Source organism: Micromonospora sp. CCTCC AA 2012012, from assembly GCF_040499845.1.
Lineage (GTDB): Bacteria > Actinomycetota > Actinomycetes > Mycobacteriales > Micromonosporaceae > Micromonospora > Micromonospora mangrovi.
The window spans coordinates 1,759,739-2,221,111 of sequence record NZ_CP159342.1; the positions used below are offsets into that span (position 1 = coordinate 1,759,739).

Here is a 461,373-nt window from a genome sequence, read left to right on the forward strand (position 1 = left end):
CGATCCGTACGTCGGCGGTGTGCGGCACCCGGTGGTGCCCCCGCGCCGCTGCGCTCCCCATGCCCCGATCATGCGTCGCCGCCGCCGCGACCGGTCGTGAACCGCGGGAACGGGGCAGCGACGCCGGCCGGTCACGCAGTACCGTCCGTCCGTGCAGCTCACCAAGTGGACCCACGCCTGCGTCCGGATCGAGCAGGACGGCCGGGTGCTGGTCATCGACCCGGGCACCTGGAGCGAGCCGGCGGCCCTGATCGGGGCGGACGCCGTGCTGATCACCCACGAGCACACCGACCACGTCGACGTGCTGCGGCTGGCCGGGCTGGGCGTGCCGGTCTTCGCCCCGCGCGGTGCCCGGCTGCCCGGCCCGGTGCCGCTGGCGGTGACCCCGGTCGCGGCCGGCGACCGGTTCACCGCCGCCGGCTTCACCGTGAGCGCGGTCGGCGGGCGGCACGCCCTCATCCACGCCGGCGAGCCGGACTGCGTGAACCTCGGCTATCTGGTCGGGGACGCCGTCTATCACCCGGGCGACTCGCTGCACCACCCCGACCAGCCGGTCGACACCCTGCTGCTGCCGGCCCAGGCGTCCTGGCTGAAGCTGACCGAGGCGATCGACTTCGCCCTGGCCCTCGACCCGCGCCGGGTCTTCCCGATCCACGACGCCCAGCTCAACGACCGGGGCCTGGCGTCGGTCAACGGCTGGTGCGGCGAGGTGCTCGGCGACCGCTACCGCTACCTCGCCCCGGGCGAGTCCGCCTGAGCGCGCAGCAACGGCAGCACGAACCCGCGCGCCGGCGGGTCCGGCAGGGTGAACGACGGCGCGGCGGCGGTGAGGACCGCCGTGCGGGGCCGCGCCGCCCACCGCTGCGCCACCGCGTCCGCCAGCGTCGCCAGCATCCGGGGTACGTCGGTGGCGGCGTCCGGGTGCATCGCCTCGATCACCACCAGCACCTCGCGGGTCTCGGGGCGGACCGCCGACCAGCCGCTCTGCCGGTGGGTCCAGCGTCGCGCGTGCGCCCGCCCGGTCGAGTCGACGAAGGTCACCTCGCCCGGCTCCGGCCGCTCGACCTGCCCGTCGAACGTCTCGTAGTGCTCGGCGCCGGTGGCGTGCCGCACCTCCAGGTCGCCGGAGATCCGGGCGACGTCGAGCACGGCGACGGGCACCGCGTACGCGACGGACACGGCGTTTCCGAGGTCGACCAGCGGGTGCAGCCGGGGCAGCGTCCCGTCCCGCCGCAGCCGGCGCAGCAGCGACTCGGCGGCGCAGCGATAGCGGGTCGGGGCGAGGCCGGTCGCGGCGAACACCCGCCGCCACGCCTGGATCTCCGGGAAGCGGCTCTCCGGTGAGCCGGCCAGCCGGGCCCGCGCCGTCTCGACGTGCGGCGCGACGAGCGCGTCGACGTCCACGTCGGGGGTGATCCCGTCGGCGTGCAGGACGCCGCAGACCAGCTCGGGGAAGGCCGACCGGACCTGCGGGGAGTGCCGGAAGCGCATGGGAGAACTCCTGTCGGGTGTGCTCACCCCGTCCACCCTGCTGCCACAATGGCCCGGTGGACAGGGCCAAACCGGAGGCCGCCGACGGGTCCAAAACGGCGGGGTCGGACTTCCTGCACCTCGACGTCGGTGAGGCGCCCACCGGCGGTCGCGCCGACTGGCTCGCCGGGCGACTGCGGGCGGCGATCGCCGACGGCCGGGTCCCGGTCGGCTCCCGACTGCCGGCCAGCCGGGTGCTCGCCGCTGACCTGGGCGTGTCCCGGGGCGTGGTGACCGAGGCGTACCAGCGGCTGACCGAGGACGGGCACGTGGTGGGGCGGGGTCGGGGCGGCACCGTCGTGGTCGCCACGCCCGCCGCGGTGGTGCTCCGCCCGGCCGCGCCGCCGGCCGTCGACGTCTTCGCCGACCGGACCGACACCGACGTCCTCGACGCGCTGCGTACCGCCCCGGCCGGGATCGACCTGAGGCCGGGCGTACCCGATCTGGCCGCGTTCCCCCGCGCGGCCTGGCTGCGCGCGGAACGCGCCGTGCTGCACCGCCTCACGCCCGCCGAGTTCGGGTACGGCGACCCGACCGGCGTGCCCGCGCTGCGCCTCGCGGTCGCCACCCGGCTGGCCCGCAGCCGGGGCATCCGGGTGGACCCGGCCGAGGTGGTGATCGTCGCCGGGGTCTCCCAGGCGCTCGGCCTACTCGCCCAGGTGCTGCACGCCGACGGCGTCCACACCGTGGCCGTCGAGGACCCGGGCTCACTCGGCGTCCGGCAGCACCTGCGCAACTGGCGGTTGGACACGCCACCGGTGCCGGTCGACGCGCACGGCCTGCGGGTCGACGACCTCGACGCCGGCGGCGCGCCGGCGGTGCTGGTCACCCCGGCGCACCAGTTCCCGACCGGGGTGGTGCTCGACGGCGACCGGCGCCGGCAGCTGATCGGCTGGGCACGCCGGGGCGGCCTGGTCGTCGAGGACGACTACGACGCCGAGCACCGCTACGACCGGCCGCCCGTGCCGGCGCTGCGCGCCATGCTGCCCGAACAGGTCTGCTACACCGGCAGCATCTCGAAGCTGCTCGCCCCGGCCCTGCGGATCGGCTGGGTGCTGGTGCCCCGCCGGCACCACGCCGCCCTGGTCGCCGCCAAACGGATGGCCGACCTGGGCAACGCCGCGCTGCCGCAGCTGGTGCTCGCCGAGCTGATCGACTCCGGCGCGCTGGACCGCCACCTGCGGCTGCTGCGGCGCCGGCACGTCCGCCGTCGGGACGCGATGATCGACGCGGTCCGCGCGCACCTGCCCGGGGCGGTCGTGCACGGCGCCGCCGCCGGACTGCATCTGCTGGTCACCCTGCCCGACGCGGTGTCCGACGTGGACCTCGCCGCGGCGGCCCTGCGCCGGGGCGTGAAGGTGCAGCCGCTCTCCTGGCACGGGCAGCGTCCCCAGCCGCCGGGCCTGGTCCTCGGCTATGCCGCGAACACCCCGGGCGTCATCGACCGGGGCCTAGCCGCCGTCGGCGCGGCCCTGCGCGAGGTTCAGTCCGCCGGCCCGGCATAGAGGGCGGCCAGCGCGGCGGCCGTGTCGGCGAGCCGGTCGCGCAGCGCGGCGGGGGAGAGGACCTCCACCTCCGCGCCGAGCCGGAGCAGGTCGCCGTGGGCGTGGGTCAGCGACTCCACCGGTACGACCGCCCGCACCCACCCGGCGTCGTCGGGCGGCCCGGCGGTGGCGTCCACGGCGGCCACCACCGCGTCGCTGGCGATCTCCCGCAGCCGCTCCCGGCCCTGGGGCGACAGCCGGATCGTGGCGTCGTCCCGGTGCAGCCGGGACCGGAAGTCCACCACGTGCGCCCGCCACCAGTCGGGCAGGTCGAAGTCGTCCGGCCGGTCGAAGCTCTCCGCCAGCGGGGTCAGGTCGAGGATCTGGTTGACCCGGTAGGTGGCCGGTGCCACCCGATCCGGTCGGGCGGCCACCACGTACCACCGGCCGCCCTTGAGCACCAGCCCGTACGGCTCCAGGACGCGGCTCACCTCCCCGGTCCAGCTGCGGTAGCGGACCCGGATCCGGTGCTGCCGCCACACCGCGTCGGCGGTGGGCGCGAGCTGCGGGGAGGGATCGCCGTCGGAGTACCAGCCGGGGGTGTCCAGGTGGAAGCGCTGCTGGAGCTGGGCGGCCCGGTCGGCCAGCGGGGCGGGCAGGGCGGCGCGCAGCTTGCGCCCGACGCTGGCGACCACGGCGTCGTAGCCGAGCTCGGCGGCCGGACCGGGCAGCCCGGCGAAGAGCAGCCGCTCGGCCTCCTCGGCGGTGAGCCCGGTCAGCCGGGTCCGCCAGCCGTCGACCAGCCGGTAGCCCCCGGCGTGACCGGCCTCCCCGTACAGCGGGATGCCGGCCGCGTGCAGGGAGTCCACGTCGCGGTAGATGGTGCGGACGGAGACCTCCAGCCGCCGGGCCAGCTCGGCGGCGGTCAGCCGGCCGTGGTTCTGGAGCAGCAGCAGGATCGACAGGAGGCGACTGGCCCGCACTCCACTGACACTAGCTGTCAGTGCAGTGGTCCTACCGTCCCGGCATGCCTTTCCACGACAAGGAGCTGACCGTGCCGCCGACCGTCGAGGTCGCCGGCCGGCACGTCAAGCGCTACCACCTCGACCAGCCCGACCGTCGGCTCGAACCGGCGGTGGTGGCCGCCGCGTACGACGTCCTGCCCGGGCTGCTGCCGCCGGCCGACGGCGGCACCCCGCCGGCGAGCTGGACGGTGCTGCACCGGGGCGCCGACACCGGCGCGTACCTGCTGGCGTACAGCTGGTTCTGGGACAACGTGGTGGAGTGCCGGATCGCGGTCGCCGGCCAGCCCGCCCTCGACTGCCCGGACGACGACCCGGCGCACTTCGTGCCGATGACCCGCCCCGGCGTCGGCTGCGTCTGGGAGCTGGGGGTGCTGGAGCACGAGCGCAGCGCCTGGATCCGGCACGTCCTCGCCCCCGAGCGACCGGACCTGCCCGGCTACCTGGCCGACACGCGGGCCGAGGGGCCGGTGGGATTCTGATGGGCGACTTCGACTTCCTGGCCGGCACCTGGGACGTCACCAACCGGCGGCTGCGCCGACGGCACGTGGGCAGCGACGACTGGGACGAGTTCCCCGGCACGGTGACCGCGCACCGGTTCTTCGACGGCGCCGGCAGCTTCGACGAGATCCGCTGCCCGGCCCGCGGCTTCTCCGGCGCCACCGTACGGATCCTCGATCCGGCCACCGGGCTGTGGTCGATCTACTGGATGCACAGCCGCCGGGGGATCCTCGAACTGCCGCCGATGGTGGGCCGGTTCGTCGACGGCGTCGGCACCTTCTTCGCCGACGACACCGACGAGGGGCGGCCGATCCGGTGCCGTTTCCTCTGGTCGCGGCCCACCCCGGACTCGTGCCGCTGGGAGCAGGCGTTCTCCACCGACGGCGAACGTACCTGGGAGACCAACTGGGTCATGGAGTTCACGCGTACCGGCGGCGCTCAGGCCGGGGGCGGCGTGGTGGTGCGGTAGATCGCGGTCAGCCAGACGTCGAGCAGCACGTCCACCACGTCCCGCTCGGCCACGGCGGGACCGTCGCCGGCGAAGGTGGCGTACCAGACCCGCTCGTTCATCGAGTTCAACGCGATCGACAGGTCCCGGGCGGGCAGCCCGTCCGGGGCCGCGCCGCGCCGCCGCTCGCCCTCGATCGCCGTCTGCACCGCGTGTACCCAGCGGTCCAGCACGTCGGCCCAGAGCCGGCGGACCTCCGCGTTGGTGCCGCGCACCTGGGCGCAGGCCAGCACCACCGCCCGGTGCCCGCCGAAGGCGGCGTGGAACCGGGCGATCAGCTCCCGCCACCGGGCCCGCGGGTCCTCGGCGAGGCGGTCCAGCACGTCACCGGCCGCGGCGTTCGCCTCGGCGGTGACCCGGTCCAGCAGGGTCAGCAGCACCGCGTCCTTGGACGGGAAGTAGAAGTAGAACGTGGGCCGGGAGATGCCCGCGCCGCGGGCCAGGTCGTCGATGGAGATGTCGCCGAAGGCCCGCTGCTCCAGCAGCCGCTCGGCGGTGGCGAGGATGGCCAGTTCCCGGTCGTCGCCGGTGGAGCGCCCGGAGCGCCGGCCGCGGGTGGGCGCGGCTCCGGTCGGCGTACGGGCGGCGGTCATGCCGGCAGATGCTACACCCGCTCGACACCCTGTCGATTCCACTCGACAGGGTGTTGACCGACCTCGACGGTGCTGGATAAGGTCCGGTCCTCTGCCCTGCGACCGGGAGCTGCCATGGCCACCGACCACGTGGACGTCCTCATCGTCGGCGCCGGCCTGTCCGGCATCGGCGCCGCGGTGCACCTGCGGCGCGCCTGCCCGGAGAAGAGCTACGCGGTGCTGGAGGCGCGCGGCGCGATCGGCGGCACCTGGGACCTGTTCCGCTACCCGGGCATCCGGTCCGACTCCGACATGTACACCCTCGGCTACTCCTTCAAGCCGTGGACCAACCCGAAGGCGATCGCCGACGGCGACTCGATCCGGGAGTACGTCCGGGACACCGCCCGGGAGCACGGCGTCGAGGAGCACATCCGCTTCCACCACCGGGTGACCCGCGCCGAGTGGGACAGCGCCACCGCCCGCTGGACGGTCCACGCGCACCGCGACGACACCGGCGAGGACGTCGTCCTGACCTGCGCGTTCCTGCACACCTGCTCCGGCTACTACCGCTACGACGCCGGCTACACGCCCGACTTCCCCGGCGTCGAGCGCTACGCCGGGCAGCTCGTGCACCCGCAGCACTGGCCCGAGGACCTCGACTGGGCCGGCAAGCGGGTGGTGGTGATCGGCAGCGGCGCCACGGCGGTGACCCTGGTGCCGGCGATGGCCGAGCGGGCCGCGCACGTCACCATGCTCCAGCGCTCACCCACGTACGTCATCGCGCTGCCCTCGCGCGACCCGCTCGCCGACGCGCTGCGGCGCTGGCTCCCGGCGAAGGCCGCGTATCCGGTGGTGCGCTGGAAGAACGTGCTGCTCGGCGTGGCCAACTTCCAGCTCAGCCGGCGGCGCCCCGGACTGGTGAAGAACTTCCTGCGGCGGGCCGCGAAGGGCCGGCTGCCGGTCGGCTACGACATCGACCGGCACTTCTCGCCCCGCTACGACCCGTGGGACCAGCGGCTCTGCGTGGTCCCCGACGGCGACCTCTTCGACGCGGTCAGCGCCGGCCGGGCGTCCGTGGTCACCGACACCATCGACACCTTCACCGAGGGCGGCATCCGGCTCGCCTCCGGCGAGGAGCTGCCCGCCGACATCGTGGTCACCGCCACCGGCCTCAACCTGCTCGCCCTCGGCGGCATGACCGTCACCGTCGACGGGCGCGAGGTGGACCTGGCCGGGACGGTCGCCTACAAGGGCATGATGCTCTCCGGCGTGCCGAACTTCGCGATGACCATCGGCTACACCAACGCCTCCTGGACGCTCAAGGCCGACCTCGTCGCCACGTACGTCTGCCGCCTGCTGCGCCACCTGGACGCCACCGGGCAGCAGATCGTCACCCCCGTCGCCCCGGCCACCGGCGACCTCGAACCGATCATCGACCTGAAGTCCGGGTACGTGCTGCGGGCCGTGGACCAGCTGCCCAAGCAGGGGCCGGTGGCGCCGTGGCGGCTGCACCAGAACTATCCCCGCGACGTGCTGCTGATGCGGCACGGCCGCCTCACCGACCAGGGCGTCCGGTTCTCCCGGGCCGCCGCGCCGCCCGCCGCCGGCCCGGCGGAACAGACCCCGGCCGACGTACCCGTCGCCTGAACCGCGAAGGAGCACCCATGCGTGACTTCGTCTTCCCCGGCGGCACCGCCGTGGTCACCGGCGCGGCCAGTGGCATCGGCGAGGCGCTGGCGCACGGCCTCGCCCGCCGCGGCGCCGACCTGGTCCTGCTCGACCGGGACGCCGAGCGGCTAGACGCGGTGGCCACCGCGATCCGCGCCGCCCACCCCGACCGGTCCGTCGAGACGCACCTGGTCGACCTGGCCGACGCCGAGGCCACCGACCGGGTGGCGGCGGAACTGGGCCGGCGCCATCCCCGGATCCGGCTGCTGGTCAACAACGCGGGCGTCGCCCTGGGTGGCCGGTTCGACCAGGTCACCCTGGACGAGTTCCTCTGGGTCATCGAGATCAACTTCCGGGCCGTGGTGCGGCTGACCCACGCGCTGCTGCCGGCGCTGAAGGCCGAGCCGGGCGCCCACCTGGTCAACGTCTCCAGCCTCTTCGGGCTGATCGCCCCCGCCGGCCAGGCCGCTTACTCGGCGAGCAAGTTCGCCGTCCGCGGCTTCACCGAGGCGCTGCGCCACGAGCTGGCCGACGACGGCGTCGGCGTCACCTCCGTGCACCCGGGCGGCATCCGGACCCGCATCGCCACCAGCGCCCGGGTGGGCAGTGGCGTCTCCCGCGAGGAGTACGAGGCCGGCCGCCGCCAGTTCGAGAAGCTGCTCTCCATCGACCCGGCGAAGGCCGCCGAGGTGATCCTGCGGGGCGTCGAGCGTCGCCGCGGCCGGGTGCTGATCGGCTGGTCGGCGAAGCTGCCCGACCTGCTGGCCCGGGTCGCCCCGGCCTCCTACCACCGGGTCCTGGCGCTCGGCATGAAGCGGGCCGTCCCGGCCGCCACCGGCGGCGCTCCGGCCGGTGGCGTTCCGACCGGTGGCGCTCCGGCCGGTGGCGCGGACGTGCCGGTGGCGGAGCGTCCGGCATGACCGTGGCGCTGCCGGCCGCCGACGAGCTGACCGTGGCGGGGCGGCGGATGCGCTGCCGGATCAGCGGGGGCGGGCCGCCGGTGGTGCTGCTGCACGGCATCGGCCGTACCCTCGACGACTTCACCGCCCAGCAGGAGCTGCTCGCCGCAGACCACCGGGTCATCAGCGTCGACCTGCCCGGTCACGGCGGCTCCGCGCCGCTGGACGTCCCGCACACCCTGCCCGCGCTCGCCGCCGCGGTCGCCGACTTCCTGGACACCGCCGGGGTCACCGGCCCCGCCCGGCTGGTCGGCAACTCCCTCGGCGGGGCGGTCGCGATGCGGCTCGCCGCCGACCAACCGCACCGGGTGGCCAGCCTCGTGTTGGTCAACAGCGCCGGCTTCGGCAAGGAGGTGACCGTCGCGCTGCGACTGCTCGCCCTGCGCCCGCTCGGCCGGCTGCTGCTGCGCCCGCACCCGGCCGTGGCCCGCCGCACCGAGCGGGCGATCTTCCGGGACCCCGCGTACGTCACCGAGGAGCGGATCGCCACCGCCCTCGCGGTGGCCCGGCAGCCGCACGCCGCCCGGGTGATGCTGGAGCTGGTCCGCGACCTCGGCACCTGGCGCGGCGTCCGTCCCCGGTGGCGGGAGGATCTGCTCGCCGCCGTCGCCGCCCGCGACCTGCCCACCCTGGTCGTCTGGGGCGACCGGGACCTGATCCTGCCCGCCGACCACCTCGTGGCGGCCCGCACCCGACTGCCCGGGGCCCGCACCCACCTCTTCCGCGACACCGGGCACATGCCGCAGATCGAGCGGGCCGCGGAGTTCCACGCCCTGGTCACCGACTTCTGGGCCGAGGCCGCCTGAGCCGGCTCAGGGCGGGTTGCTGCCGCGCTTCTCCTCCTGGGCCAGCACGGCCTCCCGGCGCTCCGGGTCGTCCCGGTCGGCCAGCTCGGCGGCCAGCCGGGGATCGGCCACCAGCCGGTCCCGGTTGCGGTGCAGGAACGCCTCGAACCCCCCGGTGTACGGGCACGCCAGGTCGCCGAGCGCCCGCTCCGGCTGATAGCGGCAGCCGACGCAGTAGTCGCTGATCTCGTCGAGGTGCCCGCCGTCGACCGCGTACGGGCGGGTGTCGATACGGCCCAGGTCGGCGTACTGGCTCATGCCGACGACGGTCGCGTTCATCACCCACTCGGCACCGTCCACGAACGACCGCTGGAACCAGTCGGCCAGCTCGTCGGGGCGCCAGCCGCGTTGCAGCGCGTAGTTGCCGAGCACCAGCAGGCGCTGGGCGTGGTGCGCCCACGCCCGGTCCCGGACCGTGGCGAGCACGTCGGCCAGGCAGCGCGCCTCCACCGCGTCGGCGTCCAGCTCGGTGAACCACTCCGGCAGCGGCTCGGTGGCGGCCAGCCAGTTCCGCCCCCGGAAGCGCGGCTCCAGATACCAGTAGAGCTGCCAGAGGAACTCCCGCCAGCCGAGCAGCTGCCGGACGAACGCCTCCACCGCGGCGCGCGGCGCGTCGCCGTCGCGCCAGGCCCGCTCGGCGGCCCGGATCGCCGGTTCCGGGTCGAGCAGCCCCAGGTTGAACGAGGAGGAGAGCACGCTGTGCGCCAGCAGCGGATCGCCGTGGCTCATCACGTCCGCGTAGTGGCCGTACTCGGCCAGTCGGTGGCGCAGGAAGTGGTCCAGCCGGTCCCGCGCCTCGGCGTGGGTGGCCGGATAGGCCCGGGGCCCGTCGCGGCCGACGAACCGGATCCCCTCCCGCTCCCACCGGTCCAGGTCGGCGCGGACCTCGGCGTCGATCGCGTCCTCGGTCACCGGCGGTGGCGGCGGCACCTGCGGGGCGGGGCCACGGCTGGTGGCGCGGGGCCGGCCGGTGGCCCGCCCGCCGGTCAGCACCGCGTGCCGCTGCCGGGCGTGCCGATAGAAGTCGGTCATCCGCAGCGGCGTGCGTCGCACGCCGTCGGCCCAGGCCGCGAAGTCGGTCCGGTCGGTGACGAACCCGCGCGGCGGCAGCACCGTCAATCCCTCGACGGTACGGGCGAACGCCAGCGCCGCCCGGCTGGTCGGGTGTACCAGCTCCACCGGTTCACCGAGGCGGGTCAGCGCCTCCCGGAACGTGCCGGTGCGCAGCAGCAGCGCCCGGTCGCCCAGCTCGGCGGCCCGGTGGCGCAGCGCGGACAGGATCAGGTGGGCCTTCTGCCGGTGCATCGGGCGCTGCCGGAACCAGTCCTTCGCCTCCACCAGCAGCACCGGTTGGTCGTCGGTGTCGAGGAAGTGCGGACCGAGCTGGTCGGCGAGCAGCCAGCGGCGGGTGGACATGCGTCGATTCTGCCCAGCGCGGCGGCCCGACGCCCGCGTGTCGTCGGCGTGTCGGGTCAGCCGGGCGCGCCGGCCCCGGCCGGGACGGGCGCGGCGGGGGCCGGCTCCACCCGGGACAGCGCGGTCAGCGCGGCCTCCACGTCGGCCGGGAGCCGCCGCCGGTGGCGCAGAACCCAGCCGGCCTGTCGGGCCGCGTCGCGCAGGCCGGCCCGGCCGTCCGGGTCGCGCCACGCCTGCGCGGCCACCGCCCGCACCACCCCCGCCGGCCGCCGCAGCGCGGCGGTGAGCAGCCGGTTGCGAGCCTCGACCCGCCGCCGCGCGCCGGGGTCCCGGCCCGACGGCGTCGGCAGGTGGTGGGCCACCAGCTCCGGGGTGTACGCGAGGTTCCAGCCGGCGGCGGCCAGGTCCATCGCCAGCAGCGCCTCCTCGCCGTACGTGCCGAGCCGCTCGGCGAAGCCGCCGACCTGCCGGTACGCCGCCCGCCGCAGCACCACCGCGCAGGCCAGGAAGCCCAGCACGGTCGGGCCGGGCGCGTCCGGGGCGGTGCCGATCGGGGCCTGCGCCATGCCCGCCGAGACCGGATCCAGCCGCTCCTGCCGCCCGACGAGCACCTGTCCGGTCAGCAGGGCCGTGCGCGGGTGCCGCCGCAGCAGCTCCCCGGCCCGCTCCAGCGAGCCCGGCGCCCAGTACGAGTCGTCGTCGGCGAACGCCACGAACGGGGTCTCCGCCAGCGCCACCCCGACGTTGCGGGCCGCCCCGGCGCCGGCGTTGCGGCCCAGCTCGACCACCCGTATCCCGGGGAACGCCGCCGTGACGGCGGCCGGAGTGCCGTCGTCGGAGCCGTTGTCCACCACGATCACCGGGGCGGTGTGCCGGGGTAGCAGGTCGAGGAGCTGGTCGCGCCGGTTGCGGGTCGCCACCACGATCGTCACGTCCGTCGTCATGGCCGCCCTGGTACCCGCGGACCGCGACGGTCACTCGGGACCTCGGTGGGATTCCCGGGTGCGGGGTCGGCCGGTCCGGGATCGGGACGCAGCCGTGGTGACGTGGCGGGGGCCACGCCCGGCGACCCGGCGTCGCGGCCGCCCGCAGCCGGGACGCATCATAGATACATGACGCATCCCACCGTCCCGTCCCGGGTCGCCGCGCCGTCCGCCGCCGAGCGGGCGTACCGGCACCTCAAGCGGTCGATCCTGGAGCAGGTCTATCCCGGTGGGCTGCTGATCAGCGAGGGCGAGATCGCCGAGGCGGCCGGGGTGTCCCGGACCCCGGTGCGGGAGGCGCTGCTGCGGCTGGAGGCGGAGGGCCTGGTGGCGCTCTACCCGAAGCGCGGCGCGCTGATCCGGCCGGTCTCCGCCCGCGAGATCACCGACGTCATCGAAGCCCGCCGCCTGGTCGAGCTGCACGCCGCCGAGCGGGTCTGGCCGCGCCGCGCCGAGATCCGCGCCGACCTCGCCCGCCGACTCGACGAGATGCGCGCCGCGCACGCCGCCGGTGACGTCACCGCGCTGATGGCCGCCGACCGGGCGTTCCACGCCACCGTCGTCGAGGCCGCCGGCAACGAGATCCTCGCCGAGCTCTACCACCGGCTGCGCGACCGGCAGCTGCGGATGGGCGAGGCCAGCTTCCGGCTCTCGCCCGGCTGGGCGGAGGTCGCGCTCACCGAGCACGCCGGCCAGCTCGCCGCCCTCGACGGCGACGACCCGGCCGCCTGGCTCGACGCGGTCGGCGCGCACATCGACAACGCCGCGACCGTGCTGCGGACGCTCCGGTGACCGCGGCCACCGGCCGCCGCCCCGCCGTCCTGGTGTACGCCGTCGCGGTCACCGCGTACGTGGCCGCGGTGTTCCACCGCAGCTCGCTCGGCGTGACCGGGGTCGACGCCGCCGACCGCTTCCACATCAACGCCGCCGCCCTCGCCACCTTCTCCGTCGCCCAGCTCGCCGTCTACGCGGCCATGCAGATCCCCGTCGGAGTTCTGCTCGACCGGTACGGCTCCCGTCGGCTGCTGCTCACCGGCGGGGCGCTGATGGTCGTCGGGCAGCTCTGCTTCGCCGTCGCCACCGACGTCCCGCTCGCCGTCGCCGCCCGGGTCCTGGTCGGCCTCGGCGACGCGATGACCTTCATCAGCGTGCTGCGGATCGTGGCGTTCTGGTTCCCCGGTCGGCGCAACCCGCTGCTGGTGCAGCTCACCGGCACCATCGGGCAGCTCGGCGCGGTGCTGGGCGCCGTACCCCTGGTGGCGTTGCTGCACCACGCCGGCTGGACGCCGGCCTTCCTCACCGCGGCGGCGCTCGGCGCGACCGTGCTGCTGCTGGTGCTGGTCGCCGTCCGGGACACCCCGCACCGCGTGCACCCCGGTGCCGTCGCCCCGGACCTCGCCTCCGTACGCCGGCAGCTCGCCGCCGCCTGGGGTCAGCCCGGCACCCGCCTCGGGCTCTGGACCCACTTCGTCACCCAGTTCTCGGGGGCGGTCTTCGCCCTGCTGTGGGGCTACCCGTTCCTCGTCCAGGGGCAGGGGCTCTCGCCGACCGCCGCCGCGTCGCTGCTGACCCTGATGACGGTGGCCACCCTGGTCTGCGGGCCGGTGATCGCCCACCTCTGCGCCCGGCACCCGTTCCGCCGCTCGGTGGTGGTCTTCGCCATCACCGCCGGCACCGCCGCCGTCTGGGCGGTGGTGCTGGCCTGGCCCGGCCGCGCGCCGCACTGGCTGCTGGTGACCCTGGTGGTCGTCCTCGCGGTCAACGGCCCCGGCTCGGTGATCGGCTTCGACTACGCGCGCACCTTCAACCCGGTGCACCGGATCGGCAGCGCCACCGGCATCGTCAACGTCGGCGGTTTCGTCGCGTCGATCCTGCTGGTGCTCGCCGTCGGCGTGGTGCTCGACCTGGCCACCCCGGCCGGGGCGGCCACCCCGCCGCTGAGCGCGTTCCGCTGGGCGTTCGCCGTGCAGTACCTGCTCTGGGCGGTCGGCGCGGTGCAGGTGCTGCGCTACCGCAACGCCGCCCGCCGCCGCTGGGCCGCCGAGGGGGCGGTCCCGACGCCGGTCGCGGCCTGAGGTCGTACGCCGGGTCAGCGACGGCGGCGTCGGTGGGTGAACGAGTCGAGCAGCAGGGTGAGCCCCGCCCCGACCAGCCAGACGTCCTTGGCGATGCCGATGCCCGCCTGGGTGGGCTTGAGGCTGTTCGGCTCGCGCAGCCCCGGCGTCTTCAGATAGAGCTGCACCAGCCCGGCGCCGAACGCCGTCAGCCCGAGCCCGACCAGCACCGACGGCACGAACGGCGCGAGCAGCGCGGCACCCAGGGCGATCTCGCCCCGGGAGAGCAGCTTCGCGAACCGGTCCGCCTCCACCTGCCCGAGCTGCGGGATCGCCCCGACCGCCATGCCGTGCACCGCCTCGGCGGCCTCACCCTCCAGGGTGCGTTTGCCGAGCCCGGAGTTCAGGATGAACGCGCCGATGCTGACCCGCAGCGGCGCATGCGTCAGCTTCATGATCACTCCCTGGGTGCCGGAGAACCGTGCCCCCGCCTACCCGGCGACGGCCGGGATAACCACCGTGCCGCGCTGTGCCACCGACCGGGATCGGCGGTAGGTTCGCCGGAGAGCGTGATCACGCCAGGGAGGCACCGTGAGCCAGGAAGTCCGGGGAGTCGTGTCGCGGCGCAAGGGCGCGCCGGTCGAGGTCACCACCATCGTGGTGCCCGACCCGGGGCCCGGCGAGGCGGTGGTGAAGGTGCAGTCCTGCGGGGTCTGCCACACCGACCTGCACTACCGCGAGGGCGGCATCAACGACGACTACCCGTTCCTGCTCGGCCACGAGGCCGCCGGGATCGTCGAGCAGGTGGGGGAGGGCGTCACCGGGGTGGCCCCCGGCGACTTCGTGGTGCTGAACTGGCGCGCCGTCTGCGGCGTGTGCCGGGCCTGCCGCCGCGGTCGCCCCTGGTACTGCTTCGACACCCACAACGCCAGCCGGAAGATGACCCTCACCGACGGCACCGAGCTGTCGCCCGCCCTCGGCATCGGCGCGTTCGCCGAGAAGACCCTCGTGCACGCCGGCCAGTGCACCAAGGTGGACCCGGCCGCCCGACCGGCCGCGGTGGGCCTGCTCGGCTGCGGCGTGATGGCCGGCCTCGGCGCGGCGATGAACACCGGCCAGGTGACCCGGGGCGACTCGGTCGCGGTGATCGGCTGCGGCGGGGTCGGTGACGCGGCCGTGGCCGGTGCCGCCCTCGCCGGCGCGACGACGATCATCGCGGTGGACACGGACTCCCGCAAGCTCGACTGGGCGCGGAAGTTCGGCGCCACGCACACCGTCAACGCCTCCGACAACGACCCGGTCGAGGCGATCCGCGCCGCGACCGGCGGCTTCGGCGCCGACGTGGTGATCGACGCCGTCGGCCGCCCGGAGACCTGGCAGCAGGCCTTCTACGCCCGCGACCTGGCCGGCACGGTGGTGCTGGTCGGCGTGCCGACCCCCGACATGCGGGTGGAGCTGCCGCTGCTGGACGTCTTCGGCCGCGGCGGCGCCCTCAAGTCCAGCTGGTACGGCGACTGCCTGCCCAGCCGCGACTTCCCGCTGCTCACCGAGCTCTACCTGCAGGGCCGCCTCGACCTCGACGCGTTCGTCACCGAGGAGATCGCCCTGGACCAGGTCGAGGAGGCGTTCACCCGGATGCACCACGGCGACGTGCTCCGCTCGGTGGTGGTCTTCCCGTGACCGCCCGCGTCGACCACACCGTCACCTCCGGCACGTTCTCCCTCGACGGCCAGACCTTCGACGTGGACAACAACGTCTGGGTGGTCGGCGACGACGCCGAGTGCGTCGTGATCGACGCGCCGCACGACGTGGACGCCATCCTGCGCACCGTCGGCGGGCGGCGGGTCCGCGCCGTCCTGGCCACCCACGCCCACGACGACCACGTACGGGTGGCGCCCGCGCTGGGCCGGGCCACCGGCGCCCCGGTGCTGCTGCACCCCGCCGACCGGGTGCTGTGGGACCTCGTGCACCCGGACACCCCGCCGGACGGCGAGCTGGCCGACGGTGGGCGGATCGAGGTGGGCGGCACGACCCTGCGGGTGCTGCACACCCCCGGCCACAGCCCGGGCGCGTGCAGCTTCCACGCGCCCACGCTCGACGTGGTCTTCACCGGCGACACCCTCTTCGCCGGCGGTCCCGGCGCGACCGGGCGCTCCTACAGCGACTTCGGCACCATCGTCACGTCGATCCGCACCCGGCTGCTCACCCTGCCGCCGGAGACGGTGGTGCACACCGGCCACGGCGACAGCACCACGATCGGCGCCGAGGCCCCCCACCTGGATGAATGGCTGGCCCGAGGTCACTGACCCGGTAGGTGGCACCGCGGGGGCCGGCCCGCCGTGCTCGGCCTCGTCGCCCGCCCCCGGGCGGCGTACGAGTCGGTGCAGGTAGCGGCGGCCGCTCATGTCTGTGGCGCGTCCCGGCGGCTTCGCCCACGGGTACGGCTTCCCGCTGCTCCGGCACACCTTGCGCTGCCGGTGCGTGTGGTGAATCCCGAGCTCCGGGGGCCGAGCGAGGTCACCCTCCGGCACCTCGCGCAACTCTGGCACGTCCTGTCCGGTTCGGCTCCACCGCCCAAAGGCCTTCGGCAGCCGGCCCTTCCAGCGGCAGGTCCTTCCAGCGGCAGGTCCTGTGACCTGGACCCCAGCCTCCGCCCGAAGGGGCATATCCGGAATGACCGACACGCGTAGCTGGTTGTGTCCCCCGTACCGCCGGTACGCAAACCCGCGCCGGCGCAGCAGTTCCCCCGAGGGGCGCTCACCCCGGAGCGCGTCGTAACGATCGAAAGGGCAACCATCGTGAAGGACCACTTCACTCGATGGCTCCCCGCCATCGCGAAGACCCCGCACCGCAGGACCGCGCTGAGCATCGCCGGCGTGGCCGCCCTCGGCGGCCTGGCCTTCGGCCCGACCGCTCTCGCCGCACCCGTCACCAGCGGACCCCACGCCGGTGCCGTGGCCGCGATCGACCTGGCCACCGGCAAGAAGACCGTGGAGTCCGGGCTGACCAACGGCAGCGACAAGGTTCCCGACAAGCCGCACAAGCCCGGCCGGGACAAGCTGATTCCGCACGGTGTCGAAGGCGCCCAGTCGCGCATTCCGCTCGACGACGCGCAGCTCGCCAACGCCAAGGCCATCGTCAAGGCGGCCAAGGAGAGCGGCGTGGGGGAGCGGGGCGCCGTGATCGGCGTGGCCACCTCGCTGCAGGAGTCGAAGCTCTACAACCTCGGTCACCTCGGCGCGTACAACGACCACGACTCGCAGGGCCTGTTCCAGCAGCGGCCGTCGTCCGGTTGGGGCACGCCCGACCAGGTCACCGACCCCGACTACTCGGCCAAGGCGTTCTACGGGGCGCTGAAGAACGTGGGCGGCTGGCAGAACCTGCCGCTGACCACCGCCGCGCAGACCGTCCAGGTCTCCGCCTTCCCGTACGCCTACGCGCAGTGGGAGGAGCAGGCGGCGGACATCGTCCAGCAGCTCTGGTGATCCATCCCTGAAACCGGCCGGTTCCCGTGTTGTCGGGAACCGGCCGGTTTCGTCTCCGGTCCGGTTTCGCTGCTGGCCTCAGTCGACTGCGGGTGACGGCCATCGACATGAACCGCCGAGGCGGCTACGAACTTGATGGCATCAATGAATCACGCAGAACGTCCGGTTCATGCCGTTCTGTGCTTCAACTGGGGTCTGATTACACCGATGCCATCAAGTTCGTAGCGGCCGCTCTACGGGGTCCCGGACCGAACCCGGTCATGATGGCGACGCCAGCCCCATCCGGTTAGCGTCGATACGCCTGCCGCTAACCGGTCCGCGTTAGCAGGCGGGTGGTGACCGAATCACGGGGCGACCCATGACGCCTTGGCGCATCGCCGGGCCGAATGTCCGTTTGCTGAGGTGACCGGGGGCATCCTCAGGCCGGAATCATGGCGGGGGCGGGGTCGTTACACCCACCGTACGACCGAGTACCACCGCCGAACATCGGCCTGGTGGACGGGCATGGCCCCCGGAATGCGGGTGGCCGGCCGGTCGTTACACATGGTCCCGGCGCCGCGAAGAGGCCCCCCGCCCCGCGTGCCAGCCGGTCGAAGACTTTCCCCTTGTGCGTGTGTGAGCGCCTGACGGTGCTTGCGTTCCCCCGCCCCCATGGGGAGCGCCGACCCCCGAATGGAGCTACCCCCATGAACACGATCTTCCGTAAGAGCGTTCTTGGTGTTGCTGGTCTGGCTTTCACCGGTGGTGTGTTCGCCGGTCCGATCGCCGCCCACGCCGACACCACCCCCGTCACCTCCGGCAAGCCCGTCGCGGCCGTGCAGGCCGACAAGCCCGACACGTCGAAGCTCATCCCGCACGGCGTGCAGGGCAAGCAGTCGAAGATCGACCTGAACGACGAGCAGGTGTCGAACGTCAAGGCGATCATCGCCGCCACGAAGAAGGCCGGTCTGCCGGAGCGGGCCGCGGTGATCTCGATCGCCACGAGCCTGCAGGAGTCGAAGCTGGAGAACCTGGGCCACCTCGGCGACAAGAACGACCACGACTCGCTGGGCCTGTTCCAGCAGCGCCCGAGTTCGGGTTGGGGTACGCCGGAGCAGATCACCGACCCCGAATACGCGACCCTGGCGTTTGAGAAGGGTCTGAAGCAGGTGGACGGGTGGCAGGACATGCCGCTGACCGAGGCCGCCCAGACCGTGCAGGTGTCGGCCTACCCGGATGCGTACGCGCAGTGGGAGCAGCAGGCCGCCGACCTCGTCGCCCAGCACTGGAACAGCTGACCTGACAATCAACCGCTGGCCGGCACCCCGAACCCGGGGTGCCGGCCAGCGGCGTACCCGGATCCTCGACCGGTGCCGTTCACAGCGAACGTCAAGCGTCCAAGATCCGGGGAGACGGCGTCGGTCGTACGACAAGGTGGTGTCCTGGTGACGACGGCCGGACGGGCCCAGCCCCACGGCGCACCACGAGGCAAGCGCAGCAAGCCCTCAACCGCGCCGACGCCCGGCGAAGATGTCGACCAGGGCCGCCACCAGAGCCAGCGCGATGATCCCCGCCGCCAACAGCAGCGAGTACCGGAAGGCAGCGGCCCAGTCGCCCCGACTGCTGGCCAGCGACGAGAAGAACAACGCCCCGACCGCCGCGATGCCCGCCGCCGAGCCGATCCGCTGGCCGGTCTGGAGCATCCCGGCGCCGCTGCCCGCCTGCGGCACCGGCACCTCCGACAGGGTCAGCGTCTGGTTCGGCGCGATGACCAGTCCGCTGCCCAGCCCCGCCACCAGCAGCGGCCCGGCGGTCAGCAGCGGCACCGACCCGGAGGGGGAGCCGCGCAGCACCCAGACGGTGGCGACCAGTCCGACCACCACGGCGACCAGGCCGATCGCGACCAGCGGCCGGCCGAACCGGTTGACGATCCGGCCACCCAGCGCGGAGGCCACCGCGGAGCCCAGCGCGAACGGGGTGATGGCGAGGCCGGCGATCAGCGCGCTGTAGCCGAGGCCGATCTGCAGGTAGAGGGTGAAGATGAAGAAGATGGCGGTGAAGCCGCCGAAGTAGACCAGCGCGATCAGCGACCCGAGGGTGTACGACCGGAGCCGGAACAGGCGCAGGTCGAACAGGGGCGTCCGGCGTCGGGCGTACCAGCGTTCCCACAGCCCGAAGCCGACCAGGAAGGCCAGACCGGCGGGCACCAGCGCCCACTTCCACGGGGTGTGCCACTGCTCCCGCTGCACCAGCGGCAGGAGCACCATGGTCACCCCGACCCCGAGCAGTAGCACCCCGACCGGATCGAGGCGGTGCCGGTCCTGCTGGCCGGTGGGTCGGGCGGGCAGCAGTCGCCAGGCCAGCAGCACCGCGACGATCCCGACCGGGATGTTGACGAAGAAGACCCAGCGCCAGCCGTGCTGCTCGCCGCCGAGTTGGATGAGCAGACCGCCGAGCAGCGGACCGACGGCGGTGGAGATGCCGATGGTGGCACCCAGCAGGCCGAACGCCCGGCCGCGTTCCGCGCCCCGGAACAGCTGCTGGATCAGGCCACTGACCTGGGGGTTGACGATGCCGGCGGCGGCACCCTGCAACAGCCGGGCGGCGATCAGCCCCTCCGGTGAGCGGGCCAGCCCGGCCAGCGCGCTGGTGATGGTGAACAGCGTGACGCCGAGCATGAAGGCGTTGCGCCGGCCGCGTGCGTCGCCGAACCGGCCGGCGGGCACCAGCATCAGGCCGAAGGTGAGCGCATAGCCGGAGAGCACCCACTGCAGGTCGCTCGGCGTGGCGTGCAGCGCGCGGTCCATCGACGGCACGGCCACGTTGACGATGCTCACGTCGAGCAGCGTCATGAACGAGGCGACCAGACCGACGCCGAGCGCCTTCCAGCGGCGCCGGTCGTCGTACCCGCCGGTGTCGGCGGTGGCCGGCGACCGGTCCGCGCTCATGGTGCCCCCCGAAGACCTTCGATCACGCATCCCGGATCGCTACCCGTGCCATCGTGGGGCAAACGGCGGCGCTCAGGCCATCTGGCGCGCGCACCACCGGGGTCCGAAGTCCAGCCCGGCCACCGGTGAGTCCTCGCGGTGCAGCAGGTTCTTCTCGGTGAGCAGGTGCAGCGGCGCGCGCAGCTCCTCTTCGCTCATCCCGGTCTCCTCGGCGATCAGGTCGGGATAGGGCACGTGACCGCGGGCTTCCAGCGCGGTCACCGCCTGGTACACCCGTTCCTCGACCTCAGACAGCTGTACCTGCCGCATGCTGTTCCTCCTCGGTGTGACCCGCCCGGCCGTGGGCGGTCTGCGCCCGGCGGTTACCCCACCCGCGTCCGTTGATACCCACCCGATCGGGGGGTCGCGCCGGCCGCGTACCGGGCGGCCCGGACCGGTCGTGCGTAGGCTGCACCAGTGATCGTCTGGGACCTCGCTGTCGTCGGTGGTGGCCCCGCCGGCCTCTCCGCCGCGCACGCCGCGGCTCGCGCGGGTGTGCGCACCCTGGTCGTCGAGCGGGCCACCCATCCCCGCTACAAGACCTGCGGGGGCGGGTTGATCGGCACCTCACTGGCCGAGGTCGCCGGGCGGATCGAGGTGCCGGTGCACGACCGGGTCGACCGGGTGACCTTCACCCGCGACGGGCGACGCGGCTTCACCCGCCGGCACTCCGCCGGCCCGCTGGTGGCGATGGTGCGCCGGGCGGAGTTCGACGACCGGCTGCGCCGGGCCGCGGTCGCCGCCGGGGCCGAGGTCCGCGAGGGCGTCGCGGTGCGCGCCGTGGAGCAGGACGACGACGGGGTACGCCTGCGGCTGGCCGACGGCGACACGGTGCGCGCCCGTACCGTGGTCGGTGCCGACGGCTCCTCGGGCATCACCGCCCGGCACGTCGGCGTCGCCTATCGGCAGGTCGACCTGGGGTTGGAGCTGGAGCTGCCGGTCCCGCCGGCCGAGCAGGAGCGGTGGCGCGGTCGGCTGCTGCTGGACTGGGGGCCGGTCCCCGGCTCGTACGCCTGGGTCTTCCCGAAGGGCGACTCGTTGACCGTCGGCGTCATCTCCGCCCGGGGTGAGGGGGCGCGGACCCGGGCCTACCTGCGGGACTTCGTGGACCGGCTGGGCCTGGCCGGGGTGACGCCGGAGCACGACTCCGGGCACCTGACCCGGTGCCGGGCGGAGGACTCGCCGTTGCGTCGCGGTCGGGTGCTGGTCGTCGGGGACGCGGCCGGGCTGCTGGAGCCGTGGAGCCGGGAGGGGATCAGCTACGCGCTGCGCTCCGGTGCCCTGGCCGGGGCGGCGGTCGCGGCGGACGACCTGGGCGCATACGAGCGGGAGGTGCAGCGCCGGCTGGTGCCGTCGATGCGGGCCGGGCACCGGCTGCTGGAGGTCTTCGAGCGCCGGCCGGACGTCTTCCACGCGCTGCTGGCCACCCCGGCGGGCTGGCGGATGTTCGTCCGGTTCTGCCGGGGTGAGGCGAGCTTCGACGCCACCCTCGCCCGCCGGCCGGTCCGGGCGGCCCTGGCCCTGCTGGACCGGCTCCCGCCGACCCGCCCGCAGCCCGTCCCCAGCGCGGGCTGACCACGCCCACCGTCAGGGCACGACGATTGCCCGCCCGTGGATCTCGCCCCGGCGCAGCAGGTCGTACGCCTCCGGTGCCCGGTCGAGGGGAAAGGTGTGCACGTCGGCCCGCAGCTCCCCCTGCCGGGCCAGCGCGACGACCTCGGCGAGTTCGGCCCGGGTGCCCCAGAACGGGACCTGCACGCTGGTCTCCAGCGGGATCGGGGGCGGCTCGTCGGCGACCGGCCGGACGGGCAGGGTGCCACCGGCCAGACCGACCAGCAGCAGCTGACCACCGGTGGCGACGACCTGGCGGGCGGTGGTCAGGGTCGGCTCGGCGCCGACGAAGTCGAGCACGACGTCCGCGCCGTCCGGGGGCGGGCCGACGATCGCCCGGATCGCGTCGACGGTGTCGGGTCCGGCGCGTACCACGTCGTGTGCGCCCATCCGGGTGGCCAGGTCCAGCGCCGCCACGTTGGTGTCCACCGCGACGATCCGCACCGCGGTGGTGGCCAGCAGGATCTGCACCGCCATGTGCCCCAGCCCGCCGATCCCGATCACCACGCAGGTGGTGCCGGGTCGCAGCGCCGAGCGGGCCAGCTCGATGGCGTGGTACGGGGTCAGCCCCGCGTCGGTCAGCGGCGCCGCCTGGGTCAGGTCCAGGTCGCCGACGTGCAGCAGTCGGGAGGCGGGGACCACCACGTACTCGGCGAGCCCGCCGTCGCGGCTGATGCCGATCCCGCCGACCGGGACCACCCGGCACTGGTTCTCCAGCCCCCGCAGGCAGGCCCGGCAGTGGCCGCAGCCGATGATCCCGTACACGGCGGCCCGGTCCCCGGGCGACCAGCCGGTCACCGCGGCGCCGACCGTGTCGACGGTGCCGGCGATCTCGTGGCCCAGGGTGAGCGGGACCGGGAACGCCCCCTCGGCGGCGTCCAGGATGTGCAGGTCGGAGTGGCAGGCGCCGACCGCGCCGACACGCAGCAGCACCTCACCCGGCCCGGCCTCGGGGGTCGGGACGTCGACCTGTTCGAGCACCCCGGGGGCGGTCATCCGTACCGCGCGCATCGTCGTCCTCCACCTCGTCGCCGACGGGTCGCCGCAGCGCGCTTACCCGGGACGGTCGGGTTGATGCGGTGGCCGGGCCGGAGACGGCGGACGGGCCCCGGGTGCGACACCCGGGGCCCGTCGTCAGGTGGTACGGATCAGAAGACCGGCACGCCCTCGCGGACCAGCTTCCAGTTCGGCACGAAGAAGTCGGCCGGGTCGATGACGCCCTTGGCCTGCGCCCAGTCGATGAGCAGCTGGCGGATCTCCTGCTGCTGGTTGTAGACCTGGGTCTTCACGATGCCGGGGAAGTTGCCGCCACCGCTGCGCCGGTAGTTGTTCACCGCGACGACGAACTGCGCGTCGGCGGCGACCGGGGTGTCGGTGCCCGGCAGGACCAGGCGGGTGATCCGCTGGCCGACCGGCTTGGAGATGTCGATGTCGTAGTCGACGCCGGAGAGCACGTCGTAGTTGTAGTCCGGCACCAGCGGGTCGCTGATGGTGGCCGGGTCGACCGTCGCGCCGACCGGGACGGTGACGAAGTACTTCGCCGAGTACTCCAGGTACGCCTTCACCTCGGCACCGGTCAGCACGACCGCCTCCAGGGTGTTGTCGAAGACGTACAGGCCGGCCACGTCCCGGATCCGTACGTCACCCTTCGGGAAGACCGCGGTGCGGCTGAACGGCGCGGCGATCGACAGCACCGGCAGGCCCGCGTACGCGGTGCCGGCGAGGGCCTTGCCGACGATCTCGGTCTGGACGTGGTTGATGAAGTCCAGGATCGGGGTGTCCTTGTACCGCGACTCGGCGGCCGACAGCTCCACGCTCGACTGGGCGACGACCTTGTTGACGTAGTCGACCGTCTTGGTGTGCTGGCCGCGCACGGCCGCGAGGACCGCCGGGTCCTCGACCACCGTGTTGGTGTTCAGCATGGTGGCGGACTTGCTGACGACCGTCCAGCGGCCGTTGACCTTCCGCACGGAGAAGTCCATCCGGGTGAGGCGCTGGCCCCACTTGGACGGCTCGGAGGTCAGCACCTGCGCGCCGGTGGCGGTGTTGGTGACGAACTTCTGCACGACCTCGTTGTGGGCGTGGCCGAAGAGGATCGCGTCGATGCCGGGGACCTGCTGGGCGATCAGCGCGACGGGGTTCTCGTTGGGCAGCTCGGGGCCGTAGCTGGAGGTGCCGCTGTCGCCGCCGTGGGCGGAGATGATGACCAGGTCGGCGCCACGGTCGCGCATGATCGGCACCCACTTGGCGGCGGTGGCGATCATGTCGGCGAAGATCAGCTTGCCCTCGACGTTGCCCTTGTCCCAGATGGCCACACCCGGGTTGGTCAGGCCGAGGATGCCGACCTTGATGGTCGGGGAGTCGTAGCCGCCCAGGGACACCTTCTTGATCACGTACGGCAGGAAGGCCGGCTTGCCGGTCGCCTCGTTGATCGCGTTCGCGGCCAGGGCCGGGAAGCCGAGCTGACCGATCCACTGGGCCAGCAGCGGCAGGCCGTAGTTGAACTCGTGGTTGCCGAGCGTGACGGCGTCGTACTTCAGCACGTTCATGGCGTTGGCCATCGGGTGCGTCTCACCGGTGCTGGTGATCGGCTCCTGCTTGGCGTAGTAGGTGGCCAGCGGGGTGCCCTGGATGGTGTCACCGGCGTCCAGCACCAGCGTCGCCTTGCCCTTGCGCTCCGCCCGGATCTGGTTGACCAGGGTGGCCAGCTTCGCGACGCCGACGTCGTTGTGCTTGCTGTCGTCGTACTCGGCGTCCTTGTAGTAGTCCCAGTTGTAGACGTTGCCGTGGGTGTCCGAGGTGCCGAGGACGGTCAGGTCCCAGGTCTTCGGGCCCTTGCTCGACTCGGCCGCCCGGGCGGGCGCGCCGGCGATCAGGGGAGCGGTCGCGGCGGCGGCCGCGACGGCGAGCACCTGGCGGCGCGAGGCGCCGGAGGAGGAGGTCATGCCGTGCCTTTCCATGGGGGTGGAGGCACCTCGTGGGCGCCGTTGCGCACCATAACCACCTGTCGTCACATGCGCCACATCGCCCCGAGATGTTTCACCTCACCAGCGCCACCGGCCGCCCTGGCGTAACACGCCGGCCACCGGGCGGTTGCTTACCGCCCGTGTGGCGGGGAGGCAGGCGGCCCGCTCAGCGGGGCCAGGCGGCCATTCGTCGGCGGACCTCCGCCACCTGGCCGGCGTCCAGGCCGTACCGGGCGAAGCGGCGGTCCGCCAGCCCGTCCAGATAGCGACCGGCGGCCCGGACGTCCTCGAGGTCGAGCGCCGGGTCGACCTGGCGGGCCAGGGCCAGCAGTTCCGCCACGTCATAGCGGTCCAGCGCGGCCGACACGTCGATGAAGTCCCGGACCTCCCGCCGGTTGACCAGCGCGGCGGTCTTGTTGGCCAGCAGGTCCCGGACGTCCATCACCGGCCCCAGGTCCATCACCACCGGGCTGCGGTACCGGTCCAGCCGGGCCAGGCTCAGCCGGATCTGGCGGCCGTCCCGGCTGACCACGAAGTCGCGCATGTCCCGGTCGAAGCCCTCGAAAAGCCCGCCCAGCTCGCTGTCCGGGTCCGCGGCGACCACCTCGAACCCGGCCCGCTCCAGCGCGGTACGCACCTCGGCGGTCGCCGCCGCCGCCGCGCCCTCCACGTCGGCGAAGAGGTCCACGTCCTCGGTCGGCCGGGTCACCAGGCCGTGCGCCGCCCACGCCACCCCGCCGCCCAGCACGAACCGGTGCGGCCCCGCGGCGGTGAGCGCCACCCGGGCCACCTCCCGGTAGAAGTCGTGCAGGTGGCTCACGCGGTACGCAGACCCCGGTGCCGGCTCTCCCACGCCAGGCGCACGCCTCGGGGCAGGTTGAGCCGCCGCCACACCCGGCGCAGGGTCCGCCCGTGGATCAGCGCCCGGAGGTCGTCGACCCGGGTCGTCTCGCGCAGCACGTTCTCGTACATCCACAGCAGGTCGTCCGGCTCGGCGAGATCGAAGACCCGCTCGCCGCACCACATCAGCCGGACCGGCAGCTCGACGACGCCCGTCGTCGGCCCGGAGAGCTCGGCGAGGGTGCGCGCCACCACGGCGGGGCGACCGGGCCGGGCCAGGTGGGCCACGCCGGTAGCGGTGGGGGAGACGCCCTGCATGATGTCAGGGTAACGCCCTGCTCGGCCGCCGGGTGCCGCCCGTGCGCCGGCTGCGTGTCTCGGGGAGTCGTCGCGGGTTCCTTCGAGGCCCCTGAGTGGGGGTGTGGCCCGCCGTGCCCGGCTCCGGGCGGTCAGGCTTGATCTCTGCGCCGGTCACGGCCGGACCACGCCCCGTCGTGGCCGGGCCGGCTCTCGCCGCACCGCCAGCTTCTCCACCGTACGGAGAGGGGATGTGTACTTTCGTCGGGTTCGTCCGGTCGCCGCCCCGATTCATCCATGTCATCGAACTCGTAGCGTCTGTGCCACCCACCCGGACGACCTGGCGGTGCGGTGGGTGTAGATCGGAGAGCGGTGTGGTGGCGCCCGGGTGGTGCGGCAGCCGATGGGCGGTGCTGGTGGGCCGGCGGTGGTGCATTGGTCGCCGCAGCGCGGGATGTCTGTTTGCGGATGTGACCGGGGCCATCCTCAGGCCGGAATCGTGGCGTGGGCGGGGTGGTTACAGTCTCCGTACGACGGAGTACCACGGCCTGACGCCGTGCGGCCTGGTGGAGCGGGCTGCCGGATGGGCCTGGTGAATGGGCCGGCCCCGGAATGCGGGTGGCCGGCCGGTCGTTACACATGGTCCCGGCGCCGCGAAGAGGCCCCCCGCCCCGCGTGCCAGCCGGTCGAAGACTTTCCCCCTTGTGCGTGTGTGAGCGCCTGACGGTGCTTGCGTTCCCCCGCCCCCATGGGGAGCGCCGACCCCCGAATGGAGCTACCCCCATGAACACGATGCTGCGTAAGAGCGTTCTTGGTGTTGCTGGTCTGGCTTTCGCCGGTGGTGTGTTCGCCGGTCCGATCGCCGCCCACGCCGACACCCCGGTCACCGCTAGCAAGCCCGTCGCGGTCGCGGTGCAGGCTGACAAGCCCGACACGTCGAAGCTGATCCCGCACGGTGTGCAGGGCAAGCAGTCGAAGATCGACCTGAACGACGAGCAGACCGCGAACGTGAAGGCGATCATCGCCGCCACCAAGAAGGCCGGTCTGCCCGAGCGGGCCGCGGTCATCTCGATCGCCACCAGCCTGCAGGAGTCGAAGCTGGAGAACCTCGGCCACCTCGGCGACGCCAACGACCATGACTCGCTGGGCCTGTTCCAGCAGCGCCCGTCCAGTGGTTGGGGTACGCCGGAGCAGATCACCGACCCCGAGTACGCGACCCTCGCGTTCGAGAAGGGTCTGAAGCAGGTCGACGGGTGGCAGGACATGCCGCTGACCGAGGCCGCCCAGACCGTGCAGGTGTCGGCGTACCCCGACGCGTACGCGCAGTGGGAGCAGCAGGCCGCCGACCTCGTCGCCCAGCACTGGAACAGCTGACCTACCGAACGAGCCGCTGGCCGGCACCCCGAACCCGGGGGTGCCGGCCAGCGACGTGTGAGCACGAATCGAGTCGTGACAGCGGTCACCAGAGCTGACGGAACACCGGATGCGGTGGCATGGTTGTGCAGAGCGTCGGTGTGTCCAGTGTCCCCGGGCCTCACCTAAATTGCCTTCGCGGAATACCGTTCGGCTGGAGCCGCGTCGTGCCACTCGCCGAGAGGCGACCTGCACACCGACGCCCAGGCGCCGCCCCGACCCACCGGTCGGGGCGGCGCTGTTTTCCGCCCCGGACGCGCCGCGCGACGACGCCCGCCCGCCGGCCCGGTGAGGACGCGGAAAATGATCTGCCGCTCGAGTCGCGGGCGTCGGACCGCTGGCCTATGTTCAGAAGGTCAGCTTCCGTCAGCGGGGGAGGGGGTGTCCGGGTGGGCTTCAGGACCTTCATCGAAGGGTGGCCGGTATACCGGCAGCTCACGGGCACCGACCCGCTGGGGCGGGGTGCGGCGGCGCAGTCGGCCCGGTCGGCCGGTCTGACCGCGCGCACCGAGAGCGCCGACAGCATGGCCCGCTCGGTCTGCCCGTACTGCGCGGTGGGCTGTGGGCAGCGGGTGTTCGTGAAGGACGGCCGGGTGACCCAGATCGAGGGCGACCCGGACAGTCCGATCTCGCGGGGGCGGCTCTGCCCCAAGGGCTCGGCCAGCAAGTCGCTGGTCACCAGCCCGCTACGCCAGACCAAGGTCCGCTACCGCCGGCCGTACGGCACGGAGTGGGAGGACCTGGAGCTCGACGTCGCGCTCGACATGATCGCCGACCGGATCCTCGCCGCCCGCGAGGAGACCTGGGAGGACGTCGACGACGAGGGTCGGCCGCTGAACCGGACGCTGGGGTTCGCCAGCCTCGGTGGGGCCACGCTGGACAACGAGGAGAACTACCTCATCAAGAAGTTGTTCACGGCGGCGGGCGCACTCCAGATCGAGAACCAGGCCCGTATTTGACACTCCGCCACTGTCCCCGGTCTGGGGACCAGCTTCGGTCGCGGCGGCGCGACGGACTTCCAGCAGGACCTCGTCAACGCTGACGTCATCGTCATCCAGGGCTCCAACATGGCCGAGGCCCACCCGGTGGGCTTCCAGTGGGTGATGGAGGCCAAGAAGCGCGGCGCGAAGGTCTTCCACGTCGACCCGCGGTTCACCCGCACCAGCGCCGTCGCCGACACCTACCTGCCGATCCGCGCGGGCACCGACATCGCGCTGCTCGGCGGCGTGGTGCGCTACATCCTGGACAACGAGCTGGACTTCCGGGAGTACGTGCTGGCGTACACCAACGCGGCCACCATCGTCAGCGAGCAGTTCGTCGACACCGAGGACCTCGACGGCCTCTTCTCCGGCTACAACCCGGAGACCGGCTCGTACGACCACACCAGCTGGCAGTACGAGGGCCACGAGGACCAGACCGGCATCAAGGGCAGCGGCAAGGAGCGGGACACCGCGTCGGGCCTGCGGCACGAGTCGCACGGTGCCCCGGTGGGGGCGCAGACCCAGCGGGACGAGACGTTGCAGCACCCCCGCTGCGTCTACCAGATCCTCAAGCGGCACTTCTCGCGCTACACGCCGGAGATGGTGGAGCGGGTCTGCGGCATCCCGCAGGAGAAGTTCCTGGAGCTGGCCCGCGCCTGGACGGAGAACTCCGGTCGGGAGCGCACCGGTGCGCTGATCTACTCGGTGGGCTGGACCCAGCACAGCGTCGGCGTGCAGTACATCCGGACCGGGTCGATCATCCAGACGCTGCTGGGCAACATGGGCCGGCCGGGCGGCGGGATCCTCGCCCTGCGCGGGCACGCCAGCATCCAGGGCTCCACCGACATCCCGACGCTGTACAACCTGCTGCCGGGCTACCTGCCGATGCCGCACCACGCCGACCACCCGACCTTCGACGAGTGGGTGGACAGCATCCGCCACCCGGGGCAGAAGGGCTTCTGGGGCAACTCGCGCGCCTTCGCGGCGAGCCTGCTGAAGGCGTACTGGGGCGACGCGGCGACGCCGGAGAACGACTTCTGCTACGGCTACGTGCCGCGGATGACCGGCGACCACGGGACGTACCAGACCGTGCTGAACATGATCGACGGCAAGGTCAAGGGCTACTTCCTGCTCGGCCAGAACCCGGCGGTCGGCTCGGCGCACGGCAAGGCCCAGCGCCTGGGCATGGCGAACCTCGACTGGCTGGTCGTCCGCGACCTGTTCATGATCGAGAGCGCCACGTTCTGGAAGAACAGCCCGGAGGTGGCCACCGGCGAGATCGTGCCGCAGGAGTGCCGCACCGAGGTGTTCTTCCTGCCCGCCGCCTCGCACGTGGAAAAGGAGGGCACCTTCACCCAGACCCAGCGGCTGCTGCAGTGGCGCGAGAAGGCCTTGGAGGCACCGGACGACGCCCGTTCGGAGCTGTGGTTCTTCTATCACCTGGGCCGGGTGCTGCGGGAGAAGCTGGCCGGCTCCGCCAAGCCCCGGGACCGGGCGCTGCTGGACCTCGCCTGGGACTACCCGACCCACGGTGACCGTGCCGAGCCGAGCGCCGAGGCGGTGCTGAAGGAGATCAACGGCTACGAGGTCGCCACCGGCCGGCCGCTGTCCGCGTTCCCCGAGGCCCGCGACGACGGCTCCACGGCCGTCGGCTGCTGGATCTACACCGGCGTCTACGCCGACGGCGTCAACCAGGCCGCCCGCCGCAAGTCGCGCCACGAGCAGGACTGGGTGGCCGCCGAGTGGGGCTGGGCCTGGCCGGCGAACCGGCGCACCCTCTACAACCGTGCCTCCGCCGACCCGCAGGGCCGCCCGTGGAGCGAGCGGAAGAAGTACGTCTGGTGGGACCCGGAGAAGGGCGAGTGGACCGGGTACGACGTGCCGGACTTCGAGAAGACGAAACCGCCGACGTACCGGCCGCCGGAGGGCGCCTCCGGTCCGGAGGCCCTCGCCGGTGACGACGCCTTCGTCATGCAGGGCGACGGGAAGGCCTGGCTGTACGCTCCGACCGGGGTGCTCGACGGCCCCATGCCGACGCACTACGAGCCGGCCGAGTCGCCCATGCGCAACCCGATGTACGCGCAGCAGGCCAACCCGACCCGCAAGATCTACGACCACCCGGTGAACCGGATCAACCCGAGTCCGCCGGAGGCGCACAGCGACGTCTTCCCGTACGTGTTCACGGTCAGCCGGCTCACCGAGCACCACACGGCCGGTGGCATGAGCCGCACGGTGGGCCCGCTCGCCGAGTTGCAGCCGGAGATGTTCGTGGAGGTCTCCCCGGAGCTGGCCGCCGAGGTCGGCCTGGCGCACCGGGGTTGGGCGCACCTGGTCAGCGGTCGGGCGGTGATCGAGGCGAAGGTGCTGGTGACCGACCGGCTCACCCCGTTGCGGGTGGACGGCCGGGTGATCCACCAGCTCTGGCTGCCGTACCACTTCGGCACCGAGGGCCTGGTCACCGGTGACTCGGCCAACGACCTGTTCGGCATCACCCTGGACCCGAACGTGCTGATCCAGGAGAGCAAGATCGGCACCTGCGACGTACGCCCCGGGCGGCGGCCGACCGGTCCGGCCCTGCTCGACATGGTGGCGGACTACCAGCGGCGGGCCGGCATGACGGCCGACCGGCGGATTCCGATGGTCACCACCGGTGGCGACGACGCGGCCGGCAGCACCGATGAGCGTTCCGCCGAGGCGGCGCGGGACGGAGGCCAGGATGCCTGAGGCCAGGTTGCCGGACGTCAACAGCCTCTACGGCCCGCTCGACCCGGCCCCCGACGCCGGGTGGGCCGAGGCGGGGCCGCGGGTGGGTTTCTTCACCGACACCAGCGTCTGCATCGGCTGCAAGGCGTGCGAGGTGGCCTGCAAGGAGTGGAACGGCGTCCCGGACTCGGGCTTCGACCTGCTCGGCATGTCGTACGACAACACCGGCGCGTTGACGGCCAACTCGTGGCGGCACGTGGCGTTCATCGAGCAGCCCCGCCCGGCCGGGCACCGGACGCCGCCGTTCGAGGGCACCCCGACCGGGCCGTCGGTGAGCCCGGCCAGCGCGGCGGTCGCCGCCGGGGTGGGCAACGACAGCGGCACCGAGCCGGGCGTGCCGCCGGGGCAGCCGCAGGCCGCCGCGCGGATGGCGGCCGGGCCGGAGTTCCTCGGCATGCCCGGCACCCAGCCGCCCGGTCGGGGCAGCGGCGTCGAGTCGCGTACCGACTTCCGCTGGCTGATGATGTCGGACGTCTGCAAGCACTGCACCCACGCGGCCTGCCTGGACGTCTGTCCGACCGGGTCGCTGTTCCGCACCGAGTTCGGCACGGTGGTGGTGCAGGAGGACATCTGCAACGGCTGCGGCTACTGCATCTCCGCCTGCCCGTACGGGGTGATCGACCAGCGCAAGGACGACGGTCGGGCGTGGAAGTGCACGCTCTGCTACGACCGGCTCGGCGCCGGCATGACCCCGGCCTGCGCGCAGGCCTGCCCGACGGAGTCGATCCAGTTCGGGCCGCTGGACGAGCTGCGCGAGCGCGCCGCCCAGCGGGTCGCCGCCCTGCACGAGCGGGGCGTGCCGGAGGCCCGGCTGTACGGCAACGACCCGACCGACGGTGTCGGCGGGGACGGCGCCTTCTTCCTGCTGCTCGACGAGCCGGAGGTGTACGGCCTGCCGCCGGACCCGGTGGTCACCACCCGGGACCTGCCGAAGATGTACCGGCGGGCCGGCCTGGCCGCGCTGGCCATGGTGGCGGCGGCCGTCGCCGCGTTCGTCGGAGGTTCATCGTGAGTCCGGACCGCGCCCCGGTGGGTGCCCTGTTCCGCCGGTTCCGCGACCGGCTCGCCGCCGAGGGCCCGGAACGCCTCGGCGGTCCGGGGCCCCTGGCCGGCCACGGCACGAAGGTGACCGCGACCCACGGCGCGACGGGCACCGGGAACGCGCCGCTGACCGCCGGCGCGGAGAACGGCAGCCGGGCCACCGGCACCGGCGCGGGCGTGGCCCGCACCGACGCGGGCGCGGCGGAGGTACGGCTGGCCCCGCACCCGCCGCGCGACGTGGAGCCGGTCGACCGGCCGCGCCGCAAGGGCCGCCGGGGCGGCCGGGGTGGTGGTGGCGAGCAGCTCAACGTGCCGCCCGCCGAGTTCACCTCCTACTACGGGCGGCCGATCCTCAAGGCGCCGGTGTGGAAGTGGGACATCGCCGCCTACCTGTTCACCGGCGGCCTGGCGGCCGGGTCGTCGCTGCTGGCGGCGGGTGGGCAGCTCACCGGGCGGCCGGCGCTGCGCCGGTCGGGGCGGGTCGTCTCCCTGGCCGCGGTGAGCGCCAGCGCGTACTTTCTGATCAACGATCTGGGCAAGCCGAGCCGGTTCCACCACATGCTGCGGGTGGCGAAGCTGACCTCGCCGATGTCCGTCGGCACCTGGATCCTGAGCACCTTCGGGCCGGCCGCCGGTGTCGCCGCGATCGCCGAGGCCGCGCCGTGGCTGCCCGAGCGCGGGGTGCTCGGGCTGGGCCGCCGGGTGCTGCCCCCGGTCGGGCACGCCGCCGGGCTGGTCGCCGCGGTCACCGCGCCCGCGCTGGCCACGTACACCGGGGTGCTGCTGGCCGACACGGCGGTGCCGTCGTGGCACGAGGCGTACCCGGAACTGCCGACCATCTTCGCGGGCAGCGCCCTGGCCAGCGGTGCCGGCGTGGGCCTGATCGCCGCGCCGCCGGCGCAGGCCGGCCCGGCGCGCCGCTTCGCGGTCGCCGGTGCCGCCCTGGAGCTGTGGGGGGCGCACCGGGTGGAGACCCGGCTCGGGCTGCTCAGCGAGCCCTACGCCACGGGCACCGCCGGCCGGCTGCTGCGCACCGGGCGGGCGCTGACCGCGGCCGGGGTGGCCGGCGCGCTGGTGGGCCGGCGCAGCCGGGTGCTCTGCGCGCTCTCCGGCGGGGCGCTGCTGGCCGCCTCGGTCTGCACCCGGTTCGGCATCTTCCACGGCGGGGTCGCCTCGGCGAAGGACCCGAGGTACACGGTGGTGCCGCAGCGGGAACGCGCCGACCGGCGGGCGGCCGAGCAGGGCTGACACCTCGCCGCGCGGACGTCCGTCGGCTGTGGTTGACTGCTGCGTGGAGGCGTTCAGGCGGCTGGTGCCCCTCCCGGTCTTCAAAACCGGTGTGGTCCGGGACCCGGGCCAGGCGGGTTCGATTCCCGTCCGTCTCCGTCCACGCACGCGCAGGGAGATGAGGCATGCCCGACGGCACGGCCGACCCACGGCGGCGCGTGCCGCGCACCGACGCGCTGCTCGCCGACCCGGCGCTCGCCGCCGCCGCGGGCACGCTCGGCCGCGACCGCGTCAAGGCCGCCATCGGCCGCGCGCAGGAGCGGGCCCGCCGCGGTGAGATCACCCCCGATGAGGTACGCGACGCGGCGCTGGCCGCGTTGCCGGCCCCGACCCCGCGGGCGGTGCTCAACGCCACCGGCGTCGTGCTGCACACCAACCTCGGTCGGGCACCGCTCTCGGCCGCCGCCGTCGAGGCGCTGGTCGCCGCCGCCGGACACACCGACGTGGAGCTGGACCTGCGGACCGGTCGACGGGCCCGACGCGGCCGGGACGCCCTGGACGCGCTCGCCGCCGCCGTGCCCGACGCGCCGGCCGTGCACGTGGTCAACAACGGGGCCGCCGCGCTGGTGCTCGCCGCCACCGCCCTCGCCGCCGACGCCGAGATCGTGGTGAGCCGCGGCGAGCTGGTCGAGATCGGCGACGGGTTCCGCCTGCCCGACCTGCTGGAGAGCACCGGGGCCCGGCTGCGCGAGGTGGGCACCACCAACCGCACCACCCTGGCCGACTACGCCGCCGCGGTCGGTCCGCGTACCGGTTTCGTGCTGAAGGTGCACCCGTCGAACTTCCTGGTCACCGGCTTCACCTCGGCCGTGCCGGTCCGCGAGCTGGCCACCCTCGGGGTGCCGGTGGTGGCCGACATCGGTTCCGGGCTGCTCGCCCCCGACCCGCTGCTGCCCGACGAGCCGGACGCCGCGAGCACCCTGCGCGCCGGCGCGGCCCTGGTCACCGCCAGCGGCGACAAGCTGCTCGGCGGCCCGCAGGCCGGTCTGCTGCTGGGCACCGCCGAGCTCGTCGAGCGGCTGCGCCGGCATCCGCTCGCGCGGGCGCTCCGGGTCGACAAGCTGACCCTGGCCGCGCTGGCCGCCACCCTGCACGGCCCGACCACTCCCACCCGGTCCGCCCTGCACGCCGACCCGACCGTGCTGCGTCAGCGCGCCGAACGGCTCCGCGACCGGCTCGGCGAGGACGGCCGCAAGGCCGAGGTGGTGCCCTGCGCGTCGGTGGTCGGCGGCGGCGGCGCCCCGGGTGTCGACCTCGACTCGTGGGCGTTGAGCCTCCCCGAGCGCTACGCGGAGCCGCTGCGCACGGGCGGGACGCCGGTGCTCGGTCGGGTGCTGCACGGCCGGCTCCTGCTCGACCTGCGCTGCGTACCGGCCGACGCGGATCCCGTGCTGCTGGTGGCGATCCTGCGGGTGGGTGAGTAGCCGGTGTGGGTCGTCGCCACCGCCGGGCACGTCGACCACGGCAAGTCCACGCTGGTGCGGGCGCTCACCGGGATGGAACCGGACCGGTGGGCGGAGGAACGCCGCCGGGGCATGACCATCGACCTCGGGTTCGCCTGGACGACGCTGCCGTCGGGCGGCACCATCGCCTTCGTCGACGTGCCCGGCCACGAGCGGTTCGTGCCGAACATGCTCGCCGGGGTCGGCCCGGTGCCGGCCGCGATGATCGTGGTCGCCGCGGACGAGGGCTGGATGCCGCAGTCGGGCGAGCACCTCGCCGCGCTGCACGCGCTCGGGGTGTCGTACGGCCTGCTGGTGGTCACCCGAGCGGACCTGGCCGATCCGGGGCCGGCCCTGGCGCAGGCCCGGGCACAGCTCGCCGCCACCTCCCTCGCCGGGGTCGAGGCGGTCGCGGTCAGCGGGGCGACCGGCGCCGGCCTGCCGCAGCTGCGGGCCGCCCTGGACCGCCTGGTGGCCCGGCTGCCCGACCCGGCGCGCGACGCCCCGGTCCGGCTCTGGGTGGACCGGTCGTTCACCATCCGCGGCAGCGGCACGGTCGCCACCGGCACAATCGGCGGCGGCCGGCTGCGCGTCGGTGACCAGCTCGAACTGGCCGACACCGGCGAACCGGTCCGGGTCCGGGGACTGCACTCGCTCGGCACCGCACGGCAGGGGGTCGACGCGGTGGCCCGGGTGGCGGTGAACCTGCGCGGGGTGTCCCGCGACCGGGTGGCCCGCGGCGACGCCCTGCTCACCCCGGGCCGGTTCCGGCTGACCGACCTGCTCGACGTGCGCCTCGCCGGTGACCCGGCCGCGGAGCTGCCGGCCACCCTCACCCTGCACGTCGGCTCGGCCGCCGTGCCCGCCCGGGTCCGGCCGCTCGGCCCGGACACCGTCCGGCTGCGGCTGGCCCGGCCGCTGCCGCTGCTCGTCGGTGACCGGGCGTTGCTGCGCGACCCGGGCCGCCACCACGTCAGCGGTGGGGTGACCGTGCTCGACGTGGACCCGCCGCCGCTGTCGCGCCGGGGCGCGGCCGCCGCGCGGGCCACCGTGCTGGCCGGGTTGGACGGCCGACCCGACCTGGCCGGTGAGCTGCGCCGCCGACGCCTGGCCCGGGCGGGCGACCTGACCCGGACGGGCGTGCCGGTGACCGTCGCGCCCGTGGCCGGCGACTGGCTGGCCGACCCGGACCACTGGCGGGACCTCGGCGCCCGGCTCACCGAGGAGGTCACCCGGTACGCCCGGGAGCATCCGCTGGAGCCCGGCGCCCCGGTCGACGTGCTGCGCCAGCGTCTCGACCTGCCCGACCGCGCGCTGGTCGAGGCGCTGGTCCGGGCGCCGCTGCGGGTCCGCGCCGGTCGGGTCACCGCGACTGGCACCGACGGGCTGCCCGCACCGGTGGCCCGGGCCGTGGACCGGGTCCGCGCCGAGTACGGCGACCGTCCCTTCCAGGCCCCCGAGGCGCACCGCCTGGCGGACCTCGGCCTGGGCCCCCGGGAGATCGGCGCGGCCGTGCGGGCGGGAGCGCTGCTGAAACTCGCCGACAACGTGGTGCTGCTGCCGGGCGCGGTCGACGACGCCGTACGGGTCCTGGCCCGGCTGCCGCAGCCGTTCACGCTCAGCGCCGCCCGGCAGGCCCTCGACACCACCCGCCGGGTGGCGGTGCCGCTGCTGGAGCTGCTCGACCGGCGCGGCGCGACCCGCCGGCTGCCCGACGACGCCCGCGAAGTGGTGGCCCCGCCCGTCTGAACCGGCCCGGCCGGGCCGCGCCGTCGCCTACGGTGACGCCATGGACCCCTCCGCGGTCTGGCGGGACAAGCAGCACCGGTGGCGGATCGAGGCGTACCGGGCGCCGGACCTGCGGTTCGCCGTCTTCGCCACGAACGGGACCACCGAGTCGGCCCCGCTGTGGCTGTTCGGGATGGCGGCGCTGGCCCGGTGGCTGATGACCCACGCCATCTCCCTGGACGACCTGGAGACCGACTGATGGGTCTCCAACTCGCCGTGGTGCTGGTCCTGGTGCTGGTCAACGCGGCGCTCTCCGGCAGCGAGATGGCCCTGGTGACGCTCCGGGAGGGGCAGCTGCGGCGGCTGGCGCGGTCGGGGCGTACCGGGGCGCGGTTGGCGCGGCTGGCCCGGGAACCGAACCGCTACCTCGCCACCGTGCAGCTCGGCATCACCCTGGCCGGGTTCCTCGCCTCCGCGGCCGCCGCCGTGTCGCTGGCCGAACCGCTGGTGGGGCCGCTGGGTTTCCTCGGCGGGGCCGCGCACGCGGTGGCGGTGCTGCTGGTGACGGTGGCGCTCACCTTCGTCACCCTGGTCGTCGGTGAGCTGGCCCCGAAGCGCCTGGCGATGCAGTGGGCGGAACGGTGAGCGCTGCTCGCGGCCGGCCCGCTGGACCTGCTGGCCCGGCTGTCCCGACCGGCGGTGTGGCTGCTCAGCCGCAGCACCGACGTGCTGGTCCGGCTCAGCGGCGGGGATCCGCGGGCCAGCCGTGGCGAGGTGACCGAGGAGGAGCTGCGGGAGATGCTGGTCAGCCAGCGGGGCCTGTCGGCGCAGCAGCGGGAGATCCTGGCCGGGGCGTTCGACATCGCCGGCCGTACCCTGCGGGAGATCCTGGTCGCGCGCCGCGACGTGACGGTCCTGCCGGCGTCGATGACGGCGGCCGACGGGATGCGGCGGCTGGCGGCGGCGGGCCGCTCCCGGGCCCCGGTGACCGGCCCGGGCGGCCTGGACGACGTCCGCGGCGTGGTGCACATCCGCGACCTGGTCGACGCCGACGGGGAGACCGTGGGCGGTCGGGCGCGTCGGCCGCTGCTGCTGCCCGGCACCCTGCCGGTCGCCGACGCCATGCGGCAGCTGCGGCAGGGGCACGAGCAGCTCGCCCTGGTGATCGACGAGTACGGCGGTGTCGACGGCCTGGTCACCATGGAGGACCTGCTGGAGGAGGTCGTCGGTGAGCTGTACGACGAGACCGACCGGGACGTCTGCGGGGTGCACCGGGAGCCGGACGGCGCCCTGCTGCTGCCCGGCGACTTCCCGCTGCACGACCTGCCCGACGTCGGGGTCCGGTTGACCTTCCCGCTGACCCGCGAGTACACCACCGTCGCCGGTCTGGTCCTGGCCGGCCTGGGCCGGCTGCCGGCGGGGCCGGGGGAGAGCGTGCGCCTGCCCGGGCTGACCGTCGAGGTGGTCGAGGTCGCCGACCGGGCGGTACGCCGGGTGCGGCTGCGGGGCCCGGCGACCGGTGGCCGCAGCGGGTGACCCGGACGGGGGATCTGCCCCCGAATGCCGCATGCCGCCGGGAAACCGTCGTTACCGTGCGGGACGTGAAGGACCAGGGATTGCGGAAGTTCGTCGCGGTGCTGGCCGGCCTGGCGGTGATCTACTTCGGCGTCACCGGCCACCGCGGCACCGAGGACGGCAAGGGACTCTCCGGCGGGGTGGTGCTGCTCGCCGTCCTCGCCGGGCTGCTGGTGTGGAACCTGACCAAGCCGGGGGACAAGCCGGTCAAGTGAGCGTCAGCGGGCCGCCGCCGTGCGACTGACCTCGCCGGCCGACTCCTCGCCGAGGGCGACCCGCACCAGCGCGGAGGCGAGCCGACCGAAGTCGCCCTCGCCGACCAGCCCGCACAGCCCACGCGGGTTCGCCGGCAGCCCGAGCCGCTTCGCCCCGGCCAGGGCCCGCCGGTCGGCGTACGGGCGCACGTCCGGCCAGACCGCCTGCGCCTCCCGCAGGAAGATGTCCGCCCCGGTGGGCCCGATGCCGGGGAACTCGGTGAGCAGCCGGCGCAGCACCGGCAGGTCGCCGTCGGCCTCCCGGTGCAGCCGGCGCAGGTCGCCGTGCCACCGGTCCAGGCAGAGCCGCGCGCCGGTGCCCAGCATCGTCGAGGTGCGCTCGTCGTAGCGCCGGTAGTGCCCCCGGCCGAGCGCGTCGACCCGGTCCTGCCAGCTCGCCGCCTCCATCGCCTGCGGGGTGCGGTAGCCGGCCGCGAAGAGTTCCCGCGCGGCGGCGAGCGCCACCCCGGCCCGGATCCGGGTGCTCAGCAGCGTGGTCAGCACCAGCAGCTGGTAGAGCGGCCCGGGCCGGTCGGTCAGCCGGATCCCGGCCTCCTCGGCGTACGTGCGTCCCTGCCGCTCCAGCAGCGCCCGGGCCACGTTCCGATCGTTCGGCATCCCGTCGGGTTACCCGCCCCGGCCCGCTCCAGACCCCCGCCGGACGGAATGCGCTCCCCGGCGGCGGGTACCCCGCTCGGGTGCGCGGCGCACGTCGTGCGCTCCCACCGGAAGGAGAGAGCCGTGGTCAAGCCGCAGCAGGAGGAACTGCGCCGCAACGACAAGGGCGCGACCAGCCAGGACAGCCGCGAGGGCAGTCAGGCCACCGGGCATCCCCGGAACCAGGGCAGCTCCAACGGGGACGTCGGCCGGCCGGTGCCGAAGGGACAGGTGTCCCCGTACGGCCCGGCCGGCGCACCCGTCGCGGAGGACGAGAGCTAGCGACGGCGTCGCGAGGGCGGCCGCAGCCTCCACCAGGTGGCTGCGGCCGCCATGCCGTACGCGAGGTGCGGCACGATGTCCGACAGCCAGCCGGCCCGGCCCCAGCGCCGCGGGTCGGTCACGCCCAGCACCGTCATCGAGCCGTCCGACACGGCCATCACGCCACCACCGAGCAGCCCCACCGCCACCGGCACCGGCAGCCGACGTCGCGCGGCGAGCAGCCCGAACGCCGCCCCCGCGGCGATCCCCGTCCCGTACCCGAGCAGGGGCCCGAGGCCCGCGCGGCGGTTGGCCGCGCGGTCCTCGGGCCCGAGGTCGACGTGGGCCACGCCGGCCAGCCGCCCGGCGGTCTCCTCCGGGGTGCCACTGGCCGGACGCGCCCGCACCACCATGTCCAGATAGCTGACCACGTTCAGCACGGCGCTGCCCACCGCGCCGGCGATGGCGCCGTCGACCACCCCGGTGCGGCTCACTTCGGGTCGCCCGGCTCGCGCTCGCCCTTCGGGCCGTACGTCCGCTCGCCCCGCACCACGCCGCGCTGACCCCGGTCGTCCTGCAGGATCCGGTTGGCGACCTGGTTCGCCTCCTGGTCGGCCGCGCGTCCGGACTGCTCGATCACGTCGCGCAGTCGGGCCCGCTCCTTGTCGTACGCGTTGCTCCCCGGCCATGGTCCTGGCATCGCCGCCTCCTCCGGTCGCTGTCGCTGTCCGCGTCGTCTACCCGTCCCCGCCCACGCCAACCGTGTGGACCACCGCGACCGGGCAGTCGGCGTGGTGCAGCACGCCCTGGCTGACCGAGCCGAGCAGCAGGCCGCTCAGCTCGCGCCGGCCCTGGTTGCCGACCACCACGAGCTGCGCGCCGCGGGACGCCTCGGTGAGGACGGAGACCGGCCGGCCGTGCCGGGTCTCCCGGGTGACCGGCACCTGCGGGTAACGGTCGGCCAGCCCGGTCAGCGACTCGGCGACGATCCGGTCCTCCTCGCCGCGCAGCTGGTTCTCCTCGTACACCAGGGGTTGCATGTCGCCGGGGCCGCCGGAGGCGGGGTGGGTGTAGGCGTGCACCGCGTGCAGCGGGGCGCCGCGCAGCGCCGCCTCCTCGGCGGCGAACTCGACGGCCGCCCGGGACAGCGCCGAGCCGTCCACGCCGACCACGACCGGTCCGGCCGACCGTGGCGCGCCGCGCGCCACCAGCACCGGGCAGTCGGCGTACGCGGCCACCTGGATCGCCACCGAGCCGAGCACCAGCGCGCCGAACCCGCCCAGGCCCCGGTCGCCGAGCACGATCATCGTCGCGGTGGGGGTCTCGCCGAGCAGCACCGCGGCGGCCTCGCCGTCGATGATCTCCCCGGTGACCCGCAGCTCCGGCGCGACCGCCTCCGCCTCGGCGACCGCCGCCGCGACCAGCTCCTGCGCCTGGTGTCGCAGGCCACCGCCGGCCGGCCCGCCGGCGACCCCGTCCACCGGCACGCGCAGCAGCGGCCAGATGAACCCGTGGACCACCCGTAGCGGCCGGTTGCGCCGCGCGGCCTCCGCCGCCGCCAGGCGTACGGCCCGCCGGGCCGGCTCGGAGCCGTCCACGCCGACCACCACCGCCGCGCTGCTCGCCGAGTTCACCCGCTGCACCTCCTGGCCGCCGGACGCCCGCGGCCAGTATCGCGGCCGGCGGGCTGTCAGCGGGCCGATACCGCGCGAGCCGGGCCGTGGGTACGCTGTCGCCCGACGCCCGAGCGAGGGAGATTCGTCGATGGCCGAGCCGGACCAGCCGAGCACCGCCCGCATGATCGACTACTGGCTCGGCGGGGAGCACCACTTCCCGGTCGACGTGGCCGCCGCGCACGCCTTCGAGCAGGCGTACGGGCCGTGTGCGGCGATCTTCCGCTCGTTGCGGGACTTCCTGGGCCGGGCCGTGCGGGCGATCACCGACGCCGGGGTGGACGGCTTCCTCGTCTTCGGCGCGGGCGTGCCCACCCGGGGGAACGTGCACGAGGTGGCCCCGGAGGCGACCGTGCTCTACACCGACGTCGACCCGGTGGCGATCCGGCTCGGCCAGCGGATCCTCGCCGGCAGCGACCGCGCCGGGTACGGCTTCGGCGACGCCACCGACATCGGCACCGTCGACCCTGCGCAGCTGCACCGGTTCGTGCCGGGGTGGGGGAGAAGGCCGGTCGGGGTGATCTTCCTCGGGCTGGCCGCGTTCCTGGACGACGACACCCTGGCCCGTACCCTCGACGAGCTCTACGCGGCGGCCGCGCCCGGCAGCTTCCTCGCGGTCGACTTCGACAGCGAGGAGCTGGCGGCGTACCCCGAGGCCCTGGCCATGATGGGGCCGGCGTTCCGGATGCGCCCACCGGCCGCCTTCGGGCCGCTGCTGGGTCGCTGGCGACCCACCGGGGACGGCGTGGTGCCGGTGGCGCGGTGGCGACCGTCCGGCCCCCCGGACCCGGTGCCGGACGCCTTCTTCGGCGCGTTGGCCACCCGGGCCGCGGACTGACGCCGGGCGCTGATTCGCCGGGCCGGGGTGCGGCGGCGCCCGGCTGCCACCCGCGGATGCGGGCCGGCCGAACCGGCCGACCGGCCTGTCGGGCGGTCTCCGTATGATGCTTGCTCCCAAGCAATAATCGCCTCGGAGGATGCAACATGCCGGAAGCGCCCGGACAGGTGTCGCGTGCCCTGCGCGCGGCCCCGCCCGACCAGTTGGCGGAGGCCGCCGACCGGACGATCCGCGCCGCGCTGGACGCGTCCCGCACCGAGGTCTTCATCGCCGACTACCGGTTCAGCGGGCTCTGGCCGGTGCTGGACCCGGAGCTGCCGGACGCCGGCTTCCTCTCCTGTCACGGCGTCGCGCAGCGCTGCTTCAGCAGCCAGCAGCCGGTGCTGGACGCGGGGGAGAGCGGTGGGTGCCGGATGTATCTGCCGCTGTCGGTCTGGGGCGAGCGGCTCGGGGTGCTGCTGATCGAGGTCGCCGGGCAGCCGGAGCCCGCGACGGTCGAGCTGGCCCGGGAGATGGCCGGCGAGCTGGCCCTGGCGCTGCGCGCCGCCGACCGGGAGACCGACCGCTACCGCCGGGCGCGCCGCCGGGAACGGCTCAGCATGGCCGCGGAGATGCAGTGGGACCTGCTGCCGGGGCGCAGCGTCACGCATGGCGCGTTCCTGCTGGCGGGCCAGCTCGAACCGGCGTACACGGTCGGCGGGGACCACTTCGACTGGTCGCTCGACGGCGACCAGCTCACGGTGACCGTGCTCAACGGCGCCGGCTCCGGGCTCTCCGCGTCGCTGCTCACCGCGGTCACCGTCAACGCGCTGCGCAACGCCCGACGTTCCGGCGGCAGCCTGGTCGAACAGGCCGAGCTGGCCTCCGACACGATCTTCTACCAGCACCGGGGGGGCCGGCACGTGGCCACGCTCCTGCTGGAGCTGGACACCCGTCGGGGGACGGTCCGCGCCGTGGACGCGGGCTCGCCGCACGTGCTGCGACTGCGCGGCGGCACGGTGACCCGGATCGACCTGGAGCAGCAGCTGCCGCTGGGGATGTTCGCCGAGACCCGCTACGACGTGCAGGAGTTCGCGGTGGAGCCGGGGGACCGGCTCTTCGTGGTCAGCGACGGCGTGTACGCCGCCGCGCCGGATGGCCAGGAGCCCTACGGCGAAAGGGCCATGGCGCGCGCGATGCGGTCCACTCGGCTGCAACCGGCGACCGAAGCAGTTGGTACGGTGATGCGCGAACTGCACGCCTACCACGCCGCCGCGGATCTCCGCGACGATGCGGTGGTCGTCTGCCTGGACTGGCGCGGTTCCGGCCGGCCGGACGACGCGCGCGGCCGGTAGTCGGACCGGTGGGCGAGCACGAGCGGGACGAGTGCAGGGGAGATCGGGTGGAGCGACCTCCGAATCTTGCCGCCGCGATCGAGGCGGCTGCCGAGGCGCTGATCGGTGTCCTCGATTCGGCGGCCTCCCGGCACAACGTCAGCGTCTCGCCGACCCAGCTCCGCGTCCTGTCGCTGATCATCAGCCATCCGAACGCCAACGTGAACCGGCTGGCCGACCTGCTGGACGTCGTACCCTCCTCGGCCAGCCGGCTCTGTGACCGGCTGGAGGCCGTCGGTCTGGTCCGGCGGGTGGCGGACCCCCGCGACCGGCGCGAGGTGCGGTTGATCCCCACCGCGGCGGCGGAGACCCTGCTGCGGGAGTTGCAGGAGCGCCGCCACCAGGCGATCCAGGCCGTCCTCGACCGGATGCCGCACCGCACCCAGCACGAGCTGCTGCTGGCGCTGGCCGCGTTCGGTCAGGCGGCTGCCCTGGCCGGTGGCCAGGTGGGCTCGGACTCCGCAGCCCGCACCGCCTGAGCCCGCCGACCAGCCGCCTTTCCCCACTCCACTAGTGTCCTAGGATGCCTTAGCGGTGGTGTGGGGCAGCACACGCGGGGCACGGGAAGAGCGCGACGAGCCCGATATAGTGGCAGCGCAACTCGCCGGCCCTTGATCGACACCGATCCTGGGCCGCATCGGGGGAGGTCCCAGCCCGGGATCGCAAGGGCGCCGGCGCCGACCGGCCGGTAACGCGCACGTCCCTCCGGAGCGACCGACCTCGGTCGGGCGCCGGACCGTGCTGCGAAGGGAGGCTGCGGTGTCGCGTCGGCCGGCTCGGTCAGAGCAACCGGAGGCCACCGGCGGTACGACGGCGGTGGGGGACCGGGTCCTCACCCTGCCGAACATGATCAGCTTCGTCCGGCTGGTCGGAGTGCCGCTGTTCCTCTATCTCTTCCTGGTGGCGCGCGCCGACGTGGCGGCGATCGTGGTGCTGGCCATCGGCGGCACCAGCGACTGGGTGGACGGCTGGATCGCCCGCCGGCTGCACCAGGTCAGCCGCCTCGGCGAGCTGCTCGACCCGCTCGCCGACCGGCTCTACATCCTCGCCACGCTGCTCGCGTTCACCGCGCGGGAGGTGGTGCCGTGGCAGTTCACCGCGGCGTTGCTGGCCCGCGAGCTGCTGCTGCTCGGTTCCCTGGCGGTGCTCCGCCGCTACGGTTACGGCCCCCCGCCGGTGCACTACGTCGGCAAGACGGCGACGTTCCTGCTGCTGGCGGCCTTCCCGCTGCTGCTGCTGGCCGCGGCGGCGCCGGCGGTGGCGGTGGCCACGGCCTCCGCCGCGATCGGCTGGGGGCTGGCCTGGTGGGGTCTGGTGCTCTACTGGGTGGCCGGCGCGATGTACGTGGTGCAGGCCAGCCGCCTGGTCCGGGCGATGCGGGACCGGTCGCAGGGAGCGACGGCATGAGTTCCGCTCCGCGCGACGTTCGCGACCCGTCGGCCCGGGTGTACGCCCCGGACTTCCTCACCGAACTGTTCCGCAACCCGCTCGACCCGGGTTACGCCGACGCGGCGGCCCGGCGTGGGCGGGCGCCCGCGTCGCCCTGGCGGCGGTGGGCGGCGCGGCCGGTCAGCGTGGTGGTGATCGTGGCGATCGGGGTGCTCTTCGCGGTGGCGTACCGGGAGACGATGGCGGAGGAGCCGAGCCGGGCGCAGGCGCGGGCGGGCCTGATCTCCGAGATCAAGCAGCGTGAGGCCGAGACGGACCGGTTGACCGCGCGCGCGGACCAGTTGCGCGAGGAGGTGGGCCGGCAGCGCGACGCGGCGCTGAGCGGTTCGCAGGCGTACCGGTTGCGGAACCTGGAGGCCGGGACCGGGTTGGGTCGGGTCCGGGGTGACGGCGTGGTGGTGCGGCTGGCGGACGCGGCGGAGGACAAGGACGCGGTGACCGGTGCGGGTGTGGGGCCGCCGCAGGTGCTCTACTCCGACCTGCAGAAGGTGGCCAACGCGTTGTGGGCGGCGGGTGCCGAGGCGGTGGCGGTGAACGGGCAGCGGTTGACGGCGACGTCGACGATCCGGTCGGCGGGGCAGGCGATCCTGGTGGACTTCCGGCCGGTGACGAGCCCGTACGAGGTGTCGGCGATCGGGCCGGGGTCGATGCGGGGCCGCTTCGACGACAGTCGGGCGGCGGATCTGATGCGGGACGTGGCGCGGGCCACGGGTCTGTCGTTCGGGGTGCGGGCGGCCGAGGACCTCACCCTGCCGGCTGCTCCGTTGCCACGGCTACGCTACGCCGAGCCCTCGGTGAGTCCGAGCCCGTCGCCGTCGGGTTCGGCGGGTCGGGGTTCGTCCAGTCCCGGGCCGTCCGGCTCGGGTACCTCTCTCCGCCCCTCCGGAGGTGTCCGATGATCGCGGTGCTGGCGCTGATCGCCGGTGTGGTTCTCGGGATCTATCTTGATCCGGCCGTGCCGGCGGCGTTGCAGCCGTACCTGCCGATCGCCGTGGTGGCCGCGCTGGACGCGGTGTTCGGCGGGGTCCGGGCGAAGCTCGACCGGATCTTCGACGACAAGCAGTTCGTGGTGTCGTTCATCTCGAACGTGCTGGTGGCGGGTCTGATCGTGTATCTGGGTGACCAGTTGGGCGTGGGTGGCCAGTTGTCCACGGGTGTGGTGGTCGTGCTCGGGGTGCGGATCTTCGGCAATGTGGCGGCGATCCGTCGTCACCTGTTCCGGGCGTAGGTTTGAGGCGTGAGCGACGAACACAGCGAGACCGGCACCGGGTGGCCGGCCCCGGGGGAGCCGGTCCGGCCGTCGGGTCCGGCGGGTGAGCCGGATCCGCGTCCGGACGCGCCGGACGCGGACGAGTTGAGCCCGTTGGCGCCGGAGGAACCGGTGGAGCGGGAGGACGTCGTACCCGTGGAGTCGCCGGTGGAGCCGGAGCGGCCGGACGCTGCCGCGAAGCCGGCGGCGGGCGGGGCCGGTGGGCGGCGGTGGACGTCGGCGGGGGCGATGATCGCGGTGCTGCTGGCGTTGCTGGGGTTCACGCTGGTGGTGCAGCTGAAGACGACGTCGGCGGATCCGACGTTGTCGGCGACGCGGGAGGAGGACCTGGTCCGGATCTCGTCGGACCTGGACTCGCGGGAGCGGCGGCTGCGGCAGGACATCGAGTCGTTGGAGGAGAGCCAGCGGCAGTTGCGCTCGGGTGAGCAGGGTCGGCAGGCGGCGTTGGACGAGGCGACGCGGCGGGCGGACCAGTTGGGCATCCTGGCGGGGACGTTGCCGGCGGTGGGTCCGGGGTTGACGGTGCGGTTCGAGGGGCCGGCGAAGGCGGTGTCGTCGGCGCGGGTGCTGGACGCGGTGCAGGAGCTGCGGGGCGCGGGCGCGGAGGCGATGCAGATCGCGGGGTCGGACGGCGCGGCGGTGCGGATCATCGCGTCGACGTATTTCGTGGACGGGGAGAACGGGTCGTTGGTGGTGGACGGGCGGCGGTTGTCGGCGCCGTACACGATCACGGTGATCGGTGATCCGGAGACGATGCGTACCGCGTTGTACATTCCCGGCGGGGTGGTCGCACTGGTGGAGGAGGACGGCGGTAACGTGACCGTCGACGATCGTGAGGCTGTGGAGGTTTCGCAGTTGCACGCGCCGATCAAGCTGGACCACGCCCGGCCGGTCTCCTGACGGGTCGCGGCCGCGCCGGTCTCCTCCGGTGCACCGATGGATGAAGGATGCTGCTGGTGATTCCTGAGGATCTGCGGTACACCGCCGAGCACGAGTGGGTGGCGGCTGCCGAGGGTGGGGCCGTGCGGGTCGGTATCACGCACTTCGCGCAGGACGCCCTGGGTGACATCGTGTTCGTCCAGTTGCCTGATGAGGGCGCCGTGGTGGCGGCGGGTGACCCGGTGGGTGAGATCGAGTCGACGAAGAGCGTGTCGGAGATCTACGCGCCGGTGGCGGGTACGGTGGCGGCGCGTAACGAGGCGCTCGGTGACGCCCCCGAGGCGATCAACACGGATCCGTACGGTGCGGGGTGGTTGTTGGAGATCACTCCGGAGGATCCGGCGGCGGTGGACGGTTTGTTGTCCGCTGAGGCTTATCGCGAGCTCACTCAGAGTTGAGTGTCGTCGCCGGGCGGCGGGGGTGACTCCGCGCGTCCGGTTGCCCTGCATTTCGGCGCTGGCTAGGCTCGCCCAGTCGACCGAGAACCCAATAGTTGAGCGTTTGTGGAATGCGCCTTCCCGGGCACGGGGAGCCAGCCGCCGGGTGTGTGTCTGCCCGGCGGCCAGACCCGCCATTACCCTGACGCCGACCGAACAGATCCGTGAGGTGGTCCCCATGACGCGCCCAGACGACGAGTTCCCCCCACTCGACGTCACTTCGACGCTCAATCTCGGTTCGCTCGACGAAGTGCTGGAGGGTCCGGACACCGATGTGGTCCCGAGCCGGCTGTCCGGTTCGTTGCCGCCGGGTATGGCGCTGCTGGTGGTTCGTCGGGGTCCGAATGCGGGTGCCCGGTTCCTGTTGGACCACGATGTGACGACGAGTGGCCGGCATCCGGACAGTGACATCTTCCTGGACGACGTGACGGTGTCGCGGCGGCACGCGGAGTTCCACCGGGATGGTGGGACGTTCACGGTGCGGGACGTGGGCAGCCTGAACGGCACGTACGTGAACCGGGAGCGGGTCGAGGCGGCCACGTTGAGCAATGGTGACGAGGTGCAGATCGGCAAGTTCCGGGTGGTGTTCATCGCCGGTCCGCGCCCGGAGGAGGAGGCCGGCCGGGGGTGAACGAGCCTGCGGCTTCGACGCCGCCCGGGGCGGCCGGGTCCCACCCGCTGATGAGTATCGGTGAGGTGCTGGGTCAGTTGCGGGTGGAGTTCCCGGACGTGACCATCTCGAAGTTGCGGTTCCTGGAGACCGAGGGTCTGGTGGAGCCGCAGCGGACGCCGGCGGGTTATCGGAAGTACAGCTGGGACGATGTGGCGCGGTTGCGGTTCGTGTTGGCCGCGCAGCGGGACCAGTATCTGCCGTTGCGGGTGATCCGGGCGCAGTTGGCGGAGTGGGACGCGTCGGGTGCGGCGCCGGGTCGGCAGCGGCCGGCGTTGGTGGCGGTGGGTCCTGACGGTGCGGTGCCGGGTCGGGGTGATCAGGAGCCGGTCGAGTCGTCCGAGGTGCGGTTGGGTCGGTTGGATCTGATCGCGCGCAGTGGTGTGGACGAGTCGACGTTGGGTGAGTTGGAGCGGCTCGGTGTGCTGGTGTCCGATCCGCCGGGGTGGTACGACGCGGATGCGTTGATCATCGCGCAGGCGGTGGCGGGGTTGGCGGCGTACGGGTTGGAGCCGCGGCACCTGCGGGGTTACCGGACGGCGGCGGATCGGGAGGTCGGTCTGTTCGCGCAGTTGGTGGCGCCGTTGGTGCGGCAGAGTGATCCGGCGGCGCGGGCCCGGGCGGCGGAGACGGCGCGGGAGTTGGTGGCGTTGTCGCAGCAGTTGCACGCGGCGTTGGTGCGGGTGGGGTTGCGGTCGACGTTGGGTCGGTGACGGTGGGCCGGGTGTCCGTGGGATGCCCGGCCCTTCGTTGTGGGGTGTGCGGAAAGATCTGCGGCGGGAAGCGTGTCGTAGGCTTGCCGGGGTAAGCCTTTCTGGTGTGGCGTGGTGCACGTAGCGCGCGGGACTCCCGTGTCGTGGTCCGTGTACCGTGCAGGGAAGGGCGCGGTGCGTAGGCGACGACGACACGGAGGCGGCGGTGCGCGAGCTGAGCGTGGTCGGAGTTCGGGTGGAGCTGCCCAGCAACCAGCCGATCGTCCTGCTGCGGGAGGTCGAGGGGGACCGCTATCTGCCGATCTGGATCGGCGCGGTCGAGGCGACGGCGATCGCTTACGAGCAGCAGGGGGTCAAGCCGGCCCGGCCGTTGACTCACGATCTTCTGCGGGATGTGTTGGCGGCGTTGCAGGCGCCGTTGCGGGCGGTGGAGATCACCGAGTTGAAGGAGAACGTCTTCTACGCCGATCTGTTGATCGGGGACGGTGTGCGGGTGTCCGCGCGGCCGAGCGATTCCATTGCGTTGGCGTTGCGGGTCGGTGCTCCGATTCGTTGTGCTGAGCAGGTCCTCAGTGAGGCGGGGATCGTGATTCCTGATGAGCAGGAGGACGAGGTGGAGAAGTTCCGGGAGTTCCTGGAGCAGGTGCGTCCGGAGGACTTCGCGGGCTGAGCCCGGTTGTCGGCCCGTCGTCACTGTGGGTGGCGGCCTGGTCGCGTTGATGATCTTTCGTCTGGTGGCGCGGCGTGTCGCGTCCGTTCCTGCGTGGTTACGCTTCGGGGCGGCGATAGTCTTGGCCGTGTCGAGGGGTGCACGTCGGTGGAACGATGTGTGACCGCACGGGCGGGGAGGTTGTCCGATGCAGGAGCCGCGAGATCCCGATCCGGGTTCGGAGCAGCAGCGGGCTGGTGTGCCGGTGCCGGGTGCGGATGACGACGGGGCGGTGGGCTACCGGGGTGTGACGGCGTGTCACGCGGTGGGCATCAGTTACCGGCAGTTGGACTACTGGGCGCGGACGGCGTTGGTGGTGCCGAGTGTGCGGGACGCGTCGGGTTCGGGGACGTCCCGGTTGTATTCGTTCCGCGATCTGGTGGTGTTGAAGGTCGTGAAGCGGTTGTTGGATGCGGGGGTGTCCCTGCAGAACATCCGTAAGGCGATCGAGGCGCTGCGGTCGCGTGGGGTGGAGGACCTGGCGGGGATCACGTTGATCTCGGACGGGACGACGGTGTACGAGTGCCGTTCCCCGGAGGAGGTGGTGGACCTGTTGCAGGGTGGTCAGGGGGTCTTCGGCATCGCGATCGGTGGTGCGTTCAAGGAGATCCAGGGTTCGTTGTCGCATCTGCCGGCGGAGTCGGTGTCGGGTGGCGGGCAGGAGCCGGTGGGGTCGTCGCCGGTGCCGGAGGTGTCGGAGTCGGTGGGGGACGAGTTGGCGGCGCGTCGGGCGCGTCGGCGGGCGGGCTGAGTCTGGTCGTCGGGTGTCGACACGCCCGGGTGGTGTAGCGGATCGCGTCGTGGCTGAGGCCCGGCGCGATCTGTCGTTGGTGACCGGGGGTGGTCCGATGTGGAGGTCGGGCCGGTGGGGGTGGGTCCGGCGGACGGGACCGGTGTGGTGGTTCCGGTCGGGTCGGGTGTCTGTGGTGGTCATGCCGGTGGTGCCGCGGTGGGCGGGGGGCCGGTGCGCAGGGGTGCCGGGGCGGGGTGTCACGTGCGCGGCGGACACCCCGTCGACACGGAATGTGATTGCCTTGCCGCTTGCCGTGCGTGGCCTGATGACTGTCCGTGATGGATGGTTGTCGGGAATCCGATAGGGGGGCCGTGACCCGCCCGATGCGACACGCTATGGTCCGACACGGTCGCTGTCGCGTGGAAGGTCACAGCACACCGGGTGACGCACGCCGGCTGCCCGCTGCGGCGCGTGCCGCGGTGACCCCTCCTGCGGAAGGAACACCTGTGACGGTCACGCAAGACACCACTCCCGTCTCCCACTACGAGCGCATCGGTGGCGCCGGCTCCGTCAAGGCGGCGGTGGAGCTGTTCTATGACAAGGTGCTCGCCGATCCGGAGCTGGCCGGCTACTTCACGAACGTGAACATGGCCGAGCAGCGTCGGCACCTGGCGTTGATGATGACGGTGGTGTTGGGCGGCCCGGACGAGTACGCCGGTCGTGGCCTGGCCGAGGCGCACCAGCCGCTGGGGATCCCGGTGGCGCACTACGTCATGGTGGGTGAGCACCTGACGGCGACGCTGGCGGAGCTGGGTGTGCCGGCGGATGTCATCGACCACGTGCGGACGGTGCTGGGTCAGGTGCAGGACCAGGTCGTGGCCTCCGGGACCGGGCCGGACGCCTGAGCGTGGACGCGGCACGGCTCAAGCAGAGCTGGTCCCTGGTCGCCGCGCACGGCGACCAGGTGCCGCTCTACTTCTATTCGACGTTGTTCCTGGCTCATCCGGAGACCCGGCAGATGTTCCCGACGAACATGGCGGGGCAGCGGGACCGGCTGGTCAGCGCGTTGGGGCACATCGTGTCCCACGTGGACCAGCTGGACCGGTTGACGGCTTTCCTCCAGGATCTGGGCGCCGATCACCGCAAGTTCGCGGTGCGGGCGGAGCACTACCCGGCGGTCGGTGAGGCGCTGCTGGCGACGTTGCAGCATTTCCTCGGTGAGGTGTGGACGGACGAGCTGGCCCAGGAGTGGACGGCGGCGTACGGGCTGATCGCGCAGGTGATGACGGAAGCGGCGCAGGCGGCGGAGGCGGTGAACCCGCCGTGGTGGGTGGCCGAGATCGTCGGGCATGAGCGGCGGGCGTTCGACGTGGCGGTGTTGACGTTGCGCCCGCAGTACCTGTTGCCGTTCACGCCGGGTCAGTCGATCGGGGTGTCGCATCCGGCGGTGCGGTCGTGGCGGTACTACTCGCCGGCGAACGCGCCGCGGGCGGACGGCACGGTGGAGTTGCACGTGCGGGCGGCGCCGGGGGGTGCGGTGTCGTCGCGGTTGGTGTACGGGTCGGCGGTGGGGGACCAGATCAACCTGTCGGCGCCGGTGGGGGACCGGTTGACGTTGTGGTCGGCGGGGTCGTCGGATCTGCTGTTGTTGGCCAGCGGCACCGGCTGGGCGCCGGTGAAGGCGTTGGTGGAGCAGGTCGCGGCGGAGGGCGCGCGGCGGAAGGTGGACCTCTACCTGGGGGCGCGTTCGCGCAGCGAGTTCTATGACACCGACGCGGTCGACAAGTTGGCGTCGTCGTCGCCGTGGTTGTCGGTGACGTACGTGGTGGGGGCGGACTTCCGGCGGCCGGGTGAGGTGACGTATCCGGTGGACCGGGCGTTGGCGGATGGGGACTGGCGGTCGCGGCACGTGTACGTGTGCGGCTCGGACGAGATGGTCGGGTATTCCCTGTCGGTGTTGTCGCAGGCCGGTTTCCACGCGGGTCAACTGCACCACGAGGGGCTGGGGAAGCACTGGTACGGGCCGGCGTGGCGCACCGCGGTGCCGCGGGCGTCGGCGACCGACGATTCCGGAGGTGTGCGGTGAGCGCGACGCCGATCAGCAGGTACGACGGCATGCAGGTCTCCGGCGGTGTGCAGGTGCGGATGACCGCCGACCGGGTGCGCCGGTGGGAGTTCGGCGGCACGTCGTTCACCCGCCGCGGGTACGACCAGAACGACGTGGACCGGTTCCGGGTGCAGGTGGCCGACGAGTTGGATCTGTTGTCGGCGCAGATCTCGCACCTGCGGGCGGAGAACGAGCGGTTGACCGACCGGGTGGAGTTGCACCGGCACGGGGTCATTCCTTCTGCCGGGCCGGCGTCGAACCTGCCGGCGGCGAAGGAGGTGAACCTGCTGTCGGCGGCGCAGCGGGAGGCGGAACAGATCATCGCGCAGGCCCACGACTACGCCCGTCGGGTCGCGGAGTACGCCCGGGTGCAGTACGAGAGCTACATGCGGGCGGCGGAGGAGGAGGCGAAGCAGGAGGCCGAGCGGGCGGTGCAGGAGTACCGCGCCAGCGCGGGCCCCAGTTTCGACGACTCGGTGGCGACGCGGGAGGCGTTGCGGATCTTCGGCGAGATGATGATGTCGCACATGCGGGCGGCGGCCCGGCACCTGGACGACGGCAGTGAGCAGTTGGCGCGGACGATGGACCGGCTCGCGTCGGAGGCCGGCGGCGCGGCGGTGGGCGCGGGTCAGCCGCAGGTGGCGTTGCCCCGGCACCAGCAGCGCTGACCGGGTGGGGGTGGGCGGTCCGCCGGGGTGCGGGCCGTCACCCCCGCCGGGTGGCGACGGCGTGGACGGCGTCGGCGATGGGGGTGTCACCGCTGACGAGTTCGAGGGTCTGTCCGGCGGTGGCGGGGTCGTAGAGCAGCGCGAGGAGCACCCGGGCCACGTCGGCGCGGGTGACCTGTCCCGGGGTGACGTGGCGGGCGAGTTCGACGCGTCCGGCGGGTTCGTCGTCGGTGAGCCGGCCGGGGCGCAGCACGGTGACGTCGAGGTCCCGGCCGGTGACGTCGTCCTCGGCGGCTTTCTTGGCCCGCAGGTACGCCGCCCACACCTCGTCGGTGCCGGGGCTGGGCGGGGAGTCGACGCCCATGGAGGAGACCAGCAGGTAGCGGCGTACGCCGGCGGCCTGGGCGGCGTCGGCGAGCAGCACGGCGGCGGCCCGGTCGACGGTGTCCTTGCGGTCGGCGCCGCTGCCGGGGCCGGCGCCGGCGGCGAAGACGACCGCGTCGGCGTCGGTGAGGTGCCCGGCGACGGTGGTGACGTCGCTGGTTTCCAGGTCGCAGACGACGGGGTGGGCGCCGGCGGCGCGCAGCGCGGCCGCGTGGTCGGGGTTGCGGATCAGGCCGACGGCGGTGTCGCCGCGTCCGGCGAGTTCCCGTTCCAGCAGTTTGGCGATCTTGCCGTGGCCTCCGGCGATGACGACGCGCATGGGCCCAACCTAGCCGCCGGGACGGCCCGGCGCGCCGCCGACGACGACTTCCCTCACCGTCGCGGCACCCCGGCCGAAGGTGGCGGGCCCGCGGACCGGTGAGCGGCGCCCCCCCGCCCGGGGTGGTGGGAGGCCACGGACCGGTGAGCGGCGTCACGGGCGTGGCGGCGGGGTTCGCGGCGAGGCAGCATGGACGGGTGACGGACACCTTCGACGCGTTGACGGACCTGGTGGCGCCGGGCGGGGTGGTGGTGCTCAGCGGGGCCGGGTTGTCCACCGAGTCGGGCATCCCGGACTACCGGGGGCCCAGCGGCGCGGCCCGCCGGCACACCCCGATGACGTTCCAGGCGTTCACCCGGGACGGGGACGCGCGGCGGCGGTACTGGGCGCGCAGCCACCTGGGGTGGCGAATGATCGCCCGGGCGGCGCCGAACGACGGGCACCGGGCGGTGGCGCGGTTGCAGGCCGCCGGTCTGGTCACCGGGGTGATCACGCAGAACGTCGACGGTCTGCACCAGGCGGCGGGCAGCGCCGGGGTGGTCGAGTTGCACGGCCGCCTGGACGAGGTGGTCTGCCTGGACTGCGGGAACCTGACGTCGCGGGAGGAGCTGGACCGGCGGTTGCGGGAGGCCAATCCGGGGTTCGACGCGCAGGTGGCGGTGGTGAACCCGGACGGTGACGTGGAGCTGCCCGACGAGGCGGTGGCCGGGTTCCGTCCGGTGGACTGCGGGATCTGCGGGACGGGCATGCTGAAACCGGACGTGGTGTTCTTCGGTGAGACGGTGCCGGCGGCCCGGGTGGCGGAGTGTTTCACGCTGGTGGAGCAGGCGCGGGCGCTACTGGTGCTTGGGTCGTCGTTGACGGTGATGTCGGGTCGCCGGTTCGTCATCCGCGCCGCGAAGCAGGGCATCCCGGTGGCGATCGTGAACCAGGGGGCGACCCGCGGCGACGGGCACGCCACCCTCACCCTGGACGTGCCGCTGGGGCGGACGCTGTCGGCGCTGGCCGACCGGGTCGCCGCGGCGGTCCCGTCGCCGGGGCGCGGCGGGGACGTGTCGGCGGCGGTGGTGGAGCCGGCGGCGGTGTAGGCCGGGGTACGACATCCGGCGGGATCGGCGGCGCTGGTAGCGTTGACCATGCCGGTACCACCCACGTGGGAGAGACCGCCCGGCAGTGCTGGGGCGGCGCCGAAGGGGCAGCTTCCTCCCCGGAACCTCTCAGGCAGAAGGACCACGTGGGCAGGCACTGTGGAGCGCCGTCGGGCGTGACTCAGGGGGAGGCCGACTTGTCGACCTCGCCCGCAGGAGCGCCCCCATGAGCACAGAGCAGTTCGCCGACCGGCACATCGGTCCCGTCGCGGACGACGAGCGCCGGATGCTGGAGGCCGTCGGTTACAGCTCGGTCGACGAGTTGATGGACGCGGCGATCCCCGAGGTGATCCGCTGGCACGGCACCCTGGACCTGCCCGCCCCGGCCAGTGAGCACGACGCGCTGGCGGAGCTGCGGGCGCTGGCGGCCCGTAACACCGTCGCGGTGTCGATGATCGGGTTGGGCTACCACGGCACGCACACCCCGGCGGTGATCCGCCGTAACGTGCTGGAGAGCCCCGCCTGGTACACGGCGTACACGCCGTATCAGCCGGAGATCAGCCAGGGTCGGCTGGAGGCGCTGCTGAACTTCCAGACCATGGTGACCGACCTGACCGGGTTGGCGACGGCGAACGCGTCGATGCTCGACGAGGGCACCGCCGCGGCGGAGGCGATGACCCTCGCCCGCCGCGCATCCAAGGTCAAGAGTCCGGTGTACGTGGTCGACGCGGACACGCTGCCGCAGACCATCGCGGTGATCACCAGCCGGGCCGAGCCGCTCGGCATCGACGTGCGGGTGCTCGACGTGGAGCGCGACGAGCTGCCGGGGGAGTTCTTCGGTCTGCACCTGCAGTACCCGGGCGCGTCGGGCGCGGTGCGGGACCACCGGCCGCTGGTGGAGGCGGCGCACCGCGTCGGTGCGCTGGTGACCGTGGCGGCGGACCTGCTGGCGTTGACGCTGCTGCGTCCGCCGGGGGAGATCGGCGTGGACATCGCCGCAGGCACCACCCAGCGGTTCGGTGTGCCGATGGGGTTCGGTGGGCCGCACGCCGGCTACCTGGCGGTGCGGTCGGGTCTGGAGCGGATGCTGCCGGGCCGGCTGGTGGGCGTGTCGAAGGACGCGGACGGCGCGGCGGCGTACCGGCTGGCGTTGCAGACGCGGGAGCAGCACATCCGGCGGGAGAAGGCGACCAGCAACATCTGCACCGCGCAGGTGCTGCTGGCGGTGATGGCCGGCATGTACGCCGTGTACCACGGGCCGGACGGGTTGCGGCGCATCGCGGGGCGTACCCGGGGCATGGCGGCGCGGCTCGCGGCGGGGTTGCGCGCCGGTGGCGTGCGGGTCGCGGACGTCGCGTTCTTCGACACCGTCACCGCGGTAGTGCCGGGTCGGGCGGCCGAGGTGGTCGCGGCCGCCGCGCAGCGGAACGTGAACCTGCGGCTGGTCGACGCCGACCGGGTCGGCATCTCCTGCGACGAGACCACCACCGGCGGGCACCTGGCGGCGGTGTGGGCGGCGTTCGGCGTCGACGGCGTCGACGGTGACGTCGAGTCCGCGTTGCCGGAGGCGTTGGTGCGTACGTCGGACTTCCTGACCCACCCGGTGTTCCGCAGCCACCACTCGGAGACGGCGATGCTGCGGTACCTGCGGCGGTTGTCGGACTTCGACTACGCCCTGGACCGGGGCATGATCCCGCTGGGGTCGTGCACGATGAAGCTGAACGCCACCACCGAGATGGAGCCGGTGAGCTGGCCGGAGTTCGCGCACATCCACCCGTTCGCGCCGGCGGCGCAGACGGCCGGGTACCGGGACATGATCGCGCAGCTGGAGGGGTGGCTGGCGGAGGTGACCGGCTACGACGCGGTCAGCGTGCAGCCGAACGCCGGTTCCCAGGGTGAGCTGGCGGGGCTGCTGGCGATCCGGGCGTACCACAAGGGGCGTGGTGAGGGGCACCGGGACGTGTGTCTGATCCCGTCGTCGGCGCACGGCACCAACGCGGCGTCGGCGGTGATGGCGGGCATGCGGGTCGTGGTGGTGGCCTGCGACGACGACGGCAACGTCGACCTGGTCGACCTCGACACGAAGATCGACAAGCATCGCGACGCCCTCGCGGCGATCATGGTGACGTACCCGTCGACGCACGGGGTGTACGAGACGGGCATCGCGTCGCTGTGCGCGAAGGTCCACGACGCCGGCGGTCAGGTGTACGTCGACGGGGCGAACCTGAACGCGCTGGTCGGGTTCGCGAAGCCGGGGAAGTTCGGGGCGGACGTGTCGCACCTGAACCTGCACAAGACGTTCTGCATCCCGCACGGTGGTGGCGGGCCGGGGGTGGGTCCGGTGGCGGTGCGGGCGCACCTGGCGCCGTACCTGCCCGGTGATCCCCTCGCGGCGCACGCCGACGAGCGGCCGGCGATCTCGGCGGCGAACCACGGGTCGGCGGGGATCCTGCCGATCCCGTGGGCGTACCTGCGGATGATGGGCGCGTCGGGGCTGACCCGGGCGACGGGGGTGGCGGTGCTGGCGGCGAACTACGTGGCGGCGCGGCTGCGGGGGCACTTCCCGGTGCTGTACGCCGGCAACAAGGGCCTGGTGGCGCACGAGTGCATCCTCGACCTGCGGCCGCTGACCCGGTCCACCGGGGTGACGGTGGACGACGTGGCGAAGCGGCTGATCGACTACGGCTTCCACGCCCCGACGATGTCGTTCCCGGTGGCGGGGACGCTGATGGTGGAGCCGACCGAGAGTGAGGACCTGGCCGAGCTGGACCGGTTCTGCGACGCGATGATCGCGATCCGGGCGGAGATCGACAAGGTGGGCTCGGGTGAGTGGCCGGCCGGGGACAATCCCCTGGCGAACGCCCCGCACACGGCGGCGATGGTGTCGGCCGACGAGTGGCCGCACCCGTACCCGCGGTCGGTGGGCGCGTACCCGGGCGGCACGGACCGGGCGGGGAAGTACTGGCCGCCGGTGCGGCGCATCGACGGCGCGTACGGCGACCGGAACCTGGTGTGTTCGTGTCCGGCGCCGGAGGCGTTCGAGAGCTGAGGCGGCACGCCGGGGCGGTCGTGGTGCCGCCCCGGCCGGTCGACCTGGGGAGGGCGGTCCCCGGACGGGGGACTAGCCTGGGTCGAACGGGTCAGGCACGCAGCGTGATTGCCTCAGGCCACGAGGGCGTGTCGGGCGGGGCCGCGGTGCGGGGCGATGGTGCTGCCGTCGGGGAGCAGTTCGCCGGTGTCCTCAAAGACGATGACACCGTTGCAGAGCAGGCTCCAGCCCTGCTCACGGAAGCAGGCGATGACCCGGGCGGCTTCGCGGTCGGTCGCCTCGGCGGAGGGGCAGGTGGGTTGGTGCTGGCACATCGGGTTCTCCGGACTGTGGGGGCACTGTGTCATGGTTCACATGACCAGTGACGCACAGTACCAAGCGGAACCGCGCCGTATCGAGCAGCCATCCGTCATGTTCACCGGAAATCCACTGAACGGATGAGGAAGAATGGGCCAGACGGCGTGGAAACGCTCCCACACGCGCTGATCGACGTACCGGCCGCTCCCGCGGGCTGCCGTGGCCGGCTCGTCGAGCGGGCCCGGCTGCAGTGGTGGCCGGCCGACGGCGGCGACCCGGCCGCCCTGGCGCAGGAGTTCCTGGTCACGCACGGTGTCGACGTGACCGACCTGGGCCGCCCCGCCCGGCACGACCCCGACGGCGTCTGCGGCGCCGCCTTCTACCTCTCCGCCGCGGCGGGCGCTCTGGCCGTCGGCGCGCCACCCGGCCCGCCCAGCCCCGTGCCCGCCCTGCCCGAGCTGGTCGTCGTCGTCTACGGGCACGCCGCGCGGGCCGCCCACCCCGGCCCCGTCGGCCGTGACCCGGGCTGGTGGCTGGGGGACTGGCGGGACAGCTGGACCCCCCGGCGGCACGCCGAGGCCGTCGAGGCGGTCCGCGCCGCCATCGGCCGCGGCGACGTCTATCAGGTCAACGTGGTCGGGCACGCCGCCGCCGCGTACAGCGGGGACCCCCGACCGGCCCTCGCGCGCCTCGGCGCCCTGCCCGGCGCCCGCTACGGCGGCACCCTCACCGGCCTCGGCTGGGCGATCGGCTGCGCCTCCCCGGAGACCCTCGTCGAGGTCACCGACGGACGGCTGGTCACCCGGCCGATCAAGGGCACCCGGCCGGCGACCCCCGCCGGGCGGCGCGAGCTGCTCGCCTCCACCAAGGAACGCGCCGAACACGTCATGATCGTCGACCTGGAGCGCAACGACCTGGCCCGGGTGGCCCGCACCGGCACCGTCCGGGTCGACGAGCTGTTCGCCGTACGCCGGTGGTGTGACCTGTGGCAGGCCGAGTCGACGGTCTCCGCGGCGGTCGGGGACGGTCTGGGCCTGGCCGACCTGCTGCGGGCGGTCTGCCCGGGCGGCTCGGTCACCGGCGCCCCGAAACGCGCCGCGCTGCACGAGATCGCCGCGCGGGAACCCGTCGGGCGGGGCGCCGGCATGGGCGCGCTCGGCTGGATCGCCCCCGGCCGGATCGACCTCGGGCTGACCATCCGCACCGTGGCCGCCGACACCGAACAGCTGCACGTGTGGGCCGGCGGCGGCATCACCTGGGACAGCGACCCGACCGCCGAGGTCGCCGAGGCCGCCGCGAAGGCCGCGCCGCTGCGCGCGCTGCTCGCCGCAAGCTGAATGTCGGGTGCCGACCGTGCCGCCACCTGCCACAATGGATTGATCATGACGGGGGTGGAGGCGAGGCGGGAGTGCTACCGAATCAGGTCGTCGACACCACGCTGGTGCCGGCGGCGCAGCGCTTCGACTTCTGGCACGCGTTGGTCGCGCAGGAGACCGCGCCCGCCCACATCAGCAGCCCACACCTGCACGACTTCCGCGCCTACGCCCGGGCCGTCGACCTGGACCGGATCACCCTGACCGCGCTGCGCTACCCCTCGCTGGACACCATCCGGCCGGCCACCCTGGTCCGCCGGCACGAGGCGGACGTCTACCTGGTGGCGCTGCCGGTGGCCGGGCGCAGCGCGCTGGTCCAGGACCGGCAGGAGGTGCAGCTGAGCGAGGCGTCGGAGTTCACCTTCCTGGACGCCTCCCGCCCGCACGTGGCAAGCCACCGGGCGACCGGACCGGAACCGCTGGACAACCTCACGGTGCAGATCCCGCACCACGAGCTGCCCCTGCCGCCGGACCGGGTGCGCCGGCTGCTCGCCGCGCGGCTGCGCGCCGACCGGGGGATGGGCGCGCTGCTGGCCCAGCACGTGCGTCGCATCGCCCGGCACCCCGAGCAGTACGCCCCCACCGACGCGCCGGTGCTGGCGCGGGTGACGCTGGACCTGGTGTCGGCGACCCTGGCGCAGCACCTCGGCCGCAGCGGTGACCTGCCGGTCGAGGTGCGCCAGAACGCCCTGCGCGCCCGCGTCGACGCGTTCATCGACCGGCACCTCGGCGACGCGGCGCTGACCCCGGCGACGGTGGCCGCCGCGCACCACCTGTCGCTGCGCTCCCTGCACCGGCTCTTCGCCGACGGCGACCTGACCGTGGCGGCCACGATCCGCTCGCGGCGGCTGGACCGCTGCCGCCGCGACCTGGCCGACCCGCTGCTGGCCGAGCTGTCGGTGCGGGCCGTCGCCGCCCGGTGGGGCTTCGCCGACCAGGCGCACTTCAGTCGGGCGTTCCGTGCCGCGTACGGGTGCTCGCCGCGCGCCTGGCGCGACGCCGCCCGGCGGTGAGGCGGGTCAGGCCCGCGCGAAGGAGTCCAACGCCGCCACGACCCGTTCGGTCATCCCGTGCCCGGTGCCGTGGCCGCCGCCCTCGACGATCTCCAGCCGGGCGTCCGGCCAGCCCTGGGTGAGCTGCCACGCGATGTCCGGTGGGCCGCTGACGTCGAGGCGGCCCTGCACCAGCACGCCCGGGATGCCGGCGAGCCGGCCGGCATCGCGCAGCAGCTGCCCGTCGGGCAGGAACCCGCGGTGGGCGAAGTAGTGGGTGACCAGCCGGGCGAACCCGTACCGGAACACCGGGTCGGCGAACCGGGGGCTGGGCCGGTGCCCGCCGGCGAGTGAGACGTGTACGTCCTCCCAGTCGCACCAGTCGCGGGCGGCCCGCTCCCGCACCCGCGGGTCCGGATCGTTCACCAGGCGGGCGTACGCGGCGGACAGGTCACCGTCGCGGTCGGCCTCGGGCACGCCGGCGCGGAAGCGGGCCCACTCGGCGGGGAAGATCCGCCCCATGTCCCGGGTGAGCCACTCGATCTCCCGGTCGGTGTTCGCCACCACGCTGAACAGCATCAGCGCGGTGACCCGCGCCGGGTGCCGCTGGGCGTACGCCAGGGCGAGCGAGGAACCCCAGGACGCGCCGTGCAGCAGCCACCGGTCGATGCCCAGGTGCGCGCGCAGCAGCTCCATGTCGGCCAGCAGGTGTGCGGTGGTGTTCGTGGCCAGGTCGACGGTCGGGTCGGCGGCCGACGGGGTGCTGCGGCCGCAGCCGCGCTGGTCGAACAGGACGATCCGGTAGGCGGTCGGGTCGAAGTGCCGACGCCAGCCGGGGGTGGCGCCCGAGCCGGGGCCGCCGTGCACCACCAGCGCGGGCCGGCCGTCGGGATTGCCGCAGGTCTCCCAGTAGAGGCGCTGCCCGTCGCCGACGTCGAGCATCCCGTGGTCGTACGGCTCGATCGGTGGATACATCGCGCTCCCTCCCGCACCCCCGAATGCAACAGCGCTGTTACATTAGCCGACGTGACCGGACCACCCGACCGCGCGGCGCTGGGCACCCTGCTGCGCCACGTCCTCGACCTGCTCGACGGCGACGTCGCCGCCGTCCAGGCCGACCTCGGCCTCACCGACTACCGGCCCCGCTTCTCACCCCTGGTACGGGTGCTCGTCGCCGACGGGCCGCTGCCCATCCGGGACCTCGCCACCCGGGTCGGCGTCACCCACTCCGCCGCCAGCCAGACCGTCGCCCAGATGCACCGCGCCGGACTGGTCACCCTCACCCCCGGCCGGGACGCCCGACAGCGCGTCGTCACCCTCACCGACCGGGCACACACCCTGTTGCCCGCCATCGAGGCCGAATGGGCGGCCACCACCACCGCCATGCGGCAACTCGACACCGAACTGCCCGTGCCGCTGGCTGACGAGCTGTCCGCCGTCCTGGCCGCACTGCGCCGCCGGCCGCTGCGCGCCCGCATCGCCGACACCGGCCTCGCCGTACGCCGTACGGGCGACGGTAGGGTCGGCGGGTGACCATCGAGTACAGCGGCACCGGCGACCCGGCCCGCAGCCTCGCCCTGCTCTGGCGTACCCGGGAACGGCCCAGCCGCCGCGGCGGCGACCTCACCGTCGCCCGGATCGTGCACGCGGCCATCGAGGTCGCCGACGCCGAAGGACTCGCCGCGCTGTCCATGCGCCGCGTCGCCGAACGCCTCGGCGTCGGCACCATGTCCCTCTACACCCACGTACCCGGCAAGGGCGAACTGCTCGACGTCATGCTCGACACCGTCCACGGCGAAACCGCCCGCCCCGACGACGTGCCCGGCGGCTGGCGCGGCCGGCTCACCCAGATCGCCCGCGAGAACTTCGCGCTCCACCTGCGCCACCCGTGGCTGCTCCAGATCGCCACCACCCGCCCACCCCTGGGCCCCCAGGTCACCGCCAAGTACGAGTACGAACTGCGCGCCGTCGACGGCATCGGCCTCACCGACCTGGAGATGGACTCCGTCGTCACCCTCGTCACCAGCCACGTCCACGGCGCCGTACGCGGCGCGGTCGAGGCCGCCCAGGCCGCCCAACGCACCGGCATGACCGACGCGCAGTGGTGGCAGGCCCACGCCCCCTACCTGGAGAAGGTCCTCGACCCCCGACGCTTCCCCCTCGCCGCCCGCGTCGGCACCACCGCCGGGCAGGAGTACCAGGCCGCCGCCGACCCCCACCGGGCGTTCGAGTTCGGCCTCGCGCGGATCCTCGACGGCATCGAGGTCCTCGTCCGCGACCGCGACACGACGACCGGACACACCGAACCCGCGACGGACCGATAACCTTTCCGACATGACCATGCGCCCCATCCGGATCATCGGCGACCCCGTGCTGCGCAGCCCGTGCGACCCGGTGACCAGCTTCGACGCCGACCTGCGGGCCCTGGTCGCCGACCTGATGGACACCCTGCTCGGCGCACCCGGCCGGGCCGGCGTGGCCGCCCCCCAGATCGGCGTCAGCGCCCAGGTGTTCGTCTACGACGCCGACGGCCACCGCGGCCACCTGGTCAACCCCACCCTGGAACTGTCCGAGGAACTCCAGGACGACGACGAGGGCTGCCTGTCCATCCCCGGGCTCTATTTCCCGACCCCACGGGCCATGCACGCCACCGCCCGCGGGTTCGACCAGCACGGCCAGCCGCTGACCATCTCCGGCAGCGGCTTCCTGGCCCGCGCCCTCCAGCACGAGACCGACCACCTGCACGGCCGCCTCTACGTCGACACCCTGCGCGGCGACACCCGCCGCAAGGCGCTGCGGGAGATCCGCGCCGGCCGGTTCGACTCACCCAGCCGGCAACGCTGACCGCACGCCCTCACCGCCGGAACTCGAGCCCGCACTCCACGAAATCCGCGACCCGGGTGAACCCGAGCCGCTCGTACAGCCGCACCGCGGCCAGATTGTCCGCCCGCACGTTCAGCGTGACGTGGTCGACGGTGTCACGCAGCCGGACACAGAGCGCCGCCACCGCCGCGCCCGCCAGGCCCCGCCCACGCATCCGGGGATGGGTGGTGACGTTGCCGAGCGCGGCGACCCGCCAGGTCGGCGACCACACGTGCACCCCGGCCACCGCCACCAGCTCGTCGCCGTCACGAACACCCACGTACTGACCGGTGTCCAGCATCCGCGGGTCGAACCAGTTGCCGGGATACGCGACCGCGTAGAGGTCCAGCAGAGCGGGCAGGTCCGCGCCGTCCAGCACCTGCCCGGCCGGGGCCACCGCGGTCAGCCGCGCCGGATCGGTCAACGCCATCCGGTGATGCTCGGCCGCCGCCGTCACGTCGAACCGCTCGGTCAACGCCGCCGACAGGCCGGGGGACAGGTGCGCCCACAGCCGCGCCGGCAACACCGGCGCCAGCTCCACCAGCAGCGCCGCCAGCTCCCCGGCGTCCCCGGGCGCCGCGAACGCCAGCAACGTCGGCAGCTCCACCCCGTGGTACAGCAGCGCCACCTGGTCACCCCGCCGGAACCACGACGTGTACGGCCAGAAGAAGTCGTCCAGATCACCGAGCTGGTAGGCGTGCAGCACCGGATCCCGCGCCAGCAGGGCGGCCAGGACGGCACGGTCGTGCTCGGCGCGGACCGGCATCGCGGTCAGCAGCCGGCCTGCGGCGCCGCGGGCAGGTTCTCGTGCGCCCACCGACCCAGGGCGTCCAACGCCGGCAGCAGCGCCGCCCCGCGCTCGGTGAGCTGATAGGTCACCCCCAGCGGAGGACCCTCCCGCACCGTCCGGGACACCAGCCCCACCCGGCACAACTCACCCAGCCGGTCCGACAACACGGACTCACTGATCCCCGGCAGCGCCCGGGTCAGCTCGGCGAACCCCGCCGGACCGTGGGCGAGGGTGCCCAGCAGCACACCGTTCCACCGCTTCCCGAGGAACGCGAAGGCCCGGGCGAGACCCCCGTCGCACGCCCGCGGCGCGCCACCCGCTTCCGGCCTGACCGTCATGTTCCCAGGATACGGGGCCCACCGACAGACATAGGCGCTAGGAAAAAGCTAGCTGCTACCGTTGCCGCAGGACCCCCTAGCGAAGGAACCCCGATGAGCGAGCACCTCACCCTCCACCCCGACGCCCAGGCACAACTGTTCACCGACGCCCGCACCGCCAACACCTTCACCGACGAACCCGTCACCGACGAACAACTCCGCGCCATCTACGACCTCGCCAAGTACCCACCCACCGCCGCCAACACCCAGCCCCTGCGGGTCCTCTACATCCGCGACGGCGAACCCCGCGAACGCCTCCTCAGCCACATGGCCGAAGGCAACCGCGCCAAGACCGCCGCCGCCCCCGTCGTCGCCGTCCTCGCCGCCGACACCGACTTCCACGAGCACATCCCCACCGTCTTCCCGATCCGCCCCCAGATGCGCGACGGCCTCGCCGCCGACCCCCAGGGCCGCGAACAGATGGCCCGCTTCAACGCCACCCTGCAGATCGGCTACTGGCTGCTCGCCGTCCGCGCCGCCGGCCTCGCCGCCGGACCCATGGCCGGCTTCGACAACCAGGGCGTCGACAAGGACTTCTTCGCCGACAACGCCTGGAAGTCCCTGCTCGTGGTCAACCTCGGCAAGCCCGGCCCCGACGCCTGGTTCCCCCGGCTGCCCCGCCTCGACTACGACGACGTCGTCCGCCACGCCTGACCCGACGGGCCACTCAACCGGCCAACCACTGGTCATGACCCAGCTTGGCCACCAACGCCACCACCACCACCAGCAACACCACCCGCACGAAGCCGGAGCCGCGCCGCAACGCCATCCGCGCCCCCAGCGCGGCTCCGGCCACGTTGCACACCGCCATCCCCGCACCCAGCAACCACCACACGTGCCCCGTCGCGCCGAACACCACCAACGCACCCAGATTCGTACCGGCGTTCACCACCTTCGCCATCGCCGACCCGTGCACGAAATCCGCCCCCACCAACGCGGTGAACGCCAACACCAGGAACGTCCCCGTCCCCGGCCCGATCAACCCGTCGTACAGGGCGATCCCCAACCCGGCCACCGCCACCGCCACGACCACCCGCCCCCGGGTCCGCCGCGCCGGCTGCGCCACCACCCCCAACCGCGGCCGGCACAACACGAACACCGCCACCGAGACCAACACCACCAACACCACCGGCCGGTACGCCCCCGCCGGCACCGCCCCCGCCAACGCCGCACCCAACCCCGCCGTCACCACCGCCAGACCCGCCGACGGCCCCGCCACCGCCCAGTCCACCTTCGTCCGCCGCGCATACGTCACCGCCGCCGTCGACGTATCGAAGATCGCCGCCAACTTGTTCGTGCCCAACGCCGTCGCCACCGGCAACCCCGGCGCCGCCACCAACAAGGCCGGCAACAACAACAGACCCCCTCCACCCACCACCGCGTCCACCCACCCCGCCATGGCGGCAGCGGTCAGCAGAGTGGTCAACGACAAGGGGTCCACGGGCGGCAATTCTTCCCACCACCCACACCCCGCGAAGACCCTCTGTGGCCAGCCTCACCCCGTCAGAGACCCCGCCGCCGCCGCAACCACAACCCCACCCACGCCACCGCCACGAACACCAGCACCGAACACACCAACGCCTTCACCATCCGGCAACCCTGCCACAGCGACGTAGGGTGAGCAGGTGCGCCTGGCCACCTTCAACCTGCTGCACGGACGATCCCTCACCGACGGACTCGTCGACCCCGACCGGCTCACCGCCGCCGTCACCGCCCTCGACGCCGACGTCCTCGCCCTCCAGGAAGTCGACCGCGACCAGACCCGCAGCGGCAACCTCGACCTCACCGCCATCGCCGCCCGCGCCCTCGACGCCCCCGAACACCGCTTCGCCGCCGCCGTCGTCGGCACCCCCGGCGAACAGTTCCGCCCCCTCACCCACGACGACGACGGCCACGGCGAACCCCTCTACGGCGTCGGCCTCATCAGCCGCCACCCCGTACGCACCTGGCAGGTCACCCGACTACGCCCCGCCCCCGTCCGCTCACCCATCTACGTCCCCGGACCCGGCGGCGGCCTCATCCTCCTACGCGACGAACCCCGCGTCGTCCTCGCCGCCGTCCTCGACACCCCCCACGGCCCCCTCACCGTCGCCGCCACCCACCTGTCCTTCGTCCCCGGCTGGAACATCCTGCAACTGCGCCGCGTCGTCCGCGCCCTGCGCGCCCTGCCCGCACCCCGGATCCTCCTCGGCGACCTCAACCTCCCCGCCGGCCCCGCCGCCCTGCTCACCCGCTGGCACCCCCTCGGCCGCCGCCCCACCTACCCGGCCGGACAACCCCGCGTGCAGCTCGACCACATCCTCGCCGACCGCCACGGCCTCGACCGGCTCCCACCCGTCACCGCCGTCGACACCCCACTGTCGGCCATCTCCGACCACCGACCCCTCGTCGTCGACCTCGGCTAGAACCACCGTCACCGGCCACCGTCCGCCGCCCCGCGCCCCTCCACCAGACCCGCCAACGCCCGATTCGTGCGGTTCGCCGCCACCGCCGCCCGCTGCTGACCCGCCGTCACCTCGATGTACGTCTGCGACGACGCCAACGACGCATGCCCCAGCAACCGCATGATCTCCGCCGCGCTCGCCCCGTCCTCCGCCAACCGGGTCGCGAAGGTGTGCCGCAACGCGTGCAACCGCGCCCCCCGCGGCACCCGGTCACCGATGCCCGCCCGCCGGTAACACGACTCCACCAGGTACTGCAGGCCACCCCGGCGCAACGGCTCACCCCGCCGGTCCACCAGCAGCGGCGAGTCCGGCCGCACACTGCGCGCCCCGAACCGACGCCCACGACTGTCCAGATAGTCCGCCAGCACCCGGTCCACCCCGGCCTCGATCGGCACGCTGCGGGGTCGCCCACCCTTGCCCCAGACGTCGACCCGCCGCTCGCCGTCCCGGCCGGCCAGCGACGACACCCGCAACGCCAGCAGCTCCGACAGGCGCAACCCGGCGCAGAGCGCCAGCGCCAGCACCGCCAGGTCCCGCTCCGGCCACGGGTCGCGCTGCCGGCCGTCGTCGCGGGCCACCGCCGCGAGCAGCTCCTCGGGGGTGTCCTCGCCGCGCAGGGGCTTGGGCTGGGGGAGCGGCGTGCGGGGACGCCCCACCGCCGGCATCGGGTTGCCCGGCACGACCCCCTCGGCGACCAGGAACGTGAAGAAGCTGTTCCAGGTGGACCAGGCGCGGTGTACGGAGGCGGCGGCGCGGGGAGTGGCGAACCGGGCGAACGCCGACCGCATGACCCGGGGGGAGAGGGCGGTGACCGGCACCTCGTCCAGCGGCAGGGGAGGGGTGGCGTCCTCCGCGACGAGTCGCGCGACGGCGAGCAGGTCCCGCCGGTAGGCGGCCAGGGTGTGGGGGGAGGGCTTGCGGGTGGTCCGGGCGGTCAGGAACTCCTCGATCAGCGCTGCAAGCGATTCGCCCGTTTTGTCATGCATAAGGGATATTATGCATGATTCTCACGTCCGGGCAACGGTGGGGAAGGGGAGCGGCATACCGTGCGAGGCATGCCGACACGGCGGTACGTGCTGACCGGAGCGCCCGGGGCGGGCAAGACGACGATCCTGGAGCACCTGCGGCTGCGCGGACGGCACGTCGTCCCGGAGGCCGCCACGGACGTGATCGCCGCGCAGCAGGCCGCCGGCTGCGACGAACCCTGGCGCCGCGACGACTTCCTCGATCTGGTCGTCGCCGAGCAGGCCCGCCGCCAGCGAACGCAACCACCCGGCGGCATCCAGGTGTACGACCGCTCGCCGCTGTGCACCCTGGCGCTGGCCCGTTACCAGGGCCGCCCGGTGAGCCCGGCGCTGGCGGCGGAGGTGGAGCGGATCCGCGGCGACGGCGTCTACCAGCGACGGGTGTTCCTGGTCCAGTCGCTGGGTTTCGTCACGCGTACGGCGGCGCGGCGGATCAGCCTGGCCGAGTCCCTGGTCTTCGCCGCGCTGCACGAGCAGGTCTATTCGGAGTACGGCCACGAACTCGTCGTCGTACCGCCTGGAACGGCAGCCGAGCGGGCCGACCTGATCGAGGAGCACCTGCGCCGCTGGTCGACCCCGGGAGAGGCCCCCGATCAGCTTTACTTGACATAATGTGCATTATCGAATCAGTGCCTTGGGCCGGGGGGCTGCTGGGAGGCTCGCTTCACGGCCCATGCCGGTGCCGAGGGTGCGACGGATCGCGCCACTGTGCCGCACGCTCGTGCCGCCGGGCAGGCGGCACGGTCCCTGCGGTGCTTCCGTCCGCGCGGGTTGGCCCGCCGCCCTTCCGGCACCGTCGATCTCCAGCCAGCTCCGTGGTCGCTACCGGTCTGACGACGTGAAGGAACCGGACGGCTCGGCTCCCCTCGAGAGGCCGCGCTCCCGACCCAAACGCAACGATCGGTTGCGCGCGTCGCGGCCGGTCCGCTAGCGTGACTCGCAACCGATGGTTGCGAAAGGTGGCGAGGGCATGGAGTACGGCACGATCGAGCGGGAGATCCACATCGACGCCTCACCCGAGGTCGTCTTCGACGTGGTGAGCAGCCCGGAGCACCTGCGTCAGTGGTGGCCGGACGAGGCGGACTACCCCGCCGAGCCGGGCGGTGCGGGGCGGATCGGGTTCGGGGACTGCGCGCAGGGCGGCACGTGGGTGCAGTTCACAGTGGTGGACGCGGTTCCCCCGCGGCTCTTCTCGTTCCGCTGGACCCACGACGAGGGGGTGACCGCCGGGCCGGGCAACTCGCTGCTGGTCGTCTTCGAGCTCCAGCCGGCCGGGACGGGGACGCTGCTGCGGATGACCGAGAGCGGTTTCCGCGAGCGCGGCTGGGACGAGGCGAAGGTCGCCGCCGAGTACGCCGAGCACGGCACCGGCTGGGACTACTTCCTCCCCCGGCTGCCGGTGTACGCGGCGAAGGTCGCGGCGGGCGCGTCGGCGTGACGGTGGTGGACGACGACCTCTGGTCGGCGATCGGCGATCCGACCCGGCGTCGGATGCTCGACCTGCTGCTGAGCGACGGCAGCGGCACGGCGACCAGTCTGAGCGAACGGTTGCCGGTGACCCGTCAGGCGGTGGCGAAGCATCTCGTCGTGCTCGACCGGGTGGGGCTGGTGCGCGCCTCCACCAGCGGCCGGGAGCGGCACTTCCGGGTCGACGAGGCGCAGTTGGCCCGCGCCGTCGCGCAGCTGGCCGACGTGGGCGCGGCGTGGGACGCCCGGTTGCGGCGGATCCGGCGGATCGCCGAGTCGATCGAGCGGGGCCGGGACGCCGGGACCGGGAAGCAGCGGTAGGAGGAGGTTCGGGAGATGGCAGACATCCTGCATCGCGTCGGTGTGGAGCATTCCTCGCCGGAGCGGGTGTACGCGGCGCTGACCACGGTGGACGGGTTGTCCGGGTGGTGGACGGAGCAGACGTCCGGGGTGGCCGAGGTGGGTGGCGTGCTGGAGTTCCGGTTCGCCGCGGGTGGGTTCGACATGAAGGTCGTGGAGCTCGTCGCGGGTCGGCGGGTGTGCTGGGAGGTGGTGGACGGTCCGCCGGAGTGGGTCGGCACCGTCGTGCGGTGGGAGCTGCGGCAGGAGGGTGACTTCACGATCGTGGTGTTCGCGCACGAGGGTTGGCGTGAGCCGGTGGAGTTCATGTACCACTGCAGCACGAAGTGGGCGGTCTTCCTGCTGAGTCTCAAGCGGTTCCTGGAGACGGGGGTGGGTGCTCCGGATCCGCGGGACGTGCGGATCAGCGACTGGCACTGACGGCGGCGCCGTCCTGCGCGTGACCCGGGCTCTCCCCCGTCGGGTTCAGAGGCCGCCGGCCACGCGCAGGACGGCGCCGGTGGTGTAGGAGGCGTCGGGGCTCAGCAGCCAGGCGACGGCGGCGGCGACCTCGTCGGGTTCGCCGGCGCGGCCGAGGGGGATGCGGGCGGCGGCGGTGTCGGCGCGGTCGGGGACGCCGGAGAGGGCGTGGATGTCGGTGCGGACGATGCCGGGGGCGACGGCGTTGACGCGGATGCCGTGCGGGGCGAGTTCCTTGGCGAGGCCGAGGGTGAGGGTGTCGGTGGCGGCCTTGACGGCGGCGTAGTGGATGTATTCGCCGGGGCTGCCGAGGGTGGCGGCGGCGGAGGAGATGTTGACGATGGCGCCGCCGTGGGTCATCCGGCGGGCGGCCTGTTGGGCGCAGAGGACGTACCCGATGAGGTTGACGTCGACGACCTGGCGCAGGTCGTCGGGGCGCAGGTCGGTGAAGGGGCCGATCGGGCTGGTGATGCCGGCGTTGTTGACCAGGCCGGTGAGGGGTCCGAGGTCGGCGGCGGCGTCGAAGAGGTGGTGGACCTGGTCGGGGTCGGTGGTGTCGGCGGGTACGGCGATCGCGGTGGTGCCGGTGGCGTGGAGGTCGGCGAGGACGGCGCGGGCGGCGGTGTGGTCGCGGCGGTAGCCGATGGCGAGGTGGTGGCCGGCGGCGGCGAGTCGGTGGGCGGTGGCGGCGCCGATGCCGCGGCTGCCGCCGGTGATGACGGTGACGTGGGTCAATGGCCTCTCCCCTGCCCCGGTGGTGCGGGTGACGTTACCGTGGCCGGCAGGATCCGGTGGTGAGAGGACGGTCGGGATGACGCGGGCGTTGGTGCTGGGTGGTGGCGGGGTGACCGGGGTGGCCTGGGAGTTGGGGCTGCTGGCGGGGTTGGCGCAGCGGGGGGTGGATCTGGTCGGGGCGGATCTGGTGGTGGGGACGTCGGCGGGTTCGGTGGTGGGTGCGCAGGTGTGTTCGGGGGTGCCGGTCCAGGAGTTGTACGCGGCGCAGCTGCGGCCGGCCGAGGGTGAGGTGGCGGCCCGGTTGGGGGCGGGGGTGCTGCTGCGGTGGGCGTGGGCGGGTGGGCGTAGCCGGGATGCGGTGCGGTCGCGGGCGCGGGTGGGGGCGATGGCGTGTGCGGCGCGGACGCCGTCGGAGGCGTCGCGGCGGGCGGTGATCGAGGGGCGGTTGCCGGTGCGGGAGTGGCCGGCGCGGCGGTTGCTGGTGACGGCGGTGGACGCGGCGTCGGGTGAGTTCGTGGTGTTCGACGCGGCGAGTGGGGTGTCGCTGGTGGATGCGGTGGGGGCGAGTTGCGCGGTGCCGGGGGTGTGGCCGCCGGTGACGATCGGGGATCGTCGGTTCGTCGACGGTGGGGTGCGCTCGGCGGTGAACGCGGATCTGGCCGAGGGTGCGGAGGCGGTGGTGGTGGTCGCGCCGGTGTCGTCGGCGTTCGGGCCGATGCCGCGGTTGGCGGCGCAGGTGGCGGCGTTGCGGCGGTCGGCGCGGGTGGTGGTGGTGACGCCGGATGCGGCGGCGCGGCGGGCGATCGGTCGTAACGTGTTGGATCCGGCGCGGCGGGCGGGTGCGGCGCGGGCGGGTCGGGCGCAGGCGGCGGCGGTGGCGGATTCGGTGGCGGCGGTGTGGGGGCCGGTCGGCTAGGTCTGGCGCGTCGGGTCGCTTAGGCTCCGCGCGTCGGCGTCGAGTGGTGGAGGTGCGCGGTGGGTGTGGGTGTCGGGGATGTGGTGGCGGATTTCGCGTTGCCGGACGAGACGGGGCGGGTGCGCCGGTTGTCGGAGTTCGTGGCGGCGGGGCCGGTGGTGGTGTTCTTCTATCCGGCGGCGTTGACGCGGGGGTGCACGGCGGAGAGTTGCCATTTCCGGGATCTGGCGGCGGAGTTCGCGGCGGTGGGTGCGCAGCGGGTGGGGATCAGTCGGGATCCGGTGGAGCGGCAGGCGGAGTTCTCGCGGCGGCACGGGTTCGACTATCCGTTGTTGTCGGATGTCGACGGTGCGGTGGCGGAGGCGTTCGGGGTGCGGCGGCGGTTGCCGTTGGGGGCGTTGAGCACGCGGCGGATGACGTTCGTGATCGGCGCGGATCGGCGGGTGTTGGCGGTGGTGCACAGCGAGTTGAGCATGAACGAGCATGCGGACGCGGCGTTGCGGGCGCTGGGGGGCTGATCTTCGGGGTGTCGTAGTCGGCTGGTATCAAGGCTCCAATCAGACAGGTGTACGGAAGAGGGCTGTGATGGCGGGCCAGGGTTTGTCCACTGACGAGGTGCAGGGTATTCGGGACGCGTTGGCTGCGGGCCGGAAGCCGAAGGTGGTGTTCACGGCGGCGGCGGGTCAGATGGCGGGGCAGGTCGGGCAGGTGGTGGAGCTGACCGATCCGGCGGTGTCGGACGAGTTCGTGGTGGTGCGGTTCGGTCGTGACGAGTTGCCCTTCTCCCCCGCCGACGTGGCGGTGGCGCCGCGGGGTGCGGGGCGGAAGGTGGTGGAGCCGAAGCCGGAGGTGGTGCCGGAGGCGCCGGTGGTGCCGGAGTTCGTGTTGGACACGCCGCCGGTGCCGGCGCCGCGTCGGGAGGAGCCGAAGGTGGAGCAGCAGGCGGAGTCGAGGCCGGCGCGGCGGGCGGTGAAGGCGGCGAAGCCGAAGTCTCCGGCGGGGCTGACGGTGACGTTGGCGTACGCGGAGGGTGAGTGGACGGTGGCGGCGCAGCAGGGGGCGAAGGCGCTGGCGAAGCCGTATGTGGTGAAGCCGGCGGAGGCGTTGCGGATGGTGGCGCTGGTGGATGTGCCGGGTGTGCAGGAGGCGGTGGAGCAGATCCTGGGCGCGGAGCGGGCGGAGGCGGAGCAGCAGGCGGAGAAGCTGCGCGCGGAGTTGGCGGAGATCGAGGCGCGGTTGGCGGAGTTGCGCGAGGCGCGGTGACGGGTGTCCCGTGCGGTGGTTCGGTCGGGTCGCCGCGCGGGGGTGGTGTCGCCGCTGGTGGGGTGGCGTCGGTCGGTGCCGGGCGGGGCCTGGACACCCCGCGGGGCCGGTGCGACCCCCTCGCACCGGCCCCGCGTTCCCCGCGCCCGCAGGCTCATCAGTGTTGCGGAATGTTCATTACCCCGATCCGCTTGCGGAACACCCAGTACGTCCAACCCTGATAGGCGAGCACGATCGGAGTGAAGACCACCGCCACCCAGGTCATGATCTTCAGGGTGTAGGGGGTGGAGGCGGCGTTGCTGGCGGTGAGGGTGCCGGCGGCGTCGAGGGTGGAGGGCAGCACGTTCGGGAAGAGCGCGGCGAAGAGGGTCGCCACGGCCAGGGCGATGGCCACGGCCGTGCCGGTGAACGCCCAGCCTTCGCGGCGTACCCGGGCGGCGGCGAGGCCACCGACGAGGGCGAGGGCCGCGCCGGCCGCGAGCACGACGGCGGCCGTGCTGGAGCGGATGGTCAGTGTCCAGGCCAGGAACGCCACCGCCACCACGGCGGTGCCGACGCCGAGGCGCACGGCGAGGGCGCCGGCCCGTTCCCGGATGTCGCCGGTGGTCTTGAGGGCGATGAACACCGCGCCGTGGGTGAGGAAGAGCGCGGCCGTGGTGAGGCCACCGAGCAGGGCGTACGGGTGGAGCAGGTCGATCAGGCCGCCGGCGTACTCGTGGTCGGCGGTGAGCGGGACGCCGCGCAGGATGTTGGCGAAGGCGACGCCCCAGAGGACGGCCGGTAGCAGCGAGCCGACGAAGATCGCGGTGTCCCAGCGGCGTTTCCAGGACGCCTCGGGGCGCTTGTGCCGGTATTCGAAGGCGACGCCGCGGGCGATGAGGGCGAGCAGGATCAGCAGCAGCGGCAGGTAGAAGCCGGAGAAGAGGGTGGCGTACCACTCGGGGAAGGCGGCGAACATGGCGCCGCCGGCGGTGATCAGCCAGACCTCGTTGCCGTCCCAGACGGGGCCGATGGTGTTGATCAGGACGCGGCGTTCCCGGTCGTCGCGGCCGAGCACGGGCAGCAGCATGCCGACGCCGAAGTCGAAGCCTTCGAGGATGAAGTAGCCGGTGAAGAGCACGGCCACGAGGAGAAACCAGACGGTGGTCAGTTCCACGATGGGCTCCGGGGATCAGTAGGCGAAGGCGAGCGGGCGCTCGGCGTCGTCGTGGTCGTCGTCGGTGGGCGCGGGGTCGAGGTCGGGGACGCCGGCCTTGGCGTAGCGGACCAGCAGTTTGAACTCGACCACGGCGAGGGCGGCGTAGATGAGGGTGAAGGCGGTGAACGAGGTGAGGACCTCGGTCAGCGACACCGAGCGGGACACGCCGTTGCGGGTGAGCATCTCGCCGAAGACGATCCACGGCTGGCGGCCCATCTCGGTGAAGATCCAGCCGAAGGAGTTGGCGAGCAGCGGCAGGGCCGGCAGGACCAGGCCGGCGCGCAGCAGCCACCTGCTGGTGGGGGTGCGGCCCTTGCGCTGGGTCCAGAGCACCAGCAGGGCGATCGCGGCGGCGGCCAACCCGAAGCCGATCATGAAGCGGAAGCTCCAGTAGGTGACCGGGATGATCGGGGTGTAGCTGCCGGCGCCGTACTGGCTGGCGTACTGGGCCTGCAGGTCGTTGATGCCCTGGACGGTGCCGTGTGGGTCGCCGGTGCCGAGGAACGACAGCAGGTACGGGATCTTGAGGGCGAAGACCTCGCGGCTGCCGTCGAGGCTGCCGACGGTGAGCACGGAGAACGAGGCGGGGCTCTCGGTGGTGTAGAGGCCCTCGGCGGCGGCCATCTTCATCGGCTGCACCTCGGTCATGATCTTGCCCTGGATGTCGCCGGTGAGCAGCACCAGCGCCGAGGAGACCAGCACCACCCAGGAGCCGAACTTCGTGGCGAAGCGGTAGGCGTCGGTGTCGGCGCTGTCGCGGTGGCGGATGACGTGGAAGAGGCCGACCGAGACGATCAGCGACCCGGCGACGAGGAACGCGCCGGCGAGGGTGTGCGGGAAGGTGACCAGGGCGACCTTGTTGGTGAGCACGGCCGGGAAGTCGGTGAGTTCCGCGCGCCCGCTGTCGGGGTTGATCCGGAAGCCGACCGGGTTCTGCATGAACGAGTTCGCGGCGAGGATGAAGTACGCCGACAGGTTGGTGCCGATGGCGGCGGCCCAGATGCTGGCCAGGTGGGCCCGCTTGGGCAGCCGGTCCCAGCCGAAGATCCACAGGCCGATGAAGGTGGATTCGAGGAAGAACGCGACCAGGGCCTCGATGGCCAGCGGGGCGCCGAAGATGTCGCCGACGAAGCGGGAGTAGTCGCTCCAGTTCATGCCGAACTGGAACTCCTGCACGATGCCGGTGACCACGCCCATCGCGAAGTTGATCAGGAAGAGCTTGCCGTAGAACTTGGTGAGCTTGAGGTACCGCTCGTTGCCGGTGCGGTGCCACAGCGTCTGGAGGATCGCCACCAGGATCGACAGGCCGATCGTCAGCGGTACGAAGAGAAAGTGGTAGACGGTGGTGACACCGAACTGCCAGCGGGCGACGTCCAACGCGTCCACCTGATTACCCCCAGCCATGCTTACTACGAGACGTAGTAAATACTACTGCTCGTCGTAGAGAAATCGGCAGGGCCGCAGGGCCCGACCCGACCCGGGACCAATGACCCTGATCACCTCGGCCACCCGACCCGGGATCGGGTCACCGGCTCACCCGCCCGCGTGCGACCATCCAGCGTTGATGGACACCCCGACCACCCCTTGGCGGGCGCCGCTGCTGTGGCGCGCCGCGCAGCTGCTGGCCCGCGCCGCCGTCGGCGCCCTCGGCCGCCTCGAGGTCACCGGCGACGTGCCGGCCGACCTGCGGCGCGGCCCGCTCGTGCTGGCCGCCAACCACATCAGCCCGTTCGACCCGGTGGTGCTCGCCGCCGCCTGCCGCGCCCGGGGCGTCGCCCCACGGATCATGGCCACCGGCGGCCTGTTCCGGACCCCGGTGCTCGGCGCGCTGATGCGCTGGGCCGGGCACATCCGCGTCGACCGCGGCACCACCTCCGTGCACCAGGCCCTCGACACCGCCGCCGCGGCGGTCGCCCGCGGGTCGGTGGTCCTGGTCTACCCGGAGGGCCGCATCGGACTCGCCCCCGGCATGTGGCCCGAACGCGGCAAGACCGGCGCCGCCCGGCTCGCCTTCGCCAGCGGCGCCCCGGTCATCCCCCTCGCCCAGTGGGGCTCCCACGAGGTGCTGCCCTACCGGGCGCCGGAGGGCATGCTGCGCGGCCTCGCCCGCGCGGTGCGGCGACGCCCGGTGATCCGCGTGCACTTCGGTCCCCCGGTGGCCCTGGGCGACGTGGGCTCCCCCGGCGCGGCCCGGCGGGCCACCGACCGGATCATCGACGCGATCACCGACTGCCTGGTGCCGCTGCGCCCCGACGAGCCGGACGGCCCCCGCCACGTCGACCCGGGCCGCCCGGTGGACGTCAGCCGGATCCACCGCCGACACCTGTCGGACTGACCCGATTTGCCTTCGCGTGCACTCGAAGGATGAGACTCTGCGAAGCATCCCCGACGAAGGCAGGCGAACCACCATGAGCGCACCGACCGTGCTGATCACCGGCACGTCCACCGGCATCGGCCTGGAGACCGCCGTGGGGGCGGCCCGCGCCGGCTGGCGGACCGTGGCCACCATGCGCGACGTGTCGCGCGCCGACGCGCTGCGCCGCGCCGCCGACGCCGCCGGGGTCGGCGACCTGCTCGACGTACGCCGGCTCGACGTCACCGACCAGGCGTCGGTCGCGGCGTGCGTCGCCGACGTGGTCGACGCGCACGGCCGGCTCGACGCGGTGGTCAACAACGCCGGCGCCGGGCACGTGGGCACCCTGGAACAGGAGACCGTCGACGACGTACGGGCCGTCATGGAGGTCAACTTCTTCGGGGTGCTGCACGTGAGCCGGGCCGCGCTGCCGCACCTGCGCGCCACCCGGGGCCGGCTGGTCACCGTCTCCAGCGTCGGCGGGGTGGTCGGGCAGCCGTTCAACGAGGCGTACTGCGCGGCGAAGTTCGCCGTCGAGGGGTTCATGGAGTCCCTCGCGCCCCTGGCCGCCACCGTCGGGGTCACCGTCACCGTGGTCGAGCCGGGCGCGGTGGCCAGCGAGTTCGTCACCAACGTCGGCATCGACCGGGACGCCGCGATCACCGCCGCCGGGCCGTACGGGCCGGCGCTGCGGGCGTACCTGGAGCGCAGCGCCGGGGCGTTCGCCGCCGCCCAGTCCCCGGCGGACGCCGCCGCGGCGGTGGTCGCCACCCTGACCGACCCCGATCCGGCGCCCCGGGTGCAGACCTCGACCACCGCCCGCCAGTTCGTCGGGATGAAACTCGGCGACCTCGACGGCCGGGCGGTCACCGCGACGACCGCCGGATGGCTGGCCTGACCGCTCAGCCGCCGGTCGACGCGCCCGATCGACCGGCCCGCAGCCGGGCGTCGAGCGCGTCGAGGTCCGGCACGAACCACACGTGGTCCGCGCGGTTCGACTCGTGCACCAGCGCGCGCAGGGCCGCGCTGGCCGCCAGGTGCCCGGCGATGTCCCCGACCACGACCAGCCGCAGCCGGTAGTTCACGAACTTCTGCATGACGTCCCCGGCGACGCGGCTGCCGAGGGCGAAGAAGTCCGCGCTCAGCCGGGTCGCCGGCACGGCCACCGCCTCGGCGCCGGCGAATGCGGCGCCGATCAGGTCGAGGGCGTCCTGCGCGGTGGCCACCGGCGGGCCGGCCGGGTCGCACACCAGCACCGGCACCCCGGCCCGGTCCTGCAGCACGTCAGGCATCGTCGGCCTCCCCCGTCACCAGGCCGTTGTCGCCGGCCAGCACCCCGTCGAGCAGGTGCAGCAGCTCGGCGGTGGCGGCCGGAGCGCCCAGGAGCACGATCCTCATCCGCTGCCGCTCCTCGTCGTAGACGGTCTGCACGCGCAGCCGGTCCCCGTCGCCGCCGGTGTTCGCGGCGGCCAGGACCAGGGTGGCGAGCCGGTCCGCGGCGGTCCGGTCGACGCCGTCGACGCCGACGATGCTCGACACCTCCACGGCCGGTCCGGGGACCCGGGCCGGTGTGGGGCGGCCGGTCAGCGCGTCGAGGTCGGCGCGGGCGATCCGGTACTGCTTGCCGATCCGCACCGCCCGCAGCCGGCCGGCGCGGATGTAGCCGCGCACCGTGCGCGGATGCAGTCCCAACCGGTCGGCGACCTGCTCCACGGAATACACATCGTTACTCATCGTGCGTCATCATAGGCACGACAGGGAACGATAGGGAAGGCGGTGTGGTGGTGTGGTCCCCGGCCGGTCACCCGTACGCCACGCGCGCCGGGCATACTGCCGCTCGTGCAGCCCCGCTTCGGCTACCTCGACGCCCCCGCGCCCCTCGCGTTCGCCCACCGGGGCGGCGCGGCCGACGGCGACGAGAACACCGCCGCCGCGTTCGCCCGGGCCATCGCCCTGGGCTACCGGTACGTCGAGACCGACGTGCACGCCACCGCCGACGGGGTGGCCGTGATCTTCCACGACGCCACCCTGCGCCGGGTCACCGGCGAGCCCGGGCGCATCGCCGACCTGCGCTGGAACGACCTGGCCTCGGTACGCGTCGGCGGCGCCGCCGTCGTCCCCCGCCTCGACGAGGTCCTCGGCGCCTGGCCCGAGGTCCGGTTCAACATCGACGTCAAGGCCGACAGCGGCGTCGTACCGACCGTCGACACCGTCACCCGGGTCGGGGCCGACGAACGGGTGCTGCTCGCCTCCTTCAGCGACGCCCGGCTGACCCGGCTGCGCGCCCTCGCCGGACCGAAGGTCGCCAGCAGCCTCGGCATGCGCGGCGTCGCCCGACTGCGGATGGCCTCCCTGCACGGCCGGCCGCTGCGGCTGCCGCCGTCCGTGGTCGCCGCCCAGGTCCCCGTCCGCTACGGGCGCATCCCCGTGGTCGACCGGCGGTTCCTGGCGTACTGCCACCGGATCGGGTTGCAGGTGCACGTCTGGACGATCGACGAACCTGCCGACATGCACGACTTACTTGATCTCGGTGTGGATGGCATCATGACCGATCACGTCGGCGTGCTGCGCGACGTCTACCGCAGCCGCGGCCACTGGGCCGCCTGAACCCCGAGGACCGGAATGGCCGAGACGGTCACCCCCGCCGTTGCCGACACCCCGCAGCCGGCGAGCACCCGCCGCGAGCGGCGCGGCTGGTACCTCTACGACTGGGCCAACTCGGCGTTCCAGACCACCGTCATCACGGTCTTCCTCGGCCCGTTCCTCACCACCGTCACCGAACTCGCCGCCGGGTGCACCCTCGGCGCGGACAACTGCGACGGGTACGTCCACCCGCTGGGCATCCGGGTCGCCGCCGGCTCCTACTACCCGTACCTGATCTCGCTGTCGGTCTTCCTGACCGTGTTCGTGCTGCCCGTGATCGGGGCGGTCGCCGACCGGTCGACGCACAAGAAGCGGCTGCTCGCCGCCGCCGCGTTCACCGGCGCCGGCGCCACCATCGCGTTCGCCTTCGTCACCGGCGAGCGCTACCTGCTCGGCGGGGCGCTGTTCCTGATCGCCAACATCTCCTTCGGCGCGGCGGTGGTCGTCTACAACTCGTTCCTGCCGCAACTGGCCGGCCCCGACGAACGCGACGCGGTCTCCAGCCGTGGCTGGGCCATCGGCTATCTCGGCGGGGGTCTGCTGCTCGCGCTGAACCTGGTCGCCGTGACGATGCTCAGCGAGGAGGGCAACCCGCAGCGCACCCTGGACCTGGCCCGCTGGTCGATCGTGTCGGCCGGGGTGTGGTGGGCGGCGTTCACCCTGCTGCCGCTGCGCTGGCTGCGCGAACACCCCACCGCCGAGGCGCTGCACGGCGGCGGCAACGTGCTCACCGACGGGTTCCGGCAGCTCGGCCGCACCCTGCGGGAGGTCAAGGCGTACCCGCTGACGCTGTTCTTCCTGCTCGCCTTCCTGGTCTACAACGACGGCATCCAGACCGTCATCACCCTGGCCAGCCAGTACGGCACCGAGGAGCTGCGGCTTCCGCAGAGCACCCTGATCGTGACGATCCTGCTGGTGCAGTTCCTCGCCTTCGGTGGCGCGCTGGCGCTCGGCGCGCTGGCCCGGCGGATCGGCGCGTGGAAGACGGTGCTGCTGTCCCTGGTGCTCTGGACCGGTGTGATCATCGCCGCGTTCCGGCTGCCCGCCGAGGCGCCGGTGCCGTTCATGATCCTCGGTGGGGCGATCGGCCTGGTGCTCGGCGGCAGCCAGGCCCTGAGCCGGTCGCTGTTCAGCCAGCTCATCCCCGCCGGCAAGGAGGGCGAGTACTACGGCTTCTACGAGATCAGCGACAAGGGCACCAGCTGGCTCGGGCCGCTCGCCTTCGGCCTGGTGTTCCAGCTCACCGCCTCCTACCGGGTGGGCCTGGTCTCCCTGCTGATCTTCTTCGTGATCGGGTTCGCGCTGCTGGCCGCCGTGCCGATGCGCCGGGCCATCGTCGCCGCCGGCAACACCCCGCCCCGGGTGCTGTAGCGGCGACCACGCACGGGCCGGATCCAACCCGGTCGATCGGCTAGGCTGCCCCGACGTGACCGACGACGCCGCTGCCGCCCCGATCTGTCTGGCCCGGCCCCTGCTGCCCGGCCCGGACGACACCCGCACCGGCTGCGCCGCCGCCCGTGGCCTCGACGGCCGGCCGCTGCACGCCGCCGCGCTGAAGTTCTTCTGGGGGCCGATGGACTGCGGCAAGTCCACGATGGCCCTGCAGATGAACTACAACCATGCCCGGCAGGGCCGCCGCGGGCTGGTCACCACCCGCATCGACCGGTCGCTGGGCCCGCAGGTCACCACCCGCATCGGCCTGGCCCACGCCGCGATCGAGGTCACCGACGGCCTCGACCTGCGCGACCTGGTCCGCGACGCGTGGGCCGACGGGGTACGCGTCGACTACCTGATCTGCGACGAGGCGTCCTTCTACGACCTGGAACACGTCGAGCAGATGGCCGAACTCGTCGACCACTACGACGTCGACGTCTACGCCTTCGGCCTGGCCACCGACTTCCGCTCCAGCCTCTTCCCCGCCGCGCAGCGGCTGTTCGAACTCGCCGACTCCGTGGCCCGCATCCAGGTCGAGGTGCTCTGCTGGTGCGGCCGGGAAGGGCTGCTCAACGCCCGGGTCGTCGACGGGCGGGTCGTCCGCGAGGGCGCGCAGGTCGTCATCGGCGACACCGTCGACACCGCCGACGTGCGCTACCAGGTGCTGTGCCGCCGGCACTACCGCGCCGGAGACCTCGGCCCGCGCGACTGACGCTCAGAACGGGTCACCGCAGACCCGCCACTCGCCGCGTTCCTGCACCACCGGCACCCTGCGCTGCTCGCCCGCCCCGCCGTCGCGGGTCACCCGCACCGTCACCGTGGCGCGCGGCCGGCCGCCCCGGGTCGCGATCGACACGTCGGTGATCTCATAGCCGCCGACCTGCGGCGGGGTGCGGACCCAACTGTCGAAGCCGACCGCGCTCCACCGGCTGCGGGTGTCCGCGCAGAGCCGCTCGTACGCCTTGTCGACCTCGCCGGTGGAGACCTCGCGGAAGAACCCGTCGGCGGTCTCCCGCACCGGGCCGCTGGCCTGCCACACCACCTGCACGTTCCACAACGCCAGGCCCGCCACCCCGACCAGGCACACCCCCAGCCCGAGACCACCGAGGAGCAGGCCGGTACGCACCGGCCGGCCCCGCCGGGCGGGTCTGCTCCACGACTGACCGCTGCCCATCACCTCCGACGGTAGAGAACCGGCCCCGGCCGCGCAGGAACTTCCGGCCCTGTCGCCGTCGGTGTCCGATCGTCTACGGTCGGCGGCAGACCCGCGAAGGAGCGACGGATGACCCGATACGTGCAGCCGGTGCCCGGCCCCGACGACCCGTACACCGGTGACGCGCTGCTGCGGTCGTGGCTGGAACGGCAGCTCGGCCCCGCCGGGCACGCCGCGGCGAAGGGCCGGCTGGCCGACCTGGCCGCCGAGGTGGTCGGGCCGCTGCGCGCCGCGCACGCCGACGCCGAGGCCCACCCGCCCACCCTGGTCCGCTACGACCCGTGGGGCGCCCGCGTCGACCGGGTCGTCACCTCCGCCGGCTGGCAGGCCCAGCGGGCCGCCGCCGCCCGGCACGCCGTGGTCGCGCTGCCCTGGCAGCCCGACGCGCGCGGCACCTGGGGAGCCGCGACCCGGGTCGTGCAGCACGCCCTGCTGCACCTGTACGCCCCGGAGTCGGCGACCTTCTCCTGCCCGGTCGCGATGGCCGACGGCGCCGCCGCGCTGCTCAGCCTCCCCGACGTCGACCCCGGGATCCGCGACGCGTGGCTGCCCCGGCTGATCTCCACCGACCCGGACACCGCGATCGTCAGCGGGCAGTGGATGACCGAGTCGCAGGGCGGCTCCGACCTGTCCCGTTCCAGCACCATCGGTCGGCCCGCCGCCGACGGCTCGTGGCGGCTGACCGGGGAGAAGTGGTTCTGCTCGGCGGCCGACGCGCCGATGGCGGTGGCCCTGGCCCGGCCCGAGGGCGCCGGGCGGGGCAGCCGGGTGCTCGCGCCGTTCCTGGTGCCCCGGTACGCCGCCGACTCGCCCCTGACCGGGGTGAGCGTGGCACCGGACGCCCCCGCGCCGGGGGTGACCGTGCACCGGCTCAAGGACAAGCTCGGCACCTGGGCGCTGCCCACCGCCGAGATCGGGCTGCGTGACGCGTACGCGTTGCCGCTCGGGGACCCGGCGGTGCCGGGGCTGGTGCGGGCGATGACCCTGGTCGTGGTGACCCGGGTGCACAACGCCTCCGCCGCCGCGTCCGGCATGCGTCGGGGGCTGGCGTACGCGGTGGCGTACGCGCAGGCCCGGCAGGTCGCGGGCGGCCCGCTCGCCGACTCGCCCCTGCACCGCGGCACCCTCGGCACCCTGGCCGTCGACGCGGCCGGCGCGTTCGTGCTCGCCGGGCACGCCTTCGCGCTGCTCGGCCGGGTGGAGGTCGGCGCCGACCCGGAGGCGGCAGCCGAGCTGCGGGTGGTCGCGCCGCTGGCGAAGCTCGCCACCGGCCGGCTCGCCGTCGCCTCGGCCAGCGAGTACGTGGAGTCCTTCGGCGGCGCCGGCTACGTCGAGGACACCGGCGTGCCCCGGCTGCTGCGCGACGCCCAGGTGCTGCCGATCTGGGAGGGCACCACGAATGTGCTCGCCCTGGACGTGCTGCGCGCCGTCACCCGGGAGGACGCCGGCGTGCCGCTGCTGCGCCGGCTGGCCGCCGCCGTGGACCTGGCCCGCCCGCTGTCGCCCACCCTCGCCGACACCCTCGCCGCGGTCACCGCCGAGCTGCGCGACACGCTGACCACGGTGGCCGCCGACCCGGCCGCAGTGGAGGTGGTGGCGGGCGCGCGGGGACTCGCCCTGCGGCTGGCGTACGCGCTGACCACCGCGCTGCTGGTGGAACACGCGGCGTGGGGCGACGAGCAGGCCGAGGTGGCCGCCCGGCTGTGGGCGCGGCGCCGGCTGCGGCACGAGGACATCGCCGCCGACGCCCACCGGCACCTGGAGCTGCTCTGCTGAAATTCCCGGCGTACCTGTCAGAGGGTGTCAGGATCCGCCGACAGGATGACCGGCATGACAGTCACCGCCGACCTCGCGATGGTCAACCTCGACAGCTCCGACCCGGTCGCCCACGCCGCGTTCTACGCGCGCGTGCTGGGCTGGGAGATCACCCACAGCCAGGCCGAGTACGCCATGATCAGCAAGGACGGGACCTCGATCGGTTTCGGTCTGGTCCCCGGATACACGCCGCCGGCCTGGCCGGACGAGACCGCCGGCAAGCGCTACCACCTCGACCTGTACGTCGACGACCTCGCCCTGGCCGAGAAGGAGTTCGTGGCCGCCGGGGCGACGAAGCCGGACGTGCAGCCCGGCGGCGAGCGGTGGGTGGTGCTGACCGACCCGATCGGCCAGCCGTTCTGCATCTGCCCCCGCCCGCAGGGCTGACGACACACCCGGCGCGTCGGGCGGGAGTGAACCCCGCCCGACGCGCCGGGCCGGTCCTCGCCCGACGCGCCCGCCCGGCTCGTCCGTCGGCGTGGGCGTGGGCGTGGGCGTGGGTCAGCGGAAGGCGGCGGCGTGGCGCGCGGCCCAGTCGGCGAAGCCGCCGGGGGCGCGGCCGAGGAGCCGCGGCACGTCGGGGCTCACCCGCTGCTCCCGTTCCGACGGCGTGCCGAGGATGCCCAACGTCGCCTCCACCACCGGCTCGGGCATGAACCGCAGCAGCTGCGCCCGCGCCTCCCCGGCGGCCTGCTCGACGAAGCGCACCGGCTCACCGAGCGCCTCCCCGATCGCCGCGGCCTGCTGCCGCGGGGTGAGCGCCGCCGGGCCGGTCAGCTCGTACGTGGCGCCGCCGTGGCCGTCGCGGGTCAACGCGAGGGCCGCCACCGCCGCGATGTCCGCCGGGTCGACCGTCGGCAACGCGACGTCACCGAACGGGGCCCGCACCAGACGCTGCCGGCGGACGGTCTCCGACCACAGCAGGGCGTTGGAGTGGAAGCCGGCCGGCCGCAGCATCGTTTACTCCAGCCCCGACGCCCGCACCGCCTGCTCCAGCTGCGGCGGGTGGCGGCGGGTCGCGACGCCCTGCGACGACAGGAACACCACCCGCCGTACGCCGGCGTCCCGCGCCACGTCGAGGATGGCGGCCGGGTCGGCGCCGGCCGCCAGCAGGTCGCCGGAGAGCAGCAGGAACAACGCCTGCGCCCCGTCGTACGCCGCCTTCAGGCCGGCCGGGTCGGTCAGGTCGGCGTCGACGGCGCGCACCCCGGCGGGCAGCTCCGTTGCCGACGCCCGGCGGGACACCGCCGTCACCTGCTCACCGGCCGCCGCCAGGGCCCGCACCAGCGGCCGCCCCACGTTTCCCGTCGCTCCCGTGACCACGATCATGATCGCTCCCTCGTGCTGTGCTCTGTGGACACCTCAGGACGCTAATCGCCTGCGTATAGTAGGTACCTAGAGGAAAGTGACGGCACGGGAGGCGATTGTGACCACCACCACGCAACCGCGGGCGGAAGCCGACCCGACGCAGGCCTGCCCGATCGCCCCGGTGGTCGACATCGTCTTCAGCCGCTGGACCACCCCGATCCTCTGGGCCCTGCACCAGCACGGTCGGCAGCGCTTCGTCGAGCTGGAACGTCGGCTGGTCACCATCACCCCGAAGGTGCTCACCCAGCGGCTGCGGCAACTCGAACGCGACGGCCTCGTCGTGCGCACCTATCACGCCGAGGTCCCGCCCCGGGTGGAATACGAGATCAGCGACCTCGGGCTCAGCCTCGCCCCGCTCTTCGCCACGCTGGCGCAGTGGGCCGGCAGCAACCTGGACCGGGTCGACCAGGCCCGGCGGGACTACGACGCCCGACCCGGCACCCGCCGACCCTGAGATCGGCGCGGCCTCAGCGCAACGGGCCACGGGCGACCGCCGCCCGCATGCTGGCCGGGTCGCCCGCCTTGACGAACTCCAGCCACCACGTCGCCCCCGCCGCCGCCAACTCCCCCACGTACGCCCGCTCGGCGCGCTCGTCCGCCCGGCGTCGGCGGCCACCGATCGCCACGTCGAACGGCTCCCCGTCGGCCCGCGTCGCCGGCAGCGCCGCCACCAGGTCGTGCACCTCGTCCGGGGTGAAGTCCGACCACCCGCCGGTGTCGGTCAGCTTGTAGGGCACGATCCCGTCGGCGCGGGCCGCGCGCCGCCGCACCGCCCCGGCCTGGGTGCTGCCGCCCACCCAGACCGGCACCCGGGGCGTCTGCACCGGCGCCGGTCGCAGGGCCACCCCGTCGGCCCGGTAGTGGACGCCCTCGTGCGTGACCCGACCACCGCCGAGCAGCCCGACCAGCAGGTCGAGACCCTCGTCGAGCATGGCCGCCCGAGTCCTCAGGTCGGTCTGCTCACCGAACGCCGCGACGCCCCGGTCACCCGGGTCACCGACACCGACCGCGACCGTGGCCCGGCCGGCGGAGAGGTGGTCCAGGGTGAGGACCTCCCGGGCCAGTTTCGCCGGCCGCCGCCGCGGCAGGGACGTCACCGTCGTGCCCAACCGGACGTGCCCGGTACGGCCCGCGATCGCGGCGAGCAGCAGCCACGGGTCGTACGTGGGGGGATCGTCGCCGTCGTAGTGGATCAGATAGTCCTCGAGGAACACCCCGTCCCAGCCGGCCCGCTCGGCCAGCTCTCCCAACTCGACCAGCAGGGACGCCGTCACCGACGGGCCACCGCAGCAGATCTCCAGTCCGTGTCGCATCCCGCGACCCTAGGACCGGGGTGGGACACCCCGAGCCGCTTGCCGACACCGAATGAGCACGATCGGACACGGTCGGTGGCGATCGCCGGTGACACGATCGGCTCATGGCGGACGTGACGGACATGCTGCAAGGAGCACAGGTCAGGGCGACGTCGATGGTCGACCGGCTCGCGGAGCTGGTGACCTGCGAGTCGCCGCCGGGCGCGGTGGACCGGCTGTCGGCCTGCGCCGACCTGCTCGAGAGCTGGGGCAGCGCGGTGCTGGGCCGACCCGCGCAGCGGGTACGGGTCGACGGTCTGCCGCACCTGCTCTGGCCGGCGGCCGAGCAGCGGGTGCTGCTGCTCGGGCACTTCGACACGGTGTGGCCGGCGGGCACGGTCCACCAGTGGCCGTTCTCCGTACGCGGCACGCTGGCCACCGGTCCCGGGGTGTGCGACATGAAGGCCGGCATCGTGCAGATGCTCACCGCGCTGTCGCTGCTGCCCGACACCTCGCCGGTCGGGTTGCTGCTGACCTGCGACGAGGAGAGCGGATCGCCCGCCTCCCGGGCGCTCATCGAACGACAGGCCGCCCGGTCCGGGGCGGTGCTCGTCGGTGAACCGTCCACCGAGACCGGTGAGCTGAAGGTGGCCCGCAAGGGCGGGTCGGCGTACCGGCTGACGGTGTGGGGACGGGCCGCGCACGCCGGGGTGGAGCCGCACCGGGGCGTCAACGCGGGCGTGGAGGTGGCCCACCACGTCCTGGCGGTGCAGCGGTTCGCCGCCGGGGAGACGACGGTGACCCCGACCGCGCTCTCCGCCGGCGCGATGTCGAACGTCGTACCGGAGTCGGCGGTCCTCGCGGTCGACGTGCGGGCATGGACGCGGGAGGAACTGCACCGCGTCGACGACCTGGTCCGCGCCCTGCGACCCCACCTGCCCGGCGCCCGGCTGAGCATCGACGGCGGGATCAACCGGTATCCGCTGCACGAGGAGGTGTCCGCGCCGCTGCTGCACCTGGCGCAGGACGCCGCCGCGCGGCTGGGGCTGCCGCCCGTCGCCGGGGCGTACGCGGCGGGAGCGTCGGACGCGAACTTCACCGGCGCGCTCGGCGTGCCCACCCTGGACGGTCTCGGCGGGGTGGGCGGCCTGCCGCACGCGCGCGGCGAGTGGGTCGATCTGTCCCGGATGCCCGAACGGACGGCGTTGCTGGCGGCGATGATCGCGCAGGTGCTGACCGACGGGGTGCCCACACCGGCGAACGCACGGTCAACCGGAGCTGACTGAGGGTGTTTTCGGAGTCCCGTCGCCGATACCCTGTCGCGGGGCCGCCTCCGGCGGCCGGTGGGCCGCGAAGGGGAGGCGGTTGTCGGCATGGCGCGACACGACGCGGAGAGCGGTCCGCGGATCGGGGTGGAGGAGGAGTTCCTCGTCGTCGACGCGGTGACCCGGTCGGTGGTGCCCCGCGCCGCCGACGTGGTGGCCCGGGCGGCGGAGCAGCTCGGGCCACGGGTCTCCGGGGAGATCACCGAGTTGCAGGTGGAGACCCGGACCAGTCCGGTGTGGTCGGTGAAGGAGCTGGTCGACCAGCTCGTCGAGGCGCGTCGGGTGGTGGCCCGGGCGGCGACGGCCGACGGGCTGCGGGTGGTGGCGTCCGGCACGTCGGTGCTGCCCGGGGCGGCCCACCCACCGGTCACCCGGGGGCCGCGGCAGGACCGGGGCACGGCGACGTTCCGGGGGCTGCACGACGAGCTGGCGATCTGCGCGCTGCACGTACACGTGGAGATGCCGGACCGGGAGCGGGCGTTGCTGGTCGGCAACCACCTGCGCGCGTACCTGCCGCTGCTGGTGGCGATGACCGCGAACTCGCCGTACTGGGAGGGCCGGGACTCCGGTTACGCGAGCTGGCGGACGATGATCTGGCCCCGGTGGCCGGTGGCGGGTCCGCCGCCCCGGTTCGACTCGGAGGCGCACTACGACCGGGTGGTGGCCATGCTCGTCGACGCCGGGGCCGTCGTGGACACCGGCACGCTGTTCTGGGACATCCGACCCTCGGCCCGGTATCCGACGGTGGAGGTGCGGGTGGCGGACGTCCCGGTCACGGCGGCGGAGTCGGCGCTGGTGGCCGCGCTGGTGCGCGCCTGGGCGGTCCGCGCGGACGAGGCGGTGACGCGCGGCGACACCGGCCCCGACATCCCGGCCGAGCTGCTGCGGGCGGCGTACTGGCGGGCGGCCCGCGACGGCTTGGACGGCGAACTGCTGGACGTGGCGACGGGACGGCTGCGCCCGGCGCGGGAGGCGCTGACCGACGCGGTCGCGCAGGCACTGCCCCGGCTGCGGTCGACCGGCGACGCGGAGCTGGTGGACGGCTGGCTGCGGTCGCTGCTGGTGGCGGGCAGCGGCGCGGCCCGGCAGCGGGCGGCGGCGGCCCGGCGCGGGGTGTTGACCGACGCGGTGGACTTCCTGGCGGCGGCGACCGGCGAGGTCGAGGCGGCGCGGCAGGAGAGCTTTTTCGCATAACCCGCCGGGGCCCGGCATGGGCGATCCTGGAGCGGGGGTCGGCGAGGAGGCCAGCATGGACAGGATCGGGGTCGCCACCACCGGCGGGGTGCTGCCGGCGGCGCAGATGGTCGAGACGGCACGGGAGTTCGCCGACCGGATGGCCGCCCGGCGTTCCATCCGGCACTTCGCGCCGGACCCGGTGCCGATGGAGGTGATCGAGGAGGCGGTCCGGGCGGCGTCGACGGCGCCGAGCGGCGCGAACCTGCAACCGTGGCGGTTCGTGGTGATCACCGACCCGGAGCGCAAGCGCCGGCTGCGGGAGGCGGCGGAGGCCGAGGAGCGGGAGTTCTATCAGCGGCGCGCCTCGGCGCAGTGGCTGGAGGCGATCGCGCCGATGGGCACCGACTGGCGCAAGCCGTTCCTGGAGGTCGCGCCGGTGGTGATCGTGGTGTTCGAGGTCCACCAGGGACCGCGTACGCCCAAGCCGTACTACGTGAAGGAGTCGGTGGGCATCGCGGTCGGTCTGCTGATCACCGCGCTGCACCAGGCGGGCCTGGCGACGCTGACGCACACCCCGAGCCCGATGCGGTTCCTCAACACCGTCTGCGAGCGGCCGGCGGAGGAACGACCGTACGTGGTCATGCCGGTGGGTTTCCCCGCCCCGGACGCCTGGGTGCCCGACCTGGAGCGCAAACCCCTGCGGGAGGTGCTGGTACGGCGGTGAGTTCCGGTCAGCGCTCGCGGGGCAGTTCGCGGGCGAACCAGTCCCGCAGCGGCGTGACGTGCCGGTCGGGGCGGCGCCACTCGGCGAGCAGGTCCTCCAGCAGGTGCAGCTCCTCGACCAGGGTGTCGCCCCGGTAGCGGCGCACGACCGGATGGATGAAGGCGCTCTCGGCAGCCCGGTCGGGCTGCGGGTGACGCTCGATGGCGAAGACGTCGCCGTACTCGTCGCGGCCCCAGCGCAGCCCGAACGTGTAGTAGTGCGGGTGGTCGCGGAAGCGGTCCCGCAGGTGGTCCTCGGGCAGGTCGACGTAGTGGCGTACGCCGCCGTCGGCGTCCACGACGAGGGCGTCGGCGAGGAACTCGAACTGGGTCCACAGGGCGGAACTCCAGTTGACCCGGTCGAGCACGACGGAGGTCAGCGCGTCCGGGTCGGCCGCGACCACGTCATGACCCAGCGGTACGCCCTCGTAGCGCTCGCGCAGCAGCGCGGTCAGCGCCCGCAGGTTGTAGCGGAATCCGTCCACGAACGCCGACGAGGCGCGCTTGAAGTCCCGGTCCTGGGCGATGGTGCCGGCGAAGTAGAGCCCGTCGACGTTGGTGGACTGCCAGTCGGGGGTGGTGGTGGGCATCCGGCCGCTGGCCACCATGGCGGGCGCGCAGTCGGGGGCGAACAGCGATGTGTCCATGGCGAAGCCGGTGCAGCGCAGGACCGACTCGTACTCCATCACCGCGGTCTCGCCGTCGGCGTGGGTGTAGGTGAGGTGGACCTCGTAGCGGTTGCCGACGGGACGGATCTCGTCGATGACGCAGTCGAGCACCGAGTGCAGGGTCTTGAACTGGTAGCTGTCCAGCACGGCGCCGTGGTGGCCCCGGACGTCGCCGGGGTGCTTGGTGTTCCAGGCCAGGCGCAGCGGGCGCGGGCTGGCCAGGTGCACCATCGCGGCGTGGCCGAGGATCGACGAGGCGGTCTCGAAGGCGGAGTTGCCCTTGCCGATGATCAGCACCCGCTGCCCGGCGTAGTGCGCGGGGTCGGTCGGCATGTCCTCGTAGCCGGTGGCGTGTGCGATGCCGCGGATGTCGGGGACGTTCGGGCGCCCCCAGCCGGTGGCGACGATGACGCAGCGGGCCCGCAGGGTCCCCTGCGGCGTGGCCACCAGGAAGCCGTCGCCGTCGCGTCGGACCTCGTGCACCGGGGTGTCGAAGCGGACCGCGAGCTGGTGGTAGCGCTGGAAGTCGGTCAGGTAGCGCACCATGTCGTCGGCGTGCGGGTAGTACTCGGTGCTGTACTTCGCGAACGGCAGGTCGGCCGGTTCGTGCAGCAGCGAGTTCCAGTCCCAGCGCAGCCGGATCTCCGGGTCGGTGCTGGTCGTGTGGACCTTGTTGAGGGAGATCAGCCGGCGGTGCCGGGGGAAGTTCCGGAAGAACTCGGCGGGTTCGGCGGCGCTCTCCAGCGTGACGTAGTCACAGCCGGCCTGCTGGAGGTAGTAGCTCAACTGCAGCCCGGCGGGACCCGCCCCGATGATCACGTAGCGGTGTTCCGCCACGGTGTCGCCGTGCTGCCCTGTCCGTTCCCCGGTCTGTGCCGTCACGCAGCGACGATCGCCCATGTGCAGCGGGTGTGTCAACGCTCCGGACGGACCATTGTGGACATCAGTCGGTCAGCGCCGGATCAGGCCGAGCCGGGTCGCGGCGGCGACGGCGGCGGTACGGGAGTCCACGCCGAGCTTGGTGTAGATGCGGGCCAGGTGCGACTTGACCGTGCCCTCGGTCAGGTGCAGGCGGGCCCCGATGGCCTGGTTGGACAGGCCACCGGCGACCAGGGTGAGCACCTCCGTCTCGCGGGGGGTCAGCGCGGCGCGGGGGTCGCGCAGCCGGTTCATCAGCCGGTCGGCGACCGACGGGGCGAGGGCGGTGCGGCCGGCCGCGGCGGTCCGCACGGCGGCGGCGAGGTCCTCGGGCGGGGCGTCCTTCAGCAGGTAGCCGGTGGCGCCGGCGGCGATGGCCGGCAGGATGTCCGCGTCGGTGTCGTACGTTGTGACGATCAGCACCCGGGGTGCGGCCGGCCCGGCGGTGATCGCGGCGGTGGCCTCGGCGCCGGTCATCCCCCCGCCGAACTGGAGGTCCATCAGCACGACGTCGATGTCGCCCTCGGCGGCCCGCGCGACGGCCGCCTCGGCGGTCGCGGCCTCGGCCACCACGTCGAGGCCGGGTTCGGTCTCCAGCACCGCGCGCAGCCCGGCCCGGACCACGGGGTGGTCGTCGGCCAGGAGCAACCGGATCGGGACGTCGGTCACGGCCGGGCCTCCGCGGCGGGCAGGGGCAGCTGCGCGGCCAGGGCGGTGCCGTGGCCCGGAGCCGATTCGACGGTGAGGCTGCCGCCGAGGGCCCGGACGCGGGCACGCATCGCGGCCACCCCGAAGCCGCCGCTGCACGGGTCGGGTACGGGCAGCAGGTCAGGGTCGAAGCCCCGCCCGTCGTCGACGACGTCCACGGCGACCCGGTCGCCGAGATAGCTGAGGGTGACGTCGGCGGTGCCGGCCTCGGCGTGCCGGACGGTGTTCGCGAGGGCGGACTGCGCGACGCGCAGCAGCGCGACCTCGAACGCGGACGGCAACGGCACCGGATCCCCGGTGAGGTGGAACCGGACGGTGAGCCGGTGCCGGGAGCCGGTGGTCGTGCACAGCCGGGCCAGGGCGTCGCGCAGGGTGACGCCCTCCAGGGCGGGTGGGGTGAGGGCGGCGACGAAGCGGCGCGCCTCGGCGAGGTTGTCGACGGCGGCCTGCCGGGCCTGCTCGACGTGGGCGGCGGCCCGCTCCGGCGCGCCGGGCAGGGACCGCTCGGCGGCGCGCAGCAGCAACTGGATGCTGGTCAGGCCCTGGGCGAGGGTGTCGTGGATCTCCCGGGCGAGGCGCTCGCGTTCGGCGAGCACCCCGGCGGTGTGCTGCGCCTCGGCCAGGTCGGCGCGGGTCGCGGTCAGCTCCTCGATCAGCGTCCGGCGGTGTTCGCTCTCCCGGTACAGGGCCTGGTAGCCCCAGGTCACGGCGACCGCCACGGCGGCGCCGAGGGCCGGACCGATCACCGTCGCCGGGTGGAGGGAGCCCTGGTGCCGGGCGAAGCCGGCGACGGCCGCCGCCGCGGTGACCACCACGGCGGCCAGGCCGACGCGGCGGGACAGCAGGTGCAGGTGGAGGAAGTACAGCGGGAAGGCCACCCACACCCCGTCGGCCGACAGGGCCAGCAGCAGCAGCCACCCGACGCCCAGGACGGCCAGCCACACCGCGGCGGCCCGCCGGGAGCGGCGGACGCGGGGCAGCAGCGGCCCGGCCGCGTAGACCAGTCCGCACGCCACCGCCACGGCGACGACCGCCCCCGCGTACGGGCGGCTGTCGGCCACCGCCCGCCAGGCGGCCAGGGTGAGCAGACCGACGGTCAGCAGGTGCAGGCACCAGGTCAGGACGCGGGTGGCGGGAGCGGTGTTCACGGTCCTTCCAGCTTAGGGACCCGTCGCCGGGGTGCGCCTCTGTCGAAGGATGCAACCGGCGGGCCGCCTTTCGGCGCGTCAGGTGCTGTCCTGCGCCGGACGCGTCGCCCGGGGTCCGGCGGCGAAGGTGGAGGCACCACACCTCACCCCGGAAAGGCAGGCCGCAGCGGTGTTCGTCGCCTGGAGAGACCTGAAGTTCGCCCGCGGGCGGTTCGCCCTGATGGGCAGCGTCATCGTGCTGATCACCCTGCTGGTCGGTCTGCTGTCCGGGCTGACCGCCGGCCTCGGCCAGCAGAACGTCTCGGCGATCACCGGCCTGCCCGTGGACCGGATCGCGTTCGGCGCGGGCGGGGAGCTGTCGTACGCGAACTCCACCGTCACGCGGCAGCAGTGGCAGCGGTGGGCCACGACGCCCGGCGTACGCCGCGCCGAACCGCTCGGCATCACCACCACCAGGGCCACCGCCGGCACCAGAAGCACCGCGGTCTCCGCCTTCGGGGTGCGGCCCGGCTCGACGCTCGCCCCGGCCGGCAACCGGATCGACGATCACGCGGCGGTCCTCTCCGGCACCGCCGCCGACCACCTCGGCGTGGGCGTGGGCGACACCGTCACCCTCGCCGGGCAGCGGCTCACCGTCGCCGCCGTACGCGGTGACGCCTCGTTCAGCCACACGCCCGTCGTCTGGACCAGCCTGACCCGGTGGCAGCAGCTGACACCGGGGAGAACCGACCCGGACACCGCGACCGTCATCGCCCTGGACACCACCGGCGACGCGGACGTACGGGGCACCGACCGGACGGTGGGCACCCGCACGGTCGACCGGGACGACTCGCTGGCCGCCGTCGGCTCGTACCGCTCGGAGAACGGGTCGCTCCAGCTCATGCGGGGTTTCCTGTTCGCGATCTCCGCGCTGGTGATCGGCGCCTTCTTCACGGTGTGGACCATCCAGCGCGGCGGCGACGTCGCCGTGCTGAAGGCCCTGGGCGCCTCCACCGGCACCCTGCTCACCGACGCGCTCGGTCAGGCCCTCGTGCTGCTGGTCGGCGGCACCCTGATCGGCACCGGCCTGGCCGCCGGGCTCGGCGCCGTCGTCGCCGGCTCGGCCGTGCCGTTCCTGCTCACCGCCGGCACCGTCGGAGTCCCGGCCGCCGTGATGGTGGCGGTCGGGGTGCTCGGGGCCGCCCTGTCCATCCGGCGGATCACCTCCGTCGACCCGCTGACCGCCCTGGGGAGCGCCCGATGAGCCTGGAACTGCACGACGTCACCCTCAGCTACCCGGACGGCGACTCCCGCCTGACCGTCCTCGACCGCGTCACCCTGACCGTGCCCGAGGGCAGCGTGACCGCCGTCGTCGGCCCGTCCGGCTCCGGCAAGTCCAGCCTCCTGGCGGTCGCCGCCACCCTGATCACCCCGGACGCCGGCACCGTCACCGTCGCCGGCACCGACACCGCCGGCCTGAGTCGCGCGGACCTGACCGACCTGCGCCGCCGCGCCGTCGGCATCGTGTTCCAGCAGCCGCACCTGCTGCCGTCCCTCACCGCCGCCGAGCAGCTCCAGGTGATGGCGCAGCTCGACGGCCGCTCCCCCGCCCGGGCCCGCGGCCGGGCCCTGGAACTGCTCGACGCGGTCGGCCTCGCCGACCAGGCCGGGCGACGCCCGCACCAGCTCTCCGGCGGCCAACGCCAACGGGTCAACATCGCCCGGGCGCTGATGAACGACCCCACCGTGCTGCTGGTCGACGAACCCACCAGCGCCCTGGACCACGAGCGGGGCGCCGCCGTCATCGACCTGCTCACCCGGTTGACCCGCCGGCAGGGCACCGCCACCGTGCTGGTCACCCACGACCCGACCCACCTCGGCGCCGTCGACCGGCTGGCCGAGATGCGCGACGGCCGGCTGAGCGTGCCGACATCGACCCGGTAGGGGGACCGCCGTCAGCCGCGGCGGCGGGCCCGCGCCGCCCAGATGACGTACGCCGGGTCGCGGTCCAGGTTGTGCCGGTCCCGGTCGTAGCGGCGGGTGGTGCGCGGATCGGCGTGACCCATCGCGTCCTGCACGTCCTCCAGCGGCACCCCCTCCGCGCGGGCGGTGGTGGCGAAGGCGTGCCGCAGCGAGTGCGGTGACAGCTTCGCCCACGCCGGGATGCCGGCGGTCTGGGCGAGGCGGCGCACCAGCCGGAACACCGAGTGCCGGTCGAGTCGGGAGCCGGTCGCGGTGACCAGCAGCGGACCGGTCAGCTCCGGCACGCTCACCCCCTGGGCGGCGGCCCGCGCGAAGAGGTAGGCGTCCACCGCGTACGCGGTGCCCGGGGTGAGCGCGCGACGGCGGACCTTGCCGCCCTTGCCGACGAACCGCACGCTGCGGTGCCCCCGCTCCGCGCCCAGGTCGCTCAGGTCCAGGGAGATCAGCTCACCCACCCGCAGCCCCAGGTCGGCCAGGAGCGCGATCGCGGCCCGGTTGCGGGTGGCGGTCGGGCCGGTCTCCGCCTCGGCGGCGGTGAGCAGCGCGTCCACCTCCTCCGGGGTGAGACCGATCGTGGCCGAGTGGTCCCGGTCGATGCGGGGGCGGTCCGCCCCGGCCACCGGGTTGGCGTCGACGGCGCGCAGCTTGACCAGGAAGTCGTACCAGCTGGACAGGGCGGACAGGCGGCGGGCGACGGTGGCCGGGGTGAGCGGCCGACCGCTGCGCACGGCCGTCGTCGACTCCAACTCCCGGCCGTAGGCGTTCACGTCGAGGAAGTTGGCGCGCAGCGGGTCGAGGTCGTGCCGGGCGCACCAGGCCAGCCACCCGGCGACGTCCCGGCGGTACGCGTCGCGGGTGTGCTCGGACAGCCGCCGGTTGCGCAGCCAGGCCTCGGTGAAGTCGGTCGGACCGCCGCGCAGGGCGGGACGCGTCGAGGCGCGGGACAGCACCGGGACGTCGGGACGAAGCATGTGAGAAAGGCTCTCAGCCCCGGGGGCGATTGGCGACGAGGCGCGCCGTCACGCCGTCTCCTCCGTCAGCCGGCCGTCGGCCAGCCGCCACCGCCGGTCGACGCCCACCGCGTCGGCGAACCACGCGTCGTGGCTGACCAGCACCACCATGCCCCGGAACTGGCGCAGCGCCACCTCCACCACCTCGAGGGACTCGACGTCGAGGAAGTTCGCGGGCTCGTCCAGCAGCAGCACCCGCGCCGGGCTGTTCACCATGACCGCCAGCACCAGCCGCCGCAGCTCTCCGTCCGACAGCGTGCGCAACCGGGCGTCCCACTGGTCGGGGCCGAAGAGATAGCCGTCGAGCAGCCGCTCGGCGTCGTCGGCGTACACCGGGACCCGGGAGCGGAAGTGCTCCAGGACGGTGACGTCGGTGCGCAGGTCGTCGTGGGTCTGCGGCAGCAGCGCGACGCCGGTCGCGGCGTCGACGGTGCCGCCGTCGGCGGCGTGCAGCCCGGCGAGGACCCGCAGCAGGGTGGTCTTGCCGGCGCCGTTCGGGCCGGTGAGCAGGATCCGGTCCCCGCCGCGCACGCTGAGGTCCGCCCCGGCCAGCAGCGGCCGGCCGCCGGCGGTCACGGTCAGGTCGCGGGCCCGCAGCACCTCGACGTCCGCCGGCGTCTCCTGCGGGAACGCCAGCGCCAGCGTCGGTCGGGTACGCGGCTGCGCCAACCACCGGATCGAGTCCATCTGCCGACGCAGCCGCCGCTCCCGCGCCTTCGCCTTCTTCGCCACCTTCTTCGCGTAGCGGCGCAGCTGGTCGGAGCCGAGACCGCTGCGGACGGACTCCTCCACCCCGCGCGCCTGCGCCTTGGTGCGGTCGATGTCGGCCAGCCAGCGACGGTGGTCCTTCTGCTGCGCCTCGTAGTCCGTCAGCAGTCGCTGCCAGCGGCGGATCTTCTCCGCGCGGTGATCGGTGTACCCGCCGGTGTAGGTCTGCGGCTCGTCGTGAATGCCGTCCAGCTCGACGATGCGGTGCACCGTACGGTCCAGGAACGCCCGGTCGTGGCTGGCCACCAGCACCCCGCCGGGAAACCCGGCGAGCCAGTCGGCCAGCCAGGCGATGCCGTCGGCGTCGAGGTGGTTCGTCGGCTCGTCGAGGACCAGCAGGTCGGGGGCGTCCAGCAGCACCCGGGCCAGGGTGAGCCGGGCCCGCTCCCCGCCGCTGACCCGGTGCAGCCCCGTCGCGTCGTCGAGGTGGTCGACGTCGAGCCGCTGGCGGACCTCGGTCAGCCGGGCCTGCGCCCGCCAGCCGTCCAGCGCCGTCCAACGCTCCTGCGCGGCCCCGTACGCGTCGAGAACGCCAGTGTCGCCGTCGGCGAGCCGCCGTTCCAGGTCCCGCAGCTCGCGGGCGAGCGGGCGCAGCTCGCCGAGGCCGTCGGCGAGGAAGTCACCGACGGTGGTGGACGGATCGGACGCCTGCTGCGCGACGTAGCCGACGGTGGTGCCGGGCGCGCGGGCGACGTGCCCGCTCGACGGGGACTCCTCGCCGACGAGCACCCGCAGCAGGCTGGACTTGCCGACCCCGTTCGGGCCGACCAGCCCGATCCGGTCGCCGGCGTTGACGATCAGGTCGAGGCCGGTGAAGAGCGGCTCGGCGTCGTACTGCTTGCTCAGGGAGATGGCTTTCAACACGGGTGGTCCTCCGCGGGACGACAGGCGGGACCGCGCCCGGGAACGGGCGGCGGTCGGGGGCCGTGGCGGCGGGCGGTGCCCGGCCGCGTCCTGCGGATCACATGTGTCGGTCGGCTCCTGCGGGTCGGCGACGCTGTCGACTCCGACTCTGCCAGCCGGGACGCGACCCGGCGAGCGGATTTCCGCCGACCGGCGATACGGTCGGGCGGTGCGCGCCGGTCGGCTGGTCTCCCTGCTGCTGCTCCTGCAGACCCGGGGGCGGATGACCGCGCCGCAGCTCGCCGAGGAGCTGGAGGTGTCGGTCCGCACCGTCTACCGGGACGTCGAGTCGCTCAGCGCCGCCGGGGTGCCGGTGTACGCCGACCGTGGCCCGGCCGGCGGCTACCGGCTGCTGGAGGGCTACCGCACCCGGCTGACCGGGATGACCGCGCCGGAGGCGGAGGCGCTCTTCCTGGCCGGCATGCCCGGCCCGGCCGCCGACCTCGGGCTCGGGCCAGTGCTCGCGGCGGCCGAGTTGAAGCTGCTCGCCGCGCTCCCCGACGAGCTGGCCGACCGGGGTGGCCGGATGCGGCACCGGTTCCACCTGGACGCGCCGGGCTGGTTCCGCAATCCGGAGCCGACGCCGCACCTGGCCGGGCTGGCCCGGGCGGTGTGGGAGGACCGGCTGGTGCAGGTGCGCTACCGACGGTGGAAGACCCCCCGGGAGGTGACCCGGGACCTCGCCCCGCTCGCCGTGGTGCTGAAGGCCGGTCGCTGGTATCTGGTGGCCGCCTGCGGCGACGAGGTGCGCACCTACCGGGTCGGTGCGGTGCTGGACCTGGTGGTCCGCGACGACCGGTTCGACCGGCCGGCGGACTTCGACCTCGCCGCGTACTGGCGGGAGTGGACCGAGCGGTACGAACGGGACGTCTACCGCGGCGAGGCCCGGATCCGGCTGACCGTGGCGGCGCTGGAGTTCATGCCGTTCGTCTTCCCGCCGGCGATGAGCCGCGCCGCCCGGGCCGCCGCCGGTGAGCCCGACGCGGACGGCTGGCTGGAGACCACCGTGCCGATCGAGTCGGTCAAGCACGCCCACGTCGAGCTGCTCAAGCTGGGCGCGGAGGTGGTGGTCCTCGCGCCGGACGAGCTGCGCGACCGGATCACCGCGACCGCGCACGCCCTCGCCCGGCTCTACCCGCCGGCGGGGACGCCCGGACCGGACGCCCCCGCCGGGTCTGACGTCACGCGTTGATCTGCTTGTGGCCGTTGCCGTTGCTGGCGGTGACGCTGATCCGGCGCGGCTTGGCCCGCTCGGCGACCGGGATGCGCAACGTCAGCACGCCGTTGTCGTAGCCGGCCTCGAGCTTGTCGGTGTCGAGGGTGTCGCCGAGGAAGAGCTGCCGGGTGAAGGTGCCCATCGGTCGCTCGGCGGCGACCAGTTCGACGTTCTCCCCGGTGGGGCGGCGGCGCTCGGCGCGGACGGTCAGCACGTTGCGCTCCACCGTGCAGTCGATGCTGTCCGGGTCGACGCCGGGCAGGTCGAAGGCGGCGTAGAACCAGTCGCCGTCGCGGTAGGCGTCGAGGTGCATGACCGCCGGGCGGGCGGTGGTGCCGAAGAACTGCTCGGCGAGCCGGTCGATCTCACGGAACGGGTCGGTACGCATCAGCATGGTCCTGCCTCCTCGGGTCTCCTGGCCGAAGGTGTCAAGTTGAGTCTTGGTGACTCAAGTTCCTGATTCCTGTTTTAGCGCGTCGGCGTGGGGTCGTCAACCGTGAGGACCTTCTCGAACCAGTGCTCGGCGTACCGCCCGGCGTTGAAGGCGGGGACCTCCTGGTAGCCGTGGCGGGCGTACAGGGCGCGGGCCTCGACCAGGTCGGCGCGGGTGTCCAGGCGGATCCGCCGTACGCCCGCCGCCCGGGCCCGCTGCTCCACCGCCGCGAGCAGCGCCGCCCCGCCACCGCGCCCCCGGTACGCGGTCCGCACGTACACCCGGGTCAGCTCCGCCCCGTCGGTCTGCCGGCGCAAACCCGCGCAGCCGGCCAGGCGCCCACCGCACCAGGCGAGCAGCAGCAACCCGGTCGGCGGCACCAGGTCGTCGCTCGGGAACTCGGCCAGCGCGGCGTCCACCTCGCCGGCCCGGGGCGGACGCCGGTGGTAGCGCACGACCATCTCGGTCAGGTACTCGCGCAGCAGGAGCGCCGCGTCGGGGTGGTCCGGGAGCGCGGGAGCCGTGGTCCAGGTGGAAGTGGTCACGGCCCGATCGTCACGGGACGGTCAACCGGGTTTTCACCGGTCAGCCCGTTCGGGGATGTCGGACGGCGGTTGCCCGGCGCCTGCTGGGGTGCCGACGGTGTCGGCGATCTCGTCCAGGAAGGCCAGGTCGGCCTCCGCTCGGCGCAGCCCGAACAGGGCGGTGAGCAGTCGCGGGTCCGCCGGCACCGGTAGCTGCCGCCCGTCGGGGTCGCCGCCCTTGTCGCGCAGGATCTGCCGGCAGTTCTCCCGCACCTGCTCGGCTTGCCGGCGCCAGCCGGTCAGCAGCCGGTGAGCGTGCGCGGCCGGCGCGTGCGCGGCGAAGAACAGCAGGAGTTGCTGCGGGTGCCGGGGCCGTTCGGCCAGCTCCACGCCGGTGATCCAGTCGACGAACGCCGCCCGCCCGGCCTCGGTGGCCGCATAGATGCGCTTGTCCGGGTAGTTGCGCTGGGGCACCTCGGCCGAGCTGGCGAGACCGCGCTGCTCCAGTCGCGGCAGCTCGGCGTAGAGCGCGGACCTGGTCACCGGCCAGAAGTGCGCCACCGACCGCTCCGCGCGGTGCCAGAGGTCGTATCCGCTCGCGGGCCCGTCCAGGAGCAGCCCCAGGGCGAGCCATCCCACGATGCCCCGTTCCGATGACGCCACCCGCGTCACCTCCATCTCCTTGTCTGCCGCCGCCCGCGGAGCCTACTATCCAAGCCAACACTAGTCCTGACAGGACTAGTGTTGGAAGGAGTAGCTGTCCACGCCGTCGTCCTGCTGCCGACCGCAGTCGCCGGTGTGGGACTGCTGACACGACGGCCTGATCCGCCCCGCCCCCGCAGACCCGGAGGACCAGATGACCCCCTACACCACCACGCAGCTCCTCGCCGCCCTCGACGCCGCCCTGGCCGTCGCCGACCAGCGCGGCGGCTCCTTCGGCATCTGCTTCGTCGATGACGGGGGTCACGTGTTGCTGCACGTGCGGCAGCCCGGCGCCACCGTCGGCGCCGCGGACAGCGCCCTCGGCAAGGCGCGTACCGCCGTCTGGCTCGGTGGCGACACCGGTGTGCTGCCGCCGACCGCACCGGTGATTCCCGCCCTCGTCGCCGGGGTCCCCTGGCCGGTCGCTGTCTTTCCCGGCGGACTGGTCCTGCGCCACGAGGGCGTCGTCGCCGGTGCCGTCGGCGTCGGCGGGAGCATCGATCCGGCCGACGACGCGGCCGTCTCGGCCGCCGCGCGCACCCTGCTGAGCTCGCGATAGGCCGCCCCGGAAGGACAACGGATCAACGGCTTCCGGTCGCACGTCCCGCGCCGGTCAGTCCGGGGGTGCTCGCCGGCCACCTTCGGTCGTAGTCGTTGACCCGGGTGACGATCCGGGGATCCACAGCTGATCGAAACGCGTCAGGGCGTCGGCCAGGTCGATCGGCTCGTTCGTCATGCCACCATGCTGACCGAGCGCGGCGGTCACAGGCGACGGTGCATCACGTGCAGGCCGACCCGACCCAGGGTGGGATGGGCGAACGCCTCCGGCACGGTGCCGATCACCGTGAAGCCGAGCCGCCGGTACAGCCGTACCGCCGCCTCGTTGGTCTCCACCACGGCGTTGAACTGCATCGCCGCGAAGCCCCGCGCGCGGGCCCACTCCAGGGCGTCCTCGCACAACGCGCGACCGACCCCGCGACCCCGGGCGGCGGCGGCCACCAGGAAACTCGCCGTGGCGACGTGCGCGCCCGGGCCGGGCCGGTTCGCGCCCATCTTCGCGGTGCCGAGGACGCTCCCGCCCTCCTCGGCCACCACCGTCCGGCCGGGCGGGCGCTCCACCCACACGTCGTGCGCCACCTCGGCGCTCCAGGTCGGGTCGTACGGGAAGGTCTCCTGCGCCACGATGACGTCCTCGACGATGGGCCAGACCTGCGCCCAGTCGGCCTCGGTGAATTCTCGGATCCGCATCCGGGGCACCATAGCCACACCGGCCGGCCGCCGCCGACCGGATTTCCGGCGGCCACGGCCCGCCATACTTGTCGCCATGCTCTGGGGTCTCAGCGGTCCGCTCTTCCTCCTCGACTACGTCACCGCCGTCGCCGCGGCCACCGCCGTCGCCCTGGCGATCCGGTCGGTGACCGGCTGGCGGACCCGGGGCCCCGCGCCGAGCACCGTCGAGCTGGCCTACCTGACCGACCGGGCCGGCCTCGCCTGCCAGGTCGGCGTCGCCGCCCTGCACCGGGCCACCGGCGTACGCGTCGGCGAACTGTCGACCCTGTCGGTGGACGGTCCGCCACCGTCGCGTCCCGCTCCCCTGGTCCGGGCCCTGCACGCCGCCCTGCGCCGGCCGCAGACCTGGGCCGCCGTGCTGGCCGACCCCGAGGTGAACCGGGCGCTGCGGCGGATGGTCGGCCGGCTGGTCCGGGACGGCTGGCTGCTCACCCCCGCCCAGCGGCGTCGTACCGCGCTCGGCACGCTGCCGCTCTTCGCGGTCGCCGCCGTCGGCGTGACCCGGCTGGTCGACAGCGCGGTCGAGGGCCGCGACGCCGGCGCCCCACCCTTCGTGGCCGGCCTGCTGCTGGCCTGCCTGGCCACCCTGCTCGGCGGCTGGTGGCTGGCCGAGGTGCCGGAGACCGGGGCCGCCGCGCGCCGGCTGCTGAAGCGGCTGCGCCGCGCGCACGCCGACCTCGCCCCGGAGCAGCGTCCCGCCTGGAGCGAGCGGGACACCGACGAGCTGCTGACCGCGATGGCGCTGTTCGGGCCGCGTCCGCTGCTCGCCGTCGACCCGCGGCTGGCCGCTCAGCTCGGCATCGACAACGACCGCACCCGCCCCACCACGTACGCGAAGACCGCCCGCCGCTGATCCGGCGTCACCCGTCGGGCAGCTCCCGGGCCCGCTGCCGCACGCCCGGCCCGCCGTACGGGTAGTCCGCCACCGGCGGGGTGCTCGCCTCGTCGAGCAGCCGGGTCTGCTCCGGGTCCAGCCGCAGGTCCGCGGCGGTGAGGTTGTCGTCGAGCTGCTCCGTGGTCCGGGCACCGAGGATCACCGAGGTCACCGCCGGCCGGTCCGCCAGCCAGGCGAGAGCCACCGCCGACATCGACACGCCGCGCTCCTCGGCGACCTGCCGTACCGCGTCGATCACCCGCCAGGTGCGCTCCTGCGCGTTGCGCCCCGCGTACGCCTCGACGCCCCGCTCCGGGTCCTCGCCCAGCCGGGTGGCCCCACGCGGCGGGGTGTCCCGCTGGTACTTCCCCGTCAGCCAGCCCCCACCCAGCGGCGACCAGGGCAGGATGCCGACGCCCTCGTTCTGGCAGACCGGCGCGATCTCGTACTCGATCTCGCGGACCAGCAGGTTGTACTGCGGTTGCAGGGTGACGATCGGGGCCAGGCCGAGGTGCCGGGTGAGCAGGACGGCCTTCTGCAGCTGCCAGCCGGTGAAGTTGCTGACCCCGGCGTAACGGATCTTGCCGGCGCGCACGGCGTCGTCGAAGAAGCGCAGGGTCTCCTCCAGCGGGGTCAGCGGGTCCCACGCGTGCGCCTGGTAGAGGTCGACCGCGTCGACGCCGAGCCGGCGCAGGCTGGCGTCCAGGGCACGGGTCAGGTGCACCCGGGACAGCCCGGCGTCGTTGGGGCCCGGCCCCATCGGGAAGCGTCCCTTGGTGGCGAGCACCACCCGGTCCCGCATGCCGGGCCGGTCGGCCAGCCACCGGCCGACGATCTCCTCCGAGACGCCGGCGGAGTAGACGTCGGCGGTGTCGATGAAGGTGCCACCGGCCTCGACGAAGCGGTCCAGTTGGGCGAAGCTGCCGGCCTGGTCGGTCTCCGCGCCGAAGGTCATGGTGCCGAGGCAGAGCGCCGAGACGACGGTGCCGGTGGCGCCGAGGGTGCGATGACGCATGGGGTCCTTCCGGTCGTGGACGAGCGGACCCCGCCGATCCTGCCACCGCGGGCGACCGCCGGCAGCGCGACCGCGATGCTGCGCTCCGACCGGCGATGCGGCACAGTGGCACGGTGACCAGCAGCAGAACGGCGAGCCCGGACGGCCCGAGCGGCGTGGTGTTCCCCGAGGCCGGCGCGGGACGCAGCACCACCGCACTGGGCCGCGCGGTGGTCGCGGACGCGCTGCGCGCCGTCGACCCGGTCGGCGCCCGGTCGGCCGAGCACGAGACCGACTGGCGGCACGGCTACGTCGGTCACTTCCGCCGTCTCGTCGAGGCGGGCCTGCTCTCCCGCGAGGCCGCCCTCACCATCGCCCGCGACGGCCTGGCCTCCCTGCACCGACGGATGCGGGTCGTCCCCGACGGCGGCACCGAGATCGGCCTGGAACAGGTCTTCGACACCCCGACCGACCATCCGCCGCTCGACACCGCCACGGTCACCGGCGACGGTGCGGTCGAGCGGGAACTGTCCCTGCCCTACCGGGGGCAGCGGCTGCGCGGCGACGACCTGCGTCGCCGGCTCGACGCCTGGGTCGACGCAGGCGTCATCGAGCCGTCCTGCGCCGAGGCCGTCCGGCTGGTGCTGGCCAACCCGGACTGGCTCGACCTGCGCGACCAGCGCGTCGTGGTGCTCGGCGCGGGCGCCGAGATGGGTCCGCTGCCGTCGGTGCTGCGCTGGGGCGGCGACGTCGTCGCCCTCGACCTGCCCCGCCCGGAGATCTGGCGGCGGGTGCTGCGCACCGCCCGCCGGCACGGCGGTCGGCTGCACCTGCCCGTCCGGCCCGGCACCGGCGACGACGACGCCGCGCTGGCCGCCGGCGCGGGCGCCGACCTGCTGCACCGTCTCCCGCAGGCCGCGCAGTGGCTGCTCGGCGTCCAGGGGCGGCTGGTGCTGGGCAACTACGTGTACGCCGACGGCGCGACCAACGTCCGGGTCGCCACCGCCGTCGACGCGCTCACCCACCACCTCCAGGGCCGCCGCGACGACGTGGCGCTGGCGTTCCTGGCCACCCCCACCGACGTGTACGCCGTCCCCGCCGACGCGGTGCGCCACGCCGAGCGCGGCTACGCCGCCCGTGGCCCGGCCCGGCGCTCCCTGCGGGTGCTCTCCGGCGGCCGGCTGCTGCACCGCAACTATCCGCCCGACGCCGACCCCGGCATCAACGACAGCCTCGTCCCGCAGCAGGGCCCCAACTACGCGCTGGCGAAACGGCTGCAACGGTGGCGGGCGACGGTGGCCCGGGACGCCGGGGCGACGGTGTCGTTCACCGTGGCGCCGCCGACGCGTACCCGGTCGGTGCTGCGCAACCGGGCCCTCGCCGCCGCGTACGCCGGGGCGTACCGGTTCGGCATCGAGGTGTTCGAGCCGGCCACCAGCAACACCCTGATGGCGGCGCTGCTGGTGCACGACCTGCGCACCGGGGCGCCCGCCCAGCCGCAGCCCTGGCAGGACGAGGCGTACGCGGCGGCGCACGGCGGCCTGTGGCGCGTCCCGTACGCCCCGCGCAGCGCCCTCGGCCTGGCCGTGCTGCTCGGCATCGGCGCCACCCGCGGCTGACCGGTCGGGCTGCTGCTGTTGCTGTCCCTGGTCACCGGCCTGTCCCGGCACTTCACGGAGGAGAGCCTGCGGGCGCACCTGCTGGCCCGCTCCGAGCGCCGCCCCGACGGCTGCCTCGTCGTGCGCGGCTACGGCCCCCACCGAGGAGTCCGCCAGAAGGTCGCCGGACGGGCGTGGGCGCACATCGCCGCGTACGTCGTCCTGGTCGGCGGTTACGACCCGACGCTCGACGTCGACCAGGTCTGCGGGGTCGGCGACTGTATCGAGCCGACGCACCTGCGCCAGGTGAGCCGCGCGGAGATCTCCCGCAACCGTCGGCAGGAACCACGCTGCCGCAACGGTCACGACCGGGAGATCGACGACGCGACCGGCCGGTACCGCCGGGTGTGCCGGGAGTGCAACCGGGAGGCGCAGCGCCGCTGGCGCAGGCGGCGGACCGCCGACGCCGATGCTGCGCGGGCCGCGTTCGGCCGTGACCCGTCCGCTGGCCGCCCGCCCACCGGGTGAGCCGGCGCATGCCTCCATCCGCCGCTGACCGGTGGTGCAGGCACCCTCCGGTCAGCCCGGTCGTTGCTTCCGGCGGAGAACCAACGCCCGCAGATCGGCCACGGGGATGGTTGGCCACCCCGTGCCGACCGGTCCTGCACCGACCGTCGTGGCGTTGGCGTCGTGCCGACTGCGCGCCGCGCGGCTCGGCCGGGCAGACGCCCCGTCAGATCGGCTGTCTTGAGGCGTCGGCCGGGTCATCGGCCTTCTTTGCGTGACGGAGGCCGATGACCGCCGCCAGGGCGCTGAGTGCCATCAAGGCCGCGGCAACGGCATAGCTACCGCCGACCGCGCCGGAAAGCCGGGTGTTCAGCGCTGCGCGGGCGGTCGGGTCGAGGGCGAGCATCGCGGCCAGCCCGCTGCCGTCGGTGCTGGCCAGTTCCGGCACTCGGGCGGACACCAGAACGGTGAGGGTGGCGGCGACGACGGCGACGCCGACGGCGCCGGCCAGTTGCTGGACGAGTGCGAGCAAAGTCGTGCCCCGAGGGGTGTCCCCGTGCTCCAGGTCGCGCACCGCCACGGTCATCGTCGGCATCAGGGTGGCGCCGGAGCCGACGCCGAGGACGACCGCCGAGGCCGCGATCAACAGGTAGGACGCGCTGCTCGTAGTCGTGACCAACAGCGCGACGGTCCCGGCCAGGCCCAAGGTCACGCCGATGACCACGATGCGGCGTGGCGGCATCCGGTCCACCAGTCGGGTGGCGATCTGCAGGGTCGATCCGACGGCGAGTGCCATCGGGACGGTGATGGTGCCGGCGAGGGCGGCCGGGTCGCCGCGGACGCCTTGGACGTAGATCGGCAAGATCGACATCGCCCCGAAGTAGGCGGCGCCGAAGAACGCCAGTACGCCCAGACCCGCGGCGAGCGGCCGGTGGCGCAGCAACCGCAGGTCGACCAAGGGAGCGCCGGCTCGCAGGGCGCGGACGACGAAAGCGACGAGCATGAGCAGGCCGGCACCGAGCGTGGCGGCGACCTGCCCGGTCAGCGCGCCGGTCTCCCCGACGAGGGTGCACCCCAGGACGAGCAGCACGGCACCGCCGGAGACCTGAGCAAGGCCGGTCCAGTCGATCCGGGAGGCCGACGTGGGGTCGGCGGGCTGGTGTGGCAGCCGTCGCGCGCACAGCAGCACGGCTGCGGCGCCGATCGGCACGTTGAGGAGGAACACCCAGCGCCAGGAGGCGGTATCGACCAGCCAACCGGCAAGCGGCGGGCCGAGGACGGGACCGATGACCACGGGCAGGCCGAGCAGGCTCATCAGTCGTCCGCGGGCTTCGCGGGGTACGGAGCGCAAGCCGATGGCCTGCGCTACCGGGTTGAGCAGGCCGCCGCCGAGCCCCTGCAGGACCCGGAACGCGGTGAGCGGCCCGGTGCCCCATGCCAGGCCGGCCAGTGCCGAGGACACGGTGAAGATCGCCAGTGCGGTCAGGTACACGCGGCGGGCGCCGTAGCGGTTCGCCGCCCAACCGGCGAGTGGGGTTACCGCGACGACCCCGAGCAGGTAGCCGCTGGTGACCCACTGCACCGCGGGCAGGGTCGAATTCAGGTCGGAGGCGATAGCGGGTACCGCGACCAGGGTGACGGTGGCATCGACGGTGACCATCAGCCCGCCGAGGGCGAGGACCAGGCCGATGACACGGGCGCGGGTGTTCATGCGGTGCCGATGCTCAGCTCGGGAACGGGTGGTCGCGGCGGGCGGTGTGCAGTGTCGTCGCCCACCAGGCGAGTTCGCGCAACGCCTCGTCGAGGGCTTCGCCCGCGCCGGGCGGTGGGGTGAACCCGTCGTCGTCGATGTCGTTCCACGGCCCGCGCAGGCCCACGGCGCGGCGGGTGGTCACCACGTGCAGCTCGGAAAAGACGCCACGCAGGTGCTCAGTGGCCAGCAGCCCGCCCTGGGCGCCGTAGGAGAGCACGGTGGCCGCCTTGAACATCCACTCGCGGTAGTGCCAGTCGATCGCTCGCTTCACGCTGGCCGGGTAGCTGTGGTTGTACTCAGGGGTGACGATGACGTACCCGTCGGCGCGCTCGATGCGGTCGGCGATCGCCGAGCGGGGGCCGCCGCCGCCCGGCTCCAGGTGTTCCTCGTCGGGTAACGCGCACTCGGCGAGGTCGACCAGGTCGACGTCGGCGATGCCGTCCGCCTTGCCGCAGGCCCATTCTGCGAGTACGCGGCTCAGCCGTTCCTTACGGACGCTGGCGGCGATCACGGCGAGGCGTAGCGGCTGCTCGAGGCGGCCAGCCTCCAAGGGCGCCGCCTCGGAGGAACGACTGTGGTGGGGCGTTGAACTGGTCATGCCGGCCATGCTCAGCCTTCAACATATGTTGAAGTCAAGCCGCCGTACGGGTCATCATGGTCGAGTGAGCAGCCCGGTGCAGGTCCCTTCCCGTTTCGTCCTCACGGTCAAGGACGTCGCCACTGCGGCCGGGGTCGCGCCGTCCGCCGTGCGCTTCTATGAGCAGCACGGGGTGATCAACGCCCACCGCACCGCAGGCGACCAGCGGCGCTTCGACGACAACGCCGCCTGTCGGATCAAGGTCGCCAAGGTCGCCCAGCGCGTCGGACTCACCGTCCGGGAAATCGCAGACGTGTTCGCCGCGCTGCCCGACGACCCCCAGCCGCCCGACTGGCAACGTGTCGCCGCCGTCCTCATCGACGAGGCGCAGACGCGCACCGCGGCACTGCAGGCGTACCTCGGCGAGATGCTCTCCGGCGCTCGACTGTGCGAGATCGACGACCGCACCGAGGTGTCCGAACAGGTCTGAACGCGGCGGCGGCCTCGACCACGACTCGCAGCCCTCGGACCACGACAGGAGAGGGGTCGATCCCTTCGTACACCATCCTGAACCCTTACGCACAAGAACTGTCATTATGATGTACCGCCGTTTCATACCCTTTGTCCGTAGAATTTGATGGATTGTCATTATCGGTAATCCGTTAATTGGCCGACGGCGAGGTGGAGACGGCGGCACGCGGGCGGCGCTGACGATCGCCGACGTCGAACGGATGAAGGTGGGCGCGCTGACTGACCTCGACCAGCGGACCCACCGCCGGGCGCTGAGATTGAGGTCGGCGCAGGGCGGTGGGTCCGTCGTCGCGGGCTACTCCTCCGGCTCCCAGGCGATCAGCTGGTCGAAGACGCGCCGGTCGCCCTCGACCTGCAGCGAGTCCATCGTGATGCGGCCGTAGCAGAACATGACCAGCTCGTTGGCCGTACCCCGGGCGGAGACCCACGCCGTCTCCGGGACCTCGCCGGCGACCGGCGTGGGGAGGCGGGCGGTCCGGGCGCCGTCGGCGGAGAACCAGAGGCGCCAGGAGCGGCCCTCGGTGGCGTGGTAGTCGACGACCGCGGGCTCGTGCGGCCACGGGGCCGTCGTCGCGACGCAGGTGGTCACGAACTCGTCGACACCGTCGAGGGCTACCTCGTCCGGCAGCGGCTGCGGGGCGCCCACGGCGACCTGGGCGTCGTACGTGTGCACGGCGACCTGCTGGAGCTGGTGCCGGGCGACGGCACCGGTGGTCTGCGGCGACTGCGACGAACCCCACCAGGTCCAGCACCCACGATCCGGGCCGGCGTCCCGCAGCGCGGCCAGCAGCTCCTCCGTCGACTCGGCGAACCAGGTCAGCAGGGCCTCGCGCTCCCGGGGCACCACCGGGGCGGGGATCGCGGGCGGAGTGTCGGCGGGCCCCGCGGCCACGATGGCGGCCCACCTGCGACGTCCCTCGCCCAGGTGCTGCACCAGGTCGAACAGTGTCCACTCGGGACAGGTCGGCACCCGCACGTCGAGGCTAGGTGCCGCGGCGACCGCCGCCCGGAAGGCGGTCGACCGTTCGTCCATCAGGCGCAGCAGGTCAGGGAACTCCAGGGTCTTCTCCACCGCGGCTTTCTACCACCGCCCCTGCGGCGATCGACAGCGGATTTGGTTCGTCCGGGTGGGTCAGGACGACTGGACCTGGTCGAACAGGGCGAGGGCCTCGGCGGGGTCCGGGCTGACCAGGCGCTCCAGACCCGCCGTCGTGATCGTCGCCCACCTGCCGGCCCGCGCCCACATCTGTTCCTCGAAGGCACGCACGACCTCGTCCAGGTCGCCGGAGCAGTCGGCGATGGACTCCGCGAGTTCGGCGCCCTCCAGCATCGCGAGGTTCGCGCCCGCGCCCAACGGGGGCATCAGGTGGGCGGCGTCGCCCAGGAGCGTCACCCCGGGGACGTGGGTCCAGCAGTGGGATACCGGCAGGACATGCAGGGGGCGGTGGACGAAGGTGGTGCCGCGCCGGAGGAGGTCGAGGACGGGAGCGGCCCAGCCGTCGAAGAGCGCTAGGAGGCTCGATCGCACCGCCTCGACGTCGGCCAGGTCCAGGTCGGCGTGCCAGTCCAGCGGCGCACGGAACTGGGCGTACACCTTGACGTGGCCGCCGCTGTTGCGTTGGGCGACGAGGGCCCGGTTCGCGCCGTACACCGCGAGCGCGCCGTCGCCGATCAACCGGGCCAGCTCGGGGTGGCGGGTGTCGACGTCGTCGAGGGAGGTCTCGACCGAGGTGACGCCGGTGTAGTGCGGCACCGCGGCGGAGACCGCCGGGCGGACCCGGGACCAGGCGCCGTCCGCGCCGACGACGAGGTCGAACGTCTCCTGTCGACCGTCCGCGAAGCGGACCAGGACGCCGTCCCGGGTCCCCGGCACCACCTGCGTCACGCCCCGCCCCCACTGCACGTCGAGCGGGCCGAGCAGCAGGTCACGGAGCTGCCCGCGGTCGATCTCGGGATTGGCGCGGTCGTCCGGGCCGGGCCGCCAGTCGCGCAGCACGGTCCCGTTCGGGTCCAGGATGCGCATGGCCTGCCCCTCGGGACGGGACAGCGCCCGGAACTGCGTCAGCAGCCCGGCCTTGTCCAGCGCGAGCTGGCCCATCCCCGCGTGCAGGTCCAGCGTGCCGCCCGGCGGACGGGCGTCCGGGGTGGCATCGCGTTCGAGGACGGCGACGGGAAGACCGTGGCGGTGCAGGACGTGGGCGAAGGTGAGGCCCCCGGGGCCACCCCCCACCACGGCGATACGGTGCCTCATGGCGATACACTGTATTGTCGCGTTACACCGCATCGCAATGGGCACGGAGTGACCATGACCGTCTGGGACCGGCCCGAGCCGCCGAGCCGCCCCGTGCCGCTCGACCGGGAGCGGATCGTCGCCGCCGCCATCGCGCTGGCCGACGAGGGCGGACTGGAGGCGGTGTCCCTGCGTAAGGTCGCCGCCCGGCTCAACGCCGGTCAGATGCGGTTGTACGGATACATCTCCACCAAGGACGGGCTGCTCGACCTCATGGTGGACGAGGTCCACGCCGAGATCCTGCCCGTCGAACAGCCCGGTGACTGGCGCGAGGCGCTGCGCGTCCTGGCCCACCGCACCCGGCAGGCCGCCCTGCGGCACGAATGGTTGGCCGACCTGCTCGGGGGACGCCCGTCCCTGGGCCCGAACGGCCTCGCCGTGACCGAGGCCCGGCTGGCCGCCCTCGACGGCCTCGCCGACACCGACACGGCGATCCGCGCCGTGGAAACCGTCAGCGCCTACGTCACCGGCGCGATCCGGCACGAGATCGCGAACCTGCGGGCCGAGCGCGCCACGGGCCTGTCCGAGCGCGACTGGCAGCGCGCCAACGGCCCCCACGTGACGGGCATGTTGGCCACCGGCCGCTTCCCGGCGCTGACCAAGGCCGTGCACGACGGCACCGACGTGGACGCCGAGACCTCCTTCGCGACCGGCCTGGAGTGGGTCCTCGACGCCGTGGCCGCCAGACTCACCGGACCGCCGGCGTGACCGCCCGTGCTGCCACGGCAGGTGAGCGGAGCTGCCCGCCGCGGCCGGGGCTGGCAAGGTCGGCGACATGACAGCGATGACTGGAACGGACGTCCGGGCGGCGGCCGGGGAATCGGTGCGGGTGCTCGGGCCACTGACCGACCGCGACTGGACAGCGCCCGCCGGGGACCTCGAATGGTCCTGCTGGACCACGGCCGCGCACCTCGCGCACGACCTCGTCGCCTACGCCGGCCAGGTGATCGGCCGCTCCGACGCCGACTATCTGCCCTTCGACCTGCGGGTACGCCGGGACACTCCGCCGCGGCGGGTGCTGACCGTCGTCACCGCCGCGGCGGGACTGCTCGGCGCGGCCGTCGACACCACCGATCTCGACGCCCGCGCCTGGCACTGGGGGCCGACCGATCCCGGTGGGTTCGCCGCGATGGGCGTCGCGGAGATCCTCCTGCACACGTACGACATCACCCGCGGCCTCGGCGTGGCCTGGCGGCCGCCGGCGGACCTCTGCGCGAGCGTGACGCGGCGGCTCTTCCCGGACGCTCCGGGCGGCGAGCCACCCGAGGTGCTGCTCTGGCTGACCGGCCGGGACGAGCTACCCGACCACCCGCGCCGCACCTCGTGGACCTGGCGGGCTGCGCTCTCCTGACCGGCGACGCACTCCAGCCCGCTCGGCGACGCGGTCGCAACCCCCGACCGCGCTGCCGAGCCCGTATCCGTGCTGCGGACTACCGACGAACCGGGCTACCGGCCGCCCCGCCGGTGACATCAGCCGGTGGGCCTGCCGAACCAGCGGGAGAGGTGGTCGTCCAGGTCCTGCTGATCGTCGCCGAGCCAGGCGACGTGGCCGTCGGGGCGCAGCAGCACGCCCGGCACGTCCCACGCCGCGGTGGGATCCGCGAGGTGGTCGACCCGGTCCGACCAGCCGCCGACGGTCAGGCGTCCGGTACGGTCCAGCAGCAGGCCCCGGCCGCGCCGCAGCCGGTCGTAGAGGCGGCCCTGCCTCAGCTCGATGTCGCGCAGGCGGCGGCCGAGCAGGTCGGGGCCGGCGCCGAAGTCGTAGCGGATGTCGATCGCGGTGATCTTCTCGATCAGGCGGCGGTTGACCTCGTCGAGGTCCATCAGCTCGGTGAGCAACCGACGTACGGCGCGCGGGCCCGGTCCGGGGGACAGCAGTTCCAGCTGGGCGCGGGTGTTGTCCAGCACGTCCTCGGCGACCGGACGGCGTTCCGCCTGATAGGTGTCGAGCAGGGTGTCCGGCGCCCAGCCGTGGACCTGCGCGGCCAGTTTCCAGCCGAGGTTGACGGCGTCCTGAACGCCGAGGTTGAGGCCCTGCCCGCCGGTGGGGGGATGGATGTGCGCGGCGTCACCGGCCAGCAGCACCCGCCCTACCCGGTACCGTTCGGCCAGCCGGGTGGCGTCCCCGAAGCGGGACAGCCAGCGCGGGGAGTGCACGCCGAAGTCGGTTCCCGCGACGGCACGCAACTGGTGTCGGAAGTCCTCGATGGTGGGTGGCGCCGTGCGATCGCTGACCGTTCCGACGGGGAGGACGACGCGGTAGACCCCGCCGCCGAAGGGCCCGAAGCTGAACCGCTTGTCGGTCTCGCGGATCTCGGCCACCTTCGCGGCGATCTCCTGCGGCGGCACTGCGGCTTCCAGCTCGCCCATCAGCGTCCCGCTCCGGGAGGGCTCGCCGGGGAAGCCGACGCCGAGCAGTCCGCGTACGGTGCTGCGCCCGCCGTCACAGCCGACCAGGTAGCGGGCGCGTAGCCGTTCGCCCTCGGCCAGCTCGACGGTCACCCCCTCGTCGTCCTGCGCGAGACCGGCCACCGCGACGCCGTGCCGCACCTGCGCGCCCAACTGGATCGCATGCTCCTCGAGCAGTTGGACGATCACCGGCTGCGGGATGCCCAGCAGGTAGGCGTACGGGGAGTCGAGGCCCTCGGGTGCGGGTGTGTCGATGCCGGCGAAGAAACCACCGGCCGGGCGCTTTCTGCCGCGTGGGAGGAGGCGCTCCAGCAGCCCGCGCATGGCCATCAGCTCGATACTGCGGATGTGCAGGCCGACGATGCGGACGAACGAGGCGGGTTCGGTCTCCTTCTCCAGCACGAGCACCCGTACGTCGTGCAGCCGCAGTTCGGCGGCGAGCATCGCGCCGGTCGGCCCGCAGCCGGCGATGATCACGTCGAAGTCGCGGGGTGGCCGATCGGCGCCGGAGGTGGGCGAGGGGAGGCCGGGCGCGGCCGGGTCGTGCGCCGACGGCTCGGCGGGAAACTGCGCAGAGTGCATGGTGCTGCCCTTCGGGAGTGCCCTGGTGTCGAGGCGCTCCCGGCGACAGCTATGTCGATCGCCCGGCCGTGACGGGACGGGTGAGCACCCACGTCGTTGCAGCGTCCACGGGTCTCACCTCCTCGGGCCGGTCACGGTCGAGTGCAAGCTACAAGTCCGCTCGTCACCCCGTCCAGCCGTTTCCGGGGGCCGGTCGGTAGCCGGGCGGCCCGTTCGGTCCGCCCGGCTACCGACCCCCTACTCCCCCGCCGTCACGATGAAGGTGAACCCGGCGCTCGTCGGACGGCGCAGCGGAACGTCGCACTTGACCCTCCGCAGCACCTCCTGCCTGCTGAGGCCGAGCCGGTGCGCGATGAGCCGCTCCGGGCGTACCGGCACCGGGTCTGCGAAGGTGACCTCCACCTGGACCGGCCATTCCTGGTCGAGGTACGCCTCCGGGGCGTCCAGCCGCCAGGCCCCCGTCCAGTCGAGCGTGAAGTGGCTGCGCCGGGCGAGCAACGGATCCAGCAGCGTGGACGCCACCAGCTCCGGGTCGTTGACGCGATAGCCGTGCAGCTCGGCCGGGTCGAAGGAGCTGACCGGCGTGCGCTCGTACACGGTGAGCTTGCTCGTCCGATCGCAGGACACGCAGCGGACCAGCAGCCACACGTCCAGCAGCTTGCGGTTGGCGTTGACGCGGAACCTGCCCTCGCCGGTGGTGGCCGAGGCCGACCGGCAGTCCACGCACCGCAACGACACCAGCGGCAGGCGGGTCCGGCGGACGACCCAGGGCAGCACGATATGAGGTGATGAAGACATGTGTGTCGGGACCTGATCTCTGAAGACCTGACGTGAGGCCGATCACGCGCGGCCTCGAACGCTGGAGGACCGGGCGCACGAGGGCAGCCCGGTGGAGCCGACGGGAGCGTCGGCTACCGGTGAGCGCGGAAGCTGTCAGGTTCAGAGAGCGGGCGGGGTCACGCGATGCTGTCCTCTGTCCTCATCAGTGGGGTCGAGAGGCAACCTAAGGGAGCGCGGAAGAAAGCCCCAAGCGGTTTTCGACCGACCGGGACTGCGGTGGCCCGCAGCGGCGACGCCGGGCCGGTGGTCAGCGGCGCCACCACCGCCAGGACCGGCGGCGTCGAGCCGGTGGCGCCGCCGGCGGCGGGACCGCCGCCGCAGCGGCGACGCGTTCCGCCGCCGCGCGCTCCCGGTCGGCCCGCCACCGGTGTACGACGTCCTCGACCTTGACCGGGCGGACCGCCACCCGGGGGCCGGTCGGGGTCCGCAGCCAGGCGACGATGTCGGCGTTGAGGTCGGCCGCGTACGACCGGACCGACTCCTCCGTGGGCAGGTCGCGCACCTCGTCGGGGAGCTGTTCGACGCGGCGCCGCAGTTGCAGCGGGGTGGGCAGCAGCAGGTCGCTGGGGAGCGCCTCCCGTTCCAGGAAGCTCTTGATCCACCACGACTCGTCGTAGGGCAGCCCGCGTCCGGGGATCGGCTTGCCCGCGCCGGGCAGGTTGTCGAACTCGCCGCGTTCCTGGGCCGAGCGGATCTGCGCCTCGACCGCCGCCTCCCAACTGGTCACCGCCGTCACCTCCGGCATCCACGGTATCCGCTGATCCGGCCCGGTTCGGGGTCCGCCGCGGGCACGACGGTCCCGGTGGCGCGGCCGGGCCCGGCCCAGCCGGCCGGGCCCGGCCGTCACCGCGGTCCCTGGTCCGGCCGCTTCGGCGGGTACGGGTAGGCCGGCACCTTGGCGTCGACGTCGTGCTCGGGGAGCCGCTCCGGCGCCTCGCAGCCGGTGAACCGGCACGGTGGCTCCGGCTGCTGCGGCGGGCAGCACGCGTCCATCCGGGCCGCCGCGGCGGTGGACCGTTCCCACTCCAGGGCGCTGCCCGGGTTGACCGTCGAGTAGAGGAAGACCAGTGCGTCGAGGTCGGTCCGCATCCGCTCCAGGGCGGGTGTCTGGCGTGCGGAGTCGTTGAGCAGCGCGCAGGTGTTCCGCGCGATGCTGTCCAGCAGGCAGATCATGGTGTCGGCCTGCGCGGAGAGGTGACTCAGCACCGTGTTGGTCTGGGCCTGCAGCGCGGCGAGCACCGCCTGTCCCTGCGCCAGCACGGTGAAGCCGGCGTCGAGGTGCGCCTCGGTGTCGAGCACCGCGTCGCGGACGGCCTTCGTGGCGTTGGTGCCGGCGAGCAGGTCGGTGTGGAGTTGGTCGAGTTTGCCGTTCGACGCGTTGATCGCGTTCAGGATGTCCTGTGCCGAAGCCATCGGAGCCTCCGTGGGTGCGGTGGGGTGGTTCGGGATGATTCGTTCAGGGCGTGTGCGGCGGACGGGGCTCGTCGGGTCGGGACGGCGTCACCCGCTGCACGTCGAAGTGGGCCTGCTCGCGCATGTGCCGCACGCGTGCCTTCGGGTCGAGGTCGAGCGGCGGCTGGAACGGCGTCGGGCTGCTCGCGATCCGGACCTGTGTGTGGTCGATCGCGCCGACCGCGACGCCCGGACGGGCGATGCTGGACAACCCGCCGCCCCGGTTGTACTGGTGGATCGAGGCCGGGACGACGGTGCTGAGTTCGCCCTCCTCACCGGGGGCGAGGACGACCTGGTGCGGGACGAACGGGTGCGCGGAGACCACCACGATCCCGGGCCCGGGATCGTCGTCGTGGGGCACCCCGAAGTCGACCGAGAGCACCCGGCTGCCCGGGTCGTACGACAACCCGCTGAGCTCACCCGAGACGTGGAGCTGCGCGGACGTGTCGTTGCGGATCACCACCCGCAGCCGGCGCGCCCCCGACGCGTCGGCGTCGTCGAGCCGGACCGCCACCACGCTCACCTTCGCCATGCCGAGCTCCCTCCGAGAAGTGTCCGTTCCACCAGGGCTACCCGGTGGCGTAGCGCGTCGGGCGTGGCCGTCAGGTCCGGGGCCTGCTCCAGCCACCACGCCACGATGCGCTCCCGCAGCGCGGCCGGAGCGGGCGCCCGCCCGGCCAGCCGCACCCCCCAGTAGGCCCGCAGCGGACGGATGATCGCCCACTGGGTGAGGGGCAGCCGGTCGTCGACGAGTCGACCACCCACCAGGCCGTCGCGCGGGCCACGGTCGAGGACGACGTCGACGACCTGCGCGGCGAGCCGTTCGCGCGGCGGACCGGCGCCGACCGTCGTGGCCAGCGCGTCGGCGAGGACGGCGTCGACCGCGGCGACATCGGGCCAGGCGCTCAACGCGTGCAGCAGCACCGCGTAGACGGACAGCAGCGGCTCCACGACCGCCTCCCGGTACGCGTCGCGCAGCGCCGGGTCGAGCCACAACCGCCGGGCGATCCCCGGACTGTACGAGTAGTACTCGCGGTACAGATCCTCGAAGAGCGCGTACCCCACCGGGAGGACCCGCACCGCGAGGTCGCGGACCAGCCGTAACGCGTCCACGGACCGCTGCGCGTCGGCACCCATCGCCGCCGTGACCACGAAGCAGTCGATCTGCCAGTCGCCCGAGCTGCTGCCGGGGCTGCCGCAGCCGCCGTTGTGGCTGGTGGTGAGCCGCAGGTCCTCGCCCTTGGCCGATCGGGCGACGTTCTCGTCGGTCTCGGCCGCCTGTTCCTCGGCCGCGCTCGTGGCCGCGACGGCGCTGTTGACGATGTGCCAGGCGTGCGAGAGTTCGTGATAGAGAATGATCGCCCGGGGAAAATCGACGTGGCTGCCGGACTGGCCGTCGACCCAGTATCCGGAACCGTTGCACATACCGACGTCGTACGCGACCCGGACAACGGTGTCACCGGTGGACGTCGTGTCGGTGAACGTTTCCCCGGCCACCGCCGTGATCGCATTTCCGTCGGGCAGGACGAAGGAACTCGGCACTCCGGAGACGACGATGTCGCCGGTCGAGTCGACCAGTGCCTTGATGCGTTGCGACACGGCGTCCGCGCCGGGCGAGGTGTAGGTCAGCCGCACGATGTCGGTGAAGCCCGTGACGTTGACCTCGCCGAGGTCACCCGAGCCGCCGGTCAGTGACGTGAAATCGGCGAAGACCTGATCGGAATTGCCGAAACCGACGTCGATGTACAGTGCCACACGCACCTCCTCTCCGAGGTTGGTCGAGTGGTGCCAGGCTATTTGCGCCGGTCCGCCATTTCGGTCGGCGAGCCGACATGAGGGAGGTCGGAATTCCGGCGCAGGGCCGCCGGAAACAGTCGACGGAATTATGTGATCGACCGCAGGAAATTTGCGCCTCGGCGTTCTTTCCGCCGCCGGGGGTCAATTCCGGCCGGCGGCACGGGACCCGCGCGCACGGCGGGCGGCGGGGTGTCGGCGTACATTCCAGGTGGGCCGCCGACCGGTCGGCCCTCGTACCGGTGGACGGGAAGGACCGGCGGCGTGCGCGACTGGCTGATCGGCCTGGGTGTGGCGGTGGCCTGCCTGCTCGCCAGCTGGGGGCTGCTGGTGCTGCTGGCGCGGCGGCTGCCCCCGGGCATCCTGCGGGACCTGGCCGCCTTCATTCCCGACTGCCTCACCGCCGTCCGGCGGCTGCGCCGCGACCCCCGGGTGCCGCGCCGGGCGAAGGTCGTCATCGTCTTCGCCGGGCTCTGGCTGGCCAGCCCGATCGATCTGATCCCGGAGTTCCTGCCGGTGATCGGGCCGCTGGACGACATCGTGGTGGTGGCCCTGGCGCTGCGCTACGCGGGCCGGCAGGTCCCCCGGGAGGTGCTGCTGGCCGCCTGGCCCGGTGAGCCGCGGCTGCTGCTGCGCCTGCTCGGCCCCGCCACCGACCGCGCCCCGGCGGTCGACGGCGACCCGGGCACCGGCCCCGCCCCGGCCACCGATGGTGGTCCGGCGGTCGGCGGGCCGGCCACCCGCGGCGGCGCGGTCGACCGCTGACCCGACGGTGGGCGCCCTGCTGGCCGCGTCGGCGGCGGCGTTCGTCCTGGCGGCGCTCTCGGCGGTGACCGGCTTCGGCGGTGGGGTGCTGCTGCTGCCGGTCTTCACCGCGCTGTTCGGGCTGCGGGTGGCGGTGCCGGTGCTGACCCTGGCCCAACTGTCCAGCAACGGTGCCCGGGTCTGGCTGAACCGGCGGGAGTTGCGTGGTGACCTGGCCGGCCGGTTCGCCCTCGGGGCGGTGCCGTTCGCCGTGGCCGGGGCGCTGCTGCTCGCGCACGCTCCCCTCGCCGCGCTGAAACGCCTGCTCGGGGTGTTCCTGCTCGCGGTGGTGGCCTGGCGGCACGGGGGCCGGCGCCCCCGTCGCCCGACGGGCCGGACCTTCGTCGCGGTCGGCGCGGCGTCCGGGATCGGTTCGGCGCTGCTCGGCTCCGTCGGCCCGCTGACCGCGCCGTTCTTCCTGGCGTACGGGCTGACCCGGGCCGCGTACGTGGGCACCGAGGCGGCCGGCGCGCTGACCCTGCACGTGGCGAAGACCGTCGGCTACGCCGCCGGCGGCCTGGTCACCCGGGACGTGGTGCTGCTCGGCGCGGCGTTGACCCCGGCCACCCTCGCCGGGGCGTGGGTGGGCCGGCGGATCGTCGGCCGGCTCAGCGACCGGCTCTTCGTGCTGCTGGTCGAGGCGGGGCTGATCGCGGCGGCGGTGCTGTTCCTGGCCGGGTGGTGACCGGGGTTTAGCGGTGCCGGCGCACGTGCCGGTGCCCGTCGCGGGGGAACGGCGGTCGGGCGGGCAGCACCTCCTGGAAGGCGTACCCGCTCTTCTCGGCGACCCGGCAGGACGCCGGGTTGTCCACCTGGTGCAGCAGTTCCAGCCGGGTCAGGCCGGCGGCGGCGAACCGGGCGAAGGCCCACTCGGTGACCGCCACCGTGGCACGGGACGCCACCCCACGCCCCCGCGCCGACGCGGCCGTCCAGTAGCCCAGCTCGGCGTGCCCCCGGCCCGGCAGGAACTCCTTCAGCAGCACCTGGGCGACCAGCCGCTCCCCGTCGGGCCCGGGTTCGAGGACCGCGAAGCTGAACCGGCGGCCGGCCGCCCAGCCCTGCCGGCTGCGGCGCAGGAACGCCGCCGCGTCGGCGGTGGTGTCCACCGGGCGCCGGGTGAAGCGGCGCAGCACCGGATCCCGGTACGCCGCGAGCAGCTCCTCGACGTCCTCGTCCCGCCAGGGGCGCAGCAGCAGCCCGGGCGCGGTGGAGGTGGGGGCGGCCGTCAGCACGATCGACATCCTGTCAGTGTCGCCCGTCCCGGCTGTGGTGGCGATCCCCTGTGTGGTGCGGGTTCAGAGGGCGTCGGGCTGGCCCAGCGCCGGGTGCCGTTCGCCGGGCCGGGCGTACCAGGTGGGGGCGTCCGCGTCGGCGGTGGTGTCGATCCGCAGCCGCGCCCAGTCGTCCAGGGCGGGCAGGTCGTCCGGGGCGAACCAGCCGACCTCGAGGGACTCGTCACCGTCCGCGGTGGGGGTGCCGCCGACGGCGCGGCAGCGGAACCACACGTTGAGGTATTCGCAGACGTCACCGTTGGGATAGACGACCGGATGGGTGGCGACCCCGCCGACCCGCTCGATCGTCGCCTGCACGCCGGTCTCCTCGTGGATCTCCCGCAGCAGCGCGTCCGCGGGCTGTTCGCCGGGGTCGACCACGCCGGCGGGCAGCGACCAGCGGCCGTTGTCGCTGCGCCGGACCAGCAGCAGCCGTCCGGCGTCGTCGCGCACGATGCCGCTCACGCCGGGCAGCAGGAGCAGCTCGGGTCCGATCCGGGCGCGCATCCGGGCGATGTACGGGGACAGGGCCATCCCGGCACCCTACCGGCCGGCCCGCCGGTGTCGCCGTACCCGGCCGGCGCCCCGCCACTAGACTTCGCCCTCGATGGACGCCGAGCCCACCCCCGCCACCGACACCCGCCCCTGCGCCCACTGTGGTCGGGAGGTGCCGCAACGCGTCGGCGCGGGCCGGCCGTTCCGCTACTGCCGGGACAACGACGGCGCCTGCCAGCGGGCGTCCCGCAACTCGCGGATGCGGCACCGTAACGCTCCCGGCCTGCCCGGTCAGGTCGCCCGCACCTGGGAGGCGGTGGACCGGCTCGACCAGATCGTGGACACCCTCAGCGAGGCGCTGCACGCCGAGCTCTCCCCCGCCGGGGTGGAGCGGCAGCTGGCGCAGCTGCGCGCCGAGGCGGCCGCGCAGGTGGCCGCCGCGCACACCGAACGCGACGACGCGCGCCGCGACGCCGAGGACGCGGCGGCGACCGTGGCGCGGGCCCGGCAGGAGACCCGCGCCGCCACCGCCGACCGGGACACCGCCCACGAGCGGGCGACACGCGCCGACGCGCAGGCCACCGCCGCCGCGCAGCGCGCGGAGCAGGCCGAGGCGGCCCGGGACGAGGCCCGTCGGGAGGCCAGCGCCGCGCAGGCGCTGCGGGTGCAGGCCGAACGGGACCGCGACGGCGCGCGGCACGAGGTGCGTACCCTCCGGGCGGAACTGGACGCCGACCGTCGCCGGGCGGCGGACCTGACCGCCGAACGGGACGCCGCCCGGACCGACGCGGAGCGGGCGCTGCGCTCGGCCGGCGAGGCCGTGCAGCGCGCCGAGCAGTCCCGCGACCAGGCCCGCCAGGCCCGCGCCGACGCCGACCGGGCCCGCGCGGAGGCCGAGCAGGCCCGCGCCGACGCCGACCGGGCGCGGGCGGAGGCCGCCGACGCGGACCGGGCGCGCCGTGACGCCGAGACGGCCCGGGACCGCGCGGAGACCACCGCCCGGGAGGCCGCCGAGGAGACCGGGCGTCGGCTCGTCGCGCTGACCGGCGAGCGGGACAGCCTGGCCGCCGACCTGACGGCCGCGCGGGACGCCGCCGCGTCCGCCGAGGCCCGGCTCGCCGAGCTGACGGTACGGCTGCACGCCGCCGAAGCCGACCGGGAGGTCGCCCAGCGCCGCTCGGCGCAGCTCGCCGACCAGGTCAGCGACCTGGCCAGCGCCCTGGCCCGGCTCGGCTCGGCCGGCGCCACCCGCCCACCGGCCTGAGCCGAAGGGTGGGAACGGGGCAGCGCCGCGTGCCCCGCGACGGCCATCATGCGGGTGTGGGAAAGACATACGAACGCCTCGACGGCCGGCTGCGCACCTTCATCGAGGAGCAGCCGCTCTTCTTCACCGCGACCGCGCCGCTGGCCGGCGACGGCACGATCAACCTGTCCCCGAAGGGGCTGCGCGGCTCCTTCGCGGTGGTCGACGACCTGACCGTCGCCTACCTGGACTTCGCCGGCAGCAACGCCGAGACGATCGCCCACCTGCGGGAGAACGGCCGGATCACGCTGATGTGGTGCGCCTTCACCGGCCCGCCGAACATCGTCCGGGTGCACGGGCGGGGCGAGCCGGTGTTCCGCGACGACCCCCGCTGGACGGACCTGGTCCGGCTCTTCCCGGACATCGACGCCTCCGCGCACGGCCTGCGGGCGATCATCGTGGTGCGCGCCGAGCTGATCCGGGACACCTGCGGCTACGCGGTGCCGCTGATGACCTACGACGCCGACCGGGACCTGCACGGGCGCCGCTTCGCCCGGGAGGACGACGCGTCGCTGAGCGCCTACTTCGCGGGCAAGGACCACGTGGCCAGCAGCATCGACGGCCTGCCGGGTCTGCCGTTGCCGCTGCCACCGACCCCGGCGGCCTGAACGCACTCAGTGGATGCCGGCCATCAGCCGCCGGATGTGTCGGGCGAACATCACCGCGCCCAGCCCCAGCAGCACCGACGCGAGACCGAAGGTGAGGAAGTACGTCGGCTCGGGCCAGGTCTCGGCGAGGCGGGCCACCTGCCCACCGATCGCGTCACCGACGGCGGTGGCGAGGAACCACAGGCCCATCATCTGGCTGGCGTACTTGACCGGGGCGAGCTTGGTGGTGGCGGAGAGCCCGACCGGGCTGAGCGACAGCTCACCGGCGACCTGGATGGCGTACACGGCGACCAGCCACCACGGGGAGACCAGGTCGCCGCCGACGGCGGCCTTCGCGGCGGCGGCCATCAGCACGAACGACAGGCCGTTGAGGACCAGCCCGACGGCGAACTTCATCGGTGTGGACACCCGGTGGCCCAGCTTCAGCCACAGCAGCGCGGCCAGCGGCGCGCCGATGATCACCAGGATCGGGTTGACCGACTGGAGCCACGACGCCGGGAAGGTGAAGCCGAACACGTCCCGGTCGGTCCGGTCGGCGGCGAAGATGTTCAGCACCGACCCGGCCTGGTCGTAGATCAGCCAGAACGCCGCCGCGAAGACGAACAGCCACAGGTACGCCTTCATCCGGGAACGTTCGGTGTCGCTGATCTCCCGGTCGGTGAGGATCCGGGCGAAGTATCCGATGGTCACCAGGACGGTGACCGCGGTGAGCAGGTTGACCACGGTGTTGACGGTGAACAGCCCGGCCAGGGCGAGCCCGGCCAGCACCAGCACCGCCACGGCGACGGTGACGCCGATGCGGGTCAGCGCCCGGCGCCGGTCCGCGCCGAGCAGCGGGTCGGCCGGCAGCGCTCCGGCGTCGCCGAGGTTGCGCCGGCCCAGGACGTACTGGAGCACGCCGAAGGTCATGCCGATCGCGGCGGCCCCGAACCCCAGATGCCAGTTGATCTTCTCGCCGAGGAAGCCGGTGACCAGCGGGGCGATGAACGCCCCCAGGTTGATGCCCATGTAGAACAGCGAGAACCCGGCGTCGCGGCGCGGGGAGTCCCGGTCGTAGAGGGCGCCGACCATGGTGGAGATGTTGGGTTTGAGCAGGCCGGTGCCGAGCACGATCAGGGCCATGCCGGCGAAGACGCTCCACCGGGCGGGCACCGCCATCACGTAGTGGCCGGCGGCGATGACCACCCCACCCCACAGCACGCTGCGCCGGGCCCCGATCAGCCGGTCGGCGATCCACCCGCCGGGCAGCGCCATCAGATAGACCATCGCGTTGTACGTGCCGTAGACGGCGTTGGCGGTGGACTCGCGGATGGCGAGGCCGTCGTCGGCGACCGACGCGGTGAGGTACAGCACCAGGATCGCCCGCATGCCGTAGAAGCTGAACCGTTCCCACATCTCGGTGAGGAACAGGGTCGACAGGGCGCGCGGGTGACCGAAGAAGGTCTTCCCGCCGGGCGGTCGGGCGTCGACCGGCGCGTCACTGGTCATCGTCACCTCCGGCACACGTGCGGCGGCTACCATCCCCCGGGGTCGGCCGCCGACGGCGGCCGGCGTCGGGGGCTAACATCCCCGATAACAGGCGAAACACTCCACCGTTTCGACCCGGCCGGGGACGACCTCGCCGGGTGGCTGCGCTGGGCGGCTACCCTTGTCAGGATCCGCCCGTGCGCCGGCCCGCCGGCGTGGGCGGGAATGGCCCGGCGGGGACGGACCGTTACACGAGTAGACCAGCACCACGGACGAGGGGAAGTCGATCATGGGCGAGCGTATGCTGCGCGGAAGCCGCCTGGGCGCGGTGAGCTACGAATCCGACCGCAACACCGAGCTCGCACCGCGGCAGACCCGCGAGTACCTGTGCGCCAAGGGCCACCAGTTCGAGGTGCCGTTCGCCGTCGACGCCGAGGTCCCCACGACCTGGGAGTGCAAGTTCGACGGCAGCGTCGCCCGGCTGGTCGACGGCAGTGAGCCGGAGCAGAAGAAGGCCAAGCCGCCGCGTACCCACTGGGACATGCTGCTGGAGCGGCGCTCCATCGCCGAGCTGGAGGACATCCTGGCCGAGCGGCTGCAGGAGGTCCGCACCCGGCGCGGTCGCGCCTGATCAGCGAACACGACAGCGCCCCCGGGATCCCGTCCCGGGGGCGCCGTCGTGTGGTCTCAGGGGCGGCCGGGCTCGACGATCTCGCCCTCGATGGCGCGGCCCGGGTCGGTGACCGGCGTGGCCGTCGGGGCGGTCGTGGGCTGCGGGTCACCGCGCCGCACCCGCACCCGGCGGGGCCCGAACAGGTCACCGGCGGTCATCGACGACACCCGCCGCTCCGCGGCACGCTGCACCCCGGAGCGGGCCAGCCGGCGCACCGGCGGCACCAGCAGCAACAACCCCACCAGCCCGCTGACCAGGCCCGGCAACGCCAGCAGCAGGGCACCCACCAGGCCCACCAGACCGTCGGTCACCTGCCGTCCCGGCGGTTGCCGGGACTCCAGCGCGGCCCGGAAACCCCGCCACGCGCGCATCCCCTCGCGGCGCAGCAGCACCAACCCCAGCAGCGACGCCGCGAACATCAACAGCACCGCCGCGCCGTAACCGATCCCCCGCCCCACCAGGACGAACACCGCCAGCTCCAGCACCGCGAGCAGCAGCAGGGCCGGCGGCACGAACCTCAGTACTCGGCGCATCTCACCTCATCTGCCGTGGGAGTCAACCCGCTCCTCCAGCATGACACGTCCGCGCTCAGGGCCACCGGCCCGACCGTCGGGGCCGCCGCACCGCCGCCCGCCGGTCCTGCACCGCCCACGTGGTGATCCGCCACAGCGCCTCCGCCACGATCAGCGGGCTCATCTTGCTGTCGCCGTGTTCCCGCTCGGCGAACGTGATCGGCACCTCCACGATCCGCACCCCGGCCCGGTGCGCCAGCCGGGACAGCTCCACCTGGAACGAGTAGCCCTGCGACCGGACCGACGCCAGGTCGATCGCGTCCAGCACCGTCGACCGGTACACCCGGTAGCCGCCGGTGGCGTCGGAGACGGGCATGCCCAGCGCCAGCCGCGCGTACAGGTTGCCGCCGCGCGACAGCAGCAGCCGCCGCAGCGGCCAGTTCACCACCCGCGCGCCCCGCGTCCACCGCGACCCGATCACCACGTCGGCGTCGCGGGCGGCGGCCAGCAGCGCCGGCAGGTCCTCCGGGGCGTGCGACCCGTCGGCGTCCATCTCTACCACCGCGTCGTAGCCGCGCTGCCGCGCCCACGCGAACCCCGCCAGGTACGCCGCGCCGAGGCCCTCCTTGCCGGGCCGGTGCAGCACGTGCACCCGCTCGTCGGTGCGGGCGAGGGCGTCGGCGACCGCGCCGGTGCCGTCGGGGCTGTTGTCGTCGGCGATCAGGACGTCCACCGCCGGCGCGGCGGCCCGCACCCGCGCCACGATCCCGCTGACGTTGTCGGCCTCGTTGTAGGTCGGCACGACCACGACGACGCGTCCCACCCCGCCGACGGTCGTCCTGTCGGCTGCCTGGCTCACCACTGTCCCGCCTTCCGCCGGCGTCGCTGCTCAGCCGGGGGTGACCTCCCGGCGGCGACGCAGCACCGCCGCGCCGGCCAGGGCCGCGACGGCGAGCGCCGCCAGGGCCACCTCGGGCCACACCCCGGCCCGGGTGGCGGGGGTATGCCCGTCCCCGAGCCGCATCTGCCGGACCACCACCTCGGCGGTGTTGAATCCGGTGGCCCCGGATACCCGCCCGTCGGGGGTAACGAACCCGGACACCCCGACCGTGGAGGCCATCAGCGCCGCCCGGCCGTGCTCCACGGCCCGCAGCCGCACCATGGCCAACTGCTGCCGGGCCTCGGCGACGTCGAAGGTGGCGTTGTTGGTCTGCACCACCAGCAGCTGCGCCCCGCCGGTGACGGTGTCGCGGACCAGGCCGTCGTAGGCGACCTCGAAGCAGATGACGTCGCCGACGGTGGCCGGCCCGGTGTCCAGCACGCCCGGGGTGGTGCCGGGCACGAAGTCGGAGCGGACCCGGTCCACCTCGGCGCTGACCTTGCGGGCGATGTCCCGCAGCGGCACGTACTCGGCGAACGGGACGGGATGCCGTTTGGTGTACAACTGCCCCAGGTCGGGGCCGCTGCCGGGCCGCCACAGCAGGCCGGCGTTGCGGACCTGTCCCTGGCCGGGGCCGAGCAGCACCGCGCCGACCAGGATCGGCGCGCCGATCACGTCGGCGGCCTGGGAGATCCGGTAGCCGGCGCCCGGGTTGCGCAGCGGGTCGATGTCGCTGGAGTTCTCCGGCCACACCACCAGGTCGGGGCGGCGCTGCGCGCCGGCGGTGACCTGCGCGGCGAGGCGGAGGGTGGCGTCGACGTGGTTGTTGAGCACGGCCTGCCGCTGGGCGTTGAAGTCCAGCCCGAGGCGGGGCACGTTGCCCTGCACGATCGCGACGGTGACGGTGTCGCCGCCGCCGCGGACCCCGGCCGGCACGGCCAGGCCGACGGCGAGGACGGCGACGAGCGCGGCGACCGCCCCCGCCACGGGCCGCCACGCCCGCGTCGGCCGCCAGCGCCGCCAGCCGAGGGTGACCAGCAGCCCGCCGGTCAGCGCCACCGCGAAGGTGACCAGCGGCGCGCCGCCGAGCGCGGCGAGCCGCAGCAGCGGCGAGGTGTCCTGGCTGAACGCCAGCCGACCCCACGGGAACCCGCCGAACGGGGTGCGGTCACGCAGCGCCTCCTGCCCGACCCACAGCACCCCGGTCACCGCCGGCCACGCCGCCCGGTGCCGGTCGACCAGCGGCGACACCCAGGCGGTGGCCGCGCCGAGCAGCGCCAGGTAGCCGGCCTGCAGCAGCGACAGCAGCACCCACGGCAGGTAGCCGGTGTGCAGGTTGGTCCACTCCAGCAGCGGCGCGAAGAGCGTCACGCCGGCCAGGAAGCCCAGCCCGGCGCCGGCGCGCAGCCGCCGCCGGTGGACGGCCGCGGCCAGCAGCGCCACGCCGACCGGCGCGAGCGGCCACACCCCGTACGGGGGGAACGCCGCCAGCAGCGCCAGCCCGGCCACCACGGCCAGCGGCACGGCCACCGTCAACGGCAGGGGACGGGGCGTGCCCGCGTCGCGGGCCCCGTCGGTGGCCTGCGTCTCTTCCCGGTCGAGCGTCGTCACCGGCACCTCACCACGATCACGCGCCGAAGGCTACCCGTTCCGGCCCGCCCGGCGTCGCTGTGGTGGCCGGCCCGGGCCCTTCGCGTCCGATGTTCCGGCCCTGCCCGTGACGCTCCCTAGTCGGGCAGGTGGATCACCGGCAGGTCCCCGTCGCCGTAGCGCGGTTCCCCGGTCAGGATCGGGGCGTCGTGCTCCAGGCAGGCCAGCACCGTGGTCGCCAGGTCCACCCGGCCGGTGAAGCCCCGCCAGTACGCCAGTTCCTGCCAGGACGCGGCGGCCGTCGGCAGCACGGCGCACGCGTCCAGACCGAGGAGTCGGCCCAGCGCCGCCCGGTCCTTGGGGTCGTCCACGACGGCGAGGGTCTCCGCGGCGGTCACGGCGGTCACCCCGAACCGGACCCTGTCGGCGATCACCTCGTGCAGCGGCTCACCCACGTGCACCGATCCCGCCAGGTACGCCAGCAGCGCGGAGCGGTCCAGCACCAGCCGGACCGGCGGCGCGTCGGGCGTCGTCGTGGTCCCGCCGCCCGACCGGCCGGATTGTCGTACCCGGTGGGCAGGGTGGTGGGCATGGCAACGACCTACGTGCTGATCCCGGGAGCCGGCGGCGACGCCGCGTTCTGGCAGCCCCTGGTGGCCGAGCTGTGCCGACGCGGCCACGACGCGGTGCCGGTGCAGCTGCCGGCCGCCGACGAGGAATCCGCCCTGCCGGAATACGCCGCCGTCGTCCGCGCCGCCGTCGACGGCCACGACGACGTGGTGCTGGTCGCCCAGTCGCTCGGGGCGTTCACCGCGCCGCTGGTGGCCGACCATCCGGCGGTGCGGCTGCTGGTGCTGCTCAACCCGATGATCCCCGCCCCCGGCGAGACCCCCGGCGAGTGGGGGGACGCCACCGGCCACGGCCCGGCCCGCGCCGCGTACGCCGCCGCGCAGGGCCGCGACCCCGACGCCCCGGTGGACCTGGCGGTGGACTTCCTGCACGACGTGCCCGACGAGGTGGCCGCGCCGTTGCTGGCCGGTGACCGGGCGTCGGAGTCCGAGTCGGTGTTCACCCGACCGAACCCGCTGCGCCGGTGGCCGGACGTGCCGACCCGGGTGGTCTCCGGCCGCGACGACCGGCTCTTCCCGCTGGAGTTCCAGCGCCGTCTGGCCCGCGAACGGTTGGGCGTCGAGCCCGCCGTGCTGCCCGGCGGGCACCTGCTCGCCATGAGCCAGCCGCGACTGCTGGCCGACCTGCTGGAATCCTGGCGCCCCTGACCTGGTGCGGAACGAAATCGGGGCGCGGCGTGAGCCGCGCCCCGATGCTCCCAGGCCCTTCCCGGCCGGTGGGGCGAGAGTGAACGGCGCCGACCTTCGGACCGACCCGACGTGGACTGGCTGCCCCCGCCTGGCCGTTGTCTACTGGCCGTGCCTTTCACCCTGCCCGTACACCGGTAACCGCGGCCGGTTCGCGCCGCCCCGCCGACCCCCGCCCGCTGGACCTGGCCGCCGCGACTATGAAGGTCGCTCGGCCAGCGGACGAAGGGACGAAGCGAACAACAGCCACTTCCCGTGGTAGGACTCAAAGACGGTACGTGCTGCACCCCGCCCGCTGTCAACCCACCCCGGCCTGTCGTGTGTTGCGCCACGGCGTGTCGCGTCGGCGCGTCTCGATGAGCTGACCGTCGGTGCGCTCACCGGTCCAGGTGACGGCGCAGCAACGCCCGCGCCGCACCCGGATGCTCCCCGGCGAGCAGCCCACCGGCGGCCAGCACGTAGTCCACGTCGACGACGGGCCGCGCCGCCCTCGGCAGCGGCCACCCACCGGCGTGGTCGGTCAGCACCGCACCCAGCACCCCCGCCGCGTCGGCGGGCACCGCGTGCCGCAACACCCCACCCGAACCCACCAGCAGCCGCACGTCCCGCAGGTCCCGACCGGCCCGTTCCCCGGTCGCCGCGCCCCGCGCGTGCCGCCGCAACGCCACCGTCGCCGCCAGCGCCGCGATCCGCGCGTCGACCGCCCGGTCGGCGGCACCGCCGGGCAGGAACCCCGGATCGGCCGCCCGCACCGCCGCCGCGGCCGCCAGGTCACCCTCCTCACCGGCGGCCAGCAGACGTTCCTCCGCGGCGGCCCGCACCACCCCGGGCGCGCTCCACCGCATGCCCAGGTCCCCCTCGACGGTCCGCGCCCGCCACAACGTGCCGGCGACCTCCCGACCCGGACCGGTGGCCCGCTCGTCCGGGGTGAGCACCGAGTACACGTCGGTGGTCGCGCCCCCCACGTCCACCACCGCCAGGTCCCCGCCGACGGCGTCCGCGAGGACCTCCACCCCGGTCAGCACCGCGTCCGGCGTCGCGGCCCGCACCAGCCGCGCGAACCGGCCACCCCGCGACAGCCGCTTCCCGCCGATCACGTGCCGCAGGAACACCTCCCGGATCGCCGCCCGCGCCGACGCCGGCGCCAACACCCCGATGCGCGGCAGCACGTTGTCGGCCACCGTCACCGGCACCCCCGCACCGGCCAGCACGCCACCCAGCTCGGCGCGCACGTCGGCGTTGCCCGCCAGGACCACCGGCACCCGCCAGCGGGCCCTCGCCAACCGCGTCGCGTTGTGCGTCAACGTCTCCGCGTCCCCGCCGTCGGTGCCGCCGACCAGCAGCACCACGTCGGGACGGGCACCGCGCAGCGCCGTCAGATCCGCCGCACCGAGCCGCCCCGCCGCCACGTGCACCACGTTCGCGCCCGCCGACAACCCCACCCGCCGGCCGGCCTGCGCCGTGACCAGAGGCTCGTAGCCGATCACCGCCAACCGCAACCCACCACCGGCCGACGAACACACGTACCAGGGAACGTCGCGGACCCCGAGACCGGCGGTCGCCGCGCCCACCGCGGCGTCCAGGCCGTGCAGCACATCCGAGCCCACGGTGGTGGGCGCCGACGCCGCCGCGACCAGCGCGCCCGCGTCGAGGTCCACCACCGCCGCCTTCGTGTACGTGGACCCGACGTCCGCGCAGACCGCGACGTTCACGCCGCCGGCGGCACGACCACCGTGCCCGTCGCGGTCACCGCCACGATCGGCTCCGCCAGCACCTCCGCCGCCGACTCACCCCGGTCCGGGCGGCCCCGACACACCACCCGCGCCGCGAAGTCGATGGTGCGGCTGCGGGTGCCCACCCGGGTCACCGTCGCCGTCACCTCCAGCACGTCACCCGCCTTCATCGGCGCCCGGAACTGCACATCCGCGTACGACGCGAACAACCCCTCGTCACCGTCGGTACGGATACACACCTCCGTCGCCACATCCCCGAACAACCCCATCGCGTACGCCCCGTCGACCAGGTTCCCCGCGTAGTGGGCGTGCGAGTACGGCACATACCGGCGGTGCACCACGGTCAACCCGACCCGGGAATCGCTCATCGCTTGGCCTTCCTGTCCGTAATCAACGCGTGAACCAGGTAACTGGCGACCTCACCGGGCGTGGTGCCCCGACCGAAGATCCGGTCCACGCCCAACTCGCCGGTCATCGTCTCGTCGAACCGGGGCCCACCCACGATCAGCAGCGGCCGCTTCCCCGCCGGCATCGCCTCCCGGAACGCCGCCGACATCTCCCGCGTGTTGTGCAGATGCGCGTCCCGCTGCGTCACCACCTGCGACACCAGCACCGCGTCGGCCTTCTCCACCCGGGCCGCCTCCACCAACTCCGGAACGCTGACCTGCGCCCCCAGGTTGGTGACCTTCAACTCCCGGTAGTACTCCAGGCCCTTCTCCCCCGCGATGCCCTTCACGTTCAGGATCGCGTCGATCCCCACCGTGTGCGCGTCCGTGCCGATGCACGCCCCCACCACCGACAACTTCCGCCGCAACTTCTGCTTCACCACCGCGTTGACCTCCTTGGCCGACAGCAGCGGAAAGTCCCGCTCCACCACGTGCACCTTCGACATGTCCACCAGATGGTTGACCCGCCCGTACACCACGAAGAACGTGAACGCGTCACTCATCGGCTTGGCGTGCACCAGCATCGCCGGGTCGATGCCCATCTTGTTGGCGAGCTGGATCGCCGCACCCTCGGCCCGCTTGTCGTGCGGCACCGGCAGGGTGAAACTGACCTGCACCATCCCGTCGCCGCTGGTGTCCCCGTACGGACGCACGATGCGCCGGTCACCCGACTCCACCGGATGCCCGTGCACGGCGCTGCGCTCCTCGCTGCTCATCGGGTCAGTCCCTCCTCGAGCAGCTCCGACGCGGGGTTGTAGTAGTCCGCCTCGTGCCGCGCCACACCGTCGAGACCCTTGCCCCGGTCCGCCGGCCGCTTCATGATCCCGAACGTGCCCTCGGCGATCGCCGTCAACAACGACTGATCCCCGATCCGCTCCAGCAGATCCACCGCCTCACCCAGGACCCGGTTCGCGCGCTGCTGGATGAACCCACCCGACGCCGGCACGAAATCCTCGTGCAACCCACCCGCGGCACTCAACACGTACCGCACGTTCTGCAAGGCGATGTCCCGGTCCGACAACCACGGCGTCACCACCGCCTCCGTCATCATCCCCACCAGCAGAATGCCCTGCCCGGTCATCGTGCCCACCAGGTTGAAGAACCCGTCCAGCAGGTTCCCCCGGAACACGTCACCCGTCATGTGCTTCGTCGGCGGCATCCACTTCAACGGCGCGTCCGGGAACAACTCCCGCGCCAACAACGCGTGCGCCAACTCCAACCGGAACGACTCCGGCACATCCGGATTGATCTCGAACGCGTGCCCCAGACCCAACTGCCAGTCCGCCAACCCCGCCTCATGCGCGAAGAACTCGTTCAGCAGCTGCGACACCGTCACCGTGTGCGCCTCATCCACCGCGTCCGCAGTGGTCAGGTAGTTGTCCTCACCGGTGTTGATGATGATCCCCGCCCGCGCGTGCACCTGCCGCGAGAACCGCTGGTCCACGAACGTCCGGATCGGGTTGATGTCCCGGAACAGGATCCCGTACATCGAGTCGTTCAGCATCATGTCCAGCCGCTCCAGGCCGGCCAGCGTCGCCATCTCCGGCATGCACAGACCCGACGCGTAGTTCGTCAGCCGCACGTACCGCCCCAACTCCCGCGACGAGGAGTCCAACGCCGCCCGCATCAGCCGGAAGTTCTCCTGCGTCGCGTACGTGCCGGCGAACCCCTCCCGGGTCGCACCCTCCGGCACATAGTCCAACAGCGACTGACCCGTCGACCGGATCACCGCGATGACATCCGCACCCGCCCGCGCCGCCGCCTGCGCCTGCGGAATGTCCTCGTAGATGTCCCCAGTCGCCACGATCAGATAGATCCACGGCCGCTGCTTCGGATCCCCGTACCGCTTCACCAGCCGGTCCCGCTCGACCCGGCGCCGATCCACCTGCCGCACCCCGGCGCCCACCGCCTTGCGGGCCGCCCGCCGCGCCGCCGTCGCGGCCCTACCGGTGGGCTGGATGAACCGCACCGACCCGGCCGCGGCCTTCTGCGCCAGCAACGTCACATCCGCGATGTCCTCCCGGACCAGGGCGTCGAACACCGGCGCCGCCACCCCGTGCCCCAGACCCACGTCCGCGACCACCGCGTCGACGAGCCGGTTCACCCACGGAATGCCGTCCGGGTCCGCACCCGTCACCCCCGCCAACCGCAGCACCGCCCGCTCCACCGACACCGTCGTGTGGCTGCGCGCCAGATCCACCACCGGCTGCCCCGCCCGCCGCGCCAACTCCCGCGCCCGCGCCACCAGCACCGGATCCAGGTCAAGCTTCCCTGTCACGAAACGCCTTCCTCATAGATGACCTCACCGCGCAGCACCGTGGCCCGACACACCGGCAACGGCGTCGGATCGTCCGCACCCCGCAACTCCGGATCAGCGGCCTGCAACACCGGCAACCCCCGATCCACCCCCGCCGGCGTGGACCACACCGCGAACGTCGCCGGCGCCCCCAACGCCAACACACCCTCGTTGTCCAGGTGCACCGCCCGCCACCCACCCCGGGTGTGCGCCGCGAACGCCGCCCGCACACTCATCCGCTGCGACGGGTTGTGATGCGCCGCCGCCGCCCGCACCGAACCCCACGGATCCAACGGCGTCACCGGCGAATCCGACCCGAACGCCAACGCCACCCCGACCCCGTGCATCGCCCCCATCGGGTTCGACTCCAACGACCGGGACAACCCCAACCGCGACTCGTACATCCGACCCGCGCCACCCCACAACCGGTCGAACGCCGGCTGCATGCTCGCCACGATCCCGAACTCCACGAACCCCGCGATCATCCGCTTGTTCATGATCTCCGCGTGCTCCACCCGGTGCCGGGCCGCCCGCAACCGATCCACCCCCAGCTTCTCCGCCGCCGCCGCGAACCCCGCCAGCACCGTGGAGATCGCCGCGTCCCCGATCGCGTGGAAACCGCCCTGCATCCCGTGCGCCGCACAGTCCAACAGATGATCACGCACCTGCTCCGCCGACAGGTAACCGTGCCCGCAGGAATCCCCATCCCGGTACGCCTGCGACACGTGCGCCGTCCGCGACCCCAACGCCCCATCCGCGAACAGGTCACCACCCGCACCCACCGCACCCAGCTCCCGGGCCCGCGCCGCACCCGACAACTCACCCCAGTAGCCGTACACCTCCGGCACCCCCGCACCGGAAATGCCCAACAACCCCGTGAAGTCCTCCTCGTCGGAGATCTCCGGCCCGCCACACTCGTGCACCGCCGCGATCCCCAACGACGCCGCGTGCGCCAACGCCACCCGCTGCGCCGCCACCCGCTGCGCCCGCGTCACCGACCCCTGCGCCGCCGCCCGCACCACATGGTGCGCGTCCCGCCGCAACCAGCCCGACGCGTCGTACCCCGGCGCGGCCGCCGCCTCCGGACACGCCGCCAGCAACGCCCCCGACACCAACGCCGAATGGATCGACGCCTGCGACAGGTACACCCGCCGACCGGACGCGGCCCGATCCAGCTCCCCCGCGTCCGGCAGCCGCCCGTCCACCCAGTTCGACTCGTCCCAACCGTGCCCCAGCACCACCGCGTCACCCGGCAGCCCCGCCGCGAACGCCGACACCGCGTCCAGCAACTCCCCCGCCGACCGCACCCGCGACAGGTCCAGCCCCGACAACACCAACCCGGTGTCGGTGGCGTGCACGTGCGCGTCCACGAACGCCGGCGTCACCAGCGCCCCACCCAGGTCCACCACCCGGTCCGCGGCCGGCGCCTCCGCGTCCGCACCCAACCAGGAGATCCGACCACCGGAGACCAGCAGCGCCGTCGCGGTGGGATCGGCCGGACAGTGCAGCACTCCGCCGCGGTACAACGTCGAGGGGTTCGTCATGGCACTCAGTCTGCCGCCAACCGGGATTCGAAGAGACCACGCACCCCCGGCTCGGCCCGCAACAACTCCAACGCCAGCTCCGCGTGCCCCGGCACATACCCGTTGCCCACCAGCATCGTCACGTCCGCCGCCAGGCCCTCCGCACCCAACGCCGCCGCCGCGAAGCTCGTCGCCATCGAGAAGAAGATCACCGTGCCGCCGTCCGCCGTGGCCAGCACCGCACCGTGCTCACAGCCCGGCACGTCCACGCACACCACCGTCACGTCCGCCGGCGTCCCCAGCACCGTCGTCACCGTCGTGGAGAGCGCCACCGGATCCCGGGCGTCCGCCAACGCGACGCCCGAGGCCAGCCCGGCCCGCTCCAGCGCGTCCCGCTCCGCCGCCACCGGCACCACCCCGACCGTACGACCCGCACCCGCCCGCCGCGCCGCCGCGAGGGACAACGAACCGCTCTTACCGGCCCCACCGATCACCGCCACCGTCACCGGCCGCGGGTCACCCGCCCGCTCCCGCCGCGCCACGTGCTCGGCCACCACCCGCGCCGTCAACGCCGGCGCACCGCACACGTCCAGCACCGCCAGCGACAACTCCGGGTGCAGGTCCGCCGGCAGCACCGCCGCGATCGACCGGGCGAACAGGATCGCGTACCCGTCGCACGGCACCTGCTCGCTACGCCCGTCCCAACGGGCCAACCCGTCGAGGATCGTCAGCGGCGTCAGCGTCAGCGACACCAGCGTCGCCACCCGGTCACCGACCCGCAGCCCCAACGGGGACCGCCGGCCCGCCTCCTCGACCGTGCCGATCAGCATGCCGCCCGACCCGGTCACCGGGTTCTGCATCTTGCCCCGGGTGGAGACGATGTCCAGCACCTCGGCGCGGACCTTCTCGCCGTCCCCGCCGTGCTTCTCCGACAACTGCCGGAAACTCGCCGCGTCCAGGTTCAGCCGCTCCACCCGGATCCGCACCTCGTTCGCGGCGATCTCCGGGCGGGCGTCCAACCGCCAGGCCGCCTGCGGCAGCACCCCCGCCGGTTCCACGACGCGGTGCAGACCCACCGGTGACGTCACGCCGACCTCCCCCTGTCCAGCCGCTCGAAGCCCCGGCCAGGGCTCGCGTAACGGGAAAACTTCCGGCAGACTAATTTCTTCGCCGGATATTTTCCAGTAGCCTTCGGGCCGCTGATCAATCGCACCATCCGAGGAGAAGGCCGTGACCCAGACCCAACCGGTGGAGACCATCCCAGCGCCCCGCCCGTCGCCGGTCGCGGTCCCCACCGCCGGACAGCCCTACGAATACCGCCGCAGCCCCCTGGTCGAACCCGACTGGACCCGCTTCCCCGGCTGGCGCCACGTCACCCGCGAGCAGTGGGAGAACGCCCAGTGGCAGCGGGTCAACTGCGTCAAGAACATCAAGCAGCTGCGCACCGTCCTCGGCGACACCGTCGACGAGACCTTCTACGCCGACCTCGAGGCCGACCAGAAGGCCCTGGCCACCATGTCGATGCTCGTGCCACCGCAGATGATCAACACGATGGTGCCGTTCGCGTCGATGACCACCGAGGCGTTCCTCGCCGACCCGATCCGGCGCTACATGATCCCGGTCGCCTCCGACCGGCGCACCGACTGGCCGTCGCACCCGTACGCCAGCCGCGACTCGCTCCACGAGCACGACATGTGGGTGGCCGAGGGGCTCACCCACCGCTACCCCACCAAGGTCCTCGCCGAGCTGCTCTCCACCTGCCCGCAGTACTGCGGGCACTGCACCCGGATGGACCTCGTCGGCAACTCCACCCCCGCCGTCGACAAGCTCAAGCTCACCCTCAAGCCCGTCGACCGCTACGACGCCCACATCGCCTACCTCAAGGCCCACCCCGGCGTCCGTGACGTCGTCGTCTCCGGCGGCGACGTGGCCAACGTGCCGTGGAAGAACCTCGAGTCCTACCTGATGCGGCTGCTCGAACTGGAGACCGTCCGCGACATCCGGCTCGCCACCAAGGCCCTGATGGGCCTGCCCCAGCACTGGCTGCAGGGCGACGTGGTCGAGGGCCTGGAGCGGGTCGCCCGCACCGCCGCCCGACGCGGCGTCAACCTGGCGATCCACACCCACGTCAACCACGCCCAGTCGATCACCCCGCTGGTCGCCAAGGCCGCCCAGACCGCCCTCGACGTGGGCGTCCGCGACGTCCGCAACCAGGGCGTCCTCATGCGCGGCGTGAACGCCACCAGCGAGGACCTGCTCGACCTGTGCTTCGCGCTGCAGGGCGAGGCGGGCATCCTGCCGTACTACTTCTACATGTGCGACATGATCCCCAACGCCGAGCACTGGCGGGTCCCCGTCTGGCACGCCCAGCAGCTCCAGCACGACATCATGGGCTACCTGCCCGGCTACGCCACGCCGCGGATCGTCTGCGACGTCCCCTTCGTCGGCAAGCGCTGGGTGCACATGCTCACCGAGTACGACCGCGAGCGCGGCATCTCGTACTGGACCAAGAACTACCGCACCTCCATCGAGTCGGCCGACCTGGAGGCGCTCAACAAGCGGTACGCCTACTACGACCCGATCGACACGCTGCCCGAGGCCGGTCAGCAGTGGTGGGCCGCGCACCGCGACGACTGATCCCCCATCGAGCACGGAGAACCGCCCGAACCAGGGCCCTCCGCTCCTCGCTCCAACGGCCCTCCGCCCCGTCCGGGCGGAGGGCCGTCGCCGTACCCGGGCAGCTTCTTCCGCGGCCTGCCGACGGCCCGCTCCGCCGCGATCGGCGCTCAACCGGTGTCGCTTGTCCGGTTGTTTGCTGTATCGGCCTTCAGGCCGATTCCTCATTGGTTTGTTCCGCGACTTCCGCGACTCGCGCCATACCCGCTAATGCGTCCTAGGACACTAGGTGCGAAGAGGTCAGCCACTGCGGGGGGCGTACATGATCACCGCGACGCCGAGCAGGCAGACCGCGGCACCCACCACGTCCCAGCGGTCCGGGCGGAAGCCGTCCACCAGCACACCCCACGCCAACGACCCGGCCACGAAGACACCCCCGTAGGCCGCCAGGATCCGGCCGAAGTTCGGGTCCGGCTGAAAGGTCGCCACGAAGCCGTACGCGCCCAGCGCCAGCACTCCCCCGGCGATCCACCACAGCCCCCGGTGCTCCCGGAAGCCCTGCCAGACCAGCCAGGCCCCACCGATCTCGGCCAGGGCGGCCAGCACGAACAGCACCAGCGAACGGGCGACGGTCATCAGGCGACCCTATCCACCGCCGACCGCCGTTCAGCGTGTCGGCGGGGTCCCGGACCGGTCCGGGACCCCGCCGACAACGGATCACTTCTCGAAGGCGTCCTTGACGTCCCGGCCGGCCTCCTTGACGTGCTCCCCCGCCTGCCGGGCCTGCGCGGTGCTCCGCTCGCTGGCGCCCTCGCCCCGCATCCGCTCGTTGTCGGTCATGTCGCCGATGCGTTCCTTGGCGGCGCCGGTCAGCTCCTGGGCCTTGTTCTTCGCCTTGTCGGTGAAGCTCATCTCGCCTCCTCGCCCGCTTCAGGGTCGGCGCGGGCCTCGCCGGCCGCTTGCCCCCTGGTCATCCGGGCAAACGCGGGTGCGCACGGGCACCACCGCTAGGGCGTCCTAGGAAGATAGGTTTGGCGGAACGCGGCTCGACCGGCGGTGCCCGGTTCCAGGTGGTTGACTGGGCGGGTGAGCGAGATCCTGCTGATCCGGCACGGCGAGACCACGTGGAGCGCCAGCCACCGGCACACGTCGTACACCGATCTGCCGCTCACCGCGGACGGCGAGCGGCAGGCCCGCGCGCTCGCCACGGTCCTCGCCGGCCGGCGGTTCGTCCGCGTGCTGGCCAGCCCGCGCAAGCGGGCGCTGCGCACCGCCCAGCTCGCCGGCCTCGACGTCACCGCCGTGGAACCCGACCTCGCCGAATGGAACTACGGCGAGTACGAGGGCCGCACCGGCGCGGACATCCAGGAGGAACGCCCGGGCTGGAACATCTGGACCGACGGCGGCCTCGGCGGCGAGTCACCGGCCCAGGTCGGCGAACGACTCGACCGGGTCCTCGACCGGGTCGCTCCCCTGCTGGAGCGGGGCAGCGTCGCCCTGGTCGGCCACGGCCACAGCCTCCGGGTGCTCGGCGCCCGCTGGATCGGCCTGCCGCCGTCGGCCGGGGCGCTGCTGCGGCTCGACACCGCCACGGTCAGCGCACTCGGTCACGAGCACGGCCGACGGGTCATCCTGCGGTGGAACCAGCCGACTCCGCCGCCGGACGGGACCGCCCCCGCACCGCCGGCTCGGCACTGATCTTCGGCGGCCGGTGCTCGTAGGGGGTCGACAGCACCACGGTGGTGCGGGTGGTGACGTTGGCCGCCGTCCGGATCTCCTGGAGCACCCGCTCCAGGTCCGCCGGGCCGGCCACCCGCACCAGCAGCAGATAGAAGTCCTCGCCCGCGACCGAATAGCACGAGTCGATCTCGGGCAGGTGCGCCAGCCGCTCCGGCGCGTCGTCCGGCTGGGACGGGTCGAACGGCCGGATCGCCACGAAGGCGGTCAACGGCAACTCCAACGCCTCGAAGGAGACGCGCGCGGAGTAGCCCTTGATGACGCCGCGCTGCTCCAGCCGCCGCACCCGCTGGTGCACGGCGGACACCGACAGCCCCACCTTCTCGGCCAGATCCGTGTACGACAGCCGACCGTCCCCGGTCAGTGCGGCGACGATGGCGCGGTCGATCTCCTCCACGCGGTGCAACCTACCCGTAAACGCGCTCCGCCGCCGCACCCGGCCCGTCGGGCGTCACGCCCGACGGGCCGTGCGGTCACGCACCGCGTCGGCCGCGTAGTTCAACACCTCCGCCATGTCCTCCTCGTCGAGGAAGGGCAGGTCGGTGAGGATGTCGGTGACCGACATGCCCTCGGCGAGCATCGCCAGCAGGGTGGCGACGGGGATCCGCGACTGCCGGACGCAGGGCGCACCCCCCATGACCTCGGGATCGACGGTGATGCGGGGGAACGTCACCGCGACAGGTTAGCCCTTCGCCAGCGCGCGGGAGATGACCAGCCGCTGGATCTGGTTGGTGCCCTCCACGATCTGGAGCACCTTCGCCTCCCGCATGTACCGCTCGACCGGGTGGTCGGCGACGTAGCCGGCGCCGCCGAGCACCTGCACCGCGTCGGTGGTCACCCGCATCGCCACGTCGGTGGCGAAGAGCTTCGCCTTCGCCGCCTCGATCGAGTACGGCCGGCCGGCGTCGCGCAGCCGCGCGGCGGCCAGCATCAACGCGCGGGCCGCGGAGATCTGGGTGGCCGCGTCGGCCAGCAGGAAGCCCAGCCCCTGGAAGTCGATGATGGCGCGGCCGAACTGCTGCCGCTCCCTGGCGTAGCCGACCGCGTAGTCCAGCGCGGCCTGGGCGAGGCCGACCGCGCAGGCGGCGATGCCGAGCCGGCCGGAGTCCAGGGCGGACATGGCGATGGTGAAGCCCATGCCCTCGCCGCCGATCAGCCGGTCGGCCGGCACCCGGGCGTCCTCGAAGACGATCTGCGCCACCGGGGAGGCGTGCAGGCCCATGGTGCGCTCGGCCGCCTGCGGGAGGATGCCCGCGGTGTTCCGGTCGGCCAGCAGGCAGGAGACGCCCTTCGGGCCGGGGCCGCCGGTGCGGCAGAAGATGTTGTAGAAGTCGGCGACCCGGGCGTGGGTGATCCAGGCCTTGGTGCCGGAGACCAGATAGGCGTCGCCGTCGCGGACCGCCTTCGTGGTCAGCGCCGCCGCGTCGGAGCCGCCCTGCGGCTCGGAGAGGCAGTACGCCCCCAGCAGCTCCCCGCCGATCATGTCCGGCAGCAGCTTGCGCTGCTCGTCCGAGCCGAACTGGGCCAGCGGGTAGCAGGACAGGGTGTGCACGCTGACCGCCTCGGCGACCGCGAGCCACCGGCTGGCCAGGATCTCCAGCACCTGGAGATAGACCTCGTACGGCTGGGCCGCGCCGCCGTGCTCCTCGGCGTACGGCAGGCCGAGCAGGCCGGCCCGGCCCAGGGTGCGCAGCACCTCGCGGGGGAACTCGGCGCGCTCCTCGAAGCCGGCGGCCTTCGGCGCGAGCTCACGGTCGGCGAGCTCGGTGGCGAGGTCCAGCAGGTCGTGGGCCTCGTCGGTGGGGAGGATCCGGTCGACAGTCATAGTGCGATGAGCTCCGTGGGGGTGGTGTTGAGCCGTCGTACGCCGTCCGTCGTGCAGACGACGATGTCCTCGATCCGGGCGCCGTGCCGCCCGGCCAGGTAGATGCCGGGCTCGATGGAGAACGCCATGCCGGTCTCCAGCGGCCGGGAACTGCCGGCGACGACGTACGGCTCCTCGTGGGTCTCGAGGCCGATGCCGTGGCCGGTGCGGTGCAGGAAGGCGTCGCCGTGGCCGGCTGCGGTGATGAGGTCCCGGGCCACCGCGTCGACCGCCTCGGCGGTCACTCCGGGGCGTACCGCCTCGACGGCGGCGCGCTGTGCCGCGTGCAGCACCGCGTAGTAGTCGGTGAACTCGGCCGGGGCGGGCCCGCCGGCTACGTAGGTGCGGGTGCAGTCGGAGCGGTAGCCGGACGGCATGGTGCCGCCGATGTCCACCACGACCGGCTCGCCGGCGCCGATCGGGCGGTCCGAGGTGCCGTGGTGCGGGCTGGCGCCGTTCGGGCCGGCGGCGACGATGACGAAGTCGACGCTGACGTGCCCGGCGGCGCGGATGGCCGCGGCGATGTCGGCGCCCACCTCGTTCTCGGTCCGGCCGGGGCGCAGCCACTCCCCCATCCGCCGGTGCACCGCGTCGATCGCCGCGCCCGCCTCCGCGAGGGCCGCGACCTCGGCCGGAGACTTGCGGATCCGCAGCTCGCGCAGCACCTCGCCGGCCAGTCGCTGGGTCGCGTCGGGCAGCGTGGCGCGCAGCGCGAGGACCTGCTCGGCCCACATCCGGTCGGCCAGCCCGACGGCGGTCACCGGGCCGGGCAGCGCCGCGCGCACCAGCGGGTACGGGTCGGAGCCGTCGGCGTGGTCGACGATGCGCAGCCCGGTGGCCGACACGGGGGACGCCTCGGCGCCCGGTCGCTCCAGGACCGGCACGATCAGCGTCGGCTCACCCTCGGCGGGCAGCACCAGGCAGGTGAGCCGCTCCCCCTCGTGGGCGTCGTAGCCGGTCAGATAGCGCAGGTCGGAGCCGGGAGTGAGCAGCAGCGCGTCGAGGCCGGCGGCGGCGGTGGCGCGCTGGGCGGCGGCCAGCCGGGCGGCCGGGTACAGCTCGTCGGATCCCACCCGCTCAGCTTAACGGTCGTTTGGGCAATCGCGGGAGCCGGTCGCGGCGGACCGGTGGCCGCACCCGCCCCGACCGGCGGCGACAACCCGTCACCCGCACTGGGTGACCAGCGGCTGCGTCTCGTCGACGAAGTACGTCGAGAGCATCATGGTGGTCACGTCGTCGGTGATGTTCCGGGCGTTGTGGACGACCCCCGGTGGGATCAGGAAGGGCTGCCCGGCGCGGATGGTCAGGGTGGGCCGGTCGTCGAACTCCATGGCGACCACGCCGTGGATGAGGAAACCCACTTCCTCGCCCGGATGGTGGTGCCGGCCCGAGGCCAACCCCACCGGGATCTCGAAGAGCGTCTGGACGATCAGCCGGCCCGGCACGGAGGCCGGGTGCCGCTGCAACTCGGTGCGTCGGACGGTGGGCGGTTCCGCGACCCCTGGGTGGTGCGACATCGTGTCTCTCCTGTCCTGTCGTTCGGTACTCGTGGTGGGTGTCCGCCGGCGGCGGTCAGTCCTCGATGGTCGGGCCGAGCAGCCGGATCTCCTCGATGTCCAGGGCGGCCTGCACCTCTCGCAGCACCGCGTCGTCGATCTCGTTGCGGTCGCGCAGCCGGGCGACCTCCCGACGCTTGTGCTCCAGGACCGCGAGTCGCAGCCGGCGGTCCTCGTCCCGCGCCCGCACGGTCGCCGGGTCCGGGGCGGTGCGGACCTCGTCGAGGTGCTGCTCGTAGTCGGCCCGGAGCCGGTCGACCGAGTCCGGCGAGACCGCCAGTTCGGCCGCCACCAGGGGCAGGGCCGCCAGCCCGGCCTCCGTGGCACGCAGGCGCGCCAGGTCCAGCTCGGCGGCCCGCGCCCCTTCGCCCCGCAGCCCGGCCCAGCCGACCACGGCCGGCATCGTGGTGCCCTGGACCAGCATCGTCAGCACGATGACGATCACCGTGACGAAGATGATCAGGTCTCGCTCCCGTACCGGGGTGCCGGCGGAGGTGGTCAGCGGGACCGCCAGGGCCGCCGCGAGGGAGACCGCGCCCCGGAAGCCCGCCCAGCCGGCGGCGGTGCGTACCCGGAAGTCGAAGCGCCGCTCGCGGCGCGACGCCCGCCGGTCGACCGCCTGGACCATCGACGTCGACAGCTGCACCCAGAGCATCCGGGTGACCATGACGACGGCGGTGACCACGACGGCGATGACCAACGCCCGCATCGCCGAGCTGCTGGGGACGCCGCGCAGCGCGCGCGGCACCTGGAGGCCGAGCAGGACGAAGAGACCGCCGTTGATCATGAAGGTGGAGAGGTCCCAGAAGGCGTACGCGGTCACCCGGGACCGGGCCCGGATGACGCGGGGCCCGGCGAAGGAGAGCAGCAGGCCCGCGACCACCACCGCGAGCACCCCGCTGGCGTGCACGCTCTCCGCGAGCAGGAACGCCACGAACGGGGTGAGGATGCTCAGCCCGCCCTCGCGCAGCGGGTCGTCGAGGCGGCGGCGGACCAGGATCACCGCGGTCCCGGTCAGCAGCCCGGCGGCGAGCCCACCGCCGACCGAGACGCCGAAGCGTTGCAGCAGCCCGAGCGGGTCCGGCCCCGCCCCACCGACGGCCACCGCCACGGCGACGGAGAAGAGCACCAGCGCCGTACCGTCGTTGATCAGGCTCTCCGCGCGCAGGGTGGTCAGCAGGTTGCGCGGCATCCGCTTGGCGAGCCCGGCGACCGCCGCCGCGTCGGTCGGCGCGAGCACGGCGCCGAGCACCCAGGCCGCCGCCGGGTCGACGCCGAAGGCCTGCGCGGTGAGCGCGACCGCGACCATGGTCAGCCCCACCAGCACCACCGCCAGCAGGGTGATGACCAGCAGGTTGGCCCGGATCTCCCGGATGCTGACCACCAGGCTCTCCCGGTAGAGGATCGCCGGGAGGAAGAGCAGCAGCACCACGTCGGGCGGGAGGGTCACGTCGGCGAGCGGCGGAGCCAGGCCCAGCAGGGCGCCCATCGTGATCAGCAGCACCGGCGGCGCCACGCTGTAGCGACCGCCGAGCGTGGTGCCGACCAGCACCGTCACCCCGAGGACCGCGATCAGCTCGAGGCCCTCCACGCGGCTCTCCCCTCGTCCGGTCGGCGGCAGCCGGGGCCGCGCCGGTCGCGGCGTCCGTCCTCCACATCGTGGTACCGGGGGCCGGTGGCGCAGGGTCGAACGACCGAACGGGTGACGGGCTACTCGAATCGTGAGGTGTCGCCGGCCCCGTGGCGCAGGATCTCCGGCTCCCCCTCGGAGAGGTCGATGACGGTGGTCGGCTCCGTGCCGCACTCGCCCGCGTCGAGCACCGCGTCGAGGGCGTGGTCGAGGCGTTCCTTGATCTCCCAGCCCTGGGTCATCGGCTCGTCCTGCCCGGGCAGGAGCAGGGTGCTGGAGACCAGCGGCTCGCCCAGCTCGGCCAGCAGCGCCTGGGTGACCGTGTGCGCGGGGACGCGGACACCGACGGTGCGCTTGCGCGGGTGCAGCATCCGGCGCGGCACCTCCCGGGTCGCCGGCAGGATGAAGGTGTAGCTGCCCGGGGTGCACGCCTTCACCAGCCGGAAGACCGCGTTGCTGATCTGCACGAACTGGCCGAGCTGCGCGAAGTCGCGGCAGACCAGGGTGAAGTGGTGCCGGTCGTCGAGCCGGCGGATCTCCCGGATCCGGTCCAGCCCGTCCCGGTTGCCCAGTTGGCAGCCGAGGGCGTAGCAGGAGTCCGTCGGGTAGGCGACGAGCCCGCCGTCCCGGATCAGGCCGGCGACCTGACCGAGGATGCGGGGCTGCGGATTGTCGGGATGGATGTCGTAGTACCGGGCCACGGGGCCGAGCCTACGTCGCTGCTCGGCACCATTTTCCGGCGCGAGGTTTGGGCGGTGGACGGGCTGGAAACATCCAGGGCCGTTTCGAAGGAGGAACAGGCATGCCGGAGTCCGGTACAGAGCGGTTCGACGCGTCCCCCGAGCGCCCCGACGAGGTGACCGATCCGCTGCTGTGGAAGCTCGCCCTGGCCGTGGCGGACGCGCACGCGCCCGACGGCGACGGGTGCGCCAACCTCGCCTGTGCAGGCCAGGGCTGGCCCTGCGCCGCGTGGAACAACGCCCAGCACGCGCTGCGGGTCGCGCGGTCGGCACCCGGCGAGCCCGCGCCGGCTCCGCTGCGGTCCACCCCCGCCGGGTCGGGCCCGGTCGATCCGATCGTGGGCTGGTCCACCGCGCTGGTGCCCGCCACCACCGCCGCCTGACGGGCCCTCCCCGCCGCGTCCCTGCCGAGTTGTCGGTGGGTGGCAGTACGGTCCGGTGACACCGGAACCCAGGGGGAGATCATGACCACACTCGAGAACAGGCCGCACACCGCACTGCTCGTCGTCGACGTGCAGAACGGTGTGGTCGCGGGTGCTCACGAGCGCGACGCGGTCGTCGCGAACATCGACGGCCTGGTCGCGCTGGCGCGGCGCGAGGGCGTGCCGGTGGTCTGGGTGCAGCACTCGGACGAGCAGCTCGCGAAGGGCGGCGACGACTGGCGCATCGTCCCCGAGCTGACCCCGGGCGACGCCGAGCCGCTGGTGGAGAAGACCTACGGCGACTCCTTCGAGGACACCGACCTCGAGGCGGTGCTCGCCGGCCTGGGCGTCGGGCGGCTGGTGGTCGTCGGCGCCCAGACCGACGCGTGCATCCGGTCGACCCTGCACGGCGCGCTCGTGCGGGGTTACGACACGACGCTGGTCAGCGACGCCCACACGACCGAGGACCTGACGGCCTGGGGTGCGCCGCCGCCGGCCCAGGTGGTCGCGCACACCAACCTCTACTGGTCCCACCAGGCGGCGCCGGGCCGCACGGCCGGCACCGTCGAGACGAAGGACGTCGACTTCGGCGCGGCGTCCTGACCGCGGGCTGACCGCAGGCACGCTTCCGCCCCCGACCGTCGGCTCTCCACCGATGGTCGGGGGCGTCGTGCTGCGGGGATCCTGAACGCATCGACGCTGGTCAGCGCGCATCTCGGGGTGGCCGGAGTCGTCCTGGCCGTCGGGCCGCTTCTTTCATAGCTTGAAATTAGGGATGGTTTGTTATCCGCCCGTTATTGACGTGACCGGGGCCACTCGGATTGACTGCGACGGAACCGCTTCCGCAACCGGTTCCACCGCACCGACCCGACCCCTCCGACCCGGGAGCGCCACGTGCCGATCACCATCGCCGACGTCGCCGTCCGGGCCGGCGTGAGCAAGACGACGGTCTCCCGGGTGCTCAACGGCAAGGACGAGGTCGACCGGCGTACCGCCGACCGGGTCCGGGCCGTGATCGACGACCTCGGCTACGTGCCCAGCGCCCGCGCCGTCGGGCTGGCCCGGGGCCGTACCCGGGTGGTCGGCATGCTGGTGCCGGCGCTGACCTGGCCGTGGATGGGCGAGGTCCTCCAGGGCGCGGTCGACGTCGTCGAGGCCGAGGGGTACGGCCTGCTCCTGTTCACCTGCAACCGGGGCGACGAGTCGATGCGGCGGTTCGCCTCCCAGGTCTCCGCCAAGTCCTTCGACGGCCTGCTGGTGGTCGAGCCGGAGGGCACCCTGGACTACATCACCGAGCTGCACCGACGCGGCCTGCCGGTGATCCTCGTCGACGACCGGGGGCACCAGCCCGGCTTCCCCTCCGTACGCACCACCAACGCCGACGGCGCCCGAGCTGCCGCCACCCACCTGCTGGCCCTCGGTCGACGGCGGCCCCTGGTCGTCACCGGCCTGCGCCGCTTCGGTTGCACCCGGGAGCGGCTGGCCGGCTTCGCCCAGGGTTACGCCGACGCCGGCGTGCCGATCGACCCCGCCCTCACCGTCGAGGGCGACTTCACCTTCGAGTGCGGACGCGAGGCGGTACGCCGGCTGCTCGTCGCCGGGGTGCCCTTCGACGCCGTCTTCGCCCACAACGACCTCTCCGCCGCCGGCGCCCTCCAGGCGCTGCGCGACGCCGGCCACCGGGTGCCGCAGGACGTGGCCGTGGTCGGTTTCGACGACCTGCCCCTCGCCGGCCACACCCACCCGCCGCTGACCTCCGTACGCCAGCCGTTGCGTCAGATGGGGGCGGTGGCCGCCCGCACCCTCATCTCGCACTTCGGCGGCGCACCCCTGCCCGACCAGCCGACCGTCATCCCGACCAGCTTCACCGTGCGCGCCTCGACCACCGGCACCTGACTTCTGCTCCGCACCCCCACCGCCGGTCGGCACCACCGACCGGTGGCGGTACCGCACACCCTCCACCCACCACCGAATCCGCTCCCCGAGCCGGGAGCACCCGAGGGAGACCACCATGAGAAGACGGCACCTCATCGCCATCGCGCTGGCCGGCGCGGTGACCCTCGCCGGCTGCGGCGAGACCGCGAACACCAAGGCCCGCGACGGCAAGGGCAGCGCGACCGTGCTCAACGTCGGCATGCCCAACGGCCCGCAGACCGAGAACCACAACCCGTTCCTCACCACCTCCGCTGCCGCGTCGCTCGGCTACCGGTGGCAGATCTACGAGCCGCTGATGATGTGGAACCCGGTCAAGCCGGCCGACCCGCTCAAGCCGTGGCTGGCCACCAAGGCCGAGTGGTCCCCGGACTACAAGTCGGTCACCGTCACCGTCCGGGACAACGCCACCTGGTCCGACGGCAAGCCGGTCACCGCCGCCGACGTCGCGTTCACCTACAACCTGGTGAAGAAGAACGACGCGCTGAACAGCTCGGCCACGCCGTACCAGTCGGTCACGACCACCGGCAACCAGGTCACGCTGACCTTCGCCTCGCCGCAGTTCGTCAACCAGCAGAAGATCCTGGCCCAGGTGCCGATCGTGCCGGAGCACGTCTGGTCGACGATGAAGGACCCGACCACCGACATCAACAAGAACCCGATCGGCAGCGGGGCGTACACGCTGAAGTCGTTCACCCCGCAGACCACGACGCTGTCGGTACGCACCAGCGGCTACTGGCAGGAGCTGCCGAAGGTCAAGGAGCTGCGCTACACGTCGTACACCGACAACAACGCGCAGACCACCGCCCTGGCCAACGGCGAGTCGGAGTGGAGCTTCGTCTTCATCCCCAACGTCAAGACGGTCTTCGTGGCCAAGGACGAGAAGAACCACAAGGTGTGGGCGCCGCCGGTGCTCGGCATCCACGGCCTCTACATCAACACCACGAAGAAGCCGTTCGACAACCCGGCGCTGCGCCGGGCGATGAACATGGTGATCAACCGGGAGGACATCTTCAACCAGGCCGAGTCGGGCTACTTCCACCCGCTCGTACGCAGCGTCACCGGCCTGCCCAGCCCCGCCGGGGACAGCTACATCTCCGCCGACTTCAAGGGCCAGGAGCAGAAGGTCGACGTCGAAGGGGCGAAGAAGACCCTCACCGACGCGGGCTTCAGCTATGCCGGCGACACCCTGAAGGATCCGTCCGGCAAGCCGGTCACGCTCACCCTGACCGACCCGGCCGGCTGGTCGGACTACCAGACCAGCCTGGAGATCGTGAAGGACAACCTGGCGAAGATCGGCATCACCGCCTCCGTCGACAAGGCCAACCAGGACGCCTGGTTCCGCAACGTCGAGGAGGGCCGCTTCGACGCGACCTTCCGGTGGACCAACGGCGGCGCCACCCCGTACGACATCTACCAGACGGTGATGGACGGCCGGCTGCTCAAGCCGGTCGGCAAGGCCTCCCCCGCCGGCAACTTCGGCCGCTTCGACAACCCCCAGGCCACGGCGGCGCTGGCCGCGTACGCCAACGCCACCGACGACGCCGCGCGGACCGCGGCACTGGCCACGCTCCAGAAGGTCTTCGTCGAGCAGGCCCCGATGATCCCGGTCGGCGCGGACAACGTCGGCGCCGCCTACAGCACCAAGAACTGGACGGGCTGGCCGGACGACAGCAACGCGTACGGGGCGGCGCAGCCCACCCAGCCGAACGCGGGCGACGTCGTGCTGCACCTGAGGCCGGCGGGTTCCTGACCGGACGGGTCCGGGCGGCGGCACCCCCGCCGCCCGGACCACCGACGACGACAAGACAGGAATCGCCCATGGCATCGCCCACCACCGACGCCCCGGCCGCCGGAGAGGACGTGCTGGAGGCGGTCGGCCTCACCAAGCACTTCCCCGTCCGCCGCCGGCTGCGCGGCCTGCTCTCCCGCACCCGGCTGACCGTGCACGCGGTCGACGACGTCGACCTCACCCTGCGCCGCGGCCGGGTGACCGCCCTGGTCGGCGAGTCCGGCTCCGGCAAGTCAACCGTCGCCCGGCTGCTCGCGCAGCTCCAGCCGCTGACCGCGGGCACCGTCCGGCTGCACGGCACGCCGGTCACCGTCCGCGGCGGTCGACCCTTCCGGGCGTACGTCCGGCGAGTGCAGATGATCTTCCAGGACCCGTTCGCCTCGCTGAATCCGGTGCACACCGTGCGCTACCACCTGACCCGGGCACTGCGGGTGCACGGCAACGCCGGGCGCAGCAGCGCGGATCTGGAGGCGGCCCTGGCCGGGCTGCTCGACCGGGTGTCACTCACCCCGGCGGAGCGCTACCTGGACAAGTTCCCGCACGAACTCTCCGGCGGGCAGCGGCAGCGGGTCGCCATCGCCCGGGCGCTCGGCGCCGACCCGGAGGTGCTGCTCGCCGACGAGCCGGTCTCGATGCTCGACGTCTCGATCCGGCTGGGCGTGCTGAACCTGCTGCGCGACCTGAAGGAACGGCTGCGACTGGCCGTCCTCTACATCACCCACGACATCGCCTCGGCCCGCTACTTCGCCGACGAGACGCTGGTGATGTACGCGGGCCGCCTGGTCGAGGGGGGCGACAGCGAGACCGTCACCCAGCACCCGGCGCACCCGTACACCCGGCTGTTGATCGAGTCGGCGCCCGACCCGGACCGGATCACCGGCGCGACCCGGGCGGGCGACGGCGAGCGCGGCGGCGGCGAGCCGCCCAGCCTGATCCGGCCGCCGGCCGGCTGCCGGTTCCACCCGCGCTGCCCGGCGGCGATGCCGCGCTGCGGCACGGACCTGCCACCCCGGCTGGCGGTCGGCGACCGGCCCGGCCACTGGGCGGCCTGCTGGCTCTACGACCCGGCGGAGGCGACGTCATGACCTACCTGCTGCGCCGAATCGGCTTCTATCTCTTCACCGCCTGGGCGGCGCTGACCCTCAACTTCTTCATCCCCCGGCTGATCCCCGGCGACCCGGTGAAGTCGCTGATCGCCCGCTACCAGGGCCAGCTCAGCACCGACGCGATCAACTCGCTCTACGTGCTGTTCGGCATCGACACCCACGACAGCCTCTGGGACCAGTACGTCGACTACTGGCGGCAACTGCTGCACGGCGACCTGGGTCTGTCGTTCACCGCGTTCCCGGCGCCGGTGTCCGAGGTGATCGCCGACGCGCTGCCGTGGACGCTCGCCCTGGTCGGCGTGACCACGCTGGTCAGCTTCCTGCTCGGCACCGGGTTGGGCGTGCTGGCCGGCTGGCGGCGCGGCTCCTGGGTGGACGGGCTGCTGCCGGCCACCACCTTCCTCTCCTCGGTGCCGTACTTCTGGCTGGGCCTGGTGGCGATCGCGCTGCTGGCCGGTCCGGGCAGCTTCTTCCCCTCCTCCGGCGGCTACGACCCCGGCCTGGTACCCGCACCGGACAGCATCTTCCTCGGCAGCGCGGTACGGCACAGCGTGCTGCCCGCCGCGACCATCCTGATCTCGTCGATGAGCGGGTGGATCCTCAGCATGCGCAACATGATGGTGACCGTGGCCGCCGAGGACTACATCACCGTGGCGCACGCCAAGGGCCTGCCGGAGCGCCGGGTCGCGCTGAGCTACGCGGCGCGCAACGCGTTGCTGCCGAACATCGCCGGGTTCGCGCTGTCGCTGGGCTTCATCGTCGGCGGCACCCTGCTGGTGGAGATCGTCTTCTCGTATCCGGGGCTGGGTTTCCTGCTCTTCCGGGCGGTCAGCGCCAAGGACTACCCGCTCATGCAGGGCATCTTCCTGGTCATCACGCTGTCGGTGCTGGTGGCGAACCTGGTCGCCGACCTGGCGTACCTGGCGCTCGACCCGCGTACCCGCAAGGAGGGCTGAGGGGTGTCCATTCCGACCTCCAGCATCGAGCAGGTCATCCCCGAGCAGGGGGCGATGGCGCAGCCGTCCGCCGCGCCCCGGCGCCGCCGCTGGCGCTTCGTGACCGGCGGCAAGGCGGCCACCGGGCTGGCCGTGGTGGCGGGGTACGTGCTGCTCGCGGTGCTCGGCCCGTCGATCGCCCCGTACGACCCGGACGCCCGCAGCGGCGACCTGCTCCAGCCGCCGTCGGCGCAGCACTGGTTCGGCACCACCCACCTCGGCCAGGACGTGTTCAGCCAGATCCTGGTCGGCACCCGCGGGGTGATGCTGGTCGGGTTGACCGCCGGGGTGGTGGCGACCGTCCTGGCGGTCCTGGTCGGGGTGACCGCCGGCTATCTCGGCGGGCTCGCCGACGACGGGCTCTCCGCGCTGTCCAACGTGTTCCTGGTGATCCCGGCGCTGCCACTGATCATCATCGTGACCTCCACCATCAGCGACGCCGGTGACCTGGTGGTGGCCCTGGTCATCGGGCTGACCTCGTGGGCCTGGGGGGCCCGGGTGCTGCGCGCCCAGACGCTGTCACTGCGCCGCCGCGACTACGTGGAGGCGGCCCGGGCCACCGGGGAGACCACCTGGCGGATCATCGTCTTCGAGATCCTGCCGAACCTGACCGCGATCATCGCCTCCGGCTTCGTCGGCACGGTGATCTTCGCGGTGATGTCGGAGATCACCCTGGCCTTCATCGGGATCTCGTCCATCTCGTCGTGGAACTGGGGCACGATCCTGTTCTGGGCGCAGAGCCAGCAGGCCCTCGCCCAGGGCGCGTGGTGGTGGTTCGTCCCCGCCGGGCTGGCCATCGCCCTGCTCGGCACCGCCCTCGCGCTGATCAACTTCGGCATCGACGAGTTCGTCAGCCCCCGGCTGCGCAGCGCCGGCCGGACCCGGGTCCGCACCACCGACGGGCACGTGGTCCGGATGCGGGTCGGCTTCACCCCGGTGCTGGCGTCCCGGGCCGTCCCCGCGCCCCGTGCGGGCGCGGTCACCCCGAAGGAGGTCGGGCGATGAACGAACCCGTGCTGGAGATCAGGAAGCTCCGCGTCGACTACGGGCTCGGCGACGAGGCGGTGCACGCGGTCCGCGAGGTGGACCTCACCCTGCACCGCGGCGAGGTGCTCGGGCTGGCCGGCGAGAGCGGCAGCGGCAAGTCCACCCTGGCGTACGGGTTGACCCGGCTGCTGCCGCCACCCGGCGTGATCAGCGGCGGCGAGGTCATCTACCACCCGGCCGACGGCCCGCCGGTCGACGTGCTGTCGCTGGACCCCGCCGGGCTGCGGGCGTTCCGCTGGGCCGAGACGTCGATCGTGTTCCAGGGGGCGATGAACTCGCTCAACCCGGTGCACAAGGTCTCCACCCAGCTGCTGGACGTGATCCGGGCGCACGAGCCGCGCAGCACGGCCGCCGGGCGGCGGGCCCGGGCCCGGGAGCTGCTGCGACTGGTCGGCATCGCCGCGGACCGGCTGGACAGTTATCCGCACCAGCTCTCCGGCGGGATGCGGCAACGCGTCATGATCGCCATGGCGCTGGCGCTGGAGCCGCAGGTCGTCATCATGGACGAGCCGACCACCGCGCTGGACGTGGTGATGCAGCGGCAGATCCTCGGCCAGCTCGCCGAGCTGCGCGACCGGCTCGGCTTCGCGGTCCTGTTCATCACCCACGACCTGTCGCTGCTGGTGGAGTTCTCCGACCGGATCGCCATCATGTACGGCGGCCGGATCGTCGAGGAGGCGCCGGCCGGCGAGCTGTACCGGCGGGCGCTGCACCCGTACACCGACGGGTTGCTGCACTCCTTCCCGGCGCTGCGCGGTCCGCGGCGCGAGCTGACCGGCATTCCCGGCTCCCCGCCGGACCTGCGCGCCATGCCGACCGGCTGTGCGTTCCACCCCCGCTGCCCCCGGGCCTTCACGCCCTGCGCGGCCGAGCTCCCGCCGCTCGGGCCGCCCGGTGACGACGCCCCGGAGCGCGCGGTCGCCTGCTGGCTGCACCCGGCTGCGGCACCGGTACCCCGGTGACCGAGCCACCCCCCGTCGTCCCCGAACCGTCCGCGACCGCGAGGAGAACCATGGACAGCGACCGCACCACCCCGGCCACCCAGGCCGACCCGATCGACACCCTGCCGCCGACCTTCCGCTGGGGGGTGGCGACCTCGTCGTACCAGATCGAGGGGGCGGTGGCCGAGGACGGCCGGACACCGTCCATCTGGGACACCTTCTGCCGGGTGCCCGGCGCGGTCGCCGGCGGGGACACCGGCGACGTGGCCTGCGACCACTACCACCGGATGCCGCAGGACGTCGCGCTCATCGCCGACCTGGGGCTGGACACCTACCGGTTCTCGGTGGCCTGGCCGCGGGTGCAGCCCGGCGGGCGGGGACCGGCGAACCCGGCCGGGCTGGCCTTCTACGACCGGCTGGTGGACGAGCTGCTCGGGCGGGGCGTGGACCCGTGGGTCACCCTCTACCACTGGGACCTGCCGCAGGAGCTGGAGGACGCCGGCGGCTGGCCGGTACGGGACACCGCGTACCGGTTCGCCGACTACGCGGAGCTGGTCTTCGCCGCGCTCGGCGACCGGGTGAAGACGTGGACCACGCTGAACGAGCCGTGGTGCTCGGCGATGCTCGGGTACGCGTACGGCGACCACGCTCCCGGCCGGCGGAGCCTGGGCGACGGCATCGCCGCGGCGCACCACCTGCTGCTCGGGCACGGGCTGGCGGTGCAGCGGCTGCGGGCGGCGGCGCCCGGGCCGGTGGAGCTCGGCATCACCGTCAACCTGGCCACCGCCGACCCGGCCACCGACAGCCCGGCGGACCGGGACGCCGCCCGCGCCGCCGACGGGCTGGGCAACCGCCTCTACCTCGACCCGCTGGTGCACGGCCGCTACCCGGAGGACGTGGTCGACGATCTGGCCCGCCAGGGCGTCCGGATCCCGGTCGAGGAGGGTGACCTGGCGGTCATCTCCACCCCGTTCGACGTGCTCGGCGTCAACTACTACTTCGGCCAGCTCTTCTCCGGCGTCGACGAGCAGGGCCGTGACCGGGACGACGACGGCCGCCCGGTGCAGCGGGTGGTCCGGCGGGACCTGCCGCGCACCGCGATGGACTGGGAGATCGTCCCGGACTCCTTCACCGAGCTGCTGGTGCGGCTGAGCCGCGACTACCCGGGCGTGCCGTTGGTGATCACCGAGAACGGGGCGGCGTTCGACGACCGGCCCGACGCGGACGGCTTCGTCGCCGACGACGACCGGGTGGCGTACCTGGCCGAGCACCTGCGTGCGGTGGCCCGGGCCCGGTCGGCGGGGGCGGACGTGCGCGGCTACTTCGCCTGGTCGCTGCTGGACAACTTCGAGTGGGCGTACGGCTACGACAAGCGGTTCGGCATCATCCGGGTCGACTACGACACGCAGCGGCGTACCCCGAAGCGCAGCGCGCTCTGGTACCGCGACACCGTGCGGCGGGTGCGCGGGCAGCGCTGATCCCCCGCCGACGGCGGCCGCCCGGGGACCCGCCCGGGCGGCCGTCCCGTCGTGCCCGAGCACCCCGCGCGGGCACTTTTTTCATGCCTTGACATAAGCCTGCGGCGCGTGTTCCCTCAGTCATGCACATCGATGTATGACCCGGAAGGGAGCACCCGTGCACCCCACACCCCCCACCACCCGCCGCACGGCCACCCGCGCCACCCTCGCGCTCTGCCTCGTCGCCGGCACCGTCACCCTCTCCCCTGCCCCGGCCCGGGCCGCCGGGGAGAGCGTCGGCGTCTGGCTCACCACCACCTCCGACGCGGGCGGCCGGACCGTCACCCGCGGCCTGCAACCCCAGACCCCGGTCGCCTTCGCGGCCACCAGCCCGGCCGCCACGCAGACCATCACCGTCGACGAGAACACCCGCTACCAGCAGTTCGAGGGGGCCGGCGCGTCGATCACCGACACCACCGCCTACCTGCTGCGCGGCGGGCCGGTCAGCGCCGCCACCCGGGACGAGGTGATGCGCAAGCTGTTCAGCACAGCCGACGGCATCGGGCTCTCCTTCGTCCGCAACCCGATCGGCGCCTCCGACCTGTCCCGGCCGGGCAACGTCTCGCTCGACGACACCTGCTGCGACCTGAACGACTTCGGGGCGAATGGCTACGACACGAACGTCGAGCTGCTCACCGCGCAGGCCCGCCAGCTCAACCCGGCGCTGCGGGTGATGGTGGTGCCGTGGAGCGCGCCCGGCTGGATGAAGGACAACGGCCGGATGGACCAGATGGGCTGGCTGAAGTACGAGTACTACGCCAGCTACGCGCAGTACTTCGTGAAGACCATCCAGGCGTACGCGGCCCGCGGTGTGAAGGTCGACTACGTCTCGTTGCAGAACGAGCCGAACTGCTGCCAGGCGGGCAACCCCACCGCGATGGACTACCCCGGCATGAGCTGGAACTCCTCCGGGCTGGTGGAGCTGACGAAGAACTTCGTCTACCCGGCGTTCCGGGCCGCCGGCATCACCACCAGGGTGCTCGTGCACGACTGGAACTACGGCGACTACGGCACCATCGGCTCCGGGCTGCTGGCCGACACCGCCGTCCGCACCGACCCGCTCTTCGGCGGCATCGCCTGGCACGGCTACTGGGGCGACCCCGCCGTCGGCAGCCAGGTCCACGACCAGTACGCCGCCGTGCCGCAGTTCAGCACCGAGCACTCCGGTGGCACCTGGATCGGCAACCAGCACAACGAGGACCTGGCCGACATCGTCAACTACGCCCGGAACTGGAGCCGCAGCGTGGTGAAGTGGAGCCTCGCGGTCAACCAGAACATGGGCCCGCACAACGGCGGCTGCGGCACCTGCACCGGCCTGATCACCGTCCACGAGGGGGACTCCCGCGCCGGCCAGGTGGACTACACGATCGAGTACTACACCACCGGGCACCTGACGAAGTTCGTCCGGCCCGGGGCGTACCGGATCGACTCGACCGCCAGCAGCGCGGTGCCGAACGTCGCCTGGCGCAATCCCGACGGCTCCAAGGCGCTGATCGCGCACAACGGTGGCACGTCCGCGCAGTCGGTGAAGGTGGTCTGGGGCGGCCAGTCGTTCACCTATTCGCTGCCCGCCCGCACCACCGCCACCTTCACCTGGTCCGGCACCCCGTCCGGCACGCCGAGCGGGTCGACCGGCACGGTCACCGGGCTGGGCGGCAAGTGCCTGGACGTGACCGACAACAACTCCGCCGACGGGACCCCGGTGCAGATCTGGAGCTGCTTCGGCGGCCCCAACCAGACGTGGACCCGGGCCGCCGACGGCACCCTCCGCGCCCTGGGCAAGTGCCTGGACGTCTCCGGCGGCGGCACCGCCGACGGCACGAAGGTGCAGTTGTGGACCTGCAACGGCACCCCCGCCCAGCAGTGGACCTGGACCGCCGGGCGGGACCTGGTGAACCCGCAGGCGAACAAGTGCCTCGACGTCACCGGCAACACCGCCACCGACGGGACGAAGACGCAGATCTGGTCGTGCACCGGGGGCGCGAACCAGAAGTGGACCCTGCCCGCGTGAGCGACGCCGGGCCGGCGGTCCGCCGGCCCGGCGGCTCAGCGGGCGCGGGAGCGCGGGCGACGCGCCGGTCGCGGCGGCGTCATCCGGACAGCGGCCGGGTCGCGCGGCACACCGCCGTCGCGCAGCAGCCGGGCCATCGGCAGGGTGGCCGCGCCCATCGCGACCGCGTCGGGCCCGAGCTGGCACAGCTCGATCGAGGTCTGGGCGTACGGCTGGCGCAGCGCGTGCCGCGCGGTGGCCTCGCGGATCTGCGGCAGGTAGCGCTCGCCGAGGGCCAGCCCGGCCCAGCCGCCGAGCACCACCCGTTCCGGGTTGAAGAGGTTGACCAGCGTCGCGACGCCGGCGCCGAGATAGCCGACGGTCTCGTCGAGCACCTTCGCCGCCGTCCGGCTCGACGAGCGCAGCAGCTCACCGAAGGCGCTCTCCTCGTCGCCGCCGGCGGCCGGCCGACCCCGGTTGGCCTGGCGGAACCGGTCGAGGACCCCCTCCGCGCCGACGTACGCCTCCAGGCAGCCGAGGTTGCCGCAGCGGCAGCGGCGACCGCCGTACACGATGGTGGTGTGGCCCCACTCGCCGGCGCTGCTGTGCGCGCCGCGGTAGCCGGTGCCGTCGGCGACCACGCTGGCCCCGACGCCGGAGCCGACCAGGGCGATGACGGCGTGCCGGGCGCCCCGGCCGGCGCCGAACCACATCTCGGCCTGGCCGAGGGTCTTCGCGCCGTTGTCGACGTGCACGGGGATGTCGGTGCCGGCGCGCAGCATGGCGCCCAGCGGCACGCCGTCCCAGCCGAGGGTCTGGGCGTGCACCACGGCGTCGGCGGTCCGCTCGACCGTGCCGGAGACGGCCACGCCGAGGCCGAGCACGGCGGCCGGGTCGACGCCGGCCTGCTCGGTCACCGCGTGCAGGCCGTGCAGCAGGTGGGCGGCCACGTCGTGCGGGTCGGGTTCGGCGGCGGCGATCGGGTACTCCGCCTTGGCGAGGGCGGTCATCGCCAGGTCGAAGAGTTCGACCTGGACCCGGGTCTCGCCGACGTCGGCGCCGACCAGATAGCCGTAGCCGGGGGCGACGCGCAGCAGCACCCGGGGCCGGCCGCCGTCGGAGTCGACCGAGCCGGCCTCCTCGACGATGCCCTCGCCGATCATCTCGCCGACCAGGTTGCTGACGCTGGCCAGGCTGAGCGCGGTGGTCTGCCCCAGCTCGTGCCGGCTCAGCGGGCCGTCCAGCCAGATCCGGGTGAGCAGCACCGAGCGGTTGGCGCGGCGCATGTCGCGCACGGTGGTGCGTCGGGCGTCCATCTCCGCCGCCGTCCTTTCCCTGGGCGCCACCGGCCGGCGACCCCACCCAGGATGCCTCAGCGTCACGGTTCACGCCATGAACCAAGTGGTGACACCCTACCGGCCATTTACATTTAACAAAGTTAACTGATAGCGTCCGGCGCATCGACGAGGAGGTATGTCATGCGACTTCGACCCGGGGCGATCGCCCTGTTCAGCGCGGCGGCGTTGGCCGCCACCACCGCCGCCCTGCCGGTCACCCCCGGCCTGGCGGCGGTGACCGGCGGCACCGGCGCGCTCGTGGTCTGCGACGCCCCGGCCTGGACGGAGGGTGTCACCTACCCCGTCGGCAGCCGGGTCACCTACGCCGGCCGGCTCTATCAGGCCCTGGTCACGCACACCCCGCCACCGGGCGCGGGCTGGAACCCGGCCGCCACGCCGGCCATCTGGAGCGACCTCGGCGCCTGCTCCGCCGGCACGCCCTCGCCCACCCCCACCACCGCCCCGCCCTCCCCCACGCCCACCACGTCGCCCTCGCCGACCACGTCGCCCTCGCCGACCGTGACGCCCTCGCCGACCGCGACGCCGACGATCAGCCCGACGACCACTGCGCCACCGGGGACGACGACCTGCGCGGTGCGGTCCCGGCCGGCCGGCAAGGTGCTCCAGGGCTACTGGGAGAACTGGGACGGCGCGGCCAACGGGGTCCACCCGCCGCTGGGCTGGATCCCGATCACCGACCCACGGATCCCCGGGCACGGCTACAACGTGGTCAACGCCGCCTTCCCGGTGATCCGCTCCGACGGCACGGTGCTCTGGGAGGACGGCATGGACGCCGGCGTCAAGGTGGCCACCCCCGCCGAGATGTGCCAGGCCAAGGCCGCCGGGCTGACCATCCTGATGTCGATCGGTGGGGCCACCGCGGGCATCGACCTCAGCTCCACCGCGGTCGCCGACCGGTTCGTCGCCACCGTCGTGCCGATCCTCAAGCGGTACAACTTCGACGGCATCGACATCGACATCGAGACCGGGCTCAGCGGCAGCGGGGACATCACCCGGCTCTCCACCTCACAGGCGAACCTGATCCGCATCATCGACGGGGTGCTCGCCCAGATGCCCGCGAACTTCGGTCTCACGATGGCCCCGGAGACCGCGTACGTCACCGGCGGCAGCGTCACCTACGGCTCGATCTGGGGCGCGTACCTGCCGATCGTCAAGCGGTACGCCGACAACGGCCGGCTCTGGTGGCTGAACATGCAGTACTACAACGGCAGCATGTACGGCTGCGCCGGCGACTCGTACTCCGCCGGCACGGTGCAGGGCTTCACCGCGCAGACCGACTGCCTCAACGCCGGTCTGGTCGTCCAGGGCACCACCATCCGGGTCCCGTACGACAAGCAGGTCCCCGGCCTGCCGGCGCAGCCCGGCGCGGGCGGCGGCTATCTCGCGCCGGCCTCGGTGAGCCAGGCGTGGAACACCTACCGGGGCGGCCTGAAGGGGCTGATGACCTGGTCGATCAACTGGGACGGGTCGAAGGGCTGGACGTTCGGCGACAACGTCCGGGCCCTCCAGTCCCGCTGACGCGCCACCACACCGCCGGGGTCCCGGGTCGGGGCCCCGGCGGTGCCGCGCGCCGCCCCGCCGGGAACCGGCCGGGACAGTGACGTATCGACATGTTGCGAGGAGCCGGAGGGGCGATCTACGCTGCGGTGGGAGCGCTCCCGAGAACGCTGCGTCGGCTCACCGGGCGAGTCAGCGGCAGCACCCGCCCGCACGTCACCACCACCGACCCAGATGGGGACGATCCCGCATGACGACAATCCCGCGCCCGTCCCGGCGCAACCTCCTGCTCGCCGGCACCGTCGGCGCCCTGACCCTGGCCGCCACCGCCGCCCTGCCCGCGGTCGACGCCATGGCCGCCACCGGCTGCGCCGTCACCTGGACTACGAACAGCTGGCAGGGCGGCTTCACCGCCAACATCACGATCAAGAACCTCGGCGACGCCGTCAACGGCTGGACCCTCGGCTTCGGCTTCCCCGACGCCGGCCAGCGGGTCGGACAGGGCTGGTCGGCCACCTGGCAGCAGAGCGGCAACACCGTCACCGCCCGCAACGTCGACTGGAACGGCAGCCTGCCCAGCGGCGGCACCACCAGCATCGGGTTCAACGGCACCTGGACCACCGCCAACCCGGCGCCCACCTCGTTCACCCTCAACGGCGTGGCCTGCACGGGCGGCACCACGCCCAGCACGCCACCGACCACCGGCACCCCGCCGACCACTCCCCCACCCACCACCCCGCCGCCCACCACGCCGCCGCCGCCCACCGGGACGACGCCGGTGGCCATCAACGGACAGCTCCACGTCTGCGGCACCAAGCTCTGCAACCGGTACGACCGGCCGATCCAGCTGCGCGGCATGAGCACCCACGGGCTCCAGTGGTTCGGCTCCTGCTACAACGACGCGTCGCTGGACGCGCTGGCCACCGACTGGCAGGCCGACCTGCTGCGGATCTCCATGTACGTCCAGGAACAGGGCTACGAGACCAACCCGACCGGCTTCACCAACCAGGTCAACACGCTGGTCGACAAGACCGAGGCCCGGGGCATGTACGCCCTGATCGACTTCCACACCCTGACGCCCGGTGACCCGACGTACAACCTGGAGCGGGCCAAGACCTTCTTCGCCGCCGTCTCCGCCCGCAACGCCAGCAAGACCAACGTGATCTACGAGATCACCAACGAGCCCAACGGCGTGAGCTGGTCCACCATCAAGAACTACGCCGAGCAGGTCATCCCGGTCATCCGCGCCAACGACCCGGACGCGGTGATCATCGTCGGCACCCGGGGCTGGTCCTCGCTGGGCGTCTCCGAGGGCGGCAACTCCGACGAGATCGTCAACAACCCGGTGAACGCCGCCAACATCATGTACACGTTCCACTTCTACGCCGCGTCCCACCGGGACAACTACCGGGCCGAGCTGGAGCGGGCCGCCGGGCGGCTGCCCGTCTTCGTCACCGAGTTCGGCACGGTGTCGTACACCGGGGACGGCGCGGTCGACTCCGCCAGCAGCACGGCCTGGCTGGACCTGCTGGACCGGCTGAAGATCAGCTACGCCAACTGGACCTACTCCGACGCCGCCGAGGGCAGCGCCGCGTTCCGGCCCGGCACCTGCGCCGGCGGCACGTACGCCGGCACCTCCGTCCTGACCGCGTCGGGCAGCTTCATGCGCAACCGGATCCGCACCCCGGACACCTTCCCCACCAGCTGACCGAGCGCGCCCGAGGCGGCGGCGACCCCTGCGCAGGGGTCGCCGCCGCCTCGTCGCTCAGCTGGTCAGCCAGCGGTGGATGCAGTGCAGCAGGTCGTCGGCGTCGACCGGCTTGGTGACGTAGTCGCTCGCGCCGGAGGAGATGCTCTTCTCCCGGTCGCCGTGCATGGCCTTGGCGGTCACCGCGATGATCGGCAGGTCGGCGTAGCGCGGCATGGCCCGGATCGCGGCGGTCGCGGCGTAGCCGTCCATCTCCGGCATCATCACGTCCATCAGGACGAGGTCGATGTCGTCGTGCCGCATCAGCGTCTCGACACCCTTGCGGCCGTTCTCGGCGTACACCACGTCGAGGCCGTGCAGCTCCAGGATGTTGGTCAGGGCGAAGACGTTGCGGGCGTCGTCGTCGACCACCAGCACCTTCCGCCCGGCCAGCGCCGAGGCCAACGGGTCGGCGACCGCCGCCCGGTCGTGACTGGGCAGCGGGAACGGCACGACCCGCTCCGGGGACTCCGCCGTCAGGTGCAGGGCGATCCGCTCGCGCAGGTCGTCCAGGCTGCGCAGGATCTCCAGCGGCCGGTCGTTCGCCAGGGACTGGAGCAGGGCCTCCTGCCCGGGCGCCAGAGGCTGGCCGTGGTAGGCGAGCACCGGGACGCCGCGCAGGCCGGCGTCGTCGTGCACCGCCTTCAGCAGCGCGGTGCCGCTGTCCTCGGTGGCGTCCAGGTGCAGCACCAGCAGGTGGTGCCGGTGCGCCGCCAAGGCCTCGACCGCCGAGGAGACGTCGACCGCGGTGAAGACGTCCACGCTCGCGCCGGTCTCCGCAGCCACCGCCCGGGTCAGCAGGCTCAGCAGCCCCTTGTCGTGCGGTTCGAGCACCAGCAGCCGGCGCTGCTGCAGCTCCACCCACCGGTGGGCGTCCGGCTCCATGGCCTGACCGGCGACGGGGAGCGCCGGGTTGTCGACCGCGTGCGCGCCGGTGACCGTGGCCGGCAGGTACAGGGTGAAGGTGCTGCCCTGGCCGAGCACGCTGCGGGCGGTGATCTGCCCACCGAGCAGCTGGGCGATCTCCCGGCTGATGGACAGCCCCAGCCCGGTGCCGCCGTAGCGGCGGCTGGTGGTGCCGTCGGCCTGCTGGAAGGCGTCGAAGATCGCGGTCAGGTGCTGCTCCGCGATGCCGATGCCGGTGTCGATCACCCGGAACGCGACGACGTCACCGTCGGTCGGGAAGCCGCCGGGCAGCTCGTCGGGGCGGGCCCGCTCGATGCGCAGCTGCACCCGCCCCTGCTCGGTGAACTTGACCGCGTTGGAGACCAGGTTGCGCAGCACCTGCCGCAGCCGCTGCTCGTCGGTGTGCAGCCGGGTGGGGACGTCGGGACCGGTGCTGATGTCCAGCTCCAGGCCGCGCGGCGTGGTCAGCGGGCGGAAGGTCGCGTCGACGTAGTCGCGCAGGACGGAGAGGTCGAACGTCTCCGGGTTGATGTCCATCTTGCCGGCCTCGACCTTGGACAGGTCGAGGATGTCGTTGATCAACTGGAGCAGGTCGGTGCCGGCCGAGTGGATGACCGTGGCGTACTCGACCTGCTTGCCGGTCAGGTTCCGGCTGGGGTTCTGGGCCAGCAGTTGGGCGAGGATGAGCAGCGAGTTCAGCGGCGTACGCAGCTCGTGGCTCATGTTCGCGAGGAACTCGGACTTGTACTTCGAGGCGAGCGCGAGCTGCTGCGCCCGCGCCTCCAGCTCCTGTCGGGCCTGCTCGATCTCGGAGTTCTTGGTCTCGATGTCGTGGTTCTGCCGGACCAGCAGCTCCGCCTTGTCCTCCAGCTCCGCGTTGGAGCGCTGCAGCTCCTCGGAGCGGGCCTGCAGCTCCTCCGACCGGGCCCGCAGCTCCGCGGCGAGGCGCTGCGACTCGGTCAGCAGCACGTCCGTACGGGCATTCGCGACGATGGTGTTGACATTGACGCCGATGGTCTCGGTGAGCTGGTCGAGGAAGTCCCGCTGGATCTCGGTGAAGCGGTTCATGCTGGCCAGCTCGATCACGCCGAGCACCTGGTCCTCGAAGAGGATCGGCAGCACCACCAGGTGCAGCGGGGCGGCGGCGCCGAGGCTGGAGGAGACGGTGACGTAGTCGGCCGGGACGGTGTCGACGACGATCGCCCGCTTGCTGACCGCGGCCTGCCCGACCAGCGACTCGCCGAGGGCGTAGCGGCGGCGGGTGGCATCGTGGCCGTAGCCGCCGACCACCCGCAGGCCCGTCCCCGCCGGGCCGTCGTCGACCAGCAGGAACGTGCCGAGCTGCGCGGCGACCAGCGGAGCCAGCTCGTTCATCACCAGCCCGGCGACGACGTCGAGGTCCCGGTGGCCCTGCATCAGGCCGGAGATGCGGGCCAGGTTGGTCTTGAGCCAGTCCTGTTCCTCGTTGGTACGGGTGGTCTCGCGCAGCGACTCCACCATGAAGTTGATGTTGTCCTTCAGCTCCGCGACCTCGCCGGAGGCGTCCACCGTGATGGAGCGGGTCAGGTCGCCGGTGGCCACCGCGCTGGTGACCTCGGCGATGGCCCGCACCTGCCGGGTGAGGTTCCCGGCCAGCTCGTTGACGTTCTCGGTGAGGCGCTTCCACGTACCGGAGACGCCCTCGACCTCAGCCTGCCCACCGAGGCGGCCCTCGCTGCCGACCTCCCGGGCCACCCGGGTGACCTCCGCGGCGAAGCTGGAGAGCTGGTCGACCATGGTGTTGATGGTGGTCTTCAGCTCCAGGATCTCGCCGCGCGCGTCGACGTCGATCTTGCGGGTCAGGTCGCCCTGCGCCACGGCCGTGGTGACCTGGGCGATGTTGCGGACCTGGCCGGTCAGGTTGTTGGCCATCGAGTTGACGTTGTCGGTGAGGTCCTTCCAGGTGCCGGCGACGTTCGGCACCCGCGCCTGACCGCCCAGCCGCCCCTCGGTGCCCACCTCACGGGCCACCCGGGTCACCTCGTCGGCGAACGCGCCGAGGGTGCCGACCATCGTGTTGATGGTCTGGGCGAGGACGGCGACCTCGCCCTTGGCCTCGACGGTGATCTGCCGGCTCAGGTCGCCCTGGGCGACGGCGGTGGCGACCAGCGCGATGGAGCGCACCTGGTTGGTGAGGTTGTTCGCCATCTCGTTGACGTTGTCGGTGAGGTCCTTCCAGGTGCCACCGACGTTGGAGACCCGCGCCTGACCGCCCAGCCGCCCCTCGGTGCCCACCTCGCGGGCCACCCGGGTCACCTCGTCGGCGAACGCGGAGAGCTGGTCGACCATCGTGTTGATGGTCTCCTTCAGGGCCAGGATCTCGCCCCGGGCGTCGACCCGGATCTTCTGCGTCAGGTCGCCCTTCGCCACCGCGGTGGTGACCTCGGCGATGCTGCGGACCTGGGCGGTGAGGTTGTCCGCCATGACGTTGACGGACTCGGTGAGGTCCTTCCAGGTGCCGGAGACGCCCTTGACGTCGGCCTGACCGCCGAGGCGACCCTCGGTGCCGACCTCCCGGGCGACCCGGGTCACCTCGTCGGCGAACGACGAGAGCTGCTCCACCATCGTGTTGATGGTGTTCTTCAGCTCCAGGATCTCGCCGTGCGCGGTGACGGTGATCTTCTGCGACAGGTCACCCCGGGCCACGGCGGTGGCGACCTGGGCGATGCTGCGGACCTGGTCGGTGAGGTTGACGGCCATCGAGTTGACCGAGTCAGTGAGGTCGCGCCAGGTGCCGGCGACGCCGCTGACCTGGGCCTGACCGCCCAGCCGGCCGTCGGTGCCGACCTCCCGGGCGACCCGGGTCACCTCGTCGGCGAACGACGAGAGCTGGTCCACCATCGTGTTGATGGTGCTCTTGAGCTCCAGGATCTCGCCGCGGGCGTCGACGGTGATCTTCTGCGACAGGTCACCCCGGGCCACCGCGGTGGTCACCTGGGCGATGTTGCGGACCTGGCTGGTGAGGTTGCCGGCCATGAAGTTGACCGAGTCGGTGAGGTCACGCCAGGTGCCGGCCACGCCGGGCACCTCGGCCTGACCGCCGAGGCGGCCCTCGCTGCCGACCTCCCGGGCCACCCGGGTCACCTCGTCGGCGAACGACGAGAGCTGGTCCACCATCGTGTTGATGGTGATCTTCAGTTCGAGGATCTCGCCCCGCACGTCGACGGTGATCTTCTGCGACAGGTCACCCCGGGCCACCGCGGTGGCCACCTCGGCGATGTCGCGGACCTGGTCGGTGAGGTTGCCGGCCATGGCGTTGACCGAGTCGGTCAGGTCCTTCCAGGTGCCGGAGACGCCCGGCACCTCGGCCTGACCGCCGAGCTGCCCCTCGGTGCCCACCTCGCGGGCGACCCGGGTCACCTCGGAGGTGAACAGCGACAGCTGGTCGACCATGCCGTTGAAGACCGTGGCGATCTCGCCGAGCAGGCCGTCGGCGTCCTCGGGGAGGCGGGTGCCGAAGTCGCCGTCGCGTACCGCGGTCAGACCCGCCAGCAACTGCCGCAGCCCTGGGTCGGCGACCGGACCGCCCGCGCCGGTGCCCTGGTCACGTCGCCGTGGGACCGTCTGTTCGACCACCGTTACCGCCTCTGTCCCACGGCCGGACGCCCCGTCCGGCACACCGTCAACCGCGCAAGTATGCACAAGGACAATTAATGGCGCAGCCGCGCCGGGCGGAGCGCTGGTGCGGCAGCGTCCGGGACAGGCGACCGGGCGGTGGGCAGGACGAAGCCGCCGCCCGACGGGAGGGAACCCGGTGGGCGGCGGCTGGTGGCCGGGTGGCGGCGGGAGCCGCCGGGAGATCAGCAGTCGGCGAGCTGACCGCGCAGCTTGGTCAGCGCGCGGGCGAGCAGCCGGGAGACGTGCATCTGGGACACCCCGACCTGGGCGGCGATCTCGCTCTGCGTCAGGTTGCCGTAGAAGCGGAGCGTGAGGATCTTCTGCTCGCGCTCGTCGAGGGTGGCCAGCGCCGGGCCGAGGGCGACCCGCAGCTCGGCCAGCTCGTACTCGTCGTCCTGGCTGCCGAGGGTGTCGCCGAGCTCGGTGGCGCTCTCGCCGTCACCGATCGGGGTGTTCAGCGAGACCGCGTTGTAGGCGCGGGCGCCTTCCAGGCCCTCCAGCACCTCTTCCTCGGTGACGTCGAGGTGGGTGGCGATGTCGGCGACCGTGGGCGCCCGGTTCAGCGTCTGGGTGAGGGTGCTGTTGGCCTCGGAGATCTTCAGCCGCAGCTCCTGGAGGCGACGCGGCACCCGGATGTTCCAGGTGCGGTCGCGGAAGTGCCGCTTGATCTCCCCGAGGATGGTGGGGATCGCGAAGCCGGCGAAGTCGACGCCGCGGGAGGCGTCGAACCGGTCCACCGCCTTGATCAGACCGAGCGCCGCGGTCTGGGCCAGGTCGCCGTTGGGCTCGCCCCGGCCGCTGTAGCGGAAGGCCAGGTGGTTCGCGAGCGGCAGCCACGCCTCGATCACCTGGTTACGCAGGGCCGGCCGGTCCGGGTGACCCTCCGGCAGCGCGGAGAGCGCCGTCATCAGCTCGGTGGCGCGGGACTCGTGCGCCGAGACCCGGGTGCTGCTGACCTCGGTGGTGCTGGTCTGCGCGGCGATCGTGGTGATCATGCTGTCCTTCCCGTCTGCGGCGACAGCGGCTTCACAGCAGCGCCGTCCGTGCCAGCCACACTAGACCAAAGGTTGCCGCGATATCAACCGAACGGCTGACGAAGCAGATTTCCGGAATTGGCGTGGTCGCCGTCACCGGGTCCGGTACCGCCCGGCTACGCTGCCCGGATGAGCGAACCGAGTGCCCTGGCCCGCCTGGAGGTCGAGCCCTCGGGGCTGGCCGTGCTGACCGTCGACGCCGGGCCGCTCAACCTCTACACCCTCGACCTGCACGCGCAGGTCGACACGGCTCTCGACGGGCTGCCCGACGACACCCGAGCCCTGCTGATCCGGTTCGACGGCCGGGTGGTCAGCGCCGGCGTCGACGTCCACCTCTTCGCGGCACAGCACTCCCCCGAGCAGGCGAAGGTGCTCTTCGACCGGATGCTGGCGCTGCCGGAGCGGATCGCCGCGTACCCCTTCCCCACCGTCTTCGCCGCCCACGCGCTCTGCCTGACCTGGGCGTTCGAGGTGGCCGTGGCCTGCGACCTGATCCTGGCCGCGCAGCGGGCCAGCTTCGGGCTGGTGGAGAAGGTGGTCGGGCTCACCCCCACCATGGGCGGCACCCAGCGGCTCGCCGCGCGCGCCGGGGTCGGGCGGGCAAAGGAGTTCGTGATGACCGGCGACCGCTACTCCGCCGCCACCCTGGAACGCTGGAACGTGGTGAACCGGGTGCTGCCCGACGACGGGTTCGACGACGCCGCGCGGGCCTTCGCCGCGCAGCTCGCCGCCGGCCCGACCCGCGCGCACGCGGCGACCAAGGCGGTCCTCGACCACTTCGCCCGGGGCGGCGTGGCCGAGGCCGACCGGCACGTGACGACGATCGCCGCCGACCTGTACCGCACCGAGGACCTGCCGAACGCGGTGCGGTCGTTCCTCACCGACGGACCGGGCCGGGCCACCTTCACCGGGCGCTGACCGGCCGACCGGATCCACGCCGGAGGCGGCCGGCGGAAGAAAGTCCGGGCGGCATGTCGACGGGGCCGCCGCCCGCTCGTCGTGATGTCGTACGCAAGCCACGCTCGACACGTGACAGGAGCCGGACCGTGAAGTACATGCTGCTCATCCTGAGTGCCGCCACCGAGGAGCCCGAGGACCCGACGGGTGACGGGCCCACCTTCGCCGACTGGATGGCCTACGACAAGACCGTGCGGGAAGCGGGCATCCACGTCTCCGGACACTCACTGGCCGACCTGACCACCGCCACGATCGTCCGGGTCGACCGCGCGGGCGAACGCGTCGTCACCGACGGCCCGTTCGCCGAGACCCGCGAGGTCCTCGGTGGCTACTACGTCATCGACGTACCCGATCTCGACGTGGCGCTCGACTGGGCCGCGCGCTGCCCGGGCGCGCGCGTCGGGTCGGTGGTGGTGCGGCCGGTCGCCGAGTTCCAGGCCTGACCACCGTGGCGGACGCAGCCGACCCCGCCACGACGTCGCACGTCGCGTCGTCGGTGGAGGCCGTCTTCCGTGAGGAGCGGGGCCGACTGCTCGCCTCCCTGGTCCTGCGCTTCGGCGATCTCGACCTGGCCGAGGACGTGGCCTCGGAGGCGATCGAGGCCGCGCTGCGGCACTGGCCGGTCGACGGCGTGCCGGCCCGGCCCGGCGCCTGGCTGTTGACCACGGCCCGGCGCCGGGCCGTCGACCGGCTCCGGCGGGACCAGACGTACGCCGCCCGGCTCGCCGTCCTCCAGGTGGAGGCGGACCGGGCGGCCGGCTCCCCGGCGCCCGGCGCGGAGGACGACCTGCCGGACGAGCGGCTGCGGCTCTTCTTCACCTGCGCCCATCCGGCGCTCGCGGCGGAGGACCGTACCGCGCTGACCCTCCGTTGCCTGGCCGGGCTGACGACGGCCGAGGTCGCGCGGGCCTTCCTGGTCCCGCCCGCGACGATGGCCCAACGGATCGTGCGGGCCAAGAACAAGATCCGGGTGGCCCGCATCCCGTTCCGGGTACCCGGCGCCGACGAGCTGCCGGGCCGGTTGCCGGGAGTCCTCCAGGTCCTCTATTCGATCTTCACCGAGGGGTACGCGGCCAGCGCGGGCGCCGACCTGCAACGGATCGACCTCGCCGAGGAGGCCATCCGGCTGGCCCGGATCCTGCGCCGGCTGCTCCCCGCCGAGCGGGAGATCACCGGCCTGCTCGCGCTGATGCTGCTGGTCCACGCCCGCCGCGCGGCGCGGACCGGGCCGACGGGTGAACCGGTGCTCCTCGACGACCAGGACCGCAGCCGGTGGGACCGCGCCATGATCGAGGAAGGGCGGGGCCTGGTGGTCGCCGCGCTGACCGGCGGGCCACCCGGGGTGTACGCCGTGCAGGGGGCGATCGCCGCGCTGCACGACGAGGCGGCGGACGTCGCGACCACCGACTGGCCCCAGGTGGTGGCCCTCTACGACGTCCTGCTCGCGTTGGCGCCCTCCCCCGTCGTCGCCCTGAACCGGGCGGTGGCGGTGGCCATGCGCGACGGGCCGGAGGCCGGGCTGGCGCTGCTCGACGAGCTGGCCGCCGAGCCCCGGCTGCGCGGCCACCACCCCTACCCGGCGGCGCGGGCGGAACTGCTGCGCCGGCTCGGCCGGTTGCCGGAGGCCGCGGCGGCGTACCGGCTGGCGCTCGACCTCGCCGGGACCGAGGCCGAACGGGCCCACCTGCGCCGGTCCCTGGCGTCGGTGCAGGCCCAACCCTGAGGCACCGTCGTCGACCTCCCACCCGCCCTCGTCATGCGGTGACCGCCATCGGCGGGACGGGCATCGGGCGAGGGCGGGTGGTGTCGGGTCAACCGGCGAGGCGACGCGCGACGGCCGGGATGACGATCGCGGCGGCCACCAGGTGGGTGACCATCAGCAGCACCTTGGTGGCCAGGCCGGCGTCCGCGATCACGTCCGGGACCAGGGAGAGCGCCGTCAGCACCACCGTCGTGCGCACGAACGCGCGGCGCGGGTTGCGGGCCCGGTAGGCCAGCACGACGGCGAGGGCCACGCCGACCAGCGAGAACACCGCCGTCAGCACGCCGAATCCCGGGACCGGGATGGGGGCGCCGCCCACCTCCAGGCTGATCCCGGCGGCGTGCCCGACGGCGGCGACGGCCACGGTGGCGACGCTCGCGGCTGCCGTGGCGGCGACGCCGAATCCGATCAGCGAACCGACGGCGGGGGCGGTACGGGTCAGGGTCGCGGTGCGGTTCATCGGGTCCTCCAGCAGGTGTGGGACCGGCTCGGTGCCGGTGTCTCACCAGGACCACGAACGGGACCGACCCGCAATCGACACCTACGGGTCCGGTTCTCCGAGATTTTTCGCCCCGGGATTCACCGGGGTGGGAGGAGTCCGCGTTCCGTCATGAAGGCGCGCAGCGTCTCGGCGTCCTCGGCGGACATCAGGCGACGCGGGATCACCGTCGCCGGCATCCGGCCGACGTAGACGATCCAGAATTCGCCGCTGTCCCGCACCTGGGCGACCCCGTCCCAGGCGATACCACCGGACTCCGAGCCGCTGCGCATCATGATGTTGTCGTCGGTGATGTCGTAGCCGCCCTCGACCGCGTAGCGACCGGAGCGCCGCCGGGCCCGCCACCGCACCCACGACGGGTAGGCCATCGACAGCACGCCGGCCAGGGCGATCGCCATCCACAGCGGCGAGACGCGGACGCCCGACGCGAACGCCCGGGACGCGACGACACCGATCACGCCGACCACCGCCAGCACCGCGCCGATGATGCGGTACCTGCGCAGCCGCACGCTGCCGAGCGCAGCGGCCACCCGGCCCGGGTACGCGGGGTCGGCGGGGACGTCGAAACGGATGTGCACGTCAGCACGATAGTGCCCGACCCGTCCCCGGACAGCGGCCGTCCTGCGCCCGCCGACCGGACCAGTGACCGGGACCCGTGTCGCCGAAGCGGTGCGGCCGGCCGTCGTGCGGACGGGATGCGCTGGTCCGGGCACGTCCGGCAGGCGCGCGGGCTCAGTACGGCTGGCCGCACACCTTCCAGGCGCCATCCTCCTTCACCAGCCTGAACACGTGCTGGTCCGTGAACCCGCTGTCCAGCGTCAGCGCCATGTTCACCGTCGCCGACGTGCGGCCGTTGACGTTCGACACGTTGACACCGTCGACCTCGTGACTGCGGATCTTCGGCTGCTTGGCGATGCCCTGACCGAACGCGTCCCTCGCATACTGGCCGCGCGTGCCGCTGCACAGCAGATCGTAGGCGGCGTCCGCGTCCCCGGCCTCAAGGTCGCTCACGAAGGACTCGGCGGCCTGCTGGGCCGGATCCGTCGCGCCCTTGACTCCCTTGAAGAGGAAGAAGCCGCCGATGCCGGCGCCACCGCAGCACAACACGGCCACCACGCCGGTGACGATCAGGACGGTTCGCAGCGTGTGCCGCTTCGGCGGTGGCGGCACCTGATACGGGTGGGTCATAGCTGGTGACGGTAAAGGATGCGAGAAGTTCTCGATGCCCCCCGTCGAGCTGATGCCGGATCGCATCGAGGATGTCGGACGTCGACTCACCGGGCGGCGGGACCGGCCCCGATGGTGACCACCCGCGCCCATTCCGGCGGGGAATCCGGCACGTGGTCGGGATCGTCCTCGTTCCACCGGCGGGCCCGGGGAAACAGGCCGACGACCGTCCGGCACGCCGGCCGCGAGACCGGCCAGGGCGTCTGCCCGTCGGTCAGCACGACGATGGCGTCGGGCGCCGGCCTGTCCCGCAGCGCCCGGGCGAATCCGGTACGCAGGTCGGTGCCGCCGCCCCCGATCAGCGGGATGTCCTCGGCGCGGCACAGCGTCAGCACCGTGTCGGCGGCGGCGTCGCAGGGCAGCGCGCTGACCAGGTCACGGCGACCGCCGACGGCCCGGGTGATCGCGGCCACCTCGAGCAGCGCGCTGCCCAGTTCGGCGTCGCTGACCGAGCCGGAGGTGTCGATGATGACGCAGACCCGCGGCGGCCGACGACGCAGCGCCGGCAGGACGACGCCGGGCAGCCCGGCGGAGCGCCGCGCCGGCCGGCCGTAGGTGTAGTCCTCGCCCACCCCGGCGGCCGACACCGCGGAGCGGACCGCCGCGCCCAACAGGTCCCGCCACGGCTGCGGCGGATGGAACGCCTCCTCCGCCCACCGCCGCCAGCCCTGCGGCACGTTTCCCGGTCGGCCGGTGATGCCCTCGGCCACCCGGAACCGCACCGCGTCGCGTTCCTGCGCGGTGAGGCCGTGCGCGCCGTCCGGGCCGAGGTCCCACTCGCGGTCCAGGCCGTCGGCGCCGCTGCCGCAGTCCAGCCAGGCCCAGTCCTGGGTACGGGGCCCGAGCCGGAACTGCCGCAGGTAGTCCTCCATCAGCTGCCCCTCGGGTAGCCGCAGGGTACGCGGTTCGACGGCCCCTGCGGGCCGGGTCAGCCCCTCGCCGTACGCGTCGTCGTTGATCTCGCAGTCCGCGGCGATGTTCATCCGCAGCCGCTCCCCCGGCCCGGTCAGCCCCTGTTCCCGCGCGACCCGGTCGCCGCGCCCGTGGTGGTCCCGCAGCAGGTGCGAGACCTCGTGCACCCACACCCCGGCGAGTTCCGCCACGGGTGTGCGGGCCACGAACACGGGTGAGACGTAGCACCGCCAGTGGCGGTCCACCGCCATCGTCGGCACCCGCCGCGACTCGACCACGTGCAGGGCGAAGAGCGCCGTCGCCAGGTAGGGACGCACCCGGGCGGCGTGCAGCCGGGCGGTGAAGAGCTTCTCCCGGTCCAGGGTCGCCTGCGCGGGGCTCATCGGCCGGTGCCCGCGACCGCGGTGACCCCGGCCGCCACCTCGTCGGCCCGCCGGGACAGGGTGACCGTACCGGCGAGGCGCTCGATCGACGGGGGCACGTCCCAGTCCTCCTGCCGGAGCCGGGCGAGGGTGGCGGCGGGTACGACCACCAGGTCGGGGGCGCCCGTCTCCACCGCGCGGGCCAGCACCCGCCACGCCCCGTCCCAGCGGGCCCGGTCCGGGCGTCGGCGCACCGCCTCCACCACGGCGTCCAGCACGGCCTGGCGCAGGTCGCCCCGCTCGGGCAGCGCGGCGGCGTCCGGGTCGGCCAGCAGCACCTCGGGGTCGGGCAGGTCCAGCCGGTCGAGACTCGCCAGCAGCTCCAGGCCCGGTCCGTCCCCCACGGTGCCCCTCACCAGCATCGACAGGACCTCCCGGGAGGTGCCGGCGGCGGTGGCGAAGGCGATCAGCCGCAGCGTCATCTCCCAGCTGCGGGGCGACGGCCACGCGCCGCCACGGTTGGCCTCGCCGGTGGGCAGCCGGTGCACCAGCGTCGGTCGGGCCGAGAGGAGTCCGCACACGGCACGGCGGGCGAAGGCGACCGCGTCCGGCAGTCGCGCCGGGTCGAGGCGCGGCAGGGTCGCGCGGGGCCAGGTGCCGGCCAGGCCGCGTACGACGACCTCGTGGTCGTGGGCCCACTGGAGGTGCACGAACCGGTTGGCCAGCGGTGGGCTCAGCTCCCAGCCGTCGGCCGCCGAGCTGCGCGGATTGGCGGCGGCCACGATCCGCACCTGCGCCGGCAGGCGCAGGCTGCCGACGCGCCGTTCGAGGACGAGGCGGAGCAGGGCGGCCTGCACGGCGGGCGGCGCGGTCGACAGTTCGTCCAGGAACAGCAGGCCGCGGCCGGCGCGGACCAGGCGCACCGCCCAGTCCGGTGGCGCCATCGGGACGCCCTGGGCGGCGGGGTCGTCGCCGACGACCGGCAGGCCCGAGAAGTCGGACGGCTCGTGGACGCTGGCGATCACCGTCGTCAGCGGCAGCTCCAGGGCGGCGGCGAGCTGCGTCAGCGCGGCGGTCTTGCCGATGCCCGGCTCGCCCCACAGCAGCACCGGCAGGTCGGCCGCCACCGCGAGGGTCAGGGCCTCCAGTTGCGGGTCGGCGCGGGTTTCGGTGGCGGTGTCGCGCAGCAGCGCGAGCAGGTCGGCGGCGACATCGAGCTGCGTCGGGTCGTCGGTCAGGCAGGAGCCAGGAAGCATGGGAATCACCTGTGAGGTCGAGAGGGTGGCCGGCCGAGGCCGGTCGGACGGGAGAGGCCGCTGGTCAGCGGGCGTGCGTGTGCCGCGGGTGGGAGCGTTGCCGCCGCTTGGACCGTCGGTCCTCGGCTGACGAGGTCGGACCGCGTCCGGTCAGCCCGGCCCGGAACAGCCCGTGGGTGACCCGCCGCTGGGCGGCGCTCTCCAGCGCGTCCCGCAGGCTGCCGGTGCGCAGCAGCGCGTCCGGGCCGAGCAGGGCCTCGACGGCGGCCAACGCGCCCGCGGTGTCCCCGTGGTCGAGGCGGGTACGGATGTCGGGAAGGCTCTCCGGACGGCGGTGTGCCTGGTCGATCGCCTGGAGGCAGGCGATCGGCGTACCGGTCAGCGCGGCCAGCAGCTCCTCCCGGCGGATCTCCGCCGGGTCGTGGTCCAGGGCGGCGAGCGTCCCGTCCACCAGGCCGATCCGGTGCAGCTCCCCGCGGCACGTCACCAGCCGTGGCGGCCCCGCCGGTTCCCGGACGGCCGCCGCCGCGACGCCGACCGCCGGGCGATCCGGTACGAGGGCCGACGCCACCAGCGGGTGCAGCCGGTCGACCTCGATCAGGCCCCGGCGTAGCAGCTCCCCGTCCGGCGCCGACCAGGTCGCGGCGTCCGGCAGCACCGGCAGCGCGGCGACCAGGCCGGCCCGCGCCGACCCCGCGCCGGGCGGGTGCCCGCTCCCGGCCGCGAGGTCCAGCACGTGCCGGCGTCGGGGCCCGAGCCGCACCGTGACGGCGGAACCCGTCAGCCCGTCGGCCCGCAGCAGCAGTGCCGCTTCGGCCGCCCACCGGTGCACGGCGTACCCGTCGTCGCGCAGCGCCTGCCACGCCGGATCCCGGTCCCCGACGTCGGCCGGCGGCGCGCCCGTCCGGATCCGCAGCTCGTCGGTCCGGCGCGCGTCCCACAGGTGGCGGTGCAGGTCGAGGCGGAACCGCCGGTCGGGTCGCGGATGCGGGTGCGGGCGCCGGTCCACCTCGGACGCGGTCCACAGGGCCAGGCTGATCCGCTGGCCCGCGTCCGCCCACGCCGGTGCCGTCCGGGCCACGAGGTGCACCGGTGCGGCACCGTCCGGTGGGGCGTACCGGGCCAGTGAGACGGTCAGCCCGGGCCGTAGCAGCCCGTCGGGGGCAATCCTCGGCAGGTGCCACCGCAGCAGGTCGGGTGCCAGGTGCCGGAGGTCGTCCCGGAGCCGGGCGGTCAGCTCGTGACCGTGGCGGCGGGCCGTGGCCCGCAGGTCCAGGTCGACGTCGACGCGGGCGGCCGCGCAGGCGCCGGCCCAGTCGCCGAGGCGACGACGAGCGGTCGCGGTTTCGATCATCGTGGGCGGGACGGCGTACTCACGTACCCGAAGCCACAGGCAGAGACGGGATTCCGCATTCGCGGCGAGGGAGCGCATCAGCACTCACCTTGCGCGAATCGGGCCCCCAATCTGAGAGAAGGATTCATCGCGGCTGATCATAACGGCCGACCGCGCAGGGCGCCACGGTCATCCGCCGGGCAGCGCCACGGGTCAGCTCGGCGCGGACGCCGGTCGGCCGTACCGCTCGGCGGCGCGGGCCCGGGCCTTCGCCGCCTCCACCTCCCGGTCGCGGGCGGGCGCCTTCGTCACGAGGCTCTCCAGCAGGGTCCGGGTGGCGGCGGTGACGGCGCGGACCGCTTCGTCGAACGCCTCCTCGTTGGCCGCGGAGGGCCGGGTCGCGCCGCTGACCTTCCGCACGTACTGGAGGGCGGCGGCCTCGATCTCGTCGTCGGTCGCCGGCGGTGCGAAGTTGTGGAGCACGCGGATGTTCCTGCACATGCCTCCACCATGCCAGTCCCCTCCGACAGCGCAAGGGGCTTCCCCCTTCGACCTCAGGGCGTCGCGCGGGCGACCCGCCGCAGGGCCGTGTCCACCGCGTCGGGCAGGTCGGACCGCCAGGCCAGCGCCAGCGTGGCCGTGGGCGCGTCCCGCAGCGGGACGAAGACCACGCCCGGCACGGCTGCCGTGCTGGTGAGCAGCGCCGGCACCGGGCAGCAGCCGACCCCGGCGGCGACGGCCTGCAACAGCGCCGCGACGTCGGCGATCGGCTCCCCCGCGCCGATCCGCGGCTCGGGCACCAGTCGCCACGTCCGCAGGAACAGCGGATCGACGCCGTCCGGGAGCGGCACCTGCGGTTCCTCCGCCAGGTCGGCCACGGCGAGGTCCGGCCGCGCGGCGAGCGGGTGGCCGGCCGGCAGGGCGACCACCCGCGGCCAGCATCGGACGGGTTCCAGGTGCAGGCCCGCGACGGCGGCCGGGGTGTACGGCGGCCAGAGGTAACCGGCCTGCGCGCGGCCGTCCCGGACGGCGGACACGTGATCGAGGAACGACGCCCCGGTCAGGCTCACCCGCAGCGTGGGCAGTTCCCGGCCGAGCGCGAGCACGGCACCGGCCTTCAGCTCGTCGACCCCGGCGGCGAGGGTGGTGATCACCAGCCGGTCGAGGTCGCCGGGGTGGGCCGCCCGGCGGGTCGCCCGGACCGCCTCCTGCGCCAGGGCCAGCAGGGCGCGGGCATGGCGGAGGAACTCGTGCCCGGCGGGGGTGAGCGCGACCTGACGCCGCCGCCGGGAGAACAGCTCCACGCCGAGGTCGGCCTCGAGCGCGCGGATCCGGGCGGAGAGCGACGGCTGGGCCAGGCCGAGTTCCTCGGCGGCCACGGTGAAGTTCATCCGCTCGGCCGCGACGACGAACGCCGTCACCCGGTCCAGGTCCACGACCGCGACTGTAGTCACCCCGGCCGGGCCGGGGCAGGCCCCCCGCTGACCCGGGCGAATAGCAGTCTCCTATCGGTCGGGAGGCGTCGTCTCTTGGACACCGGGACGGTGCCGGGGGGAGGGTCGAGGAATGGACCCGCTCGTCATCTACGGCGCCACCGGCTACGCCGGTCGGCTCGTCGCCCAGCTCGCCGTCCAGCGCGGGCTCCGTCCCGTGCTCGCCGGCCGCAACCCCCACCGGCTGGCCGCCCTGGGGCTCGACACCCCCGTGCACGCGGCGTCGCTGGACGACCCGGCGGCGCTGGACCGGCTGCTCGCCGACGCGGCCGTGCTGGTGAACGCGGCGGGACCCTTCGCCGCGACCCAGCGCCCGTTGCTGGACGCCTGCGTCCGCACCGGCACCCACTATCTGGACCTCGCCGGTGAGGCGGCCGAGTTCCTCGACGTGCAGCGGCGGCACGACGAGCTGGTGCGCGCCGGCGTCATGGCGATGCCCGGCGTCGGCTTCGGGGTCGTACCGACCGACGCGGTGGCCGTGCACCTCGCCGGCCGGCTGCCCTCGGCACGTCGGCTGGAACTGTCGTTCGTGACCACCGGGCAGGTGTCCCAGGGCACCCTCGGCACGCTCCTGGCGGGTCTGGGCGACGCCGGGGTGCAACGCCGCGACGGACGCCTGGTGCCCGTCCGGGCCGGCACCGCGCAGCGCCGGATCCGTCCCGACGGCCGGCCGGTACGGGTCGTGGTGAACCCGTGGCGGGCCGACGTGGTCTCCGCGGGGCGGTCCACCGGGATCCCCGACGTGTCGACGTTCTTCGCCGTGCCGGCCCCGCTGCGGCTGGCGCTGCGGGTCGCCCCCGCCGCGCCGTGGCTGCTCGGCTCGTCCGCCGGTCGCCGGGTACGGGCCGCCCTGCTGCGCCGGGTGCCCGAGGGACCGACCCCCGCCCAGCTCGACGCCGGCAGCAGCCTGGTGCACGGGCTCGCCGTCGACGCCGCCGGCGCGGTGGCCGAGGCGGTGCTGCGCGGGCCGGACCCGTACCGGTACAGCGCCTACACGGCGGTGGAGCTGCTGGCGCGGACCGCGGCCGGCGCCGCCCGCCCGGGCTTCCGTACCCCGGCGGAGGTGCACGGGCCGGACGTGGCGCTGACCACGCCGGGCACCGTCCTGCGGGACCTGCGGTGACCGCACCCGCGTGGCCAGCCGGTCTCGAACCGGCCCGGACCCCCCTTCACGTCCGTAACGAGGCGTGGGTGCCGCTGCCGCCCGAGGCGGTCTGGGCGCGCCTGGTCGACGCGACCGCCTGGCCGTCCTGGTACGCCAACGCGCGCCGGGTCGTCCTCGCCGGCGCGGCCGAGCTGGGCCCCGGCGTCCGGTTCCGCTGGACCACGCTGCACGTGCGGGTGAGCTGTGTGGTGGACCGGTGGGAGCCCGGCCGGGTGCTCGGCTGGACGGGCCGGGCCCTCGGCTCGTCGGGACATCACCGGTGGGTGCTCGTGCCGGAGGCGGGTGGCACCCGGGTGGTGACGGAGGAGACCCAGGCGGGGCCGGTGCCCCGGTTGGCCCGCCGGTGGTTGAGCAGGTCGCTGCGGCACTGGCACCAGCGGTGGCTGGACGGCATCGCGCCGTCGCGCTGACCGCCCTCCGCTCCGGGACACCGCCCGGCTTTTCGCTACGGTCCCGTAGCGTTACGGTACGGGTATGGCTTCTTCCTCCCGGCCGCCCGTGCAGCGGATCCGGCCTCCCAAGGCCCCGTACCGGGTCGTCAACCGCGTCATGCGCTGGCTGCTGTCCACACCGTCCCGGGCCCGTCGGGTGGGCCGGCACCTGCTGCTGCTGCACGTGACCGGGCGGCGCACCGGCCGCGAGCTGGTGTTCCCCGTGGCGTACCGGCAGGCCGGCGGCGGGGAGCTGCTGGTGCTGACGAACTCGCCGTGGCGGGTCAACCTGCGCGACCGACCGGACGTCGCGGTGACCCTCCTCGGCCGCCGCCGGGCCGCCCGGGCGCGGCTCGTCGAGGAACCGGAGCGCGTCGCGGAGGTCTACCACCGCCTGATCGAGGAGGTGGGACACCAGCGGGCGGGCCGACGGATGGGCATCCGGATCAACGTGCCCCGGACACCGACCCACGAGGAACTCGCCGACGCGGCCCGTCGGGACGGGCTCGCGCTGGTCTATCTCGACCTGACGGGTGAGCAGCGATGACGGCCCCGGTGCTGGTCACCGGCGCGACCGGAAACGTCGGCGGCGCCGTCGCCCGCGCACTGGGCGCGGCCGGCATCCCGGTACGGGTCGCCGGCCCGGACCTCGACGCGCTGCACCAACGGTTCCCCGGCGTCCCCGCCGTACGTCTGGACTTCGGTGACCCCCGCACGTTCGACCCGGCCCTGGCCGGTGCCGAGGGGTTGTTCCTGCTGCGTCCGCCGCAGATCGCCCGCGTCGGGCCGACCCTCAACGCGCTGGTCGACGCCGCCGTCCGGCACGGCGTCGGGCACGTGGTGTTCTCCTCCGTCACCGGCGCGGACACCAACGTCGTGGTCCCGCACCACCGGGTGGAGACCCACCTGCGGGGTTCCGGGCTGCCGTACACGATCCTGCGGCCGGGGTTCTTCGCGCAGAACCTGGCCGACGCCTACCGGCGGGACATCCGCGAGGACGACCGGATCTACCTTCCCGCGGGGCGCGGACGGGCCGCCTTCGTCGACACCCGGGACCTGGGGGACGTCGCGGCCGTCGTCCTCGCCGATCCCACCACCCACGCCGGGGCCGGCTACACCCTGACCGGTGCCGAGGCACTCGACTTCGACGAGGTGGCGGCGGTGCTCACCGAGACGCTCGGCCGACCGGTCCGCTACCAGCCGGCCAGCGTCGCGGGATACCTGCGCCACCTGCGCCGACGCGACGCTCCCCTGGTCCAGGCGCTGGTGCAGACGGTGCTGCACACCGGCCTGCGGCGAGGGCAGGCCGAAAGGATCGACCCCATGTTGCCGCGCCTGCTCGGGCGGCCGCCCCGCACGCTGCGGCAGTATGTCCAGGAGCATCGGGACCTGTGGCGGTAGGCGCCACCGCCCGGGCGGGGACGGAGCGTGGGGCGGATGGACCGGACAACCGATCCACGGGTACGGCGTACCCGCGCCGCGGTCATCACGGCGGCTCTCGGCCTGCTCACCGAGCGGGGCCTGGCCGGCACCACCATCGAGGCCGTCGCGGAGCGGTCCGGGGTCGCGAAGACGACGATCTACCGCCACTGGGACGGGCAGGGCGCCCTGGTGCTGGACGCGTTCGACACCGTCCGGCGGGCGCCCGTCGACCCCGACACCGGCACGCTCCGCGGTGACCTGCTCGACCTGGTCACCGGCCTCGCCGGGGCGCTGTCCACCGGCCCGGCGGCGGGGCTGATGTTCGCGCTGATCGACGCCGCCGAGCGGGACCCGCAGCTCGCCGCCCTGCACCGCCGGGAGGCCGAAGCCCGGCACGCCGTGATCCTGCACGCCATCACGCGGGGCATCGCCCGGGGTGAGCTGCCCGCCGACACCGACCCGGCCGACGTGCTCGACCAGCTGGCCGGTCCACTCTTCCACCGCCGCGCCGTCTCCGGGGCGACCCTCGACGCCGCCTTCGCCGAGCGGGTGGTCGACGGGGTGCTCGCCGCGTACGCGGGCCGCGACAGCCAGGGCCTGTCCTGCCGATCCCGACAGGTCGGGAACGGAACGTCAGCGGGCTAGGGTGTCGAGGTGACGAATGCCCGGCCGCTGGACAGCGAGGAACTCGCCAGCACGGCTCCGGAGCGCGAGCTGTTGGAAGCCTTCATCGACGCGTATCGCGATGTCATCATCGCCAAGCTCCGCGGGCTGTCGGAGGATGACGCCCGCCGGCGCCTGGTGCCCTCGCTCACCACGCCCATCGGTCTCGTCACCCACGCCGCCGCCGTTGAGCGGAACTGGTTCCAGCACTGCCTGGAGCAGCGGCCGCGTGAACAAATCAGCGGCAACTCGTCCGGTGACGACGCCAGCTGGCAGGTCGACCCGGACGAGACGGTCGCGGACGTCATCGCGGAGTACGCCGCGGTCTGTGACCGGTCGAGGCGGATCGCAGCCGGCTTCGCCCTCGACGACACCGTGCCGCATCCCCGCCTGGGCAGGGTGTCCCTCCGCTACATCTACGTCCACATGATCCGTGAGTTGGCACGGCACTGCGGCCAGGCCGACATCCTCCGGGAGCAGATCGACGGCACGACCGGCGACTGACGTCCATCCTCATCGAAACCGGGCTGGCCGGCCGGGACGGCCCCGTGCCGGCCGGCACCCCGCAGCCGAGCGAGCCCCGGCCGGTCCTGACGGATCGGCCGGGGCTCGTCGGGTGGTACGGGTCAGGCGATGTCGAACCGGTCGAGTTCCATGACCTTCGTCCAGGCGGCGACGAAGTCCGCCACGAACTTCTCCCGCGCGTCCTCGCTGGCGTAGACCTCGGCGAGGGCACGCAGCTGGGAGTTCGACCCGAAGACGAGGTCGACCGCGGTGGCGGTCCACTTGACCTCGTCGGTGGTCACGTCCCGGATCTCGTACACGTGCTCGTCGGACTCCGACGCCTTCCACCGGGTGCCCGGGGAGAGCAGGTTGGTGAAGAAGTCGGTGGTGAGCACGCCCGGCCGGTCGGTGAGGACGCCGTGCCGGGTGCCGCCGACGTTGTTGCCGAGGGCGCGCAGGCCGCCGACGAGGACGGTCATCTCCGGCGCGGTCAGGTCGAGCATGTACGCCCGGTCGATGAGCAGGACTTCCGGCTGGGTCTTCTCGCCGGCCCGCAGGTAGTTGCGGAACCCGTCGGCGCGCGGCTCCAGGACCCGGAACGACTCGACGTCGGTCTGCTCCTGCGTGGCGTCGGTGCGGCCCGGCCGGAACGGCACGGTCACCTCGACGCCGGCGTCCCGTGCCGCCTTCTCGACGGCGGCCGAGCCGGCCAGCACGATCAGGTCGGCGAGGGAGATCTGCGCGCCACCGGCGGCGTTGAACTCCCGCTGGATGCCTTCGAGCGTCGCCAGGACGGTCGCCAGCTGCTCGGGCTGGTTGACCTCCCAGCCGCGCTGCGGTTCGAGGCGGATCCGGGCGCCGTTGGCGCCGCCCCGCTTGTCGGTCGAGCGGAAGGTGGCGGCCGAGGCCCAGGCGGTGGAGACCAGCTGGGCGGTGGTGAGGCCCGACTCGAGCGCCTTGGCCTTCAGGGCGGCGACGTCGGCGTCGCTGACCAGCTCGTGCTCGACGGCCGGCACCGGGTCCTGCCACAGCTGGGGCTGCGGGACCCACGGCCCGAGGAACCGGCTGACCGGGCCCATGTCGCGGTGCAGCAGCTTGTACCAGGCCTTGGCGAACGCGAGCGCGAACTCTTCGGGGTGCTCCAGGAAGCGGCGCGAGATCTTCTCGTACGCCGGGTCGACGCGGAGCGACAGGTCGGTGGTGAGCATCGTCGGCTTGTGCTTCTTCGACGGGTCGTGGGCGTCCGGGATGATCGCCTCGGCGTCCTTGGCGACCCACTGCTTCGCGCCACCCGGGCTGGTGGTCAGCTCCCACTCGTAGCCGAAGAGGATCTCGAAGTACCGGTTGCTCCACTGCGTCGGCACGTCGGTCCAGGTGACCTCGAGGCCACTGGTGATGGTGTCCCCACCCTTGCCGCTGCCGTACGTGCTCAGCCAGCCCAGGCCCTGGTTCTCCAGCGGCGCGCCCTCGGGCTCGGGCCCGACGTGGTCGTCCGCGGGGCCGGCGCCGTGGGTCTTGCCGAAGGTGTGACCGCCGGCGATGAGCGCCACGGTCTCCTCGTCGTCCATCGCCATCCGGCGGAATGTCTCGCGGATGAAGTGCGCCGCCGCGGCCGGGTCCGCGTTGCCGCGGGGACCCTCCGGGTTGACGTAGATGAGACCCATCTCGGTGGCGCCGACGCCCGGCGCCATCTCCTTCTCGGAGGCGTAGCGCTCGTCACCGAGCCAGGTGTCCTCCGGACCCCAGAAGATCTCCTCCGGCTCCCAGACGTCCTCCCGGCCGAAGCCGAAGCCGAAGGTCTTGAAGCCCATCGACTCCAGGGCGACGTTGCCGGCGAGCACCAGCAGGTCGGCCCAGGAGACCTTCTGGCCGTACTTCTGCTTGACCGGCCAGAGCAGCCGGCGGGCCTTGTCGAGGTTGGCGTTGTCGGGCCAGCTGTTGAGCGGCGCGAACCGCTGCCCGCCGTCGCCGGCGCCGCCACGGCCGTCCTCGATCCGGTAGGTGCCGGCCGCGTGCCAGCTCATCCGGATCATCAGACCGCCGTAGTGGCCGAAGTCGGCCGGCCACCAGTCCTGCGAGGTGGTGAGCACCTGGACGATGTCCTGCTTGAGGGCCTCGACGTCGAGCTTGGCGAACTCCTTGGCGTAGCTGAACCCCTCCCCCAGCGGGTTGCCCTTGGCCGAGTGGGCGTGCAGCACCGACAGGTCGAGCTGGTTGGGCCACCAGTCGCGGTTGGTGCGCGGGCGACCGCCGGTCTTCGGGGTCGGCGAGTCGATCGCCGGGTTCTCGCTCTCGCTGCCGGTCGCGGTCACCGAGTCGTGCGCGACCGGGCAGCCGGCCGCTTCCTTCTTGTCCACGCCCTGCGCGCTGGATGAGGCGTTGTCCTGGATGTCGCTCATCTGGTTCCTTCCGAACTCGCGGATCAGTGGGACGTGCGGTCGGTCGCGCAGTCGGGGCAGGTGCCCCAGTAGACGACCTCCGCCTCGTCGACCACGAAGCCGTGGTCGTCGGAGGCGGTGAGACAGGGGGCGTGGCCGACGGCGCAGTCGACGTCGGCGATGACACCGCAGGAGCGGCACACGACGTGGTGGTGGTTGTCGCCCACCCGCAGCTCGTAGCGGGCGGTGGCCCGGGCGGGTTGGATGCGCCGGACCAGCCCGGCGTCGGTGAGCGCCCGCAGCACGTCGTAGACCGCCTGGTGGGAGACGGTGGGCTGGTCGGCCCGCACCAGCGCGATCACCGTGTCGGTGTCGGCGTGCGGGCGGTCACGCAGCGCCGCGAGCACCGCCAACCGTGGCCGGGTCACGCGCAACGAGAGCGCCCGCAGCTGCGCCTCGAAGTCGGACGTCATGCGACGAACATAGCCCACTCTTCTGGAATCATTCAAGTTTTCGCCGACGGCGTGTCCCACTTACCTGATCAACGAGCCAGGCCCGCGCCGGCCACGACCAGGGCCCGACGAGACGTACGTCGGGCAGCCCGGGCGGACCGCCGACGGAGAGATCCTCCGGCCGGGCCGCGTCCCGGCCGCTGCGGCACGCCGACGCCCGAGGGGCGATGTCGGCTCACCGGAAGCGAGCGTCGTCGCCGCCTGCGGCGTCGCGGACCGCTGCCGCGCGGGCGCGCAACTGCGCAGCCTCACCGGTGCGTCCGTGGGCGTCGAGCAGATCCGCCGTGTACTCCATCGCGTACGGGTCGCCGAGCTGGATCGCGCGGCTGAACGCCCGCAGCGCCGTGCGCTCGTCGCCGTGGTCGCGGAACGCGACGCCCAACGCGGTGACGGGGAACATCTCCTCCTGGTCGAGCACCGGATCGACCCACCGCGTGGCGCGCACGTGGTCACCCCGCCCCAGCGCGAGCCGCACCAGGCCCACCATGGCATCCGGGTCGCCCAGGTCCGCGGCCTTCTGCCAGATCACCTCGGCACGGTTGGTGTCGCCCTGCCGGGCCCAGATGGTGCCCAGATTGAAACCGGCGGGAGCGTTGCCCGACCGCCACGCCTTCTCCAGCCACCGCAGGCCGTCACGGTGCTCGCCGCGCTGGTACGACCAGAGACCCAGGTTGGCCATCGACACCACGTGCCCTGCTCGTGCGGCCCGCTCGACGGCCGCCACCGACTGCGGCGTCGGCAGCCCGTCCGGGCCCAGCTCGACCTCGGGATCCGGCACCTCGTCGCGACGCCACATGACCATGCCCGCCCCCTCTCTGGTCGCCGTCCGGTGTCCGGCTCAGGTGCCCGGCGGATCGATGGTGGCGATGTGACGCACCGGCGAGGCGAGGAGCCAGAGTACGGCAAGGGCACCGCCGAGGCCGGCGACGACCAGCGTCGGTCGTAGGCCGACGGTGCTGCCCATCCACCCCCCGACCAGGGCGCCGAGTGGCCTGATGCCGTAGTTGACGGCGCTGTAGGCGCCCGCCCGGCGGCCCCGCGCGTCGTCGGGCGTGACCGAGGTGAGCAGGGCGTTGAGGTTGACGTCCATCAGCATCACCCCGGCGCTGGAGACGAGTTCGACGGCGGCGAGCGCCGCGATCCGGGCCCAGGTCGGGCCGGAGACGAACGCGGCCAGCGACAGCGGTGCCGAGAAGAGCACCACGCCGATCATCGCGGTTCGGCCGAGCCCGGTGGCGCGGGAGATCCGGGGCGCCAGTGCCGCGCCGGCCAGTCCACCGACCGCGCCGACGCCGATGGCGCCGGCCGACAGGTCGAGCTCCCGGCTGGCATAGAGCACCATCAGCGCGTTCGCCATCAGGGTGAAGAAGTTGACCGTGCTGGTGCAGCCGAGGGCCGCGCGCATCACCGGGTGTCGCAGCACCAGCACGAGTCCGTCCCGGACCAGACCGAGCGTCGAGGACCGCGCCGGCGCCGGCCGGGCCTCGGTCACCGGAATCCGACCGATCAGCACCGCGGAGGCGAGGAAGGAGACCGCGTCGACGAGGATCGCGACCGGGGCGGTGAGGACCTGCACCAGTCCGCCGCCGAGAGCCGGCCCGGCGACGAAGGAGGCCGCCCGGCTCAGACTCAGCCTGCTGTTCGCCTCGACGTAGGCCGACGGCGGGACCAGGGCGACGAAGAACGCCTGGTACGCCATGCCGAAGAGCACCGCACCGGCCCCGGTGAGGACGGCCACCAGGTAGAGCTGCGTCAGCGTGACCGCGTCCAGCAGGTAGGCCACCGGGAGGCTCAGCAGCACCGCCGCCCGGGCCAGGTCGGCCACGATCAGCAGGCGGCGCTTGCGGGTCCGTTGGTCCACCCATGCGCCGACGAGGATGCCCAGCAGGTTGGGCAGCCAGATCAGCGCGGTGAGGATGCTGACCTGCGCGGGTGTGGCGGCGAGGACGGTGACCGCGATGAGCGGCAGGGCCAGCTCGCTGATCCGGTCGCCGATCTGGGAGACGGTCTGGCCGACCCAGAACGTCCGGAACCGTAGGTCGCCGCGCAGGACCGCCGGGGGCGCCGCGCTGGTGGCGGTCACGCCGGCGCCTGCTCGTCGTCCGCCTCGGGCAGCAGGTAGCGCAGCATCCGGACGCTCCGCGCGCCGTCCGGCGCCGGACCGTCCTTGCGTCGGACGTACGGGGCGAGCAGCGCCTCGATCGCCTCTTCGAGTTGCTGCACCTCGTCGGCGGTGGCGACGAACCGGGTGTCCGCCATGCCTGCCAGGGCCTGCCACCGCGGGCTCAGGCGGGGCTCGTCCCGCAGCGACCATCGGGTGGGCTCCTCGGCGGACCGGGCGAACATCGCGGCGCGGAGCTGCCGGGCCGCGTCCTGGCCTTCCGCGTCGTCGGGCATGGTGAACCGGAAGCCCTTGCCGACCGCCTGCCACCACCGCTCGCGCTTGCTGGTCGCACCGTCCCAGTCGGTGACGAGTCCGAAGGACGCGAGGTGCCGCAGGTGCCAACTGAGCACCGACGGGGTGGCGCCGACGTGCGGCGCGAGCTGGGTGGCGGTGGCCGGGCCGTGTCGTTGCAGCCGGTCGAGCAGCGCCAGCCGGATCGGATGGGCCAGGGCCCGCAGCGCCTGGGGCGCGGTCAGCTCCACATCCCCGTACGGATTCGTGAAAGACATGTTTCGAAACTAGTCTTTCACGTCTCTCGTCGGCAACCCCCTTCGTCGTCCGGCCAGGGGCGGGTCGGTTACGTAGGGTCGAGGGGTGGACGTGCTGCTGCGCGGCGGACCGGGCGACGGCCAGGTCGTGCCCGGCGGCGGGGAGACCGTCGTGTGGCGGAGCTGCCTGTACGAGATCACCGCCGAGTTCGACCGCCGCCACGGGCGCGACCTGCGGGTCTACCGGCACCGTCCCGACTGCTGTGAACCGTACGGTCGAGGCGGCGAGGACCGCTGCGAGTAGGCACGCCGTTAAGGAACGATCGTTCTTGACTGAACGTTCCTGAACCGGATACGGTCCTCCCGTGGGCCGACCGAGAGCGTTCGACGAGACCGAGGTGATCAGGGCTGCGGCGAGCCTGTTCGCCGGCCGGGCGTACGACGGCATCTCCGTCGACGACCTCGTGACGCACCTCGGCGTACACCGCAACAGCCTCTACAAGGTCTTCGGCAGCAAGCGTGGGCTCTATCTGGCCGCCCTGCGGTGGCATCTGGAGCACCAGGTCCGACCGCTGCTGGCCGAGGTCACCGGGGCCCCCGACCGGACGCGGGCACTGCGGGAGATGGTCGTGGCCGCCACCACCGGGCCCGACCTGGACCTGCTGGTGCTGGCGATGGCCGAACGGGCACCGGTCGACCCCGAGGTGGCCGAGGAGGTCGCCCGAGCGATGCGCGACTTCGACGCGGTCATCGAGCCCGCCCTGAGCGACCACGTGGCACCCGCCGACGATCCGCCCTCAGCCCTCGCCCACGCGCTCACCGCGGCGCTCCTCGGCCTGCGCCTGCGGCTGCGCACCGGCGTCGACGAGGCCGGGGCGAGCACCGCGCTGTTCGACCGGCTGTTCCACTCGCAACCCTGAAGGAGACCCCGTGGCCACCGCGCACATCGACAACGACACCCTCATCGTCGAGATCGAAGGACTGGACCGGCTCTGGACCCTCAAGAGCCGCCTGGAGATCCCGCTGCGCAACGTCCGGGGCGCCACCGCCGACCCCGGCGTGATCCGGGAGCCCAAGGGGATCCGGGCGCCCGGGACGTACCTTCCGGGCGTCATCACGGCGGGCACGTTCCACCTCGACGGCGAGCGGATCTTCTGGGACGTGCGTGACCCGGCCAAGGCGGTCGTCATCGAGCTGCGCGACGAGCGCTACGCCCGTCTCATCGTCCAGGTCGAGGACCCTCGGGCCACCGTCGCCCTCGTCGAAGGCGCCATCGCCCGCCCCTGATTCCACCGTCGGCCTGGTGGGCGGGTGCGCTGACCGGTCGACGCCCCCCCCCCCCCCCGAGGAACGGGTGCGTCACGACGTCGACCTGGGTCAGGGCGACGTGCCGTGGACGGTGCTCGCCGACCCGGCGGGGAACGAGTTCTGCGTGCTCACCCCGCGTTGACGGCGGGGCTCACCCGAGGTCGTAGTCGAACCAGACCCGGTGCGTCCCGTCGGCGTCGACGGTCAACCCGCCCGTGCCGGTGATGCCGGCCAGCTCCCTGGTGCCGCTGGCCGGCACGATCACGAAGAACTCGCCGGTGCGGTCACTGCCGGACGTGGTCGCCGAGTGGGCGAAGTTGAACGCCCCGGCCCGCCCGTTGAGGGACCCCTCGAACGACTCCATCGCCACGTAGGTGCCGACCCCGCTGGCCTGGTCGAAGGCGGCGGTGAACAGGGTCGCCGACCGGCCCACGACCTCACCGTCGTACCGCTTCTCCATGATGGCCACCCCGACGGGCAGCGCGGTGGCCACGGCCGGAATCACCTCGGTGGGGTCGAATGCCTGCACCGCGAACGTCCCGGCAGCTCTCATGCCGCGCATCGTAGCGCCGTCCCCGCGGCGCCCGCCCCGCCCGGACGTCAGCCGAACGTGTCGACGCCGGTGAGTTCGGCGGACAGCGCCCAGAGCCGGGCCGCCGCCGCCGGGTCCACGGCGTGCGCGTCCACCCCCGACGTACGGGCGGTGGGTCCCCCCACGTCCGTCGGCTCGGCGATGTCGCAGTCCTCGCAGTAGACCCCGCCCATCCCGGCCAGCGCCGGCGAGGTGGCCGCCCACACTGAGGTGGCGGCGCCCTGCTCCGGGGTCTTGAAACGCTCGTTGACGGTGCCCGCCTCGTCGATCCAGCCGGAGGCGATCATCTCCTCGCGGGGCAGGTGCCGTTGCAGCTCGGTCATGATGCCGCCGGGGTGCACCGCGAACGCCCGCACCCCGACCGGCTCTCCCAGCTCGTCCAGCCGTACGGCGAAGAGGCTGTTGGCGGTCTTGGCCTGCCCGTACGCCTGCCACTTGTCGTAGCCGGTGGTGAACTGCGGGTCGTCGAAGCGGATCGGGGACAGCTTGTGGCCGGTGGAGGAGAGCGCCACCACCCGCGCGCCCCCGTCGGCGACGAGCGCGGGGCGCAGCAGGTTGGTGAGGGTGTAGTGGCCGAGGTGGTTGGTGGCGAACTGCGACTCCCAGCCCGGCCCCACCCGGGACTCCGGGCTGGCCATCACCGCCGCGTTGTTGACCAGGATGTCGATGCCGCGCCCGCTGGCGAGGAACCCTTCGGCGAACGCCCGCACGCTCCGCTGGTCGGCGAGGTCCAGCTCGTCGACCTCCACCGAGCCGGCGACGTCGTCGAGCGCGCCGCGGGCGTGCTCGGGTCGACGGGCGGGCACCACCACGTGTGCGCCGGCGCCCGCCAACGCCCGGGTGGTCTCCAGTCCGAGCCCGGAGTAGCCGCCGGTGACGACCGCGAGGCGACCGGTGAGGTCGACGTCCCGCAGCACCTCGGTGGCCGTGCTCCGGGCCCCGAATCCGCTGCCGATCCTGCGTTGAGCGCTGCGCATGATCCCGAGCCTACCCGCGCGGGGTGGCGCGCTCCGGCGTACCGGAACGCCGCGGGGCTGCGCCGTCGCGGCGGCCGGGACCGTCGCCCGTTACGCGGCCGGCTCCGGAACGACGACCGGGACCGGCGCCGGCTAGGACGACTGCGCGAGCGGCTCCGGGCCGACGAGTGACCGGCTAGCCCAGCGTGAGGTAGAGGTCGCCCCGCCCGGCGGGGTCGGTCTGCCGCAGGTGCGGCACGCCGTGACCCCGTACGCGGATCCTGGTGCCGGGGTGGGCGCGGGGCGGCACGCGGACCCGCAGCGGTGTGCCGTCGAGCCCGACGACCGGCAGGACGCCGCCCGCCGCGTGGTCGATGCCGGAGCCGTCCAGGGTGCAGTGGAGGTCGTCGCCGGTGCGGGTGAACCGGTCGTGCGGCAGCTCGTGGATCTCGACGTACAGGTCGCCGCCGACTCCCCCGTACCGGCCGGCCTCGTACTGGTTCGCCAGTCGGATCCGCATGCCGTCCTGGAGCCCGGCGGGGAACTTGAGGGTCAGCGTCCGGCGGGTCTTCAACCGCCCCTGACCCGCGCACGTTCCACAGTCGAAGATTGCCGGGATCTCCCCCTGGCAGCGGTCACAGGTGACGGCGGTGTCGACGGTGATCGGGGCCTCGTGGCCGAAGGCCGCCTGCTCGAGGGTCAGGTCGAAGCGGAGGATCCCGTCCGTCCCGCGCCCCTGCCGCAACGCGGCGGTGGCGCTCTCCTGCGCGACGGCGCGCCGGTCCGGCGGGATCTGCTCGCGGGTGGCCCGCTGCACCAGGGCGTGGACCCGGACCTCGCTGGCGTCGGCGGGGAGTGAGATCAGGCTGAGCCGTTGCAGGCAGTGCAGCGCGTCGCGGGCGTCGGCCGCGCCGACCCGCGGCCGCGCCTGCGGGGGTTTCCGCCACGCCGCGAGGAACCGGGCGGGGCGCGGGGGCGGGCCGAGGCCCCGGTCCAGGTAGCGCAGCGCGGCCAGGGTGGTGAAGACGGTGGTGGGCACGCCGTTCGGGTCCAGGTGGCTGGCCAGTTCCAGCAGCGGTCGGGCCAGGCCGGCCGGGGCCATCGCGTCGGCCAGCTCGATCGACAGCGACCAGGTCGTCGCGACCGTGGCCTGGTGGCCGTCGGGCAGGGTGTCCGGCATGAGTTCGGCCAGTCGGCGGCGTCGGTCGGCGAACCGCTTGCGGTATTCGCCGCAGGTCAGCCCCCGGTCCATCAGGTACGCGGCGGCCTGGGCGAGGGCCAGGGGCAGGAATCCGAGGTCCGCGGCGAGTTCTTGGGCCTGGTCCAGCCGGTCGGGGTGGCCGGCGAGCTTGGCGTGCAGATAGGTGACCGCCTCGGCCGGGTCGAACACCCCGACGTCGACCAGCCGACGGCCGGCCAGCAGCGCGGCGTCGCGGCGGCGGGTGGTCACCACCGTCCGCCCGGTGGGCGTCGTCGGCGGCCACAGCCCGGTGAGGTCCTGCGGGTCGGTGAGGTCGTCCAGCACGACCAGCCACCGCCGGTCCGTGCTGGACAACCAGGCCAGCAACCGTACGGCCGCGTCCTCCGGGTTCGGGTCCTCGACCCCGGTGATGTCGGCGGCGGCCTGGGCGTAGCGGGTCAGCACGGCGCTCCGGGAGGTGGCCGACGCCCACAGCAGCAGGTCCACCCGCCGGTGCTGCCACCACTGGTGGGCGAGGTTGGCGGCCAGTTGGGTCTTGCCGACTCCCCCGAGTCCGGCGAGGACCTGGCACACCATCACCGTCTGCTCGCCGGTCAGGGCGGCCGCGAGGTCCTGGTCGGCGAGCCGGTCCAGCCGCTGGTCGGCCAGCCCGGGCACCAGCCCGACCCGGTGCGGCCAGGACACCGGGGTCCGCCCGGCGAAGTGGTTGTGCTGGGTGTTGTGGTCACCGATCTGCACCCCGCGCGCGTCGACGCCCGGCCGGTCCGGGCCCGGGTCGGGGTCAGGAGAAGGAGTTGTGCTGGGTGTTGTGGTCACCGACCTGCACGCCCTTCGCTTCCCGCAGGTCCACGTGGTGTCTCCCGACCGGGTCGACCAGATCCAGCAGCCGGCGCGCGGCGCGCAGGACCTGCTCGTCGCGGTCCGCGCCGACGTCGGTCAGCGGCTCGCCGAGGCGGATCCGCCAGACGCCGGCATCCGTCTCGTCCGCGTCCAGCGCCCGCGCCGCCGCGGCGTCGCCCAGGTGTCGCCGCAGCAGCGTCTTCAACTCCCCGTACGCGTCCCGCACCGCTGCGGACGCGGTGTCCTTGACACCGGCTCCCGCGCCCGCCGCCAACGCGACCGTGATCACCTCAACTGCCGACATGGTCCGCTCCCGCCGATCGATGCCCCATTCTGGCGCACCGTCTCCACCCGCTCACCCCGCCGACGTGACCGGGATGCGACAGTGCGGGGACGTCAACGCGACGGCAGGGGCCGGACCGACACGGCGGCAGCGCCCGGTCCGGCCGCCGACGGTGCCGCCAGCCAGCTCGACAGCCAGTCGAACGCCGACGGTTCCAACGCCCGCCAGGTCTGCATGTTGTGCCCGCCGACCGGCAGGAAGGCCGTGGTGAGACTGATCGGCGGGTGGGCCAGTGCCGCCAGGGCCGTCGCGTCCCGCATGGGGTGCACATCCGTCCGCGCGGCGGCCAGATAGAGGGCGACCGCCGGCAGCGGCAGGTGGCGCAGCCGCCAGAGGTCGTCGTTGGTGGTGGTGTCGCTGCCGTCCCCGACCCGGATGCCGGGATCGGCGTACCCGGAGAGGCTCGCCCCCGCGACGTACGTGTCGGGGTGGCGCAGCAGCAGGTTCGCGGCGCAGTAGCCGCCGGCCGAGTAGCCGATCACCCCCCACCCGGCGCGGTCGGCCCGTACGCGCAGGTGCGCGCGGGCCGCGGCCGGGACGTCCACGGTGAGGAACGACTCCATCCGGGGGCCGCCGGCCAGGTTCGTGCACTCCGTGTCCAACGCCGGATCGGTGGTCTGCGGTGGGAAGAGCACGACGGTGAGGGCCATCCGTCCGGCGCTGATCTCCCGGTCCAGGTATCCGGTCACCCCCATGCCTCTGATCCAGCTGCCCGGCGAACCGGGGAACCCGTCGAACGCCTCGATCACCGGGAACCGCAGGGCGGGGTCGGCGTCGTAGGCCGCGGGGAGATAGACGAGCACCGGCAGGGACACGCCGCTGGCTGCTCCGGTCACGCTGATGGTGACGAAGCGTCCCGGGGTCCGGTCCTGCGCCGACCGGGGATCGGCGGGTACCGCCTGGTCGCCCTGCGCCGTTCCGAGCAGCTCGGACCAGGACGTGTACGTCTCGGCCTGCCGGTTCGCCGCGACCAGGGCGGTGGACGTCAGGGTCAGCAGGCACAGCACCGACGCCGCCAGCCGGCCCGTGACCCGCCACCACCGGCGGCCGCGGTCCCACAGCACGGCCGTCAGCACCGGCGCGACCACGGTCAGAACGGCGAGCGCGCCCAGCAGCGCCCGGCTGTCAGGAGCCATGCCGACCCCCGGCCACGGGGACGGAACGACGGACCGACGCGTGCCGGCCGGCCGGATGGTGTCGCCGTGGTCGAGGATCGGCCGAGGGCGTGAGCACCGGTGCCGGGGCCGCGAGGGGCGCGGGCAGCTGTCCCGCCGCCCAGCGCAGACCCGCCGCCAGGCCGGCGGTCTCGGCCCCACTCCCGCCACCGGCGGAGCTGATCTGCACCGCCAGCACGCCGGCCGGCAACGGAAGCTGCGACGGCGGGGCGGCCGGCGCGCTGACCGGCTCGATCGTGCCGGGCTCGGCGGCGACCGCGAACACCGGGAAGCGACCGACGTCGCGACTGACGACGTCCCGCGCCACCTGTTGCATACCGGAGGAGGCGACGAGACCCCAGCGGTACCCGGTGACCCGGAGGTCGCGCTCCAGGTCCTGCGGCAGTCCGCGCGCCAGGGCGGCCGGGTCCACGTCCCGCGGGGCACGTACGGCGACGACGACCGCCGCCGGGGCGGCCTGACGGGCGGCGGCGAGCACCTGCGCGTCGCTCCAGCCACCCGGCGACGAGGAGAGCACCAGCACCGCGGGGTAGCGCCACGCGGGGTGGAGCAGATAGTCCGTGGGCGGCACCACCGTCGCGTCGACGTGCGGCCAGGCCGCGAGCGCCGCCGACCGCCAGGGCAACGGCGCGAGCCGGTCCGGGCCGCGCCCCAGCCGCTGGATCGTCGCGTCCAGCCGCCCCGGCGCCGTGGCCAGGCGTTGCGTGACGGAGCCGCGCTGCGCCAACGCCCCCCAGGTCGGATAGAAGCCCTCCACCCGGTTCACCACCAGGGCCACCGTCGTGACGACCAGCAGCTCGGCCAGCACCACCACTCCGGCGCGAACCGCCACCGCCGGACGCGGCCGACGACGCCACACCACCACCCCGCCGGCCGTCGCGGCGACGGCGAGAGCGCCGACGGCGACCAGGAGGCGAAGATCGGTCACGTTCATCGCATCCGCCCTCATCTCGATCACCGTCACCGGTCACCGGTCAGCACCCGCACTCTCCGCCCCGCGCCTGTGCGGGGCCTGGAAATCCGCTGAGGCGATGCGGAGAGCAGCGGGCGGGGCCGCATGGCGGTCGAGCACCCGACGGCAACCTCAGCGTAGCCAGCGGCGGGGGCCGCGCAGGCGAGGTTGCGGCACCAGCCCGAGATGAGCGCGCCGAGAGGCGGGCGAGGGATTTCCGTTGGCGGGTGCCGCCGGGTCCCGCCTACCCTCACGTCGTGGCCAGGGCGCGCAAGCGGAGCATTCACGTCGACGGCGTCGACTACCGCTGGACGGTCCGCCGGATCGACGCCGGCCACGTCAGCTGCCGGGTCTGGCCCGTTCCACCCGGTGCGGGCTGCCGGTTCGAGGTCCGGCTGGCCTTCGACGACCCGTGGCTCAACTTCGGGCCGATCATCACCACCCCGGCGGACCGGGTGGCCGAGGCGTTCGCCCTGACACCGGTCACGCCGCAGCTGGTCGCGGAGCTGATCCAGGCGGTGCTCGCCGCCGGGGCGCAGGCCGACGAGGGCGGACCGCTGCGCTGCACGCTCACCGACAGCGGCCCACGACTGGAGCCCGCGTCCGGGCGACCCGCCGGTTGACCACCGGGGTCACGGCCACCCCGACCGCCCGACGCAGCGACCTCAGTCGTCGTCGCCCGTCTCGACGATCGAGACGGGAGTGCCGAGTTCGACGGTACGGGAGACGGTGCAGAGCCGGTTATGCGACTGCTGCAACGACCGGGGCAGCGCCTCGCGGGCCCGGTCGCCGTCCGCACCCTCGGGGAACCGCACGGTGAACTCGACGCGGATGTCCGCCATCCGGTTGCCGCCGGTCTCGTCCCGGATCTTGTCGCCGGTGACCTCGACGGCGAACCGGGTCGGCTCGGCGCGGCGGCTGGTGATGTGGTCGACGTCGATCGCGGTGCACCCGCCGATCGCTGCCAGGAGCAGTTCCACCGGCGTGAAGCTGGCGTCCCCACCCGCGCCCATCGACATGGATCCGCCGCGGGTGTTCCGCACGACGTACTGCCCCACGCTGGTGCGCTCGATCTCCACCGAGCGGACGGTGTCCTCACTCATGCCGACAACCTACCCAGGCGGCACGGTCGGCGAGGCACTCCGGTCGCCGGGCCGGCACCGCAACGGCGGTTCCGGCCCGGCGACCGCGCGTCAGGAGGCGTACGCGCTGATGGAGTCGATCTGGACGGTGGCCGCGGCGGACGCGCCGCCCGGGTAGAGCGACAGCTGCGTGACGGAGCCCAGGTCGAGCGGGCCCGGGGTGGCCCACGGCGGCGGGGCGAAGTCACCGAAGGGCACCTGGACCACCCGCGCCTGGGTGCCGGTGAAGGTGAGGGTCTTCTCCCAGTAGAAGCCGCCGGCGACGAACTGGACGGTCAGCTGCTGGCCGTCGCTGCCCGGCTGGACCCACATCCGCAGCCCGCTGGTGCCGCGCCAGTCCTGCGGGGCGGGCATGGTGTGGATGACGCCCGCGTACCCGCTGGCGCCGGGGGTCCAGCCCAGCAGCATGCTGTGCCCGCTGCCCTCACCGGCCGGGGCGAGCGTCGCGGTGATCGGGTCGCCGCCGGAGTTGCGGGGGTAGGCGGCGGCCAGCGCCGCGTCCGACGGGTAGGTGTCGAAGTCGTCCACGACCACCCCCGGCAGGTCGGCGCGGGTGGTGAAGGCGGCGTCCGCCGTGGTGGAGCCGTACCCGTTGGTGGCGGTGATCCGCACGTGCAGGGTGGTCCCGGCGGGCCAGGCCGTGGTCGGGGTGAAACCGGGGGTACGCAGGCCGGAGACCGCCACCAGCGGCGCGCTGAGGTCGGCGTGCGCGGAGACGGTCAGCGAGTAGTACGCGGCACCCGGCGCGGCGGACCAGTCGAGCGCGGCCAGCCGGCTCACGCCCGTGGAGTCGGGCGTCGGCGCGGTCAGCCCGAACGCCTGCGGCACGGTGTCGGTCACCGAGTCCGAGCGGCCGGACAGGGCCACCGAGGTGACGGCGAACCGGGCGTTGCGCCGCCACACCACCCGCAGTCCGTCCACGTGGGACAGGCCGGCGACGGAGAGGGCGTACCGGCCGGGCCCGACCCGGTCGATGCGCGGCCGCACGGCCCGCCACCCGGTCGTGCCGTCGGCGGAGACCTCGACCACGGCGGCGGGACGTCCGGCGGAGGCGACCATGACCGTGGCGGCGGTCAGGTCGTCGCGCCGATAGCGCAGCTCGCCCGGCTGACCCTTCCCCGGCGCGACCAGGACGCCGTCGCGGGTCGGCGTGCGGCGCAGCGAGTCGCTGTGGCCGGCGCTGACGTACCAGTCCTCCAGCGGATCGGTCACCTTGTCACCGGTCGGGTCGGTGCTCACCGGCAGGGAGACGGCCACGGCGGCGTCGGTGGCGTCGACCGCCACCACCCGGTAGGAGACCCGGCCGGCCGGGGTGGTCAGGTCGAACCACGGCGCGTCGTCGGCGGTCAACGGCTGGGGGCCGCTGACGGTGGCCCAGGTGGCGCCCGGGCCGCGCCGCTGCACGAGGTAGCCGGCGGCGCCCGCGGTCCCCCGCCAACGCAGGGTGTTGATGCCGTAGTCGGCGTCGATCGCGGTCAGCAGCGGCCGGTCACCGGTGACGGCGGGGGCCGGCCGGCCGGACATCCGGCCCGCGAAGCGGGTCAGCGCGGTCACGGCCGTCCGCATCGCCGGGGTGTCCCCCGGGTAGTGCACGGTGAAGCCGTCGCCGTGCGGCACGAAGCCATGGTGGTCGTGGTGCGGGAAGAGCGACCAGAAGAGCGCCCCCGTGACGTCCGGGTTGGCGGCCACCTGGTCGAGCAGTTCGTCGGTGGCCTGGCCGGAGCCGTACTCACCGGCGACGTAGACCTTGCCGGCGGCGGTGGCCGCCGCCGCGTCCGCGGCGATGCCCGCCGCGGTGGGCGGGTAGTAGTGCGAGTCGCTGATGTCGACGTGCGGGGAGGCCAGGACGGCGGGGTCGACGCCGTGCTGGTTGCCGGCCGCGACGAGCTGCCGTGGGGCGAGGGTCTTGACATAGCCGGCGGTGTCGTCGACCCAGTCGCCGGTCATCCCGTTGAGTTCGTTGCCCAGCTCCCACGCCAGGACCGTCGGATCGTCGGTGTACGCCGTCCCGGTGTAGCGGTTGACGTGGGTGAGCAGCGTCCGGAGGTACTGCTTGAACGCGGCGCGGGCCCGGGGGTCGGTGTAGAAGAGGGCGCCGTCGTTGTCGGTGCTGAGGCCGAGCCAGCGCAGGAAGTCGTACCGGCCGCCGTGGTAGTACTGCCAGTTGTCGGTGAGCGGGATGATCAGCCGCAGGCCCTGCCGGTGGGCCTCGGCGATCGCGTAGTCGATGCGGTCGAAGGCTTCCGGGTTGAACTCGCCGAGCGCGGGTTCGAGCGACCGGGGGTTGCCGGTGGAGACGCCGAGGGTGTGCGCGCGGACCACCGTGGCGCCCATCCGCCGCGCGGTGGTCAGCCCGTCCCGGATCCGGAAGTAGCTGGGATAGTCGACGGTCGGCGGGTCGGTCGGGTCGGTGCCGCCGACGTTCTCGTCCAGACCCAGCCAGTACGCGTTGGGCCCGGCGAAGCGGAAGGGTCGCCCGGCGAGGGTCAGCCGGCTGCCGTCCCGGACCACGAACGCCGCCGCGCGCGACGAGGAGTCGTCCGCCTGCGGCCCGGCGGCGGCTGCCGGTACGGCGGACAGGGCGGTTGTCGCCAGCACCGCGACGACCGCGACGGCGGCGGTCCGGCGGATGCGCAGTCTCATTGTCAGTCAACCTCCGCAGCTGTGCCGCCGAGGCCGGCGGCGACCGGGCGGCGACGGTCAGCCGTCACCACGGCTCACTGAACCGGTTAAGGTGAGAGGCGTCAATAGACCGGCGGCCTCGCGTTACGCGAATGTTACCGATCGATGTGTGGGCTGCTGTCGTCAGCGCAGGCCGCTCCGGCGGCCGGGGCGAGACACCTGAATCGGTTAACTCGGCTGCCTGCCCCGACCACGGCGTCAGCCGACCGGCGGGGCGGTCCAGGAGGACCGGATCAGCTCCCGTTCGGCGGCGGCGAGGTGGGCGACCGCCGCCAGCCACGCCCAGGCGTACCGGTCCGAGTCGGGATCGGTGCGCCGGCCGAACACGTCCCGGCCGCGCCGGTCCGCCTCGTCCACGAGCCCGGCGGCCACCACGGCGGCGGTGGTGAAGCCGGCGCGGCGCAGCGGACCGGCCAGTCCGGCGCCCTCGCTGCGGGCCACCTCCGCGACGGCCCGGCGACCACCGGCGACGGCCAGCTCGACCAGTCGACGGACCCGCCACAACGGAGACTCCGCCACCGCGTCGGCGCCGACGGCGAGCACCGGTGCGCCGCCGGCGGCCGGCGGCAGGTGACCCCCCTGGATCTCGTCGTAGCCGAGGTCGGCGCGGCCGTGCCACGACTCGGGCAGCAGGAGCGTCGGGGTGGCGTCGGGCACCGGGCCGACCGCGAGCGGGTGCAGCGTGGCGGCCCGGTCCGCGTCCAGCCGGCCGACCACCCGGATCCGCAGGCCCGGGCGGGACGCCAGCCGCCTCAGGTTGGCCACGTGGGCGAGCATCGGATGCGGGTCGGCCGGCACCAGCCGGATCACCGGCCCGTCCGGCAGCGGCGCCCGCTCCGGACCGACGCCGGGCGCCAGCTCCCGGGTCAGCACCTGGTCGCCGGCGGCGCCGACCACCATCAGGTCAGCGCCGACCAGCGCGGGCGCGGCGCGGTCCGGATCCTCCGGATCGAGGGCGAGCTGGGCGGTGACGGCCTCGGCGAGGGGGCGGGTGAACAGCTCGGCCAGCGCCCCGGTGGACCAGTCGGACCCGGTGAGCGGCGTGGCGCGCACGCCCCTGCCGGCGCCGAGCCGGCCCTCCGGGGAGACGGTGGCACCGGTGATCCGCAGGCCACCCCGCGCCAGCGCGGCGTGGTTGACGGCGACCGTGCCCAGCTCGGTGACCGCCCGGACGCAGTCCCGGGCCCGCTCCGGGCCGCCCGGTTTCACGTCGCCGAAGGAGAGCCGGCGTCCGTCGGCGGCGATCAGGTGGGTGACCACCCCGGCGTAACCGGTCGCGCTGATCACCGGTTCCCGGCAGATGCCGTACACCTCCAGGGTGCCGTCCGGCTGGTAGGGCCGGCGCAGGACGCCGACCAGCGCCGGGTCGGGATCGCCGGCGGCCAGCCGACCGGCGACGTACAGCAGGTCGTGCAGCACGTCGACCAGCTCCGCCAGTCGGTGGCCGGCCTGCCGACCCCGATGGGCGCGCAGGCCGCGTACCGTGCGCAGCGCGGCGCTCTCGGCCCGCGGCAGGCCGGCCAGCCGGGCGTGGTGGGCGGCGCGCAGCAGCTCGGCCTGCGGGACGGCGCCGGCCGCCGGCACGCCGGCGGCGAGCACCGCGGCGGCGGCCCGCCACACCACCTGGGCGGCGGCCCGCTGCGCCTTCGTCGGCGCCGCGCCGCGACCGGCGGCCGCCTTTCCGCTACGCCCCGAGCCGTCCCCGGTCGGCGCCGGGGCGGCGGTGGACGCCCGGACGGGTCGGGTGGCCGGATCGGCGACCGGGCAGGCGACCAGCACGGCGGTACGGTGCAGGCAGCGGGGCGCGAGCAGGCAGCTGCACCGCGCCTGGTCCGGATCGGTCACGGCACCGGCCGCCCCGGGAGTCAGGGTGACCCGGGCCTCCGGTCCGCAGTCGACGCAGACGCCGCCCTCGACCGCACCGACCGGTACGCCGGCGAGCCGGGCGACGGTGTCGTCCAGCCGCCGGTGCAGCCGTGGTGGGAGGGCCGCCACGGCAGCGGCGACGACCTCCGGCAGCACCGGCGGCAACCGGTCGGTGGCCACCGCGATGGTGTTCGTCAACGTGATCCTCCGCGGACACGGTCGCCCACCCAGCGGGCGAGTTCGAGCGGACTGAGCGCGGCGACGGGCATGCCGGCCGCGACGAGCTGCTCGGCGACCGGCACCGAGTAGCAGGGCACTCCCCTGTCGTTCAACGCGGCGCAGCCGAGCAGGTGCACCCCGGAACCGGCCAGCGCGCGCACCTCGGCGAGCAGGCCGGCCAGCGGGTAGCCCTCCTCGAAGTCGCTGACCACCGCGACGATGGTCCGGCTCGGCACGGCCACCAGCGAACGGGCGTGGGCCAGTCCGGCGGCGATGTGCGTACCGCCGCCGACCCGCACCTCCAGCAGCAGCGACAGCGGGTCGTCGACCCGGTCGGTCAGGTCGACCACCGCGGTGGAGAAGGCGAGGAAGTGGGTGGACAGGGTCGGCACCCCGGCGAGGACGGCGGCGGTCAACGCCGACCACACCACCGACGCCTCCATCGAGCCGGACACGTCGACCACGAGCACCAGCCGCCAGTCGGCCTCGGTGCGGGTGCGGGTGTGGAAGACCGGGCGTTCCGGCACCACCACCGTCCGGCCGTCGTCGAGGCGCCGGGTGTGCGCCAGGTTCGCCCGCAACGTACGGGCGAGGTTGAGCCGGCCGCCGGGGCGGCGGGACGGACGCGGATGGGAAAGCCCGGTCAGCGCCGGGCGCAGCTGGGTGGCCAGCTGCCTGGTCAGCTCCTCGACCAGCCGCCGGACCAGGGGCCGCAGCTTCGCCAGCTGCGCCTCGGGCAGGCCACCGGCGAGCGAGAGGACCGAGGTCAGCAGCTCCATCGAGGGGCGTACCGCGGCCGGGTCGAGTTCGGTCAGCACGTCGCTGCGACCGCTCTCGGCCGCCCGCGCGATGACCTCCTCGCGGACGGCGGCGCCGAAGAGCGCCTCGAGTTCGTCGGCCCATTCGCGGGCGGTCGGGAAGGAGGCCTCCTGGCCACCGCCGGCTCCGGGGCCGAAGTCGGTGGCGCCCTCGCCCCGACCCGCCCCGTACAGCTCGTCCAGGGCGCGGGCGTAGCGGCGGGCGTCGGCGGGCAGTCGCTCCGGTTGCCGGCCGAGCAGCAGCCGCCACCGGTCGGTGGGGGTGAGCCGCCCGGTGGCGGCGTCCGCTTCGGGGGAAGCGTCGGCCGGCGGGTCCGCGGGGCCGTCCGGCGGGGTCGGGACGGGGATCCGTCGGGTGATCAGGGCGGAGTGCCCGGCCGCGTCGGCGGCGGCCCAGCGGGCCAGCAGGTCGGCCGGGGCGGACAGGGTCAGGTCGAGCCGGTCGCCCAGCCGGTCGGTGACGGTGTGCAGCATCCGGTCCCGGGCCGCCGGGGTGAGCGCGTCGAACCCGCCGCGCAGCGCCGGCAGCCGGTCGAGGAAGTCCGCGTCGGTGAGCCGTTCGATCCGCTCCAGCAGCGGGTCCAGCGCGGCCGGCGCGGACTGCAGCAGCGGGTGCGCCGCGGTGAGCAGGCCGCCGAGCAGCCGGTGCAGGTGCCGTCGGGTGTCCGGTCCGGTCGCCGCGTCGATCCAGCCCGCCACCCGGGTGCCGAGGGTCGCCGGACCGGTCAGGTCGAGCAGCACCCGGGCGGCCAGGGCGGCGCCCTGCAGCAGCGGCGAGCCGGCCCGGGTGAGGTGGTCGAGAGCCTCGTCGAGGCGCAGGCCGATCCGCTCCTCGCCGGCCCGGACCGCGAGGTCGACCAGCGCGGCGGCGTCGGTCGGGTCGTCGCTGCCGGCCAGGCCGGGCAGTCCGCGGACCGCCGCGTCCAGCAGCACGACGGCCAGGTCGGCCGCGCGGGCCCGGGTGTCGACGGTGGTGCCGGGCAGGTGTTCCCGGCGCAGCGCGTCCAGCAGGTCCAGTGCGGAGAGCAGTTCGGGCAGCGTGCCGGTGCCGGGCAGCACGGTGGCGGCCAGGTCGAGCCGGTCGCCGACCAGCTCGGGCAGGTCGCACCGGGCGGCGTCGCGGAGCGCGGTGAGCAGCTGCGCGGCGGTGGGGCCCCCGTCGGCGGCCTCCCGGCGGAACCGCTCCCGCAGGGTGCCGGTCGCGGCCAGCGCGGCGGTCACCCCGCGTACGCCGACCAGGTCGAGCCGGGCCGCCACGGACGGTGTCCAGGCCAACTGCCAGCGGGTGGTCAGGGCCGCGCCGTCACCGGTGCCGGAGACCGCGATCGACTCCCCGTAGCCGACGCCGCAGACCTGGAGGCGGTGCAGCAGGACCTCCCGCCGCCCGTCCAGCTCGGTGCGCAGCGGGTCCAGCCGGACCTCGCGCGCCTTCGGGCTGGCCGGGTTGGGCAGCCGCAGCGCGGTGAGGTCCGCCTCGACCGCGGGGCCGAGCCCGGACCGGGGCGTGCCGGGGGCGACGCGACCACGGTCGGCACCGACCAGCACCGCTTCCAACGCGGTGGCGAGCGCCCGGCCGCGACCGAACAGCTCACCCTGGCCGAGCACGGTGGTCACCGCTTCCAGCACCTCGCCCCGGCCGGGGGCGGGGAGGTTCCGCAGCCGGGCCAGGTCGTCGGCCAGCCGCACCGTCTCGGCGGCCTCGCCGGTGCCGGCGGTGTGGCCGGCCGACCGGAGCGCCCGGCACAGGTCGGTGACCACCCGGGCGGCGGCGGCGCGGATCCGTTCCGGGTCGCCGGCGGCGGTGAAGACGGACTGCTGCCAGCGCGGGTCACGGATCCCGGCCGGATAGCCGGACCGGGAGTCGAGCAGGTCGAACGCGTACGGCACCAGCGAGGTGACCGCCGTGCCACCACCGGTGGTGGCGGGCCGGGCCGCACCGGTGGGCACGGCGACGCCAGCCGTCCCCGCCGGAGCGGCGTCGGCCGCCACAGCGGTGGTCAGGGCCGGATCGGTGTCGGTCGACCCGGCAGCCGGCAGCGCCCGATCGGTGTCGGCTGACGCGGCGAGCGGGGTCGGGCCGGTGTCCACAGACCGGGCGGGGAGCAGGGCCGGGGCGTGGAAGGCACCGATGACCGCGGCGACCCGACGGCCGTCGGCGCCCGCCTCGGCCAGCACCCGCCGCATGTGCCGCTCACGGGCCAGGTCCCGGGCCGGCACCCCGTCACGGCCGGCGCTGTCGGTACGCATCGCCCAGCCGACGCCGAGGGCGGCCCGGCGGACCGCCTCGGGCGGGCAACCGGGGGCCCGCACCTCGACCACCCGGTCCCACAGGTCGTCGCCGTCCCGGCCGGTGCCGCTGGCGCTGAGCGCGTCGGCGTAGGACCTTCGCACGTCGGGCACCGCTCCCCCGGGGTCGGAGCCGACCGCCCGGTCGGCGTCGGCGGCCGGGTCGGCGTCGGCGGCCGGGTCGGCGTCGGCGGCCGGGTCGGCGTCGGCGGCCGGGTCGGCGTCGGCGGGATCGGTGGGATCGGCGGTCCAGCCGGGGTCGGCCAGCGGCAGGTCGCAGCAGCGGACCTCCACGCCCCGCTGCCGGGCCCAGCGGATCGCGGCCAGCTCGGGCGAGAAGTCGGCGAACGGGTAGAAGCCCATCGGCCCGTCCGCGCCGTGACTGCCGACCAGCGCCAACGGGGCGCGGGCGGCCGGGTCGGACAGGTACGGCAGCCAGCGCTGGAAGTCCGCCGGCAGCTCGATGCAGACCACCTCGGCCCCGGCGGCGTCCAGCAGCGCCGGCACCACCGCGGCGAGCGCCGGGCTGTGGTGCCGCACCCCGATCAGGTACGGCCGGACCGATCCGGCGAGCGCGTCGACCACGGCCCGCGGATCGCCCGACGGCCCGGCCGCCACCGTGTCGCCGGTCGGCGGCACGGCACCGGTCGGCGGGACGGCACCCGTCGACGGGCTGGCGAGAGTCGTCACCGGAGGCTCTCCCGCAGGTCCCAGAGCCGCCGCCACATCGCCGAGCCGTCCTCGGCGCGGCGGCGCACCGGGCCGTCCCAGTAGCCGAGCAGCCGGGCGTGGTCGTTCTGGTCGTCCTTGCGGACCACCCCGAGCAGGTGACCGGGCACCAGGTCGAGCGTGTCCCCGTCGGGCAGGTACGCGGCGGCCAGGCCGAGCGACACCGCCACCTGCACCGCCTCCGCCGTGGACATCACGGTGCCGGGCCGTTCCACGTCCCAGCCCTCCCCGGACCGGCCCGACCGCAGGTCACGGAAGACGGTGACCAGGGCGTCCAGCACCGCGTCGTCCACCGTGTACGCCGCGCCGGCGCGCTGCACGGCGGCGGTGGCCTGCCGGCGGACCAGGTCGGTCTCGGTGTCCGCGTCCGAGATGGGGTGCACGGTCTCGAAGTTGAAGCGACGCTTGAGGGCCGCGGACATCTCCGACACGCCCCGGTCCCGGAGGTTGGCGGTGGCGATCACGGTGAAGCCGGGCCTCGCCCGGATCAGGCCGTCCTCGGTGCCGGCCAGCTCCGGGACGTTCATCCGCCGGTCGGACAGGATGGACACCAGCGCGTCCTGCACCTCGGGGAGGCAGCGAGTGACCTCCTCGATCCGGACCACCCGGCCGGTGCGCATCGCGCTGAGCACCGGCGAGTCGACCAGCGCCTGCGGGGTCGGGCCCTGGGCGAGCAGCAGGGCGTAGTTCCAGCCGTACCGGAAGGCGTCCTCGGTGGTGCCGGCGGTGCCCTGCACGGTCAGCGCGCTGGTGCCGCAGACGGCGGCGGCCAGCAGTTCGGAGAGCATGGACTTGGCCGTGCCGGGCTCGCCGACCAGCAGCAGGCCCCGCTCACCGGCCAGGGTGACCACACACCGCTCGACCAGGCTCCGCTCGCCGATGAACTTCGCCGGGATGGTCATGCTCGCCGGCAGTCCGGTGCCGGTACGCCGGTCGGCGGGCAGGGTCAACGCCTCGCCGTCGCTGCCCCGGATGAAGGTGACCACGGCGCGTGGGGTCAGCGCCCAGCCCGGTGGCCGGGCCCCGTCGTCGTACGCGGCCAGGAAGGCCAGTTCGTCGGCGTAACGCTGCTCGGCGGAGAGGACCTGGGCGGCGGTCTCCGACGCCGGGGTGGAGCGGACGTCTTCCGTCACGATCACGGGGAGGTTCCTCGATCTCTCTGGTGCGGATGGGGGTGTTCCGGACGGGGCAGGCGGGGTCAGCGGCGGCGGGACAGGTGGTCGAGTCGGGGCCGGTCGCCGTCCCGGAGACGGCGCCAGGCCCGGCGGTACAGGTCGGCGGCCGGCTCGAAGGGCACGGTCACGCCGAGACCGGCCGTACCGTCGGGTGCGAGGTCGAACAGGGCGACCTTCCAGCCCTCGATCGGTGCCTGCCCGCTGCCGCGCTCCAGCCACGGGCCGGGCAGGAACAGCGACCGGCCGGCCCGGGACCGGCTGGCCTCGACGACCAGGTCGGTGCCGGCCAGTTGGGCGCGGGCCGCCTTCAGCCGGGTCGGCTTCCACCCGGTCCACCGGGCCGTGGTGCGGTCGGTCGGGTCCGGCATGGCCAGCAGCATCAGGTACACCGCCGCCGCGTCGACGCCCAGGCCGTGTTCGCCGGCCACCTCGGCGACGAGGTCCGGCACCGACCGGGTCGGGTCCTGCGGCCACCAGGTGCCGTCGGCCGCCCGCGGGCCGCCGGCCGGCTCCCCCGGGTCGCCGAGCAGCGCCGCGAACCGTGGGTCGCGGACCAGCCGCAACGCCACCTCCATCGGGTACGGCTTGGCCGCGTCGGCGCGCAGCGCGGGAAGGTACGGATCGGTCGCGTCGGCGTCGAGCAGGTCCGGTCGCAGCGCCGGTGACGGCTGGCTGTCGTACGTGCCGAGCACGATCGCCCCGTACCGCTCCCAGCCGGGGCCGGTCTCCGACGGGCTGCCCGCCACCTGCCGGAACTCGGGCAGCGAGACGTACCGGTCGAGGTCGAGCAGCAGGTCGGAGTTGGTCAGCCGGTCCCGGAGCGCGGCCAGCGCGGTCGGCAGCGCGGCCCGGCACGGGTCACCGGCGGGCGTGTGGTGGGCGACCCAGGCCGCCAGGGCGACCGTGGAGCGCAGCACCTCACCGGTGAAGCCGCGGGCGCGGCCGTCGACCTGCCGGGCCCGGTCGCCGCTGATCCGGAACGCCAGGTCGGTGCTCAACTCGACGGAGCGGGCCGGGTCGAGCAGCGCCGGCAGCGCCTTCGCCGGTCCCCAGCCGGTACGGACCGCCCGCACCGCCTCGGCGAGCAGCTGTTCGGGCACCGCCACCCGGCGCCCCAGGGCGGCCGTCCAGACCGCCGCGGCGGCGGGCACGTCCGGGCCGTCGGTCCACAGCCGGGCCGGGTCGTCCGGCAGCAGCGCCGCCAGCACGGCCCGCCGGAGCTTCGGACCGGCCTCGTTGAGCACCCCGAAGGCCAGCTTGACCTCGCCGACCTGCTGGATCCCGAGCGCCTTGCGCAGCTCGACGGGCACGGTCCTCGCGGTGTCCGCGTACGGCAGGCCGGCCAGCAGCAGCTTGGCGGCGGTGGCGGTGACGCCGGTCAGCGCGGCGAACTGCTCGGCCGCCTCCGGTCGCCAGGGCAGCGGGCCGCGGGCGGCCCACTCGGCGCGGAATCCCGCCAGCCAGCCGTCCGGCCGGTCGTCGCCGGCCGGCTCCGAGGACCGCACCGCGTACGGCGCGGGCACGGTGAACCCGCCGGTCGGGTCGTGGTGCAGCGCGTCGAGGAGGTAGCCGGTGCTGGTGCCGTTGCAGCCCAGCACGGCGATGAACGCCCCGTCGGGCAGGGGCAGGATGCCGGGGCCGGGGTGCCGGCGGGTGCCGTCGGGGTTGCGCAGGTCGTCGTCGAGCAGGTGCAGGGTGCAGCGGCGCCACCGGGCCGATCCGGTCGGCCCGGTCAGGTCCAGCCGGTCCAGCTCGGCCAGCAGGGCGCGCAGGGTCTCCCGCTGGTCGTCCGGGGTGACCGCGGCGGCGGCCCGGTAGGCGACCGCCGGGACGGTGCCGAGCAGGGTCCACCACTGGACCGCGTGCGGCAGCGCCGGCCCGTCGAGGTGCAGCCGTATCCCGGTTCCGGTCCCGGCGGTGGCGGCCCGCTGGGTGGCGAACGCGTGGAACTGGGCGAAGGCACGGGCCGGGGCGTCGGTGGCGCAGTACGCGGAGCCGCGCAGGCCGTCCAGCGCCCGGTGGAGCTGCTCGTCGGTGGGCCCGGCCACAATGGCCGTCGGCGTCGCCGGGGCCGGGGCGGACAACGACCTGGTGACCTTCTCGGTCACCGCGTCCAGGTCGGTACGCACCCGGGCGGCGAGCCGCAGCGCCCCGACCACCCCGGCCAGCACCGCCTCGTGGCTGACCGTCGGCAGCATCGAGCGCACCAGCTCGACCAGCGGGTCCGTACCGTCGTCGCCGGCGGTCGACGCTCCGGTGCCCGTGGCGCCCGGCGCACCGGTCGCGGCGGCGGCCGGCGGGGTGGTGGCCAGCCGGAAGCGGACCGCCGCCCGGGTGGCCGCCCGCGCCGCTTCCTCGGCGAGGGCGGCGCGGCGTTCGTCGACGGCGACCTTGAGCAGCACGGCCGCGGTGTCCCGGTCGATCCGGCGCAGGGCGGCGGAACCGGCCGGGTCCCGGGGCAGCAGGTGGCCGAGGAACCTCGCTCCGGGCAGCGGAATCGCGTCGGGGGTGTAGGTGCGGCTGGACGGCGGTCCGGCGGCGGCCGACGCCACCCCGTCCGGGTCGAGCAGGACGGGTCCCGGCAGGACGGCCCGGGGCCGGTCGTCGCCGGGCAGCACCAGCGCCGCGATCGGCTCCTGTCCCGACGCCACGGTCACGGTACGACCGGCCAGGTCCTGACCGCGTACCGAACCGTCGGGCAGGGTGAAGACCCGCCAGCCGAGCAGGCCGTCCACCGGTACGGCGGCCGGGGTGGCCCGGTCGGACAGGGCCGGTCGCAGCCAGCTCGCGGACTCCCGCAGCTGGCTGCCGGGGACCGGGAGGTCGGCCAGGAACCGGGGCAGGCTGCGCCGGCCGTGGGTGTTGTGGACCGGGTCGTACTCGCGCCAGCCCCGCTCGCCGTCGACGTCGCTGTGCCGGTGCACCCAGTGGGAGATGCCGTCGGTGATGACGGGCAGCTCGGGCGGGAGGACGGTGTCGCCGACGTGCAGCACGCCGCCGCCGCTGGTCCGTCCGCCGCCGGGCAGCGGCAGGGTGATCTCGTTCGTCCGCGGCCGGGGCCCGTGCTGCCGGCCCTGTACGGGCTGCAGGTCGCCCGGCGACGAGTGCCAGTAGCCGCACAGGTCGTAGCCGCGCGCCTTGGAGTGCCAGCAGACCAGCAGTTGCCCGTCGACGTAGTGGTAGCCGGGCTGACCCCACATGTCGCCGGCCGGGATGCGCAGGTCGTGGCGGAGCACGATGCCCTCGGTGCCGAGCACCCGCACGGTGGTGGGGCCACCCAGGATCACGTACGGCCAGGCTTCCTGGGCGGTCACCTCGACCCGGCGGTCGCCGCCGGTCACCTCCCGCCAGGCCAGCTCCCACTCCGGCCAGCCCAGCTCCTCGATGAGCCCACCGCGCAGGCTGCGGGCCACGCGCTCGGCCAGGTCGACGTCGAGGGCCTGCCCGAGGTCGCCACCCCGGACCGGGCCCCCGGGCCCGCCGAGGTCGTCGGCGACCAGGTGCAGCGCCTCGACCGGGAGGTTGCCCAGCCAGTCCACCGACTCCGCCAGGTACGGCAGTCCGGCGGCGAAGCGGTGGCGGATCCGGGCTCGCAGCCAGTCGGTCAGCACCGGTCGGACGCCGGGCGCGCCGACCATCCGGCGCAGGGCGTGCTGCTGGCCGTCGAGCTGGTCGAGGCCCCGGCGCAGGGCCGCGGCGAACCGGTCGTCGCCGGCCACCGCCCGCAGCTCCCGGTCTCCCTCGACCTGGACCCAGCGCGCCAGGTCCAGGGTGTCGCGCTCGGTCGGCGGGGTCACCGGCAGGTCGAGGGCGAGCAGTTGGTCCAGCAGGTCGAGGTCGCCGTCGTGGGCGAGGGTCTCGCGGCTGGCGGCGAGTTCGACGCGCAGCCGGTCGGCCATCCGGTCGACGAGCGGATAGAGCTGTGCGACGCGGGCGGGACGGTGGCCGGAGTTGACGCGGCTGAGGAAGCGGCGCAGCCAGCCGACGGAGCCGTCCTGCGGGCGAGCCGTCTCCGGCACGTCGGGGTCGGTCAGCCCGGCGAGCGCGCCGGTCCCGGTCAGCAGGGCCAGCCAGGTGACCAGGTCGTCCCGGTCGGTGGGCATCAGGTCGAGCAGGCTGCCGCGCACCGCCGGGTCGCGGCCGGCCAGCGCCGTCACCGCCGGCAGGTGCGCCTTCCACCAGCCGGCGGGGGCCTCGGCGGCCACCGGCAGCCGGAGCAGCTCGGTCAGGCAGGCGTCGGCGGCGTCCGTACCCCTGGACCCCCCGGCCTTGCCGGCGGCGCGGGCCAGCCGGTTCACCGCGGTGGCCGACTGGGTGGACGGCACCACGCCCGCGGCGGCGGCCCGCAGCGCCAACCGGCAGAACCGGGTCAGCGCCTCGTCGGCCGGCAACTGGGCGGACAACTCCTTCGCGTAGCCGGCCAACGCGGTCGCGGAGACCACCTTGGCCGACGCGAACTCCACGTAGACCTCGTCCAGGCGGTCGAGGTCGACGGGGAGGCCGTGCTGCGCCTCCGCCTTGCGCGCCTTGTTGAACAGCTGCGTGGCGTAGGTGTCCTGCCCGGCGGCGAGGAACACCCGCGCCGCCTGCTCGAAGAAGGTCGGCAGGACGTGCGGCAGCGTACGGGCGAACCGGTCGGCGATGCCCTGGTGCCCGTCGAGGGCGGCCTTCGGCCGCGACCGCACCTGCTTCGCCAGCTTCTGCAGCTCCGGCACGACCGCCAGCGCGTGCCCGCCGTCGGCCGGGTGGTGCACCAGCACCCACTCGGGGAAGGCCAGTGGCCGGCGCAGGCCCAGCCCGACGACCGCCGGCTCGGCGACCGGCACCAGGCCGAGGAACCCGACGGCGATGTCCTCGCCCTCCCCCAGGGCGGCGTCGACCAGGCGGACCACCGGCCGGTCGTCGAGGACCGGGTGCCGGTAGGTGCGGGCGGTGACGGGCACCGCCCGGTCGCCGGTCCCGGCGGTGTCGGCGGGCAGCACCGCGCCGGCGGTCAGCAGGCCCTCGGTCGCCTCGACGGCCGGCATGCTCGTCGTCCCGGTCACGCCTTCGTCCCCGTTCCGGTCAGGGCGCCGGAGAGGACCGTCGCCATCCGCATTCCTTCCGACCAGGCCACCGGCCCGACCTCGGTCATCCGCAGCGTCGGTCCGTCCACCACGGACCAGGACAGGGTGCCGAGGGTCGCCTCGGAGTCCCAGTAGTCCTCGTCGAACCAGAGGGCGGCCTCGACCGTGCGGCCGTCCTCCCAGGCGCGGCAGGTGATCCGCGAGCCGGAGACCCGGAAGCCGCGCGTGGCGGCCCGGACGGCGAGCCGGTTGGGGACCTTCGTGCCGCGGAAGTCGGTGATCGTGGTCTCCCGGTCCTTGAGGTCGGCGGGCTTGTCCCAGGTGCCCCGGTGCAGCTGGTCGACCCGCTGGGTGATGTCCAGCTCGTCGGCGAACCCGCGCAGGTCGGCCAGGTCGGTCAGGCGTACCGGGTGGGGCAGGGTGGCGCTGGCCGGGGAGAGTCGGACGGTCTCGCCGTCGAGGGTGACCACGCGCAGGTCACCGCTGTCGGTGACGTCCCGCAGGAAGCCCGGCTCGGCCGGGTCGTCCCCGAGCACCACGAGGTCGCGCAGCGCGTCCCGCCAGGCCGGGTCCGGCCACACCCGGGCCAGCAGTCCGGTCGGGACCGGCAGCGAGGACACCATCCAGGCGTTGACCCGGGTCAGGCACTCCTCGGCGTGCCGGTCCAGCCACTGGGCGAACTGCCGCAACCGGTCCACCTCGGGGTCGTCGCGCAACGCCTTCGGCAGGGTTCTCAGCGGACGCCTGGTGGCTCGCGGGCCGGTGGAGCGGGCCGCCACCTTGCCGTCCACGAGACTGATCTCGTACGAGTCCCCCACCGGTAGCCAGCCCACCAGGAACACCCTCCGCAACGGGATCAGCCGGACCTCGCCAGGAATCGGCCTCGATCAACAACGGGGGCACGCTAACAGCAGTGACCGACACGACAGTGCACGGTCGGACAGGCCATCGGGCTCGACGCCGTCGGCGAGCGCGTTCCCACCCGCCGTCGTCGCAGGTGAGGCCGGTTTCGCGCGAACCGTGACGCGACCCTGGCGATGAGCGGAACCGTCACATGGTGACGTGGACCACACGACAGTTCGGGAGCCGGTGGCAGGGAAAGGCCCGGGCGTCCCGGCCCGACGCACTCGTCACTGTCCGCGAAGGACCCCGGGTGGCGGCCGGCTGCCTGACCGCCCGGAGTACGGCTACGCTGCTGCCCCGTGTCGACGCGAGAGGACCGGGTGTTCGAGGCGGTGGTCCGACGGATCGCCGCCGGCCGGTACATCGACGAGGTGCCGGCCGCCCGACTGCCGCCGCTCCGGCCCGCTCCGCCTGGGTCGAGGGCACGCTGTGCCAGCCGAGGCTGGTCCAGGACCCCGACGACCGGCGAGTGGCGCGGCGCCACCGACGCCCAGTACGCGCAGATGATCGAGGAGCCGTTCGGCCCCCGCCGGCCCGCACGACGGACGCTGACGGCCGGACGGGTACGCCACCGGCCGGTGTGCAGGCGGTACGGCGGTCGGCGTACCTCAGTGGCAGGTGCCCTGGTGCCCGCCACCGGTGGAGGCCCCGCGGCCCAGGTCGTCGTCGCGGCCGGCGGCGAGGCGTGACCACTGCGCCGTGGGCCGACCGTCGAGCCGGAACTGGTCGCCGTCGGTGCGGAAGCGCTTCGGCCATCCTTCCGGCGAGTCCTCCCAGCCCTCCTGCCGACCGTGGACGGTCATGTCGAGCAGCCCGTACGACGGTGCCATCGCCTCGGCACCCCGGCCGGTGGTCCAGTAGGTCTCGAACACCCGGTCGCCCTGGCGCAGGTAACACGCCTTCATGCCGAAGGCGCGGCCGGCGACGAGCGCGTCGAGCGACTCCGGGGGTACGGAGTACCACGGCAGCTGCCAGCCCATGAAGTCCCGGTAACGCAGCGTCTCCTCGAACGGCCCCTGGCAGAAGACCGCGAAGGTGACGTCCCGCGAGTGCAGGTAGGACAGCTCCAGCACCTGCCCGTTGAAGAACGTGCAGCCCTCGCACTGGTCGGCGGCCGACCGGCCCGCGTGCCACATGTGGTACGACGCGATCAGCTGGCTGCGGCCCTCGAAGACGTCGAGCAGGGGCGTCGGGCCGTCGACACCGACCAGGCGGGCGGTGGCGTCGACCTCGACCATCGGCAGCCGCCGACGCGCCGCGGCGATGGCGTCACCCTCACGGGTGTGCGCCTTCTCGCGGATCCGCAGCTCGTCGAGCTGCTTCTGCCAGGTGTCGCGGTCGGTGAGCCGGGGTGCCGGTGGCGTGGCGGCCATGGGTTCCTCCTCGCGCCGAGTGTCCTGAGGCTATCGGCGACCCGGGCCGACCTCCAGCAGGCGCTCCCGGCGGCCGGCGGCAGCGCCACGAGCCGGCCGAGGGATCGGCACGGCCGGCGGGCGCGGCGCGAGGTGCGTGCTCCGTCCGGGGTCCAAGCTGGCAGTACGTGGTGGACCCGCGTGACGAGGATGTGCAGGTTGGCGACCACAGTGATCGGCACAACGCGTGCGACCGGGATGGAGGTGTCGCCTGATGACTGAGTCTCACTACCAGGGCGTCCAGTTCGGCGACCACAACATCCAGTACAACTGTTCCGGGCCGGTGGTCCGTACGACTCTCCACGGGCCCGTCGAACGGATGCAGGACGTCTGCTTCGATCCGGTCCCGCTGGAGCGCGATCTGGGCCTGGCCCGCTTCACCGGGCGGGACTGGCTCATCGCGCAGATCGACAGCTTCCTCTCGGCCAACGCCCGTGGCTACGTGCTCATTCAGGGTGAGGCCGGTGTCGGGAAGTCGACCCTCGCCGCACACCTGGTCCGGACCCGCCCCTGGCTGCACCATTTCACCCGCCTGCCGGGCGGCCGTTCCGCCCCGGCGGCACGCAGGAGCCTGGCCGCGCAGCTGATCACCCGATGGAAACTGGCCGAGGAGTGGGCACCGGGTGGCGTCCTGCCCCTCGCGTCCGGTCGACCGGACTGGTTCGGCCGCCTCGTCCATGCCGCGGCGCGCGAACGGGACCAGCAGACACCGGGTGAGCCGATCGTGCTGGTGGTGGACGGGCTGGACGAGGTCGACGACGGGTCCGACGCCACCGAGCTGCCCCTGGGCCTGCCCGTCAGCCTTCCCGACGGGGTGTTCGTCGTCGCCACGAGCCGGTTCGGCATCGACCGGGCACTGCACGGCGTTCGCCGTCCGGCCGTCTGGCTGGAGATCGACGTCGACGGCCGGGACAACCTGGTGGACATCCGCCGGTTCATCGCCGACGTCACCGACCCCGACCGCGGGGACGAACGTCTGCATCAGGCCGTGCGAGGTGGCGGGACCGACCTGGAGTGGTTCCGGGAGGCGGTGGCGCGGTCGTGCGCCGGAGTGTGGATCTATCTGCAGTACGTGCTGGACGAGATCCGGGAAGGCGTACGGGATCCGCGCAGCGTCGCCGCACTCCCGTCCGATCTGGCCGGTTACTACGCGGAACAGATCGGGCGATGGCGCAGTCAGGCGACGCAGCAACAGTGGGCCCACGTCACGCTGCCGCTGCTCGGCGTCCTCGGCGCTGCCCGTGCCCCGCTCACGGTCGAGCAACTCGCGGCGTTCGCCGGGGTGCCGTCCATCGACACGGTACGGGTCTTCACCGAGGAGACGATCCGGCCGTTCCTCCGTCGTCACGACGACGAATCCGTCGAACTACGGCACCAGAGCCTGCGTGATCTCATCGAGGGCAACCCGTCGGCGCACCGGCCGGATGTGGCGGGTCTCGCGCGCCAGCTCGCCGCGCAGGTCCGGCTCGCTCACCGCGCGATCACGGACGGCTTGACGCCCCCCGGCGCACTCGATGCCCGTGACTGGCGCAGCGCCGGATCCTATGCCCGGCACCACCTGGCCGCGCACGCCGCCGTCGCGGGCAGCCTGGACGCCCTCGTCTGCGATCCCGGCTTCCTCCTGGCCGCGAGTCCCGGCTCGATCGTGGCCCGCCGCGACAGCCTGCACACGCCGGACGGGAAGCGGGCACTCGCGGCGTTCGAACTGAGTCTGTACGACTGGGTTCCGTCGGCCGACGCCCAGAACCTGACCAGGCTGGCCGCCAACGCCGCCCGCCTCGGTTCCGCTGCTCTGGTCGCGGCATGTCGCCACCACACGGACGGGGAATGGCAGACGCTCTGGGCGTCCTGGGGCGGCCACCACCATCGGAAACTGGCCAGCGGCGACGATGTGGTGTGCGCGGTGGAGATCGCGCGGGCCGACGGCCGCGAGGTGATCGTCTCAGGTTGTTTCGACGGTGTGGTGCGGATCTGGGATGCCGTCAGTGGAGACCCCTGCGGCGCCCCGCTGGCCCACGACGCTGCGGTGACGGCGGTCGCGACGGGCCGGATCAGGGACCACGACGTGATCGTCACCGGCACTGAGGAGGGCACGGTACACATCTGGAACGCGGCCTCCGGTGAGCCGCTCGGTGCCCCACCCGCCGGCCACCGTGGTGTCGTCTGCGCAGTGGCCATCGGCCGCGTCGACGGCCGGGACGTCATCGTCACCGGAGGCGACGACACGACCGCACGCCTCTGGAACGCGGTCACCGGCGAACAGGTGAGGACCCTGACCGGTCACCACGGCGGCGTGCGCGCAGTGGCCATCGGCCGCGTCGACGGCCGGGACGTCATCGTCACCGGAGGCGACGACACGACCGCACGCCTCTGGAACGCGGTCACCGGCGAAGAGGCGAGGATCCTGACCTGCCACCACGGCGCCGTGCGCCAGGTGGCCATCGGCCGCATCGACGGCCGGGACGTCATCGTCACGAACGCGTACGACACCCGGGACATCTTCGCTGTCCCGCCAGCCTGTTCCGTTCGCGTCTGGGACGCGGTCACCGGCCGGTGCAGCGACGTCGACCTGGACCACGACGCCACCGCGATGTCCATGACGATCGGCCGGATCGCCGGGCATGACGTGATCATCACCGGCTCCGCCGAGCGGACCATCCGCATCTGGGACGCCGCCACAGGCGTACCCCTCGGCGCTCCGCTGGCCGGGCACAGCAGCTCGGTGACGTCGGTGACACTCGGCCGCATCGGAGACCGCGAGGTGATCGTCTCAGGCTCCGGTGACGGGACGGTGCGGATCTGGGAGGCCACCGTCGGCGACCCGGCCACCGTGGCCGGTCATCGTTACTCCGTGCAAGCCGTGGCGGTCGGGCGGGCCGGGGATCGCGACGTGGTGGTCTCCGGCGGACGAGACGGGACGGTGCGGACGTGGGACGCGCTGAGCGGAGCCCCGGTCAGCGTCCTCGCCGGTCATGGCAGCCCGGTGAACGCCGTGGCGATCGGGCAGGCCGCCGGCCGTAGTGTGATCATCAGCGGCTGCGAGGACAGGACCGCATGCGTCTGGGACGCCGTGACCGGCGACCTGATCCGTGTCCTCGTCGGCCACTCCGGCGAGGTGCGGTCGGTGGCGATCGGTCCGGCAGGGGATCGCGACGTGATCCTGACCGGATGCGGCTACCAGGACGACAAGATCCGGATCTGGGACGCCGCCTCCGGCGTACGGATCGGCACGCTGCCCGTCGACCATGGACCGTGGTCGCTGGCGATCGGCCGGGCCGGACACCGCGATGTCATCGTCTGCGGCTCGAGCGACGAAATGATCCACGTCTGGGACGCGGTCACGGGAGAACGGACCTGTCCCCCGATGCCGGGCTATGTCAGCCGTCGACCGCCGAACACCGGCAGGAGAGAAGTACGGTGCGTGGCGATCGGCCGCGCCGGCGACCGCGACGTGATCGTCTCCGGCACCTGGGAGGGAACCGTGCGGATCTGGGACGCGGTCACGGGGCAGCCGACGGGAGCGCCCCTCACCGGCCACCGAGACGGAGTCTGGTCGGTGGCGATCGGTCGCGGCGGGAGCCGCGACCTGGTGGTCTCCGGGTCCCGCGACAACACGGTCCGTATCTGGGACGCTGTCACCGGAGCCTCGATCGGTCCTCCCCTGACCGGTCACCACGGGTGGGTGCACGCGGTGGCGATCGGACGGGCCGGAGACCGCGACCTCATCGTCTCCGGTTCGGCGGACACCACGCTGATCGCGTCGGAACACCGACCGCACCCCGGGCGGCGCTGACGTGCCGGGAGGTCGTCTCTTCCGCACGCCCGCCGGGACCCGCTGTCGCCATTGGTCGCCACACCTCTCCTGCCCGCCCTCCGCTGGACGCTCCGACCCGTCGTCGTGAGCAAGGTTGGGGAACCGATGGTTGCCGCCCGGGCGGCACCGGAGGCGCGAGGGGGACACCGGCCTCCGGCGCAAGCTGCACGGTCGGGGTGGCCGGTTGTCGGGTTGACCGGGGATCGGAGATCCGTCCCCGCCGGTGTGACATGACGGCATGAGTGGAGATCTGTTCGCCAAGGTTCGCCGGTACGAGTCGTACGCCTTCCGCCGGGATCTGGAGGCGCAGGGTGAGCTGCCCTACTTCCGGGTCATGCAGGGGCCACCGACAGCGGTGACGATGATGGGTGGCGCCCCCCGGGTGAACCTGGGCTCCAGCAACTACCTCGGCCTCTCCGGCGACGCCCGGCTCACCGCCGCCGCCCACTGCGCCCACCAGCGGTACGGCACCTCGATCAACGGTTCCCGGCTGATGAACGGCACCACCGAGCTGCACCTGCGGGCCGAGGAGGCGATCGCCGACTGGTTCGGCGAGGAGGACGCGCTCGTCTTCGGCAGCGGCTACACGGCCAACCTGGGGGTGATCGGCGCCCTCGTCGGTGAGGGCGACATCGCGGTCTGCGACGCCGGCGACCACGCCTCCATCCTGGACGGCGCGCGGCTGGCGCCGGGACGGCTGCTGGCGTTCCGGCACAACCGGATGGACCGGTTGGAGACGCTGCTGCGCCGGGCGAGCACCACCGACGCGGGGGTGCTGGTCGTCGTCGACACCGTCTATTCGATGCAGGGTGACCTGTCGGACCTGGTCACGGTCACCGGCCTGTCCCGCCGGTACGGCGCCCGGCTGCTGGTCGACGAGGCGCACGCCGTCGGCGTGCTCGGCCCCGACGGCCAGGGGGTGACCGCGCTGGCCGGCCTCGCCGACGGCGTCGACCTGCGGATGGGCACCTTCTCCAAGGCGCTCGGCGGTGGGGGCGGCTTCGTCACCGGACCGGCCGACGTGATCGACTTCCTGCGGGTGCAGGCGCGCTCGTTCCTGTTCACCGCCGCCGCCCCGGCCGGTGGCGTGGCGGCCGCCCTGGCCGGCATCGAGATCGTCCGCTCCGCCGAGGGCGAGGAACGCCGCGCGCGACTCGCGGCCAACACGGCACGGCTGCGGGAGGACCTGACCGGTCTGGGCTTCGAGCTGGCGCCGGTGCCGGTGACCGCGCACGGCGTCCCGGTGCAGACGCCCATCCTGCGGGTCCCGGCGCCGGACGACGCGACCGCCGCGCGGATGTGGAAGCTCCTCTACGACGAGGGCGTCTATGTCAACGTCGCGTTGTATCCGGCGGTGCCCCGTGGTCAGGCGCAGCTGCGGGTCAGCGTCATGGCGACGCACACCGACGAGCAGCTGGAGCGGGTGGTGGCGGCGTTCGCGGTACTGGCCCGGAAGCTGGCGCTGCACCCGGTGGACATGGTCGCGGGGTGAGCCCGGTGCGGCGCCGGGCCGCCGGCCCGGCGCCGCGCCGCCCGGACCGCCCTCAGCCGCGCACGAACTCGCCGGAGCGGGCCACCTCCAGCAGCACGTCGTTGCTGTCGGGCAGACCGACGGTCACCCGGACACCCTCCCCGTCGAAGGAGTGCACCTGCAGTCCCCGCGCCCGGCAGGCCGCCGCGAACCCGGCGGTCCGGGCGCCCAGCGGCAGCCAGACGAAGTTCCCCTCACTCGCCGGCACGTCGACTCCGACGGCGCGCAGCGCGGCCGTCACCCGGTCCCGCTCGGCGGTGACCGCCCGACGCCGGGCGACGTACTCCGGCTCGGCGGCGAGCGCGGCGATCGCGGCGGCCCGGGCCGTCTCCGGCACCAGGAAGGGCATGGTGACGCCGCGCAGCGCGGCGATCGGCCCCGGGTGGCCGAGCGCGTAGCCCACCCGCAGCCCGGCCAGCCCGTACGACTTGGAGAAGCTGCGCAGCACGATCAGGTTGGGGTGGCCGGGCAGGGTGGCCGGGCCGTCGGCGGTGGCCGGGTCGGTGGCGAAGTCCCGGTAGACCTCGTCGAGGACGACGAAGACCCGGCGCGGCACCCGGGCCAGGAAACGCTCCAGGTCGTCCTGGCGGATCGGGACGCCGGTCGGGTTGTTGGGACTGCACAGGAAGACCAGCTTCGTGCGACGCCGCACCGCCTTCGCCATCGCGGCCAGGTCGTGGGCGTACCCGCGCAGCGGCACCCGCCGCAGCGGCACGCCCATGCCCTCGGCGATCAGCGGATAGCCCTCGAAGGAACGCCAGGCGGCGAGCACCTCCCCCCGCCGGCGACCGCGGGCCACCAGGTGCAGCATCTGCTGGATCAGGCCGGCACCGCCCGCGCCGACGGCCACCTGGTCGACCGGCACCCGGTGGTGCGCGGCGATCGCCTCGGCCAGGGCCGTCGGATAGACCTCCGGGTAGCGGTTGATCCGGGCGGCCGCGTCGACGATCGCCTCGCGGACCGCCGGCACCGGTGGGTACGGGCTCTCGTTCGCGTCCGCCCGGTGGATCTGCTGTTCCGACATGTCGCCTCCTCGGCCCGACGCTATGCCCGGTCCGGACGACGGCAAGCGGCCGGACGGCGCGGTGCCGGGGGCGCGACAGGGCTGCCCGGTCGGGCACCTCGGTCGGCGCGGTCGGCGTCGGCTGGCCGGGCGGAGCGCACGGTGGCAGCGTCGCCGGCCGGGGCACCGCCCCGCCGATCGGACCCCGACGACAGGAGACGCCCGTGGCGGCCGGATCCGCGCGACCCACGCCCTCCCGCACCGCCGTCCTGGTGGTGGTCTGTCTGGCGCTGTTCATGGCGCTGCTGGACAGCACCGCGATCAGCCTCACCCTGCCCGCGATGCGGGCCGACCTCGACGCCGACCTGACCGGCCTCGTCTGGATCGCCGACGGATACGTGCTGGTCTTCGCGGCGCTGCTGCTGACCTCGGGCAGCCTCGGCGACCGGCTGGGCCGGGCCCCGATGTTCCTCGCCGGGCTGGCGGTCTTCACCCTCGGCTCGGCGCTGTGCGCCGCCGCGCCCCGGCTGGAACTGCTGGTGGCCGGCCGGGTCGTGCAGGGACTCGGGGCGGCCCTGGTCACCCCGCAGACCCTGGCCATCCTGTCGCACACCTTCCCCACCCCTCGCGAGCGGGCGCGGGCCTTCGGTATCTGGTCGGGGGTGTCCGCGCTGGCCCTGCTGCTCGGCCCGGTGCTCGGTGGGATGCTCACCGCGCGGTGGGGGTGGCGGTCGGTGTTCCTGGTCAACCTGCCGGTCGGTGCGCTGGCGCTGCTGCTGGGCGCGCGGGCGCTGCTCGGCCGGGACGGCACCGCCCGTCCCGCCGGCCCGCTGCGCCGGGTGATCGACCTGCCGGGTCAACTGCTCGCGGTGCTGTGGCTCGGCACCCTCACCGTCGCGCTGGTGGAGGGCAGCCGGTACGGCTGGGGCTCCCCGCTGATCCTCGGCCTGTTCACCGCCTCGGCGCTGGCCCTGGCGGCGCTGCTGACCGTGGAGGGGCGCGCGACGCACCCGATGCTGCACCTGGAGCTGTTCCGGTCGGCCACCTTCGCCGCGAGCACCCTGGTGATCGGTCTCGTCGCGTTCGGCATGTACGCCTCGTTCTTCCTGGTCAGTCTCTTCCTCCAGCAGACGCAGGGCTATTCGGCGGCGGCGGCGGGGGTGCGCTTCCTGCCGGCGATGGCGGCGGTGATGGTGGCCTCCCCGCTGGCCGGGCTGCTGGCCGGGCGGGTGGGCGCCCGGGTGCCGGTGGGCGCCGGCGCGACGCTGATGGGCACCGCGCTGCTGCTGCTGGCCCGGGTCGGCGCCGACGACCCGTACGGCGGGTGGTGGCCGCTGCTGGTGCTCTTCGGCGCCGGCATCGGGTTGGCCATTCCCCCGGTCAACAGCGCACTGATGGGCAGCGTCCGACCCGACCGGGCGGGCCTGGCCTCGGCCACCGGGGAGACCGGGCAGCAGATCGGTGCGCTGGTCGGCATCGCGGTGCTGGGTGCCCTGGTCACCGGCGGGTTCCGCCGGGTGGTGGCGGACGGCGCGCAGGCGGCCGGGCTCTCCGGTGCCGACTCGGCCGAGCTGGCCCGGCGGCTCTTCGCCCAGGACGGCGACCTGACCGGCACGACGACCCCGGCGGTCACGGCCCTGGTGGACCGGGCGCTCACCTCCGGCATCCACCTCGGGCTGACCGCCGCGGGGATAGCCGCCCTGGTCGCCGCGGCGGTGGCCGTGCTGATCCGCGAGCCGCGGACGCCGGTCACGCCGACGCCGGCCGCCGCGACGGCGGAACCCGCGCACCGCTAGGCCCACCCGCCGGATCCGGGCCCACGGGTACGACCCGTGCGCCCCGCCTCGGGGCGGTGACCGGAGACGGTGCGTCGCCCCGTTCCGCCGGGCGGCGGAGCGGGGCGACGCGCGGCGGATCAGATCCGGGACGGGCCCGGGTCCGGGACGGGGGCGGTGAACTGCGGTGGGCGCTGCATCTCCTGCCACATCTTCGGCGCGCTGCGCGCCACCACCACCTTCGCCACCTGGCCCACCGCCCAGCGCAGCGCCTTGTTGCGGACCGGCGTGAACCGGCTCACCCGTAGCACCCGCTCCCGGATCCAGAAGACCCGCTCGCGGCGGCGACGCTCGTACTCGCGCAGGCCGGCGGTGACGTCGGCGGCGGTGGCGAGGCAGTCGCCGAGCACCACGCCGTCCTCGATGGCCATGCAGGCGCCCTGGCCCAGGTCGGTGGGGAGGGCGTGGGCGGCGTCGCCGAGCAGGGTCACCGGTCCCTCACCCCAGCTGTCGTGCCACTCGTGGTAGTAGACGTCGAGCCGACTGATGTTCTCCGGCGGGGTGGTGCCGACGAAGACGGGCGCGGGGCCGCCCACCGATGCGGCCAGCTCCGCGGCCCGGGCCGCGGTGCCCCCCGGGTCCTCGCCGCCGGGCGCCCGCTCGCAGGAGAGCGTCCACACCACCCGGTCGCCGCCGATCAGCCAGGCGCCGCCACCGATGCGGGTGTCCGGGTTGGTGAACAGGTGCACCACGCCCCGGCTGAGTCCGCAGGTGCCCGGGGCGATGCCCCGGTACGTGGACCGTCCGGTGTGCACCACGGGTAGTTCCCCACGCAGCTGGGTGAGGATCGTCGAGCGGATCCCGTCGGCGGCCACCAGGGCGGCCCCGGTCACCGTCCGGCCGTCGCCGAGCTTGAGGGTCACCCCGTCGGGGGTGAGTTCGTAGCCGGTGGCGCGCTGGCCGTACTCGGGTCGCACGCCGTGCTCGGCGCACGCCTCGCGCAGCAGCTCGATCAGGTCGCCGCGGCCGATGCCCACGGCCGGGGTGCCGCCGGGCGAGATGCTCTCCGCGATGGCCATCCGGAACATCACCCGTTGGTGCTGGTCACGGCTCTCCGAGCCGGTCAGCACCTCCGCGCGGTCCAGCAGCCGCCGTTCCAGCCCGAGGGACGCCAGCGAGGTCGTCGCGTTGCTCCAGATGGTGTGGCCGAAGCCGGCGTTGGTGACGATCTCGTCCAGTCCGCGCCGCTCGTACACCTGGACGGGGATGCCGTGCCGGGCCAGGGCCAGGGCGGCGGTCAGGCCGCCGACCCCGGCGCCGGCGATGAGGATCGGTCCGGTGGTGGTCATGGTGTGCTCCTCGAGGTCAGCGCCGGGTCATCAGCAGCATCACGGTGCGCGGGCGGGTCGGCAGGTACTCCAGGTCGAAGGCGTCGCCGAAGAGCTCCTTCTCCTCGCTGGGAGCGATCATCGGCGCCATCTTCGCGCCGCCCTTCAGTGCGCTCTTGTCGCCCTGGAAGCACCAGAGCAGCACCCGGCCGCCGGGACGGCTGAGCCGGTGGATGGCCCGGGCCACCGCCTGCCGCTGCTCCCCCTCGGTGTCGTTGAGCGCGCCGAAGTCGCAGATCAGGTCGTACGAGTCGGCGAGGCCGGGGATCGGGCCGGCGGTGATGTCGGCCTCGGTGAAGGTGCACCGGTCGGCGACCCCGGCCGCCTTCGCGCGGGCCCGGGCCCGGCGCAGCGCCACCGGGGAGAAGTCCACCCCGACGACCGGGCCGAAGCCCTGCCGGGCCAGGTAGACGGCCTCCGCGCCGGTGCCGCAGCCGAGGTCCAGCGCGCGCGGCAGCTCGGTCGGGGTGAGCCGGCCGGACTCCACCAGCTCGGTGAGCTGCGGCCGGACCTCCTTGTCCCAGGGGGCCAGGTTGAACCGATAGAGGGTGTTGTAGAAGCCGGGGCGCAACCGCATCAGGACGTCCTTCCGTTCTCCACCGGCGCCGTCCGGGCCGGTTCCAGGTCCGCGGCGATCCCCTTGAGCACGGTCGCCTGTTCATCGTTGAGGAAGAAGTGGCCGCCGGGCAGGACCCGCACCTCGCACGGGCCGGTGCTGAGCGCCGCCCAGTCCGGCAGCGTCCCCGGCGGGGCCTCCGGGTCGTCGGCGCCGCCGTAGACGGTCAGCGGTGCGCTGATCCGGGGGCCGGGCCGCCAGCGGTACGTGTCGGCGGCCTCGAAGTCGGCGCGCAGGACGGGGATCACCAGGTCGAGCAGCTCGTCGTGGGCGAGCACCTCCTCCGGGGTGCCGGCCAGCTCGCGCAGCCGCTCCCGGAACTGCGCGTCGGGCAGCCGGTAGTCGTACCGGCCGGGGGGCTGCGGGTGCTGCGGGGGGATGTGACCGGAGACGAACAGGTGGGTCGCGGGCCGGCCGTGCAGGTGTTCCAGCCGGCGGGCCAGCTCGAACGCCACGAGCGCGCCGAGGCTGTGGCCGAAGAGGGCGTACGGGCGGTCGATGCGGTCGAGCACCGTCGGAAGAACGTCCGCGGTGATGGCGTCCACGTCGGTCAGCGGCTGCTCGGTGATCCGCGCGCCGCGACCGGCCAGCTCCACCGGCACCACCTCGACGCTGTCGGGCAGCTCCCGCTGCCAGCGTCCGTAGACGCGCATCGCGGAGCCGCCGGCGTACGGCAGGCAGAACAACCGGACCCGGCTCACCGGTCAGCCCTCCACCGGGGCGGGGCCCCGGTCGTGGGTCGCGGCGATGGTACGGAACTGCATGTTGGAGGTCCCCTCGTAGATCTTGCCGACCTTGGCGTCCCGGTAGAACTTCTCCACCCCGTGCTCGGGGACGAAACCGTTGGCGCCGAGCGTCTCCACGGCCAGCGCGGCGGCCCGCTCGGCGACCTCCGAGGCGACGTACTTCGCCATCGCGGTGGCGCGCAGCCGCTGGGCGGGCGAGCCGCCGTGCTGGAGCAGCCGGGTGGTGTCGTACAGCAGCGCGCGGGCGGCCTGGAGTTCGGCGGCGACCCGGGCCAGCGGGAACGCGACCCCCTGGTACGTGCCGATCGGCTGGCCGAACTGGTGGCGGCGGGCCGCGTACCCGGTGGCGGCGTCGAGCACCCCCTGGGCGAGCCCGACGAGCTGGGCGGCGATGCCGACCTTGCCGACGTTGAGCGTCTCCACCGCCAGCAGCTCGCCCGCACCGGGGCGGCCGAGCAGGTCGCGCCGGCCGACCCGGACGCCGTCGAAGGTGACGTCACAGGTGGAGCTGGCCCGGATGCCCATCTTGGCCACCGGCGCTCCGACGGTCAGGCCGGGGGTGTCCCGGTCGACCAGGAACGCGGTGAGGCCGGCGTCGGCGAGTCGGGCGAAGACCACGAAGAGGCCGGCCTCCGCGGCGCTGCTGATCCACCGTTTCGCGCCGTCGATGACGTATCCGCCGCCGTCGGCGACGGCCCGGGTGCGGCCGGCGAAGGCGTCGCTGCCGGTGTCGGGCTCGCTGATCGCGTACGCGCCGACGGTGCCGTTGGCCAGCCGGGGCAGGTGCCGGCGGCGGGTGTCCCCGTCGCCGTGGTGCAGCAGCGCGCTGGCGACCAGGGCGTTCTGCACGTCGACCAGGACGGCCACCGACGGGTCCACCCGGGCGATCTCCTCGACGGCGAGGACCACGGCGAACAGGTCCCGCCCCGCTCCCCCGTACACCTCGGGGATCTCGACCCCCAGCAGCCCGGCGGCGAAGAGTTCCCGGATCAGGTCGGGGTCGATCCGGGCGGCCTCGTCCATGGCCCGGACCCGGGGTGCGACGGTCTCGGCGGTGACCGCCCGGACGGTGTCGCGCCACTTCTGGTCCTCGGGCGGCAGCCAGGTCACCGGCTGCGGCACGCCCGGGTCGGTGGAGACGGTCATCGTGGGGTCCCCTCGGTGTCGGCGGCGGACCGGTCGGTGCTGTCGTCCGCCGGGTCGGCGGTGGGCCGGCGGCTGGTGACGGCGGTGAGGAAGGCGGTCAGGTCGGCGCCGCCGAGGCCGGCGAGCGGGAAGTCGCTCGGGCTGACCGTGCCGGCACCCGGTCGGGCGCAGTGCGCGGCCAGCTCGACCAGGGCGGCGTCGAGCGCGTCGGCCAGCGCGTCCAGGGTGGCGGTGTCGGCCGGTCCCGCACCCGGGGCGTGCAGCTCGACCAGCAGGTCGCCGGCGGCCAGGTGCCCGGTGACCACCAGCCGGTGCCCGGGGCCGTCGTACGCCCGGGGCGCGCCCGCCGGTCCGCCGGCCGCGCCGGGCGCCCCGTTGAGGTCGCCCAGGTGCCGCAGCAGCAGTTGCGCGGGTCGGTCGGCCGGCACCGGCCGGGCAGCGGCCTGCCGGTGCTGTTCCTTGACCGCCGGCACCAGCTCCGCCAGGTCGCCGGCCAGCGTCAGGGTGAGCGGAGCGACGGTCGCGTACGGGCCGACCGCGCCGGTGACGTCGAGGTCGGCGACGCCGTCGGCGCGCAGGTCGTGCTCGACGTCCAGCACCACCCGGCCGCTGCCCGTGCCGGCCAGCGCGGCGGCGAGCGCGACCAGCACCACCTCGTCGGCGGTCAGCCGGTACGCCCGGGACGCCGCGTCGAGCAGGGCCCGCGCTTCCGGCACCCGTAGCACCCGCCGCCAGCTCGCGCCCGGCGTGGCCGAACCCAGCGGGAGCGGCGCGAGCCCGTCGTCGCCGGGGTCGACCGGCGACGGCTGGTCGACGGCGGCCAGCCGCTCCGCCCAGCGGGCCAGCGGCACGGGCGGGGCGGGTAGCTGCGGCTCGGCTCCGACGGCGGCCCGGTCCAGGGCCCGCCGCAGGTCGGCCCAGAGCGGCGCCCAGGAGCGGGCGTCCACCGCGAGGTCGGCGACCAGCAGCACCAGCCGGCGTTCCCCGTCGCCGAGGTCGAACAGGGCGGCCCGGGTCAGCGGACCCTCGACCGGGTCGAGTTCGGCGCGCATGTCGGCGACCATCTGGGCGCGGGCCGCCGCCCGCCGACTCTCGGGCAGCGGGGCGAGGTCGATCAGCGGCACGTACGGCTCGTCCTCCACGCCGATCCGCTGCCGCCAGCCGTCCGGGCCGTCGACCAGGCGCAACCGCAGGGCGGGGTGGGCGGCGAGTAGGGCGGCCAGCACCCGGCCGGCGGCGTCGGCGTCCAGGTCGGGCGGCATCGGCACGTCGAGCACCTGCGCGCCGAGCGGGCGGGTCGGCCCGTCCGGCCCGAGCAGGGCCCGCTGCCACGGGGTGAGCGGGAAGCTGCCGTCGGCGGTGTCCCGGCCGGCGGCGGTGGCGCGGGCCTCGGCGACCGCGGCGAGGTCGGCGACGATCTGGTGGGCGAACAGGTCGGCGGGGGTGATCTCGATGCCCTCGGCGGTGGCCCGGCCGACGATCTGGATGCCGGTGATGGAGTCCCCGCCGATGGCGAAGAAGTTGTCGAACGGTCCCACGTCGGGCTGGCCGAGGACCTCCCCGACCAGTCGGGCCAGCAGCAGCGCGGTGGGGGTCGCCTCGCCGGTCGGCGCGTCCGGGCCGGCCAGCCGGGCCGGGTCGGGCAGGGCCGACCGGTCCACCTTGCCGTTGGCCGACAGCGGCAGCCGGTCCAGCGCCACCACCACGGTCGGCACCATGTACGCCGGCAGCAGGCGGGCGGCCTCCGCGCGGACCGCCTCGACCAGCGCGTCCCGGTCGGCGGCGGGGTCGGCCGGCACCACGTACGCGACGAGCCGCCGGTGGTGGCGGTCGCCGAGGGCGGCGGCGACCGCGGCGGTCACCCCGGGGTGGCGGGTCAGGGCCGCCTCGATCTCGCCCAGCTCGATCCGGTAGCCGCCGACCTTGACCTGGAAGTCCTCCCGGCCGAGGAACTCGATCGTCCCGTCCGGACGCCACCGGCCCAGGTCACCGGTGCGATAGAGCCGCTCCCCCGTCACCGGGTGGGTGACGAACCGGGCGGCGGTCTTCTCCTCGTCGCGCCAGTACCCGTCGGCCAGGCCGGCGCCGCCGATGAACAGCTCGCCGGTCACCCAGACCGGGCACTCCTGCCAGCGGTCGTTGAGCACGTGGAAGGTCTGGTTGCGCAGCGCCCGGCCGTACGGGATGGACTCCCAGGCGGGGTCCACCTCGCCGATCTCGTAGGAGATCGACCAGATCGACGCCTCGGTGGCGCCGCCGAGGCTCACCGGCAGGCTGTGCGGGGCGAGCTGCCGCAACCGGCCCGGCAGGTCGACCGGGATCCAGTCGCCGGACATCAGGAACAGCCGTACCGGCTCCAGCGCGTCCGCCGGTCCGCTGCCGGCCACCTGGTCGGCGAGCATCTGCGCCAGCGCCGGCACCGAGTTCCACACGGTCACCCGGTGCGCGGCGACCAGCTCCGCCCAGTGGCCCGGGTCCCGGTTGCTGCCGTGCCGGGGCAGCACCAGCCGACCGCCGGCGCCGAGCAGCCCGAACACGTCGTAGACGGAGAGGTCGAAGCTCAGCGAGGACAACCCGAGCGCGGCGTCGTCGGGGCCCACCGCGTAGCGGGAGTTGATGTCGTCGATGGTGTTGCGGGCCGCCCGGTGGCGGATCGTCACGCCCTTGGGGGTGCCGGTCGAGCCGGAGGTGAAGATGACGTAGGCGAGGTCGTCGGGGCCGGCCTGCGGCTCGGGCGCGGTGTCCGTACCGGCCGGTGGGTCGGTAGCAAGGTCGACGACCAGTTCGGTGACCCCGTCCGGCCAGGAGCGGGTCGGGCCGCCGGCCCGGGTCAGCACCGCCCGGCACTCACCGAACGACACCAGGTGGTCCTGCCGGTCGGCGGGCAGGTCCGGGTCCACCGGCAGGTACGCCGCGCCGGCCAGCAGCACCCCGAGCGCCGCGGCGACCTGCGCGGGAGACTTGTCCACCGCGACGGCGACCAGCTCGTCGGGGCGTACCCCGACCTCGCGCAGCCGGTGCGCGACGGCGCAGGCGTGCCGGTGGAGCTGGCCGTAGCTGACGGTCTCCTCGGCGGTGACCACCGCCGGGCGGTCCGGCTCGCGGGTGGCCCACTCGACGAACGGGGCGTGCAGCAGCCCGTCGGCGGGCGGCCCGGCGGTGTCGTTGGCCGCCGCGACGAGTTCCCGCTGGGCGGCGGGGCGCAGGTCACCGGGGTCGGCCTGCCAGGCGGCCTCGTCGTCGGCGAGAGCGGTGGTGAGCCGGCTGAACGCGGCGAAGACCGCGTCGAGCACCCCGTCGGGGAAGAGCTGCCGGACCCCGTGCCAGCTCATCCGGACCCCGTCGGCGGTCTCCAGCAGGGCGAAGTCGAGCCACACCTGCGGGGTCTGGGCGACCTCGTGCACCATCTCGCCGAGCCAGCCGAACCAGGTCTCGTCGCCCGGTTCGCTCTCCTGCACGACGGTGCTGGTGAAGACCACCGGCATCACCGCGCCGGCGGCCCCGCCCCGGGCGCGGGCCATCTCGCGCAGCACCTCGACGCCGCTGACGTAGCGGTGTTCCAGGTCCTGCCAGCTCTGCTCCTGCAGGTGCCGGGCGAGCCGCGCCACGCTGCCGGCGGCGGTCAGGTCGACCGGGAGCAGGTCGAACGAGGCGAACTCGCCGACCAGGTCGCCGACGTGCGGGTGCACGGGGAGCCGGTTGGTGACGGTCACGTTGACGGTGAACCGCCCGGAGCGGCACCAGGCGCCCAGCGCGTACGCGTAGACGGCGAGCAGCACCGCCGACGGGGTCAGTCCGTGGCCGCCGGCCCGGTCGGTGATCCGTTTCCAGGTGGCCCGGTCCAGTTCCAGGTCGAAGGAGACCGGCTCGGGTCGGGTGACGGCGGCGGGCGCGACGGCGAGCGGCAGGTCCGGCCGGGGCGGCAGCTGCGCGATCCGCTCCCGCCAGTACTCCAGCGACCGCTGGTGCAGTGGGCTGCCGCGCAGCTCCTCGGTGGCCAGCACGTAGTCGCGGTAGGTGACCTCCAGCGGGGCGAGGCCACCGGCCTGCTGGTGGATGCGGCGCCAGTCGCGGGAGACCAGCCGGATGCTGCCGATGTCGGCGATCATCAGGTCGAAGCCGAGGTGCAGCCGGGTCCGGCCGCCGGGCAGCAGGGTGGCCCGGACGTCCCACAGCGGCCACACGTCGACCGGCCGCATCTGGTGCGACAGGGTTTCGCGCCGCTCGGCGAGGAACCGTTCGACCTCGTCGGCGGGGCGGTCGCGCAGGTCGGTGGCCTCGATGACGTACGGGCCGGGGTCGGGCAGGATCCGCTGTCGGCCGTCGTCGCCGACGACCGCGCGGAGCATCCCGTGCCGGCGGACCACCTCCTGCCACGTCCCGGTGAGCCGGTCCAGGTCGACCTCGCCGGTCTCGACCTCCCAGTAGACGTGCGCGGCGACGTTGCCGCCCTCGACGCTGCCGAGCCGGCCCAGCCACTGGGCCTGCTGGATCTCCGCCAGCGGGAACGGCTCGTGGAGCTGGTCCGGGGCGGGCACGGCGAGCGGCAGGCCGGGCTCCGGCTCGGCGTCGTCCTCGGTCCGGCCGGCGGCGACCAGGGCGGCCACCCCGGCGACGGTCGGCGCGGCGAGCATCTCGCGCAGCCCGATCCGGCTGCCGAACGCCTCGTTGACGCGGGCGACCACCCGGGTGGCCAGCAGCGAGTGCCCGCCGAGTTCGACGAAGTTGTCGTCCACCCCGATCGGGGCCGCGCCGAGCAGGTCCTGCCAGATGGCGGCGACCAGGCGCTCCCGGTCGTCGCGGGGGGCCACGTACGGGGTCTGCACCGGGGGGCGTCCGTCCAGCCCGGCGGTGGGGTCGGCGTCCGGTTCCGGTGCGCCGCCGGACAGCCGGGCGAGGTCCAGCGGGCCGCTGTCCCCGCTCGGGGTGATCCAGTAGCGGCGGCGCTGGAACGGGTAGCCGGGCAGGGACACCCGGCGGCGGGGGCCCTCGTCGGCGAGGTCGACGTCGACGCCGGCCGCCCAGAGTCGGCCGAGCAGGGCCGGTCCCGGGTGCGGCCCGGCCGGCGGGTCGCCCGGGGCGGGCAGGCTCGCCAGCACGGTCGCCTCCCGGGTGACCTGTCGGGCCAGGGTGCCGAGCGTCCGGCCGGGACCGACCTCCAGCAGCACCGCGTCGGGGCCGGCGACCAGCGCCACGGACGCCCCGAAGCGGACGGTGTCGCGGACGTGCCCCGCCCAGTAGGCGGGGTCGGTGGCCTCCCGGTCGGTGATCCACTCGCCGGTGCGGTTGGCGACGAACGGCAGCGTCGGCGGGGCGAACCGGACCCCGGCCAGGGCGGCGGCGAACGGCTCACGGACCGGGTCCATCATCGCCGAGTGGAAGGCGTGTGAGGTGTGCAGCCGCCGGTGGGACACGCCCCGCTCGGCGAGGAGCGCCGCGAGGGCGGCGACGTCCCCGTCGGGGCCGGAGACCACGCTCAGGTCGGGGGCGTTCGCCGCGGCCAGGGAGAGGGTCGGGGTGAGCAGGGGACGGACCTCGTCCTCGCCGAGGGCGACCGAGAGCATCGCGCCGGGCGGCATCGCCGCCATCAGCCGACCCCGGGTGGCGACCAGGCGGGCCGCGTCGGCCCGGTCCAGGACACCGGCGAGGCAGGCGGCGGTCAGCTCGCCGACGCTGTGGCCGATCATCGCGTCCGGGAGGATCCCGTACGAGGCGAGCATCGCGGTGGTGGCGTACTCGACGGCGAACAGCGCCGGCTGGGCCAGGTCGGTGGACTCCAGCCGCCGGGCCGCCTCGGCGGGGTCGACGTCGGCGGCGGGATACAGCACGGTGCGCAGGTCCAGGCCCAGGTGCGGGGCCAGGTCGGCGGCGACCGCGTCGAGGGCGTCGCGCCAGGCCGGTTCGGTGGCGTACAGGTCGGCGCCCATGCCCGGGTGCTGGCTGCCCTGGCCGGGGAAGAGGAAGACCAGCCGGGGCCGGTCGACGGCCGTGCCGGTGACGGCGCGGGCCGGGTCGGCCAGCGCGGCGGCGGCCTCGCCCGCGTCGGCGGCGACCACCGCGCGCCGGTACCGGGCCGGCACCCGGCCCCGGTGCAGGGTCCAGGCCGCGTCGGCCAGCGGCGGGGCGTCCGGCGCGGTCAGGGCCGCGGCGAGCTGCGCGCCGGCCGCGTCCAACGCCTCGGGGGTACGCGCCGAGATCGTGATCACCTGCGCGGCGCGGGCCGGCGGCGGCAGCGGGGCCGGGGTGGGTGCCTCCTCGACGACGACGTGGGCGTTGGTGCCGCCCATGCCGAAGGAGCTGACCCCGATCCGGCGCGGCACGTCGTCGACCGTCCACTCGCGCAGTTCGGTGGTGACCCGGAACGGCGAGTCGGTGAAGTCGATCTCGGGGTTGGGCTTGTCGAAGTGCAGGCTCGGCACCAGCTCCCGGTGCTTGAGCTGGAGCACCGCCTTGATCAGTCCGGTGACCCCGGCGGCGGTGTCCAGGTGTCCCACGTTGGACTTCACCGACGCCAGCGCGATCCCGCCGCGCCGCCGCATCCGGGGGGCGAAGACCCGGTTCAGGGCGGTCACCTCGATCGGGTCGCCCAGCGGGGTGCCGGTGCCGTGCGCCTCGACGGCGGTGACGGTGGCCGGGTCGATCCCGGCCAGGCCCAGCGCGGTCGCCACGGCGCGGGCCTGCCCGTCCACCCCGGGCGCGGTGTAGCCGACCTTCGCCGACCCGTCGTTGGTGACCGCGCTGCCCTTGATGACGGCCTCGACGTGGTCGCCGTCGGTGAGGGCGTCCTCCAGGCGTTTGAGGACCACCACGCCGACGCCGCTGCCGAAGACGGTGCCGGTGGCGGCGGCGTCGAACGGGCGGCAGTGCCCGTCCCGGGAGAAGATCAGCCCCTCCTGCCAGAGGTAGCCGCTGGGCTGGGGCAGCCGGATCGCCGCGCCGCCGGCCAGCGCGACGTCGCACTCCCCCTCCAGCAGGGCCTGCGCAGCGACGTGCACCGCGACCAGCGACGACGAGCAGGCGGTCTGCACGGCCACCGCCGGCCCGCCCAGCCCCAGCTTGAAGGCGACCCGGTTGGGCAGGTAGTCCTTGTCGTTGGTGACCAGCAGTTCCAGCGTCTCGCCGATGGTGCCCGCCACCCGACCGGCCAGCACGTTGCCGAGCAGGTACGTGGACAGGGCGCTGCCGGCGTAGACGCCGACGGTGGCGTCGACGGCGCCCGGGGCGTACCCGGCGTCCTCCAGGGCGTGCCAGGCGCACTCCAGGAAGAGGCGCTGCTGCGGGTCGATCAGCGCCGCCTCGCGGGCGTGGTAGCCGAAGAACGCGGCGTCGAAGTGCTCGATGCCGTCGAGCACCGAGGCGGCCCGCACGTACGCCGGGTCGGCCAGGGTCTCGTCGCTGATCCCGGCGGCCCGCAGCGTCTCGTCGTCCCAGAAGGTGACCGACTCGACGCCGCCGCGCAGGTTGCGCCAGAAGGTGGCCACGTCGGGGGCACCGGGGAACCGGCCCGCCATGCCGACGATCGCGATGTCGCCGCTCGCCGGGCTCACCGGGACACCTCCGCCGGGCGGCCGGCGCGCCGGCCCCGACGGGCGGCGGCCCGGCTGAACGCGGCGTCCACGGCGTCGCCGTCGCTGCCGCCGCCACCGTCGAGTCCCGCCGCGAGGCGCCGGATCGTGGGGTGCTCGAACATGTGCATCAGCGGGAAGGTGCGGCCCAGCGCGGCGCAGAGTTCCCGGTAGACCTTGACGATGGTCACCGAGTCGGCGCCGAGGTCGAAGAAGCGGTCGTCCACGCCGATCCGGTCGACGCCGAGGACCCGGCGGAACACCTCGGTCGCGGTCCGCTCCACCTGCGAGGTCGGGGCGGCGTACGCGGCGCCGCCGGTCCGGCCGGTCTCGGCGGCGGAGTCGGCGAGCCGTTCCAGGGCGCTCCGGTCGACCTTGCCCCGGGCTGTCAGCGGCAGCCGGTCCACGGTCACCACGGTGGCCGGGACCATGTAGTGCGGCAGGGTCTCGGCGGCGTACGCGCACAGCCGCTCGGGCAGGCTGCCGCCGCCGGTGCCCGCCTGCGGGGTCGGGTCGAGCACCCCACCGAGCAGGCTGTGCAGCACCTGGTCGTCGTCGGCGAGGGCGAGCAGGTCCCGGACGGCGGGCTCGTCGGCGATCAGGCCGAGCTGGCAGAGCCCGAGGTCGAGCCCGGGGGCGGCCTCGTCGAGCAGTTGGGTCATCTCGCCGGCCTCCAGCAGACAGAAGTGCAGCGCCCGGGTGCCGTAGAGCGGGGCGACCGCCGACATCCGGCCGACCAGGAAGATCTCGAAGGCGCTGCCGTCGTAGGTGGGCTGGTTGGTGCAGAAGTGCGCGGCGCGGTCCAGGTCGGCGTCGAGGCGGACCGGGACCAGCCGGTGCGCCACCGGGTCGTGGTAGTAGCTGCCGCCGGCCAGGCCGTCGACCCGCCCGGGGCGCACGTGCACGTAGGTCTGCACCGGGTAGAGGGCGCCGGCCGAGGCGTACCGGTACTTCGGCAGCACCTCGCCGTCGCGGCTGCGCAGGCTCTCCAGCAGCCGGGCCAGGCCGGTCAGCGGCACCGGCCGGTCGGCGAAGGCACGCCGGCTGGACCGCCGGGCCCAGACCGCGTCGGCCGCCCCGCCGTCCAGGTCGGACGGCAGGTCGACGGGGGTGCCGGTGAGGTCGGTACGCAGGCCGCGCCGGGCGAGGGTGAACTCCACCCGGCGGACCGGGTCGGCCTCCACGTCGCCGAGGACCCGCTTCTCGGCCACCTTCGGATCCAGGTCGGTGCCGGCCGGTGCGGCGTCCGTGCCGTCGGGGACGACGAAGGCGACCAGCCGGCGGCGGTGCCGGTCCGGGCCGGCGGCCAGCACGGCGGCCTCGCGTACCCGGGGGTGCCGGGCGAGGGTGGCCTCGATCTCCCCCGGCTCGATGCGGAACCCGCCGATCTTCACCTGGAAGTCGGTGCGGCCGAGGATCTGCAGGGTGCCGTCGGGCAGCCACCGGCCCAGGTCACCGGAGCGGTAGAGGCGCTCGCCGGTCTCCGGGTGGGTGACGAAGGCGGCGTCGGTCAGCTCCGGGTCGCGCCAGTACCCGTCGGCGAGGCCGGGGCCGCCGATGAACATCTCCCCCGGCACCCCCACCGGGCAGGGCTGCATCCGGTCGTTGAGCACGTGGATCCGGTGGTTGGCCAGCGGCCGGCCGTACGGGATGGACTCCCACTCCGGGTCGACGCGGTCGACGTCGTGGGCGACGCACCAGATGGCGGTCTCGGTGGGGCCGCCGGAGGCGACGAACCGGACGTCCGGGGCGAGCGCCCGGACCTGGTCCGGCAGGGTCACCGGGATCCAGTCGCCGGAGAGCCACATCAGCCGCAGCCGGGCCAGGCCCGGATGCCCGCCGGCCGCGTGCTCCACCAGCATCCGGGCCAGCGCGGGCACCGAGTTCCAGCAGGTCACACCGTGGGTGTCCATCAGCTCCAGCCACCGGCCCGGGTCGCGGGCGGCGGCCGGTTCCGGCAGCACCAGGGTCGCCCCGGCGCCGAGGACGCCGAAGACGTCCCAGACCGACAGGTCGAAGCTCAACGCGGAGAGGCCGAGGGCGACGTCGTCGGGGCCCAGACCGACGCGCTCGCGCACCTGGGCGACGGTGGTGAGGGTGGCCCGGTGCGACAGCATCACCCCCTTCGGCACGCCCGTGGAGCCGGAGGTGAACAGCACGTACGCCAGGTCCTCCGGCCGCTGCGCCGGTGCCAGGTCGGTGACCTCGCCGTCGGGGTCGGCGGTGGCGTCGACGGGCAGCACCCGGACGCCGTCCGGCCAGTCGTCCCGGTCCGGTCCACCGGCGCGGACCAGCACGATCGTCACCTCGGCGCGGCGCAGCTGGTGGTCCTGGCGGGCCGGTGGCAGGTCCGGGTCGACCGGCAGGTACGCGCCACCGGCCAGTTGCACGCCGAGGGCGGCGACGAGCTGGGCGGCGCTCTTGTCGGCGGCGACCGCGACGAGCTGGTTGGGGCGTACCCCGTCGGCGCGCAGGGTCCGGCCCAGCGCGGTGGCCCGCCGCCACAGCTGCCCGTACGTCAGGGTGGCGTCGGCGGCGACCACGGCGGTGCGGTCGGGGTGCGCGGCGGCCTGCCGGCCGATCGCGGTGAAGAGCAGCTCGTCGGGGATCTCGGCGGTGGTCGCGTTGGCGGCGGCGACCAGCTCCCGCTGGGCGGCCGGCAGCGGGTCCGACGCGCCCGGCGCCCACGCGTCGTCACTCGCGGCGAGGCGTTCCAGCAGCGCGGTGTAGGCGGTGAAGAGGTCGTCGAGCATCGCGTCGGGGAAGAGGTCCTCGATCACGTCCCAGTGGTACGACAGGGCGCCGTGGTCCTCGTAGACCTGGTGGTCGAAGAGGACCTGCGGGGTCTGCGAGATCACCGAGACGGTGTCGCCGAGCCAGGCCGCGCCGAGCGCGCCCTGCGCGCCTTCCTGGTCGCGGCCCTGCTCGCGGGCGCTGGCGAAGACGACGGTGGCGAAGGTGCCGGGGCGGACACCGCGCTGGCGGCTCAGCTCCCGCATCACCTCGACGCCGGAGAAGTAGCGGTGTTCCAGGTCCTGCCAGAGCTGCCGCTGGATCCGCTCGGCGAGCCCGCCCAGGCCGTCGCGCGGGGTCACGTCGATCTCCAGGAGGGTGACCGCGGTGAAGTCGCCGATCACGTCGTCGATGCGCGGGTGCAGCGGCATCCGGTTGAACAGCGGCACGTTGACGGTGAACCGGCCGGTCCGGCTCCACCGGCCGAGCACCTCGGCGAACGCGGCGAGCTGCACCACCGACGGGGTGACGCCGCGCCGGGCGGCCCGGGCCCGCAGCCGGGTCCACTTCCCGGCGTCGAGCAGGTGGGAGCGGCGACGCCGGCCGCGCCGGTCCGTCCCGGCGACCAGCGGCAGGTCCGGCCCGGGCGGCAGGTCGGGGACCCGGGCCAGCCAGTAGTCCCGGGACCGGCGGTACGCCTCGGAGTCGGTGACCTGGTCCAGGGCCAGCACGTAGTCCCGGAATGAGACCGGCAGCGGCTCGGGGTGGGCGTCCGGGTCGGCGTAGTGGTCGCCCCACTCCAGGAAGAACAGCCGGACGCTGGCCACGTCGGCGACCAGCAGGTCGAGGCTGACGTGCACCCGGGTGACGCCGCCGGGCAGCCGGCTGGCCCGCACCTCGAACATCGGCCAGTGGTCCATCGGCAGGACCTGGTGGCTCAGCTCGTCGCGGGTCGCGGCGAGCCGGTCATCCCGTTCCGCCGGGTCCAGCTCGGACAGGTCGGCAAGCGCGATCCCGATCGGGGGGACCTCGTCGGCGGGCAGGATGCGTTGGGTGCCGTCGGAGCGGACCACCGCGCGCAGCATCTCCTGCCGGGCGACGAGCCGGTTCAGCGCCCGGGTGAGCCGGTCCAGGTCCAGGTCGGTGGCGTCGACCTCGACGTAGATGTGGATGGAGACCTCGCCGAGGTCGTAGCCGGCGCTGCGGCCGACGAAGTAGGCGTACTGCTGCTCGGTGAGGGGGAACGGCTCGTGCCGGTGCTCCGGGTCGGCGACCACCGGCCGCCAGGCGATGTCCCGGCCGCCGGGGGCGGCGTCGAGCTGCCCGGTGACCAGGCCGGCCAGGGCGGTCACGGTGCCGCGCATGAACTCGGCGATGGGGATGCCGACGCCGAGGTCGCGTTCCAGGTCGCGGCGCAGCTCGATGGCGCGCAGCGACTCCAGGCCCAGGCCGGCCAGCGGCAGGTCGGTGGCGATCCGGTCGGCGCTGGTGCCGAGCAGGGCGGCCAGCCGGCGGCGCAGCTCGGCGACGAGCACCGGGGAGCGCAGCGCCTCGTCGAGGGCGAGCAGCATGTCCCGCATCGGCGCGGCGGCCGGCTGCGGGCCGGCCGGCGCGACGGCGGTCGGGCGGCCCGCCCGGGCCAGCGGACGCAGCTCCCCGGCGAGGTAGCGGTCCCGGCAGGCGCCGCGCTGCACCTTGCCGCTGACGGTCTTGGCGACCCCGTCCGGGCCGACCAGCAGCACCTCGTACGTCTCGACCTCGTGGTCGTCGGTGACGGCGGCGCGCAGCCGGCCGGCCAGGTCGTCGAGGTCGACGCCGGTGGTGTCGGGCACGGACTGGACCACGACGAGCCGTTCCTCGCCGTCGTGGTCGACCGCGAACGCGGCGGCCGGGGCGCCGGCCAGCGCCGGGTGCACCCGCTCGCAGGTCAGCTCGACGTCCTGCGGATAGAGGTTCCGCCCCCGGATGATGATCATTTCCTTGAGCCGGCCGCAGAGCACCAGGTCACCGTCGTGCCGGAAACCCAGGTCACCGGTACGCAGGAACGGGCCGGTCCCGTCCGCGAGGCGGGCGCCGAAGGTCTCCTCGGACAGCTCCGGGCGCTGCCAGTAGCCCTGGCAGACCACCTCGCCGCGGACCCACAGCTCACCGACCCGGTCGTCGGCGACCACCTGCCGGGTCTGCGGGTCGACCACCAGGATCTCGCAGTGCGGCCCGGCCGGGCCGACCCCGACCAGGGTGAGGCTGCGCTCGCCCGCGTCGGCGGGCACCACCCGGCCCCGCTCCAGCTCGGCGGCCTCGACGTGCAGCACCAGCGGCTCCGGGTCGGCGTGCCGGCCGGTGAGGAAGAGCATCGCCTCGGTCATCCCGAAGCCGGGGCCCATCGTCTCCGGCCGGAAGCCGTGCGGGCCGAACGCCTCGGTGAAGCGGGCGATGGTGCTGGCCCGGACCCGCTCGGCGGCGTTGAAGGTAGTGTGCCAGCCGGAGAGGTCCAGGCCGGCCCGCCGCTCGGCCGGGATCTGGCTCAGGCAGCGTTCGAAGGCGAAGTTCGGGGCGCAGCCGAAGACCGGGCCGGGGGTGTCGGAGATGGCCCGCAGCCAGCGCAGCGGGTCGGCGACGAAGTCCTCCGGGGTGAGAAAGACGGCCCGGCCGCCGAGGTACTGGGACAGCAGCAGGTGCCCGGCCACCCCGAGCGCGTGGTACGGGGAGATCCAGCTGACCACGTTCGCCCCGGCGGGCAGCCCGGCCAGCGCGACGGTCTGGTCGATCTGGTGCAGCAGGTTGCGGTGGCTGACCATGACGCCCTTGGGCGCGCCGGTGGAGCCGGAGGTGTACTGCAGCAGCGCCAGGTCGTCGCCGGTCAGCTCGGGCGGGGTCCACCCGTCGGCGGCGGACTCGTCGAGGCCGTCCACGGCGAGCCACGGCACGTCCGGGCCGAGCCGGTCGCGCAGCTCGCCCAGCCGGTCGATCAGCGCGGCGGTGGTCACCACGGCGCTGACCTCGGCGTTGCCGGCGATCTGCACGGCGCGCTCGGTGCGCGGGTCGCCCGCCCCGTCGACCGGGGGCGGGCAGGCCACGGCGACGCCGCCGGCGTACAGCACCCCGGTCAGTCCGACCAGGAAGTCCAGGCCCGGGGCGAGCAGCACCAGCACCCGGGCGGCCGGGGCCAGCCGGGGGGCGAGGGCGGCCGCGAGGGCGGCGGAGCGCCGGTCGTACGCCCCGCGGGTGAGCTCCCGGACGACGCCGCGACCGTCGGAGGTGTCGGTGCCGGCGGGGAAGGACAGTTGCGCGAAGGCGACCGCGTCGGGATCGGTCGCCGCGTTGGCGCGGAGGATGTCGAGCAGGGTGGTCGCCCGGATGCCGCCGTCGATGGCAAGGTCGGTCATGCGCGCTCCTGGCTGGAAGTCGTTCGGTCCGGTGCGGCGCGCCGGGCCGCTCGGGTGACGGCGGGGCGTGGCGCCGGCGGACCGGTGCTGATCTCGCGGAGTTCCCTCACCGTGCCAATGCCGGTGCCGCCGGTCGGCCCTCCAACGGCCCGTCCGCCCGGGCACCCCCCGTCCCGACCGCCCCGCCCACCTCCGCCGGGGTACCCATCCGGGCACCTGCCGGGGCCGGAAGGGCCCCGCGCCGCGCGGGCGTCGGGACGGTCCGCTCAGGACCCGACGGGGGCGGGGTGGGTGAGTTCGGGCGGCTGCTGCATCCGCCGCCACATGCCCTTCTCGGCCACCGCCAGATAGGCGCGGGTCAGCTTCCCCATCGCCCAGCGGGCCACCGCGCCGCGCGGCTCGGCGGCGGTGGCCACCTGCACGGACTGCTGGCGTACCCACTTCACCCGGTCGAGGCGGCGGCGCTCGTAGTCGCGCAGCGCGGCGGCGACCCCGGTCGGGGTCGCGAGGTCACCGGCGGCGAGGGCGTCGGCGAGCACCACCGCGTCCTCGACGGCCTGGCAGGCGCCCTGACCGAGGTCGTTGGGCATCGCGTGGGCGGCGTCGCCGAGCAGGGTGACCCGGCCGTCGCCCCACGTCTCGTGCCACTCGTGGTACCAGATGTCGGTGCGGATGAGCGCGTCCGGGTCGGTCCGGGCCACCCGGTCGCGCAGCACCGCCGGCAGCACCCGGGCCAGGCGTACGGCGTGCGCGTGCTCCCGGCCGGGCTGCTCCCGCTCACCGGCCGGGGCCTTCCAGGACAGTGTCCACGCCGCCCGGTCCCCGCCGATCGGATAGACCCCGCCGCCGACCCGGGTGGCCTCGTCGTGGAAGAGCAGCGGCACCTCGGGCACGAGACCGTCGGTGCCGGCGCACACCCCCCGGTAGGTGGTGCGGCCGAGGTAGGTCCCCGGCACGTCGCCGCGCAGCTGACGCAGCACGGTGGAGCGCACGCCGTCCGCGCCGATCAGGGCCGACCCGGTGACCGTGCCGTCGTTGAGGCGCACCTCGACGCCGTCGCCGGTCTGCCGGTAGCCGGTGACCCGGCGGCCGTGGTGCACCGGCACGCCCCGCTGCGCGCAGGCGGACAGCAGGATCGCCGCCAGGTCCATCCGGCCGATGGACAGCGACGGCAGCGCATCGGGCCAGATGTACGGGTGGGTGCGCATGGTGAACCGGATCCGGCCCCGTGAGTCGAAGTTGCGGATCTCCACCACCCGTTCGGCGGCGGCCAGCAGCCGGTCACCGAGACCGAGCCGGCCCAGCGGGGTGGCGGCGTTGCTCCACAGGGTCAGGCCGCTGCCGGGGGCGTCGCGGATCTCGTCGGCGGTGCGGCGCTCGTACACCTCGACGGGGAGGCCGTGGCGGGCCAGGGCGAGGGCCGCGGTGAGGCCGCCCACCCCCGCCCCGGCGACGACGATCGGGTCATGCGGAACCATCGGTGCTCCCTCCGTCGGTGTGCTGCGGGCCGTCGCCGGGGGGCGGCGGCAGGACGCCGTCGGCGACCAGCGTGTCGAGGTAGTGGCCCAGCAGGGCGGTGTCCACCCGCGGTGGCGGCAGCTGCGCGCCGATCAGCTCCCGGGTGTTCCGGTCGTCGAAGGTCGGTTCGCCGGGGCCGGTGACCCGCCCCTCGGCCAGCGGGGCGTACATCGCCAGGACCGGGCCGAGCTGGTCGTCGCCGGCCCGGGCGGCGGCGGTGACGGCGTCGTACCACTGCGCCAGCGGGACCCGGCGCACCGGCCAGCCCCGCTCGGCGAGCGCGTCGGCGAGACGCACCAGCGGCACCTTGGCGTCCAGGGCGAAGTGGAAGGTCCGGCCCAGGGCGTCCCGGCGCCGGGCCAGGCCGGTGACGACGGCGGCGATGTGGTCCACCGGCACCAGATCGGTGGCGAGCCCGGTGTCCGGCACCAGTCCGGTCGCCACGCAGGCCCGGATCACCTGGCAGACCAGGTCGTCGCCGCGCCACGTGCCGGTACGGGTGTCCCCGGCGATGCGGCCGGGCCGGTACACGGCGACCGGGACGCCCCGGGCCCGCGCCAGTGTCACCACCTGCTCGGCGACCCACTTGCTGTGGTTGTAGCCGGTGTCGGTGGCCGGCGGCGGGTCATCGGGCAGGGTGTCCTCGCGCAGCACCACGCCGGACGCGTCGACCGGACCGGCGCCGGCGGTGCGGGCCAGCCCGCCGAAGACCGACATGGTGGAGACGTAGTGCACCGGGACCGGGCGGTCCAGGGTGGCCAGCCGGAGGATCTCCACCGTGCCGGCGACGTTCCCGGCGCGCAGCGCCGCGTACGGGCGCAGGAAGTGCACCACCGCGCCGCAGTGGTAGATCTCGTCGACCTCCCGGGCCAGCGCGGCGAAGCGTTCCGGGGTGAGGCCGAGCCGGGGCGCGGCGAGGTCACCGGGGATCGCCCGGAACCGGTCGGCCCACTCGTCGCGCCAGCACCGGTACCGGCGCAGCTGCGCGGTCAGCCGGTGCTGGGCGTCCGCCTCGTCCCGCCCCCGCACCAGGCAGAGCACCGTCGCGCCGGCCTCGGCGAGCTGCCGCGCGAGATACGCTCCGAGGAACCCGGTGGCGCCGGTGAGCAGCACCGTGCCGGGCCGGTCGGTCCAGCGGACCTCACCGACGGGCCGGACGTCCTCGGGGAGCACCACGTCGGCGCGCAGCGCGGCGGCGTGCTCGGCCTCGGCGGCGGCCACGTCGATGCTGCCCTGCTCGTCCAGCAGGTCGGCGAGGGACCCGATCCGGGAGCGTTCGAAGAGCACCCGCACCGGCAGGTCCACCCCCCACAGCCGGCGGATGGTGGCGTGCAGGCGGGCGGCGAGCAGGGAGTGCCCGCCGAGGGCGAAGAAGTCGTCGTCCAGCCCGACCCGGTCCACCCCGAGCGCCTCGGCGACCAGCCGGGTCAGCCGGTGCTCGGTGGGAGTGGTCGGCGGGACGTACCCGCTGTCGTCGGTCGAGCCGGCGGGGTCGGGCAGCGCCCTGCGGTCGACCTTGCCGTTCGGGTTCAGCGGCAGGGCGGGCAGCGCGACCACGGCGGCCGGCACCATGTACTGCGGCAGCCGGGCGGCGACCGCGTCCCGGGCGGCCCGGGTCACCTCGTCGTCGGCACCCGCGTCGGCGGGGACGACGTAGCCGACGAGACGCTTGTCGCCGGGGCGGTCCTCGCGGACCACGGCCACCGCGTCGGCGACCCCGGGCGCGGCGCGCAGGGCGGCGGCGATCTCCCCCAGCTCGATCCGGAAGCCGCGCAGCTTGACCTGGTCGTCGGTGCGGCCGAGGAACTCCAGGTTGCCGTCGGGCAGATAGCGGACCAGGTCGCCGGTGCGGTAGAGCCGCTCGCCGGTGACCGGGTGCCGCACGAACGCCGCCTCGGTCAGCTCGGGCCGGTGCAGGTAGCCACGGGCCAGCCCGGGACCGCCGAGGTACAGCTCCCCCGGTGCCCCGATCGGGCGGGGACGCAGCCGCTCGTCGAGCACCCGGACCACGGTGTTGGCGACCGGCCGACCGATCGGAGGGTGCCCACCGCCGACGATCTCGTCGGTGACGGTGGCGTAGACGGTGGCCTCGGTGGGGCCGTACCCGATCAGGAAGCGTTTCTTGCCGCCCCACCGCTCGGCGACCTCGGCCGGGCAGTCCTCGCCGCCGGAGCCGAGCACCTCCAGGGTCGGTACGTGTTCCGGCGCGAGGTGGGCCAGCAGGGACGGCGGCATGAAGGTGAAGGTGACCCGCTGCCGGTTGATCAAGCCGACGATCTCCACGCCGCCGGCCAGGTCCGCCGGGGTGGGCACCACCAGCGGCACGCCGCCGAGCAGCGAGAGCACCATCTCGAAGACGGAGACGTCGAAGCTGAACGGGGCGAACTGGAGCACCCGGCTGCCGGGGTGCAGGCCGGCGAGGTCGCGGGTGAGCCAGAGGTTCGTCACCGACCGGTGGGTGACCGCGACACCCTTCGGGGTGCCGGTGGAGCCGGAGGTGTAGATGACGTACGCCAGGTCGTCGGGGCCGCTGCGCGCCGGCAGGTCGTCGCCCGGCAGGTCGGCCAGGTCCGCGGCGTCGATCGGGACGACCGTGGCGTCGGTGCCCGTCACCCGGTCGGCGAGCGCCGTCGGGGTGAGCAGCAGCCGGGCCCCCGAGTCGGCGAGCATGAAGGCCACCCGGTCGGCGGGCAGGCCCGGGTCGATCGGCAGGTACGCGCCGCCGGCCTTGAGCACGGCGAGGACCGCGACGACCATCTCCACGGATCGTTCGGCGAGCACCCCGACCAGGTGGTCGGCGCCGACCCCGGCGGCGACGAGCCGGTGGGCCAGCCGGTTGGCCCGGGTGTTCAGCTCGGCGTAGCTGACGGTGTCGTCGCCGAAGAGCACGGCGGGGCGGTCCGGGCCCTCGGCGACCTGGCGGGCGAACAGCTCCGGCCAGGTGGTGTCGGGCAGCTCCCGGGCGGGGCCGTGCGCCCACTCCTCCAGTCGGGCGGCCTCCCGCGCGGGCAGCTCCGGCAGCGCGGCGACCGGGCGGTCCGGGTCGTCGGCGAACTCGGTGAGCAGCATGGCCAGGTGGTCCAGCATCCGGTCCACGGTGGCCGGGGTGAACAGGTCGGCGTCGTACTCGGCCAGCAGTCGCCAGCGGCCGTCGTCGGCGGGGACCACCGTGACGGTGAGGTCGGTCTTGGCGGTGCCCGGGTCGAACGGCAGCGGCTCGGCGCGGATCCCGGCGAACTCCCGGTCCCCGGCGTCGACCCGTTCGACCAGGGCGAACCCGGCCTGGGCGACGGGGGTGCGGGACAGGTCCCGGGTCAGTCCCAGCCGCTCGACCAGCACGTCGAACGGCACGTCGGCGCGGGCGTACGCGCCGAGGCAGGTCTCGCGGACCCGGCCGATCAGTTCCCCGATCGCGGGGTCGCCGGTCAGGTCGGCGCGGAGCACGAGCGTGTTGGCGAGGAACCCGACGAGCCCGTCGAGTTCCGGCCGGTCCCGCCCGGCCACCGGGACGGCGATCCCGAAGTCGGTCTGGCCGGCGTAGCGGGCGAGCATGAGCTGGTAGCCGGCGAGCGCCACCATGAACGGCGTGGCGTCGTGCCGCCGCCCCACCTCGGTCAGCCGCTGCACCACACCGGCCGGCAGCTCGGCCGCCCGCTGCCCGCCCCGGTGGCCGCGGACGGCCGGGCGGGTCCGGTCGGTGGGCAGTTCCAGCACGGGCAGCCCGGCCAGCCGTCCGGTCCACCAGTCCAGGTCCTCGTCGTGGTCGCCCCGGTCCAGCCGGTCGTGCTGCCAGGCCGCCACGTCGGCGTAGCGCAGCGGCAGCGGCGGCAGCTCCGGTGCGGCGCCCGCGACCCGGGCCCGGTACGCGGTGACCAGGTCCCGGACGACGACCTGGGTGGACGCCTGGTCGCCGACGGCGTGGTGCACGGCGAGCAGCAGGTGGTGTTCGTCGTCGCCGACCCGGGCCAGGGTGATCCGCACCAGCGGCGCCGCGGCGAGGTCGAAGCCGGCGGTGAGCCGGTCCCGGGTCAGTGCGGCCAGGGCCGCCGGGTCGGGGACGTCGACCCGCTCCACCGGCACGGTCAGGTCGGGGTGGATCCGTTGCACGGGTTCGCCGTCGACCACCTCGAAGCTGGTGCGCAGCGCCTCGTGCCGGGCCACTACGTCGGCGAACGCCGTCTCGAGGGCCGCCGGGTCCAGCGGCCCGGTCAGCCGGACCGCGCTGCCGATGACGTACGCGGCGGCGCTGGCCGGGTCGAGCTGGTGCAGCAGCCAGAGCCGGCGCTGCGCCGGGGCGGCCGGCAGCGGCCCGGTGCGGGGCGCGGCCGGGATCGGTGCCCCGGCGGGGGTGTCGTGCCGGCCGCGCAGCCGGTCGGCGAGACCGGCGACGGTGGGGTGGTCGAAGAGGTCCCGGACGCCGGTGTCGACGCCGAGCGCGGCCCGGGTGCGGCTCATCGCCCGGGTGGCCAGCAGGGAGTGGCCGCCGAGGTCGAAGAAGTTGTCGTGCACCCCGACGGTGTCGACGTCGAGGACCTGCCGCCAGATGTCGGCCAGGGCGCTCTCCAGCTCGTCGCGGGGGGCGACCTGGCCGGTGTCGTCGGCACCGCGCCGGGGGCTCGGCAGGGCCCGCACGTCGAGCTTGCCGTTGGCGGTGCGGGGCAGCGCGTCGAGCAGGGTGAGGGTGGCCGGTACGAGGTATTCCGGCAGCAGCCGCCGGGCGTGGGCGCGCAGGTCGGCGGGGGTGGGTGCGGTGCCGGGGCGGGGCACCAGGTAGCCGGCGAGTTCGGTGTCGTCGGCCCGGCCGGGTCGGGCCACCACCACGGCGTCGGCCACGTCGGGGTGTTCCCGCAGCACCGCCTCGACCTCGCCCGGTTCGACCCGGAAGCCGCGGATCTTCACCTGGGCGTCGGTGCGGCCGAGGAAGTCGAGGGTGCCGTCGGGCAGCCACCGGGCCAGGTCGCCGGTGCGGTAGAGCCGTCCCTCGGCGTACGGGCCGGTGACGAAGCGGTCGGCGGTCAGCCCGGGTCGGCCGGCGTAGCCGAGGGAGACCCCGGGGCCGCCGACGGCCACCTCGCCGGGGGCGCCCAGCGGCACCGGTCGCCGGTCGGCGTCGAGCAGCACGATCCGCAGGTCGGGCAGGGGTCGGCCGATCCGGTTGCGGCCGGGCTCGGCGAGTTCGGCGGCCCGGACCCGGTGGAACGTGGCGTGCACGGTGGTCTCCGTGGTGCCGTACATGTTGACCAGTTCGGGTCGGTCGTCGCCGTACCGGTCGAGCCAGCCGGCCAGGGCGCGTACGTCGAGCGCTTCCCCCGCGAAGATCACGTAGCGCAGCGCGTCGAGGCGCTCGGGTGCGCCCGCGTCGGCGGCGGCGAGCTGCCGGAACGCCGTCGGGGTCTGGCTGAGCACGGTGACCCGGTGCCGGGCCAGCAGCGCCCGCAGCTCGGCCGGTTCCCGGCCGGCGAGGTAGGGCACGACGACCACCCGGGCGCCGGTGAGCCAGGCGCCCCACAGCTCGAAGACCGACACGTCGAAGGCGACCGAGTGGAACAGGCTCCACACGTCGTCGGGGCCGAACCGGAAGCGGGTGGCCGCGCCGGTGACGAGGCGGACCACGTTGCGGTGGGTCACCATCACGCCCTTGGGGCGGCCGGTGGAGCCGGAGGTGTAGATCAGGTAGGCCACGTCGTCCGGATCGGCGGCCGGGTCGGGCGGCGGCTCGCCCGGGTCGCCGACCGGGGGCAGGACCGGGCCGGTGAAGCCGGGCAGCGGCCGGTGGGCCACCAGCGCCCCGACCGCCGCGTCGGCGAGCACGTAGGCCATCCGGTCGGTCGGCCAGCCGGGGTCCAGCGGCACGTAGGCCGCGCCGGCCGCGAGCACGCCGAGCACCGCGACCGGCAGGTCGAGGGTGCGGTCGAGGTGGATGCCCACCCGGTCGCCCCGGGTCACCCCGGCGGCGCGCAGCCGGGCGGCCAGGCCGTCGGCCCGGGCCAGCAGGTCGGCGTACGTCAGCCGCTCGTCGCCGCACTCCACGGCCACCGCGTCGGGGGTACGTCCCGCCTGGTCCCGGAACCGGGCGACGAGCCCGGGCCGGTCCGGTTGCGGGGTCTGCCGGACCCACTCGTCCAGCAGCAGCCGCTCCTCGTCGGCGGTGAGCGGCGCCAGGTCGCGGACCGGGCGGTCCGGGTCACCGGCCAGCTCCGCCAGGAGCAGCCGGAACTGGGCGGCCATCCGGTCCACGGTGGTCGGGTCGAACAGTTCGGTGTCGTACTCGACGCGCAGCCGCAGGTCACCGCTGTCCGGGTCGGGGACGAGCATGAGCGACAGGTCGAACTGGGTGGTGCCGACGCGCAGGTCGACCGGGGTGACGTCGACCGGGCCCATGGACCGGGCCGCGGCCGGGGTGTTCTGCACCGCGAAGAGCACGGTGAACAGCGGGGTCTGGGCGCGGTCGCGGACCGGGCGCAGCTCGTCGACGAGCCGGTCGAACGGCACGTCGGCGTGGGCGTACGCGTCGAGGCAGGTGGCGCGGACCCGGTCCAGCAGCTCCCCGACGGTCGGGTCGCCGGTCAGGTCGGCGCGCAGCACCAGGTTGTTGACGAAGAACCCGACCAGCGGTTCCAGTTCGGTGCGCGGCCGGCCGGCGACCGGCGAGCCGACGGCGAAGTCGCGCTGGCCGCTGTAGCGGGCCAGCATGAGCTGGCAGGCGGCGAGCCCGACCATGAAGACGGTGGCCGACCGGCGGCGACCGGCCTCGGTGACCCGGGCGACCAGCTCGGCGGGGACGGTGTCCCACCGCAGGTCGCCGCGCCAGGCGCGGACCGCCGGGCGGGGCCGGTCGGTGGGCAGTTCCAGGGCGGGCAGGTCGGCCAGCCGGTCCCGCCAGTGGGCGAGCTGCGCCGCCGCCTGCGGGCCGGCGCTCCACTGGAGCTGCCAGGCGGCGTAGTCGCCGTACTGCACGGGCAGGGCGGGCAGCGCGCCCCCGTCGGCGGTGTACGCGGCGACCAGGTCCCGGGCGAGGGCCTGCACCGACCAGCGGTCGCAGACGGCGTGGTGCACGGCTAGGTGCAGGACGTGCCGGTCGGCGGCGAGGCGGATCAGGGTGGCCCGCAGCAGCGGCGCGGTCCGCAGGTCGAACGGCGTGCCGGAGAGCGCGGTCAGGGTGTCGTCGAGTTCCGCCGGGTCGGTCGGCTCCACCCGGGCCAGCGGTACGTCCACGGTGGGGGCGACCACCTGCACCGGCTCGCCGTCGACCTCGTGGAACGAGGTGCGCAGCGTCTCGTGCCGGGCCACCACGGCGTTCAGTGCGGCGTGCAGCGCGTCCGGGTCCAGCGGCCCGTCCAGCCGGACGGCACTGTCCACGGTGTACGCGCCCGCCCCGTCCGGCGCGAGCTGGGCGAGGAACCAGAGTCGACGCTGCCCGGAGGAGGCCGGCAGCACGTACCGGCCGGCCAGCTCACCGCCGACCTGCGGCATCCGGAACTGCGCCACGATCGGCGGCAGCGTGGATGTCGGGTCGGCACCGGTGGCCCGGTCGGCGGGGCGGGCGTCGGCAGGCGGCGGCAAGGCGGCGGCGAGACCGGCGACGGTGGGTGCGGCGAAGACGGCCCGTACGGGCAGGTCGACGTCGAGGGCGTCGCGGATCCGGGCGACCACCCGGGTGGCGAGCAGGGAGTGCCCGCCCAGGGCGAAGAAGTCGTCGTCCCGGCCCACCCGGTCCAGCCCGAGCACGGCGGCGAAGATCCCGGCGAGCAGCTCCTCGCTCTCCCCGCGTGGGGCGTCGTACGCGCCGAGGTCCGGGCGCAGGCCGTCGGGGGCGGGCAGTTTCGCCCGGTCGACCTTGTTGCGGTTGGCGGTCAGCGGCAGCGCGTCGAGCAGCGTCAACGCCGACGGGACCATGTAGTCGGGCAGCCGTTCCCGGCAGGCGGCGTGCAGCGCGGCGACGAGCGCCGCCCGGTCGGTGTCGTCGGGCTGGTGCAGGTCGGCGTAGCCGACGAGCCGCTGGTCGCCGGGGGTGTCCTCGCGGACCACCACCACCGCGTCGCGGACCTGGTCGTGGGCGCGCAGCACCGACTCGATCTCGCCCAGCTCGATCCGGTGACCGCGCAGCTTCACCTGGAAGTCGATCCGGCCGAGGAACTCCAACCGGCCGTCGGCACGCCAGCGCACCAGGTCGCCGGTGCGGTACACCCGGGAGCCGGGCACCTCGGGGTGGGCCACGAAGCGCTGCGCGGTCAGCTCGTCGCGCCGCCAGTAGCCGGCCGCGACACCGGCGCCGCCGATCCACAGCTCCCCCGGCACCCCGACCGGCACCCGCCGGCCCGCGTCGTCGACCACCAGCAGCTCGGTGTTCGCCACCGGCCCGCCCAGCGGCAGCGGGTCCTCGTCGCCGGTCACCCGGTGCACGGTCGACCAGACCGTGGTCTCGGTCGGTCCGTACAGGTGCCAGACGCGGGCACCGGCGTCGTGCAGCCAGTGCGCCAGGTCGGCGGGGACCTTCTCCGCGCCGGCCAGGGCGGTGAACCCGGCCGGGGGCCGCCAGCCGGCCTGCTGGAGCAGCCGCCACGTGGTGGGGGTGCCCTGGAGGTAGCTGACCGCGCTGCGGCGCAGCCGGTCGGCGAGCCGCTCGCCGTCCACCACGGTCGCGTGCGGGATCATCTCGATCCGCGCGCCCACCAGCAGCGGCAGGTACATGTCCAGCACCGGCATGTCGCAGGAGATCGTGTTGGCCGCGCCGACCACGTCCCCGGCGGTCATGCCGGGCACCTCGGCCATGCTGAGCAGGAAGTTCACCACCGGCCGGTGCGGCAGCGCCACGCCCTTGGGGCGGCCGGTCGAGCCGGAGGTGTAGATCAGGTACGCCAGGTCGTCCGGCTCCGGTCCGTCCGGCACCGGGTCGGTGGGGCGGGCGTCGAGCGCCGGCCGGTCGGCGTCCAGCCGCACCACGGCCACCGTCGCCGGCAGGTCGGGCAGCAGGTCGACCAGGCCGGCCTGGGTGAGCACCACGGACGCGCCGGAGTCGGCGAGGATGAACGCCACCCGTTCGGCGGGGAAGTCGACGTCCACCGGCACGTACGCGGCCCCGGCGCGGAGCGCGCCGAGGAGGGCGACCAGCACGTCGCAGCCGCGTTCGGCGAAGAGCGCCACCCGGTCGCCCCGGCTCACCCCGAGTGCCCGCAGGTGGTGGGCGAGCTGGTGGGCGCGGGCGTCCAGCTCGGCGTAGGTGAGCGAGGTGGCCTCGTCGGCGACCGCAACCCGGTCGGCGAACTCGGCGAACCGGGCGGTGACGTACCGGTCGAGGCTGGTCGGCGGCACGGGCGGCCGGACGCCGGTGCCCCGGGCGGTGAGCCGGGCCCGTTCCCGGGCCGGCAGGGCGGGCAGGTCGGCCAGCCGGCGGTCCGGGCCGGCGGCGAGGGCGTCGAGGACCAGCCGGTAGTGGTCGAGCAGCCGGTCCACGGTGGCCGCGTCGAAGAGGTCGGTGTTGTACTCGGCGACCACCCGCTGGGCGGTGGTGTCCGGCCCGGCGGGGAAGACGGTGAGGGTGAGGTCGTACTTGGCGGCGGTCTCCGGGGCGCGCAGCGCGGTGGCGGTGACGGTGCCCAGGCGCAGCGACGGCGCGGGCAGCGGGGCGGCGATGAACATCACCTGGAACAGCGGGGAGTGCGCCAGGTCGCGCTCGGGGCGCAGCCGCTGCACCAGCCGCTCGAACGGCACGTCGGCGTGGGCGTAGGCGTCCAGGCAGGTGTCCCGGACCCGGTCGAGCAGCTCGCCGACGGTGGGGTCGCCGGTGAGGTCGGTGCGCAGCACCAGGTTGTTGGTGAAGTAGCCGACCAGCGGCTCCAGCTCGGGGCGGTACCGACCGGAGATCGGCGAGCCGACCGGCACGTCGAGGGTGCGCGCGTAGCGGGACAGGGTGAGCGCGTAGCCGGTCAGCAGCGCCATGAACAGGGTGCCGCCCCGCCCGGCGGCCAGCGCGGTGAGGCCGGTGACCAGCTCGGCGGGCAGCTCGGCGGTGCGGGTGGCGCCCCGGTAGGTCTGCACCGCCGGGCGGGGCCGGTCGGTGGGCAGGTCCAGCACCGGCAGGTCGGCGAGCTGCCGGTGCCAGTGGTCGAGCTGCCGTCGCTCGGCCGGGCCGCCGGCCCAGCGCTGCTGGGCGGCGGCGTAGTCGCCGTACTGGACCGGCAGGTCGGGCAGCTCCGGCCGCTTCCCGGCGGCCAGCGCGGTGTACGCGGCCGACAGCTCACCGGTCAGCGCCTCCACGGCGAGCCGGTCGCCGACGGCGTGGTGCAGGGTGACCAGCAGGGCCGCGTCGTCGTCGCCGAGGGTGGCCAGCACGATCCGCAGCAGGGGCGGGACGGCCAGGTCGAACGGCCGGCGGGCGGCGTCGTGGAGCAGGTCGGCCAGGGCGGCGTCCCGGTCGGCGGCCCCGGTCAGGTCCACCTCGGACAGCGGGCTGGGCACCTCGGGGTGGATCACCTGCACGGGTTCGCCGTCCACCGCGGCGAACCCGGTGCGCAGCGTCTCGTGCCGGCCGACCACCAGGTCGACGGCGGCACGCAGCGCGTCGCGGTCGAGCCGGCCGTGCAGCCGCAGGCCGCCGTACAGGTGGTAGGCGGCGGCGGTCTCCGGCTCGAACTGGGCGAGGAACCAGACGCGGCGCTGCTGGAACGAGGCGGGCAGCCGGACCCGCCCGGCGGCGTCCGGGCGCCGGTCGGCGGGGCTCAGCTCCGGGGCGGCGGGCGGGGCGCCGAGGCCGAGGACGGCGGCGAGCCGGGCGACGGTGGGCTGGGCGAAGACCGCCCGGACGGGCACCTCGACGCCCAGCTCGGCGGCGATCCGGCCGACCAGGGTGGTGGCGAGCAGGGAGTGCCCGCCCAGGGCGAAGAAGTCGTCGTCGCGGCCGACCCAGTCCAGCCGCAGCAGGTCGGCGAAGATGCCGGCGAGGCGTTCCTCCGCGTCACCGCGCGGCGGGTCGTCCGCGCCGGTCCGGCGGCTCGGGTCGGGGGCGGGCAGGGCCCGCCGGTCGACCTTGCCGTTCGGGGTGAGCGGCAGGGCGGGCAGCGCCACGAACGCCGCCGGCACCAGGTGACCGGGGAGCCGGTCGGCGCAGGCGGCCCGCAGCGCGTCGGGGTCGGCGCCGCCGACGTGGTACGCCACCAGCCGCTGGTCGCCGGGGGTGTCCTCGCGGACCACCACCACTGCGTCGTCGACGTCGTCCCGGGCCCGCAGCACCGACTCGATCTCGCCCGGCTCGATCCGGTGGCCGCGCACCTTCACCTGGAGGTCTATCCGACCGAGGAACTCCAGGCGGCCGTCGTCGCGCCAGCGCACCAGGTCCCCGGTGCGGTAGACCCGCGCGTCCGGCTGCTCCGGATGCCCCACGAAGCGCTGGGCGGTCAGCTCGTCGCGCCGCCAGTAGCCGGCGGCCACCCCGGCGCCGCCGATCCACAGCTCCCCCGGCACCCCGACCGGCACCCGCCGGCCCGCGTCGTCGACCACCAGCAGCTCGGTGTTCGCCACCGGAGCGCCCAACGGCACCGGGTCCTCGTCGCCGGTCACCGGGTGCGCGGTCGACCAGACGGTGGTCTCCGTCGGCCCGTACAGGTTCCACACCGCTGCGCCGGTGGCGGCCAGGGCGCGGGCCAGGTCGGCGGGGAACGCCTCCCCGCCGCACCAGATCGCGAAGCCGGGGTCGGGACGCCACCCGGCGGCCAGCAGCAGCCGCCAGGTCGTCGGGGTGGCCTGGAGCACGGTCGCGCCGACGTCGGCCAGGTGGGCGGCGAGCCGGGGCCCGTCGGCGGCGACCGGTCGGGGCACCACGTCCACCCGGCCGCCCACGGTCAGCGGGCCGAACAGCTCCAGGGCGGCGATGTCGAAGGAGAGGGTGGTGACGGCGGCCAGCACGGTGTCCGGGCCGAGACCGGGCCGTTCGGCGAGGGTGGCCAGCAGGTTGCCCAGGGCGCGGTGCGGCACCGCGACGCCCTTCGGCACGCCGGTCGACCCGGAGGTGTGCAGGACGTACGCCAGGTCGTCCGGGCCGGGGACGGCCGGCCAGCCGGCGGCCTCGGGCAGGTCACCGTCGACCCGCAGCACCGGCAGGTCCCCGGGGAGGGCGTCGGCGGTGGTGGCGTCGGCGAGCACCAGCGCGGCCTCGCCGTCGGCGAGCACGAAGCGCACCCGGTCGGCCGGCAGCGCCACGTCCACCGGCAGGTACGCCGCCCCGCAGCCGAGCACCCCGAGCAGCGCGGCGGGCAGGTCGACGTCGCGGTCCACGGCGACGGCGACGAGCTGCCCGGGGCGTACCCCGGCGGTGTGCAGGGCGGCGGCGATCCGCTGGGCCCGGGTGACCAGGTTCGCGTACCCCAGTCGACCGGAACGCCCGGTGACCGCGACCCGGTCGGGGTGGGTGGCGGCGCGCGCGGCGACCAGGGCCGGCAGGGTGTCGGCGGGCAGCTCCCGCGTGGGTCCGCTCCCCCACTGCACCAGCCGCGCCCGGTCGGCGTCGGTGAGCAGCGGCAGCTCGGACAGCGCCCGGTCGGGGTCGGCGACCGCCGCGTCCAGCACCAGCCGCAGGTGGTCCAGGAGCCGGCGGGCGGTGGCCGGGTCGAACAGGGCGGTGTTGTGCTCCACGGTGACGGTGAGCCCGCCGTCGGCGTGCGGTACGCAGGTGACGAAGAGGTCGAACTTCGCGGTGCCCGGGTCGACCCGGAACAGTTCGGCGGTGATCCCGGTGGCGGTGAGCGCGGGCAGCGGCACGTTGCCGAAGACGAACATCACCTGGAACAGCGGGCTGCGGGCCAGGTCCCGGTCCGGGCGCAGCCGCTCCACCACCCGCTCGAACGGCACGTCGGCGTGCGCGTACGCGTCGAGGCAGGTGGCCCGGACCCGGTCGAGCAGGTCGACGAAGCCGGGGTCGCCGTCGGCGTCGACGCGCAGCACCAGGTTGTTGACGAAGAACCCGACGAGGTGCTCCAGCTCCGGGGCGCGGCGGCCGGCGACCGGGGTGCCGATGGCCAGGTCGGCCTGGCGGGTGTGCCGGGCCAGCACGGCGGCGAAGCCGGTCAGCACGGTCATGAAGAGGGTGGCCCGGTGCGCCCGGCCGAGCCGGTCCAGCCCGGCGACCAGCTCGGCGGGGAGCACGGTGTCGACGGTGGCGCCGTCGAAGGCCTGGGTTGCCGGTCGGGGCCGGTCGGTGGGCAGCTCCAGCGGCGGCAACCCGGCCAGCCGCTGCTCCCAGAACCGGAGCTGACCGGCCTCCTCGTCGCCGCCGACCCACTCCCGCTGCCAGGCGGCGAAGTCGCCGTACTGCACGGGCAGCTCGGGCAGCGCCGGTTCCGTGCCGGCCACCGCGGCGTCGTAGCAGGCCAGCAGCTCGCGGACGAAGACCGCGCCGGACCACTGGTCGTAGACGGCGTGGTGGAAGGCGACCACGAGCACGTGGTCGCCTTCGCCGAGGCGGTAGAGCACCACCCGGAACAGCGGTGGCCGGGTCAGGTCGAACGGGCGGCGCAGCAGGTCCCGCAGCTCGTCGGCGAGGACGGCGTGCACCGTCGGGGTGTCCGCGCCGGCCGGCACCCGACCGACGGCGTCGATCTGCTCCACCGGCACGGTCAGGTCGGTGGCGACGGCCTGCACCGGTTCGCCGTCGACCAGCACCAGGCCGGTGCGCAGGGTCTCGTGCCGGGCCACCATGGCCGCGACCGCGTCGGTCAGGGCGGCGACGTCCAGCTCACCGGTGATCCGCAGCGCGCCGTGCTCGGTGTACGACGCGGCACTGCCCGGTTCGAGCAGGTCCAGGAACCAGAGCCGACGCTGCCCGTAGGACGTGGGCAGCAGGTACGCCTCCCGGGTGGAGACCGGGTTGTCATCGACACTCACGCGGACGCTCCTCGCTGTGGTGACACGGACGGTGCGGGGTCGGCGGGGTCAGACCCGCTGGGCCCGGCGCGGCTGGCGGGCGATCACCGGTGCGGCGACGACCGGGCGGCGGGTCAGCTCGTCGATCGCGGTGGCCAGCCGTTCCAGCACCGGGTGGTCGAAGATCGCCCGGACCGGCACCTCGACGCCGAGCGCGCCGCGCAGCTTGAACGCCACCCGGGTGGCGAGCAGCGAGTGCCCGCCGAGGGCGAAGAAGTCGTCGTGCACCCCGGCCTTCTCCACCCCGAGCATCTCCCGCCACGCGGCGGCGACCGCCTCCTCGGTGGGGGTGCGCGGCGCGACGTACTCCCGCTCCAGGTCGGGGCGGGCGCCGTCGAAGTCGGGCAGCGCGGCGCGGTCGGTCTTGCCGTTCGGGGTGAGCGGGAACCGGTCCAGGGTGACCAGGTGGGCGGGGACCATGTATTCGGGCAGCACCGCGCGCAGGGCGGCGGTCACCTCGGCGTCGACCACTGTCACCCCCTCGCCCGCCGGGACGAGGTACGCGACCAGGCGGGTGTCCCCGGCGATCGTGCGGGGCAGCACCACGGCGTCGGCGATCTCCGGCCGGTCGCGCAGCGCGGCCTCGATCTCGCCGGGCTCGACCCGGAAGCCACGGATCTTGACCTGGTGGTCGGCGCGGCCGAGGAACTCCAGCTCCCCGTCGTCGGTCCACCGGGCCAGGTCCCCCGAGCGGTACATCCGCTCCTCGCCCTCGCCCGCGTAGAGGTCGGGCCGGAACCGCGCGGCGGTCAGCTCGGGCAGGTTCCGGTAGCCGAGGGTGACGCCGGGGCCGGCCACCCAGATCTCCCCGCGCACCCCGGGCGGCACCGGCATCCCGCGCTCGTCGAGCAGATAGATGCGCAGGTCCGGCAGGGGGCGTCCGACGTTGCTGCGGACCGGGCCGGTCAGGTCGGCGCGGGTGATCCGCCGGTAGGTGGAGTGCACCGTGGTCTCGGTGATGCCGTACATGTTGACCAGGCGCGGCTGCTCGTCGCCGTACCGGTCGACCCAGGGCGCCAGCGCCGGGGTGTCCAGGTACTCGCCGGCGAAGATGACGTACCGCAGCGGCAGCCGGGGCGCGTCGTCGGCCAGGGCCGGGACCATGAACTGGCGGAACGCCGACGGGGTCTGGCTGAACACGGTGACCCGCTCGGCGTCGAGGAGGTGCAGCAGGGACTCCGGGTCGCGGATGGTCTCGTGCGGCACGACCACCAGCCGGGCGCCGGTGCCGAGCGCACCCCACATCTCGAACACCGACACGTCGAAGGCGTACGAGTGGACCATGCTCCACGCGTCGTCGGCGGTGAACTCCATCCGGGTGCCCGCCCCGGCGACCAGCCGGGCCACGTTGGCGTGGCTGACCAGCACCCCCTTCGGGTGACCGGTGGAGCCGGAGGTGTAGATCAGATAGGCGACGTCGTCGGGGCCGGGGCCGTCGGCCGGTGGCGTGGCCGGTCGGGCGGCGATCGCGGCGGCGTCGGTGTCGAGGTTCACCACGGTGCCGGCGAACTGCGGTGCGGAGTCGGCCGCCGCGTCGTGCGTGACCAGGGCGGTCACGTCGGCGTCGGCGAGGATCCAGCGCATCCGCTCCGCCGGGTGTCCCAGGTCCAGCGGCACGTACGCGGCCCCGGCGGTGAGCACGCCGAGCACCCCGATCACGGTGTCCAGGGAGCGGTGCAGGCAGAGCCCGACGCGGTCGCCGGGGCGTACCCCGGACTCGCGCAGGTGGTGGGCGAGCCGGTTGGCCCGGGTGGCCAGTTCGGCGTAGCTGAGCCGGGCGCCCTCGCAGGTCACCGCGGTGGCGGTCGGGGTCGCCGCGACGAACCGGGCGAACAGCTCGGGCAGGGCGGCGACCGGTTGCGGTTCGGTGCGGTTCCAGTCCAGCAGGATCTGTCGCCACTGGTCGGCGGGCATGATGTCCACGTCGCCCAGCCGCAGCTCCGGGTAGCGGGTCAGGTTGGTCAGGGTGGTGGAGAACTCGTCGACCAGGCGGCGGACGGCGGCCTCGGTGAAGCGGGTCTGGTCGTAGACCATCCGGGGCACCGGCATCGCCTCGCCCGGCATGACGATCATGGTGATCGGGAAGTGCGGGCGACCGTCGTAGGTGGACTCCAGCAGCTCCACCTCGTGCAGCGCCATGTCCGGCACCGGCACATTCTCGAAGGCCAGGTCGACCTCGAACAGCGGCCGGTTGCCCGGCAGGTCGGCCAGGGCGCGCAGGTCGGTCAGGGAGATGTCGGCGTGCTCCCGGGCCTGGGCCATGTCGTTCTGCAGCTCGCGCAGCCACCCGATCAGGTCGGCGTCGTCACGGACCCGGCCACGGACCGGCATGGTGGCCAGCATCGGCCCCATGATGCGTTCGCTGCCGGTGAGCGTCGGCGGGCGCTGGGTGCCGGTGGAGCCGACGAGGACGTCCGCCCGGCCCAGGTGGCGACTCAGCACGATCATCCAGGCGCCCTGCATGAGGGTGTTCAGCGTCAGCCCGTGTTCCCGGCCGAACGCGGTCAGCGGCGGGATCAGCTCCAGCAGTTCCGGGGTGGGCAGCACGGCGTGGGTTGGCTCGCCCGCCGGCAGCGGCCCGACCGGGGCGGGGCCCAGCTCCAGCGCGTCCGGGGCGGAGTAGCCGGCCAGGTGCTCCCGCCAGAACGCCTCGGTGGTGGTCCGGTCCTGCCGGGCCCACCAGGACAGGTACGACCGGTACGGCCGGGCCGGCGGCAGGTCCGCCGCCCCGCCGGTGGCGAACGCGTTGTACAGGGCGGTCAGCTCGGCGAAGGCCAGCCCGAACGACCAGCCGTCCATCAGCAGGTGGGAGAAGCTCCAGAAGAACTCCCACTCGTCGTCGGCGAAGCGGATCAGTCTGGCCCGCATCAGCGGCGCGTCGGCGTAGTCGAAACCGGTCATCCGGTCGTCGTGGGCGAAGTGGGCGTACCGCTCGGCCTGCCCGGCCGGGTCGGCGTCGCGCCAGTCCAGCACCTCGATCGGGAACTCCACGTCCCGGTGCACCACCTGGAGGGCCTTGTCGACGCCCTCCCAGTGGAAGCTGGTCCGCAGCACCGCGTGCCGGTCCACGATGGCCTGCCACGCCGCCCGGTAGGCGGCCACGTCCAGCGCCCCGCGCATCCGCATGGTGACCTGTTCCAGATAGATGCCGCTGCCGGGCGAGTACAGGTTGTGGAAGAGCAGCCCCTCCTGGATGGGGGACAGCTCGTAGACGTCCTCGATGCCCTCGTGCTCCATCAGCGTCTCCTCCCGGGCCGGGGCACGCCGGCTTCCGTCTGGTCGGGCAGGTGGGGTGAGTCCCGTCGGGCGGCACCGGCGAGCAGCGCCCGTACCGCGCGGACGGGATCGGGGTGGGGCGTCGGCCGGCCGTCGGCGTCGGCGGGCAGGATGGCCCGCGCCGGCAGGTCGGGGGTGATCTGGCGGAGCAGTCCGGTGAGCGTGCCGCCGGGTCCGACCTCCACCAGCCGGTCCCCCGGGCCGAGCTGAGCGGCGGCGTCGGCGAAGCGCACCGGGTGCAGCGGCTGGCGCAGCCAGTGCTCCCGGTCGACGGCCTCGTCGGCGCTGACGGGGCGACCGCTGACGCTGCTCAGCCAGCGGATCCGTGGGGCGTGGGGGGTGACTCCGACCAGCGCCGCCGCCACCGGTCCGAGCCGGGACGGCACGTCGTCGGGGTGTCCGGCGACCGGTGCCGCCGGCCGGTGGCAGGTGACGTAGAGCTGGGCGAGGTCGCGTTCCCAGCGCCGCAGCTCGGCCTCCGGCCCGGCGACGACGCAGGACTCCGGGGTGTCCACGGCGACCAGCCGCACGCCGGGGGGCAGCTGCCGGGTCACGTCCTCGGGGGGCAGCCCGACGCTCATCGTGGCGGTCGGCGGCAGGTCGGCGGCGAGCCGGCCGTAGGCGACGGCCAGCCGCAGCGCGTCCGCCGGGTCGAGGACCCCGGCCGCGCAGGCGGCGGTGACCTCGCCGCTGCCGTACCCGACGACCGTGTCGGGGGTCAGCCCGGCGTCGGCGAGCAGCCGGGTCAGGGCGTGCGCCAGGACGAAGAGCGCCGGGTCGGCGGCGTCGGCCGGTACCGCGCCGCCGGGCGGCCCGAACAGCACCGCGTGCACCCGGCCGGCCAGCGGAGGGTCCAGCGTGGCGAGCGCCCGGTCCACCTCGGCCCGGACCACCGGTGCGGCGTACGGGGCGCGTGCCATGCCGGTGACGGCGGCGGCCCGCCCAGGGAAGAGGAACACCAGGCGGGTACGCCTCTGCCGCGCCGGGCCGGCGATGAGCGCCCCGCCCGGCGCGGTGATGGTCGGCGGCGTCTCGGTCATCGGGTCCCCTCTCCGCCGTACGCGTCGCCGGTCGGGCCGGCGGACGGCGTCGGTCGCCGCGGCGCCGCCCGTCGATCACGTTGCCGCCCGGGTCCCGGGCGGGCCGCCCTCGGACGGAGACTCCGCCCGGGCACGGTCCGGCGGGGTCGGGCGGCAGTGCCCGAACGGCTACCCGCCCGACCGGTCACAGCTGCGTCCGCCACTGCCACAGCTCCGGGAAGAAGCGCTCGTCCCGCCGGGACCGCAGGTACGCCACCCCGGCGGAGCCGCCGGTGCCGGGCTTGTGCCCGATCAGCCGCTCGACCGCCAGCGCGTGCCGGGCCCGCCACATCGCCCACGCCTCGTCGTGGTCGAGCAGCGCCTCGGCGACCGCGAGCAGCGCGCTGTCCGGCCGTCCGCTGTGCAGCAGCCGGACCGGATCGGTCACCCCGTGGCGGTGCAGCAGGCTCCGGAAGGTCTCGGCGAGGCTCGGTTCCCGCAGCCGCCGGTCGAGCCGCGCGGCGGCGGCGCTGCCCGGCGGCGCGACCACCGCGTGGCCCCGGCCGCGCAGGCCAGAGAGGTACTCGATCTCCCGGTAGCGCACCGACTGGAAGCCGCTCGCGGTGCCCAGGTGCGGGCGGAGGCCGGCGAACCCGGCTGGGCTGATCGTGGTCAGGGTGTCGAGCTGGGTGACCAGCAGCCGGTCCACCGCCACCACCCGCCGCAGCCGGTGCAGGGCCTCGGGCAGGGCGTCGGCGTGCAGCGCGGTCCGGGCCGCCACCAGCTCGTGCACGATCAGCTCGAACCACACCTCGAACGCCTGGTGGACCAGGACGAAGAACCGTCCGTCCGGGTGGTCCGGCACCTGTTCGGTGGCCGCCAGCAACGCGTCGAGGTGCAGGAAGGTCGAGTAGTCGGCGGGTGCCGGCGCGACCACCGCCGACTCCGCACGCGGGTCCTGGTGGATGGTCATGGCAGGCCGCCTCCTCGGTAGACCCGGCGCACCCGGGGGCCGACCCGGGTGAGCAGTTCGTTGGGAATGGTGTCGGCGGCCGCCGCCCACTCGGCCAGGGTCGGCTCGCCCGAGGTGCCCGGCCCGAACAGGACCACGGAGTCGCCGGCGGTCACCGGGGCGTCGGGGACGTCCAGCACGAACTGGTCCATGCAGACCCGGCCGCTGATCCGCCGTCGCCGCCCGGCCAGCAGCACCTCGGCGCGGTTGCCGGCGGCGCGCGGCACCCCGTCGGCGTACCCGGCGGCGACCAGCGCCAGGGTGGTCGGGCCGGGGGTGACGTACTCGTGGCCGTAGGAGACCGGCGTCCCGCCGGGGACCTGGCGGGCCAGCACCACGGGCGCGCGCAGGGTCATCGCCGGCACGAGCGGCACCGGCGGCGGCACCGGCAACGGGTTGATGCCGTAGATCGCGATGCCGGGCCGGATCAGGTCGTACGCGGCCGCCGGCACGGCCAACGCGCCGGCCGAGTTCGCCAGGTGCCGCAGCCGGGGGACCACGCCGTGCGCCGCGGCCACCTCCAGCGCCTCGTCGAAGAGGGCCACCTGCCGGTCGGTGGACGGGTGACCCGGTCGGTCGGCGTTGGCCAGGTGACTCCACACGCCCACCACGTCCAGCTCCTCCCCGGCCGTCTTCCCGGCGGCGAGGACCAGGTCGGGCCAGCGGTCCCGGGTGGCGCCGGCGCGGGCGCAGCCGGTGTCGACCTTGAGGTGCACCCGGGCGGGCCGGCCGACCCGGCGGGCCGCGGCGATCAGGTCGTCGAGGGTGCCGGGGTCGGAGACGGAGAGGTCGACGTCGGCCCGAACGGCCGGGTCCAGCTCCTCACCGGGGCGGGGCAGCCAGCAGAGCACCGGGGCGGTGATGCCCGCGGCCCGCAACGCCATCGCCTCCGGCAGGTACGCCACCCCGAGCCAGGTGGCACCGGCGTCGAGGGCGGCCCGGGCGACGGGGACCAGGCCGTGGCCGTACCCGTCGGCCTTGACCACCGCCATCACCTCGACCCGGCGCAGTCGGCGCAGGACGGAGACGTTGTGCGCGACGGCCCCCAGATCGATCTCCGCTTCGCACCCGACCATGCGGCGAGTCTGTCGACCCGCCCGGGACGGCGCAGTGCCTGATCGGGCCGTCCGAGGTGAGGGCCCGCGTGGCCGGCGGCGCAGGGCGGCACGGGGTTCGCCGGTGGCCGGCGCACCGGGGGTGCCGGCACGATCCGGCACCCCGACCGGGCCCGGTCGGGTACTCCGACCGCGACGGTCGACCGGTGGCGGCGAAGTGGGTCCCTCTTCCGGGGGTCCGGGTTCCCGACGGCGGGCCTAGCGTCCGGGATGCGGCCCACCGTCCGAGGTGGGCCGGACGACGGATCCGCTCGTGGCAACCGGTGGGAGCGTGGGATGGACGAACAACAGGCGATGGAGCTGGTCACCCGGCTGGTGGCCCGGGGCCGCGGGGTGGACCCCCGGGCGCTGGAACCCGGCACCAATCTGGTGGACGACCTGGGATTCGACTCCCTGGACGCCTCCGAACTGCTCGCCGCACTGCACAGCGAGACCGGCACCCAGCTGCCGCTGTCCGACCTGTCCGAGCTGCGCACGATCGGCGACATCGGTCGCGCGCTGAGCACCGAGGAGGTTGCCCGGTGATCGGCGTCAGCGGCCGGCACATCGACCCCGAGGACCCGGTCTGGATCCTCAACCAGTACCGGGCGGCGGAGGTGCACGGCGCCGGGGCCATCATGCGGATGGCCCGGTTGGCCGACACCGCCCAGCTGCGCAGCGACCTCTCCCGCCACCTGCGGGACGAGGCGGTGCACGCATGGCTGTGGACCCGGGCCATCGAGGACTTCGGCGGTGAGGTGGCGGAGGTGGCGCAGCCGTACCAGGCGCGGCTGTCGGCGCACTTCGGCATCCCGAAGACGCTCACCGACATGCTGGCGCTGACCCTGGTCTCGGAGAAGCGGGGCCTGGCCGAGTACGAGCTGCACGTCGACCAGACGGACCTGCCGCACGCGGTACGCCGCCCGTTGCGGGCGATCATCCGCGACGAGGCGTGGCACGTGTCGTACATCGAGGAGGCGCTGCGGGAGCGGGCCCGCCGGGACCGGCAGGTCAACGACATCATCGAGCGCGCCGAGCGGGCGGACGTGCTGGCCGTGGCCGAACTGGAGACCGAGGTGGCGGCCACCGACCGGTGAGCCGCCGCCCGGGTGCCGGCGCGACCACCACGGCGGCCGGTCCCACCCCAGCCCCGACGACGATTGGCGAGCCCGTGACCCAGCTCGATCTTCCCCCCTCCGCCGCCGTCACCTGGCCGGACAGCTACGCCACCGCGCCGGGCCTGTCACTCGAGGAGATCGTCCGCCCGTACGGGTCGTCGACGACGATCACCTTCGTGGCCGGCGACGGCACCCGCGACACGGCCCGTTACGACGTGCTGGCCCGGCGGATCGCCTTCGGCGCGCACCGGTTGCGGGCGGCCGGCCTGCGCCCCGGTGACCCGGTGGCGGTCACCCTGGCCAACGACCTGCCGACGGTGACCGCCGCGTTGGCCGTCTGGGCCGCCGGCGGCACCCTGGTCTCGCTCCCCCCGCCGCCGCGCCGGGGCCGGGAGGAGCACGCGGCCCGGTTCGGCGCGGTGCTCGACGCGATGGACTGCCGGCTGCACCTCACCGACACGGCCGACGCGGTGCCGTCGACCGGCCGGATGCGGGCGGTGCCGATCGCCGCCCTGCAGGGCGAGGACCGCGTCGCCGACCCGGAACCGACCGTGCCGCGCACCGCCCTGGTGCAGTTCACCTCGGGCAGCCTCGGCTCCCCGAAGGGCGTGGCGGTACGCGGCGACGTCTTCGCCGGGCACCTCAAGATGATCAGCCGCTGCTTCGACCTGGACCCGGCGCGGGACACGGTGGCGACCTGGCTGCCGCTCTACCACGACCTCGGTTTCGTGTGCTTCTTCGGCTCGGCGCTCTACGCCCGGACCACCCAGACGCACGCCGACCCGACGTCGTTCGTGCTGGACCCGTCCCGCTGGTTGACGATGCTGGCGCGGGAGCGCGCCACGGTCAGCGGCGCACCCAACTTCGGTTTCCGGCTGGCCGCCCGGGTCCCGTACCCGGACGGGCTGGACCTGTCGGGGATGCGCGCCTGCCTCAACGCCGCCGAGCGGGTGATCTGGCCGGACCTGCTCGACTTCCACCGGGTGGCCGGGCCGCTCGGTTTCCCGTGGGAGGCGATCATGCCGGCGTACGGGTTGGCCGAGGGCACCGTGGGGGTGTCCTGCACCCCGCTGGGCCGGGGGCCGGTGCACGGGCCGGACGGGCACGTCTCCCTCGGCCCGCCGCTGCCCGGTAACCGGTACACGGTCGCGCCCGGTGAGCGGCCGGGAAGTCTGCTGCTCGACTCCGACTGGCTCTTCGAGGGCTACTGGACCGCCGACGGTTTCCAGGAGCGTGCGCCGGGCCCGTTCGACACCGACGACGCCGCCTTCGTCCACGACGGGGAGTTGTACGTCATCGGCCGGCGGGCGGACGTCGCCTCCGTCTCCGGGCACAACGTCTTCGCCGAGGACGTCGAGGCGGTGGCCCTGGGCACCGCCGGGCCGGCCCTGCTGGGCTGCGCGGCCTTCAAGCACCGCGGCGAGGCCGGTGAGCGGTTCGGGCTGGTGCTGGAGGTGTCGCCGCGCGCCCGCGAGGTGGCGCCCGAGCTGGCCCGGGCGGCACGGCGGTCGGTGACCGAGGCGCTCGGCACCCGACCGGCGCCGGTCCTGGTGGTGCAGCAGGGGGCGATCCCCCGCACCACCTCCGGCAAGCCCCGCCGGTCGGTGCTGCGCGACGCGGTCCTCGGCGCGGAACTGCCGCCGCGTCGCGTCCTCACCACGTTGGCCTGAAGCGGCGGGGTGGGGCACGCCGGCGCGTGCCCCACCCCGCGTCTCACGGGTGGGGCACGTCAGCGTCGAGCAGCCGGTCCAGTTCGCCGTCGAAGCGGGCGTCGGCCCGGGTCAGCCGGCTGGCGACCAGCTCGGTCAGCACCTCGTCGGCGCCGCCGCCGATCCGCGCCAGGCGCACGTCCCGCCACCAGCCTTCAAGCGGGAAGTTGGTGGTGTAGCCGCGCGCGCCGAAGACCTGGAGGCAGTCGTCGGTGACCCGCTCGACGGTGTCGCAGACGACCAGTTTGAGCGCGGCGACCTCGTGCGCGAACCCCTCGCCCGCGGTGGCGCGGGTGACCGTGTCGCGCAGGGCCGACGCCGCCACGCCGAGGCGTGCGTGGGCGAGCGCCAGCCGGTGCCGTACGGCCTGCTTCTCCAGCAGCGGGCCGTCGCCGATCACCCGCCGCCGGGCGTACGCGGCGGCCAGGCCGAGCGCCCGCCGGCCGGCGGTGAGCAGTTGGGCGCAGATGGACAGTCGTTCGAACTGGAGCAGCCGGCTGGCGTAGGCCAGGCCCATGCCGGGGGCGCCGAGCAGCGCCTCCGGGCCCAGCAGGGTGTCCATGCCGACCTCGCCGACGTCGCAGGAGCGCAGGCCGGCGGTGCCGAAGAAGCCCTCGATCCGGACGCCGGGGGCGTCCAGCGGGACGAGGAAGAGGGCCAGGTCGCGGGCGCCGCTGCCGGCCACCCGGGCCACGGCGAGCAGGTGGGTGGCGCCGCCCAGGTTCGACACGTACCGCTTGCGTCCGACCAGGCGCCACCCGCGGGGGTGCGGGGTGGCGGTGCTGCGCAGGCCCGCCAGGTCGGAGCCGCCCTGCGGCTCGGTGGCCCCGAAGCAGCCGATCGCCCGCCCGTCGAGCGCGTCGTCGAGCAGCGTCCGCTGCGCGTCGTCGGCGGCGAGCCAGCGCAGCGCGCCGATGAAGACCTCGCTGTGTCCCATCGCGGCCAGGGCGAGGCCGCTGTCGAACTCGCTGAGTTCCTCGGCCATCGCGACCAGCCGGGGCAGGCCGCCGGTCGCCCCCGGGGCCCACCGGTCGCGGAAGACCCCGTGCGCGGCCAGGGTGGTGAGCACGTCGCGGGGCAGGTGCCCGTCGGCCGTCCAGCCGCGCCGCCGGTCCGGGTCGATGCCGGCGATCGCCGCCCGGACGCGGGCCCGGTGGTCCGGCTCGATCGCGGCCGTCAGGGGGCTCATCCCACCAGCTCCCGCCAGGCGGCGTGCGCCGTGTTCCGACCGCTGGTGAGATCGGCGTACGCGGTGGCGAGCTGCTGGGTCAGCGGGCCGACCTTGCCGCCGCCGACCGGCCGGCGGTCCACGCCGAGGACGGGCACGATCCCGGCCGCGGTGCCGGTGAGGAAGCACTCGTCGGCGTGGTAGAGGTCGGTGCGCACCAGCACGTCGGCGCGGGCCGGCACGCCGGCCTCCCGGGCGAGGGTGAGCACGGTGTCACGGACCACGCCCTCCAGGGCGCCCGAGGCCAGGTGCGGGGTACGCAGCTCACCGTCCCGGACGACGAAGAGGTTGTGCGCCCACCCGTCGGTGACCTGTCCCTCGGTGTTGAGCATGATCGCCTCGTCGAAGCCGCTGGTCAGCGCCTCCATCTGGGCGAGGTACGAGTTGAGGTACTGGCCGGTGGCCTTGGCCGCGGGCGGCAGCACCTGGGACGGCATCCGCTGGAAGCTGGCCACCTTGGCCTGCACGCCGTCCTGCTTGGCGCCGCCGGCGAGCGGCCCGTCGGCGGAGGCGAGCACCGCCACCTGGTACGGCGCGGTCAGCGGGCTCTCCCCCGCGCCCAGGAAGACGATCGGCCGCAGGTACGCCTCGGTCAGCTCGTTGGCGCGCACCACGGCGCGGCACGCCTCGGCGAGGTCCTCCCCGCTGTAGGGCAGTTTCACCAGATAGGTGGCCGCGGAGCGGGCCAGCCGCCGCAGGTGGTCGGTCAACCGGAAGATCGCCGGTCCCTGCGGGGTGCCGTGGCAGCGGACGCCCTCGAAGAAGCCGATCCCGTAGTGCAGGCCGTGGGCGCTGACGTGCACCCGCGCGTCGTCCCAGTCGACCAACGACCCGTCCAGCCACACTGTGCCGGTCATCATGCTCTCCCTCCCTTGCCCCACTGCTGGTGCTCCGGCACGGACGTGATGCGACGACGAAGGTTGACCACGGCGGGGTCGGGTGGGGCCGTCCGTTCCTCGGTCAGCAGGCCGTGGTTGAGGGCGACCGTCACCGCCACCGTCCGGTTCGGACAGTTCAGCTTGGCCAGGACGTTGCCGACGTGCCGCTTCGCGCCGTGCTCGGAGATGCCGAGCCGCCGGGCGATCTGCTTGTTGCTGAGTCCTTCGGCCAGCAGCTTAAGGGCCTGCCGCTCCCGGGGCGTGAGCATGAAAGGCGGGTCCGAGCGGGGCTTGCCAGCGGTGCGCAGCTCGTCGAGAATGCGCCGCGCCAGCGAGCCCGGGATGGGCATCTCGCCGTGTCGCAGCTTGTGCAGGCTGTCGGCCAGGATCGTCCGGGTCAGGCCGGGTTCGAGCAGGAACCCGTCCACCGACAGGGCGGCGACCTCGGGCAGCAGGGCGTCCTCCGCCTGACGCAGCAGGAACAGCGACGACGTGCCGCCGCGGGCGGCCGCGGCGAGCAGCGCGTCCGCGCCGCCCGGCGGGCCGTCCGCCGAAATGATCAAAATCTGGTACGCCCCGCTCTCCAGCAGCCGCGCGGTGACGTGTGGATCGTCTCCCGGCTGGACCGCGGTGACCATCGGCAGGTCGCCGAGCATCTGGCTGAGCCCGCACCGGGTCAGCTCGTTGTCGATCGCCACCAGGACCGCCAGTCCGGCGGACTGCGGTGGCGCCTCGCTCACTTCGTGCATCCTTCTCCTCCCCCGGCCCCGTGGGGCCTCTCGCGCACCGGGGCGTGCGGCGGCCCGGCCGGTTACGGCCGTGGCAGCCTGACGCCCTCCGAGAGCGGACATGATCGTCCGGGTCGACCGGACGGCCCACTGGAGATATCCGTCCGGGTCGATCATTTCTGCGAATGTTAACGGTCCGACGCCGTCCGCACCACAAAAGAACAATCACTACGATGAGTGGACCGGACGACCGCCGGATGAGGGTGGCGGCTTGCAGAACGTCCTTTGCCCGGTAACCTCGCCGTTGAACCCCGCGTCGCGTCAGCCAATTCGACCAAAGGGCAGGCCGTAATGACCGTTGTGCGTATAGGCGGCGCATTAGCATCTCTCATCGTCGGCATCGCGGTGGGATGGTCGGCGCTGTTCGGGACGGCGCGGCTCACCACCCGCCCGGCCGCCTTCCTCACCGCCGGCCTGCTCGGTTACGCGGCGGTGACGGTTCTCGCCGCCTGGCTGCTGACCCGGCACCTGCGTCCGGAGGCGGCGGCCCGGGCGAGGGTGATCGGCGGTGCCGCCGCGGCCGCCCTGGTGCTGCTGCCCGCGGCGTGGACGGCGCTCACCCCCGGCACCCCACGGGACACGCCACCGCCGGTCGGCACCCGGTTCTGGACGCTGCCGGACGGCGTCCGGCTCGCCGTGCTGCACGTGCCGGGCCGCTCCGGCGCCCCGGGCGACCCGGTGGTCTTCCTGCACGGCGGGCCCGGGGTGGCCGACATGGACCACGACGCGCCGATCCTGGGCCGGCTCGCCGACACCGGCCGCGACGTGTGGCTCTACGACCAGGTGGGAGCCGGCCGTTCCAGCCGCCTGGCCGATCCCACCGGCTACTCCCTGGAACGGGACGTGGCCGACCTGGAGCAGGTCCGGCTGCGGATCGGCGCGCCGAGGCTGGCCCTGGTCGGCCACTCGTACGGCGCGACCGTCGCTGCCACCTACCTGGCCCGGCATCCCGAGCACGTGTCCCGGGTGGTCTTCTCCTCGCCCGGGCGGCTGGTGCCCGAGGTGGGCGACGTGACCGGCACCGGCATGGTGGGCCGGCTGGACCTGCGGCACCAGCTCGGCGTGCTGGCCACCGCCCTGCGACCCCGGGCGATGCTGACCTACAGCCTGGTCAAGGCCGACCCGCGGGCAGCGCACGCGCTCTCCGGCGACGACGAGATGGACAGCCGGTTCGCGACGATGTACCGGCAGTCCGCACCCGGCCTGGTCTGCCCCGGCAACCCGGTCCCGGCGGCGCCCGAGCGGCCGGGCTTCTATGCCAACCAGGTGCCGCTGAACAGCACCCGCCCGGCCGCCGACATCCGTCCCGCGCTCGCCCGGGTGCGGGTCCCGGCGTTGATCATCAAGGGCGGCTGCGACTATCTACCCTGGTCGATCGCGACGGAGTACCGGCGCAGCATCCCGGGCAGCGGCCTGGTCTACTTCGACGACTGCGGCCACCAGACGTACGCGGAGCGTCCGGACCGCTTCCTGGCGGTGGTGAGCGCCTTCCTCACCGGCGCGCCCTCGCCGTGGCCGACGTGGCCGGGACTGACGCCCCCGTCGACGTACCGCGGCGCCGTGTGACCGCCCGAGAGCCCGTGGACGGGCCGAGCCGGTCCGGAGCACCCCCCTTTTCTAACGTTGCAAATTGTGCGACAATAAGCTGACTCCGAGTGTCCTCCGACACCTGGACGCGGCTTTGTCCCCCGAATCTGGAACCATTCCATTCGACCGTCGGGGCGACGCCCGGACGTGTTTACCAACTGTTAAACCACGGCACTGGCACAACGGGTGACCGAACGCGGTCCGGAGTCGATGTAACCGGTGCCGAATATTGACGATGCAAATATTCGACCGGCCGGTGGACCCACCTTTCCATGCTCGGGGAACGGTCGACCAGCGGCACCGACGACGCCGCACCGTCGGGTGCGGCCGGACGCCGGCACCCCTCAGGGGAGACGGACCACCTGGGCGGCGTAGAGCAGGCCCGCGCCGAACCCGAGCAGCAGCGCCAGCCCGCCGCCCGCCTCCGGGGACCGGCTCACCAACCGGTCCAGCGCCAACGGCACCGACGCCGCCGCGGTGTTGCCCAGCTCCGCCACGTCCCGCGCGACCAGCACGCCCGGGGGCAGTTCCAGCGACTGCACCAGCGCGTCGGTGATCCGCTCGTTCGCCTGGTGCGGCACGAAGGCGGCCAGGTCGCCGACCTCCACGTGCGCCGCCGCCAGCGCCGCGAGCGCCACCTCCCGCATCCGGGTCACCGCCCAGCGGAACACCGTCGGGCCCTGCATCCGCAGGTACGGATAGCCCACGCCGGGATCGTCCCGCAGCCGCGACCACCCGTGGGGCTGCGCGATGGCGTCGCCGTGGCCGCTGTCGGAACCCCAGACCACCGGGGCGATGCCGGGGGTGTCGGAGGGTCCCACCACCACCGCCCCCGCACCGTCGCCGAAGAGGAACGCCGAGCCCCGGTCGTGCGGGTCGACGATGTCGGTCATCCGCTCGACCCCCACCACCAGCACGTGCTCGGCGGAGCCGGCACCCACCAGGTCCCGGGCCACGCCGAGGGCGTAACAGAAACCGGCGCAGCCGGCGTTGACGTCGAAGCCGGCCGCCTGCTGCGCCCCGGAGCCGAGCAGGTGGGCGATCCGGGTGGCCAACGCCGGGGCCTGCCGCAGGTGGCTCATCGTCGTGGCGACGACGCAGTCGACCTGCTCCACCGGGATCCCCGCCGCCGCGAGCGCCTTGGTGCCCGCCGCGTGCCCCATCACCGCCAGGCTCTCCTGCGGCCCGGCGAAGCGCCGGCGGCGGATGCCCGACCGGCGGACGATCCACTCGTCGGTCGAGTCGATCCCGGCGCACACCTCCTCGTTGCCGACCACCCGTTCGGGGAGGTAACCACCGGTCCCCGCGATCGAGGCGTACCGCACCGGGCGCATCGGCACCTCCATGGCCACTCCCTCCGGACGTCGACGCCGGGTCCGGTCGACGGCGCGCCCGCCAGCCTGACGTCGGGGCGACCCGGCCGCGAGCCCCGCCGGTGCGGCCCGACCGAGCCGGCCACCCTCGCCGGTCGGGGTACCCGACCGGGCACCCCGACGCCGCGGCCCGCGCCCGCACCGGTAGCGCCGGGCCCGCTCGCCCCCGGACACCCGCTGTCGGCGGCCGGTGACGACGGCGGGCGGGTGCCCGGTCGGGGGAACCGACCGGTCACCGGCGCGCGGCCACCGGCGGGGTAGACCGGAGGCGGAAGGAGGCCGCCGATGACCGACGACCACCCGCGGTACGTGGCGAAGGAGCTGGACGCCGACGATCAGCTGGCGCACCTGCGGGACCGCTTCGTGATCGCCGACGACGACCTCATCTACCTCGACGGCAACTCGTTGGGCCGGCTCCCGGCAGCCACCCCCGCCCACCTCGATCGGCTCGTCAGGCACGGCTGGGGCGAGCAACTCGTGCGGTCCTGGCCGACCTGGATCGAGTGGGGCCGCCGCCTCGGCGACCGCCTCGCCCGGCACGCGCTCGGCGCCCGCCCCGGGGAGGTGGTGGTCTCCGACTCCACCTCGGTCAACCTCTACAAGCTGGCCGCCGCCGCGCTGGACGCCGCACCGGCCGACCGGCGCACCGTCCTCGTCGACGCCGAGGACTTCCCCACCGACCGGTACGTCGTGCAGGGCCTCGCCGCCGCCCGCGGATTGACCGTGCGGGCCCTGCCGTCGGACCTCGACGACGGACTCCGTCTCGACCGGCTGCGGAACGCCCTCGACCACCGCGTGGCGCTCGTGCTGCTGTCGACGGTGTCCTACCGATCCGGTGCGCTGCTGGACATGGGCGCGGTCAACGCCGCCGCCCGGGCGGTCGGCGCGGTGGTGCTCTGGGACCTGTCGCACGCCGCCGGGGCCGTCCCGGTGGACCTGACCGGCACCGGCACCGACCTGGCCGTCGGCTGCACCTACAAGTACCTCAACGCCGGTCCCGGCGCGCCCGCGTTCCTCTACGTCCGGCGGGAGGCGCAGGACCGGCTCCGCCAGCCCATCCAGGGCTGGTTCGGCCAGCGGGACCAGTTCCTCATGTCGGCCGCGTACGACCCCGCGCCGGGGTTGGACCGGTTCCTGGTGGGCACCCCGCCGATCCTGTCGCTGGCCGCGCTCGACCCGGCCCTGGACATCCTCGCCGAGGCCGGCATCGACCGGGTCCGGCGCAAGGGGACCCGGCTGGGCGAACTGCTCGTCGAGTTGGCCGACGCCTGGCTGACCCCGTACGGATTCCGGCTGGCCTCCCCCCGCGACCCGCGGCGGCGCGGCAGCCACGTCACGCTGCACCACCCCGAGGCGCTGCGCATCTCGCGGGCGCTCGCCACGGAGGGCCGGGTGGTCGGCGACTACCGCACCCCGGACCGGCTCCGGCTCGGCCCGGCGCCGCTGTACACCCGGTTCGTCGACGTGTGGGACGCGATGGACCGGCTGCGCGACATCGCGGCCCGGCGGGCGTGGGAACGGATGCCCGGCGAGCCCTCGCGGGTCACCTGAGCCGCCCGGCCCGCTAGAGGAGGGTCGCGACGAGGGCCACCAGCGGGGGCCCGCCCTGGATCAGTGCCGCTCGGGCCATCCGACGGTCGGTCCCGACCAGCACGAGCGCCGCGCCCACCATACTGCCGCAGGTGAGCACCACCAGCGCCCGGCCGGCGTCGGACCGGATGCCCAGCAGCAGCCCGGCGAAGAGCCCCACCGCCAGGAAGAGGTTGTAGAAGCCCTGATTGAAGGCCCACCGACGGACGCGGTCGACGTCCTGGGCGGCGACCAGGAAGCGACCGTGCACCGCCGGCCGGCTGAACAGGACGCTCTCCATGACGAAGAACAACACGTGCAGGACCCCGGCGAGGACGGCGGCGACCTGGGCGACCCGGATCACGGGTGCTCCCTTCGGGCAGAACGGAACGGGTGGGCCGTCCGTCCCGAGTGGAACCCAGCCGGGCGGCACCGGGATTCCGGGCGATCCTATCGGCGCCCGGCGCGGCGACAACTGACCCGCCGACCGGCCGGGGAGGTCGCGTCCCACGACCTCCCCGGCCGGGTTCAGCGGGTGAGCGTGCCGGACTCGGTGGGCAGGCCGGCGGCCACCCAGTCCTCGATCCCCTCGGCGTACTTGCGCACGTCGGTGTAGCCGAGGGCGGTGAGCCGGTCGGCGACCCGGCCGCTGTTCGGGCAGGCCGGGTTGGAGCAGTACGTGACGATGGTCGCGTCCCGGTCCGGCAGCAGCTCGGCGGCCCGCTCGGCCACCTCGGCCTCGACCAGCGGGATGGCGCCGGGCAGGTGCTGCCGGGCGTGGTACTCGCCGCCGAGCGCGTCGACGACCGTGACGGTCCCGGCGTCGATGGCGGTACGCAACTCGTCGCGGCTGATGCGAGCGGTCATGACAGCCTCCAGATAAAAGGACTACAGTCCGGTTATGCCTCAGAACGATAGCGGACCGCAGTCCGCTTACGCCACTCCCCCGGTGGAACTCGTCGAGTTGCGTACGACACCGCCGCGCGAGCGGGCGGACGCGGCCCGCAACCGGGCCGCCGTGCTGGACGCCGCCGCGGCGCTCTTTCGCGAGCACGGGGTCGAGGCCGTCTCGATGGAGGCCGTGGCCGCCGCCGCCGGGGTGGGCAAGGGCACCCTGTTCCGGCGCTTCGGGGACCGGTCGGGGCTGGCCACGGCCCTGCTCGACACCCAGGAACGGGCCCTGCAGGAGGCCATCCTCTTCGGCCCCGCACCGCTCGGACCGGGCCCGGCCGCCGGGCCGCCGCCGTCGGCACGGGACCGGCTGGCGGCCTTCGTCGAGGCGTACCTGGACCATCTTCTCGACCACCTCGACCTGGTCCGGGTCTCGGAGACCGCCGCACCCGGCGCCCGCTACCGGATCGGGGCGTACCGGTTCTGGCACCGGCACGTGACCCTGCTCCTCGCGGGCCGTCCCGATCCGGCGGCCGACGCCCACTGCCTGCTCGCCACGCTCGCCGCCGAGCACATCCGGGCGATCCTGGACGACCTCGGGCCCGACCGGCTGCGCGCGGCGACGCTGCGGGTGGCCGACGCCCTGGCCGCCGGGTAGCCGAGCGGCCCGGTGGCCTGCGTTACCGTGACGCGATGACCACTCGAGCGACGCAGGCACGCGGACTGGAGACGCGACAGCGGGTGCTCGAGGCGGCGATGGCCGAGTTCACCCGGCACGGCGTGGACGGCGCCCGGATCAACCGGATCGCGCAGGAGGCCCGGGCGAGCAAGGAACGGATCTACGCCTGGTTCGGTGACAAGGACGCCCTCTTCGACACCGTGATGCGGGTCGGACTCGAGGAGCTGTCCCGGGTCGTGCCGATCACCACCGACCTGGTGGACTACACGGTGCGCCTGCACGACACCTTCGCCGCCCGGCCGGAGCTGCAACGCATCGCGGCGTGGGCGTGGTTGCACGACCGGGAGCGGACCGAGGGGGTCTCGGCGGAGCGGGTGGCCGGCTACCGCCGCAAGGTCGAGGTCGTGCGGGACGCCCAACGGGCCGGGCTGGCCGATCCGGAGTGGTCGCCGCACCACCTGCTGGCGGCGCTGATCGCCCTGGCCACGTCCTGGCTGACGGCCCCCGTCGAGCTGCGCCGGGCGGCCGGCGACCGACCGGACGCGGACGAGATCACCCGGGAGCAGGTACGCCGCGCGGCGCAGCGGTTGGTCCACCCCGCCCGCTGACGCTCACCACCTCCGCACCCCGAAACCGAACCAGCGGGTTTGATATCGATGTGGTCGGGTGCTATACCTGAACCGAACCGTGTGGTTCGATTCTGGGGAGGACAGCGCGATGCCTGCTGTGTTGATGGTCCTGTCGGCGGCCGACCACTGGACGCTGCGCGACGGCACCCGGCATCCCACCGGCTACTGGGCCGAGGAGGTCGCCGAACCGCACCGGCTCTTCCGGGCGGCCGGCTGGCGGGTCACCGTAGCCACCCCGGGCGGGGTGCCGCCGACGGTCGACCGGCTCAGCCTCCGCTTCCCGGCCGGCGCTCCCTGGCGGCTGCGCCGCTACCGCCGCCATCTCGCCGCCCACGCCGAGGAGTTCGGCAGCCCCCGCGACCTGTCCGAGCTGGACCCCACCGACTACGACGCGGTCTTCTATCCCGGCGGGCACGGCCCGATGGAGGACCTCGCCGTCGACCCGGTCTCCGGCGCCCTGCTGACGCGCGCGCTGCACGCCGGCATGCCGGTGGCCCTGCTGTGCCACGCCCCGGCGGCGACCCTGGCCGCGACCGACGCGGACGGCCGCTGGCCGTTCACCGGTTACACCCTGACCGGCCTGTCGAACCGGGAGGAGCTGCTCAACCGGTTCGCCCGCAAGGCACCCTGGCTGCTGGAGGACCAGCTCGTGACGCGGGGCGCCCGCTACGTCCGGGGGCGCGTCCCACTGCGCCCGTTCGTGACCGTGGACCGCAACCTCTACACCGGCCAGAACCCCGCCTCATCCGTACGCCTCACCCGCCGGCTGATCGCCGACCACAGCGCCGCCCCGGCCCTCGCCGTCCGGGTCAGCCGCGTCGTCGCGGCCCCGCCCGAGCGGGTCTACGCCCTGCTCAGCGACATCACCCGGATGGGCGAGTGGAGCCCCGAGACGTACGCGGCGCGGTGGCGTGAACCCGGCCGGCGGTTCACCGGCAGCAACCGCATCGGTCGGTTCTACCGGTGGCGCATGACGGCGACGGTCACCGAGGCGGCACCGGGGCGCGCCTTCGCGTTCACCACCGCCTGGCCGTCCTCGTCGTCCTGGCGTTACGCGCTCGAACCGGTCGACGGCGGCACCCGGATCACCGAGTCGGTGACCCGGGCGGCGCCGCAGCTGCCCCTGGTCCGCGCGATCCAGCGGGTGGTGGGGGTCCGGGACCGCGCCGCGCACCTGCGCGCCGGCATGGCCACCACCCTGGAGCGGCTGGACGCGGCACTGCGGCGCGAGGACGGCGACCGCACCCGGACCGTTCCGCCCGCCTCGCGGTGACACGCCCGCCGGCCGGCCGCGTGCGCGCCCGGCCGGCGGGTACCGGCACGGGACGCGTCCGGAGTCGAGCGGTGCCGCGCTCCGGCGGGTGGCGACCAGACCCCACCCGATCGAAACGGGGAGCGCGACCACGATGACGCGGGCCGCGGCGGTCGTCCACCGCCACGTCGCTGACCGGCCGGCCGCGCAGCGGGATCCGGGCCAGGGTGGCGCCGGTCAGGTCGTACACCGGGACGGTGGAACCGGTGACGGCCGCGACGGTCCCCGCGACGCCGACCGCGACGCGGCTGGCCGCGCCCCCGCGCCGCCACCGGCCGGTGCCGTCGAACACCAGCACGGCACCCGCCCCTCCCCCGATCGTGGTGACCTTCCGGACCGGCGGCGGGTGCTGCGCCGCCACCCCCGGACACGCCGCGGTGGGTGCCGGCCGGTCGGCCGACACCCACCACGGTGAACGGCCTGTCAGGCGGTCATCACCAGGTAGTTCTCCAGCACCCCGATGCTCGGCCCACCGAGCACCTGGGACACCGAGTACGTCGCCGAGCCGTAGGCCGGGACCGGGATGACGCACTCCTTGGTCTTGGCCGGCGTGCCCGCGGGCATGTCCACACTGGTCCACGCCGCGGCCGCGCCGTTGACGCTGCACCGGTGCGCGAAGCGCACGTTGCCGCCCGTGTCGCCCTGGCGCAGGACGTAGCGGACCGTGTGCGCCACGCCGGTGTTGTTGGTGATCCGGCCGGTGTTGGTCTCCACCACACCCCAGTTGGCCAGGTTGCCGGTGGTGCCGTCGCTGTTGCGCGGGTCGAGTTCGAACGGGTTGATCTCGGTGAGCGTGAAGCTGCTCGACGACAGCGGCATCCACACCGAGAGCATGTCGTTGCCGATGGCGGCCGGCTTGCGGGACGGGGTCGCGTTGGTGGTCCACCGGTCGCGGGTGACGCCGCCGTAGCTGACCGGGAAGTTCTGGTTCAGCGGGGTCGAGGCGTCGATGGTGTAGTCGATGTTCTGCGCGACCACCTCGTTGGCGTGCCGGTTGACGCCGTACGGCACGGTCACCCGCCCGTCGTAGACCTTGCGGTCGTTGTGCAGCCCGTCCCCGTTGTCGGCCCCCCGGTAGGGCAGCGCGGCGGCGGCCGACGCGGTGGGCAGGGCGCTGAAGACACCGACCTTGACGAAGACCGCGCCGCCGACGCAGGAGCTGACCACCCGGGTGGTGTTCAGGTCGATCGCGCCGGTGAAGAAGGCGTTCGCCGGGGCGGTCGCGGTGAACAGCCACGCGCTGGTGTTGCGGGGCAGCGACTTCGCCGTCTCGGCGCCGTTGCCGTTGAGCATCGTGGCCAGCGGCGCGGCGGCGCCCACGCCGGCACCCGGGTAGGTGCCGTAGCCCTTGCGGTCGACCTTGAAGGTGAGGTCGCAGCCGGAGGTGTTCTGCAGCAGGATGCCGTAGACGAACGGGGTGCCGCTGTAGTTGCCGTGCTCGAAGAAGACCCGGTGGGCGCCGGGGTCGAGCGAGCCGCGGTAGATCAGGTCCCGGTCGGTGTCCTCGCCGTAGAGCAGCCGTTCCGGGGCGTTGAGGAAGGTCAGGGTGCGTACGCCCTCGACAGCGGTGTACCCGACCGCGGCCGGCGCGGGCGCCGCCATCGCCGGCGCGGCGGTGCCCGTCAGCCCCGCCAGCATGCCGGCCGCGGCGAACAGCCCGACGCGCGCGCGATTGCGCAGAAACATGGAGGTCCCCTCGGATCGTGCGTCCGGACGCGATGAGGTGCGTACGGCGGACGCGGACGGTCGTCCCGGCGACGCCCCGAGGCGGGGGCGGAGGCCGGGCGACGGATCAGTCCCGCCCAGCCTCGCGCGGACCGGCGGGCTTTGCCAGAGCCGTTCTCGGCACGTCGTCGCGCTCGCGTAACGATCGGTTGACGGTGCCCGCCCGGGCGGTCCACGGCCGCTCAGTCAGCGGGGTGACGGCGGGTCGGGGAGGCGGGGTGCGGCGGCACCGCCGTCGCGCAGCACGAGGTCGAGCAGGCTCTCGACGAGCTGCGCGTCCAGCGCGCCGCCGCTGATGACGCGGCGGTAGACGATGGTGCCGGCCCAGACGTCCTGCACCAGGTCGGTGTCCACGTCGGAGGGGAGGTCGCCCCGGTCGGCGGCGCGGTGCAGGGCGGCGGCGACGAACTCCCGCTTGCGGCGCAGGAAGCGTGCGCGCAGGTGCTCCAGGAGGGTGGGGTCGGTGGCGCAGTCGGAGGCGAGCGCGGGCAGCGCGAGGTCGAAGGCGTGGCCGGTGTAGTTGTCCATCGTCATCTGCACCGCCCGGCGCAGCTCGCGGCGGCTGTCGCCCACGTCGGGGATCTCCTCCGCCTCGAAGACCGCCGCCAACGCGTCCACCGCCAGCTCCTCCTTGCCGCTCCACCAGCGGTAGATGGTCGCCTTGCCCACCTTCGCCCGGGCGGCCACCGCCTCCACGGTGAGCCCGCGATAGCCGATCTCCGTCAGCACCTCCCGGGTGGCGGCGAGGATGGCGTCGGCGGAGCGGGGACCGCGCGGTGTGACAGTCATAACCGAAACGATACGTCTCGTTGCGCTCACCCGACCAGCCCGACTACGGTCCCAGCGAGACGATACGTATCGTTCCGAAGGAGGACGCATGCCCACCGGATACAGCCTTCCGCTGTCCCCCCGTGGTACCGCCGGACTGGTCGAACCGCCCCCGTGGCACTACGCCGGCGACCTGCTCGCCGTCGAGTTCTGGACCGACCCGGCCGAGGCCGCCGCGACCCTGCCGCCCACCCTGACCGTCGACCCGGACACCGCCGGACGCGGCCTGGCCCTCTTCATCGACTGGCAGTACGCCGGCCGGGACATCGACCAGCTCCAGCCCGCGCGCAGCCAGTACCGGGAGTTCATGGTCCTGCTCGACGCGCGGCACGGGCAGCGGGCCGTGGCCTGGTGCCCGTACATCTACGTCGACAACGACGCCGCGCTGGCCCGGGGCTGGATCCAGGGGTTCCCCAAGAAGATGGCAGACGTGCACCAGACGCGGATCTTCGCCGCGCCCGGGCCCGCGTCACCGCGCCTCGCACCCGGCGGCCGGTTCGCCGCCGACGCCAGCGTGGCCGGTCACCATCTGGCCCGCGCCGAGGTGACCCTGCGCACGCCGGTGACCGAACCCGAACGGCTCCTGGCACGTCCGACGGTCAACCGGCGCTACTTCCCCCAGCTCGCGGCGGGCCGCCACGATGTCCCGGCCGTCGACGAGCTGGTGCTGGCCGCCTTCGACGACCTGCACCTCGTGGACGCCTGGGCCGGCGAGGGGCACCTGGAGTTCCTTCCCGTGCCGCACGAGGAACTGGGCGCCCTCGCCCCCGTCCGGACCGGCCTGGGCGTGCGCGCCTCGCTGAGCTACACGGTCAACGACCTCATTACGCTGTGACCGGTGGCTGCCCGGCGGACCGGGCGGGTCCAACGACCGGTCCGGTCCGCCGGCGCACCCCACCGATGGGAGGAGAGCATGACCGACGTCGGATGGCGCCCCTTCGCGACCCCGCTGCACTATCTGGGACTGCCCGCCAGCCTCGCCCCGCCGATCTGGCGGGAGGGCCGGATCCGCGCGGAGCTGGCCGCCCTGCGGTCGCACCGCCCCGCCCCGCCGGCGCCGCCGGAACCCGGCTCCCCGGTGCTGGTCGTGCCGGGCTTCGCCGCCGGGGACGAGCGGGTGGCGCTGCTGCGCGACTGGCTGCGCGAGGGTGGCTGGGACGCCCGACCGACCGGGCTCACCGACGGGCGGCGCTGCTCCAGCCGGGACCTCGCGGTCGTCGAGGAGGCGCTGCTGCGCGTGCACGCCGAGACCGGCCGACCGGTCACCCTCGTCGGGCACAGTCGGGGCGGCCTCTTCGCCAAGGTCCTCGCCGTGCGGCACCCGACCCGGGTACGGGCGCTGGTGACCCTCGGGGCACCGTTGACCGACCCGTTCGGGATACATCTGGCCGTCCGGCTGCTGACCATGTGGATGGCCACGATGACCCGGCTCGGACGCCGCGACTGGGTCCGCAACTGCCCCTTCGGCGACTGCTGCCGGCAGGTCCACGACGACGTCCTGGCCTCCGCGCCGGCCCGGGTGCCGTTCACCTCGATCGCCAGTCGCAGCGACGGCATCGTGTCCTGGCACGCCTCGCAGGACCCCGGCGCCCGCTGCGTCACGGTGGACAGTTCCCACGGCGGGCTGGTCGCCCACCCGGAGGTCTGGGCAGCGATCGCCGAGGCGCTGGACGCACCCGTCACGACGACGGGCGGTGACGCGGCGGGACGGCGTTGACGCCGACCCGGTCGGCATGACCGCCGTCAGCTCCGCCGGTGGCGGTCGTGTCACGGTCGGCCGAGGCGACGTTGGATGTCCACGGTGGCGTACCGGCGCAGCCAGGCGGTCAGGGCCGGCTCACGCTCGCGCCACAGCCGCAGGTTCAGGTCCAGCATCAGCTCGCCCAGCCACCCAGCGTCGGCGTCGGCCAGCACGCGGGCGTTCCACATCAGGACCAGTCGCCCGAGGGGCGCGTCGGAGGGACGCACCACCACGTAGTCGTCGCCGGGCATCAGCCCACCGACCACCCAGCTGACCGCCTGGCCGGCGCCCACCAGCGCCCGGATCACCGTCGTGTCCGCGGCGACGTGCAGGGTGTGCGGCGCGAAGCCGTAGCGTCGGCAGAGCCGCAGTTCCTCCTCGCGGATGAGCGGGTCCGGGTCCACCACCCACTCCTCGCCTGCGAGGTCGGCCATCCGCAGCCCGGCCCGGCCGGCCGCCCAGTGCCCGGCTCCGGCGGCCACCGCGTACGGGGCGGCGAGCAGGGACCGCATCCGGACCGGCCCTCGACCGTGCGGCGGCACCGGTCCCGTCGACCAGCCGTAGAAGAGGTCCAGGTCGTCGGTGCGCATCCGGTGCACCGCCATCGGCAGCGGCACCTGCTCCAGTTGCCAGGCGGTGGCGGGTACGGACGCGCGGAGGCGGGTGATCACCTGTTGCGGGGAGATCAGGCCGAAGGCCAGTCTCAGCCGCTCGGGCAGCCGGGGCACCGGAGGTGGCGGTGCCCCGGTGGGACGCCGGGGGGTGACCGCCCGGCCGAGGACGGCGTCGACCCGGGCGGCGCCGGCGAGCAGGACGTGCCCGGCGGGGGTGACCGTCGCGACGCGGGCGCCGCGCTCCAGCAGCGCGACGCCGACCACCCGGTGCAGCCGGTCGATCCGGCGGGAGACCGCCGGCCGGGCCAGCCGCAGCTCCCGGGCGGCGGCGGTGACCCCACCGTGCTCGTGGACCGCGCGCAGCACCGCCAGGTCCGACCAGGTGACCGAGTCGGGGGTGGCCGGCGGGGCCGCAGGGTCGCCGTCGACGGCCCGGGCCCGGCGTACGGCGGCGGTCCAGAGTTCGTCGGCCCGGGCGGCGGCGGCCAGCAGGACCTGGCCGGCAGGGGTCGGCTCGCAGTGGTTCGGGGTCCGCACGAGCAGCGGGGTGCCGAGCCGGCGTTCCAGGCGCGCGATCCGCCGGGACAGGGCCGGCCGGGTCCGGTCCAGCGCCGCGGCCGCCGCCGTGACCGAGCCGTACCGCGCCGCCGCGCGCACCGCGTGCAGATCCTGCCACTCCATGCAACCGAGTTAACACCTTCGATGTACGGACTGCCTGCGCGAGACGGCCACGCCGTTCGCCCCACCCCGGCGGCGCGGACCGGGACGGCGACCCCGACTGCCGCTTGTCCGGCCCGATGTCAAGCCCCTGTGCCGATCCCGCAACGGGACGGGGAGCGGGACCACGATCCCGCCCACCATGGCCGCATGCGAATGGTCGGCAGCGCCGGATCGGCGCGGGCACCGAATGTCCGGGCCGTACTGCGGGAGAGCGCCGCGCGGTGGCGGCGGTTCACCCTCGACCACCGGGCACGCGGCGACTCCCGGCGTGGTGTGGACGTCGAGGGGCTCACCGGGCCGGTCGAGGTCCTGGTGCTGCTCGCCGGGTCGCCCGGTGACCACGCCGCGCCCGCCCCGCTGCGGGCGGCCTGCGAGCTGATCGGTACGGGGACCGCCGCCCACTGGGTGTCGGACGGTCGCACGGCACTCGTCCTGTCGCCGCCGGGACGTGACTTCCACCGGTGCGTGGAGGCTCTCGCCCGGGCCTCCCCCGACGCCGGATCCCCGATCGCCGCGGGCGCGGTGACCGCCGCCACGCCGGACGGGCTCTGGTCCGCCGCGGCCGAGGCCGGCCTGCTGGCCACCCTGACCGGAGTCCTGCGCACCCGCCGCGCCGGCGTGGTCGCCAGGCGGCAGGACCACCTCGTGGAGCTGGCCGTACTCGCCGACGCCGCGACCTGCGCACGGCTGGCCGCGGCGGCGGAACGGTTGTCCACCGGCCCCGACCTGCTGAGCACGCTGCGGGCCTACGTGTCGCACGACCTGAACGCGGCGGCCACGGCGGCGGCGCTGCACATCCATCGCAGCACCCTCGAGTACCGGTTGCGGAAGATCTATGCGCTGACCGGTGTGGACGGTGCGACCGTGCCCGGAATCCAGTACCTCGCCAGCCTCCTGGCGGTCGACTGTCTGGACCGGATGTCGGCCGGTCTCCCTCCATGATTCCGAATATTGCGGATATACCGCGACAAGCCCGGGTGATTAGCTCCTTTCAGTCGACGAAGTCGGTACCGCGGATCGACCGCTCGATCGGACGACGGCCCTTGTCGGGTCCTGCGGCTGCCATGGCGGAGAACCGCCGGGGCCCGAGCCCACCGGCCGCAACCAACCCCTGCTTCGAGGAGAGGCTATGTCCAATCACATCGCCCAGGCATGGCGTGACCCGCACTACCTGAGCTCGCTGAGCGAGGCGGACCGGCAGTCCGTCCCGCCGAACCCGGCGGGCGAGATGGACTCGTCGCTCGACGACCTGTTCGTCGGCGGTCAGGCCTACAGCATCCCGACGTCGCCCTGCACCATCGGCTGCCCGACCGGCGCCATCTGCACGCCGTTCTACTACAGCTATCTGGTGCGGACCTACTACCTCTGCCTGTACTGCTGATCGACCCCTACCGGTGGGGCCGGCCCCGATCCGTCGGGGTCGGCCCGACCCAGGCGACACCCCGCCCCGCAGGACGCCCCGCCGGCAGGGCGGGCCGTACCCGCAGCGCAAGACCGCTGGGCGGCCGGCACCGACCGGCCCCACCGGCCCGACCGGAGGTGTGACACCGTGACTGAGCAGGTAATGGTTGGCCCGTCCGCGGAACAGATGCCCGATGGCACGGCGGACGTCTCCTGGTGGCGGGCGGCCACGCTGGACGAGCGGCGCGCACTGTGCGACGACGGCGGCCCGCCCGAGGCCACCGGCGACGACCGTGCCGCGACCGGCTACCGGGAGTGGCGCGCCCAACGTCCCTTCACCGACGAGGGCATCTGGCAGCGGCGGCTCTCCCTCGGCCACCTCGACGACGACCGGTTCCGGGCGCTCCTGCGGCCCACCGCCCCGACGTCACCCGCCGACGGGCCACCGCGCTGGCTGACGGAGTTCCACCGGATCACCGGCCGGGCGGCCGACGGGAACACCCTGCCCGGTCCCGACCTGGACAGCGCGGAGATCGACATCCGGGCGTACATGCTGAAGCCGTTCACCCCGTTCGTCGCCGACGCGACCGAGCGGCTGGCCGGGGTGCTGGACGAACTGGCCGTGAGCGACGCCCTGGTCGACCGCGCGGCGCTGTTGCGGTCGCTGGCCAGCGAGCTCTGCGCGGCGCTCGTGGCCGGCGCCCAGCGGGCGCTGATCGTGGACATCAACATCGCCCGGATCGAGGGTCGGCTGGTCGCCACCGACCCGCAGGCGCGGTACCGGGAGTTCCTGGACGGGCTCACCGGCCCCCGGTTGCAGGAGTTCTTCGCCACCTACCCGGTGCTGGCCCGGCGGATGACCGAGCAGGTCGACATCTGGCTGGCCGCGAACCGCACCTTCCTGGGTCACCTGATCGAGGACTGGCCCCGAGTGGTGGCGGCCTTCGGCCTCTCCCCCGAGGACCGGATCGAGGCGGTGCTGCCCACCGGCGACTCGCACCGGGGTGGCCAGCGGGTGTCGGTGCTCGTGCTGGCCTCGGGCGCCCGGGTGGTCTACAAGCCTCGTCCGATGGCGGTCGACCTGCACCTCGCGTCGTTCCTCGAACGGCTCAACCAGGCCGGCGTGGTGCCGTCGTTGCGGCTGCCCCGCTCGGTCGACGGGGGCGACCACGGTTGGCAGGAGCACGTGGCCAACGACCCGTGCCGGGACCTGGCCGAGGTGGGTGACTTCTATGAGCGGCACGGTGCCCTGCTCGCCGTGCTGCACCTGCTCCAGGCCACCGACTTCCACTCCGAGAACCTGATCGCCTCCGGCGCGCACCCCGTCCTGGTCGACCTGGAGTCGGTCCTGCAACCGGAGATCGTGCCGATCCCCGACGGGCCGATGCACGAGACGTCCGAACTGCTGGCCACCTCGGTGCTGCGGGTCGGCCTGCTCCCGGTGCCGGTCTGGGCCACCGAGGAGTCGCCCGGCATCGACCTGAGCGGGCTGGCCGCCCGTGCCGGCCAGCGCACCCCGATGCCGGTGCCGAGCGTCGTCGCCGCCGGCACCGACGCCATCCGGCTCGTGCTGGAGCACGGTGAGGTGCCGATCGGCGAGCATCTGCCGCAGCTCGCCGAGCCGGACTCGGTGATCGACCCGCTGGACCACCTGGACCGGGTCGAGCGGGGCTTCGTCGCCGTCTACCGCCACCTGCTGGAGCACCGCGACTCGTTGGTCGAGGATCTGGTGCGCGACTTCGACTCCGACGAGATCCGGGTGATCGCACGGGCCACCCAGACGTACGCCACCCTGCTGTTCGAGGCCACCCACCCGTGGCTGCTGCGCGACGCCGCCGACCTGGAGCGGCACCTCGACCGGCTGTGGGCGGGCGACGAGGGTCTCGTTCCGTTGATCGGCAGTGAACAGCACGACCTGCGGCGCGGCGACATTCCCGTGTTCGTCGCCGGGGTCTCCTCCCGCGACGTCGTCGACAGCACCGGCACGCTGATCCCGCAGGTGCTCAGCCGGTCCGCGGGCGAGATGGTCCGGGCCCAGATCGACCGGATGAGCGAGGCGGACCTCGCCCGGCAACTGTGGTTCCTGCGGGCGTCGGTGGCCGACCTGACCGCGTCACGCGCCGGTGCGACCCGGACCACCCGGGAGCGGCCGGCCCGCCGACCGGCGACCGGGGGGACGGATCCGCTGACGGCCGCCCGGGGAATCGGTGACCGGCTCTGCGCGGAGGCGGTCGCCGAGCGGGACGGCGGCGTGTCCTGGGTGACGCTGGAGGCCGGCCAGAGCCAGAACTGGGCGGCGCTGCCCGCGATGATCGATCTCTACGGCGGCCTGCCCGGTATCGCGCTCTTCCTGGCCCGGCTCGGGCAGCTCACCGGCGTGCAGCGTTACACCTCGACCGCCCGTGCCGCGACCCGGTCGCTGCGGGCCATGACCGTCGGCGCCACCGACGGTACGGACGTGCGCCTCGGTGCCTTCAGTGGCCTGGGCGGACTGGTCTACACCTTCGCCCACCTCGCCGCCGTCTGGGACGATTCGGAGCTGGCCGCCCTCGCCGCCGACCTGGTCGTCGGAGCGGGCCGGCACATCGCCGCGGACGAGCAGTTGGACCTGCTCAGCGGCTCGGCCGGATTCGTGCTCTGCGGGCTCGCCGCCCATGCGCTCACCGGGCGCGACGACGTGCTGGACACCGTGGAGCGGGCCGCCGCGCACCTCGTCGAGCGGGCCGTCCCCGCCGGTGACGGCATCGGCTGGTGCAACGCGCTCAGCCCGCGTACTCCGCTGTCGGGCATGTCGCACGGTAGTTCCGGGTTCGCGCTGGCGTTCGCCCGGCTCGCGGAACGCACCGGCCGCGCCGTGCACCGGGACGCCGCGCTGGCCGCGTTCCGGCACGAGCGCAGCACCTGGGACCCGGAGCGGGGCAACTGGCGGGACCTGCGGGACCCGGACATCGTGGCGCCGGGGCGGACCAGCGGCCTCGAACCGCTCGGCCCGATGACCACCTGGTGCCACGGCGCACCCGGCATCGGTCTCGCCCGGCTGGCCTGTCTGGACGTCCTCGGCGGCGATGACCCGGCGTTGGCCGGGGAGGCCGCGCAGGCCCTGGCCACCACCGTCGTCGACGGGTTCGGGATGACCTTCTCGGCCTGCCACGGTGATCTCGGCAACCTGGAGCTGCTGCTGGAGGCCGGACGGGTCCTGGGCCCGGCGGCGCTGCCGACGCCGATGTCGGTACTCGCCGCGGAGGTCATCGAGGCCGGCACCACGCTGGACTGGCCGTCGGCGACCCCGAACGGGGTGCCCACCCCCGGGTTCATGATCGGGCTGTCCGGCACCGGCTACCAGCTGCTGCGGCTGGCGGAGCCGGACGTGGTGCCGTCGGTCCTCACGCTGGCGGCCCCGGCCCGGTCCGGTGTGCGGTGAGGCTGCGCAGGAGACGGGTACCGGCGCTCAACCAGGTCTCGGCGACGGACTGTGGGCCGACCTGTCTGACGATGGTGCTGCGCTACCACGGCCAGCGGCGTTCGCAGGCCGAGGTCCGCCGGCACTGCGAGACCGGTCGGGACGGCATCACCGCCCGTGACCTGCGCGCCGCCGCCCGGTTCTTCGGGCTCACCGCGCAGAACCGCCGCCGTCCGGCCGGCGAACTGCGGGACGAGGCCGTGCCGCTCATCGCCCACTGGCGGGACAACCACTTCGTCGTGGTGGAGCAGGTGCGCCGGGGAAGCGTGTCGATCGTCGACCCGGCGGCGGGCCGCCGACGGCTCACCGGCGCGGAGTTCGAGGACGGTTACCAGGGGGCGTTCATCGAGCTCACCCCCGACCCGACGGCGACCCACCGGCCGCCCGCGCCGACCGCCACCCTGACCGGGTACGTGCGCGGCCTGGTCGGGGCGGCGCCCCGGCTGTTGGCCCTGGTGCTGGCCGCCACCCTCGTGCTCCAGGTGGCCGGTCTCGTGCCCGCCGCCCTGACCAAGCTGATCCTGGACGTGGTGCTGCCCCGTCACCTGTCGGGGTTGATGCCGATGCTGCTGGTCGGTCTGGTCGCGATCGCGGTGACCCAGGGGGTGGTGCTGTGGCTGCGCGGTACGGCCGTCACCGTCCTGCAGGCCCGGATCGACGAGGGACTGGTGGCCGCCTTCGTGCGGCACATGCTCTCCCTGCCGTACGCGTTCTTCCAGCAGCGACTCTCCGGTGACCTGCTGGCCCGGCTCAGCAGCAACCTCGCGATCCGGGAGATCGTCACCAACCGGTTGCTCTCCACGGTGCTCGACGGCGGCCTGGTGGTGGTGTACCTGGTCGTCCTGCTCGTGATCTCGCCGGTCTTCGCCCTGATCACGGTCGTGGCCACGCTGCTGCGGATCCTCTTCCTGGCCCGGACCTACCGCCCGCTGCGGGAGCTGTTGAGCCGCGAGCTGATGGCCCGGGGCGAGACGCAGGGGCAGGTCGCCCAGACCATCAACGGCATCGCCACGGTCAAGGCGCAGGGCGCGGAACAGAGCGTCTTCGACCACTGGCGACTGTTGTTCGGACGCCAGCTGCGGCTGTCGGTGCGGCACGGCCGGCTGCGGGCGGTCGTCGACTCCGGGGTGTCCTTCCTGTCCACTCTCACCTCCCTCGGCCTGCTGTGGCTGGCGGGTCGTCAGGTGCTCGCGGGCAGCATGACCGTCGGCACCGCGCTCGCCCTGGTCTCGGTCGCCGGCGCGTTCCTGGCGCCGGCCAGCTCGCTGGTCGACAGCGTCGAGCAGCTGCAGTCCCTGCAGGCCGAGTTCGGTCGGGTGCAGGACGTGGTGGACGCGGCTCCCGAGCAGCGGTCGGACGGGACCCGGCGGCCGGTCGGTGCGGGCACCACCATCGCCCTGCGTGCCGTGTCGTTCCGCTACGGGCCGGGCTCGCCGTACGCGGTGCAGGGCGTCGACCTGGTCGTGGAGGAAGGGCAGAAGGTGGCCCTGGTGGGCCGGACCGGAGCGGGGAAGAGCACTCTCGGCAAGCTGATCCTCGGCCTGTACCCGCCCAGCGACGGTCGGATCCTGTTCGACGGCCATCCGTTGGACGAGTACGACCTCAGCGCGTTGCGTCGCCGGTTCGGGGTCGTGCTCCAGGAGTCGTTCATCTTCAGCGGGACCATCCAGAGCAACATCGCCTTCAACGACCCCGACCTGCCGTCGGCGGCCGTGCAGGAGGCGGCGCGGCTGGCCTGCCTGGAGGACGACGTGGCCGGCATGCCGATGGGGTACCGCACCTTCGTCGGGGAGGCGGGCAACGCGCTCTCCGGGGGACAGCGGCAGCGGCTCGCCCTGGCCCGGGCGCTGGCCGGGCGGCCCGCCGTGCTGCTGCTCGACGAGGCCACCAGTCACCTGGACGCGGAGACCGAGCGGCGGGTGGACGCCAACCTGGACGCGCTGCGCTGCACCCGGATCGTCATCGCCCATCGGCTCAGCACCGTCCGCACCGCCGACCAGATCCTCGTGCTCGATCAGGGGCGGGTGGTGGAACGCGGCAACCACGCCGAGCTCCTGCGGCAGGACGGGTTCTATGCGCGGCTGGTCGTCGGGCAGCTCGTACCGGATCCGGTGCCGTCACCCCTGCCCGCGCCGGCCCGTGAGCCAGCCGTGCTCCTCGGCGGTCCGGAGCGCAACGGTGAGGAACTGGGTGACCACTGGTGGAGGGGTGTCCCCGAGCCAGAGCAGTGACCAGTCGTAGTGGCTGGTGGGGGTCAGGGGCACCGCGACCAGCATGCCGTCGGTGCGCGAGACCGCGGCACGGATGCAGCCGGGCACGATGCCGAGGGCGGTGCTGCCCGGCTGCATCCCGGTCGCGTCGTGCAGGGTGGCCGGTTGGATGGAGCTGATCCGGGGACTGAAGCCGGCGGTGCGGCACAGGTGGGTGACGTACTGCCGGAACTCCGGCGCCTCGTTGTCGGCGTCGAGGATGAACAGCTCGTCGCGCAGGTCGCGCAGCTCGATCGAGGCACGGCCGGCCAGCGGATGGTCCGCGGCCATCACCACGACCACCGGGTCGAGGCGGATCAGCTGGCTGCGCAACGTCGGCGGGGCCAGGGCCGCGCGGCAGACGGCGACGTCCAGCCGTCCGTCGGCGAGGCGGCGCAGCTGCTCGACGGAGGAGAGCTGGCGACGGTGCACCCGCACCTGCGGATGGGTCCGGGTGAACTCGCCGATGAGGATGTCGTGCAGGTCGAACGCGGCGTCGACCAGGCCGATGCGCAGGTCCTCGCCGACGAGGCCGTCCCGCGCGGCGCGGACCTGCTCGACGGTCAGGCTGCTGTCCGCGAGCAGCTTCCGGGCCCGGGGCAGCAGGATCCGTCCCGCCTCGGTGAGCATCACGGCCGGTCGGGTACGGACCAGCAGCTGGACGCCGAGGCGCTCCTCCAGCGCCCGCACGTGGTAGGAGACCGTCGGTTGGGTCATGAACATCTGCTTGGCGGCGAGCCCGAAGTGCCGCGTCTCGGCCACCACGACGAAGACCTGAAGTTGGTGCAGATCCAGTTCCGGCCCCATCCGGCGTCACCCTTCGTGCATTGATTTCCTCGATCATCACGCACCGCGTACCGATTGGACACCGACAGATGCAGTGATGATTATGAATGTCAACGGCCACCCCGCCGGCCGAAAATTTGATCGTTCCAATCATGCTCACCGTGCCGCACCCCGATCGGAAGCACCATGGACATCGATGCCCTACTGCTGAAGACCCTCCGCATGGTCGATCAGAAGCGGTCGATCCCCGGCGCCGCCGCCGCACTGCACGTGCACCGGACGGTGATCAGCCGCCGACTGTCCCTGCTCGAAGGCCACCTCGGCATCGAGCTCGTCCAACGCGGCGGAGGCGAGCTGATCCTCACCCCTGCCGCGCAGATCCTGGTGGCCGAGTCGGAGCGGATGCACGAGCACAGCAAACGGGCGGTCAACCGGGCACGCCGCGCCGCCGCCCGGTTCGCCACCCCCTCCCGTACGCTGGGCGTCGCCGTCCTCGACGGCCGGATCTCGCCGGAACTCGCCGCCCTCCGCGCGGCCCTCACCTCGCCGACGCGCCGGGTCTGTTTCCACCGCTACCCGTACGCCGATCTGCTGGAGGCCGTGCGGGACGGCCGGTGCGAGCTCGCGGTGACCTGGCTGCCCATCACCGGCACGGCCCTGCGCGGGCTGCGCGCCGCGGTCTGGCGTCGCTTCCCCCGGGTGGTCCTCGCCCCGGCGGACCACCCGCTGGCCGCCGCCTCCAGCTGCCTGCTGTCCCACCTGGTGGATCAGCCGTTGGTCGGGTTCGACGTCCGGCTGGACCGTCGCGCGGCGAGCTACTGGACGCTGGGACGGCACGGGGACGGCTCCGGCACCGGCCTGCTCCGCTGCCGCAGCCAGCACCTCGACGAACACTACGACCTGGTGGCGGCGGGCGTGGCACTCGCCGTGGCCCCCGCCCCGCTGGCCGACCCCGACGACCCCCGGTACGTCGCCGTTCCGGTGCGCGACCTCTCGCCGGCCACCCGGCTGATCGTCTGGAACGCCGCCCACGACCACCGCCTCGCACCCCTGGTCAGACGGTTCCTCGCCCGGCAGGACCCGGATTCGTGACCGGCGGCGGTGGCCCGGGCATCGCCGGCTCGACGGCCGGTTGCGCGCCACGGCCACCGCCACGGCGACGGAGCCATCCCGGGCGCGACACGAGGGAGACCCGCCGTCGCGCACCCTTGCTTGAATGTGACACCTGACGGCACCATGTGACGCATGAGTGTCACATCTGACGATCTCGCGGCCCGCGATGCCGCGGCAGCCCTGCGCACTCTCGCCCTGGACGAGGAGCTGAAGCGCCGCGTCTCCGACGATCCGGCGCTGCACGCCGTCGCCCACCGGGTCGCGCGACGCTACATCGCCGGTGAGGGCGTCGACGACGCCCTGCGCGTCGTGGCCGAGACCAACCGCAGCGGTCACGCCGCCACGGTGGACTACATGGGCGAGAGCTGCCGCGACGCCGACGAGGCGGCCCGGGAGACCGACGTCTTCCTCGACCTGTCCCGCCGGCTCGCCGGTGCGGGCGCCCGCAGCTCGGTGTCGCTGGACCTGTCGCACATCGGCCTGGTCGTCGACGAGGAACTCGGCTACCGGCAGGCGGTCCGCATCGCCGAGGCGACCGCCGGGCACGGCCAGGAAATGATCATCTCGATGGAGGGCACCGACCGCACGGACGCGATCCTGCGCCTGCACCGCCGGCTGTGTGCCCGCTTCACCCACGTCGGCGTCACCGTCCAGGCCCGGCTGCACCGCACCGGCACCGACCTGCCCCGCCTGCTCGACCTGCCCGGCCGCATCCGGCTGGTCAAGGGCGCGTACCCCGCCGCGGAGGCCATCGCCCACCCGCGCGACAGCCAGGGCCTGCGGGAGGCGTACCTGACCCACGCCCGGACGCTGCTCGAATCCGGCCACCCCGTCTCGATCGCGACCCACGACCGTGACCTGCTCGACCGGATCGCGCCGGTCGCCGCCGCCAGCGGATCTCAGAGCTACGAGTTCGAGACCCTGCTCGGCCTCGGTCGTGACCACCTCGACCGCCTCGCCGCCGCCGGGCACCCGACCCGCGAGTACGTCGTCTTCGGCGACCAGTGGTGGCTCTACACCTGCAACCGCATCGCCGAGGACCCGATCCGCCTCCTGCAGGCCCTCGTCGACGCCACCACCGCCTGACGCGCTGCCCGCCGCGATCCGCGCGTCACCGGGCGCGGTCCCGGAGGCCTGCGGGTGTGCGCCGGGCGTGCGGCAGGCGCGACCGGATGCCGTGGGAGTCGGTCGTCGTCGGGCCGGTCGCCGCGCGGACGACCGGCCCGGGGTCTCCTACCCGTCCCGGCTGCTGCTGAACGCGGCGTCGAACGCGGCTGACGGCGCGTCGAACGCCAGCCGGCGGACGAACTCCAGCGCCTCCGGCGCGCCGACCAGCCGGTCCATCCCGGCATCCTCCCACTCGATGGAGATCGGCCCGGCGTAGCCGATCGCGTTCAGGGCGCGGAAGCAGTCCTCCCACGGCACGTCGCCGTGGCCGGTGGAGACGAAGTCCCAACCCCGACGCAGGTCCGCCCAGGGCAGGTGGGACGCCAGCCGGCCACGCCGCCCGTCGCCGGTGCGCACCTTCGCGTCCTTGCAGTCGACGTGATAGATCCGGTCGGCGAAGTCGAGGATGAAGTTCACCGGGTCCAGGTCCTGCCAGACGAAGTGCGACGGATCCCAGTTCAGCCCGAACGCCGGCCGGTGCCCGATCGCCTCCAGGGTCCGCTTCGTGGTCCAGTAGTCGTACGCGATCTCGCTGGGGTGGACCTCGTGGGCGAACCGCACCCCCTCGGAGTCGAAGACGTCGAGGATCGGGTTCCACCGGTCGGCGAAGTCGGCGTAGCCGCGCTCGATCATCGTCGGCGGCACGGGCGGGAACATCGCCAGGGTGTGCCAGATCGACGAGCCGGTGAAGCCGACCACCGTCTGCACCCCGAGCTTCGCCGCCGCCCGCGCGGTGTCCTTCATCTCCGCCGCGGCGCGGCGGCGGACACCCTCCGGTTCCCCGTCGCCCCAGATCCGTCCCGGCAGGATGTCCCGGTGCCGCTCGTCGATCGGGTGGTCGCAGACGGCCTGACCGACGAGGTGGTTGGAGATGGCGTAGACCTTCAGGTGGTGCTTGGCCAGCGTCTCCCGCTTGCGGTCGACGTACGAGTCGTCGGCCAGGGCCTTGTCGACCTCGAAGTGGTCGCCCCAGCAGGCGATCTCCAGCCCGTCGTAGCCCCATTCGGCGGCCAGCCGGCAGACCTCGTCGAACGGGAGGTCGGCCCACTGTCCGGTGAAGAGTGTGATCGGTCGCGCCATGGTGCGTCTCCCCTGTCGTGAGGGGGATTCCTGATTGGACCGGGGCGAGGGGCCGGCGCGGCGGCAGCGCGGAGCACCGGTGGGTGCGCGGACGCACCTGGGCCGGACGGGTCTGCGCCTCCCGTCGGGTCACCGGGTCACCGCACGGGTCGCCGGTGACCACTGTAGGGCGGTCGGGGCCGGCGCGGAAGCCTCCGCGCCGGCCCCGACCTCAGCGGCGGGCCACCGTCCCGGTCAGGGCAGGATCCACTTCTGGTTGGCGGCGGCGGTGCAGGTCCACAGGTGCACCGGGGTGCCGTCGGCGGAGTTGTTGCCGGCCACGTCGAGGCACTTGCCGGACTGCGGGTTGCGCAGGGTGCCGTCGGCCTGAGCGGACCAGTTCTGTGCCCCCGTGCCGTTGCAGGTCCACAGCTGGATCTTCGTCCCGTCGGCCGAGCCGCCCCCGGAGACGTCCAGACACTTGCCCAGCGCCTTCACCGTGGCGTTCGGGGTGACCGTCCAGGTCTGTGCTCCGCTGCCGTTGCAGGTGTAGAGCTGCACCTGGGTGCCGTCGGCGGTGGCCGCGTTACGGACGTCGAGGCACTTGCCCGCCAGCCCCTTGATCGGGCCGGTACCCGTCGGGGTGGTGCCGCGGACGAGGGTGAAGTCGTCGATGTCGAAGAGCCCGGAGCCGGCGCCGGTGTAGGTGAGGTAGAGGTCCCGGGTGCCGGCGGGCACCCCGCTGAGGCCGGTGCTGACGTCGGCGTAGGTGGTCCACCCGCCGGTGTTCGGCACCGCGACCGAGCCGAGGATGGTGCCGGTGGTGGAGCCGGTGCGCACCTGGACGGTGCCGCCGGGGCCGCCGGAGACCACCCGGGCCTTGAACGAGGTGACCCCGGTCAGGTCCACCCCCTGGTACGCCGACCAGTCGCCCGGATCGATGTAACCGAGCGTCTGTCCTCCGTTGGCGCCGGCCTTGGTGTACGGGCTGACCCCGCTGGCGGTGGTGTACGACTCGGCCTGCACGGTGGTGCTGCCGGTCGGGGTGGTGCCCAGCTCCTTGATCCGGACGTTACGGAAGGAGACGTCGTCCCCGGTGCCGTGGTTCTGGATGCCGATGTGGCCGGCGAGCGAACGGGCCGGGTTGGTGTTGGTGAAGTCGTTGATCTTCCGGCCGTTCAGGAAGACCTGGAGCCGCTCCCCCTCGACCAGCAGTTCGTAGGTGTTCCACTCCCCCGGCGGGTTCAGCGCCGCGTCCCGGGCGGCGATGTCCGCGGACTTGAACGTGTAGACGGCGCCGGTGGTGCGGTCGGCGGTGTCGGTGGCGTCGATCTGCACCTCGTACCCGTTGTCGACCGCCGAGTTCGGGTCGGTCGACGGGGGGAAGCCGATGAAGACCCCGGAGTTGTCGTCGCCGGCGAGCTTCCAGTCCAGCTTCAGCGAGTAGTTGGTGAACTGCTTCGCGCTGTACCAGAACAGGCCCATCCCGCCGACCGAGCTGAGCGTGGCGTCGGTGTTGGTGAAGCCGCCCGGCCCGGCCTGCGACCAGCCGGTGGTCGAGCCGTTGTAGAGGGTGGTGTAACCGGTCTCCGGGCGGCAGTCGGCCCTCGTCCGGCCGGCCGCGTACCGGATGCCGCCGAGCAGGTGGGCCCGGAACGCCGGGTCGGCGTAGGAGGCCTGGGTGTGGCCGCCGCCGGTGTAGAAGGAGCGGCCCCCGCTGACGGTCTTGCACCAGGCGTGCGGGTGGTCGCCGCCCATCGACCCGCCGGAGTACGACGACTCGTCCAGGCTGGCCAGCACGTGCGCGGTGGAGCGGGCGTTGGTGCGGTAGTTGTACCACTCGTCGGTGCGGGTCCAGGTCTGCGGCAGGTGCGCGGTGGCCGCCTGCGCCCGGTCCTCGACCGTGACGTTCGCCTGCTGGATGGCCGGGTGCGAGGCGAACCAGGCGCCGACCAGGTTGCCGTAGAACGGCCAGTCGTACTCGGTGTCGGCGGCGGAGTGCACGCCCACGAAGCCGCCGCCGCCGGTGATGTACGACTCGAAGGCGGTCTGCTGGGTCGGGTCGAGCACGTCGCCGGTGGTGTTGAGGAAGACCACCGCCTCGTAGCGGGCGAGGTTGGCGGTGGTGAACGCGGTGGCGTCCTCGGTGGCGGTGACGGTGAAGTTGTTGGCCGCGCCCAGGTCGCGGATGGCCTGGGCGCCCACCGCGATGGAGTCGTGCCGGAAGCCGGCGGTCCTGGAGAAGACCAGCACGTCGTACGGGGCGTCGGCGGCGGCCGCCGGGGTGGCGGGGACGGTGCAGGCGACGGCGGCGAGGACGGCGGTGGCCGCGCCGAGGACGGGTCGCAGGAGTCTGCGCATGGCGGTTCCCCTCTCGGGTGTGCGGGGGCCCGTCGGCCGGGCCCCCGCACGGTCACTCGGTTACGGCAGGATCCACTTCTGGTTGGCGGCGCCGGTGCAGGTCCACAGGTGGACCGGGGTGCTGTCGGCGGAGTTGTTGCCGGCCACGTCCAGGCACTTGCCGGACGCGGGGTTGCGCAGCGTGCCGTCGGCCTGGGCGGCCCAGTTCTGCGCGCCGGTGCCGTTGCACGTCCAGAGCTGGATCTTCGTGCCGTCGGCGGTGGCGGCGCCGGAGACGTCCAGGCACTTGCCCAACGCCTTGACCGTCGAGTTCGGCGTCACCGTCCAGCTCTGCGCGGCGGTGCCGTTGCAGGTGTAGAGCTGGATCTGGGTGCCGTCGGCGGTGGCCGCGTTGCGCACGTCCAGGCACTTGCCGGCCAGCCCCTTCACCGGGCCGGTACGCACGCTCGCGCCGGTGGTGAAGGTGAACGAGTCGACGTCGAAGAGTGCCCCGGCGCCGCCGGAGAAGGTCAGGTAGAGCGTGGTGGTGCCGGTCGGCGCCCCGGAGATCGCGCCGGTGACCGTGGTGAAGGAGTCCCAGGCCCCGGTGACCGGCACCGTGGCGGAGCCGAGCACCGTGCCGGTGGCCGATCCGGCGCGTACCTGGAGGGTGCCGCCGACCCCGGCCGAGGAGACCCGGGCGCTGAACGAGGTGACGTTGCCCAGCTGGTAGGGGGTGAACGCGATCCAGTCCCCGTTGTTGATGTCGCCGACGGTCTTGCCGCCCTCGGCGGGTGCCTTGTCGAAGGTGTTGACGCCGGACGAGGTCTTGAAGTGCTCGGCCTGCCGGTGCCGGGGTTGCAGGGTCTGCTGGGTGTGGGTGGTGAGGCCGCCGGCGTCGGTGTACTCGGCGTCGAAGATGGCGAAGATGTTCGCCGCGTCGTCGTGCTCCCCGTCGACCGGGATGGTGATCGAGCCGGAGCAGCCGTTCACCGAGGTGATCTGGTGGCCGTGCTGGTCGTGCCCGAGCACGTAGGTCATCTTGACCCTGGCGCAGTCGATGGTGCCGTCCTCGGGGTCGGTGACGGTGATCGAGAAGGGCACGGTGTCGCCGTACGAGAAGAGCTGGCCGTTGCCGGGCGTGTTCACGGTGACCGTCGGGGCGGTGTTGCCCACGGTGACCACCACGCTGGCGTTGCCGGTGGCGCCCTGCGGGTCGCGGACGGTGAGGGTGGCGGTGTAGGTGCCGTTTGCGGTGTAGGTGTGCGCCGGGTTCGCGGCTGTCGAGCTGGTGCCGTCGCCGAACGCCCACGAGTAGGTGAGCGCCCCGCCCTCCGGGTCCGCCGACCCGGCCGACGAGAAGGCCACGGCCAGCGGGGCGGTGCCGGAGGTGCGGTCCGCCGCCGCCCGGGCGACCGGCGCCCGGTTGCCGGAGCCGATGTAGTCGAAGCGGTACAGCGCCGAATTCGCGTCGCCGTTGAAGTACCCGGTGCCGTAGTCGAGCACGTAGTAGGACCCGTCCGGCCCGAACGCGGAGTCCATCACCTGCTTGCCGGTCCACGGGAACGCGTCGATGGTGCCCGGTGAGCCGTCGGCGTTGAGGTGGATCGGCTTGATCCAGCCGCGGCCGAACTCGGTGGCGAAGAACTGCCCGTCGAACGACTGCGGGAACTTCGTGGTCGAGGTGGAGGCGGCGTCGTAGCGGTAGACCGGACCGGCCATCGGCGACTCGGAGCCGCCGCCGAACTCCGGTGGGGTGCCGGCGTCGCCGCCGTACCGGATCCAGGCCGGGCGGGCCGGTGGCAGGGTGGTCTGGCCGGTGTTGCGGAACGAGTTGTTGGTGGGGCCGCCCGCGCAGTCGAACTTCGCCCCGGCGGTGCCGGTGGCGAAGTCCCACTCGGCGTACGTCTCGGCGGCGGTGTTGGTGCCGGTGCAGTACGGCCAGCCGTAGTTGCCCGGTCCGGTGACCCGGTCGAACTCGACCTGACCGCTGGGCCCGCGGGTGGAGCTGCTGCCGGCGTCCGGCCCGTAGTCGCCGACGTAGACGATGCCGGTGGCCTTGTCGACGCTCATCCGGAACGGGTTGCGGAAGCCCATCGCGTAGATCTCGGGCCGCGTCTTCGCGGTGCCGACCGGGAAGAGGTTGCCGCTGGGGATGGCGTACGAGCCGTCGGCGTTGACCCTGATCCGGAGGATCTTGCCGCGCAGGTCGTTGGTGTTGCCGGCGCTGCGCTGCGCGTCGTACGCGGGGTTGCGGTCGGTGCGCTCGTCGAGCGGCGCGTACCCGGCGGAGTCGAACGGGTTGGTGTCGTCGCCGGTGGAGAGGTAGAGGTTGCCGGCGGCGTCGAAGTCGATGTCCCCGCCGACGTGGCAGCAGATGCCGCGGCTGGCGGGCACGTCGAGCACGTCCGCCCGGCTGGCCTGGTTGAGGGTGAAGTCGGCGTTCAGGGTGAACCGGGAGAGCCGGTTGACGCCCTGCCAGGCGGAGAAGTCGGTGCCGGTGGTGGGAGCGTCGCCGGTCGGGGTGGACAGCGGTGGGGCGTAGTAGAGGTAGATGTTGCGGTTGGTGGCGAAGTTGGGGTCGACGCCGACGCCCTGCAGGCCTTCCTCGTCGTGGGTGTAGACGGCGAGGGTGCCGATCACCGTGGTGGTGCCGGCGGCGTCGGTGCGGCGCAGCGTGCCGTTGCGGGCGGTGTGCAGGACGGAGCGGTCCGGGAGCACGGCCAGGGACATCGGCTCGCCGGTCTCGGCGACGCCGCGGGCCAGTTCGACCTGCTGGAAGTCGCTGGCGGTGATGGTGTGGGCGGCGGCCGGGGCGGGACCGCCGAGGGCGGCCGGGCCGGTTGCGAGGCTGACGGTGCCGGCCGTCGCGACCAGGAGCAGGGTCGAGGCGGCGGGGAACCATCGTCGGGGGCGGTGGGTGGGGGTGTCCATGGACATGTGGGCTGTCCCTTCCTGACGAGCGACTGTCAGGGTGGGGCGCGCGCCGTCGCGCCGGTGCCGGATACGGGGTGTGGCTGGCCGCCGGGTGCCGGGCCGGTCGGCCGCGACCGAGGGGTGTGGCGGGGCCACGGGCTGGTCGCCGGTCGATGGATTACCGCGCCGCCGGTTCACCTCGACGAGACATCTGCGTGTTGGCAGGGACATTAAGGGAATTCGATTTCCCTGTCCATACCTTTCGATCGATCGCCTTCAACTTTCGCCCGTTCAACGGAAAGTCGCGTGCGGGCCGCTCGGCGACAGGCGGCGGACGCCAGGAGAGGTGCCTGTCGTGCCGCGGGGCCCCGCCCGTCCGGTGGTCCGGGTGGACCCGGATCCGCTGCCGGCGTCGGCGTCGTCGACACCGGTCCGGCTCCCGGCCACGAGGGACGGGCGGGACTGGCAGGCAGGCCCGCTCGGCGTCGCGGCCCTGCCTCCCCCGCATCCGGCCGGCGGGACGGCGGCGCGCCCCGACCGGACGTCGAGCCCCGGCGACCACGGGTCGGCCGAGGGGCTGACGGTCCTCCGGTGCGGCCGGGGAATCCCGGTCCGGCCGCACCGGACGACCTCGTACGCGTACGCCACCGGCCCACGTGGGCCGGCCGTACGCCCTCCCGGCCGCCGACCCCGGCCCGACCGCGGGGCGCAACCGCGGCCGGTCCCTCGCCGGTCGGCGTTCGGGAGGTGGGCTCGTTCAGACCGCGAGCGCGGCCAGCGCCGGCTCCACCTCCGTCCACCGGGAGCCGTCCCGGGCCGACCGGGTCACCGCATCCAGCACCAGCTGGACGTGCAGCGCGTCGGCGAAGGACGGCGTCGGGTCGACGCCGGTCGCGACCGCCTCCACGAAGTCCCGCATCTGATGGGTGAAGGAGTGCTCGTAGCCGATGATGTGCCCCGGTGGCCACCACGCCGACATGTACGGGTGCTCCCCCTCGGTCACCAGGATCCGGGTGAAGCCCTGCTCGGCCGTCAGGCGGGTGCCGTCGTGGAACTCCAGCTCGTTCAGCCGTTCCAGGTCGAACACCACGCTGCCCAGCGAACCGTTGATCTCCACCCGGAGGGCGTTCTTCCGGCCGGTGGCGAACCGGGTCGCCTCGTACGTGGCGAGCGTCCCCGCCCCGAGCCGGGCGACGAAGACGGCGGCGTCGTCCACCGTCACCGGGCCCGTCGCCGCGCCGTCGCCGTCGGCCCGGGCGGCCAGGCCGCTGGAACCGGCCGGCAACGGCCGTTCCTTGACGAACGTCTCGGTGACCGCGCTGACCCCGGTGATCCGCTGCCCGGTGACGAACTGCGTGAGGTCGATGATGTGCGCCCCGATGTCGCCCAGCGCCCCGGAGCCCGCCCTGTCCTTCTGCAGGCGCCAGACCAGCGGGAACTGCGGGTCGACGATCCAGTCCTGCAGGTACACCGCCCGGACGTGGCGGATCACGCCGAGCCGCCCGTCGGCGACCAGCTGGCGCATCATGGTCACCGCGGGCACCCGACGGTAGTTGAACCCGCACATGGACCGCACCCCGGCGGTCTGGGCGGTGGCCGCCGCGGCGGTCATCGCCCGCGCCTCCTCCACCGTGTTGGCCAGCGGCTTCTCGCAGATCACGTGCTTGCCGGCGGCCAGCGCGGCGAGCGCGATCTCGGCGTGGCTGTCCCCCGGTGTGCAGATGTCGACCACGTCGATCCCGTCGGAGCCGACCAGGGCCCGCCAGTCCGTGGTGGACGACTCCCAGCCGAGCCGGTCGGCCGCGTCGGCGACCTTTCCGGCGTCCCGACCGCAGATCATCGCCATCCGGGCCCGGGCCGGCAGGTCGTACACCCGGTTCACGGTGCGCCACGCCTGCGAGTGCGCGGCGCCCATGAACGCGTAGCCGACCATGCCGACCCGCAGTTCGCTTCGGTGAGTGGACAAGGTGGGTCTCCCCCCGTGTGTCAGAACCCGAGCTTGAGGTAGTTGCTCGCGTTCTCCTTGGTGATCGTCTCCGAGGCGAGCACGATCTCCTTGGGCACCTGGAGTTCCACCAGGTCGGACATGCCCTTGCCCTGGCCGATCAGGCGGGCCAGGGAGACGGCCGAGGAGGCCATCGACGGGCTGTAGGTGACGGTCGCCTTGAGCACGGTGTTGTCGGCCTGGATGTCCTGCATGGCCTTCTTCGAACCGGCGCCGCCGACCATGAAGAACTCCTTGCGGTTGGCCTGGTTCACCGCGGCCAGGACGCCGATGCCCTGATCGTCGTCGTGGTTCCAGATCGCGTCGATCTTCGGCAGCGCCTGGAACAGGCCGGTCGCGGCCTGCTGGCCGGAGTCGGCGGTGAACTCCGCCGGTCGCCGGTTGGCGACCTTCAGGCCGTTCGCCGCGAGGGTGTCGGCGAAGCCCTTCGAACGCTCCTGGGTCAGCTCCAGCGAGTCGATGCCGGGGATCTCGCCGATCACCGGGTTGCTGACCCCCTTCGCCTTGAGCTGCTCGATGATGTAGGTGGCCGCCGCCACCCCCATGCCGTAGTTGTCGCCCTTGATCTGCAGCCGGTAGGCCTTCGGGTCGGGGAAGGCCCGGTCCAGGTTGACCACCGGGATGCCGGCCTTCATCGCCTCCAGGCCGAAGGCGTTGAGCTCCTTGCCGTCGTGCGGCAGCAGCACGATCACGTCCGGCTTCTGGGAGACCAGGGTGGACAGCGCCGCGCGCTGGGCCGCCGCGTCCGCGCCGGCCTCGACCGTCTTGAACTCCACGTCGGAGTACGCCTGGGCCTGCGCCTTGGCGTTGTTGGTGATGGCGGCGATCCAGCCGTGGTCGGCGGCCGGGGCGGAGAAGCCGAGGACGACCTTCTTGCCCGGCTCGGCGTTGCCACCGGCCGACGCGGCGGCGTTGGTCTGGGCGGCGGTGGGTGTCGCCTCGTTGCTCGTGCAGCCGGCGAGGAGCACGCCGGCGCCGACGGCGGCCCCGCCGAGCAGCAACCGGCGGCGGGACAGGTCGCGGAACTGGGTCATGACGACCTCCTGTATTCGCGGGTGGTGGGGCGGAAATGGGTGTGCGGGGTCCGGCCACCGTGCGGTGGCCCGGGTCGCGGTGGGTCGGGTGTGGTGCGTGGCGCCGACGGGCGCCCCCGGTTCCGCAGGGACGCGGCGCCGGCCGGCGCCACCGGGGATCAACTCGTGGTGGCCCGGTTGCGGCCGAGGAACTGGGTGAGGCTGCGGAACTGCACCTGCTGGACCAGGACGGCGCCGACGATGATGCCGCCCTTGACCATGTTCTGGGCCTCGGTGGAGAGGCCGTTGATGGCGAAGAGGTTGGTGATGGTGGAAAAGATCAGCACCCCGAGCAGGGAGCCGACGATGGTGCCCCGGCCGCCGCTGAGCAGCGTGCCGCCGATGATGGCCGCCGCGATGGCGTCCAACTCGTACAGGTTGGCCATGGCGGCCTGCGCCGAGTTGGCCTGGGCGGTCAGCATGATCGCCGCGATGCCGCAGCACAGGCCGGAGAGCGCGTACAGCAGCAGGGTGTGCCGGCGGACGTTGATGCCGGCCAGCCGGGCCGCCTCCGGGTTGCCGCCGACGGCGACCGTCCGCCGGCCGAACGTGGTCCGGTTGAGCAGCACCCAACCGGCGGCGACCACCGCGGCCAGGATGTAGACCAGCAGCGGGATGCCCAGTGGCGAGGTGCTGGCGATGCCGTTGATGAACTGGTTGTCCGACACCTGGGTCTGCTTGTCGGAGATCTCAGCCGCCAGGCCGCGGGCGGCGACCATCATGGCCAGCGTGGCGATGAACGGCACCAGCCGCCCGTAGGAGATGAGCAGCCCGTTGACCAGGCCGACCGCCAGCCCGACGGTGAGCGCGCTGAAGATCATGCCGCCCGCGCCGTAGCTCTGGGTGGCGACCGTGGTGCACCAGACCCCGGCCAGCGCGACGATCGCGCCGACCGACAGGTCGATGCCACCGCCGATGATCACGAAGGTCATCCCGACGGTGACCACGCCGACCACCGAGGCCAGCTTGAGGATGGTCAACGTGTTGTTCCAGACCCAGTCCGGGTTCGAGTAGAGGTCGGAGCGGGTGGCGGCGCCGATCACGACCAGCACCACCAGCACCGCGACGAGGCCGAGGTTGCGCTTCGCCCCCTCGCCGCCCTCGCCGTTCCACCAGGACAGCCGCCCGGAGCCGGTACGCCCGGTGGCCCGCCGCGTCGGTGCCGGGTCGACCGGTGGGGACTGCGCCGGCAGGCCCGCCGCCGGGTGCGACGTCGCGGTCTCCGTGTCGCTCATGCCGGCGCTCCTTCCATCAGTGACCCCGCCATGACGAGGTCGAGCACGGTGCTCTCGTCCAGTTCGCCGGCCGGCGCCTCGCGCACCATCCGGCCCTCGCGCATGACCAGCACCCGGTCGGCTAGACCGAGCACCTCGGGCACCTCGCTGGAGACCAGCAGCACCCCGACGCCCCGGGCGGCCAGCTCCCGGATCACGCGGTACAGCTCGGCGCGGGCGCCGACGTCCACGCCGCGGGTCGGCTCGTCGAGCAGCAGCAGCCGGGTGTCGCCGAGCAGCCATCGCCCGACCACCACCTTCTGCTGGTTGCCGCCGGAGAGGGTGCGCACCGGCCGGCGCACGTCGCCGGGGGTCAGCTGGAGGCTGCCGGTGATCCGCTCCGCCTCGGCCCGTTCTCTTGTGGCGTCGGTGAACCCGAGGCGGGCGTACCGGCCGAAGGTGGCGAGCGTGACGTTGCGGTGGATGGGCTCGCCGAGCAGCAGCGCCTGGCTCTTGCGCTCCTCGGGGGCCATTCCCATGCCGGCTCGTACCGCGGCGCCGACGCTGCCGGGGCGCAGCGCCCGGCCGGCCATCCGGATCGTGCCGGTGTCGGCCCGGCGGGCGCCGAAGATCGTCTCGAGCAGCTCGGAGCGGCCGGAGCCGACCAGTCCGGCGATCCCGACGATCTCGCCGGCCCGGACGTCGAGCGACACGTCGGCGAACTCGCCGGCCCGGCTGAGCCCTTCCACCCGCAGCAGTTCATCGCCGGCGGTGGTGTCGGCGGGCCGGTCGGGGAAGACGTACTCGATGGTCCGCCCGGTCATCCTCGCGACGAGGTCGCGGGTCGGGGTGTCGCGCGCCGGCAGGTTCGCCGCGGTGGTCCGGCCGTCCTTCAGGACGGTCACCCGGTCGCCGATCTCGCGGATCTCCTCCAGCCGGTGCGAGATGTAGATGACCGCGATGCCCTGGGCGGTGAGTTCCCGGATGATCCGGAACAGGTTCTCCACCTCGTCGTGGGCCAGCACCGCGCTCGGCTCGTCCATGACGATCAGTCGGGCCTCGTGCGACAGCGCCCGGGCCATGCTGACCACCTGCTTGCCGGCTGCCGGCAGCGACCGCACCAGCCGGTTCGGCGGGATCTCGCCGTGGCCGAGCCGGGCGAGGATCTGCGCGGTACGCCGGGCCATCCGCCCTCGTCGGACGAAGCCGACCACCTTCGGCTCGTGCCCGAGGAACGCGTTCTCCGCCACCGACAGGTCCTCGACCAGGTCGAGTTCCTGATAGATGGTGGCGATGCCGGCGCGCATGGCGGCCTGCGGGTTGGCGAAGGTGGCCGGCTCGCCGTGCCACTCCACCCGGCCGGAGTCCGGTCGGTGCACCCCGGCGAGCACCTTGATCAGGGTGGACTTGCCCGCGCCGTTCTGCCCGAGCAGGCAGTGCACCTCGCCGGCGCGCACCTGCAACTGGACCCCGTCGAGCGCCCGTACTCCGGGGAAGGTCTTCACCACGTCGGTGAGGCGCAGGACCACCTCGCCGGGGACGGCCTCGGCGGGGGCGGTCACCGGGTCACCTCGATTCGCGGCCGCCGCGCTCGCCGGGCCGGCTCGCACCGCGCGCTCACGACGCCTCGCCGAAGGCGATGTCGCTGGCCAGGACGGCAGCCCCGGCCACGCCGGCCCGGGCGCCCAGCTCGGAGAGGACGACCGGCAGGTTTCCGGTGGCCAGCGGCAGTGAGCGGCGGTAGACCACACTGCGGATCTCGGCGAGCAGAACGTGGCCCAGCTGGGCCAACCCGCCGCCGATCACGATCATCGACGGGTTGGTGAAGCTGACCAGCCCAGCCAGTACCCGCCCGACCTGCCGGCCGCCGTCGCGGATCAGTTGGATGCAGGTGACGTCGCCCTCGGCGGCACCCTCGGCCACGTCCCGGGCGGTGAGCACGCTGCGGGCGGCGAGCCGCTCGACCAGCGCCGGAGCGGTGCCGGCCCGGGCGGCGGCGGTGGCCTCGCGGGCCAGCGCGGCACCGCTGAACACCGCTTCGAGGCAGCCGGCGTTGCCGCAGGAGCAGATGGGACCGTGCGCGTCCACCTGGATGTGGCCGATGTCCCCGGCGCAGCCGTCGGTGCCCCGGTAGACCTCGCCGCCGAGGTGGATCCCGCACCCTATCCCGGTGCCGATCTTGACGAAGAGGAAGTCGTCGACCGAGTGGGCCACCCCGCCGTGCCGCTCCCCGAGGGCCATGATGTTCACGTCGTTGTCGACCACCGCGGGGCAGCCGTGCTCCCGGGTGAGCAGCTCGCGCACCGGGAACCGGTCCCAGCCCGGCATGATCGGCGGGGAGACCGGCACGCCGTCGCGGAAGCTCACCGGGCCGGGCACCCCGATGCCCACCGCGTGGAGCGTCTCGTACGCCCCGTCGGCCCTGGCCTTGTGCAGCAGGTCGTTGACCCGGTGCAGGATGACCTTCGGTCCGGAGCGGATGTCGGCGACCTCCGAATAGGCGGCGACGGGCTCCAGCCGGCCGTTGACCACTTCGACGTCGATCGAGCTGGCGCCCAGGTCGACGGCGGCGAACCGGAGCCGGGGGTCGAGTTCGACCAGGGTGGAGCGTCGTCCGCCCCGGGAGGCCGCGAGCCCCGCTTCGGCGACCAGACCGAGGGCGACCAGGCGGTCGAGTTCGGCCAGGAGTCGCGGGCGGGGCATCTGCAACCGGTCGCCGAGTTCCGCCCGGGACACCGGGCCCTCGTCGCGCAGCAGCCGCAACAGCCGCAGGTGCAGGGGGTCTGCCGTCCGCACGGGGCTCACCTCCGCATCGGATGTTTCCATCGACGGTCCGTCGATGGGTGGTGTCCGACACAGTAGGAGGCTTCCGCGTCACCTGTCCATAGCTTCAGTCGATCTGACGGCAACTTTTGTACGTTGATACAAAAGATGGGAGTGGATCAAGGCCATCCACGTCTGCGCGGCACGGCTGGAGCCGTCGCCTTGCGCGGGCCTCGACCGGACGAGGCGGCCCGGCCGGCGGGGCAGCGGGGCGTACGGCCCCCGCCGTCGCCTGCTGCCCCGTCCGGTCCAGCGGCTGTCACCCGTGGAGACCACCGGTGCTCACCGGGTACATCCAGCCGTCCGGGTCCGGGGCCTTGCCGTGGTGCAGGTCGAGCAGCGCCTCGCGCAGCCGCATGGTGACCGGGCCGGGTGCCCCGTCGCCGACCGTCCACTCGGTGCCGCCGTCGCGCACGGCACCGACCGGTGTCACCACCGCGGCCGTGCCGCAGGCGAAGACCTCGGTGATGGTGCCGTCGGCGCACTCCTGCCGCCACTGCGAGACGGACAGGCGCGTGGTGCCGCTGCGGTAGCCGAGCCGGGTGGCGAGGGTGAGCAGGGTGTCCCGGGTGACGCCGGGCAGGAGGGTGCCGGTCAGCTCGGGGGTGAGCACCTCGGCGTCGGCGCCGCTGCCCCGCACGAAGAACAGGTTCATCCCGCCGAGTTCCTCGACCCAGCGTCCCTCCACGGCGTCGAGCCAGACCACCTGGTGACAACCCTGCATCTGTGCCTCACGCTGGGACAGGAACGCCCCCGCGTAGTTGGCGGCGCACTTGACGTCGCCGGTGCCGCCGGGGAAGGCCCGGGCGGTGTCCCGGCTCACCCACACCCGCACCGGCTCGACGGCACTGCCGAAGAACCCGCCCGCCACGAAGGCCATCATCATGAAGGTGTACTCGTTCGCGGGCCGGAGCATCAGGTTGGCCTCGCTGGCGAAGAGCAGGGGGCGCAGGTAGAGGCTGACGTTCGGGTCGTCGCCGATGTGGTGGCCGTCGGCGGCGACGACCGCGTCGACCGCCTGGAGGAACATCTCCTCGGGCACCTCCGGCATCGCCAGCCGACGCGCGGAGCGCTGGAACCGCAGGGCGTTGTCCCGAGGCCGGAACACCGCCATGGAGCCGTCGACCTGCCGGTGGGCCTTCAGGCCCTCGAAGACCACCTGGCCGTAGTGCAGGCCGATCATGCCGGGGTGCATGGCGAAGGTCGTCAGCGGGCCGCGGGTGGCCGGGCCCCAGCCGGTGGCCGGGGTCCAGGTCGCGGAGACGAGGGTGTCGGTGAACTGCGCACCGTGCTCGACGTGCGGGAGCCGGGAGACGGGGGCTTGGGTCTGGGTCATGGTGCTCAGTGCTCCTCAGGGTCGGTGGTGCCTGGGCGCGCGGGACGTACGGGCGCGGACGCGGGTGGGTGGGGCCCGGCGGGACTGCGGTGGACGGTGCCGGGACTCAGACGAGCGGGGCGGAGAAGTAGGTCTCCCGGCGGCTGATGGCACCGGATGCGTCGAACTCGAAGAAGTCGGCGAAGCGCAGGTCGATCGGTGATCCGTCCAGGGCCACGCCCCGGAACCCGCCGTGGGCGGCGACACCGTCCCCGTCGGCGATCACCGCGTCGAGGGTGTGCACGCCCGATCGGATGGGTCGCAGCTCGCAGTAGAAGTGGGCGATCCGCTCCCGGCCGACCATCGGTGGGTGGCCGGGGCGGTGATAGAGGGCGTCGGGGGCGAACAGCGCGACCGAAGCCAGCAGGTCGCCGGTGTCGATGAGACCGAAGTAGTCCCGCACGGTCCGGGCGTGAAGCTCGGGATGGACGACGGTGTCAGTCATCGTGCTTCTCCTTTCGGGGTGGCCGGTCCGGGGGTGGAGCCGGTCGCCCGGCCGGCGTTCGGCATGGTGGTCAGGTGGGCGGCCAGGACCGGCCCGATGTGGGCCAGCGCCGCCGGGCTCGTCATCAGCCCGTGGGAGAACGGCACCGGATGCACCTCGACGTGTCGTGCGCCGTGTGACGGCCACCGTCGCGCCGCGGTGGACCCGGCGGCGGTGAACAGCAGCAGGTCCCCGTCGAAGGGGGGCGAGGCGACCGACCGGGTCAGGTTCACGTGCGCGACGAAGACGCGCAGCACCGACGCGGCGGTGGCACCCAGGGAGTCCAGGTCCAGCTCGGTCAGGGCGTCGAGCGTCAGCGGACCGTCGGGCACCGGCCGACCCAGCGAGTCCAGCACGGCGGCGACCGCCGCCGGGTCGTCGGGGCGCAGCGGCGCGGCGTCGGGGTCGACGTCGAACGGGTACGCGTCCAGGAGGGCGAGCAGCGCCACCTCCTCCCCCGCCGCGCGGAGCCGGGCGGCGATCCCGTGCGCGAGCGCGCCGCCGAAGGACCAACCGAGCAGGTGGTACGGGCCCGACGGCTGGACGGCGCGGATCTCGGCGAGGTGGTACGACACCAGCGCGTCCAGGTCGTCGGTGTGCCGGTGCGGGTCGGCGAGCGCGGGCGACTGCAGCGCGTACAGCGGCCGGTCGGGAAGGTGCCCGCGCAGCCCGGAGTAGACCCAGCCGAAGCCGGCGGCCGGGTGGACGCAGAACAGCGGCGGTGTGCCGCCGTCCACGCGCAGCGGGAGCATCGTCGCCAGCGGGTCGGCCCAGGTGTCGAGCTGCTCGGCCAGCCGGGCCACGGTCGGCGCCTCGAACAGCGACCGCACACTGACCTGGCCGCCCAGGTCCCGGGAGATCCGCCTGGCCAGCATCGCACCGAGCAGGGAGTGCCCGCCGAGGGCGAAGAAGTCGTCGTCGACGGTGACCTCCGGCAGCCCCAGCACCTCGGCGAAGAGACCGCACAGGAGCCGTTCGACGTCGGTGCGCGGCGGTCGGCCGGTGGTGTGGTATTCGGGCGCGGGCAGCGCGGCGCGGTCCAGCTTGCCGTTGGCGGTCATCGGGAGCCCGTCGAGGACCACGACCGCCGAGGGCACCATGTGCTCGGGCAGTTGCCGGGCCAGGTGGTCGCGGATGTCACCGGGCTCCGCCGCACCGACGACGTAGGCGACGAGCCGGCGGTCGCCCGGTCGGTCCTCGCGTACCTCGACGGCCGCGCGGGTGAGTGCGGGATGGCGCAGCAGGGCCTGTTCGACCTCGGCGCGCTCCACCCGGAACCCGCGGATCTTGACCTGGTCGTCGGCCCGGCCCACGAACTCCAACTGGCCGTCGGTGGTCCGCCGGGCCAGGTCACCCGTGCGGTACATCCGCGCGCCGTCGTCGGCGAACGGGTTGGCCACGAACCGTTCGGCGGTCAGGCCCGGCTGCGCCACGTAGCCGTTGGCGAGCCCAGCGCCGCTGAGGTAGAGCTCGCCGACGACGCCGGGAGGAACCGGCTGCAGCGTGGCGTCGAGCAGGTGAGCGGTCTTGTTGGCGACCGGAGCGCCGATCGGCACGGTGCGGCCGGCCGGCCCGTCCTCGCGGGGCACCTCGTACGCGGTGGTCAGGCCCATGCTCTCCGCCGGGCCGTACCCGTTGGCCACCCGCAGCGTGGGCCACTGCCGCATCGCCCTGCTCACGTGGGCCGGCGACGCCGCCTCGCCCGCGGTGACCGCCCAGCGGAGCCCGGCGAAGACCGTGGGGCTCTCGTCGGTCATGAAGTTGAACAGGCTGGCGGACATCTGGAGCATGGTGACTCCGTGCGCGGCGACCAGGTCGGCGATCGCGTGCGGCTCCGGCCGGCTGCCGGGTTGCAGCACGCAGGTGCCCCCGAACAGCAGGGCGCCGAAGAGTTCCAGCGCGAAGGCGTCCCACGACATCGGGGCGCACTGCAGGAAGACCTGGTCGGCGCCGAAGTCGACGTAGGACTGGCCGAGGAAGGTGCCGACCAGCGCGCGGTGCGGGGCCGCGACCCCCTTCGGTCGTCCACTGGAGCCGGAGGTGAACATCACGCAGGCGGTGTCGCCGGGGTCGGCCGGCACGGCGGGTGCGTGGGCCGGGCGGGCGGCGATGACGGCGGCGTCCGTGTCGACCCGCACGTAGCTGACGTCCCCCGCGTCGAGCCGGTCCCGCAGCGCGGACCGGGTGATGATCACGGGGGCGGTGGTGTCGGCGAGCGCGCCGCGCAGCCGCTCGGTGGGGAAGTCCGGGTCCAGCAGCGTGTAACCGGCACCGGTCTTGAGCACGGCGAGGAGGCTGACCACCAGGTCCGGGCCGCGTTCCAGGTGGATGCCGGCGAGGGTGCCCCGCCCGAGCCCCAGCGGGATCAGGTGGTGGGCCAGCCGGTTGGCCTCCCGGTCCAGTTCGGCGTAGCGGATCTTCCGGCCCTCGTGGATCAGGGCGGTGGCGTCGGGCGTCCGGGCCGCCTGCGCGGCCACCAGGTCGTGCAGGCAGCGGTCCAGGGGTACGTCGCGCGCGGTGTCGTTCCACTCCACGAGCAGTCGGTGCCGCTCCTGCGCGGTCAGTACGTCGACGGCGCCGATGCGGACCCCGGGGTCGGCGGCGACGGCGGTGAGCAGCCGCACGAGCCGCTGCCCGATCGCCTCGACGCTGGCGTGGTCGAACAGGTCCCGGGCGTACTCGACGGCGCCGTCGATGCCGGCCGGGGCGCCGTCGTCGTCCCGGTTCTCGCCGAAGGCGAAGGTGAGGTCGAACTTCGCCACGCCGGTCCCGACCGGCTCGGTGCGCACCGTCAGTCCCGGGATCGTCAGCTCGCCGCGCGCGTTGTTCTGCACCACCAGGCTCACCTGATAGAGCGGGTGCCGGGCCGGGGTGCGCGGCGGGCGGACCAGGTCGACCACCGTCTCGAACGGCACGTCCTGGTGGGCGAAGGCGGTCAGGTCGACGTCGCGGACGCGGCGCAGCAGCGTGTCGAAGGTGGGGTCGCCGCTGGTGTCGGTGCGCAGGACCAGCGTGTTGACGAAGAAGCCGACCAGATCGTCCAGGGCGCTGTCGGTACGTCCCGCGACGGGCGTCCCGAGCGGGATGTCGGTGCCCGCGCCGAGCCGGGTGAGGAGCGCGGCCAGCGCGGCCTGCAGGACCATGAAGAGCGTGACCTGGTGGGCCCGGGCCACGGCGGCGAGCCGACCGTGCAGTTCCGCGTCGAGCCGCAGGTCGACGACGCCGCCGCCGGCGCGCGGCTGTGCGGGTCGGGGTCGGTCGGTCGGCAGGTCCAGTTCGTCGGGCAGGTCGGCCAGGGCGCTGGTCCAGTACTGCGACTGGTGGGTGAGCAGGCTGTCCGGGTCGTCCTCGGCGCCGAGCAGGTCCCACTGCCAGAGCGTGTAGTCCGCGTACTGGACCGGCAGGGGCGACCACTGCGGGGACTCACCGGCGTGCCGGGCGGCGTACGCGACGGCCAGGTCCCCCAGCAGGGGACCGGTGGACCAGCCGTCGCAGGCGATGTGGTGCAACGTCAGGAGCAGGACGTGTTCGTCGACGTCCAGTGCGAACAGCTCGGCCCGGATCGGCGCCTCGGTCGCGAGGTCGAACGGGACGCGGGCGGCCCGCTCCAGGGTGCGGCCGAGGTCCGCCTCCGCGCAGGCGCGCAGCGGCACCGTGAGTCGTACCTCGTCGGGCGGGAGGATCCGCTGCCAGGGCAGGCCGTCGGTGGCCTGGAACACGGTCCGCAGCGCCTCGTGCCGGGCGACCACGTCGGTGAGCGCGGCGGCGAGGGTGGCCGGGTCGACCGGCCCGGTGAGGCGCAACGCGAACGGCGCGTTGTAGGTGGCGGCGGGTCCTTCGAGCTGGTCGACGAACCAGAGCCGGCGCTGCGCCGACGACAGCGGCAGGCGGTCCGGGCGGGGCCGGCGGGCGACCGGCGGGCGCAGCTGCTGCTCGTCGTCCAGCCGGTCGGCCAGGCCGGCCACCGTCGGGTGCTGGAACAGCGTCCGGATCGCCAACTCCGCGCCGAGGGCGGTGCGGACCCGGCTGATCAGCCGCGCCGCGAGCAGCGAGTGCCCGCCGAGGGCGAAGAAGTCGTCGTCGACGCCCACCCCGGGCAGCGTCAGCACCTCGGCGAAGAGCCCGCAGAGGATCTCCTCGCGCGGTGTGCGGGGCGGACGTCCGGTGCCGGTGCCGGTGAACTCGGGCACGGGCAGGGCCCGCCGGTCGAGCTTCCCGGTCGGCGTCAACGGGAACGCGTCGACGAGCACGAACGCCTGCGGCACCAGGTGCTCGGGCAGCCGTTCGGCGACGTGGCGGCGCAGGTCGGTCACGCTGACGGCGGTGTCGGCGCGGGCGACGACGTAGGCGACGAGCCGCTTGTCCCCCGGCCCCACCTCGTGCACCACCACCGCGGTACGGGCCACACCGGGATAGCTGCCGACGGTCGCCTCGACCTCCCGCGGTTCCACCCGGAAGCCGCGGATCTTCACCTGGTCGTCGGCCCGGCCGAGGAAGTCCAACACCCCGTCGGCGCGCCAGCGCACCACGTCGCCGGTGCGGTACATCCGCTCGCCGGGCGCGTCGTACGGGTTCGCGACGAACCGCTCCGCGGTCAACGCGGCCTGCCGGACATAGCCGTCGGCCAGTCCGACGCCGGACATGTACAGCTCGCCGGCGACCCCGACCGGCACGGGTCGCAGCGCCTCGTCGAGGACGTACACCCGCTTGTTGCGGATCGGACGGCCGACCGGGACGGTCCCGCGGGCCACGTCGGCCGGCTCGACCGTGTGGCAGGTCGTGAAGATCATGCTCTCGGCGGGCGAGTACCCGTTGACCACGCGGACACCCGGGTACGCCGCCAGCAGCGCGGCGAGGTGCGGCACCGACGCGCGTTCGCCTCCGGTCATCACCTGGTCCACCCCGGTCAGCACGCCCGGGTACTCGTCGAGCAGGAAGTTGAGCAGGCTGGCCGACAGGTGGACGGTGGAGACGTGCCGCCGGGCGATCAGCTCGGCGATCACGGCCGGCTCGGGTTTCCCGCCGGGGTGCAGCACGCAGGTCCCGCCGAACAGCAGCGCCCCGAACAGCTCCAGCGCGAACGCGTCCCAGGAGACCGGCGAGCACTGCAGCACCACCTCGCCCGGGCCGAAGCGGACGAAGTCCTGCCCGTGGAGGGTGCCGACGACGGCCCGGTGCGGGGAGGCGATGCCCTTGGGTCGGCCGGTCGAGCCGGAGGTGAACATGACGCAGGCGACGTCGCCCGGGCGGGCCCGTCGGCCCGGCCGGTCACCGGAGCCGGTCCCGGCGACGGCAGGGTCGACCAGCAGGTCGGCGATCTGTCGGGTGGCCGGGTGGCCGGCGAACCCCACCTGGTCGGTGACCACCAGCGCCACGCCCGCCTGGGCGACGACGGCCGCGAGCCGCTCGGGCGGGAAGTCCGGGTCGAGCATGGTGTATCCGGCGCCGGCCTTCAGCACGCCCAGCACGGCGGCCACCAGTTCCGGCCCCCGCGGCAGGTGCACTCCCACCACGTCGCCGACGCCGATCCCGGCGCGGTCGAGGCCGTGGGCGATCCGGTCGGCGTCGGCGTTCAGCCCGGCGTAGCTGACCGTGCGGTCGCCACACACCAGCGCTGTCGCCGCCGGACGCTCGGCGGCGTGCGCCTCGAACAGCTCGTGCAGACAGGCGTCGGGGACGACGCCGGCGGTGTCGTTCCACTCGTGCAGCAACCGGGTCCGCTCGCCCGGGTCGAACAGGTCGACCGCACCGATGGGCAGGTCCGGGTCGGCGGACAGGGCGGACAGCAGGCGTACCAGCCGGCGGCCGATCGCCTCGGCGGTCGCACGGTCGAACAGATCGGTGGCGTACTCCAGGTAGCCGGCGAGGCCGCCGGGCCCGTCGTCGGGAAGCTGCTCCACGAAGGCCAGCGCCAGGTCGAACTTGGCGACGTCGGCGCCGACCGGCAGGACCTGCGCCCGTACGCCGGGGAACTCGGCCGTGGCCGCGGAGTTGTTCTGCACCGCCAGGTTCACCTGGAACAGCGGGTGCCGGGCGGTCGAGCGCGCCGGGTTGAGCGCCTCGACCAACCGCTCGAACGGCACGTCCTGGTGGGTGTACGCGGCCAGGTCGGTCTCCCGGACCCGGGCCAGCAGGTCCCGGAAGCTCGGCTCCCCGGAGGTGTCGGTCCGCAGCACCAGGGTGTTGACGAAGAACCCCACCAGGTCGTCGAGCGCCTGGTCGGTCCGGCCGGCGACGGGTGAGCCGATCGGCACGTCGGTGCCCGCGCCGAGCCGGGTCAGCAACGCCGCCAGGCCGGCCTGCAACACCATGAACAGGGTGACTCCGGCGTCCCGGGCGAGCCCGGTGAGGGCCCGGTACAGCTCGCCGTCCAGGTGCAGCGTCACCACGTCACCGCGGTGGCTGGGGCGGGCCGGCCGGGGCCGGTCGGTGGGCAGGGTCAGCTCCTCCGGCAGCCCGGCCAGCGCCTCGGTCCAGTACGCCAGCTGGCGCGACAGCAGGCTCTGCGGATCGTCCTCGGCGCCGAGCAGCTCCCGCTGCCACAGCGTGTAGTCGACGTACTGGACGGCGAGTGGAGCCCAGTCCGGTTCGGCCCCGGCCCGTCGCGCCCGGTAGGCGACGGAGAGGTCCCGCAGCAGCGGGCCCAGGGACCAGCCGTCGCTGACGATGTGGTGCAGCATCAGCAGCAGGACGGTGTCGTCGGGCCCGACGGTGAACACCGTGGCGCGGACCGGCGTCCGGTCGGTCCGGCCGAGGTCGTGCGGCGTGGCGACGGCACGGGCCAGGGCGGTGTCGAGGCCCTCCGTGGTGCAGTCCACCATCGTCAGGTCCACCTCGGCGGGCGGCAGGACGACCTGGCTCGGCTCGCCGTCGTGCACCACGAATACCGTCCGCAGCACCTCGTGCCGGGTCACCACGTCGGTGACCGCCGCCGCCAGCGCGGGCAGGTCGACCGGGCCCCGCAGCCGTACGGCCAGCGGCGCGTTGTAGGTGGCGCTCGGCCCGTCCAGCCGGTCCAGGAACCACAGCCGCTGCTGGGCGAAGGAGAGCGGCACCCGTTCCGGGCGGGGTCGCGACCGTACCGGCGGACGTTCCGCCCGGGTGAGCCGGTCGGCGAGCCCGCACACGGTGGGCCACTGGAACACCGCGCGGATCGGCAGTTCGGCGCCGAGGACCGACCTGACCCGACTGATCAGCCGGGTCGCCAGCAGCGAGTGCCCGCCGAGGGCGAAGAAGTCGTCGTCGATGCCGACGCCGGTGAGGCCGAGGACGTCGCCGAAGAGTCCGCAGAGGATCTCCTCGCGGGGATTGCGCGGGCCCCGCCCGGTGGCGTCCGGACCGACCTCCGGGACCGGCAGCGCCCGCCGGTCGAGCTTGCCGTTGGGGGTCAGCGGCAGCGCGGGCAGCGCCACCAGCGCGGCGGGCATCAGGTGGGCGGGCAGCCGCTCCTCGAGGTGCCGGCGCAGGCCCGGGAGCGGGTCGGTGCCCCGCACCGGTACGACGTAGCCGACCAGCCGCCGGTCCCCCGGCCGGTCCTCCCGGACGACGACCGCGGCCTGCGCGACGGCGGGGTGCCGGTGCAGCACCGCCTCCACCTCGCCCGGCTCCACCCGGAACCCGCGGATCTTCACCTGGTCGTCCGCCCGCCCGACGAAGTCCAGCACCCCGTCCGGCCGCCAGCGGGCGAGGTCGCCGGTGCGGTACATCCGCTCGCCGGGCCGGCCGTACGGGTTGGCCACGAACCGCTCGGCGGTCGACGCGGCGCGGTTGACGTAGCCGTTGGCCAGGCCCACGCCCGCCACGTACACCTCGCCGGTCACGCCGGGCGGCACGGGTTGCAGGGCCACGTCCAGCACGTACACCTTCTTGTTGGCCACCGGCGCGCCGATCGGCACGGAGGTCGTGCCCGCCGGGGCGGCGGCGGCCCGGTGCGCCGTCGTCAGGCCCATGCTCTCCGCCGGGCCGTAGCCGTTGACCACTGACAGGTGCGGGAACTGTCGCACCGCTTTCGTCACATGTGCCACGGAGGCTGACTCCCCTGCGGTGATCGCCCAACGCAGCCCCTCGAACGCCGTGGGGTACTCGTCGAGCAGGAGGTTGAAGAGGCTGGCCGACATCTGGAGCATGGTCACGTCGTGCGCCGCGGTGAGGGCCGCGATGGTGTCCGGCTCCGGCCGCTGCCCGGGGTGCAGCACGCAGGTGGCACCGGTCAGCAGCGCGCCGAACAGCTCCAACGCGAAGCCGTCCCACGACACCGGGGCGCACTGGAGGAACACCTGGTCGGCGTCGAAGTCGACGTAGGACTGGCCGAGGAAGGTGCCGGCCAGCGCGCGGTGCGGCGCCACGATCCCCTTCGGGCCGCCCGTGGAGCCGGAGGTGAACATGACGCAGGCCGGGTCGGTCGGGACGGCCCGCGCCCCGACGGGTGCCGCCGGTCCGCTGAGGGTGTCGGGCCGGACCACGGTGGTGGGCAGGCCGGCGAGCAGGTCGCCGTCGGCGGCGGAGACGACCAGCGGGATGCCGGTGTCGGCGACCACGTCCCGCAGCCGGCCGGCCGGGAAGGCGGTGTCCAGCAGGGTGTACGCACCACCGGCTTTGAGGACGCCGAGCAGCGCCGCCACCAGGTCCGGCCCGCGGTCGAGGTGGACCCCGACGATGACGTGCGGGCCGACGCCGAGGCGGACCAGGGCGTGGCCGATGCGGTTGGCGGCGGCGTCGAGCGCGGCGTAACTGAGCGCCCGTCCCTCGGACAGGAGCGCGGTGGCGTCGGGGCGGGCGGCGACCTGCCGCTCGAACAGCTCGACCAGCGTGCGATCCAGGGGCGCGTCGGCCTCGGTGGCGTTCCAGTCGGTCAGGACCAGCCGGCGCTCGGCCGGGTCCAGCAGCTCCACCGCACCGATCGGGCGGTCGGGGTCGGCCAGCACGGCCGACACCAGCCGGGTCAGGGCGTCCGCCGTGGTCTGTGCGGTGGACCGCTCGAACAGGTCGGTGGCGTAGTCGAGCGAGCCGGTGATGCCGTCCGACCCCTGGGTGAGCGTGAGGGTCAGGTCGAACTTGGCGACCGGCACCTCGACGGGCTCGGGCGCGCACTCCAGGCCGGGCAGGTCGAGGTCGCGGCCGGCGCTGTCGGTCAGCACCAGCATCACCTGGAACAGCGGATGCCAGGACGACGACCGGGTCGGGTTGACGGCCTCGACGACCCGTTCGAACGGCACGTCCTGGTGGGCGTACGCGGCGAGGTCGGTCTCCCGGACCCGGCCGAGCAGGTCCCGGAAGGTCGGATCGCCCGAGGTGTCGGTACGCAGCACCACGGTGTTGACGAAGAACCCGACCAGATCGGTCAACGCCTCGTCGGGCCGTCCGGCCACGGGGCTGCCGATGGGCACGTCGGTGCCGGCGCCCAGCCGGGTGAGCACCGCCGCCAACGCCGCGTGCAGCACCATGAACGGCGTGACCCGGGCCGCGCGGGCGAGGGCGGCGATGCGGTGGCAGGTGTCGGCGGTGAACCGTACCGGCACCGATCCCCCGGCCACGCCGGCGACCGGTGGCCGGGCCCGGTCGGTGGGGACCACCGGCGCGTCGGGCAGGCCGTCGAGTGCGGCGGTCCAGTACCGCAGCTGGCTGGCGGTCACGCTCTCCGGCTCGTCGGCCGCGCCGAGCAGCAGGTCCTGCCAGGCGGCGTAGTCCGCGTACTGCACCGGCAGCGGCGGCCAGTCGGGGGCGGCACCCGCGCGGCGGGCGGCGTAGGCGGTGGCGAGGTCGCGGGTCAGCGGCCCGACCGACGAACCGTCGCACGCCACGTGGTGCAGCAGCAGCAACAGCACCGTCTCGGTGCCCACCTCGAAGACGGTCACCCGGATCGGCAGCTCGGCGGCCAGGTCGAACGGGTGGGTGCGGGCGCGGCCCAGGGCGGCGGGAAGCTCGCCGGGCGGGCAGGTGACGACCTCGACCACGGGCGACACCCCGGTCAGCGTGCGGGGCTGCGGCTGCCCGTGCACCGACGGGAGGACGGTCCGCAGCACCTCGTGCCGGTCCACCAGGTCGGCGAGCGCGTGGACGAGCGCGGCCCGGTCGAGCCGGCCGCGCAGCCGGTACGCCAGCGGCACGTTGTAGGCCTCCGGGCGGTCGATCTCGCGGAGGAACCACATCCGCCGCTGCGCGTGGGAGATCGGGACGACGGCCGGGTCGGTACGGCGCCGCAGCGCCGGCCGGCGTGCCGCCGCCGTGTCGAGCATCCGGGCCAGGCCGGCCACGGTCGGCGTCCGGAACACCGTGCGGATGTCCACCTCGGCGGCGAACGTGGCCCGTACCCGGGCGATGAGGCGGGCGGCGAGCAGCGAGTGTCCGCCCAGGGCGAAGAAGTCGTCGTGCCGGCCCACCTCCGGCAGGCCGAGGATGTCGGCGAAGAGTCCGCACAGGATCGCCTCACGGGCGTCGGCCGGTGGCTGGACGGCACTCGTGCCGGGGTCGGCGGCGGGTGCGGGCAGCGCGGCCCGGTCCAGCTTGCCGTTGGGCGTGACCGGCAGGGCGTCGAGCAGCACGACCGCGCTGGGCACGAGATGTGCCGGCAGGAGGTCCCGGGTGTGGTCGCGCAGGGCCGCCGGGGTGGGTGCCGGGCCGGGTCGGGTGACGACGTACGCGGTCAGCCGCGGATCCCCGGGCCGGTCCTGGCGGACCACCACGGCGGCCTGCGCGACGGCCGGATGCCGGGTCAGGGCGGCCTGCACCTCGCCCGGCTCCACCCGGAAGCCGCGGATCTTCACCTGGTCGTCGGCGCGCCCGACGAACTCCAGGACCCCGTCGGCGCGCCAGCGCACCAGGTCGCCGGTGCGGTACATCCGCTCGCCCGGAGCGCCGAACGGGTGGGCGACGAAGCGGGTCGCGGTGGTGCCGGGCTGGTTCACGTACCCGTCGGCGAGCCCCACACCGGCCATGTACAGCTCGCCGACGACGCCGACCGGCACCAGGGCGAGCCGGTCGTCGAGCACGTGGACCCGCTTGCCGGCGATCGGACCGCCGACCGGGATCGAGGCGCGGTCGGCGTCGTCCCGGGCCACCCGGTGGCACACCGTGAAGATCGTGTTCTCGGCCGGTGAGTAGCCGTTGACCAGACGCAGGTCGGGGTGCCGGTCCAGCAGCCGGGCGACGTGCTCGACGGAGGCCGCCTCGCCCCCGGTCATCACCTGGCGGACCCGGTCGAACACGGTCGGGTACTCGTCGATGAGGAAGTTGAGCAGGCTGGCGGAGACGTGCAGGGTGGTCACCGCGTGCTCCGGCACCAGTCGGGCGATCACCTCGGGTCGGGGTGCGCCGCCGGGTTGCAGGACGCAGGTGCCACCCGTCAGGAGTGGCCCGAACAGCTCCAGCGCGAAGGCGTCCCAGGACACCGGGGCGCACTGCAACCACACCTCGGTCGGCCCGAAGTCGACGTAGGACTGGTGCAGCAGGGTGCCGAGCACGGCCCGGTGCGAGGTCAGGATCCCCTTGGGGCGTCCGGTCGAGCCGGAGGTGAACATGACGCAGGCGGGGTCGTCGGGGCCCACCGGCACGCCGGGCCAGGTCTCGCACCCGTCGTCGTCCGGGTCGGCGGGCGGTACGCACCGCACACCGTCCAGGTCGGCACCGTCGTGGGTGACCACCAGCGGCGCGCCGGTCTCCGCGAGCACCGCGCGGCGACGCCGCGCCGGGAAGTCCGGGTCGAGCATGGTGTACGCCGCGCCGGTCCGGAGCACGGCCAGCACCGCGACGACCAGGTCCGGTCCCCGGTCGAGCTGGACGCCGACCACGGTGCCCCGGCGGGCACCCGCGGCGGCCAGCCGTCGGGCCAACCGGCCGGCTCGGGCGTCGAGGTCGCCGTAGCTGACCCGGTGACCGTCGAAGATCAGGGCGGTCGCGTCCGGGTCGGCGACGGCGACGGCGGTCACCGTCTCGTGGAGGGTGCCGGACGGCGCCGGTGCGGTGGTGTCGTTCCAGGTGTGCAGCAGCCGGTCCCGTTCGGCGGTGTCCAGCAGGCCGACGGCACCGATCCGGGTGTCCGGTGCGACGGCGACCTGGTCGAGCAGCCGCACCAGACGGGCCGCGAAGGCCGCCACGGTGGACGGGTCGAACAGCGCGCCGGGGAACTCCACCACGCCGGTGAGGCCGGCGGCGGATCCGTCGGTGGACCGGCACTCCCGCAGCTCGACGTTCAGGTCGAACTTGGCCGTGCCGGTGCGGACCGGCTCCAGCCGGGCCGGCGCCGCACCGAGGTGCACCTCGCCGTCGGCGGTGTTCTGCAGCACCAGCATGATCTGGAACAGCGGGTGCCACGCGGTGGAGCGGGGTGGGTTGACCGCCTCGACCACCCGGTCGAACGGCACGTCCTGGTGGTCGAACGCGGCGAGGTCGGTGGCGCGGACCCGGCCCAGCAGCTCCCGGAACGTCGGGTCGCCCGTCGTGTCGGTGCGCAGCACCAGGGTGTTGACGAAGAACCCGACGAGGTCGTCGAGCGCCGCGTCGGTACGCCCGGCGACCGCCGTGCCGATCGGGACGTCGGTGCCCGCGCCGAGGCGGGTGAGCAGGGCCGCCAGGGCCGCCTGGAGGACCATGAACAGCGTGACGTTGCCGGCCCGGGCGAGGTCGGCGAGGTGGGCGTGGGTCTGCGGGGAGATCCGCAGCGCGACGGTGTCGCCCGCCGTGGCGCCGTCGGCCGGCCGGGGGTGGTCGGTGGGCAGCACGGGCGATCCGGGCAGCCCCGCCAGCGCGGTGCTCCAGAACCGCAGCTGTGCGTGGAGCAGGCTGTCCTGGTCCGTCTCGTCGCCGAGCAGGGCGTGCTGCCAGCGGGCGTAGTCGGTGTAGCGGGCGGGCAGCGGCGCCCACTCCGGCACGGTTGCGGCGTGCCGCGCCGCGTAGGCGGTGGCGAGGTCGCGTACCAGGGGTGCCATCGACCAGCCGTCGGACGCGATGTGGTGCAGGACCAGCACCAGCACCGAGTCGCCGTCGTCGAGTTCGATCAGGGTGGCGCGCAGCGGGGTCTCGTCGGCGAGGACGAACCGGTGGCGGGCCACCCGGGCCACGACCTGCGCGGCTTCCGCCGCCGGGGCGGCGACGACGTCCAGCACCGGCCGGACGTCCTGCGGGGCCGGCACCACCGGGTACGGTTCGCCGTCCACCGCCGGGAAGAGGGTGCGCAGCGGTTCGTGGCGGGCCATCACGTCGCCGAGCGCCGCGCGCAGCGCGTCCGGGTCGAGCCGGCCGCCGACCCGGACCGCCTGCGGCGCGTTGTAGGTGCGGCCGTCGTCGTCGGTCTGGTCGAGGAACCACACCCGGCGCTGCGCGTGCGACAGCACCGGCGGCGCGTCCGGCGGCCCGGCGCTGACCGCCGGCCGCGCGGCGGCGGCCCCGTCGAGCCGGACGGCCAGGTCGGCCACGGTCGGCGCGGCGAAGAGCGCGGCGAGGGGCACCTCCACCCCCACCGTGGCGCGGATGCGGCTGACCAGCCGGGTTGCCAGCAACGAGTGTCCGCCGAGGGCGAAGAAGTCGTCGTCGACGGTCACCGCGGGCAGCCCCAGCACCTCGGCCACCAGGCCGCAGAGGATCTCCTCGCGCGGGGTGCGGGGCGCCCGACCCGCCGACGCGGCGGCGAAGTCCGGGGTGGGCAGCGCGGCCCGGTCCAGTTTGCCGTTGGCCGTGCGGGGCAGCTCGGTCAGCAGGACCACGGCGGAGGGAACGAGGTGACCGGGCAGCAGCTCCGCCGCGTGGGACCGTACCTCGGCGGCGGTCACCGACCGGGCGACCACGTAGGCGACCAGTCGGTTGCCGTGCGCGGCGTCGGCGAGCGCCACCACGGCCGCCTGGCTGATCGCCGGATGGGCGGTCAGGGCCGCCACCACCTCCGCCGGTTCCACCCGGAAGCCGCGGATCTTGACCTGGTCGTCGACCCGGCCCAGGAATTCGAGGACCCCGTCGGCCCGGCGCCGGGCCAGGTCGCCGGTGCGGTACATCCGCGCCCCGGCCGGACCGGACGGGTCAGCGACGAACCGTGCGGCGGTCTGTCCGGGCTGGTCCAGGTAGCCCACGGCGAGACCGACACCGGCCACGTACAGCTCGCCGGCCACGCCGGGCGGGACCTGGCGCAGGTCGCCGTCGAGGACGTACGCCCGCTTGTTCGCCACCGGAAGGCCGATCGGTACGGTCGCGCCGGTGACCTCGGTGACGTCGTCGAGCGGGTGCCAGGTGGTGAACCCGAGACTCTCGGCGGGTCCGTAACCGTTGACCACCACCAGCCCGGGCCACCGGGCCAGCGCGGTGGCGACGTGCCCCGGTGAGGCCGGCTCCCCGCCGGTGAAGACCCGCCGCACCCCGTCGAACGACCGTGGATACTCGTCGATGAGGTGGTTGAAGAGGCTGGCGGAGGTCTGCAGCATGGTGACCCCGTGCGTGGCCACCAGTTCGGTGATCCGTTCGGGGTCCGGCCGGCCGTCGGGGTGCAGCACACAGACGCCACCGAACAGCAGCGCCCCGAACAGTTCCAACGCGAACGCGTCCCAGGACACCGGGGCGCACTGGAGGAACACCTCTGCCGGGCCGAAGTCGGCGTACCGCTGGCCCGCGTAGGTGCCGACCAACGCCCGGTGGGCCGCGACGACCCCCTTGGGTGCTCCGGTGGAGCCCGAGGTGAACATGACGCAGGCCGGGTCGTCGGGTCCGACGGCGACGACCGGCGGCGTGGCGGGGCCGTCCTGCGCGGGCACGTCGTCGAGGTGCAGCAGTCGGGTGGTGGCGGGCAGGCGGCCGGCGGCCGGCAGCCGGGTGACCACGAGCGGCGTCAGCGCGGCGACCGCGGCGATCCGGGCGGCGGGGAACGCCGGGTCGAGCAGGGTGTACGCCCCACCGGCCTTGAGCACCGCGAGCAGCGCCACCACGAGGTCGACACCGCGTGCGAGGTACACGCCGACGACGACGCCCGGCCGTACCCCGGCCTGGACCAGTCGGTGCGCGAGCCGGTTCGCGCGGGCTTCCAGCTCCCCGTAGGTCAGCCTCGCGTCCCCGGTGACCAGGGCGGTGGCGTGCGGGGTCCGCGCCGCCTGCGCGGTGATCAGGTCGTGCAGGCACCGGGCGGGGTACGGGGCGTCGGTGTCGTTGACGTCGGTCAGGACCGCCCGCTCGGCGGAGGAGAGCAGGTCCAGGTCGCCGATCGGCCGCTCCGGGTCGGCGGTGAGCACCGCCGCCAGCCGCTCGGCCAGCGCGGCGACGGTGGCGTGGTCGAACCGGTCGGTGGCGTACTCCAGCACACCGGTGATGCCGGCCGGCCCGCCGTCGGCGGTGTGCTGCTCGGCCACGTCGAGCATCAGGTCGAACTTGGTCGCCGCGGGCCGGATCTCCGTCACCGTGGCGTCCACGCCCGGCACGGTCTCCGTCCCGGTCGCGTTCTGCAGCACCAACAGCACCTGGAACAGCGGGTGACGGGCCGGGTGACGGTGCGGGTTCACCGCTTCGACGACCTGGTCGAACGGGACGTCCTGGTGGGCGAAGGCGGCCAGGTCGGTGTCCCGGACCCGGTCGAGCAGCCGACGCAGGGACGGGTCGCCCGACGTGTCGGTGCGCAGCACGAGGGTGTTGACGAAGAAGCCCACCAGGTCGTCGAGGGCGACGTCGGAGCGGCCGGCCACGACCGTGCCGACCGGCACGTCGGTGCCGGCGCCGAGCCGGGTGAGCGTCGCGGCGAGCCCCGCGTGCAGCACCATGAACACCGTGGCGCGGGCGGCCTGGGCGACCTCGACGAGCCGGGCGTGCAGGTCCGCGGGCAGCCGGAAGGGCACCGTGCCGGCCGCGTGGGTCGGCTCGGCGGGACGCGGCCGGTCCGCGGGCAGCGGGATCTCGGCGGGGACGCCGTCGAGACGGTCGCGCCAGTACGCGAGCTGCCGCTCCGCGAGCCCACCGTCGAGCACGTCCCGCTGCCAGAGCGTGTAGTCGGCGTAGGCGACCGGAAGGAGATCCCAGTCCGGGGCGTGCCCGGCGAGCCGGGCCCGATAGGCCAGGCCGAGATCGCGCAGCAGCGGACGCATGGACCAGCCGTCGCCGGCGATGTGGTGCAGCACCAGCACGACCAGCGTCTCGTGCGGTGCCTGCAGCACGGTGACCCGCAGCGGGGACTCACTGGCCAGGTCGAACGCCTCGGCCGCCTCGGCCCGGACGGTCGCGTCGGGGTCGGGGCCGGCCGGCGCGGTCCGCAGCCGGGGGGACACCGACGCGACGTCCGCCACGCGTTGGCGGGGGCGCCCGTCGACGGCGGGGAAGACGGTACGCAGCACCTCGTGCCGTTGCGCCAGGTCCCGGACCGCCGCGTCGAGCGCGACGACGTCGAGCGGGTCCGCCACCCGCACCACGCGGACGAGGTTGTACTTCTCCGGCGCCCGCTCGAACTGGTCGAGGAACCACAGTCGCTGCTGGGCCGCCGAGGGCTCCAGCTCGGCGGGCCGAGGACGGGGGCGCAGTGGCGGGCGGGCCGCCGGTGCCGCCGCGACCACCTCGGCGAGCGTCTCCGGTGTCGCCGCCGCGAACAGGGCCCGGATGTCGATCTCCGCCGTCAGCTCGGCGCGGACCCTGCTGATCAGCCGGGACGCCAGGAGGGAGTGGCCGCCCAGGTCGAAGAAGTCGTCGTCGACGCCGACCACGGGCAGGTCCAGCACGTCGGCGAAGATGGCGCAGAGCGCCGCCTCCGTCGGTGTCCGTGCCGCGCGACCGCGCACCTGCACCGCCGGCGCGGGCAGGGCGGCGCGGTCGAGCTTTCCGTTGGCGGTGATCGGCAGGGCGTCGAGGATCACCACCGCCGCCGGTACCAAATGTTCGGGCAGCCGGGTCCCCGCGTCGGCCCGCAGCTGCGCCGCGCTGGCCTCGGCGTCGGCTGCGAGAACCACGTACGCCGTGAGCCGCCGGTCGCCGGGGCGGTCCTCCCGGACGACGACCTCCGCCTGGCGCACCGCCGGGTGCTGCGTCAACGCCGCCCGCACCTCGCCGGGCTCCACCCGGAATCCACGGATCTTGACCTGCTCGTCGGCCCGGCCGAGGAAGTCCAGCACCCCGTCCGCGCGCCAGCGGACGAGGTCACCGGTGCGGTACATCCGCTCCCCGGGCGCGTCGAAGGGGTTCGCCACGAACCGCTGCGCCGTCGTCCCGGGCTGGTGGATGTACCCGTCGGCGAGCCCGACGCCGGCCATGTACAGCTCGCCGACGGTCCCGACGGGCACCGGGTCGAGGTTGTCGTCGAGCACGTACACCCGTTTGTTGCGCAGGGGGCCGCCCACCGGGATCGCCCGCGCGGTGTCGGCCGGGGCGATCCGGTGGCAGGTGGTGAAGATGGTCGACTCGGCGGGTGAGTAGCCGTTGACGAGGTTCAGGTCGGGGTGGCGGTGCAGCAGTCGGGCCACGTGCGCGACCGAGGCCGGCTCACCTCCGGTCAACACGTTCGCCACCCGGTCGAAGACCGCGGGGTGCTCGTCGACCATGTGGTTGAGCAGGCTGGCCGACAGGTGCAGCACGGTCACCCCGTGCCGCTCGACGAGGTCGGCGATGGTCAGCGGCTCGGGCCGGCCGCCGGGGTGCAGCACGCAGGTGCCGCCGTGCAGCAGCGCACCGAACAGCTCCAGGGCGAAGGCGTCCCAGGACACCGGCGCGCACTGCAACCACACCTGCGCCGGGCCGAACGCCACGAAGGACTGGCCGAGCAGGGTGCCCACGACGGCCCGGTGCGGGGTGGCGATGCCTTTGGGCCGGCCGGAGGAGCCGGAGGTGAACATGACGCAGGCGAGATCCCCGGCGGTGACGGGGACGCCGTCGGCGTCCGGCGCGGCGGGCGACCCGGTGGTGGTCCCGGCGTCGATGCGGATCGTCTCGACGGGCGCGTCGGGCAGCCGGTCGGCCGCGTCGCGGTCGGTGACGACGAGCCGGCAGCGGGCCTCGGCGAGCACGGCGCGCAGCCGGGCCGGCGGGAACGCCGGGTCCAGCAGGGTGTACGCGGCTCCCGCCTTGAGCACGGCGAGCACCGCGACGACCAGCTCGGGTCCGCGTTCGAGGCAGATGCCGACGACCTGACCGCGCCCGGCGACCCGTCGACGTACGCGCGCGGCGAGCAGGTCGGCCCGCTCGTCCAGCTCCCGGTAGCTGAGCCGGTCGGTCCCGGACACCACGGCGGTCGCCGTCGGCGTGCGCGCGGCCTGCTCCGCGATCAGGTCGTGCAGGCACGCGTCGGCCGGGAACACGGCGGCGGTGTCGTTCCAGCCGGCGTCGGGCCACCTCGGCGGGGGTGCCTGGACGTGACCGGGCACCCCCGCCGGTCGGCGCGGGTCGAGGCGGACACCGTCCGTTCCCCGTGGGCCTGTTCCCGTGCCGGCCGGTGCCCCGACGTCGCCGAGCCGCTGCTGTGACTGAGTCACCGTCGACCATCCCTACTTGTCGGTGGCGCGTCCGGTCAGGACGGCCTGGCTCGCGCCGGTGGCGAGGCTCGCCGGGCGCAGGTCGGTCCAGCAGCGTTCGATGTGGTCCAGGCAGGCCTGCCGGCTGTCCTCGCCGAAGGTCACCCGCCACCCCGCCGGTACGGCGATCCGGGCGGGCCAGAGCGAGTGCTGGTTGTCGGCGTTGACCAGGACCAGGTACACGCCGTCCTCGTCCTCGAACGGGTTGGTCACGACACGTCCTCCTTCGGTGCGGTGGTGGGCAGGTCCCGGACGGACCTGATGGGGCCGATGAGCCGGACGAGCTTGCCGAGGATCACGGCGACGGTGATCACCCAGAGCGCCTGCCGTACGCCGAGCTCGGCGCCGAGCCATCCGCCGAGGACCGCACCGACGGGGATGATTCCGAACTGGATAAAGCGCGAACTGGTGTAGACCCGGCCGAGCAGGTGTGCCGGGCAGTACGACTGCCGGAACCCGGTGACCACGACGTTGCCGACGACCATGCCGATCGACGGCACGAGGATCCCGAGGACGAACAGGACCAGGCCCGGCCCGTCCTGGGTCAGCGGGACGAGCAGGCAGAAGGGTGCGGTACCGATCGAGAAGAGCAGCAGGGTACGGGCGGTCCCGAGCCGCCCGGCCACGCGCCGGGCGATGATCGCGCCGAGGAGTCCGCCGACGAAGTCCGCCGCGAGCAGGAACCCGACGGCACCGGGCGCGGCGCCGACGGTACGGATCAGGAAGAGCACCGTGAGCGCGTACATCGCGTTGAGGGTGAAGTTGTCCACGGCGGCGCTGATGGCCAGGATCCGCAGGTACCGGTCCCGTCCCACGTAGCGCAGCCCCGCGCCGATCTCCTGCCGGGTGCTGGTGCGTTCCGCGGCCGGAGCGGGCAGCACCTCCGCGACCCGCATCCGCAGCAGGCACACCGCCGACACGACGAAGGTGACCGCGTCGACCAGCAGCCCGGTCACCGCGCCGGCGGCCTGGGTGATCAGACCGCCCAGCGGCGGCCCGGCCAGGTTGGCCACCTGGTCGGTGCCCTGGAGTTTGGCGTTCGCCTCGGCCAGGTCGGTCTTGTCCACCACCGCCGGCAGGAACGCCTGGTAGGCGGTGCTGAAGAACATCGACGCGGTGCCGGCGGCGAAGGACACCACGATCAGCTGTCCGACGCTCAGCAGGCCGAGCCAGGCCGCCAGCGGCACGCTGAGCAGCACGGCGATCGAGACGGCGTTGGCGGACAGCATGGTCCGTCGGCGCGGGTAGCGGTCGATCCAGGCCCCGGCGGGCAGGCCCATCAGCAGCCAGGGCAGCCACGCCATCGCGTTGATCACGCCCATGGTGACCGGGCTGGCGTCCAGGGTCACGACCGCCACCAGGGGGAACGCCACGCCGGTCACCGCGCTGCCGGCCTTGCTGGTCGCCTCCCCCAGCCAGAGCAGCCGGAAGTTCCGGTGGCGCAGCAGACCGTCCGGTGCCCGTACCGGTGGTGTATCGGTGAGGTTCATGCCAGCTCCACTTCCCGCTGCGACCATTCCGGATGCCAGATGTCCTGCTCGGCGAGGCCGGCCACCGCGTACCGGCCCAGCGCGCTGATCAGGAGCCGCAGTTCCAGCGCCAGGCATTCGACGAGTCGGATCAGTCCCGCCTCCGGGTCGGTGTCGGCGGCCAGGATCGCGGCGCGCCCGAGACCGATCGCGTTCGCGCCGAGGGCGAGCGCCTTGGTGGCTCGCGCGCCCTCCCACATCCGGCCGCTGACCAGCAGGGGCCCGGTGGCCGGCGTCCGGCCGATCCGGCGCAGGCACTCCACCAGCGGCAGGCCGACGTGGTCGAGGAACACCGACGGCGCCCAGCCGGTGCCGCCCTCGGCGCCGTCGACGGTCACCGCGTCGGCGCCGGCGGCCCAGGCGACCTCGGTGGCCTCGGCGATGTCGCGACCGGGTGGCAGCTTCACCCAGACCCGGGCCCGGGGGTAGTTGTTGCGCATCAGGTGGATCTGGTGCGCCAGGATCTCCTGGGTGAACGTGCCGGGCGCGCTGGAGCGCAGCACACTGGCGCAGTCGGCGCCGAACACCGGATCGATCAGGTACTGGTCGCCGAGGCGGCCGGCGGTCCGCTCCGACACCAGGGTCATGCCGCCGAGTCCGGGCTTGGCGCCCTGACCGACCTTCAACTCGAACCCCAGCCGTCCGCTGTCCAGCAGCGGCTGTGCGGACGGGTCGCTGTACACGAGGTTCCACACCTCGGCGTCGGCGTCCTCGGTGCTCTGCTGCACGACCACTCCGCCGAGCCCGTCCGGGACGGTGGCGCAGTACTCGCGCAGTCGGCCCAGCAGCGCGCTCTCGCCGGCCGGTCCGAGCCGCCCGTACCCGTTGACCGGCACGACGTTCTCGCCGATCACCATCGGCAGGCCGAGGGTGCCCGCCTGCCGGGCCACCGCCCGACCGAGGTCCGCGCCGGCCACCTGGGTCGACCCGAAGGCGGAGACGTAGACCGGCAGCGGGGCGGCGAACCCCCCGACGCTGGTGTGCAGCTCGACGTCGCGGTACGTCGGTTCACTGGCCAGGTCGATCAGTTTCTCCAGCCGCAGCGGCATGAAGACCGGCGGTACCAGGCGCAGCGCGTCGAGCCCGTCGGCGGGCGTCCCGTCGCCGGCGCCGAGCAGGGTGTGGCCGTAGCTCGCCGGGGGTGGGAACACCGCCTGGGTGCCGGTGCGGGCCCGGTGCCTGACCGCCTCCTCGGGGAATGTGTCGGCCCGCAGGGCGGCCGGTGTGCCGCTCGTGCTCACGGCGCCACCACCCCGGGCACCTTCGGGTACGCGCTGGCCTGCCACACCGCGTCCAGCCCGGCGACGTAGCGGGTCAGCCGCTGCACGCCGATGCCGAAGCCGGCGCTGGGCGGGATGGTCTCGCGCAGCATCCGCAGGTACCACGCGTACTTGGCGGGGTTCTCCCCCGTCTCCCGCATCCGGGCGACCACGGTGGCGTAGTCGGACTCCCGTTCGCCGCCGCTGATCAGCTCGCCGTAGCCCTCCGGGGCGATCAGGTCGAAGTTGCGCAGCGTCCCGGGCCGGTCCGGGTCCTCCCGGTCGTAGAAGCCGCGGGAGCCCTTGGGATAGTCGGTGACGAAGAAGGGGCGGGCGGCGGCGCGGGACAGCAGTTCCTCGCCGGTCCAGTCGATCTCCGCCGCGGAGCTCTGGTCGTGTCCCATCGCCCGCAGCCTGGCGACGGCCTCGGCGTGGGTGCACCGGTCGAACGGGCCCGCGAGCAGCTCGTCGAACGCGCTGACCCGCCGGTCGAGCACGGCGAGGTCCTCCGCGTGGTGGGTGACCACGTGCCGGACGGCGTGGGTGATCACACCGGTGGCCACCGCGATCACCTCGTCGCGTCCGGTCCCGGCCATCTCCACGTCGATCTGGTGGAATTCCGCCAGGTGGCGGTTGGTGTTGCAGGTTTCGAGGGGTTCCAGCCGGACGTTCGGGGCGATCGAGTAGATCCGGTCGAACGCCCGCAGCGAGGCCTGCTTGTACAGGATGACGCTGGTCATCAGCTTGTAGCGGTGGCCGTAGTAGTCGACGTCGACCTGCTTGGCGCCGCGCGCGCCCGGATCGGTGACGGGGCCGATGATCGGTGCGAGCAGTTCGACGAAGCCGGCGTCCGCGAGGTATGCGCGGGCGGCGGTGAGGATGCCGTGCTGTACCCGCAGCGCGGCCCGGGTGACCGGTGCCGACAGATGCTCACCGGGCGTGCCCGGCAGGGACGGGGTGACGGTGCGTTCGGAGGTGGTGGTCATCGCTCAACTTCCACTCGGGTCGTGGGGGTGTGGCCGGCGTCGCACCGGCGTTCCACATGGGACAGGGCGTTCATCAGGTCGGATGCGGTGAGGGGGCGCGGGCATGCGAGGTCCGCCGGGATGGGCATGTTTCCCGTTCGGGCCCAGCGCAACCGGCCTCGCTCGTCGATGAAGGTGGCGCTGCGGCCGGCGTTGTCGGGGTGCAGGCAGTAGGGGACGTCGAGGTGTCCGCGGGCGAACGCCGACAGCAGCGCCCGGCCGATGTCGGAGTCCAGCGCCAGGGTCGCCTCGATCAGGGTGCTCGCCTCCCGGTACACCTGGCTGAGCAGGTCGTCCGGACCGCCGTGGCCGGTCGGCGCGTCGGCGGGACGGCGGGTGCCGACGTCGGGTCGGGTCCGGTCCGCGGCGGCGGCTGCGGCCCGCAGCGCCGTGACGTTCTCCTGGACCGTGGGGATGCGGTGCGCCTCGGCGGCGGTCTTCACGATCAGCCGGGCGGCGCCGGCGCGTACCGCCATCTCGGCGGCGAGTTCCAGCAGGCGGGTGGCGCCGGGCACGCTGCGCGGGTACACGCCCATGTAGGTGTAGACGACGACGTGCCACTGGAGGTCGGGCAGGTACTCCTCGGCGAGCCGCCGCAGCGCCCGCACTGCGGCGACGTCCTGGTCGGTGTCGGTCTGCTGGGCGTAGCTGAGCGAGACGCTGCGCAGTCCGTGGGCGCGGAAGAAGAGCGCTTCGAGCACGCTCATGGCGACCAGCAGTCCCGGCGGGCACAGCTGGCCCATCAGGCAGCCACCGAAGGTCTCCAGGTGTGGTTCGGGACCGCGACCGGCGGCTGCGGCCAGCGTGTGGCACGACTCGGTCCAGTTGCGGACCGACTCGCGCAGCGGGGTGCGGCCGTAGGGCAGGCAGTAGGAGACCGGGCCGCCCTCGGTGCTGTGCAGGCCGACGTCCAGCAGGGCGGTGAAGATCCGGCGGGGGTCGGCTGAGCCGTGCCGTACCTGGACGGGGAAGTCGGGTCCGTGCACGTCACGCAGCACCGCTCGGGTGGTCGCCGGGTCGTGGGCCACCAGCGGGTAGCCGTTGAGGTCGGTGCCGGCGGCGAGGGCGTCGCGGGCGGCCCGGTGGTCCCCGACGCGGGTGTAGCTGTCCAGGGTCAGGGTGCCGACCGTGACGGCCGGCGCCGTCCGCACCGCGCGCAGTCCGGCGCGCATCCGCTCCGGGTCGCTGAACCCCATGCGCGGTTGCACCACCAGGTGTCCGGACGCGGCGGCCTGGCTGACGAAGTCGCCGAAGGCGCCGTCGGTGACGGCTGCGGGTGTCGGCCCGGTCAGCATGTGACGGCCGCGGGGAGCGAATCGACGAAGGAGCGGAACGTCCGCAGGGTCTCCGCGAACGGGTCCACGTCCTCGCCGGCGACGCCGACCACGTCGTCGCCGAAGACCGCGTCGTAGCCGGCGGCGAGGAGGGTGGCAACGCGGTCCGCGGCGCCCTGCTCACCGGTCACACCGAGCTTGCCGCCGATGACCACGGGCAGCCGCGTGGTGTCGGTCCGCTGCCGCAGCGCGCCGATGAGGCGGAGGCCGTCGTGGAATCCGTGTCCGTTGACGCTGCTGACGACCACCAGGTGGGGAGTGGCCCGTGCGCACTCGTCGACGAGGAGCGCCTCCGGTACGCAGGGGCCGAGGTTGGTGACCTGGTGGCCCCACTCCTGCAGCAGGAGCTGGAGGAACACCAGGTTCCAGGTGTGCGCGTCGGAGGACACGCCACTGATGACGATGTTGAGCCGTGCCGTGACCGGGGCCGCCGTGGCGTCGTGGTTTCCCATGCCGGCAATCCTCGGTGGAGGCTCTATCGGCAGGTTATTGCCGCGTCCTCACCGATCACCGGCGAACATTGCCGGGGTCCGGCCCGACGATATGGGGCCGATAGCACCGCTCCCTAGCGTCAATCGCGTCAACCCGGACCACATCGGGATCAGGTCCGGGAAACCGTCGAAGGAGGCAGTAATGGGCAGCATCCGTCGGGCCATCGCTATCGCAACGCTCGCCGCCGGCATCGTCACCGGTCTGGTGTCGGCAGCCGGGCACGGCACGGGCAACCCCGCGTCGGCCGATCCGGGCACCTCGGCCCCCGTCGTCATGATCGACACTCCGTGGGAGTGACCCGGCCGGCCGCGCTAGGCGCGACCCTCGGGGTCGGAGCGCGTGGCGGGCGGCTGCACCGACAGTGACCGCAGCGCCTCGCGGGCCTTGACCTCCCAGGCCGGCAGGCCACGGTCCACGAAGGTACGCAGGGCCCCGGTCGCCAGCTCGACAGCGTGATCCGGTTCCTTCTCCGAGACCAGCAACGCCAGGTCCAGGCCGGCCCGGGCGACACCGACCTGGTGGAGGATCTTCCGCCCGCTCGTCATCGCCGCCCGCAGCAGTTGCTCCGCCTCGTCCTGCCTGCCCAGCCGGGCTTTGATCACCCCGAGCGCGTGCAGCGCGTAGACCTCCCCGTACACGTCCCGGTTGCCGCGGACCATCTCCAGGACCGTCTCGGTGACCAGCTCGGCTTCGGTGTCCCGCCCCTGCAGGCGCATCGCCGTACCCAGTCGGTGCAGCACCTGCGCCTCCACCCGGGTTCCGCCGACGTCCTGGCAGATCGCCAGCGCCGCGTTCAGGTTGTCGATGGCTCGTCCGTACTCACCCACGTCCAGGTCGATGCGGGCGAGCTGGTTGAGCGCATGGGCCTGGCCGATGCTGTCGCCGACGTCGCGGAAGGCGGCGATCGCCCGGGCGTATCCGGCCGCGGCCTGGTCCTGAGCGCCCTCGTGGTAGTCGACCGACGCCAGATTCCGCCAGACCATCGCGAGGCCGTGGGTGTCGCCGAGGTCGGTGAACGTGGCCAGGGCGGGGGTGAGCACGGCCCGCGCGGCACCGAGGCGGGCCCGGCTCAGGTGCAGCGATCCGAGGGAGCACAACAGCGCGGCCTCACCGCGCCGGTTGCCGGCGGCGCGTACCGCGGTCAGGGCGATCTCGTGCGTCCGTTCCCAGTCCTCGGTGTACCGGTTCGCCTCGAACAGGGTCACCAGGCTCACCGCCAGCTCCCAGCTGAGCTCGTCCATGCCCGCGGCGGCGGCGGCGTCGACCGCGGCGCACAGGTTCAGCCGTTCGTCGTCGAGCCAGCGCAGCGGGTCGTCGAGCGTCGCCGGCGGGAAGCCACCCGGCGGACACCAGCGTGGGGCGGTGCCCCGCAGGACGGTGTAGTCCCCGCCGTAGAGCCTCGCGTGCGCCTGCTCGGCGAGGGCCAGCCAGCCGCCGAGCAGGCGGGTCCGCGCGGCGGCCACCGACGCCGGCTCCTCGTCGGCGGCCAACCGGTCGTGGGCGTAGAGCCGGATGATGTCGTGGAAGGCGTACCGGCCCTCGGCCTCCAGGCCCACCGCCCGCACGTCGAGCATCTGGGTGTCGACCAGCAGGTCGAGCTCCGCGTTGGCCCGGCGCAGGTCGTCGTCCAGCAGCGCAGCAGCGACCCACGGGGGCACGCTGTCCCGGGACGCCAACGCCAGCAGGCGGAACAGCCGGGCGGTCTGCTGCTCCAGTCCGTCGTAGGTGAGGGTCAGGCTGGCGCGCACCATCATCTCCCCGTACGCCAGCTCGTCGAGACGGTGCCGTTCGTCGGCGAGCCGGCCCACCATGGATGCGAGCGACCAGTGGGTCCGGGCGGCCAGTCGGGCGGACACGATGCGCAGCGCCAGCGGCAGGCCGCCGACCACCTGCACCAGGGCGAGGGCCGCGGTCGGCTCCCGGGCCACCCGCTCGGCGCCGACCACGCGGGTGAGCAGGGTCAGCGCCGGGTCGGCGCCGAGCACGTCCACATCGACCAGTTGCGCCCCGGAGATGTCGGTGAGCCGGACCCGGCTGGTCACGAGCACCGCGCACGTGTCGCTGCCCGGCAGCAGCGGGGCGATCTGGTTGCCGGTCGCGGCGTCGTCCAGCACCACCAGGACGCGCTTGTCGGCCAGCAGCGTGCGGTAGAGATCGGCCCGTTCACCGGCGTCGTCGGGGATGCTGGGACCGGGCAGTCCCAACGCGCGGAGGAACCGGGCCAGCACCTCCGCGGGGTCCGCCGGGGTCTGCTGCATGCCGGCCAGGCTGCAGTACAGCTGCCCGTCGGGGAACCGGTCGCGGGCGAGCCGGTGGGCCGCGTGTACCGCCAGTGCGGTCTTGCCCACCCCGGCCTTGCCCGCCATCACCACCACCGGCACCGCGCGGTCGCCCGGCTCGGCCAGTGCCGAGATGATCTGGGCGACCTGCGCGTCTCGGCCGGTGAAGTCCGCGATGTCCGCGGGGAGTTGATGCGGGACGGTCCGGGGCGGGCCCGCCTCCGCGGGCGTCAGACGCAGCGACGGGTCCTCGGCCAGGACCGCGGTCTCCAACCGGCGTAGCTGCTCACCCGGCTCGATCCCCAGCTCGTCGACGGTGAACCGCCGCCCGGCGCGGTAGGCCTCCAGTGCCTCAGCCGACCGGCCGGACCGGTACAGAGCGACCATGAGCTGGCCGCGCAGCCGTTCACGGAGCGGATGAGCAGCCACCAGACCGCCGAGTTCCGCGGCCAGCCGGTGATGACGGCCGAGTTGGAGCTCGATGTCGATGCACTCCTCCAGGGCGCTGAGCCGCTCCTCGCCGAGGGGCACCGCCCGGGCGGACAGCGTCTCGCTGACGTCCCCGCCGAACGCGGGCCCGCGCCACAACGCCAACGCCCGGCGCAGCAGTTCCGCGGCCTCGGTGAGGTGGCCGGAGCGTCTGGCCTCGACGGCGTGGGCCACCAGGTCGCGGAACACGCAGATGTCGACGCTGTCCTCGGGGACCCGCATGAGGTAGCCGGGGGCCTGGGTGACGATGACGTCGGTCAGGCCGATGGTGGCCAGCGTGGCGCGCAGGGCCGACACGCAGATCTGCACCTGGCTGCGCGCCGTCACCGGTGGCCGGTCGGCCCATACCGCGTCGATCAGGGAGTTCACGCTGACGACCCGGTTGACGTCGAGCAGCAGCGCGGCGAGAATTACCTGCTGACGGCCCGGCGGGATGCGTACCGGCGCGTCATCGGGACCAATTTCCATGGGCCCGAGCATCCGGAAGACCACATCGGCGAAGGTGTTACCCGGAAGTCCGGCGTCCATCCCCGTCTTTTTCTTCTCCACGCTGCCTGCGACAACAGCTGCCCGCCTGCGGCAGCGGTCTCACACAGACCGTATCCGGGTGATGGCGCAGTGACAACTTGAGTGGCCGGGGCACCGGCCGGACCGCGGTCGGTCTTCGAGTCGGGTCCGCTGCACCGTTCACAGTGCCGCGGGAGATTCCCTAGCGGGCAGAAGGCGGCGGCCAGGGGGTCCGTGACGACGTGAAGCACTGCCGGTCGAGGAAGAGGGCGTGGTCGGATACGCGAAAGATGTCCACGAAGTCGCATGTCTCGCCGCCGATCGTCAACCGGTACACGGCAGCGAGTTGCCGGTCCGAGCCGAACACGTCGAGCACCGCGTGGTGGACGCTGGACCCCGAGCGGAGCAACCAGGCGAGCATCTCGGGTACGGCTGCCCCGCTGCCGGACCACGTCGGTGGCGTCCCGGACTCGAACAGCGAGGCGTACCCGTCAAGATCTCCGATGTCGAGGTAGGCGTAGCAGAGTCGGACGTGGTCCACGGCCGCCGTCAGCGCTGCATCGATCCGCAGGCCCCGCCGCACCCCGTCCCGGTCCATCCCGACCCACCTCATCCCCTGACCCCCTGTTTCTGATTACGCTCGCACCGGACCCCATCGCCGCGCTATCTCCTCGGCCGCGACGGGGTGGACGCGCGGGTGCCGCAGTGGGCTGCCGGTCGACCGGACGTTGCTGCGGGAGGCCGCGTTCGGCGACCGACCAGGAGCTGCGGCCGGGCCCTTCCGCCGCCGGAACTGCTCACCGCCGGTCCGGACGGCGGACCCGGTTCTGTCGCGACGTCACCGTCCAGTCGTGGATGACCGCAGCCTTCGTCCCGGTGATCGCGATCGTGACTGGCGATCCCAGCAGGAGACCCGTGACCGTCTCGGCGTGGCGCGCCTCGGCCCTCAGCGCCGGTCGGCGTCGCCGCGCCGCGCCGTCCGCCGGCGGACCGCAGCGGTGACGACGTAGAGGACGACCCCCACCGCGATCAGCAGCAGCGCCCGCAGCCACACGGCCCCGTCCTGCTGGCTCAGGAGCACGACACAGGATGCCAGCGCCAGGATCGGCAGCACCACCGGCGTGCGGAAGTGCTGGTGGTCGACCTTGTCGCGACGCAGCACCAGCACGGCGGTGTTGGTGCTGACGAACACCACCAGCAGCAGGAGCACCACCGTGTTGGCGAGGGTCTCCAGGTCGCCGGTGAGGGCCAGGGCCATCGACGCGAGCGTGGTGACCAGGATGGCGGCCCACGGGCTGCGCCGGCGCGGCAGCACCCGGCCGAGGGCGCGGGGCAGTAGTCCGTCCGAGGCCATGCCGTACGTCAGGCGGCTGGTCATGATCGAGGTGAGCAGGGCGCCGTTGGCGACGGCGACGAGCGCGACGAGGCTGAACACCCAGGCCGGCAGGCCGATGTCGGCCACACGCACCACTTCGAGCAGCGGGCCGCTGGACTCCGCCAGCTGCTGGGCCGGCACGGCCGCCGAGACCGTCAGGCCGACCAGCACGTAGACGACGCCGGCGGTGAGCAGGCCACCGAACAGCGCCCGGGGGTAGTTCCGGGCCGGGTTGACCGTCTCCTCGGCGACGTTCGCGGAGGTCTCGAACCCGACGAAGGAGTAGAAGGCGAGCAGCGCCGCACCGAGCACGGCGGGCAGCGCCGACGTGCCGGCGGGCAGCTCGACCACCCGGCCGAGGTCACCGTCGCCGCGGCCGAGCACGAGCGCGCCGAGGGCGATGATGAACAGCAGCCCGGACAGTTCGACCACGGTCATGACGACGTTGGCGCCGAGCGACTCGGAGATCCCCCGCAGGTTGAGGGCCGCCACCGCGGCCAGGAACACCAGGGCGGCCGGCACCGCGGGGACGTCGAGGAACGCGTGCAGATAGTCGCCGGCGAACGCCAGCGCGAGGCCCGCCACGCTGACCAGTCCAGCCGCCAGCATGCAGAAACCCACGACGAAGGAGACCAGGTCGCTGCGGTACGCGCGGTGGGCGAAGACCGCCGCGCCGCCGGCCTTCGGATACTTAGTGACCAGTTCGGCGTACGAAGCGGCGGTCAGCAGCGCGAGCAGCAGGGCCACTGCGAGCGGCAGCCAGAGCATCCCGCCGGTCTGCCCGGCGATCTTGCCGATGAGGGCGTAGATGCCTGCACCGAGCACGTCGCCGAGGATGAACAGGTAGAGCAGCTTGCCGCTGATCGCCCGCTTGAGCTGATTGCCCCGCCCGTCGCTGGTCTCCGCAGCGGGAGCGTCCGCACTGACTGCCATGGCGGGGCCAGTACCCGTGACATGGGCCCGGGAACCAGACCTGTGTCACCGGCCACCGGCGGCGAACAGTCACATGGCGACCTAGATCATCGGTCGAGCAGCTGCTGGGACGCGTGGACCGCTCACTCTCCGGCGTTGGCGTCGGTGAGCAGTCGGGCGGCAAGGGCGCGTACCTCGTCCTTGAGTTCGTCCGGTCGGTCGATCGTGAATGGCCAGCCGAGCCCGGCGAGCATCTGTGCCGCACCGTCGAGCCGCTCGACCCGGGCGGTGAGGCGCACCCCGTTCGGCACCTCGGTGAGCGTGCCGACCGACGGTGGGAGCCGTCGCTGTGCCTGCCCCAAGCTGGTGTGTAATACCACGGAGATGTCGTGCGCGTACGGCACGGCTGCCAGACCGGCAAGGACCTGCGCGGTGGGATCGAATCCGGCCGGGATGTCGAACGCGCCCTGAGCGGGGCGCGCTGTCCCGATCCGGTCGAGTCGGAACGTCCGCACGGCCCGGCGGTTGTGGTCGTGACCGGTGACGTACCACCGGCCGGCGTGGAAGACCAGCCCGTACGGGTCGAGCCGCCGCTCGCCGGACCGGCCGCGCCAGGTGGTGTAGGCGATGTCCACGGGTTGCTGGTGTCGGGCCGCCTCGGCGAGCACCAGCAGCACCTCGATGCCGGGCGGGGCGGGCTTCCGGACCGGTGCCGTGAAGTCCACGGCGTCCAGCAGCGAATCGATCCGCCGGGCGAGGACGGCCGGCAGCACCCGACGGATCTTCGCGGTCGCGCTCTCGGCGGCCGCGCCTTCGCTGGTGACCAGCCCTGCCCGGGTGGCGGCGACGAGCCCGAGCATGACGGCGACCGCCTCCTCGTCGGTGAGCATGAGGGGCGGCAGCTTGTATCCGGGCGCGAGCCGGTACCCGCCGTAGCGACCGCGCCGAGCCTCGACCGGGATGCCGAGGTCGGCGAGGTGCGCGGCGTAGCGGCGGACCGTGCGCTCGTCGACGTCCAGCCGACCGGCCAGGTCAGCGACGGTGAAGCCGCCGCCGGCCTGGAGGATCTCCAGCAACGCCAGGACGCGTGCGGTGGGCCGGGCCAAAAATCTGACTCCTAATCCGGGCGGAACCTGTCCAGTATTGATCGTAGCGTGGGGCGCATGACGACATTCGTACTGGTTCCCGGGTTCTGGCTCGGCGCGTGGGCCTGGCGCCCGGTCACCGCCGCCCTGCGTGGCCACGGCCACGAGGTGTACCCGCTGAGCCTGACCGGCCTGGGCGAACGCGCCCACCTGGCCCGCCCGGACACCGACCTCGACGTCCACGTCACCGACGTGGTCAACCTGCTGCGCTACGAGGACCTCCACGACGTGGTCCTCGTCGGGCACAGCTACGCCGGCGCGGTCGTGACGACCGCCGTCGCCGACCGTGTGCCCGACCGCATAGCCCAGCTCGTGTTCGTCGACACCGGCCCCCTGCCGGACGGGACGGCGAACGTCGACTTCAACCCACCCCAGGAGCGTGAGCGCAACGCGGCGGTGGTCGCGGAACACGGCGATGGCTGGCGGCTGCCACCCCCGCCGTGGGCCGACCTGGCGGCGGGCGCGGCGGATGTGGACGACTCGGTCGTCGCGCTGCTCGGTGAGCGGTCGGTGGCCCAACCGTGGGCGACCGCCACCTCCCCGGTGCGGCTGACCGGGGCGTGGGAGAAGCTGCCCCGCCTCGGCGTGCTGTCGAGCTTCACGATCGAGCAGGTACGCGAGATGGCCGCCGCCGTGCCGCTGTGCCAGCACATGGTCGGCGACTCGTGGCGGTACGAGGAACTGCCGACGTGGCACTGGCCGATGCTGAGCCGACCGGCCGAGCTGGCCCAGATCCTGCACCGGGCGAGGCCGACGGCATAGCTCGCGGTGCCCGGGTGACCGCGCACGGAGGTCACCCGGGCACCGGTGCGCGCTCGATGCCGGGAGGAAGATCCGCCCCCGATCGGCCGGCGCCGGGAAACCAGGGCGCCGGCCGGCACCGGTACGGCGAGGAGCAGGGGTGCGGCTCAGCTCACCGCCCGTGTCACGAGCGCACCGATCCGTGCCTCCACCTCGTCGGTCACCTCGGTCAAGGCGAAGGCGGCCGGCCACATCCCGCCCTCGTCCAGCCGCGCCTGGTCGCTGAACCCGAACGTCGCGTAGCGCGTCCTGAACTTGGTCGCAGGCTGGAAGTGGCAGAGGATTCTGCCGTCCAGCGCGTAGGCGGGCATCCCGTACCAGAGCCTCGGCGCGAGGGTCGGGGCGGCGGCGGTGACGACGGTGTGGAGGCGTTCGGCCATGGTCCGGTCCGGCTCCGGCATCTCGGCGATCTTCGCGAGCATGTCCCGCTCGGCCTCCGCCGCCTTGTCCGCCCGCGAGCCACGGCGCGCTGCCTTCTTCCGCTCGTGCGCGTGATCCTTCATCGCGGCACGCTCCTCGGCGGTGAAACCCTGGTACGTGCTGTCCTGAGTGGTGCCCATGACGTTTCTCCCCCTGTCAGGTCGATGTGCGTGGTGAACGTGCCCTACAGCCCGCTGTTCGGGTCGGCGCCCCCGGCCCTCACGCCGGCCGAGGCGGCCTCGCCAAACCGGCCGGCCGAGGTCGAGGCCGAGGTGGCGGCCTCCCACTGGAAGCCGTCCGGGTCGGTGAAGGTGCCGGCACTGCTGCCGATGGCGAGCCGGTGCGATCCGCTGCCGTCGGGAGAGACACCCGCGTCCTTGGCAGCGGCCCGGCGGCCGTAGAGCGCCAGTTTGACGGGCGAGGTGGCGAACTCGACGTATTTGCGGCCGAAGCTCTTGGCCACGGACAGGCCGCGCTCGACGTAGAACCGCTTGGTCACGGCGACATCGGCCACCCCCAGCAGGAGCACGACGTCGTCGATGTGCCGGGACACCGGTCCGCTGTCCTTCTTCGAGGAACTCGCGATCTTCCAGATCGTGCCGTACGGATCACACAGCACTCCGCCGTAGCCCCAGAACCCCTTCGCGGCGGGCTTCAGCGTCGTCGCTCCGCCGTCGAGGGCGGTGCGGAAGAAGCTGTCCACGATGCTCGGCTGGGACACCACGAGCGACATGGCGAAACCGCGGAAGCCGGTCGTCGGCGCCTGCGCCTCGCGTACGCGCACCCGGGCGTCCAGGTCGAGGGCCGTGCGGTAGAAGGTGTCGGCGGCTGCGGGGTCGGGCACTTCGAGCGTGACAGATTCGATGGAGGACATTCCGGGGTCCCTTTCGTGAGGTCGGATTGCGGTCGTCCTGCTGCGGATGCGACGGGGGTACGCGCGTCGGAGATCTCGCCAGGCGTTCTCGATGACGGCCGGCGCAGAGCCGCCGCTCAGCGGTCCTGGATCAGCCCCAGGACGTTGCCGTCGGGGTCGGTGACGGTGGCCACGAGGCGGTCACCGCCGACGTCGTGCGCGGGCTCGGTCACGGTGGCACCGGCGGCGCTCAGCTCGGCCAGCCGCACCTCGATGTCCGGCACGTGCCAGTAGGCCACCGGTGAGGTCATCCCCTGCGGTCCGCCGCCCGGCACCAGCCCGATGTGCTGACCTGCGGCGTCGAAGCCGACGTAGTAGGACGAGTCGGTGGTGGGCGGCACGCCGAGCAGGACGGCGTACACCGCCTTGGCAGCCGACAGATCCGACACCGGATGCAGCACGGTCCTGATTCCCTGGTGCGAAGAGCTCGTCATGATCACTCCTTCAGGTCCCGGGTCGTCGTCGGCCCGGTCGGTGTGCTCACAGCCTGCCTCCGGCTCGGCCGACCCGAATCCGTGCTGACCACGGATCCGACCACGGAACCCGCACACGGACGGGCTTGCGACAAGATGGTGCGGTGGTTGACGTCTCCCCTCGGGAATCCGAGGTGCTCGCACTGGTCGGAGAACATCTCAGCAACGCCGAGATCGGGGCACGGCTGTACATCTCGGTGCGCACCGTCGAGACTCACGTCTCCTCGCTGCTGCGCAAGCTGGAGGTCCCGGACCGTCGTGCGCTCGCCCAGCGGGCGACCGACCGCACCGGCACCGGGCCGGCCCACCCGGCACCGGCCCTACCGGCCCCGCTGACCTCGTTCATCGGCCGGGTGAGTGAGCGGACCGAACTGACCGAGCTGATCAAGGGGAACCGTCAGGTGACCGCGGTCGGCCCCGGCGGAGTGGGCAAGACCCGACTCGCGCTGGCGGTGGCCACGGAGGCCGCCCGCACGTACGCCGACGGGGTGTGGTTCGTCGACCTGGTACCGGTCGGCGAACCTGACATGATCGCGACGGCGGTCGCCGGCGTGCTCGGCCTCGGCGAGCAGCCCGGCCGCGACATGACCGGGTCCGTCGTCGCCGCGCTGGCCGACCATCACGCGTTGCTGGTGCTGGACAACTGCGAGCACGTGGTGGACGGCGTGGCGCGGTTCCTCGACCGGCTGCTGGCACGGTGCCCGGGAGTGACGGTGCTGGCGACCAGCCGGGCCCGGCTGATGGTGCCGTTCGAGCGGGTGTACCCGGTGCCCCCGCTGTCGCTGACCGTCGACGGCGAGTCGGACGCGGTCGCGCTGTTCCTGGAACGGGCGGCGGCGGTGGGCCCGCCGCTGGATCCTCGCCTGCGCAACCGGTTGGCCTCGATCTGCGAACGGCTGGACGGCATGGCCCTGGCGATCGAGCTGGCCGCCGCCCGCTACCCCACCCTCGGGCTGGACGGCGTCACCGCCGCCCTGTCCCATCCGCTCCGGATGCTCACCGGCGGCTCCCGTGCCGACGACCGGCACCGATCGGTACGGGCCACCCTGGACTGGAGCCACGCCCTCCTCGATCCGGCCGACCGGGCGCTGCTACGCCGCGTGTCGGTGTTCGTCGCGCCGTTCACCGTGTCGGCGGCGGCGCAGGTCGCCGCGGCCGAGGAAGGCCTCGTCGCCGACCAACTGGCCCGGCTCGCCGGACAGAGCCTGTTGGTGGTGACGCCCTCACCGGGCGGTACGCAGTACCGGGCGCTGGAGACCATCCGGCAGTACGGGGCGGAGCGCCTCACCGAGGCCGGCGAGCTGATCGACACCCGGTCCCGGCACCTCCACTGGTGCCTGGAACAGGTCGCCGGACTGGCGGTGGAGCGAGCGGACTGGCGTACCCGGTTCGACCCGGTGGCCGACGACCTGCGTGCCGCGCTGGCCTGGGCGGCGGACCGGCCCGAGCAGCGCACGAACGCGTACCGGCTCGCCCGACACCTGGCGGAGCTGACCTTCACCCGGAACCTGATCGGGGAGTCCCAGCTGCGTTACGAGCAGGCGGCCGCGCTCGCGGACGACCCCGCCGCCGCCGCGTCGATGCTCCGGCACGCCGCCGCCGTGGCCGGCTGCCGGATGCGGGGCGAGGACATGTACCGCTGCCACCGGGCGGCCGCGGAGGCCGCCCTGCGGTCCCGGGACACCGCCGGCGCCGCCACCGACCTGGCGACCGCCGCCACCAGCGCGTACCGGTTCTGGAGCAAGTTCGAACGACTCCCGTCACCGCAGGAGGTGATCGCACTCGTCGCCGAGGCGCGGGACCTGGCCGGTGACGACGGGGCCGCCCAGGCCGCCGTGGCACTGGCCGAGGCCGCGGTGCTCACCGACGCGTTCGGTGCGGCTCAGGGCCCACCCGACAACGCCGTCGCGGAGACGATCGCCCGCGCCGAGCGGGCGGTCGCACTCGCCCGGCGTACGGGCGACCCGCTCGCCGAGTCCGCCGCGCTCGACGCGCTCACCGGCGCCCAGTGCTGGGCCGGTGAGACGTTCGCCAGCGCGGCCACGGCACGACGCCGGGTCGCGCTGCTGACGTCCCTACCCGCCACCCCGGCCAGCACCCATGAGCTGCTCGACGCGCTCGGCAACGCCGCCGAGGCCAGCCTCGGCGCCGGGGACCTGCCGGCCGCCCGACGCTGGGCACGGCAGATCGCCGACCATCCGCTGCTGGCGGAGGTCAGCCACCGTGCCACGAGTTGGCTGCTGGTGGCCGACGCGTTGGCGGGCAACGTCGACGAGGTGCTCGCCGGCGGTGTCCGGTTCCTCGAAGCGTGGCAGCGGGCCGGCAGCCCGGCCAGGTCGATCCTCGCGCCGGCCGCTGCCGGCGTGGCGATGATCCACGGCCTGCGCGACGACCGGGACGCCCGCCGCTCGTGGAACGCCGTCCTGGAGCAGCTCGGCATGCCACCGGAGCACGTCTACGGCTACGGGGCCGTCTTCGACGCGATGCTCCTGCTGCACCAGGGGCGGGCACCGGAGGCGCTGGAACGGATGGCACCCGAGCCCGGCGAGGTGTGGAAGTGGCTCACCTGGATCTGGCTCCACTGGTATGTGGCGCTGCGCGCCGAGGCCGCCGTACTCGCCGGAAGTCCCGATGCTCGCGACCGCCTGACCGAGGCCCGGACCGTCGTGGCCGGCAACCCCGTCGCCGAAGCCCTGGTGGAACGGGCCGAAGCCCTGCTCGACGGTGACCGGGAGGCGTTGCTTGCCGCGGCCGGCGCGTTCGACGCCGTCGGCTGCCGCTACCAGTCCGCACGCACTCTGGTGTTCGCCGGCGGCGCCCACGCCGAGCGGGGCGCCGCCGTGCTCGATGCCCTCGGACTCACCCCGATGGACCCCCGCCACCGTGGGGCGGACCCTCACGTAGCGACCGCCGCGGCGCACCACACCGGCCAGCCGGCACGAGCCCGGGGTGGGGTCAGGTCACCGGCGGTGCCCAGTCAGGGAGTCTGATCAGGCAGAACGGGTGACCGGCCGGGTCGGCGTACACATGATCGCCGGACAACCGCCGCGCGCCCAGCGCCAGCACGGCCTCCCCCGCCGCGGCCTGGTCGTCGACCATGACGTCGAGGTGCATCTGCTGCGGCACCGCCGGCTCCGGCCACGTGGCCGGCGTCAGCTCGGCAGCGCGCTGGAACGCCAGCCCCGACGCCACCGTGCTCGGCGACACCACCACGAAGTCCTCGTCGGCGTAGGTGATCGCATCGCCGAGGACCGCGCTCCAGAACCGCGCCTCGACCATCGGATCCGGGCAGTCGATGATCAGATGGTGGAGCCGACCGATCGGCATGGGGAACACCTCCGTCCACAACCGGCGTCTCGGGCCGTCTGTGACGGCAGATGTACCCGGGCCACTCCCGGCCGACCCCCACGTCGCCATTCAGGTGCCAAGGCACGCCCGCTTCGCCGTGACGATGGAGATCTCCACCCCGGTATCGACGAAGGCGACCAGAGACGCGCTCGAAGGCCCCGGCCACTGCGGGCGACGCCTGCCCGGAGCGTCACACCCGGGCCTGGGCGAGGTCGCGACCGGCGGTGGCGCGAACGGTCCGGGGCCAGGTCCACGCGGCGCGCAGGATGAAGGCCAGGAGCAGCACCTCGAGTCCGATGGACAGGCCGTAGAAGTAGGCGTAGGTCCAGGGCTCGCCCTGCGCGTTGTACACCGAGACGGGGATGTAGAGCGTCGCCACGACGAGGTTGGTGGCGCGGTTGACCCGGGCGGGCAGAGTCGCCGAGAGCAGGATCATGAGGATCGGGACGGCCACGAGCGTGAGCGCAAGGGCGACGAAGGTGGGGCCGGTGTCGAACTCGTGAACGACGCCGGCCTGGATGTCGTCGAGGAAGCCGGGCTTGTACAGGGCGAGGTAGTCGACATAGATGTAGAGGAACATGAAGCTGGTCCAGGCCGCGGCGAGCTTCGCCTCGACGGGGATGTGCGCTTCCTGGAGCGCACCGGTTGCTCTGTCGGTTCTGGTCATCACGTCTCCTGGGTGCGGGCGTCAGCCGGGCCGGCTCACGCGGTGCCTCCACCATGACGAGCGGCGACGGGCAGCACCTCCGCTTGCGGGCTCGAGCTGTCCCGGCCCCAGGCACGGGACGGCCGCCGTACTTTCGACTGATCCGCCCGGCCGGCGGCTCCCTTACGTTGTCCGGAAGGGGGGAAGCATGGTTGCTGGGATCTGGGCTGAGCCGCGCCCCGCACGCCCGCCGGTGCGGGTCTGGCGGGACTGGGTGCTGTCCTCGGCTCTTGTCGTGATCTCGCTCGTCGAGGTGGTGCTGCGCGACGACAGGGCATGGGCGCCGCTGCTGGTCGGTGTCAGCGTCGTGGTCGCGGCGTGCCTGCTGTGGCGACGCACGCGGCCCCTGGCCGCGGTGACCGTTGCCTTCGGAACCGTTCTCGCGTTCGACCTCGCGAGGATCGCGTTCATCGATACCACCGGACTGCTGGGCACCGCGGGGCTGCTCGTGCTGCCCTACGCCCTGCTGCGCTGGGGGTCAGGTCGCGAGGCCGCCCTCGGGCTCGGTGTCATCCTCGTCTGGCTACCCGTCACCCTCATCGCGGAGCCGACCTCACCCGCGGAGAAGGTCGCCGGTTACGGCTTCTTCCTGTTCTCGGCCGCGCTCGGCGCGGCGGTGCGCTACCGCACCAGAAGCCACGACCGCGACATCGAGCAGGTGCGGCTTCACCAACGCAACGAGATCGCCCGCGAGCTGCACGACACGGTCGGCCACCACGTCGTGGCCATCGCCGTCCAGGCACAGGCAGGTCGCGCGCTGTCCGCCGCAGATCCGCAGCGCGCGCTGGCCACCCTGGTCACCATCGAGGAAGAGGCGTCCCGGACGCTCAAGGAGATGCGCGCCCTCGTCGGCGTGCTGCGCGACGGAACGGACGCCGACCTCGCCCCCCGGCGAGGGGTGATGGACATCGAACGACTCGCTCGTCCCGGCGGCGAGGTGCTGGGCGTCCGCGTGCGGATCTCCGGTGACGTGGCGGCCGTGGAGCCGGCAGTCGGCACCGCCCTCTACCTGATCGCCGCCGAGGCGGTCACCAACGCGACCCGCCACGCCTCCGGCGCCACCCGTGTCACCGTCGACGTCACCGCGTCCCGCAGCCGGGTGCACCTGCGAGTGTGCGATGACGGCGAGGCGGGCACGACCGGATCCCCGCACGCCGGCTACGGGCTGCGCGGCATGGCCGAGCGGGCGAGCCTGCTCGGCGGCAGCCTCCGGGCGGGACCTGACCCGGACGGCGGCTGGAGCGTCGACGCCTCGCTGCCCCGGACAGCGGGCGCGTCATGACCATCCGTGTGCTGGTCGCTGACGACCAGGACATCGTCAGGGCAGGGCTGTGCATGATCCTGGACGCTCAACCGGGCATCGCCGTCGTCGGTGAGGCCGCCGACGGCCGCCGGGCGATCGCCATGGCCCGTGCGCTGCGTCCCGATGTCTGCCTGCTGGACATCCGCATGCCCGAGGTCGACGGGATCGAAGCCACCCGTCAACTCGCCGGGGCCGACGTCCCCGACCCGCTGGCCGTCGTCGTCATCACCACCTTCGACCTCGACGAGTACGTCTACGGCGCGCTGAAGGCAGGCGCCCGAGGCTTCCTCCTCAAGGACGCCGGCGCCGAGATGCTCACCCAGGCCGTTCACGCCGCCGCCCGCGGCGACGCCCTGATCGCACCGAACATCACGGCGAGGCTGCTGTCCTCCTTCGCGAACAGCCGCTCGCGCCCGGTGCCACCCGAGCCTGTCGAGCCGCTGACCGCTCGCGAGGAACAGGTCCTGCTGGCTGCCGCTCGCGGGCGGACCAACAGCGAGATCGGCCACGAGCTGTCCATCAGCCTCAGCACCGTCAAGACCCACATCGCCGCCCTGATGCGCAAGCTCAACGCCCGCAACCGCGTCGAGATCGTCGTGTGGGCCTACGAGACACGGCGCGTCGACACCTGATCCGCGTCCGCCCACTCGAATCGCGAAAGCAGGAGGGCCGGTCGTGTGTCACGGTGCTCGGCGCGCCGAAGGATCGACCACGGGGTCGGCGGCAGCCGACCCGTCACGGCTCCGACGTCCCGCGGGCGCGCTGGTCTCTCGGGTGGGATCAGGTGCCCAGCACCGCCGCGACGGCCGCGCGGATCTGCTCGTCGTCCGCGCCGAGCAGCCGGGCGTCGCGGACGAAGGCGGCGGCCCGCTCGTGCAGGACGGCGGCGGGTGGGCGGGACCGGGCGGCGGCCACCCGGGTGCCACCACCCCGGCGCGAGACGACCAGGCCGGCCGACTCCAGTTCCCGGTACGTCCGGGCCACGGTGCCGACCGCCAGCCCCAGGTCGGCGGCGAGCTGGCGCAGCGGCGGCAGGCGGTCGTCCGGCGCGAGCACCCCGTACTCGATCAGGTCGGCGAGCTGCCGGCGCAGTTGTTCGTACGGCGGGGTCGGGTCGTCGGTGTCGACGGTGAGGGTCGGCCGGTCGGTCACGACGCGACCCCCGCCGCGGTGGTCCTCTCCGGAACGAGGACCGCCGTGGTCCACCAGACGGTCAGGGCGATCACCATGGGCCACGCGACCAGCAGGAACCAGCCCACCGGCCGACCCCAGGAGGGGCCGCAACCGGTGGAGAGCAGCGCCCAGGACGCCGTCGCGGCGACCCCGGCGAGTGGTAGGCCGACCAGGATTCCGCCGGCGCCGGTCACCGCACGGGCGGCCCGTCGGCGCGAGGCGTCGTCGACGGCGATCAGGTCGGGGGTGCCGCCCGGCCGTGGCCGGCGGACGATGTTGCGGAGCACGACGTACGCGACGGCCAGGCCGAGCAGCACGACGACGGCCAGCGGCACCGAGTAGAACGCTCCCGGCCACGGCCCGTGGGCCTCGACGGTGGGCGGGCAGCGCAGCTTCAGGGCCCGGCCGGGATTCCCGGCGTCGTCGGGGCCGCTGTTGGCGGAGGTGACGGCCAGCAGGGCCAGCAACCCGACCGCCGCGACCCCCACCGCCCGGCTCATCCTGCGTGGCAGGTAGTCCTGAACGGTGCGGACCTCCAGCGCCGCCGTGCGCGTCGGGCCGCCGGGCGGGGCGACGCTGGCCTCGCCGATCAGCACCCCCACCAGGACGCAGAGCCCGAACACCGGGGCCGCCAGCAGCGCCCCCAGGTCGGGGGAATCGGCGGTGGCGACCGCGACGCCGAGCGCCACCCCGACGGCCACCCCGATCCACCGCCACCTCGCTGTACGCCGGATCGCCCCCCGGGGCGGGCCGTCCGGCGGCCGGTGGGACGGGCGGGCCCGCAGCCACGCCACGGTGAGGGTGACCGCGGCGAGAACGAGATACAGCACGGTCACGGTGATCGGGATACCGCCCACACGAGCCTCCATCTTGTACCATCAGCTTGACACAATGATGGTCCTGCCGCCGGAGGCTTGTGTCAATAGGTTGGCACAAAGCTGCGGTCGTCGAGGGAGGCGCCACCCCGCTGCGGCAGGTCCGGAACAAAGATGTGCCGTGCAGGATCGCGGCGTTGCGTGACGGCGGAAGGTGCTGAGGTGACCGCGACAACTCGGATGGTTCTGGTGTCAGGCAGCACTCGGGACGGCTCCACGAACACCGCGTTGCTGCGCACCATGAAAGCCTGTGCACCCCAGGACGTGACAGCAGAGCTGTACGGCGGGCTCGTCGACCTGCCCGCGTTCGTTCCCGGCGGGGACGAGCAGCGGGACCACCCCGCGGTCGCCGACCTGCGTAAGCAGTTGGCGCGGGCGGACGCGGTTGTCTTCAGCACTCCGGAGTACGCGGGGACACTGCCGGGCAGCTTCAAGAACCTGCTGGACCTGACGGTCGGCACCGGCGAGCTGAACCGGAAACCGGTCGCCTGGGTCACCGTGGCACACCCGGGCCGGGGCGACGGCGCGCAAGCCACCCTCGCCACCGTGCTGCGGTACGTCGACGCCGACGTCATCACCTCGGCGTGCGTGCGGCTGCCGGTGTCGCGCGACTCGGTCGGCCCGGACGGGATGGTGACCGACCCCGTCGTCATCGACGGCATCGCGGCGATCTTCCGTCAGATCCATGCGCACCTCGACGCACAGGCAGAATGAGGCACCGCGCAGTGCGCGGTGGCGGAGACGTCCGGTTCACCCAGCGGACGTCGGCCCCACCCGGACGTCCCTCCCCCACGCACCGCGGCAGGACGTGGAGATCCGGCCCATCGACCTCGACCCGGTCCATGCCGCGCAGGGAAGGTCACGTTCACCTTCCGGCTTCGGAGCACGTGCGGTGAGCAACCAGCATCGGCGGCGAGTTCGCCTGGTCGGGGGGACAGTCCGCACCCGCGGCCTGCAGTGCGCGAAACGCCGCGTCAGCGATGATCTCGTGTCCGCTGGCGTTGGGGTGGTCCCCGTCGTCCTGCAGCTCGGCGGTCGGGTCGCGCCCGTTGGTGGGCCCCTTGAGCGGGATCTTCGTGTCGACGTATATCGCCGCGGTCTCTGTCGCGACGTCGCTGATCACCCGGTTGACGTATTCGGTGGCTTGCTCGCTGGCCGTGGTGAACGCGCTGCCGCGCGCCGCGCCCACCGCGCCGTCGACGGTGATGTTCCAGTAGCCGATCACGGCGACGACCGGGTGGTGCACCCCGGCTTCGGCGGTGGCGATGATCCGCGTCAGGTTGTCGTGCAGGGTCTCCAGCACCGGTTGATAGCAGGCTGCGCCGGCTGTTCCGCACTCCATGATCGCTGTCGTGTCGACGTCGTTGGCACCGACCTGGATGAGGACGAGGTCGCTGGCGGCCAGGTGTGACGAGACGAGTTCGTCGCGCACCGCGTCGGCCACGTCACTGCTGGTCGCGCCGGCGTGGGCGTCGTTGTGGACGAGGACCTCGCGGCCGGTGGCCGCCGTGATCCGGTGGGCGAGGGACTGGACGTACCCGGGGCAGGAGCATCCGTAGCCGCTCGGAACGGAGTCTCCGAGGGCGACGATGGACGAGCGCGAGACCGGCGGGGCCGCCTGAGGGCGACCCCGGTCCGGTCCGCAGGCAGCGACGCCGGCGACGGTGAGAGCCAGAAGAGCCGCGCCGAGGTGCACGCTCCGCGGTCGTCCCCTGCGCTCAGGCATGAAAGCCCGGGAGAGTGCCACCGAGCCAGGTTAACGCAGGCGTGATGGACGGCTGCCACACCGCGAACCGGTGTCCACCCGCTGGCAGCACGGTCGCGGTGACGGCGGTGGGAGAACGGGCTACGCGCAGGAACTGCGCGGTGCTCGGATAGGAGAGGCTGTCCTGTCGCGACGTCATCACCCACATGGACAGCGGGGCCGGATGGCGTGACTCGAGCCGCACCAGGTCGTACTGGGCCAGGTCAGATGTAGCCGGGATGTAGTGCGTGCCGAAGTCGGGGCGGAAGTAGCCCTGGAACACGACGGCGGCACCGAAGAGATCGGGGTGTCGAAGGCCCAGGGAGGCAGCGCACCATCCGCCGTACGAGTAGCCCGCGGTGGCCCAGGAAAGGCGATCGTCGCGCACCCGGAAGTGCGCCACGATCCACCGCGGGAGGTCGTGGGAGAGCCAACTGTCGATCCGCGGCTGTCCGGGGCCGCCGTCGACACATTCGGTGTCCAGTGAGCGGGGAACGTTGATCTGCGGGACGACGACGATGCTGGGGGCGAGGAGGTGCTGGCTCACGAGGCGGTCCTGTGCCGCCAGGATGCCGGTCCGGAGATAGGAGTCGGGCGTGGCGGGGAAGCCGTGCAGACCGATGATGACCGGGTAGGTCCGGGTGCCGGCGGGGTCGTAGCCGGTGGGCAGCTCGACCAGCACCTGAGCGGCTCCGGCGATGTCGGGCGACGACACCGCGTACCTCTGAAGTCGCTGACCGGGTGCCGGCAGAGCAGGGAGCCGACCGGGGAGCCGTTGCCCCACCAGACCGGTACCGGGAAGGTGCGGCGTCTGCGCGGCGGCGGTGTTGCCGAAGGTGTGCGTCGTCGCCTGGTCGGACGATCCGAACAGGTCACCCCATGAGGTGTAGAAGAGGTACTGGTTGTTCAGCGTCAGACCGCACAGAAGCACGACCAGGGCGCTGACGCTGACCACGCGGGCGGCGCGGGTGAGCAGCTGCAGGTCCGTGCGACGCGGGCGAGGTCTGTCGATCACCGCGAGGGCGAGCATGCCGACAGCGACGACACAGACCGCTACGAAAAGTGCCGGGCTGGTCAGACCCACATCAGCCTCCTTAGCCGATGAGTGGTGCGGCATCGTGAGCTGAAGCCGATGCCCCGACCTGGTCGTCTCTGGTGCCGCGGATCGTCCTCCCGACCACCGACCTCGTCATCGTGCTCTCCCGATCGGTCGCATGGTGACCGCGACACGCCTGGCCGGCAGCCGTAGGCGGTACAGCTTCCGACACAGGATGCGTGCCGAACCTGAGATGATCCTGAAACTCCGACTCCCCGGGACGCGATCCGCGCCCTGCTACCGGCGAGCGCGGGCTCCGCCGACGAGCGCAGCCAGGGATGACGGATCAGGTGGCCCACCGCTGAGCCGCGCGTAAAGGCCGCGTCGGTCGAGCAGGCGGACGACCTGACCGACGAGGCCGTTGGCGCGGGGTTCGCCGGTGGGCGCGGCACGGCGTTCGAGCACGACCGGGTGTACGCCGGCGAGGGCCAGCTCGCAGGCGAGCATGAGACCGTTGGGGCCGGCTCCGACGACGACGTCGATCATGATCGTGATCCCTTCGGGGGCGTGCGGCATCGCCACGGCGGGCGCGGCATACCGCCGGTCGGACGCGATGCGCTCCCCCACCGCGCGCGTCACCGCAGCGCGGCGCGGCGGCGGTCCGGTTGCCGACCTCGGGTTGGCCGGGTAAGAAGAATGCAGTTATCGGGTTCGATGCGAGGAGACCGCATGAGACCTCCGGCCATCACTGCTGCGGCGATGGTTCTGGCGACGGTCGGGGCGGTCGGCGTCACCGCCCCCGTTCAAGCGAAACCGGCCGAACCGGCGAAGACGCCCACCGCCGTCGGGTACGGAGGCGCGATCTCCACCGTGGACGCCACCGCCACCGCCGTCGGACTCGACGTGCTCAAGCGCGGTGGCAACGCGGTCGACGCGGCGGTCGCCGCGGCCGCGACGCTCGGCGTCACCGAACCCTTCTCGGCCGGCATCGGCGGCGGCGGTTTCCTCGTCTACTACGACGCCCGCACCAGGACGGTGCACACCATCGACGGCCGCGAGACAGCGCCGGCCGCGACGACCGAAACCCTCTTCATCGACCCGGCCACCGGGCAGCCGTACCCCTTCGACGAGGCCCGGATCAGCGGCCTGTCAGTCGGCGTCCCCGGCACCCTGCTGACGTGGCGGGACGCGCTCGACCGCTGGGGAACCCGCTCGCTGGCGCAGCTGCTGCGACCCGCCGAACGGGTCGCGCGCACCGGCTTCACCGTCGACGAGACGTTCGCGGGCCAGGTCGCCGCGAACCAGGCCGCCTTCGCCCAGTTCAGCTCCACCAGCGCGCTGTACCTGCCGGGCGGCCGCCCACCGGCCGTCGGCTCGACCCTGCGCAACCCCGACCTCGCCGCGACCTACCGCCTCATCGCCCAGCGGGGCACCGACGTGTTCTACCGGGGTCGGATCGGCCGGGACCTGCTCACCACCGTGCAGAGCCCACCGCTGGCCGCGCAGCCGACCACGTCGTGGCCGTATCCGATCCGTCCGGCCGCCATGACCGCCGCCGACCTCGCCTCCTACCGCACCCGCCTGCCGGCACCCACCCACTCGGACTACCGCGGCCTCGAGGTGTTCGGCATGGCGACCCCGTCCAGCGGCGGCACCGCGGTCGGGGAAGCCCTCGACATCCTCGAGCGTTTCGACCTACGGTCGATGACCGCCACCCAGGCACTGCACCACTACCTGGAGGCCAGCGCGCTGGCGTTCGCCGACCGGAACCGCTACGTCGGCGACGGCACCCCCCGCCCGACGCTCGACGAGCTGCTCAGCGACGCGTACGCCGCGGAACGGGCGTGCCGGATCGACCCGGCGGCGGCGCTGCCCAAGCCGGTCGCGCCGGGTGTACCGGACGGCAGCTACGGCGGATGCCCGACGGCAGCGCGCGCCGACACCCGGGACGACCGCACGGGCACCACGAACCTGACCGTCGCCGACCGCTGGGGCAACGTCGTGGAGTACACGCTGACCATCGAGGCGACCGGTGGCAGCGGAATGGTCGTGCCCGGGCGGGGCTTCCTCCTCAACAACGAGCTGACCGACTTCAACTTCAGCCCGACGCAGGGCACCGCACCGGACCCGAACCTGCCCGCGCCGGGCAAACGCCCGCGCAGCTCCATGTCTCCGACGATCGTGCTGGCCGACGGACGCCCGTTCCTGGCCGTCGGCTCGCCGGGAGGGGCGACGATCATCACCACCGTCCTGCAGACCCTGGTCAACCGCCTCGATCTCGGCATGACGCTCCCGCAGGCGCTGGCCGCGCCGCGCGCATCCCAACGCAACGGCACCACGACCCAGGCCGAGCCGGCCTTCATCGCCGCGTACGCCCAGGGCCTACCGCCGGGTCACGTCCTCGGGTCGACGACGGAGATCGGCGCCGCCACCGGCATCGAGTTTCTGCCGGACGGGAGGATGGTGGCCGCCGCCGAGCCGGTACGCCGCGGCGGCGGAGCGGCGGCCGTCGTCTCCACGCCACGGCACTGAGCTGACGTACCGCTCCACGCCGACCGTAGATCCGGGAACGCGCACGGGTCGCGGCCATGAGGTCAGCCCTGGCGTCGGTGGATCCGTGCGGTCGGGCTCAGCCGGAACGGGTCGCCGTGATGCCGCCGTCGACGGCGATCTCCGCGCCGTGGAGGTAGCCGGCGCGTTCCGAGAGCACCCAGGCCACCGCGTCGGCGATCTCCTCCGGGGTTCCGGGGCGTCCGGCGGGGGTGCCGGCGGTCATCCGGGCGATGACGTCGCCGTCGGCGGCGTTGATCGGGGTACGCGTCGCCCCGGGGGAGACGGTGTTGACCCGCACGCCACGGGGACCGAACTCCGCGGCCCAACTGCGGGCGAGTTGGATCTCCGCGGCCTTGGTCGCGGAGTACAGCCCGACGAAGGGGTGCCCGACGTGGGCCATCCAGGACCCGATGACGACGATCGCGCCGTGGCCGCGGGCGGCCATCAGCGCGGCCAGTGCGGCGGTCAGGACGTGGGGGGCGCGGACGTTGACCGCGAGGGTGGCCTCCAGGTCGGTGTCGGTGAGGCGCACCGTGTCCACGGCGGGGCACAGGGCGGCGTTGTGCACCAGCGCGTCCAGTCGCCCACCGGCGGCCTCGGCGGCAGCGCGGGCGAAGGCCCGCAGCACCTCGGGTGGGCTGGTCAGGTCGGAGGGGACGAACACGGCGTTTCCGCCGTTCCCCTCGATGTCGGCGACGACGGCGGCGCCGCGGTTCCGATCGCGGCCGGTGACGACGACGCGCCAACCCTGCGCGGCCAGGGTCCGGGCGGTGGCGGCACCGATGCCGCTGGTGGAGCCGGTGATCAGGACGGTGCGGGTCTGCTCAGCAGAGGTCATGGTCCCCACCTCACCCTGGAGGCGCCGCACGCACCAGGGCGCGTTGTGCCTGGTCACGCCATGGCCAGGTTCGCGCCGTGGGGTGCTCCTACACTGGATGGATGCCTGCTGACCGTGCCGCCCTGGGGGCATTCCTGCGGTCCCGGCGGGACCGCCTGACTCCTGCTCAGGCCGGGATCGAGGCCTTCCCCGGCCCGCGGCGGGTGCCCGGCCTGCGCAAGGAGGAACTCGCCGTGCTCGCCGGGTTGAGCCCGGACCACTACAGCCGGCTGGAACAGGGACGCCAGCACACCGTCACCGACGAGGTGGTGCAGGCGCTGTCGCGGGCGCTGCAGCTGGACGAGATCGAACGCGCCCACCTGCGGGACCTGGCCGCCCCCACCTCGCGCCGGCGCTGGGCACGGCCGGAGATCGCCCAGCGGCCCGACCCGGGGATGCTGCGCCTGATGGGGGTGCTGGACCACGTCCCGGTGCTGCTGCTGGGGCGCCGTACCCAGGTGCTGGCGCACAACGGGCTGTTGCGGGCGGTGCTGGGGCCCGCGCTGGAGCCGGGGTCGTCGCTCGCGCGGTGGCTGTTCCTCGATCCCGACGCGCGGGTGCGGATCGTGAACTGGGCCGACTTCGCCGCCGCCGCGGTCGGGGAGTTGCGCTACGAGGTGGGACGCCACCCCGACGATCGGCGACTCGTCGACCTGGTGCGGGAGTTGCGCAGCGGCGATCCCGACGTGGCGCAGTGGTGGGACGACCAGCGGGTCACCTTCCGTACCTCGGTGACCAAGCACCTGGTCCACCCGACGGCCGGACCGCTCACCTTCGGCATCGAGTCCGTCGTCGGGCCGCACGATCCGGAGCAACGCCTGATCGTCTACACCGTCGAACCCGACTCCCCCACGGCGCGGGTGCTTCCCGTGCTGGCCAGCTGGGCGACCGATCCGGACGAGTCGCGCGCCGCGAGCGAAACCACCAGCTGAGCGAACGCCGCAACCCGGACAGCGATGCGATGGCCCGCATGGCGATCCTGCTGCGCGTGTGCGGCCGCACCGACGCGTCCTTCGCGCTGTACGACCGGGCCGAGGCGGTGCGGCAGCTGCCGTCCACCGAAGTCGTCCGCGCCGGCACCTGGCGCCAGACCGTCAGACGCTCCTCGACCGGGCCCACGGCGTCCAGGTCCGCTCGCGGTCCCGATCCCCGCCCGTTCGCGAGCCGCCTCGACCGCCGCGCCTGCCGGGGTCAGCGACGACGCCAGGCCAGCACGCCGACCGCCGTGCCGGCCAACCCGGCGGCGGTGGCCAGCCGGTGCCGGGACAGCCACGCCTGCGGGCTTCGGCTGTGCGACCGTCCGGAGAAGTCACCGCGCGCGCCGTAGTCGTGCCCGCCCGGGCCGTCGAGCGGGTGCCACAGGTTGTTCGGCCGGTCGTGGTCCGCCGGCTGGCCGGTCTGCTGCGACCTGTACCCCGTCCGGGCCAGGTAGCGGTCGAGCAGACTCGGCGCCACGCGGTTGGCGAGGATGGTCAGCACGGTGGACGCACCGACCCAGTACTCCCGGCGGCCGGGCCGGTCGGCGGCGCCGACGATCGCCCGGGCGGCCACCTCCGGCTCGTAGATCGGCGGGACCGGCTCGGCGTGGCGTGGCAGTCGGGACAGCAGCCAGTCGAACTGGGGGGTGTTGACGGCCGGCAGCTGCACCATCGTCACGTGGACCTTGCTGCCGTCGTGCAGCAGCTCGCAGCGCAGCGACTCGGTGAACCCGACGATCGCGTGCTTCGCCCCGCAGTAGGCCGCCTGCAGGGGGATGCCCCGGTAGGCCAGGGCCGAGCCGACCTGCACGATGGTTCCGCGGTCGCGGGGGGTCATGTGGGACAAGGCCACCCGGGTGCCGTGCACGTACCCCAGGTAGGTGACCTCCGTGGCGCGGCGGAACTCCTCCGGCCGGGTGTCCTGGAACGGGGCGAAGACGGAGCTGAAGGCGTCGTTGATCCACAGGTCGACAGGGCCCAGTTCCGCCTCGACGCGCCGCCCGGCGGCGACCACCTGCTCGTAGTCGGCCATGTCGACCTCGATCGGCAGGGCGCGGCTGCCGGCGGCCCGTACCTCCTCGGCCACCGCGTCCAGGCCGACCCTTCCCCGCGCGAGCAGCGCGACGGCGATCCCCCGCCGGGCGAGCAGGCGGGCGGTCGCCCGACCCACGCCCGCGCTCGCCCCGGTCACCACCGCTACCCGGATGTCCTCTTTGCGCCCCGCCATGTCGCCTCCCGTCGTTTCGCTCCTCGTGTGGCACTACCCATCCGCGACCGGACCACTCACCGCAGGCCACCGAGCTGCCGGTGCACGGGGCTCAGCTCCCACCACGCGCGGTGTGTCACGGCCCGGCCGTCGGGTATGCGGCGGGCCCGACGCCGACGAGCCGAGAGGGGACCTGCATGCTGGGCGAAACCCGACGGCGGTTGGTCACCGCCGACGCCGCGGCAACGCGCTGAGGCGGCCGGCATGCCAGGTACGGGTGCCGAACCGAACGCCGGTGTCACGCCGGCGGTGCTGCGGGACTACGCGCTGCTCGCCGACGGGCACCGGGGCGCGTTGATCGGCCCGGTCGGGGACGTGGCGTGGCTGTGCGCCCCTGGCTGGTCCGACCCGGCGGTGTTCAGCACCCTGCTCGGTGGGGCGGGCCGGTATCTGGTCACCCCGGCCGGCGGCCGCTACGTGTGGGGCGGACACTACGAGCCGGGGTCGCTGATCTGGCAGAGCCGGTGGGTCACCGGCGACGGCATCGTCGAGTCCCGCGAGGCGCTGGTCTTCCCCGGCGAGCCGGACAAGTTGGTGCTGCTGCGCCAGATCCGGGCCGTGGAGGGGCCGGCGCGGGTACGCGTGGTCCTCGATCCGCGCGCCGACTTCGGTCGGGAGGGGGTCGCCGACGTCACCCGTGACGGCGACCGGTGGCTGGCCCGTACCGGCGGGCTGCACCTGCGTCTGCACGGTGGCGGCGCACTGCGCCGCGACCGCCACGGTTTCCTCACCGGCGAGCTGACCTTGCCGGCCGGCGGCCGGCACGACCTGGTGCTGGAGGTGGCCACCGGGCCGCTCGAACAGCCGTGCCAGCAGCCCGGGGAGCTGTGGCGCATCACCGAGCACCACTGGGCCGCCGTGGTGCCGTCGCTGGACGGCCCGGCGCGGCGCGACGCCGTGCTGGCGTACGCGGTGCTGCGCGGGATGACCCGCCCCGGGGGCGGGATGGTCGCCGCCGCCACCACCGCCCTGCCGGAGCGGGCGATGGCCGGACGCGACTACGACTACCGGTACGCGTGGATCCGCGACCAGTCCTTCGCCGGGCAGGCCTCGGCCCTGGTGCGCCGCTACGACCTGCTCGACGACGCGGTCGCGTTCCTCACCGAACGGGTACTCGCCGACGGCGACCGGCTCGCCCCCGCGTACACCGTCGACGGCGATCCGGTGCCGCGCGAGCGGCGGTTGGCCGAGCTGGCCGGCTACCCGGGCGCCGACGCGCGCACCGGCAACTGGGTACGCGGGCAGTTCCAGCTCGACTCGTACGGTGAGGTGCTGATGCTGCTGGCCACCGCGCAGCGCCACGACCGGCTCGACGGCGACGGCCGGCGGGCCCTGGAGGTGGCCGCCGACGCGGTGGGGCGGCGCTGGTCGCAGCCGGACTCCGGCATCTGGGAGCTACCGCCGCGGCAGTGGACCCACTCGAAGCTGACCTGCGTGGCGGGGCTGCGGAGGGCGGCCCGGGTCGCCACGCCGGCGCTCGCGGCGCGCTGGACGGCGCTGGCCGACCGGATTCTCGCCGATGTCGCGGCCCACGGTCTGGCCGTGCAGGGGCACTGGCGACGCTCCTACGACGACGACCGGGTCGACGCGGCGTTGCTGCTGCCCGGCATCCGGGGCGCGCTGCCCCCACAGGACCCGCGCACCGCGCTGACCCACCGGGCGGTGCTGGCGGAGTTGGCCCAGGACGGCTACCTGTACCGGTTCCGTCCCGACCGGCGGCCGCTCGGCGACGCCGAGGGAGCGTTCCTGCTCTGCGGGTTCGCGGCCGCCCTGGCCGCCTGGCAGGCCGGGGACCCGGTCGGCGCCAACCGGTGGTTCGAACGCAACCGGGCCGCCTGCGGCCCGCCCGGGCTGTACACCGAGGAGTACGACGTGCGGCAGCGGCAGCTGCGCGGCAACCTCCCGCAGGGTTTCGTACACGCGTTGATGTTGGAGACGGCGGTGACGCTCGGGCAGGTCGATCCGTGTCACTGAGCGGTCAGCGGCCGGGGCCGGCGATCAGCGCGAGCCCGGTCTCCGGGTCGACGCGCTTGGACAGCTCGGGTGCCACCTCGGTGACGATCACCTCGAGGGTGGGCCAGACCCGGGCGGAGAGCAGGTGCCCGCCGACCGTGCTGCCGTCGGCGCGGCCGAGGACCGCGTGCACGTGCAGCACCGGCTGGCCGTCGCGGGCGGCGACGTCTCCGAGCAGGGACAGCACCTCCACCTGCTCGCGTACCGGGATGCGTCGGTAGTCGCGCCGCTCGCGGTCGAACCAGCCGACGTCGGCCTCCTGGAAGCCGCCCACGGCGGTCACCCGCCCGGCGCGCAGGTCGTGCCGGTGCAGGGCGTCGCCGATGGCGCTGACCGGGTCCTCGCCCTTGTCGCAGACGACGACGAGCACCCGTCCGGTCGGTTGGTGCAGCTCCTCGGTCCTCACTGTTCTCCTCGGTGTCGGGCGGCGGTGGCGCCGAGCAACGCCCAGCCGGTGGCGACGGCCGCGTTGGCCAGGGCGGCGCGGCGCTGCCGTCGGTCGACGGCGGCCAGCGTGAGTGCGGCGAGTGCGTGGACGGCGTCGACCGTCGCGCCGGCGGCGAACCCGCGCGAGGTGGGCCACGCACTGGTCAGGGCGGCCTGGGCGAGGTGTCGGGTGCCCAGCACCCGCAGGGTCACGATCGCCTCGCCGCCGACCGGACCGAGCGGGCGCAACAGGCGGCCGGGGGCGAGCAGCAGCAGCGCACCCCAGCTCAGCCGGCCGACGAGCAGCACGTCCGGCAGGGCCGGGCGGGTGACGCGGCGGGCCATCTCAGGCCACCCGGTACTGCTGCGCACGGTCGGCCCGGAACTCCACTCCGTTGCCGGGGCGGTCCAGCGGCACCGGTGCGTCGCCGCCGGTGGCCGGTGCGACGCCGTCGAAGAGCATCGACTCGATCCGGACGTGGTCGTGGAACCACTCCAGGTGTCGCAGGTTGGGCGTGGCGGCGGCCACGGCGAGGTGCTGGTGCGGGGCGCAGTGCCCGGACACCTGCAGGCCGGCGGCGTCGGCCACCGCCGCGGCGCGCAGGAACTCGCTGATCCCGCCGCAGCGGGTGACGTCGATCTGGAGACAGTCGACGTACGGGGCCATCCGGTGGAAGTAGACCAGGTCGAAGCCGTACTCCCCCGCGGTCACGTCGGGCGCGACGTGGTCGCGGACCAGGCCGAGGCCGGGCAGGTCGTCGGAGCTGACCGGCTCCTCGTACCAGCGCACGTCCAGGTCGGCGGCGGCGTGCGCGACCCGGATCGCCTGCTTGCGCTGGTAGCCGCCGTTGGCGTCGACGTAGAGCTCGGCGTCGGCGCCGATGGTGCGTCGCGCGGCCGCCATCCGGTCCAGGTCCCGCCGCACCTCGGTGCCGCAGGACTCGCCGATCTTGATCTTCACGCGGGGAATGCCCTCCTCGTGCACCCAGCGGGCGAGCTGTCGGTGCTGACGGGCGTCGTCGTAGGTGGTGAAGCCGCCGCTGCCGTAGACCGGCACCTGCCGACGGGCGGTGCCGAGCAGTCGGGCCAGCGGCAGGTCGTGCCGACGGGCCTTGAGGTCCCACAGGGCGCAGTCGGCGGCGGAGAGCGCGAGGCCGGCGACGCCCGGCCGTCCGGCGTTGCGCAGCCGGCGCTGCATGCTTCTCCAGGCCGCCGGCAGGTCGTCCGGGTCCCGCTCGGCGACCACCGGTGCGAGCAGGTCCGCCACCACCGCCACCACGGCCGTCGGCCCGTACGTCCAGCCGGTTCCGGTGTGCCCGTCGGCGTGGGCCCGGACCAGCACCAGGGTGGTGCTGGTCCAGCCCAGGGTGCCGTCCCCCTCCGGGGCGTCGGTGGGCACCTGGTACGCCTCGGCGGTGAGCCGGATGCGGGTCATCGCCGCCTCCGGCGGACCAGCGCGGCCAGCGGGGCGAGCGCGGCCACCCCGACCAGACCGGCCGCCGCCCAGCGTGAGATCACCGAGGGCGGCCGGGGCCGGTCACCCCAGCTCTGCTCCGGCCGGTGGGGCACGGTGTCGTGGTGCAGGCCGGCGCGCAGCAGTTCGGCCAGGTGGAGCGCGGTGCGCCCACCGACGGCGCTCTGTTCGACCTGGGTACGGCAGCTGAACCCGTCGGCGAGGAGCACGTCGGTGTCGGCGGCGTCCCGGACGGCGGGCAGCAGCACCCGCTCCGCGCACGCCTCGGAGACCTCGTAGTGGCCCTGCTCGAAGCCGAAGTTGCCGGCCAGCCCGCAGCAGCCCGAGTCGAGGAACTCCGCGTCGACCCCGGCCGCGGCCAGGACGGCCTGGTCGGCGGCGGTGCCGAGGATCGCGTGGTGGTGGCAGTGAGTCTGGATCAGCGCGTGCGCCGGGATGCGGGGCGGTCGCCAACCGGGGCTGTGGTCGTGCAACAACTCGGCGAGGGTGACCGTCTGCTCCCGTAGCCGGGTGACGTCGTCGTCGGCCGGGAACAGCTCGTGCGCATCGCTGCGGAACACCGCCGTACAGCTCGGTTCCAGCCCCACGATCGGGGTCCCGGCGCGCAGGTACGGACGCAGGGTGTCCACGGTGCGGCGCAGCACCCGCTTGGCGACGTCGAGCTGACCGGTGGAGATCCACGTCAGTCCACAGCACACCGGACGGTCGGGGACGACCACCCGCCAGCCGGCCGCCTCCAGCACCTCCACCGCCGCTCGGGCCACACCCGGGTGGAAGTGGTTGGTGAAGGTGTCCGGCCAGAGGACCACCTCACCCCGGGCGCCGTCCCCGGTCGGCGGGCGGCGGGCGAACCAGTGCTGGAACGACTCCGGTGCGAAGACGGGGACGTCCCGGCGCTGGTCGATCCCACCGATGGTCTTGGCCAGGCGGCCGAGCCCGGGGGCGTGCGCGAGGGCGTTGACCGTGCGGGGCACGCGCGCGGCGACGGCGGCCAGCACCGGCAGCCAACCCATCGAGTAGTGCGAGCGGGGCCGCAGCCGGCCGGCGTAGTGGTGGGACAGGAACTCCGCCTTGTACGTGGCCATGTCCACGTTGACCGGGCAGTCCGCCTTGCAGCCCTTGCACGCCAGACAGAGGTCCAGCGCGTCGCGTACCGCGTGCGAGCGCCAGCCGTCGCCGATCGTGCCGCCGCGGGCGGTGCCGTCGAGCATCTCGAACAGCAGCCGCGAGCGGCCCCGGGTGGAGTGCTCCTCCTCCCGGGTGACCATGTACGAGGGGCACATCACGCCCCCGGAGTGGCGGCGGCACTTGCCGACCCCCACACAGCGCAGCACCGCCTCCCCGAAGCTTCCCCCGTCGTCCGGGTAGTGGAAGACCGTCGACACGTCACCGTGGTCGTAGTCCACGCCCAGGCGCAGCTGGCTGTCCAGGGGGTACGGCGGCGACACCTTGCCGGGGTTCATCCGATCGTCCGGGTCGAAGATGGCCTTGAGCTGGCCGAACGCACGTACCAGGCGGGCGCCGTACATCTTGGGCAGCACCTCGCCGCGGGCCTGCCCGTCGCCGTGCTCACCGGAGAACGACCCACCGTAGGAGGCGACCAGGTCGGCCGCCCGTTCCAGGAAGGCCCGGAACTGGCGGACCCCGCCGGCGGTACGCAGCCGGAACGGGATGCGGCTGTGCACGCAGCCCTGGCCGAAGTGCCCGTAGACCGACGCCTTCTCGAAGTCGAACTCCCGGTAGAGGCGGTCCAGGTCGCGCAGGTAGTCACCGAGCCTGTCCGGTGCGACGGCGGCGTCCTCCCAGCCCGGCCCGCTGTTCTTGTAGTCCGGCACGTGGGCGGTGGCGCCCAGCGCCGCGTCGCGTACCTCCCACATCCGTCGTTCGTCGGCCGGGTCGGTGAACCGGTGCACGGTGGGCCCACCGTCGCGGCGTACGTGGGCGACGAACCGGTCGGCGGCCTCCTTCGCCGCCTCGGGGGTGTCGGCGCCGAGCTGGACCATCAGCCAGGCGCCCCCGTCGGGCAGCTTGTGCAGCGCCGCCGGGTGCAGGTCCTTGCGCCGCTCGAAGTTGATCAGCTTGTCGTCGATGCCCTCCAGCGCGATCGGGTCGTGGGTGAGCACCCGCGGCACGTCGTCGCCGGCCGAGGCGATGTCGGGATAGCTGAGGAACACCAGGGCGGACGCCTTCACCACCGGCACCAGCTTCAACCGGGCGCGCAGGATGGTGACCAGGGTGCCCTCGGAGCCGACCAGGACCTGCGCGACGTGGAAGTTCTTCTCCGGCAGCAAGCCGTCGAGGTTGTAGCCGGAGACCCGGCGCGGGATGTCCGGGTAGCGGGTGCGGATGTCGGCCAGGTACTCGTCGCGCAGCGCGCGCAGCTGCCGGTAGAGCCGCGCCTTGCGGCCACCGTCGCGCTGGATGCGGGCGTACTCCTCGTCGGTGGTCTCCCCCACCCACATCCGGGTGCCGTCGTAGAGCAGCACCTCCAGCTCGACGATGTTGTCGACCGTCTTGCCGGTGCGCTGGGCGGTGGCCCCGCAGGAGTTGTTGCCCAGCATCCCGCCGAGGGTGCAGTGGTTGTGGGTGGCCGGCCGGGGTCCGAACTCCAGGCCGGTCGGCTTGAGCTGCGCGTTCAGCTCGTCGAGGACGATGCCCGGTTCGACGAGGCAGGTCCGGTTGTCGGCGTCGACCTCCAGCAGCCGGTGGCAGTACTTCGACCAGTCCAGGATCACGGCGGTGTTGGTGCACTCGCCGGCGAGGCTGGTGCCACCGCCCCGGGAGGTCAGCGGCGCGTGGTGCCGGCGGCAGACCGCCACCGCGGCCACCGCCGCGTCCACCGTCCGGGGCACCACCACCCCGAGCGGGATCTGCCGGTAGTTGGAGGCGTCGGTGGAGTACGCGGCGCGGGAACCTGCGTCGAAGCGGATCTCACCGTCCACCTCGGCACGCAGGTCGGCGGCGAGCGCCGCGAGGTCGACGTCGTGCGCGGGTTCCGGTGGGCGCAGGACCGGGTCGGGCAGCAGCTCGGTCATGACCGCAGCTCGTTGATCTTGTCGCGGGCGACGGTCGCGAGGGTGGCGACCTTGTGCGGCTGCCCACGCAGGAACGCCTCGGTGAAGTGTTTCGCCTGGTCATATTTGACCTTGCCGGGCATCGGCGGTTCGTTCGGGTTGACGTCGCAGTCCACCAGCGCCGGACCCGGGTGCGCGAGGGCCTCCCGGATCGCCCCCGGCACCGCCTTCGCGTCGGTGACCTTGACCCCGAAGGCGCCGCAGCCGCGCGCCCAGGTGGAGAAGTCGGCCTCCGGCTGGCGGTGCCGCACCGCGTACTCCGGGTAGCCGAGGACGATCTGTTCCCAGAGGATCTGCCCGTACGAGTTGTTGTTGTTGACCACCACCTTGATCGGCAACTCGTGTCGTACGGCGGTGAGGAACTCGGCCATCAACATCGCGAAGCCGCCGTCACCGACGTACGCGATCACCTGCCGGCCCGGGTGGGCGTGCTGCATGGCGATCGCGTACGGCAGGCCGGGCGCCATGGTGGCCAGGTTGCCGGACAGATAGAACTCGCGGTCGCCGCGGATCGTCCAGTGCCGCGCCGACCAGGTGGCGATGGTGCCGGAGTCGCAGGTGAGGATCGCGTCGTCGGCGGCGGCCTCATCGAGGCAGCCCATCAGGTACTGCGGCGCGATCGGGGACCGCTCCGGGTCCACCAGGCTGCTCATCTCCGACCGCCAGTCGTTCATCCTGCCCTGGTACTTCTCCAGGAACGCCCGGTCCGGGGTGGGGCCGAGCAGCGGCAGCAGGTCCCGCAGCGCCAGCCGGGCGTCCGCGCAGACCGGCGCCTCGACCGGCAACCGCATGCCGATCAGGCTCGGGTCGACGTCGATCTGCACCACCTTCGCCTGCCCCGGCGACGGCAGGTACTTCCCGTACGGGAAGGACGTGCCGACCATCAGCAGCGTGTCGCACTCCTCCATCAGCTCCTCGCTCGGCGCGGTGCCGAGCAGACCGAGACCGCCGGTGGTGAGCGGGTGGTCGTCGGGCACCACCAGCTTGCCCGGCAGCGTCTTCACGATCGGACTGGCGAGGGCGTCGGCCACCGCGAGCACCTCCTCGCGGGCGCCGCGGGCGCCCACCCCCACCAGCATGGCGACCTTGCGGCCGGCCGTGAGCACCTCGGCGGCCTTCGCCAGCTCCCGTGGGTCCGGCGGCAGCTGCGGGTACGACATCAGCGCTGCGCTCATCGGCGGCTCGCCCGGACTGACGTGCCGGTACGGGTCCTCGGAGGCGAGCGCGACCTGCAGGTCGTTGGGGAAGCTCAGGTGGGCGACGGTCCGCTTGGACAGGGCGTTGCGGATGGCGATGTCGACCACGCCGGGCATCTGCTGCGGGTTGGTGACCATGAGGTTGTACGCGGCGACGTCCTGGTAGAGCTGGGTGGTGTGCACCTCCTGCTGGTAGTTCTGGCCGAGCACCGAGGTCTCCTGCATGCCGGTGATCGCCAGCACCGGCACGTGGTCCAGCTTGGCGTCGTACAGCCCGTTGAGCAGGTGGATCGCACCCGGCCCGGAGGTGGCGACGCAGACACCGAGCCGACCGGTGGCCTTGGCGTAGCCGGTGGCCATGAAGGCCGCCGCCTCCTCGTGGTGCACCAGCACGAACCGCAGCTTCTCCCGCTGCCGCCGGAAGCCCTCCATCAGGCCGTTGATGCCGTCGCCGGGCAGGCCGAACACGGTGTCGACCCCCCACTCCACCAGCCGTCGGGCCAGGGTCTCGCCCACGATCTCCTGCACGTCGTCCTCCTCGTTCCGGGGCTCGTCCGCCCTGACCGGGCCACCGGCCGGGCCCGGCACCGCCGCCACCGGATACCGGACACGGCGGCCGAGGGCGGACGAAGCGGCGCCTACCCGACCCTCGCACGGGCAGACCACACTGGGCGGGCAATCCGCGCAGCTGCGACCGGGGAGTCATCCGCCCTGCTCACGAGGCAGCACCGACAGCCGCCCCCGGCCCTCCGACCCGGCCGGGTGGACCTGGACGGCGGCCACGAAGTCGTCCGCGGACAACTCGGCCAAGGCACGACGGCCACCCTCCGTCCCCGCCGCCGGACCGCTGCGGGGCACCGCGCGGCCACCGGTCCGGCCTCGGGTCGGGGGCGTCCACGCGCGGCGTGGTGGCTCTCCGTCGCCGGGCTGGCGGTCCTGGTGGCGACGGTGGCCCCGGCCGCCGCGCCCGACTCACCCGACGGGCTGCCGGTGCTGGACCTGGCCGAGCGGACCAGGCGGCCCGCCGAGGCTGCGCCGGTTACCCGCCGTCGTGCCCGCACGCCCGGCCGCCGCGGAGATCCGCCGGTTGCTGGCTGCTCGGCTCAGGAGTGACGCCGGGAGCGGGCCACCAGATAGCCGAGGAGCAGACCGACGGCCAGCGTGACCATCGCGCGGGGAGCGACGGCCGAGCGGAGCTTGCCGAGGCCCGCCTTCGGGTCGACCACACTTCCGGCAACGTCACCGGCCGCACCGACCGCCACGTCGCCCAGCTCACCGAAGTTCATGCCCGTGCCGCCCTTTCGTCCGGTGCCCGCCGGCGTACCCGGCCGACCGGTGACGAAACGCCTCAGCCGGCGGGGCCGGAGAAGACCCGCTCCGGCACGAGCCGACGTCGCCGGCCTGCGCGGCTGCGGTGTGCACGCTGCGAGCGCACCGGAGGCTCGGCGATGAGGACCAGATCGGGTACGGCGCAGGCTGCTGTCACCGGCCAGTGCCGCGGGGAAGCCGCTCCGTCAGGGTCTCGCGGAGGTCGTCCGGCAGCCCTTCGATCTCGAGCAGCCCGGGCAGCAGCTCCGGCTCGGTCAGGTACGCCCGGAACGCCTGCGCGATCGTCACCCCGTGTGCCGGTCGGTCCTCCACGGTCACCGGATCACCGGCCCACACCTCACCCGGCTCCAGCACCCGCAGGTACGCACCGGGCCGATTCGCCCGGGTGAAGGTCTTCACCCAGCGCGGCTCGCCCATCTTGTGCTGGAACGTGCTGCACGGGATGCGGCCGAACGTCGGCTGGAGCACCAGTCGTGGACCGATGCGCCACCGCTCGCCGATGACCGCGCCATTGACGTCCACGTCCTCGGTGGTCAGGTTCTCGCCGAAGAGCCCGTTGGCGAGCCGGCGGCTCAGCCGCGCCTGCCACCAGTCGTAGTCCTCCCGCGCGTACGCGTACACCGCCTGGTCGTCGCCGCCGTGGTTCGCGATGTCGAAGATCCGGTCACCGACCAGGCCGCTGTGCAGCCCGGTCGTCTTCGGCCCGGGTGCCCGGACGTGGACCAGGTGGTCGACCGGCCGTTTGTTGATGCCGGTGACACCCACGTCCTTGGTGGGGTTGGGCTCCGGCACCGCCAGGTTGACCGAGACAATCTTGGACATGGCGGGCACCCTATCCGGTCCCGCCGCCGCACGGCACGCGAATTTCCGCCCTCCGGCAGGGCGGATCCCGGGAAAGTTCGGCGGCAGATCTTCACGGCCGTGTTTCGCCGTGGTTACATCGACGAACCTCAGTGGAGCGCTCCCAGCACGGTGGAGCGCCAGGAACGAGGCGGAGGACCCCATGAATCTCCGACGGGCGTGGGCCGCGGCACTCCTCGTCGCGGCGGCCGCGCTGGTCGCCCCGACGGTCGGCACGGCTCCCGCACACGCCGACACGCTGATCTGCGACCAGTTCGGCTCGACCACCATCGGCAGCAGGTACATCGTGATGAACAACCGCTGGGGCACCAGCGCCCAGCAGTGCATCAACGTCACCGCCACCGGCTTCCAGATCACCCGCCAGGACGGCGTCGCACCGACCAACGGCGCGCCCGTGTCGTACCCGGCGATCTACGTGGGCTGCCACTACACCGCCTGCTCCCCCGGCACGAACCTGCCCCGGCAGGTCAGCCAGATCGGCAGCGCGCCCTCGTCGATCTCCTACACCTACGTCGGCGGCACCTACGACGCCGCGTACGACATCTGGCTCGACCCGACCCCGAAGACCAACGGGGTCAACCAGATGGAGATCATGATCTGGTTCAACCGGCAGGGGTCGATCAGCCCCATCGGCAGCCCGGTCGGCAACGCCACCGTCGGCGGGAGGACCTGGCAGGTCTGGAAGGGCTGGAACGGCGGCAACGACGTCGTCTCGTACGTCGCCCCGTCACCGGTCGGCAGCTGGTCGTTCGACGTGATGAACTTCGTCAACGACGTCGACGCCCGCACCCAGGTCGACGGCTCCTGGTACCTGACCAGCATCCAGGCCGGCTTCGAACCGTGGAACGGTGGCGCCGGCCTCGCGGTCAACAGCTTCTCCGCCGGCGTCAACGCCGGCACGAACGGCGGCGGCACCGGCGGGGGCACCGGCGGCGGCGGGCAGGACATCGTCGGTCAGGGCAGCGGCCGGTGCCTCGACATCGCCGGCAACCCGGGCACCGACGGCACACCGGTGCAGCTGTGGGACTGCTGGGGCGGCACCAACCAGAAGTGGACCCGCACCGGCAGCACCTTCGTCAACCCCGCCACCGGCAAGTGCCTCGACGTCGCCAGCGGCTCCACCGCCAACGGCGCCCGCGTGCAGCTGTGGACGTGCAACGGCACCGGCGCCCAGAACTGGCAGGTCAACGCCAACGGCACCATCACCAACCCGCAGTCCGGCAAGTGCCTGGACGCGGCCGGTCAGGGCACCGCCAACGGCACCGGGATCCAGATCTACGCCTGCTACGGCGGCGGCGGCACCCAGTCCAACCAGGTCTGGTCGCTGCGCTGAACACCGGGGGCGCCCCGTTCTCGCGGGGCGCCCCGTCGCCGGCCCGGATCGTCACCGCGTCGGATCGAGCGGCGGAACCGTCCACCGGGCGACCCCGCCTCCGGCGCCGATCGACAACCACGACCCGTCGCCGAGCAGCGTCGGAGTCTCGGTCGCCGCGATCCGGAGCTGCGTCAGCGGCCGACCGGTGGCGACATCGACGAGGAAGTGCCGGTACTCCTCCATGTCCCCGGTGTCGTCGATGAGGACCATGGCCCGTGCGTCGTCCACGTAGCCACCGTGGTAACCGAAGCGCGCCAGCTCCTCGACCTCGGGATCGTCGTCCGTCCGGACCGGGACGACGGGCGGGCCGAACGCGTCCAGGGTGACCGACAACCGACGCTGACCCTCCGGGAAGGACCAGAAGCTGATCTCGTCCTCCTCGTGGTTCAGCGTCATGAACGACCGACCGTCCGGGGCCAGCGCCGCACAGCCCTGGTCGTGCCACGGATACTCCTCGACCACCAGTCGGTCGCCCTCCACGCCGCCCCGGAACAGGTACAGCCCGTCCTGGCCCTCGCCCAGATCGAGGATCACCTGCCGGCCGTCCGGGTGCATCGCGTGCGCCGCGCCCTGCCCGACCGTCGGCAGGGTGGTCCCGGCGAGGAGCGAGCCGTCGGCCGGGTCCAGGACCCACCACCGGTCCGCACCCCGGCCGAGCATCGCATCCGGCAGGTACAGCCACAGCTGACGGCCGTCGAGCGAGAACGCGCAGTCGGCCCGGGCGTAGGACGAGCGGGCGGGCTCGTCGAGCGCGATCCGCCACCGTACGGTGCCGTCGGCCAGCACACAGGCGACCTCGGTCGGCGTGACGTGGACCGCCGAGTTGCCGTCCGGAGCCACATCGCCGCTGGACTGCCTGGTCCAGCCGGCGATCGGGAACGTCGCGTACGTTCCGAGTGCGCCACCGTCGGCGAGCGGAGCGCAGTCCAGGACGTGCGCGGTGCCGTCGCCGATCCACCGGACCCGCCGCGTGGTGTCGGGAGCCGGCGGGACGGTCCCCGGCGCGGAAGCCGACGGCGACGCGACGTCGGCGAGGAGCTGCGGCTGACTGATCATCACGGGCGCTCAACCTAGTCGCTCGGGGGCCGAGGAGTACGGGGGACTCCCTTCGACGGACGCAGGTCCAGGGGTCGCGCGGGCCTTGCCGGGCCGGCTGGGGACACGGGCTGCCGGCAAACGCGATGGCGCGCGGTCATGCGGATCTGGCACTCTGCGGAACGTGCCCGACACCGCCGCCCCACCGTCCAGCCGCTCCGAACTGCAGGCGCTCGCCGCTACGGGCGCACGGATCTCATACCTGTTCTTCTGGGGGCACCAGCCCCAGCCGGACGGCGGCGTCGGGCCGGGTTGCCTGAGCCAGTGGTGGCCGGCCCCGTTCGTGGTGGACGGGATCCGGTACGCCACCGCCGAGCACTACATGATGATCGGCAAGGCACGCCTGTTCGGGGACGAAGCGGTTGCCGAGCAGATGCTCACCGCGCCGGACCCGCGTGCCGTCAAGGCGCTGGGCCGGCAGGTCCGCGACTTCGACCAGGCCACCTGGGAGGCGCGCTGCTTCGACGTGGTCGTCGCCGGGAACGTCGCGAAGTTCCGCCAGCACCCCGACCTCGGGCAGTACCTGTCCCGCACGCAGGACCGCGTGCTGGTGGAAGCCAGCCCGCTCGATCGGGTGTGGGGCATCGGCCTGAGCGCCACGGACCCGCGCGCACACGACCCGGCCCACTGGCGCGGCCAGAACCTCCTCGGTTTCGCGCTGATGCGGGTCCGCGCCCAGCTCGCCACCGGGTGAACCGCAAGGTTCGGATCCACCAGGCACGGCTGGGCGCCGAACAGTTGCCACACCCTGTTCCTGGCCGGCAACGCGGTCGCGTTCCGGCGCAGCGCCCGGTACGTCCTCGACACGGCGCTCCGGCGACCCGCCCTCGGCCACTGTCGGCTCGGATCGACCGCCGCGTCGGGCACGGATCGGGCACGGCTGGGCTGTCCTCGCGATGCGGCTTCACCGCCGGGGACACCGCCGCAACCCGACCAGTTGTAGATTGACGTTCATGCCAATTGACGTACCTCGTCGGGTCGCGAAGAGTCGCCTGAATCCACGTCTCCACCGGCAACTGAACATCTCCGCGCTGGTCGGCGTCGTGGCCGCGGTCGTCATGTCGCAGACGTTCACCGCGAACGCCGCCGCTGCGTCCGGTCGGCCCGCACCGGGTGGCGCCGGTGCCGTCTCCACGACGCCGGTGGACAAGGACTTCACCGCGGACGGGATCCCGGACCTGCTGACGGTGGGCGGAACCACCGGTCTCGCCTCCGGTGTCTGGCTGGCGGCCGGCCTACCGGCGAAGAAGCCCTCTACCGGTAGCGGCCAGGTCGGCCTGCCACCGGTGAACATCGGCGCGCGCGGCAACGTCGTCTCCGGTGACACCTCGCCGTCCGACTTCGACGGCGCCCAGGTGATCGCCGGACCGTTCGCCGGCCCCACCGACAAAGACGTGCTCGTCTACTACCCCACGGGCTTCAGCGCCGGCATGGGCTTGATCCTCACCGTCGGCAGCGACGGCATCCTCGGCAACCCCGAGTGGACGATGCCCGCAGGCACCTTCACCGACATCAACGGTGACAACCCGCTGCAGTTGGCCGCCGCGCAGGGCACCGCGCGGTACGGATACGGCCTACCGGACCTCATCGGTACCGCCGGAAATCCGTCCACCGGCTACCACCTGAGCTTTTACCAGAACGTGGGCGGTACTGGCGGCTACCCGATGAGCGACATCCTCTCGAACGCCACCCCGACCGGAGACATGAACTGGGCGCAGTGGACAATTGCCACCACTGAGCTGGCCTCGGGTACCGCGATGTTCCTGTGGAACTCCTCGACCGGGGCGCTGTATCTGTGGGAGGGCCTCACCTTCACCGACAACGGCGACATGACCGGATCGGTCGGGTACACGCAATACCTGATCTCCAGGAGCTGGAACGCCGGCGTGGCCCTCTCCACCCTGGAAGCGGCCGATATCAACGGGGATGGCGTACCGGACATCTGGGCGGTCACGCCCAGCGGGACCGTCACCGCATATCTGATCGCTCGGCTGTCCTCCACCGGATCCGCCCAGATCCGGGCCGGCTCGCCGCAGACCCTCTGACAGCGAAGCGCGCGAAGAAGGCGTCCGTCGAGGTGTCGCGCGCCGGGGCTCGGCGAGGACCCGGCAGCGGCGCGGTCGGTCCGGCCGGGCTCGGCGTCGAGGGTGCGGACGATCCGCTGTCATGACGATGATCGCTGGCCGCGGCGCCACCGTTGCGGAGTGATGCCGTAGCGGCCGCGGAACCGGCGGACGAGGTAGGTGGCGTCGCGCAGGCCGGTCCGGGCGGCCACCACGTCGAGCGGCAGGTCGGTCTCGCGCAGCATTCGCCGGACCTCGGTCATGCGTCGTTCGGTGATCCATTCGAGCAGGGGACGGCCGGTGCGCCGACGGAGCACGGTCGTGAGGTGGCCGGGGGTGTAACCGAGCGTACGGGCGACGTCAGCGGCCGACACCGGTTCGCGGAACGTCGCCTCGATCTCGGCGAAGACCCGCTCGACGAGTGGGTCCGGCGCGACCGGAACGCTGGGTGCCAGTCGCGCGGCCGCGACCAGGAGCCGGGTGAGCAGCGCGGCGATGGCTTCCCCGGCGCCGAGACGGCCGGGGTCGGCGAGTTCCTCGGCGAGGTCCGTCATCCATGCCGACCAGTTGGCCCGGTCGGCCTCGGGGATCCGCCCGTGCCCCGCGTGGGAGGCGAACAGGGCGAGGAGGGGATGGTGCGTCCAGGCCAGCGGGGAGACCGCGGTCAGGGCGGGGACGGCGTCGGGTGTGAACGCCACCGACCAGGCGCGGCAGCGGGCGAGCGCGGTCGCGACGCCGATGACCTGCCCGGGCGACACGGCGTGCACCTCGCCGGGCCGCAACGGCCGTTCGGCGCCGTCGACGGTGAACGTACCCGTGCCCTCCTGCACATGGACGAGGACGAGGAAGTCGTGGGCGTGCCGGTGGTCCGGCGGGAGGCTGAGGTGGGCGGCGTCGGTGTCCAGGCGGGTCACCGAGACCGGCGGCAGGCCGGGGCGCTGCCGGTAGCGGTAGACCGGTGTCCCGTCGGGCCGTACCGCGCGCAGCCCCGGCGCGGCCGGCAGCGAGTCACTGGCCAAAGGATGTCCCATGGTTCCCACGTTAAATCCTGCTCGGTGACCGCAGAACATCCCAGACTGGAGACGACACCGGCTCCGTCACGGTTCACCGGGGCAGACCCGCCACCGCCGGCACAGGAGGCATCCATGGCAGCTTCGACCCCCGTACGCATCCTCGACCAGCGATCCGCGCAGGAGCGGGACCGCCCGTTCCTGCCGGGCGCGGGAAAGACCTGGCTTCTCCCGTTCTACGACGCCTTCAGCCGGGTGGCCGGCGTCCGCGCTCTGCACGAGCGTGCCGTCGGGCTCGCCGGCATCGCGCCCGACCAGGCGGTGGTCGATGTCGGTTGCGGCACGGGCAACCTGTCGTTCGCCGTGCTCGCGGCCCAGCCGACCGCGCGGGTGACCGGCCTCGACCCCGACGGGGACGCGCTGCGCAGGGCAGCGCGCAAGGCGCGTCGCCGCGGTGTCGCTCTCACCCTGGTGCAGGGGTACGCCGACCGGCTCCCCGCCGAGGACGCGTCGCTGGACCACGTGGTCTTGTCACTGGCCCTGCACCACGTCGACGACGGGGGCCGGGTCGCGTTCGCGCGTGACGCGCTGCGCGCCCTGCGGCCGGGCGGGAGGGTCACGGTCGTCGACTTCGGCGGTCCGGCTGCCACGGTCGAGGGCGCCGGGCACGCGACACACCGTCATGGCCATTCTCTCCGGCGTCTGACCCGCGTGCGCTCGCGGGTGGCGCACAGTCCAGCCGTGGCCCGTGACGACGGCGAGGGCCTCGTCACGCTCCTCGCTGACGCCGGGTTCGGTGACGCCCGGGAGGTCGCGCACGTCGATCACAGGTTCGGTCGGGTGACGTTCGTGCAGGCGACTCGTCCCTCGAGCTGAACCTGGTGGGGGTGCCGGCCGGACCGCAGGTTCTCCCGGCCGGACATCTCCTGCCTGAGGTGGTTGGCCCGGCTGGGCATGGGCCCCCGGAACCGGGGGCCCATGCCGCTGGCGAGGCGGTCTCACCGCCGCGGCAGCACGCCTGCGCGCAGCCCGGCAGGTCAGCCGCAGTTGCCCCAGCTGTCCCGGCCGGCGCTCTGCCAGTTGGTGCCGTACAGGACCTCGCCGCTGTACATCACGCACTTGTCGACGGCGGAACGCTGGATCGCCGCGTAGTACTTGTAGCTGCCGGACTGGTAGACCCACGATCCGCCGTAGACGCGGATCCCGGCGGAGACGCCGGTCGCCGAGCCGACGGAGACGGTCTTCAGGGTCGCGACGCAGTTGTACCCGGTGGCGCTGTTGTACATCAGGTAGACGTCGCCCACCTTCGTGCCGCCCGGCGTGGAGATGGTCCGGTGCCCGTCGCTGGCGTAGGCCCACGACCCACCGAAGTCGTTGTTACAGGCCTGAGCCGCGGTGAACGGGTTCGTCGCCGCCCTTGCGGGCGAGGCGAACGCCACCGTACCCACCACGACGGCGATGATCGAGACGGCCAGTTGTCGCGCTGATCCACGCATACGGTCTCCCTCCACTGAAAGGATGATCATCCTATCTGGACGACGTCCGGCGTTCGGAGCCGCGCTGCCGGCCGTGAGCCTTGAGGTCGAGGCGCACGGCGGGGAGGGACCGGTGCGTGGTCCCTCCCCGCCGTGTGGGTGGTGCGTCGGCGCTCGGCTCAGCCGAGTCCGCCCTTGATGGCGCCGATCAGCTCACCGTTGCTGGTGTCACCGGAGAGCTCCCAGAAGAAGGCGCCACCGAGGCCCTGGTTCTTCGCGTACGTCATCTTGCCGCCGATGGTGGCCGGGGTGTCGTAGCTCCACCAGTTGCTGCCGCACTTCGCGTACGCGGTGCCGGCGACGGTGCCGGTGGCCGGGCAGCTGTTCTTGAGCACCTTGTAGTCCTCGATGCCCTGCTCGTACGTGCCGGGGGCGGGGCCGGTCGCGGTGCCACCCGGGGCGTCCTGGGTCACCCCGGTCCAGCCCCGACCGTAGAAGCCGATGCCGAGCAGCAGCTTGTCGGCGGGGACGCCCTTGGCCTTCAACTTCTGGATCGCCGCATCCGAGTAGAAGCCCTGCTGCGGGATGCCGGTGTACGAGGACAGCGGCGAGTGCGGCGCCGTCGGACCCTGCGCCGCCCAGGCACCGAAGAAGTCGTACGTCATCGGCATGTACCAGTTGACGTACGGAGCTGCTGCGGCGTAGTCCGTCGCGTCCAGCTTGCCGCCGTTGCTGCCGTCCGCGGCAAGCGCCGCGGTGACCAGCGCCGAGGAGCCGAACTTGCTCCGCAGCGCGCTCATCACGTTCCTGAAGGCGTTCGGGCCGCTGGTGTCGCACTGGAGGCCGCAGGCGTTCGGGTACTCCCAGTCGATGTCGATGCCGTCGAAGACGCCGGCCCAACGCGGGTCGTTCACCAGGTTGTAGCAGGACTCGGCGAAGGCAGCCGGGTTCTGCGCGGCCTGGGTGAAGCCGGCCGACCAGGTCCAACCACCGAACGACCAGATCACCTTCAGGTGCGGGTACATCTTCTTGAGCTTGCGGAGCTGGTTGAAGTTGCCGCGCAGCGGCTGGTCCCAGGTGTCGGCCACCCCGTCGACGCTGTCCGCCGCGGTGTACGCCTTGCTGATCGCGGCATCGGAGTCACCCAGGGAGCACTTCCCACCGGCGGTGTTGCCGAACGCGTACATGAGGTGGGTCATCTTCGCCGCCGATCCACTCGTCGCGACGTTCTTGACGTAGTACTTGCGGGCGTAGACGCCCCACTCCGCGAAGTACCCGACTACCTTCTTGCCGCCGGTGGACGGTGGCGGAGGGGGTGTCGCGGTCGCAGTGGGCGATGCCGTCGGCGTGCTGGTGGGTGACGCGGTGGGCGACGGCGGGGACGATCTGGTGGGTGTGACGGTTGGCGAGGTGCTCGGAGCGGCCGTCGGGGTGCTGCCGCCGCCTCCACCACACGGTGCGCCGTTGATGGTGCAGTTCAGCGGCGCCTTGAATGCTCCGGTGCCGTTGTAGCCCCAGTTCACCTTGGCGCCGGCGGCAATCGGGCTGGCCCAACTCTTCTTCACCGCGACGTAGTGGTTACCGCTACTGGTCACATCGGCGTCCCAGAAGCTGCTGATCGTGGTACCGGCCGGGAGATCGAACTCGAGGCGCCAGGTGGTGACGGAGTCGTTGGTGCCGTTGGCGATGGTTACCTTCGCCTCATGGCCGTTGCCCCAGTCCTGTGCCGCGACGAACGTGGCGCTCATCGCGCCGCCGTCGGTGCCGGTGATGCTCGCGACGAGGTCGGTGGCGCCGAAGGCGGAGGCCGCCGGAATCGCCGCGGCGGTCAGTGCGACCACGGCGCCGGCCCAGAGCGAGCGGCGGAGTGATCTCTTCATGGGGTTCCTTCCCGTTGTACGTGCCTAACCGGTGGGCGGTACGGGAGCGCGTCGACGTGCATCTGGTCGGAGGCTCGTCCGGTGCGCTCCCGTACCGTCGGTACGAGGGAGGGGTTCTCGTACCGTCGGTACGAGGGGGGTGCTCGTACCGCCGTGCGTGTCCCCGGTGGGTGGTCCGGGGTCGGACCGCCGGCGCTGGTAGGGCCGGCGGAGCGTGTTGTCAGAGGCGCTGCCAGAGCGCGGGGGTGCTCGCCGGCTCCCATCCCTCCAGCGCCGTGTGTGCCTGGCGGCATCGGTAGTTGGTGCCGCTGTAGCTGACGACGGCACCGACGGCGTACGCGGTGCCGGCCTGCCACCCCGTGGTCCCCGGAGCCGTGGTGGGAGGCGTCGTCGTCGGGGGCGTGGTCGTCGGGGGCGTCGTGGTCGGAGGCGTGGTCGTCGGGAGCGTGGTCGGAGTCGTGCCGCCGCCGACCTGAAGGTCGACGCAGGCGTAGAAGGCCGCGGCGGTGTCGGCGATGTTCCAGCGCGCCAGCAGCTTCTGCCGTCCGCTGTAGCCGCTGAGGTCGACGGTGTGGGTCACGATGGCGTTGGGCTGGCGACCGGCGTCGTCGAAGACGGCGATGCGGCGATCACCGATGAAGTACTCCCAGGTGCTGGTCGAGTGTCGGGCGGTCAGCGCCCAGCTGAATGTGACGTTCCGGCCGACCGGGGTGGCACGCCACGCCTTGCTGTCGTCGTTCAGCTCCGGGAAGCGGCTGTTGCCGCCGTTGCACAGCATCGAACCCTTTGGGGCCTCGACGCTCTGGGGCTCGAACTTGACGTTGCCGCAGTCCGGGACGATGCCCTGGGCGCACTGCGCCTGCCGACTCGGCGGGTTGGACACGTATCCGTGCGCCTGCGCGGGGGACGCCACGATGGCCGACGTCAGGACGGTGCTGCCGACCGCCAGGGGCAACAGGAGTTTCTTACGCTTCACGGGTTCACCGCTTTCTGGTTGCGCGACCGCTATCCATTCCGTCGAGGAAAGGGAAGGCGGCGGTGGGGGTGTGCGACTTCGATACCGTAAAACCCGCGACCCGAGTAGGAAGCAATATTTACAGTTCCTTGAGGAACCGATGAGGTGGATTCAACAAAGTGTCATCGGGCACCGCTGACAAGGCGGCGGCTCGCCCGGGACGCCCGATGGGCTCCCGAGCGGGCCGCCGCTCGCGCCGGGTGTGGACGGGTCAGCGGGTGACCGACACGGTCACGCCCGCACAACCCGTCCTGCCGGACAGGCTGATGTAGTGGTACCCGGCTCTGGGCGCGGTGACCGTGAACGTCTCCGCGTTGCCCTTCGCCGTCGAACGTTGCAGATAGGAGTCTCGGGACGCCCATCCGTCGGGGTCGTAGTACAGGTCGCAGTCACCAGTTCCGCCGGCCGACGAGATGCGCAGCCGGTCGGTGCCGGCGGGTACGAGCATCCACAGGTAGTCGTAGCTGCCGGAGGCTGCGGCACGACCGGTCCGTTGGCAGTCCAGGCCCAGGCTGTTGCGGTCAGCGCCGGCACACTCCCGTACCACCGAGCCGACGGTGACCGACCGGCCGACCGTCGCCGTCGCACCCTGGTCGTCGGTGACGGTCAGCCGCACCGCGTAGGTCCCACCGATCCGGTACGTCTTACGTGGGTTACCGGTCCCCGAGGTGCTGCCGTCGCCGAAGTCCCACGTCCTGGCGACGATCCGGCCGTCGACGTCCGAGGAGGTGTCGGTGAACGAGACGGTTCGCCCGCTGCCACTGTGCGTGAAGCTCGCCGTCGGGGCCCGGTTGCTCCCCGGATCGGGTGAGAGGGTGGTGTCAGGCGAGGCGGTCGGCGACACGGAGGGCGACCGGTCCGGTGTCGAAGGGCTGGGCGTGGGCGCGGACGGCGATGGTGCGGGAGTTGACGCGCTCGGCGTGGGCGAGGCGTCGTCCGACGGCACCGTCATCCGCTGGCATCCTCCGCTCGCGCAGGCCGCCAGCCAGGTGAACCAGGAACTGTCGTAGCGGGTGCCGATGGCGCTGGTGAGCAGTTGGCGGGCAGCGGCGTAGTCGCCGGCGCGGTAGGACCGGAGCACGGCGTCGACGTCGCTCCGATGGTTTTCGATCATGTGCCTGACCGCGAGGTAGCCCCACGAGTAGACGCGGCTGCTGTCCTGCCCGTACACGGTGTTGAAGAGGCTGCTCAACGAATAGGTCCGCCGGCCGGCCTCGGTCACCGCGCTGCTGTAGACCTGCCCGCGGTAGTGGTACGAGACGTACTCGGCGAATCCCTCGATCCACCACACGGTCGGCGTCTGCGTCGCGGCGCCGAAGTCGCCCCGCATGTCGAAGCGACCGTCCAGGTAGTGGGTGTACTCGTGGTTGAGGTTCCAGATCTCGAAGCTGGGTCGGGACCACTCCGCCTCGTACGCGATGAACCTGGCCTGGTTGCCGGCCGCGGCCGGGTTTCCTTCGAGGTACATGCCGCCGTTGTTCGTGTCGATACCGAAGGTCGCTCCGGCGTAGGCCCGGTAGTCGCTGCTGGAGTTGTACACGACGACTTCCAGCGCGGTGTTGTTGTCCGCGGCCACCGGACCCGGGTCCCGGACCAGCCGGTGGAAGAAGTCGTCCTGAGCCAGCAGGCTGCGGCAGCTCGCCTCGGCCTCGGCGGTGGTCATCTGCTGGGCGCGGATCCGTAGCGTGGGGCTGCAGGTGTGCTGGAAGACGAGCACGTCGTTGAGCTGTCCGGCCAGGCCGCAGGTTCGGTAGGCCGCACAGGACGAGCGGTCGTAGGTGTCCGCCATCTCCGCCGTCCCGACCCACAGCGCGGCTGTCGGACCGGTGCGTTCGCTGTGGGCGAGCACGTCGCGCACCTGCTTACGGGTGCGGTCGCGCAGGGTGTCGTACTGCAGGAACCGTCCGAGTTCCCGGCCGGCGTTGACGACCAGGAAGTCCTGCTCGGTGCCGAGCAGTTCCTCGTGCTTCCTGGCGAAGGTGTGCAGGGTGTCCAGCAGGAGCGGGTCGGCGCGGACCGCTGCGACGAAGTCGGGGTCCCGGTGGCCGTCGAACAGCAGCGTGAACGCCTGGTTCACCGCGTTGACCATCCACCACGAGCGGTTGTAGTTCGGCCCGTACGACGAGAGGGTGTGGCTCACGACGGGAAGGTAGAAGCGGTTGAGACCGAGTTCGTCGGCGAGGACCAGCGCTTCGGTCAGGATCTCCCCGTTCGCGTCGGTCACCCCGGCGTTCGCCGGGTTCGCGAAGAGCGTGTCCAGGGCGGGTCGCGCCGCTGCCGCGAGTCGCTGGTCCGGCTGGCCCTTCTCATCACCGCGGGAGTGCCGGAACGCGTGCCCGGTACTGAGGTAGAGGGCGAGCTGGGCGGCGCGGGACGGATTCCCGCGGTGACCGGCCTCCTGAGCGAGGGCCTGGACGATGGTGGTCAGCTTGCCGTCCTCGAAGGCACGATTGCCCTCGGCCCGTCCCAGTCTTGACAACCCGGCGATGCACTCGGTGGTCGACCCCTTCACCCGGTCGACCAGGTCGGCACCGCGATGGTCGGTGTAATCGCGGGTGGCGCAGCGTCTGGTGGGTGGGGCCGCACCGACGACCGGCCGGCGCTTCAGGGCCATTGATGCGTCGTCGTAGCTGCGGTACGCCTGCTCGTGCGACGCCGGGAGCGGAGCCCGCTCGTCCAGCGGTTTGGGGTCGTGGGACACGTGATTGAGCGTGTCGGTCGACGACAGCGAGACGATCGGTGAGGACGAGGTGGAGCTGGCGACGGGGTGCCGCTGGTGCGTGGTGGTCCAGACCACGGCGCCCGCTGACAGGAGGACGGTCGTGATGCTGAGCGCCAGCAGCACCCGTGGGCGCTGACGTCGGGGATCTCTTCTCATGCGGGACCTTCGTGGGAGGGATGGGAACCGCCGCCTGGTCAGATTCCGGCGCTCGCAGTCCTCGGACGTCGTTCGTCCGGATGCGGAGGACCGGCGGCAGGCTTCAGGCGGCGCAGTCGGTTCAGGATGGAGCGCACCACCGGCATTCTGACGTGGTGCGACCGCTACCGACGCCGGGACGCTATGGGCGCGAATTGGGGTGGCACAAGCCCACTAAGTCGATCGAAAGGATGCGCCGGGCCGCGTCTCCGGCTCCTTAAGAACGGGGCAGGCCGCGATCTGACGACCGCCGATATCGCGAGACGACGGGGATCGGCATTGCGTCATGTTATGGGGCGGTGTCATAGCCGCCGATGCCTGGCCGCCGGACGATGGAGGGCCAAGCGCAGAATCGGAAGAATCATGGCGAAGGTCCTTCTCATCGATGACGACGCCCGGTACCGGGCACGGACGAGTCGCCAGTTGACGCGGCTGGGCCACGCGGTGGCGAGCCTCGACACCGACGCGATCGGGGCTGCGGCATCCGCCCTCCTGCGCCGCGGCACCCGACGACCCGACGTGGTGGTCATCGACCCCTACGTCAGTGACATGCACGCCCTGCCGATGGTGCAGATGGTGTGCGCCACCGCCCGCCGGCCAGTTCTGGTCATGACCACCCCTCGCCCGGACGACGAGATCGCCCGTATCCTCGTGGCCGGCGCGGACGACTATGTCGGCAAGCCGGCGTCGCCCCTCGTCCTGGACGCCCGGATCGGCGCCATTCTGCGTCGCCGCCCGGTCGAGGAGGAAGCGGACCAGCTGGTCGTCGGCGGGCTCCGCCTCAATTCCGGGACGCGTGAGGTCAGTGTCTCCGGACGGGCGCTGTTCCTGACCCGAACGGAGTTCGACCTCATCGCCCGGCTGGCGGAAGCACCGGGCCGTTATGTCTCCCGGGCCCGGCTCGCCGAACTCCTCTCCCCCGAGGGCTCCCTGTCCGTCGGCGCGCTCAACACCTTGCTGTCACGGCTGCGCGTCAAGTTGGGAGAGTCCGCCCGGCAGCCCCGCTATCTGCACAGCAGCCGCAGCCGGGGCATCGCGCTGATGGATGCGGAGCGGAGTTAGCTGGTCGCCAGCGGTCACCGTGGCCCGGCCCGCAGAAAGCCCTCCCACCAGCGATGGAAATGGGGATTGTCCTGCGCGTGATCCCTTATCGCCCGGGTCACCGCCTCGACCAGCGAAGTCACCTCCCGGGAGGAGAAGGTGGTGCGCCGCCAGACGAGGCTCAGCCGGGCCATCTGCGCCTCGTCAGCCAGGGGCAGGGTGACGGTGCCCGGAGCCGCCGGCCAGGACGGATCCACCAGGCGTACGCATCTGCCCTCCGCCACGAGAGGCCAGGCAGCACCGCTCGGCGCGTCGTAGCGCAGCAGCGGCTCGAAGCCCTCCTGGCGACAGGCGTGGCGCAGCGCGGCCAGGGATCCGTCGTCGGCACCGGGCGGTCGTACCCAGAATTCCTGCCGCAGGTCCGCGAGTCGCACGGACTCCCGATCCGCCAGACGGTGTCCCGCTGAGATGGCCACGAAGATGGGATACCTGGGCAGGAGGATGCGGTCGACCAGCCTGTGGGGCAGTTGCGGGACGAAGCCTTCGACGAAGCTGACCAGCCCGACATCGAGCATCCCCCTGGCGGTCAGGTCGAGCAGGACTCGGGACGACGGCTCGATACGCAGCCCTGCCGAGGTGCCGGGCAGGGATTCCTCGATGTGCCGTACCAGGCTGCTGCTGGCGGCGATGTGCACCGCTCCCAGCCGCAGGAGTTCGCGGGGCGGGGCGGTCACCGGCAGGTTCTCCAGGATCACGTCCAGCTCGCCGAGCACGACCCGGGCGCGGCTCAACAGGTGGCGGCCCGCGTCGGTGGGGACCACGCCACTGCGGGTACGGACGAACAGGTGGGTACCGAGCGCCTCCTCGATTCGGCGCAACTGGGTGGTCAGCGCCGGCTGGCTGATTCCCAGACGCACCGAGGCACGGCTGATGCTGCCCGCCTCCGCGATGGCGGAGACGGCTCTCAGGTGGCGCACCTCAACCTGCATGCGCCCACGATACGGAGGCGTGCGGGGCCGCCCGGCCACTCGGCGCGACCCCGATCACCCTGCTCAGGAGACTGAGCAGTGCCGTCACCGAAGGCTGCGCGCGCACGGGGCAGGCGGGGACAACCGCTCGCCCGCCCGGCAACCGCACGGTGTAGGTGTAGAAGTCCGGACAGTTCGCGGTGGGTCCGACGGCTGGGAGGCCAGCGCGCCGGCCAGGTCCGGGCCGGCGACGAGGGCGCGTAACTGCGCCGACTCGACGCGGGAGAACCTGCCCTGCCTGCGTTCGGCGCCACGGGTGAGCATCCATGTGCCGTCCTGCCGTACCGCGATCGCATCCCACGCGGCGTCGCGACCGCCACTGACGGACACCGTGATCAACTCGGTGCCGCCCACTGCGGGGGCGCTGGGCGACACCGGCCCCGGCGCGGATGACCCCACGGGACCACCACCGGTCGCGAGCAGCAGCGCGGCGGAGATCGCCAAGGCCGATCGCCCGCTGCCCGACCGCCGTCGGTGACAGCCGTGGCCAGGGGTCTCCGGTACCGCTGGCGGCTGCCGTGTGGGCCGTGTCAGCGGGAGGATTCGGCGAGCGAGCACTCCCCCATTGTCGCCTTTCCGTTCTTCCCGGCCGGTCACCTCAGGGGGATCTCAGCTTCCCCCAAGGTGCTGCCACGGTGGAGCGTGCTGGCCGGCCGGTGCCACCGGCGAAGAGTTAAAACCGCTCAGCGGCACGTTGGATCAATGTTGGGTCGCGGTCAGGTCGGCGAACGGGCCCCTACAGTCGCCTGGCGCCAACCGGATCCGACATATGGAGGTGTCGTGCATGAGCCTGACAGCCGGCACATCGCCGACGACAACGACCTGTTCCAGGCCTCAAGAACCGGGAGGCCGTCATCGGGAGGACGGCCGACCGTCTGCCGTGACCACAGTCCTGATCTGTGCCCTCGCTGTGGCGCTGGTGCTGAGCCTCCTCTGGTGGGCGGCACTGATCCGCCGACCGGAATCGGCGCCGACCCCGTCGGCGCCGCCGCCGGCGAAGACGCTCGGCCCGGAGGCGCCACGCTGCGCGAATCCGGCGCGAGGGGGGAGCCACGTCGCGCCGATTGCCTGGATCGTGCCGCACGCCGGCCGCCTCGACGGTCCGCCAGACGGATCCGACCGGGTCCGGGTCGGCGTCGCTCAACGCCGCGCCGTGAGCCACATCAGCCCCGCAGGCCAGCCACACCCGGAAGCGGAACGCCAGGCGCTGGGACTGGTGAACGCGGAGCGTGACCGCGCAGGCCTGCGCCGGGTGAGACTGAGCCCGGAGCTGACGGCCGTCGCCCGCGCCTGGGCCGACCAGATGAGCCGTAACGGGCCTGCGCCACTCGGATCTCGGCCTACGCGACGTCGACGGCCGCCCGACCCGTGGCCGAGGTGCCGAGGTCGTCGCCCACTCCGCAGAGGCATCGCTCACCGCGAGCCAGGCCGTGTGGCGTCACCACCGCATCTGGCAGGACAACCCGTGTACGGTTCCCACCCCGCTCGGCCCGGCATGGACCCGGATGGGGGTGGGTCTCTACCACGACGACAGCGGGTGGTGGGGAATGCAGATTTTCATGGGCGAGTGACGCCCCGGTCCGCCGTCAGCCGTTGAGGAGTCGAAGCGCCTCGCGTACCTGGGCCTGGCGAGACCGGGCCAGTCGTGCGGCCAACTCCCGGACCTGCGGGTCGTCACTGGTCTTCTTCGCCGCAGCGAAGTTCGCCGCGACCAGTTCATGGGACATGAGAAGGTTCAGGAAGAGCTTGTCGTCATCCTTCCCGACGGGGCTGGCCTCGAGTTGGGTCAGGTCATCGGGCTTGACGCTGTCCAACGCGGCGGCGGCGGTGTGACCGCCGTGGCCGTCCGACGATCCGGTGTGGGTGCCCTCGGGTGTCGCTGACTGGGCTTTCTCCTTCAACAGGCGGTCCATGTCGGCGATCTCCGCCGCTCGGGTCACGGCGACGGCGGCGGCAAAGGTACGAATGTCCCTGCGGGTGGCCTTCTGCTGACCGAGCTTCGCCAGTTCCAGGCCCCGCCGGTCGTGCTCGACCATGAGCCGCAGGAAGGCACCGTCGCTCTCGATATCGATGACCGGCGAACTGGTTGAGGCAGGGAAGGCGGAGCCTTGGTCAGCGGACTGCGGGCCACCGCATGCGGTGAGCGCGAAGGCCGTCAACAGGATAGGCACGACAAGACGCGTACGACGCACGACCTACTCCGAGGCTTGTTGATGGATGGGAACCGTCGACTGAATGAGATCGGGGTTGCAGAAGGGCAACCTCGAGAGGCGGGACTTCCTAGATCAACGGTTGTCGCCAGCGACGCTATCAGCGCCAGCCATTCGCCTACCTTGGCGAATTGTTGGATGTTCCGGAACAAGACCTCAAGAGCTTGTGACGTCAGTCCAGCGACCTCTGACGAGGCGGCAGCGGAAAAGTCAGAACAATGCGAGCGCCACCCAACTCCCGGCTTTTCCCGATCTCCAGCCGACCGCCCGCGTGAGTACACATTCGATGCACGATGTCGAGGCCGAGACCGCTCGACGCGGCTCCGCTGACGCCACGACGCATCGCTTGGTTCACGTCGGCGATACCGGGTCCGCCGTCCTCGACGACGACAGCGGTCGCCGTGATGGTCACCCTGAAGGGCGTACCGGGCTGGGTGTGCCGGAAGATGTTGCCGAGCACCGCGTCGACGGCGCTCACCAGGTCGACCCGCGCGACCGGTACCGGCAAGGGAGACCTGCCGCCACGCACCTGCCACCGCCGCTGCTGGTGCTCGGCGGGAAGGGCCCAGAATGACAGCCGGTCGATCACCACTTCCGCCAGGTCACAACTGTCGGAGCTGCTGTGCGTCCTGGGACTTCGCGCCGCCGTGATGATGGCGTCGACCTCGGCCTCGATCGCGTCGATCCCCTCGACCAGTCGCTGCTGAAGGGTGCCGCTGGCGAGGGATTCCGCGTCCAGGCGCAGCGCCGTCATCGGTGTCCGTAGCCGGTGCGACAGATCCGCGGCACGCTCCCGCTCCGCCATCACGAGGGCGTGCAGTTGCTCCGCCATGAAATTGAACGTCCGGCCCACCTCGGCCAGCTCGGCAGGTCCGGACGGCTCGACGCGGGCCTGCAGGTCGTGCTGGCCGATCCGCCGAGCCGCCGCTGCCAGCCTGCGTGCGGCCGTGACCGGGCCTGCGGCGAGCCGATCGGCCAGCACGGTCGAGCTGGCCACCAGCACGGCCGCGAGCACCACCATGGACAGCCGCGCCGGCCGCACCCCACGCTGCAACTCGGCCTGCGGCACCCAGACCTCGATGACCGCGGTCCGGCCGGGAGCGAAGGTCGACGGCTGCAGGAAGACCACACCGTCGCGAACGGCGGCGGTCAGCGGCTGCCCGGAGTCCATGACGAGCCGAAGATCAGCCGACTCGGCGCGGGGCACCCCGATCGGCTCCTCACCGGGGAGATGCAGCGCGAGCCGGCCCTTGGCGCCCGCGGGAGTGCTCGCCACGACGCGTTCGAGCACCGCCCGGTCCTCGGTGACGGTGACCGCGGCGATGACGACCGCCGTCTCACCGCGGGCGTCGGCGATCGCCCTGTCGTGGGCGATCTGCCCGGCCAGGAGCGCCAGCGGCACGAGGAAGGCGATGGCCACCATGGACGTGACCGCCAAGGCGCCGCGAACCAGCCGGGTCCTCAAGGCGAGTCGGTCAGCATCAGCCCGACACCACGGATCGTGCGCAGCATGCCCGGTCGGGAGGCGGACTCGCCGAGCTTCCGCCGCAGGATGGAGGTGTGGGTGGCCAGCGTCTGGTCGCCCTTCATCAGCGGCTGTTTCCAGATCGACAGGTACAACTCCTCGCGGGTGATCACCCGATCCGCGCGTTCCGCGAGGTAGCGGAGCAGCTCGAACTCCTTGCGGGTCAGAGTCATCGGACTGCCGTGAAACAGCACCGCGCGGGTGTTCGGATCGATGCGCAGCGGCCCGACCTCCACGATCTCGGGCAGTGTCGGACCGACGTCCTGGCGGGGGGTGGCGGAGCCGCCTCGACGCAGGACCGCCGCGATGCGGGCCTGCAGCTGCGCTGCGGAGAAGGGTTTGGTCACGTAGTCGTCGGCGCCGGCGTTCAGCAGGCGCACCATGTCCTGTTCGGCACGGCGGGCGGTGGCCACGATCACCGGTACCGAGCTGACGGCTCGGATCATCACCAGCGCGTCGGCCCCGTCCATGTCCGGCAGTCCGAGGTCCAGCACGATCACCGAAGGATTGATCGACATCGTCAGCTTCAGTGCTTCCAACGCTGTCGTCGCTGGCTGCACCAGATAGCCGGCCTTGGTCAGCGCCAGGGTGAGAGCCCGTCGTACGGAAGGATCGTCTTCGACGATCAGCACCAGCGGCATGACGTGAGCCTCTCGATGTGTCAGGGTGTTCGGGTGCGTTTATGGCGAACTGTCGGTGTCATGGCTGCCTGGGCCGTGTTCACCTCGGCCAGCACGGCCGTGGTGTGGTACGGGCTGGGGCCCGTACGAGATGCGGCCGTCCCACACCGGGTGCAGACGCTGACGCAGGCCGAACTGCGTCAGATGGTCAAAGACGCTCGACCCACCCCGCCGCCGAGCCCTGCGCCGAGTGTGGCGGCGCCGTCGCCGACGACCGCGACGCCGTCCCGCCGGAGCCGACCGCCGAGCAGGCCATCCAGCCAGCCCGCCGACCAGCCGGCCCGTGACGGCTGGAGGCAGGTCAGGGAGGACGACGGCACATCCTCCTACGTACGCCGATTCGAGGTCGCCGGCGGACAGACGACGATTCGCGCCGTCCCGGGCCAGATGATCCTCGGCTCCGCGACGCCCAACCCCGGCTATTCGGTGGACGTCGAGCAGAGCAGCCCGGACCGACTGCTCGTGCGTTTCCTCTCCCGCGACCGGGTGATCATGCTCGACGCCATCTGGTGGGAGGGCCGGCCGTTCGTCACCGTGACACCACTGGGTGGCTGACTGTCAGCCGTTCGAGAAGACGTGCACACCCCACCACCCGCTGCTGTCGTGGTAGAGGCCGACGCCGACCTCGGTCCACTCCCGAGTCGTCTGGTTCCGGTAGTGGCCGGGGCTCTTCCGCCACATCTCCTGCAACGTACGCGCTGCCTGCTCGGCGCTGAGACCGGCGTCGCTCCACCAGACGATGTTCTCGCTGGTGCCGGTCCGCCTGTGGCGCACGAGGTGGTCACGTTCGCTCCCCGAGTGATGGAACGACGTCCGACGCATGACTTCGGCCCACCTGCGGGCGAACCGGCTGAGGTCCTCCTTCTGCGCCACAGGTGGCAGGCCGACCTTGGCTCGCTCCTCGTTGAGCAACTGCAGCGACCAACGTTCGGCCTCGGCATTGACCTGCCCGGAACCCGTCCGGTCGGACGTGCGCGTACCGCTGGTCGTGCGCGGCCCACCGGCTCGACCTGGTCCGCCCGACGAGGCGGGAGGAGGGGCCGGCACTGCCCTGCTTGTCGCCCGACTGCTCGCCGACGGCATGGACCGGGCAGTGGTCGACGGAGCCGCCGCACTCGGGGAGACGTCGGGGAGCACCGGCTCGGTGGCCACCGGCGCAGCTGACCCGGGTGCCGTGGACCAGGCGCTGGCCGTCGGTTCCTGGGGTTCGGACCCGCTGAGCATCGTCTGAGCGCCGGCCGCCATCGCCACCACGAACGCGGCCACGCCGGCGAGGAACACCGGCCGCCTCCACGAGGCGGTGCCTCTGGACCGGGGCACCCACTGATCCACCCGAGGCGGCATCACGTCCAGATCGGCGAAGCGCGGATCCAGCTCCGCCCAGGTCGAGCGCCAGGGCGGCGGAGCACCCGTGGAGTCGTCTTCGCCGTCGACGTGTTCGCCCCGCCCCGTCACGCCCGTCGCTGCTGCGGCGTGTTCCGTGGACCAGCCCGACGGGTCGCGCTGTCCAGAATTTCTGCTGTGCATACTGTCGGGTTCCTCCATCAGTCGTACCTCCGCGCCACGTCCGACTGACCGCCTACTCAGCCGTCGAACAGGCGAGCGGCCCAGACGGTACCGGCCGGGGCCGCAGAAAGACCGTCGCTTGTTGATTGCCTGACAATCGAGAGCCACTTCGCCCGTCGTGCCCCTTTGTGGGCCACTGAACATCACGTTCGTCTTAGGGCTCTCAGCGTTGGCGTCGGCTGTCGTGGACAGATCTGCACGGCGATTGCTGTTGTGGTCGTAGCGTCGAGCGACGTACAGATGACCGAGGTGCTGCCCGGGTGCCGGTGTCCCCGATCGGTCGCGCCGATGGGGGCAAGTGAACTGTGTGGAGTCGTCTGAGGCCGGGATGCCGCCCGGCGGCGGAGTGTGCCCGGCCTGTCGTACCGAACCCCATCCGCTCGACAACTCCGCCCGGGAGCGCACGGAGAGCGAAATCTGAAAACTGCATCCAGCGAGGGTCAGAAGAACCGAAAGCTGGTCGCCTGCTGCCGTGGACCTCGCGAGACTGGGTCACCCGACGATGAGGAGCGTCGCACCGTGCGAAGCCGGCCCTGGAACTGCAAGAGGAAGGGAAACCCGCCATCGGCTCCCCTCCCGAGACGGATAGCGAAGAAGCGCTCGGACACTCCGGCTCCGCTGAGGCAGGACGACCCGGACAGGCCGTCCGCTCCCGGCGATCATCACCGGACGCCGTACTCGCCCGAATGACGACCGTCGCCACAGGGCAGGCGACGCGGTCGTGTCTGCCGCTGCGCGCGGCGTCACATCGACACACAGCTTCGCCACCGGGACATGGGCCACCTCGTGCGCGTCCCGCATGCCGGCGAAGGAGGAACCGGCGCGGGCGAGGTACGCCTTCGGGAGCGGCCGGTGGTCGTCACCGACCTCACCGCCGTGGGGGCGACGTCTGCTCCGTGACCTAAGGTGGGTCGGGCGCCGTTCGCGCCGTCGTCACCCCCGTCTTGTCTAGAGGATGCTCCGTGGCTGTGACCGGTCGCCGTAGCGGCATGCTGGGTTTCGCGCTGGTGGGTCTGTTGCTCGGAAGCGGGTGCGCCGCGGACGCCGAGACCGGACAGAATCACCCCGCCGGGGCGGTGTCCGCGTCGGGATCCACGGCCGGGCGGCTGCCGACTCCCGCGGGTGCGACGCCACGCCCGGGCAGCAGGGCCGGGTTGGGCGCCGCGCCGCCGGCCGCCGCCGGTTGCTCCGGCGCCGCGCGCCCGGGCACGTCGACGTCGGCGGCTCCGAGCAGCGCCGGGTATCTGGGCACCGGCGGCGGGGACGTGGCTGCGAGCGTGGACGTCGGTCCCGATTGCACCGTCGTCGTGGGCGGCCACTTCACCGGCGCGGTCGTCGGGAAGGCACGTCGGCTGGCCGGCGGGGGCTCCGGAGCGGTGCTGCGGCTGGACGCCACCGGCCGCCGGCTGCTGTCCGCCACCCAGGTCGCCGGCGACGTCACCGACCTCGACGTACGTCGCAGCAACGGTGACATCGCGCTGGCCACCGACTCGGGCGTACGGGTGCTCGACCCGACCGCGACGGCGGTGCGCTGGAAGACCTCCGGCGCGGTCACCCGGGTCGCCATCGACGCCTCCGGCACGGTCGCCGCCCTCGGCGGCACCACCGTGCGGATCTACGACGCGGCCGGACGATCCACCGGGACCGTGGCGCTGGGTGGGCGGACCGTCAACGACGTCGCGGTCGACGACCGCAGCGGGCTGGTCTTCGTCGCCGGCTTCACCCAGAGCGGCGGACCCTGCAACCAGGTGCAGATCCCCTTCGTACGGGCGTACACGAAGGCCGGCACCCTGCGCTGGACGCGCTACGACTACAGCGCAGGCGCCCTGGCCGGCCTCTGCGCCGACGCCCGCGCCGACCGGCTGGCGATGGGCCGCGACGGGCGGCTCTACCTCGCCGGTGAGACCGCGGGCGGCAACACGGTCTTCTCGACCGACGGTCGCTCCGCCGGGTCGAAAGCGCCCAACGTCGGCTACGACAAGTACACCCAGGCGTTCAACACCGGCTCGGCACACCTGACCTACGTCGCCCGCCTCGACCCGGCCAGCGGCGCTCTCCAGGCCGGTCAGCTGCTCGTCACCCGGTTGACCAGCGGCCGCGGCAACACCATCAAGCCACGGGCGCTCGCCGCCGACGCTCAGGGCCGCATCTACGTGGGCGGCTCCGCGGCCGCCCAGATCGCCGACCGGGACAACCTGACCATGAACGGCCGCCGGCTCAAGGACTACGCCGGCGGTGACGCCTGGTTGCTGGTCACCGCCCCGGATCTGCGGCGGCGTCTGCTGTGGACGACGTGGACCGACGGCGGCACCGGCGAGGTGCAGGCCGTCGCGGTCAACGGACCCGTGGCCGCGGTCGCCGCCCGCGTCGACAGGCCCGCGTTCCACACCACCTCGCCGGTGCAGGCAGCCACCGGCGGCGGCTACCTCGCGGTGCTGCCCGCCCGGCGCTGAGCGCTCGTCGCCCGGGTCTTCCGGCGCGGCCGGGCCGGGCCTCCGGCCGGTCGGTGAGCGGCGCGTTCCGGAAGCCGACCGACGTTCAGGTCGGCGGCGCGAGGCTCGGCAACGTCGCGGCGCAGGCGGTCCGGGCCGCCTGCCAGGTCGCCTCGTCGACGCCCTCCGGCTTGGGCAGGCTCCCACCGCCCGGTCCGCCGGGCACGCCGGACGGCGGGGTACCACCCGGCAGGCCCGACGGTGGCGTCCCACCGGACGGCGCGCCGCCGGGCGGAGCGAGCGTCACCCCGTTCTGCGCCAGGCAGTCCACGTACCCCTGCATCGCCGACGGGTCGAACGGCGCCGCGCTCGCCGGCGCGCCACCGGACGGGGTGGCTCCCCCGCCGGGGTCGGCGGCGCCGCCGTCGTCCGACCCGCAGGCGGTGGTCACTGCGACCAGGCCGGCGAGCACGACCGTTGCCGCAGCGGCGCGGATCCGCCGGCCAGAGGCCGTCCTGGGTACGGTGGCCATCAGTTCTTCTCCTTCGTCAGGTCGTACACGGTCCGGCCGCCGACGGTGCTCGACGGGAAGTGGGTCGACACCCAGGCGGTGATCTCGGCGACGGGCCCCGAGGCGGCCATCGGGCCACCCACGGACCCACCGCCCGGCATCCCGGACATGGGGCCGCCCATCGCCACGAGGTAGCGCACGTCCCCGTCGGCGACGCGGCGCTGGAAGGCGGCCAGGGTGGGCACCGGGTCGCTGCCCGTGAAGCCCCCCAGCCCCATCACCGGGCGGCCGCTGGCGAGCTGCAGCTGCGCGGCCTCGCTGGTGCTGACCACCGCCGCGGCCCAGGTGCTGGTGGTGCCGCGCAGCAGCGACGCCAGCGCGGGGTCGACCCGTCCGCCCGCGCCCGGCAGGCCACCGGCGCCGCCGGGCGGTTCGGGGAAGCCCGCCGGGAGGCGGCCACCGGGGAACATCTGCTCCAGCCGTTCGGCCAGCGCCGCCTGCCCGCCGGCGGCGCCTGCCGGGCCACCGCCGGGCCCCGCGGTGGGGATCGGGCCGGTGCGGACCGACGACACGGTCTGCACGGCGTACGCGGCGTTGCCCAGCAGGCCGGTGAGCAGGGCGGCGACCAGACCGACCACGGAGAGGCGGAGCGCCAGGCGGCGGGGGGTCAGCAGCCCCGCCACCGCGACGACGGTCACGGCGACCAGCACGACGCGCAGTTCCGGGTGCCAGTCGGGGGTGCGGTCGAGCAGGACGTACCCCCAGGCGCCGGTGGCCGCGGCCGCCGCGGCCAGGCCCACCCGGGCGACGATGCCCTCGCGGCGGACCCACAGCTCCCGGCCACCGATCCCGACCAGCGCGCCGATCGCGGGAGCCAGCGCCACCGTGTAGTACTCGTGGAAGATCCCCTCCATCCAGCTGAACACCGTCGCGGTGACCAGCAGCCACCCGCCCCACAACAGCAGGGACGCGCGGAACCGGTCGGTGCGGGGAGCGCGGCCGGTGAGCCAGGCGCCGACGACCAGCGTGATCAGCGCCGCCGGCAGCAGCCAGGACACCTGCCCGCCGACGGCGTCGCCGAACATCCGGCCGATCCCGGTGGCGCCGCCGAAACCACCCATGCCGCCGGCCGGCAGGTCCATCCCGGCCGGCAGCTGCATCCCGGCGGGCAGTCCCGTCCCCCCGCCCGGGGTGCCGGCCGTCGTGTTGCCGTCGCCACCGAAGATCCGGCCGAACCCGTTGTAGCCGAGGGTCAGCCCGAGGACGCTGTTGTCCTCCGAACCGCCGACGTAGGGGCGGTGGGACGCCGGCCACAGGTCGACGACCGCCACCCACCAGCCCGCGGCCACCAGCATCGCGGCCCCTCCGGCGAGCAGGTGCCCGATCCGGCGCCGCAGCGGCACCGGGGCGGCGACCAGGTACGCCACGGCGAGTGCGGGGAGCACCAGGAACGCCTGGAGCATCTTCGTCAGGAATCCCGCGCCGATCGCCGTGCCGGCGAGCAGCAGCCAGCCGACGTGCCCGCGTTCCACCGCCCGCACGGTGGCGTACGCGGCGAGCACCAGCAGGAGGACGAGGAGGGCGTCCGGGTTGTTGTAGCGGAACATCAGCACCGCCACCGGGGTGACGGCCAGGACGGCGCCGGCGACGAGTCCGGCGGCCGGGCCGTGCCACCTGCGTACGGCGGCGTGCAGGAGCGCCACCGACGCGACACCGGCGAGCGCCTGCGGCAGCAGCATGCTCCAGCTGCTGAAGCCGAAGATCCGGCCGGACAGCGCCATCAGCCACAGCGAGGCGGGCGGCTTGTCGACGGTGATGAAATTGGCGGCGTCCACCGACCCGAAGAAGAAGGCCGTGCCGTTGCGGGTGGCCGACTGGACCGCGCCGGCGTAGTAGGAGTTGGCCCAGCCCCGCCCCGCCGGATCCCAGAGGTAGAGGACGGCGGTGGCGGCGAGCAGCACGAGCAGCGCCGGCCGGGCCCAGGCGGGCTCGGCGGGGCGGCCCCGCAAGAGCCGGCGCAGCCGACCGGGCACGGGCCGGGACGCCGCGGTGGCGTGTTCCGACGAGGTGTGGAGCAGCGAGGACATGTGCGGGGAACTCCTGACGACGATGGCGGGGTCAGCGCGCGGAGCGGAACACCCACGAGCGGAACAGCAGGAAGCGCAGCACCGTGGCGGCGAGGTTGGCGCAGACGAGCACGGTGATCTCCACCAGGTGCGACCCGGTCCCGCCGGCCGCGGCCAGCACGGCCAGGGAGCCGCTGGTCAGGCCGAGCCCCAGGGCGAAGACCAGGAGGCCCTGCGCCTGGTGGGACACCGCACCGCCGCTGCCGCGGATGCCGAAGGTGACCCGGCGGTTGAGCGCGGTGTTGGCGATGGCGGTCACGAGCAGCGCCACCAGGTTGGCCGGCTGGGCCGGCACGCCCTGCCGCAGCAGCGCGTAGAGCAGCAGGTAGGCGAGGGTGGAGGCCACGCCCACGGCCGCGAAGCGGACCAGCTGCCCGCCGAGGCGGGCCGGCACGCCCGGGGTGAGGGGTTCGCGGCCGAGGTCGTGGCGGAGTTCGCCGATGGGCAGCCGTCCCGAGGACAGGGCCCGGCCGAGGCGCCAGATGCCGCGTACGTCGTCGAGGGCGGTGCGCGCGATGTCGACCCGGCTGTCCGGGTCGTCGACCCAGTCGACCGGCACCTCGTGGATGCGCAGCCCCGCCTGCTGGGCGAGGACGAGGAGTTCGGTGTCGAAGAACCAGCCGGTGTCCTGCACGAGGGGCAGCAGCCGCTGGGCCACGTCGGCGCGGATCGCCTTGAAGCCGCACTGGGCGTCACTGAAGCGGACGCCCAACGTGCCGCGCAGGATCAGGTTGTAGCCGCGCGAGATCACCTCGCGTTTCGGGCCGCGAACGACCCGCGACCCGCGGGCCAGCCGGCTGCCGATGGCCACGTCCGAGTGGCCGGACACCAGCGGCGCCACCAGCGGCAGCAGGCCCGCCAGGTCGGTGGAGAGGTCCACGTCCATGTACGCGAGGACGGTGGCCTCGGAGCGCGACCACACCGCGTGCAGGGCCCGGCCCCGGCCCTTCTCCTCCAACCGCACGACCCGGACGGCCGGGAACTCGGCGGCGAGCCGGGCCGCCACCTGCGGGGTGGCGTCGACGCTGGCGTTGTCGGCAACGGTGATCCGGAACTCGTACGGGAAGGTCTCGGTGAGGTACCGGTGCAGCCGCCGCACGCACGGGTCGAGGTCGTTCTCCTCGTTGTGGACCGGGATGACGACGTCGAGCACGGTCACCCGCGGCGGGGCGGGCGGCTGCCGGACGGGCCGGCCGGCCGGGGTCGTGAGTGGCATGGGATCAGCCTGGGCGGCGGCCGTGAGAGCAGGTCCAGCGCGCGCTAAGAACTGCCTAAGAAAACGGCGCCCCCGGGCCGGGCCGTTCCTATGGTTGCCTCGTGAGAAGCCGTTTCCAGGTCCTGTTGGCTGACGACGACCGGGCCGTCCGTGACGCCCTCGAACGGGCGTTGCGCTTCGAGGGGTACGCGATCGAGGTCGCCGCGGACGGCGAGGACGCCCTGCGGCGGGCCGCCGCGGGCTCCCCGGACCTGATCGTGCTGGACGTCATGATGCCCCGCCTCGACGGCCTGGAGACGTGCCGGCGCCTGCGCACGATGGGCGACCACACGCCGGTGCTCATGCTGACGGCCCGCGACGCGATCGGTGACCGGGTCGCGGGCCTGGACGCCGGCGCCGACGACTACCTGGTCAAACCGTTCGCGTTGCAGGAGCTGCTGGCCCGGGTGCGGGCCCTGCTGCGCCGCGTGGCCGGTGGCGACGCCGGGCGGTCCGACGCGGCCCGGGTGGGCGACCTGTGGCTGGACCGCCGCTCCCGCCGGGTGCGGTGGCGCGACGTCCCGGTCGAGCTGACCAGGACGGAGTTCAACCTGCTGCAGACCCTGTTCGACCACGCCGGTCAGGTGCTGAGCCGCCGACAGATCTTCGAGCTCGTGTGGGGCTACGACCTCGACCGCACCTCCAACAGTCTCGACGTCTACGTCGGGTACCTGCGGCGCAAGCTGGAGGCGGCCGGTGCCCCCCGTCTCGTGCACACCGTCCGCGGCGTCGGCTTCGTGCTCCGCGAGGACGCGTGAGACGGCGCCGGCGGTCGATGCAGGCCCGGCTCGCGCTGATCGTCGCGGTCGCGGTCACCGGCACGGCCGTGCTGGTCTGCGCCCTGGCCTGGCTCGCGGTGCGCCGTACCCTGATCGACCAGGCCGACCAGGAGCTGCGGACCATCTCCCAGGGACCGGTGGCACGGATCGACCCGGCGACCATCCCGGACATCCCGGACAGCCCGCTGAACGGGCCCACGGCCGTGCAGATCCGGGCCCGGCTGGCCGACGGGCGCACCGTGCTGACCAGCCCGCAGATCGCGCCGCTGCCCTTCGGCGCCCGCGAGGAGGCGGTCGCCGCCGGCCGGGTCTCCTCGGCGCGCTACACGACCAGCGTCCCGGCGGGCCGGTTCCGGGTGCTCGTGGTGCCCGGCGTCAACGGCTCGACGCTGCAGTTCGCCCGGTCGCTGCGGGACGCGGACACCACGCTGCGGCACATCGGGGTCGTGATGCTCGTCCTGGTCGTGGGGGCCGCGGCATCCGCCGCGCTGGCCGGCCGGGTGATGGGGCGCGCCGGGCTCGCGCCGGTGCACCGGCTGACCCGGGCGGCCACCCGGGTCGCGGACACCCAGGATCTCGACCACCCGATCGCGGTGGACGGCGACGACGAGGTGGGGCAGCTCGGGAGGGCGTTCAACCGCATGTTGACGGCGCTGGGCCGCGCGCGGAGGGCCCAGCAGGACCTCATCGAGGACGCCGCCCACGAGTTGCGCACCCCGATGGCGAGCATGCGCACCAACGTCGAGCTGCTGATCCACGCGGGCGACCGGCTCGGCGCGGCCGACCGCGGCGCGCTGCTGCGGGACCTGGACCGGCAGAGCGTCGAGCTGTCCGACCTGGTGGCCGACCTCGTCGACCTGGCCCGGTCGACCGGTGTCGAGGAGGCGCCGGTACCGCTGGATCTGGCGGAGGTGGCGGCGGGTGCGGTGGACCGGGCGCGGGCCCGGACGCCGTACGCCGACTACGCGCTCGTCACCCGGCCGGCGGCGGTCGTCGGCCGGCCGGCCGCCCTGGAACGGGCGGTGGTGAACCTGCTGGACAATGCGGTCAAGTTCGGCCCGCCCACGCAGACGGTGGAGGTGACCGTGACGGGTCCGCCCGGCGGCCCGGTGGAGCTGACCGTGGCGGACCGGGCGCCCACGATCCCGTCCGCCGAGCGGGAACGGATCTTCCACCGGTTCCACCGACTGGACACGTCCCGCGCGGTGCCCGGGTCGGGCCTGGGGCTGGCGATCGTCGCCCAGACGGTGGCCAGCCACGAGGGCACCGTCGACGTGCTTGCCCGTTCCGGCGGCGGGAACGTCTTCCGGCTGCGCTTCCCGGCCGGGCCGGTGCCGACGGAACCGGGGCGCGGGCCGGCCGAGGGGTGACACGCGCGGCAGCGCGAGGTGCCTGCGCCGCCGTCCGGGTCGCCGGGTGTACGTACGCCCGGCGACCCGGGGGCGGCAGCCGCTCAGCTCTCGGGCCCGGCAGGCCAGGACTGCCGTCCCGCCCAGGCTCGCAGGGTCGTCGGCCCGGTCGTGATCAGGGCCGGGTCCGGGCCCGGCAGCGCGGGCGCTCCGGGCGGCGGCGGCGCGTAGAAGCCGGCGATGCCCGCGGCCGCCTCCGGGCCGATGTGCGGGGCGAGCATCCGCTCGTACTCGTCGGTGCCGATGGTGCGCCACCGCACCGGCCGGCCGAGGGCGGCCGACAGCTCGGCCGCCGCCGCGTCGCCGGTGAGGGGCTGGGGCCCGGCGATCACCTGCCGCGCCGGCGGCGCCGGAACGGTGAGGCTCGCGGCGATGCCGTCGGCGAGGTCGTCGAGGGCGACCCAGGGCATCGGCACCTCGGCGGGCAGCGGGTAGGCCAGTTCCCCGGCGGCGACCCGCGGCGCCGACCAGGGCGCCGACAGGTTCTCCAGGTAGCCCCCGGCGGGTCCCACCACGGCGGCGACGGGAACGACGTCGGGGAGCCGGGCCGCCAGGACTGCGCGGGCGTCGAGGTAGGGCACGCCGACCGGCGCCGGCACCAGCGGGCCGCCCGTGTTGAACACCGCGCGCGGGACAGCGGCGTCGCCCAGCGCGGCGAGCACCGCCTCCGCCTGCGGCACCGCCCGCTCCCCGGCGAAGACCAGGGGGAGGTGGACGACGACGGCGTCCGCGCCGGTGTAGGCCCGTCGGAGCGAGTCCGGGTCGAGCAGGTCGGCCGCCACCGGCTGCACGCCGGTGGGGAAGGTGGCGGCGAGCCGCCGGGGGTCGCGGACGGCGGCGCGGACCCGGTGCCCGGCGGCGAGGAGCCGGCGTACGACGGGGGCGCCCTGGGTTCCGGTGGCGCCGTGCACCACCACGGTGAGGGGGCCGGTGGGCGGGATTTCGGTCGAGGTCATGCCCGGACGTTAGTTCCTCCTTGGCACCAGTACCCAGGACCGCGCATAGTGTGCGTATGGAAACCAAGGCCCGAGCGGCCGATCCGCGTACCGCGCCCACCGCAGCGGGTGACGACTGGACCGAGGTGCCGGCGAGCGGCTGCGGTGTGGAACGCACCCTGCGCGTCCTCGACGGCAAGTGGACCACCCTGATCGTGCGCGAGCTGCTCACCGGGCCGAGGCGCTTCGGGGAGCTACGCGCCGCCCTGGGCGAGCCGAGTGCCAAGACCATCACCGACCGACTGCGCGCCCTCGAACATCAGGGCATCCTCACCCGCACCGTCCACGCGGAGGTGCCGCCCCGCGTGGTGTACGCCCTGACGGACCGTGGCCGCAGCCTGCGGAGCGTCCTGGACGCCATGCTGGTGTGGGGCGAGCAGCAGGGTTGACCACCGGCCCGGTTACTCCTCCCGGTGGCCACCCGGGCGCACCCCGAGCCGCCCCCGGGTGGCCACCGTCACGCCCACCGCGACGACCGCCAACGGGATCAGCAGGTTGACCTCGCTGGTGAGGTAGGCGCCTAGACCGTCACCGAAGACGAAGCCGCCGAGCCGCACCGAGTCGTTGGACAGGCCGTGCATGGCGACCGCCAGGATCGTCGCGCCGCCGGCCCGGTTGAAGAAGTACGTCATGACCACGGTCAGCGCGACGAACTTGGCGGTGAGGACGGCGACGAGCGGTATCGCACCCCACCCGTAGCCCACGAGGTCGAACTTGACCGGCAGATGCCAGCCCGCCCACATCAGGCCGAGCAGCACCGAGCCGGCCAGCGGGCCGTGGCGACGCTGGAGCAGGGGCAGGGCGAAACCACGCCAGCCGTTCTCCTCGAAGACCGCCCCGCCGTCGAGGAACATGGCGACGAGCAAGCCCAGCAGGAACGGCCAGAGCAGCGGGCGGACGTTCCACACGAAGCCGTTGTCGCGGGCGGTCAGGGCGTTGAGGCCCGCCGTGGCGAGGTTCATGGCGCTGAACACGACGGTGACCTGGAGCCAGATCACCAGACCGCGCCGCCGGCCGACGGCCGGCGCCCAGCACCGCCAGCGGCGCCCCACCCGGCGCAGGTGGTCACCGCCGGCCAGCAGCCCGACGACCAGGACCGCGAGGTCGGGCGCCGCGACCTGCACGACGGAGAGGCCGACCCCGGCCAGCGCCCGCGGGTCGGCCAGCACCAGGCGGACCGCGCCGACCAGGTCGGTGTTGAAGTCGGTCCCCGTCGCGGTGAGGGCCGCGTCGAGGCCCGCCTGCGCGCCGCTGAACAGGAAGACGGGTATGACCACCAGCTCGATGGCGACCGCGATCACCCAGAACCAGGCCACCGGCCGGCGGGCCACCCCGTCGCGCCAGCGCCGACCGGCGGCGCGGGCCGGCACGGCGTCATTGCGCACCTCGGCTGTCCGGGACATCGTCATCTCCTCCTCCGCTCCCCGTGGTGGGGAGCCGCCCGGACGCTAGGCCGCCGGTGCGCAGGGGCTGCCCAGGCCGTGTCGAGATCCCGTGCAGATCGGCCTTCACCGGATCTCGACGGAACGTCACCGTGGTCTCCGAACGCCCGGCCTACGATCGGGGGCGTGCCGGACGTACGCCGACTGCTGGTGGTGGAGGACGAGCCCGACGTGCGCGAGGTACTGGCCTCCTACCTACGGCGGGACGGTCACGCGGTGACGGCCACCGGCCACGGCGGCGACGCCTGGCAGCTGTTCCGGCGCGAACGCCCCAACCTCGTGGTCCTCGACGTGCTGCTGCCGGGCGTGGACGGCTTCGAAGTGCTGCGCCGCATCCGCGCCGACGGTGACGTGCCCGTCATCATGGTGACCGCGCGCGACGAGGACGTGGACAGGCTCGTCGGCCTGCGGATGGGCGCCGACGACTACGTGGTGAAGCCGTTCAACCCGGCCGAGGTGGCCGCCCGGGTGGCCGCCGTCCTGCGCCGCTGCGGCGGCGGCCCGGCCGGCGGCGGCGACCTCATCCGTCTCGGCCCGCTCACGCTCGATCCGGACGCCACCGAGGCGGTCGTGGCCGGGACACCGCTGCCGCTGACGGCCACCGAGTACCGGCTGCTGCTGCACCTCGCCCGGCATCCGCGCCGCACGCTCAGCCGGGCGCAGCTGCGGGCGGCCGTGCTGCCGGACTCCGCCGCGCTGGACCGCGTCGTCGACGCCCACCTGACGAACCTGCGGCGCAAGCTCACCGACGCGGGTGTCCCCGGCAGCCTCATCGACACCGTCCGCGGCATCGGCTACCGCCTCACCCCGCCACCGGAGCAGCGGTGAGGAGCATCCGCGTACGCCTGACCCTGGCCTTCGCCGTCGTCGCCCTGATCACCGCGGCCGCCGCGCTCAACCTGGCCCTGGTCTACTTCGAGCGCCGTCTCGCCGGGCTGCCGCCGGACGTGGCGTCCCAGGTGGACCGGCGCCTGTCGCTGGCCGGCGGCGACTTCGACGGCTTCCGGGAGCTCTCCGCCGTGGTCGCCGTCAGCCTCGCCTGCGGGCTGGTGGCGGCGGTGCTGCTGGCCCGGCGGTTGAGCCGGCCGCTGCGCGCGCTCAGCGGCGCCGCCCGCCGGGTGGCCGGCGGTGACCTGGCCGCCCGCGCCGACGTCCGCAGCGGGCGGGACGAGCTGGGCGCCCTGGTCACCGACTTCAACGCGATGGCCGCCACCCTGGAGGCGTGGGAGCACGAACGGCGGGTGACCAGCGCGGCCATCGCCCACGAGCTGCGGACGCCGCTGGCCGCGCTCACCGCCCGCCTCCAGGCGCTGCACGACGGGGTGCTGCGCTGGGACGAGCAGGAGCCGGCCCGGCTGTTGCGGCACACCGACGTGCTCGCCCGGCTGGTGGAGGACCTGCGGACGCTGAGCCTCGCCGACGCCGGGCGGCTGCGCCTGCGCCGACGCCGCACCGACCTGCGGGCGACGGTCGCGGAGGCGGTCACCGGGCACGGGGCGCTCGCGGCGGCCCGCGGCGTCGCGCTGACGCTCACCGGTCTGCCGGACGGGCCGGCGCTGACCGACGTGGACGTCGACCGGATCGGGCAGGTGCTCGCCAACGTGCTGGCGAACGCGATCCGGCACACGCCACCGGGGGGCGGCGTCACGGTCGCCGTCGGTGCCGGTCCCGGGCGGGTGGCGGTGACGGTCGACGACTCCGGCCCGGGCGTCCCCGCCGACCAGCGGGAACGCGTCTTCGACCGGTTCGCGCGGCTCGGCTCCCCCGAGCCCGGTGACGGCGGCAGCGGCCTCGGGCTGGCCGTCGCGCAGGCACTGGTGCGCGGACATGGCGGGTCGATCACGATGGACGCGGCACCGGCGGGGGGCGCCCGGGTGGAGATCCTGCTGCCGACCGCCCCCGCCTGACCCCGTCCCCGGCGCGGCGACGAGACGTTCCGGTTCACGGCGGGCACCGTCTTCGCGCCGTACTACCCCTCCAGTCCCGAGGACGTGGTGGGGGTCGCGGGCACGATGACGTGGGTCGTCGGCGGGAGGACGCACTACCTCGGTCCCGGCGACTTCCGCTACCACCCGGCTCGGGCCGTGCACCACGGCCAGTGCCTGCCCGGCGCCGAGTGCGTCTTCCACGTCCGCGACGACAAGGCCTACGACATCCATCCGGCGGACGGCTCCTGACCCCGACGGCCGGCCGCTGACGTACCCGCCGGTGGCCGGCTCAGCCGTCGGCGGCCCGGCGCCCGGTGGCGGGCACCGGTCGGCCCCGTGCCGGTGGCGCACCTGCCACCACGAGAGAGGTCACCGATCGGGGACTGACAGGCGATGACGTGATCGATAGCTTCTGGGCGAAAGGTGAGGCTGTGGCCTTTTCCGCCGACCGACGGCACGAGTGCGCGCCGCCGCCGGCCGCAGTCACCGACCCCGACAGGAGGACCTTCATGACCAGGACCCGCAGGACGATGACCGCCCTCGCCGCCGCGGCGTTGGCCGTCACGGCGGCGACGGCTGCCGCCTCCCCGGCACAGGCCGCCAACATCCAGTACTTCTCGGGCTACTCGACAGCGGTGATCGGTGGCGGACCCGGCAACACCATCGAGGACGCGCTCCTCCGCGCCCAGGCCAACGCCGAGGCGAGCATGCACGCCTACGAGCAGCAGTTCGGCAAGACCTGCCTGGTGACCTACCGCGACGGCAACTGGCAGAGTGGCGGCGGCTACGGCGTCATCCTCGCCGACTACCAGATCACCGCCAACTGCGTCTGATCACCGCCGCCCCGGCAGCGCGCCGCCGCTGCGCGCGCTCCCGGGGCGGCCACGGACGTCCCACCGCCGTCACGGCGCGACGCGCACCGGGGTGAGGCTCGCGGCGTCCCGCGTCACGGCGCGACGCGCACCGGGGTGAGGCTCGCGGCGTCCCGCCGACCGGGGCGCGCCCGGCTCGCCGGTCAGTCGCGGATCGGGGGCGCGGCCGGGGCACGGCGGGTGCCGCCCCCGCCGATCGTGCCGGGCGAGTTGTTGTCGACCACCTGGATGACGCCGAGCATCCGGTTGACGGCGTCCTGGAGGGGCCGGTACCGGGAGATGTCCGTGCCGTGGCGACGCTGGAACTCCGTCTTGGCCGACATCTCCACGCAGAGCGTGTTGTAGTCCCAGCCGGTGGTGTCGACAACGTACGCGCCGAAGTCCTGAAGGGCGTGGAAGATCTTCAGCGCCACCGGATCGGTGATCTTCAACTGCTCGGGTGTGACATCCGGCCGGATCGCCAGCAGGGAGCCCATCCGCAGGGCCTTGCTGCGACCCTTGTAGTCGGTGGGTGCCACGGAGTCGGCCAGGCTGGCCGGCCAGCGGAAGCCACCGGTCGCCCTGTCGTGGTAGAGCCAGTTGCCCCACAGGTCGACCTTCAGCGCGTGCCGGATCGGGCCGTCGCCGGTCAGCTCACCCTCGCGGATGCTGCCGCCGATGCTGGACAGCCCCGAGCCGAGGTGGCCGCCGTTGATGCCGTCGCCGTAGATGTCCTGCTTCGCCACCCGGTAGCCGTAGAGAGGGGCGCCGGGGCGGCAGCGGGCGGTGACGTTGAACTGGTGCAGGGTGCGCCCGTCGGGGTCGAGGAACGCCGAGGAGTTGTTCGGGGTGGCGTACGGGGTGGTCGTCGCGTCCGGGATGACCAGGTCCTTCGGTACGCGCACGGGGCGGCCCAGCTCCGGATGCCACTGCGCCTGCGGCTGCGGGATGCTCCCGGTGCAGCGGCCCTTCGTGAACGAGGCGTACCGGTAGGTGGGCACCTGGGGGTCCCGGGCGGAGGTGACCACGAACCAGTCCTCGTCGGTGCCGAGCCCCTTCGAGCCGATCCGCACCGGCACGTACCGGGCGCCGGAGCCGATGGGGGTGTTCCAGATGCTGCCGGCGGCGAAGGGCCAGGTCAGCTTGGACCGGCTGGCCGGGACGGGCAGGTAGCGCGAGCCGGCGGTGGCGCCCGCGCGGGTGGGGCTCGTGCTCGTGACGGGGGCCCGGCCCAGGCCGCTGGTGCCCTCGCCGGCGGCGGGCGGTGAGGCGGTCCCGGCCCGTGGCCCGGCGGCAGCCGGCTGCGAGCCGGCCGCGCCGGCCGGCGCGGCGACGGACGTCCCGCCCCGGTCACCGCAGGCGGTGACGGCCAGCAGGACCATGGCGGTGACCAGGGCGGCGTACGGGCGTGCGGCGTTCGGCATCGTCTTCCCTCCTGAAGCGACGCAGATGCTACGGACGGCACCGGCCGTCCGCCCCGGACCGACGGAATGCTCACATCGGGCCGGGAATCGGTGACGCAACGGGCGTCCGCGCGTCAGGAGGTGGTCAGGACAGCGGTGGCCGGGACGCGCGCAGCGCGGCGGGTCGCAGGGTCGACATGCTGAATGCGGGCTGGTCAGCAGCCTGGGCGGCCTCACCAAGGCCTGCCGGCTGCTGCTCACCACCCCGTTCGAAACCTGGCACGGGCTACTCACGACGCCGACGTTCCACGTCCCGATCACCACCGGCGTGCTGGTCGGCGCTGGTCTGCGCGACGCGGAGCAGAGTCCTCCGCAGTAGCCCGGCACTCCACGCTCGCATCGTCCGCCCGGCGCGGACAGCCGATGCAAGGCCAACTGGCGACGACCTGACCGTTCGCCCAGGCCGGTGAGGTGCTGGCCCGGCGCTGGCGGGTCGCGGTCGGCCCGTACCGGCGGTTCATGCTGGCCTTGGACCGCGTCGCCGAGGCCGACAAGCCGAGTGGGGCCGGCACTGTGCGGTGCCGGCCCCACCCGCTGCGCCAGCCCGTCACCGGGCGGGCCAGCCTACTGCCAGTAGTCCCGCCAGCAGCAGTTCGGCTTGTCCTGCCACTTGTAGTGCAGGGCGTTGTCGACGCCGGTCACCTTCACGCGGATGGTGCCGCCGTTGTTGGAGAAGTAGTCCGCGTACACCCCCGTGTACGCCTTCAGCGCGCCGCCCAGCGATGCCCAACCACTCCAGTCGCCACCCGGCGTGAGCTGCCATTTGTGGTTCAGGTCGCCACCGGCCGCCCGGCCGAAGATCTCCAGGCGACCGTCCTGGTTGTGGCTGACCCCGACACCACTGGAGACCCTCCCGCCGAGGCTCCAGTCCCCACTGGTGTACCCCGAGCCGGGGCTCGACTCCCAACGGTGCCAGACCGCCCCGTCACCGCCGACCCAGAACTGCTCCTTCCGCCCGTCCTTGTTGGTCTCCGTCACCGGCGCTCCTCCCCAGTCACCCGCGTAGGCGGGTTGCGGCACCACGATCAGCCCCGCCACCAGCACCGCGGCCGCCATCAGAGCCGCCCGCACCACATTCCGCCAGTTGGCGACCCTCCCCCGCCGTCCCAGGCCGGACCCGGCCCGGTCCGCTCGCATCATCTGCATCTGTCCCCGTCCCCTCGATCGACTCACGCCACGACCTCCGCGGCCCTGGGATCGATCCTGGACGGGACCGGCTGTCGAATTGCTGCCGAAACCTTGCCGTGCCGGGGCCTACCCCGTATCCCTGAAAATATCGAAGAAAAGCCATGCGATACGTCGGAGCGGATATGGTCAGCTTTCGCCTGCTGGGGCCGGTGACGGCCTGGGACCAGGACCAACAGATCGATCTTGGTCGGCCGAAACAGCGGAAGGTGCTCGCCGCCCTGCTCGTCAGCGCCGGCGTCGCCGTCAGCACCGACACCCTGGTGGACCGGGTCTGGGACGACCGCCCACCGGCACAGCCCCGAAAGGCGCTCCACGCTCACGTCTCCCGCCTGCGCGGCCTGCTCGGCAGGACCGGCGGCCCGGACGGGAGCCGGCCCCGGCTGGTCCGGCAGTCCGGCGGCTACGCCATCGACGTGGACCCGGCCAGCGTCGATCTGCATCACGCCAGGCGGCTGGTCGAACAGGCCCGTGCCCCCCGCACCGACGACCGAGACCGGGTGTCGTTGCTGCGGGCGGCGGTCGACCTGTGGCGGGAGGAGCCACTGGCCGGCATCTCCGGCCGGTGGGTCGAGCAGACCCGGCACGTCCTACGCCAGCAGCACCTCGACGCGGTCGTGGCGTGGGCGCGGACCGAGCTGCGGCTCGGTAACGGTACGGACCTCGTCACCCCGCTCACCCACCTCACCGGGGAGTATCCGCTGACCGAACCGCTCGTCGCGGCCCTGATGCGGGCACTGCACGCGGCGGGCCGGAGCGCCCAGGCCATCGACGTCTACACCACGGCCCGGCTCCGGCTCGCCGAGGAGTTGGGCACCGACCCAGGACGGGAACTCCAGGACCTGCACACCACGATCCTTCGCGGCGACCCGGTGACGGCTGTTGCCCGGCCAGCGACCGTACCGGTCGGCCCGCGCCCGGTCGCCCCGGCGCAACTGCCCGCCGCCGTGCTGGGCTTCACCGGCAGAGACAGCGCACAAGCGGCGCTGGACGGCACCGACGCCCGGGTCGTCGCCATCACCGGAGCACCGGGGATCGGCAAGACAGCACTCGCTGTCCACTGGGCACACCGGACGGCTGGCCGGTTCCCCGACGGCGTCCTCTTCCTGGACCTGCGCGGCTTCGACCCGACAGGCAACGCCGTCGATCCGGTCGAGGCACTCGGCACCCTGCTGGCGGGACTCGGGGTACCGGCCACCCGGTTGCCCGACGAGCTCGCCGCCCGTTCGGCGCTGTACCGCACCACGATCAGCGACAGACGCCTGCTCGTCGTGCTGGACAACGCGCGCCACGCCGAGCAGGTCCGCCCGCTGCTGCCGGCCGCGCCGGGCTGCCGCACGGTGGTGACCAGCCGCGACGATCTCACCGGCCTGGTCGCGGCGGACGGCGCCCACCCGGTCACGCTGGCGCCACTCGACCCGACCGCCGCCGAGAGCCTGCTGGCCGGCAAGATCGGCCGGGACCGGATCGACCGCGAACGCGACGCGGCCAGCGGCATTCTCGATCACTGCGCCGGCCTGCCGCTGGCGCTGGCCATCGCCGCCGCGCGGGCCGCCATTACGCCGACCTGGAGCCTCACCGAGCTGGCGGGCCAGTTGTTCACCAGGGACGCCGGTCTCGACGGGTTCGCCGGCCGCGACCCCCGCACCGACCTGCGCTCCGTGTTCTCCTGGTCCTACCTGGCCCTGGAAACCCTCACCAAAAGGATGTTCCGGCTGTCCGCCCTGCACCACGGCCCAGACCTCACCGTGCCAGTCGCGGCCAGTCTCACCGGAGCCACACCCGACGCGGCCCGCCGGGCCCTCGGCGAGCTGTGCGCGGCCCGGCTCGCGGACGAACACCGACCCGGCCGGTACCACACCCACGACCTGCTCCGCGCCTACGCCGCCGAACTGCTCCGCGTCCACGACCCGGTCGAGGAGCGTAGCGCGGCGGTCGGCCGATTACTCGCCCACTACCTCAGCACCGCGCACACCGCCACGGCCATCCTCGACCCACTCCGCGACCTGCCGTCGATGCCGCCCCCAGCGCCAGACGTGACGCGGGTCGCCATCGGCGACCGGAAACAGGCCCTGTCCTGGTTCCGTACCGAACACGCCGCCCTGGCGGCCACCGCCCGACAAGCCGCCATACTCGACCTGCCCGTCCAGGCATGGCAGCTCAGCTGGCATCTCGCCGGCTACTACGAAGCCCAGGGGTGGCGGAGCCAGTGGCGCGACCTGCAGCGTCACGCGCTGCGGCTCACCGAACGCATCGGCGATCCGGCGGTCACCGCACACACCCACCAGAACCTCGCCGCCGCCTGTGCGGCCCAACGCCGGCACACCGAAGCCGACCGGCACTTCGCCCGCGCCCTCGACCTGTTCATCGAAACCGGCGATCGGCCCGGACAGGCCCGCGTACACAGCGGCCTGGGGGTGATGGCCAGCCACCGCGGCCAACTCCAACGAGCCGTCGAACACACCGAACGGGCCCACCGGCTCTACACCGACGTCGGCGACCGGGTCGGCCTCGCCCGCACCCACAACAACCTCGCCGCCCTGCACACCGAGCTGGGGCAGTACCACGACGCGCTGCGGCACTGCCGCCTCGCGCTCCGACTGCATCAGGGACTGGACGACCGCGCCGGCAAGGCGTACCTGCTCGACAGCCTCGGCACCCTGCTCCACCGGCTCGGCCGATACCGCGCCGCCGTCACCTACCTCGAGGCCGCTGTCCAGGCCAGCGAGGAGAACGGCGTCATGCTGCCGCTGGCGTACGCCCTCGACCACCTCGGGGACGCGCACCTGGCCCTCGCCGACCCCGCTCGAGCCCGGCTGCACTGGCAGCGAGCCCGCGACCTCTTCGAGACGTTCGCCGGGCAGGACACCGGTGTCATCACCACCAAACTCGACGGGCTGGACGGTCGGCCGGGCGAGCCGGGCGGCGTTCGAGGATCCGTCCCGAGTACCGGCGCGACATGAGAGGCTGTAGATCTCGATCGAACCTTCGCGGTCGCGGTCTCCGGCTGCGGCACGTCCTCCTCGCAGGCGCGGGCAAGCCATCGCCGGCACACCATCGCGACGCTCCTCGACCAGGCCCACACCGGCATGCCAACCGTTGCCCCGATCACGCCGACAGGACCCGCGTGCGCCGAGTGCGACGCGAAAATGGTCACTGTCGGGCGGCACTCGAAGCTGGCGCCCACCGCGCCGTCGTCGCCGGCTGGACCGCCAAAAACCCAGGCCGGCCGCCGACGCGCCGAGCAACACCAGCACACGTCAGTCGAAGAGACCACCGACAGCCCCGCCCACTTCAGGGAGGAACAGACATCGCCGTCTGAGGGTGGCCCCTTGCGGACCGGCCGGAGGGCACGGGATGCACTCCCCCAGCGACCATCCCTCCGGCCTTGGCTGCCCCACCGGTCAGTCAGGCAGCACATCTGGGACCGCCCCACGACGCAACGGACAACGCCGAGTACGGGCTGCTGAGAGACACCCGGACCACAGTGAGAAGCACCGTTCAACAGCCGTCGTCAGGGAGTGGGGCAGGGCGTGCTGCCGGCCGACGCGCTCAGGGCCGCGCCGCCAGAGACGTGTCAGCGACCGGCGTGGCGGATGCGGGACGGCCGGTCCGCAGGACTCGCGCCAGGATGCCGAGGGAGAAGAGCTTCTGCGGTGGAGCGGTCAGGTTGGCGACGCTGAGGAATGCGTTGCCGACGACCGGGTCGACCGCGGCAGCCGCCTGCACCCGGGCCGCGTACGCGTTGACAAATCGCACCCGCGGGGGGCGATGTCCTCGTACCGACGGGAAGCGCAGGTCGGCACCGGTCGACATGTTCCACGCGACGTCCACCACTCGGGCGGTTCGGCGGAAGAACCGATTCGCCAGGTCACGGTCTCCGTCCCGCAGCGACTCCCGCAGCTCGACGGCCTCGCTCGCCGCCACCGTCATGCCCTGCGCGTACGTCGGATTGAACTGGCACAGGGCGTCCCCGAAGACGATGAGCCCGTCCGGGAACCGGTCCAGCCGCTCGTACCGGCGCCGGATGCTCGTCGGGATCCGCATCCGGCGTATCGCACTGACGGGCTCGACCTTTTGGAGCAGCTGGTGGAGCTCCGGTACCGGCAGTCGCGCGGCGAAGTCGGTGAAGCCCTCGTGATCGGCCGGAGGCAAGTCCTCGCCCATGCCGTAAAGGGTCACCATCCACCGGTCGCCTTCGGCAGCCAGGGCAACGCCGCCGCGAGGCACAGCGATCGTCGGGCCGACCACGATGCCGGCGACGTCGCTGTCGGACGGACCTCGACGGTAGTCCCGCGAGGCGTACACCACGTTCGTCTCGACCTCGTCCTGCGGCGCCGGTTCGTACCCGAGCTCGGTCAGCCAGGTCGCGCCGCGGTTGCCGCGCCCGGTCGCGTCCACCACCAGGTCGGCGGGCAACTCCACCGCGCCGGATGCGGAACCCCGCACGCGTACCCCGGTGACGCGGGACCGGGTGTCGTCGGCCAGCAGGCCCGTCACCTCAGACTCGGCTCTGAGCACCACGCCCGGCAGCGCGGCGACCCGGGAACGCAGGTACTCCTCCAGGGCTGGCCGGCTCACCGACACCCCGTGCAGGTCAGAGGGCGCCTGCCGCAGCCGCCACCCGTCGTGGTACGATCGGACGTCGTTCTGCACGTCGACCGGTACGGCGCCACGCGCGACCAGGTCCGCAGTCAACCCGGGGAAGAGTTCGTCGAGGATCTCGCGGCCTCTGGCGAGCAGGGCGTGTGGGTGGTGACCCTGGGGTACCCCACGACGCCCGATCTCGAGGCCGGGCAGCCTGTCCCGGTCGACGACGGTGACCGAGGCGAAGCCCTCGCTCAGGACGCGGGCTGCGAGCAGCCCGCCGATGCTCGCGCCGACGACGACGGCGCGGTGGTGCGTGTGGTCAGTCATGTGGTGAGAGTGGGCGCACCCGCTTGCAGCTGACTTGCCGTACACCACGGGTCAGCGGCCGGTGCGACCCGCGCATCTCACGCCACCGGGCGGGCCGCGTTCAGCGGACGCCCAGCCGGTCCCTGACCGTGCGCAGCGCCTGCTGGACCGCGCCTGGCGTGACGAACAGCGCTTGGGCGATCTGCCGTTCGTCGGCCCCGTCGGTCGCCATCGCGGCGATGCGTCGCTCCACGCTGGTCAGCGTGATCCCGGCGGGTGGGGCCGGAGGCTCGATCCCGGCACGCGCGAGGCTCTCGCCGACCTCGCGGATCAGACCGTGGGCGCCGCAGCGCTGGGCCAGCTCGTACGCCCGGGTCATCAAGGCGGTGGCCTCGGGCTCGGGTACCAATCGGGCGAGTGCGGCGAGTGTCCGGGCCCGTTCGAGCCCGTCGCGGGTGAGCAGAGGTACCGCCTCCCGCAGCTCTGCCGCGCCGCCACGCAGTTCTCCGAGGATACGCAAGGTACGGCCGAGCACGCTCGGCGCTCCCCACGCCCGCGCCAGCCGCAGTTCCTGTTCGACCAGTGTCACCGCCTCGTCCCGTCGTCCCAGCGCGGCCAGCACCTGCGCCCGGTTCGAGCGCCAGGGCCGCCAGACCGGGTTGAGAACGTCCTCGTGCACGTGCTGTACCGACTCCAGGGCGGCCAGTGCCTGCGCCGGGCGCCCCTCCGCCAGGAGCACCCGGGCATGCGCCTCCGCGAACAAGCGCGCGCCGTCGCCGAACCGCGGCCGGTCGCGGAGCCCTTCGACCAGCGCCCGCGCCTGCGCGAGGTCGCCTGTGTCGAGCAGGATCCCGATCGCGAAGGCATCCGCGTACGGGGACGCGACCATGGAGCCCCACACCGCCGACTGCTCGCCGGACAGCGTCACCGAGTGGTACGCGGCGCGCAGGTCGCCCCGGCGCCACTCGGTGTAGCCACGCCAGAGGTGGGCGGCGAGCGCCGCGAAGAGCGAGCCACCCCGGTACGCGTGGGCCAGTGCCTCGTCCCAGAAGGGGAACGTGTCCTCGTCGGCCATCTCCAGCACCATCCCGGCCACCACCCACAGCAGGCCGTTGTCGTGGTCCAGGAGCACACCGTCAGCGAGGGCGAATCGGGCCAGGTCGACCGCTCGCGCCCGGTCCTCGCCGTCGATGACCGCCTCCCACGCGAGGCTGGCGGCGAGCATCCGCGCGCCCGGCCCGTCTCCGGAGACCACCGGCTCGGGCCCGCACCGCCACAGCGCGGGGTCGAGGCCGTGGATGTACCCGCCGATCCGGTGCACGCCGAGCAGGACCTGGCGCTCGTCGTGCAGGTCGGCCGGCAGCGTCGAAGCGGCCGACCGGGCGAACGCGCTGGCTTCGCCGACCTCGCCGGCGAAGACGAGGGTACGGGCGAGCAGCTGTGCCGCGGCGGCGCGCGACTCGGCGTCGGTCAGCGTCTCGTAGGCCTGCCGCAGGTGCTCCTTTGCGGCCGGGCCGTCGCCCAGCGTTTCGACCCGACCCAACTCCAGCAGCACTGCCGGCTTGTCGGTGGAGTGCGGTGGCTCCTGCAGCGCCCGGGCGAGGTACGTGGCTGCCGCGTCGGCCGCTCCTCGGGCCGCCGCCGTGGCCGCCGATCGGCGTAGGACCTCGACGACCCAGGGCGCGCCCCGGCACGGTACCTGGAGCAGGTGCGCGGCGATCTGTTCGGCGCTCGCGCCGGCCGCGTCCAGGACCCGGGCCGCCCGTTCGTGCCGGACCTGGCGGTCACCGGGCGGAAGGTCACGGTAGATGGCGTCGCCGACGAGGGGGTGGACGAAACCGAGCGGATACTCGTCGCGCAGCACCTCGGCCCGCACGAGCGCGGCGATCGCGTCGAGCACTTCGGCCTCGGGCAGCCCGGCCAACGCTGCCACGGCCGGCAGCGCGGCGGCCGCCCCGAGGACCGCCACGGCCTGTGCGGTCGCGGTGGCCGCTTCGGGTAGCCGGGCCAGGCGCATGAGGACGTTGCTCGACACCGCACGGGAGCCGATCTCGGCGACGGTGTCGGCGTGCGTGTCGTCCGGGCGTACCCCCTCGGTCTGCAGGGCGTGCAGGAGCTGGCGCAGGAGCAGCGGGTTGCCGGAGGTGGTCCGGTGGCAGGCGGCGACGAAGCGGGCGTCGGCGGACTCGCCGAGCAGGCGGCGTACCAGGTCGGCCGAGCCGGCTGCGGTCAGTGGGGCGGGGCGGACCCGCACCGTCGCCTCGTCGTGGGCGAGTTCGGTGAGCAGCGCGTCGTCGGTGTGGGGCTCCCCGGTACGCAGCGCGGCCACCATCAGCACGGGCAGTGCCTCCAGCCGGCGCACCAGGTAGGCCAGGAAGCGCAGCGAGCCGGTGTCGCACCACTGCAGGTCGTCGACGGTCAGCACGAGCGGCCGTTCGGCGCACAGGTTGACGGTCAGCCAGTACAGCCCGTGCAGCACCGCGAAGGCGTCCTCGGCCCGCTGCTGCGGTTCGTGCGCGGCGAGGTCGAACACGATCCGCGCCGGGACGGCCGCACCGGACAGGGCTGCGGTACTGGCCACCACGGGCTCGAAGAGCTGGCGTACGACACCGAAGGCGTACTCCTTCTCCATCCGGCTGCCCCGGGCTGACAGGACACGGAAGCCAGCCCTACCCGTGTGGCGGGCTTCGGCCAGCAGCCGGCTCTTGCCGATGCCGGCCGGTCCCTCGATCAGCACCAACCGCCCGTGCCCGGCCAGGGCGTCGGCCAGGCCACCGGTGAGTACTCTCAGCTCCCGCTCGCGGTCGACCAGCCCGTTGTCGGCATGAACGGGTGGGACCGACGGGTCCGGCGCGGAGCCGGACCGTGGTACGGACGGCGGCGCGGGCGCGTCCAGGTCGGGAGACTGTGCCAGCACGTCCGCCTCCAACCTGCGTAGTGCCGGACCGGGGTCCACACCGAGTTCCTCGGCCAGCACCTGCCTGGCTCGTCGCAGTGCGCCGAGCGCATCGCCCTGCCGATGTGCGCGGTACAGCGCGAGAACCAGCAGCCGCCACCGCTCCTCGCGCAGCGGATCCTCCGCGACCAGCGTCTCGATCTCCGGCACCAGGACGCCACTCTCACCGAGTGCCAGCCGGACCGCCACCACCTGCTCGCGGGCCACCTCGCGCAGCTCGGTCAGGCGGGCCGCCTCGGCCTCGATCCAGGGCTGGCCGGCATAGTCGGCGAACGCGGGCCCGTGCCACAGCCCGAGCGCCTGGTCCAGCACCCTGGCAGCCTCGTTCGGGTCGGTGAGCGCACCGGCCTCACGGATCAGCCGCTCGAACTGCCAGGCGTCGACGGCGTCGTCGCCGAGGCGCACCGCGTAGCCGGCTCCTGCGCTGACGATCACCGCTTGGCGGGACCGGGCGGACCGGCCAGGCTCCAGCCGTCGTCGCAGGCGTGAGACGTAGGCCTGCAACGCGCCCTGCGGGCTCGACGGCGCCTGCTCCCCCCACAGCGCGTGCACCAGCCGGCCGACCGGGACCACCTCGCCGCGCGCGACGAGCAGGAGGGCGAGAACCGCCCGTTGCCGCGGCCCACCGAGATCCAGCGCCTGCTCACCGAGGCGCGCGCGAAACTCGCCCAGTACCGAGACCGAGAGCCCGTTGTCCGCCTGCACCCGCCCTCCGCCGTGAAGATGACCGTCCCCGCGCGACACTGCTGGCGGCGCTCATCGGCAACGTACCGCACGCAGCCGGGCCTGGTCTGCACCGTCGCATTCCGGACAGTGGCCGGTCGGGGTGGCCGTCCCGAGAGGTCGGCCGAGCAGGGCCGACCGGATGGCGGGACCTCCCGGCGCCGCCAGGGGAAGAACGTTCGCCTTCGACGCCGCGGCGGTAGGCGACCGCCGCACGGTGCACCAACCACCCCACCCGCTCATCCGAGACGACTGTGGCGGGAGGACCGCGTGCGATCGCGGTGAGGCGCGACTTGCACCGATGTGTCGCGCCAGCGACACGTCGACGCAAGTCGCGCGTCAGGTCGGCGGCAAGTCCGGACCCGCACGCTTCGAGCTGTCCGGCGCGGCGCGGTTGTCGAGCGGACGAGGCTTCCAGACAAGGAGTAGGGATATGACCAGGTCCAGGGCACTGCTCGGCATCGCCGGCACCGTCGTCGCGGTCGGTGCGGCGCTGGCGCTGCACCCGGTAGCGAGCGCGGCCGGCGGCCTCCAGCCGGGTGCCGCGTACGGCTGGGGCGGCAACATGTTCGGCCAGGCCGGTTCCGGTGCGCCGACGAACCAGTACAACACTCCGCGGCAGACGGTCCTTCCGGACGGCGTCGTGCAGGTGCAGAGCGGCGGGCGGGCCAGTTACGCCCGGTTCACCGACGGGAGGCTGTTGTCCTGGGGATACAACATGAACGCCGCCCTCGGCAGCGGCTCGACGACGGTGATCACGCGGTACGCCCCGGCACCGGTCGTGGGCATCGGCGGCACGGGCACGCTCACCGATGTCGTCGACGTCTCGGTGCACATGGAGAGCGCGATCGCCGCGGTGCTGGCCGACGGGACGGTGGTCGCCTGGGGTTCGAACGTGAACCGGCAGCTCGGCGACGGGTCGACAGCCAACGTCCGGGCCTACCCGGAGCGGGTGCTGACCGCGCCGGAGACCCCGCTGACCGGGGTGGTGGACGTCGAGTCCGGGTGGGAGGTGACGTACGCGTTGATGGCCGACGGCACTGTCACCGCCTGGGGTTCGGTGAAGTGTGACGGCACGCTGTCAGGCGTGACGCAGTACGCGACCCCCGTGGCCGGGCTCACCGACATCCGGCAGATCGCGGTCGCCGGCGGGGTGGCCCTGTTCCGGCGGGGCGACGGCGCGGTGCTCTCCTGCGGCGGCACCGGGCGTGCGCTCGGCCGGCCGTACGGCCCGGAGAACACGCCGACCTCCCCCTACACGCCAGCCCTGGTCACCAACCTCGGCCCGGGCAGCGACGTGGCAGACATCTCGATCAGTTCGGCGGTGACTGCCCTGACCGGGGACGGCCGGGTGTACCTGTGGGGCGAGAACACGCAGAACCAGCTCACCCCACTGGGCGTGTCGGGCGGCCTGACGGTGCCGACCGAGCTGGCCCAGCCGGCCGGAGAGCCGAAGATCATCGATGTCGACAACGACAACTCGCCGATGACGTACGCGGTGCGAGCCGACGGCTCGGTCCTGGTCTGGGGGTACAACCAGTACGGCATGGCCGGGATCGGGACGACCGCAGCCCTGGTGAACACCCCGACCGTGGTCACCCTGCCGGGTCGCACCTTCGCCAGCATCGCCGCCTCGAACTGGACGGTCCTGGCGGTCACCGTACCGGCGGCGTGACCGTCGCCTGCCAGCGCGAAGCGCGTGAGACGCAGGGACCACAGCCGACCCTCCCGCCGCGCGGGCGACGTCGGTGCCGCAGCCGCACTCGCAGGGGGTACGCGAGGGCGCTGCGGCCCCGGCGGCACCCACCGTCCCAACGAGGAACCACCCAGGTGCACCGTCACACGAGGAGGACTGATCATGCGTAGTTCCGTGCGCCGAGCCCTGGCGCCCGCCCTGGCGGCGCTGACCGGCGTGAGCGTGCTCGCGCCGCCGACGCCGGGATCCGCGGATCCCGGCGACCCGGACCCGTACGGCACCTTCGACAGCGCTTCCCGCATCGGTCACTCGGTCCGGGTGCGGGGCGTCGTTCACGACCCGGACGCCTCCGCCGCGATCACGGTGGCGATCACCGTGGATGGTCGGCTCGCCACCTACGCGAGTACCGACAGCACCGGCGCGTTCGACACGACGACGGCCTCGTCGACCGTGCCGGGCGAGCACAATGTCTGCGCCGAGGCGTACAACCAGGGCGCCGGGGCGAACACGCGGCTCGGCTGCCTGGTCTACAGCGTGCCCGCGGCGGTCGGTACCCCGCAGGTGAGCCTTCGCGCCGTCAGCGCCACCGAGGTCGTCGTCGAGTGGACCCCGGCCGACGCCAACGCGTCGGGCTTCCGCGTCGAGCGCACCTTCGACGGCAGTTGGCACACGGTGGCCACGCTCGGCGGGGATGCCCGCAGCTGGACCGAGAGCGGCCTCGCCCCAGGTACTGCGGTCTGCGTGAACGTCGTCGCGGTCAACGACTTCTCCGAGCAGGGCGCGGCGGTCTGTGGCACGTCCCTCAAGCCCTCGCTACCGCTCGTGTCGTACCCGCAGGTGCAGATCCGGTCGAACACCGAGACCACCATCACGATGCGGTGGACCGACTCGTCCATCGCGACCGGGTACCTGGTCGACGCGTACGACGGGGCGGACGAGGTCGCCGGCACCTTCGCGGAGCGCGTCGGCCCGGGGCCGTACGACGCCACACTCACCGGCCTGCGCCCGGGCCGGTTCTACCGACTGCACGTACGGCCGGTCCACCCGGAGCACGAGACCAGCTCGGGACCGTATCCGTACAGCATCGGCGAAGCGACGCCGATGTACCCCGAGATCGTGAGTCTGGCGGTCGCCCCGTCCGCCGACGCGGGCTGCACCGTGGGCCGCCAGCTCGTGGCGCAGGCCCAGTACGCCGAGCGGCTCGAGATCCGCCGTGATGAGGTCGTGGTGGCCGCGTCAGAGGTCGGGCGGGCGGTGTACGACCTGCCGCCCGGGGACACCGCGACCTACACCGCGGTCGCCACCAACAAGGCCGGCACCGAGACCACCCGTCAGATCGCGGTCGGCCGGGACACGCGCGCGCCACTGGTCAAGGAACTCCAGGTGACGAACACCCGCCAGCGATCGCTCGGCATCTACCTCTACACGAGCGAGGACAACCAGCTGTTCCACCTGGGCTGGGTCGACAGCGGGAAGACCGCGACCATCACCGTTCCGCACGGCCTCGTCGGCGTGATCGTGGCGAAGGAGGACGTGAGGTCCGAGATCTCCTACACGATGGGCTATGCCGTGATGGGCCACTGTGGCGGAGCGGCCACCCCGATAAAGATCTAGGAACTGGAGGACGCTGGTCGCCCACCGGAAGCCGGACCGGCACGTCACGACACCCGGTGTTCATCCACTGCCGGCCGTCCCGAGGGTCTGCCGGCGCTACCAAGACCTTGATCGGCTCCGAAGCTGATCGTCCGGTGAACCGAAACGGGGCGCAGGTGCGCAGCAGGAGGACGGTGGCATTCGCGGCGACGCTGCTGATGCTGGTCGGGGGTCGCACGGCAGGCGATCCGCAGACGCGGCGCACGGGCGCACCGACCAGCGGCACGCTGCGGTTGGTCGCTCGTGTCGAAATGAGTGCGTAAGGCCCGGATCAGCGTGACCGGATGAGCCTGGAGGTGACCGCCGTTCCACTCCGGTCACCCCCACGCACAACCGAAATGAGCCCCGGGCCACTCCTAGTCTTGGTGGGAGGCTGGGTTGCGGAGTGAACGAGAGTACGTCGAGTACGTGCATGCACGCACGCCATGGCTGCGACGGCTGGCGTACCGGCTGTGCGGGCAGTGGACAACTGCGGACGACCTGGTGCAGGAGTGCCTCGTCGCGCTGTACCGGCATTGGCGGAAGGCGTCGACAGCGGAGTCGGTCGACGCCTACGTACGAGCGATGCTGGTCCACGCCTACCTGGCCGAGCGAAAGCGATCCTGGACCCGCCGGGTCCGTCCCGTGGCCGACGTAACTGCGCCCCCGGTGACGCCGCTGGCCGGTGCCGAACACCGCGTCGACCTGCTGGCCGCGCTCACGAAACTGTCTCGCGGGCAGCGCGCGGTGCTGGTCCTGCGCTACTGGGAGGACCTTGACGTCGCGCAGACCGCCGCGGCGCTGGGCTGCTCGACCGGCACCGTGAAGAGCCAGACCTCGTATGCCATCGCGGCGCTGCGCCGCCTGCTGCCGAACTACGTGCCTGGAGGGGTGGACACGCCATGAGGGAACTGTTCGCCACCCTGCCGGACGATCCACCGCCGCTGCCGCCCGGATATCTGGACACCGTGCTCACCCGGGCCCGCCGCTCGGTCCGGCGCCACCGCATCGCCACCACCACGGTATGGGCAGCTTCCGTGCTCATCCTGGCCGCTCTGATCGTGCCCGGCGTTCCGCTCCCCGTCCGGCCGGCAGCCCCGGCAACCACGCCGAGCCTGCCAGACCGCTTCGCCGGGTACTCGGTGTTCACCAGCACCGTCACGTCGGCTCCGCCCGGCCGCGCGATTGCCCTCTACGGTTATGGCAGCGGCGAGACGTTCAACATGTTCCAGTCGTTGGTCGTCGGGGCCGACGGGGACACGTACCGGCGGGTCGACGCCATGGACGAGCGTGACCGACCGTCGGCACTGCTCGCCCCGGACGGCACCCGCGTGCTACTCGGCGACGATCGCGGCGCGACCGGTGACCTGGTCCTGATCGAGTTGGCCACGGGCAAGCGCCGGTCGATCCCGCTCGGAGGTCCGGTCGGCGTACGGCTGCTGGCCTGGTCACCCGACGGCCGTTACGTCGCCTACAGCGCCGCCCCCCTCACCCGCTCCGGTGAGTTCGGCACCGGCAACGTCGTCGAGGCTGAGGTAGCCCGCACCGGCACGCTGCGGCTGCTCGATCTGTCGACCGGGGCCAGCACCGAGGTGCCGGCGATCAGGCCGGCGTGGACAGCGGCCTTCGCGGCGGACAGCCGCCGGCTCGCCGTACAGGTCGGTCAGACGGCTCACCTCGTCGCCCTCGACGGCCGTGAGCTCGGCAGTGTGGCAATCCCGACGGGACGCGAGCTGGCCGCCGAGGTCGGCTGGTCGCCGGACGGCACGTTCCTCGCCACCGTGCCATGGCTCTCGGACGGGCCGTTCACCGGCAACAGCGGCGGCGACACCGGTCATGGTGTCTTCCTGTGGAAGGTCGGCGACGTTCAGTTCGTCCCCGTGGCCGGGGTCCGGACACCACCAGCACCGGTCTCGGACGTCGTACAACTACTCGGCTGGCGCTCGGCGAGCAGCGTGATCGTCGCGACCATCGACGACGCGGGTCACGCGTCGCTGTTGGAGGTGCAACTCGGTGCCGGCACACGGCGGACCCTGTCCGCCTTCGCCACCGGTCGAACCTGCGAGCTGGGCACCCAGAGCTGCCAGCTCTTCGACCTGCACCTCGCCTCCGGCCTGCTGTCCGACCTGACCGTCCGGAACGCTGGTCGCCCGCAGCGCGGCCCTCTCCCAACGATCGTGGACGCTCTCATCGGCGTCGTCATTCTCGGCGGTGCGCTCCTGCTCCGGTGGCGGATACGTCCGTCGACGCGCCGCCGACGCCCGAAAATGGAATAGCCACCAACCGGTCCCCCGCCGACAAGACCGCAGAACGCTTGAACGCGTCCTGGCGACGACGGCTGGGATCCTGGCATCCCCGGATTCTGGGCCCGCGGGCCGCGGTCAGGCGGTGCTCGCGGGGCGCACGGCTGCGGCGACGCGACGATCAGCAGGTTCGTCGGTCTGCAGCAGGATGTTCAGCAGCTCCTCCGGTGCGTCGCGCATCAGGTTGTGGCCGCCGGCCACGGCGTGGGTCGTCCACGAGGGATCGTCGCGCAGTCGCTGATAGGTGGAGGTGAACGGGGAAGGGCCGTCCCATCCCGCCGCGTACACGTAGACCCTCCGCTGGATTCGCGCGGGGTCCGCGGTGAGCCGGAGCGGCTGCAGCACAGAGGCGATCGGATGAGGAGTGGCCCGCGCGTCGAAAAAGGGTAGCGTCCGTACCGCGTAGCCGCTTTCCACCACGTCCGCGTACCACTGGCGTTCCCGGTCGGTGACGAGGCTCCAACAGGAGTCGTTGTGCTGCGGCACCATGGCATCCAGGTACACCAGAGCGTGGACGCGTTCGGGCATCCGGTCCGCGACGCCGGTGATCACCATCCCACCGTAACTGTGGCCGACCAGCACCGCGTCCTCGATCTTTTCCGCTTCCAGAACGCCGGTCACGTCCTGGATGTGGGTGTCGAGGTTGATCCCTCCGTGAAGCAGATGACTCCGCTCGCTGAGTCCCGTCAACGTCAACGGGTAGGCCCGGTGTCCCCGGCGGCGCGTCTGCTCGGCAAGCTCCTCGAAGCACCAACCGCCGTGACACAGACCGGGAATGAAAACGAAGGTGACCATCGCCGTACTCCTTCTGTCGCGTGGACTGTCTGCAGATCTGCCGGGTTGACAGCCGGCTCGTGCCTGAGCTTCAGCACCGGGGGGTGGCATCGGGCGCCCTGTCCTCGAGCGCTGGGCCGCCCGCTGGGGTTGCTCGCGCGGAACGCTGCGGACGCACGGTTGCGGCGACGACGGCGGCTGTGCCGCAGAGGGTCGCGGTCCACGCCAGGGTGGCCGCGGCCGAGGTGCCGTCGGCGAGGACGCCGGCGATCCAGGGGCCGGCCGTCTGACCAGCAGCGAAGAGGACGGTAAAGGCCGAGAGTGTGCCGGTCCAGTCGGCCGGCGGGGTGGCGCTCTTGATGAGCGCGGTGACGGCGGCGGGAACGCCCATGAACGTCGCCCCGTAGATGATCGCGGAGGCGAGGATGACCGGTGGCCAGGGCGCCAGCAGGGCCAGTGCCGCCCCGACGCCCAGAGCGCCCAGCAACGCGGCGAGGGCTCGGGTGCCGGGCCAGTTGGTGATGGGCCGGCTCCACAGTGCGGGTGCGGCCACGACGGCCAGCCCCAGCGCTGTCCAGATGAGCATGACCTGTGCGACAGGTGTGTGCCGGTCGGCGAGGTACGCGGACAGGAAGGTGATGTAGGTGATGTAACCGGCGGCGAACAGCACGTATGCCACGGCGGTCCGGGACAGTGGACGTACCCGCGCCCGGCCGGCCGGGACCGCAGCGCCCTCTTCGTCCGTGCGCGCCGCGGTCCAGCTCACCAGGGTTGCCAGGCCGGCGGCCATGCCCAGAACGACCCAGGCCACGCGCCAGTGCTGTCCCAGTGGCGGAACCGTCGCACCGCTGACGATGATGCCCAGCCCGGTGCCGGCGAAGTAGATGGTGATGGGCGCGGCCGACGAGGTGCGGATGGCGATGCGTGAGGCGATCACACCGCCGGCGATGAACACCACCGCCCCGGCCGCCCCGGCGCCGGCCCGGGCGATCAGCAGCACCGGGTACGCACTGCTGATCGCAGCGGCGGCCAGTGCCGTCGCGGTGAGGATCATCCCCAGCCGGAAGGCGGTCGCGATGCCCAGCCGGCGTACGACGGGGCCGGTCGCCAGTGCGCCGAGGAGGTAGCCGAGCCCGTTGGCTGCGCTCACGGTCCCGGCTTCGGCAAGGCTCCAGCCCAGGTCGTCGCGCATGGCGGGAAGCAGCAGCCCGTAGGCGAAGCGGGCGAGCCCGAGCGCCGAGGCGGTGCCGAGGGCGAGCCGCGCTGATGGTCCGAACACTGCACCTCCAGTACGAACCGATCGGTTCGATCAAGCATGCTAACAGTTGATCGAACCGATCGGTATCATCTACGGCATGCCGGTTACCAAGGGTTCGACGCTTGATCCGGCGCGCACCCGCGCCACCATCCTCGACGCGGCCACGGTCCTGCTGTACGAGCGTGGGCTCGACGGTGTCGGCGTCGCCGAGCTGTGCAGCAGCGTCGGAATATCCAAGGAGACGCTCTACCGGCACTTCGGCACGAAGGACGGGCTCGTGCGCGAAGTCCTGGAAGCCCGCAGCGAACGGGTGTCACGCTGGCTGGCCGACGCCGCCTCGGCCGCCGGGGATGACCCCGCAGCCCAGCTTGCTGCCGTGTTCGACGCCCTTCAGCAGTGGTACCAGCAGCCCGTCTTTCGCGGCTGCGCGATGGTGAACGCAGCCGCCCAGCACCATGTCGAGGCGGTACGTTCGATCACCCGCCGCCACCTCGACCGCTACCTCGAACTCTTCACCGGCATCGCCACCCGCGCCGGAGCGGCAGATCCGGACGTGCTGGGCCGGCAGTTGCTCATGCTGGTCGAGGGGGCGACGGTCGTCGCCGACCACTGTGGCGCGGCCAGCACGGACGGGCACGCCCGTCGCGCCGCGCTCACCCTCCTGGCCGCCGCCTCTCCCGCCGCATCGGCCCGGTCGAGTCGAGGAACCCCCACGTAGCTGTTCTCGCGACGGCCCAGGTCGACGACAGTGACGCCCCGGGGTGTGCCGGCGAACGGCAGACACGGGCCGGCCCTGACCTGTCGGCCGACGCCTCGCGTCGTGTCCGCCCAGGTGATCCCAAGTGGTTCACGTACTACCGTGGCCGTCGAAGGTCACCCGCAACGAGCTTGGCCCTTCGTCTGCCCGCATGCCAAACCGTCTCCCGTCTCGGTCGACCGCCCCCACGCGGCAGCCGCTGGCAGCCCTCGCCCGGGCCGGTTGCTCGCAGTCGCTGTCCAGGACGATGCGGCAGCGGGAAGCGCCGGTCCCGCCGGCAAGCACGAGCACTGCCGGGTCCTTGAGCAGGCGTACCGGGCCTGCGAGCGAGGTGAGTGGTGGTGGTGGTCAGGCCCCTTGGCCCGGGTGCAGCAGAACCTTGGTCCAACCCTGGTCACGCCGGTCGAAGTGCCCGTACGCCTCGACGGCCTGGTCCAGCGGCAGCTCGTGCGACACCAGGAACGACGGATTGGCGCGCCCGTCGATGATCAGGTCGCGCAGCTGCCGGTTGTAGCGCATCACCGGGCACTGGCCCGTGCCCATGTGCTGCGCCTTGGTGAAGAACGTGCCGTACTGCCAGCCGACACGACCTTCCCGCTCCTGCGGGTCCGGCCCCTTCGGGTCCTGCGGCACGTACACACCGACGACGCCGATGCCGCCCGTGGAGCGGACGACGCTGACCAGGTTGTCCAAGACGAGTTCCGGGTGCTCCTGGCCGGACGGGTCGTGGGCCTGGTAGCCGACGGCCTCGACTCCACAGTCGGCGCCGCGTCCGTTCGTGGCGTCCATGATCTGCTGCACCGGGTCGCCCTCGGCGAAGTTCACCGGCAGGGCGCCGATGCGCTGCGCCATGGCGAGGCGGTCCGGCTCCTTGTCGACGACGAACACCCGCGCCGCCCCCTTGATCAGCGCGCTGTGCGCGGCCATCAGCCCGACCGGTCCGGCGCCGAACACCGCGACCGTGTCGCCCGGGCGCTGCCCGGCCAGTTCGGTGCCGTGCCAGCCGGTGGGGAAGATGTCCGACAGCATCGCGAAGTCCTGCTCGTGCTCGTCGCCCGGCGGCAGGTGCAGCAGGTTGAAGTCGGCGTAGGGCACCCGCAGGTACTCCGCCTGCCCGCCGTCGTAGGGGCCCATGTTGGCGTAGCCGTAGGCGGCCCCGTCGACGCCCTCCGTCGGGTTGACCCGCAGGCAGAAGCTCGTCCACCCGTGCACGCAGTTGCGGCACGTCCCGCAGGCGATGTTGAACGGCGCACACACCCGGTCGCCGACCCGGATGCGGCTCACCGCCGCCCCGACCTCCTGCACGACGCCCATGTTCTCGTGGCCGAGGATCTTGCCCTGTTCCACCGAGGTGCGGCCCTCGTACATGTGCAGGTCGGAACCGCAGATGTTGGTGGTGGTGATGCGGATGATCGCGTCGGTCGGGGCCTGGATGGTGGGGTCGGGACGGTTCTCGATGGCGACCTCGCGTGGTCCCCGGTACACGACAGCCTTCACGGTGAACTCCTGATCGGTGGCTTCGGTTGTTGCCGGATGCTCAGCCGAGACCGCGGAGGCGCTCGGCAAGGGTGTCGCGGTAGAAGTCGATGAAACCGTCCGGATCGGGGCCGGCGTTCTGCAGCACCAGGTGGTCGAAGCCCGCGTCGACGTACTTCTGCACCGCCGCCACGTGGACCTCCGGGTCGGGTCCGACCGCGAACTGTTGGCGGATGTCGTCCTCGGTGACGGTGCGGGAGGCGGCGTCGAAGTTGACCGGGTTCGGCAGCTCGCTCATGACCTTCCACCCGGTCACCGCCCAGCGGCTGGTCTCCCACGCCGCCCGTACGGCCTGCTGCTCGTCGGCCGCCCACGCCACCGGCACCTCCGCGTAGCGCGGCCCGTCACCGCCGCCGCGCCGGTACGCCTCGACCAGGTCGGGCTTCGGCTCGGTGGCGAACAAGCCGTCGCCGTACTCGGCGGCGATGGCCGCGGACACCGGACCGCTGGCCGCGACGGCGATCACCGGCGGCTCGTCGGGCAGGTCGAACACCCGCGCGTCCTCCAACCGCAGGTGCTTTCCCTCGTACGATCGGTAGCCGCCCCGCCACAGCAGCCGGATGATCTCCAGCGCCTCCCGCAGCCGTTCGTGACGTCCTCGTACGCTCGGGAAACCCTGCCCGACGACGTGCTCGTTGAGCCGCTCCCCCGCGCCCACGCCGAGTGTGAAGCGCCCGTTCGAGACGATGGCCAGGGTGGCTGCGGCCTGCGCGATGATCGCCGGGTGGTAGCGCACGGTCGGGCAGGTCACCCCGGTAGCCAGGCCGATCCGCTCGGTCCGCGCGGCGATCGCGCCGAACACCGTCCAGGTGAACGACGAGTGCCCCTGCACGTCCAGCCAGGGGTGAAAGTGGTCGCTCATCTCGACGAAGTCGAAGCCGGCCTGCTCAGCCCGGACGGCCTGCTGGATCAGGTCGTGCGGCCCGAACCCCTCGCTGGACAGCTTGTAACCGATCTGCATGGCATCTTCCCGACACTGGCGGTGTGACCTTACTTGCCACTTTTCCACCCGGTCGGGGTGGAAACCGTCGGACTGGAGATATTTCCTGACCCGCCGCTCATCCGGGCCGGCAGAGGACGGCTCTGCCCTCGACCCCGATGGACGGCGCCATTGACCCCTCATCAAGCCTTTGACCGCGGTCCACCACCGGCCCTCGGCCACTCACGACCCAGTAGGGGCGAGCGCCGCACCCGTGCGCGACACCGGCCCGTGGCCGGGCTGCGGCGTGGCGTGCGGCGTCAGCGCTGACGCGTGCCGCGGTCGACCTCCCGGCCGGGATGCCTGCCCGCGCGGAAAGCAGGCTTCAGCCCTACCACCCCCGGGACGCGAGGTGCGACTACCGGAGTGGGAAGGCCGGGGAGACCTGGCATCGAGTGCATGCGGGCGTATCTCGGCCCGGGGAACACGACCCGGATGAGCGCGTCACCTTCGAGTGGCGGCGGGCAGGCGTTGGCCCGCCCGGGGCTATCCCGCACGGAGGGTGAGCAGGGTGATCTCGCTCGGCGCGAAGATCCGGAACGGCGGACCCCAGAAACCGGTCCCCCGGCTCGTGTAGAGCTGGGTCCGGCCGTGCCGGCTGAGGCCCTGGACGACCGGCTGGTCGAGCCGGACCAGGTAGTGGAACGGCCACATCTGGCCGCCGTGGGTGTGCCCGGACAGCTGAAGGTCGACGCCGGCCTCCACCGCGTCGCCGATCTGCTTGGGTTGGTGCGCCAGCAGCAGCACGGGCAGCCGCGGGTCGGTGCCGGCGAGCGCCGCGGTGTGGTCGGCCCGGTGACCGGCGACGCCGGACGAGGCTGCCGTCACGTCGTCCACCCCGGCGACGACGAGTCGGGCGCCGTCCCGCTCCACCACGAGGTGCCGGTTGCGCAGCGGCTCCCAGCCGAGGGCCCGCATGTGCTCGACCCAGCCCTGCGCCTCGCCGTAGTACTCGTGGTTGCCCGTGACATAGACCCGGGCGAGCCGGGCCTGGACGGCACCGAGCGGCGCGGCCTGCGCACGGCGCTGGTCGACCGTGCCGTCGGCGATGTCGCCGGTGTGGCAGACGATGTCGGGGGCCAACCCGTTGACCACCTCGATGGTGCGGGCGGACCAGCGGGCCCGGTCGATCGGACCGTAGTGGGTGTCGGTCAGCAGCACCACCCGGACCCCGTCGAGGCCCGCACCCAGCCGGTCGACGGTCACCTCCACCCGCCGGACCCGGGGCACCCGCATCGCCTCGGCGTACCCCCAGACGGCCAGGACGACCGAGACGACCGCCGCGCCGACCGCCACCGCCCGGGACCGCACCGGATCGGCGACCCCCGCGGCGGCCAGCGGGAGCCGGGCCACGTTTCCGATCAGCGCCCAGACGAACAGGATCCAGACCAGGCCCAGGAGTGTGTCCCCCGCGCGGGCCGCCGCGTCCAGGCGCCGGCGGCCGTGTCCGAGATACATCAGGGCGGGGAACGCGGCCAGCGCGACGACGAACACGCTCGTGCCGGCGGCCACCACCGGCGCCGGCCACCGCGCCGCCACCGTCAACGTCCACCACGGCAGGCCGAACAGCAACGCCAGGACCGCGACGAGCGTCGCCCCGGACATCAGCGGTCGCAGCGACCGCCGCGCCGGTCGCACCTGTACGGCATCGCCAGCAGCCATCGTCGTCCTCCCGTCGGGGTGCGTGCAGCATGACACGGTCCGGGGCGGATCGACCACGCCCGGAGGCCGGGACGGACCCGACCCGTTGACGATCGATCCGTGCCCCGGCTCGAGTACGGTCGGCGGGTGGCGTACGACGTCCTGGCCGAGAGCCTGCGGCTGATCATGTCAGGGTTGCCGGACGGCCCCGTGCGGTTGAGTCGGCGCCGTCGTTTCGCGCCGGTCGCGGTGGACGTGGACGGCGATGTCGCCGCCACCCGGTTCCTACGCCGAGGCGTGGGCTGTTACTGGGACGAGACGCATCTGCTGGTCCTCGACAACCACGGGGCCTGGCGAACGCTCGGTGGCGGCGGATCGTCGGACGGCGAAGACCCCACTGCGGGGCAGTTCGAGCGGGCCCGGGACGACCTCGCGCCGTACCAGGTGGCGCTGAATGGGAGCGCCGGCGTCGTGCACGACGCCGATCCCCTGCTGCCGTGGGGCACGCGATGGGTGCACGGGTCGGCCGTGCTCGTCGGCCATGGGGTCGCGGAACTGCATGTCAACGGCCGCCACCTACCCGTCCCGTACCACGGTCACCTGGTCGTGGTCTGGAGCTCTCGCCGGCCACCGACGATTACCGCACACGACGGCACCGGGCGCACGGTTGCCACCGCGACAGTGTCTCCTACGGAGTGATCGGCCGCCGGGGTACGCCCTGACACGTACGGACCGGACGTCCACGCACGGACATCGGACTCCGGCGATCCCTACGCCTGGCGGTGCTACCGCTGATCGCCGCACCGTTCCGCCAGTGATGCCCGCTCCCCTGTCCGGGCTCGCTGTTACGTCTGGCGCGCCGCGAACGATGACAGTGGTATCGGCGCGCGCATGTCGGGGCCGGGGAGGGCAGGGATGTCATGGAGCTACGTGCCACGAAGAGTCGGGTGCCTCGTGGGGTGGCGCTCGCCGCGGCGACGCTGCTGGTGCTGGCGGTCGGCGGAGTGACTGCCGCCGAGGCGGCCACCCCGGGCGCCGGGACGGTGTCGTCGACCAGCCCGACGGCCGCCTGGACCGCCGGGCCGTTCGCGGTGCCCAACGCCACGGCGACGGCCGGAGCGCTGGCGTGCAACGCCGCCGCGCCCTGTGACGACTACGCGCTCACCGTCGACGTCCCGGCCGGCTACGACGCCGGCAACGACCTGAAGGTCAAGGTGAGCTGGGCCGACACCGCCGCCGACTTCGACGTCTACCTGTACGACAGCAGCGGCGCGGAGGTGGGCCAGGCGGCCTCGACGGCCGACCCGGAGACCCTGGTCGTGCCGCCGGTGGCCGGTCGGTACACGGTGCGGATCGTGCCGTTCGCCCCGCTGGGCGAGAGCTATTCGGCGACCGCCGAACTCGCGGCGAAGCCGGCCGCCCCGGCGCCCGGGCCGGTGGGTGCCGCCGCCTTCACCAACTATCCGGCGCCCGGGACGCTGCCGCGGGCGCACGACGCCGGAGAGCCGTCGATCGGGGTCAACTGGAAGACCGGCAAGGTCATGTACCAGGCGTACACCGACACGTACCGGGTCTCCTTCGACGACACGAAGTCCCCCGCCACGGCGGCGTGGGAGGACAGGAGCGCGCACCTGCCCAAGTGCACGGCCAACGCCTCACTGGACCCGATCCTGTTCACCGACCACGACACGGGCCGCACGTTCGAGTCGCAACTGGCCGGCAAGACCTCGCTGATGTGCGTCACCGACGACGACGGCGAGACCTGGACCCCGTCGCAGGGCGGGGGCATCAACTCCGGGGTCGACCACCAGACCGTCGGCGGCGGCCGCTGGTCGCCCAACGGTGTCGGTGGCACCCCGCTCTATCCGAATGCCGTCTACTACTGCTCGCAGGACATCGCCGACGCGCTCTGCGCCACCAGTCGCGACGGGGGGCTCACCTTCGGCCCGGCCGTGCCGATGTACACCCTGCTGGACTGCGGCGGCCTGCACGGGCACGTCAAGGTCTCCCCGAAGGACGGCACGGTCTACGTACCCAACAAGGGCTGCGGCGGCAACCAGGCGGTCGCGGTCTCCGAGGACAACGGTCTGACCTGGCAGGTCCGCAAGGTGCCGACCAGCCTGCCGGCCGACACCGACCCGTCCGTGGGCATCGGCTCGGACGGCACGGTCTACTTCGGCTACCAGAACGCCGACGGCCACGCCCACGTCGCGGTCTCGCACGACAAGGGCCGCACCTGGGAGAGCGACCAGGATGTCGGCGCCGCCCTCGGCGTCAAGAATGTCGTCTTCCCGGCCGTCGTCGCCGGCGACCCCGACCGGGCCGCGTTCGCCTTCCTCGGTACGACGACCGGCGGCAACTACCAGGACGCCACCACCTTCACCGGCGCGTGGCACCTGTACGTCACCGTCACCTACGACGGCGGGCGCACCTGGTCGTTGACCGACGCGACGCCGAACGACGCGGTGCAGAAGGGTTCGATCTGCACCGGCGGCACCACCTGCGGCACCGACCGGAACCTGCTCGACTTCATGGACGTCCAGCTCGACAAGCAGGGCCGTGTCCTCGTCGGGTACGCCGACGGATGCACCGGCGCCTGCGCCACCGGCGGCGCGCAGAACTTCGACGCGCTGGCCACCATCGCCCGGCAGAGCGGCGGGAAGTCGCTGTTCGCCGCCTCAGACCCGGTCATGACGGGGAAGGCGAAGAAGAAGTGATCCGCGTCCGAGCGGCTGCGCTCGTGCTGGCCGCCGCCGCAGCCCTCACCGGCTGCGGCGGCACCGCCGGGGATACGGACCTCGGCGATCCGGACGCGCCCGGCGCGGCGGCGCCCCGGGCCGAATCCCCGGCCGCCTCTCTCGTCTGCGCCGACGCGGCGACGGCCGTGCCGCGGCCCACCGCGCTCCCGCGCGAGGTTCCGCTGCCGTCCGACGCCGTGCTCACCGGCTCCGAGGAGCGGTCCGGCGGTCGCCTGGTGGTCACGGCGGTGACACCGGGTGACTTCCGCTCGACCCTCGCGTTCATGCAGCGGGCCTACCCGGCGGCCGGGCTGACCCTCAAGGAGGGTGAGGTCGAGGACCGCGACGCCGAGTCGAACTTCGCCGGCAAGGGCCTGATCGGTCGCTGGACGCTGCGCGAGATACCGGACTGTGACGGCGACACCCTGGTCACCGTGCTCGTGGCGAGGCCCTGACGGCGGATCGCTTCCTCTGGCTCGACTCCGAATCAATGGCCGCTGTACGGCGATCGGGATGGGCGGGACCGGCACGGGATGCCCGCTCATGCGGTGGGGGCGTTGAGGACGCAGTCGACAGCCGTGTAGAGAGTGTCGGTTTCGGACTTCAGGATCGAGTCCTCGGCGGGCAGGGCGCGTTCGATGGAGAGCCCGTTGAGGACGGTGAGCAGGAACCTCACCCGGCGTGCGTGGTCTTCCCTGGGAAGCGCGCCTTCCTCAGCGAGAACCGTCAGCCAGTACTCGATACGGCGCCATCCTTCCCGCTCCAAGGCGAGATACGCCGCGCGCACCTCCTCGGTCGGTTCGGGTGCGATGAAGCTCTGGTGGACGTGTCCCCACGCCTCACGCGCCTGCTTCCCGACGCCGGCGGGGGCGAGCACGTGCCGGAGACAGGTGACCAGTCGATCCCGGGCGGGCAGGGATCGGTCGTGGATCGGGTCGTCCGGGAACATCTGGCCGTAGATTCTGGCGAGCACGGCGTCCTGCAGCGCGCGCTGGGTCGGAAAGTGGAACCTGAGCGAGCCCGTGCTCACCCCGGCTCGTGCCGCGACCGCACGCACGCTCAACCGCGCAGTCACATCCTCTGCGAGCATCGCCGCCGCAGCCGCGAGGACCCGTTCCCGTGAGCCGGTGCTGCTGTCGTCCCGTGTCATCCGCCACCTCCTGACACATCGTACTAGCACGCTGTGCTAGCGTCGCCACTAGCACAGCGTGTTAGTAAGTAGCGACGATCGACGGCGAGCGAGGAAACGTGATCGAGGACTGGCGGCAACGGCGGGCGGCCAAGCGCATCAAGAGCGGCGACGGGCGGGCACTGGCACCTTTCCGCTGGTGGCAGCTCCCCTTCCGCGCGCTGTTCCACCTCCCGCTGCCCCACGGGGATGGCCGGCAGACGGTGTATGCCGTCGACATCCCACGCCGGACCGACCCGGACGGCGGCAAGGCGAGAGCGCACCTGTACGTCGACGGCGAACACCACGCCGAGTCCAAGCTCCCGGCAGCCTTCCCCGTCGCGGGTGGCACCATCGACGTGGCGGTCAGTGCATTCGGGCTCAAGCGCTGCCACTACGTCACCGCGGCCGGCGTGGAGCGCCGCCTCATTCCTGACCCGAAGTCCGCCGAAGGACGCCGTGCCCGCGTCACACGGGAGCACCCGACGCTGAGCCGCTCGATCAGTTTCCTCTCGGTGCTGATGCTCCTTGTCGGCGTGGGACTGAACCTGCTGCAACTCGCCGAACCGATCTCGAAGATCCCCCCGATCGCCGACAGCATCGGAGTTTTCGAATCGCCCGTTCGCCTCCCGATCTGGCTCAACTTCGCCCTCGCTGTGGGGGCCATGGTGGGGAGCACTGAGCGGGCACTCCGCCTGCGTTACAGCGCGCTCGACCACGCCGGGAAATAGCACTGTCCAGGGAAGGAAGCCATGACCACTATCGACAAGCCGAACTCGCTACTCGTTTCGGGCGAGCCTCGCAATGGGCCGTCAGTTCCACCTGGGGTGGAGTACCACCGGGTACTCGCAGGCGACAAGCGCCGGATCGGTCGCGGCATTCTCGCAATCATCCTCCTGCTGGCAGGGCTCGTCGTCTTCCCGACGGTCATCGGCAGAGCGGTCGCGCTCATCGACCTACAGATGGGCAACACCCCGCCAATCCTGGGCGGCACCGACTACACGCCGCTCTACCATGCCAGTTCGCTCTTCTCCCTCGGCCTGCTCATTCCGTGGAGCATGCTCATCCAGCGGTGGCTCTACGGCGTGCCCGGCGCGTCCCTGCACTCCGTGACGTCGCGGTTCCGCTTCGACCTGCTCGGCAAGTCGCTTCTCATATTCGGTCCCGCCTGGCTGGTGGTCAACGCTCTCGGAGCTCTCGCGCCCGTCGAGGAGGTCCCGTGGTCGCAGACCGACCTCATCGCCTTCTTCCTCGCCACGATCCTCCTCACCCCGCTCCAGTCGGCGGGCGAGGAATACGGCGTACGTGGGCTGATCTTCCGCGTGATCGGAAGCTGGACCCGCAGCTCACGGGCGGGACTGGTCGCCGGGGTGCTCGTCTCGAGCGTGCTGTTCACGGCCGTTCACGGCGCGACGGATCCGTACATCATCGTCTGGTACTTCGTGCTCTGGACCGGACTGGCCATCATCACCTGGCGCACGGGCGGACTTGAAATCGCGGTCATGCTTCACGCCGTGCTCAACACGTTCTCCTTCATCCTTGCCACATCGCTACGGGTGGACCTCGGTAGCGCGTTGCAGGACCGTTCCGCCGGGGTCGGCACGCCGTACCAGCTCGTCCCTGCCTTCACCGTCATCGTCATCACCGCAATCATCTGGTGGCGCACCCGAAAGACAGGACCAGCACTCACCGCGGGCCATAGTCACGCACCGCGTCACACTCGGCCGTAAGGTGACGTCACCGACAGATCTTTTCGAGGGCTGCCGTGTCCGCCGCCGACATTCGAAGAAGAATGTGACGTCATCGCTCCCTGGCTACATCCAGCCAAGCGCCGGGCAGCGCAATGCACATCGACCCTGCACGGCTCACCACCTCTCCGCTGATCCTCAGCGGGCGACCACCGCGATGCCCCGCTGCGACCACACCACGGGAGCACCACCATGCTGGGCAGGGTGGAGCGGCCGGAGCCAGCCTCAGCCTCGGAGCCGCCGCGGAGCGGACCCCGCTCCGCGGCGAACACGGCTGGCGGTGCGCGACCCGGCCGCCGGTTCACCGCCATTCGACAATGATGGATTGAGAGCATGATGTCCTCCTGGATCACCACGCCGATCACCACGGATCTCCTGCGCGGCGCGCTCGACGTGCAGCGCACCGCGCGCGGGGTGCTGCCGCACCGGCTGCCCGCCTGGGCCCGCGCCCAGTACACCGACGGGCAGCTCGCCATGGTGGAGGCGCAGCCCGCCGGCGTACGGCTGGCCTTCCGCACCCACGCGACCGCGGTCGAGCTGGACACGCTGCCCACCCGACACGCCTACCTCGGCCTGCCGGGCCGTCCCGACGGCGTCTACGACCTGCTCGTCGACGGTCACCTGACCGACCAGACCAGCGCCACCGGCGGCGACACGGTGATCACCGACCTGAGCACCGGGACCACGCAGCGCCGGTCCGGTCCTCCCGGCACCGTCCGGTTCACCGGGCTGCCCGACCGGGAGAAGGACGTCGAGATCTGGCTGCCGCACCACGAGACCACCGAACTCGTCGCCCTGCGCACCGACGCCCCCGTCGCGCCCGTACCCGACCGGGGACGCCGGGTCTGGCTGCACCACGGCAGCTCCATCAGTCAGGGATCCAACGCCACCAGTCCCACCGCCACCTGGCCCGTCGTCGCCGCGTCCCTCGGCGGCGTCGACCTGGTCAACCTCGGCTTCGGCGGCAGCGCGCTGCTCGACCCGTTCACCGCCCGCACCATGCGCGACACCCCGGCCGACCTGATCAGCGTGAAGATCGGCATCAACCTGGTCAACGCCGACCTGATGCGGCTGCGCGCCTTCGTCCCGGCCGTGCACGGCTTCCTCGACACCATCCGGGAGGGCCATCCCACCACGCCGTTGCTGGTGGTCTCCCCGATCTACTGCCCCATCCACGAGGACACCCCCGGCCCTGGCACGTTCGACCTTGCCGCCCTCGCCGCCACCGGCGAGGTGCGCTTCCGGGCCACCGGCGACCCGGCCGAGAAAGCGAGCGGGAAGCTCACCCTGCGTGTCATCCGGGACGAGTTGGCGCGGATCACCGCCCAGCGCGCTGCCGACGACCCGAACCTGCACCACCTCGACGGCCTCGACCTCTACGGCGAAGCCGACTTCGCCGAGCTGCCGCTGCCCGACCAACTCCACCCGGACACCGCCACCCACCGGCGCATCGCCGCACGCTTCGCGAAGCGGACGTTCGACGCCGACGGCCCCTTCGCGGAACGCCGCTCCTGATTCACCTGCGGTCGGTCCGCGCCGCGCCACGTATGTCCGATCGGCATGAATCCCGCGACTTCTGTCTTCGACCGCATGCCGGATCGCTGTCAGGGTCGAGTCTGTCCGACCGGCTGTCCGGCCGCCGGTCCACGCATCCACAAGGAGTGATCATGGTTTTTGCGACACACCGCCTGGTGGCGATGGCGGCGTTGGTGTCCCTGGCCGCCTGCAGCCCCGCCGGTGCCGCCGAGCAGCCGACGCGGGACAGCGAAGTGACGGCGACCGTGTCACCCGCACCCGACAGCGGGCACGCGTTCCGGCAGTTGGAGGAGAGGTTCGACGCGCGGCTGGGCGTCTACGCGATCGACACCGGCAGCGGCCGCACGATGGGGTACCGGGCCGACGAACGGTTCGCGTACGCCTCGACGTTCAAGGCGTTGGCCGCCGCGGAGGTCCTCGACGAGACCACAGACGCCGAGCTGGACCGGGTGGTGCGGTACTCCGCGGACGACCTGGTCACCTACTCGCCGGTCACCGAGCAGCACGTCGCCACGGGCATGTCGCTGCGCGCCATCGCGGACGCCGCCGTCCGGTACAGCGACAACACCGCCGGCAACCTGATGTTGCGTCAGCTCGGTGGACCGCAGAAGTTCGAGAAGGAACTGCGCGAGATCGGCGACAAGGTCACCGATCCGGCGCGCTACGAGACCGCGCTCAACGAGGCCAGGCCGGGAGACCGACGGGACACCAGCACGCCGCGGGCCCTGGCCCAGGACCTGCGGGCGTACGCCGTCGGCGACGCCCTCGAACCCGCGGACCGCGCCACCCTCAACGGTTGGCTGCGGGGCAACACCACCGGTGGCGAGCTGATCCGCGCCGGTGTGCCCGACGGGTGGGTCGTCGGGGACAAGACCGGCGCCGGCGGATACGGCACCCGCAACGACATCGCGGTGATCTGGCCGCCGGACCGGGCGCCGATCGTCCTCGCGGTGCTGTCCAGCCGGGACGAGAAGGACGCCGGCTATGACAACGCCCTCATCGCCGAGGCGACGAAGGCGGTGCTGGCCGGCTGGTGACCGGGTGACCGACACCCACTCGTCGCCGAGCGCCCGCACCGACGTGTCGGACACCGCAGGGCAGCGGCGATGCAGGCCAAGCCACGCATCGATTTCGCCCGGGCACCCACGGAACCGACCGGCTGAGCCACGCGACCCGTACGTCGAGACGTCCCGACGCGGTGGCGACGTCGTGTCACTGCCCGGCGGCCGCGTTGAGCGGTGCAACGGAATGTCCATCACCTTTGACGAAAGGTATCTCTCCGATGAACGCCCCACGACCCGACGCTTCCTGGAAGACGACGGATCGCAGCCCTTCTGACGCAGGAAGCCCGCGACCGCGGGCACCGCAGCATTCGCCGCCGGCCGTCGATCCCTCCCGCCCGTTCGGCGCTCACCTGCGGATGGCCTGGTGGAAACCGCTCGTGGTCCTCGCCGTGCCGCCGCTGGTGATGCTGGTCCTCCAGGTGCTGTCCTGGCAGCTCGTGGGCGTCATCGAGGGCAGCGACGACCCCATGTCCCCCACCATGACGCCGCTGAAGTCCCTGGGCATCAACCTCAGCATCGGCGCGTCGGGCGTCGTGGCGATCCTGCTCCTGGCGCGGACCGCCCGGGTGCCGTGGCGCAGCCTGATCAGCTCACCCCGGCCCTTCGACGCCCGCCGCCTGGGCACCTACCTGGTCGCAGCCGCGCTGCTGGTGGGTGCCGGGATCGGGGTGACCGCGCTGGTCGCGCGCGACTCGACGCCCTGGGTCGGCTTCGGTGTCAGCGGCACGACGATCGCCCTGCTGATCGTCACCGTGCTGACCACCCCGCTGCAGTCCGCCGGCGAGGAACTGTGGTGGCGCAGCGCCGTACTGCCCGCCGCCGCCTCATGGGTACGTGCGGTCCGGCCGGCCCTCGCCGTCGGGCTCGTCGTCTCCAGCCTCGGCTTCGCCACGCTCCACGGATCGAGCGACCCGTGGCTGTTCGGCTACTTCGCCTTCATCGGCCTCTGCACCGGCCTGATGGCGATCATCAGCCGCGGCATCGAGGCGCCGGTCGCCTTCCACGCCGCCAACAACGTCCTGTTCGGCATCGTCAACACGGTGCTGGCCGACGGCAAGCCCTACGCGATCGACCGCTCCACCGACTCCGGAGACGCGTCCCTGCTGATCCTCGCAGCCGTCAACATCGCCATGGTGGCGCTGGTCTGGCTGCGCGAGCGGCACGCCCGAACCACGAGCTAACCCCACCAGGGCAGGACGCCCGTCCGGAGATGGTCGTGCAGGGACCGGGCGACCTGCGCCATCGTCGCCTCACTACCGGGCTGGGCCACGGCGGGCACCCGCGAGGCGGTGAGCGCGGCGACCGCGTACGACTGCCCGTCCGCGTGCTCCACCACCCCCACCTCGTGACGCAGGTGCAGCAGCGTGCCGGTCTTCGACGACCAGCGGGACACGTCGGAGGTGAAGTCCGGGGCCAGCCGCTGCCGGTGCAGGTTGTCACCCATCAGGGCGCGTACCCGCGCGGCAACGGTCTCGTGGATCGTCGAGGGCCGCCAGAGTGCGTGCAGCAGGTCGACGAAGGCCCGGGCCGATCCGGCGTTGGCGCGGGTGACGTCGAGCTGGGCGACGGGGTGGCCCCGCCCAGGGGTGGTCGCGCCGATGGCGAGGGAATGGGCCAGGTGTACGTCCTCGGGGCCGAGACGTTCGGCGGGGGTGTCGGTGAGGTCCCCGACCCGATGCCGCACGGCGATGCCGTCGATGCGGAGTCGCCGCAGCTCGGCGGCGACCGCGGCCGGCGGGACGAGATCGAACAGGGCGTCGGCGGCGACGTTGTCGCTGATGCAGGTGCTCAGGTAGAGCAGGTCGTCCACCGCGATCCGCGCCGGGTGACGGAAGCGGCTCAGCCCGGTCGGGCCCGGTGTGGTGATCCGACTGGGCGGCACCTCGATCGGCGTCGCCGGGTCGAGTTCCCCGCGCGCGACCCGTTCCAGCACGGCGACCGCCAGCGGCACCTTCACCAGCGACGCCGCCGGATACGGCGTGTCCGCGTCGAATCCGATCTCGGCGCCGGTGTCGAGGTTGCGGACCAGGTAGGCGCCGTGCAGCCCCGCCTCGTCGAGCAGGTCCTGGGCGTGGCGTACCACCGCGACGGCGCTCATGTCGGGTCTCCGGTCGACGGGCTGCCGGTTGGCGCCTCTTCGGTCGGCCTCTCGTGACCGTCGGAGGCGCCCAGGCAGCGTGCGATGTCCGCGTACAGGACCGTGCTGAGCTGGTCGAGGTCCTCGCGTGTGCCGGTGGCGACGTCGTAGCCCCGTAGCAGCCGCAGGCCGGCGAGAGGACGCCAGTGCAGGTCGAACTCGTCGGCCTGTTGACGGGAGCAGAGCAGCAGGTCGGGAGAGCAGAGGGCCGCTGCCGCGGCGTCGACCAGCGACGGCGCGACCGTCACCTGGGCCGGTGCCAGGCCGACCGCCTGGCCGGCGCGGGTCAGCGGGTCGCGCAGGTGAGCGACGTCGTCCTCGGGTTGGATCAGGATCCGCCGGCGTGCCTGGGTGCGGGCCCGGCCGCTGCGCAGCGTCTCCAGGAAGACCGTCGGCGCCGGAAAGGGGGTCCGGGCGGCCAGCCCGAGCGGCACCCGCCAGGACGCCTCGGCCTCCGGAACCGCCACGATCCCGGCACCGACCTCCAGGGTCCGGCAGAGCCGTTCACGCTCGGACGGGCCGGCGGTCCGTACCTCCAGGTGGATGCGCTGCCGCCGCGCCGCGACCACCAGAGCGGCGAGGCGGCGCGGCGGGCAGATCTCGGGTACGGCGACCTGCAGCGGGCGCAGCCGGGCCCGCTCGGCGTCGTCGCCCATGGCCTCGGCGAGGTCGACCAGGCGCCGGGCCGACGGCAGCATCTCCTGCCCGAACGACGTCAGCCGCACCGCGCGGGACGACCGGTCGAACAGTCGCGCCCCGAAGTGCTCCTCCAGGGCGGCGATCCGGCGACTGGCCACCGACTGAGGGATGCCCGCGGCGGCGGCCCCGGAGGTGAAGCTGCCGTGGCCGCTGACCGCGACGAAGGCCCGGCAGGCGGCGACCACATCCACCCACCGAACCTATCCCGAGCATGGGAACGAGCTGGCGCGGCACCCGCCCAGCATCGGGCCGGAGCCGGCCTGATGCTGGGCACGATGACACATCGTGACGCACGGTGTCAGGTGGCGAGACCGACGCGTGGCCGTGCGGGCCGCTGTCTCGATCTCGCGCCCGAGCAGGAGGCGTCACTGCGAAATTGCGGTGGCCTCCAGTTCGACGAGCACGTCAGGCTCGAAGAGGTAGTCCACCCCGATCAGTGACGCCGGTGGGAGGGGCCAGGGCAGGCCGAGTTCCTCGACGACCGATTCGATCCCGGCCATGAACGGCCCGATCTTCTCGGGTGCCCAGTCGGTCACGTAGAAGGTCAGCCGGACCACGTCCTCGAATGAGGCGTTGGCTCCGGCGAGGGCCCGGCCGGTGTTGCGCAGCGCCTGCGCGACCTGCCCGGTCAGGTCGCCCGGCGCCACCGGTGTGCCGTCGCCCAGACGGGCGATCTGACCGCTGACGTGGATGTGACGCGACCCGGTGGCCACCGCCACGTGAGCGTAGGGCGTGTGCGGCTGGAGGCCGTCGGGGCTGAAGCGGGTGACAGGCATCGTTTCTCCTCTGGTGAACCCAACTCGGTTTACCATTGATACCTAGTTGCCGGAGGAAACTTCAAGGAGACCTGGTTTCATGCGCGATACCACCACCGCCCGTGCCGAGGAGCTGCGTATCGACGCGCCGCACCGCGAGCTGCTCGACCAGGTGCTGGACAAGTGGTCACTCAGCGTTCTCAACGAACTGTGCGAGCGCCCGTGCCGGTTCAACGAGCTGCGCCGGGCGGTCCCGGCGGTGACACAGAAATCGCTCACGGCCACGCTGCGACGACTGGAACGCAACGGGATCATCGAACGTCACGTCGTGGCGACCCGCCCGGTCGCCGTGGAGTACCGGATCACCCGGTTGGGAAAGACTCTGCGCGCCCCGGTCGACGCCCTCCTCGAGTGGGCCGACACCTACCTGCCGCAGATCGAACACGCCCGCAAGGCGTTCGACGCCGAGACCGAGTAACGGGCGCGGAACCGCGGCGTAGAGCCGAAGTGGGACTGACATGCACCAAACTGCACAGAACGGGACGACAGCGTGCCGTCCGGAGCCGGTGGCGGCTCCGGACGGCGGGTCCGGTCAGACCTGGTTCGCGCCGCCGTCGACGTAGAGCTCGCCGCCGGTGATGAAGCTGCTCTGGTCGGAGGCGAGGAAGAGCACCGCGTTGGCGATCTCCTCCGGCTCGCCCATCCGGCTCATCGGGACGGTGGAGGCGAGCATCTGCACCAGGCCCGCGGCCTCCTCGGGGCTGTTGGCCAGTCCGGTGACGCCAGGGGTCTCGGTCGGGCCCGGGATCACGGTGTTGACGCGAATCTTCCGGTCGGTCAGTTCGGCGGCCCAGGTGCGGCCGAAGGAGCGGATGGCGGCCTTGGAGGCGGCGTACACGCCGAAGGCCGGGGCGCCCTTGGTGGCGGCGGTCGAACCGGCCAGAATGACCGATGCGCCGTCGTTGAGCACCGGCAGGGCCTTCTGCACGGTGAACAGCGTCCCGCGCACATTGCGGTCGAAGGTGTCGGTGTAGTGCTCCAGGCTGATCTTGCCCAGGGGTGCGAACTCGCCGCCACCGGCGTTGGCAAAGAGCACGTCCAGGCCGGCGCCGTGGGCGGTGATCGCGTCGATGACGCGGTCGAGGTCGTCGAGGTCGCTCACGTCGCTGCGGATGCCCGTGGCGGCCGGGCCGATGGCCGCGACAGCCTCGTCCAGCTGCTGCTGGCGGCGTCCGGTGATGAAGACGTGCGCGCCCTCGGCGGCGAAGCGGCGAGCCGTGGCCAGTCCGATGCCGGAGGTGCCACCGGTGACGAGGGCGATCTTGCCATTGAGCTGTGCCATTGGTCGTACTCCTTGAACTCGATCGTGCGTGGGGTTCCGTGCGTCGCCGATCCGGTGTCGTACCGGGTCGGTCGGGGTTGGTCAGTGCGCGGTGCGCGCGGTGAAGCGGGGCAGGAGCGCGGCGAGTTCGCGCCACTGCCGCCGGGGCAGCCCCGCACCGTCGGTGTCGGGCCGCAGGACGTGCAGGGTGACGTGGTCCGCCCCGGCGTCCAGGTGGGCCTGGACGCGGTCGGCGACGGCGTCGAGGTCGCCCCAGGCGACCAGCGCGTCGACGAGCCGGTCGCTGCCTCCCGGGACGAGGTCCTCCTCGCCGAAGCCGAGGCGGGCGAGGTTGGCCCGGTAGGCGGGAAAGCCGATGAACATCCCGACCCCGGCGCGGGCGGCCGCCCGCGCCCGCTCGGGGTCGCGGTCCAGAACGACCGCCAGGTGCGGCGCGATGAGCGGTTCGTCGCCCACCCGCGCCCGCTGGTCGGCCGAGTGCTGGGGTGTCACCAGGAAGGGATGCCATCCCGAGGTCCGCGTGGCGGCCAGATCGACCATCCTCGGCCCCAGCGCACCCAACAGGCGCCGCTCGGCGGCGATGGGTCGGGGCGCGGCGTCGAGGCCGTCGAGGAACCGAGCCATGGACACCGTCGGCTTGCCGTAGTCCTGCCCCGCGCTGGCGGCGGAGTGGGCGTTGCTCACTCCCAGTCCCAGCGCGGCGCGCGGCCCGTACGCCGCGTCCAGTGCGGCCCACCGGTCGCCGAGTACGGCCGGGTCCTGGCCCCACATGGAGAGCACGCCGAGCGTCACGGTGGCGTGGGGCGCGGCGTCCAGCAGGTGCTCGACGTCGTCGACCGCCCCCGGGCCGTCCAGCCCCGGGATCCAGAGCGCGGGGAAGCCGAGCTGGTCCAGCTCAGCGGCGGCCTCCCGGACCTCGGGCCGGGCGGCTCCGCGTAGCTCCATGCTCCAGATGCCGATCGCGCCGATCGTCCGCTTCAAGCTCTCCATCTCGACCCCCTCCATGCTTCTGTACCTGTCGGTACATAACAAGCTAGCAGGCGCCACCGGCATTCCCCGGATTTCTGTACCGATCGGTTCCAGCCGGCGGTAGCCTTGGCGGCTGGAAGGTGGTGGACGAGATGACCCAGATCGGACGGCCGCGCGAATTCGACGCGGACCAGGCCCTGGATCGCGCGATGGAGGTGTTCTGGCGGCACGGCTACGAGGGAGCGTCGCTGGCCGACCTGACCGCGGCCATGGGCATCAACAAGCCGAGCCTCTACGCCGCATTCGGCAACAAGGAGGGCCTGTTCCGCAAGGTCGTCGCCCGCTACGCGGACGTGGAGATGGCGTACGCCCGCAGCGCTCTCGACCAGCCTACGGCGCGGGAGGTGGCGGCGGCGTTGCTTCGCGACAACGTGGTGGCGCTGACCCGCCCCGACCGGCCGGCCGGATGCCTCTCCGTCCAGGGCGGCACCGCCTGCGGTGCCGGGAACGCGACGATCTCCGAATTCCTCGCCGCCAGCCGACTGGCTGGCGAGCAGGCCATCGCCGCTCGCTTCGCCCGCGCCGTCGACGAAGGAGACCTGCCGGCCGACGCCGACCCCACCGCGCTGGCCCGCTTCCTGAGCGTCGTCACCGAGGGGCACGCCGTGCACGCCGCGGCGGGCGCTCACCGCGGCCAACTGGAGGAGTCCGCCGATATCGCGTTGCTCGCCTTCACCGCGGCGGCCTATCCCGGTGGCACCGCCCGGTGATCGGCGCGGCGCTCGGTGCGGGCGTCCTGCCGGCGTGCAGGATGTGGCGTGTTGGGCGCACGACACCCCCGCGCAGGCGCAGCTCGGCCGGCGGCACGCAGTTATCGCTGCGCACCTGCGTCCGAAGGGCGCTGCGGAGGCCGATCTCGGCTCAGCGCCCCAACACTGAGACGACCGTCATGTTGGCGGTGCCAACGCCGCCGATCTGCAGGGCCACCGCCGTCAGCCCGAGGATGAAGCCAAGAACGCGCCTGATCATCGGCTGACGCGGGTGCTTCTTCAGGACGGCTCGGCGACGCCGTGTACCGCCTCCATGATGGACTGGGCGACCTCGCCGGGCTGGGACACCGCCATCGCGTGAGAGGCGCCGGCGATGTCCCGAACGCCGCGGGCACCGGCGCGTTCGGCCATGAAGCGGTGCGCGGCGACCGGGATGTTGCGGTCCGCGTCGCCGAAGACGAACCAGGTGGGCAACGACCGCCACGGCGGCGTGGCCGTCGAGAGGCCCTCGCCGAGCGCCTGCTCGGTCACCGGCCGCTGCGTCCGGGCCATCAGGGCCGCGAGGTCGTCGGGTACGTCCGCGGCGAACTGGGAGTGAAACGCGTCCTGCCTGATCGCCACCTCGTTACCGCCGGTGGCCACCGGATAGGAGACGAGGGTGTCGGCGAGCGTGCTGCCGGGGAACTTCCCGGACAGCGTCAGCGCCGACTCCCCCGTGTGCGGGCAGAACGCGTTGACGTAGACCAGGGCACGCACCGCCGACTCGCCCGCCGCCGCCTCCGTGATCACCATGCCGCCGTACGAGTGACCGACGAGCACGACCGGACCACCGATCCCGCGTACCACGTCCCGCACGTACGCGGCGTCCCCGGTGACGCTGCGCAGCGGGTTGGCGGCGGCAACCACGGAGTAGCCGGGACCGAGCCGCTCGATCACACCGTTCCAGCTCGCCGACTCGGCGAACGCGCCGTGAACGAGGACAAGGGTGAGCTCCTGATCTGACACGACGACCGCTCCTTAGCCTCACTCCGCTCGCCCTGCAGCGGGGCGGGCTGATTACCCGTCCGGTGGCGGTGAAACCTCCACCACCCCGGCGGTAGGGCCTTCTCGGCGAGCACCCCGTTTCCTGGCCTCAGCCCTGAGCTTCGACGTCGATGACGATCTTTCCCTGTGCGGTGCCGCCGGCGACGTGGGCGTACGCGTCGGTCACGGTGTCGAGGGTGAAGCGACGGGGGTCCAGGCGTGGTCGCAGGCCGCCGGCGTCGGCGAGTTCGGCGGCCTGACGCAGGATCTCGCCGTGGTGCTCACGACCGGCCCCGGTCAGCATCGGCAGCAGGGTGAACACCCCGGAGTAGGTCGCACCCCGAAACGACAGCGGCGCCAAGGAATGCGTCCCCCAGCCCAGGGCACTGACCACGTGCCCCTGATAAGTACGCACGGCTGCGAACGATGCGTCCAGGGTGGCGCCGCCGACGTTGTCGGCCACCACGTCGAACCCCTCGCCCCCGGTGTACCTCTCGACGTACTCCGTCACACCCATCGCCGTGTAGTCGATCGGAACCGCCCCCAGGCTCTCGATCACCGACAGACTCGCCGGACCTCCGGTGGCGTACACCTGCGCGCCCCGCGCCCGCGCCAGTTGCACGCCCACGTGTCCCACACCGCCCGCGCCGCCGTGCACCAGCACCTTCTGCCCCGCACGAACTCCGGCCCGGTCGACCAGCCCCTCCCAGGAGGTGATGACCGCCAACGGCAGCGCCGCCGCCTCCCGCATGGACAGCGCAGCGGGCTTGGGCCCCAGCAACCGGGCGTCGACCGCCGCGTACTCCGCCAGCGACCCCTGCAGCTCACCCACCCCACCGGTCAGCCCGTACACCTCATCACCCGCCGCGAAGCCGGTGACCCCCGCACCCACCTCCACGACGACCCCGGCCAGGTCCAGGCCCAGGACCGCCGGGGGCCGAACACGGGCGTGCGCCGCCTTCCCCGCCTGAATCTTGGTGTCCAGCGGGTTGACACCACTGGCCACCACGCGCACCAACACCTCACCGGCACCCGCACTCGGCCGGGCGAGCTCCTCGATCCGCAGCGGCGCACCGAACTCCCTCAGCACGACAGCACGCACGACAATCACACCCTTTCACCATCATTCGGCCATAAAGCAGCTCTGAACTGGAACACCGCCCGGCGACCTCACGGCGGCGCAGGACGGGGAGGGAGCCGGCGCGGGCCGGCACCCCGGTTCGTCTGCCGTCGGGCCGGCCGTGACCGGGCCTCGGGCGGCCCGAACAAGGAGGCGAGCAGCCGGCGGGCACAGCGCGGGCCGGGCCCCGAGCTGCTCAGCGGGACGTCAGGACCTGCTCGGCGTACGCCCAGAGCCGGTCGGCGGCGGCCGGGTCCACGGCGTGCTCGGCCACCCCCGTCATGGCCTCCGGGCCGCCCGGTACGACCTCCGCCTCCTGGTTGTCCTCGAAGTAGCGGCCGGTGACTCCGGCCAGCAGTGGCGAGGCGGCCAGCAGCACAGAGGTCGCCGCGCCGTGGGCGGCGTCCTTGTAGTGGTCCGGCACCGTCCGGTTGCCCGCCTCGTCGATCGTCACCCCGAACGCGCGCAACGTGTCGTCGTCGAGGTGTCGTTGCAGGTTCGTCATGACGTAGCCGGGGTTGGCGGCGTTGGCGGTGATCCCGTCCGCGGCCCAGTGCCGGGCGATACCGACGACGAGCAGGACGTCGGCGGTCTTCGACTGGAAGTACGCCGTCCACGGGTCGTACGGCTGCCGCTCGAACTGCGGGTCGTCGAAGTCGACGGCCCGGCGCAGCTGCGCCCCGGAGCTGACCGCCACCACCCGGCCGGCGCCGGCACGGAGGTTCCCGCGCAGGCCGCGGGCGAGCGCGAAGTGGCCGAGGTAGTTGATGGCCAGGTGGAGTTCCCAGCCTTCCGCGGTGAGCTGCCGGTCCGGGAGCGCCATGACGCCGGCGTTGGCCACCAGGGCGTGCAGGGGGCCCTCCCAGGAGGCGAGGAACGCGTCGACCGACGACAGGTCGGCGAGGTCGAGGGCGGCCGACCGGACGCGGCCCGGGCCGGGCCCGGCGAACTCCTCGACGAGAGCGTCGGCACCCCCGGGATCGCGGGTGGCGACGGTCACCTCGGCGCCGGCGCCGGCCAGGGCACGTACCGTTTCCGCCCCGATACCCGAGGCCCCGCCGGTGACGATCATGCGGTGCCCGGTGAGGTCGATACCGTCGAGGACCTCCGCGGCGGTCGCCCGGGCCGTGAACGGGGTGGTCAGAGGTGCGGTGACTGTCATGATGGCAACGCTAGGAACGTCCCGGCCGGACCGACCAGCTCAAGCGTCCGCCGCTCTTTCGTGAACGTCCGAGGGAGGTGCGGATGGACCCGCTGGAGGATGTGCTGGCGCTGCTCGACGCGACGAGCCAGGTGTCGGCGGGGCTCGCGGCGGGCGGACGGTGGGCGGTGCGCTTCCCGCCGCCGGCCGGGGCCAAGTTCAACGCCGTCCGGCGCGGTTCCTGCTGGCTGCGGGTCGACGACGTGCCGGATCCCGTCCACCTCGGTGAGGGTGACTGCTTCCTGTTGACCCGGCCCGTGGCGTTCACGCTGGCCAGCGACCCGCATCTGCCGGGCGAACCGGCGCACCCGATCTTCGCCGCGGCCGGCGGCGACGTCGCGCACGCCGGTGAAGGCGACGACGTCTTCCTCGTCGGCGCCGCGTTCACCTTCACCGAACGGGCCCGCGCCCTGCTATTGGACACGCTGCCGCCGCTCATCCACGTGCCCGCCGGGACCCCGGAGGCCGGTGCCGTCCGGTGGGCCCTCGACGAACTGGACGCCGAGCTGCGCGGCAGACCGCTGGGAGCCACCCTGGTCGCGGAGCGGCTCGCCATCGTCATGCTGGTCCGGATGCTGCGCCTGCACCTCGCCCGCGACCCCGTGCCCCCCGGCTGGCTGGCCGGGCTCGCCGACCCGACGGTCGCCGCCGCGTTGCGGGCGATGCACGCCCGGCCGGCCCACCCGTGGACGGTGGCGGAGCTGGCCGGCGTCGTCGCCGTCTCCCGGTCGACCCTCGCGTCCCGGTTCAAGGACGCGGTCGGCAAGGGCCCGCTCGAATACCTCACGGAGTGGCGGATCGAACTCGCGGCGGACCGGCTCCGCCGGGGCGACGACACCGTGGCCGCCATCGCCCGCGCCGTCGGCTACAGCTCGGAGAGCGCACTGAGCGTCGCGTTCAAGCGGACCACCGGCCACTCACCGCGCGCGTACCGGAGCCGGCTCGCCCGGGCACGCTGACCCTCATGTTGTGGCTGGCTAGGAAGGGGACGATCTGGACCGACCCAGGAGACCGGTGCGGCTCCGCTACTCGCGTCGCGGCGAGACGACGGCCGCGGCTCCGCCGCCACGGCGACCCGGCTTCGCCACCGCCACCACCCGCCGGCCGCCCAGGAACTCTCTGCCGGTGGCGGCGCTGATCTCCCTCGTCGGCGCGCCGAGCCGCGTTCGCTTACTGCCGTTGGATCCTCCTTACCGGCCTCGGTGCGCCCGGTGGACCTCCTGTCGGGCGTACAGCGGCCACCCGGTCGGGTCGGCCCGCATTTCGGTGAGCAGCTCCGGCCGGCACTCGGCGAGCCGCCGGACCTGTCCGTCGTGCAGCCAGCGCACCAGCCACCCGGCGGTCGCGGTGGCCGTGCTTCCGTGCCGCCAGCTCACGGTCATCCTGATCCGAACGTCCTCGGCCAGCCGGACGGTGTGCATCGCCCCTGCCGGGATCATGGTGGCGCTGGTGAGGGCCACCGCCCCGCCGTCCTCCAGGATCCGACGGCCGCTCGGCCCGTTGAGCGCGGTGAACCGGATCCGCGGTTCGAAGCCGGCCGCTCGGCACAGCGACACCACGGACTGGTGGTTGCGGGTGCCGGCCGGCCCGGTGAGCCAGTCGAGGTCGGCCAGTTCCCGCAGGCTGATTGTGGCGCGACCGTGACCGACGTCGCGGGGCAGCAGCACGTACGCCGGGTCCTCGAACGCCACCGTGCTGTCCCAGCCCGCCGGCACCGCCAGGCTGACCAGGGGAAGGTCGGCGTACACACAGATGTCGGCGGCGAGCATCGCGGAAGCCCAGCCGGGGCCGGGGATGTCGACGATGTGCTGCCGGACGTCGACCAGAGCGTCGTCGCGGAGCGCGTCGACCAGCCCGCTGAAGCCGAACTCGCTGGCCAACTGCAGGGTGCCGGGCGGCGCCGGTTGGTCTCCGCGACCGATGACCGGCGAGACCACCGTGGCCAGGACACGCAGGTGCGGGAGCAGTTCGACCAGGAGCGGGGTGGGCCGCACGCCGTCCTGCGTCCGGTCGAACAGGGCGGCCCGCCACCGCCGTTCGATCCGCGCCACCAGAGCACTCACCGACGGTTGCGGCAAACCCAGTTGGCGGGCCGCACCGCCGATCGACCCGGTCGCGGCGACCACGTCGACCACCTGGGCGTGCCGGACGGAGACGGAGTCGACGCCGATGAGCCCGGCGATCGTGTCGCACGCGGTGACGGCCCGCCCCACCGCGTGCAGCCCCGCCTGCCCGCGCTCGGACAGCCGGTAGCCCCGCCCGGTCCGGCACAACCAGCCGGCCTCGTTCACGCCGACCAGCTGGCTCAGTCGCCTGCGCACCTGGGACTCACTGACACCCGACCGGGCCGCGAGGTCCCCCACGTCGGCACCGTCGGCCACCCCCAGCAACAGCCGAAGATCCCGCGCATCCACGATCTCTGATCGTAGGACATTGCCCAGCACGGTAAGGATCGGTCGTGGAGCCGCTGGCAGCCCGCTGCCCGGCGCGGGGCCGGGCAGCGGTCGGTGCGGAGCCGATGGTCAGCAGGAGCCGGAGAGGTGGGCGCTGCCGGCACCGGCCGCCCAGGTGCAGCCACCGCGGTACATCAGCATGCTGAACGGAAGACGAAGCGTACGGCGCTCGGCGTTCCAGACCGCCCGGAAGGACACCTGCGGGTTGAGGGTGATACCGAGATTCGCCGCCGCCTGGGTGATACCCAGGTTGAGGGTCGTGCCGATCTGTCCGGCCAGTTCCAGACTTGCCGGCTGCCAGCCCTGCGGGGCCTGGAGTTCGACGTACCGGTTGCAGTGGGCCATGTTCTGGTCCCGGGTGCACTGGGCGGCGCCGACGCTGTTCAGCGTCCAGCCGTTGATGCCGGCCGCGGTGACGTTGTAGGTGCCGGTGGTCAGGAGCCGACCGTCACTGGCCATGCAGACACCGGTCCAGGTCATGGTGACCCGTACGACACCCGTGCGGAGGAGCGCCCGCCAGCCGTCGGCGCGGTAACCCTCGGGGTTCGTCGTGGAGGTGCGGTTACGACTCTGGAGCGTACCGGAGGTGCAGCCGCCGTCACTCTTGGCGAACGGCCCGGAGCTGGAGACCAGCGTCTCCACCTTCCGGTTGTTGGCCACGGCCGGGTCGGCACTCGAGGAGTACGCCTGCGCGACCAGGTTCGTGGCCTTCAAACCCGTCCCGATCGGGGTCTTGACCTGCATGACGACCCGCTGCTGGATGCCGGGTGCCAGGTTACCGACCGTCCACGTCGTTCCACTGAACGTGCCGGCGGTAGGCGTCGCCGACATCACCGTCAGGCCGTTCAGGGTCAACGGCACCCGGACCTGCTGGGCCGTGGTGGTCGTCGAGAGGTTCTTGACGTACCCGTTCACGCGGTAGGTGCCTCCGTTGAGGACACCCGGCCCGGCCACGCCGGGACTGACCACGTCGAACATGAAAGCGACGTCGGCGCTCGACCCGTAGCCCGGCGGGTTCGGGACGGCGCTGTCGATGCACGACACGCTCATCGTGTCCTGCGGTGAGCCGAGCGGCTCGTCCTGGGTGTCCGTGAGGCACCTCTCCGGCCACAAGTTGAGGTAGTAGTCGGCCCACGCGGCGCACTGGCTGGTAGGGGTGTACCTCGTGGTCTCGGTACCGGCCGCCCCACCGTCCTGGCACAGGAACGTGGTCGAGGCGGCGCGGGCCGGACCGGCGACGACCAATCCGGAGACGAACGTGAACAGCGCGACGACAGCGGCGCCGATGGCGGTACGTCTTCTTGATCGCTGGAGCATGGACTGCCCTTTCCGGGAATGGACCTGCAGACGATCGCCGTACACATCGAACGGGATCTGGAGACAGCTGAGATGTCACCACACGCCGTGGCGGACGGGTAATACCAGACGTGGCGGGAGGCCATACCAACCTGGCGTGTCTCTATGAGACGTTGGGGCGCGTCATCGCCCCTTGCGCGACGAGGGTGCAATTGTTGAGCCGGCCGGGGCGTCACGCGAGCGTCGACGCCATGGCTGCCGGACGTTTCGACGTCGGCAATGCGACCGCGGCGGTGTCGATCGCGCCCTCGCCGCTGATATCGGCATCGGCGCGTCCCTGCCCTCGTAGATCACCATGGATGGCAGCGGGCCCAGGTCGTCGCGGCCAAGGGGCCGCCGAGATCATCCGCAGCCCCACGGCCCGGCATGAACGTACGATCAAGTCTCGACACGCCGGTGTCAGGGAGGTGCCGGAGGCGCTTTACCGGATGGCGCCCGAGCCTGGTGCGGTGCGGAAGTGCTCACCTGGATCTGGCCCCACCGGTAAGCGGCGTGTCCAGGCTCTGCCGTCCGGCCGCTTGAGCCGTATGGCGACGGTGGGAGCCGAATGGTTGGGCATCACCGCCAGGGGTCGGCGGTTCCTTACTAGTCGGTTGTCGTGCTCACCGCCGCCCCGCCCACACCCTGCCGCCGACTGCGGACATGTGTCGCATGGTATTCGGGATTGTTGGCAGCCGCCGCCTTCCAGTAACTGCGGATCATCTGGCGGCAGATCGTGGTCGATATTTCCTGCGGAACGCTGCCCGGACGGCTGACGAGCAGAATGGTACGCATCACCGGCTCGACAAGTGGACGCTGCACCATCAGGGTGCTCGGACTGTTGATCGGAGAGCCCAGGGTGACGCACCCCTCCCCCGCGACGAGGACTTCGATGGCGTAGCTGTCGGTGGCTGAGTATGGTGCGTAGGGTTCGAAGCCAGCTGCCCGACATGCCATCACCACCAGTTGACGGAGCCGGGTGCCCGGCGGCCGCAACAGCCAAGGGTCGCCGGCCAGGTCACGGAGCGAGACAACGGGGGCCGCGGCGAGCCGATGGGTGCGGGGTAGGACCACCCAGACCGGCTCCCGCAGCAGGACGGTGCATGCCAACCCGGTGAGATCCAGCGGGGCAGCATCGAAGTCGTACACCTGCGCGCAGTGCCGGTTGCCGTAGCGAACCTCGAGGACACTGCTCTCGGACAGGTCGATGGTGATGTCGTACTTGAACTCAGGGTGGGTCTCGCGCAGCCGGGTCAGGATCCGGGCGAGGGACGGCGCCTCGGCACTGAGCCGCAGCAGAGTTCGATTTGGCCGGCCCATCGACTGCTCCACCTCGGTGACGGCGCTCACCGCCCGAACGGCCATCGGGAGCAGGCGGTGGCCGTCGTCGGTGAGCGTGACACGGCGGCCGGTCCGGTCGAACAGCCGGACCCGCAGTTGTCGCTCCAGTCGTTGGATCTGGCCGGACACCGCAGGTTGGGTCATGCCGAGCCGCTCGGCAGCCCGGCTGAAGCCCCCTGCCTCGACCACCGCCAGGAACACCGCAAGCTGCCGGCTCTCGACACTCATGGCATGACACTCCTCGGTGAGGTTCACCGGCTTGCAGGAGGGTTGATTATCTGGTGCCGGTGGGTTCAGGCTGAACGATAGTTGGCTCGTCGTGCTGTGCCCGGTGGGTGTGCCAGGCGGTTTCGTGCTCGTCTGGGGTTCGCCAGCCGAGATCTTTCTGGATGCGGCGGGTGTTCTGACAGCCGTCGATGTAGGTGAAGATCGCGTTCTCGGCTTCGTCCCGGGTCCGCCAGGAGTTGCGGTAGACCAGTTCGACCTTCCACGTTGGCCAGAAGTTCTCCATGAACGCGTTGACGCTCCTGTAGCTCTCAAGTAAGGATCGCGATCGCGCGGAGAGGGCGGAGCAGGGCCCAGATCTCGCGGGCGAGGAGTCGTTTCAGGCAGCGAATGATGTCGGCTCTGGTCTTACTTCGGCTGTGCGCCGGGCGACGTAGGCGCGGGTGGGTTCGTGGTGCTGCATGCGGACGACGACGGCACGGGAGAGCGCTGCGTTGGCTTGGCGATGGCCGCCGCGGTTGAGCCTGTGCCGGTTGGTCATGCCGGGGGATGCGGGGATCGGTGCGACGCCGCTGAGCAGCGCCCAGGCCGGCTCTGAGCGGGACCCGGTCGATGTTGACACCGGGGACGATGAGAACTTGAACGTCGCGCCTGCCTAGCCCCGGGGTACCGACACCCGCAGCCCCTCACCCCTGATGACGTGCTATAGAGATCAACCTTTGTCCAAGGTGAGCAGCAGAACCCATCCGCCTGCCGAACAAGGCCCGAGCCGGCAGACCAGGCGGCGGCCACCGTGGCAGTATAGTAAAAAATAATGGCGTTACAAGGATATGCTATTTCCCTACCGCCGGGCAGGCGAGTGACAATCGGACTGACCATCAGCGCCGACATGGATGATGGCGAGCCCGAAAGAGGTAGTAGATGCCATTCCCCGCATCAAGAGTGGTTATCAGCAATCACGCAAAACGTGTTTTCGCAGCCATCCTAGCCGCGGTTGCCGCGATCGCTGGGGTCATCGCTCCCGTCTCCCCGGCCTCCGCCGAAGTTGGTGCGCCGACCTGCGCCCACTGGGTGTTTCCCACGCACTGCGTCACCTACCTGCGTGGCGACAGCCCGGACCTGAGGGTCGGCGACATCACCAGCTGGGCCACCCTCGGCGACAAGGTCGACTACTGGACCTCGGCCGCATCCGTACCGCCTGCCATCAACAAAATCTCCGTCGCCGGCAACTCGCAGTCCTGCACCTACAAGTCGACCAGCTCGGGCATCTCCACGGCCAAGCCGATCAAGGTCACCCAGATCGACACGTTTTCCTTCAGCACTGTGGGCTTCGGGTTCTCTTTCACTTCGGCAGGCACCGCGACTGTCACGGCGAACGCGACCAAAACCGAGTTCTCCATCACCACCGTCGCCACGAACGCCGGTTGCACCAGCGCCTCATATGCCCTGACCTTCATCCCGGACGGGATCGGCTACATCTACCGTTTGACGCACCGAGTCAGCACCACGTACGACTGGGGCAACGGAAAGACCGTCACGAACGGCACCCTGGACGACACCAGCCTGCGAACCTGAGCTGGGGCGTAGCCACACTCCACAGTCGACCGGATCGGGACGCCCACGCGGGCGTCCCGACGCCTCTGCGGTTTCGGCGGCGCGCGCCGGTGACGCAATCTCAGCGCACGAACGAATCGGCACACCAGCGGGATGTCGACCTCGACGGAGCCGCTGTCCGGCGCCGCCAGAAAGATCGAGAACTGCCGGCCCGCCGCTCGCGTCGTCCACACCACCGCCAGGCCAGCGCCAGAACCAGCCACCGGGCCGACAAGTTCTCATCGAGCCCTGATCAAGATCCCCGACCCGAATGTCGCGGCATCGCGGTATAAGAAAAAGTGATCGCGTCACAAGTAGATGGTATTTCTCTAACTCCGGGAAGCAGGCAACAATTATTCCGACCATCAGCGCCGACAGGGATGATGGCGAGACCGAGAGAGGTAGCGAATGCCTTTTCCCGCACCAAGAGTGGTCATCAGCAGTCACGCAAAACGTGTTTTCGCAGCCATCCTAGCGGCAGTTGCGGCGATCGCCGGGGTTGTCGCTCCCGCATCCGCCGCCTCTGCCGAGGTGAGCACTCCCAGCTGCGCCTACTGGGTCATCCCCACTCACTGCACCACCTACCTGCGTGGTAACAGCCCGGATCTGAAAGTCGGAAACATCACCAGCTGGGCGACCCTCGGCGACAAGGTGGAGTACTGGGCCCAGCCCAGCCCGACGCCACCCTTCATCACCAAAATCTTCGTCGCCGGAAACTCGCAGTCCTGCACCTACAAGTCGACCAGTACCGGCGCAATCTCCACAGCCAGGCCGGTGAAGGTCACCCAGACCGACACCTTCACCTTCAACACTGTGGGCTTCGGATTCTCGTTCAACTCGGCAGGCACCGCGACTGTGACGGCGAACGCGACCAAAACCGAGTTCTCCATCACCACCGTCGCTACGAATGCCCCGTGCACCAGCCCCTCATATGCCCTGACCTTCATCCCGGACGGGGTCGGCTACATCTACCGTTTGACGCACCGAGTCTTCACCACGTACGACTGGGGCGGCGGAAAGACCGTCACGAACAGCACCGTGGACGACACCAGCCTACGGATCACCGGCGGGTACTGAACGCCAGTAACACTGCGCGGTCGACCGGGTCGGGATGTCCAGACGGGCGTCCCGACCCGGCGAGGGCGCTACTCCTACGCTGTGAGCGGTGATCGCTGAAACGGATCGGGCCCTACCTGCGAGCGGCACCGGGCATCTTCCGCAGCTGGTCGAACGTCTGCCCACCGGGGAAGGTGTTCTCGCTGGGTCGGGACGGCACCATCCTCGTCGTCCGCGCCACCGACGGGCGGCGCTGAACATGCTCGCTCCGGCCGGGCGCCGACACTGCCGGTTCCCGCAGATGAGGTAGCGCCTCGGTCACCGGGTGGCCGAGGCGCACCAGTGCCAGCGACGCCGCTCGGCCAGCGCGGGAGGTACAGCGACGAGTTCCGGCACGGCGTCGCCGGCGTGTGGGCCCCAGGTGCTGAGCACGTCGGCGAGGTGCGGGTGCTCGACGAGGCGACGGCGGACGGCGTCAAGCGCATCGGGTGGTGCCCGCACCCCCGACATCCTGCCGGACCGTCCTTACCCGACAGATACGGGTTATAAGACGTCCTACGTCGAATTGAAGCGATCGCTACGCGCAAATGAAATGGCTCCTTGTCTCCTATGTGGATGACCTGCCATGATGTTTTGCATGAAGCCTTCTGGACGATCTCTGGCAGCCTTGGCCGCAATAGCCGCCGGGACGCTCGCCACGCTGCTCGCGCCCGCAACCGCGCAGGCGATCACGTACCACTCGCGCTGGATCGGGCCCTTCACCGACTACGCGACCTGCCAGACGCAGAGCGCCGATGCAAATAGCCCGTCCACCAACGAATACGCCACCGACTGCTCCTACCAGGCATCAGGCATTTCCGGCCGCGGGCCAGGTTATTACTACCTCTACACCTACACTCTCGACTGACAGCGGGATGTGCCAGCCGGGTCGCCCGTCGGCCACGCCGACCGCGACGGCCCGGTCGGCGTCACCACCGGTGACGGACGCCGCCGCATGCACCCGGCCACTCGAACCTGCGTACGGACGGATTGCCGCCCCGCACCGGTAGCCACCGACCGACGTCCCGGAGCACCCCGCCGCGTCCCACCGGAGCCACCCCGGTCCATCGGCTCCTGAGCATCCACCGAGCCACCACGCCCCAGACGTAGACACGAAAAAGCCCACGACCCAGTGGGCTTTACCAGTTCAAGGCTTTGATCAGCTCAGCAGCTGAGCTGCGCCGCCTCGTAGGCAGCTGACGTAGCCGCAGGTCATCCACCCGAGCCGGAGGTACCGGCGTACGCCGTGCCGGGTGACCGACGAATCATCTACACGCGCGGGTGGTAGGGGCCAAGAACAGTTCGTGCGTGAACCGGAGTGAGCAAGAGCGTGCCGCTGAAGCTTCGCCGGCTTCATCGCACCGATCCTCCCGGCTGCGCGGCAGCCAGGAGGATCGGTCGTGCGTGCGCGGTCAGTCGGTGCTGGAGCGGGTCAGCGCCACGCCGAGGCCCAGCATGCCAACACCGAGGCCCAGGTGCAGCCAGTTGTCCGCGGTGTTGAGCGGCACGAAGTTGGCGGCGCTGTCGCTGCCGACGACAAGGCCGTAGAGCCACAGCACGAGGTAGATCGCGCCACCGCCCACCAGGTAGGCGCGGGCACCGGCGACGGAGCGGGCCAGCAGCAGCCCGGCAACGCCGAAGAGCAGGTGCACCACGTTGTGCAGGACGGACACCTGGAACAGCCCGAGCAGCTTCGCCTCGGAGTGATGCCCGGCGAACATGAGGCTGTGGTAGTCGCTGGTGATGCCCGGGACGAATCCGAGCACCCCCACCAGCAGGAAGACCGCGCCAACCACCTGCGCGACGAGACGCACCGGCTGCCGAGCGGTTGTCGCTACGGCATGTGAGTTGCTGGCCATGATGTCAACCTCCGAGGGAAATTCCGTACCAACCAGGGCGGACGACGCCTGCCACCGCCAGATTCAGTGAGGATTCGGAGACGGCTCGGCTTCGGATCGCCGTCGAACAGAGAATCCTTCGTAGCTGCAGAATGTGAACCCTCGCCGCCCGCCTACAGGTCGTCGACTTGGTCGAGGTCGAAGGGCCAGGACGACTGCAGACCGGACAGACACAGGGACACCCACCCCTGCCAGCGTGGATCCTCGTACCGCTCCGCCTCGACGCCGGCCGCGTGGTGGCAGCGGCATCATGACGGTGCGCCAACAGACTGCGGCACTCACTCAGATCAGCGCCCCTTCGACCGAAGACGTCTGGTAGGCACCGCTCACGTTGGGTGCGCTTACTCTTGACGAAGCGGCGGAGCCAGTCGTCGGACGACCGGCGGAGCCGCATCCCGGGACGCCAATAGGCATAGATCCTACGCGGGGTGGGCGTGCGCGAGGCGGGCGTAGACGATGACGTTGTCGCGGTAGTGCCCGGTCGTGTCGTCGAATTCACCGCCGCAGGTGATGAGCCGCAGCGCGGCGTGGTCGGTCGGCCCGTACACCTCATCCGTCGGAAATCGGTCCTTCGGATACTGCTGGACCTTCGTCACGGTGAACATCGCTACGCTGCCGTCTTCCCGTGCGACTGAGATGCCGTCGCCGATGTGCAGCCGGCTGAGCTCGAAGAAGCTACCGCGTTTGCCCTTCCAGTTCACGTGTCCGGCGAGTACGGCTGGGCCGAGAGCGCCGGGGGCCGGCGCCTTGGTGAACCAGCCGACGTCGGTGGCACTGTCGGGTACCTGCATCGCGCCGTCGGCCTGCAGACCGAGGCTGACCGTCGCGGCGGTGATCTTCAACGACGGGATCGACACCCGCGTGGGGGGTGAGCTGGCCATCAGCGGTCCGGTGGTCAGCTCCCCTGCTCGGGTCACGGGCTCCGATGGCGAATTGGTCGGGGCGGCCGCCGCGTTCATGACGGCCGGGGGCGACTCGCCCTCATGGCCGGTGACCGCGAAGCCGATGGCGGCGATCCCGGTGAGGGCGAGGATGCCGGCCGCCGCCACGAGCGTGAGACGCTCCCGACGGCGGCCGGCCGGCACGTGAATGTCGCCGGTACCCATGTGACGTACCTCGTTTCAGCGCGCGCCGGCGAACCGGCGTCGCGCCGCCACCACCGCGCCCGCGGCCCCTAGCAGGGCGAGGCCGCCGACGCCGAACAGGACCCCTGGCGAGGTGCTGTCGGTGGTGCTGCCGTCGCCGGTGGCCACACCGCCAGCGGGGACAGAACCGGCGGCAGCGCCGCTGACCATCCCACACGTCGCCGGGTCGGTGGCCTCGGCGGGAATGCCGTTGACACCGACCGACTTGGCGAAGGTCGATTCACCGAGGGCTTCCATGTCGTACTTGCCGTTCTTGTTCGCGTCGATGCCGTGCTGCACGACGTGCAGGTCCTTGAGGTGCTCGATCGTTCCCTTCGGCAGCTCGGTGGCCGTGAACGTGCGCTCGTAGGTGAGGTCACCCTTCGCGTCGGCCTTCGGCATCCGATCCACCGCCAGCCCGCTCGCCTTCGTCGTGTCACCGGTGGTGGTCAGGGAGATGAAGATGTCGCCGTACATCTTCAAGCCCTCCTCGGTACTGACGTAGCCGTTGCCGTTGGCGTCGGCGGACTTGTCCGGGCAGTGGAAGTCCATCCCGGTGACCGCGCCGTGGATGTGCTGCGCGTGCGGCGAGTTCGGCGTCATGCCCTTCGAGCGGATCATCACCTTCAGGTCGCCGCTGTCGGTCGCCGTCAGCGTCGCGGTGCCGGTCGCGCCGGTCTCGTTGAGGTCCAGCAGCTTCACCTGCACGCTCTCATCGGCGTGAGCGACGCCCGGGAAGGCGAGGACGAGCGCCGTGGCGGGCAGGGCGAGCAGGGCTCTAGACAGTCTCACAACACGTCTCCATTCGCTGACCCCGGCTCATGCGCCGGGGCGTCGTACGGGATTCGGTGCCGCTGTCGGTGCGGATGGGCGCGACATCCGCCCTCACTGGTAGCGATCAGTCCGTGGTGCGGAAGCTCGCGGCGGCGAGGCGGGCGACGGGCTCACCGGCGGACCACTCGGCGTCGGGGGTGACCCAGCTCAGCTCGTACGGCCGACCTGGCGTGGCGCCGTTGACCAGCAGCCGGCGGGCGTGTCGCCGCTGCCCGTCCGGGCCGTCCCAGGTGAATTCCCACTCCGCCGCCCCGCCGGGACGGATCACCGGCCCGATACTGACCTTTTCGTAGCCGGGCAGCGCGCCGGTCCGCGTGAGCCGATCCGCCTCAGCGCGCCAGAAACCGCTCGGATCACGCTGCGGAGTGCGACCGAGGTCCACGGCCAACACCCGCTCACCCCGGGGATCGGACAAGCACACCACGCCGCCGTCGGTGAAGCGCATCCACCCTTCGGGCAACCCGAGGGTGAAACCGGCCTCGTCGAGGTACGAGAACCAGCCCGGCGGCAACGCCTGGTGCCCCTCCGGGTCCTCTGACGCGGACGATATCGGCGTGGGCACCGACGCCGCGGACGTCAGGCACGGCACGCCGGGGACCTGCGGCGCACCCGCGACGGCCGTCGCGGGTGCGGCCTCGCCGCCGGCTTGTCCCTTGGACGGCACGACAACGTCGTAGAGGCCACCCAGGCTCACGCGCACGCCTACCGCGCCGGCCCCGAGCACCCCGGCGAGAGAAAGCACTGCGACAGCGAACGTTGCGGCGGTGCGCCGCCCGATGCGCTCTCGGCGCACCGTCCTCGATTGCACGCCAGCGCCGCCGGACGGCAGGACCTGTGTCAGCGCACCGCCGGTATCCGAAAGCTTCTCGGCGGTGTCGACTCCAGGCAGCCGGTGTGTAATGCCCGAAGCGTCGGCGTCCGCCGGCGCCACGCCGCGGCGAACGACTTGGGGCGCGGTGGCGGCCCGGCCGGCAATCTTCCGCAGCCGCCGCGCCGCTTCCGCGGCGGTCATGCGGCGACGTGCGTCCCGCTCCAACAGTCCGGCGATGACAGGAGCGAGCGGACCGGCCCTGCGCATCCGGTCCGGCGGTTCGGTGGCCAGCGCCAGCAGCGTCTCCACGATCGTGCGCCCCTGATACGGCGGGCGGCCCTCCACCGCCGCGTACAGGGTGGCGCCCAGCGCCCACAGGTCCGTCGCCGGCGACGACACACCGTCACGGACCCGCTCCGGAGCGACGTATTGCGGTGCTGCGGTGATCCCCCAGGACTGGCTCACTGCTGCGGCGCCCTCGACGGCCGCGACGCCGAAGTCGCTGAGCAGCGCCCGACCGTCGTCGGCGATCAGCACATTGCGCGGGGTCACGTCCCGGTGCAGCACGCCCACCCGGTGCGCTGCCCGCAACGCCTCCACCAACTCCACGCCGAGGCAGGCGACCGTCCGCACCGGCAACGGACCGTCATCGGTCAGCACCCGGTGCAACGACCGCGATGGCACGTGCTGCATCACGATCCACGGGCGGTCCTCCACGGTGATCACGTCGTAGACGCGCACCACGTGGGGATGATCCAGCCGCGCCGCCGCCTGGGCCTCTCGCAACACGCGCCGGTGCAGGTCGGCCAGCTCGGACTCGCTCAGCCCGACCCGGAACAGCATCTCCTTGACCGCCACGTCCCGGTCCAGCAACTCGTCACGGGCCAGCCACACCCGCCCCATCCCGCCCTGCCCGATACACCGCAGCAGGCGATATCGCCCCACCCGCCGCACAGACTCCTCCGCCACACCGGTGCTTCGGAGCCGACCGCACAGCGGATGGGCCGGACCGGCTCGGCTTGCTGGCGGCCCACCCGACGCACTCAGTCGACCCAGTTGCTGCGCCTCAGCGCGGTGCTCGGCCGAGGTGACGCCCAGCGCATCAGCATCCACCGCAGCGCGCGAGTATCCACCGCCACCGCCAATGGCGCCGACGCCTGACAACGGCTGACCGGCAGTCGCGTCGGCACCGCAAGTGATGAGCAACGGTGGTGGTGCCCAGCGGCGGTACGTGCATTCAGGCAGGCGGATACGGCCGCTCCGCCAGCAACCGGGTCACACGCACCGTGTTCGACGCAAGCGTCCTAGTCGCGGCGCCGGTGGGTGCGGGCTTGGGTCCGGCGTCGGCGTAGTCGATCCTGCCCATTGCCGCACCGACCCAGTAGGTCGACAAAGAGGCGGCCACGGCGAACCCGACGGCGTTGAGAGCCCGCACCATCTCGCCTACGCGGCACGGCCGCACAGGTCCTCCCCACCCTCGTCGCCGCAGCCTTCGAGGAAACCGACAACACCTGACCCAGACAACCCATCGGGACGTGATCCCTGTGCGGGTATCGCCTCGGCCTCCCGCAGACGCACGCGTCTATCATGGAGCTTCGAGGCAGAGCGCTGGAGGGAGATCGTCGTGTCGGGTAGCGGCACCCACACCGAAGAGGTCGGCCCGCCGACCATCGACGGCACCGCTCCTCACTCCGCCCGCATCTACGACTGGTGGCTCGGCGGCAAGGACAACTTCGCGGTCGACCGAGCGGTGGGCGAAGCCATGATCAGCGCGATCCCGACGCTGCGGCAGATGGCGTCGGAGAACCGTCGATTCGTCCACCGGGTGGCCCGGCACCTCGTCGCCGAGGCGGGTATCCGCCAGTTCCTCGACATCGGCACCGGCATTCCCACCCAGCCCAACCTGCACGAGATCGCCCAGTCGATCGCACCGGACACCCGGGTCGTCTACGTCGACAACGATCCCATCGTGCTGGCCCACGCACGCGCTCTGATGATCAGCACGAAAGAGGGACGCAGCAGCTACATACACGCCGACCTCCGCCAGCCGGAAGCGATCCTGCGGGACGCCACGCTCCTCGACACCCTCGACCTCACCCGGCCGGTGGCACTCACTCTCATCGCCGTACTGATGTTGCTCCGCGATGACGACGACCCTGTCGGCACGCTGCAGATCCTGATGGACGCGCTGCCGTCGGGCAGCTACCTGGCGATCACCCACCCCACCCAGGACTTCAACCCCGAAGAGATGAGCACCGCCGTGGCGGCGGCCACCCGCGGGGGCATGACGCTCGTGCCCCGCACGCGCGCCGAGGTGGAACAGTTCTTCGCCGGCTGGGAGCTCATCGAACCGGGCTTGGCCCCGGTAATGGCCTGGCGACCCGACAGCGGCGCCCCCACCGACCCGTACGCCGCCTACTACTGGGCTGGAGTGGCTCGCAAGCCGTGACGACCCCGCGCCCCGCGCGGCCCTCCCTCGGGGTGTGACCCGCAGCTGTGCGACAGGCAGGATGGCCGAGCACGCCTACCGGCGCTGGGCGATGGTCAGGACTCACCAAAGAGCACCCTGACGGCGCCGTGAATGCCGCAGGCGGACGAGGATCCGGGCACCGGCATGGAGCAACCACCCCAGCCAGGCCACCATGCCCGCACAGACGGCCACGAAGGCCGGCACCGCAACGAGGTCCGACAGCGGCATCGCCGAGGGAGGTAGAACCGCGGCCAACGCGATGGCGAGAAACTCCACCAGCGTGGCCAAAGTCAGCGGCACGAGCAACAGCCCGAGCGCGACATTCTGCCGTTGGGGACGCAGGATGATCCGGCGACGCGACCAGGCGGCGTAACCGACGAACCCCGCCAGCGCGATGCTGCCCACGACCGCGCGGCTCGCCCAAGGCGCCGGCGGATCGACGCTGAGCAGCAACGGCGCCACCGCGAAGAGTGCGCCGGCACGGGCCAGGCGCATCGCCCAGCGGCCGGCATAGGACGCCTCACGGTGCACGGCGAGCAGATCTGTGTTGGCTTGTTGCGCAGATGTTGCCGCCGCCGAGCCCGGGACACCTACCGACCGAACGCCCGCTGGCGAAACACCCTGCGGGAACATGCCCGGCCCGGTCGCGGACGGCGGACCCGCGACCTTGCGGTCAGCGATAACGATCACCGCTCCGCTGACCATCAGCGCGAGGAAGTGCGTCACCACCATGCCAGCCATGGCGACCGACGGCGGCCGGTCCGGATCCTGGCGCAGCCCGGCGACAACCAGCAAGGTCGCGGTCAGCACGCACAGCACGAGTCCGAACAGCCGCCCCCGAGCCCGAACATCCGCGCGCAGGACGTAGGTGGCGTAGGCCCGCGCACCCGGGGACAGGGCGCGCCAAGTCCGAGCGGCCCACAGCAACCACAGCGAGGGCGGCAGCAGCGCCAGCACCCACATCCACGGAAGCCCTGCGAACATGCCGACGAAGCCGGCGGTCCACACCGACATGAGCGCCCAACCACCGAAGCCGCCGATGAGCAGGCGATCCAGTTCCGTACGGGCGGCACGGTTGGTCGGTTCCACCGCCATGACCGCGCTGATGTGCCCTGCGGCCGCAGACAGCCGTCCTCGGGTAACGGCGATGCGACCGAGCCCGGTAACTGCGGCGTTGTGCTCCGGATCAAGCGCCAACACCCGGCGGTAGGACCGTTTGGCAAGCAGGTTCCAACCGATCGATTGGAACATCAGCGCCTGGATGTAGTGCGGCCCGGCCGACTCCGGAGCCAGCGCCACCGCCCGCGCGCTCGCCCGGAACGCCCGGCGTGACTGCCCGAGATCAAGCGAGGCGAGCGACAGCGCCGCATACCCACGCCAGTCCTCGGGCTCCAGACGGACCGCCTCCAGCGCGCTGGCTCGTGCAGCCGCGGGATCCCCCACACCGAGCTGGGCGAACGCGAGCAGCAGGTGACCTTCGAATCCTCCGGGGGCAACCGCAACAGCCCGCGCTGCCGCTTCCTGCATGGCGACGAATCCGTCCTGCGCCTGATAGGAACGGGCTAGCACGTACAGCGCATCGACATTGTCCGGATCGTCAGCCAGCACGGCAGCGACCTCCCGCCGCGCGGCGTCGACCCGGCCGACCTCCAACAGCGCGCTGGCCCGGGCCACACCAGCATCGGACACCGACTGCCCCGTCATCGGCCCACTGTAAGACCAGGGGGCAGCGCTGCCGGAAGTACGGTCTGAGGCCACCAGCGACCCCCAACCCCACAGCGCGGAGCAACGCCCCTCGACCACTTCGGCTCAACCCGGCGGCGCAGTTCGGGCGAAGTGTCAGGTGGCGGCGGACGCCGGGGAAGCAGCGACGACCGGGACGGTCAGCGAGGCGGCCAGCAGCCGGCGGCGGCGCGGGATCCGCGAGTGGCGGCCTGGACCCGCTGGCGCAGTTGTTCGAGGACGGTGAGCGCGGGGTGGGCGGTCGCGGCGGACGGCGCCACCACGACCAGCGGCGCCATCAGCAGAACAGCGAGAAGTGCAGCCTCAACATGGATGTCTCACCGTGAGTCGGTCGGGCATACTTGCCCCACGCCAGAGGATCCAGAGATGTCTCTCTATGGCCTGAGCAGCCTGCCGACAAGACTCCGAGATGCCGCCGCGGCTCACCTCGCCGGGCACCACAAGGGCTCCCAGCCTCCCCGGACGGCGAGGCTGGTAGGTCTGGCGACTGCCCGACGAGGAGATCCGCTGAAGCCAGCATGCCGTTGACCCCGCTGTCACCCGCAGGGGGAAGAATGCCAGGGGTCAGGTACCGGTTGGGGGAACCCTGATCTCGCCGCGCAGTCGGGGTAACCACTGACATTCAGGCGTGTGAAGATCACCCCCGTGCTCACCCCGTCAACATTCCCCCCTGTCCCCGTCGTGTGGTTCTTTGTGCTTTTCGGCATCACTGGCATAGCTCTAGGCATCGGAATAATCGTCACGCGACGTGTCCCGTGGCTACTTCAGGAGGGCCACGTCTTCAAGAGCCGACAGTCGCCACCCCGACCGACTCGTACAGGCGGCTCCGTCGCCCTGGGCGGTGGCGCCGTCGTCCTGTATACGTCAGCGTGGTTTCCATCGGTGCCGCATCCGGTCGCAGTAGCGCTGACCGCAGCGTCTCTTGTCACCGGTGCGGCCGGCGTGGCCTGGAAGAGGTTTGTGAATCGCTAGCAGCCAAGTCGGCTAGCTATCCGCGATCTTCGTCCGATCAGGGCTTCCGTCGCGGCCTGGGTAGCTGCGCGTACTCCCCGGCCAGCCAGGCGGTCAGCTCCTCCGCGTCAGACACGGTGCACCCGCGGAATCCGGACGACGCGCGGATCTCCGCCCGGTGCCGCTTGATCATGCGCCCGGACCACTCGCAAAGCCCAGCGAGCGCGGATCAAGCCCAACTGCTCCGCTGACTTCACCGCGTCCGCGGGCAACTCCGCCCGGCTCGCGACATCGGTCTCGCCGCCGAAGACGGTTCCGTGTCGGCGATCCTGCGAGCGCTGCAACCCACCCTGGCCCTCGAAGCCGCCGGTCCGCTGCCGCAGACCACGCACGGCTCGACCACCGTCGGGGTGCTGGCCGCCGCCGAAGCAGCGGTGTCCGCCGCGCCGCGCCGGTCTCGCCGAGGTGGACGCCGATGCGTCACCGGACGGCTGCGCAGACGGCATTTCATATTCATGATCTTCCCTGTACCGTGCGGCTCATGTCAGTACGAATCCGCCACGGAGCGCCAGGGATCCTGGCCGCGCTCCTGCTGGCGTTCACGCCCGCCCTCGTCGCGCCGGCCACCCCCGCCACCGCGGCAACCACCGTGCACCGGGTCCTGTTCGACAACAGCAAGGCCGAGACGGCCGGCAACGCCGACTGGATCATCAGCACCAGCCAACCGGACCCGCTGAACCAGAACGCCAGCCCCACCACCGAGACCTCCTGGACCGGAGCGATCTCGGCCTGGGGTGTGGCCCTGCAGCGCACCGGCCGCTACAGCCTCAAGACCCTGCCGTCGGGCAGCACCATCAGCTACGGCGGCGGCGGCAGCCTCGACCTCGCCAACTTCGACGAGTTCGTGATGCCGGAGCCCAACTCGCCGCTGAGCGCCGCGGAGAAGACCGCCATCATGAAGTTCGTCCAGAACGGCGGCGGCTTCTTCCTCGTCGTCGACCACACGGTCAGCGACCGGAACAACGACGGCTGGGACTCGGTCCGCATCGCCAACGACCTGTTCAGCAACAACGGGGTGGACAACACCGACCCGTTCGGCATCAGCGTGGACGTCAACAACATCGCCAACGAGAACCCGAAGGCGATCAGCGACGCCACAGATCCGGTGCTGCACGGCCCGTTCGGCACGGTCACCGGCAGCATCATCCGCAACGGCAGCACACAGACCCTGCACCCGGCCGACAACCCGTCGGTCAAGGGCCTGGTCTACCGGGTCGGCTACAGCGGCAACACCGGCGCCGAGTTCTCCGTCGCCTCGTTCGGCTCCGGCCGGGTGGCGGTCTGGGGCGACAGCTCCCCGGTCGACGACGGCACCGGCCAGTCCGGCAACACCCTCTACAACGGGTGGAACGACCCCGCCGGCACCGACGCGGCGCTCGCCCTGAACGCCACCGAGTGGCTCGCAGGCGGCGGCTCGGGCGGCGGCACCGGTGGCTGCACCGCCGCCCAACTCCTCGGCAACCCGGGCTTCGAGACCGGCAGCGCCGCGCCGTGGACCGCCTCCACCGGCGTGGTCTCCAACTCCACCAGCGAGCCGCCGCACGGCGGCAGCTGGGACACCTGGCTCGACGGGTACGGCTCCGCCACCACCGACTCGATCAGCCAGTCGGTCACCATCCCTGCCGGCTGCGCGTCGGCCACCCTGTCGTACTGGCTGCACATCGACACGGCCGAGACGGGCAGCACCGCGTACGACAAGCTGACCGTGACGGTGAACGGCACCACCGTGGCGAGCTGGTCGAACGTCAACGCCGCGGCCGGCTACACGCAGCGCAGCGTGAACCTCTCCGGCTACCTCGGCCAGACCGTCACGGTGAAGTTCACCGGCACCGAGGACAGCACGCTGCAGACCTCGTTCGTCCTGGACGACACCGCGCTCACCGTGAGCTGAGCGAAGGCCGGGCGCCGTCGTCGGCCCACTCCCCGTCGGCGGCGCCAACCAGTTCGACCAGCATCTCCCGTCCGGTCGAGATCCACATCCCGCCGACATCGGGCCCGGACGTTGCGTCCGGCATTCCTCCGTCCGCTCGGCTGGACCGGGTCGATGCCGGGCCGTCGCGGACGCATACGTCGAGAGCTGTGATGTCGACCCCGTCAGCACACCGCCATGGATCTCCTGGCGAGACCCGCATCGGGCGGCCGGGCGCGTGCCACGTCGTGACACCGTCGTCGGGGCCTTCTCGCGTCCAACCGGCGGAGAGCTCGATCGACCAACCATCGCCCAGGCACATCCGCACGCCCAGGTGCGACCTACGGCTGGCGTTCCTGGATCGGCCACCACTCCCTCGCCTGCCCATGCACGTCGCTCCACAGGAACTTGACGGTCCCTCGCCCGCCTGCCAGGAGCGATCCGTTCTCGCCCCCTCAGCCGGCTGATGGCGGAGCACGGCGGCTGATCCGCCGGATGAACCGAAAATGGTACAAGCCAGCGCTCGTGACGGCGTAGAACACGGGCGGGAGAAGGAAGATGGCGAGACCGACCAGCGGCGTCACCAGGTAACCGAGCACCCCCGCGAGTGCGTACAGGAGTACCCCCGCGAGGGCCCGGATCCGCTCGATGCGGAAGAACTCGTGCCGGACCTGCTCCTTCAGCAGGTCCGGGCGGCGGGCCAGGTAGTGGTAGAA

The 461,373-nt window shown here is 73.3% G+C and carries 391 protein-coding genes, 1 tRNA gene, 2 pseudogenes and 1 riboswitch (2 of these 395 only partly in view); of the genes and pseudogenes, 177 read left to right on the forward strand and 217 right to left on the reverse strand.

Going from position 1 to position 461,373, the window contains the following annotated elements; translation table 11 throughout:
• On the reverse strand, positions 1-61 hold the beginning of the coding sequence (locus ABUL08_RS07970) for an archease (protein WP_350936004.1). The gene continues 368 nt to the left of window position 1, outside the view; only the first 61 of its 429 coding nucleotides appear in the window; its start codon is at positions 59-61; its stop codon lies beyond the left edge, outside the window.
• A gap of 90 nt (positions 62-151) precedes the next feature.
• Here ABUL08_RS07970 and ABUL08_RS07975 point away from each other — a divergent pair, with 90 nt between their 5' ends.
• On the forward strand, positions 152-757 hold the full coding sequence (locus ABUL08_RS07975) for an MBL fold metallo-hydrolase (RefSeq protein WP_350936006.1): 606 nt from the start codon (positions 152-154) through the stop codon (positions 755-757).
• Here ABUL08_RS07975 and ABUL08_RS07980 read toward each other — a convergent pair.
• Complete coding sequence (locus tag ABUL08_RS07980; protein WP_350936008.1) at positions 730-1,491, reverse strand: B3/B4 domain-containing protein; 762 nt, start codon at positions 1,489-1,491, stop codon at positions 730-732. The two genes, ABUL08_RS07975 and ABUL08_RS07980, sit on opposite strands and share 28 nt — an antisense overlap.
• Positions 1,492-1,547: 56 nt before the next feature.
• Here ABUL08_RS07980 and pdxR point away from each other — a divergent pair, with 56 nt between their 5' ends.
• Positions 1,548-3,035 (forward strand): MocR-like pyridoxine biosynthesis transcription factor PdxR, encoded by a 1,488-nt coding sequence (pdxR, locus tag ABUL08_RS07985; protein ID WP_350936011.1) that lies wholly within the window; start codon positions 1,548-1,550, stop codon positions 3,033-3,035.
• Here the strand turns inward: pdxR and ABUL08_RS07990 are convergent.
• Positions 3,014-3,997 (reverse strand): helix-turn-helix transcriptional regulator, encoded by a 984-nt coding sequence (locus ABUL08_RS07990; protein ID WP_350936013.1) that lies wholly within the window; start codon positions 3,995-3,997, stop codon positions 3,014-3,016. The genes pdxR and ABUL08_RS07990 overlap by 22 nt on opposite strands.
• A 44-nt stretch (positions 3,998-4,041) precedes the next feature.
• Here ABUL08_RS07990 and ABUL08_RS07995 point away from each other — a divergent pair, with 44 nt between their 5' ends.
• Both ABUL08_RS07995 and ABUL08_RS08000 read left to right on the forward strand, forming a co-directional pair.
• Positions 4,042-4,518, forward strand: a complete 477-nt coding sequence (locus ABUL08_RS07995) for a hypothetical protein (protein WP_350936015.1) — start codon at positions 4,042-4,044, stop codon at positions 4,516-4,518.
• A complete protein-coding gene (locus ABUL08_RS08000; RefSeq protein ID WP_350936018.1) occupies positions 4,518-5,006 on the forward strand; it encodes a hypothetical protein in 489 nt (162 codons plus the stop codon). Before ABUL08_RS07995 ends, ABUL08_RS08000 begins: the two co-directional genes overlap by 1 nt.
• Here the strand turns inward: ABUL08_RS08000 and ABUL08_RS08005 are convergent.
• Positions 4,976-5,638: a TetR/AcrR family transcriptional regulator gene (locus tag ABUL08_RS08005; RefSeq protein ID WP_350936020.1), complete on the reverse strand. Its 663-nt coding sequence runs from the start codon at positions 5,636-5,638 to the stop codon at positions 4,976-4,978. The two genes, ABUL08_RS08000 and ABUL08_RS08005, sit on opposite strands and share 31 nt — an antisense overlap.
• 114 nt (positions 5,639-5,752) lie before the next feature.
• Between ABUL08_RS08005 and ABUL08_RS08010 the strand changes: the two genes are divergently transcribed.
• The 3 genes from ABUL08_RS08010 to ABUL08_RS08020 are packed head-to-tail and all read left to right on the forward strand — an operon-like array spanning position 5,753 to position 9,050.
• Positions 5,753-7,264 carry a flavin-containing monooxygenase gene (locus ABUL08_RS08010; protein WP_350936022.1) on the forward strand — a complete coding sequence of 504 codons (1,512 nt, stop codon included), beginning with the start codon at positions 5,753-5,755 and terminating at the stop codon, positions 7,262-7,264.
• A 17-nt stretch (positions 7,265-7,281) separates the two neighbouring features.
• Positions 7,282-8,205 carry an SDR family NAD(P)-dependent oxidoreductase gene (locus tag ABUL08_RS08015; RefSeq protein WP_350936024.1) on the forward strand — a complete coding sequence of 308 codons (924 nt, stop codon included), beginning with the start codon at positions 7,282-7,284 and terminating at the stop codon, positions 8,203-8,205.
• Positions 8,202-9,050 (forward strand): alpha/beta fold hydrolase, encoded by an 849-nt coding sequence (locus ABUL08_RS08020; RefSeq protein ID WP_350936027.1) that lies wholly within the window; start codon positions 8,202-8,204, stop codon positions 9,048-9,050. Before ABUL08_RS08015 ends, ABUL08_RS08020 begins: the two co-directional genes overlap by 4 nt.
• A 6-nt stretch (positions 9,051-9,056) precedes the next feature.
• Here the strand turns inward: ABUL08_RS08020 and ABUL08_RS08025 are convergent, their stop codons facing one another.
• Both ABUL08_RS08025 and ABUL08_RS08030 read right to left on the reverse strand, forming a co-directional pair.
• Positions 9,057-10,505 carry a cryptochrome/photolyase family protein gene (locus tag ABUL08_RS08025; protein ID WP_350936029.1) on the reverse strand — a complete coding sequence of 483 codons (1,449 nt, stop codon included), beginning with the start codon at positions 10,503-10,505 and terminating at the stop codon, positions 9,057-9,059.
• Between the two features lie 56 nt (positions 10,506-10,561).
• Positions 10,562-11,449, reverse strand: coding sequence for a glycosyltransferase family 2 protein (locus ABUL08_RS08030; RefSeq protein ID WP_350936031.1), 888 nt, complete (start codon positions 11,447-11,449; stop codon positions 10,562-10,564).
• A gap of 168 nt (positions 11,450-11,617) precedes the next feature.
• Between ABUL08_RS08030 and ABUL08_RS08035 the strand changes: the two genes are divergently transcribed.
• Both ABUL08_RS08035 and ABUL08_RS08040 read left to right on the forward strand, forming a co-directional pair.
• Positions 11,618-12,280 carry a GntR family transcriptional regulator gene (locus ABUL08_RS08035; RefSeq protein ID WP_350936033.1) on the forward strand — a complete coding sequence of 221 codons (663 nt, stop codon included), beginning with the start codon at positions 11,618-11,620 and terminating at the stop codon, positions 12,278-12,280.
• Positions 12,277-13,563, forward strand: a complete 1,287-nt coding sequence (locus tag ABUL08_RS08040) for an MFS transporter (protein WP_350936035.1) — start codon at positions 12,277-12,279, stop codon at positions 13,561-13,563. Before ABUL08_RS08035 ends, ABUL08_RS08040 begins: the two co-directional genes overlap by 4 nt.
• Positions 13,564-13,577: 14 nt before the next feature.
• Here ABUL08_RS08040 and ABUL08_RS08045 read toward each other — a convergent pair whose 3' ends face one another.
• Entirely contained in the window at positions 13,578-13,997 is a 420-nt protein-coding gene (locus tag ABUL08_RS08045) for a hypothetical protein (RefSeq protein WP_350936038.1), read from the reverse strand.
• 136 nt (positions 13,998-14,133) lie between these two features.
• Here ABUL08_RS08045 and ABUL08_RS08050 point away from each other — a divergent pair, with 136 nt between their 5' ends.
• From ABUL08_RS08050 to ABUL08_RS08065, 4 genes are all read left to right on the forward strand, one after another.
• Positions 14,134-15,222, forward strand: coding sequence for an S-(hydroxymethyl)mycothiol dehydrogenase (locus ABUL08_RS08050; protein ID WP_350936040.1), 1,089 nt, complete (start codon positions 14,134-14,136; stop codon positions 15,220-15,222).
• Complete coding sequence (locus ABUL08_RS08055) at positions 15,219-15,848, forward strand: MBL fold metallo-hydrolase (RefSeq protein ID WP_350936042.1); 630 nt, start codon at positions 15,219-15,221, stop codon at positions 15,846-15,848. Before ABUL08_RS08050 ends, ABUL08_RS08055 begins: the two co-directional genes overlap by 4 nt.
• A 492-nt stretch (positions 15,849-16,340) precedes the next feature.
• Positions 16,341-17,027, forward strand: a complete 687-nt coding sequence (locus ABUL08_RS08060; protein WP_350936044.1) for a hypothetical protein — start codon at positions 16,341-16,343, stop codon at positions 17,025-17,027.
• A 686-nt stretch (positions 17,028-17,713) separates the two neighbouring features.
• Positions 17,714-18,304 (forward strand): hypothetical protein, encoded by a 591-nt coding sequence (locus ABUL08_RS08065; protein ID WP_350936047.1) that lies wholly within the window; start codon positions 17,714-17,716, stop codon positions 18,302-18,304.
• A 207-nt stretch (positions 18,305-18,511) separates the two neighbouring features.
• On the opposite strand, the gene ABUL08_RS08070 is transcribed toward ABUL08_RS08065, so the two are convergent.
• Both ABUL08_RS08070 and ABUL08_RS08075 read right to left on the reverse strand, forming a co-directional pair.
• Complete coding sequence (locus tag ABUL08_RS08070) at positions 18,512-19,954, reverse strand: MFS transporter (RefSeq protein WP_377522619.1); 1,443 nt, start codon at positions 19,952-19,954, stop codon at positions 18,512-18,514.
• 72 nt (positions 19,955-20,026) lie between these two features.
• The gene (locus tag ABUL08_RS08075; RefSeq protein ID WP_350936051.1) at positions 20,027-20,263 is read right to left on the reverse strand and encodes a hypothetical protein; all 237 of its coding nucleotides are present in this window, start codon (positions 20,261-20,263) and stop codon (positions 20,027-20,029) included.
• A gap of 147 nt (positions 20,264-20,410) precedes the next feature.
• Between ABUL08_RS08075 and ABUL08_RS08080 the strand changes: the two genes are divergently transcribed.
• Positions 20,411-21,568, forward strand: coding sequence for a geranylgeranyl reductase family protein (locus ABUL08_RS08080; protein ID WP_350936053.1), 1,158 nt, complete (start codon positions 20,411-20,413; stop codon positions 21,566-21,568).
• A 12-nt stretch (positions 21,569-21,580) separates the two neighbouring features.
• Here the strand turns inward: ABUL08_RS08080 and ABUL08_RS08085 are convergent, their stop codons facing one another.
• From ABUL08_RS08085 to ABUL08_RS08100, 4 genes are all read right to left on the reverse strand, one after another.
• Positions 21,581-22,615, reverse strand: a complete 1,035-nt coding sequence (locus tag ABUL08_RS08085) for an NAD(P)-dependent alcohol dehydrogenase (protein ID WP_350936055.1) — start codon at positions 22,613-22,615, stop codon at positions 21,581-21,583.
• Between the two features lie 137 nt (positions 22,616-22,752).
• Entirely contained in the window at positions 22,753-24,549 is a 1,797-nt protein-coding gene (locus ABUL08_RS08090) for a bifunctional metallophosphatase/5'-nucleotidase (RefSeq protein ID WP_350936057.1), read from the reverse strand.
• Positions 24,550-24,736: 187 nt separating this feature from the next.
• Positions 24,737-25,390: a nucleotidyl transferase AbiEii/AbiGii toxin family protein gene (locus ABUL08_RS08095; RefSeq protein ID WP_350936059.1), complete on the reverse strand. Its 654-nt coding sequence runs from the start codon at positions 25,388-25,390 to the stop codon at positions 24,737-24,739.
• Positions 25,387-25,728: a hypothetical protein gene (locus tag ABUL08_RS08100; RefSeq protein ID WP_350936061.1), complete on the reverse strand. Its 342-nt coding sequence runs from the start codon at positions 25,726-25,728 to the stop codon at positions 25,387-25,389. The genes ABUL08_RS08095 and ABUL08_RS08100 overlap by 4 nt, the downstream gene beginning before the upstream one ends.
• Positions 25,729-26,490: 762 nt before the next feature.
• Between ABUL08_RS08100 and ABUL08_RS08105 the strand changes: the two genes are divergently transcribed.
• The 10 genes and pseudogenes from ABUL08_RS08105 to ABUL08_RS08150 all read left to right on the forward strand — a co-directional run bounded on the left by ABUL08_RS08105 (position 26,491) and on the right by ABUL08_RS08150 (position 38,151).
• Positions 26,491-27,081 carry a hypothetical protein gene (locus ABUL08_RS08105; protein ID WP_350936064.1) on the forward strand — a complete coding sequence of 197 codons (591 nt, stop codon included), beginning with the start codon at positions 26,491-26,493 and terminating at the stop codon, positions 27,079-27,081.
• 428 nt (positions 27,082-27,509) lie between these two features.
• Positions 27,510-30,824, forward strand: coding sequence for a formate dehydrogenase (gene fdh / locus ABUL08_RS08110; RefSeq protein ID WP_350936066.1), 3,315 nt, complete (start codon positions 27,510-27,512; stop codon positions 30,822-30,824).
• 7 nt (positions 30,825-30,831) lie between these two features.
• A complete protein-coding gene (locus ABUL08_RS08115; RefSeq protein ID WP_350938549.1) occupies positions 30,832-31,875 on the forward strand; it encodes a 4Fe-4S dicluster domain-containing protein in 1,044 nt (347 codons plus the stop codon).
• Entirely contained in the window at positions 31,872-33,152 is a 1,281-nt protein-coding gene (gene nrfD / locus ABUL08_RS08120) for an NrfD/PsrC family molybdoenzyme membrane anchor subunit (protein WP_350936068.1), read from the forward strand. The genes ABUL08_RS08115 and nrfD overlap by 4 nt, the downstream gene beginning before the upstream one ends.
• A gap of 45 nt (positions 33,153-33,197) precedes the next feature.
• Positions 33,198-33,294: transfer RNA gene (locus ABUL08_RS08125), tRNA-Sec, on the forward strand.
• 22 nt (positions 33,295-33,316) lie between these two features.
• A complete protein-coding gene (gene selA / locus ABUL08_RS08130; RefSeq protein WP_350936070.1) occupies positions 33,317-34,615 on the forward strand; it encodes an L-seryl-tRNA(Sec) selenium transferase in 1,299 nt (432 codons plus the stop codon).
• A 3-nt stretch (positions 34,616-34,618) separates the two neighbouring features.
• Positions 34,619-36,382 (forward strand): selenocysteine-specific translation elongation factor, encoded by a 1,764-nt coding sequence (gene selB / locus ABUL08_RS08135; RefSeq protein WP_350936072.1) that lies wholly within the window; start codon positions 34,619-34,621, stop codon positions 36,380-36,382.
• Positions 36,383-36,422: 40 nt separating this feature from the next.
• Positions 36,423-36,620, forward strand: a complete 198-nt coding sequence (locus ABUL08_RS08140; RefSeq protein WP_350936074.1) for a hypothetical protein — start codon at positions 36,423-36,425, stop codon at positions 36,618-36,620.
• Positions 36,620-37,897, forward strand: a pseudogene (locus ABUL08_RS08145) (hemolysin family protein). The gene ABUL08_RS08140 and the pseudogene ABUL08_RS08145 overlap by 1 nt, the downstream one beginning before the upstream one ends.
• A gap of 65 nt (positions 37,898-37,962) precedes the next feature.
• Positions 37,963-38,151, forward strand: a complete 189-nt coding sequence (locus ABUL08_RS08150) for a hypothetical protein (RefSeq protein WP_350938946.1) — start codon at positions 37,963-37,965, stop codon at positions 38,149-38,151.
• Positions 38,152-38,154: 3 nt separating this feature from the next.
• Here the strand turns inward: ABUL08_RS08150 and ABUL08_RS08155 are convergent, their stop codons facing one another.
• Positions 38,155-38,808, reverse strand: coding sequence for a hypothetical protein (locus ABUL08_RS08155; protein WP_350936076.1), 654 nt, complete (start codon positions 38,806-38,808; stop codon positions 38,155-38,157).
• Positions 38,809-38,931: 123 nt separating this feature from the next.
• Between ABUL08_RS08155 and ABUL08_RS08160 the strand changes: the two genes are divergently transcribed.
• Positions 38,932-39,129, forward strand: a complete 198-nt coding sequence (locus ABUL08_RS08160; RefSeq protein ID WP_350936078.1) for a hypothetical protein — start codon at positions 38,932-38,934, stop codon at positions 39,127-39,129.
• Here the strand turns inward: ABUL08_RS08160 and ABUL08_RS08165 are convergent.
• Genes ABUL08_RS08165 through ABUL08_RS08175 form a run of 3 tightly spaced genes read right to left on the reverse strand, consistent with a single transcriptional unit; the run spans position 39,126 to position 40,742 of the window.
• Positions 39,126-39,602: a hypothetical protein gene (locus tag ABUL08_RS08165; protein ID WP_350936080.1), complete on the reverse strand. Its 477-nt coding sequence runs from the start codon at positions 39,600-39,602 to the stop codon at positions 39,126-39,128. The genes ABUL08_RS08160 and ABUL08_RS08165 overlap by 4 nt on opposite strands.
• Complete coding sequence (locus ABUL08_RS08170; RefSeq protein ID WP_350936082.1) at positions 39,599-39,808, reverse strand: phosphatidylethanolamine-binding protein; 210 nt, start codon at positions 39,806-39,808, stop codon at positions 39,599-39,601. The genes ABUL08_RS08165 and ABUL08_RS08170 overlap by 4 nt, the downstream gene beginning before the upstream one ends.
• 37 nt (positions 39,809-39,845) lie before the next feature.
• Positions 39,846-40,742 (reverse strand): universal stress protein, encoded by an 897-nt coding sequence (locus ABUL08_RS08175; RefSeq protein ID WP_350936084.1) that lies wholly within the window; start codon positions 40,740-40,742, stop codon positions 39,846-39,848.
• A gap of 130 nt (positions 40,743-40,872) precedes the next feature.
• On the opposite strand from ABUL08_RS08175, the gene ABUL08_RS08180 reads away from it, so the two are divergent.
• The 15 genes from ABUL08_RS08180 (at position 40,873) to ABUL08_RS08250 (ending at position 52,687) form a co-directional block, all read left to right on the forward strand.
• A complete protein-coding gene (locus ABUL08_RS08180; RefSeq protein ID WP_350936086.1) occupies positions 40,873-41,619 on the forward strand; it encodes an SAM-dependent methyltransferase in 747 nt (248 codons plus the stop codon).
• 146 nt (positions 41,620-41,765) lie between these two features.
• Positions 41,766-42,953 carry a PP2C family protein-serine/threonine phosphatase gene (locus ABUL08_RS08185; protein ID WP_350936088.1) on the forward strand — a complete coding sequence of 396 codons (1,188 nt, stop codon included), beginning with the start codon at positions 41,766-41,768 and terminating at the stop codon, positions 42,951-42,953.
• 47 nt (positions 42,954-43,000) lie between these two features.
• Positions 43,001-43,471, forward strand: coding sequence for a MarR family transcriptional regulator (locus ABUL08_RS08190; protein WP_350936090.1), 471 nt, complete (start codon positions 43,001-43,003; stop codon positions 43,469-43,471).
• 280 nt (positions 43,472-43,751) lie between these two features.
• Complete coding sequence (locus ABUL08_RS08195) at positions 43,752-44,399, forward strand: CDP-alcohol phosphatidyltransferase family protein (RefSeq protein ID WP_350936092.1); 648 nt, start codon at positions 43,752-43,754, stop codon at positions 44,397-44,399.
• Positions 44,396-45,340, forward strand: coding sequence for a DUF881 domain-containing protein (locus tag ABUL08_RS08200; protein WP_350936095.1), 945 nt, complete (start codon positions 44,396-44,398; stop codon positions 45,338-45,340). The genes ABUL08_RS08195 and ABUL08_RS08200 overlap by 4 nt, the downstream gene beginning before the upstream one ends.
• Entirely contained in the window at positions 45,337-45,669 is a 333-nt protein-coding gene (locus tag ABUL08_RS08205; RefSeq protein WP_350936097.1) for a small basic family protein, read from the forward strand. Before ABUL08_RS08200 ends, ABUL08_RS08205 begins: the two co-directional genes overlap by 4 nt.
• Positions 45,670-45,678: 9 nt before the next feature.
• Positions 45,679-46,611, forward strand: a complete 933-nt coding sequence (locus tag ABUL08_RS08210) for a DUF881 domain-containing protein (RefSeq protein WP_350936099.1) — start codon at positions 45,679-45,681, stop codon at positions 46,609-46,611.
• A gap of 56 nt (positions 46,612-46,667) precedes the next feature.
• A complete protein-coding gene (gene gcvH, locus ABUL08_RS08215) occupies positions 46,668-47,048 on the forward strand; it encodes a glycine cleavage system protein GcvH (protein WP_350938551.1) in 381 nt (126 codons plus the stop codon).
• A gap of 217 nt (positions 47,049-47,265) precedes the next feature.
• Positions 47,266-47,718, forward strand: a complete 453-nt coding sequence (gene odhI / locus ABUL08_RS08220; RefSeq protein ID WP_350936101.1) for an oxoglutarate dehydrogenase inhibitor Odhl — start codon at positions 47,266-47,268, stop codon at positions 47,716-47,718.
• Between the two features lie 50 nt (positions 47,719-47,768).
• Positions 47,769-48,470, forward strand: a complete 702-nt coding sequence (gene ftsR / locus ABUL08_RS08225; RefSeq protein ID WP_242800113.1) for a transcriptional regulator FtsR — start codon at positions 47,769-47,771, stop codon at positions 48,468-48,470.
• Between the two features lie 205 nt (positions 48,471-48,675).
• The gene (locus tag ABUL08_RS08230; protein WP_073833177.1) at positions 48,676-49,140 is read left to right on the forward strand and encodes a bifunctional nuclease family protein; all 465 of its coding nucleotides are present in this window, start codon (positions 48,676-48,678) and stop codon (positions 49,138-49,140) included.
• A 187-nt stretch (positions 49,141-49,327) separates the two neighbouring features.
• Positions 49,328-49,930: a MerR family transcriptional regulator gene (locus tag ABUL08_RS08235; protein ID WP_350936105.1), complete on the forward strand. Its 603-nt coding sequence runs from the start codon at positions 49,328-49,330 to the stop codon at positions 49,928-49,930.
• A gap of 488 nt (positions 49,931-50,418) precedes the next feature.
• The gene (locus tag ABUL08_RS08240; protein WP_350936107.1) at positions 50,419-50,817 is read left to right on the forward strand and encodes a group I truncated hemoglobin; all 399 of its coding nucleotides are present in this window, start codon (positions 50,419-50,421) and stop codon (positions 50,815-50,817) included.
• Positions 50,818-50,819: 2 nt separating this feature from the next.
• Complete coding sequence (locus tag ABUL08_RS08245) at positions 50,820-51,998, forward strand: globin domain-containing protein (RefSeq protein WP_350936109.1); 1,179 nt, start codon at positions 50,820-50,822, stop codon at positions 51,996-51,998.
• Positions 51,995-52,687 carry a DivIVA domain-containing protein gene (locus ABUL08_RS08250; protein ID WP_350936112.1) on the forward strand — a complete coding sequence of 231 codons (693 nt, stop codon included), beginning with the start codon at positions 51,995-51,997 and terminating at the stop codon, positions 52,685-52,687. Before ABUL08_RS08245 ends, ABUL08_RS08250 begins: the two co-directional genes overlap by 4 nt.
• Positions 52,688-52,724: 37 nt before the next feature.
• On the opposite strand, the gene ABUL08_RS08255 is transcribed toward ABUL08_RS08250, so the two are convergent.
• A complete protein-coding gene (locus ABUL08_RS08255) occupies positions 52,725-53,390 on the reverse strand; it encodes an NAD(P)H-binding protein (protein WP_350936114.1) in 666 nt (221 codons plus the stop codon).
• A gap of 197 nt (positions 53,391-53,587) precedes the next feature.
• Between ABUL08_RS08255 and ABUL08_RS08260 the strand changes: the two genes are divergently transcribed.
• Entirely contained in the window at positions 53,588-54,478 is an 891-nt protein-coding gene (locus ABUL08_RS08260; protein ID WP_350936116.1) for an NAD-dependent protein deacetylase, read from the forward strand.
• Positions 54,479-54,534: 56 nt separating this feature from the next.
• Positions 54,535-54,633: riboswitch (glycine riboswitch) on the forward strand.
• A 71-nt stretch (positions 54,634-54,704) separates the two neighbouring features.
• Positions 54,705-57,527, forward strand: coding sequence for an aminomethyl-transferring glycine dehydrogenase (gene gcvP / locus ABUL08_RS08265; RefSeq protein ID WP_350936118.1), 2,823 nt, complete (start codon positions 54,705-54,707; stop codon positions 57,525-57,527).
• 113 nt (positions 57,528-57,640) lie between these two features.
• Here gcvP and ABUL08_RS08270 read toward each other — a convergent pair whose 3' ends face one another.
• Positions 57,641-57,841 carry a DUF5999 family protein gene (locus ABUL08_RS08270; RefSeq protein ID WP_088962150.1) on the reverse strand — a complete coding sequence of 67 codons (201 nt, stop codon included), beginning with the start codon at positions 57,839-57,841 and terminating at the stop codon, positions 57,641-57,643.
• A gap of 123 nt (positions 57,842-57,964) precedes the next feature.
• Between ABUL08_RS08270 and ABUL08_RS08275 the strand changes: the two genes are divergently transcribed.
• Together ABUL08_RS08275 and ABUL08_RS08280 are read left to right on the forward strand one after the other, a co-directional pair.
• Positions 57,965-59,161, forward strand: coding sequence for a chorismate-binding protein (locus ABUL08_RS08275; protein WP_350936120.1), 1,197 nt, complete (start codon positions 57,965-57,967; stop codon positions 59,159-59,161).
• A gap of 71 nt (positions 59,162-59,232) precedes the next feature.
• Positions 59,233-60,210: an AraC-like ligand-binding domain-containing protein gene (locus tag ABUL08_RS08280; RefSeq protein WP_350936121.1), complete on the forward strand. Its 978-nt coding sequence runs from the start codon at positions 59,233-59,235 to the stop codon at positions 60,208-60,210.
• A gap of 6 nt (positions 60,211-60,216) precedes the next feature.
• Here the strand turns inward: ABUL08_RS08280 and pip are convergent, their stop codons facing one another.
• A complete protein-coding gene (gene pip / locus ABUL08_RS08285) occupies positions 60,217-61,164 on the reverse strand; it encodes a prolyl aminopeptidase (protein ID WP_350936123.1) in 948 nt (315 codons plus the stop codon).
• A gap of 51 nt (positions 61,165-61,215) precedes the next feature.
• Here pip and ABUL08_RS08290 point away from each other — a divergent pair, with 51 nt between their 5' ends.
• Genes ABUL08_RS08290 through def form a run of 3 tightly spaced genes read left to right on the forward strand, consistent with a single transcriptional unit; the run spans position 61,216 to position 63,033 of the window.
• Positions 61,216-61,722 carry a MarR family winged helix-turn-helix transcriptional regulator gene (locus ABUL08_RS08290; RefSeq protein WP_350936124.1) on the forward strand — a complete coding sequence of 169 codons (507 nt, stop codon included), beginning with the start codon at positions 61,216-61,218 and terminating at the stop codon, positions 61,720-61,722.
• On the forward strand, positions 61,719-62,513 hold the full coding sequence (locus ABUL08_RS08295) for a TetR/AcrR family transcriptional regulator (protein ID WP_350936126.1): 795 nt from the start codon (positions 61,719-61,721) through the stop codon (positions 62,511-62,513). The genes ABUL08_RS08290 and ABUL08_RS08295 overlap by 4 nt, the downstream gene beginning before the upstream one ends.
• A 10-nt stretch (positions 62,514-62,523) precedes the next feature.
• Positions 62,524-63,033 carry a peptide deformylase gene (gene def, locus ABUL08_RS08300; RefSeq protein WP_350936128.1) on the forward strand — a complete coding sequence of 170 codons (510 nt, stop codon included), beginning with the start codon at positions 62,524-62,526 and terminating at the stop codon, positions 63,031-63,033.
• 10 nt (positions 63,034-63,043) lie between these two features.
• Here the strand turns inward: def and ABUL08_RS08305 are convergent, their stop codons facing one another.
• The gene (locus tag ABUL08_RS08305) at positions 63,044-63,868 is read right to left on the reverse strand and encodes a GNAT family N-acetyltransferase (RefSeq protein ID WP_350936129.1); all 825 of its coding nucleotides are present in this window, start codon (positions 63,866-63,868) and stop codon (positions 63,044-63,046) included.
• Positions 63,823-64,179, reverse strand: coding sequence for a winged helix-turn-helix transcriptional regulator (locus ABUL08_RS08310; protein WP_350936130.1), 357 nt, complete (start codon positions 64,177-64,179; stop codon positions 63,823-63,825). The genes ABUL08_RS08305 and ABUL08_RS08310 overlap by 46 nt, the downstream gene beginning before the upstream one ends.
• 93 nt (positions 64,180-64,272) lie before the next feature.
• On the opposite strand from ABUL08_RS08310, the gene ABUL08_RS08315 reads away from it, so the two are divergent.
• On the forward strand, positions 64,273-64,872 hold the full coding sequence (locus ABUL08_RS08315) for a malonic semialdehyde reductase (RefSeq protein WP_350936132.1): 600 nt from the start codon (positions 64,273-64,275) through the stop codon (positions 64,870-64,872).
• Between the two features lie 13 nt (positions 64,873-64,885).
• Here ABUL08_RS08315 and ABUL08_RS08320 read toward each other — a convergent pair whose 3' ends face one another.
• A complete protein-coding gene (locus ABUL08_RS08320) occupies positions 64,886-65,644 on the reverse strand; it encodes a sulfite exporter TauE/SafE family protein (RefSeq protein WP_350936134.1) in 759 nt (252 codons plus the stop codon).
• 199 nt (positions 65,645-65,843) lie between these two features.
• On the opposite strand from ABUL08_RS08320, the gene ABUL08_RS08325 reads away from it, so the two are divergent.
• Positions 65,844-66,623 (forward strand): endonuclease/exonuclease/phosphatase family protein, encoded by a 780-nt coding sequence (locus ABUL08_RS08325; RefSeq protein ID WP_350936136.1) that lies wholly within the window; start codon positions 65,844-65,846, stop codon positions 66,621-66,623.
• An 8-nt stretch (positions 66,624-66,631) separates the two neighbouring features.
• Here ABUL08_RS08325 and ABUL08_RS08330 read toward each other — a convergent pair whose 3' ends face one another.
• Positions 66,632-67,648, reverse strand: a complete 1,017-nt coding sequence (locus ABUL08_RS08330) for a tyrosine-type recombinase/integrase (RefSeq protein ID WP_350936139.1) — start codon at positions 67,646-67,648, stop codon at positions 66,632-66,634.
• Between the two features lie 69 nt (positions 67,649-67,717).
• On the opposite strand from ABUL08_RS08330, the gene ABUL08_RS08335 reads away from it, so the two are divergent.
• The 4 genes from ABUL08_RS08335 to ABUL08_RS08350 all read left to right on the forward strand — a co-directional run bounded on the left by ABUL08_RS08335 (position 67,718) and on the right by ABUL08_RS08350 (position 69,934).
• Positions 67,718-68,299, forward strand: coding sequence for an AAA family ATPase (locus ABUL08_RS08335; protein WP_350936141.1), 582 nt, complete (start codon positions 67,718-67,720; stop codon positions 68,297-68,299).
• A gap of 358 nt (positions 68,300-68,657) precedes the next feature.
• A complete protein-coding gene (locus tag ABUL08_RS08340; RefSeq protein WP_350936143.1) occupies positions 68,658-69,125 on the forward strand; it encodes an SRPBCC domain-containing protein in 468 nt (155 codons plus the stop codon).
• Complete coding sequence (locus ABUL08_RS08345; protein WP_350936145.1) at positions 69,122-69,475, forward strand: ArsR/SmtB family transcription factor; 354 nt, start codon at positions 69,122-69,124, stop codon at positions 69,473-69,475. Before ABUL08_RS08340 ends, ABUL08_RS08345 begins: the two co-directional genes overlap by 4 nt.
• A gap of 15 nt (positions 69,476-69,490) precedes the next feature.
• Positions 69,491-69,934: an SRPBCC family protein gene (locus ABUL08_RS08350; RefSeq protein WP_350936147.1), complete on the forward strand. Its 444-nt coding sequence runs from the start codon at positions 69,491-69,493 to the stop codon at positions 69,932-69,934.
• 45 nt (positions 69,935-69,979) lie between these two features.
• Here ABUL08_RS08350 and ABUL08_RS08355 read toward each other — a convergent pair whose 3' ends face one another.
• The gene (locus ABUL08_RS08355) at positions 69,980-70,708 is read right to left on the reverse strand and encodes an SDR family oxidoreductase (protein WP_350936149.1); all 729 of its coding nucleotides are present in this window, start codon (positions 70,706-70,708) and stop codon (positions 69,980-69,982) included.
• 76 nt (positions 70,709-70,784) lie between these two features.
• On the opposite strand from ABUL08_RS08355, the gene ABUL08_RS08360 reads away from it, so the two are divergent.
• The 3 genes from ABUL08_RS08360 to ABUL08_RS08370 all read left to right on the forward strand — a co-directional run bounded on the left by ABUL08_RS08360 (position 70,785) and on the right by ABUL08_RS08370 (position 72,887).
• Positions 70,785-71,624, forward strand: a complete 840-nt coding sequence (locus ABUL08_RS08360) for a patatin-like phospholipase family protein (RefSeq protein WP_350936151.1) — start codon at positions 70,785-70,787, stop codon at positions 71,622-71,624.
• A gap of 59 nt (positions 71,625-71,683) precedes the next feature.
• Positions 71,684-72,142, forward strand: coding sequence for a peroxiredoxin (locus ABUL08_RS08365; RefSeq protein ID WP_350936153.1), 459 nt, complete (start codon positions 71,684-71,686; stop codon positions 72,140-72,142).
• A gap of 67 nt (positions 72,143-72,209) precedes the next feature.
• The gene (locus ABUL08_RS08370) at positions 72,210-72,887 is read left to right on the forward strand and encodes a hypothetical protein (RefSeq protein WP_350936155.1); all 678 of its coding nucleotides are present in this window, start codon (positions 72,210-72,212) and stop codon (positions 72,885-72,887) included.
• 157 nt (positions 72,888-73,044) lie between these two features.
• On the opposite strand, the gene cydB is transcribed toward ABUL08_RS08370, so the two are convergent.
• Together cydB and ABUL08_RS08380 are read right to left on the reverse strand one after the other, a co-directional pair.
• Positions 73,045-74,043: a cytochrome d ubiquinol oxidase subunit II gene (cydB, locus tag ABUL08_RS08375; RefSeq protein ID WP_350936157.1), complete on the reverse strand. Its 999-nt coding sequence runs from the start codon at positions 74,041-74,043 to the stop codon at positions 73,045-73,047.
• A 15-nt stretch (positions 74,044-74,058) separates the two neighbouring features.
• Complete coding sequence (locus tag ABUL08_RS08380) at positions 74,059-75,471, reverse strand: cytochrome ubiquinol oxidase subunit I (protein WP_350938553.1); 1,413 nt, start codon at positions 75,469-75,471, stop codon at positions 74,059-74,061.
• Between the two features lie 178 nt (positions 75,472-75,649).
• Between ABUL08_RS08380 and ABUL08_RS08385 the strand changes: the two genes are divergently transcribed.
• Positions 75,650-76,420 (forward strand): lysophospholipid acyltransferase family protein, encoded by a 771-nt coding sequence (locus ABUL08_RS08385; protein WP_350936159.1) that lies wholly within the window; start codon positions 75,650-75,652, stop codon positions 76,418-76,420.
• 73 nt (positions 76,421-76,493) lie between these two features.
• Complete coding sequence (locus ABUL08_RS08390) at positions 76,494-77,336, forward strand: SDR family NAD(P)-dependent oxidoreductase (protein ID WP_350936160.1); 843 nt, start codon at positions 76,494-76,496, stop codon at positions 77,334-77,336.
• 4 nt (positions 77,337-77,340) lie between these two features.
• Here ABUL08_RS08390 and ABUL08_RS08395 read toward each other — a convergent pair whose 3' ends face one another.
• Both ABUL08_RS08395 and ABUL08_RS08400 read right to left on the reverse strand, forming a co-directional pair.
• A complete protein-coding gene (locus tag ABUL08_RS08395; RefSeq protein WP_350936162.1) occupies positions 77,341-77,730 on the reverse strand; it encodes a DUF4180 domain-containing protein in 390 nt (129 codons plus the stop codon).
• Complete coding sequence (locus ABUL08_RS08400) at positions 77,723-78,172, reverse strand: helix-turn-helix domain-containing protein (protein WP_350936164.1); 450 nt, start codon at positions 78,170-78,172, stop codon at positions 77,723-77,725. Before ABUL08_RS08400 ends, ABUL08_RS08395 begins: the two co-directional genes overlap by 8 nt.
• Positions 78,173-78,277: 105 nt before the next feature.
• Between ABUL08_RS08400 and ABUL08_RS08405 the strand changes: the two genes are divergently transcribed.
• The 3 genes from ABUL08_RS08405 to ABUL08_RS08415 are packed head-to-tail and all read left to right on the forward strand — an operon-like array spanning position 78,278 to position 81,227.
• Positions 78,278-79,045: a glycerophosphodiester phosphodiesterase family protein gene (locus ABUL08_RS08405; protein ID WP_350936166.1), complete on the forward strand. Its 768-nt coding sequence runs from the start codon at positions 78,278-78,280 to the stop codon at positions 79,043-79,045.
• A 15-nt stretch (positions 79,046-79,060) separates the two neighbouring features.
• The gene (locus ABUL08_RS08410) at positions 79,061-80,452 is read left to right on the forward strand and encodes an MFS transporter (protein ID WP_350936168.1); all 1,392 of its coding nucleotides are present in this window, start codon (positions 79,061-79,063) and stop codon (positions 80,450-80,452) included.
• A gap of 55 nt (positions 80,453-80,507) precedes the next feature.
• Positions 80,508-81,227 carry a thymidine kinase gene (locus ABUL08_RS08415; RefSeq protein WP_377522630.1) on the forward strand — a complete coding sequence of 240 codons (720 nt, stop codon included), beginning with the start codon at positions 80,508-80,510 and terminating at the stop codon, positions 81,225-81,227.
• Positions 81,228-81,230: 3 nt separating this feature from the next.
• Here ABUL08_RS08415 and ABUL08_RS08420 read toward each other — a convergent pair whose 3' ends face one another.
• The gene (locus ABUL08_RS08420) at positions 81,231-81,689 is read right to left on the reverse strand and encodes an Rv0361 family membrane protein (RefSeq protein WP_350936169.1); all 459 of its coding nucleotides are present in this window, start codon (positions 81,687-81,689) and stop codon (positions 81,231-81,233) included.
• Between the two features lie 108 nt (positions 81,690-81,797).
• Here ABUL08_RS08420 and ABUL08_RS08425 point away from each other — a divergent pair, with 108 nt between their 5' ends.
• The gene (locus ABUL08_RS08425; RefSeq protein ID WP_350936170.1) at positions 81,798-83,504 is read left to right on the forward strand and encodes an acyl-CoA dehydrogenase family protein; all 1,707 of its coding nucleotides are present in this window, start codon (positions 81,798-81,800) and stop codon (positions 83,502-83,504) included.
• A 54-nt stretch (positions 83,505-83,558) separates the two neighbouring features.
• Positions 83,559-83,930, forward strand: coding sequence for a VOC family protein (locus ABUL08_RS08430; RefSeq protein WP_350936172.1), 372 nt, complete (start codon positions 83,559-83,561; stop codon positions 83,928-83,930).
• Positions 83,931-84,044: 114 nt separating this feature from the next.
• Here ABUL08_RS08430 and ABUL08_RS08435 read toward each other — a convergent pair whose 3' ends face one another.
• Complete coding sequence (locus ABUL08_RS08435) at positions 84,045-84,500, reverse strand: Rossmann-fold NAD(P)-binding domain-containing protein (protein WP_350936173.1); 456 nt, start codon at positions 84,498-84,500, stop codon at positions 84,045-84,047.
• Positions 84,501-84,503: 3 nt separating this feature from the next.
• Positions 84,504-84,872, reverse strand: a complete 369-nt coding sequence (locus ABUL08_RS08440; RefSeq protein ID WP_350936175.1) for an SDR family oxidoreductase — start codon at positions 84,870-84,872, stop codon at positions 84,504-84,506.
• A gap of 97 nt (positions 84,873-84,969) precedes the next feature.
• Between ABUL08_RS08440 and ABUL08_RS08445 the strand changes: the two genes are divergently transcribed.
• The gene (locus tag ABUL08_RS08445) at positions 84,970-85,365 is read left to right on the forward strand and encodes a winged helix-turn-helix transcriptional regulator (RefSeq protein WP_350936176.1); all 396 of its coding nucleotides are present in this window, start codon (positions 84,970-84,972) and stop codon (positions 85,363-85,365) included.
• 13 nt (positions 85,366-85,378) lie between these two features.
• Here the strand turns inward: ABUL08_RS08445 and ABUL08_RS08450 are convergent, their stop codons facing one another.
• Entirely contained in the window at positions 85,379-86,224 is an 846-nt protein-coding gene (locus ABUL08_RS08450; RefSeq protein ID WP_350936179.1) for an LLM class flavin-dependent oxidoreductase, read from the reverse strand.
• Between the two features lie 104 nt (positions 86,225-86,328).
• Here ABUL08_RS08450 and ABUL08_RS08455 point away from each other — a divergent pair, with 104 nt between their 5' ends.
• The 3 genes from ABUL08_RS08455 to ABUL08_RS08465 all read left to right on the forward strand — a co-directional run bounded on the left by ABUL08_RS08455 (position 86,329) and on the right by ABUL08_RS08465 (position 89,428).
• Positions 86,329-87,489 (forward strand): M20/M25/M40 family metallo-hydrolase, encoded by a 1,161-nt coding sequence (locus ABUL08_RS08455; RefSeq protein ID WP_350936181.1) that lies wholly within the window; start codon positions 86,329-86,331, stop codon positions 87,487-87,489.
• Between the two features lie 87 nt (positions 87,490-87,576).
• Positions 87,577-88,722, forward strand: a complete 1,146-nt coding sequence (locus ABUL08_RS08460; RefSeq protein ID WP_350936183.1) for a carboxylate-amine ligase — start codon at positions 87,577-87,579, stop codon at positions 88,720-88,722.
• 55 nt (positions 88,723-88,777) lie between these two features.
• On the forward strand, positions 88,778-89,428 hold the full coding sequence (locus tag ABUL08_RS08465) for a nitroreductase family protein (protein ID WP_377522634.1): 651 nt from the start codon (positions 88,778-88,780) through the stop codon (positions 89,426-89,428).
• 7 nt (positions 89,429-89,435) lie between these two features.
• On the opposite strand, the gene ABUL08_RS08470 is transcribed toward ABUL08_RS08465, so the two are convergent.
• From ABUL08_RS08470 to ABUL08_RS08480, 3 genes are all read right to left on the reverse strand, one after another.
• Positions 89,436-91,016, reverse strand: coding sequence for an NAD(P)-binding domain-containing protein (locus ABUL08_RS08470; protein ID WP_350936185.1), 1,581 nt, complete (start codon positions 91,014-91,016; stop codon positions 89,436-89,438).
• 69 nt (positions 91,017-91,085) lie between these two features.
• Positions 91,086-91,721 carry a response regulator transcription factor gene (locus tag ABUL08_RS08475; RefSeq protein ID WP_350936186.1) on the reverse strand — a complete coding sequence of 212 codons (636 nt, stop codon included), beginning with the start codon at positions 91,719-91,721 and terminating at the stop codon, positions 91,086-91,088.
• Positions 91,718-92,908 carry a sensor histidine kinase gene (locus ABUL08_RS08480; protein ID WP_350936188.1) on the reverse strand — a complete coding sequence of 397 codons (1,191 nt, stop codon included), beginning with the start codon at positions 92,906-92,908 and terminating at the stop codon, positions 91,718-91,720. Before ABUL08_RS08480 ends, ABUL08_RS08475 begins: the two co-directional genes overlap by 4 nt.
• 127 nt (positions 92,909-93,035) lie before the next feature.
• On the opposite strand from ABUL08_RS08480, the gene ABUL08_RS08485 reads away from it, so the two are divergent.
• A complete protein-coding gene (locus ABUL08_RS08485) occupies positions 93,036-94,151 on the forward strand; it encodes an ABC transporter permease (protein ID WP_350936190.1) in 1,116 nt (371 codons plus the stop codon).
• Positions 94,148-94,831 (forward strand): ABC transporter ATP-binding protein, encoded by a 684-nt coding sequence (locus tag ABUL08_RS08490; protein ID WP_350936192.1) that lies wholly within the window; start codon positions 94,148-94,150, stop codon positions 94,829-94,831. The genes ABUL08_RS08485 and ABUL08_RS08490 overlap by 4 nt, the downstream gene beginning before the upstream one ends.
• A gap of 11 nt (positions 94,832-94,842) precedes the next feature.
• Here the strand turns inward: ABUL08_RS08490 and ABUL08_RS08495 are convergent, their stop codons facing one another.
• Positions 94,843-95,841, reverse strand: a complete 999-nt coding sequence (locus ABUL08_RS08495; RefSeq protein ID WP_350936194.1) for a tyrosine-type recombinase/integrase — start codon at positions 95,839-95,841, stop codon at positions 94,843-94,845.
• A 48-nt stretch (positions 95,842-95,889) separates the two neighbouring features.
• The gene (locus tag ABUL08_RS08500) at positions 95,890-97,512 is read right to left on the reverse strand and encodes an ABC-F family ATP-binding cassette domain-containing protein (protein ID WP_350936196.1); all 1,623 of its coding nucleotides are present in this window, start codon (positions 97,510-97,512) and stop codon (positions 95,890-95,892) included.
• 208 nt (positions 97,513-97,720) lie between these two features.
• Here ABUL08_RS08500 and ABUL08_RS08505 point away from each other — a divergent pair, with 208 nt between their 5' ends.
• On the forward strand, positions 97,721-98,743 hold the full coding sequence (locus tag ABUL08_RS08505) for a helix-turn-helix transcriptional regulator (RefSeq protein WP_350936198.1): 1,023 nt from the start codon (positions 97,721-97,723) through the stop codon (positions 98,741-98,743).
• Here ABUL08_RS08505 and ABUL08_RS08510 read toward each other — a convergent pair.
• The 3 genes from ABUL08_RS08510 to ABUL08_RS08520 all read right to left on the reverse strand — a co-directional run bounded on the left by ABUL08_RS08510 (position 98,733) and on the right by ABUL08_RS08520 (position 100,387).
• Positions 98,733-99,161: an Hsp20/alpha crystallin family protein gene (locus ABUL08_RS08510; protein WP_350936200.1), complete on the reverse strand. Its 429-nt coding sequence runs from the start codon at positions 99,159-99,161 to the stop codon at positions 98,733-98,735. The two genes, ABUL08_RS08505 and ABUL08_RS08510, sit on opposite strands and share 11 nt — an antisense overlap.
• Before the next feature lie 74 nt (positions 99,162-99,235).
• Positions 99,236-99,745: a GNAT family N-acetyltransferase gene (locus ABUL08_RS08515; RefSeq protein WP_350936201.1), complete on the reverse strand. Its 510-nt coding sequence runs from the start codon at positions 99,743-99,745 to the stop codon at positions 99,236-99,238.
• 33 nt (positions 99,746-99,778) lie between these two features.
• Complete coding sequence (locus ABUL08_RS08520; protein WP_350936202.1) at positions 99,779-100,387, reverse strand: PadR family transcriptional regulator; 609 nt, start codon at positions 100,385-100,387, stop codon at positions 99,779-99,781.
• Positions 100,388-100,580: 193 nt separating this feature from the next.
• Between ABUL08_RS08520 and ABUL08_RS08525 the strand changes: the two genes are divergently transcribed.
• Positions 100,581-100,985: a heme-binding protein gene (locus ABUL08_RS08525; RefSeq protein WP_350936204.1), complete on the forward strand. Its 405-nt coding sequence runs from the start codon at positions 100,581-100,583 to the stop codon at positions 100,983-100,985.
• Between the two features lie 203 nt (positions 100,986-101,188).
• Here ABUL08_RS08525 and ABUL08_RS08530 read toward each other — a convergent pair whose 3' ends face one another.
• A complete protein-coding gene (locus ABUL08_RS08530) occupies positions 101,189-101,674 on the reverse strand; it encodes a GNAT family N-acetyltransferase (RefSeq protein ID WP_350936205.1) in 486 nt (161 codons plus the stop codon).
• A gap of 76 nt (positions 101,675-101,750) precedes the next feature.
• Here ABUL08_RS08530 and ABUL08_RS08535 point away from each other — a divergent pair, with 76 nt between their 5' ends.
• The gene (locus ABUL08_RS08535; RefSeq protein ID WP_350936207.1) at positions 101,751-102,569 is read left to right on the forward strand and encodes a TIGR04222 domain-containing membrane protein; all 819 of its coding nucleotides are present in this window, start codon (positions 101,751-101,753) and stop codon (positions 102,567-102,569) included.
• A 7-nt stretch (positions 102,570-102,576) separates the two neighbouring features.
• Here ABUL08_RS08535 and ABUL08_RS08540 read toward each other — a convergent pair whose 3' ends face one another.
• Positions 102,577-103,605: an aldo/keto reductase gene (locus ABUL08_RS08540; protein WP_350936209.1), complete on the reverse strand. Its 1,029-nt coding sequence runs from the start codon at positions 103,603-103,605 to the stop codon at positions 102,577-102,579.
• A gap of 113 nt (positions 103,606-103,718) precedes the next feature.
• Between ABUL08_RS08540 and ABUL08_RS08545 the strand changes: the two genes are divergently transcribed.
• Both ABUL08_RS08545 and ABUL08_RS08550 read left to right on the forward strand, forming a co-directional pair.
• Positions 103,719-105,203 carry a hypothetical protein gene (locus tag ABUL08_RS08545; protein ID WP_350936210.1) on the forward strand — a complete coding sequence of 495 codons (1,485 nt, stop codon included), beginning with the start codon at positions 103,719-103,721 and terminating at the stop codon, positions 105,201-105,203.
• Positions 105,204-105,221: 18 nt separating this feature from the next.
• A complete protein-coding gene (locus ABUL08_RS08550; RefSeq protein ID WP_350936212.1) occupies positions 105,222-105,710 on the forward strand; it encodes an HNH endonuclease in 489 nt (162 codons plus the stop codon).
• 205 nt (positions 105,711-105,915) lie between these two features.
• On the opposite strand, the gene ABUL08_RS08555 is transcribed toward ABUL08_RS08550, so the two are convergent.
• Positions 105,916-107,400 carry a DHA2 family efflux MFS transporter permease subunit gene (locus tag ABUL08_RS08555; protein ID WP_350936213.1) on the reverse strand — a complete coding sequence of 495 codons (1,485 nt, stop codon included), beginning with the start codon at positions 107,398-107,400 and terminating at the stop codon, positions 105,916-105,918.
• 13 nt (positions 107,401-107,413) lie between these two features.
• On the reverse strand, positions 107,414-108,040 hold the full coding sequence (locus tag ABUL08_RS08560; protein ID WP_350936215.1) for an NADPH-dependent FMN reductase: 627 nt from the start codon (positions 108,038-108,040) through the stop codon (positions 107,414-107,416).
• 64 nt (positions 108,041-108,104) lie between these two features.
• Here ABUL08_RS08560 and ABUL08_RS08565 point away from each other — a divergent pair, with 64 nt between their 5' ends.
• The gene (locus tag ABUL08_RS08565) at positions 108,105-108,509 is read left to right on the forward strand and encodes a MerR family transcriptional regulator (protein WP_350936217.1); all 405 of its coding nucleotides are present in this window, start codon (positions 108,105-108,107) and stop codon (positions 108,507-108,509) included.
• 336 nt (positions 108,510-108,845) lie between these two features.
• Here ABUL08_RS08565 and ABUL08_RS08570 read toward each other — a convergent pair whose 3' ends face one another.
• Entirely contained in the window at positions 108,846-109,622 is a 777-nt protein-coding gene (locus ABUL08_RS08570) for a maleylpyruvate isomerase family mycothiol-dependent enzyme (protein WP_350936219.1), read from the reverse strand.
• Between the two features lie 60 nt (positions 109,623-109,682).
• Positions 109,683-110,801, reverse strand: a complete 1,119-nt coding sequence (locus ABUL08_RS08575) for an FAD-dependent oxidoreductase (RefSeq protein WP_350936221.1) — start codon at positions 110,799-110,801, stop codon at positions 109,683-109,685.
• Between the two features lie 54 nt (positions 110,802-110,855).
• On the opposite strand from ABUL08_RS08575, the gene ABUL08_RS08580 reads away from it, so the two are divergent.
• Both ABUL08_RS08580 and ABUL08_RS08585 read left to right on the forward strand, forming a co-directional pair.
• Positions 110,856-111,548, forward strand: a complete 693-nt coding sequence (locus ABUL08_RS08580; protein WP_350936222.1) for a TetR/AcrR family transcriptional regulator — start codon at positions 110,856-110,858, stop codon at positions 111,546-111,548.
• 76 nt (positions 111,549-111,624) lie between these two features.
• Entirely contained in the window at positions 111,625-112,191 is a 567-nt protein-coding gene (locus tag ABUL08_RS08585; RefSeq protein ID WP_377522742.1) for a maleylpyruvate isomerase N-terminal domain-containing protein, read from the forward strand.
• Positions 112,192-112,310: 119 nt separating this feature from the next.
• Here ABUL08_RS08585 and rox read toward each other — a convergent pair whose 3' ends face one another.
• The 6 genes from rox to ABUL08_RS08615 all read right to left on the reverse strand — a co-directional run bounded on the left by rox (position 112,311) and on the right by ABUL08_RS08615 (position 117,878).
• On the reverse strand, positions 112,311-113,831 hold the full coding sequence (rox, locus tag ABUL08_RS08590) for a rifampin monooxygenase (protein ID WP_350936226.1): 1,521 nt from the start codon (positions 113,829-113,831) through the stop codon (positions 112,311-112,313).
• A gap of 237 nt (positions 113,832-114,068) precedes the next feature.
• Complete coding sequence (locus ABUL08_RS08595; RefSeq protein ID WP_350936228.1) at positions 114,069-114,608, reverse strand: DUF1062 domain-containing protein; 540 nt, start codon at positions 114,606-114,608, stop codon at positions 114,069-114,071.
• 310 nt (positions 114,609-114,918) lie between these two features.
• Positions 114,919-115,398, reverse strand: coding sequence for a DnaJ family domain-containing protein (locus ABUL08_RS08600; protein WP_350936230.1), 480 nt, complete (start codon positions 115,396-115,398; stop codon positions 114,919-114,921).
• A 116-nt stretch (positions 115,399-115,514) separates the two neighbouring features.
• On the reverse strand, positions 115,515-116,084 hold the full coding sequence (locus tag ABUL08_RS08605) for a hypothetical protein (RefSeq protein WP_350936232.1): 570 nt from the start codon (positions 116,082-116,084) through the stop codon (positions 115,515-115,517).
• 43 nt (positions 116,085-116,127) lie between these two features.
• Entirely contained in the window at positions 116,128-116,655 is a 528-nt protein-coding gene (locus ABUL08_RS08610) for a hypothetical protein (RefSeq protein WP_350936234.1), read from the reverse strand.
• Positions 116,643-117,878: a hypothetical protein gene (locus ABUL08_RS08615; protein ID WP_350936236.1), complete on the reverse strand. Its 1,236-nt coding sequence runs from the start codon at positions 117,876-117,878 to the stop codon at positions 116,643-116,645. Before ABUL08_RS08615 ends, ABUL08_RS08610 begins: the two co-directional genes overlap by 13 nt.
• A gap of 303 nt (positions 117,879-118,181) precedes the next feature.
• On the opposite strand from ABUL08_RS08615, the gene ABUL08_RS08620 reads away from it, so the two are divergent.
• Together ABUL08_RS08620 and ABUL08_RS08625 are read left to right on the forward strand one after the other, a co-directional pair.
• Positions 118,182-118,682, forward strand: coding sequence for a YkvA family protein (locus tag ABUL08_RS08620; RefSeq protein ID WP_350936238.1), 501 nt, complete (start codon positions 118,182-118,184; stop codon positions 118,680-118,682).
• Between the two features lie 7 nt (positions 118,683-118,689).
• Positions 118,690-119,406: a sulfite exporter TauE/SafE family protein gene (locus tag ABUL08_RS08625; protein ID WP_350936239.1), complete on the forward strand. Its 717-nt coding sequence runs from the start codon at positions 118,690-118,692 to the stop codon at positions 119,404-119,406.
• A gap of 7 nt (positions 119,407-119,413) precedes the next feature.
• Here ABUL08_RS08625 and ABUL08_RS08630 read toward each other — a convergent pair whose 3' ends face one another.
• Positions 119,414-119,962, reverse strand: coding sequence for a GNAT family N-acetyltransferase (locus ABUL08_RS08630; RefSeq protein WP_350936242.1), 549 nt, complete (start codon positions 119,960-119,962; stop codon positions 119,414-119,416).
• A gap of 54 nt (positions 119,963-120,016) precedes the next feature.
• Complete coding sequence (locus ABUL08_RS08635; protein ID WP_350936244.1) at positions 120,017-120,526, reverse strand: NUDIX hydrolase; 510 nt, start codon at positions 120,524-120,526, stop codon at positions 120,017-120,019.
• Between the two features lie 73 nt (positions 120,527-120,599).
• On the opposite strand from ABUL08_RS08635, the gene ABUL08_RS08640 reads away from it, so the two are divergent.
• Both ABUL08_RS08640 and ABUL08_RS08645 read left to right on the forward strand, forming a co-directional pair.
• On the forward strand, positions 120,600-121,751 hold the full coding sequence (locus tag ABUL08_RS08640; protein ID WP_350936245.1) for a coiled-coil domain-containing protein: 1,152 nt from the start codon (positions 120,600-120,602) through the stop codon (positions 121,749-121,751).
• A gap of 56 nt (positions 121,752-121,807) precedes the next feature.
• Positions 121,808-122,398: a pyridoxamine 5'-phosphate oxidase family protein gene (locus ABUL08_RS08645; protein ID WP_350936247.1), complete on the forward strand. Its 591-nt coding sequence runs from the start codon at positions 121,808-121,810 to the stop codon at positions 122,396-122,398.
• A 6-nt stretch (positions 122,399-122,404) separates the two neighbouring features.
• On the opposite strand, the gene ABUL08_RS08650 is transcribed toward ABUL08_RS08645, so the two are convergent.
• Complete coding sequence (locus ABUL08_RS08650; protein ID WP_350936250.1) at positions 122,405-123,886, reverse strand: peptide MFS transporter; 1,482 nt, start codon at positions 123,884-123,886, stop codon at positions 122,405-122,407.
• Positions 123,887-124,154: 268 nt separating this feature from the next.
• Between ABUL08_RS08650 and ABUL08_RS08655 the strand changes: the two genes are divergently transcribed.
• Positions 124,155-124,496: an RNA polymerase-binding protein RbpA gene (locus tag ABUL08_RS08655; protein WP_046564157.1), complete on the forward strand. Its 342-nt coding sequence runs from the start codon at positions 124,155-124,157 to the stop codon at positions 124,494-124,496.
• A 56-nt stretch (positions 124,497-124,552) separates the two neighbouring features.
• Here the strand turns inward: ABUL08_RS08655 and ABUL08_RS08660 are convergent, their stop codons facing one another.
• From ABUL08_RS08660 to ABUL08_RS08675, 4 genes are all read right to left on the reverse strand, one after another.
• Positions 124,553-125,071 carry an FxsA family protein gene (locus ABUL08_RS08660; RefSeq protein WP_350936252.1) on the reverse strand — a complete coding sequence of 173 codons (519 nt, stop codon included), beginning with the start codon at positions 125,069-125,071 and terminating at the stop codon, positions 124,553-124,555.
• A 55-nt stretch (positions 125,072-125,126) separates the two neighbouring features.
• A complete protein-coding gene (locus ABUL08_RS08665) occupies positions 125,127-125,909 on the reverse strand; it encodes a polyprenol monophosphomannose synthase (protein ID WP_350936254.1) in 783 nt (260 codons plus the stop codon).
• A gap of 30 nt (positions 125,910-125,939) precedes the next feature.
• Positions 125,940-127,541 carry an apolipoprotein N-acyltransferase gene (lnt, locus tag ABUL08_RS08670; RefSeq protein ID WP_350936256.1) on the reverse strand — a complete coding sequence of 534 codons (1,602 nt, stop codon included), beginning with the start codon at positions 127,539-127,541 and terminating at the stop codon, positions 125,940-125,942.
• Between the two features lie 116 nt (positions 127,542-127,657).
• Positions 127,658-128,023: a PIN domain-containing protein gene (locus ABUL08_RS08675; RefSeq protein ID WP_350936257.1), complete on the reverse strand. Its 366-nt coding sequence runs from the start codon at positions 128,021-128,023 to the stop codon at positions 127,658-127,660.
• An 87-nt stretch (positions 128,024-128,110) separates the two neighbouring features.
• On the opposite strand from ABUL08_RS08675, the gene ABUL08_RS08680 reads away from it, so the two are divergent.
• On the forward strand, positions 128,111-128,797 hold the full coding sequence (locus ABUL08_RS08680; RefSeq protein WP_350936259.1) for an alpha/beta fold hydrolase: 687 nt from the start codon (positions 128,111-128,113) through the stop codon (positions 128,795-128,797).
• A gap of 416 nt (positions 128,798-129,213) precedes the next feature.
• Here the strand turns inward: ABUL08_RS08680 and ABUL08_RS08685 are convergent, their stop codons facing one another.
• From ABUL08_RS08685 to kdd, 6 genes are read right to left on the reverse strand one after another with little or no spacing between them, the layout of a single operon-like run.
• Positions 129,214-130,548, reverse strand: coding sequence for a glutamate mutase L (locus tag ABUL08_RS08685; protein WP_350936261.1), 1,335 nt, complete (start codon positions 130,546-130,548; stop codon positions 129,214-129,216).
• Positions 130,545-130,937 carry a 3-aminobutyryl-CoA ammonia lyase gene (gene kal, locus ABUL08_RS08690; RefSeq protein ID WP_350936262.1) on the reverse strand — a complete coding sequence of 131 codons (393 nt, stop codon included), beginning with the start codon at positions 130,935-130,937 and terminating at the stop codon, positions 130,545-130,547. The genes ABUL08_RS08685 and kal overlap by 4 nt, the downstream gene beginning before the upstream one ends.
• Positions 130,934-131,731: a lysine 5,6-aminomutase subunit beta gene (gene kamE / locus ABUL08_RS08695; protein WP_350936264.1), complete on the reverse strand. Its 798-nt coding sequence runs from the start codon at positions 131,729-131,731 to the stop codon at positions 130,934-130,936. The genes kal and kamE overlap by 4 nt, the downstream gene beginning before the upstream one ends.
• Positions 131,728-133,293 carry a lysine 5,6-aminomutase subunit alpha gene (gene kamD / locus ABUL08_RS08700; RefSeq protein WP_350936267.1) on the reverse strand — a complete coding sequence of 522 codons (1,566 nt, stop codon included), beginning with the start codon at positions 133,291-133,293 and terminating at the stop codon, positions 131,728-131,730. The genes kamE and kamD overlap by 4 nt, the downstream gene beginning before the upstream one ends.
• Complete coding sequence (locus ABUL08_RS08705; RefSeq protein WP_350936269.1) at positions 133,290-134,855, reverse strand: amidohydrolase; 1,566 nt, start codon at positions 134,853-134,855, stop codon at positions 133,290-133,292. Before ABUL08_RS08705 ends, kamD begins: the two co-directional genes overlap by 4 nt.
• Before the next feature lie 5 nt (positions 134,856-134,860).
• Positions 134,861-135,922 (reverse strand): L-erythro-3,5-diaminohexanoate dehydrogenase, encoded by a 1,062-nt coding sequence (gene kdd, locus ABUL08_RS08710; protein WP_449288912.1) that lies wholly within the window; start codon positions 135,920-135,922, stop codon positions 134,861-134,863.
• A gap of 142 nt (positions 135,923-136,064) precedes the next feature.
• Between kdd and ABUL08_RS08715 the strand changes: the two genes are divergently transcribed.
• Complete coding sequence (locus ABUL08_RS08715; protein WP_350936271.1) at positions 136,065-137,471, forward strand: KamA family radical SAM protein; 1,407 nt, start codon at positions 136,065-136,067, stop codon at positions 137,469-137,471.
• A 279-nt stretch (positions 137,472-137,750) separates the two neighbouring features.
• On the opposite strand, the gene ABUL08_RS08720 is transcribed toward ABUL08_RS08715, so the two are convergent.
• Together ABUL08_RS08720 and ABUL08_RS08725 are read right to left on the reverse strand one after the other, a co-directional pair.
• Positions 137,751-138,086, reverse strand: coding sequence for a YnfA family protein (locus ABUL08_RS08720; protein WP_350936273.1), 336 nt, complete (start codon positions 138,084-138,086; stop codon positions 137,751-137,753).
• Positions 138,087-138,167: 81 nt separating this feature from the next.
• Positions 138,168-138,362, reverse strand: coding sequence for a CsbD family protein (locus tag ABUL08_RS08725; protein WP_350936276.1), 195 nt, complete (start codon positions 138,360-138,362; stop codon positions 138,168-138,170).
• Positions 138,363-138,536: 174 nt separating this feature from the next.
• Between ABUL08_RS08725 and ABUL08_RS08730 the strand changes: the two genes are divergently transcribed.
• Positions 138,537-139,148, forward strand: coding sequence for a histidine phosphatase family protein (locus tag ABUL08_RS08730; RefSeq protein ID WP_350936277.1), 612 nt, complete (start codon positions 138,537-138,539; stop codon positions 139,146-139,148).
• Here the strand turns inward: ABUL08_RS08730 and ABUL08_RS08735 are convergent.
• The 7 genes from ABUL08_RS08735 to ABUL08_RS08765 form a co-directional block, all read right to left on the reverse strand.
• Positions 139,078-139,584 carry an Lrp/AsnC family transcriptional regulator gene (locus ABUL08_RS08735; protein ID WP_350936279.1) on the reverse strand — a complete coding sequence of 169 codons (507 nt, stop codon included), beginning with the start codon at positions 139,582-139,584 and terminating at the stop codon, positions 139,078-139,080. The two genes, ABUL08_RS08730 and ABUL08_RS08735, sit on opposite strands and share 71 nt — an antisense overlap.
• Before the next feature lie 54 nt (positions 139,585-139,638).
• Positions 139,639-139,860: a DUF433 domain-containing protein gene (locus ABUL08_RS08740; RefSeq protein ID WP_350936281.1), complete on the reverse strand. Its 222-nt coding sequence runs from the start codon at positions 139,858-139,860 to the stop codon at positions 139,639-139,641.
• 9 nt (positions 139,861-139,869) lie between these two features.
• A complete protein-coding gene (locus tag ABUL08_RS08745; protein WP_350936284.1) occupies positions 139,870-141,012 on the reverse strand; it encodes an acyl-CoA dehydrogenase family protein in 1,143 nt (380 codons plus the stop codon).
• Positions 141,009-142,124 carry a M24 family metallopeptidase gene (locus ABUL08_RS08750; RefSeq protein WP_350936286.1) on the reverse strand — a complete coding sequence of 372 codons (1,116 nt, stop codon included), beginning with the start codon at positions 142,122-142,124 and terminating at the stop codon, positions 141,009-141,011. The genes ABUL08_RS08745 and ABUL08_RS08750 overlap by 4 nt, the downstream gene beginning before the upstream one ends.
• 90 nt (positions 142,125-142,214) lie before the next feature.
• Positions 142,215-142,568, reverse strand: coding sequence for a cupin domain-containing protein (locus ABUL08_RS08755; RefSeq protein ID WP_350936287.1), 354 nt, complete (start codon positions 142,566-142,568; stop codon positions 142,215-142,217).
• A 55-nt stretch (positions 142,569-142,623) separates the two neighbouring features.
• On the reverse strand, positions 142,624-144,198 hold the full coding sequence (locus ABUL08_RS08760; RefSeq protein ID WP_350936289.1) for a Na+/H+ antiporter: 1,575 nt from the start codon (positions 144,196-144,198) through the stop codon (positions 142,624-142,626).
• A gap of 119 nt (positions 144,199-144,317) precedes the next feature.
• A complete protein-coding gene (locus tag ABUL08_RS08765; protein WP_350936291.1) occupies positions 144,318-144,938 on the reverse strand; it encodes an L-threonylcarbamoyladenylate synthase in 621 nt (206 codons plus the stop codon).
• Positions 144,939-145,039: 101 nt separating this feature from the next.
• Between ABUL08_RS08765 and ABUL08_RS08770 the strand changes: the two genes are divergently transcribed.
• The 10 genes from ABUL08_RS08770 (at position 145,040) to ABUL08_RS08815 (ending at position 156,740) form a co-directional block, all read left to right on the forward strand.
• The gene (locus ABUL08_RS08770; RefSeq protein WP_350936293.1) at positions 145,040-145,360 is read left to right on the forward strand and encodes a hypothetical protein; all 321 of its coding nucleotides are present in this window, start codon (positions 145,040-145,042) and stop codon (positions 145,358-145,360) included.
• 81 nt (positions 145,361-145,441) lie between these two features.
• The gene (locus tag ABUL08_RS08775) at positions 145,442-146,002 is read left to right on the forward strand and encodes a cysteine hydrolase family protein (RefSeq protein ID WP_350936295.1); all 561 of its coding nucleotides are present in this window, start codon (positions 145,442-145,444) and stop codon (positions 146,000-146,002) included.
• A 291-nt stretch (positions 146,003-146,293) separates the two neighbouring features.
• Positions 146,294-147,295: a LacI family DNA-binding transcriptional regulator gene (locus ABUL08_RS08780; protein WP_350936298.1), complete on the forward strand. Its 1,002-nt coding sequence runs from the start codon at positions 146,294-146,296 to the stop codon at positions 147,293-147,295.
• Positions 147,296-147,410: 115 nt separating this feature from the next.
• Positions 147,411-149,084: an ABC transporter substrate-binding protein gene (locus ABUL08_RS08785; protein WP_350936299.1), complete on the forward strand. Its 1,674-nt coding sequence runs from the start codon at positions 147,411-147,413 to the stop codon at positions 149,082-149,084.
• Positions 149,085-149,152: 68 nt separating this feature from the next.
• Positions 149,153-150,208, forward strand: coding sequence for an ABC transporter ATP-binding protein (locus tag ABUL08_RS08790; protein WP_350936300.1), 1,056 nt, complete (start codon positions 149,153-149,155; stop codon positions 150,206-150,208).
• On the forward strand, positions 150,205-151,185 hold the full coding sequence (locus ABUL08_RS08795) for an ABC transporter permease (protein WP_350936301.1): 981 nt from the start codon (positions 150,205-150,207) through the stop codon (positions 151,183-151,185). The genes ABUL08_RS08790 and ABUL08_RS08795 overlap by 4 nt, the downstream gene beginning before the upstream one ends.
• A gap of 54 nt (positions 151,186-151,239) precedes the next feature.
• Positions 151,240-152,229, forward strand: coding sequence for an ABC transporter permease (locus ABUL08_RS08800; protein WP_377522744.1), 990 nt, complete (start codon positions 151,240-151,242; stop codon positions 152,227-152,229).
• Positions 152,226-153,233 (forward strand): ABC transporter ATP-binding protein, encoded by a 1,008-nt coding sequence (locus ABUL08_RS08805; protein WP_350936305.1) that lies wholly within the window; start codon positions 152,226-152,228, stop codon positions 153,231-153,233. Before ABUL08_RS08800 ends, ABUL08_RS08805 begins: the two co-directional genes overlap by 4 nt.
• A gap of 50 nt (positions 153,234-153,283) precedes the next feature.
• Entirely contained in the window at positions 153,284-154,690 is a 1,407-nt protein-coding gene (locus tag ABUL08_RS08810) for a GH1 family beta-glucosidase (RefSeq protein ID WP_350936306.1), read from the forward strand.
• 157 nt (positions 154,691-154,847) lie between these two features.
• Positions 154,848-156,740: a ricin-type beta-trefoil lectin domain protein gene (locus tag ABUL08_RS08815; protein WP_350936307.1), complete on the forward strand. Its 1,893-nt coding sequence runs from the start codon at positions 154,848-154,850 to the stop codon at positions 156,738-156,740.
• 35 nt (positions 156,741-156,775) lie between these two features.
• Here the strand turns inward: ABUL08_RS08815 and ABUL08_RS08820 are convergent, their stop codons facing one another.
• Positions 156,776-158,035 (reverse strand): ROK family protein, encoded by a 1,260-nt coding sequence (locus ABUL08_RS08820; protein ID WP_350936309.1) that lies wholly within the window; start codon positions 158,033-158,035, stop codon positions 156,776-156,778.
• A gap of 162 nt (positions 158,036-158,197) precedes the next feature.
• Here ABUL08_RS08820 and ABUL08_RS08825 point away from each other — a divergent pair, with 162 nt between their 5' ends.
• Both ABUL08_RS08825 and ABUL08_RS08830 read left to right on the forward strand, forming a co-directional pair.
• Complete coding sequence (locus ABUL08_RS08825; protein WP_350936311.1) at positions 158,198-159,595, forward strand: glycosyl hydrolase family 18 protein; 1,398 nt, start codon at positions 158,198-158,200, stop codon at positions 159,593-159,595.
• Positions 159,596-159,824: 229 nt separating this feature from the next.
• Positions 159,825-161,282 carry a cellulase family glycosylhydrolase gene (locus ABUL08_RS08830; protein ID WP_350936313.1) on the forward strand — a complete coding sequence of 486 codons (1,458 nt, stop codon included), beginning with the start codon at positions 159,825-159,827 and terminating at the stop codon, positions 161,280-161,282.
• A gap of 57 nt (positions 161,283-161,339) precedes the next feature.
• On the opposite strand, the gene ABUL08_RS08835 is transcribed toward ABUL08_RS08830, so the two are convergent.
• Both ABUL08_RS08835 and ABUL08_RS08840 read right to left on the reverse strand, forming a co-directional pair.
• On the reverse strand, positions 161,340-165,842 hold the full coding sequence (locus tag ABUL08_RS08835) for a HAMP domain-containing protein (protein ID WP_350936315.1): 4,503 nt from the start codon (positions 165,840-165,842) through the stop codon (positions 161,340-161,342).
• Between the two features lie 224 nt (positions 165,843-166,066).
• Positions 166,067-166,792: a SigB/SigF/SigG family RNA polymerase sigma factor gene (locus ABUL08_RS08840; protein WP_350938560.1), complete on the reverse strand. Its 726-nt coding sequence runs from the start codon at positions 166,790-166,792 to the stop codon at positions 166,067-166,069.
• A 255-nt stretch (positions 166,793-167,047) separates the two neighbouring features.
• Here ABUL08_RS08840 and ABUL08_RS08845 point away from each other — a divergent pair, with 255 nt between their 5' ends.
• The 3 genes from ABUL08_RS08845 to ABUL08_RS08855 all read left to right on the forward strand — a co-directional run bounded on the left by ABUL08_RS08845 (position 167,048) and on the right by ABUL08_RS08855 (position 169,598).
• Complete coding sequence (locus tag ABUL08_RS08845) at positions 167,048-167,836, forward strand: enoyl-CoA hydratase/isomerase family protein (protein ID WP_350936316.1); 789 nt, start codon at positions 167,048-167,050, stop codon at positions 167,834-167,836.
• A gap of 137 nt (positions 167,837-167,973) precedes the next feature.
• Positions 167,974-168,318: a YciI family protein gene (locus ABUL08_RS08850; RefSeq protein WP_377522746.1), complete on the forward strand. Its 345-nt coding sequence runs from the start codon at positions 167,974-167,976 to the stop codon at positions 168,316-168,318.
• Between the two features lie 5 nt (positions 168,319-168,323).
• Positions 168,324-169,598 carry an RNA polymerase sigma factor gene (locus ABUL08_RS08855; protein WP_377522658.1) on the forward strand — a complete coding sequence of 425 codons (1,275 nt, stop codon included), beginning with the start codon at positions 168,324-168,326 and terminating at the stop codon, positions 169,596-169,598.
• 88 nt (positions 169,599-169,686) lie between these two features.
• Here ABUL08_RS08855 and ABUL08_RS08860 read toward each other — a convergent pair whose 3' ends face one another.
• From ABUL08_RS08860 to ABUL08_RS08895, 8 genes are all read right to left on the reverse strand, one after another.
• The gene (locus ABUL08_RS08860; protein ID WP_350936320.1) at positions 169,687-170,097 is read right to left on the reverse strand and encodes a DUF6069 family protein; all 411 of its coding nucleotides are present in this window, start codon (positions 170,095-170,097) and stop codon (positions 169,687-169,689) included.
• Positions 170,098-170,216: 119 nt separating this feature from the next.
• Entirely contained in the window at positions 170,217-170,714 is a 498-nt protein-coding gene (locus tag ABUL08_RS08865; protein ID WP_350936321.1) for a YcxB family protein, read from the reverse strand.
• Between the two features lie 154 nt (positions 170,715-170,868).
• Entirely contained in the window at positions 170,869-171,324 is a 456-nt protein-coding gene (locus tag ABUL08_RS08870; protein ID WP_350936323.1) for an Rv0361 family membrane protein, read from the reverse strand.
• An 86-nt stretch (positions 171,325-171,410) separates the two neighbouring features.
• Positions 171,411-172,658, reverse strand: a complete 1,248-nt coding sequence (locus ABUL08_RS08875) for a vWA domain-containing protein (protein ID WP_350936325.1) — start codon at positions 172,656-172,658, stop codon at positions 171,411-171,413.
• Positions 172,655-173,893, reverse strand: coding sequence for an AAA family ATPase (locus ABUL08_RS08880; protein WP_350936327.1), 1,239 nt, complete (start codon positions 173,891-173,893; stop codon positions 172,655-172,657). Before ABUL08_RS08880 ends, ABUL08_RS08875 begins: the two co-directional genes overlap by 4 nt.
• A 64-nt stretch (positions 173,894-173,957) precedes the next feature.
• Positions 173,958-175,325: a hypothetical protein gene (locus tag ABUL08_RS08885; protein WP_350936328.1), complete on the reverse strand. Its 1,368-nt coding sequence runs from the start codon at positions 175,323-175,325 to the stop codon at positions 173,958-173,960.
• Positions 175,326-175,439: 114 nt separating this feature from the next.
• A complete protein-coding gene (locus ABUL08_RS08890) occupies positions 175,440-175,727 on the reverse strand; it encodes a DUF2277 domain-containing protein (protein ID WP_350936331.1) in 288 nt (95 codons plus the stop codon).
• A gap of 53 nt (positions 175,728-175,780) precedes the next feature.
• Positions 175,781-176,662 (reverse strand): LysR family transcriptional regulator, encoded by an 882-nt coding sequence (locus tag ABUL08_RS08895; protein ID WP_350936333.1) that lies wholly within the window; start codon positions 176,660-176,662, stop codon positions 175,781-175,783.
• Between the two features lie 130 nt (positions 176,663-176,792).
• Here ABUL08_RS08895 and ABUL08_RS08900 point away from each other — a divergent pair, with 130 nt between their 5' ends.
• From ABUL08_RS08900 to ABUL08_RS08925, 6 genes are all read left to right on the forward strand, one after another.
• Positions 176,793-177,842: a saccharopine dehydrogenase family protein gene (locus ABUL08_RS08900; protein WP_350936334.1), complete on the forward strand. Its 1,050-nt coding sequence runs from the start codon at positions 176,793-176,795 to the stop codon at positions 177,840-177,842.
• On the forward strand, positions 177,839-178,294 hold the full coding sequence (locus ABUL08_RS08905) for an SRPBCC family protein (RefSeq protein WP_350936336.1): 456 nt from the start codon (positions 177,839-177,841) through the stop codon (positions 178,292-178,294). The genes ABUL08_RS08900 and ABUL08_RS08905 overlap by 4 nt, the downstream gene beginning before the upstream one ends.
• Before the next feature lie 64 nt (positions 178,295-178,358).
• Positions 178,359-178,862: a nitroreductase/quinone reductase family protein gene (locus tag ABUL08_RS08910; RefSeq protein ID WP_350936337.1), complete on the forward strand. Its 504-nt coding sequence runs from the start codon at positions 178,359-178,361 to the stop codon at positions 178,860-178,862.
• Positions 178,859-179,716 (forward strand): SDR family oxidoreductase, encoded by an 858-nt coding sequence (locus ABUL08_RS08915; RefSeq protein ID WP_350936340.1) that lies wholly within the window; start codon positions 178,859-178,861, stop codon positions 179,714-179,716. The genes ABUL08_RS08910 and ABUL08_RS08915 overlap by 4 nt, the downstream gene beginning before the upstream one ends.
• Positions 179,717-179,752: 36 nt before the next feature.
• Positions 179,753-180,382 carry a TetR/AcrR family transcriptional regulator gene (locus tag ABUL08_RS08920; RefSeq protein WP_350936342.1) on the forward strand — a complete coding sequence of 210 codons (630 nt, stop codon included), beginning with the start codon at positions 179,753-179,755 and terminating at the stop codon, positions 180,380-180,382.
• Positions 180,383-180,391: 9 nt separating this feature from the next.
• Complete coding sequence (locus ABUL08_RS08925; protein ID WP_350936343.1) at positions 180,392-180,904, forward strand: DinB family protein; 513 nt, start codon at positions 180,392-180,394, stop codon at positions 180,902-180,904.
• 122 nt (positions 180,905-181,026) lie between these two features.
• On the opposite strand, the gene katG is transcribed toward ABUL08_RS08925, so the two are convergent.
• The 5 genes from katG to ABUL08_RS08950 all read right to left on the reverse strand — a co-directional run bounded on the left by katG (position 181,027) and on the right by ABUL08_RS08950 (position 186,467).
• Positions 181,027-183,303, reverse strand: a complete 2,277-nt coding sequence (gene katG, locus ABUL08_RS08930; RefSeq protein ID WP_350936345.1) for a catalase/peroxidase HPI — start codon at positions 183,301-183,303, stop codon at positions 181,027-181,029.
• A 23-nt stretch (positions 183,304-183,326) separates the two neighbouring features.
• A complete protein-coding gene (locus ABUL08_RS08935) occupies positions 183,327-183,755 on the reverse strand; it encodes a Fur family transcriptional regulator (protein WP_350936348.1) in 429 nt (142 codons plus the stop codon).
• A gap of 214 nt (positions 183,756-183,969) precedes the next feature.
• Positions 183,970-184,596 carry a tetratricopeptide repeat protein gene (locus ABUL08_RS08940; protein ID WP_350936350.1) on the reverse strand — a complete coding sequence of 209 codons (627 nt, stop codon included), beginning with the start codon at positions 184,594-184,596 and terminating at the stop codon, positions 183,970-183,972.
• A gap of 36 nt (positions 184,597-184,632) precedes the next feature.
• Positions 184,633-185,877: an MFS transporter gene (locus ABUL08_RS08945; RefSeq protein WP_350936352.1), complete on the reverse strand. Its 1,245-nt coding sequence runs from the start codon at positions 185,875-185,877 to the stop codon at positions 184,633-184,635.
• Entirely contained in the window at positions 185,874-186,467 is a 594-nt protein-coding gene (locus ABUL08_RS08950) for a helix-turn-helix domain-containing protein (protein WP_350936354.1), read from the reverse strand. Before ABUL08_RS08950 ends, ABUL08_RS08945 begins: the two co-directional genes overlap by 4 nt.
• Before the next feature lie 85 nt (positions 186,468-186,552).
• Between ABUL08_RS08950 and ABUL08_RS08955 the strand changes: the two genes are divergently transcribed.
• From ABUL08_RS08955 to ABUL08_RS30595, 4 genes and pseudogenes are all read left to right on the forward strand, one after another.
• A complete protein-coding gene (locus ABUL08_RS08955) occupies positions 186,553-186,750 on the forward strand; it encodes a hypothetical protein (RefSeq protein ID WP_350936356.1) in 198 nt (65 codons plus the stop codon).
• A gap of 61 nt (positions 186,751-186,811) precedes the next feature.
• Positions 186,812-187,366, forward strand: coding sequence for a TetR/AcrR family transcriptional regulator (locus ABUL08_RS08960; RefSeq protein ID WP_350936358.1), 555 nt, complete (start codon positions 186,812-186,814; stop codon positions 187,364-187,366).
• A gap of 10 nt (positions 187,367-187,376) precedes the next feature.
• Positions 187,377-187,733, forward strand: a complete 357-nt coding sequence (locus tag ABUL08_RS08965; protein ID WP_350936360.1) for a hypothetical protein — start codon at positions 187,377-187,379, stop codon at positions 187,731-187,733.
• A gap of 82 nt (positions 187,734-187,815) precedes the next feature.
• Positions 187,816-187,884, forward strand: a pseudogene (locus ABUL08_RS30595) (VOC family protein); the annotation flags it as partial.
• 21 nt (positions 187,885-187,905) lie between these two features.
• Here the strand turns inward: ABUL08_RS30595 and ABUL08_RS08970 are convergent.
• From ABUL08_RS08970 to ABUL08_RS08995, 6 genes are all read right to left on the reverse strand, one after another.
• Positions 187,906-188,307: a DUF3224 domain-containing protein gene (locus tag ABUL08_RS08970; RefSeq protein ID WP_350936362.1), complete on the reverse strand. Its 402-nt coding sequence runs from the start codon at positions 188,305-188,307 to the stop codon at positions 187,906-187,908.
• A gap of 47 nt (positions 188,308-188,354) precedes the next feature.
• The gene (locus tag ABUL08_RS08975) at positions 188,355-189,323 is read right to left on the reverse strand and encodes an SDR family NAD(P)-dependent oxidoreductase (protein WP_350936363.1); all 969 of its coding nucleotides are present in this window, start codon (positions 189,321-189,323) and stop codon (positions 188,355-188,357) included.
• Between the two features lie 175 nt (positions 189,324-189,498).
• The gene (locus ABUL08_RS08980; protein ID WP_350936366.1) at positions 189,499-191,319 is read right to left on the reverse strand and encodes a DnaJ C-terminal domain-containing protein; all 1,821 of its coding nucleotides are present in this window, start codon (positions 191,317-191,319) and stop codon (positions 189,499-189,501) included.
• Positions 191,285-191,647 (reverse strand): hypothetical protein, encoded by a 363-nt coding sequence (locus ABUL08_RS08985; RefSeq protein WP_350936368.1) that lies wholly within the window; start codon positions 191,645-191,647, stop codon positions 191,285-191,287. The genes ABUL08_RS08980 and ABUL08_RS08985 overlap by 35 nt, the downstream gene beginning before the upstream one ends.
• A 92-nt stretch (positions 191,648-191,739) precedes the next feature.
• Entirely contained in the window at positions 191,740-192,822 is a 1,083-nt protein-coding gene (locus tag ABUL08_RS08990) for an alpha/beta hydrolase (protein WP_350936370.1), read from the reverse strand.
• Positions 192,812-193,810: a hypothetical protein gene (locus ABUL08_RS08995; protein ID WP_350936372.1), complete on the reverse strand. Its 999-nt coding sequence runs from the start codon at positions 193,808-193,810 to the stop codon at positions 192,812-192,814. Before ABUL08_RS08995 ends, ABUL08_RS08990 begins: the two co-directional genes overlap by 11 nt.
• Before the next feature lie 260 nt (positions 193,811-194,070).
• Between ABUL08_RS08995 and ABUL08_RS09000 the strand changes: the two genes are divergently transcribed.
• Entirely contained in the window at positions 194,071-194,436 is a 366-nt protein-coding gene (locus ABUL08_RS09000) for a hypothetical protein (protein ID WP_350936374.1), read from the forward strand.
• A 42-nt stretch (positions 194,437-194,478) separates the two neighbouring features.
• Here ABUL08_RS09000 and ABUL08_RS09005 read toward each other — a convergent pair whose 3' ends face one another.
• The 8 genes from ABUL08_RS09005 to ABUL08_RS09040 form a co-directional block, all read right to left on the reverse strand.
• Entirely contained in the window at positions 194,479-194,916 is a 438-nt protein-coding gene (locus tag ABUL08_RS09005; RefSeq protein WP_350936376.1) for an OsmC family protein, read from the reverse strand.
• Positions 194,917-195,006: 90 nt separating this feature from the next.
• Entirely contained in the window at positions 195,007-197,598 is a 2,592-nt protein-coding gene (locus ABUL08_RS09010) for a cellulase family glycosylhydrolase (RefSeq protein ID WP_350936379.1), read from the reverse strand.
• A 237-nt stretch (positions 197,599-197,835) separates the two neighbouring features.
• On the reverse strand, positions 197,836-199,701 hold the full coding sequence (locus tag ABUL08_RS09015) for a hypothetical protein (protein ID WP_350936381.1): 1,866 nt from the start codon (positions 199,699-199,701) through the stop codon (positions 197,836-197,838).
• Positions 199,698-203,516 (reverse strand): vWA domain-containing protein, encoded by a 3,819-nt coding sequence (locus tag ABUL08_RS09020; protein ID WP_350936383.1) that lies wholly within the window; start codon positions 203,514-203,516, stop codon positions 199,698-199,700. Before ABUL08_RS09020 ends, ABUL08_RS09015 begins: the two co-directional genes overlap by 4 nt.
• Entirely contained in the window at positions 203,513-204,694 is a 1,182-nt protein-coding gene (locus ABUL08_RS09025) for an ATP-binding protein (RefSeq protein ID WP_350936385.1), read from the reverse strand. Before ABUL08_RS09025 ends, ABUL08_RS09020 begins: the two co-directional genes overlap by 4 nt.
• 59 nt (positions 204,695-204,753) lie before the next feature.
• A complete protein-coding gene (locus ABUL08_RS09030) occupies positions 204,754-209,775 on the reverse strand; it encodes a hypothetical protein (protein WP_350936387.1) in 5,022 nt (1,673 codons plus the stop codon).
• Entirely contained in the window at positions 209,772-210,629 is an 858-nt protein-coding gene (locus ABUL08_RS09035; RefSeq protein ID WP_350936389.1) for a DUF4132 domain-containing protein, read from the reverse strand. The genes ABUL08_RS09030 and ABUL08_RS09035 overlap by 4 nt, the downstream gene beginning before the upstream one ends.
• 678 nt (positions 210,630-211,307) lie before the next feature.
• Positions 211,308-212,072 carry a DUF899 family protein gene (locus ABUL08_RS09040; protein ID WP_350936391.1) on the reverse strand — a complete coding sequence of 255 codons (765 nt, stop codon included), beginning with the start codon at positions 212,070-212,072 and terminating at the stop codon, positions 211,308-211,310.
• 253 nt (positions 212,073-212,325) lie between these two features.
• Here ABUL08_RS09040 and ABUL08_RS09045 point away from each other — a divergent pair, with 253 nt between their 5' ends.
• Positions 212,326-215,904 carry a WD40 repeat domain-containing protein gene (locus ABUL08_RS09045; protein ID WP_350936393.1) on the forward strand — a complete coding sequence of 1,193 codons (3,579 nt, stop codon included), beginning with the start codon at positions 212,326-212,328 and terminating at the stop codon, positions 215,902-215,904.
• 259 nt (positions 215,905-216,163) lie between these two features.
• Positions 216,164-217,417, forward strand: coding sequence for an aminotransferase class I/II-fold pyridoxal phosphate-dependent enzyme (locus tag ABUL08_RS09050; protein ID WP_350936396.1), 1,254 nt, complete (start codon positions 216,164-216,166; stop codon positions 217,415-217,417).
• A 52-nt stretch (positions 217,418-217,469) separates the two neighbouring features.
• Here ABUL08_RS09050 and ABUL08_RS09055 read toward each other — a convergent pair whose 3' ends face one another.
• Positions 217,470-218,480: a histidinol-phosphate transaminase gene (locus ABUL08_RS09055; protein WP_350936397.1), complete on the reverse strand. Its 1,011-nt coding sequence runs from the start codon at positions 218,478-218,480 to the stop codon at positions 217,470-217,472.
• Positions 218,481-218,683: 203 nt separating this feature from the next.
• Here ABUL08_RS09055 and ABUL08_RS09060 point away from each other — a divergent pair, with 203 nt between their 5' ends.
• A complete protein-coding gene (locus ABUL08_RS09060; RefSeq protein WP_350936399.1) occupies positions 218,684-220,255 on the forward strand; it encodes an MFS transporter in 1,572 nt (523 codons plus the stop codon).
• 119 nt (positions 220,256-220,374) lie between these two features.
• On the opposite strand, the gene ABUL08_RS09065 is transcribed toward ABUL08_RS09060, so the two are convergent.
• The 12 genes from ABUL08_RS09065 to alr all read right to left on the reverse strand — a co-directional run bounded on the left by ABUL08_RS09065 (position 220,375) and on the right by alr (position 259,629).
• Positions 220,375-221,583: an FAD-dependent oxidoreductase gene (locus ABUL08_RS09065; protein ID WP_350936402.1), complete on the reverse strand. Its 1,209-nt coding sequence runs from the start codon at positions 221,581-221,583 to the stop codon at positions 220,375-220,377.
• Between the two features lie 16 nt (positions 221,584-221,599).
• On the reverse strand, positions 221,600-222,199 hold the full coding sequence (locus tag ABUL08_RS09070; RefSeq protein WP_350936404.1) for a class I SAM-dependent methyltransferase: 600 nt from the start codon (positions 222,197-222,199) through the stop codon (positions 221,600-221,602).
• A complete protein-coding gene (locus tag ABUL08_RS09075; protein ID WP_350936406.1) occupies positions 222,199-222,939 on the reverse strand; it encodes a thioesterase II family protein in 741 nt (246 codons plus the stop codon). The genes ABUL08_RS09070 and ABUL08_RS09075 overlap by 1 nt, the downstream gene beginning before the upstream one ends.
• A gap of 3 nt (positions 222,940-222,942) precedes the next feature.
• A complete protein-coding gene (locus ABUL08_RS09080; protein ID WP_350936409.1) occupies positions 222,943-224,130 on the reverse strand; it encodes an acyl-CoA dehydrogenase family protein in 1,188 nt (395 codons plus the stop codon).
• On the reverse strand, positions 224,127-231,677 hold the full coding sequence (locus ABUL08_RS09085; protein WP_350936410.1) for a non-ribosomal peptide synthetase/type I polyketide synthase: 7,551 nt from the start codon (positions 231,675-231,677) through the stop codon (positions 224,127-224,129). Before ABUL08_RS09085 ends, ABUL08_RS09080 begins: the two co-directional genes overlap by 4 nt.
• On the reverse strand, positions 231,674-237,814 hold the full coding sequence (locus ABUL08_RS09090; RefSeq protein ID WP_350936412.1) for an amino acid adenylation domain-containing protein: 6,141 nt from the start codon (positions 237,812-237,814) through the stop codon (positions 231,674-231,676). The genes ABUL08_RS09085 and ABUL08_RS09090 overlap by 4 nt, the downstream gene beginning before the upstream one ends.
• A gap of 266 nt (positions 237,815-238,080) precedes the next feature.
• A complete protein-coding gene (locus ABUL08_RS09095) occupies positions 238,081-239,292 on the reverse strand; it encodes an FAD-dependent oxidoreductase (protein ID WP_350936414.1) in 1,212 nt (403 codons plus the stop codon).
• Positions 239,279-253,207: a non-ribosomal peptide synthetase gene (locus ABUL08_RS09100; protein ID WP_350936417.1), complete on the reverse strand. Its 13,929-nt coding sequence runs from the start codon at positions 253,205-253,207 to the stop codon at positions 239,279-239,281. The genes ABUL08_RS09095 and ABUL08_RS09100 overlap by 14 nt, the downstream gene beginning before the upstream one ends.
• A gap of 48 nt (positions 253,208-253,255) precedes the next feature.
• A complete protein-coding gene (locus ABUL08_RS09105) occupies positions 253,256-256,483 on the reverse strand; it encodes an amino acid adenylation domain-containing protein (RefSeq protein ID WP_350936419.1) in 3,228 nt (1,075 codons plus the stop codon).
• Positions 256,483-257,562 (reverse strand): acyltransferase domain-containing protein, encoded by a 1,080-nt coding sequence (locus tag ABUL08_RS09110; RefSeq protein WP_350936421.1) that lies wholly within the window; start codon positions 257,560-257,562, stop codon positions 256,483-256,485. The genes ABUL08_RS09105 and ABUL08_RS09110 overlap by 1 nt, the downstream gene beginning before the upstream one ends.
• 184 nt (positions 257,563-257,746) lie before the next feature.
• Complete coding sequence (locus ABUL08_RS09115) at positions 257,747-258,514, reverse strand: tryptophan 2,3-dioxygenase family protein (RefSeq protein WP_350936423.1); 768 nt, start codon at positions 258,512-258,514, stop codon at positions 257,747-257,749.
• Positions 258,511-259,629, reverse strand: a complete 1,119-nt coding sequence (gene alr / locus ABUL08_RS09120) for an alanine racemase (protein ID WP_350936426.1) — start codon at positions 259,627-259,629, stop codon at positions 258,511-258,513. The genes ABUL08_RS09115 and alr overlap by 4 nt, the downstream gene beginning before the upstream one ends.
• A gap of 315 nt (positions 259,630-259,944) precedes the next feature.
• Here alr and ABUL08_RS09125 point away from each other — a divergent pair, with 315 nt between their 5' ends.
• The 3 genes from ABUL08_RS09125 to ABUL08_RS09135 all read left to right on the forward strand — a co-directional run bounded on the left by ABUL08_RS09125 (position 259,945) and on the right by ABUL08_RS09135 (position 262,435).
• Positions 259,945-260,193 (forward strand): acyl carrier protein, encoded by a 249-nt coding sequence (locus ABUL08_RS09125; protein WP_242800265.1) that lies wholly within the window; start codon positions 259,945-259,947, stop codon positions 260,191-260,193.
• Positions 260,190-260,744 (forward strand): ferritin-like domain-containing protein, encoded by a 555-nt coding sequence (locus ABUL08_RS09130; protein WP_350936428.1) that lies wholly within the window; start codon positions 260,190-260,192, stop codon positions 260,742-260,744. The genes ABUL08_RS09125 and ABUL08_RS09130 overlap by 4 nt, the downstream gene beginning before the upstream one ends.
• 74 nt (positions 260,745-260,818) lie before the next feature.
• A complete protein-coding gene (locus tag ABUL08_RS09135; RefSeq protein ID WP_350936430.1) occupies positions 260,819-262,435 on the forward strand; it encodes an AMP-binding protein in 1,617 nt (538 codons plus the stop codon).
• A gap of 43 nt (positions 262,436-262,478) precedes the next feature.
• Here the strand turns inward: ABUL08_RS09135 and ABUL08_RS09140 are convergent, their stop codons facing one another.
• From ABUL08_RS09140 to ABUL08_RS09150, 3 genes are read right to left on the reverse strand one after another with little or no spacing between them, the layout of a single operon-like run.
• Positions 262,479-263,663 (reverse strand): acyl-CoA dehydrogenase family protein, encoded by a 1,185-nt coding sequence (locus ABUL08_RS09140; RefSeq protein WP_350936433.1) that lies wholly within the window; start codon positions 263,661-263,663, stop codon positions 262,479-262,481.
• Positions 263,660-264,559: a branched-chain amino acid transaminase gene (locus tag ABUL08_RS09145; RefSeq protein WP_350936435.1), complete on the reverse strand. Its 900-nt coding sequence runs from the start codon at positions 264,557-264,559 to the stop codon at positions 263,660-263,662. Before ABUL08_RS09145 ends, ABUL08_RS09140 begins: the two co-directional genes overlap by 4 nt.
• Positions 264,559-265,320: a helix-turn-helix transcriptional regulator gene (locus tag ABUL08_RS09150; RefSeq protein ID WP_350936437.1), complete on the reverse strand. Its 762-nt coding sequence runs from the start codon at positions 265,318-265,320 to the stop codon at positions 264,559-264,561. The genes ABUL08_RS09145 and ABUL08_RS09150 overlap by 1 nt, the downstream gene beginning before the upstream one ends.
• Before the next feature lie 339 nt (positions 265,321-265,659).
• Between ABUL08_RS09150 and ABUL08_RS09155 the strand changes: the two genes are divergently transcribed.
• Complete coding sequence (locus tag ABUL08_RS09155; RefSeq protein ID WP_350936438.1) at positions 265,660-266,934, forward strand: alpha/beta fold hydrolase; 1,275 nt, start codon at positions 265,660-265,662, stop codon at positions 266,932-266,934.
• 365 nt (positions 266,935-267,299) lie between these two features.
• Here ABUL08_RS09155 and ABUL08_RS09160 read toward each other — a convergent pair whose 3' ends face one another.
• Positions 267,300-268,301, reverse strand: coding sequence for a beta-ketoacyl-ACP synthase 3 (locus ABUL08_RS09160; RefSeq protein WP_350936441.1), 1,002 nt, complete (start codon positions 268,299-268,301; stop codon positions 267,300-267,302).
• 312 nt (positions 268,302-268,613) lie between these two features.
• On the opposite strand from ABUL08_RS09160, the gene kynU reads away from it, so the two are divergent.
• Positions 268,614-269,879, forward strand: coding sequence for a kynureninase (kynU, locus tag ABUL08_RS09165; RefSeq protein ID WP_350936443.1), 1,266 nt, complete (start codon positions 268,614-268,616; stop codon positions 269,877-269,879).
• Positions 269,880-269,892: 13 nt separating this feature from the next.
• Here kynU and ABUL08_RS09170 read toward each other — a convergent pair whose 3' ends face one another.
• Entirely contained in the window at positions 269,893-270,261 is a 369-nt protein-coding gene (locus ABUL08_RS09170) for a DUF1304 domain-containing protein (protein ID WP_350936444.1), read from the reverse strand.
• 164 nt (positions 270,262-270,425) lie between these two features.
• Complete coding sequence (locus ABUL08_RS09175) at positions 270,426-270,764, reverse strand: rhodanese-like domain-containing protein (protein WP_350936447.1); 339 nt, start codon at positions 270,762-270,764, stop codon at positions 270,426-270,428.
• 34 nt (positions 270,765-270,798) lie between these two features.
• Here ABUL08_RS09175 and ABUL08_RS09180 point away from each other — a divergent pair, with 34 nt between their 5' ends.
• From ABUL08_RS09180 to ABUL08_RS09190, 3 genes are all read left to right on the forward strand, one after another.
• Entirely contained in the window at positions 270,799-271,446 is a 648-nt protein-coding gene (locus tag ABUL08_RS09180; protein WP_350936449.1) for a TetR family transcriptional regulator, read from the forward strand.
• A gap of 35 nt (positions 271,447-271,481) precedes the next feature.
• A complete protein-coding gene (locus tag ABUL08_RS09185) occupies positions 271,482-272,075 on the forward strand; it encodes a TetR family transcriptional regulator (protein WP_350936451.1) in 594 nt (197 codons plus the stop codon).
• Positions 272,076-272,184: 109 nt separating this feature from the next.
• Positions 272,185-273,369, forward strand: coding sequence for an SRPBCC family protein (locus tag ABUL08_RS09190; RefSeq protein ID WP_350936453.1), 1,185 nt, complete (start codon positions 272,185-272,187; stop codon positions 273,367-273,369).
• A gap of 462 nt (positions 273,370-273,831) precedes the next feature.
• On the opposite strand, the gene ABUL08_RS09195 is transcribed toward ABUL08_RS09190, so the two are convergent.
• Both ABUL08_RS09195 and ABUL08_RS09200 read right to left on the reverse strand, forming a co-directional pair.
• Positions 273,832-275,094, reverse strand: a complete 1,263-nt coding sequence (locus ABUL08_RS09195; RefSeq protein ID WP_350936455.1) for a hypothetical protein — start codon at positions 275,092-275,094, stop codon at positions 273,832-273,834.
• A gap of 225 nt (positions 275,095-275,319) precedes the next feature.
• Positions 275,320-275,922 (reverse strand): TetR/AcrR family transcriptional regulator, encoded by a 603-nt coding sequence (locus ABUL08_RS09200; RefSeq protein WP_350936457.1) that lies wholly within the window; start codon positions 275,920-275,922, stop codon positions 275,320-275,322.
• An 88-nt stretch (positions 275,923-276,010) separates the two neighbouring features.
• Between ABUL08_RS09200 and ABUL08_RS09205 the strand changes: the two genes are divergently transcribed.
• Entirely contained in the window at positions 276,011-276,796 is a 786-nt protein-coding gene (locus ABUL08_RS09205; RefSeq protein ID WP_350936460.1) for an acetoacetate decarboxylase family protein, read from the forward strand.
• A gap of 78 nt (positions 276,797-276,874) precedes the next feature.
• Complete coding sequence (locus tag ABUL08_RS09210) at positions 276,875-277,678, forward strand: alpha/beta fold hydrolase (RefSeq protein ID WP_350936462.1); 804 nt, start codon at positions 276,875-276,877, stop codon at positions 277,676-277,678.
• Positions 277,679-277,728: 50 nt separating this feature from the next.
• Here ABUL08_RS09210 and ABUL08_RS09215 read toward each other — a convergent pair whose 3' ends face one another.
• Entirely contained in the window at positions 277,729-278,997 is a 1,269-nt protein-coding gene (locus tag ABUL08_RS09215) for a LysR family transcriptional regulator (RefSeq protein WP_350936463.1), read from the reverse strand.
• A gap of 186 nt (positions 278,998-279,183) precedes the next feature.
• Here ABUL08_RS09215 and ABUL08_RS09220 point away from each other — a divergent pair, with 186 nt between their 5' ends.
• The 4 genes from ABUL08_RS09220 (at position 279,184) to ABUL08_RS09235 (ending at position 286,128) form a co-directional block, all read left to right on the forward strand.
• The gene (locus tag ABUL08_RS09220; protein WP_350936465.1) at positions 279,184-279,978 is read left to right on the forward strand and encodes a helix-turn-helix domain-containing protein; all 795 of its coding nucleotides are present in this window, start codon (positions 279,184-279,186) and stop codon (positions 279,976-279,978) included.
• A gap of 187 nt (positions 279,979-280,165) precedes the next feature.
• Positions 280,166-280,417 carry a mersacidin/lichenicidin family type 2 lantibiotic gene (locus tag ABUL08_RS09225; RefSeq protein WP_350936468.1) on the forward strand — a complete coding sequence of 84 codons (252 nt, stop codon included), beginning with the start codon at positions 280,166-280,168 and terminating at the stop codon, positions 280,415-280,417.
• Between the two features lie 168 nt (positions 280,418-280,585).
• Positions 280,586-283,858, forward strand: a complete 3,273-nt coding sequence (locus tag ABUL08_RS09230; protein ID WP_350936470.1) for a type 2 lanthipeptide synthetase LanM family protein — start codon at positions 280,586-280,588, stop codon at positions 283,856-283,858.
• Positions 283,855-286,128, forward strand: coding sequence for a peptidase domain-containing ABC transporter (locus tag ABUL08_RS09235; RefSeq protein ID WP_350936471.1), 2,274 nt, complete (start codon positions 283,855-283,857; stop codon positions 286,126-286,128). Before ABUL08_RS09230 ends, ABUL08_RS09235 begins: the two co-directional genes overlap by 4 nt.
• Here the strand turns inward: ABUL08_RS09235 and ABUL08_RS09240 are convergent.
• Entirely contained in the window at positions 286,015-286,953 is a 939-nt protein-coding gene (locus ABUL08_RS09240) for a LysR family transcriptional regulator (RefSeq protein ID WP_350936473.1), read from the reverse strand. The genes ABUL08_RS09235 and ABUL08_RS09240 overlap by 114 nt on opposite strands.
• 165 nt (positions 286,954-287,118) lie before the next feature.
• Here ABUL08_RS09240 and ABUL08_RS09245 point away from each other — a divergent pair, with 165 nt between their 5' ends.
• Both ABUL08_RS09245 and ABUL08_RS09250 read left to right on the forward strand, forming a co-directional pair.
• Entirely contained in the window at positions 287,119-288,024 is a 906-nt protein-coding gene (locus ABUL08_RS09245) for a LysR family transcriptional regulator (protein WP_350936476.1), read from the forward strand.
• A 153-nt stretch (positions 288,025-288,177) separates the two neighbouring features.
• Positions 288,178-289,131: a proline dehydrogenase family protein gene (locus ABUL08_RS09250; RefSeq protein WP_350936478.1), complete on the forward strand. Its 954-nt coding sequence runs from the start codon at positions 288,178-288,180 to the stop codon at positions 289,129-289,131.
• Positions 289,132-289,278: 147 nt separating this feature from the next.
• Here the strand turns inward: ABUL08_RS09250 and ABUL08_RS09255 are convergent, their stop codons facing one another.
• The 17 genes from ABUL08_RS09255 to ABUL08_RS09335 form a co-directional block, all read right to left on the reverse strand.
• Positions 289,279-290,292 carry a sugar phosphate isomerase/epimerase family protein gene (locus ABUL08_RS09255; protein ID WP_350936480.1) on the reverse strand — a complete coding sequence of 338 codons (1,014 nt, stop codon included), beginning with the start codon at positions 290,290-290,292 and terminating at the stop codon, positions 289,279-289,281.
• A 234-nt stretch (positions 290,293-290,526) separates the two neighbouring features.
• Positions 290,527-292,632 carry a ThuA domain-containing protein gene (locus ABUL08_RS09260; RefSeq protein ID WP_350936482.1) on the reverse strand — a complete coding sequence of 702 codons (2,106 nt, stop codon included), beginning with the start codon at positions 292,630-292,632 and terminating at the stop codon, positions 290,527-290,529.
• Between the two features lie 60 nt (positions 292,633-292,692).
• A complete protein-coding gene (locus tag ABUL08_RS09265) occupies positions 292,693-295,545 on the reverse strand; it encodes an RICIN domain-containing protein (RefSeq protein WP_350938564.1) in 2,853 nt (950 codons plus the stop codon).
• A gap of 739 nt (positions 295,546-296,284) precedes the next feature.
• Positions 296,285-297,493, reverse strand: a complete 1,209-nt coding sequence (locus ABUL08_RS09270; RefSeq protein WP_350936483.1) for a Gfo/Idh/MocA family protein — start codon at positions 297,491-297,493, stop codon at positions 296,285-296,287.
• 20 nt (positions 297,494-297,513) lie between these two features.
• The gene (locus ABUL08_RS09275; protein WP_350936486.1) at positions 297,514-298,566 is read right to left on the reverse strand and encodes a substrate-binding domain-containing protein; all 1,053 of its coding nucleotides are present in this window, start codon (positions 298,564-298,566) and stop codon (positions 297,514-297,516) included.
• 158 nt (positions 298,567-298,724) lie between these two features.
• The gene (locus ABUL08_RS09280; protein WP_350936488.1) at positions 298,725-299,840 is read right to left on the reverse strand and encodes an ABC transporter permease; all 1,116 of its coding nucleotides are present in this window, start codon (positions 299,838-299,840) and stop codon (positions 298,725-298,727) included.
• Positions 299,837-301,381: a sugar ABC transporter ATP-binding protein gene (locus ABUL08_RS09285; RefSeq protein ID WP_350936490.1), complete on the reverse strand. Its 1,545-nt coding sequence runs from the start codon at positions 301,379-301,381 to the stop codon at positions 299,837-299,839. The genes ABUL08_RS09280 and ABUL08_RS09285 overlap by 4 nt, the downstream gene beginning before the upstream one ends.
• A gap of 55 nt (positions 301,382-301,436) precedes the next feature.
• Entirely contained in the window at positions 301,437-302,615 is a 1,179-nt protein-coding gene (locus ABUL08_RS09290) for an ROK family protein (RefSeq protein ID WP_350936491.1), read from the reverse strand.
• Between the two features lie 286 nt (positions 302,616-302,901).
• Positions 302,902-303,978 (reverse strand): branched-chain amino acid aminotransferase, encoded by a 1,077-nt coding sequence (locus ABUL08_RS09295; protein ID WP_350936493.1) that lies wholly within the window; start codon positions 303,976-303,978, stop codon positions 302,902-302,904.
• Between the two features lie 106 nt (positions 303,979-304,084).
• Complete coding sequence (locus ABUL08_RS09300) at positions 304,085-304,462, reverse strand: nuclear transport factor 2 family protein (protein ID WP_350936494.1); 378 nt, start codon at positions 304,460-304,462, stop codon at positions 304,085-304,087.
• Positions 304,459-322,914 carry a non-ribosomal peptide synthase/polyketide synthase gene (locus ABUL08_RS09305; protein WP_350936496.1) on the reverse strand — a complete coding sequence of 6,152 codons (18,456 nt, stop codon included), beginning with the start codon at positions 322,912-322,914 and terminating at the stop codon, positions 304,459-304,461. Before ABUL08_RS09305 ends, ABUL08_RS09300 begins: the two co-directional genes overlap by 4 nt.
• Positions 322,915-322,926: 12 nt before the next feature.
• Positions 322,927-323,166 carry an MbtH family protein gene (locus ABUL08_RS09310; RefSeq protein WP_350936498.1) on the reverse strand — a complete coding sequence of 80 codons (240 nt, stop codon included), beginning with the start codon at positions 323,164-323,166 and terminating at the stop codon, positions 322,927-322,929.
• A complete protein-coding gene (locus ABUL08_RS09315) occupies positions 323,163-324,443 on the reverse strand; it encodes an MFS transporter (RefSeq protein WP_350936500.1) in 1,281 nt (426 codons plus the stop codon). Before ABUL08_RS09315 ends, ABUL08_RS09310 begins: the two co-directional genes overlap by 4 nt.
• A complete protein-coding gene (locus ABUL08_RS09320; RefSeq protein ID WP_350936501.1) occupies positions 324,440-325,723 on the reverse strand; it encodes a glutamate synthase-related protein in 1,284 nt (427 codons plus the stop codon). The genes ABUL08_RS09315 and ABUL08_RS09320 overlap by 4 nt, the downstream gene beginning before the upstream one ends.
• Positions 325,720-326,727 carry an asparagine synthetase A gene (locus ABUL08_RS09325; protein WP_350936503.1) on the reverse strand — a complete coding sequence of 336 codons (1,008 nt, stop codon included), beginning with the start codon at positions 326,725-326,727 and terminating at the stop codon, positions 325,720-325,722. Before ABUL08_RS09325 ends, ABUL08_RS09320 begins: the two co-directional genes overlap by 4 nt.
• A complete protein-coding gene (locus ABUL08_RS09330) occupies positions 326,724-328,061 on the reverse strand; it encodes a methylaspartate mutase (protein WP_350936505.1) in 1,338 nt (445 codons plus the stop codon). The genes ABUL08_RS09325 and ABUL08_RS09330 overlap by 4 nt, the downstream gene beginning before the upstream one ends.
• Positions 328,055-328,552, reverse strand: coding sequence for a cobalamin B12-binding domain-containing protein (locus tag ABUL08_RS09335; protein WP_350936507.1), 498 nt, complete (start codon positions 328,550-328,552; stop codon positions 328,055-328,057). Before ABUL08_RS09335 ends, ABUL08_RS09330 begins: the two co-directional genes overlap by 7 nt.
• A 181-nt stretch (positions 328,553-328,733) precedes the next feature.
• Between ABUL08_RS09335 and ABUL08_RS09340 the strand changes: the two genes are divergently transcribed.
• Entirely contained in the window at positions 328,734-328,889 is a 156-nt protein-coding gene (locus ABUL08_RS09340; protein WP_350936508.1) for a hypothetical protein, read from the forward strand.
• A gap of 14 nt (positions 328,890-328,903) precedes the next feature.
• On the opposite strand, the gene ABUL08_RS09345 is transcribed toward ABUL08_RS09340, so the two are convergent.
• From ABUL08_RS09345 to ABUL08_RS09360, 4 genes are all read right to left on the reverse strand, one after another.
• Positions 328,904-331,828, reverse strand: a complete 2,925-nt coding sequence (locus tag ABUL08_RS09345; protein ID WP_350936510.1) for an AfsR/SARP family transcriptional regulator — start codon at positions 331,826-331,828, stop codon at positions 328,904-328,906.
• 241 nt (positions 331,829-332,069) lie between these two features.
• On the reverse strand, positions 332,070-332,465 hold the full coding sequence (locus tag ABUL08_RS09350; protein ID WP_350936512.1) for a hypothetical protein: 396 nt from the start codon (positions 332,463-332,465) through the stop codon (positions 332,070-332,072).
• Between the two features lie 348 nt (positions 332,466-332,813).
• A complete protein-coding gene (locus ABUL08_RS09355) occupies positions 332,814-334,175 on the reverse strand; it encodes an APC family permease (protein ID WP_350936514.1) in 1,362 nt (453 codons plus the stop codon).
• Positions 334,176-334,297: 122 nt separating this feature from the next.
• Positions 334,298-335,260, reverse strand: coding sequence for a helix-turn-helix transcriptional regulator (locus tag ABUL08_RS09360; RefSeq protein WP_350936515.1), 963 nt, complete (start codon positions 335,258-335,260; stop codon positions 334,298-334,300).
• A 57-nt stretch (positions 335,261-335,317) separates the two neighbouring features.
• On the opposite strand from ABUL08_RS09360, the gene ABUL08_RS09365 reads away from it, so the two are divergent.
• Positions 335,318-336,061, forward strand: coding sequence for an alpha/beta fold hydrolase (locus ABUL08_RS09365; RefSeq protein WP_350936517.1), 744 nt, complete (start codon positions 335,318-335,320; stop codon positions 336,059-336,061).
• A gap of 146 nt (positions 336,062-336,207) precedes the next feature.
• On the opposite strand, the gene ABUL08_RS09370 is transcribed toward ABUL08_RS09365, so the two are convergent.
• The 3 genes from ABUL08_RS09370 to ABUL08_RS09380 form a co-directional block, all read right to left on the reverse strand.
• Positions 336,208-336,660 carry an iron chaperone gene (locus tag ABUL08_RS09370; RefSeq protein WP_350936518.1) on the reverse strand — a complete coding sequence of 151 codons (453 nt, stop codon included), beginning with the start codon at positions 336,658-336,660 and terminating at the stop codon, positions 336,208-336,210.
• Positions 336,661-336,704: 44 nt separating this feature from the next.
• A complete protein-coding gene (locus tag ABUL08_RS09375; RefSeq protein ID WP_350936519.1) occupies positions 336,705-337,394 on the reverse strand; it encodes a VOC family protein in 690 nt (229 codons plus the stop codon).
• A 116-nt stretch (positions 337,395-337,510) separates the two neighbouring features.
• Positions 337,511-337,867, reverse strand: a complete 357-nt coding sequence (locus ABUL08_RS09380) for a VOC family protein (RefSeq protein WP_350936521.1) — start codon at positions 337,865-337,867, stop codon at positions 337,511-337,513.
• A 143-nt stretch (positions 337,868-338,010) separates the two neighbouring features.
• Between ABUL08_RS09380 and ABUL08_RS09385 the strand changes: the two genes are divergently transcribed.
• Positions 338,011-340,896, forward strand: a complete 2,886-nt coding sequence (locus ABUL08_RS09385; protein WP_350936522.1) for an ATP-binding protein — start codon at positions 338,011-338,013, stop codon at positions 340,894-340,896.
• On the opposite strand, the gene ABUL08_RS09390 is transcribed toward ABUL08_RS09385, so the two are convergent.
• On the reverse strand, positions 340,862-341,233 hold the full coding sequence (locus ABUL08_RS09390) for a VOC family protein (protein WP_350936524.1): 372 nt from the start codon (positions 341,231-341,233) through the stop codon (positions 340,862-340,864). The two genes, ABUL08_RS09385 and ABUL08_RS09390, sit on opposite strands and share 35 nt — an antisense overlap.
• Before the next feature lie 211 nt (positions 341,234-341,444).
• Positions 341,445-341,921: a DUF6326 family protein gene (locus tag ABUL08_RS09395; RefSeq protein WP_350936525.1), complete on the reverse strand. Its 477-nt coding sequence runs from the start codon at positions 341,919-341,921 to the stop codon at positions 341,445-341,447.
• Positions 341,922-342,108: 187 nt separating this feature from the next.
• Here ABUL08_RS09395 and ABUL08_RS09400 point away from each other — a divergent pair, with 187 nt between their 5' ends.
• Both ABUL08_RS09400 and ABUL08_RS09405 read left to right on the forward strand, forming a co-directional pair.
• Positions 342,109-343,242 carry a sensor histidine kinase gene (locus ABUL08_RS09400; RefSeq protein ID WP_350936527.1) on the forward strand — a complete coding sequence of 378 codons (1,134 nt, stop codon included), beginning with the start codon at positions 342,109-342,111 and terminating at the stop codon, positions 343,240-343,242.
• A complete protein-coding gene (locus ABUL08_RS09405; protein WP_350936528.1) occupies positions 343,239-343,895 on the forward strand; it encodes a response regulator transcription factor in 657 nt (218 codons plus the stop codon). Before ABUL08_RS09400 ends, ABUL08_RS09405 begins: the two co-directional genes overlap by 4 nt.
• A 148-nt stretch (positions 343,896-344,043) precedes the next feature.
• Here the strand turns inward: ABUL08_RS09405 and ABUL08_RS09410 are convergent, their stop codons facing one another.
• The 3 genes from ABUL08_RS09410 to ABUL08_RS09420 form a co-directional block, all read right to left on the reverse strand.
• Positions 344,044-344,415, reverse strand: coding sequence for a GntR family transcriptional regulator (locus tag ABUL08_RS09410; protein ID WP_350936530.1), 372 nt, complete (start codon positions 344,413-344,415; stop codon positions 344,044-344,046).
• A complete protein-coding gene (locus ABUL08_RS09415; RefSeq protein ID WP_350936532.1) occupies positions 344,412-345,272 on the reverse strand; it encodes a hypothetical protein in 861 nt (286 codons plus the stop codon). The genes ABUL08_RS09410 and ABUL08_RS09415 overlap by 4 nt, the downstream gene beginning before the upstream one ends.
• Positions 345,273-345,355: 83 nt before the next feature.
• Positions 345,356-345,553 carry a hypothetical protein gene (locus ABUL08_RS09420; protein ID WP_350938948.1) on the reverse strand — a complete coding sequence of 66 codons (198 nt, stop codon included), beginning with the start codon at positions 345,551-345,553 and terminating at the stop codon, positions 345,356-345,358.
• Between ABUL08_RS09420 and ABUL08_RS09425 the strand changes: the two genes are divergently transcribed.
• Positions 345,492-346,025 (forward strand): NADPH-dependent FMN reductase, encoded by a 534-nt coding sequence (locus tag ABUL08_RS09425; RefSeq protein WP_350938566.1) that lies wholly within the window; start codon positions 345,492-345,494, stop codon positions 346,023-346,025. The two genes, ABUL08_RS09420 and ABUL08_RS09425, sit on opposite strands and share 62 nt — an antisense overlap.
• Before the next feature lie 151 nt (positions 346,026-346,176).
• Here ABUL08_RS09425 and ABUL08_RS09430 read toward each other — a convergent pair whose 3' ends face one another.
• The 3 genes from ABUL08_RS09430 to ABUL08_RS30600 all read right to left on the reverse strand — a co-directional run bounded on the left by ABUL08_RS09430 (position 346,177) and on the right by ABUL08_RS30600 (position 348,718).
• On the reverse strand, positions 346,177-347,007 hold the full coding sequence (locus ABUL08_RS09430) for an SGNH/GDSL hydrolase family protein (RefSeq protein ID WP_350936534.1): 831 nt from the start codon (positions 347,005-347,007) through the stop codon (positions 346,177-346,179).
• A 22-nt stretch (positions 347,008-347,029) separates the two neighbouring features.
• Positions 347,030-348,139, reverse strand: a complete 1,110-nt coding sequence (locus tag ABUL08_RS09435; protein WP_350936536.1) for an alpha/beta hydrolase — start codon at positions 348,137-348,139, stop codon at positions 347,030-347,032.
• A 249-nt stretch (positions 348,140-348,388) separates the two neighbouring features.
• Entirely contained in the window at positions 348,389-348,718 is a 330-nt protein-coding gene (locus ABUL08_RS30600; RefSeq protein ID WP_377522681.1) for an FAD-dependent monooxygenase, read from the reverse strand.
• 87 nt (positions 348,719-348,805) lie between these two features.
• On the opposite strand from ABUL08_RS30600, the gene ggt reads away from it, so the two are divergent.
• Positions 348,806-350,623 carry a gamma-glutamyltransferase gene (gene ggt / locus ABUL08_RS09445; protein WP_377522683.1) on the forward strand — a complete coding sequence of 606 codons (1,818 nt, stop codon included), beginning with the start codon at positions 348,806-348,808 and terminating at the stop codon, positions 350,621-350,623.
• 97 nt (positions 350,624-350,720) lie between these two features.
• Here ggt and ABUL08_RS09450 read toward each other — a convergent pair whose 3' ends face one another.
• Positions 350,721-351,482: an SDR family NAD(P)-dependent oxidoreductase gene (locus ABUL08_RS09450; protein ID WP_350936540.1), complete on the reverse strand. Its 762-nt coding sequence runs from the start codon at positions 351,480-351,482 to the stop codon at positions 350,721-350,723.
• 101 nt (positions 351,483-351,583) lie between these two features.
• Here ABUL08_RS09450 and ABUL08_RS09455 point away from each other — a divergent pair, with 101 nt between their 5' ends.
• Positions 351,584-352,453, forward strand: a complete 870-nt coding sequence (locus tag ABUL08_RS09455) for a helix-turn-helix transcriptional regulator (RefSeq protein ID WP_350936541.1) — start codon at positions 351,584-351,586, stop codon at positions 352,451-352,453.
• A 259-nt stretch (positions 352,454-352,712) separates the two neighbouring features.
• Here the strand turns inward: ABUL08_RS09455 and ABUL08_RS09460 are convergent, their stop codons facing one another.
• On the reverse strand, positions 352,713-353,726 hold the full coding sequence (locus ABUL08_RS09460; RefSeq protein WP_350936543.1) for an SDR family oxidoreductase: 1,014 nt from the start codon (positions 353,724-353,726) through the stop codon (positions 352,713-352,715).
• A gap of 243 nt (positions 353,727-353,969) precedes the next feature.
• Here ABUL08_RS09460 and ABUL08_RS09465 point away from each other — a divergent pair, with 243 nt between their 5' ends.
• Complete coding sequence (locus tag ABUL08_RS09465; protein WP_350936544.1) at positions 353,970-355,739, forward strand: glycoside hydrolase family 15 protein; 1,770 nt, start codon at positions 353,970-353,972, stop codon at positions 355,737-355,739.
• Between the two features lie 4 nt (positions 355,740-355,743).
• On the opposite strand, the gene ABUL08_RS09470 is transcribed toward ABUL08_RS09465, so the two are convergent.
• The 7 genes from ABUL08_RS09470 to ABUL08_RS09500 form a co-directional block, all read right to left on the reverse strand.
• On the reverse strand, positions 355,744-356,184 hold the full coding sequence (locus tag ABUL08_RS09470; protein ID WP_350936546.1) for a PPC domain-containing DNA-binding protein: 441 nt from the start codon (positions 356,182-356,184) through the stop codon (positions 355,744-355,746).
• Positions 356,181-356,549: a hypothetical protein gene (locus ABUL08_RS09475; RefSeq protein ID WP_350936547.1), complete on the reverse strand. Its 369-nt coding sequence runs from the start codon at positions 356,547-356,549 to the stop codon at positions 356,181-356,183. The genes ABUL08_RS09470 and ABUL08_RS09475 overlap by 4 nt, the downstream gene beginning before the upstream one ends.
• 1 nt (position 356,550) lies before the next feature.
• Entirely contained in the window at positions 356,551-357,639 is a 1,089-nt protein-coding gene (locus ABUL08_RS09480) for an enolase C-terminal domain-like protein (protein ID WP_350936550.1), read from the reverse strand.
• Complete coding sequence (locus tag ABUL08_RS09485) at positions 357,636-360,713, reverse strand: FAD-binding and (Fe-S)-binding domain-containing protein (RefSeq protein WP_350936552.1); 3,078 nt, start codon at positions 360,711-360,713, stop codon at positions 357,636-357,638. The genes ABUL08_RS09480 and ABUL08_RS09485 overlap by 4 nt, the downstream gene beginning before the upstream one ends.
• Positions 360,710-362,476, reverse strand: a complete 1,767-nt coding sequence (locus ABUL08_RS09490) for a thiamine pyrophosphate-binding protein (protein WP_350936554.1) — start codon at positions 362,474-362,476, stop codon at positions 360,710-360,712. The genes ABUL08_RS09485 and ABUL08_RS09490 overlap by 4 nt, the downstream gene beginning before the upstream one ends.
• A 575-nt stretch (positions 362,477-363,051) precedes the next feature.
• On the reverse strand, positions 363,052-363,234 hold the full coding sequence (locus ABUL08_RS09495) for a hypothetical protein (protein ID WP_350936555.1): 183 nt from the start codon (positions 363,232-363,234) through the stop codon (positions 363,052-363,054).
• A 196-nt stretch (positions 363,235-363,430) separates the two neighbouring features.
• Entirely contained in the window at positions 363,431-364,099 is a 669-nt protein-coding gene (locus ABUL08_RS09500; RefSeq protein ID WP_350936557.1) for an MOSC domain-containing protein, read from the reverse strand.
• 181 nt (positions 364,100-364,280) lie between these two features.
• Here ABUL08_RS09500 and ABUL08_RS09505 point away from each other — a divergent pair, with 181 nt between their 5' ends.
• Entirely contained in the window at positions 364,281-365,471 is a 1,191-nt protein-coding gene (locus ABUL08_RS09505; protein ID WP_350936559.1) for a GH12 family glycosyl hydrolase domain-containing protein, read from the forward strand.
• Between the two features lie 51 nt (positions 365,472-365,522).
• Here the strand turns inward: ABUL08_RS09505 and ABUL08_RS09510 are convergent, their stop codons facing one another.
• Positions 365,523-366,572: a PQQ-binding-like beta-propeller repeat protein gene (locus tag ABUL08_RS09510; protein WP_350936561.1), complete on the reverse strand. Its 1,050-nt coding sequence runs from the start codon at positions 366,570-366,572 to the stop codon at positions 365,523-365,525.
• Positions 366,573-366,732: 160 nt separating this feature from the next.
• Between ABUL08_RS09510 and ABUL08_RS09515 the strand changes: the two genes are divergently transcribed.
• Together ABUL08_RS09515 and ABUL08_RS09520 are read left to right on the forward strand one after the other, a co-directional pair.
• Positions 366,733-367,302 carry an NADAR family protein gene (locus ABUL08_RS09515; protein ID WP_350936563.1) on the forward strand — a complete coding sequence of 190 codons (570 nt, stop codon included), beginning with the start codon at positions 366,733-366,735 and terminating at the stop codon, positions 367,300-367,302.
• Positions 367,303-367,651: 349 nt separating this feature from the next.
• Entirely contained in the window at positions 367,652-368,653 is a 1,002-nt protein-coding gene (locus tag ABUL08_RS09520; protein WP_350936565.1) for a hypothetical protein, read from the forward strand.
• A gap of 119 nt (positions 368,654-368,772) precedes the next feature.
• Here ABUL08_RS09520 and ABUL08_RS09525 read toward each other — a convergent pair whose 3' ends face one another.
• Positions 368,773-369,702: a helix-turn-helix transcriptional regulator gene (locus ABUL08_RS09525; RefSeq protein WP_350936567.1), complete on the reverse strand. Its 930-nt coding sequence runs from the start codon at positions 369,700-369,702 to the stop codon at positions 368,773-368,775.
• Between the two features lie 114 nt (positions 369,703-369,816).
• On the opposite strand from ABUL08_RS09525, the gene ABUL08_RS09530 reads away from it, so the two are divergent.
• A complete protein-coding gene (locus ABUL08_RS09530; protein WP_350936569.1) occupies positions 369,817-370,557 on the forward strand; it encodes a class I SAM-dependent methyltransferase in 741 nt (246 codons plus the stop codon).
• Between the two features lie 161 nt (positions 370,558-370,718).
• Here the strand turns inward: ABUL08_RS09530 and ABUL08_RS09535 are convergent, their stop codons facing one another.
• The 4 genes from ABUL08_RS09535 to ABUL08_RS09550 form a co-directional block, all read right to left on the reverse strand.
• Complete coding sequence (locus ABUL08_RS09535; protein ID WP_350936571.1) at positions 370,719-371,177, reverse strand: hypothetical protein; 459 nt, start codon at positions 371,175-371,177, stop codon at positions 370,719-370,721.
• Between the two features lie 158 nt (positions 371,178-371,335).
• On the reverse strand, positions 371,336-373,036 hold the full coding sequence (locus ABUL08_RS09540; protein ID WP_350936574.1) for a glycosyl hydrolase family 18 protein: 1,701 nt from the start codon (positions 373,034-373,036) through the stop codon (positions 371,336-371,338).
• A gap of 220 nt (positions 373,037-373,256) precedes the next feature.
• Positions 373,257-374,012, reverse strand: coding sequence for a lytic polysaccharide monooxygenase (locus tag ABUL08_RS09545; RefSeq protein ID WP_350936576.1), 756 nt, complete (start codon positions 374,010-374,012; stop codon positions 373,257-373,259).
• A 250-nt stretch (positions 374,013-374,262) separates the two neighbouring features.
• Positions 374,263-376,929 carry a collagenase gene (locus ABUL08_RS09550; RefSeq protein WP_350936578.1) on the reverse strand — a complete coding sequence of 889 codons (2,667 nt, stop codon included), beginning with the start codon at positions 376,927-376,929 and terminating at the stop codon, positions 374,263-374,265.
• Between the two features lie 402 nt (positions 376,930-377,331).
• On the opposite strand from ABUL08_RS09550, the gene ABUL08_RS09555 reads away from it, so the two are divergent.
• Positions 377,332-378,030: a response regulator transcription factor gene (locus ABUL08_RS09555; RefSeq protein WP_350936580.1), complete on the forward strand. Its 699-nt coding sequence runs from the start codon at positions 377,332-377,334 to the stop codon at positions 378,028-378,030.
• Between the two features lie 14 nt (positions 378,031-378,044).
• Here the strand turns inward: ABUL08_RS09555 and ABUL08_RS09560 are convergent, their stop codons facing one another.
• A complete protein-coding gene (locus ABUL08_RS09560; protein WP_350936582.1) occupies positions 378,045-378,998 on the reverse strand; it encodes a LysR family transcriptional regulator in 954 nt (317 codons plus the stop codon).
• 823 nt (positions 378,999-379,821) lie between these two features.
• Here ABUL08_RS09560 and ABUL08_RS09565 point away from each other — a divergent pair.
• Complete coding sequence (locus ABUL08_RS09565; protein ID WP_350936584.1) at positions 379,822-380,634, forward strand: CAP domain-containing protein; 813 nt, start codon at positions 379,822-379,824, stop codon at positions 380,632-380,634.
• Here the strand turns inward: ABUL08_RS09565 and ABUL08_RS09570 are convergent.
• The 3 genes from ABUL08_RS09570 to ABUL08_RS09580 form a co-directional block, all read right to left on the reverse strand.
• Positions 380,624-381,208, reverse strand: a complete 585-nt coding sequence (locus ABUL08_RS09570; RefSeq protein ID WP_350936586.1) for a DUF305 domain-containing protein — start codon at positions 381,206-381,208, stop codon at positions 380,624-380,626. The two genes, ABUL08_RS09565 and ABUL08_RS09570, sit on opposite strands and share 11 nt — an antisense overlap.
• 211 nt (positions 381,209-381,419) lie before the next feature.
• Positions 381,420-382,670: a HAMP domain-containing sensor histidine kinase gene (locus ABUL08_RS09575; protein ID WP_350936587.1), complete on the reverse strand. Its 1,251-nt coding sequence runs from the start codon at positions 382,668-382,670 to the stop codon at positions 381,420-381,422.
• A gap of 38 nt (positions 382,671-382,708) precedes the next feature.
• Positions 382,709-383,413 carry a response regulator transcription factor gene (locus ABUL08_RS09580; RefSeq protein WP_350936589.1) on the reverse strand — a complete coding sequence of 235 codons (705 nt, stop codon included), beginning with the start codon at positions 383,411-383,413 and terminating at the stop codon, positions 382,709-382,711.
• A 150-nt stretch (positions 383,414-383,563) separates the two neighbouring features.
• Here ABUL08_RS09580 and ABUL08_RS09585 point away from each other — a divergent pair, with 150 nt between their 5' ends.
• Complete coding sequence (locus ABUL08_RS09585; RefSeq protein WP_350936591.1) at positions 383,564-384,007, forward strand: hypothetical protein; 444 nt, start codon at positions 383,564-383,566, stop codon at positions 384,005-384,007.
• A gap of 3 nt (positions 384,008-384,010) precedes the next feature.
• Here the strand turns inward: ABUL08_RS09585 and ABUL08_RS09590 are convergent, their stop codons facing one another.
• Positions 384,011-384,535, reverse strand: coding sequence for a CAP domain-containing protein (locus tag ABUL08_RS09590; RefSeq protein WP_350938567.1), 525 nt, complete (start codon positions 384,533-384,535; stop codon positions 384,011-384,013).
• A 10-nt stretch (positions 384,536-384,545) separates the two neighbouring features.
• On the opposite strand from ABUL08_RS09590, the gene ABUL08_RS09595 reads away from it, so the two are divergent.
• On the forward strand, positions 384,546-384,683 hold the full coding sequence (locus ABUL08_RS09595) for a hypothetical protein (RefSeq protein ID WP_350938950.1): 138 nt from the start codon (positions 384,546-384,548) through the stop codon (positions 384,681-384,683).
• A gap of 1,395 nt (positions 384,684-386,078) precedes the next feature.
• Here ABUL08_RS09595 and ABUL08_RS09600 read toward each other — a convergent pair.
• The gene (locus ABUL08_RS09600; RefSeq protein ID WP_350936593.1) at positions 386,079-386,270 is read right to left on the reverse strand and encodes a hypothetical protein; all 192 of its coding nucleotides are present in this window, start codon (positions 386,268-386,270) and stop codon (positions 386,079-386,081) included.
• A gap of 55 nt (positions 386,271-386,325) precedes the next feature.
• Here ABUL08_RS09600 and ABUL08_RS09605 point away from each other — a divergent pair, with 55 nt between their 5' ends.
• Positions 386,326-387,471: a hypothetical protein gene (locus ABUL08_RS09605; protein WP_350936596.1), complete on the forward strand. Its 1,146-nt coding sequence runs from the start codon at positions 386,326-386,328 to the stop codon at positions 387,469-387,471.
• An 85-nt stretch (positions 387,472-387,556) separates the two neighbouring features.
• Here the strand turns inward: ABUL08_RS09605 and ABUL08_RS09610 are convergent, their stop codons facing one another.
• The 3 genes from ABUL08_RS09610 to ABUL08_RS09620 are packed head-to-tail and all read right to left on the reverse strand — an operon-like array spanning position 387,557 to position 391,303.
• The gene (locus ABUL08_RS09610) at positions 387,557-387,982 is read right to left on the reverse strand and encodes a hypothetical protein (RefSeq protein ID WP_350936598.1); all 426 of its coding nucleotides are present in this window, start codon (positions 387,980-387,982) and stop codon (positions 387,557-387,559) included.
• Positions 387,982-390,048 carry an ArnT family glycosyltransferase gene (locus tag ABUL08_RS09615; RefSeq protein WP_350936600.1) on the reverse strand — a complete coding sequence of 689 codons (2,067 nt, stop codon included), beginning with the start codon at positions 390,046-390,048 and terminating at the stop codon, positions 387,982-387,984. Before ABUL08_RS09615 ends, ABUL08_RS09610 begins: the two co-directional genes overlap by 1 nt.
• A gap of 31 nt (positions 390,049-390,079) precedes the next feature.
• The gene (locus tag ABUL08_RS09620; protein ID WP_350936603.1) at positions 390,080-391,303 is read right to left on the reverse strand and encodes a bifunctional glycosyltransferase family 2/GtrA family protein; all 1,224 of its coding nucleotides are present in this window, start codon (positions 391,301-391,303) and stop codon (positions 390,080-390,082) included.
• 101 nt (positions 391,304-391,404) lie between these two features.
• Between ABUL08_RS09620 and ABUL08_RS09625 the strand changes: the two genes are divergently transcribed.
• Entirely contained in the window at positions 391,405-392,100 is a 696-nt protein-coding gene (locus ABUL08_RS09625) for a response regulator transcription factor (RefSeq protein WP_350936605.1), read from the forward strand.
• Positions 392,097-393,491: a HAMP domain-containing sensor histidine kinase gene (locus ABUL08_RS09630; RefSeq protein WP_350936606.1), complete on the forward strand. Its 1,395-nt coding sequence runs from the start codon at positions 392,097-392,099 to the stop codon at positions 393,489-393,491. Before ABUL08_RS09625 ends, ABUL08_RS09630 begins: the two co-directional genes overlap by 4 nt.
• Before the next feature lie 83 nt (positions 393,492-393,574).
• Here ABUL08_RS09630 and ABUL08_RS09635 read toward each other — a convergent pair whose 3' ends face one another.
• Entirely contained in the window at positions 393,575-394,486 is a 912-nt protein-coding gene (locus ABUL08_RS09635; RefSeq protein WP_350936608.1) for an SDR family oxidoreductase, read from the reverse strand.
• Positions 394,487-394,542: 56 nt separating this feature from the next.
• On the opposite strand from ABUL08_RS09635, the gene ABUL08_RS09640 reads away from it, so the two are divergent.
• Positions 394,543-394,914: a winged helix-turn-helix transcriptional regulator gene (locus tag ABUL08_RS09640; RefSeq protein ID WP_350936609.1), complete on the forward strand. Its 372-nt coding sequence runs from the start codon at positions 394,543-394,545 to the stop codon at positions 394,912-394,914.
• A gap of 12 nt (positions 394,915-394,926) precedes the next feature.
• On the opposite strand, the gene ABUL08_RS09645 is transcribed toward ABUL08_RS09640, so the two are convergent.
• On the reverse strand, positions 394,927-395,928 hold the full coding sequence (locus ABUL08_RS09645; protein WP_350936611.1) for a CPBP family intramembrane glutamic endopeptidase: 1,002 nt from the start codon (positions 395,926-395,928) through the stop codon (positions 394,927-394,929).
• A gap of 165 nt (positions 395,929-396,093) precedes the next feature.
• On the opposite strand from ABUL08_RS09645, the gene ABUL08_RS09650 reads away from it, so the two are divergent.
• The 4 genes from ABUL08_RS09650 to ABUL08_RS09665 all read left to right on the forward strand — a co-directional run bounded on the left by ABUL08_RS09650 (position 396,094) and on the right by ABUL08_RS09665 (position 398,728).
• Complete coding sequence (locus ABUL08_RS09650) at positions 396,094-396,795, forward strand: response regulator transcription factor (protein WP_350936613.1); 702 nt, start codon at positions 396,094-396,096, stop codon at positions 396,793-396,795.
• Complete coding sequence (locus tag ABUL08_RS09655) at positions 396,792-397,874, forward strand: ATP-binding protein (RefSeq protein WP_350936614.1); 1,083 nt, start codon at positions 396,792-396,794, stop codon at positions 397,872-397,874. The genes ABUL08_RS09650 and ABUL08_RS09655 overlap by 4 nt, the downstream gene beginning before the upstream one ends.
• Before the next feature lie 105 nt (positions 397,875-397,979).
• Complete coding sequence (locus ABUL08_RS09660; protein WP_350936616.1) at positions 397,980-398,144, forward strand: hypothetical protein; 165 nt, start codon at positions 397,980-397,982, stop codon at positions 398,142-398,144.
• Positions 398,145-398,404: 260 nt separating this feature from the next.
• The gene (locus ABUL08_RS09665; protein ID WP_350936618.1) at positions 398,405-398,728 is read left to right on the forward strand and encodes a hypothetical protein; all 324 of its coding nucleotides are present in this window, start codon (positions 398,405-398,407) and stop codon (positions 398,726-398,728) included.
• 182 nt (positions 398,729-398,910) lie between these two features.
• Here the strand turns inward: ABUL08_RS09665 and ABUL08_RS09670 are convergent, their stop codons facing one another.
• A complete protein-coding gene (locus ABUL08_RS09670) occupies positions 398,911-400,170 on the reverse strand; it encodes a hypothetical protein (protein ID WP_350936620.1) in 1,260 nt (419 codons plus the stop codon).
• 603 nt (positions 400,171-400,773) lie between these two features.
• Positions 400,774-401,355, reverse strand: coding sequence for a PLL family lectin (locus tag ABUL08_RS09675; protein WP_350936622.1), 582 nt, complete (start codon positions 401,353-401,355; stop codon positions 400,774-400,776).
• A gap of 164 nt (positions 401,356-401,519) precedes the next feature.
• Between ABUL08_RS09675 and ABUL08_RS09680 the strand changes: the two genes are divergently transcribed.
• A complete protein-coding gene (locus tag ABUL08_RS09680) occupies positions 401,520-404,357 on the forward strand; it encodes an AfsR/SARP family transcriptional regulator (RefSeq protein WP_350936625.1) in 2,838 nt (945 codons plus the stop codon).
• A gap of 589 nt (positions 404,358-404,946) precedes the next feature.
• Here ABUL08_RS09680 and ABUL08_RS09685 read toward each other — a convergent pair.
• Entirely contained in the window at positions 404,947-406,311 is a 1,365-nt protein-coding gene (locus tag ABUL08_RS09685; protein ID WP_350936627.1) for an FAD-dependent oxidoreductase, read from the reverse strand.
• 100 nt (positions 406,312-406,411) lie between these two features.
• The gene (locus tag ABUL08_RS09690; protein WP_350936630.1) at positions 406,412-409,951 is read right to left on the reverse strand and encodes a BTAD domain-containing putative transcriptional regulator; all 3,540 of its coding nucleotides are present in this window, start codon (positions 409,949-409,951) and stop codon (positions 406,412-406,414) included.
• A gap of 451 nt (positions 409,952-410,402) precedes the next feature.
• On the opposite strand from ABUL08_RS09690, the gene ABUL08_RS09695 reads away from it, so the two are divergent.
• The 4 genes from ABUL08_RS09695 (at position 410,403) to ABUL08_RS09710 (ending at position 415,573) form a co-directional block, all read left to right on the forward strand.
• Positions 410,403-411,644, forward strand: coding sequence for an RCC1-like domain-containing protein (locus ABUL08_RS09695; RefSeq protein ID WP_350936632.1), 1,242 nt, complete (start codon positions 410,403-410,405; stop codon positions 411,642-411,644).
• Positions 411,645-411,827: 183 nt separating this feature from the next.
• Positions 411,828-413,279: a fibronectin type III domain-containing protein gene (locus ABUL08_RS09700; protein ID WP_350936635.1), complete on the forward strand. Its 1,452-nt coding sequence runs from the start codon at positions 411,828-411,830 to the stop codon at positions 413,277-413,279.
• Between the two features lie 447 nt (positions 413,280-413,726).
• Complete coding sequence (locus ABUL08_RS09705; RefSeq protein ID WP_350936637.1) at positions 413,727-414,203, forward strand: SigE family RNA polymerase sigma factor; 477 nt, start codon at positions 413,727-413,729, stop codon at positions 414,201-414,203.
• Positions 414,200-415,573 carry a hypothetical protein gene (locus ABUL08_RS09710; protein WP_350936639.1) on the forward strand — a complete coding sequence of 458 codons (1,374 nt, stop codon included), beginning with the start codon at positions 414,200-414,202 and terminating at the stop codon, positions 415,571-415,573. The genes ABUL08_RS09705 and ABUL08_RS09710 overlap by 4 nt, the downstream gene beginning before the upstream one ends.
• 105 nt (positions 415,574-415,678) lie before the next feature.
• Here the strand turns inward: ABUL08_RS09710 and ABUL08_RS09715 are convergent, their stop codons facing one another.
• Together ABUL08_RS09715 and ABUL08_RS09720 are read right to left on the reverse strand one after the other, a co-directional pair.
• On the reverse strand, positions 415,679-416,395 hold the full coding sequence (locus ABUL08_RS09715) for an alpha/beta fold hydrolase (protein ID WP_350936641.1): 717 nt from the start codon (positions 416,393-416,395) through the stop codon (positions 415,679-415,681).
• A 70-nt stretch (positions 416,396-416,465) separates the two neighbouring features.
• Entirely contained in the window at positions 416,466-417,653 is a 1,188-nt protein-coding gene (locus ABUL08_RS09720) for a YbfB/YjiJ family MFS transporter (RefSeq protein ID WP_350936643.1), read from the reverse strand.
• Between the two features lie 46 nt (positions 417,654-417,699).
• Here ABUL08_RS09720 and ABUL08_RS09725 point away from each other — a divergent pair, with 46 nt between their 5' ends.
• On the forward strand, positions 417,700-418,350 hold the full coding sequence (locus tag ABUL08_RS09725) for a TetR/AcrR family transcriptional regulator (RefSeq protein WP_350936644.1): 651 nt from the start codon (positions 417,700-417,702) through the stop codon (positions 418,348-418,350).
• Positions 418,351-418,737: 387 nt separating this feature from the next.
• On the opposite strand, the gene ABUL08_RS09730 is transcribed toward ABUL08_RS09725, so the two are convergent.
• The 3 genes from ABUL08_RS09730 to ABUL08_RS09740 form a co-directional block, all read right to left on the reverse strand.
• Positions 418,738-419,886: a glutathione-independent formaldehyde dehydrogenase gene (locus tag ABUL08_RS09730; RefSeq protein ID WP_350936645.1), complete on the reverse strand. Its 1,149-nt coding sequence runs from the start codon at positions 419,884-419,886 to the stop codon at positions 418,738-418,740.
• 40 nt (positions 419,887-419,926) lie between these two features.
• Positions 419,927-420,886, reverse strand: a complete 960-nt coding sequence (locus tag ABUL08_RS09735) for a TIGR03557 family F420-dependent LLM class oxidoreductase (RefSeq protein ID WP_350936646.1) — start codon at positions 420,884-420,886, stop codon at positions 419,927-419,929.
• 504 nt (positions 420,887-421,390) lie between these two features.
• Positions 421,391-422,566: a metallophosphoesterase gene (locus tag ABUL08_RS09740; RefSeq protein WP_350936648.1), complete on the reverse strand. Its 1,176-nt coding sequence runs from the start codon at positions 422,564-422,566 to the stop codon at positions 421,391-421,393.
• Positions 422,567-422,692: 126 nt separating this feature from the next.
• On the opposite strand from ABUL08_RS09740, the gene ABUL08_RS09745 reads away from it, so the two are divergent.
• The 3 genes from ABUL08_RS09745 to ABUL08_RS09755 all read left to right on the forward strand — a co-directional run bounded on the left by ABUL08_RS09745 (position 422,693) and on the right by ABUL08_RS09755 (position 425,738).
• Positions 422,693-423,244 carry a hypothetical protein gene (locus ABUL08_RS09745; protein ID WP_350936651.1) on the forward strand — a complete coding sequence of 184 codons (552 nt, stop codon included), beginning with the start codon at positions 422,693-422,695 and terminating at the stop codon, positions 423,242-423,244.
• Between the two features lie 248 nt (positions 423,245-423,492).
• Complete coding sequence (locus ABUL08_RS09750; protein WP_350936653.1) at positions 423,493-425,262, forward strand: sialidase family protein; 1,770 nt, start codon at positions 423,493-423,495, stop codon at positions 425,260-425,262.
• Entirely contained in the window at positions 425,259-425,738 is a 480-nt protein-coding gene (locus tag ABUL08_RS09755; RefSeq protein ID WP_350936655.1) for a hypothetical protein, read from the forward strand. The genes ABUL08_RS09750 and ABUL08_RS09755 overlap by 4 nt, the downstream gene beginning before the upstream one ends.
• Before the next feature lie 86 nt (positions 425,739-425,824).
• On the opposite strand, the gene ABUL08_RS09760 is transcribed toward ABUL08_RS09755, so the two are convergent.
• Positions 425,825-426,433: a TetR/AcrR family transcriptional regulator gene (locus ABUL08_RS09760; RefSeq protein WP_350936657.1), complete on the reverse strand. Its 609-nt coding sequence runs from the start codon at positions 426,431-426,433 to the stop codon at positions 425,825-425,827.
• A 98-nt stretch (positions 426,434-426,531) separates the two neighbouring features.
• On the opposite strand from ABUL08_RS09760, the gene ABUL08_RS09765 reads away from it, so the two are divergent.
• The 5 genes from ABUL08_RS09765 (at position 426,532) to ABUL08_RS09785 (ending at position 431,980) form a co-directional block, all read left to right on the forward strand.
• The gene (locus ABUL08_RS09765; RefSeq protein WP_350936659.1) at positions 426,532-427,182 is read left to right on the forward strand and encodes a hypothetical protein; all 651 of its coding nucleotides are present in this window, start codon (positions 426,532-426,534) and stop codon (positions 427,180-427,182) included.
• A gap of 21 nt (positions 427,183-427,203) precedes the next feature.
• On the forward strand, positions 427,204-428,181 hold the full coding sequence (locus tag ABUL08_RS09770; RefSeq protein ID WP_350936661.1) for a CPBP family intramembrane glutamic endopeptidase: 978 nt from the start codon (positions 427,204-427,206) through the stop codon (positions 428,179-428,181).
• Positions 428,182-428,532: 351 nt separating this feature from the next.
• A complete protein-coding gene (locus ABUL08_RS09775; RefSeq protein WP_350936663.1) occupies positions 428,533-429,714 on the forward strand; it encodes a GDSL-type esterase/lipase family protein in 1,182 nt (393 codons plus the stop codon).
• Positions 429,715-429,863: 149 nt separating this feature from the next.
• Positions 429,864-430,772 (forward strand): class A beta-lactamase, encoded by a 909-nt coding sequence (bla, locus tag ABUL08_RS09780; RefSeq protein WP_377522748.1) that lies wholly within the window; start codon positions 429,864-429,866, stop codon positions 430,770-430,772.
• A gap of 383 nt (positions 430,773-431,155) precedes the next feature.
• Positions 431,156-431,980 (forward strand): CPBP family intramembrane glutamic endopeptidase, encoded by an 825-nt coding sequence (locus tag ABUL08_RS09785; protein WP_350936667.1) that lies wholly within the window; start codon positions 431,156-431,158, stop codon positions 431,978-431,980.
• Here ABUL08_RS09785 and ABUL08_RS09790 read toward each other — a convergent pair.
• The 3 genes from ABUL08_RS09790 to ABUL08_RS09800 all read right to left on the reverse strand — a co-directional run bounded on the left by ABUL08_RS09790 (position 431,977) and on the right by ABUL08_RS09800 (position 434,411).
• A complete protein-coding gene (locus ABUL08_RS09790) occupies positions 431,977-432,897 on the reverse strand; it encodes a serine hydrolase (RefSeq protein ID WP_350936669.1) in 921 nt (306 codons plus the stop codon). The two genes, ABUL08_RS09785 and ABUL08_RS09790, sit on opposite strands and share 4 nt — an antisense overlap.
• A complete protein-coding gene (locus ABUL08_RS09795) occupies positions 432,894-433,826 on the reverse strand; it encodes a LysR family transcriptional regulator (protein WP_350936671.1) in 933 nt (310 codons plus the stop codon). Before ABUL08_RS09795 ends, ABUL08_RS09790 begins: the two co-directional genes overlap by 4 nt.
• 174 nt (positions 433,827-434,000) lie before the next feature.
• Complete coding sequence (locus tag ABUL08_RS09800; protein ID WP_350936673.1) at positions 434,001-434,411, reverse strand: RidA family protein; 411 nt, start codon at positions 434,409-434,411, stop codon at positions 434,001-434,003.
• Positions 434,412-434,490: 79 nt separating this feature from the next.
• On the opposite strand from ABUL08_RS09800, the gene ABUL08_RS09805 reads away from it, so the two are divergent.
• A complete protein-coding gene (locus tag ABUL08_RS09805; RefSeq protein ID WP_350936675.1) occupies positions 434,491-434,868 on the forward strand; it encodes a winged helix-turn-helix transcriptional regulator in 378 nt (125 codons plus the stop codon).
• A 114-nt stretch (positions 434,869-434,982) separates the two neighbouring features.
• Here the strand turns inward: ABUL08_RS09805 and ABUL08_RS09810 are convergent, their stop codons facing one another.
• Together ABUL08_RS09810 and ABUL08_RS09815 are read right to left on the reverse strand one after the other, a co-directional pair.
• On the reverse strand, positions 434,983-435,732 hold the full coding sequence (locus ABUL08_RS09810) for an SDR family oxidoreductase (protein ID WP_350936678.1): 750 nt from the start codon (positions 435,730-435,732) through the stop codon (positions 434,983-434,985).
• A gap of 81 nt (positions 435,733-435,813) precedes the next feature.
• Complete coding sequence (locus ABUL08_RS09815) at positions 435,814-436,722, reverse strand: TIGR03620 family F420-dependent LLM class oxidoreductase (protein ID WP_350936680.1); 909 nt, start codon at positions 436,720-436,722, stop codon at positions 435,814-435,816.
• Between the two features lie 131 nt (positions 436,723-436,853).
• On the opposite strand from ABUL08_RS09815, the gene ABUL08_RS09820 reads away from it, so the two are divergent.
• A complete protein-coding gene (locus ABUL08_RS09820; protein WP_350936681.1) occupies positions 436,854-437,471 on the forward strand; it encodes a TetR/AcrR family transcriptional regulator in 618 nt (205 codons plus the stop codon).
• Positions 437,472-437,750: 279 nt separating this feature from the next.
• Here ABUL08_RS09820 and ABUL08_RS09825 read toward each other — a convergent pair whose 3' ends face one another.
• The 3 genes from ABUL08_RS09825 to ABUL08_RS09835 form a co-directional block, all read right to left on the reverse strand.
• A complete protein-coding gene (locus ABUL08_RS09825) occupies positions 437,751-438,476 on the reverse strand; it encodes an alpha/beta fold hydrolase (protein ID WP_350936683.1) in 726 nt (241 codons plus the stop codon).
• Positions 438,477-438,603: 127 nt separating this feature from the next.
• Entirely contained in the window at positions 438,604-439,596 is a 993-nt protein-coding gene (locus ABUL08_RS09830) for a zinc-dependent alcohol dehydrogenase family protein (protein ID WP_350936685.1), read from the reverse strand.
• A gap of 214 nt (positions 439,597-439,810) precedes the next feature.
• Positions 439,811-440,776 carry an SDR family NAD(P)-dependent oxidoreductase gene (locus ABUL08_RS09835; RefSeq protein WP_350936687.1) on the reverse strand — a complete coding sequence of 322 codons (966 nt, stop codon included), beginning with the start codon at positions 440,774-440,776 and terminating at the stop codon, positions 439,811-439,813.
• An 83-nt stretch (positions 440,777-440,859) separates the two neighbouring features.
• On the opposite strand from ABUL08_RS09835, the gene ABUL08_RS09840 reads away from it, so the two are divergent.
• The gene (locus ABUL08_RS09840) at positions 440,860-441,774 is read left to right on the forward strand and encodes an AraC family transcriptional regulator (RefSeq protein ID WP_350936689.1); all 915 of its coding nucleotides are present in this window, start codon (positions 440,860-440,862) and stop codon (positions 441,772-441,774) included.
• Positions 441,775-442,005: 231 nt separating this feature from the next.
• Here ABUL08_RS09840 and ABUL08_RS09845 read toward each other — a convergent pair whose 3' ends face one another.
• The 5 genes from ABUL08_RS09845 to ABUL08_RS30605 form a co-directional block, all read right to left on the reverse strand.
• Positions 442,006-443,229 carry a LysR family transcriptional regulator gene (locus tag ABUL08_RS09845; RefSeq protein WP_350936692.1) on the reverse strand — a complete coding sequence of 408 codons (1,224 nt, stop codon included), beginning with the start codon at positions 443,227-443,229 and terminating at the stop codon, positions 442,006-442,008.
• A gap of 108 nt (positions 443,230-443,337) precedes the next feature.
• Positions 443,338-444,585 carry a hypothetical protein gene (locus tag ABUL08_RS09850; protein ID WP_350936694.1) on the reverse strand — a complete coding sequence of 416 codons (1,248 nt, stop codon included), beginning with the start codon at positions 444,583-444,585 and terminating at the stop codon, positions 443,338-443,340.
• Positions 444,586-445,209: 624 nt separating this feature from the next.
• Positions 445,210-446,172 carry a LysR family transcriptional regulator gene (locus ABUL08_RS09855; protein ID WP_350936696.1) on the reverse strand — a complete coding sequence of 321 codons (963 nt, stop codon included), beginning with the start codon at positions 446,170-446,172 and terminating at the stop codon, positions 445,210-445,212.
• Between the two features lie 46 nt (positions 446,173-446,218).
• The gene (locus ABUL08_RS09860) at positions 446,219-446,455 is read right to left on the reverse strand and encodes an IS3 family transposase (protein ID WP_350936699.1); all 237 of its coding nucleotides are present in this window, start codon (positions 446,453-446,455) and stop codon (positions 446,219-446,221) included.
• A 93-nt stretch (positions 446,456-446,548) separates the two neighbouring features.
• Entirely contained in the window at positions 446,549-446,710 is a 162-nt protein-coding gene (locus tag ABUL08_RS30605) for a hypothetical protein (protein WP_377522702.1), read from the reverse strand.
• 380 nt (positions 446,711-447,090) lie between these two features.
• Here ABUL08_RS30605 and ABUL08_RS09870 point away from each other — a divergent pair, with 380 nt between their 5' ends.
• Both ABUL08_RS09870 and ABUL08_RS09875 read left to right on the forward strand, forming a co-directional pair.
• Positions 447,091-447,744 (forward strand): hypothetical protein, encoded by a 654-nt coding sequence (locus ABUL08_RS09870; RefSeq protein WP_350936700.1) that lies wholly within the window; start codon positions 447,091-447,093, stop codon positions 447,742-447,744.
• A 447-nt stretch (positions 447,745-448,191) separates the two neighbouring features.
• Complete coding sequence (locus ABUL08_RS09875; protein WP_350936702.1) at positions 448,192-448,839, forward strand: hypothetical protein; 648 nt, start codon at positions 448,192-448,194, stop codon at positions 448,837-448,839.
• 297 nt (positions 448,840-449,136) lie between these two features.
• Here ABUL08_RS09875 and ABUL08_RS09880 read toward each other — a convergent pair whose 3' ends face one another.
• Positions 449,137-449,319, reverse strand: a complete 183-nt coding sequence (locus ABUL08_RS09880) for a hypothetical protein (RefSeq protein ID WP_350936704.1) — start codon at positions 449,317-449,319, stop codon at positions 449,137-449,139.
• 136 nt (positions 449,320-449,455) lie between these two features.
• Here ABUL08_RS09880 and ABUL08_RS09885 point away from each other — a divergent pair, with 136 nt between their 5' ends.
• Positions 449,456-449,725: a hypothetical protein gene (locus ABUL08_RS09885; RefSeq protein WP_350936707.1), complete on the forward strand. Its 270-nt coding sequence runs from the start codon at positions 449,456-449,458 to the stop codon at positions 449,723-449,725.
• 544 nt (positions 449,726-450,269) lie between these two features.
• Here the strand turns inward: ABUL08_RS09885 and ABUL08_RS09890 are convergent.
• The 4 genes from ABUL08_RS09890 to ABUL08_RS09905 all read right to left on the reverse strand — a co-directional run bounded on the left by ABUL08_RS09890 (position 450,270) and on the right by ABUL08_RS09905 (position 454,637).
• Entirely contained in the window at positions 450,270-450,716 is a 447-nt protein-coding gene (locus tag ABUL08_RS09890) for a DUF4383 domain-containing protein (RefSeq protein WP_350936708.1), read from the reverse strand.
• Between the two features lie 458 nt (positions 450,717-451,174).
• Positions 451,175-451,861: a class F sortase gene (locus tag ABUL08_RS09895; protein ID WP_350936710.1), complete on the reverse strand. Its 687-nt coding sequence runs from the start codon at positions 451,859-451,861 to the stop codon at positions 451,175-451,177.
• Between the two features lie 15 nt (positions 451,862-451,876).
• Positions 451,877-452,581 (reverse strand): hypothetical protein, encoded by a 705-nt coding sequence (locus tag ABUL08_RS09900; RefSeq protein ID WP_350936712.1) that lies wholly within the window; start codon positions 452,579-452,581, stop codon positions 451,877-451,879.
• Positions 452,582-452,777: 196 nt separating this feature from the next.
• On the reverse strand, positions 452,778-454,637 hold the full coding sequence (locus tag ABUL08_RS09905) for a serine/threonine-protein kinase (protein WP_350936713.1): 1,860 nt from the start codon (positions 454,635-454,637) through the stop codon (positions 452,778-452,780).
• Positions 454,638-455,148: 511 nt separating this feature from the next.
• Here ABUL08_RS09905 and ABUL08_RS09910 point away from each other — a divergent pair.
• Positions 455,149-455,973 carry an SAM-dependent methyltransferase gene (locus ABUL08_RS09910; RefSeq protein WP_350936715.1) on the forward strand — a complete coding sequence of 275 codons (825 nt, stop codon included), beginning with the start codon at positions 455,149-455,151 and terminating at the stop codon, positions 455,971-455,973.
• Positions 455,974-456,075: 102 nt separating this feature from the next.
• Here the strand turns inward: ABUL08_RS09910 and ABUL08_RS09915 are convergent, their stop codons facing one another.
• Together ABUL08_RS09915 and ABUL08_RS09920 are read right to left on the reverse strand one after the other, a co-directional pair.
• Positions 456,076-457,698: a tetratricopeptide repeat protein gene (locus tag ABUL08_RS09915; protein WP_350936718.1), complete on the reverse strand. Its 1,623-nt coding sequence runs from the start codon at positions 457,696-457,698 to the stop codon at positions 456,076-456,078.
• A 179-nt stretch (positions 457,699-457,877) separates the two neighbouring features.
• Positions 457,878-458,015, reverse strand: coding sequence for a hypothetical protein (locus ABUL08_RS09920; RefSeq protein ID WP_350936720.1), 138 nt, complete (start codon positions 458,013-458,015; stop codon positions 457,878-457,880).
• 1,214 nt (positions 458,016-459,229) lie between these two features.
• Between ABUL08_RS09920 and ABUL08_RS09925 the strand changes: the two genes are divergently transcribed.
• The gene (locus ABUL08_RS09925; RefSeq protein WP_350936721.1) at positions 459,230-460,639 is read left to right on the forward strand and encodes a hydrolase; all 1,410 of its coding nucleotides are present in this window, start codon (positions 459,230-459,232) and stop codon (positions 460,637-460,639) included.
• Between the two features lie 473 nt (positions 460,640-461,112).
• Here ABUL08_RS09925 and ABUL08_RS09930 read toward each other — a convergent pair whose 3' ends face one another.
• On the reverse strand, positions 461,113-461,373 hold the final stretch of the coding sequence (locus ABUL08_RS09930) for a TMEM175 family protein (RefSeq protein WP_350936722.1). Its footprint extends 372 nt past the window's final position; 261 of the gene's 633 nt are visible here — the last part of the coding sequence; its start codon lies off the right edge, out of view; its stop codon occupies positions 461,113-461,115.

Excerpts from the sequence above, each read along its gene's own strand:
- ABUL08_RS09350 (WP_350936512.1), bottom strand. The coding sequence starts at position 332,465 with ATGGACCGGGACGGGGTGCGGCGGGGCCTGCGGATCGATGCAGCGCTG.
- rox (WP_350936226.1), bottom strand. The coding sequence starts at position 113,831 with ATGCACTCTGCGCAGTTTCCCGCCGAGCCGTCGGCGCACGACCCGGCC.
- ABUL08_RS08935 (WP_350936348.1), bottom strand. The coding sequence starts at position 183,755 with ATGACGTCCGACTTCGAGGCGCAGCTGCGGGCGCTCTCGTTGCGCGTG.
- ABUL08_RS09160 (WP_350936441.1), bottom strand. The coding sequence starts at position 268,301 with ATGGAGGTGCCGATGCGCCCGGTGCGGTACGCCTCGATCGCGGGGACC.
- ABUL08_RS09190 (WP_350936453.1), top strand. The coding sequence starts at position 272,185 with ATGCCTGCTGTGTTGATGGTCCTGTCGGCGGCCGACCACTGGACGCTG.
- ABUL08_RS09200 (WP_350936457.1), bottom strand. The coding sequence starts at position 275,922 with ATGACTGTCACACCGCGCGGTCCCCGCTCCGCCGACGCCATCCTCGCC.
- ABUL08_RS08985 (WP_350936368.1), bottom strand. The coding sequence starts at position 191,647 with ATGTCGGCAGTTGAGGTGATCACGGTCGCGTTGGCGGCGGGCGCGGGA.
- ABUL08_RS09205 (WP_350936460.1), top strand. The coding sequence starts at position 276,011 with ATGCCCACCGGATACAGCCTTCCGCTGTCCCCCCGTGGTACCGCCGGA.
- ABUL08_RS09145 (WP_350936435.1), bottom strand. The coding sequence starts at position 264,559 with ATGACCGGCACAGTGTGGCTGGACGGGTCGTTGGTCGACTGGGACGAC.
- ABUL08_RS09300 (WP_350936494.1), bottom strand. The coding sequence starts at position 304,462 with ATGACTGACACCGTCGTCCATCCCGAGCTTCACGCCCGGACCGTGCGG.
- ABUL08_RS09575 (WP_350936587.1), bottom strand. The coding sequence starts at position 382,670 with ATGGTGGCCATCGCCTTCCTCGTGCCGCTGGCGCTCCTGGCCGGGCAG.
- ABUL08_RS08275 (WP_350936120.1), top strand. The coding sequence starts at position 57,965 with ATGAGGAAGAATGGGCCAGACGGCGTGGAAACGCTCCCACACGCGCTG.
- ABUL08_RS09680 (WP_350936625.1), top strand. The coding sequence starts at position 401,520 with ATGGTCAGCTTTCGCCTGCTGGGGCCGGTGACGGCCTGGGACCAGGAC.
- ABUL08_RS08950 (WP_350936354.1), bottom strand. The coding sequence starts at position 186,467 with ATGTCTTTCACGAATCCGTACGGGGATGTGGAGCTGACCGCGCCCCAG.
- ABUL08_RS09530 (WP_350936569.1), top strand. The coding sequence starts at position 369,817 with ATGGCAGCTTCGACCCCCGTACGCATCCTCGACCAGCGATCCGCGCAG.
- ABUL08_RS08755 (WP_350936287.1), bottom strand. The coding sequence starts at position 142,568 with ATGTCGCACCACCCAGGGGTCGCGGAACCGCCCACCGTCCGACGCACC.
- ABUL08_RS09125 (WP_242800265.1), top strand. The coding sequence starts at position 259,945 with ATGGACGAACAACAGGCGATGGAGCTGGTCACCCGGCTGGTGGCCCGG.
- ABUL08_RS08530 (WP_350936205.1), bottom strand. The coding sequence starts at position 101,674 with ATGCGGATCCGAGAATTCACCGAGGCCGACTGGGCGCAGGTCTGGCCC.
- ABUL08_RS08745 (WP_350936284.1), bottom strand. The coding sequence starts at position 141,012 with ATGACTGTCGACCGGATCCTCCCCACCGACGAGGCCCACGACCTGCTG.
- ABUL08_RS09185 (WP_350936451.1), top strand. The coding sequence starts at position 271,482 with ATGACCACTCGAGCGACGCAGGCACGCGGACTGGAGACGCGACAGCGG.
- ABUL08_RS08025 (WP_350936029.1), bottom strand. The coding sequence starts at position 10,505 with ATGTCCACCCGCCGCTGGCTGCTCGCCGACCAGCTCGGTCCGCACTTC.
- ABUL08_RS08170 (WP_350936082.1), bottom strand. The coding sequence starts at position 39,808 with ATGCCAGGACCATGGCCGGGGAGCAACGCGTACGACAAGGAGCGGGCC.
- ABUL08_RS09090 (WP_350936412.1), bottom strand. The coding sequence starts at position 237,814 with ATGACCGACCTTGCCATCGACGGCGGCATCCGGGCGACCACCCTGCTC.
- ABUL08_RS08390 (WP_350936160.1), top strand. The coding sequence starts at position 76,494 with ATGAGCGCACCGACCGTGCTGATCACCGGCACGTCCACCGGCATCGGC.
- ABUL08_RS08435 (WP_350936173.1), bottom strand. The coding sequence starts at position 84,500 with ATGCTGCGGCCGGCCGGCTTCCACTCCAACGCCCTGCTGTGGTCGGAG.
- ABUL08_RS08430 (WP_350936172.1), top strand. The coding sequence starts at position 83,559 with ATGACAGTCACCGCCGACCTCGCGATGGTCAACCTCGACAGCTCCGAC.
- ABUL08_RS08575 (WP_350936221.1), bottom strand. The coding sequence starts at position 110,801 with ATGAGGCACCGTATCGCCGTGGTGGGGGGTGGCCCCGGGGGCCTCACC.
- ABUL08_RS09525 (WP_350936567.1), bottom strand. The coding sequence starts at position 369,702 with ATGGGACATCCTTTGGCCAGTGACTCGCTGCCGGCCGCGCCGGGGCTG.
- ABUL08_RS09380 (WP_350936521.1), bottom strand. The coding sequence starts at position 337,867 with ATGACGAGCTCTTCGCACCAGGGAATCAGGACCGTGCTGCATCCGGTG.
- ABUL08_RS09550 (WP_350936578.1), bottom strand. The coding sequence starts at position 376,929 with ATGAGAAGAGATCCCCGACGTCAGCGCCCACGGGTGCTGCTGGCGCTC.
- ABUL08_RS09405 (WP_350936528.1), top strand. The coding sequence starts at position 343,239 with ATGACCATCCGTGTGCTGGTCGCTGACGACCAGGACATCGTCAGGGCA.
- ABUL08_RS09665 (WP_350936618.1), top strand. The coding sequence starts at position 398,405 with ATGACCAGGACCCGCAGGACGATGACCGCCCTCGCCGCCGCGGCGTTG.
- ABUL08_RS09070 (WP_350936404.1), bottom strand. The coding sequence starts at position 222,199 with ATGCGGTTGCGCCCCGGCTTCTACAACACCCTCTATCGGTTCAACCTG.
- ABUL08_RS09325 (WP_350936503.1), bottom strand. The coding sequence starts at position 326,727 with ATGACCACCACCTCCGAACGCACCGTCACCCCGTCCCTGCCGGGCACG.
- ABUL08_RS09455 (WP_350936541.1), top strand. The coding sequence starts at position 351,584 with ATGCCTGCTGACCGTGCCGCCCTGGGGGCATTCCTGCGGTCCCGGCGG.
- ABUL08_RS08510 (WP_350936200.1), bottom strand. The coding sequence starts at position 99,161 with ATGCTGATGCGTACCGACCCGTTCCGTGAGATCGACCGGCTCGCCGAG.
- ABUL08_RS09815 (WP_350936680.1), bottom strand. The coding sequence starts at position 436,722 with ATGGAGAGCTTGAAGCGGACGATCGGCGCGATCGGCATCTGGAGCATG.
- ABUL08_RS08850 (WP_377522746.1), top strand. The coding sequence starts at position 167,974 with ATGCTGCTCATCCTGAGTGCCGCCACCGAGGAGCCCGAGGACCCGACG.
- ABUL08_RS09450 (WP_350936540.1), bottom strand. The coding sequence starts at position 351,482 with ATGACCTCTGCTGAGCAGACCCGCACCGTCCTGATCACCGGCTCCACC.
- ABUL08_RS08920 (WP_350936342.1), top strand. The coding sequence starts at position 179,753 with ATGGACCGGACAACCGATCCACGGGTACGGCGTACCCGCGCCGCGGTC.
- ABUL08_RS08065 (WP_350936047.1), top strand. The coding sequence starts at position 17,714 with ATGAACACGATCTTCCGTAAGAGCGTTCTTGGTGTTGCTGGTCTGGCT.
- gcvP (WP_350936118.1), top strand. The coding sequence starts at position 54,705 with ATGAGCACAGAGCAGTTCGCCGACCGGCACATCGGTCCCGTCGCGGAC.
- pip (WP_350936123.1), bottom strand. The coding sequence starts at position 61,164 with ATGTATCCACCGATCGAGCCGTACGACCACGGGATGCTCGACGTCGGC.
- ABUL08_RS08975 (WP_350936363.1), bottom strand. The coding sequence starts at position 189,323 with ATGCGCAGCGCTCAACGCAGGATCGGCAGCGGATTCGGGGCCCGGAGC.
- katG (WP_350936345.1), bottom strand. The coding sequence starts at position 183,303 with ATGAGCGACATCCAGGACAACGCCTCATCCAGCGCGCAGGGCGTGGAC.
- ABUL08_RS09340 (WP_350936508.1), top strand. The coding sequence starts at position 328,734 with ATGGGCAGCATCCGTCGGGCCATCGCTATCGCAACGCTCGCCGCCGGC.
- ABUL08_RS09365 (WP_350936517.1), top strand. The coding sequence starts at position 335,318 with ATGACGACATTCGTACTGGTTCCCGGGTTCTGGCTCGGCGCGTGGGCC.
- ABUL08_RS08460 (WP_350936183.1), top strand. The coding sequence starts at position 87,577 with ATGGCGCGACACGACGCGGAGAGCGGTCCGCGGATCGGGGTGGAGGAG.
- ABUL08_RS09645 (WP_350936611.1), bottom strand. The coding sequence starts at position 395,928 with ATGTCCCGGACAGCCGAGGTGCGCAATGACGCCGTGCCGGCCCGCGCC.
- ABUL08_RS08660 (WP_350936252.1), bottom strand. The coding sequence starts at position 125,071 with ATGCGCCGAGTACTGAGGTTCGTGCCGCCGGCCCTGCTGCTGCTCGCG.
- ABUL08_RS09835 (WP_350936687.1), bottom strand. The coding sequence starts at position 440,776 with ATGACAGTCACCGCACCTCTGACCACCCCGTTCACGGCCCGGGCGACC.
- ABUL08_RS09620 (WP_350936603.1), bottom strand. The coding sequence starts at position 391,303 with ATGCCACTCACGACCCCGGCCGGCCGGCCCGTCCGGCAGCCGCCCGCC.
- ABUL08_RS09330 (WP_350936505.1), bottom strand. The coding sequence starts at position 328,061 with ATGCTGACCGGGCCGACACCCGCAGCCGTCACCGACGGCGCCTTCGGC.
- ABUL08_RS08340 (WP_350936143.1), top strand. The coding sequence starts at position 68,658 with ATGGAGTACGGCACGATCGAGCGGGAGATCCACATCGACGCCTCACCC.
- ABUL08_RS07995 (WP_350936015.1), top strand. The coding sequence starts at position 4,042 with ATGCCTTTCCACGACAAGGAGCTGACCGTGCCGCCGACCGTCGAGGTC.
- ABUL08_RS08555 (WP_350936213.1), bottom strand. The coding sequence starts at position 107,400 with ATGAACACCCGCGCCCGTGTCATCGGCCTGGTCCTCGCCCTCGGCGGG.
- ABUL08_RS08585 (WP_377522742.1), top strand. The coding sequence starts at position 111,625 with ATGACTGGAACGGACGTCCGGGCGGCGGCCGGGGAATCGGTGCGGGTG.
- ABUL08_RS08655 (WP_046564157.1), top strand. The coding sequence starts at position 124,155 with ATGGGCGAGCGTATGCTGCGCGGAAGCCGCCTGGGCGCGGTGAGCTAC.
- ABUL08_RS09685 (WP_350936627.1), bottom strand. The coding sequence starts at position 406,311 with ATGACTGACCACACGCACCACCGCGCCGTCGTCGTCGGCGCGAGCATC.
- ABUL08_RS09480 (WP_350936550.1), bottom strand. The coding sequence starts at position 357,639 with ATGACCCGCATCCGGCTCACCGCCGAGGCGTACCAGGTGCCCACCGAC.
- ABUL08_RS09485 (WP_350936552.1), bottom strand. The coding sequence starts at position 360,713 with ATGACCGAGCTGCTGCCCGACCCGGTCCTGCGCCCACCGGAACCCGCG.
- ABUL08_RS08370 (WP_350936155.1), top strand. The coding sequence starts at position 72,210 with ATGGCGGGCCAGGGTTTGTCCACTGACGAGGTGCAGGGTATTCGGGAC.
- ABUL08_RS09870 (WP_350936700.1), top strand. The coding sequence starts at position 447,091 with ATGCCATTCCCCGCATCAAGAGTGGTTATCAGCAATCACGCAAAACGT.
- ABUL08_RS08840 (WP_350938560.1), bottom strand. The coding sequence starts at position 166,792 with ATGACGGCGCTCTCCGCGCTGCCGGAGGGTCACCCGGACCGGCCGGCC.
- ABUL08_RS09175 (WP_350936447.1), bottom strand. The coding sequence starts at position 270,764 with ATGACCGCTCGCATCAGCCGCGACGAGTTGCGTACCGCCATCGACGCC.
- ABUL08_RS09560 (WP_350936582.1), bottom strand. The coding sequence starts at position 378,998 with ATGCAGGTTGAGGTGCGCCACCTGAGAGCCGTCTCCGCCATCGCGGAG.
- ABUL08_RS09045 (WP_350936393.1), top strand. The coding sequence starts at position 212,326 with ATGACTGAGTCTCACTACCAGGGCGTCCAGTTCGGCGACCACAACATC.
- ABUL08_RS09460 (WP_350936543.1), bottom strand. The coding sequence starts at position 353,726 with ATGGCGGGGCGCAAAGAGGACATCCGGGTAGCGGTGGTGACCGGGGCG.
- ABUL08_RS09425 (WP_350938566.1), top strand. The coding sequence starts at position 345,492 with ATGGTTCTGGTGTCAGGCAGCACTCGGGACGGCTCCACGAACACCGCG.
- ABUL08_RS09215 (WP_350936463.1), bottom strand. The coding sequence starts at position 278,997 with ATGGAGTGGCAGGATCTGCACGCGGTGCGCGCGGCGGCGCGGTACGGC.
- ABUL08_RS09375 (WP_350936519.1), bottom strand. The coding sequence starts at position 337,394 with ATGTCCTCCATCGAATCTGTCACGCTCGAAGTGCCCGACCCCGCAGCC.
- ABUL08_RS08560 (WP_350936215.1), bottom strand. The coding sequence starts at position 108,040 with ATGACCAGTTCAACGCCCCACCACAGTCGTTCCTCCGAGGCGGCGCCC.
- ABUL08_RS09740 (WP_350936648.1), bottom strand. The coding sequence starts at position 422,566 with ATGGCTGCTGGCGATGCCGTACAGGTGCGACCGGCGCGGCGGTCGCTG.
- ABUL08_RS08070 (WP_377522619.1), bottom strand. The coding sequence starts at position 19,954 with ATGAGCGCGGACCGGTCGCCGGCCACCGCCGACACCGGCGGGTACGAC.
- ABUL08_RS09115 (WP_350936423.1), bottom strand. The coding sequence starts at position 258,514 with ATGACCATCCACCAGGACCCGCGTGCGGAGTCGGCGGTGGTCGCGCCG.
- ggt (WP_377522683.1), top strand. The coding sequence starts at position 348,806 with ATGCGAGGAGACCGCATGAGACCTCCGGCCATCACTGCTGCGGCGATG.
- ABUL08_RS08720 (WP_350936273.1), bottom strand. The coding sequence starts at position 138,086 with ATGACCGTCGCCCGTTCGCTGGTGCTGTTCGTGCTGGCCGCCCTGGCC.
- ABUL08_RS09885 (WP_350936707.1), top strand. The coding sequence starts at position 449,456 with ATGAAGCCTTCTGGACGATCTCTGGCAGCCTTGGCCGCAATAGCCGCC.
- ABUL08_RS09820 (WP_350936681.1), top strand. The coding sequence starts at position 436,854 with ATGACCCAGATCGGACGGCCGCGCGAATTCGACGCGGACCAGGCCCTG.
- ABUL08_RS08385 (WP_350936159.1), top strand. The coding sequence starts at position 75,650 with ATGGACACCCCGACCACCCCTTGGCGGGCGCCGCTGCTGTGGCGCGCC.
- ftsR (WP_242800113.1), top strand. The coding sequence starts at position 47,769 with ATGAGTATCGGTGAGGTGCTGGGTCAGTTGCGGGTGGAGTTCCCGGAC.
- ABUL08_RS08830 (WP_350936313.1), top strand. The coding sequence starts at position 159,825 with ATGACGACAATCCCGCGCCCGTCCCGGCGCAACCTCCTGCTCGCCGGC.
- ABUL08_RS09260 (WP_350936482.1), bottom strand. The coding sequence starts at position 292,632 with ATGCGCAGACTCCTGCGACCCGTCCTCGGCGCGGCCACCGCCGTCCTC.
- ABUL08_RS08090 (WP_350936057.1), bottom strand. The coding sequence starts at position 24,549 with ATGACCTCCTCCTCCGGCGCCTCGCGCCGCCAGGTGCTCGCCGTCGCG.
- ABUL08_RS09105 (WP_350936419.1), bottom strand. The coding sequence starts at position 256,483 with ATGGAGCACGAGGGCATCGAGGACGTCTACGAGCTGTCCCCCATCCAG.
- ABUL08_RS09660 (WP_350936616.1), top strand. The coding sequence starts at position 397,980 with ATGACGTGGGTCGTCGGCGGGAGGACGCACTACCTCGGTCCCGGCGAC.
- ABUL08_RS09495 (WP_350936555.1), bottom strand. The coding sequence starts at position 363,234 with ATGAACTTCGGTGAGCTGGGCGACGTGGCGGTCGGTGCGGCCGGTGAC.
- ABUL08_RS09700 (WP_350936635.1), top strand. The coding sequence starts at position 411,828 with ATGCGTAGTTCCGTGCGCCGAGCCCTGGCGCCCGCCCTGGCGGCGCTG.
- ABUL08_RS08400 (WP_350936164.1), bottom strand. The coding sequence starts at position 78,172 with ATGAGTAACGATGTGTATTCCGTGGAGCAGGTCGCCGACCGGTTGGGA.
- ABUL08_RS09635 (WP_350936608.1), bottom strand. The coding sequence starts at position 394,486 with ATGACCTCGACCGAAATCCCGCCCACCGGCCCCCTCACCGTGGTGGTG.
- ABUL08_RS08805 (WP_350936305.1), top strand. The coding sequence starts at position 152,226 with ATGAACGAACCCGTGCTGGAGATCAGGAAGCTCCGCGTCGACTACGGG.
- ABUL08_RS09010 (WP_350936379.1), bottom strand. The coding sequence starts at position 197,598 with ATGAGACTGCGCATCCGCCGGACCGCCGCCGTCGCGGTCGTCGCGGTG.
- ABUL08_RS09890 (WP_350936708.1), bottom strand. The coding sequence starts at position 450,716 with ATGGCCAGCAACTCACATGCCGTAGCGACAACCGCTCGGCAGCCGGTG.
- ABUL08_RS09055 (WP_350936397.1), bottom strand. The coding sequence starts at position 218,480 with ATGTCGGAACAGCAGATCCACCGGGCGGACGCGAACGAGAGCCCGTAC.
- ABUL08_RS09715 (WP_350936641.1), bottom strand. The coding sequence starts at position 416,395 with ATGGTCACCTTCGTTTTCATTCCCGGTCTGTGTCACGGCGGTTGGTGC.
- ABUL08_RS08105 (WP_350936064.1), top strand. The coding sequence starts at position 26,491 with ATGAACACGATGCTGCGTAAGAGCGTTCTTGGTGTTGCTGGTCTGGCT.
- ABUL08_RS08020 (WP_350936027.1), top strand. The coding sequence starts at position 8,202 with ATGACCGTGGCGCTGCCGGCCGCCGACGAGCTGACCGTGGCGGGGCGG.
- ABUL08_RS08580 (WP_350936222.1), top strand. The coding sequence starts at position 110,856 with ATGACCGTCTGGGACCGGCCCGAGCCGCCGAGCCGCCCCGTGCCGCTC.
- ABUL08_RS08990 (WP_350936370.1), bottom strand. The coding sequence starts at position 192,822 with ATGGCTCCTGACAGCCGGGCGCTGCTGGGCGCGCTCGCCGTTCTGACC.
- ABUL08_RS08890 (WP_350936331.1), bottom strand. The coding sequence starts at position 175,727 with ATGTGCAGGAACATCCGCGTGCTCCACAACTTCGCACCGCCGGCGACC.
- ABUL08_RS07980 (WP_350936008.1), bottom strand. The coding sequence starts at position 1,491 with ATGCGCTTCCGGCACTCCCCGCAGGTCCGGTCGGCCTTCCCCGAGCTG.
- ABUL08_RS09110 (WP_350936421.1), bottom strand. The coding sequence starts at position 257,562 with ATGACCGAGACGCCGCCGACCATCACCGCGCCGGGCGGGGCGCTCATC.
- ABUL08_RS09345 (WP_350936510.1), bottom strand. The coding sequence starts at position 331,828 with ATGGAAATTGGTCCCGATGACGCGCCGGTACGCATCCCGCCGGGCCGT.
- ABUL08_RS09050 (WP_350936396.1), top strand. The coding sequence starts at position 216,164 with ATGAGTGGAGATCTGTTCGCCAAGGTTCGCCGGTACGAGTCGTACGCC.
- ABUL08_RS08800 (WP_377522744.1), top strand. The coding sequence starts at position 151,240 with ATGGCGCAGCCGTCCGCCGCGCCCCGGCGCCGCCGCTGGCGCTTCGTG.
- ABUL08_RS09180 (WP_350936449.1), top strand. The coding sequence starts at position 270,799 with ATGCCTCAGAACGATAGCGGACCGCAGTCCGCTTACGCCACTCCCCCG.
- ABUL08_RS09265 (WP_350938564.1), bottom strand. The coding sequence starts at position 295,545 with ATGGACACCCCCACCCACCGCCCCCGACGATGGTTCCCCGCCGCCTCG.
- ABUL08_RS09220 (WP_350936465.1), top strand. The coding sequence starts at position 279,184 with ATGCGAATGGTCGGCAGCGCCGGATCGGCGCGGGCACCGAATGTCCGG.
- ABUL08_RS09800 (WP_350936673.1), bottom strand. The coding sequence starts at position 434,411 with ATGCCTGTCACCCGCTTCAGCCCCGACGGCCTCCAGCCGCACACGCCC.
- ABUL08_RS09095 (WP_350936414.1), bottom strand. The coding sequence starts at position 239,292 with ATGGTTCCGCATGACCCGATCGTCGTCGCCGGGGCGGGGGTGGGCGGC.
- ABUL08_RS09140 (WP_350936433.1), bottom strand. The coding sequence starts at position 263,663 with ATGAGCCCCCTGACGGCCGCGATCGAGCCGGACCACCGGGCCCGCGTC.
- ABUL08_RS09810 (WP_350936678.1), bottom strand. The coding sequence starts at position 435,732 with ATGGCACAGCTCAATGGCAAGATCGCCCTCGTCACCGGTGGCACCTCC.
- ABUL08_RS09065 (WP_350936402.1), bottom strand. The coding sequence starts at position 221,583 with ATGACCACCACCGGACCGATCCTCATCGCCGGCGCCGGGGTCGGCGGC.
- ABUL08_RS08540 (WP_350936209.1), bottom strand. The coding sequence starts at position 103,605 with ATGCGTCATCGCACCCTCGGCGCCACCGGCACCGTCGTCTCGGCGCTC.
- ABUL08_RS08100 (WP_350936061.1), bottom strand. The coding sequence starts at position 25,728 with ATGCAGGGCGTCTCCCCCACCGCTACCGGCGTGGCCCACCTGGCCCGG.
- ABUL08_RS08045 (WP_350936038.1), bottom strand. The coding sequence starts at position 13,997 with ATGAAGCTGACGCATGCGCCGCTGCGGGTCAGCATCGGCGCGTTCATC.
- ABUL08_RS08490 (WP_350936192.1), top strand. The coding sequence starts at position 94,148 with ATGAGCCTGGAACTGCACGACGTCACCCTCAGCTACCCGGACGGCGAC.
- ABUL08_RS09735 (WP_350936646.1), bottom strand. The coding sequence starts at position 420,886 with ATGCAGATCGGTTACAAGCTGTCCAGCGAGGGGTTCGGGCCGCACGAC.
- ABUL08_RS08640 (WP_350936245.1), top strand. The coding sequence starts at position 120,600 with ATGGACGCCGAGCCCACCCCCGCCACCGACACCCGCCCCTGCGCCCAC.
- ABUL08_RS08030 (WP_350936031.1), bottom strand. The coding sequence starts at position 11,449 with ATGACGACGGACGTGACGATCGTGGTGGCGACCCGCAACCGGCGCGAC.
- ABUL08_RS08035 (WP_350936033.1), top strand. The coding sequence starts at position 11,618 with ATGACGCATCCCACCGTCCCGTCCCGGGTCGCCGCGCCGTCCGCCGCC.
- ABUL08_RS08335 (WP_350936141.1), top strand. The coding sequence starts at position 67,718 with ATGCCGACACGGCGGTACGTGCTGACCGGAGCGCCCGGGGCGGGCAAG.
- ABUL08_RS08155 (WP_350936076.1), bottom strand. The coding sequence starts at position 38,808 with ATGCCGAACGATCGGAACGTGGCCCGGGCGCTGCTGGAGCGGCAGGGA.
- ABUL08_RS08870 (WP_350936323.1), bottom strand. The coding sequence starts at position 171,324 with ATGACCCACCCGTATCAGGTGCCGCCACCGCCGAAGCGGCACACGCTG.
- ABUL08_RS09580 (WP_350936589.1), bottom strand. The coding sequence starts at position 383,413 with ATGCCGCTGGTGCTGATCGTCGAAGACGATCCTTCCGTACGACGGGCT.
- ABUL08_RS08770 (WP_350936293.1), top strand. The coding sequence starts at position 145,040 with ATGCCGGAGTCCGGTACAGAGCGGTTCGACGCGTCCCCCGAGCGCCCC.
- ABUL08_RS09615 (WP_350936600.1), bottom strand. The coding sequence starts at position 390,048 with ATGTCCTCGCTGCTCCACACCTCGTCGGAACACGCCACCGCGGCGTCC.
- ABUL08_RS09315 (WP_350936500.1), bottom strand. The coding sequence starts at position 324,443 with ATGAACCTCACCGATACACCACCGGTACGGGCACCGGACGGTCTGCTG.
- ABUL08_RS08940 (WP_350936350.1), bottom strand. The coding sequence starts at position 184,596 with ATGGTCATGTGGCGTCGCGACGAGGTGCCGGATCCCGAGGTCGAGCTG.
- ABUL08_RS09555 (WP_350936580.1), top strand. The coding sequence starts at position 377,332 with ATGGCGAAGGTCCTTCTCATCGATGACGACGCCCGGTACCGGGCACGG.
- ABUL08_RS09565 (WP_350936584.1), top strand. The coding sequence starts at position 379,822 with ATGAGCCTGACAGCCGGCACATCGCCGACGACAACGACCTGTTCCAGG.
- ABUL08_RS08015 (WP_350936024.1), top strand. The coding sequence starts at position 7,282 with ATGCGTGACTTCGTCTTCCCCGGCGGCACCGCCGTGGTCACCGGCGCG.
- ABUL08_RS08140 (WP_350936074.1), top strand. The coding sequence starts at position 36,423 with ATGGACCCCTCCGCGGTCTGGCGGGACAAGCAGCACCGGTGGCGGATC.
- ABUL08_RS09695 (WP_350936632.1), top strand. The coding sequence starts at position 410,403 with ATGACCAGGTCCAGGGCACTGCTCGGCATCGCCGGCACCGTCGTCGCG.
- ABUL08_RS09710 (WP_350936639.1), top strand. The coding sequence starts at position 414,200 with ATGAGGGAACTGTTCGCCACCCTGCCGGACGATCCACCGCCGCTGCCG.
- ABUL08_RS09505 (WP_350936559.1), top strand. The coding sequence starts at position 364,281 with ATGAATCTCCGACGGGCGTGGGCCGCGGCACTCCTCGTCGCGGCGGCC.
- ABUL08_RS08440 (WP_350936175.1), bottom strand. The coding sequence starts at position 84,872 with ATGATCGTGGTCACGGGAGCGACGGGAAACGTGGGGCGGCCGCTGGTG.
- ABUL08_RS08350 (WP_350936147.1), top strand. The coding sequence starts at position 69,491 with ATGGCAGACATCCTGCATCGCGTCGGTGTGGAGCATTCCTCGCCGGAG.
- ABUL08_RS09080 (WP_350936409.1), bottom strand. The coding sequence starts at position 224,130 with ATGACCGTCTCCACCGACCCGGGCGTGCCGCAGCCGGTGACCTGGCTG.
- ABUL08_RS08885 (WP_350936328.1), bottom strand. The coding sequence starts at position 175,325 with ATGCGCTCCCTCGCCGCGAATGCGGAATCCCGTCTCTGCCTGTGGCTT.
- ABUL08_RS09590 (WP_350938567.1), bottom strand. The coding sequence starts at position 384,535 with ATGCCGTCGGCGAGCAGTCGGGCGACAAGCAGGGCAGTGCCGGCCCCT.
- ABUL08_RS08630 (WP_350936242.1), bottom strand. The coding sequence starts at position 119,962 with ATGTCGATCGTGCTGACGGCCGCCCCCACCTCCACCGCGCCCGGGCTG.
- ABUL08_RS09475 (WP_350936547.1), bottom strand. The coding sequence starts at position 356,549 with ATGGCCCGCCGCGTCACCCGCCCGGCCCTGCCGGACGTGCTGCTCGTC.
- ABUL08_RS08970 (WP_350936362.1), bottom strand. The coding sequence starts at position 188,307 with ATGAGAGCTGCCGGGACGTTCGCGGTGCAGGCATTCGACCCCACCGAG.
- ABUL08_RS08205 (WP_350936097.1), top strand. The coding sequence starts at position 45,337 with ATGATCGCGGTGCTGGCGCTGATCGCCGGTGTGGTTCTCGGGATCTAT.
- ABUL08_RS08605 (WP_350936232.1), bottom strand. The coding sequence starts at position 116,084 with ATGGCTTCGGCACAGGACATCCTGAACGCGATCAACGCGTCGAACGGC.
- ABUL08_RS08845 (WP_350936316.1), top strand. The coding sequence starts at position 167,048 with ATGAGCGAACCGAGTGCCCTGGCCCGCCTGGAGGTCGAGCCCTCGGGG.
- ABUL08_RS09760 (WP_350936657.1), bottom strand. The coding sequence starts at position 426,433 with ATGACACGGGACGACAGCAGCACCGGCTCACGGGAACGGGTCCTCGCG.
- ABUL08_RS08875 (WP_350936325.1), bottom strand. The coding sequence starts at position 172,658 with ATGAGCCCCGCGCAGGCGACCCTGGACCGGGAGAAGCTCTTCACCGCC.
- ABUL08_RS09400 (WP_350936527.1), top strand. The coding sequence starts at position 342,109 with ATGGTTGCTGGGATCTGGGCTGAGCCGCGCCCCGCACGCCCGCCGGTG.
- ABUL08_RS09805 (WP_350936675.1), top strand. The coding sequence starts at position 434,491 with ATGCGCGATACCACCACCGCCCGTGCCGAGGAGCTGCGTATCGACGCG.
- ABUL08_RS08495 (WP_350936194.1), bottom strand. The coding sequence starts at position 95,841 with ATGCTTCGTCCCGACGTCCCGGTGCTGTCCCGCGCCTCGACGCGTCCC.
- ABUL08_RS08650 (WP_350936250.1), bottom strand. The coding sequence starts at position 123,886 with ATGACCAGTGACGCGCCGGTCGACGCCCGACCGCCCGGCGGGAAGACC.
- ABUL08_RS09920 (WP_350936720.1), bottom strand. The coding sequence starts at position 458,015 with ATGGCGCCGCTGGTCGTGGTGGCGCCGTCCGCCGCGACCGCCCACCCC.
- ABUL08_RS09860 (WP_350936699.1), bottom strand. The coding sequence starts at position 446,455 with ATGGAGAACTTCTGGCCAACGTGGAAGGTCGAACTGGTCTACCGCAAC.
- ABUL08_RS08450 (WP_350936179.1), bottom strand. The coding sequence starts at position 86,224 with ATGCGACACGGACTGGAGATCTGCTGCGGTGGCCCGTCGGTGACGGCG.
- ABUL08_RS30605 (WP_377522702.1), bottom strand. The coding sequence starts at position 446,710 with ATGACCAACCGGCACAGGCTCAACCGCGGCGGCCATCGCCAAGCCAAC.
- ABUL08_RS09390 (WP_350936524.1), bottom strand. The coding sequence starts at position 341,233 with ATGCCGATCGGTCGGCTCCACCATCTGATCATCGACTGCCCGGATCCG.
- ABUL08_RS08075 (WP_350936051.1), bottom strand. The coding sequence starts at position 20,263 with ATGCGGCAGGTACAGCTGTCTGAGGTCGAGGAACGGGTGTACCAGGCG.
- ABUL08_RS08825 (WP_350936311.1), top strand. The coding sequence starts at position 158,198 with ATGCGACTTCGACCCGGGGCGATCGCCCTGTTCAGCGCGGCGGCGTTG.
- ABUL08_RS09335 (WP_350936507.1), bottom strand. The coding sequence starts at position 328,552 with ATGGGAAACCACGACGCCACGGCGGCCCCGGTCACGGCACGGCTCAAC.
- ABUL08_RS09225 (WP_350936468.1), top strand. The coding sequence starts at position 280,166 with ATGTCCAATCACATCGCCCAGGCATGGCGTGACCCGCACTACCTGAGC.
- ABUL08_RS08810 (WP_350936306.1), top strand. The coding sequence starts at position 153,284 with ATGGACAGCGACCGCACCACCCCGGCCACCCAGGCCGACCCGATCGAC.
- ABUL08_RS09420 (WP_350938948.1), bottom strand. The coding sequence starts at position 345,553 with ATGGTGCGCAGCAACGCGGTGTTCGTGGAGCCGTCCCGAGTGCTGCCT.
- ABUL08_RS08310 (WP_350936130.1), bottom strand. The coding sequence starts at position 64,179 with ATGACGGTCAGGCCGGAAGCGGGTGGCGCGCCGCGGGCGTGCGACGGG.
- ABUL08_RS08005 (WP_350936020.1), bottom strand. The coding sequence starts at position 5,638 with ATGACCGCCGCCCGTACGCCGACCGGAGCCGCGCCCACCCGCGGCCGG.
- ABUL08_RS09210 (WP_350936462.1), top strand. The coding sequence starts at position 276,875 with ATGACCGACGTCGGATGGCGCCCCTTCGCGACCCCGCTGCACTATCTG.
- ABUL08_RS09355 (WP_350936514.1), bottom strand. The coding sequence starts at position 334,175 with ATGGCAGTCAGTGCGGACGCTCCCGCTGCGGAGACCAGCGACGGGCGG.
- ABUL08_RS08455 (WP_350936181.1), top strand. The coding sequence starts at position 86,329 with ATGGCGGACGTGACGGACATGCTGCAAGGAGCACAGGTCAGGGCGACG.
- ABUL08_RS08410 (WP_350936168.1), top strand. The coding sequence starts at position 79,061 with ATGGCCGAGACGGTCACCCCCGCCGTTGCCGACACCCCGCAGCCGGCG.
- ABUL08_RS08635 (WP_350936244.1), bottom strand. The coding sequence starts at position 120,526 with ATGGCCCTGTCCCCGTACATCGCCCGGATGCGCGCCCGGATCGGACCC.
- ABUL08_RS09500 (WP_350936557.1), bottom strand. The coding sequence starts at position 364,099 with ATGTCCAAGATTGTCTCGGTCAACCTGGCGGTGCCGGAGCCCAACCCC.
- ABUL08_RS08725 (WP_350936276.1), bottom strand. The coding sequence starts at position 138,362 with ATGAGCTTCACCGACAAGGCGAAGAACAAGGCCCAGGAGCTGACCGGC.
- ABUL08_RS09370 (WP_350936518.1), bottom strand. The coding sequence starts at position 336,660 with ATGGGCACCACTCAGGACAGCACGTACCAGGGTTTCACCGCCGAGGAG.
- ABUL08_RS08880 (WP_350936327.1), bottom strand. The coding sequence starts at position 173,893 with ATGCTTCCTGGCTCCTGCCTGACCGACGACCCGACGCAGCTCGATGTC.
- ABUL08_RS09770 (WP_350936661.1), top strand. The coding sequence starts at position 427,204 with ATGACCACTATCGACAAGCCGAACTCGCTACTCGTTTCGGGCGAGCCT.
- ABUL08_RS09785 (WP_350936667.1), top strand. The coding sequence starts at position 431,156 with ATGGCCTGGTGGAAACCGCTCGTGGTCCTCGCCGTGCCGCCGCTGGTG.
- ABUL08_RS08915 (WP_350936340.1), top strand. The coding sequence starts at position 178,859 with ATGACGGCCCCGGTGCTGGTCACCGGCGCGACCGGAAACGTCGGCGGC.
- ABUL08_RS08705 (WP_350936269.1), bottom strand. The coding sequence starts at position 134,855 with ATGACGAACCCCTCGACGTTGTACCGCGGCGGAGTGCTGCACTGTCCG.
- ABUL08_RS09850 (WP_350936694.1), bottom strand. The coding sequence starts at position 444,585 with ATGCTCCAGCGATCAAGAAGACGTACCGCCATCGGCGCCGCTGTCGTC.
- ABUL08_RS08465 (WP_377522634.1), top strand. The coding sequence starts at position 88,778 with ATGGACAGGATCGGGGTCGCCACCACCGGCGGGGTGCTGCCGGCGGCG.
- ABUL08_RS09465 (WP_350936544.1), top strand. The coding sequence starts at position 353,970 with ATGCCAGGTACGGGTGCCGAACCGAACGCCGGTGTCACGCCGGCGGTG.
- ABUL08_RS08790 (WP_350936300.1), top strand. The coding sequence starts at position 149,153 with ATGGCATCGCCCACCACCGACGCCCCGGCCGCCGGAGAGGACGTGCTG.
- ABUL08_RS09250 (WP_350936478.1), top strand. The coding sequence starts at position 288,178 with ATGAGTGTCACATCTGACGATCTCGCGGCCCGCGATGCCGCGGCAGCC.
- ABUL08_RS09915 (WP_350936718.1), bottom strand. The coding sequence starts at position 457,698 with ATGACGGGGCAGTCGGTGTCCGATGCTGGTGTGGCCCGGGCCAGCGCG.
- ABUL08_RS08180 (WP_350936086.1), top strand. The coding sequence starts at position 40,873 with ATGGCCGAGCCGGACCAGCCGAGCACCGCCCGCATGATCGACTACTGG.
- ABUL08_RS08315 (WP_350936132.1), top strand. The coding sequence starts at position 64,273 with ATGAGCGAGCACCTCACCCTCCACCCCGACGCCCAGGCACAACTGTTC.
- ABUL08_RS08330 (WP_350936139.1), bottom strand. The coding sequence starts at position 67,648 with ATGCATGACAAAACGGGCGAATCGCTTGCAGCGCTGATCGAGGAGTTC.
- ABUL08_RS09255 (WP_350936480.1), bottom strand. The coding sequence starts at position 290,292 with ATGGCGCGACCGATCACACTCTTCACCGGACAGTGGGCCGACCTCCCG.
- kamE (WP_350936264.1), bottom strand. The coding sequence starts at position 131,731 with ATGAGCAGCGAGGAGCGCAGCGCCGTGCACGGGCATCCGGTGGAGTCG.
- ABUL08_RS09155 (WP_350936438.1), top strand. The coding sequence starts at position 265,660 with ATGACCGTTGTGCGTATAGGCGGCGCATTAGCATCTCTCATCGTCGGC.
- ABUL08_RS08395 (WP_350936162.1), bottom strand. The coding sequence starts at position 77,730 with ATGCCTGACGTGCTGCAGGACCGGGCCGGGGTGCCGGTGCTGGTGTGC.
- ABUL08_RS09240 (WP_350936473.1), bottom strand. The coding sequence starts at position 286,953 with ATGGGGCCGGAACTGGATCTGCACCAACTTCAGGTCTTCGTCGTGGTG.
- ABUL08_RS09775 (WP_350936663.1), top strand. The coding sequence starts at position 428,533 with ATGATGTCCTCCTGGATCACCACGCCGATCACCACGGATCTCCTGCGC.
- odhI (WP_350936101.1), top strand. The coding sequence starts at position 47,266 with ATGACGCGCCCAGACGACGAGTTCCCCCCACTCGACGTCACTTCGACG.
- ABUL08_RS08535 (WP_350936207.1), top strand. The coding sequence starts at position 101,751 with ATGCTCTGGGGTCTCAGCGGTCCGCTCTTCCTCCTCGACTACGTCACC.
- ABUL08_RS08000 (WP_350936018.1), top strand. The coding sequence starts at position 4,518 with ATGGGCGACTTCGACTTCCTGGCCGGCACCTGGGACGTCACCAACCGG.
- ABUL08_RS09295 (WP_350936493.1), bottom strand. The coding sequence starts at position 303,978 with ATGACCCAGACCCAAGCCCCCGTCTCCCGGCTCCCGCACGTCGAGCAC.
- ABUL08_RS08255 (WP_350936114.1), bottom strand. The coding sequence starts at position 53,390 with ATGCGCGTCGTCATCGCCGGAGGCCACGGCAAGATCGCCAAACTGCTG.
- ABUL08_RS09670 (WP_350936620.1), bottom strand. The coding sequence starts at position 400,170 with ATGCCGAACGCCGCACGCCCGTACGCCGCCCTGGTCACCGCCATGGTC.
- kal (WP_350936262.1), bottom strand. The coding sequence starts at position 130,937 with ATGAGCGATTCCCGGGTCGGGTTGACCGTGGTGCACCGCCGGTATGTG.
- ABUL08_RS09925 (WP_350936721.1), top strand. The coding sequence starts at position 459,230 with ATGTCAGTACGAATCCGCCACGGAGCGCCAGGGATCCTGGCCGCGCTC.
- def (WP_350936128.1), top strand. The coding sequence starts at position 62,524 with ATGACCATGCGCCCCATCCGGATCATCGGCGACCCCGTGCTGCGCAGC.
- ABUL08_RS09895 (WP_350936710.1), bottom strand. The coding sequence starts at position 451,861 with ATGGGTACCGGCGACATTCACGTGCCGGCCGGCCGCCGTCGGGAGCGT.
- ABUL08_RS09040 (WP_350936391.1), bottom strand. The coding sequence starts at position 212,072 with ATGGCCGCCACGCCACCGGCACCCCGGCTCACCGACCGCGACACCTGG.
- ABUL08_RS08085 (WP_350936055.1), bottom strand. The coding sequence starts at position 22,615 with ATGCGCGCGGTACGGATGACCGCCCCCGGGGTGCTCGAACAGGTCGAC.
- ABUL08_RS09640 (WP_350936609.1), top strand. The coding sequence starts at position 394,543 with ATGGAAACCAAGGCCCGAGCGGCCGATCCGCGTACCGCGCCCACCGCA.
- ABUL08_RS08360 (WP_350936151.1), top strand. The coding sequence starts at position 70,785 with ATGACGCGGGCGTTGGTGCTGGGTGGTGGCGGGGTGACCGGGGTGGCC.
- ABUL08_RS09005 (WP_350936376.1), bottom strand. The coding sequence starts at position 194,916 with ATGAGTGAGGACACCGTCCGCTCGGTGGAGATCGAGCGCACCAGCGTG.
- ABUL08_RS08775 (WP_350936295.1), top strand. The coding sequence starts at position 145,442 with ATGACCACACTCGAGAACAGGCCGCACACCGCACTGCTCGTCGTCGAC.
- ABUL08_RS08900 (WP_350936334.1), top strand. The coding sequence starts at position 176,793 with ATGGACCCGCTCGTCATCTACGGCGCCACCGGCTACGCCGGTCGGCTC.
- ABUL08_RS09275 (WP_350936486.1), bottom strand. The coding sequence starts at position 298,566 with ATGACCCAGTTCCGCGACCTGTCCCGCCGCCGGTTGCTGCTCGGCGGG.
- alr (WP_350936426.1), bottom strand. The coding sequence starts at position 259,629 with ATGGTCGGGTGCGAAGCGGAGATCGATCTGGGGGCCGTCGCGCACAAC.
- ABUL08_RS08680 (WP_350936259.1), top strand. The coding sequence starts at position 128,111 with ATGGCAACGACCTACGTGCTGATCCCGGGAGCCGGCGGCGACGCCGCG.
- ABUL08_RS09610 (WP_350936598.1), bottom strand. The coding sequence starts at position 387,982 with ATGGCCACCGTACCCAGGACGGCCTCTGGCCGGCGGATCCGCGCCGCT.
- ABUL08_RS08910 (WP_350936337.1), top strand. The coding sequence starts at position 178,359 with ATGGCTTCTTCCTCCCGGCCGCCCGTGCAGCGGATCCGGCCTCCCAAG.
- ABUL08_RS08860 (WP_350936320.1), bottom strand. The coding sequence starts at position 170,097 with ATGAACCGCACCGCGACCCTGACCCGTACCGCCCCCGCCGTCGGTTCG.
- kynU (WP_350936443.1), top strand. The coding sequence starts at position 268,614 with ATGACCGACGACCACCCGCGGTACGTGGCGAAGGAGCTGGACGCCGAC.
- ABUL08_RS08610 (WP_350936234.1), bottom strand. The coding sequence starts at position 116,655 with ATGGCGAAGGTGAGCGTGGTGGCGGTCCGGCTCGACGACGCCGACGCG.
- ABUL08_RS09395 (WP_350936525.1), bottom strand. The coding sequence starts at position 341,921 with ATGACCAGAACCGACAGAGCAACCGGTGCGCTCCAGGAAGCGCACATC.
- ABUL08_RS08785 (WP_350936299.1), top strand. The coding sequence starts at position 147,411 with ATGAGAAGACGGCACCTCATCGCCATCGCGCTGGCCGGCGCGGTGACC.
- ABUL08_RS08200 (WP_350936095.1), top strand. The coding sequence starts at position 44,396 with ATGAGTTCCGCTCCGCGCGACGTTCGCGACCCGTCGGCCCGGGTGTAC.
- ABUL08_RS09280 (WP_350936488.1), bottom strand. The coding sequence starts at position 299,840 with ATGAGCGACACGGAGACCGCGACGTCGCACCCGGCGGCGGGCCTGCCG.
- ABUL08_RS08795 (WP_350936301.1), top strand. The coding sequence starts at position 150,205 with ATGACCTACCTGCTGCGCCGAATCGGCTTCTATCTCTTCACCGCCTGG.
- ABUL08_RS09540 (WP_350936574.1), bottom strand. The coding sequence starts at position 373,036 with ATGAAGAGATCACTCCGCCGCTCGCTCTGGGCCGGCGCCGTGGTCGCA.
- selA (WP_350936070.1), top strand. The coding sequence starts at position 33,317 with ATGCCCGACGGCACGGCCGACCCACGGCGGCGCGTGCCGCGCACCGAC.
- ABUL08_RS09790 (WP_350936669.1), bottom strand. The coding sequence starts at position 432,897 with ATGAGCGCCGTCGCGGTGGTACGCCACGCCCAGGACCTGCTCGACGAG.
- ABUL08_RS08995 (WP_350936372.1), bottom strand. The coding sequence starts at position 193,810 with ATGAGGGCGGATGCGATGAACGTGACCGATCTTCGCCTCCTGGTCGCC.
- ABUL08_RS09535 (WP_350936571.1), bottom strand. The coding sequence starts at position 371,177 with ATGCGTGGATCAGCGCGACAACTGGCCGTCTCGATCATCGCCGTCGTG.
- ABUL08_RS08420 (WP_350936169.1), bottom strand. The coding sequence starts at position 81,689 with ATGGGCAGCGGTCAGTCGTGGAGCAGACCCGCCCGGCGGGGCCGGCCG.
- ABUL08_RS08010 (WP_350936022.1), top strand. The coding sequence starts at position 5,753 with ATGGCCACCGACCACGTGGACGTCCTCATCGTCGGCGCCGGCCTGTCC.
- ABUL08_RS09195 (WP_350936455.1), bottom strand. The coding sequence starts at position 275,094 with ATGTTTCTGCGCAATCGCGCGCGCGTCGGGCTGTTCGCCGCGGCCGGC.
- ABUL08_RS08185 (WP_350936088.1), top strand. The coding sequence starts at position 41,766 with ATGCCGGAAGCGCCCGGACAGGTGTCGCGTGCCCTGCGCGCGGCCCCG.
- ABUL08_RS09245 (WP_350936476.1), top strand. The coding sequence starts at position 287,119 with ATGGACATCGATGCCCTACTGCTGAAGACCCTCCGCATGGTCGATCAG.
- ABUL08_RS08820 (WP_350936309.1), bottom strand. The coding sequence starts at position 158,035 with ATGGACGCCCGACGCACCACCGTGCGCGACATGCGCCGCGCCAACCGC.
- ABUL08_RS09675 (WP_350936622.1), bottom strand. The coding sequence starts at position 401,355 with ATGCAGATGATGCGAGCGGACCGGGCCGGGTCCGGCCTGGGACGGCGG.
- ABUL08_RS08270 (WP_088962150.1), bottom strand. The coding sequence starts at position 57,841 with ATGTGCCAGCACCAACCCACCTGCCCCTCCGCCGAGGCGACCGACCGC.
- ABUL08_RS09840 (WP_350936689.1), top strand. The coding sequence starts at position 440,860 with ATGGACCCGCTGGAGGATGTGCTGGCGCTGCTCGACGCGACGAGCCAG.
- ABUL08_RS08235 (WP_350936105.1), top strand. The coding sequence starts at position 49,328 with ATGCAGGAGCCGCGAGATCCCGATCCGGGTTCGGAGCAGCAGCGGGCT.
- ABUL08_RS08525 (WP_350936204.1), top strand. The coding sequence starts at position 100,581 with ATGACCCCCTACACCACCACGCAGCTCCTCGCCGCCCTCGACGCCGCC.
- ABUL08_RS08425 (WP_350936170.1), top strand. The coding sequence starts at position 81,798 with ATGACCCGATACGTGCAGCCGGTGCCCGGCCCCGACGACCCGTACACC.
- ABUL08_RS09855 (WP_350936696.1), bottom strand. The coding sequence starts at position 446,172 with ATGAGTGTCGAGAGCCGGCAGCTTGCGGTGTTCCTGGCGGTGGTCGAG.